Annotated in this window: 344 protein-coding genes, 8 tRNA genes, 2 pseudogenes and 1 riboswitch (1 of these 355 only partly in view); of the genes and pseudogenes, 109 read left to right on the top strand and 245 right to left on the bottom strand. The window is 61.4% G+C overall.

Annotation, left to right across the window (positions count from 1 at the left end; genetic code table 11):
• Positions 1-73 precede the first annotated feature (73 nt).
• A complete protein-coding gene (locus SKZ59_RS15875; RefSeq protein WP_072457177.1) occupies positions 74-850 on the bottom strand; it encodes an enoyl-CoA hydratase in 777 nt (258 codons plus the stop codon).
• A gap of 76 nt (positions 851-926) precedes the next feature.
• On the opposite strand from SKZ59_RS15875, the gene SKZ59_RS15870 reads away from it, so the two are divergent.
• On the top strand, positions 927-2,228 hold the full coding sequence (locus tag SKZ59_RS15870; protein ID WP_319992286.1) for an MFS transporter: 1,302 nt from the start codon (positions 927-929) through the stop codon (positions 2,226-2,228).
• A 137-nt stretch (positions 2,229-2,365) separates the two neighbouring features.
• On the top strand, positions 2,366-2,803 hold the full coding sequence (locus tag SKZ59_RS15865) for a universal stress protein (protein WP_034753546.1): 438 nt from the start codon (positions 2,366-2,368) through the stop codon (positions 2,801-2,803).
• A gap of 32 nt (positions 2,804-2,835) precedes the next feature.
• On the opposite strand, the gene SKZ59_RS15860 is transcribed toward SKZ59_RS15865, so the two are convergent.
• The gene (locus SKZ59_RS15860) at positions 2,836-4,014 is read right to left on the bottom strand and encodes a murein transglycosylase A (RefSeq protein WP_319992285.1); all 1,179 of its coding nucleotides are present in this window, start codon (positions 4,012-4,014) and stop codon (positions 2,836-2,838) included.
• 109 nt (positions 4,015-4,123) lie between these two features.
• On the opposite strand from SKZ59_RS15860, the gene SKZ59_RS15855 reads away from it, so the two are divergent.
• Positions 4,124-4,258: a hypothetical protein gene (locus SKZ59_RS15855; protein ID WP_319992284.1), complete on the top strand. Its 135-nt coding sequence runs from the start codon at positions 4,124-4,126 to the stop codon at positions 4,256-4,258.
• Between the two features lie 25 nt (positions 4,259-4,283).
• Here the strand turns inward: SKZ59_RS15855 and apaG are convergent, their stop codons facing one another.
• Positions 4,284-4,658 (bottom strand): Co2+/Mg2+ efflux protein ApaG, encoded by a 375-nt coding sequence (gene apaG / locus SKZ59_RS15850; RefSeq protein WP_034753698.1) that lies wholly within the window; start codon positions 4,656-4,658, stop codon positions 4,284-4,286.
• 164 nt (positions 4,659-4,822) lie between these two features.
• Between apaG and rpe the strand changes: the two genes are divergently transcribed.
• From rpe to SKZ59_RS15815, 7 genes are all read left to right on the top strand, one after another.
• Positions 4,823-5,497, top strand: a complete 675-nt coding sequence (gene rpe / locus SKZ59_RS15845; protein WP_034753544.1) for a ribulose-phosphate 3-epimerase — start codon at positions 4,823-4,825, stop codon at positions 5,495-5,497.
• Positions 5,497-6,201, top strand: a complete 705-nt coding sequence (locus SKZ59_RS15840; RefSeq protein WP_319992283.1) for a phosphoglycolate phosphatase — start codon at positions 5,497-5,499, stop codon at positions 6,199-6,201. Before rpe ends, SKZ59_RS15840 begins: the two co-directional genes overlap by 1 nt.
• A 269-nt stretch (positions 6,202-6,470) precedes the next feature.
• Complete coding sequence (gene trpE / locus SKZ59_RS15835) at positions 6,471-7,967, top strand: anthranilate synthase component I (RefSeq protein WP_219329773.1); 1,497 nt, start codon at positions 6,471-6,473, stop codon at positions 7,965-7,967.
• A 1-nt stretch (position 7,968) separates the two neighbouring features.
• A complete protein-coding gene (locus tag SKZ59_RS15830) occupies positions 7,969-8,532 on the top strand; it encodes an aminodeoxychorismate/anthranilate synthase component II (RefSeq protein ID WP_319992282.1) in 564 nt (187 codons plus the stop codon).
• A 65-nt stretch (positions 8,533-8,597) separates the two neighbouring features.
• Positions 8,598-9,641, top strand: coding sequence for an anthranilate phosphoribosyltransferase (gene trpD, locus SKZ59_RS15825; protein ID WP_034753540.1), 1,044 nt, complete (start codon positions 8,598-8,600; stop codon positions 9,639-9,641).
• Positions 9,642-9,675: 34 nt separating this feature from the next.
• The gene (trpC, locus tag SKZ59_RS15820) at positions 9,676-10,476 is read left to right on the top strand and encodes an indole-3-glycerol phosphate synthase TrpC (RefSeq protein WP_319992281.1); all 801 of its coding nucleotides are present in this window, start codon (positions 9,676-9,678) and stop codon (positions 10,474-10,476) included.
• 20 nt (positions 10,477-10,496) lie between these two features.
• A complete protein-coding gene (locus SKZ59_RS15815; protein ID WP_319992280.1) occupies positions 10,497-10,961 on the top strand; it encodes a hypothetical protein in 465 nt (154 codons plus the stop codon).
• Here the strand turns inward: SKZ59_RS15815 and SKZ59_RS15810 are convergent.
• From SKZ59_RS15810 to dkgB, 9 genes are all read right to left on the bottom strand, one after another.
• Complete coding sequence (locus tag SKZ59_RS15810; RefSeq protein ID WP_319992279.1) at positions 10,912-12,114, bottom strand: GGDEF domain-containing protein; 1,203 nt, start codon at positions 12,112-12,114, stop codon at positions 10,912-10,914. The genes SKZ59_RS15815 and SKZ59_RS15810 overlap by 50 nt on opposite strands.
• Positions 12,115-12,303: 189 nt before the next feature.
• The gene (locus SKZ59_RS15805; protein ID WP_319992278.1) at positions 12,304-14,184 is read right to left on the bottom strand and encodes a M61 family metallopeptidase; all 1,881 of its coding nucleotides are present in this window, start codon (positions 14,182-14,184) and stop codon (positions 12,304-12,306) included.
• A gap of 27 nt (positions 14,185-14,211) precedes the next feature.
• The gene (locus SKZ59_RS15800; protein ID WP_319992277.1) at positions 14,212-14,820 is read right to left on the bottom strand and encodes a nucleotidyltransferase family protein; all 609 of its coding nucleotides are present in this window, start codon (positions 14,818-14,820) and stop codon (positions 14,212-14,214) included.
• Between the two features lie 13 nt (positions 14,821-14,833).
• On the bottom strand, positions 14,834-17,107 hold the full coding sequence (locus tag SKZ59_RS15795) for a xanthine dehydrogenase family protein molybdopterin-binding subunit (RefSeq protein ID WP_319992276.1): 2,274 nt from the start codon (positions 17,105-17,107) through the stop codon (positions 14,834-14,836).
• 10 nt (positions 17,108-17,117) lie between these two features.
• Positions 17,118-17,576, bottom strand: a complete 459-nt coding sequence (locus SKZ59_RS15790; RefSeq protein WP_034753534.1) for a (2Fe-2S)-binding protein — start codon at positions 17,574-17,576, stop codon at positions 17,118-17,120.
• A 130-nt stretch (positions 17,577-17,706) separates the two neighbouring features.
• The gene (locus SKZ59_RS15785) at positions 17,707-18,423 is read right to left on the bottom strand and encodes a DsbC family protein (protein ID WP_235194254.1); all 717 of its coding nucleotides are present in this window, start codon (positions 18,421-18,423) and stop codon (positions 17,707-17,709) included.
• A gap of 171 nt (positions 18,424-18,594) precedes the next feature.
• A complete protein-coding gene (locus tag SKZ59_RS15780; RefSeq protein WP_319992275.1) occupies positions 18,595-19,839 on the bottom strand; it encodes a UbiH/UbiF family hydroxylase in 1,245 nt (414 codons plus the stop codon).
• Between the two features lie 66 nt (positions 19,840-19,905).
• Positions 19,906-20,040, bottom strand: coding sequence for a hypothetical protein (locus tag SKZ59_RS15775; protein ID WP_268748780.1), 135 nt, complete (start codon positions 20,038-20,040; stop codon positions 19,906-19,908).
• 1 nt (position 20,041) lies between these two features.
• Positions 20,042-20,866, bottom strand: a complete 825-nt coding sequence (dkgB, locus tag SKZ59_RS15770) for a 2,5-didehydrogluconate reductase DkgB (protein WP_319992274.1) — start codon at positions 20,864-20,866, stop codon at positions 20,042-20,044.
• A gap of 186 nt (positions 20,867-21,052) precedes the next feature.
• On the opposite strand from dkgB, the gene SKZ59_RS15765 reads away from it, so the two are divergent.
• Positions 21,053-21,128, top strand: a tRNA-Phe gene (locus SKZ59_RS15765).
• A 183-nt stretch (positions 21,129-21,311) separates the two neighbouring features.
• Complete coding sequence (locus SKZ59_RS15760) at positions 21,312-22,289, top strand: hypothetical protein (RefSeq protein WP_152546482.1); 978 nt, start codon at positions 21,312-21,314, stop codon at positions 22,287-22,289.
• 76 nt (positions 22,290-22,365) lie between these two features.
• Here SKZ59_RS15760 and SKZ59_RS15755 read toward each other — a convergent pair whose 3' ends face one another.
• Complete coding sequence (locus SKZ59_RS15755; RefSeq protein WP_034753528.1) at positions 22,366-22,905, bottom strand: DUF2058 domain-containing protein; 540 nt, start codon at positions 22,903-22,905, stop codon at positions 22,366-22,368.
• 264 nt (positions 22,906-23,169) lie between these two features.
• Between SKZ59_RS15755 and SKZ59_RS15750 the strand changes: the two genes are divergently transcribed.
• A complete protein-coding gene (locus tag SKZ59_RS15750; protein WP_034753527.1) occupies positions 23,170-23,475 on the top strand; it encodes a PsiF family protein in 306 nt (101 codons plus the stop codon).
• A 48-nt stretch (positions 23,476-23,523) separates the two neighbouring features.
• Here the strand turns inward: SKZ59_RS15750 and SKZ59_RS15745 are convergent, their stop codons facing one another.
• Together SKZ59_RS15745 and ptsJ are read right to left on the bottom strand one after the other, a co-directional pair.
• Entirely contained in the window at positions 23,524-24,243 is a 720-nt protein-coding gene (locus SKZ59_RS15745) for a glutamine amidotransferase-related protein (RefSeq protein ID WP_319992273.1), read from the bottom strand.
• A gap of 33 nt (positions 24,244-24,276) precedes the next feature.
• Positions 24,277-25,578 (bottom strand): transcriptional regulator PtsJ, encoded by a 1,302-nt coding sequence (gene ptsJ, locus SKZ59_RS15740; protein WP_319992299.1) that lies wholly within the window; start codon positions 25,576-25,578, stop codon positions 24,277-24,279.
• Between the two features lie 90 nt (positions 25,579-25,668).
• On the opposite strand from ptsJ, the gene SKZ59_RS15735 reads away from it, so the two are divergent.
• The 3 genes from SKZ59_RS15735 to SKZ59_RS15725 all read left to right on the top strand — a co-directional run bounded on the left by SKZ59_RS15735 (position 25,669) and on the right by SKZ59_RS15725 (position 31,360).
• Positions 25,669-26,475 carry a YggS family pyridoxal phosphate-dependent enzyme gene (locus tag SKZ59_RS15735; protein ID WP_319992272.1) on the top strand — a complete coding sequence of 269 codons (807 nt, stop codon included), beginning with the start codon at positions 25,669-25,671 and terminating at the stop codon, positions 26,473-26,475.
• Positions 26,476-26,609: 134 nt separating this feature from the next.
• Positions 26,610-28,874 carry a putative bifunctional diguanylate cyclase/phosphodiesterase gene (locus tag SKZ59_RS15730; RefSeq protein ID WP_319992271.1) on the top strand — a complete coding sequence of 755 codons (2,265 nt, stop codon included), beginning with the start codon at positions 26,610-26,612 and terminating at the stop codon, positions 28,872-28,874.
• A gap of 92 nt (positions 28,875-28,966) precedes the next feature.
• Entirely contained in the window at positions 28,967-31,360 is a 2,394-nt protein-coding gene (locus tag SKZ59_RS15725) for a S9 family peptidase (RefSeq protein WP_319992270.1), read from the top strand.
• A 105-nt stretch (positions 31,361-31,465) separates the two neighbouring features.
• On the opposite strand, the gene SKZ59_RS15720 is transcribed toward SKZ59_RS15725, so the two are convergent.
• The gene (locus SKZ59_RS15720; protein ID WP_319992298.1) at positions 31,466-32,449 is read right to left on the bottom strand and encodes a cytochrome-c peroxidase; all 984 of its coding nucleotides are present in this window, start codon (positions 32,447-32,449) and stop codon (positions 31,466-31,468) included.
• Positions 32,450-32,669: 220 nt separating this feature from the next.
• On the opposite strand from SKZ59_RS15720, the gene SKZ59_RS15715 reads away from it, so the two are divergent.
• Positions 32,670-33,101 carry a hypothetical protein gene (locus SKZ59_RS15715; protein ID WP_072457145.1) on the top strand — a complete coding sequence of 144 codons (432 nt, stop codon included), beginning with the start codon at positions 32,670-32,672 and terminating at the stop codon, positions 33,099-33,101.
• A 20-nt stretch (positions 33,102-33,121) separates the two neighbouring features.
• Here SKZ59_RS15715 and SKZ59_RS15710 read toward each other — a convergent pair whose 3' ends face one another.
• Positions 33,122-33,892, bottom strand: a complete 771-nt coding sequence (locus tag SKZ59_RS15710; protein ID WP_319992269.1) for a hypothetical protein — start codon at positions 33,890-33,892, stop codon at positions 33,122-33,124.
• A 119-nt stretch (positions 33,893-34,011) separates the two neighbouring features.
• On the opposite strand from SKZ59_RS15710, the gene SKZ59_RS15705 reads away from it, so the two are divergent.
• From SKZ59_RS15705 to gdhA, 8 genes are all read left to right on the top strand, one after another.
• Positions 34,012-34,087: transfer RNA gene (locus tag SKZ59_RS15705), tRNA-Phe, on the top strand.
• A gap of 289 nt (positions 34,088-34,376) precedes the next feature.
• Positions 34,377-36,713, top strand: coding sequence for a PKD domain-containing protein (locus tag SKZ59_RS15700; RefSeq protein ID WP_319992268.1), 2,337 nt, complete (start codon positions 34,377-34,379; stop codon positions 36,711-36,713).
• A gap of 320 nt (positions 36,714-37,033) precedes the next feature.
• Entirely contained in the window at positions 37,034-37,366 is a 333-nt protein-coding gene (locus SKZ59_RS15695) for a hypothetical protein (protein WP_034753517.1), read from the top strand.
• A gap of 33 nt (positions 37,367-37,399) precedes the next feature.
• Positions 37,400-39,844 carry an acyl-CoA dehydrogenase gene (locus SKZ59_RS15690; protein WP_413774561.1) on the top strand — a complete coding sequence of 815 codons (2,445 nt, stop codon included), beginning with the start codon at positions 37,400-37,402 and terminating at the stop codon, positions 39,842-39,844.
• A 66-nt stretch (positions 39,845-39,910) separates the two neighbouring features.
• Positions 39,911-40,156 (top strand): DUF1059 domain-containing protein, encoded by a 246-nt coding sequence (locus SKZ59_RS15685; RefSeq protein WP_034753516.1) that lies wholly within the window; start codon positions 39,911-39,913, stop codon positions 40,154-40,156.
• 176 nt (positions 40,157-40,332) lie between these two features.
• Complete coding sequence (yegQ, locus tag SKZ59_RS15680) at positions 40,333-41,694, top strand: tRNA 5-hydroxyuridine modification protein YegQ (RefSeq protein ID WP_319992266.1); 1,362 nt, start codon at positions 40,333-40,335, stop codon at positions 41,692-41,694.
• 183 nt (positions 41,695-41,877) lie between these two features.
• On the top strand, positions 41,878-43,125 hold the full coding sequence (locus SKZ59_RS15675) for a DUF819 domain-containing protein (RefSeq protein ID WP_072457140.1): 1,248 nt from the start codon (positions 41,878-41,880) through the stop codon (positions 43,123-43,125).
• A gap of 213 nt (positions 43,126-43,338) precedes the next feature.
• The gene (gene gdhA / locus SKZ59_RS15670; protein WP_034753510.1) at positions 43,339-44,682 is read left to right on the top strand and encodes an NADP-specific glutamate dehydrogenase; all 1,344 of its coding nucleotides are present in this window, start codon (positions 43,339-43,341) and stop codon (positions 44,680-44,682) included.
• A 60-nt stretch (positions 44,683-44,742) separates the two neighbouring features.
• Here gdhA and SKZ59_RS15665 read toward each other — a convergent pair whose 3' ends face one another.
• Positions 44,743-45,300, bottom strand: coding sequence for a flavin reductase family protein (locus tag SKZ59_RS15665; protein ID WP_034753508.1), 558 nt, complete (start codon positions 45,298-45,300; stop codon positions 44,743-44,745).
• A gap of 175 nt (positions 45,301-45,475) precedes the next feature.
• On the opposite strand from SKZ59_RS15665, the gene SKZ59_RS15660 reads away from it, so the two are divergent.
• Complete coding sequence (locus tag SKZ59_RS15660) at positions 45,476-46,105, top strand: head GIN domain-containing protein (RefSeq protein WP_319992265.1); 630 nt, start codon at positions 45,476-45,478, stop codon at positions 46,103-46,105.
• 42 nt (positions 46,106-46,147) lie between these two features.
• Positions 46,148-46,945, top strand: a complete 798-nt coding sequence (locus tag SKZ59_RS15655; RefSeq protein ID WP_319992264.1) for an enoyl-CoA hydratase — start codon at positions 46,148-46,150, stop codon at positions 46,943-46,945.
• Positions 46,946-46,951: 6 nt separating this feature from the next.
• Here SKZ59_RS15655 and SKZ59_RS15650 read toward each other — a convergent pair whose 3' ends face one another.
• From SKZ59_RS15650 to SKZ59_RS15630, 5 genes are all read right to left on the bottom strand, one after another.
• Positions 46,952-47,689, bottom strand: a complete 738-nt coding sequence (locus SKZ59_RS15650) for an AIM24 family protein (protein WP_034753505.1) — start codon at positions 47,687-47,689, stop codon at positions 46,952-46,954.
• Positions 47,690-47,692: 3 nt separating this feature from the next.
• The gene (locus SKZ59_RS15645; RefSeq protein ID WP_034753503.1) at positions 47,693-48,334 is read right to left on the bottom strand and encodes an AIM24 family protein; all 642 of its coding nucleotides are present in this window, start codon (positions 48,332-48,334) and stop codon (positions 47,693-47,695) included.
• Positions 48,335-48,352: 18 nt separating this feature from the next.
• Positions 48,353-49,006: an AIM24 family protein gene (locus SKZ59_RS15640; RefSeq protein WP_319992263.1), complete on the bottom strand. Its 654-nt coding sequence runs from the start codon at positions 49,004-49,006 to the stop codon at positions 48,353-48,355.
• Between the two features lie 121 nt (positions 49,007-49,127).
• Positions 49,128-52,289 (bottom strand): S8 family serine peptidase, encoded by a 3,162-nt coding sequence (locus tag SKZ59_RS15635; protein WP_319992261.1) that lies wholly within the window; start codon positions 52,287-52,289, stop codon positions 49,128-49,130.
• A 1-nt stretch (position 52,290) separates the two neighbouring features.
• Entirely contained in the window at positions 52,291-53,106 is an 816-nt protein-coding gene (locus tag SKZ59_RS15630; protein ID WP_319992260.1) for an NF038120 family PEP-CTERM protein, read from the bottom strand.
• Between the two features lie 425 nt (positions 53,107-53,531).
• Between SKZ59_RS15630 and SKZ59_RS15625 the strand changes: the two genes are divergently transcribed.
• On the top strand, positions 53,532-54,443 hold the full coding sequence (locus SKZ59_RS15625) for a histidine kinase (protein ID WP_319992259.1): 912 nt from the start codon (positions 53,532-53,534) through the stop codon (positions 54,441-54,443).
• 8 nt (positions 54,444-54,451) lie between these two features.
• Positions 54,452-55,099 (top strand): response regulator transcription factor, encoded by a 648-nt coding sequence (locus SKZ59_RS15620; protein ID WP_319992258.1) that lies wholly within the window; start codon positions 54,452-54,454, stop codon positions 55,097-55,099.
• Here SKZ59_RS15620 and SKZ59_RS15615 read toward each other — a convergent pair.
• Entirely contained in the window at positions 55,096-57,594 is a 2,499-nt protein-coding gene (locus SKZ59_RS15615; protein ID WP_319992257.1) for a TonB-dependent receptor, read from the bottom strand. The genes SKZ59_RS15620 and SKZ59_RS15615 overlap by 4 nt on opposite strands.
• Before the next feature lie 94 nt (positions 57,595-57,688).
• Positions 57,689-58,150: an Lrp/AsnC family transcriptional regulator gene (locus SKZ59_RS15610; protein WP_034784295.1), complete on the bottom strand. Its 462-nt coding sequence runs from the start codon at positions 58,148-58,150 to the stop codon at positions 57,689-57,691.
• A gap of 99 nt (positions 58,151-58,249) precedes the next feature.
• On the opposite strand from SKZ59_RS15610, the gene ilvB reads away from it, so the two are divergent.
• Positions 58,250-60,001 carry a biosynthetic-type acetolactate synthase large subunit gene (gene ilvB / locus SKZ59_RS15605; RefSeq protein WP_319992256.1) on the top strand — a complete coding sequence of 584 codons (1,752 nt, stop codon included), beginning with the start codon at positions 58,250-58,252 and terminating at the stop codon, positions 59,999-60,001.
• Between the two features lie 139 nt (positions 60,002-60,140).
• Here the strand turns inward: ilvB and SKZ59_RS15600 are convergent, their stop codons facing one another.
• Positions 60,141-60,998, bottom strand: coding sequence for an AraC family transcriptional regulator (locus tag SKZ59_RS15600; protein WP_319992255.1), 858 nt, complete (start codon positions 60,996-60,998; stop codon positions 60,141-60,143).
• Positions 60,999-61,112: 114 nt separating this feature from the next.
• Here SKZ59_RS15600 and SKZ59_RS15595 point away from each other — a divergent pair, with 114 nt between their 5' ends.
• From SKZ59_RS15595 to bamE, 5 genes are read left to right on the top strand one after another with little or no spacing between them, the layout of a single operon-like run.
• Positions 61,113-62,546, top strand: a complete 1,434-nt coding sequence (locus tag SKZ59_RS15595) for a cytochrome P450 (RefSeq protein WP_319992254.1) — start codon at positions 61,113-61,115, stop codon at positions 62,544-62,546.
• Between the two features lie 35 nt (positions 62,547-62,581).
• The gene (locus SKZ59_RS15590) at positions 62,582-63,043 is read left to right on the top strand and encodes a GNAT family N-acetyltransferase (RefSeq protein ID WP_319992253.1); all 462 of its coding nucleotides are present in this window, start codon (positions 62,582-62,584) and stop codon (positions 63,041-63,043) included.
• Complete coding sequence (locus tag SKZ59_RS15585) at positions 63,040-63,399, top strand: nucleotide pyrophosphohydrolase (protein WP_319992252.1); 360 nt, start codon at positions 63,040-63,042, stop codon at positions 63,397-63,399. The genes SKZ59_RS15590 and SKZ59_RS15585 overlap by 4 nt, the downstream gene beginning before the upstream one ends.
• Positions 63,400-63,447: 48 nt before the next feature.
• A complete protein-coding gene (locus tag SKZ59_RS15580; protein WP_319992251.1) occupies positions 63,448-64,236 on the top strand; it encodes a hypothetical protein in 789 nt (262 codons plus the stop codon).
• Positions 64,233-64,541, top strand: coding sequence for an outer membrane protein assembly factor BamE (gene bamE / locus SKZ59_RS15575; RefSeq protein WP_319992250.1), 309 nt, complete (start codon positions 64,233-64,235; stop codon positions 64,539-64,541). Before SKZ59_RS15580 ends, bamE begins: the two co-directional genes overlap by 4 nt.
• A gap of 67 nt (positions 64,542-64,608) precedes the next feature.
• Here bamE and SKZ59_RS15570 read toward each other — a convergent pair whose 3' ends face one another.
• The 3 genes from SKZ59_RS15570 to SKZ59_RS15560 all read right to left on the bottom strand — a co-directional run bounded on the left by SKZ59_RS15570 (position 64,609) and on the right by SKZ59_RS15560 (position 69,945).
• The gene (locus SKZ59_RS15570; protein WP_319992249.1) at positions 64,609-66,264 is read right to left on the bottom strand and encodes a methyl-accepting chemotaxis protein; all 1,656 of its coding nucleotides are present in this window, start codon (positions 66,262-66,264) and stop codon (positions 64,609-64,611) included.
• Positions 66,265-66,700: 436 nt separating this feature from the next.
• Complete coding sequence (locus tag SKZ59_RS15565; RefSeq protein ID WP_319992248.1) at positions 66,701-68,863, bottom strand: DEAD/DEAH box helicase; 2,163 nt, start codon at positions 68,861-68,863, stop codon at positions 66,701-66,703.
• A 200-nt stretch (positions 68,864-69,063) separates the two neighbouring features.
• Positions 69,064-69,945: an alpha/beta hydrolase gene (locus tag SKZ59_RS15560; protein ID WP_319992247.1), complete on the bottom strand. Its 882-nt coding sequence runs from the start codon at positions 69,943-69,945 to the stop codon at positions 69,064-69,066.
• A 135-nt stretch (positions 69,946-70,080) separates the two neighbouring features.
• On the opposite strand from SKZ59_RS15560, the gene SKZ59_RS15555 reads away from it, so the two are divergent.
• The gene (locus SKZ59_RS15555) at positions 70,081-71,697 is read left to right on the top strand and encodes a M28 family peptidase (RefSeq protein WP_319992246.1); all 1,617 of its coding nucleotides are present in this window, start codon (positions 70,081-70,083) and stop codon (positions 71,695-71,697) included.
• Between the two features lie 113 nt (positions 71,698-71,810).
• Here the strand turns inward: SKZ59_RS15555 and SKZ59_RS15550 are convergent, their stop codons facing one another.
• The 3 genes from SKZ59_RS15550 to SKZ59_RS15540 all read right to left on the bottom strand — a co-directional run bounded on the left by SKZ59_RS15550 (position 71,811) and on the right by SKZ59_RS15540 (position 76,089).
• On the bottom strand, positions 71,811-72,227 hold the full coding sequence (locus tag SKZ59_RS15550) for an SRPBCC family protein (protein WP_034753486.1): 417 nt from the start codon (positions 72,225-72,227) through the stop codon (positions 71,811-71,813).
• A gap of 140 nt (positions 72,228-72,367) precedes the next feature.
• Complete coding sequence (locus tag SKZ59_RS15545) at positions 72,368-73,066, bottom strand: dienelactone hydrolase family protein (protein ID WP_219329745.1); 699 nt, start codon at positions 73,064-73,066, stop codon at positions 72,368-72,370.
• Positions 73,067-73,155: 89 nt separating this feature from the next.
• Entirely contained in the window at positions 73,156-76,089 is a 2,934-nt protein-coding gene (locus SKZ59_RS15540; RefSeq protein ID WP_319992245.1) for a DUF6701 domain-containing protein, read from the bottom strand.
• Between the two features lie 115 nt (positions 76,090-76,204).
• On the opposite strand from SKZ59_RS15540, the gene SKZ59_RS15535 reads away from it, so the two are divergent.
• Positions 76,205-77,209 carry a GlxA family transcriptional regulator gene (locus tag SKZ59_RS15535; protein WP_072457106.1) on the top strand — a complete coding sequence of 335 codons (1,005 nt, stop codon included), beginning with the start codon at positions 76,205-76,207 and terminating at the stop codon, positions 77,207-77,209.
• A gap of 4 nt (positions 77,210-77,213) precedes the next feature.
• Here SKZ59_RS15535 and SKZ59_RS15530 read toward each other — a convergent pair whose 3' ends face one another.
• Together SKZ59_RS15530 and SKZ59_RS15525 are read right to left on the bottom strand one after the other, a co-directional pair.
• A complete protein-coding gene (locus SKZ59_RS15530; RefSeq protein ID WP_034753482.1) occupies positions 77,214-77,447 on the bottom strand; it encodes a hypothetical protein in 234 nt (77 codons plus the stop codon).
• 116 nt (positions 77,448-77,563) lie between these two features.
• Positions 77,564-78,670: an S-(hydroxymethyl)glutathione dehydrogenase/class III alcohol dehydrogenase gene (locus tag SKZ59_RS15525; protein WP_034753481.1), complete on the bottom strand. Its 1,107-nt coding sequence runs from the start codon at positions 78,668-78,670 to the stop codon at positions 77,564-77,566.
• A 213-nt stretch (positions 78,671-78,883) separates the two neighbouring features.
• Between SKZ59_RS15525 and SKZ59_RS15520 the strand changes: the two genes are divergently transcribed.
• From SKZ59_RS15520 to SKZ59_RS15510, 3 genes are all read left to right on the top strand, one after another.
• The gene (locus tag SKZ59_RS15520; RefSeq protein WP_319992244.1) at positions 78,884-80,335 is read left to right on the top strand and encodes a PQQ-dependent sugar dehydrogenase; all 1,452 of its coding nucleotides are present in this window, start codon (positions 78,884-78,886) and stop codon (positions 80,333-80,335) included.
• 169 nt (positions 80,336-80,504) lie between these two features.
• On the top strand, positions 80,505-80,948 hold the full coding sequence (locus SKZ59_RS15515) for a thioesterase family protein (RefSeq protein ID WP_034753479.1): 444 nt from the start codon (positions 80,505-80,507) through the stop codon (positions 80,946-80,948).
• Between the two features lie 60 nt (positions 80,949-81,008).
• Complete coding sequence (locus SKZ59_RS15510) at positions 81,009-81,794, top strand: substrate-binding periplasmic protein (RefSeq protein ID WP_319992243.1); 786 nt, start codon at positions 81,009-81,011, stop codon at positions 81,792-81,794.
• Positions 81,795-81,809: 15 nt separating this feature from the next.
• On the opposite strand, the gene SKZ59_RS15505 is transcribed toward SKZ59_RS15510, so the two are convergent.
• Positions 81,810-82,313, bottom strand: coding sequence for a DUF3016 domain-containing protein (locus tag SKZ59_RS15505; protein ID WP_070305452.1), 504 nt, complete (start codon positions 82,311-82,313; stop codon positions 81,810-81,812).
• A 437-nt stretch (positions 82,314-82,750) separates the two neighbouring features.
• On the opposite strand from SKZ59_RS15505, the gene SKZ59_RS15500 reads away from it, so the two are divergent.
• Positions 82,751-84,262 (top strand): DUF3369 domain-containing protein, encoded by a 1,512-nt coding sequence (locus tag SKZ59_RS15500; RefSeq protein WP_319992242.1) that lies wholly within the window; start codon positions 82,751-82,753, stop codon positions 84,260-84,262.
• A 205-nt stretch (positions 84,263-84,467) separates the two neighbouring features.
• On the opposite strand, the gene SKZ59_RS15495 is transcribed toward SKZ59_RS15500, so the two are convergent.
• Positions 84,468-86,423, bottom strand: coding sequence for a GAF domain-containing sensor histidine kinase (locus tag SKZ59_RS15495; protein ID WP_319992241.1), 1,956 nt, complete (start codon positions 86,421-86,423; stop codon positions 84,468-84,470).
• A 185-nt stretch (positions 86,424-86,608) separates the two neighbouring features.
• On the opposite strand from SKZ59_RS15495, the gene SKZ59_RS15490 reads away from it, so the two are divergent.
• The 5 genes from SKZ59_RS15490 to SKZ59_RS15470 all read left to right on the top strand — a co-directional run bounded on the left by SKZ59_RS15490 (position 86,609) and on the right by SKZ59_RS15470 (position 94,262).
• A complete protein-coding gene (locus SKZ59_RS15490) occupies positions 86,609-88,156 on the top strand; it encodes a C13 family peptidase (RefSeq protein WP_319992240.1) in 1,548 nt (515 codons plus the stop codon).
• 29 nt (positions 88,157-88,185) lie between these two features.
• Positions 88,186-88,554 carry a cation efflux protein, CzcI family gene (gene czcI, locus SKZ59_RS15485; RefSeq protein WP_319992239.1) on the top strand — a complete coding sequence of 123 codons (369 nt, stop codon included), beginning with the start codon at positions 88,186-88,188 and terminating at the stop codon, positions 88,552-88,554.
• A gap of 91 nt (positions 88,555-88,645) precedes the next feature.
• The gene (locus tag SKZ59_RS15480) at positions 88,646-89,878 is read left to right on the top strand and encodes a TolC family protein (protein ID WP_319992238.1); all 1,233 of its coding nucleotides are present in this window, start codon (positions 88,646-88,648) and stop codon (positions 89,876-89,878) included.
• Between the two features lie 12 nt (positions 89,879-89,890).
• Positions 89,891-91,096 (top strand): efflux RND transporter periplasmic adaptor subunit, encoded by a 1,206-nt coding sequence (locus SKZ59_RS15475; protein ID WP_319992237.1) that lies wholly within the window; start codon positions 89,891-89,893, stop codon positions 91,094-91,096.
• Positions 91,097-91,121: 25 nt separating this feature from the next.
• A complete protein-coding gene (locus SKZ59_RS15470) occupies positions 91,122-94,262 on the top strand; it encodes a CusA/CzcA family heavy metal efflux RND transporter (protein WP_319992236.1) in 3,141 nt (1,046 codons plus the stop codon).
• A gap of 185 nt (positions 94,263-94,447) precedes the next feature.
• On the opposite strand, the gene SKZ59_RS15465 is transcribed toward SKZ59_RS15470, so the two are convergent.
• Both SKZ59_RS15465 and SKZ59_RS15460 read right to left on the bottom strand, forming a co-directional pair.
• Positions 94,448-94,957, bottom strand: a complete 510-nt coding sequence (locus SKZ59_RS15465; RefSeq protein ID WP_319992235.1) for a hypothetical protein — start codon at positions 94,955-94,957, stop codon at positions 94,448-94,450.
• Positions 94,958-95,078: 121 nt separating this feature from the next.
• A complete protein-coding gene (locus tag SKZ59_RS15460) occupies positions 95,079-95,315 on the bottom strand; it encodes a hypothetical protein (RefSeq protein ID WP_319992234.1) in 237 nt (78 codons plus the stop codon).
• A 211-nt stretch (positions 95,316-95,526) separates the two neighbouring features.
• On the opposite strand from SKZ59_RS15460, the gene SKZ59_RS15455 reads away from it, so the two are divergent.
• A complete protein-coding gene (locus SKZ59_RS15455) occupies positions 95,527-95,901 on the top strand; it encodes a hypothetical protein (RefSeq protein ID WP_319992233.1) in 375 nt (124 codons plus the stop codon).
• Here the strand turns inward: SKZ59_RS15455 and SKZ59_RS15450 are convergent, their stop codons facing one another.
• Entirely contained in the window at positions 95,902-98,940 is a 3,039-nt protein-coding gene (locus SKZ59_RS15450; RefSeq protein ID WP_319992232.1) for a CHASE domain-containing protein, read from the bottom strand.
• A 220-nt stretch (positions 98,941-99,160) separates the two neighbouring features.
• Between SKZ59_RS15450 and SKZ59_RS15445 the strand changes: the two genes are divergently transcribed.
• Positions 99,161-99,880 carry a helix-turn-helix domain-containing protein gene (locus SKZ59_RS15445; RefSeq protein ID WP_072457084.1) on the top strand — a complete coding sequence of 240 codons (720 nt, stop codon included), beginning with the start codon at positions 99,161-99,163 and terminating at the stop codon, positions 99,878-99,880.
• Here SKZ59_RS15445 and SKZ59_RS15440 read toward each other — a convergent pair.
• Entirely contained in the window at positions 99,864-100,781 is a 918-nt protein-coding gene (locus SKZ59_RS15440; protein WP_319992231.1) for a sterol desaturase family protein, read from the bottom strand. The genes SKZ59_RS15445 and SKZ59_RS15440 overlap by 17 nt on opposite strands.
• Positions 100,782-100,858: 77 nt before the next feature.
• On the bottom strand, positions 100,859-101,572 hold the full coding sequence (gene queC / locus SKZ59_RS15435) for a 7-cyano-7-deazaguanine synthase QueC (protein ID WP_034753467.1): 714 nt from the start codon (positions 101,570-101,572) through the stop codon (positions 100,859-100,861).
• Between the two features lie 220 nt (positions 101,573-101,792).
• Here queC and SKZ59_RS15430 point away from each other — a divergent pair, with 220 nt between their 5' ends.
• A complete protein-coding gene (locus SKZ59_RS15430) occupies positions 101,793-103,691 on the top strand; it encodes an autotransporter assembly complex family protein (protein ID WP_319992230.1) in 1,899 nt (632 codons plus the stop codon).
• The gene (locus SKZ59_RS15425; protein ID WP_319992229.1) at positions 103,691-108,115 is read left to right on the top strand and encodes a translocation/assembly module TamB domain-containing protein; all 4,425 of its coding nucleotides are present in this window, start codon (positions 103,691-103,693) and stop codon (positions 108,113-108,115) included. The genes SKZ59_RS15430 and SKZ59_RS15425 overlap by 1 nt, the downstream gene beginning before the upstream one ends.
• Positions 108,116-108,228: 113 nt before the next feature.
• Here the strand turns inward: SKZ59_RS15425 and SKZ59_RS15420 are convergent, their stop codons facing one another.
• Genes SKZ59_RS15420 through SKZ59_RS15410 form a run of 3 tightly spaced genes read right to left on the bottom strand, consistent with a single transcriptional unit; the run spans position 108,229 to position 111,197 of the window.
• A complete protein-coding gene (locus tag SKZ59_RS15420; RefSeq protein ID WP_034753464.1) occupies positions 108,229-108,468 on the bottom strand; it encodes a hypothetical protein in 240 nt (79 codons plus the stop codon).
• Positions 108,469-108,492: 24 nt separating this feature from the next.
• Positions 108,493-108,645: a hypothetical protein gene (locus tag SKZ59_RS15415; RefSeq protein ID WP_175444616.1), complete on the bottom strand. Its 153-nt coding sequence runs from the start codon at positions 108,643-108,645 to the stop codon at positions 108,493-108,495.
• 56 nt (positions 108,646-108,701) lie between these two features.
• Positions 108,702-111,197: an alpha/beta hydrolase family protein gene (locus SKZ59_RS15410; RefSeq protein ID WP_319992228.1), complete on the bottom strand. Its 2,496-nt coding sequence runs from the start codon at positions 111,195-111,197 to the stop codon at positions 108,702-108,704.
• Positions 111,198-111,386: 189 nt separating this feature from the next.
• Between SKZ59_RS15410 and SKZ59_RS15405 the strand changes: the two genes are divergently transcribed.
• Positions 111,387-111,905 (top strand): hypothetical protein, encoded by a 519-nt coding sequence (locus tag SKZ59_RS15405; RefSeq protein ID WP_034753462.1) that lies wholly within the window; start codon positions 111,387-111,389, stop codon positions 111,903-111,905.
• Between the two features lie 10 nt (positions 111,906-111,915).
• On the opposite strand, the gene SKZ59_RS15400 is transcribed toward SKZ59_RS15405, so the two are convergent.
• The 8 genes from SKZ59_RS15400 to SKZ59_RS15365 all read right to left on the bottom strand — a co-directional run bounded on the left by SKZ59_RS15400 (position 111,916) and on the right by SKZ59_RS15365 (position 121,414).
• Positions 111,916-112,725: a hypothetical protein gene (locus SKZ59_RS15400; protein ID WP_319992227.1), complete on the bottom strand. Its 810-nt coding sequence runs from the start codon at positions 112,723-112,725 to the stop codon at positions 111,916-111,918.
• Positions 112,726-112,811: 86 nt separating this feature from the next.
• Positions 112,812-113,390 carry a nucleotidyltransferase family protein gene (locus SKZ59_RS15395; RefSeq protein ID WP_319992226.1) on the bottom strand — a complete coding sequence of 193 codons (579 nt, stop codon included), beginning with the start codon at positions 113,388-113,390 and terminating at the stop codon, positions 112,812-112,814.
• A gap of 2 nt (positions 113,391-113,392) precedes the next feature.
• Positions 113,393-114,397 carry a DUF4424 family protein gene (locus tag SKZ59_RS15390; RefSeq protein ID WP_319992225.1) on the bottom strand — a complete coding sequence of 335 codons (1,005 nt, stop codon included), beginning with the start codon at positions 114,395-114,397 and terminating at the stop codon, positions 113,393-113,395.
• Positions 114,397-117,228 carry an ATP-binding protein gene (locus SKZ59_RS15385; RefSeq protein WP_034753459.1) on the bottom strand — a complete coding sequence of 944 codons (2,832 nt, stop codon included), beginning with the start codon at positions 117,226-117,228 and terminating at the stop codon, positions 114,397-114,399. The genes SKZ59_RS15390 and SKZ59_RS15385 overlap by 1 nt, the downstream gene beginning before the upstream one ends.
• Positions 117,229-117,236: 8 nt before the next feature.
• On the bottom strand, positions 117,237-117,971 hold the full coding sequence (locus SKZ59_RS15380) for a hypothetical protein (protein WP_034753458.1): 735 nt from the start codon (positions 117,969-117,971) through the stop codon (positions 117,237-117,239).
• On the bottom strand, positions 117,964-119,334 hold the full coding sequence (locus SKZ59_RS15375) for a hypothetical protein (protein WP_319992224.1): 1,371 nt from the start codon (positions 119,332-119,334) through the stop codon (positions 117,964-117,966). Before SKZ59_RS15375 ends, SKZ59_RS15380 begins: the two co-directional genes overlap by 8 nt.
• Before the next feature lie 205 nt (positions 119,335-119,539).
• Positions 119,540-120,301 (bottom strand): DUF3108 domain-containing protein, encoded by a 762-nt coding sequence (locus SKZ59_RS15370; protein WP_319992223.1) that lies wholly within the window; start codon positions 120,299-120,301, stop codon positions 119,540-119,542.
• The gene (locus tag SKZ59_RS15365; protein WP_152546480.1) at positions 120,302-121,414 is read right to left on the bottom strand and encodes a DUF3108 domain-containing protein; all 1,113 of its coding nucleotides are present in this window, start codon (positions 121,412-121,414) and stop codon (positions 120,302-120,304) included.
• Between the two features lie 149 nt (positions 121,415-121,563).
• Between SKZ59_RS15365 and SKZ59_RS15360 the strand changes: the two genes are divergently transcribed.
• Positions 121,564-122,280, top strand: coding sequence for a PhaM family polyhydroxyalkanoate granule multifunctional regulatory protein (locus SKZ59_RS15360; protein WP_034753455.1), 717 nt, complete (start codon positions 121,564-121,566; stop codon positions 122,278-122,280).
• Positions 122,281-122,301: 21 nt separating this feature from the next.
• Here SKZ59_RS15360 and SKZ59_RS15355 read toward each other — a convergent pair whose 3' ends face one another.
• The 11 genes from SKZ59_RS15355 to SKZ59_RS15305 form a co-directional block, all read right to left on the bottom strand.
• On the bottom strand, positions 122,302-122,598 hold the full coding sequence (locus tag SKZ59_RS15355; RefSeq protein WP_230516689.1) for a hypothetical protein: 297 nt from the start codon (positions 122,596-122,598) through the stop codon (positions 122,302-122,304).
• Positions 122,582-124,312, bottom strand: a complete 1,731-nt coding sequence (locus SKZ59_RS15350; RefSeq protein WP_319992222.1) for a response regulator — start codon at positions 124,310-124,312, stop codon at positions 122,582-122,584. The genes SKZ59_RS15355 and SKZ59_RS15350 overlap by 17 nt, the downstream gene beginning before the upstream one ends.
• 11 nt (positions 124,313-124,323) lie before the next feature.
• Entirely contained in the window at positions 124,324-125,043 is a 720-nt protein-coding gene (locus SKZ59_RS15345; protein ID WP_070305412.1) for a sensor histidine kinase, read from the bottom strand.
• Positions 125,044-125,199: 156 nt separating this feature from the next.
• On the bottom strand, positions 125,200-126,975 hold the full coding sequence (locus SKZ59_RS15340; protein WP_319992221.1) for a family 2A encapsulin nanocompartment cargo protein cysteine desulfurase: 1,776 nt from the start codon (positions 126,973-126,975) through the stop codon (positions 125,200-125,202).
• Positions 126,950-127,879, bottom strand: coding sequence for a family 2A encapsulin nanocompartment shell protein (locus tag SKZ59_RS15335; protein ID WP_319992220.1), 930 nt, complete (start codon positions 127,877-127,879; stop codon positions 126,950-126,952). The genes SKZ59_RS15340 and SKZ59_RS15335 overlap by 26 nt, the downstream gene beginning before the upstream one ends.
• Positions 127,880-127,996: 117 nt before the next feature.
• On the bottom strand, positions 127,997-128,221 hold the full coding sequence (locus tag SKZ59_RS15330; RefSeq protein WP_319992219.1) for a helix-turn-helix transcriptional regulator: 225 nt from the start codon (positions 128,219-128,221) through the stop codon (positions 127,997-127,999).
• Positions 128,222-128,228: 7 nt separating this feature from the next.
• On the bottom strand, positions 128,229-129,215 hold the full coding sequence (gene epsC, locus SKZ59_RS15325; protein WP_319992218.1) for a serine O-acetyltransferase EpsC: 987 nt from the start codon (positions 129,213-129,215) through the stop codon (positions 128,229-128,231).
• 19 nt (positions 129,216-129,234) lie between these two features.
• Positions 129,235-129,732 carry a rhodanese-like domain-containing protein gene (locus tag SKZ59_RS15320; protein WP_083292998.1) on the bottom strand — a complete coding sequence of 166 codons (498 nt, stop codon included), beginning with the start codon at positions 129,730-129,732 and terminating at the stop codon, positions 129,235-129,237.
• A 180-nt stretch (positions 129,733-129,912) separates the two neighbouring features.
• Positions 129,913-131,544 (bottom strand): FAD-dependent 5-carboxymethylaminomethyl-2-thiouridine(34) oxidoreductase MnmC, encoded by a 1,632-nt coding sequence (mnmC, locus tag SKZ59_RS15315; protein WP_319992217.1) that lies wholly within the window; start codon positions 131,542-131,544, stop codon positions 129,913-129,915.
• Complete coding sequence (locus SKZ59_RS15310; RefSeq protein ID WP_072457054.1) at positions 131,544-132,107, bottom strand: DNA-3-methyladenine glycosylase I; 564 nt, start codon at positions 132,105-132,107, stop codon at positions 131,544-131,546. The genes mnmC and SKZ59_RS15310 overlap by 1 nt, the downstream gene beginning before the upstream one ends.
• Positions 132,108-132,145: 38 nt before the next feature.
• Complete coding sequence (locus SKZ59_RS15305; protein ID WP_319992216.1) at positions 132,146-133,630, bottom strand: PLP-dependent aminotransferase family protein; 1,485 nt, start codon at positions 133,628-133,630, stop codon at positions 132,146-132,148.
• A 107-nt stretch (positions 133,631-133,737) separates the two neighbouring features.
• On the opposite strand from SKZ59_RS15305, the gene SKZ59_RS15300 reads away from it, so the two are divergent.
• Positions 133,738-134,199, top strand: coding sequence for an OsmC family protein (locus SKZ59_RS15300; protein ID WP_319992215.1), 462 nt, complete (start codon positions 133,738-133,740; stop codon positions 134,197-134,199).
• Positions 134,200-134,853 carry an FMN-binding negative transcriptional regulator gene (locus SKZ59_RS15295; protein WP_319992214.1) on the top strand — a complete coding sequence of 218 codons (654 nt, stop codon included), beginning with the start codon at positions 134,200-134,202 and terminating at the stop codon, positions 134,851-134,853.
• On the opposite strand, the gene SKZ59_RS15290 is transcribed toward SKZ59_RS15295, so the two are convergent.
• From SKZ59_RS15290 to SKZ59_RS15275, 4 genes are all read right to left on the bottom strand, one after another.
• Positions 134,837-134,977, bottom strand: a complete 141-nt coding sequence (locus tag SKZ59_RS15290; protein WP_319992213.1) for a hypothetical protein — start codon at positions 134,975-134,977, stop codon at positions 134,837-134,839. The two genes, SKZ59_RS15295 and SKZ59_RS15290, sit on opposite strands and share 17 nt — an antisense overlap.
• A gap of 2 nt (positions 134,978-134,979) precedes the next feature.
• Positions 134,980-135,933, bottom strand: a complete 954-nt coding sequence (locus SKZ59_RS15285; protein ID WP_319992212.1) for an AEC family transporter — start codon at positions 135,931-135,933, stop codon at positions 134,980-134,982.
• Between the two features lie 94 nt (positions 135,934-136,027).
• Positions 136,028-136,465 (bottom strand): CHRD domain-containing protein, encoded by a 438-nt coding sequence (locus tag SKZ59_RS15280; protein ID WP_070305399.1) that lies wholly within the window; start codon positions 136,463-136,465, stop codon positions 136,028-136,030.
• A gap of 157 nt (positions 136,466-136,622) precedes the next feature.
• A complete protein-coding gene (locus tag SKZ59_RS15275) occupies positions 136,623-137,180 on the bottom strand; it encodes a winged helix-turn-helix transcriptional regulator (protein WP_034753667.1) in 558 nt (185 codons plus the stop codon).
• A 253-nt stretch (positions 137,181-137,433) separates the two neighbouring features.
• Between SKZ59_RS15275 and SKZ59_RS15270 the strand changes: the two genes are divergently transcribed.
• Complete coding sequence (locus SKZ59_RS15270; RefSeq protein WP_319992211.1) at positions 137,434-137,670, top strand: hypothetical protein; 237 nt, start codon at positions 137,434-137,436, stop codon at positions 137,668-137,670.
• Here the strand turns inward: SKZ59_RS15270 and SKZ59_RS15265 are convergent.
• From SKZ59_RS15265 to SKZ59_RS15250, 4 genes are read right to left on the bottom strand one after another with little or no spacing between them, the layout of a single operon-like run.
• Positions 137,667-138,674, bottom strand: a complete 1,008-nt coding sequence (locus SKZ59_RS15265; protein WP_070305397.1) for a spore coat protein U domain-containing protein — start codon at positions 138,672-138,674, stop codon at positions 137,667-137,669. The genes SKZ59_RS15270 and SKZ59_RS15265 overlap by 4 nt on opposite strands.
• Entirely contained in the window at positions 138,674-141,034 is a 2,361-nt protein-coding gene (locus SKZ59_RS15260; protein ID WP_319992210.1) for a fimbria/pilus outer membrane usher protein, read from the bottom strand. The genes SKZ59_RS15265 and SKZ59_RS15260 overlap by 1 nt, the downstream gene beginning before the upstream one ends.
• A gap of 46 nt (positions 141,035-141,080) precedes the next feature.
• On the bottom strand, positions 141,081-141,809 hold the full coding sequence (locus SKZ59_RS15255) for a molecular chaperone (RefSeq protein WP_254798671.1): 729 nt from the start codon (positions 141,807-141,809) through the stop codon (positions 141,081-141,083).
• A 12-nt stretch (positions 141,810-141,821) separates the two neighbouring features.
• Positions 141,822-142,352 (bottom strand): spore coat U domain-containing protein, encoded by a 531-nt coding sequence (locus SKZ59_RS15250; RefSeq protein ID WP_034753434.1) that lies wholly within the window; start codon positions 142,350-142,352, stop codon positions 141,822-141,824.
• Between the two features lie 208 nt (positions 142,353-142,560).
• Between SKZ59_RS15250 and SKZ59_RS15245 the strand changes: the two genes are divergently transcribed.
• Positions 142,561-142,689, top strand: coding sequence for a hypothetical protein (locus SKZ59_RS15245; protein WP_257620510.1), 129 nt, complete (start codon positions 142,561-142,563; stop codon positions 142,687-142,689).
• Between the two features lie 12 nt (positions 142,690-142,701).
• The gene (locus SKZ59_RS15240; protein ID WP_034753432.1) at positions 142,702-143,508 is read left to right on the top strand and encodes a response regulator; all 807 of its coding nucleotides are present in this window, start codon (positions 142,702-142,704) and stop codon (positions 143,506-143,508) included.
• Here SKZ59_RS15240 and SKZ59_RS15235 read toward each other — a convergent pair.
• Positions 143,505-146,072, bottom strand: coding sequence for a TonB-dependent receptor (locus tag SKZ59_RS15235; protein ID WP_319992209.1), 2,568 nt, complete (start codon positions 146,070-146,072; stop codon positions 143,505-143,507). The two genes, SKZ59_RS15240 and SKZ59_RS15235, sit on opposite strands and share 4 nt — an antisense overlap.
• Positions 146,073-146,402: 330 nt before the next feature.
• Positions 146,403-146,993, bottom strand: coding sequence for a nicotinamide riboside transporter PnuC (gene pnuC, locus SKZ59_RS15230; protein WP_080698630.1), 591 nt, complete (start codon positions 146,991-146,993; stop codon positions 146,403-146,405).
• Positions 146,994-147,130: 137 nt separating this feature from the next.
• On the opposite strand from pnuC, the gene SKZ59_RS15225 reads away from it, so the two are divergent.
• Complete coding sequence (locus SKZ59_RS15225) at positions 147,131-147,892, top strand: substrate-binding periplasmic protein (RefSeq protein ID WP_319992208.1); 762 nt, start codon at positions 147,131-147,133, stop codon at positions 147,890-147,892.
• A 6-nt stretch (positions 147,893-147,898) separates the two neighbouring features.
• Here SKZ59_RS15225 and SKZ59_RS15220 read toward each other — a convergent pair whose 3' ends face one another.
• Positions 147,899-148,600 carry an isochorismatase family protein gene (locus tag SKZ59_RS15220; protein ID WP_319992207.1) on the bottom strand — a complete coding sequence of 234 codons (702 nt, stop codon included), beginning with the start codon at positions 148,598-148,600 and terminating at the stop codon, positions 147,899-147,901.
• A 78-nt stretch (positions 148,601-148,678) separates the two neighbouring features.
• Complete coding sequence (locus tag SKZ59_RS15215) at positions 148,679-149,545, bottom strand: pirin family protein (protein ID WP_139092187.1); 867 nt, start codon at positions 149,543-149,545, stop codon at positions 148,679-148,681.
• 119 nt (positions 149,546-149,664) lie between these two features.
• Here SKZ59_RS15215 and SKZ59_RS15210 point away from each other — a divergent pair, with 119 nt between their 5' ends.
• Positions 149,665-150,570 (top strand): LysR family transcriptional regulator, encoded by a 906-nt coding sequence (locus SKZ59_RS15210; protein ID WP_319992206.1) that lies wholly within the window; start codon positions 149,665-149,667, stop codon positions 150,568-150,570.
• Positions 150,571-150,616: 46 nt separating this feature from the next.
• Entirely contained in the window at positions 150,617-151,420 is an 804-nt protein-coding gene (locus tag SKZ59_RS15205; protein WP_319992205.1) for a metallophosphoesterase family protein, read from the top strand.
• On the opposite strand, the gene SKZ59_RS15200 is transcribed toward SKZ59_RS15205, so the two are convergent.
• Both SKZ59_RS15200 and bla read right to left on the bottom strand, forming a co-directional pair.
• Positions 151,417-151,590, bottom strand: a complete 174-nt coding sequence (locus SKZ59_RS15200; RefSeq protein WP_319992204.1) for a hypothetical protein — start codon at positions 151,588-151,590, stop codon at positions 151,417-151,419. The two genes, SKZ59_RS15205 and SKZ59_RS15200, sit on opposite strands and share 4 nt — an antisense overlap.
• Positions 151,591-151,855: 265 nt before the next feature.
• Entirely contained in the window at positions 151,856-152,800 is a 945-nt protein-coding gene (gene bla, locus SKZ59_RS15195) for a subclass B3 metallo-beta-lactamase (RefSeq protein WP_319992203.1), read from the bottom strand.
• Positions 152,801-152,924: 124 nt separating this feature from the next.
• On the opposite strand from bla, the gene SKZ59_RS15190 reads away from it, so the two are divergent.
• Positions 152,925-153,728, top strand: a complete 804-nt coding sequence (locus SKZ59_RS15190; RefSeq protein WP_319992202.1) for a metallophosphoesterase family protein — start codon at positions 152,925-152,927, stop codon at positions 153,726-153,728.
• On the opposite strand, the gene SKZ59_RS15185 is transcribed toward SKZ59_RS15190, so the two are convergent.
• Positions 153,725-154,252 carry a dihydrofolate reductase family protein gene (locus tag SKZ59_RS15185; RefSeq protein ID WP_034753411.1) on the bottom strand — a complete coding sequence of 176 codons (528 nt, stop codon included), beginning with the start codon at positions 154,250-154,252 and terminating at the stop codon, positions 153,725-153,727. The genes SKZ59_RS15190 and SKZ59_RS15185 overlap by 4 nt on opposite strands.
• A gap of 41 nt (positions 154,253-154,293) precedes the next feature.
• On the opposite strand from SKZ59_RS15185, the gene SKZ59_RS15180 reads away from it, so the two are divergent.
• The gene (locus SKZ59_RS15180; protein WP_319992201.1) at positions 154,294-154,890 is read left to right on the top strand and encodes a helix-turn-helix domain-containing protein; all 597 of its coding nucleotides are present in this window, start codon (positions 154,294-154,296) and stop codon (positions 154,888-154,890) included.
• Positions 154,891-154,920: 30 nt separating this feature from the next.
• Here the strand turns inward: SKZ59_RS15180 and SKZ59_RS15175 are convergent, their stop codons facing one another.
• The 6 genes from SKZ59_RS15175 to SKZ59_RS15150 all read right to left on the bottom strand — a co-directional run bounded on the left by SKZ59_RS15175 (position 154,921) and on the right by SKZ59_RS15150 (position 161,429).
• Entirely contained in the window at positions 154,921-155,598 is a 678-nt protein-coding gene (locus SKZ59_RS15175; protein WP_070305371.1) for a type 1 glutamine amidotransferase domain-containing protein, read from the bottom strand.
• Between the two features lie 22 nt (positions 155,599-155,620).
• Positions 155,621-156,784 carry an iron-containing alcohol dehydrogenase gene (locus tag SKZ59_RS15170; RefSeq protein WP_319992200.1) on the bottom strand — a complete coding sequence of 388 codons (1,164 nt, stop codon included), beginning with the start codon at positions 156,782-156,784 and terminating at the stop codon, positions 155,621-155,623.
• Between the two features lie 91 nt (positions 156,785-156,875).
• Positions 156,876-157,484: a TetR/AcrR family transcriptional regulator gene (locus SKZ59_RS15165; RefSeq protein WP_319992199.1), complete on the bottom strand. Its 609-nt coding sequence runs from the start codon at positions 157,482-157,484 to the stop codon at positions 156,876-156,878.
• A 66-nt stretch (positions 157,485-157,550) separates the two neighbouring features.
• Positions 157,551-158,960 carry a DUF308 domain-containing protein gene (locus tag SKZ59_RS15160; RefSeq protein WP_319992198.1) on the bottom strand — a complete coding sequence of 470 codons (1,410 nt, stop codon included), beginning with the start codon at positions 158,958-158,960 and terminating at the stop codon, positions 157,551-157,553.
• Between the two features lie 247 nt (positions 158,961-159,207).
• Positions 159,208-160,458, bottom strand: coding sequence for a low temperature requirement protein A (locus SKZ59_RS15155; protein WP_319992197.1), 1,251 nt, complete (start codon positions 160,456-160,458; stop codon positions 159,208-159,210).
• 113 nt (positions 160,459-160,571) lie between these two features.
• Positions 160,572-161,429, bottom strand: a complete 858-nt coding sequence (locus SKZ59_RS15150; protein ID WP_319992297.1) for an oxidoreductase — start codon at positions 161,427-161,429, stop codon at positions 160,572-160,574.
• Positions 161,430-161,542: 113 nt separating this feature from the next.
• Here SKZ59_RS15150 and SKZ59_RS15145 point away from each other — a divergent pair, with 113 nt between their 5' ends.
• A complete protein-coding gene (locus SKZ59_RS15145) occupies positions 161,543-162,484 on the top strand; it encodes a LysR family transcriptional regulator (RefSeq protein WP_072457018.1) in 942 nt (313 codons plus the stop codon).
• A 470-nt stretch (positions 162,485-162,954) separates the two neighbouring features.
• Here the strand turns inward: SKZ59_RS15145 and SKZ59_RS15140 are convergent, their stop codons facing one another.
• From SKZ59_RS15140 to SKZ59_RS15085, 12 genes are all read right to left on the bottom strand, one after another.
• Positions 162,955-169,032 (bottom strand): ATP-binding protein, encoded by a 6,078-nt coding sequence (locus SKZ59_RS15140; protein ID WP_319992196.1) that lies wholly within the window; start codon positions 169,030-169,032, stop codon positions 162,955-162,957.
• Positions 169,033-169,415: 383 nt separating this feature from the next.
• Positions 169,416-170,690 carry a hypothetical protein gene (locus tag SKZ59_RS15135; RefSeq protein ID WP_319992195.1) on the bottom strand — a complete coding sequence of 425 codons (1,275 nt, stop codon included), beginning with the start codon at positions 170,688-170,690 and terminating at the stop codon, positions 169,416-169,418.
• Between the two features lie 31 nt (positions 170,691-170,721).
• Positions 170,722-171,735 carry a hypothetical protein gene (locus SKZ59_RS15130; RefSeq protein WP_319992194.1) on the bottom strand — a complete coding sequence of 338 codons (1,014 nt, stop codon included), beginning with the start codon at positions 171,733-171,735 and terminating at the stop codon, positions 170,722-170,724.
• On the bottom strand, positions 171,707-178,000 hold the full coding sequence (locus SKZ59_RS15125; RefSeq protein WP_319992193.1) for a hypothetical protein: 6,294 nt from the start codon (positions 177,998-178,000) through the stop codon (positions 171,707-171,709). Before SKZ59_RS15125 ends, SKZ59_RS15130 begins: the two co-directional genes overlap by 29 nt.
• Positions 178,001-178,628: 628 nt before the next feature.
• Positions 178,629-179,447 carry a hypothetical protein gene (locus SKZ59_RS15120; RefSeq protein WP_319992192.1) on the bottom strand — a complete coding sequence of 273 codons (819 nt, stop codon included), beginning with the start codon at positions 179,445-179,447 and terminating at the stop codon, positions 178,629-178,631.
• A 288-nt stretch (positions 179,448-179,735) separates the two neighbouring features.
• Positions 179,736-181,886, bottom strand: a complete 2,151-nt coding sequence (locus SKZ59_RS15115; RefSeq protein ID WP_319992191.1) for an SEC-C domain-containing protein — start codon at positions 181,884-181,886, stop codon at positions 179,736-179,738.
• A 478-nt stretch (positions 181,887-182,364) separates the two neighbouring features.
• On the bottom strand, positions 182,365-183,174 hold the full coding sequence (locus SKZ59_RS15110) for a metallophosphoesterase (RefSeq protein ID WP_319992190.1): 810 nt from the start codon (positions 183,172-183,174) through the stop codon (positions 182,365-182,367).
• A 214-nt stretch (positions 183,175-183,388) separates the two neighbouring features.
• Positions 183,389-185,464, bottom strand: a complete 2,076-nt coding sequence (locus SKZ59_RS15105; RefSeq protein ID WP_319992189.1) for a TniQ family protein — start codon at positions 185,462-185,464, stop codon at positions 183,389-183,391.
• Positions 185,461-186,441 (bottom strand): TniB family NTP-binding protein, encoded by a 981-nt coding sequence (locus SKZ59_RS15100; RefSeq protein ID WP_319992188.1) that lies wholly within the window; start codon positions 186,439-186,441, stop codon positions 185,461-185,463. Before SKZ59_RS15100 ends, SKZ59_RS15105 begins: the two co-directional genes overlap by 4 nt.
• A gap of 14 nt (positions 186,442-186,455) precedes the next feature.
• Entirely contained in the window at positions 186,456-188,366 is a 1,911-nt protein-coding gene (locus SKZ59_RS15095; protein ID WP_319992187.1) for a DDE-type integrase/transposase/recombinase, read from the bottom strand.
• Positions 188,363-189,046: a hypothetical protein gene (locus SKZ59_RS15090; protein WP_319992186.1), complete on the bottom strand. Its 684-nt coding sequence runs from the start codon at positions 189,044-189,046 to the stop codon at positions 188,363-188,365. Before SKZ59_RS15090 ends, SKZ59_RS15095 begins: the two co-directional genes overlap by 4 nt.
• 183 nt (positions 189,047-189,229) lie before the next feature.
• Positions 189,230-189,685 carry a helix-turn-helix transcriptional regulator gene (locus SKZ59_RS15085; protein ID WP_319992185.1) on the bottom strand — a complete coding sequence of 152 codons (456 nt, stop codon included), beginning with the start codon at positions 189,683-189,685 and terminating at the stop codon, positions 189,230-189,232.
• 581 nt (positions 189,686-190,266) lie between these two features.
• On the opposite strand from SKZ59_RS15085, the gene SKZ59_RS15080 reads away from it, so the two are divergent.
• The 3 genes from SKZ59_RS15080 to SKZ59_RS15070 all read left to right on the top strand — a co-directional run bounded on the left by SKZ59_RS15080 (position 190,267) and on the right by SKZ59_RS15070 (position 195,427).
• Positions 190,267-190,557: a hypothetical protein gene (locus SKZ59_RS15080; RefSeq protein ID WP_319992184.1), complete on the top strand. Its 291-nt coding sequence runs from the start codon at positions 190,267-190,269 to the stop codon at positions 190,555-190,557.
• Positions 190,558-191,017: 460 nt separating this feature from the next.
• Positions 191,018-193,642, top strand: coding sequence for a chromosome segregation protein SMC (locus SKZ59_RS15075; protein WP_319992183.1), 2,625 nt, complete (start codon positions 191,018-191,020; stop codon positions 193,640-193,642).
• A gap of 60 nt (positions 193,643-193,702) precedes the next feature.
• Positions 193,703-195,427: a phospholipase D-like domain-containing protein gene (locus SKZ59_RS15070; RefSeq protein WP_319992182.1), complete on the top strand. Its 1,725-nt coding sequence runs from the start codon at positions 193,703-193,705 to the stop codon at positions 195,425-195,427.
• 476 nt (positions 195,428-195,903) lie between these two features.
• Here SKZ59_RS15070 and SKZ59_RS15065 read toward each other — a convergent pair whose 3' ends face one another.
• The 3 genes from SKZ59_RS15065 to SKZ59_RS15055 form a co-directional block, all read right to left on the bottom strand.
• A complete protein-coding gene (locus SKZ59_RS15065) occupies positions 195,904-198,858 on the bottom strand; it encodes a P-loop NTPase fold protein (protein WP_319992181.1) in 2,955 nt (984 codons plus the stop codon).
• Between the two features lie 85 nt (positions 198,859-198,943).
• A complete protein-coding gene (locus SKZ59_RS15060; RefSeq protein ID WP_319992180.1) occupies positions 198,944-199,129 on the bottom strand; it encodes a hypothetical protein in 186 nt (61 codons plus the stop codon).
• Between the two features lie 444 nt (positions 199,130-199,573).
• Positions 199,574-200,494, bottom strand: coding sequence for a UPF0489 family protein (locus tag SKZ59_RS15055; RefSeq protein ID WP_319992179.1), 921 nt, complete (start codon positions 200,492-200,494; stop codon positions 199,574-199,576).
• 453 nt (positions 200,495-200,947) lie between these two features.
• On the opposite strand from SKZ59_RS15055, the pseudogene SKZ59_RS15050 reads away from it, so the two are divergent.
• Positions 200,948-202,147, top strand: a pseudogene (locus SKZ59_RS15050) (HNH endonuclease); the annotation flags it as partial.
• 514 nt (positions 202,148-202,661) lie between these two features.
• On the opposite strand, the gene SKZ59_RS28180 reads toward SKZ59_RS15050, so the two are convergent.
• The 3 genes from SKZ59_RS28180 to SKZ59_RS15040 form a co-directional block, all read right to left on the bottom strand.
• Positions 202,662-203,096: a phosphomethylpyrimidine synthase ThiC gene (locus SKZ59_RS28180; protein WP_413774556.1), complete on the bottom strand. Its 435-nt coding sequence runs from the start codon at positions 203,094-203,096 to the stop codon at positions 202,662-202,664.
• Between the two features lie 34 nt (positions 203,097-203,130).
• Positions 203,131-203,832 (bottom strand): hypothetical protein, encoded by a 702-nt coding sequence (locus SKZ59_RS15045; protein ID WP_319992178.1) that lies wholly within the window; start codon positions 203,830-203,832, stop codon positions 203,131-203,133.
• A gap of 43 nt (positions 203,833-203,875) precedes the next feature.
• Positions 203,876-203,949 (bottom strand) — tRNA-Ser (locus SKZ59_RS15040).
• A gap of 82 nt (positions 203,950-204,031) precedes the next feature.
• Here SKZ59_RS15040 and SKZ59_RS15035 point away from each other — a divergent pair.
• Positions 204,032-204,163 carry a hypothetical protein gene (locus SKZ59_RS15035; RefSeq protein ID WP_413774562.1) on the top strand — a complete coding sequence of 44 codons (132 nt, stop codon included), beginning with the start codon at positions 204,032-204,034 and terminating at the stop codon, positions 204,161-204,163.
• Between the two features lie 145 nt (positions 204,164-204,308).
• Here the strand turns inward: SKZ59_RS15035 and SKZ59_RS15030 are convergent, their stop codons facing one another.
• From SKZ59_RS15030 to SKZ59_RS14905, 26 genes are all read right to left on the bottom strand, one after another.
• Complete coding sequence (locus SKZ59_RS15030; RefSeq protein WP_319992177.1) at positions 204,309-206,744, bottom strand: DUF4238 domain-containing protein; 2,436 nt, start codon at positions 206,742-206,744, stop codon at positions 204,309-204,311.
• 497 nt (positions 206,745-207,241) lie between these two features.
• Positions 207,242-208,021: an enoyl-CoA hydratase gene (locus SKZ59_RS15025; RefSeq protein WP_072457016.1), complete on the bottom strand. Its 780-nt coding sequence runs from the start codon at positions 208,019-208,021 to the stop codon at positions 207,242-207,244.
• 73 nt (positions 208,022-208,094) lie between these two features.
• Complete coding sequence (locus SKZ59_RS15020) at positions 208,095-209,291, bottom strand: acetyl-CoA C-acyltransferase (RefSeq protein ID WP_034753391.1); 1,197 nt, start codon at positions 209,289-209,291, stop codon at positions 208,095-208,097.
• 60 nt (positions 209,292-209,351) lie between these two features.
• Positions 209,352-209,798 (bottom strand): PaaI family thioesterase, encoded by a 447-nt coding sequence (locus SKZ59_RS15015; RefSeq protein WP_034753657.1) that lies wholly within the window; start codon positions 209,796-209,798, stop codon positions 209,352-209,354.
• A 62-nt stretch (positions 209,799-209,860) separates the two neighbouring features.
• The gene (locus tag SKZ59_RS15010) at positions 209,861-212,260 is read right to left on the bottom strand and encodes a 3-hydroxyacyl-CoA dehydrogenase/enoyl-CoA hydratase family protein (protein WP_314607135.1); all 2,400 of its coding nucleotides are present in this window, start codon (positions 212,258-212,260) and stop codon (positions 209,861-209,863) included.
• A gap of 14 nt (positions 212,261-212,274) precedes the next feature.
• A complete protein-coding gene (locus tag SKZ59_RS15005) occupies positions 212,275-214,065 on the bottom strand; it encodes an acyl-CoA dehydrogenase C-terminal domain-containing protein (RefSeq protein ID WP_034753387.1) in 1,791 nt (596 codons plus the stop codon).
• A gap of 78 nt (positions 214,066-214,143) precedes the next feature.
• Positions 214,144-214,746 (bottom strand): TetR/AcrR family transcriptional regulator, encoded by a 603-nt coding sequence (locus SKZ59_RS15000; RefSeq protein WP_034753385.1) that lies wholly within the window; start codon positions 214,744-214,746, stop codon positions 214,144-214,146.
• A 258-nt stretch (positions 214,747-215,004) separates the two neighbouring features.
• Positions 215,005-215,394: an RNA-binding S4 domain-containing protein gene (locus tag SKZ59_RS14995; protein ID WP_070305356.1), complete on the bottom strand. Its 390-nt coding sequence runs from the start codon at positions 215,392-215,394 to the stop codon at positions 215,005-215,007.
• Positions 215,391-216,554 carry a cardiolipin synthase ClsB gene (gene clsB, locus SKZ59_RS14990; protein ID WP_034753382.1) on the bottom strand — a complete coding sequence of 388 codons (1,164 nt, stop codon included), beginning with the start codon at positions 216,552-216,554 and terminating at the stop codon, positions 215,391-215,393. The genes SKZ59_RS14995 and clsB overlap by 4 nt, the downstream gene beginning before the upstream one ends.
• A gap of 9 nt (positions 216,555-216,563) precedes the next feature.
• Positions 216,564-217,385 (bottom strand): endonuclease/exonuclease/phosphatase family protein, encoded by an 822-nt coding sequence (locus SKZ59_RS14985; RefSeq protein WP_034753381.1) that lies wholly within the window; start codon positions 217,383-217,385, stop codon positions 216,564-216,566.
• Positions 217,386-217,470: 85 nt separating this feature from the next.
• The gene (locus tag SKZ59_RS14980) at positions 217,471-217,764 is read right to left on the bottom strand and encodes a hypothetical protein (RefSeq protein ID WP_072457749.1); all 294 of its coding nucleotides are present in this window, start codon (positions 217,762-217,764) and stop codon (positions 217,471-217,473) included.
• A gap of 19 nt (positions 217,765-217,783) precedes the next feature.
• Entirely contained in the window at positions 217,784-218,248 is a 465-nt protein-coding gene (gene nudB, locus SKZ59_RS14975) for a dihydroneopterin triphosphate diphosphatase (RefSeq protein WP_046682129.1), read from the bottom strand.
• 84 nt (positions 218,249-218,332) lie between these two features.
• A complete protein-coding gene (gene aspS / locus SKZ59_RS14970) occupies positions 218,333-220,129 on the bottom strand; it encodes an aspartate--tRNA ligase (RefSeq protein ID WP_319992296.1) in 1,797 nt (598 codons plus the stop codon).
• 69 nt (positions 220,130-220,198) lie between these two features.
• Positions 220,199-220,840 (bottom strand): DUF502 domain-containing protein, encoded by a 642-nt coding sequence (locus tag SKZ59_RS14965; protein ID WP_034753372.1) that lies wholly within the window; start codon positions 220,838-220,840, stop codon positions 220,199-220,201.
• A 36-nt stretch (positions 220,841-220,876) separates the two neighbouring features.
• Positions 220,877-221,185: an FmdB family zinc ribbon protein gene (locus tag SKZ59_RS14960; protein WP_046682127.1), complete on the bottom strand. Its 309-nt coding sequence runs from the start codon at positions 221,183-221,185 to the stop codon at positions 220,877-220,879.
• Positions 221,186-221,264: 79 nt separating this feature from the next.
• Positions 221,265-221,867: a methyltransferase gene (locus SKZ59_RS14955; RefSeq protein ID WP_319992176.1), complete on the bottom strand. Its 603-nt coding sequence runs from the start codon at positions 221,865-221,867 to the stop codon at positions 221,265-221,267.
• Between the two features lie 18 nt (positions 221,868-221,885).
• On the bottom strand, positions 221,886-223,457 hold the full coding sequence (ubiB, locus tag SKZ59_RS14950; protein WP_034753364.1) for a ubiquinone biosynthesis regulatory protein kinase UbiB: 1,572 nt from the start codon (positions 223,455-223,457) through the stop codon (positions 221,886-221,888).
• A complete protein-coding gene (locus SKZ59_RS14945; protein WP_070305555.1) occupies positions 223,454-224,092 on the bottom strand; it encodes an SCP2 domain-containing protein in 639 nt (212 codons plus the stop codon). Before SKZ59_RS14945 ends, ubiB begins: the two co-directional genes overlap by 4 nt.
• Positions 224,093-224,239: 147 nt before the next feature.
• On the bottom strand, positions 224,240-225,199 hold the full coding sequence (locus tag SKZ59_RS14940; protein WP_070305346.1) for a Tim44 domain-containing protein: 960 nt from the start codon (positions 225,197-225,199) through the stop codon (positions 224,240-224,242).
• A gap of 31 nt (positions 225,200-225,230) precedes the next feature.
• Positions 225,231-225,965 (bottom strand): bifunctional demethylmenaquinone methyltransferase/2-methoxy-6-polyprenyl-1,4-benzoquinol methylase UbiE, encoded by a 735-nt coding sequence (gene ubiE, locus SKZ59_RS14935; protein ID WP_034778407.1) that lies wholly within the window; start codon positions 225,963-225,965, stop codon positions 225,231-225,233.
• Positions 225,966-225,994: 29 nt separating this feature from the next.
• A complete protein-coding gene (locus SKZ59_RS14930) occupies positions 225,995-227,236 on the bottom strand; it encodes an RNA polymerase sigma factor (protein WP_070305344.1) in 1,242 nt (413 codons plus the stop codon).
• Between the two features lie 2 nt (positions 227,237-227,238).
• A complete protein-coding gene (locus tag SKZ59_RS14925; protein WP_070305342.1) occupies positions 227,239-227,583 on the bottom strand; it encodes a YciI family protein in 345 nt (114 codons plus the stop codon).
• Positions 227,584-227,681: 98 nt separating this feature from the next.
• Complete coding sequence (locus SKZ59_RS14920) at positions 227,682-228,134, bottom strand: gamma-butyrobetaine hydroxylase-like domain-containing protein (protein WP_070305340.1); 453 nt, start codon at positions 228,132-228,134, stop codon at positions 227,682-227,684.
• A 9-nt stretch (positions 228,135-228,143) separates the two neighbouring features.
• On the bottom strand, positions 228,144-228,587 hold the full coding sequence (locus tag SKZ59_RS14915; RefSeq protein WP_070305338.1) for an HIT family protein: 444 nt from the start codon (positions 228,585-228,587) through the stop codon (positions 228,144-228,146).
• Positions 228,584-232,624: a DUF3683 domain-containing protein gene (locus SKZ59_RS14910; RefSeq protein ID WP_319992175.1), complete on the bottom strand. Its 4,041-nt coding sequence runs from the start codon at positions 232,622-232,624 to the stop codon at positions 228,584-228,586. The genes SKZ59_RS14915 and SKZ59_RS14910 overlap by 4 nt, the downstream gene beginning before the upstream one ends.
• Before the next feature lie 258 nt (positions 232,625-232,882).
• Complete coding sequence (locus SKZ59_RS14905; protein WP_034753347.1) at positions 232,883-233,374, bottom strand: YqaA family protein; 492 nt, start codon at positions 233,372-233,374, stop codon at positions 232,883-232,885.
• A 201-nt stretch (positions 233,375-233,575) separates the two neighbouring features.
• Between SKZ59_RS14905 and ilvA the strand changes: the two genes are divergently transcribed.
• From ilvA to rapZ, 5 genes are all read left to right on the top strand, one after another.
• On the top strand, positions 233,576-235,111 hold the full coding sequence (gene ilvA, locus SKZ59_RS14900; RefSeq protein WP_034753344.1) for a threonine ammonia-lyase, biosynthetic: 1,536 nt from the start codon (positions 233,576-233,578) through the stop codon (positions 235,109-235,111).
• 134 nt (positions 235,112-235,245) lie between these two features.
• Positions 235,246-236,088 (top strand): NADPH-dependent 7-cyano-7-deazaguanine reductase QueF, encoded by an 843-nt coding sequence (gene queF / locus SKZ59_RS14895; RefSeq protein WP_319992174.1) that lies wholly within the window; start codon positions 235,246-235,248, stop codon positions 236,086-236,088.
• Positions 236,089-236,421: 333 nt separating this feature from the next.
• On the top strand, positions 236,422-236,904 hold the full coding sequence (locus tag SKZ59_RS14890) for a PTS sugar transporter subunit IIA (RefSeq protein ID WP_034753339.1): 483 nt from the start codon (positions 236,422-236,424) through the stop codon (positions 236,902-236,904).
• A 36-nt stretch (positions 236,905-236,940) separates the two neighbouring features.
• A complete protein-coding gene (hprK, locus tag SKZ59_RS14885) occupies positions 236,941-237,876 on the top strand; it encodes an HPr(Ser) kinase/phosphatase (protein WP_034753337.1) in 936 nt (311 codons plus the stop codon).
• Positions 237,877-238,359: 483 nt separating this feature from the next.
• Positions 238,360-239,223 (top strand): RNase adapter RapZ, encoded by an 864-nt coding sequence (rapZ, locus tag SKZ59_RS14880; protein WP_034753336.1) that lies wholly within the window; start codon positions 238,360-238,362, stop codon positions 239,221-239,223.
• Here the strand turns inward: rapZ and SKZ59_RS14875 are convergent, their stop codons facing one another.
• The 8 genes from SKZ59_RS14875 to SKZ59_RS14840 all read right to left on the bottom strand — a co-directional run bounded on the left by SKZ59_RS14875 (position 239,224) and on the right by SKZ59_RS14840 (position 245,941).
• Positions 239,224-240,309 (bottom strand): enoyl-CoA hydratase/isomerase family protein, encoded by a 1,086-nt coding sequence (locus tag SKZ59_RS14875; RefSeq protein ID WP_319992173.1) that lies wholly within the window; start codon positions 240,307-240,309, stop codon positions 239,224-239,226.
• A 133-nt stretch (positions 240,310-240,442) separates the two neighbouring features.
• A complete protein-coding gene (gene hpf, locus SKZ59_RS14870; protein WP_034753331.1) occupies positions 240,443-240,805 on the bottom strand; it encodes a ribosome hibernation-promoting factor, HPF/YfiA family in 363 nt (120 codons plus the stop codon).
• Positions 240,806-240,874: 69 nt separating this feature from the next.
• Complete coding sequence (locus SKZ59_RS14865) at positions 240,875-242,353, bottom strand: RNA polymerase factor sigma-54 (RefSeq protein WP_034753328.1); 1,479 nt, start codon at positions 242,351-242,353, stop codon at positions 240,875-240,877.
• Positions 242,354-242,357: 4 nt separating this feature from the next.
• A complete protein-coding gene (lptB, locus tag SKZ59_RS14860; RefSeq protein WP_034753325.1) occupies positions 242,358-243,113 on the bottom strand; it encodes an LPS export ABC transporter ATP-binding protein in 756 nt (251 codons plus the stop codon).
• Positions 243,113-243,694 carry a lipopolysaccharide transport periplasmic protein LptA gene (gene lptA, locus SKZ59_RS14855; RefSeq protein WP_034753322.1) on the bottom strand — a complete coding sequence of 194 codons (582 nt, stop codon included), beginning with the start codon at positions 243,692-243,694 and terminating at the stop codon, positions 243,113-243,115. Before lptA ends, lptB begins: the two co-directional genes overlap by 1 nt.
• A 25-nt stretch (positions 243,695-243,719) precedes the next feature.
• Positions 243,720-244,331 carry an LPS export ABC transporter periplasmic protein LptC gene (gene lptC, locus SKZ59_RS14850; protein WP_034753320.1) on the bottom strand — a complete coding sequence of 204 codons (612 nt, stop codon included), beginning with the start codon at positions 244,329-244,331 and terminating at the stop codon, positions 243,720-243,722.
• Between the two features lie 42 nt (positions 244,332-244,373).
• Complete coding sequence (locus tag SKZ59_RS14845) at positions 244,374-244,907, bottom strand: KdsC family phosphatase (protein ID WP_319992172.1); 534 nt, start codon at positions 244,905-244,907, stop codon at positions 244,374-244,376.
• A complete protein-coding gene (locus SKZ59_RS14840; protein ID WP_374106893.1) occupies positions 244,907-245,941 on the bottom strand; it encodes a KpsF/GutQ family sugar-phosphate isomerase in 1,035 nt (344 codons plus the stop codon). Before SKZ59_RS14840 ends, SKZ59_RS14845 begins: the two co-directional genes overlap by 1 nt.
• Before the next feature lie 84 nt (positions 245,942-246,025).
• Between SKZ59_RS14840 and SKZ59_RS14835 the strand changes: the two genes are divergently transcribed.
• Positions 246,026-248,005: a monovalent cation:proton antiporter family protein gene (locus tag SKZ59_RS14835; protein WP_072457683.1), complete on the top strand. Its 1,980-nt coding sequence runs from the start codon at positions 246,026-246,028 to the stop codon at positions 248,003-248,005.
• Here the strand turns inward: SKZ59_RS14835 and SKZ59_RS14830 are convergent, their stop codons facing one another.
• The 3 genes from SKZ59_RS14830 to SKZ59_RS14820 form a co-directional block, all read right to left on the bottom strand.
• Positions 248,006-249,163, bottom strand: a complete 1,158-nt coding sequence (locus SKZ59_RS14830; RefSeq protein WP_319992171.1) for a sensor domain-containing diguanylate cyclase — start codon at positions 249,161-249,163, stop codon at positions 248,006-248,008.
• A gap of 34 nt (positions 249,164-249,197) precedes the next feature.
• Complete coding sequence (locus SKZ59_RS14825) at positions 249,198-250,049, bottom strand: MOSC domain-containing protein (RefSeq protein WP_319992170.1); 852 nt, start codon at positions 250,047-250,049, stop codon at positions 249,198-249,200.
• A gap of 122 nt (positions 250,050-250,171) precedes the next feature.
• The gene (locus SKZ59_RS14820; protein WP_034753307.1) at positions 250,172-251,266 is read right to left on the bottom strand and encodes a type II asparaginase; all 1,095 of its coding nucleotides are present in this window, start codon (positions 251,264-251,266) and stop codon (positions 250,172-250,174) included.
• 133 nt (positions 251,267-251,399) lie between these two features.
• On the opposite strand from SKZ59_RS14820, the gene SKZ59_RS14815 reads away from it, so the two are divergent.
• Both SKZ59_RS14815 and SKZ59_RS14810 read left to right on the top strand, forming a co-directional pair.
• Positions 251,400-251,792, top strand: coding sequence for a hypothetical protein (locus SKZ59_RS14815; RefSeq protein ID WP_139248495.1), 393 nt, complete (start codon positions 251,400-251,402; stop codon positions 251,790-251,792).
• Complete coding sequence (locus SKZ59_RS14810) at positions 251,789-252,625, top strand: MipA/OmpV family protein (protein ID WP_219330189.1); 837 nt, start codon at positions 251,789-251,791, stop codon at positions 252,623-252,625. Before SKZ59_RS14815 ends, SKZ59_RS14810 begins: the two co-directional genes overlap by 4 nt.
• Positions 252,626-252,637: 12 nt before the next feature.
• Here the strand turns inward: SKZ59_RS14810 and SKZ59_RS14805 are convergent, their stop codons facing one another.
• The 12 genes from SKZ59_RS14805 to SKZ59_RS14750 form a co-directional block, all read right to left on the bottom strand.
• Positions 252,638-255,091 carry a TonB-dependent receptor gene (locus SKZ59_RS14805; protein ID WP_319992169.1) on the bottom strand — a complete coding sequence of 818 codons (2,454 nt, stop codon included), beginning with the start codon at positions 255,089-255,091 and terminating at the stop codon, positions 252,638-252,640.
• Positions 255,092-255,190: 99 nt separating this feature from the next.
• Positions 255,191-256,174 (bottom strand): siderophore ABC transporter substrate-binding protein, encoded by a 984-nt coding sequence (locus SKZ59_RS14800; protein WP_319992168.1) that lies wholly within the window; start codon positions 256,172-256,174, stop codon positions 255,191-255,193.
• Position 256,175: 1 nt separating this feature from the next.
• Entirely contained in the window at positions 256,176-256,946 is a 771-nt protein-coding gene (locus tag SKZ59_RS14795) for an ABC transporter ATP-binding protein (protein ID WP_319992167.1), read from the bottom strand.
• On the bottom strand, positions 256,943-257,893 hold the full coding sequence (locus SKZ59_RS14790; RefSeq protein ID WP_319992166.1) for an iron chelate uptake ABC transporter family permease subunit: 951 nt from the start codon (positions 257,891-257,893) through the stop codon (positions 256,943-256,945). The genes SKZ59_RS14795 and SKZ59_RS14790 overlap by 4 nt, the downstream gene beginning before the upstream one ends.
• Positions 257,890-258,846: an ABC transporter permease gene (locus SKZ59_RS14785; RefSeq protein WP_319992165.1), complete on the bottom strand. Its 957-nt coding sequence runs from the start codon at positions 258,844-258,846 to the stop codon at positions 257,890-257,892. Before SKZ59_RS14785 ends, SKZ59_RS14790 begins: the two co-directional genes overlap by 4 nt.
• A complete protein-coding gene (locus tag SKZ59_RS14780) occupies positions 258,843-260,621 on the bottom strand; it encodes an ABC transporter ATP-binding protein (RefSeq protein WP_319992164.1) in 1,779 nt (592 codons plus the stop codon). Before SKZ59_RS14780 ends, SKZ59_RS14785 begins: the two co-directional genes overlap by 4 nt.
• Positions 260,615-262,381, bottom strand: a complete 1,767-nt coding sequence (locus SKZ59_RS14775) for an ABC transporter ATP-binding protein (protein WP_319992163.1) — start codon at positions 262,379-262,381, stop codon at positions 260,615-260,617. Before SKZ59_RS14775 ends, SKZ59_RS14780 begins: the two co-directional genes overlap by 7 nt.
• A gap of 103 nt (positions 262,382-262,484) precedes the next feature.
• Positions 262,485-263,453 carry a FecR domain-containing protein gene (locus tag SKZ59_RS14770; RefSeq protein ID WP_319992162.1) on the bottom strand — a complete coding sequence of 323 codons (969 nt, stop codon included), beginning with the start codon at positions 263,451-263,453 and terminating at the stop codon, positions 262,485-262,487.
• A gap of 3 nt (positions 263,454-263,456) precedes the next feature.
• Positions 263,457-263,975, bottom strand: a complete 519-nt coding sequence (locus SKZ59_RS14765; protein ID WP_319992161.1) for a sigma-70 family RNA polymerase sigma factor — start codon at positions 263,973-263,975, stop codon at positions 263,457-263,459.
• A gap of 196 nt (positions 263,976-264,171) precedes the next feature.
• Entirely contained in the window at positions 264,172-265,263 is a 1,092-nt protein-coding gene (gene ychF, locus SKZ59_RS14760; protein ID WP_034753282.1) for a redox-regulated ATPase YchF, read from the bottom strand.
• Positions 265,264-265,417: 154 nt separating this feature from the next.
• The gene (locus tag SKZ59_RS14755) at positions 265,418-265,651 is read right to left on the bottom strand and encodes a helix-turn-helix domain-containing protein (RefSeq protein ID WP_034753279.1); all 234 of its coding nucleotides are present in this window, start codon (positions 265,649-265,651) and stop codon (positions 265,418-265,420) included.
• Positions 265,651-266,226: a DUF2975 domain-containing protein gene (locus SKZ59_RS14750; RefSeq protein ID WP_319992160.1), complete on the bottom strand. Its 576-nt coding sequence runs from the start codon at positions 266,224-266,226 to the stop codon at positions 265,651-265,653. The genes SKZ59_RS14755 and SKZ59_RS14750 overlap by 1 nt, the downstream gene beginning before the upstream one ends.
• A 123-nt stretch (positions 266,227-266,349) precedes the next feature.
• On the opposite strand from SKZ59_RS14750, the gene SKZ59_RS14745 reads away from it, so the two are divergent.
• Positions 266,350-267,447 carry a serine hydrolase domain-containing protein gene (locus SKZ59_RS14745; protein WP_319992159.1) on the top strand — a complete coding sequence of 366 codons (1,098 nt, stop codon included), beginning with the start codon at positions 266,350-266,352 and terminating at the stop codon, positions 267,445-267,447.
• Here the strand turns inward: SKZ59_RS14745 and pth are convergent, their stop codons facing one another.
• The 7 genes from pth to SKZ59_RS14710 all read right to left on the bottom strand — a co-directional run bounded on the left by pth (position 267,448) and on the right by SKZ59_RS14710 (position 273,556).
• Entirely contained in the window at positions 267,448-268,032 is a 585-nt protein-coding gene (pth, locus tag SKZ59_RS14740) for an aminoacyl-tRNA hydrolase (RefSeq protein ID WP_034753275.1), read from the bottom strand.
• A 115-nt stretch (positions 268,033-268,147) separates the two neighbouring features.
• On the bottom strand, positions 268,148-268,756 hold the full coding sequence (locus tag SKZ59_RS14735; protein WP_035824067.1) for a 50S ribosomal protein L25/general stress protein Ctc: 609 nt from the start codon (positions 268,754-268,756) through the stop codon (positions 268,148-268,150).
• 166 nt (positions 268,757-268,922) lie between these two features.
• Positions 268,923-269,873 (bottom strand): ribose-phosphate pyrophosphokinase, encoded by a 951-nt coding sequence (locus SKZ59_RS14730; RefSeq protein WP_034753270.1) that lies wholly within the window; start codon positions 269,871-269,873, stop codon positions 268,923-268,925.
• Between the two features lie 149 nt (positions 269,874-270,022).
• Positions 270,023-270,099: transfer RNA gene (locus tag SKZ59_RS14725), tRNA-Gln, on the bottom strand.
• 78 nt (positions 270,100-270,177) lie between these two features.
• Entirely contained in the window at positions 270,178-271,062 is an 885-nt protein-coding gene (gene ispE, locus SKZ59_RS14720; RefSeq protein ID WP_319992158.1) for a 4-(cytidine 5'-diphospho)-2-C-methyl-D-erythritol kinase, read from the bottom strand.
• Positions 271,059-271,694, bottom strand: a complete 636-nt coding sequence (locus SKZ59_RS14715; protein WP_319992157.1) for an outer membrane lipoprotein LolB — start codon at positions 271,692-271,694, stop codon at positions 271,059-271,061. The genes ispE and SKZ59_RS14715 overlap by 4 nt, the downstream gene beginning before the upstream one ends.
• A gap of 59 nt (positions 271,695-271,753) precedes the next feature.
• Positions 271,754-273,556, bottom strand: a complete 1,803-nt coding sequence (locus tag SKZ59_RS14710; RefSeq protein ID WP_319992156.1) for a tetratricopeptide repeat protein — start codon at positions 273,554-273,556, stop codon at positions 271,754-271,756.
• Positions 273,557-273,724: 168 nt separating this feature from the next.
• On the opposite strand from SKZ59_RS14710, the gene mutM reads away from it, so the two are divergent.
• Genes mutM through SKZ59_RS14685 form a run of 5 tightly spaced genes read left to right on the top strand, consistent with a single transcriptional unit; the run spans position 273,725 to position 280,084 of the window.
• Positions 273,725-274,561, top strand: coding sequence for a bifunctional DNA-formamidopyrimidine glycosylase/DNA-(apurinic or apyrimidinic site) lyase (gene mutM / locus SKZ59_RS14705; protein WP_219330174.1), 837 nt, complete (start codon positions 273,725-273,727; stop codon positions 274,559-274,561).
• A gap of 21 nt (positions 274,562-274,582) precedes the next feature.
• Positions 274,583-276,484: a dynamin family protein gene (locus SKZ59_RS14700; protein ID WP_319992155.1), complete on the top strand. Its 1,902-nt coding sequence runs from the start codon at positions 274,583-274,585 to the stop codon at positions 276,482-276,484.
• Between the two features lie 23 nt (positions 276,485-276,507).
• Complete coding sequence (mutY, locus tag SKZ59_RS14695) at positions 276,508-277,671, top strand: A/G-specific adenine glycosylase (RefSeq protein ID WP_413774555.1); 1,164 nt, start codon at positions 276,508-276,510, stop codon at positions 277,669-277,671.
• Positions 277,671-279,473: a PhnD/SsuA/transferrin family substrate-binding protein gene (locus SKZ59_RS14690; protein ID WP_319992154.1), complete on the top strand. Its 1,803-nt coding sequence runs from the start codon at positions 277,671-277,673 to the stop codon at positions 279,471-279,473. The genes mutY and SKZ59_RS14690 overlap by 1 nt, the downstream gene beginning before the upstream one ends.
• Positions 279,470-280,084 carry a response regulator transcription factor gene (locus SKZ59_RS14685; RefSeq protein WP_319992153.1) on the top strand — a complete coding sequence of 205 codons (615 nt, stop codon included), beginning with the start codon at positions 279,470-279,472 and terminating at the stop codon, positions 280,082-280,084. Before SKZ59_RS14690 ends, SKZ59_RS14685 begins: the two co-directional genes overlap by 4 nt.
• Positions 280,085-280,137: 53 nt before the next feature.
• Here the strand turns inward: SKZ59_RS14685 and SKZ59_RS14680 are convergent, their stop codons facing one another.
• From SKZ59_RS14680 to pilM, 10 genes and pseudogenes are all read right to left on the bottom strand, one after another.
• Positions 280,138-283,359: a molybdopterin dinucleotide binding domain-containing protein gene (locus SKZ59_RS14680; protein WP_319992152.1), complete on the bottom strand. Its 3,222-nt coding sequence runs from the start codon at positions 283,357-283,359 to the stop codon at positions 280,138-280,140.
• Positions 283,360-283,369: 10 nt separating this feature from the next.
• The gene (gene nrfD, locus SKZ59_RS14675; RefSeq protein WP_319992151.1) at positions 283,370-284,476 is read right to left on the bottom strand and encodes an NrfD/PsrC family molybdoenzyme membrane anchor subunit; all 1,107 of its coding nucleotides are present in this window, start codon (positions 284,474-284,476) and stop codon (positions 283,370-283,372) included.
• Positions 284,477-284,479: 3 nt separating this feature from the next.
• Complete coding sequence (gene dsrO, locus SKZ59_RS14670) at positions 284,480-285,190, bottom strand: sulfate reduction electron transfer complex DsrMKJOP subunit DsrO (RefSeq protein ID WP_319992150.1); 711 nt, start codon at positions 285,188-285,190, stop codon at positions 284,480-284,482.
• Positions 285,191-285,433: 243 nt separating this feature from the next.
• Positions 285,434-286,612: a deoxyguanosinetriphosphate triphosphohydrolase gene (locus SKZ59_RS14665; RefSeq protein WP_413774554.1), complete on the bottom strand. Its 1,179-nt coding sequence runs from the start codon at positions 286,610-286,612 to the stop codon at positions 285,434-285,436.
• The gene (gene aroKB, locus SKZ59_RS14660) at positions 286,572-288,191 is read right to left on the bottom strand and encodes a bifunctional shikimate kinase/3-dehydroquinate synthase AroKB (protein WP_413774553.1); all 1,620 of its coding nucleotides are present in this window, start codon (positions 288,189-288,191) and stop codon (positions 286,572-286,574) included. The genes SKZ59_RS14665 and aroKB overlap by 41 nt, the downstream gene beginning before the upstream one ends.
• 39 nt (positions 288,192-288,230) lie before the next feature.
• Positions 288,231-290,408: an Ig-like domain-containing protein gene (locus tag SKZ59_RS14655; RefSeq protein ID WP_319992147.1), complete on the bottom strand. Its 2,178-nt coding sequence runs from the start codon at positions 290,406-290,408 to the stop codon at positions 288,231-288,233.
• Between the two features lie 112 nt (positions 290,409-290,520).
• Positions 290,521-291,846, bottom strand: a pseudogene (locus tag SKZ59_RS14650) (type IV pilus secretin PilQ); the annotation flags it as partial.
• 92 nt (positions 291,847-291,938) lie between these two features.
• On the bottom strand, positions 291,939-292,970 hold the full coding sequence (locus SKZ59_RS14645; RefSeq protein ID WP_319992146.1) for a pilus assembly protein PilP: 1,032 nt from the start codon (positions 292,968-292,970) through the stop codon (positions 291,939-291,941).
• 15 nt (positions 292,971-292,985) lie between these two features.
• Positions 292,986-293,546 carry a PilN domain-containing protein gene (locus tag SKZ59_RS14640; RefSeq protein ID WP_319992145.1) on the bottom strand — a complete coding sequence of 187 codons (561 nt, stop codon included), beginning with the start codon at positions 293,544-293,546 and terminating at the stop codon, positions 292,986-292,988.
• Entirely contained in the window at positions 293,543-294,175 is a 633-nt protein-coding gene (gene pilM, locus SKZ59_RS14635) for a pilus assembly protein PilM (protein ID WP_319992144.1), read from the bottom strand. The genes SKZ59_RS14640 and pilM overlap by 4 nt, the downstream gene beginning before the upstream one ends.
• A 303-nt stretch (positions 294,176-294,478) precedes the next feature.
• On the opposite strand from pilM, the gene SKZ59_RS14630 reads away from it, so the two are divergent.
• On the top strand, positions 294,479-296,824 hold the full coding sequence (locus SKZ59_RS14630; RefSeq protein ID WP_319992143.1) for a penicillin-binding protein 1A: 2,346 nt from the start codon (positions 294,479-294,481) through the stop codon (positions 296,822-296,824).
• Positions 296,825-296,890: 66 nt separating this feature from the next.
• On the opposite strand, the gene cyaY is transcribed toward SKZ59_RS14630, so the two are convergent.
• Positions 296,891-297,220 (bottom strand): iron donor protein CyaY, encoded by a 330-nt coding sequence (cyaY, locus tag SKZ59_RS14625; protein ID WP_035824041.1) that lies wholly within the window; start codon positions 297,218-297,220, stop codon positions 296,891-296,893.
• Between the two features lie 40 nt (positions 297,221-297,260).
• Between cyaY and lptM the strand changes: the two genes are divergently transcribed.
• Positions 297,261-297,443, top strand: coding sequence for an LPS translocon maturation chaperone LptM (gene lptM / locus SKZ59_RS14620; RefSeq protein ID WP_034753244.1), 183 nt, complete (start codon positions 297,261-297,263; stop codon positions 297,441-297,443).
• Here the strand turns inward: lptM and SKZ59_RS14615 are convergent.
• The 5 genes from SKZ59_RS14615 to SKZ59_RS14595 form a co-directional block, all read right to left on the bottom strand.
• A complete protein-coding gene (locus tag SKZ59_RS14615) occupies positions 297,440-298,093 on the bottom strand; it encodes a protein-methionine-sulfoxide reductase heme-binding subunit MsrQ (protein ID WP_319992142.1) in 654 nt (217 codons plus the stop codon). The genes lptM and SKZ59_RS14615 overlap by 4 nt on opposite strands.
• 9 nt (positions 298,094-298,102) lie before the next feature.
• The gene (msrP, locus tag SKZ59_RS14610) at positions 298,103-299,080 is read right to left on the bottom strand and encodes a protein-methionine-sulfoxide reductase catalytic subunit MsrP (protein ID WP_034753241.1); all 978 of its coding nucleotides are present in this window, start codon (positions 299,078-299,080) and stop codon (positions 298,103-298,105) included.
• A gap of 72 nt (positions 299,081-299,152) precedes the next feature.
• Entirely contained in the window at positions 299,153-300,304 is a 1,152-nt protein-coding gene (ccsB, locus tag SKZ59_RS14605) for a c-type cytochrome biogenesis protein CcsB (RefSeq protein WP_034753239.1), read from the bottom strand.
• A 64-nt stretch (positions 300,305-300,368) separates the two neighbouring features.
• Positions 300,369-302,465: a cytochrome c biogenesis protein ResB gene (locus SKZ59_RS14600; RefSeq protein ID WP_319992141.1), complete on the bottom strand. Its 2,097-nt coding sequence runs from the start codon at positions 302,463-302,465 to the stop codon at positions 300,369-300,371.
• A gap of 184 nt (positions 302,466-302,649) precedes the next feature.
• Positions 302,650-303,321, bottom strand: a complete 672-nt coding sequence (locus SKZ59_RS14595) for a c-type cytochrome (protein ID WP_035824033.1) — start codon at positions 303,319-303,321, stop codon at positions 302,650-302,652.
• Positions 303,322-303,506: 185 nt separating this feature from the next.
• Between SKZ59_RS14595 and yihA the strand changes: the two genes are divergently transcribed.
• Positions 303,507-304,244, top strand: coding sequence for a ribosome biogenesis GTP-binding protein YihA/YsxC (gene yihA / locus SKZ59_RS14590; protein WP_319992140.1), 738 nt, complete (start codon positions 303,507-303,509; stop codon positions 304,242-304,244).
• 76 nt (positions 304,245-304,320) lie between these two features.
• On the opposite strand, the gene SKZ59_RS14585 is transcribed toward yihA, so the two are convergent.
• From SKZ59_RS14585 to SKZ59_RS14565, 5 genes are all read right to left on the bottom strand, one after another.
• Entirely contained in the window at positions 304,321-305,229 is a 909-nt protein-coding gene (locus tag SKZ59_RS14585) for a hypothetical protein (protein WP_319992139.1), read from the bottom strand.
• A gap of 259 nt (positions 305,230-305,488) precedes the next feature.
• On the bottom strand, positions 305,489-308,599 hold the full coding sequence (locus SKZ59_RS14580; RefSeq protein ID WP_034753227.1) for an efflux RND transporter permease subunit: 3,111 nt from the start codon (positions 308,597-308,599) through the stop codon (positions 305,489-305,491).
• Complete coding sequence (locus SKZ59_RS14575; RefSeq protein ID WP_319992138.1) at positions 308,596-309,768, bottom strand: efflux RND transporter periplasmic adaptor subunit; 1,173 nt, start codon at positions 309,766-309,768, stop codon at positions 308,596-308,598. The genes SKZ59_RS14580 and SKZ59_RS14575 overlap by 4 nt, the downstream gene beginning before the upstream one ends.
• Positions 309,769-309,858: 90 nt before the next feature.
• Positions 309,859-311,217: an ATP-binding protein gene (locus SKZ59_RS14570; RefSeq protein ID WP_319992137.1), complete on the bottom strand. Its 1,359-nt coding sequence runs from the start codon at positions 311,215-311,217 to the stop codon at positions 309,859-309,861.
• Positions 311,214-311,942 (bottom strand): response regulator, encoded by a 729-nt coding sequence (locus tag SKZ59_RS14565; RefSeq protein WP_034753223.1) that lies wholly within the window; start codon positions 311,940-311,942, stop codon positions 311,214-311,216. The genes SKZ59_RS14570 and SKZ59_RS14565 overlap by 4 nt, the downstream gene beginning before the upstream one ends.
• 185 nt (positions 311,943-312,127) lie before the next feature.
• Here SKZ59_RS14565 and SKZ59_RS14560 point away from each other — a divergent pair, with 185 nt between their 5' ends.
• Complete coding sequence (locus SKZ59_RS14560) at positions 312,128-312,661, top strand: Spy/CpxP family protein refolding chaperone (protein WP_175444614.1); 534 nt, start codon at positions 312,128-312,130, stop codon at positions 312,659-312,661.
• A gap of 95 nt (positions 312,662-312,756) precedes the next feature.
• Here the strand turns inward: SKZ59_RS14560 and dsbD are convergent, their stop codons facing one another.
• The 34 genes from dsbD to creB all read right to left on the bottom strand — a co-directional run bounded on the left by dsbD (position 312,757) and on the right by creB (position 333,385).
• On the bottom strand, positions 312,757-314,703 hold the full coding sequence (gene dsbD, locus SKZ59_RS14555) for a protein-disulfide reductase DsbD (RefSeq protein WP_319992136.1): 1,947 nt from the start codon (positions 314,701-314,703) through the stop codon (positions 312,757-312,759).
• Positions 314,704-314,874: 171 nt separating this feature from the next.
• A complete protein-coding gene (gene rplQ, locus SKZ59_RS14550; RefSeq protein ID WP_034753219.1) occupies positions 314,875-315,267 on the bottom strand; it encodes a 50S ribosomal protein L17 in 393 nt (130 codons plus the stop codon).
• Positions 315,268-315,402: 135 nt separating this feature from the next.
• A complete protein-coding gene (locus tag SKZ59_RS14545; protein ID WP_008444343.1) occupies positions 315,403-316,380 on the bottom strand; it encodes a DNA-directed RNA polymerase subunit alpha in 978 nt (325 codons plus the stop codon).
• A gap of 111 nt (positions 316,381-316,491) precedes the next feature.
• Positions 316,492-317,115: a 30S ribosomal protein S4 gene (gene rpsD / locus SKZ59_RS14540; protein ID WP_010394478.1), complete on the bottom strand. Its 624-nt coding sequence runs from the start codon at positions 317,113-317,115 to the stop codon at positions 316,492-316,494.
• A 258-nt stretch (positions 317,116-317,373) separates the two neighbouring features.
• On the bottom strand, positions 317,374-317,778 hold the full coding sequence (rpsK, locus tag SKZ59_RS14535; RefSeq protein WP_010394475.1) for a 30S ribosomal protein S11: 405 nt from the start codon (positions 317,776-317,778) through the stop codon (positions 317,374-317,376).
• A gap of 17 nt (positions 317,779-317,795) precedes the next feature.
• The gene (gene rpsM / locus SKZ59_RS14530; RefSeq protein WP_046681666.1) at positions 317,796-318,161 is read right to left on the bottom strand and encodes a 30S ribosomal protein S13; all 366 of its coding nucleotides are present in this window, start codon (positions 318,159-318,161) and stop codon (positions 317,796-317,798) included.
• Between the two features lie 14 nt (positions 318,162-318,175).
• On the bottom strand, positions 318,176-318,289 hold the full coding sequence (gene rpmJ / locus SKZ59_RS14525; RefSeq protein ID WP_010394471.1) for a 50S ribosomal protein L36: 114 nt from the start codon (positions 318,287-318,289) through the stop codon (positions 318,176-318,178).
• Between the two features lie 42 nt (positions 318,290-318,331).
• Positions 318,332-318,550, bottom strand: a complete 219-nt coding sequence (infA, locus tag SKZ59_RS14520) for a translation initiation factor IF-1 (protein ID WP_005663428.1) — start codon at positions 318,548-318,550, stop codon at positions 318,332-318,334.
• Between the two features lie 18 nt (positions 318,551-318,568).
• Positions 318,569-319,903 (bottom strand): preprotein translocase subunit SecY, encoded by a 1,335-nt coding sequence (secY, locus tag SKZ59_RS14515; protein ID WP_010394438.1) that lies wholly within the window; start codon positions 319,901-319,903, stop codon positions 318,569-318,571.
• Between the two features lie 32 nt (positions 319,904-319,935).
• Positions 319,936-320,367: a 50S ribosomal protein L15 gene (gene rplO, locus SKZ59_RS14510; RefSeq protein ID WP_034753211.1), complete on the bottom strand. Its 432-nt coding sequence runs from the start codon at positions 320,365-320,367 to the stop codon at positions 319,936-319,938.
• A gap of 30 nt (positions 320,368-320,397) precedes the next feature.
• Entirely contained in the window at positions 320,398-320,577 is a 180-nt protein-coding gene (gene rpmD / locus SKZ59_RS14505; protein ID WP_010394435.1) for a 50S ribosomal protein L30, read from the bottom strand.
• Positions 320,578-320,587: 10 nt separating this feature from the next.
• Positions 320,588-321,106 (bottom strand): 30S ribosomal protein S5, encoded by a 519-nt coding sequence (rpsE, locus tag SKZ59_RS14500; RefSeq protein WP_010394433.1) that lies wholly within the window; start codon positions 321,104-321,106, stop codon positions 320,588-320,590.
• A gap of 9 nt (positions 321,107-321,115) precedes the next feature.
• Complete coding sequence (gene rplR / locus SKZ59_RS14495; RefSeq protein WP_010394431.1) at positions 321,116-321,478, bottom strand: 50S ribosomal protein L18; 363 nt, start codon at positions 321,476-321,478, stop codon at positions 321,116-321,118.
• A gap of 13 nt (positions 321,479-321,491) precedes the next feature.
• Positions 321,492-322,025: a 50S ribosomal protein L6 gene (gene rplF / locus SKZ59_RS14490; protein WP_034778281.1), complete on the bottom strand. Its 534-nt coding sequence runs from the start codon at positions 322,023-322,025 to the stop codon at positions 321,492-321,494.
• Between the two features lie 10 nt (positions 322,026-322,035).
• Positions 322,036-322,431, bottom strand: a complete 396-nt coding sequence (gene rpsH, locus SKZ59_RS14485; protein WP_034753208.1) for a 30S ribosomal protein S8 — start codon at positions 322,429-322,431, stop codon at positions 322,036-322,038.
• Between the two features lie 14 nt (positions 322,432-322,445).
• Positions 322,446-322,751 (bottom strand): 30S ribosomal protein S14, encoded by a 306-nt coding sequence (gene rpsN / locus SKZ59_RS14480; RefSeq protein ID WP_010394423.1) that lies wholly within the window; start codon positions 322,749-322,751, stop codon positions 322,446-322,448.
• Between the two features lie 2 nt (positions 322,752-322,753).
• A complete protein-coding gene (rplE, locus tag SKZ59_RS14475) occupies positions 322,754-323,293 on the bottom strand; it encodes a 50S ribosomal protein L5 (RefSeq protein WP_010394421.1) in 540 nt (179 codons plus the stop codon).
• A 6-nt stretch (positions 323,294-323,299) separates the two neighbouring features.
• Entirely contained in the window at positions 323,300-323,614 is a 315-nt protein-coding gene (rplX, locus tag SKZ59_RS14470) for a 50S ribosomal protein L24 (RefSeq protein ID WP_034753204.1), read from the bottom strand.
• Positions 323,615-323,623: 9 nt separating this feature from the next.
• Positions 323,624-323,992 carry a 50S ribosomal protein L14 gene (gene rplN, locus SKZ59_RS14465; RefSeq protein ID WP_008444317.1) on the bottom strand — a complete coding sequence of 123 codons (369 nt, stop codon included), beginning with the start codon at positions 323,990-323,992 and terminating at the stop codon, positions 323,624-323,626.
• Positions 323,993-324,245: 253 nt separating this feature from the next.
• Positions 324,246-324,518, bottom strand: a complete 273-nt coding sequence (rpsQ, locus tag SKZ59_RS14460) for a 30S ribosomal protein S17 (RefSeq protein WP_010394415.1) — start codon at positions 324,516-324,518, stop codon at positions 324,246-324,248.
• On the bottom strand, positions 324,515-324,706 hold the full coding sequence (rpmC, locus tag SKZ59_RS14455) for a 50S ribosomal protein L29 (protein ID WP_010394412.1): 192 nt from the start codon (positions 324,704-324,706) through the stop codon (positions 324,515-324,517). The genes rpsQ and rpmC overlap by 4 nt, the downstream gene beginning before the upstream one ends.
• Positions 324,707-324,718: 12 nt before the next feature.
• The gene (gene rplP / locus SKZ59_RS14450; protein WP_034753201.1) at positions 324,719-325,138 is read right to left on the bottom strand and encodes a 50S ribosomal protein L16; all 420 of its coding nucleotides are present in this window, start codon (positions 325,136-325,138) and stop codon (positions 324,719-324,721) included.
• A gap of 2 nt (positions 325,139-325,140) precedes the next feature.
• Positions 325,141-325,965, bottom strand: coding sequence for a 30S ribosomal protein S3 (gene rpsC, locus SKZ59_RS14445; RefSeq protein ID WP_034753199.1), 825 nt, complete (start codon positions 325,963-325,965; stop codon positions 325,141-325,143).
• A 9-nt stretch (positions 325,966-325,974) separates the two neighbouring features.
• Positions 325,975-326,307, bottom strand: a complete 333-nt coding sequence (gene rplV / locus SKZ59_RS14440) for a 50S ribosomal protein L22 (RefSeq protein WP_170840583.1) — start codon at positions 326,305-326,307, stop codon at positions 325,975-325,977.
• A complete protein-coding gene (rpsS, locus tag SKZ59_RS14435; protein ID WP_008444295.1) occupies positions 326,304-326,579 on the bottom strand; it encodes a 30S ribosomal protein S19 in 276 nt (91 codons plus the stop codon). Before rpsS ends, rplV begins: the two co-directional genes overlap by 4 nt.
• Before the next feature lie 10 nt (positions 326,580-326,589).
• Positions 326,590-327,417: a 50S ribosomal protein L2 gene (gene rplB / locus SKZ59_RS14430; RefSeq protein ID WP_034753198.1), complete on the bottom strand. Its 828-nt coding sequence runs from the start codon at positions 327,415-327,417 to the stop codon at positions 326,590-326,592.
• Entirely contained in the window at positions 327,417-327,734 is a 318-nt protein-coding gene (gene rplW, locus SKZ59_RS14425) for a 50S ribosomal protein L23 (RefSeq protein WP_010394398.1), read from the bottom strand. The genes rplB and rplW overlap by 1 nt, the downstream gene beginning before the upstream one ends.
• Positions 327,731-328,351 (bottom strand): 50S ribosomal protein L4, encoded by a 621-nt coding sequence (gene rplD, locus SKZ59_RS14420; RefSeq protein ID WP_034753197.1) that lies wholly within the window; start codon positions 328,349-328,351, stop codon positions 327,731-327,733. The genes rplW and rplD overlap by 4 nt, the downstream gene beginning before the upstream one ends.
• A gap of 3 nt (positions 328,352-328,354) precedes the next feature.
• Positions 328,355-329,011: a 50S ribosomal protein L3 gene (gene rplC, locus SKZ59_RS14415; RefSeq protein WP_010394393.1), complete on the bottom strand. Its 657-nt coding sequence runs from the start codon at positions 329,009-329,011 to the stop codon at positions 328,355-328,357.
• A gap of 325 nt (positions 329,012-329,336) precedes the next feature.
• Positions 329,337-329,525 carry a hypothetical protein gene (locus SKZ59_RS14410; protein ID WP_034753196.1) on the bottom strand — a complete coding sequence of 63 codons (189 nt, stop codon included), beginning with the start codon at positions 329,523-329,525 and terminating at the stop codon, positions 329,337-329,339.
• Positions 329,522-329,731 (bottom strand): hypothetical protein, encoded by a 210-nt coding sequence (locus tag SKZ59_RS14405; protein WP_139248493.1) that lies wholly within the window; start codon positions 329,729-329,731, stop codon positions 329,522-329,524. Before SKZ59_RS14405 ends, SKZ59_RS14410 begins: the two co-directional genes overlap by 4 nt.
• A gap of 26 nt (positions 329,732-329,757) precedes the next feature.
• Positions 329,758-331,149, bottom strand: a complete 1,392-nt coding sequence (creD, locus tag SKZ59_RS14400; protein ID WP_319992135.1) for a cell envelope integrity protein CreD — start codon at positions 331,147-331,149, stop codon at positions 329,758-329,760.
• 86 nt (positions 331,150-331,235) lie between these two features.
• Positions 331,236-332,657, bottom strand: coding sequence for a two-component system sensor histidine kinase CreC (gene creC, locus SKZ59_RS14395; protein WP_072457615.1), 1,422 nt, complete (start codon positions 332,655-332,657; stop codon positions 331,236-331,238).
• Entirely contained in the window at positions 332,654-333,385 is a 732-nt protein-coding gene (gene creB, locus SKZ59_RS14390) for a two-component system response regulator CreB (protein WP_072457689.1), read from the bottom strand. The genes creC and creB overlap by 4 nt, the downstream gene beginning before the upstream one ends.
• Before the next feature lie 166 nt (positions 333,386-333,551).
• Here creB and SKZ59_RS14385 point away from each other — a divergent pair, with 166 nt between their 5' ends.
• A complete protein-coding gene (locus tag SKZ59_RS14385) occupies positions 333,552-334,097 on the top strand; it encodes a tetratricopeptide repeat protein (RefSeq protein WP_051991374.1) in 546 nt (181 codons plus the stop codon).
• Positions 334,098-334,118: 21 nt separating this feature from the next.
• On the opposite strand, the gene SKZ59_RS14380 is transcribed toward SKZ59_RS14385, so the two are convergent.
• The 6 genes from SKZ59_RS14380 to rpsL all read right to left on the bottom strand — a co-directional run bounded on the left by SKZ59_RS14380 (position 334,119) and on the right by rpsL (position 340,099).
• Complete coding sequence (locus SKZ59_RS14380) at positions 334,119-334,964, bottom strand: DUF817 domain-containing protein (protein WP_058051042.1); 846 nt, start codon at positions 334,962-334,964, stop codon at positions 334,119-334,121.
• A gap of 154 nt (positions 334,965-335,118) precedes the next feature.
• Positions 335,119-335,436 carry a 30S ribosomal protein S10 gene (gene rpsJ, locus SKZ59_RS14375; RefSeq protein ID WP_010394389.1) on the bottom strand — a complete coding sequence of 106 codons (318 nt, stop codon included), beginning with the start codon at positions 335,434-335,436 and terminating at the stop codon, positions 335,119-335,121.
• Between the two features lie 179 nt (positions 335,437-335,615).
• Positions 335,616-336,806 (bottom strand): elongation factor Tu, encoded by a 1,191-nt coding sequence (gene tuf / locus SKZ59_RS14370; RefSeq protein ID WP_034753125.1) that lies wholly within the window; start codon positions 336,804-336,806, stop codon positions 335,616-335,618.
• 72 nt (positions 336,807-336,878) lie between these two features.
• Entirely contained in the window at positions 336,879-338,984 is a 2,106-nt protein-coding gene (gene fusA / locus SKZ59_RS14365; protein ID WP_034753184.1) for an elongation factor G, read from the bottom strand.
• A gap of 108 nt (positions 338,985-339,092) precedes the next feature.
• The gene (gene rpsG / locus SKZ59_RS14360) at positions 339,093-339,563 is read right to left on the bottom strand and encodes a 30S ribosomal protein S7 (protein WP_010394377.1); all 471 of its coding nucleotides are present in this window, start codon (positions 339,561-339,563) and stop codon (positions 339,093-339,095) included.
• A 152-nt stretch (positions 339,564-339,715) separates the two neighbouring features.
• The gene (gene rpsL, locus SKZ59_RS14355; RefSeq protein ID WP_010394376.1) at positions 339,716-340,099 is read right to left on the bottom strand and encodes a 30S ribosomal protein S12; all 384 of its coding nucleotides are present in this window, start codon (positions 340,097-340,099) and stop codon (positions 339,716-339,718) included.
• Between the two features lie 425 nt (positions 340,100-340,524).
• On the opposite strand from rpsL, the gene SKZ59_RS14350 reads away from it, so the two are divergent.
• Positions 340,525-342,450: a phosphoethanolamine transferase gene (locus SKZ59_RS14350; protein ID WP_319992134.1), complete on the top strand. Its 1,926-nt coding sequence runs from the start codon at positions 340,525-340,527 to the stop codon at positions 342,448-342,450.
• 9 nt (positions 342,451-342,459) lie between these two features.
• Here the strand turns inward: SKZ59_RS14350 and SKZ59_RS14345 are convergent, their stop codons facing one another.
• On the bottom strand, positions 342,460-344,025 hold the full coding sequence (locus SKZ59_RS14345) for a MutS-related protein (RefSeq protein WP_319992133.1): 1,566 nt from the start codon (positions 344,023-344,025) through the stop codon (positions 342,460-342,462).
• A gap of 201 nt (positions 344,026-344,226) precedes the next feature.
• Here SKZ59_RS14345 and SKZ59_RS14340 point away from each other — a divergent pair, with 201 nt between their 5' ends.
• The 8 genes from SKZ59_RS14340 to SKZ59_RS14305 all read left to right on the top strand — a co-directional run bounded on the left by SKZ59_RS14340 (position 344,227) and on the right by SKZ59_RS14305 (position 353,162).
• Positions 344,227-345,498, top strand: a complete 1,272-nt coding sequence (locus tag SKZ59_RS14340; protein ID WP_319992132.1) for an efflux RND transporter periplasmic adaptor subunit — start codon at positions 344,227-344,229, stop codon at positions 345,496-345,498.
• 34 nt (positions 345,499-345,532) lie between these two features.
• Positions 345,533-346,249: an ABC transporter ATP-binding protein gene (locus tag SKZ59_RS14335; RefSeq protein WP_070301644.1), complete on the top strand. Its 717-nt coding sequence runs from the start codon at positions 345,533-345,535 to the stop codon at positions 346,247-346,249.
• Positions 346,250-346,258: 9 nt separating this feature from the next.
• Positions 346,259-347,581, top strand: a complete 1,323-nt coding sequence (locus tag SKZ59_RS14330; protein ID WP_070301645.1) for an ABC transporter permease — start codon at positions 346,259-346,261, stop codon at positions 347,579-347,581.
• Between the two features lie 28 nt (positions 347,582-347,609).
• Positions 347,610-348,848: an ABC transporter permease gene (locus SKZ59_RS14325; protein ID WP_070301646.1), complete on the top strand. Its 1,239-nt coding sequence runs from the start codon at positions 347,610-347,612 to the stop codon at positions 348,846-348,848.
• 28 nt (positions 348,849-348,876) lie between these two features.
• Entirely contained in the window at positions 348,877-350,229 is a 1,353-nt protein-coding gene (locus SKZ59_RS14320; RefSeq protein ID WP_319992131.1) for a sigma-54 dependent transcriptional regulator, read from the top strand.
• 14 nt (positions 350,230-350,243) lie between these two features.
• Positions 350,244-351,560 carry a sensor histidine kinase gene (locus SKZ59_RS14315; RefSeq protein WP_319992130.1) on the top strand — a complete coding sequence of 439 codons (1,317 nt, stop codon included), beginning with the start codon at positions 350,244-350,246 and terminating at the stop codon, positions 351,558-351,560.
• A gap of 238 nt (positions 351,561-351,798) precedes the next feature.
• Positions 351,799-352,323 (top strand): FxDxF family PEP-CTERM protein, encoded by a 525-nt coding sequence (locus SKZ59_RS14310; RefSeq protein WP_034753172.1) that lies wholly within the window; start codon positions 351,799-351,801, stop codon positions 352,321-352,323.
• A 59-nt stretch (positions 352,324-352,382) separates the two neighbouring features.
• A complete protein-coding gene (locus SKZ59_RS14305) occupies positions 352,383-353,162 on the top strand; it encodes a spermidine synthase (RefSeq protein WP_319992129.1) in 780 nt (259 codons plus the stop codon).
• Positions 353,163-353,172: 10 nt separating this feature from the next.
• Here the strand turns inward: SKZ59_RS14305 and SKZ59_RS14300 are convergent, their stop codons facing one another.
• On the bottom strand, positions 353,173-354,660 hold the full coding sequence (locus tag SKZ59_RS14300) for a PLP-dependent aminotransferase family protein (protein ID WP_319992128.1): 1,488 nt from the start codon (positions 354,658-354,660) through the stop codon (positions 353,173-353,175).
• A gap of 109 nt (positions 354,661-354,769) precedes the next feature.
• On the opposite strand from SKZ59_RS14300, the gene SKZ59_RS14295 reads away from it, so the two are divergent.
• Entirely contained in the window at positions 354,770-355,426 is a 657-nt protein-coding gene (locus tag SKZ59_RS14295; RefSeq protein ID WP_319992127.1) for a pyridoxamine 5'-phosphate oxidase family protein, read from the top strand.
• A gap of 88 nt (positions 355,427-355,514) precedes the next feature.
• Entirely contained in the window at positions 355,515-356,342 is an 828-nt protein-coding gene (locus tag SKZ59_RS14290) for a methyltransferase (RefSeq protein ID WP_319992126.1), read from the top strand.
• Positions 356,343-356,401: 59 nt separating this feature from the next.
• Here SKZ59_RS14290 and SKZ59_RS14285 read toward each other — a convergent pair whose 3' ends face one another.
• From SKZ59_RS14285 to SKZ59_RS14270, 4 genes are all read right to left on the bottom strand, one after another.
• A complete protein-coding gene (locus tag SKZ59_RS14285) occupies positions 356,402-356,587 on the bottom strand; it encodes a hypothetical protein (protein ID WP_319992125.1) in 186 nt (61 codons plus the stop codon).
• Positions 356,588-356,888: 301 nt separating this feature from the next.
• Positions 356,889-358,526: a serine hydrolase gene (locus SKZ59_RS14280; protein ID WP_319992124.1), complete on the bottom strand. Its 1,638-nt coding sequence runs from the start codon at positions 358,524-358,526 to the stop codon at positions 356,889-356,891.
• 22 nt (positions 358,527-358,548) lie between these two features.
• Positions 358,549-360,408, bottom strand: coding sequence for a M1 family metallopeptidase (locus SKZ59_RS14275; protein ID WP_319992123.1), 1,860 nt, complete (start codon positions 360,406-360,408; stop codon positions 358,549-358,551).
• Positions 360,409-360,526: 118 nt separating this feature from the next.
• Positions 360,527-362,920 carry a M1 family aminopeptidase gene (locus tag SKZ59_RS14270; RefSeq protein WP_319992122.1) on the bottom strand — a complete coding sequence of 798 codons (2,394 nt, stop codon included), beginning with the start codon at positions 362,918-362,920 and terminating at the stop codon, positions 360,527-360,529.
• Between the two features lie 145 nt (positions 362,921-363,065).
• Positions 363,066-363,247, top strand: a riboswitch (yybP-ykoY riboswitch).
• 9 nt (positions 363,248-363,256) lie between these two features.
• On the opposite strand from SKZ59_RS14270, the gene SKZ59_RS14265 reads away from it, so the two are divergent.
• Together SKZ59_RS14265 and SKZ59_RS14260 are read left to right on the top strand one after the other, a co-directional pair.
• Positions 363,257-363,832: a TMEM165/GDT1 family protein gene (locus SKZ59_RS14265; RefSeq protein ID WP_319992121.1), complete on the top strand. Its 576-nt coding sequence runs from the start codon at positions 363,257-363,259 to the stop codon at positions 363,830-363,832.
• A 112-nt stretch (positions 363,833-363,944) separates the two neighbouring features.
• On the top strand, positions 363,945-364,166 hold the full coding sequence (locus SKZ59_RS14260; protein ID WP_034753159.1) for a hypothetical protein: 222 nt from the start codon (positions 363,945-363,947) through the stop codon (positions 364,164-364,166).
• Here SKZ59_RS14260 and SKZ59_RS14255 read toward each other — a convergent pair.
• Together SKZ59_RS14255 and SKZ59_RS14250 are read right to left on the bottom strand one after the other, a co-directional pair.
• Positions 364,163-372,790: a GH36-type glycosyl hydrolase domain-containing protein gene (locus SKZ59_RS14255; RefSeq protein ID WP_413774560.1), complete on the bottom strand. Its 8,628-nt coding sequence runs from the start codon at positions 372,788-372,790 to the stop codon at positions 364,163-364,165. The two genes, SKZ59_RS14260 and SKZ59_RS14255, sit on opposite strands and share 4 nt — an antisense overlap.
• A gap of 407 nt (positions 372,791-373,197) precedes the next feature.
• Positions 373,198-375,225, bottom strand: a complete 2,028-nt coding sequence (locus SKZ59_RS14250; RefSeq protein WP_319992120.1) for an aminotransferase class V-fold PLP-dependent enzyme — start codon at positions 375,223-375,225, stop codon at positions 373,198-373,200.
• 151 nt (positions 375,226-375,376) lie between these two features.
• On the opposite strand from SKZ59_RS14250, the gene SKZ59_RS14245 reads away from it, so the two are divergent.
• Both SKZ59_RS14245 and SKZ59_RS14240 read left to right on the top strand, forming a co-directional pair.
• Positions 375,377-375,874 (top strand): Lrp/AsnC family transcriptional regulator, encoded by a 498-nt coding sequence (locus SKZ59_RS14245; protein ID WP_034753155.1) that lies wholly within the window; start codon positions 375,377-375,379, stop codon positions 375,872-375,874.
• A 141-nt stretch (positions 375,875-376,015) separates the two neighbouring features.
• The gene (locus tag SKZ59_RS14240; protein ID WP_319992119.1) at positions 376,016-377,992 is read left to right on the top strand and encodes a methyl-accepting chemotaxis protein; all 1,977 of its coding nucleotides are present in this window, start codon (positions 376,016-376,018) and stop codon (positions 377,990-377,992) included.
• 9 nt (positions 377,993-378,001) lie between these two features.
• Here SKZ59_RS14240 and SKZ59_RS14235 read toward each other — a convergent pair whose 3' ends face one another.
• Positions 378,002-378,502 carry a thioredoxin family protein gene (locus SKZ59_RS14235; RefSeq protein WP_034753151.1) on the bottom strand — a complete coding sequence of 167 codons (501 nt, stop codon included), beginning with the start codon at positions 378,500-378,502 and terminating at the stop codon, positions 378,002-378,004.
• Between the two features lie 154 nt (positions 378,503-378,656).
• On the opposite strand from SKZ59_RS14235, the gene SKZ59_RS14230 reads away from it, so the two are divergent.
• The 6 genes from SKZ59_RS14230 (at position 378,657) to SKZ59_RS14205 (ending at position 385,673) form a co-directional block, all read left to right on the top strand.
• Complete coding sequence (locus SKZ59_RS14230; protein WP_319992293.1) at positions 378,657-378,947, top strand: DUF3349 domain-containing protein; 291 nt, start codon at positions 378,657-378,659, stop codon at positions 378,945-378,947.
• An 80-nt stretch (positions 378,948-379,027) separates the two neighbouring features.
• Complete coding sequence (locus SKZ59_RS14225; protein WP_070301656.1) at positions 379,028-380,194, top strand: HPP family protein; 1,167 nt, start codon at positions 379,028-379,030, stop codon at positions 380,192-380,194.
• Positions 380,191-381,288 (top strand): M48 family metallopeptidase, encoded by a 1,098-nt coding sequence (locus tag SKZ59_RS14220; protein WP_319992118.1) that lies wholly within the window; start codon positions 380,191-380,193, stop codon positions 381,286-381,288. Before SKZ59_RS14225 ends, SKZ59_RS14220 begins: the two co-directional genes overlap by 4 nt.
• Before the next feature lie 134 nt (positions 381,289-381,422).
• The gene (locus tag SKZ59_RS14215) at positions 381,423-383,243 is read left to right on the top strand and encodes a DUF885 domain-containing protein (RefSeq protein WP_319992117.1); all 1,821 of its coding nucleotides are present in this window, start codon (positions 381,423-381,425) and stop codon (positions 383,241-383,243) included.
• Between the two features lie 157 nt (positions 383,244-383,400).
• Complete coding sequence (locus SKZ59_RS14210) at positions 383,401-384,501, top strand: SRPBCC family protein (RefSeq protein ID WP_319992116.1); 1,101 nt, start codon at positions 383,401-383,403, stop codon at positions 384,499-384,501.
• On the top strand, positions 384,498-385,673 hold the full coding sequence (locus tag SKZ59_RS14205; RefSeq protein ID WP_072457706.1) for a zinc-dependent alcohol dehydrogenase: 1,176 nt from the start codon (positions 384,498-384,500) through the stop codon (positions 385,671-385,673). Before SKZ59_RS14210 ends, SKZ59_RS14205 begins: the two co-directional genes overlap by 4 nt.
• A 58-nt stretch (positions 385,674-385,731) precedes the next feature.
• Here SKZ59_RS14205 and SKZ59_RS14200 read toward each other — a convergent pair whose 3' ends face one another.
• Both SKZ59_RS14200 and SKZ59_RS14195 read right to left on the bottom strand, forming a co-directional pair.
• On the bottom strand, positions 385,732-386,571 hold the full coding sequence (locus tag SKZ59_RS14200) for an HDOD domain-containing protein (RefSeq protein WP_034753622.1): 840 nt from the start codon (positions 386,569-386,571) through the stop codon (positions 385,732-385,734).
• A 76-nt stretch (positions 386,572-386,647) separates the two neighbouring features.
• The gene (locus SKZ59_RS14195) at positions 386,648-387,199 is read right to left on the bottom strand and encodes an ArsR family transcriptional regulator (protein ID WP_319992115.1); all 552 of its coding nucleotides are present in this window, start codon (positions 387,197-387,199) and stop codon (positions 386,648-386,650) included.
• A gap of 273 nt (positions 387,200-387,472) precedes the next feature.
• On the opposite strand from SKZ59_RS14195, the gene SKZ59_RS14190 reads away from it, so the two are divergent.
• Complete coding sequence (locus tag SKZ59_RS14190; RefSeq protein WP_072457702.1) at positions 387,473-388,069, top strand: hypothetical protein; 597 nt, start codon at positions 387,473-387,475, stop codon at positions 388,067-388,069.
• A gap of 267 nt (positions 388,070-388,336) precedes the next feature.
• Here SKZ59_RS14190 and SKZ59_RS14185 read toward each other — a convergent pair whose 3' ends face one another.
• From SKZ59_RS14185 to SKZ59_RS14115, 15 genes are all read right to left on the bottom strand, one after another.
• Positions 388,337-388,528: a hypothetical protein gene (locus SKZ59_RS14185; protein WP_072457700.1), complete on the bottom strand. Its 192-nt coding sequence runs from the start codon at positions 388,526-388,528 to the stop codon at positions 388,337-388,339.
• 260 nt (positions 388,529-388,788) lie between these two features.
• Entirely contained in the window at positions 388,789-393,030 is a 4,242-nt protein-coding gene (rpoC, locus tag SKZ59_RS14180) for a DNA-directed RNA polymerase subunit beta' (protein WP_034753138.1), read from the bottom strand.
• 109 nt (positions 393,031-393,139) lie between these two features.
• The gene (rpoB, locus tag SKZ59_RS14175; protein ID WP_046682083.1) at positions 393,140-397,246 is read right to left on the bottom strand and encodes a DNA-directed RNA polymerase subunit beta; all 4,107 of its coding nucleotides are present in this window, start codon (positions 397,244-397,246) and stop codon (positions 393,140-393,142) included.
• Positions 397,247-397,490: 244 nt separating this feature from the next.
• Positions 397,491-397,862, bottom strand: coding sequence for a 50S ribosomal protein L7/L12 (gene rplL / locus SKZ59_RS14170; protein ID WP_034753136.1), 372 nt, complete (start codon positions 397,860-397,862; stop codon positions 397,491-397,493).
• Between the two features lie 67 nt (positions 397,863-397,929).
• Complete coding sequence (rplJ, locus tag SKZ59_RS14165; RefSeq protein ID WP_034753621.1) at positions 397,930-398,469, bottom strand: 50S ribosomal protein L10; 540 nt, start codon at positions 398,467-398,469, stop codon at positions 397,930-397,932.
• Between the two features lie 320 nt (positions 398,470-398,789).
• Positions 398,790-399,485 (bottom strand): 50S ribosomal protein L1, encoded by a 696-nt coding sequence (rplA, locus tag SKZ59_RS14160; RefSeq protein ID WP_034753134.1) that lies wholly within the window; start codon positions 399,483-399,485, stop codon positions 398,790-398,792.
• Positions 399,485-399,919 (bottom strand): 50S ribosomal protein L11, encoded by a 435-nt coding sequence (gene rplK, locus SKZ59_RS14155; RefSeq protein ID WP_034753131.1) that lies wholly within the window; start codon positions 399,917-399,919, stop codon positions 399,485-399,487. The genes rplA and rplK overlap by 1 nt, the downstream gene beginning before the upstream one ends.
• A 115-nt stretch (positions 399,920-400,034) precedes the next feature.
• Positions 400,035-400,661: a transcription termination/antitermination protein NusG gene (nusG, locus tag SKZ59_RS14150; protein ID WP_034753130.1), complete on the bottom strand. Its 627-nt coding sequence runs from the start codon at positions 400,659-400,661 to the stop codon at positions 400,035-400,037.
• Positions 400,661-401,044, bottom strand: a complete 384-nt coding sequence (gene secE, locus SKZ59_RS14145; protein WP_010394308.1) for a preprotein translocase subunit SecE — start codon at positions 401,042-401,044, stop codon at positions 400,661-400,663. Before secE ends, nusG begins: the two co-directional genes overlap by 1 nt.
• Before the next feature lie 32 nt (positions 401,045-401,076).
• A tRNA-Trp gene (locus SKZ59_RS14140) sits at positions 401,077-401,152 on the bottom strand.
• A gap of 66 nt (positions 401,153-401,218) precedes the next feature.
• Positions 401,219-402,409: an elongation factor Tu gene (gene tuf / locus SKZ59_RS14135; protein WP_034753125.1), complete on the bottom strand. Its 1,191-nt coding sequence runs from the start codon at positions 402,407-402,409 to the stop codon at positions 401,219-401,221.
• 88 nt (positions 402,410-402,497) lie between these two features.
• A tRNA-Thr gene (locus SKZ59_RS14130) sits at positions 402,498-402,572 on the bottom strand.
• Between the two features lie 43 nt (positions 402,573-402,615).
• A tRNA-Gly gene (locus tag SKZ59_RS14125) sits at positions 402,616-402,689 on the bottom strand.
• Positions 402,690-402,751: 62 nt separating this feature from the next.
• Positions 402,752-402,836: transfer RNA gene (locus SKZ59_RS14120), tRNA-Tyr, on the bottom strand.
• Between the two features lie 232 nt (positions 402,837-403,068).
• Positions 403,069-403,103, bottom strand: the end of a protein-coding gene (locus SKZ59_RS14115) for a response regulator (RefSeq protein WP_319992114.1). It continues 1,612 nt past the right edge of the window; the window shows 35 of its 1,647 coding nt (coding positions 1,613-1,647); the start codon falls outside the window, past its right edge — the gene reads right to left on this strand; its stop codon occupies positions 403,069-403,071.

The raw sequence follows: 403,103 nt of genomic DNA, 5'->3' as shown, positions 1-403,103 counted from the left end.
CTACTACCCAGCCCCGGAAGGCCGTCCCTTTTGTGCCGCAAACTAGTGCGTCTCATCGGGGAGGCGAATCATATCAAAGACCGTCGAAGTTTGGCAAGCGCTTTTCCAGGAAAGCGTGCATGCCTTCTTTTTGCGCCGGCGTACCGAAGGCGGCCTGGAACAAACGGCGCTCGTAGGCGACACCATCGGTCAAGGTCGTTTCAAAGGCGCGGTTGACGCAATCCTTGATCATCATGGCAACCGAAGTCGGCATGGCGGCGATGGTCTTGGCGGCGGCCAGGGTTTCTTCCAGCAATTTATCTGCCGGCACCACGCGCGACACGAGGCCGATGCGTTCCGCCTCGGCGGCATCGATGGTGCGCGCCGTCAGCAGCAAGTCCATGGCCTTGGCCTTGCCGATGGCACGCGGCAAACGCTGCGTACCGCCCGCGCCTGGCGTGACGCCAACCTTGATTTCCGGCTGGCCAAACTTGGCGCTGTCGGCGGCGATCAGGAAATCGCACATCATGGCCAGTTCGCAGCCGCCACCGAGCGCATAGCCGGCCACGGCGCCCACCACCGGTTTGCGCACGCGCAAGATATGCTCCCAGTTGCGGCTGATGTAGCCCTGGGTATAGGTATCGGGATAGGTATAGTCGGCCATGGCCGCGATGTCGGCGCCGGCGGCAAATGCTTTTTCGCTGCCCGTGAGCACGATGCAGCCGATACTCTCGTCGGCGTCGAACTTCAGCAAGGCGTCGCCCAGCTCATTCATCATGTTGTCGTTCAAGGCGTTCAGGGCCTTGGGTCGGTTCAGGCGGATGACCGCCACTTTGTCCTGGATATCGATGATCAGGTCTTCGTATTGCATGGTGTCTCCTCTCGATGAACGGTGCAACGATTGTAGCGGCTAAAGGCAGCGGCGCGGCAGGTGCGCTGCTATTATTGTGAGCCCGATCTTTTTTATCGAGCAGCATATTTTCTCTTCCCTCGTCCAGTATTGCGCCCACTATCTGCGTGGCGACTGCAGCGCCGCCAGCGTCAATTTCCGCCGCCTGTGGTTCAGCAATGGCCTCAATTGCTTCGGCGCCCAGATTACCTCGCTGGCCCTGCCCCTGTGCGCGGTGCTCTTGCTGCATGCGACGCCGGAACAGATGGGCGTGCTGGTTGCGTTGCAGGCGCTGCCGTTCGCCCTGTTCGGCTTGCCCGTCGGCGTGCTGCTGGACCGGCGCAGCAAGCACCCGATCATGCTGTTCAGCGAAAGCATGTCGGGCCTGGCCCTGGCCAGCGTCGCCGTGGCTTACTGGTGCGGCGTGCTGTCGATGCCATGGTTATATATAGTGGGCTTCATCATCGGCACGGGCTTCGTCGTCGGTGGCGGAGCCGAACAGGTGTTTCTGACTTTCCTCGTGGGCCGCGATGGCTTGATCGATGCGCAGTCGAAATTTGCCGCCACCGAATCGGCTTCGCGCCTGATCGGTCCCGGCCTGGCCGGCGTGCTGGTGCAAGTGCTGTCGGCGCCAGTCGCCATCCTGTGCACGGCCTGCGGCTATCTGGTTTCCGTTTTCAATCTGCGCGCCATGAGCGTGCGCGATCCGCGTCCCGCACCGTCCGACAAGCACGCCTTGCGCGACATCGCCGACGGCTTGCTGTTCGTCTGGAGCGAACCGCTGCTGCGCGCGCTGGCCTGGGGCGCCGGCATCTGGCACTTCCTGTTTTACGCCAGCATGGCCTTGACGGTGCTGTTTGCCACGCGCGACCTGGGCATGAGCCCTGGCGTGCTGGGCATGACGCAGATGCTCGGCGGCGCCGGCGTCCTGCTCAGCGCCTTCATCGTCAAGCCATTGACGCAGCGCTATGGCGCCGGCCGCACCATCCTGATCGGCCTGGCATCGACCTCGCTCTGTTTTGCCCTGACGCCCACGATACCCGCCGCGCTGTTCGGCAGCGCGGCCGCCAGCGCCGTGGCGTATGCCATCTTGATGTTCTTTTTCGATTGCGGCGTGATGCTGTTCTTTATTCCCTACCTGGGCTTGCGCCAGAAAGTCACACCCGACCCCATGCTGGGCCGCATGACGTCGACCATGCGCTTCCTGACGGTGGCGACGGCGCCGCTGGGTGCGCTGGCCGCCGGCTGGATAGCGGAACATTTTGGCGTGCGCAATGGCCTGGCCTGCATCGCGGCCGGCAGCATCGTGTTGACGGTGGCCATGGTGTGGGGCACGCCGCTGCGTAGCGTGCGCACCTGAAGTGGTGAACGGGAATACACTGGCAAAAGATTGCCTTGGCGACACTATTCACGCCAAAGCCTGTGAGGCTTGATTTATATCAAGGTTTTAATTGATGCAAATCCATAAGCTGTCTTACATCACTTGAGGAGCACGCTATGTTTAACACCATCTTATTTCCCACCGACGGCTCGCCGCTGTCCGACAAAGCCGCCGAGACCGCCCTCGCCTTCGCCCAACTGAACAAGGCCAAGCTGGTCGCCATCAGCGTGGTGCAGCCGTTTCCGTTCTCGCCGATGGCGGACGGCGGCATCGTGCTTGACGCCAGCCTGTATGAACAGCAGATGCAGGAAGCGTCGCAACGCGCCATCGACAAGATCGGCGAAGCTGCGCGCGCCGCCGGCGTACCTTTCGAAGGCGTGGTGGCCGTGTCGCCGAGCCCGCACGATGAAATCGTCAATGCGGCGCAAACCTACCATTGCGACATCATCCTGATGGCTTCGCACGGCCGCAAGGGTTTGAACAAGCTGTTCGTGGGCAGCGAAACGCAAAAAGTGCTGGCCCACACCCACCTGCCAGTGATGGTCTTGCGCTAAGCCACACCACGAACTGCCCGGCGACGCTTTCCCTAGCGCGCCGGCGCCTGCTTCGGCAACAACACCCACACGGCGCCGCTCTGCTTCATGCGGCCCGCATTCTCGGCCGCTTCCGCGCCAAAGCCAAAGAAATAATCGACACGGATCGGCCCGCGGATGGCGCCGCCCGTATCCTGCGCCATCACCAGCCGCTGCATGGGAATCTCGCTATTGGCTTGCGTGGTGGACAGGAACACGGGTGCGCCCAGCGGCAAAAAGCGCGAATCGATGGCCACCGAACGCTGCGGCGTCAGCGGCACGCCCAGCGCGCCCTTCGGCCCCACTTTCGGGTCGGGCAAGCGCTCTTCCTTGAAGAAGACATAGCTGGGATTGGCGTTGAATAATTCATCCTTGCGCGTAGGATGGCCGGCGATCCACGCCTTGATGCCCTGCGCGGACGCCTGGCTCAAGGTCAGCTCGCCCTTGTCGACCAGGTAGCGGCCAATCGATTTGTACGGATGGCCATTCTGGTCCGCGTAGGCCACGCGCACGGTTTCCTGCGTGTCGGTCAGCTGCACGCGGCCGGAACCCTGCACCTGCAGGAAGAAGGCTTCGACTTCGTCATCCACCCACAGCAATTCCTTGCCCGTGACGGACGTGGCGCGCTCGATGTCGGCGCGGGTCGCGTACGGTATCACCTTCTTGCCGACCAGCTTGCCCCGCAAGCGCATGTTTTTCAGTTCCGGATACACGCCGGACAAATCCACCGAGACGAGGTCGTCGGGCACCTTGTACAGCGGTGTCTGGTATGGGCCGCCCCGCTTGCGCGCCCCGTGCAGCAGTGGTTCGTAGTAGCCGGTCACCAAGCCGGTACTGGCGCCATCGGCGGTGATGACTTGATTCGGCACAAAGAAGGTCTCGAAGAACAGGCGGATGGCCTTGTCGCTGTCGGCATTCACCTGGCGCGCGATCGTGCACGACTCCTTCCAGTCCGGACGTTTCACGAGCACGCCGCACGACGCCATGAATGCTGGCCAGGCGGCGCGCATGTCGTCGCGGGCCCAGCCAGGCAAGGCGGCAAACTTGGCGGGCACGAAGGTGGGCGCCGCCACATCCGCGGCATCCTTGGCCTCTGCCGGCTTGGCCGGAACCGGCCTGACGACGGTCGGCGCGATGGGCGGCGCCTTGCCGCTGGCAGCGGGCGGCGCGGGCGGCGTGGTACAGGCGGACAACGCAAGCGCGACGGCGCCGATTGAAACGGGTAGACTACCGCGTGTCAACAGACGGCGGGTAAATACTAAGCTGCGGGTAAATAACATAGGGGTGCGTATGTGGATCTTGATGATAGAGGCGCTGGTGGCGTTCTTCTTGCTGGCATTTATAGTCTGGTGGACCATGTATTCGGGTAAAAAACCCGTCCCACCGGCGCGCAAGCAGCTCGGCGAAGAACAGGACAGCACCGAAAAACTTAAGTAAGGGGCGCAAGCCCCCCGGCGTTGCGTCAATGCAGGGTGCGTGGCACCGACAGCACGAACTCGGGAATCGGCGCTTCAAACTGATGGCCATCTTCGGCCACGCAGAAATACTCGCCGTGCATCGAACCTTGCGGCGTGCCCAGCATGGTGCCGCTCGTGTATTCGAACTGTTCGCCCGGCTGCAGCAGCGGCTGGTGGCCGACGGCGCCCAGGCCGCGCACCTCTTCCACCTTGTTGTTCGCATCCGTGATGACCCAGTGGCGCGAAATCAGTTGCGCGCCAGCCGTGCCCGTGTTGACGACGCGGATCGTGTAGCTGAACACGTGCCGCCCCTGGTCCGGTGCCGATTGCTCGGGCAGGTACTGCGTCTTGACCGTTACCGTAAATTCATAAGTCGCCATCGTCATTCCTATTCAGACATTGCAGTCATTATGGCGGCGCGTGTGCCGCATTGGCCACGGCGCGCCGCGTATTCTGTGTTTCATCGTGCTTCAATAAGGCATGGTAGCGGCGTCAAGCGTAAAATAGCGCATCTTCGCATTTTCTATCCTTTGGCTACTCCACCATGACTACATTCCGTATCGCTCCCAGCATCCTGTCCGCCGACTTTGCCCGCCTGGGCGAGGAAGTGCGCAACGTCGTTACCGCCGGCGCCGACATCATCCACTTCGACGTGATGGATAACCATTATGTGCCGAACCTGACCATCGGCCCGCTGGTGTGCGAAGCGATCCGCCCGCACGTGCAAGTGCCCATCGACGTGCACCTGATGGTCAAGCCTGTCGATCGCATTATCCCGGATTTCGCCAAGGCTGGCGCGAACATCATCACCTTTCACCCGGAAGCGTCGGATCACGTCGACCGCTCCTTGCAGCTGATCCGCGACAATGGCTGCAAATCGGGCCTGGTATTCAACCCGGGCACGCCGCTGCACTACCTGGAACACGTGATGGACAAGATCGACATCATCCTGATCATGTCCGTCAACCCGGGCTTCGGCGGCCAGTCCTTCATCCCGCAGGCGCTGAAGAAAATCGCCGAAGCGCGCCGCATGATCGACGAATCGGGCCGTGACATCATGCTGGAAGTCGACGGTGGCATCAAGATCGACAACATCGCCGCTGCCGCCGCTGCCGGCGCCGACACCTTTGTCGCCGGCTCGGCCATCTTCGGCAAGCCCGACTACAAAGCCGTCATCGACGCCATGCGCGCCGAGCTGGCAGCCGTCAAGGGCGCCTGATGCAAGCGGGCACGGTGAAAGACCACGTACTGGCCGGCGTGCGCGCCGCCATCATCGACCTCGATGGCACGATGCTCGACACCGTGCCCGATTTTCATGTCGCCATCAACGGCATGCGCGCCGAGCTGGACCTGGCGCCCATCAGCGCCGACGCCATCAAGCTGATGGTCGGCAAGGGCTCGGAAAACCTGATCCGCACCGTACTGGCGCTCGACTTCGATGCGGCCGGCGTGGAACAGCGTTTCGAGCAGGCGATGGACGGCTACCAGCGTCACTACCTGGCCATCAATGGCCAGTTCAGCACCCTGTACCCGGACGTGGAAGCGGGGCTGGCGGCGATGAAGGCGGCGGGCTTGCGCCTGGCCTGCGTCACCAACAAGCCGATCGCCTTCGCCCTGCCCCTGCTGAAACAGAAAAACCTGGACCAGTATTTCGAGATCGTCTACGGCGGCGATTCGCTGCCGAGGAAGAAACCGGACCCGATGCCGCTGCTGCAAGTGTGCGCGGACTTCGATCTGGCGCCGGCCAAAGTGGTGGCCATCGGCGACTCATCGAACGACGCGCAAGCGGCCAGGGCTGCGGCTTGTCCCGTACTGACGGTACCCTATGGCTACAATCACGGACACTCTATACACGATACCGATTCCGATGGTATAGTAAAGACACTGCTCGAAGCAGCCCGTTTTATTAGCATGCAAAACTAACCGGCATACTGACCAAACCCACCACCATATCGTGAACACGTTTCTCATCAAAAAACACAATGTCACCCAAACCGGCTCGATTGAGGCCTGGCTTTGGCGACGCTGGCAATCCTGGCAGGCTTAAGGGCCGAGCCGTTACGATTGCTGCCGGCTGCACCCGTATAGTTTGCGCATATTGCGCCTGTTGCGTGCACCGGCAAGTTTTTTGATAACCCACCGCAGGGTTTGTGCACTATGCACACGCATACCCTGACGGCATGGAGAGAAACATGACCGAACTCGAATTCAAATCGCTGTCCCAGCAAGGCTACAACCGCATCCCCCTGATCGCGGAAGCGTTCGCCGACCTGGAAACCCCGCTCACGCTGTACCTGAAACTGGCACAGTCCCAACAAGGCGGCAAGAACACCTTCCTGCTCGAATCCGTCGTCGGCGGCGAACGCTTCGGCCGCTATTCCTTCATCGGCTTGCCCGCCACGACCGTGTTGCGCAGCCATGGCAAGCGCACCGAGATCGTCAAGAACGGCGTCGTGATCGAAGAGCACGAAGGCAATCCGCTCGACTTCATCGAACAGTACCAGTCGCGCTTCAAGGTGGCCCTGCGCCCCGGCATGCCGCGCTTCTGCGGCGGCCTGGCCGGCTACTTCGGCTACGACACCGTGCGCCACATCGAGAAAAAACTGGCCGGCGGCGCGCCGAAAGATGACTTGAAGCTGCCCGACATCCAGCTGATGGTGACGGAAGAACTGGCCGTCATCGACAACCTGTCCGGCAAGCTCTACCTGATCGTCTACGCCGATACGACGCAGCCCGAATCGTTTTCGAAAGCGCAGCAGCGCCTGAAGGATTTGCGCATGATGCTGCGTCGCGGTGTCGATGCGCCCGTCACCAGCGCTTCCGTGCGCACGGAAACCATCCGCGACTTTTCCAAGGAAGACTACCTGAAGGCCGTCGCCAAGGCGCATGAATACGTGATGGCGGGCGACCTGATGCAGGTGCAGATCGGCCAGCGCATCCGCAAGCCGTATGTCGATTCGCCACTGACTTTGTACCGCGCCTTGCGTTCGCTCAACCCTTCGCCGTATATGTACTTCTATAATTTCGGCGACATGCAGATCATCGGCGCCTCGCCCGAGATCCTGGTGCGCAACGAGAAGACGGCGGACGGCGGCAAGAAGGTCACCTTGCGTCCCATCGCCGGCACCCGTCCGCGCGGCGCCACACCCGAGCGCGACGCCGAACTGTCGGCCGAGCTGCTGGCCGACCCGAAAGAGATCGCCGAGCACGTGATGCTGATCGACCTGGCGCGCAACGATATCGGCCGCATCGCCGAGACGGGCAGCGTACACGTCACCGACCGCATGGTCATCGAAAAATACTCGCACGTGCAGCACATCGTCTCGAACGTGGAAGGCACCCTCAAGAAGGGCCTGTCGAACCTGGACGTGCTGCGCGCGACCTTCCCCGCCGGCACCCTGACGGGCGCGCCGAAAGTGCGCGCCATGGAAGTGATCGACGAACTGGAAATCACCAAGCGCGGCATCTACGGCGGCGCCTGCGGCTACCTGTCGTTTGGCGGCGAAATGGATGTGGCCATCGCCATCCGTACGGGCGTGGTCAAGGACGGCATGCTGTACGTGCAGGCCGCGGCCGGCATCGTGGCCGACTCCATCCCCGAAATGGAATGGCAGGAAACGGAAAACAAGGCGCGCGCCGTGCTGCGCGCCGCCGAACAAGTGCAAGATGGCCTGGATGGAGGGTTTTAAGATGCTGCTCATGATCGACAACTACGACTCCTTCACCTACAACATCGTGCAGTATTTTGGCGAACTGGGCGAAGACGTGCGGGTCTACCGCAACGATGAAATCACGATCGAACAGATCGAGGCGCTGAACCCGGACCGCATCTGTATCTCGCCCGGCCCGAAAGCGCCGGCACAGGCGGGCATTTCGGTGGCAGTGCTCAAGCACTTTGCCGGCAAGAAACCGATACTGGGCGTGTGCCTGGGCCACCAGGCCATCGGCGAAGCGTTTGGCGGCAAGGTCATCCGCGCCAAGCAAGTCATGCATGGCAAGACTTCCCTCATCGCGCATACAGGCGTGGGTGTCTTCAAGGATATCCCCAGCCCCTTCACAGTGATCCGCTACCACTCTTTGGCGATCGAACGCGCCTCGCTGCCTTCCTGCCTGGAAGTGACGGCGTGGACGGACGACGGCGAAATCATGGGCGTGCGCCACCGGGAATACGATATCGAGGGCATGCAGTTCCACCCCGAATCGATCCTCTCGGAGCACGGCCACGCCCTGCTGAAGAATTTCCTCGAGCGCTGATCCCATGCGCACGCCACGGCGTGCCATCAGTGTCCTCCTGCGCCATCATTGAAGAAGGAAGCATCATGCCGATCACACCACAAGAAGCCCTGCTGCGCTGCATCGAACACCGCGAGATCTTTCACGACGAAATGCTGTACCTGTTCCGCCAGATCATGTCCGGCGAAATGTCGCCCACCATGATCGCGGCCCTCACCATGGGCTTGCGCGTGAAAAAGGAAACCATCGGCGAAATCGCCGCCGCCGCGCAAGTGATGCGCGAGTTTTCCACCAAGGTGCCCATGGCCGACACCACCAACCTGCTCGACATCGTTGGCACGGGCGGCGACGGCGCGCACACTTTCAACATTTCCACCGCCTCGATGTTCGTGGCGGCCGCCGCCGGCGCGCGCGTGGCCAAGCATGGCGGACGCAGCGTCTCATCCTCGTCCGGCAGCGCCGACGTGCTGGACTCCCTGGGCGTCAACATCAACCTGCAGCCCGAGCAGATCGCCCAGTCGATCGCGCAAACGGGCATCGGCTTCATGTACGCACCCAACCACCATGCGGCCATGAAGCATGCGGCGCCCGTGCGCAAGGAGCTGGGGGTGCGCACGATTTTCAATATCCTCGGGCCGCTGACGAATCCGGCCGGTGCGCCGAACATCTTGATGGGCGTGTTCCACGCCGACCTGGTCGGCATCCAGGTGCGCGTGCTGCAGCGCCTGGGTGCGCAGCATGCGATCGTCGTATATGGCCGCGACAATATGGATGAAGTGTCGCTCGGCGCCTCTACCCTCGTGGGCGAGCTGGTCAACGGCGAAATCCGCGAGTATGAAATTCATCCGGAAGACTTCGGCATGTCGATGATCGCCAGCCGCAACCTGAAAGTGGCCGATTCCACCGAATCGAAAGCGAAGATGATGGAAGCGCTACGCGGCGAGCCTGGAGCCGCTGCCGACATCGTCGCCCTGAACGCGGGCACGGCGCTGTATGCGGCCGGCGTGGCCAGCTCGATCGAAGACGGCCTGGCGCGTGCGCGCACCGCCGTCAGCTCGGGTGCGGCCTTGGCGAAACTCGACCAATTCGTGCAGGTGACGCAGCAGCTGGGCACCCCGGCGCAAGCGTAAGTCCTCCGCCCTCCTTTATAGAATAGCGACCATCATGTCCGACATACTCGATAAAATCCTGGCCGTGAAGGCCGATGAAGTGGCCAAGGCCAAAGTCCGCCGCAGCCTGGCCAGCCTGCGCGGCGATGTGGAAAGCGACAGCGAACTGCGCGCCGGCCTGCGCGGCTTTGAAGCAAGCCTGCGCCAGCACATCGCCGCCGGCAAGCCCGGCATCATCGCCGAAGTGAAAAAGGCATCGCCGTCGAAAGGCGTGATACGCGCCGACTTCCGCCCTGCCGACATCGCCGCCAGCTATGCCCAGCACGGCGCGGCCTGCCTGTCCGTGCTGACGGACGAGCAGTTCTTCCAGGGCTCCGTGGAGTATCTGCAGCAGGCGCGCGCCGCCTGCGCCATTCCCGTGCTGCGCAAGGATTTCATGGTCGACATGTACCAGATCTATGAAGCACGCGCCATGGGCGCCGACTGCATCCTCCTGATCGTCGCGGCGCTCGACCATGGCCTGATGGCGGAGATGGAAGCGTGCGCCCACGAACTGGGCATGGGCGTGCTGATCGAAAGCCACGACGGCGAAGAACTGACGGCGGCCCTCAAGCTCAAGAGCGCGCTGATCGGCATCAACAACCGCAACCTGCGCACGTTCGACACGTCGCTGGAAACGACACTCGGCCTGCTGCCGCGCATCCCGCAAGACAAATTGATCATCACGGAATCGGGCATCCACAGCACGGCCGACGTACAGCGCATGCGCGATGCACACATCCACAGCTTCCTCGTGGGCGAGGCGTTCATGCGCGCGCCAGACCCCGGCGTGGAACTGGAGCGCCTGTTCAGTTAAACCATGGTAGGCTGGCAGCCATGAGACACGCGATCACCGTCCTTGCCGCCGCCAGCCTGCTGGCAGCCTGCCAAAGTACGCCGCCACCAGCGGTGAACGCACCCACGTCCACGCCCCTTCGCACGCCGGCGGCGATACAGCTGGCCGCCAGCATCGACGCCTACAAATCGCTGGTGGCGCAGCAGATCATGGCGGCCAACGCTGAATACACGTTCAGCGGGCGCCTGCCGCCCATGCTGCCGGCCATCGTCGTGCTCGACCTGAGCGCGGGCCCTGACGGCGAACTGAAAAGCGTGCACGTGCACCGTTCGCGCAACAGCGAAGCATCGGCCGCCGCGCTGGCCTCCGTGCGGCGCGTGCAAACCGCGTTTCCACCGGCCGGGCACCTGATGCGCCGCCACGCCCGGACCTTCGATTTTTCCGAAACCTTCCTGTTCAACGACCAGTACCGCTTCCAGCTGCGGACATTGTCCGGCCCTCAGTAACCGCGCAAGCATCGAGTTCGATGCGGTCGCGTCCCCGCTCCTTGGCCAGGTACAGGGCCGCATCGGCGCGCGACAGCAGCTGTTCCAGCCCTTCCACCACCGATGCCTGGCAAGCGACGCCGATGCTGACCGTACACGGTGGCAGCCCCGCATGACTGGGCTCGTGCAGCAAGGCGCGGATGCGTTCGGCCACGCCGAGCGCATTATGCGCCGGCATGTCCGGCATCAGCACGACGAACTCCTCGCCGCCGAAACGCGCCACGCAATCCGATTCGCGCAAGGCGCTGCCGATGACGGCGGCCACGTGCGCCAGCACCTGGTCGCCCACCGCGTGACCGTAGCGGTCATTGATCAATTTGAAGTAATCGAGGTCGATGCTGAGCAATGTCAGCGGCAAACGGCGGCGGCGCAGATTGCCTGTCTCGCGCGCATAGGCGTCGCCAAAGCCGCGCCGGTTCAGCACCTGCGTCAGCGGATCGTGGGTCGAGCGGCGTTCCAGTATCTGCTGCAGGCGGCGCGTGGCCACCGTCATGAAGCCCACCGTCAGCAGCAGCGCCATGAAATTGGCGACCGCCAGATAGATGCCGGCCGGCGTGCCAGCCACCATCAGGTTCACGCTGGCGCCGCCATGCAGCAAGGCCGACATGCCGCGCGCCAGTACCACGACAGCTTGCATCAGCATCAGCGCGCCAAAGAAAAAACTGGAAAAGTGGCGCTCGCCATGGCGCCACACCAGCTGCACCTGGCGCGCGTAAAACAGGAAGACCAGCAGGGAAAAGACCGCCACGCGCACCGAGAAATCGGGGCGCGCCAGCAGCCACCAGCTATTGCCGGCGATGGCCAGGGCAAGTATCAGCAGATAGGCGCGGCGGCTGGGCGCCAGGCCGAAGAATTTCTCCGTGCCCAGCATCGACAGGCCGATGCCGGCCACCAGCGCCGCATTGGCCGCGATCATGGACAATGCCGGCGGCAGCACCTCGCGGGTGCCGAACAGCAGGGACGCGCACACCAGCAACAGCAGACCGGCCGCCCAATGCCCGAGACCCTGCACCTCGCGCCGGAAGCTGCGATACACCGAGAACATGACGATGCTCATCGCCCCGCACATCAGGGTCGTCATCAGCATGATGGTTCGGGGATCGAGGGTTTGCACGTTGGGCGCGATCTAAAAGAAGCAGTTCGGCAATTTTAGTTTAGTTAAAGAAAAATTAGTTCATTTGCAGTAAATATGATGGCAAGAGACCAAGGCGGCCGGCGGATACGCTGCATTGAGAAATTGCAGCCTGAAATAGAAAACCGGCCAGTGACGGCCGGTTTTCTGTCTTACCGCATGACGAACAGCTTATACAGCGCTAGGGCGCTTCGGTCCCGTGGCTTTCTTTGGCGCCGGCAGCAGGGCCAGGCTGACGCCCGGCACGCGGTCGCCCTGCAGCACGGCCGCGAACGTCATCAGTTCGTCGCGGCGGAAGGCGTGAACCGCCACCTTGGCGCCGACGGCGTAGCGGCCCAGCAGGGTGTCCAGGTTGGAGCCCGTCACGCGCAAGCCATCGACGGCCACCAGCACGTCGCCCGCCGACAGGCCGGCTGCATGGGCGGCGCCGCCCTGGTGCACCTGCGCCAGTTTGGCGTCGTTGCCGTCGCGCCCCAGGTTGACATCGAGGCTGGCTTTTTCCGCCTTGCGCGCGTCGCTGTATTTCACGCCGAATGGTGCCAGCAGGCGCGCCAGCGGCACGTCGTCCGTGCCGCGGATGTAGCGCTCGAAGAACGGTTTCATGCGCGTGCCGCAGACTTCATCGAACAGGGCTTCGACTTCGGCCGGCGTCACGCCGCGCGCTTTACCCTTGTAGAAATCGCGGCCATAGCGCTGCCACAGCGCCTGCATCACGTCGTCCAGCGATTTCTCGCCATTTGTCTTGCTGCGGATCGTCAGGTCGAAGGCCAGCGCGATCAGCGAACCCTTGGTGTAGTAGCTGACGATGGCGTTCGGCGCGTTTTCATCCTGGCGGTAGTACTTGCCCCAGGCGTCGAAGCTGGAATCGGCCACGCTTTGCTTGGTGCGGCCGCTGCCGCGCAAGACGCTGTTGACGGTTTTCCCGAGCAGCTTGAAATAGGCTGCCTCGTCGATCAGGCCGGCGCGCACCAGCATCAGGTCATCGTAATAGCTGGTGAAGCCCTCGAACAGCCACAGCAGCGGCGAGTAGCTTTCCGCCTGCAGGTTGTACGGCGCAAAGGCGGCCGGCTTGATGCGCTTGACGTTCCAGGTGTGGAAGTACTCGTGGCTGCACAGGCCCAGGAATTTCAGGTAGCCGTCGCCGATCTCGGTGCTGTTCGACGCCGTCGTCGGCAGGTCGGCGCGCGCGCAGATCAGCGCCGTCGAGGCGCGGTGTTCGAGGCCGCCGTAACCGTCGCCGACGGCCATGGTCATGAACACATAGCGGTCCATTGGCGCCTTCTTTGTCTTCGGCTCGAAGAAGGCGATCTGCGTTTCGCAGATGGCTTTCAGGTCGCGGCACAGACGGTCCAGGTCCAGGTTCGGCACCTTGCCCGTGACGACGATATCGTGCGGCACGCCATGCGCGGTGAAGGTGGCCAGCGCGAAGTCGCCCATTTCCACCGGGTGGTCGATCAGCTCATCGTAGTTGGCGGCCTGGTAGCTGCCGAAGCCATAGCGCTTCGCTTTCAGCTCCGGCAGGGTGGTGGCCACTTTCCAGGTCTTGCAGGCCGCATCCTTCGGCTGCACGATGTGCACTTCATGGGCATCGGATTCCTGGCCCAGCACGCGCAGGAACACGCTGGTGCCGTTGAAGAAGCCGTGATTCTGGTCCAGGTGGGCGGCGCGCACGGACAGATCCCATGCATACACGTCGTATTCGACCGTCAGCGGGCCCTTGCACGGCGCGCCTTGCCACGAGTGCTTGTCCAGTTTGGTCAGCGCCACGGCCTTGCCCTCGGACTCGGCGCGGATGCTGACGATATTGCGCGAAAATTCGCGGATCATGTAGCTGCCCGGGATCCAGGCCGGCAGGGACAGGACCTGGCCGATGGCGGCCGGCGACTTGACGGTCAACGTCACCTTGAACATGTGGCCTGCCAGGTCCGCTGCGGCGATGCTGTAGATGATGCCGGCGGCCGGTGCGGCTTTCGCCTTGGTTTTCGCAACGGCTTTGCTTGTGGCATTGCCGGAGGCTTTTGCGGTGATTTTTTTAATCGGTGCTTTCTTCATGTTTTCCTCGTGTCTGGCATGGATATTCTACAATCGCCCGGGCGCGCCATGCACCGGCGACAAATCGTCAGGTGTATCAATATCGCGCAAGATGCCGCCGTCGTCCACTGTCACTTCGCACACGGCATGGCTGTTGACGATGCTGCGCGCGCCCTGGTCGCCATCGAGCGCCAGCAGCAGCGGCAAGTGATAGGCGCCAAATGCGACAGGATTGCCGCGCCGTCCCTCGAACACGGGCACGGCGATGTGCGCGCCATCGCCAATGGCTTGCGACAAGGCGGCGATTGTAGCCGCTTCCACGAAAGGCATGTCGCCCAGGGCGATCAGCCAGCCCGGCGCGCCGCGCACGTAATCGATGGCGCAGGTGAGCGAGGCGGCCATGCCCGTGTCGGCGTCATGGCAGACGCGCACTTCGCAACCGAGCGCGCCGAGCACGCGCGCCACCTGCGTATCGTCTGCGCGCACCACGGCAAGCACGCGCGGCAAGGCCGCCAGCATGGCTTTTGCTGCCGCCACCACCACCGGCAAGCCCGCATGCGGGCCTTCGGCCAACGGCTGCAATAATTTGTTCTGTACGCCGGAAGGGTCGAACCTGCGCCCCCTTCCGGCTGCCAGCAAGATGCCGACCGTACTCAAAAAACCGCTGCCGTCATGCGGCCGCCAGGTCGAACGGCAGCTTGCGCAGGCGCTTGCCCGTCAGGGCGAACAGCGCATTGGCAAAGGCAGGCGCCAATGGCGGCACGCCCGGTTCGCCCATGCCCGTCGGCGCGTCGCCCGACGGTACCAGGTGCACCTCGATCACGGGCATGTCGGGCATGCGCGGCACGGGATAGTCGCCGAAGTTCTGCTGCTCCACCACACCATCCTTGAGCGTGATGGCCGCGCCAGGGATGGTCATGCCCAGCGCCATCAGCGCGGCGCCCTGCACTTGCGCCTCGATCGTCAAGGGGTTGACGGCCAGGTTGCAATGCACGCCCGCCCATACCTGGTGCAGCTTGGGCGCGCCTTCCACCACCGAAGCCGTCACCACGTAGGCGACGACGGAATTGAACGACTCGTGCATGGCCACGCCCCAGGCTTGTCCCTTCGGCAGCTTCTTCTTGCCATAGCCGGACTTGGCCACGGCCAGATCCAGCGCGGCGATGTGGCGCGTATGCTTGGCATCGATCAGCTGCTTGCGGTAGGCGACGGGGTCCATCTTCGCCACGTGCGCCGCCTCGTCGATCAGGGTTTCCATGACGAAGGCCGTATGCGTCGAGCCGACGGAGCGCCACCACAGCACGGGCACGTTCGCCTTGGCCGTGTGCACGGACAGCTTCATCGGCAAGGTGTAAGGCTCACCCATGCCTTCGACCATGGTGCCGTCGACGCCATTTTTCACCATGAAGGCTTCGAACGGCGTGCCGGCCATGATGGACTGGCCCACGATGGTGTGGTCCCAGGCGAGGATCTTGCCCTTGGCGTCGAGGCCGATCTGCGCGCGGTGCACGTGCGACGGCCGGTAGTAGCCGCCCTTGATGTCGTCCTCGCGGCTCCACATAAGCTTTAACGGACCGCTCTTGCCCGCCGCCCGGTATGCCTTGGCGACGTTGACGGCTTCGACCACATAGTCGGACGAGGGCACGGCGCGCCGGCCGAAGCCGCCGCCCGCCATCATCGTGTGCAAGGTCACCTGCTCCGGTTTCAGGCCGGAAGTCGCGGCAATCGCCGCCTGGTCGCCCGTCTGGAATTGCGAACCGACCCACATCGTGCATTTGTCCGCTTGCAGGTCGACGACGCAGTTGAGCGGCTCCATCGGCGCGTGCGCAAGGTAGGGGAATTCGTAGACGGCTTCGATCTTCTTCGGTGCCTTGGCCAGCTTGCCCATGTCGGCAGGCCTGGCGACGGTGCCCGGCGTTTTCGCCAGCGCCTTGAAGGCGGCCAGCTGCTTGTCGCTGCTGACCTTTTCCACGGCGCTCGTATCCCATTCGATCACCAGCGCATCGCGCCCCTGCTTGGCGGGCCAGTAGCCGTCGGCGATGACGGCCACGCCGCTGCCGCCACGGTCGGTCTTCACTTCCAGCACGTCCAGCACGCCCTTGATGGCTTTCGCCTTGCTGGCGTCGAATTTCGCCACCTTGGCGCCAAACACGGGCGGGCGCGCCACCATGGCCACTTTCGCGCCTGGCGGCTTGAAGTCGATGCCGAACTGCTGCTTGCCCGTCGACTTGGCGGACGCGTCGAGGCGTTTCACGGGTTTGCCGATGATGGAAAATTCGCGCGGGTCTTTCAGCTTCACGGTGGTGGGCACGGGTTGGCGCATGGCCGCGTCGGCAAACTCGCCATACGTCGCCTTTTGTCCGCCGGGGCCATACAGCACGCCTTTCGCGGCGCGTACCTGGTCGGGGTTGACTTTCCACTGCGCGGCAGCGGCGCCCACCAGCATGGCGCGCGCCTTGGCGCCGATTTCGCGGTACTGCGTAAACGAGTGGGCGATGCTGCCCGAGCCGCCCGTCATCTGCATGCCGTAGGCGGCATCCTTGTACTGCTCGCCGGCGGGCGCCAGCGCGCCGTGCACCAGGCTCCAGTCGGCGTCGAGTTCCTCGGCGATCAGCATGGGCAAGCTCGTTTGCACGCCCTGGCCAAATTCCAGCCGGTTCACCTGCACCGTCACCGTGTTATCGGGGGCGATGTGCAAAAAGGCGTTCGGCGCATACACGGGCTTGGCGGGTGCGGCATCGGCCGCCTGCGCCAGCTTGCCTGCGCCCGGCAGGAAAAAGCCCAGCATCAAGCCGCCGCCAGCCACCGCGCCGGCTTTCATGAAACCGCGCCGCGACACGCCATCGGCCGCGCCAACCACAGCCACCGGCGCCGATGCCAGCGCCGCGCCCAGGGTCACCCCGCCATGCTGCAATGCTTCCTGATTCAACCATTCGATACGCATGCCGTTCTCCTCAGGCCAGGGTCTTGGCCGCGTCCTTGATGGCCGCGCGGATCCGTTGATAGGTGCCGCAGCGGCAGATATTGCCGCTCATGGCGCCGTCGATGTCGGCATCGCTGGGCGCCTTATTGGTGCGCAGCAGCGCCGTCGCGCTCATCACCTGGCCGCTTTGACAGTAGCCGCATTGCGGCACGTCGTGGCGTACCCATGCCGCCTGCACGGCCTTGCCCACCTGGTCGTTTTCCATCGCTTCGATGGTGGTGATCTTTTGCGCACCCACCGAGGAAATCGGCGTGATGCACGAGCGGATCGGCTGGCCGTCGAGGTGCACCGTGCAGGCGCCGCACAGGGCCGCGCCGCAGCCGAACTTGGTGCCCGTCATGTTCAGGTTATCGCGCAGCGCCCACAGGATGGGCGTGGAAGGATCGGCGTCGACTTGCGTGTCGCGTCCGTTGATATTCAAGGTAATCATCTGCTGCTTCCCCTTTTTGGATTGTTATGGCGTCTACGAACAACACTTGATGATACGACAGCGGAAAAAAACGAAAAAAAAGCGCGCCTTGCGAGGGCGCGCCGTCCAGCCTTCCTGGCGACAGCCCGGATTACTTAATGGTCGAGAATTTCTGTTCCAGCGTTTTCGCATCGACCGCGCCCGGAATGCGGCTGCCGTCGGCGAAGAAGATGGCTGGCGTGCCCGAGACGCGCAACTGCTGGCCCAGGGCCAGGATTTTTTCATGCGGGTTGGCGCAATTGGCGGCGACCGTGGCTGGCGCCTTGCCGTTCAACATCCAGTCATCCCAGGCCTTGTTGCGGTCCGGCGCGCACCACACATTGCGCGACTTGACGATCGAATCGGGCGACAGGATGTTGTACATGAAGGTGTAGACGGTGACGTTGTCGATTTCCTTCAAAGCGTTCTGGCGGAAGCGCTTGCAATAGCCGCAGTTCGGATCTTCGAACACGGCGATCACGCGCTTGCCATTGCCCTTGACGGTCTTCATGGCCGAATCGAGCGGCAGGTCGGAGAACTTGATGCGGTTGACTTCGTCCAGGCGCACCTTGGTGAGATCCTGCGACGTCTTGGCGTCGAAGACGTGGCCGACGAACAGGTATTGCGCACTCTTGTCCGTGTACAGGATGTCGCCACCCGTGCGCACTTCGTACAGGCCGCCGTACGGCGTTTCCTTGACCGAATCAACCTTGGCGCCTTCGCCCAGGCGCGGCTCGATCAGCTTTTTGATGTTCGCTTCCGTCGGCGTTTCGGCGCCAGCGCACGACATCATCAGGCCCGAGGCCATCAGCAAGGCGATTTTGCTCATGCTTCTGTTCATTGTTATCACTATCACTTCTCCACTTGAAACGCCCGGCGAAACTGGCAGGGGGCCCGGCGCCGTTATCTCTTTAATAAAACGAGCGCCGCAGACCAGCTGCGGCGACCTTGAATTTTCACTGCTGCCATTATCCGGCGATATCTTAAGATACGCTGATATTTACTGATGCCCCAATGCGTGCGAAATCATTTTCCGCTTCAGCGCAGGTAATTTATCCAGCAAGTTTAATCCCAAATTGCGAACCACGCGCAACGGTTCCAGATCGGCGCCAAATAATCGCGCCAGGCCATCGGTGGCCAGCTGCATCAGCAGCACGTCTTCCTTGCGCGCGCGCGCATAGCGGGCCAGCACGCGTTCGTCGCCGATGCCGCGGTGCGCTTCGCGTTCGCCAATCGTCTTGACCAGCTGCGCCACATCGGCAAAGCCCAGATTCATGCCGTGGCCAGCCATCGGATGGACCACGTGGGCGGCGTCGCCCACCAGTGCCACGCGCGGCGCCACCATGGCGTGCGGGCGCATCAGGGTCAATGGGAAGGCACGTACCAGCTCCGGCTGCAAAGGCGTGAGCTTGCCCAGCTTGTCCTGGCAGTATGCGGACAAGCGCGCGGCCAGGGCGTCGGCCGGTTCGGCCATCAAGGTCTCGGCCAGCGCATCGGGCGCAGACCAGACGAGAGAAACGCGCTCGCCCGGCAGCGGCAGCAGCGCGACGATGCCTTCGCTGCCCGTAAACCACTGGTGGGCCGCGCCATGATGCGGCTTTTCGCAGGCGAAGTTGCTGACCACGCCGCGCTGGCCATACGAGCGGTAATCGAGGCCGATGTCGCACTGGCCCCGCACCCACGACTGGGCGCCGTCCGCGCCCACCACCAGCGCGCAGGTGATGGTGTCGCCGCCATCGAGGTGCACGATGGCCGAGTCGTTCGTCCATTCCAGACGGCTGGCGCGGCCCTGCAGCACGCTGACGTTGGGCGCGAATTTCAGGGCGGCGTCCAGCGCCTGGCCCAGGTTGCGGTCTTCGATGATCCACGCCAGGCTGCCCACATGGGCGCCGTAGGCGTCGAAACCGAGTCCGCCCGCCTGCGCGCCGTCGCCGTTGACCAGCATGGCGTCGACGGGCGCCACCCTGTCGGCCTCTAAAGCGCCCCACACCTTCAGCGAAGACAGCAAGTCGTGCGCCGTGTGATTGAGCGCATACACACGCACGTCCCAGCTGGCTTCGACCGGCTTGGCGGCCGAAGGGGATGCGGTCACCGGCGGGCTCGCCGGAGATAACAGGGTGACGCTTTGTCCTGCCTGGGCAAACGCCAGCGCCGTGGTTTTCGCGATGGCGCCGTTGCCGACGATGCAAACGTCGCTGTGGCTGTGCATGAAGCGCCGCATGGTAGGGGGAGTGGGACTGTTCATGCGGCCATTATAGCGTTTGCCCCACCTGTTTCAGATAGTCCGGAAGTACAGAACGCGTGCCCCAGGTCAAGCGGCGCCATGAAAGACGGGCAACACGTGGTCCGCGATCTCCTGCATCGTCTCGGCCAGCGGGCGGCGGTTCTGCCGCAGCTGCAAGCCGATACTGAAACCGCCCTGCCCCAGCTTCGTCATGGCGCCCATCTCAATCCCACTGCGGCGCCAGACCGTCCGGGTTGGCCAGGCGCTCGCCCCGCTCCAGGGTCGCCATCTGCGCCATCTCGTCCGGCGACAGGGTGATGCGCTGGAAATGCAGGTTCGCTTCCAGGTTGGCGCGCCTGGTCGATGACGGGATCACGGCAAAGCCCTGCTGCAGCGACCAGCTCAGGGCCACTTGCGCCGGCGTCACGCCGTGCCTGGCGGCGATGGCCGCGATCACGGGGTCGGCCATCACCTTGCCATACGCGAGCGGCATGTAGGCCGTGACGTGGATGCCCTGGCTGCGCGCGAAATCGATGACCTTGCGGTTTGGCAGGAACGGATGGATCTCGACCTGCTGCGTGGCGATTTCCGATGCGCCCACCGTATCGATGGCTTGCCGCAGCTGCGCGTTGGTGAAATTCGATACGCCGATGGCCCTGGTCAGTCCCTGCGCCTTCGCCTGCGCCAGCGCTTCCATGTACTCGGCCACGGGAATCGCGTTGTTCGGCGACGGCCAGTGGATCAGGGTCAGGTCCAGTTGTTCCAGCCGCAGCTTGTGCAGGCTGTCCTTCAGGCTCGGAATCAGCTTGTCGCGCTGCAGATTGTCGATCCATATCTTGGTCGTGACGAACAGTTCGTCGCGCGGGACGGCGCTGGCGGCGATCGCCTGGCCCACTTCCGCTTCATTGCCGTAGATTTGCGCCGTATCGATATGGCGGTAGCCGATGTCGAGACCCGCGGTGACGGAATCGATGACGACCTGGCCCTGCAGGCGGAAGGTGCCCAGGCCGATTTCAGGGATGGCGGTGTGATTGGTGGTGGTATTCATGCGGCAGTCCTCTCAAATACATGTCGATGACGACACTATGCGCCCATCTTTTGTTGAGAAAAATACCGTTTATATCAAATCATATTTGATCTACAGGCAAGTAAGCTGATGCCCATGCAGGAAATCCGGGAAAAGTCGTCGCCGGCTCTTGCATTCCCGTTTTGGTCTGCTATAATTCGCCACCTTGGCCTGGTAGCTCAGTCGGTAGAGCAGAGGATTGAAAATCCTTGTGTCGGTGGTTCGATTCCGCCCCGGGCCACCAAGAATTCAGCAGCACCTATCAAAAACGCCACCTTCGGGTGGCGTTTTTGTTTGTGGCGCCGTCACATTCCCTCCCAGCTCATCATCCGGCACCATTGCACAAGACGCCGGCATTCCTGACACAGGATTTTCCCCACGGGAACATGTTAAGATTAATCAAAGATTAACGCCCGTATCAAGGAACATGACCGTGAAACAATGTTTATTACTGGCTGTTGCCAGTGCCCTTGCCAGTACCGGGATGGCGCAGCCTGCGCAAGTCGCAGCACAGGTGACAACGTCTTCAAGCGCCACGCAGCAGGAACCTCGGCGCGCAATCCCACTCAGGCCATGGGAAAAAAGGCTGGCAGCGTCGACGTTTTCCATGCAGATGCTGGCAAGCGGCCGCATTGATCCCGACTACCCCGGCTTGCCGCTTGGCCTCGCCGTGACCGCCATACAAAAATTCTTGGCCGACAAAAAAGGGGAATTCGAATCGACGGCTGATTATCAGCGTAGAAAGACCGCTGCCCTGGATGAGAAAATCATCGGCAACTCAAGCTTGAATGACTTGTTTGCCTTGGTGACCCCGGTCAAGAATAACGCACAATCTTCAAATGCCATCAGCTATGAATTCAATGCGAATACGGGAAAAGTAAAGCTCTTTGTCTTGCCTTACTCTTTTGAGCTCAATGGTATCGGCGCTCCTGACTACGACCTCAACAAACTGCGATACAAGGGCCTGGATCAATTTCAATTGAGTTCCAAACTGAAATCAAAAGGTCCGTACAAGGGGCCTGGCAGCTATCGCGCAAAATACCCCATCGAAGAAACCGACACGGCAAGGCTGGGCATTGCAGTCAATCGCATCCCGTTCCTGGATTTTCAGCGTGACAATTTTCAATCTAACAAGAAACCAGTAGTCCAGTTGACGATGGAAAATGCCGTCGCGGAAAAAGAGCTACCCGTCTTGAAGGCGCTGCTCGTGATGAAAGTGGCGGCGCCTTACCTGGTCTATGATTTCTACCGGTCCGAGTTTACTCCGGACAGAACGGACATGAAAACAATACAAAGCATTTACCTTGCCGGCAATATGGCCGGCATCATTTTTTACTCCGGCATCACTGGCGACATTCTGGGGCGATTACCTGCGGGATTTGGCCTGCCTGTCGCACCGAATTAATGCAAAAAAAAGCCAACCCGAAGGTTGGCGTTCTCAACACGCAAGGCGGCCGCCTGCGGCCAGCCACACATCGTTCTCACCACATCAAATCATCAGGAATCTGGAACGCCGCGTACGGATCATCCTCATCCACTTCGGTGCTGGCCTGCTTGACGCGCACGACGATGGCGGGGTCGCGTTCGGCGATCTTGTCGGCGATGATGCGCGGCACCAGTTCCACGGCGCCGCCCAGGCAGACGATCACCAGACGGCCCGCCACCAGATGGGCTTGCACGGCCGCCGTCACGTAGATGCGCTCGATCTTGTTGTTGAACGTGAAGTTATACGGCACGTCGCCGTTGTTGCCCTTGCTCTGGCGGTTCTTTTGCACCATTTGCGCGATCTGCGCCACGATGGCTTTCTGGTTGGCGGCCGCGTCGCGCTGGGCATTCAGTTCGCGCGCGCGTTCCGCGTTCTTGCGCTGCGTCTCGAGCGCGGCCAGGCGCACCTCGTCGACACTTTGCGTGCCGCTCTTGCGCTCGTCCTTTTTTTGCTTGCTCTTGTCCTGGTTGGCCAGCTTAACCTTCTTCTTGTCGACCAGGCCGGCCTTTAAAAACTGCTCTTGCAACGAGACCATAACTACTCCGTATTGAGGGTGCGCCGGCCAAGGCAGCGGCATCGGCCGGTGGAAAGTCGCTAGCATAGCAAAAAACAGGGGCACTGCCGCCGCAACATGGCTGCCCGGGCCAGCCAGCGGGCGCCTTGTGCCTGTCAGTAACAAAAAGACACACTCGAGTGGAAATTTTGTTGATAAATGTCATATAGTTAGTTACGTTCTGCATACCGGCATTGCCTGCCGCTTGCATGTCCCCTTCCACCGACTGCGCCTAAAGGATTTACCATGAAACAATTCATCGCCCTCTGCATCGCCGCCGCGTTTGCCAGCACCGCCTTTGCCGCCGCACCGGAAGCGGCGCCCGTCGCCAAGACGGCCCAACAGTCGAAAATGACGACCTGCAATGCGGATGCCGCCGGCAAGAAAGGCGATGAGCGCAAGGCCTTCATGAAGGAATGCCTGAGCGCCAAGCCGGCGCCGGCCATGACGCAGCAAAACAAGATGAAAGCGTGCAATGTCGACGCCAAGGACATGAAGGGCGACGCCCGCAAGGCGTTCATGAAGGAATGCCTGAGCGCGCCGAAGAAATAAGCGCCTCGCCTGCCTGTCCCCGCAACGCCAGCATCATGCTGGCGTTTTTTATGGCGCCGCGTAAGCCTGCATCAGCCGGTCGAGGAAAACAAACAGCTGGCCGTTCATCGCTTGCCAGTCGTGGGCGCGCAGGATCGCTGGCTGCTGCACGAAGCGGTGCGACGTGAGCGTGGCCAGTTCTGCTTCCGACGCGGCGATCAGCAGGTCGACCACCTCCGGCGTGAACTCCATATGGCACTGGAAGCCGTACACCAGATTGCCGTATTCGACGATCTGGCGCGGGCAGCCTTCGCTATAGGCGATGACCTTCCCGCTGTCCGTCAGGCCCGGCATGTCGCTGTGCCAATGCCCGGTTTCCAGAACATTGCCGAAATGCGCGAACTTGTCGCTCGCCTTTCCGTCCGCCGTCAGCATGATGGGGAACTTGCCGATTTCCTTTTCAGGGCTGTGCGCATGCGGCGCTCCCAAGGCCGCGCCGATCAGTTGCGCACCCAGGCAAACGCCGACCACCGCCTTGCCCGCCGCAGCGCATGCGGCTATCAGGGCCTGTTCGGCCGCGGCGTCGAAATGCGGACACTCCTCGCGCGTCGTCGACGGCGACTGCGGCCCGCCCATGACGACCAGCAGGTCGATGTCCGCGATGGAAACGGGCAGCGGCTCATGGGCATAAACGCGGGAATACGTGGCCTCGTGGCCCCGTTCACGCACCCAGGTTTCATAGGCGCCCGGCGCCTCGAATGCTTCATGCACAACGAAATGGACTTTCATGATCTTCCCCTTCTGTAGCGAGTAATTAAAAAACTATGGCCGGCCCAGCACCTGGGCCAGCACCGCGGCGAACGCCTGTGCGCCCGCGTCATCGATGGTCGACACGGTGATCCGCAATCCCTGCGCCGGCGCCTGCACGCCGAAGGCTTCGCCGCCGCGCACCAGCCAGCCATGCCGGGCCAGCGCCAGCACGGCCGCCTGGCTGTTACTTGGCAGCGGCAGCCACAGGTTCAGGCCATCGGCGGGACTGGCGCAGACCAGGCCTTGCGCCGCCAGCGCCGCCGCCACCATGTCGCGTCGGCGCGCATAGTCGGCGCGGGCCAGGACCACCTGCGCGGACACGTCGGACGACGACAGGCAGGCGCTCACGGCATCCTGCAAAAGATGGCTGACCCAGTTCGTGCCGGGCGCCAGTCGCAAGCGCAAACGCTGGGCCGTCTGCCCGTCGCTGGCGACAACGGCCAGGCGCAGGTCGGGGCCGAAGATCTTCGACACGGAACGGATCAGCGCCCAGCGCCGGGCAGCAGGGGGAATCACGTCCTGGTAGCCGGCCGTGGACAACAGCGAGAAATGGTCGTCGACGATGACCAGCACGTGCGGGTAGGCGGCCAGCACGGCGCGCAGCTGATCCGCGCGCGCCGCGCTCAGGCTGCAGCCGGTGGGATTGTGCGCGCGCGGCGTCACGATGACGGCTTGCGCGCCTTGCGCCAGCGCCCGTTCCAGCGCCCCGGCCTGCATGCCCTCGGCATCGACGGCCACGCCAACGGCGTGCAGTCCGGCGATGCGCAAGGTGTTGATGCTGCTGACGAAGCACGGGTCTTCCACGGCTACCTTGTCGCCTGCGGCCAGGTACGCCCCCAGGAGGCGCTCGACCGCATCGACGGCCCCATTCGTCACGGTGATGTCGTGGCCTTCGGGGCAATCGCCGGCCAGCCAGCGCCGCGCCAGCACTTCCAGCTCCCGGTCCACGGTGGCTTCGCCATACAGGCGCGGGCGGTATGGCTTGCGCGCCAGGGCCGCGCCAACGTCAGGCAGCCAGGCCAGGTTCGGATTGCCGCCGCCCAGGTCGGCCAGCGGCGAGCCGGGCAGCAAGCCTTCCTGCTCGCCGGGATCGCGCTGCGCGCGAATGGCCGTACCCAAACGCCCTTGCGTGACCGCGATCCCGGCCGTCACCAGGCGCTGGTAAGCCAGCGACACGGTATTGCGGTTGACTCCCAGGGTCGCGGCCAGCTCGCGCACGGTCGGCAGCTCCTGGCCCGGCAGCAACTCGCCCGCCTGCGTCAGCGCGCGGATGCTATCGAACAGTTCCGCGGCGGTTTTCCCGGCAATCTTCACGATAGTCTCAGACATGATATATTTTGGCATAGGACAATAATACACCACTCCCGCGACTGCTGCCGCTAAAGGCGAACACAAGGCTGACACATGAACACAGACACTCCCCTGCTCACCCCCACCATGCATGAGCGGCATGGGCGCTGGCCGCAAGCCGTGTCGGTGGACGACTTCCGCCGCAACCTGGCAGAAGTCCACGCGCGCATGGCCGCCGCCTGCCAGCGGGTCGGACGCGATCCGGCCGGCGTGCGCCTGCTGCCGGTCAGCAAGACCAAGCCCGAGGCGAGCCTGCGCCTGGCCTACGCCGCCGGTTGCCGCATGCTGGGAGAAAACAAGCCGCAGGAGGCGGGCCGCAAATGGGAAGCGATGGCGGACCTGGCCGACCTGCAATGGTCGGTGATCGGCCATTTGCAGACCAACAAGGCCAAGCTGGTGGCGCGCTTTGCCAGCGAATTCCAGGCGCTCGACAGCCTGCGCGTGGCCGAGGCACTGGAACGGCGCCTGCAAGCGGAAGGGCGCGGGCTCGATGTGTTCGTGCAAGTAAACACCTCGGGAGAAGCCAGCAAGTACGGCTTGCCGCCGGACGAGGTGGCCGCCTTCCTTCGCCAGCTGTCCGCCTTCCCGTCGCTGCGCGTGCGCGGGCTCATGACCCTGGCCCTGTTGTCGGCGGAAGCCGTGCGCGTGCGCCGCTGCTTCGTGCTGCTGCGCGAATTGCGCGACCGGTTGCGCCAGGGCGCCCCCGATGGCGTCAGCCTCGACGAGCTGTCGATGGGCATGTCCGGCGATTATGAAATTGCCATCGAAGAAGGCGCCACCGTCGTGCGCGTCGGCCAGGCCATCTTCGGCGCGCGCGACATGCCCGATAGCCACTACTGGCCCACGGCGCAAACGGACTAGGCGGCCCTATGCGCCTTGTGGTCGCGCCGTCAATCATGCCGAATGATCAAGATGACATGCTGAAAGATACCGCGTAATATTTTTACCATACTGCTCAGCTCGGCAGCAGAGCTCCCTGGGGAAAGGACGGCAGCGTGGCCGCGTCAAACGATCTCGCGCACTGGCGCGGACAGATTTTTGCGCGCCTGCTGCAGGCGGTGCTGCTGCTGGGCATCGTCACTGCCATTCCCAGCGCCCTGCTGGCCGCGCGCGAAGCTATCTGGTCCATAGTCGCCCTCGACTTGCTGGCCATCGGCTGGATCGGCCTCATCTGGCATCTGCGCGCCATGCCCTACCGCTGGCGCGTGTGGCAATTCCTCATCGTCGCCTATCTGGTGGGCGTGGGCCTGCTGATGAAAATCGGCCCCGTCAGCCAGATCTACATGATGCTCATGCCCGTGCTGGCGGCCCTGCTGCTGGGCATGCGGCCAGCCTTGTCGACCCTGGCCCTGACGTCGCTGACCATCTTTCTGCTCGGCCTGCATCCCGACGTGGAGCTGCAATTGCGCGGCGTGCCCGATTCGCCCGTGCTGCGCGCGCTGATCGTGGCCCTGAACTTCCTGTTCATCGCCGCCGTACTGACCCTGTCCTGCGCCTTCCTGCTGCGCCACCTGGAACGCAGCAGCCAGGCCCTGTCGCAGCTGAACGCCGACCTGCGCTTGACGGCCACGGCGCTGGCCCGCCTGAACGACATGGTGATGATCGCCGAAGTGGCCGATACCGCGTTAGGCGCGGGTACGGTGCCCGCCACGCGCATCATCTTCGTCAACGATGCCTTCGAGCGCAGCAGCGGCTATGCGCGCGCCGAAGTGCTGGGCCGCAGCCTGCTGTTCCAGCAAGGCCCCGCCACGGATGCGGACGAACTGGCGCGCGTCGCCGCCGCCATGGCCCGCGCCCAGCCAGCCAGGGCGGAATTACTGAATTACAACAAGGCCGGCAAGGCGTACTGGGTCGAGGCGGAACTGGTGCCGTTTACGGATGCGGACGGCAGGCAGACGCACTGGGTGGCCGTCGAGCGCGAAATCGACGAGCGCAAGAAATCGGAAGCGGACATCCACCGCCTGGCTTTCTATGACGTGCTGACGGGCTTGCCCAACCGGCGCCTGCTGATGGACCGCATCGGCCACTTGCTGGCCGCCGCGCCGCGCAACCATACCATCAGTGCGCTGATGTTCATCGACCTCGACCACTTCAAGCACATCAACGACGCGCGCGGCCACGCCACCGGCGACGCGCTGCTGCGCCTGGCGGGCGAACGGCTGGCGCAGCTGATGCGCAAGGCCGACACAGTGGCGCGCATCGGCGGCGATGAATTCGTCGTGCTGCTGGCGCACCTGGCCGATGACCTGGACAGCGCCGCGCGCGCCGCGGCCCAGGTAGCCGAGAAAATCCGCGCCGCCATCGCGCGCGACTTCGAGATCGGCGCGCAGTCCTATCATTGCAGCGCCAGCATCGGCGTGACCCTGCTGCCGAAAATGGAGCAGCAGGCGCACGACCTGCTGCGCGAAGCGGACATCGCCATGTACCGCGCCAAGGCCGAAGGGCGCAACGGCATCGCCTTCTTTGAAGCGGCCATGCAGGCGGGCGTGGAGCGCCGGCTGACCCTGGAACGGGCGCTGGCGCGCGCCCTCGATGACCATGTGTTATGCATGCACGTGCAGCCGCAGGTCGACCGTCACGGCCGGGTCACGGGCGCCGAATTGCTGATGCGCTGGCCGCAGGCGGACGGCACGTACATCGCGCCGGATATCTTCATTCCCATCGCCGAGGAATCGGGGCTGATCGTCAAGCTGGGCCACTGGGCGCTGCGCGAAGCATGCCGCGCCGCCAGGGTGCTGGCGCAGGCGGGATCGCCCGTCGCCCTGTCCGTGAACGTCAGCCCGGCCCAGTTTCGCCAGCCCGATTTCGCTTCCCGCGTGCAGGCGGCGCTTGCCGAACACGGCACGCCGGCCGGCGCCCTGATCCTGGAATTGACGGAGGGTTTGCTGATCGACCAGCGCGACGCCTCGTTGGCGCGCATGCGCGAACTGGCGGACCTGGGCATCCGCTTTTCCATCGACGATTTCGGCACCGGCTATTCCAGCCTCGCCTACCTGACCTCGATGCCGCTGTATGAACTCAAAATCGACAAGCGCTTCATCGACGACACGCCGCACGATGCGCGCGACACGGCCATCGTGCAAGCGATCCTGGCCATGGCGCGCCATCTGGGCTTGCGCGTCGTGGCCGAAGGCGTGGAAACGCAGGAGCAGGCAGACTTCCTCATCGCCCACGATTGCGACGGCTTGCAGGGCTTCCTGTATGCGCGGCCGATGCCGCTCGCCGACTTTCTCGCCTGGCTGGCCCGGCACCAGGCTTAGCTTTCCGACATTTCCTGCACGCAACTCCTCCGCTAGAATACCGGCCTCATAGCCTGTACCTTCATCATCCCCTTTGATTAAAGTGATCCCCGATGCGTCTGGTTCTTCCCCTGCTGCCGCTCCTGCTGCTCTCTTTGCTGCCCGCCGCGCATGCGGCCCCTTCCTCCACCGCCACCGCGCCCACGCCGATCACCTTGGACCAGGCCATGGCCGATCCCGACTGGATTGGCACACCCGTCGAAGCGGCATGGTGGGGCTGGAATGGCCAGCTCTACTACAAGCAAAAACGCCTCGGCTCGCCCCTGCGCGACACCTATCAATTACCAGGCGCGAACGCCAAGCTCAATAGCGGCAAGAAGGTCGACGATGCGCAGCTGGCTAACCTCGATGGCCAGCAGATGGTCGTCAACCGGGCCGGCACGCGCGCCATCCTGCTGCGCAACGGCGACTTGTTCGAGCGCGACCTGAAAAACGGCGCCCTGACGCAAATCACGCGCGGTGTGACGGCCATCAGCGACCCGCAATATTCCAGCGACGGCGGCGCCGTGCAATACCGCAGCGGCACCGACTGGTTCAGCTGGAGCCGTCTTGATCGCCTGAGCGCCCCCGTCGCCCTGCTGCGCGCGGCCAAGGACCCGGACGCCAAGCCGGAAGCGGACGCCCTGCGCGAACTGCAGCTGCGCCTGATCGTCAACCTGGCGCGCCAGAAGGAAGACCGCGACGCGAACCGCGAACGCCGCCATGAAGAGCGCCGCCTCGACGCCACGCGCGCGCCGGAACCGATCTACCTGGGCGAGAAAGTGACGATTTCCGGCAGCGCCCTGTCGCCGGACGGCCGCTGGCTGCTGTTCGTCACGCAGGATAAAGCTGCCGAAAAAGGCAAGCTGGGCAAACTGGCCCGCTACGTCACGGAAACGGGCTATCCGGAAGCGGACGACGAACGCACGCGCGTGGGCCGCAACATGCCGATCGCGCAAAGCCTGAAACTGGCGGACCTGCGCACGGGCCAGGTGCGCGAGATCGCCTTTGACAGCCTGCCCGGTATCGCCACCGACCCGCTGGCAGCCTTGCGCGCGGAACAGAAGCTGCCGCCGTTGAAAGGCAACCGTGCCGTACGCATCGACGCCCAGCGCGACGGCATCGCCTGGACCGATGACGGCAGCAAGGCCGCCGTGCGCATCCGCGCCATCGACAACAAGGACGGCTGGCTCGCCAGCGTCGACCTGGCCAACGGCGCCCTCGTGCCCGTGCACCGCATCAGCGATACGGCCTGGGTCAACCGCCGCGCCGAGGAATTCGGCTGGCTGCCAGACAACGCCACCTTGTGGTATCTGTCCGAGGAAAGCGGCTACGCCCACCTGTACACGAAACAGGGCGCGGCTCCGGCGCGCGCACTGACCAGCGGCCAGTGGGAAGTGAGCGCCGTCGAGTGGAGCCGCGACGGCAAGAATGCCTATTTCATGTGCAACCGACAGGCGCCAGGCACGTATGAAGTGTGCGCCAGCACGGCCAGGGATGGCGGGGCGCGCGAAGTCACGAATCTGAAAGGCGTGGAAAACTTCGGCCTGTCGCCCGACAACGGCAAGCTGCTGCTGCGCTATTCCACCAGCTATATGCCGGCCCAGCTGGCCACCGTTTCTGTCTCTGGCGGCAAGGCGAACATCCTGACCGATACACGCAGAGACGCCTTCAAGGCGCGCAACTGGGTCATGCCGGAACTGGTACAAGTGCCATCCACGCATGGCGCGGCGCCCATCTGGGCCAAGCTGTACCGGCCAAAACAGCTGGAAGCTGGCAAGCGCTATCCGATCGTCATGTTCGCGCACGGCGCCGGCTACCTGCAGAATGTGACCGAGCGCTATCCCGTGTATTTCCGCGAACAGATGTTCCACAACCTGCTCGTCGAGCAAGGCTACATCGTGCTCGACGTCGACTACCGCGCTTCGCTCGGCTACGGCAGCGCCTGGCGCACGGCCATCTACCGCCAGATGGGCCACCCGGAACTGGAAGATTTTATCGATGGCGCAAACTGGCTGGCGCAGCAGCACCAGGGCGATATCCAGAACGTGGGCATCTATGGCGGCAGCTATGGCGGTTTCATGAGCCTGATGGCCCTGATGCGCGCGCCGGACATCTTCAAATCGGGCGCCGCCCTGCGCCCCGTGACGGACTGGACGACGTACAACCACGAGTACACGGCGAATATCCTGAACACGCCGGACATCGATCCTCAAGCGTATAAAATCTCGTCGCCGATCGAATACGCGGACAAACTGACGGGCAACCTGCTGATCGCCCACGGCATGATCGACGACAACGTGTTTTACCAGGACTCCGTGCGCCTGTCGCAGCGTCTGATCGAGCTGAAAAAGGACAACTGGGAAATGGCCAGCTACCCGATGGAGCGCCACGGTTTCGTGCAGCCGGAAGCGTGGTATGACGAGTACCGCCGCATCTATCAATTGTTCCAGCGTACGTTGAAGTAAGCGATATCAGAATGTCGGGTTACGCGGCTACGCCGCTAATCCGACCTACGCCGGAGAGAGTAGGTCGGATTAGCCCGCAAGGGCGTAATCCGACACCACACTCACTCAGTCAAACGGCACCGGCCGCGGCGTCGTATCCGACGATGGCGGCAGGATCGGCAGCACGATATGCGGCTGCTTGCCCGTCAGGGTTTTCAGGAAGGCCACCAGTTTGGCGTTTTCGTCGGGCGTAAACGTGCGGCCCAGCTGCAAGCGGCCCATCACGTCGACGGCCTGCGTCAGGGTCGCCGCTTCGCCATCGTGGAAGTACGGATACGTCAGCTCCACGTTGCGCAGGGTCGGCACCTTGAAATTGAAGCGGTCCGCATCCTTGCCCGTCACGGCCGAGCGCCCTTCAGCCGTCATCGCCGTCTTGTACGGTTCCACCACGCCCATCTTCTGGAAAGTTTTGCCGCCCACGGCTGGGCCGTTATGGCAGGCGATGCAGCCGCTCGACTTGAACAGCTGGTAGCCGGCCAGTTCGTCTTTCGTCAACGCGCTTTTCTTACCCGACAGCCATTGGTCGAAACGGGAACCGGGCGTCACCAGCACCTCTTCAAAGGCGGCGATGGCGCGCGTGACTTGCTCGATGGTCAGCTTGTCCTGGCCAAACACTTGCCTGAACTCCGCGCGGTAAGCGGGAATCGAGGCCAGCACGTCGATGGCCAGCTCGTGCGTAAAAGCCATCTCGCCCGGATTGGCGATGGGGCCGCCCGCCTGCTCCTGCAAATCCTTGGCGCGGCCATCCCAGAATTGCGCCACGTTCATGCTGGAATTAAGTACTGTGGGTGAATTGATGGGCCCGCGCTGCCAGTTGTGGCCGATCGAGGTCTTGATATTGTCCGTGCCGCCCATGCTCAGGTTATGGCAGCTGTTGCAGGAAATAAAGCCCGAGCGCGACAGGCGCGGATCGAAAAACAGTTTCTTGCCTAGCTCGACCATCTCTGGATTGGCCGCCTTGGCGGCGGTGATGGGCTGGATCGGCTCCTTGCTGGCGGCGTGCAACGCGCCACTGAGAGCGAGGCTGGCGATGAAGAAGAAGGGGGACATGGTGCGGCGCATAGTCTAACTCCTGGAAACATTCCCGAATCGGCGGCGCGCGCCGGCGCGGGAATGCAGCGCGCCGGCCCGGTCGCCACCCGTACATCGCTGATTGGATGTTGATTTATATTAACTTTGACGGGTTGACAATGGAAATGACCGGGATCAAGGTTCTGGCCAAGTGCGAATCGCGCTTGCCATTTACGCAAGCGTGGCACATGATGAAGGCATGAAAACGCCTACCTACTCCGCCCTGTTGCGCGCCACGTGCGCCAGCTTCCTGCTGCTGGCCGCCAGCGCCTGCGGCAGCGCCCCCACGCAAGATGATGCGCCGCCCGCCCCCGGCAATGCCGGCTTGCTGGCGCAAATCCAGGCGGAAGTGGGCACCGCCGCCTGCGATTCCACCCAGCAATGTCAGACCATCGCGATCGGCGCCAAGGCTTGCGGCGGCCCCGAGCGCTACCTGGCATGGTCCAGCAAGGGCAATGACGGCAAGAAGCTCAAGGCACTGGCCCAGGCGCAAGCCGAGGCCAGCCGCAAGCAGCAGCAAGCGGACGGCATGATGTCGACCTGCTCCATCGTCACGGACCCGGGCGCCACCTGCGAAGCGGGACGCTGCGTGCTGCAAAAGAGCGCCATGGGCGGCAACGCCGCCATGTAATCGAATGTGCCGGCAACACGTCAGGATTGCAATTGCAAGGTCTTGACGATCTTGCTCTCCACCCTCTCGCCCGCGCCTGAGGTGGTGTTTTTGCTCTCCTTGCGCAGCAACAATAAATGGTCGCCGCTGACGCCATACTGGCGCGTCTCGTCCGACTTTTGCGTAAAGCTGACGACGACAAAGGCGCGCCCGCTCACGTCAAAGTGGAAATGGCTGGCCAGCGGCGTGCCGTCCGCGGCGATCCACACCTCGATGCCGCCTTCGAACTTCTTCACATACTTGCGGTCTTTCTCAGGCACCTTGTCGAGCGACAAAGTAAAGCTGAGCAGGCGCGCCGGCTTGCCCTTGTAGCTATCCATCTTTTCACTGCTGAACACGGCTTCCTCGATCTCGCGCGACAAGGCATCCGCCGCCGACACCATGGAACGCAGCTCCGTCGCCTTCATTTCTCCCAGCGCAAAGCCGATCGGCGTCTTCACCTTCGGATCCTTTACCCTGGCGCGCTGCTCGGCTTCCACTTTCGCCAGCAGGTCCTTGCCGTAAAGCACTTGCAAGCCCGCTGGCCCACCCTCGACAGTGACGGTGGCCTGGCCGCTATCCTCTTCCGCCGCCTTGCCCTCGCCCTCACGGCGCCAGCTTTTCGATTCCACCTGCGCCTTGATCGGCATCTGGCCCTGCAATCGGGCCAGCGCCGCAGTCAGATCGGCCAGCCCGTCGGCCCGCGCCGCACCGCACAACAAACTGAACAAGCCCGCCACCGCCAGGCCCTGCACTCCAATACGTCGCTGCATCGCCACATCCCTTCGGGTCATACAAGGATGCCAAAACACCATGTTTTGGCCATCTGTTGCATTTGAACACAGCTAGCTCTGGTCAGGTAGAAAGTCTTTCTGCTATAATTCGCCGCCTTGGCCTGGTAGCTCAGTCGGTAGAGCAGAGGATTGAAAATCCTTGTGTCGGTGGTTCGATTCCGCCCCGGGCCACCAAGAATTCAGCAGCACATAGCAAAAAGCCAACCTTCGGGTTGGCTTTTTTGTTTGCTGAATTGCTCGCGTCCAGCCTGTCGCCAGTCACGCTGCAAGCCGCGCAGCGCTGCGCGCCACATGAAAAAATACATCCCTACGCCCCTTCAAGTGCATAGCCTTCAATTTCAAGGCATAAAATATTGCTTAAAGATATATAATTTCCCTTAACAGACTGACTTCGGCAAGAGCTTGGCCGTTTGAACGTGACGCCACATGGCATCACTTTAAAAATTGAAAATGGATATATTCGATGAAGACTTTGGCAATTATGCTTGGTTCGTGCATGCTCGTTGCATGCGGTGGCGGTGGTAGCAGCTCCTCACCGGCCCCTGCTAACCCGGCAAAATTAACCGTCAACGGCACTGCCGCAACGGGGAAAGCAATTGCTGGCGCCATGATTACTGCCAAATGCCAGACGGGCACAGGCAACGCCACGTCGCTGGCCGACGGCAGCTACAGCCTTGCCGCCGCCGGTGGCCAACTACCGTGCCTGCTCCAGATCACCGATCCGGCTGATGGTTCGAAATTACACACGCTCGTGCTGGGAAGCGGCAACGCCGCCACTGCCAACATCACGCCACTGACCGAAATGCTGACGGCGCGGGTATTGGGTAACGAACCCGCGGTCTTCTTTGCCGCGTTTGACTCCGCTATTGCCGGCAGCAAGATCAATAGCACTGCGGTGAAAGCGGCGCAGGCCGACGTGGCTGCGGTACTGAGCGGTGTCGTCGACACGACCCCGCTCGCTGATTTCCTTTCCACGCCCTTGAAAGCGGCGACGCAAGGCAACCCCGCCGGCGGCGATGCACAGGACAGGGTTCTCGATGCGCTCAGAATAAAAATCAATGCCGCCCAGCTTACCCAGGTCGTGACCGCGCTGGCCAAGATCAGCAATCCAGACACCATCAAGCAAGTCATCGCCGATATTGCCGCAGTCCCCCCTGTCGCCCAGGCCGGGCCGGCACAAAGCGTGGTAACGGGCACTGTCGTTACCCTCGATGCCAGCGCCAGCTCGGCCTATGCCGGCCGTACACTCAGCTATGCATGGACCCTGCAATCCAAACCGGCAGGCAGCACGGCAAGCTTGTTGTCGCCGACCTCCGCCAGGCCCACTTTTACGGCGGATGTGGCTGGCACCTATGTCGCCAGCGTCATCGTCAACGACGGCAAGGTCAGCAGCAACGCCGCGGCGGTCAGCATTACGGCCAGTGTAGCCAATGCGGCGCCGGTTGCGAACGCAGGCTACGCGCAAAATGTCTTGTCCGGCAGCGTGGTCGAACTCGATGGCAGCGCCAGCTCGGATGCCAATGGCGATGTCTTGACGTTTGCCTGGATGCTGACGGAAAAACCGGCGAACAGTACGGCCACCTTGTCCTCTGCCAGCGCAGCCAGGACCAGCTTTACCGCCGATGCCTCCGGCTTGTATGTCGCCAAGCTCATCGTCAACGATGGCAAAGCGAGCAGTGCGGATGCAACGGTCACTGTCAGCGCCAGTGCCGTCGACACATCGGGACCCTCCGTGTCAGCCATCACTGTCACCCCCGCCACCGTCAACGTCTCGCAGGCAAGCCAACGCGTGACGGCCACGGTGACCGTGACAGATGCCACCGGAATCAATCTCAACGCCCTGCCCCACCCCTATTGGCACAGCATCGCCGATATCGGCGGCACCCGCATCGATAGCAAATGGGTGCTGGCCTACGGCGACGCGAAGCATGCCACCTTCAGTTCGACGGTGACGATCCCCGCAGGCGCCAAAGCCGGCTCCTGGACGGTTGGCTGGACAGCGTTCCGTGACACATTAGGATATACGAGTACGAATGGCGGCTACGAAAAGAGTTTCACCGTGCAAAGTAATGAACTCAGCGACACGTCGGGCCCCGCCGTTTCAGCCATCACCGTCAATCCCACCACCGTTGACGTCTCGCAGGCAAGCCAACTGGTGACGGCCACGGTGACCGTGACAGATGCCACCGGGGTCAATCTCAACGCCCTGCCCAATCCCTATTGGTACAACGTCGCCGATATCGGCGGCACCCGCATCGACAGCAAATGGATGCTGGCCTCCGGCGACGCGAAGCATGCTACGTTCAGTTCAACGGTGACGATACCCACAGGCGCCAAAGCCGGCTCCTGGACGGTTGGCTGGACAGCGTTCCGTGACACATTAGGATATACGAGTACGAATGGCGGCTACGAAAAGAGTTTCACCGTGCAAAGTAATGGACTCGGCGACACATCGGGTCCCGCCGTTTCAGCCATCACCGTCAATCCCACCACCGTTGATGTCTCCCAGACAAGTCAACTGGTGACGACCACCGTCATCGTGACAGATGCCACCGGGATCAATCTCAACGTCCTGCCCAATCCCTATTGGTACAACATCGCCGATATCGGCGGAACACGCATCGACAGCAAATGGGTGCTGGCATCCGGCGACGCGAAGCATGCTACGTTCAGTTCAACGGTGACGATACCCGCAGGCGCCAAAGCGGGGCAATGGGTGGTTGGCTGGACAGCGTTCCGTGACACATTAGGATATACAAGTACGAATGGTGGCTACGACAAAAGTTTCACCGTTAAATAAACGCGCCAGGCAGCACCAGACGATCAATCAGGGAGCTGCCAGCCCGCTTTGAACATCCTCAGCCAACCTTCGGGTTGGCTTTTTGTTTTCCTTTGCACAAAACCTCCCCCACCCCGCCGCTGTGTACGCAAACGAACGGACTGCAGCAGCCCAAGAGCCCATGCTGCAGGCAGACCACATCCCTTCCCGCCGCCAGCGTCCTGCGCGACACGGCGCAACGGCCATCTGGTCAGCTCTCCCCGCCACACCGCCATGCGAAACTCGCGCCCGACGCCGTCGAGCCGTTCCGTACATAACGGCACACTGCCAAAGGATGCATCATGAAAACTACCCTGATATTGCTCGCGCTCGCCTCTACCCTTGCCTTGACCGCTTGCCAGCGCGAAGCGCCACCCGCGCCCACCGTCGTACAAGTCGTTCCCGGCCCTGCAGGCGCGCCTGGTCCTGCCGGCGCGACGGGTGCCACTGGCGCTGAAGCTCCTGCCGGCGCGACCGGTGCGACCGGCGCCACGGGCCAGACCGGCGACAGCGGCATGCAAGGCAACGATGGCGCCAAGGGCGACGCTGGTGCTGCCGGCGATGAAGGCGCCAAAGGCGACACGGGCGCCAAGGGCAAACAGGGCGACACGGTGATTGTCGTTCCACAACGCTAATACGCTTCACGCCTGACAGCACAACGCCAACCCCTGCGGTTGGCGTTGTGCGTATGCGCTGTACCGTACAGTAACATCGGCCATCTCGGCCTATCCTGTTGTCATATAACAGGGAGATATCGCATGCTGACGATCATACTGGTGGTGGCCCTGCTGGGCCTGGTTGTACTGTTCGCGCCCGGCCCCGTGCGCCGCGCCCTGATTACCCCACACCTGCTGGCCCTTTTCAAGCGCATTTTGCCGACGATGTCCGACACGGAGCGCGACGCGCTCGAGGCCGGTACCACGTGGTGGGATGCAGACCTGTTTTCCGGCAAGCCCGACTGGCCCAAGCTGCTGCGCTATGGACGCGCCACGCTCACGGCCGAGGAGCGCCATTTTCTCGATCACGATGTCGAGCGGCTGTGCGAACTGGTCAACGACTGGGAAACGCAGCAGGCGCAGGATTTGCCGCGCCCAGCCTGGGACTACATGAAGGCGCAAGGTTTCCTCGGCATGATTATCCCGAAGCAATATGGCGGCAAGCAATTCTCCGCCTACATGCATTCGCAAGTGGTGATGAAGCTGTCGAGCCGCTGCTCGGCGCTGGCCGTAACCGTGATGGTGCCCAATTCGCTGGGGCCGGCCGAACTGCTGCTGCACTACGGCACAGAAAAACAGAAAAACCATTATCTGCCACGCCTGGCCAACGGCACCGAGATTCCCTGCTTTGCCCTGACCAGCCCGTACGCGGGTTCCGACGCGGCCGCCATTCCCGACCTGGGCGTGATCTGCATGGGCATGCATGAAGGGCGCCCTACCCTCGGTTTCCGCCTCACGTGGAACAAGCGTTACATCACCCTGGCGCCCGTGGCAACCTTGCTGGGCCTGGCATTCCAGACCAGCGACCCCGAGCATCTGCTGTCCGACAACGATGCACCGGGCATCACTTGCGCGCTGATCCCCGCCAGCCACGACGGCGTGGTGATCGGGCGCCGCCACCATCCCTTGAACGCCGCTTTCCAGAACGGCCCCACGTCGGGCAACGATGTGTTCATCCCCATCGACTGGGTCATCGGTGGCCAGGCGCAAGTGGGCAAGGGATGGCGCATGCTGATGGAGTGCCTGGCGGCCGGGCGCGCCATTTCGCTGCCCTCGTCCAGCGTGGGCATGGGCAAGATGGCCGTGCGCGGCACAGGCGCGTATGCGGCCGTGCGGCGCCAGTTCAACATGCCTATCGGCAAGTTCGAAGGGGTGCAGGAAGCGCTGGCCCGCATGGGCGCCAACCTGTACCTGATGGATGCGGCGCGCACCCTGGCCGCGCACGCCGTCGACCTGGGCGAAAAGCCGGCCGTCATTTCCGCCATCGTCAAATACCACGTCACGGAACGGGGCCGCGCGCTCGTCAATGACGGCATGGATATTCTCGGCGGCAAGGGCATTTGTGTGGGGCCCAACAATTTCCTGGCCAGCGCCTACCAGCAAATCCCCATCGCGATCACGGTCGAAGGGGCCAACATCCTCACGCGCAGCCTGATCATCTTTGGCCAGGGCGCCATCCGCGCGCATCCGTATGTGCTCAGGGAAATGGCTGCCGTCAGCGAAAGCGACGGCCGCAAGGCCTTGCGCGATTTCGATACGGCCTTCTTTGGCCATGTCGGCTTTGTGCTGGGCAACCTGGCCAGGGGATTGTGGTACGGACTGGGCGGCGCGCGCCTGGCGGCCGTGCCCGATGCCGGCGCGCCTGTACTGATGCCCTACTACCGCGCCCTGACGCGGCTGTCGACGGCGTTTGCCGTCATGACGGATATGTCGATGTTCGTGCTCGGTGGCGAACTCAAGCGCCGCGAGCGGTTGTCCGCCCGCTTGGGCGACGTGCTGGCGCAGCTGTACCTGGCATCGTCCGTGCTGAAGCGCTACGAAGACGATGGCCGGCCCGAGGCCGACCTGCCCTATGTGCACTGGTCGCTGCAAGATGCGCTGGTCAAGGCGCAGCAGGGCTTGACGGGCGTGCTCGACAATTTCCCCGCGCGCGTGCTGGCCGTGCTGCTGCGCACCTTGCTGTTCCCGTTTGGCTTGCCCCACCGTCCGCCATCCGACGAACTGGGCAGCGAGGTGGCGCTGGCCCTGCAAACGCCGGGCGCCGACCGCGAACGCCTGCTGGCCGACGGCTATGTGGCCAACGACAGCAACGACCCCGTGGCCTGCGCCGAGCAGGCATTGACCCTGCTGCCCGACATCCTGCACATCGAAAAACGCCTGAAAGACACGCCCGAAGGCGCGGCCCTGCGGCACCTGCCGCAAAGCCTGTCCGCCATGCAGCAGTGGCTGGCCGCAGCCAAGGCGGCGGGCTCGGTCAGCTGCCAGGAGCACAATACCTTGCTGGAATATGCGCGCCTGGTCGACGGCTTGATACAGGTCGACGATTTTTCGCCCGCTGCGGCGCAGCCAACACACTTGCAGGCGCACGGGGCCGATATCAACAGCCGCGCAGCCTGAGCCGGATTGCGGCCTATACTGAATTGAGCGGGTGCTGTGCCCGCTCTTTTCGGAAAGGAGTCGATCATGACGCGCAAATTCATCGATTGCCGGGAATTCCCAAGCGACACGCATTGCTCGGTGGCCATCTCGGCCGACAGCGAGGAAGAGCTATTGGGTATTGCCGTGGAGCACGCGGTCTCGGTACACCATCACCAAGACACGCCGGAACTGCGCCAGCAATTGCGTCAACTGTTCAAGGACGGCATGCCGCCCGAACACCTGCCCATGACGGGACAGGCCGGCAACAGCGGGACCGCGCACGCGCACTAGCCTGCCAGGGCTTGCGCCGGTTTCTGAAAGCGCAAGCCCGGCACGAGCGGCACCAGGGACACACAGGCTTGAACGCCTGACGCCTGAGCACCCCGGCAGCGGATATCAATCCCTTGATCCAAGGCAATGCAATATGCGGCCAGCCAGCATACAATCGCCGGCTTTGCCCATCCTCCATGCGCCACGCTCCCGAACTCCTCCTGCCTGCCGGCTCCCTGGCCAAGATGCACGCCGCCTTCGACTTTGGCGCCGACGCCGTCTACGCGGGCCAGCCACGCTACAGCTTGCGCGTGCGCAATAACGATTTTTCGACCTTGCAAGCCTTGCAGGAAGGCATCGATGGCGCGCATGCGCGCGGCAAGCAATTCTTTGTCGCCAGCAATATCTTCGCCCACAACGCCAAGCTGAAAACGTATTTGCGCGACATGGAACCGGTGATCGCCATGCGCCCCGACGCGCTGATCATGGCCGACCCGGGCCTCATCATGATGGTGCGCGACAAGTGGCCGGACGTCCCCGTACACCTGTCGGTGCAGGCGAATGCCGTCAACTGGGCCGACGTCAAATTCTGGCACCGCATGGGCTTGACGCGCGTGATCCTGTCGCGCGAACTGTCGCTCGACGAGATCGAGGAAATCCGCCAGCGCTGCCCGGAAATGGAGCTCGAGGTCTTCGTTCACGGCGCGCTGTGCATCGCCTATTCAGGCCGTTGCCTGCTGTCCGGTTATTTCAACCACCGCGACCCGAACCAGGGCACGTGCACGAATTCCTGCCGCTGGGATTACAAGGTGAAAAATGCGTCCGAAGACGCCAGCGGCGACCTGGGCGGCATGCAGGTGGTGCCGCTGGAATTCCATCAGGCGCTGGTCGAGGCCGACAACAATGCGTTTTCCACCCTGCACCAGCAACCGCGCCACCCGCTGGCCGACCAGCCCTATCTGATTGAAGAAGCCCAGCGCCCGGGCCAGCTGATGCCGATACTCGAAGACGAGCACGGCACCTACATCATGAATTCGAAGGACTTGCGCGCCGTCGAGCATATCGAGCGCCTGGTTAAAATCGGCGTCGATTCGCTGAAGGTCGAGGGCCGCACCAAGTCGCTGTACTACGCGGCGCGCACGGCGCAAGTCTACCGCCAGGCCATCGATGACGCCGTCGCGGGCCGCCCCTTCGACATCAGCCTGCTGGGCCAGCTGCAAGGCCTGGCCAACCGCGGCTACACGGACGGTTTTTACCAGCGCCACCATACCCAGGCGCACCAGAACTACATGCGCGGCGCGTCCGAGGCGGACCGCAGCCAGTACGTGGGCGACGTGCTGGGCGTGGCGGACGGCTGGGCCAGGGTGGAAGTGAAAAACCGCTTCGCCGTGGGCGACCGCATCGAGGCCGTGCATCCGGGCGGCAACCGCGACGTCACCATTACCCGCATGCTCAGCGATGACGGCAAAGAGATCCAGGTGGCGCCCGGCAGCGGCCACTTCGTGCGCATCGAACTTGACGGCGCTCTCGACAAGGCCTTGCTGGCCCGTTATTTGTAACCGCCAGTCTGCTGCGCGGGGTAGCGAAGCAGTCTACAAGTGTTTGATTTGACAAGAAAAATTCCGGCTGGCACTACCTAAATAATTTGTTTAGGCTTCAACATTGCTATACGATACGGCCACCCGCGCCCGGGGGCCTTATCGGCATCCCGTGCGTCCCTGACACGTTCACCGGAATCCCCGATGCCACCTGCCACACCCGCCCTGATCACCAATGACGCCGTCGTCCTCGGCCTGCTCGCCATGACCCTGGGAGCCGTCTTCTGGAGCGCTTCCCGCCCAGACGGCTTCTGGAAAAAGTTCTACACGTATATCCCGTCGCTGCTGATGTGCTATTTGATCCCGGCGTTGCTCAACACGTTCGGCATCATCGACGGCAACGCGTCCGGCCTGTACGCCGTGGCGCGCGACTACCTGCTGCCCAGCGCGCTGGTGCTGCTGTGCGTGGCCATCGACTTCGGCGGCATCATCCGCCTCGGCCCCAAGGCCATCATCATGTTTTTGACGGGCACCCTGGGCGTCATGCTGGGCGCCCTCGTCTCGTTCGAAGCCTTGCGTTTGATCCACCCGGAAACGGTGGCCGGCGACACGTGGCGCGGCATGACGACTGTCGCCGGCTCGTGGATAGGCGGCGGCGCCAACCAGGCGGCCATGAAGGAAGTATTTGAAGTGGATGCCACCATGTTTGGCCAGTTTGTCGCCGTCGACGTGCTGGTAGCCAACGTCTGGACGGCCGTGCTGCTGTTCCTGGCCGGCCGCGCGGGCGCCTTCGACCGCTGGACGGGTGCAGACTTGACGGCCATCAATGCGCTCAAGGACAGCATCGAAAGCTACCGCGCCCAGCACGCGCGCGTAGCCAACCTGACCGACATCATGATCATCCTCGGCGTGGGCCTGGGCGTGACGGGCCTGTCGCACTTCCTGGCCGGCCCCATCATCAGCTGGATCAACACCCTGCCCGCCGCATGGCGCCTGCAGGATTACAGCCTGACGTCGAACTTCTTCTGGATCGTCGTGCTCGCCACCACCTTCGGCCTGCTGCTCAGCTTTACCAAAGCACGCAGCCTGGAAGGCGCGGGCGCCTCGACCATCGGCTCGGCCATGCTGTACGTGCTGGTGGCTACCATCGGCATGCACATGGACTTGAAAGCCCTGTTCGACAAGCCATTTTTGTTCCTGCTGGGCCTGATCTGGATCGCCGTGCATGGCGGCCTGATGCTGCTCGTCGCCAAGCTGATCCGCGCGCCCCTGTTCTTCATGGCCGTGGGATCGCAAGCGAACATCGGCGGCGCCGCCTCGGCCCCCGTCATCGCCAGCGCCTTCCACCCATCCCTGGCCCCCGTGGGCGTCCTGCTGGCCGTGCTCGGCTACGCGCTGGGCACCTACGGCGCCTACATCACGGGCTTGATCTTGCGCGGCATGGCGGGGTGATCCCTGTCCTGGCTTGACCAGCCAGGCACGCAAGAATGACGACAACGCCAGCCTTAGGGCTGGCGTTGTCGTTTACGGCTCGCATCGGCCGCAGCATCCCAAAAAATCCCCACAATGTAGCAGAAACCCCTCAAAACCAAATTTCCGCACCATTTTTGTGCGAAATCTGCGATGATAGTTTCCCAAATAACCGATTACCTCCATGGAATTCTGATGAAATACGCATCTGCTCACGAGTATGTCCAGCATGTCGCCGCACGCAATCCAGGTCAACCCGAGTTTCTGCAAGCCGTCACCGAAGTCATGGAGAGCTTGTGGCCGTTCCTGGAACAGCACCCGAAATACGCGGAACAAGGCTTGCTGGAACGCTTGATCGAGCCGGAGCGCGTGGTGATGTTCCGCGTGTCGTGGGTCGATGACCACGGGCAGGTGCAAGTCAACCGCGGCTACCGCATCCAGCACAGCATGGCCATCGGACCGTACAAGGGCGGCATTCGCTTCCACCCTTCCGTGACCTTGTCCGTGCTGAAATTCCTCGCTTTCGAGCAGACGTTCAAGAATGCGCTGACGACCTTGCCCATGGGCGGTGGCAAGGGCGGTTCCGACTTCGATCCAAAGGGCAAGAGCCCGGGCGAAGTGATGCGTTTCTGCCAGGCCTTCGTGAGCGAACTCTTCCGCCACGTGGGTTCGGACACGGACGTGCCGGCCGGCGACATCGGCGTGGGCGGGCGCGAAGTGGGCTATATGGCAGGCATGATGAAAAAGCTCAGCAACCGCGCCGACTGCGTGTTTACGGGCAAGGGCGCCAGCTTCGGCGGCTCGCTGATGCGCCCGGAAGCGACGGGCTACGGCACCGTATATTTTGCACAGGAAATGCTGAAAACGCGGGGCCGCTCGTTCGAAGGCATGCGCGTGTCCGTGTCCGGCTCGGGCAACGTGGCGCAGTACGCTGTGGAAAAAGCCATGGCGATGGGCGCGAAAGTCATCACCGTCTCCGATTCGAGCGGCACCGTCATCGACGAGGCAGGCTTTACGCCGGAAAAACTGGCCATCCTGATGGAGGTCAAGAACCATTTGTATGGCAGGGTCAGCGACTACGCCGCGCGCACGGGCGTGCGCTTCGAGGCCGGCGTGTCGCCATGGCATGTGCCGGTCGACATCGCCCTGCCCTGCGCCACGCAAAATGAATTGCATATCGACGACGCGCGCACCTTGATCGCCAATGGCGTGCAATGCGTGGCCGAAGGCGCCAACATGCCCACCACCATCGAGGCAGCCAAGGCATTCGAAGCGGCCGGCGTGCTGTACGCGCCGGGCAAGGCCAGCAATGCGGGCGGCGTGGCCACGTCCGGCCTGGAAATGAGCCAGAACGCGGCCCGAATTTCCTGGCCGCGCGAGGAAGTCGATGCGCGGTTGCTGCAGATCATGCAGGGCATCCACGCCGCGTGCAAGCAATACGGCACGCGCGCCGATGGCACGGTCAGCTATGTCGATGGCGCCAATATCGCCGGCTTTGTGAAAGTGGCCGATGCGATGCTGGCGCAGGGCGTGATTTAATCATCGGCCAACGGTGGTGTCGGATTACGGCGCCTTGCGCCTAATCCGACCTACGCCGACCTACGACATTTCTGGCTTCATCAAGCTCTTGCGGCTGATGGTCCGGCCCGACACCATGAACTCGCCGTTGCCGCGGTAATGTAACGTTTCCGGCAGCTTGGGCGAGGTGGCCACGTGGGCTTTCACGCACTCGAAGATGAAGAAGCCGCCTTTCGGATTGCCCGCCACCTGGGCCAGCTTGCATTCGAAGTTGGCGTAGCACTCGGCGATCAGGGGCGCGCCCACCAGTTCGGCTGGTTGCGGTGTCAGGCCGAAGGCCGTGAACTTGTCCGTGTCTTCACCGCTGCAATTGCCGATGGCGACCACCTGGTCGACCATGTCGGCCGTGGGCAGGTTGATCACGCACTCCATGCTGCGCTTGATCATTTCATAGCTATGGTTCGCGTCGGAAATAAAACAGCCCAGCAACGATGGCGTGAATTCCATCAGCATGTGCCAGGCCATGGTCATGACGTCGCTTTCGCCCTGCCACGTTGAACTGACGAGCACCACCGGCCCCGGTTCGAGGAAGCGCCGGATATCGGCGACGGGATAATCTTCTTTGTGGTAATTTTTCATCTGGTCTCCAGGACGCGGTACGCCATAGCATAGACCAACGGCGCCTTGCCGGGCGCGCGGCTGGCCGGCCGCGGCGTGTCATCGGCACCGCGATTTGTGCCGTTCATCGCAAATTTCTCCCCCTTGGAGATGTTGCAACATAGAATACACTGATCAACTACTCAAGGAAACCGCCATGCGTCCTCTGTTCCTGTTGTCAGTCCTGTCCCTCGCCTGCCTCTCGGCCCTCGCGCATGCGGACGAGCAAACCCGCACGGTAGCCGCCTTCAACGCCATCGACATCCGCGGCCCCATCAGCATCGAAGTGGAATCGGGCAAGGAGCAAAGCCTGCTGCTGCGCGGCGACCAGAAATTCCTCAGCGGCGTCATCACGGAAGTGGTCGATGGCGAGCTGAAAATTTCCATGAAGGACAAGGACATCAAGAAGACCGAGGGCGACCCGCGCATCATCATCACCATGCCCACCTTGCGCAAGCTGATCGCGGAAGGCGCGGGCGAAAAAATCCTCACCAAGCTCAATGGCCCCCGGGTCGACATCAGCTACAAGGGCGCGGGCCGCCTGGCCGCCGATGGCCAGGTCGACTGGCTGCGCCTGAAGGCGCAAGGCGTGGGCGAAGTCGATACGAAAGCCTTGCTGGCGAAAAACGTCGATGTGAATTTCGACGGCATCGGCTCCGTCAAGGTGTATTCCTCGGGCGAGCTGAACGCCGTGGTGCGCGGCATGGGCGAACTGACCTACTACGGCAAGCCGAAGATCGTGCACAAATCGATCGCCGGCATCGGCAGCGTCAATGCCGCAAAATAAGATTTCCTAGAACAACAAGGCCATCAGGCCACTGGAGACCGCATGACCGCAACACATGATACCGACACGCCGCTGGTGCTGCGCGAGGAGCACGATGGCCTCGTCACCCTGCGGCTGAACCGCCCGCTGCAATTCAATGCCCTGTCCGAAGCCATGCTGGCCGCGCTGCAGGAAGCGCTCGACACGATCGCGCAACAGCCGCACGTGCGCTGCGTGGTGCTGGCCGCCGAAGGCAAAGCCTTTTGCGCGGGCCACGATTTGCGCCAGATGCAGGCGACGCGCCAGCTTGCGTATTATCAAACCCTGTTCGCGCAATGCTCGCGCGTGATGCAAGCCATTCAAAGCTTGCCCGTGCCCGTGATTGCCCGCGTGCACGGCATCGCCACGGCGGCCGGCTGCCAATTGGTCGCCAGCTGCGACCTGGCCGTGGCGGGCGCATCGGCCCGCTTTGCCGTCTCCGGCATCAACGTGGGCCTGTTCTGCGCCACGCCATCGGTCGCCCTGTCGCGCAATGTGTCGCCCAAGCGGGCCTTCGACATGCTGGTGACGGGGCGCTTCATCGACGCTGACACGGCAGCCGACTGGGGCCTGATCAATGAAACGGTGGCCGACGCGGCGCTCGACGAGGCCGTGGCGCGCCTGGCGCAGCAGATCATGGCGAAAAGCCCGACGGCCATCCGCTACGGCAAGCAGATGTTCTACCGGCAGCGCCAGCTGCCGCTGGACGACGCGTACGCGTATGCGGGCGACGTAATGGCGCGCAACATGATGGAAGAGGATGCGGAAGAAGGCGTGACTGCCTTCCTGGAAAAGCGGCCGCCCAACTGGGCGCGGCCGTAATATAACTTAACGCTCCTGCTTCATCTGCTGCTGCACGGACAAGCTCAAGGTTCCCAGGTCTTCCTTGCCCAGCATCGGCAATTGCGCCAGCAGGTTGGCCAGGGCCGAGCTGCCCGTCACGTCCAGCTCGGACGACTGCACCAGCACCGTGCCGGCGCCCGTGAAGTCGATCTGCTTTTCCTCGCCCGACAGGGTAAAGCCCGTGAGCGCGCCGGCGGCCGAGGCCCAGCCCTGCACGTGGGCGTAATCGTAGTGATACGAAGGACTGGGGCAATCGGCCCAGCCCAGCACGGCCTGCTCGTCCACGCGGCATGGCAACTCGAGGAAATGCACGGGGCCGTTCGACGAGGCGATGACTTTACCGGTGCCTATCATGGTCAGATAGCCGGGCAAGGTCGATTCCTGGCAAATCACATCCTTCGTAAAACCCAGCAGGTTTTTCGCGCGGATGGTCATGTTGGCGTTGTCCAGGTCGTAGCAGGCCAGGTCGTTGCCGTTGTCGCCCAATATCAATTGTCCCTGCCCTTGCGCGACGACAAAGTGGTGGATGTATTTCGGGGCATTGAAGGCGTTGCGCACGATCAGATCGAGCACGCTGCTGCCCATGGCTTCGAAGCGCAGTTCGCCATAGAAGGCGATCATCTTGCCCTTGCGAATGAATATCTGTTCCTTGACGTCGATGACATACGAAAAACGGTTCAGGTTATCGTTCTTGGGCAAGGTATCGGGAGTGTAAATCGTCATGGCTTACCTTTCGCTCGCTTGGATGTAGACCGTGCCCTGGCCCGTGAACTTCACCTGGTACGATTCGCCGGACGCTTGGCCGACGAAGGTTTTCCAGTTCAAGTCCGTGACGATGGTCGAGCTCAGCTGCCCCGTGTGGCCGATATACGCTTGCGGGTCGACAAACACGGGCACGTCCGGCGTGACGGGCAAGCCGATGGCGTTGCCGTCCGACAAAATCGCCACGTCGCCCGTACCCTGCAAGGTGGTGGTAAACAAGCCCTGGCCCGAGGCCATGCCGCGCACCACGCCCTGCACGCCGCCCTGGTTGCCGAGGAACATGGTGCCGGCCGTCAGGCGCGCATCGAAGGCCAGCAGGGAATCGCTTTCCACGTAAAACGTTTCGCCGCGCACGGGAACGATGGTGACGAACAGGCCGCCCTGCGCATAAAACACGCTGCCCGTGCCACGCGCCGACATCATGGCGTAGCCTTCGTTCGTGACGGCGCGCATGGCCAGGCTTTGCACGCCCTGGCCGGCCAGGAAGGAGCGGCTGAACGCCACGTCGCCCTGGTACGACACCATGGCGCCCTTGCGCGCGAACACTTCTTCATTGCCGAGTTTGACCTCAAGCATCTTTTCATTGATCTGCTGATAGACAGGCATGGCTGCTCCTAGCGTAACTTAACGTTCGGCGGGCTGGATGAACACCACGCCCTGGCCTGTGAATTTGTGCTGGTACGATTCGCCCGAGCTCTGGCCGATCATCGTGCGCCAGTTGACGTCGAAAACGAATTCCTGGCGGATGTCGCCCTTGAAACCGACGAAAGCGTCCGGGTCCACGCGCAGCGGATGCGCGGGCGTCACTTCCAGCATGATCAGGTTGCCGCGCGAAATGACGGCCAGGTTGCCGTGGCCTTCGACGGTGGTGGAAAACAGGCCCTGGCCCGAACTGGCGCCGCGCAAGCCCGCAAAGCTGGTGCCCGTCTTCAGGCTCGTGTCGTAGGCCAGCAGGCTGCTGCTTTCGATGGTCAGCTTTTCGCCGGCCAGCGCCATGACGGTGATCTCGGCCGCATTCTGCGCGAAAAACACCGTGCCCGTGCCTGAAGCCTGCATCACCTGCATGCCTTCGTTCGTCACCTTGCGCTTGAGCGCGCCGAAGAGGCCCTCGCCGCCGAGCAGGGACTTTTCAAATTTGATGGCGCCTGTATAGGCGACCATCGCGCCGGCAATCGCCAGCACTTTTTCATCCTGCAGGCGCACTTCCAGCAGGCGGTCGGTATTGGTGCGGAAACTGGTCACGCGCGACTCCCCAAGAATGCCAGGCCACAAAGCCATGGCTATCCGACAAGATACCGGGGGCGTTACCGCCATGCAAGTGCTATTCCTCCCGAACGGGGGTCTCCGTTAAAAAAAAGGCGTGCCCGGAGGCACGCCTTGCGTTCACAAAATGAACGATTTATTCAGCCAGCACCGGCTTGGCGCCGCGCGCGTTCTGGAACAGCGGCACGGGGTCATTGGTATTGACCTCGATCACCGTCACGCCCTGCACCACGCCAGCGACCTGGTAGCCGACGGCGCCCAGGTGGCGCTTGCCTTCGGCCAGGTTGGACCAGCTCAGCGAGACAGACGCGGTGCCGCCCATGAAGGCCGTACCCGGCATCAGCGCCTTGAAGCTGCCGTTGTTCAAGCCCGGCGCCAGCACCCACGACGACAAGGTGTAATCGGCCTGGCCGTTTTGCGGCGCAAAACCGATCACGCACACTTTGTAGGTGCCGGCGGCTGGCAGGCGCAGTTCCACCTGCTCATTGGAACTTTCATTGCCGCTGCTGCCGACCAATACATTGGCAGCGTTGTAGACCTCCATGTCCATGTCGGTATTCGCGCCGCCCGTCGTTTCCGTATCGTAGGTGGCAAAGCGCGCCGCCAGGGTGCCGGCCGGGATCACCACGTTGTGCACGTTCACACCCGTGGCGCCACCGGCCTTGCAGCTGGCCGAGGCCGTGCTGTTGTTGGCCTGGCCAATCGTGCGCGTCTGGCGCACGGCTTCGACGAGGCCCGATTTGACGCCGACCAGCGCACCCGTGAAGCCCGTGCCCAGGGTCAGCACCTTGCTGCCCGTGGCCGCTTCGCTGCTGACCAACGGAATGGCGGCCAGCGACGTGCCGCGCGCCGTCAGCGGGCTGCGCACCGTGTGCGTGCCATCCGTCCAGCTCAGGGCGCCGTAGGTCCAGGTATTGGCCGGCGCCGTCGTGCGCGTCAGCTTGACCTGGTACTGGCCCTTGGCGCCCGGCGCCAGACTCAAACTCGTTGGCGTCACCGCCACCGTGTAGCCGGGCAGGCTGGCAGAGACGTTATAGACGGCGCTGCTGGCGCCCACGTTGGTCACCGTGCGCGTCAGCACTTGCGTGCCCAGCACGTTGGCCGCCGTCAGCGACGCCAGGTTCAAGTTGTAGGCAGGAATGGTGCCGACGGCCTGGCAAGTGGCGGGACTGTAGACCTTCAGGTTCAGGCCGCACAGGAAGCGCGCATAGTCGATTTCCGACACGTCGTACACGAGGCCGGGATCGGCCGCGCTGTTCGGCGCGATGTGGCCGGCGCCCTGGCCCCACGGCAGCTGGCCCGAGTTCTTCGCCGTGGCATCCCACGACACGGAACCGTTCAAGCCATCGGGATACGTGCTGAACGCCGTCGTCATCAGCGCCGACTTGATGGCCGCGGGCGACCAGCTCGGATGCTGCTGCTTGAGCAGCGCCGCCACGCCGGCCACGTGCGGGCTGGCCATCGAAGTACCGGAATAGAAATCCCATTCCGCCACGGGCGCCGCGCCGCCGGCCGCCACGGCATCGCGCTGCGCCGGGGTCAGGTCGGCCGTCACGCCGGCGAGGATGTTGGTGCCGGGCGCCGACATATCCGGTTTCAGGATGTTCGCGTTGGCCACGTTCGGTCCGCGCGAGGAACGGTCGCTGACGATCGGCGCCTGCACCGTCGTGTCGGCGATCGTATGGATTTCGCCCAATGCCGCCGTGCCGTCCGGATTGGACGCCATGAAAGCCTTCAGCGCGTCGCCCTGCGCCTGCGCCAGGTGCACGGTCGACAGCGTGTGCGCCTGGTTGATGATGGTGTTGGCGCCGCCGGCCACGTTGGCGATGACCACGCCCGCCGCGCCCGCCGTCCTGGCATTCGCGCTCTTGTTGACCAGTACGTTGCCGCCGCGGTCGCACACGAGTATCTTGCCCGCCACTTTCGCCGGGTCCAGATAAGCGGAGGTGGCATCTGCACCGCCGAAGCAGCGCAGCAGATTGAGGTCCGTCGGCGACACGCCGGCCAGGCCAGCATCGCGCGAGCGGATCAGCGGCAGCGCCGGCGTCTTCGCATTGCTCGACGCGCCTTCCAGCCTGGTGCCATTGCTGAGGATGACATTGCCCGCATACAGGCGGTTGTGCGTGGAATTGGCCACCGTCGCCAGCCACGGGCTGATGTGCGAGACGGGCGCCGGCACGTCGGGCGCTGGCGTGGATGGGCCGGAATTGCCGCCCGACGTGGCGACAAACACGCCGGCCGCCGCCGCGCCGAGGAAGGCGACTTCCGTCGGCTCGTCGAAGGCGCCGCCGCCCGCGTTCGGGCCGATGGAGAAGTTGATGACGTTGACGCCATCCTTGACGGCCTGGTCGATGGCGGCCACGCTGTCGGCCGTGGCGCAACCGTTGCGGCCCGTCGATGCGGCCGTCCAGCAGACTTTATAGGCGGCGATGCGGGCACGCGGCGCCATGCCCGAGGCCTTGCCCAGCGACACGCCGTTCGAGGTGGCCAGGGCACCATTGTTGCCGCCGGCCGTGGATGCCGTATGCGTGCCATGGCCGCCGTGCCCCGTCAGGCCGGCGACGGAATCGCGCGGCGACAGGAATTCCGTCCAGTGCAGCGCCGACGTGGAAGCGCGGTAGTAGCGTGCGCCGATCAGCTTGTTGTTGCAATTCTCGGCGGAGAATCCCTCGCCCGTCTGGCAAGTGCCCTGCCAGCTGGCCGGCGGTGCGCCGTACACGACGTTGCTGCCGCTGTGGCTGGGCACGCCGTTCTCGTCGAGGCGGTCGGCAAAGGCCGTGTTCTCGGGCCAGATGCCGCTGTCGACGATGCCGATGATGATGTCTTCGCCCGCGTGTGTCTTGCCGCCCAGTTGTTCCCACAGGCCGCCCGGCTTGTCCAGGCCCAGGAAGGTGGGCGTGTAGCTGGTGTCGAGCTGCAGGATGGAGTCGGCGCTGATGCTGGCCACGCCGCTGTTTTTCTTCAGGGCCCGCACTTCATCGTCCGTCAGCAAGGCGGAAAAGCCGTTGAAGACGACGCTGTACTGGTGCGTGATTTCCGCCGCGCTGACAGTGCCGGCCACGGCGGCCTGCTTGGTGTCGAGGTAGCTCAGATAGGCCTGCACATCGGCGGCGCCCACGTTGATGCGCGCGCCCGGGGCCGGCTTGGTGGCGGCCAGGCCGTCGACCTGGCCCGTGTAGGTGGCGGCCGGCTTGTCGACCAGCTGCACGATGTAGGAGCGGCGTTCCTGCGCCTGCGCCGCTTGCGCCAGGCTGGCGGCCAGCAGGAGGATACCGAGAGAGACGGGACGTAGTTTCATCTCACGCTCCTTGCACGGTGAACGCTGCGAACTTGCCGGCGCGGCGGCGCGACAGCATGCCGATGGCGCCCAGGCCGGCCAGCAGCAGCATGTAGGTCGACGGTTCCGGCACGGCGCTGATGTTGATATTGTCGAGCGCAAACTGGCCCTGGTTAAAGGCGGGGAAATCGATGGAATTGCTGCACGCGCCAGTGTCATTGAAAATGCAGGCGTTGAAGGTCAGGCCCGTGAAGGAATAGTTGCTGAAGCCGCCCAGCAGGGATGCGCTCTGGAAATGGTAATTGCCATCGCTGCCCTGGCCCGGAAACGCCAGCGACGTGCTGACCACCTGGCCGTTGCTGAGGGTGCCGCTCAGTTGCAGCTTGCCCCACTGCATGTTGGGCAAGCCGGAAACGGGCGCGATGAAGGAATAGTCGAAACCGGCCAGGCTGAACGCCTGGTGGTCGGCACGCGCGAAATTCACGCCGCCATCGTTGAGGATGGCCAGGTAGTTGCCGGTGGCGCCCTGCGGGCAGGCGGCGATATCGCACGACGAGCCCACGCGGCCATCGAGGATGGCGCCCACGCCGCTGACGCCGCCGCCGGCCGCCGTGGTCGGGTCGGCCAGGAACAGCAGGTTGTAACTCGACGTATTGAGCGTCTGGCCGCTTTCATACACGTCGGGGGGCAAATTATCGAAGGTCAGGACACCGGCCATGGCCGGCGCCGAGGCCAGCACGGACAAGGTGGCCAGCGCGGCCAGGATGGTGGCGCGGCCGCGGGTAGCGGACCGATCGGCGGTGGCGGGCGATACCCGCGCATGTGATGGACGATTCATTCTATTCCCTTGGTTGTTGTGGATAGATAGGTCGGCAGGTCTCGCGCCCGCTTTCAGCTTTTTCACAAAAGTGTCAACAAATATAGCAAACCACACAAAACAAATATCATATTTTTAATATCATTTATTTATTTTTTATCTAACTCTGCGATACTTTGTTTTGTTTTATCTATGAAAGCTTGAGCAATCTCAACGTTACATCGGAACAACAATGCCTCGCACCGCAGACGTGCGCGCCAGCGCGCCGGCGCGACTTCAGATAAGCTCGAAAACCGCGCCTGCCGCGCCGTCATCCCCGTCACATCGCGGTACACCTGTTCCATCCTGGAACACTTGTCTCCCCGCCACGCGCCCGGCCACAGCCCCTGCGCGATGGCATGAAGCTTGCACAACAAGGGAATCGACCGCGCTCAGGGAGCAGCATCATGGAACACCATCAATTTGCCAGCAACGGCAGCGCAGGCACGCGGCCGGCCCGGCGCCTCCTCGTGTGCTGCGTGCTGGCGCTGGCTTTTTTCCTGCTGGCCGCCAGGCTGGACCTGGCCGAACGGCTGACCTACGCGCTGTGGCGCCAAGAGCACTGGCAACTCGATGAACTGGCCCTGAGCCTGTTGTTGCTGGCGCTGGCCCTGGCCGGCTTTGCCGTGCGGCGCGGACGCCAGGTGGCGCTGCTGCTGGCACAAAACCGCACCCTCACGCAGCGCCTGCTGCGCGCGCAGGAGGAGGAACGCTGCGCGCTGGCGCGCGAGCTGCACGATGAAGTGGGACAGGACTGCACCGCCATCCGCGCGGCCGCCAGCTACATCCTGCGCGCGCGCGATGGCGACCAGGCGAACGTGCAGGCGTGCGCGGCCAGCATCGCGCGCTCGTCGGAAGCGCTGCATGCGATGGTGCGCACCATGCTGCGCCGGCTGCGCCCGCCCGTGCTCGACAGCCTGGGCCTGGCGCCGGCCCTGCAGGCGCTGTGCGACAGCTGGTCCCAGCAGCACGGCATCGCCTGCCATTTCGCGCCGCACGCCATTCCCGCCAGCCTCGACGACTGCACCGCCACCGCCATCTACCGCCTGGTGCAGGAAGGCTTGACGAACGTGGCGCGCCACGCGGGCGCCGACCGGGCCACGGTGGAATTGCGCGCAGATGCGCACGGCTTGCTGCACCTGGCCATCGAAGACAATGGCCAGGGTTTGCATCCAGACAAAACGCCGGCAGATGGCTTCGGCATGCTGGGCATGCGCGAAAGAGTGGCCGGCCTGCGCGGCCATATCCGCTGGATCAGCGCGCTGGGCAACGGCTTGCGCATCGAAGTGGCGATGCCGCTGGCGGCAGGTGCGGCATGAACGCAGCCATGACCCCAATCCGCGTGATGCTGGTCGACGACCACCCGGTGGTGCGCACCGGTTACCGGCGCCTGCTGGAACAGGGCGGCGACATCGCCGTCGTGGCCGAGGCGGGCAATGGCGAAACGGCGTATGGTTTGTACCAGGAGCACGCGCCCGACGTCTGCGTGACGGATTTGTCCATGCCCGGCATCGGCGGCCTGGAATTGCTGCGCAAGCTGCTCGCCCGCGACGCCGGCGCCCGCGTGCTCGTGTTCAGCATGCACGACACGCCGCAGCTGATCGCCCGCGCGTTTGAGGGCGGCGCCTGCGGCTTCGTCAGCAAGCAGGCCGACCCGGAACACCTGGTCGACGCCGTGCGCGCCGCCCATGCGGGCCGGCGCTACCTCGATCCGCACAGCGCACCGGGCGTGCTGCAAGGCACTGCCAGCATGGAAGCGCAGCGCTTGAGCAGCCTGAGCCAGCGCGAATTCGAAATCTTCCGCCTGCTGGCCGAAGGCCGCAGCGCCGCCGACTGCGCCCGCCTGCTGCACCTGAGCAGCAAGACGGTGGCCAACCACCAGACCTGCATCAAAGAAAAGCTCGACGTGCCCGGCCCCGCCGCCCTCGTCCACTTGGCCTTGCGCAATGGCGTCATCGAGCACATCCTCCCTTAAAACGCGTAGCGCAAGCCCACATTTACGCTGCGCGGCGCGCCGGCCGCATAGAAGGTCGCGTTGACCATCGGATACCCGCCGTTCACGGCCGGCAGCGGCCGGGCACTGAAATTGCCGTTGGCATCGAATCCCGTCGCGCCCAGCTGGGCCGCCGTCGCATAGTGTCGGTCGAACAGATTATTCACCTGGGCGAACACGCTCAGTTGCCGTGTCAGCTGGTATTTGCCGTTCAGCTCGACCACGGCGTAGCCGCCGCTCTTGCCCGCGCCCAGGTACGCTGGCCCGCCCGCCTGGTGCGCATTGTTTTCATTACCGCGCGCATAGGAACTCGACACGGCCATCATGGCCAGGCCCACCGTCCAGTCGCGTCCACCCTGAACCTCCATGTGCGCCTTCAGGATATGGCTGGGCGTGAGGGGAATGCGCTTGCCCGGCGTGATGGCGATATTGCCTTCGAGGCCGGGCGCCTCGGCGTCGCTGCTGCTGTTGGCGCTGCCGTTGACGGTTTCCCGGCTTTGGTACGTCGCCTGCAGCCACGTGTAGTTGACGCCGAAGTCCAGCGCGCCCGCCTTGCCGTCGAGCGCCAGCTCCATGCCCTGGTGACGCGTCTTGCCGAAATTCTTGAAGTAGCCGAAACCGGCCTGGTTGTCGGCCACAAACAGGATATCGTCGTGGTTTTCCGCTCGGAACAGGCCCGCGCTCCAGCGCGCCACCTCGCCCCACTGGCCGCGCACGCCCGCTTCCCACGTCTTCGTCACCACCTGTTTCAAGGGCGGGTCGCCAGCCATGGCGTTGGGCAGGCGGCAAGGGTTGTCCGGGTCGGCGCAACCAAGCTCGATGGCCGTCGGCGTGCGGCTGCCTTCGTTGTAGCCGAGGTAGGCGCTCACGCCCTTGACTGGCGCATAGGCCAGGCCGATGGCGGGATTGAAGCGGCTGAAACGGTGGTCGCCATCGAGCGAACCGCTGCCGCCGCCCGGCGTGATGGCGTCGCGGTTGCGCACCGTGCTGCGGTTGTAGCGGCCGGAGATGGTCAGGGTCAAGTCTTGATTGAACGCGATGCTGTCGCTCGCATACACGCTCCAGGTGCGCATGCGCCCGCTCAAGTCGACCCGATTGTCGACGGGCGTGCCATCGTCGTCGATTTGCGTGCCGTCGGCAAAGAAATCGACGGGCATGATGCCGCGGTCCGGGTTCAGATAGCCGAACTGGCTGGTCTGGCGAAACGTGGCGTGGCTGGCATCGAAGGCGGCGCCGGCCGTGACGGCATGGCGCGCGCCCGCCACGTCGGCCAGCGCGGTGAACTGGCCGGAAAAACCATAGTTTTCCTGCTCGGTATGGCTGCGGTTGATCATGCCATTGCATTTTTCGGCCGGCTCGTCATTCAGCAGCACGTTGGCTATGCAGCGCCACTTCGGAAACGGCGTATTGGTCACATTTGCCCCGCTGACGGGAAAGCCCGTGTAGCCGGCCGCCGCCAGGGCCGCGCGCTCGGCCGCGCCGGGCTGGTAGCCGGACTGGTCGAGCGACTCGTCGTTGAGGTCGCCATTGAAGGTGTGCGTGTCGATCTTGCGGTAGTAGACATTGCCGGACAAGAGCAAGGCAGCGCTGGCCTGGTGCTTGCCCGTCAGATTCAACAGGGTCGACCTGTTTTTCGTCAAGTCGGGCTTGGTGTAGACGCTGCGGTAGTCGCGCGCCAGCAGGCGCTGTTCCTGCAAGCCGTTGCCCGTCAACGCATTGTCCGCGTGGGCCACGGTGACGGCGATATCGGTGCGCGCATCGCCCCAGCCCAGCTTGCCAAACACCTGGCGCACGTCGGATGGCGAATCGTCACGCCAGCCATCTTCCTTGAAGCGGTTGCCCGTCACGTACCAGTGCCAGCCCTGCGCATTGCTGCCGCCATGTTCAACTTCCACGGCGCGCCGTTGATCTGAACCCAGGCGCGCCTCGATGGCGGTGCCCGGGTGGCTCTTGCCATCCTTGGTCCGCAGGGCCAGCGCGCCACCCAGGGTGTTCAGGCCGAACAGGGGATTCGAGCCGGGCATCAGGGTCAGCGAGGCGATCGCCAGGCGCGGTATCAAATCCCAGCTGACGACGTCGCCAAATGGCTGGTTCAGGCGCATGCCGTCGAGGTACACGGACAGTCCCTGTGGCGTGCCCAGCAGCGGCGAGGCCGTATAGCCGCGGTAACTGACGTCGGGCTGGAACGGGTTGTTCTGCACTTCGTTCACGTAGACGCTGCCCAGGTTGCGGCGCAGGAAGGCGGAAATATCGAGCGCGCCGCTGGCGGCGATCTGCTGCGCGCTGGCCGTCTGCACGGGCGCGGCCAGCGCATCGCGCGGCTGCTCCACGGTGGGCAACGGCATGCTGCCCGTGATGGTAACGGTGGGCAAGTCGCCCGAGGCGGCCAAGTTCGCGGCCAGGCTGGCGGCAGCAGGCTCGGCGGCCTGCGCCTGGCACAGCGCCATGGCAGCGGCAGCCAATAAAGTCAGTTTCATGCGGGTCCCCGTTTTTATCATGGTTTTTATGTCTGTCCAGTATCGGACAGCCACCATCGATGAACTAGGGAAAAACTCCCGCCGTGCGGGCAGGCTATCGCTGCAAGGGCAGATAGCTCTGCTTGAGCTGGCGCAGCACAAAACTCGATTTGCTGTGGCGGATGCCGGGAATTTTGTATAAACGCTCGCGCAGCAGCCGTTCATAGTCGCGCGTGTCGCTGACCGCGATGCGCAGGTAGTAGTCGTAGTCGCCGGAGACGAGGAACGCTTCGAGCACTTCCGGGATCATGGCCAGCGCGTGGCCGAATTCGAACAGGGCCTGGTCGGAATGGTCGTCCAGGGTCACTTGCACGATGACGGTGTCGGCCAGCCCTACCTTGGCCGCGTTGACGTTCACCGTGTAGCCTTCGATGACGCCGTCGTCCTCCATGCGCTTGATGCGCGCCCAGCACGGCGACGAAGTCAGGCCCACCTTGGCGCTCAGTTCGTGCAGGCTGATGCGGGCATCCTGCTGCAGGGCCGTCAGGATGGCGAGGTCGAATTTGTCGAGCTTCATTTTGCAATTTCCCATGTTTGCAGCAAATTTTGCTGATCAAGGCATTTTATACGAGAAAACCAGCAGCCTTTTCTGCCAGGGCAAGCAGAAAATAGACACATGAAACCCGATCCCGCCCCCCTCCTCGCTCCCGCCCACGATCTTGCGCCGCGCAACGGCGCCAGCACCCTGATCGACACCCTGCTGGCCCTGGGCGTCGACACCGTCTTCGGCTACCCGGGCGGCGCCGTGCTGCCCCTGTACGACGCGCTGCACGCGCAACCGCGCTTGCGCCACGTGCTCGTGCGCCACGAACAGGCGGCCGTGCACGCGGCCGAGGGTTATGCGCGCAGCACGGGGCGGCCCGGCGTCGTCTTCGTCACCTCCGGCCCCGGCATGAGCAATACCACCACGGGCTTGCTCGACGCCCTGTGCGATTCGATTCCCGTCATCTGCATCAGCGGCCAGGTGGCCACCACCAGCATCGGCACGAACGCCTTCCAGGAATGCGACGCGCTGGGCATCTCGCGCCCCGTCACCAAGTGGAACCGGCAAATCCGCACGGCCGACGAGACGGCCGCCGTCGTGCACGAAGCGTACGTGCAAGCCACGCAAGGGCGGCCGGGCCCCGTGCTGATCGATTTTCCCAAGGATATGCAATTGGCGCAGGTCGCGGCCAACACGCCGCCGCCATCCGTCGCCAACGTCGCCGCCCCCCTGCCCGAGGCGGCCGATATCGAGCAGGCCGCCAGCCTGATCGCCAACGCGCGCCAGCCCGTGTTCTATGGCGGCGGAGGCCTCATCAATTCCGGCCTCGATGCCTGCGCCGCTTTCCAGCAGCTGGTGAAACTGGCGGCCGCGCCCTGCACCCTGACCCTGCTGGGCCTGGGCGCCTTTCCCGCCTCGCACCCGGCCTTCCTCGGCATGCTGGGCATGCACGGCACTCTGGAAGCGAACCTGGCCATGCACCATGCGGACCTGATCGTCTGCGTGGGCGCCCGCTTCGACGACCGGGTCACGGGCAGGCTCGATGCCTTCTGCCCCGGTACGAAAATCATCCACGTCGATATCGACCCGGCGTCGATAAACAAGGTGGTGCGCGCCGACGTGGCCCTGCGCGGCGATTGCGCGCCCGTGCTGGCGGCATTGCTGGCGCAGCTGCGCGGCCGCCTGCTGGCGGACCGCCAGCCGTGGTGGCAGCGCATCGACGGCTGGCGCGCGCAGGACTCGCTGGCGTTCGACGACACGCCGGACGTGATCGCGCCGCAGGCGCTGATGCGCCGGCTGCAGGCGGCCCTGGACGGACAGGACGCCATCGTGTCCACCGACGTGGGCCAGCACCAGATGTGGGCGGCGCAGCATTTGCGCTTCGAGCAGCCGCGCCGCTGGCTGACCTCGGGCGGCGCCGGCACCATGGGCTATGGACTGCCGGCCGCCATCGGCGCGCAGATCGCCCATCCGGGAAAATGCGTCGTGTGCGTCAGCGGCGACGCGTCGATTTTGATGAATATCCAGGAACTGGCCACGGCCGTGCAGCACCGCCTGCCCGTGAAAGTGGTGCTGTCGAACAATGGCTACATGGGCATGGTGCGCCAGTGGCAGGAACTCATCCATGACGGGCGCTACAGCCACAGCTATACGGAAGCGCTGCCCGATTTCGTCGCCCTGGCCCGCGCCTTCGGCTGGCAGGCGCAGACGGTGAGCCGGCGCGAAGACCTCGACGCGGCGCTGGCGGCCTGCCTGGCATCCGACGGCCCGTACTTCCTCGACGTGCGCGTGCATGGCGCAGAAAACTGCTTCCCCATGATGGCGCCCGGCGCGGGGCACCATGAAGTGACCCTGTCCAAGGGCAAGGTGTACAGCGAGCGGTAGGTCGGCATAACCACCGGCCACGCCGACGATGTTGTCGGATTACGCGTGGCGTTGCCACGCTAATCCGACCTACTCGCCCCCACGGGTAGGTCGGATTAGCGGCGGTACGCCGCGTAATCCGACATCACCACCGGCCGGATTACGCCCATATCCTGTAGATCCAGTAACTTTCATCTTCGCGGCTGGCGCGTGCCAGTTCGGTGGGGCTCAGGCCGGTGATGGCGCGCACTTCGCGGCACAGGTGGGCCTGGTCGGCGTAGCCGCCCTCGGCGGCGATATCGGTCCAAGAAGCATTGCCTTGCAGCATGGCCTCGCGTGCGTCGAGAAACGACTGTTCCGCGCGGCGCATGCGTCGCAGGGTGCGCATGGGCTGGCCGGCCCAGGCCTTGATGCGGCGCTCGATATTGCGCGCGCCGCTGGCCAGGCCCGTCGAGGCCGCCTGTACGCCCAGGCGGCGCACCCAGTCCTGGATGGCGCCGGTGGGATGGTCGCCGCTCTTGCGCGCCAGCGCCCAGCGCGGCGCCAGGAATGCTTCCACCAGCGCGATGCGCGCTGCATCGTCGGGCGCGGCAAGCACGGCGTCGGACAAGGCCAGCCAGTCGGCGTCGAACAGCGGTTCCAGCGGGCGTACCTGGTCGAACAGGGCCGCCATGTCGATGCCCGTCAGCGCATGCAGGGCGGCCGGATACAGCATCACCATGAACGAGTGCACGGGGCCGGGGTTATAGCTGACCAGCGGATAGCCGCGCGGCCCGCTGAACAGGGCGGGCGGCATGCGCACGTGCAGCAGGTCGGGACCGGGCGCGGCCGCCTCGACGTCGCCCGCGACCGTCCACAGCAGGCAGCACATGGGCGTGGCGGGAAAGCGGTTCAGGCGCTGCGCGGGCGGCAGCGGCGCGCAATGCGTGGTGTCGCGCACGAGGAAGGCGCGCACGCAGGAAGCGAGCGCGGTGCGCGGCGCGATCAAACGGGTCAGGGGCGTGGAGGCGGCAGGCATGGCGACGATTGTACCGGCAATTTTTGGCCGCGCGCGATGTCGTATTCGTTCAAGACGCGTGCGCGCAAGCGCGCTAGAGTCTAGCCATCGTTCCCACGACAACAGGAGCTTTCCATGCCACCACTCGACCACGCCGCCGCACCCGCCACCACCCTGCGCCAGATCCGCCAGTTGCCGGGGCCATTCGCCTTGCCCATCATTGGCAACGCCATGCAAGTGCGGCTGCCGCGCATCCACCGCGACGTGGAAGGATGGGTACGCCGCTATGGACCTTTCATGCGTGCCTGGTTCGGCCGCACCCTGGTACTGGTGGTGGCCGACAGCGAGGCTGTGGCCGCCGTGCTGCGCGACCGTCCCGATGGTTTCCGCCGCCCCCTCAGCAGCTACATCGTCTCGGAGGAAATGGGCGGCAATCCCGGCGTCTTCCTGGCCGAAGGCAGCGAGTGGCGCAACCAGCGCCGCATGGTGATGGCCGGCATGGCACCGGGCGCCATCAAGGCGTATTTTCCCGCGCTAGTGACGGTGGCGCAGCGCCTGCAGCGGCGCTGGCAGCTTGCCGCCATGCAAGGGCAGGCGATCGACCTGGACGGCGACCTGAAGCGCTACACGGTCGACATCATCGCCGGCCTGGCCTTCGGCACGGAAGTCAACACGCTCGAATCGGGCGAGGACGTGATCCAGCGCCACCTGGACGCCATCCTGCCCGCCGTGGCGCGGCGCAGCCTGTCGATGCTGCCGTACTGGCGCTACGTCAAGCTGCCCGTTGACCGGCGCCTGGACCGCGACGTGGCGGCGCTGGACGTGGCCGTGGCGCAACTGGTGCGGCAGGCGCGCGAACGCATGGAACAAGACCCCGCGCGGCGCGTGCGCCCGCCCAACCTGCTCGAAGCCATGATCGCCGCCGCAGACGAACCCGGCAGCGGCGTGAACGACCGCGCCGTGGCCGGCAATGTGCTGACCATGCTGCTGGCCGGCGAAGACACGACGGCCAACACGATTTCCTGGATCATCTACCTGTTGCAGCGCCATCCGCACAGCCTGGCCAAGGCGCGCGAGGAAGTGCGGCGCCTGGCACCCGACGTGACGCAGTTCACCGTGGCGCAAATGGATAGCCTAGACTACCTGGGCGCCTGCGCCAGCGAGGCCATGCGCTTGAAACCCGTGGCGCCCTACATTCCGCTCGAAGCGCTGCGCGACACGGTGGTGGGCGACGTGGCCGTGCCCGCCGGCAGCATGCTGTGGTGCGTGATGCGCCACGACAGCGTGTCTGATGCACACTTTCCCGATGCACAGGGTTTCCAGCCCGAACGCTGGCTGGAAGGCGGCGAGGCGAACAACAAGCGCGCCGCCATGCCTTTCGGTGCCGGCTTGCGAACGTGCCCGGGCCGCTACCTGGCCTTGCTGGAAATCAAGATCGCCATGGCCATGCTGCTGGGCAGCTTCGACATCGCCGGCGTCGACACGCCCGATGGCGGCGAGGCGCAGGAACTGATGGGTTTTGTGATGTCGCCCATCGGCCTGACGATGCGCCTGGCGCGGCCGCAGTGATACCATGGGAGAAGTCCCATACATTCGACCTTCCCATGACCATCCGCCTGGAATCGCCGCAGCAAGCCGACGTGCAAACCCTGATCGCCGAGCTTGACGCCTACCAACAGACCCTGTATCCGGCCGAGTGCGTCTATTCGCTGGACCTGGCATCCGTGCCGCCTGATACCCTGCTGTTTGCCGTCGCCCGCGATGCGGCAGGCGCGGCGCGGGCCTGCGGCGCCATCGTCGTCACGCCCGATTTCGGCGAAGTCAAGCGCATGTACGTGCACCCGAACAGCCGCGGCCTGGGCCTGGCCAAGCGCCTGCTGGCCCTGCTGGAAGAGCAGGCGCTGGCGCGCGGCTGCCGCTTGCTGACCTTGGAGACGGGCATCCACCAGCCCGAAGCCATCGCCCTGTACGCGCGCCACGGCTACCAGCGGCGCGGGCCGTACGGCGACTATCCCGACGATCCGTTCAGTGTCTTCATGGAAAAACCGCTGCAGGTGGCGGCATGAGTACGCCTGCCGACAGCCTGTTTGACATCCGCGCGCGCCTGCGCGCCTTTGCCGACGAGCGCGACTGGGACCAGTTCCACACGCCGAAAAACCTGGCCATGGCCTTGTCCGTGGAAGTGGCGGAACTGGTGGAACACTACCAGTGGCTGCCCACTGGCGCGGACGCCGAGCTGGACGAGGCAAAACGCACTGGCATCCGCCACGAGCTGGCCGACGTGCTGATGTATTTGGTGCGCCTGGCCGACAAGAGCGGCGTCGACCTGCACTCTGCCGTGCTGGAAAAGATGGAACTCAATGCGCAGAAATACCCGGCGCAGCAGGTACGCGGCGACGCGCGCAAATACAGCGAATACTGAACAGCCACCCGTGCGTGGCCGCTGCGCAAAAAAGCGTAGCATTCAGCCATGCGCATTCCTATCCTCCTGCTGCTTGCCTGCCTGCTCCCTGGCCCGATCGCCCTGGCGCAAACCGCGCCCGTGCCGCAGGTGAAAGTGGGCGCCACGCGCGACCCCGTCGATAAATCCTACCGCAAGATGCTGCAGGGCGTGGACCGCTTCGAGCGCGACCGTGCGCTGGCGCCGCAAGCGAGCTTGCGCTTTCGCCTGCTGCCGCGCCAGCCTGGCGTGGACATGACGGGCGTGCGGCTGCGCATCGCCGGCGACACCGTCAGCATCCCGTTACCCTTGGCCGAAGACAACAGCTTTGCCCCCGTGCGCAATGCGCAAGCGGCGCGCGAAGACGCCGTGCTGATCGCCAACCGCAAGGCGACCACCATGAGCTGGCGCGCGCAAGTGATCACGCCCGGCTTGCCGCCCGGCACGCGGCGCCTGGGCGACCTGCGCCTGGAATGCCGCGCCGGCATGGATTCCGGTCTGATCTCGAACGACCCGCAAATCATCGCCTGGCTGTCCAGCATGCTCTACAGCACGGACAAGGTCTGCTCGCAGCCGGACGGCAATTATTTGTTCTTCACGGACCGTCCCCTGTTCGGCGTGACCCTCGTGCATGGCGAGCGCCGCCTGGCATTGCCGTTCAGGATGCTGTACGCGGGCGGCGAGCAGACGCCCGCCTCGCTGCCCTATTGCGATTGCCAGGTCTTGCTCGACCACACGTATTACGCGCCCTTGTGGGATGCCAGCTGGCCCGACGACACCCTGCTGGAATTTACTTACATGGACGAGGTGGCGCCATGAAATGGCTGCTGACCGCCATGCTGATGCTGCTGGCCGCCTGCTCCGGCACGCGCGCCTTGCAGGCAAGCAAGAACGTGCCTTACGCAACCCTGGAACAGACGGTGCAAGCAGGCAGCAGCACGCGCGAACAGGTGCGCGCGGCGCTGGGAGAAAGCACGTCCATCCGTTTCGACAGCGGCAATGAAGTATGGATGTACACCTACCCGGCCGTCTCGGGCGCGCAGGGAGAATATGTGATTTTGTTTGGCGGGGATGGGGTGGTGAAGAAGGTGCGCAGCGGGGAGGTGTATCGGGTGAAGCAGTAAAAGTACCCAGGCAAAAACCGGGGTCAGACCCGACGGGTCTGACCCCAGCCTTTCGCCGTTGGGGTAATTAGCGTGCTTTCAGCAAAGCGCGCGATGTCACGCCCGCGCCCACGCTGCGCCCCACGCCAGCTGTCTTGCGCTTGGGCGAGGCCTTCAATTTGAAGATGCCGATCGACTGGGCCACGCTGTCGGTGCGTTGCGCCAGGCTGGTGGCGGCGGCCGCCGCCTGCTCCACCAGCGCCGCATTCTGCTGCGTGATGCCATCCATGTGGATGACGGCCTGGTTGACTTGCCCGATGCCCTGGTTCTGCTCGCGCGTGGTCGAGGAAATCTCGTCCATCACTTCCGTCACGCGGGCTACCGAGGCGATCACTTCCGTCATGGTGGCGCCCGCATTGCTGGTCAGCACGCTGCCCGCGTTCACGGTGGCGATCGAATGGTCGATCAGGTTTTTCACTTCTTTCGCGGCCGTTGCCGAGCGCTGCGCCAAGCTGCGCACTTCGCCGGCCACGACGGCGAAACCGCGGCCGTGTTCGCCCGCGCGGGCCGCTTCCACGGCCGCGTTCAAGGCGAGGATATTCGTCTGGAAGGCGATGCCGTCGATGAGACCAATGATGTCGAGAATCTTGCGCGACGAGGTGCTGATCTCGTCCATCGTGGTGACCACTTCGCTGACGATGGTGCCGCCCTTGGCCGCGACGGTAGACGCCTGCGCCGCCAGCTTATTGGCCGTGTCCACGTGGTCGGCGCTGTTCTGCACCGTGGAAGTCAGCTCTTCCATGCTGGCCGCCGTCTGTTCGAGGCTGGACGCCTGCGATTCCGTGCGGCTGGACAAATCCATATTGCCCGTGGCGATCTCGGCCGTGGTGACGCGGATATCCTCGAAGTTGGCGCGCACGTCGCCGATGATGCTGTGCAGGTTGATATTCGTCTGGCGCAAGGCCGCCATCAATTGGCCCATGTCGTCGTCACGCACCTTGTCGATGACACCCGTCAAGTCGCCGCCGGCCATCTTGCGCGCCACCGTGATGGCCTCGCCCAGCGGCGCGACGAGGGAATTGTGCAAATGGGCCCAGAAATACAGCATCAGCGCCACGGCCGCGGCGGCAGCGCCGCTGAGCCAGCTGCGCGTGGCCGTGCTCGTGTCGCCATCGATATTCCACACGGCGCAGCCGAGAATGGCCAGCACCACGCCGAAGACGATGCAATGCAGGGCCAGGTCTTGCGACAGGGTCAGCTTGCGCCACTCGGCCAGCTTGGCGGCCAAGCCCTGGCGCACGACGCGGCCATTGCGGATCGCCAGCTTGGCGCTATTGCCGTCTTTAAAACTCTTATACAGGGCTGCCGCTTCGTTGATCTGCTCGCGCGTGGGCTTGGTGCGCACGGACATATAACCGATCGGGCGGCCGTTTTCGATGACGGGCGTGATATTGGCGAAGACCCAGTAGAAATCGCCATTCTTGCAGCGGTTCTTGACCATGCCGGTCCATGGCATGCCAGTCTTGATGGTATCCCACAGGTCGGCAAACGCTTCGGCCGGCATATCGGGATGACGCAGAATATTCTGTGGCGCACCCAGCAGTTCCATTTCTGAAAAACCGCTGACTTCAATGAAATACTGATTGGCGTAATTGATGTTTCCCTGTAAATCCGTCGTGGAAACAATCGTCATGCCTTCATTTAATACGTATTCATTTTGCGTGATAGGCGTATTGACCCGCATCGTCGCTCCTCTATTTTTTTCAACTAGCATAACAAAATCATAAAAACAATATACCACATCAAGCACCCATGATATATCGCCCCGGCGACAGTGACACTGGTCAAAAAATTTAATAAAAGCTAATTCATTTATGTTTTAGAATTTACTTTGATTCAACTTGATTGATTTTATTGAATGCAAAATTCAAATTGCGCGCAGACACAATAATTAATAAAAAATTATTTATCGGCGAAGCAGGCAATAAATACGCCGTATGCGCCGACAAAAAGGCGCAAGGGAACTGGCGCAATGGCCGGCATGTGGCGACGCCTGCTACCAACCATAGCGCGGCAACAATATTCATTTCTTGAGGGAAAATAAAAACTGGCGCGAATGCGCCAGTGGGGGATGTGTCTCCAATCCGCGACACAGGCGCCGAAGCACCCGTGGGGATGGATTACTTGTAGGTCTTACGGGGAGGCGACTTCGGACGCGGTGGCGCCGGTTTGCGCTCCGTCGTGCCGTCATCGAGGCTGATGCGCAGTTTCTGGCCCGAGACGACGACCGATTTCAGATGGTCGAGGATTTCCGGCGGCATGCCTTCAGGCAGGTCCAGCACGCTGTAATTGTCAAAGATATCGATACGGCCGATATGCTTGGCTTCCAGGTTCGCTTCGTTGGCGATGGCGCCGACGATGTTGCTTGGCGTCACGGCGTGCTCGCGGCCCACTTCGATGCGGTAGGCCGTCACGCCTGGGCGTGGACGTTCCTTCTTCGGCGCGCGCGGCGCAGGGGCTGCGTCGCCCGCATCCGCAGGCGCATCCTTGAACGCTGGCGCGGACTTGGCGGCGAACGGCTTGCGCGGCGCGGCTGGTGGCGCCAGGTCCGGCGCGTCGCCGTCGCGGCTGATGCGCAACTGCTGGCCCGCGACCCACACGGTTTTCAGCTGGTCCAGCAATTCTTTCGGCATGCTGTCTGGCAAGTCCAGGACGCTGTAGTCGTCATAGATTTCGATGCGGCCGATGTTTTTCGAATCGATGCCCGCTTCGTTGGCAATGGCGCCCACGATATTGCCTGGTTTCACGCCATGTTGATGACCGACTTCAATGCGGAAGGTCTGCATGCCGGCGTCGGCTGGACGCAGGATGCGTTCCTTTTTCGGGAAGGCCGGGCGTTCGCTGCGTTCGTTGCGGTCGAAGCGGTCATTGCGTTCGAAACGGTCACTGCGCTCAGGGCGGTCAAAACGGTCTTGGCGCACTGGACGGTCGTCTTGCCACGTAGCTTGCTCGCGCGCCTTGTTCTTGTCCAGCAGCAGCGGCGTATTGCCACGCGCCATCTTCGCCAGGGCAGCGGCGATTTCAATGGCGGGAATGTTTTGCTCGCGTTCGAAATCTTCGATCAGCGATTGGAACTGTTCCAGTTCGCCCAGGGCCAGGGTTTCGCTGATTTGCTCCTTGAACTTGGCGATACGCACGTCGTTGACGGCCTGGATCGTTGGCAGTTCCAGCATGCCGATCGGCTGGCGGGTCGAGCGTTCGATGGCTTTCAACAAGTTCTTTTCACGCGGGGTGATGAACAAAATCGCTTCGCCGCTGCGGCCGGCGCGGCCCGTACGGCCGATGCGGTGGGTATAGCTTTCCGGATCGTGGGGCACGTCGTAGTTGACGACGTGGCTGATGCGCTCGACGTCCAGGCCGCGGGCGGCCACGTCGGTTGCCACGAGGATGTCGATCTTGCCGTCTTTCAACTGCTGGATCGTGCGCTCGCGCTGGGCTTGCTGGATATCGCCATTGATGGCGGCAGCCGAGAAGCCACGGGCTTGCAGCTTGCCGGCCAGCTCTTCCGTGCCCAGCTTGGTGCGGGCGAAGATGATCATGCCGTCAAACGCTTCCGCTTCCAGGATGCGGGTCAACGCGTCGAGCTTGTGCATGCCCGACACGAGCCAGTAGCGCTGGCGGATGTTGTCGGCCGTGCCCGTCTTGGCGGCGACCGTCACTTCGGCCGGGTTCACCAGATAGGTCGTGGCGATGCGCTTGATGACGGAAGGCATGGTGGCCGAGAACAACGCCGTTTGATGGCCTTCCGGGGTTTCTTTCAAGATACGTTCGACGTCGTCGATAAAGCCCATGCGCAGCATTTCATCGGCTTCGTCAAGCACCAGGGTTTTCAGCTTGGACAGGTCGAGCGAACCCTTGTCCAGGTGATCGATGACGCGGCCTGGGGTGCCGACGATGACGTGCACGCCGCGGCGCAGGGCCGACAGCTGCGGGCCGTAGCTTTGGCCGCCGTAGATCGGCAGCACGTGGAAGCCGGGGATGTGGGCGGCGTACACCTGGAACGCTTCGGCGACCTGGATGGCCAGTTCGCGCGTCGGTGCCAGGACCAGGGCTTGGGGTGAGCTTTGTTTCAGATCGATGCGCGACAGGATCGGCAAGGCGAAGGCGGCGGTTTTACCCGTGCCCGTTTGCGCCTGTCCCAGCACGTCGCGGTTCGCGAGCAATAATGGAATCGTGGCCGCCTGGATAGGCGACGGTGTTTCGTAACCGACATCCTTGAGCGCGCGAATCAGCGGCTCGCTCAGGTTAAGGTCGGAAAATAAGGAAATTGGTGTATCAGACATGAAATCACTCACAAGTTCGCTCGAATCGCCCAATGCGAAAGAGTGTATCCGCTAGTTTACTCTTTACTGGACCTTACCGGGTGGAACGGGGCGGCAGAACGCCATTTTTTGCAGTCTAAAACGCAGAAAAATCGGCGATCCGCACGCAATTGGTGCAAAAACCAAGCAATATTATATGTTTTGCAATAGATTCGACTACTTTACAGATGCGCCTCGATATTGCTTGCCGCATCGACCGAGTGGCGCAAAAATTCCAGCAAGTCCTCGTTCAGCCGGTCCTTGTGCGTCGTCGCCAGGCCGTGCGGCGCGCCCGCATACACGAGCAGCTTGCTGCCGATGATGAGTTCGGCAGTGCGCCGCGCCGAGGCGGCAATCGGCACGATCTGGTCGTCGTCGCCATGGATCACCAGGGTCGGCACGTCGAATTTGGCCAGGTCAGCCGTAAAATCCGTCTCGGAAAATTGCTTGATGCACAGGTAGGATGCCGGCATGCCCGCCTGCATGCCTTGCCGCCAGAAATCGTCGCGCACGCCCTGCGACGGCTTCGCATCGGGCCGGTTGTAGCCATAGAATGCCTCGCTCAAATCCTGGAAAAACTGGCTGCGGTCGGCCTGCACGCCGGCGCGGATGGCGTCAAATGTGGACAGGGGCAAGCCCAGCGGGTTTTCCGTGGTTTGCAGCATCAGCGGCGGCACGGCGCCCACGAGCACGGCGCCGGCCAGGCGCCCGGTGCCATGGCGGCCGATGTAGCGCGCCACTTCGCCGCCGCCCGTCGAGTGGCCGACGAGGGTGGCGCCGGTCAAATCCAGCGCGTCGATCAGGGCGGCCAGATCGTCGGCATAGGTATCCATGTCGTTGCCGTCGAACGGCTGGCTCGAGCGGCCATGGCCGCGCCGGTCGTGCGCGATGACGCGGTAGCCGCGCGAGGCCAGATAAAACATCTGGTCTTCCCACGCGTCGGACGACAATGGCCAGCCGTGGCTGAAGACGACGGGCGGGCCGCTGCCCCAGTCCTTGTAGTGGATCAGGGTACCGTCGGCGGTACGCAGCGTATTGCTCGATTGCAAGTCAGTGGCAGTCATGGAACGCTCCTTGTCGGTGGACCAGCAGCCATTGTGGCCGCAATCGGCCCGCGCGCGACGCGCGCTACGCCAGGGCATTGCGGTAGAGTAAGATTGTCGCTGCTTTGCTTTCCCGTATTCACTTTTGGAGTCGTCATGCGCTTTCCCTTCGTCCTCGCCGCCAGCCTGTTCAGCACGGCCGCCCTCGCCCAACCGCTCGTGGCCGAAGCGCCCCTGCGCGCCCACCTGTCCTTCCTGGCCGACGATTTACTGGAAGGACGCGGCACGGGCCAGCGCGGCGGCGACCTGGCCGTGCGCTACCTGGAAACGCAGGCGGCCGTAGCCGGCCTGCAACCGTTGAAGGATGGCACGTACCGCCAGGCGCTGACCATCGTCGGCAGCAAGGCCTTGCCATCGAGCAAAGTCACGTTCAGCGCGGGCGGCAAGACCTTGTCGCCCGCCTTCGGCAAGGACATCGTCTTTGGCGCGGCAAATGGCCAGCAGACAGTGGCGTTCGATGCGCCCGTCGTGTTCGCCGGCTACGGCATCCGCGCGCCAGAAGAAAACTGGGACGATTTCAAGGGCGTTGATGTAAAAGGAAAACTCGTCATCATGATGGTCAACGACCCGCAGCCCACAAGCGCCGAACCGCAGCGCTTTGCCGGCAAGTCGCTGACCTATTACGGCCGCTGGGTCTACAAGTACGAGGAAGCGCTGCGCCAGGGCGCCGCCGGCGTGCTGCTGATCCACACGACCGCGTCGGCTTCGTATCCGTGGTCGGTGCCGGCCAACGGTTTCGGCCATGAACGCTTCAACCTGGCCGGTGCGGGCAATGCGATGGAAGGCTGGCTGCAGGAAGACATGGCGCGCACGCTGTTCCAGGCCGGCGGACAGGACCTGGACGCCTTGCGCGCGCAGGCGGAAACGCGCGCGTTCCGCCCCGTGGCCCTGAACGCCACGGTCAAGGTGCAACTCGACAGCCAGGTACGCAGCATCGAGCAATTCAACGTGGCCGGCATCGTGCCGGGCACGGATCCGAAATTGAAGGACGAGGCCGTCATCTACTCGGCCCACTGGGACCACCTGGGCAAGGATGACGAAGGCAGCCAACGCGCCGGGCAAAGCGACCATATCTACAACGGCGCCATCGACAATGCGTCGGGCGCGGCCGCCTTGCTGGCCATGGCGCAAGTGGCCGTGAAACAGCCGGCGCGCCGCACGCAGATCTTCCTGTGGCCGGCAGGCGAAGAAACGGGCATGCTGGGCAGCACGGCCTACACGCGCGCGCCCCTGTGGCCGCTGGCCAAGACAGCCGCCGACCTGAACCTCGACAGCATGAATTTTGTCGGCAAGACGCACGACATCGGCGTGGCCGGCGCCGAGCGCAGCAGCCTGTACGCGAGCGCCGCCAAGGTCGCCAAGCGCATGGGCCTGCGTCTGGCACCGACGATCCCGGACCTGTCCGGCGCGTTTTACCGGGCCGACCATTTTGCGTTTGCCAAGGCTGGCGTACCCGCCTTCAACGTGGGTTCGGCCGTGTTTTCCGGCGACGGCTCGTTCGACTTCGTCCAGGAGCCGAAAGCGTCGGGCGAGCGCCTGGTCGCCTTTAAAAAGGACTACCACCAGGTCACCGATGAGTACAACCCGTCGTGGGACTTGTCGGGCATGGTGCAGCAGGCGCAGTTCACCCTGAACCTCGGCTATGAAGTGGCGAACGACAAGAATTTGCCGGTATGGAACAAGGGCGAGGCGTTTGGGAAGGTGAAACGGTAACCTCAAGCGTAGGTCGATTAGCGGGGCATCGCCCCGTGTAATCCGACAACATTGTTGGCGCCGGTGGTGGTGTCGGATTACGCGGCGTTGCCGCTAATCCGACCTACGAGCGTTCAGATTGCCATGATGCGTTTCAGGTCGACGAACGCCGTTTCATACAGATGCTGAAACGCGCCGACCATGACCTCTTCCACGCCTTCGGCCGCGTCGAATTCGCTCGACCATTCGGCCACGCACTCGTTCGCGCCCGGCTCGCCCGTGACGCGCAGGGTGGAACGGTAGTTCTTGACGGGGATCGGGCCCGAAACGATGGTGTAGCTGTAGCTCTTGTCCGCTTCGCTGTAGCTTTGCAGGCGTTCGGCGATGATGGCGCCGTCCGTGGTTTTCAGGCGGCGCACGCGGCCGCCGTGCTCGGACAGGCTGGTCTTGATCGAGCTCGACCATTCAGCCAGCGACTGGAAGCCGCCGATAAAATCCCACACTCGTTCGGCGCTTGCCGCCAATGTTACAGAAACAATTACTTGGGCCATCTTTAATTCGGTTCCTCATCCAGGTTTGCCGGGCGCCGCGCCCGGCCGGCCGGAGTTGCCCGGCACAGCCGCTATTTTAGCGCCCATGCCGCTTTGCTGCTGGGCGGAAAATAACGGCTGGCCAGTCTGGCAAGGCAGTCTTACAGATTTTCCGCCAAGAAAATCAGGGAATTGCCATGCGCCTGGGCGGCGGAACGCTGCTGGTAGCTGTCGCGGTGGGTGCAGTTGAAACCGTGCTCGGCGCCTGGGTAGATATGGATTTCCACGTCTTGGCGGTCTTCGAAGCGCTCGGCGATCTTTTGCACGGCTTCCGGCGGAATATGGCTATCCTGGCCGCCGAAATGCATGAGCAGCGGCACCTTGATCCGGTCGGCCAGGTCCAGCTTGTTCTGGATGCCGCCGCCGTAATAGGCGATGGCCGCATCAACGAGACCGGCCGCGGCCGCCTGATACGACAGCCGGCCGCCGAAGCAGTAGCCGACCGAGGCCAGCTTGCCCGTCACTTCCGGGCGCGCGCGCAGGACAGCGACGGTGGCGGCGATATCGGCGTCGGCCTGCGGATTGTCGGTGGCCTGCATCAGCTCGACGGCGCGCTTCCAGCCGTCCGCGTCATAGCCCAGCTCGATGTGCGCGCCGGCGCGCCAGAACAGGTCCGGCACCAGCACCACGTAGCCATCGGCCGCATACTGGTCGGCCACGGCGCGGATGTGCTCGTTGACGCCGAAAATTTCCTGCAACAGGATGATGGCGGGACCCTTGCCCACGTGCGGCACGGCCAGGTAAGCCTGGAAGCTGCCGTCCGGGCCGGCGATATCGATCCACTGCGAAGTTGTGCTCATAGAAAACTCCAGTCTGAGGTTGGGGGGAATGCCACAGCCAGGCATGTTACTGGTTTTTCCTCTTTTCTGCCCCCGCCCTTGGTCCAGGCTCAATACATCTCGCGCAGGTAAATCACGGGTCCCGATTTGAAGACGCCGAAGACGACGGTGCCGACGGTGCTGGCCAGGTAGGGATGGCTGCCCACGGAAACATCCACGCTGCCGGCCTTGCCGGCGCCGGGCGCCAGCAAGGTCAGGAGATTGGTTTGCGGCAGTGCGCCTTGCGTGACGGTGTATATCCGGTCATCAACGGCCAGCTTGCCGCAGTCCAGCGTTTTCTTGCAATTGACAAACAACACGTCCGACTTGTTCAAGGCACTGACGTTGTCAAGCAGATTCGTGACCCACTTCGTCCCATTCCAGTACTGGACTTGCACGGCCAGCCTGACTGGCAGCAATTCGGAGCCATAGCCGTGGGGCACCATCCATTGCCCCGACAGCACGGTCATCCGTGCCTCGTTCTGTATCAATGGCGAGCTTGAGCTGACGATGGCGCCGCCGGGATAGGTGCTGCTGGCGCGCAAGCGCACGTCGGTAGGCGCCACCTTCAGCGGCACGCCGGCCTTGCCCGGAAAACGGTAGGCGACCATGGGCAGGGCAACGCCGAGGGTGAATTTCGCGGGCGCCACGCCGGTGATGGTGGTCTGCGCCTTCTTGCCATCGGTAAGCCGGCTGCTGCCATCGGGGGTACTCGGCGGAAAGGAAATCGTGCCCGTGGCTGCATCGAGGCCTTCGAGCAGCACGGGCGCCAGGACGCTCGGGACGCGGTCGTCATAGTTTTTGGTCGGCATCCCGCCCAAGGCGCGCGCCGTCACGCGCATGCCTATCGCCTGCCCCGAGTAAGCGTAGCGGCCTTTTTCCCCGTCGTTGGCGCAGGTGAGCGGTGCGGCGCACGGCGTGGCGATGCCGGCGGGAGCGCCGGTTTTCACCAGTTCCGTAATGAAGTGGTGCGGGATAAACTGCACCTCCCCGCTCACGCCCGAAGCCTTGGGCAAGGCCGGCACAGCAAGGTTGGCATCCAGGTAGCCGTTGGGGTTGGCCAGATTGAAGGCGATGGTGATCGTTCCCACTTCCGGCCAGTTCATGTCGCTGCTGACAACGCTGCCATTCGTAAAGACCACGCCACCCTGCATGGCCGGCTTGGCTGGTGTGTCCGGCGCGGCGATCTCGCTGGTCGTCGGCTTAACCAGGCTGGACAGCGAAGGCAGCACCGTCTCCGCCGGCTTTTCATTGCCGAAGTTCGGCGTCACGGCGCCCACACTATTGAGCACACTCATGCTGACCGCCACAGGCGCACCCGCGCGCTGGGGGTTGGTGATGGCAACGACGCTGAACGAGGCCGGCACGACGGTAACCTTGCCACTGCCCGTCATGCTCAAGCCGGCGTCGCCGGTTGTGGCCGACCCCGTATAGGTGGCCTTCAAATTCAGCTGTCCCACGTCCGCATACGACATGATGGCGGTGGCGACGCCCTGGTCGTTGAACGCCAGGTTGACGTTCGCGCCCGCCGTGCCGCAGGCGCTGGTGCTGTTCGATGCCAGTGGCACGAACGCCCCGGTTCCCTGCACGAAAACAGGCAGGGTGCCGCTGGCGGGATTGCCATAGCTACAAGCGAGGTTCAGGTTCTTGCTGGTACTTTTGAACAGGGGCACGCAAGCCTGCGGGGTCGAACTGGGGGGCGCCTGCACGGCGCTGATACTGAACGATTGCAGCTTGGCAGAAACATGATTGACGGGAGTGACCGTCAAGCCTGTCGCCGCAAAGCTCATGTCGCAGCTGCTGCTGTTGTCCGAAGCACGTTTGCATACGAGCGCGCCCGTGGTACCGGGCACGCTCGTCAGGCTCAGGGTGGCCGTGCCGGCCGTGTACTGGCGCACGCTGGCCGTCGCCACGCCGGTGTTGCCTATCTGCGTCGCCGTGCCGCCAGGGCTGACATTGACATTCACGCCGTTCGTGTACTTGGCGCTGCAGGCGGCATCCGCGCATGCCGTCACCGTCACCGTCTGCGGCGCGCATGTCAGGGCATTGCCCGGATGCTCGATCTGGAAATGGTGGGGCCCCGCCTGCGTACCCGGCCCGCACTTCGGACCCATCGGTTCATTGAAAGCCCAGCCGCTGTTGTTCGTCACGCAGCTGCACGGATTGGACGGTATATAGGTTTTGCAGGTGATGGTTTGCTGCACCCGGCCCTGCCAGCCCAGAGTGATGTGGTCGACCTTGGCGTTGCCCGTGATATAGGCGTTGGACGAGTCGAGCGTTACCTCGCCAGCGTCCACATTGCCCTTGATGCCATTGCCCGAGGCGATCGACAAGGAATTGCTGGCTTCCACGTCGCCCGTGACGAGCAGGCCGGACGCTTTCAAGTCGATCGCCGGCGATTTCAGGTTACCCGTCACCTGGCTGCCGGAACCGATGGTCAGCGAAGTGGTTGCCGTGATATCGCCCTGGATGCGGGTATTGGCGGCCAGGATATTGACGATGGTGCCGCTGATGGGCCCGTTGATGACCGAACCCGAGGCGATTTCCACCGGGCCCTTGGCGCTGATCCTGCCCGTCACCGTGACGTTGTTCGAGCCCATCTTGATGGCCGTGGCGGAGATATTCGCCGTAATCGTCTGTTCCTGCGCACCCAGGAAGAAAGTGCCGCCCTCGGCTGTCAGGTTTCCACCCGTCACCTTCAGGTTCGGCGGATTGATGTCCTTGATGTCGAGATTGCCCTTGACCGTCAGCGCGGCATTGCCGCTCATCGTCAAGCCCTGGTTGTAGCTCATCGACAAGGAACTGTTGACTGTCACACCATACGCGCTGCCGATGACGATGACGTCGGTAGAACCGAGCGCCAGCGAGGCGCACGTGTATTGCAAACCGTCCTGGCTCAAGCTGCAGCCGCTGACGGCGCCGCCATTGAAGTTGAGCGTGGCCGCGTGGGCAAGGGATGAGCCCAGCAGCAATGTCAGGGCGGCAAAAAAGTGGAGTAAGCGCACGATATTCAGGAATCCGATCGGTGGGGAGCCAGCGGGCGCGCCGATTATTTCATGCTAACCTACGCCATCGCTGTTGTTGCATTATGGCAGTATTTATCCCCCTCGCGCATATCGCATGATCAAGCAAAGCCCCAAAGAATTTCCCCTGCGCACAGTCGACATCATCGTCTATCCCGGCTTCAAGGCGCTCGAAGCCATCGGCGCCATGAAGGTGTTTGACTACGCCAACACCCATCTGCGCCTGCGCAAGCTGCCCGGCGGCTACGACGTGCGCATCGCCTCGACGGCCATCGGCCCGGTCGAATCGGACACGCTGATGTCGCTGCACGCGAGCAAGGCACTCGACGCCAGCCGCCTGCCCGACCTGGCCGTCATCGTCGGCTGCCATCACGTCGAGCAAGTCTTGCAGGACATCCCCGCGCTCGCCGCCTGGGTGGCCGAGGCTGCGCCGCGCATCGATACCCTGGCGGCCCTGTGTACGGGCTGCTTTTTCCTGGCCGAAGCCGGTGTGCTCGACGGCAAAAGCGCCGCCACGCACTGGAGCGCCGTGGACAGCCTGCGCCAGCGCTATCCATTGATACAGGTCAATGCCGATGCGATTTTCGTGCGGGAAGGGAAATTCTGGACGTCGGCCGGCGTGACGGCCGGCATCGATTTGGCGCTGGCCCTGGTGGAAGACGATTTCAGCCGCGATATCGCGCTGGAAGTGGCGCGCGACCTGGTCGTGTATTTGAAGCGGCCCGGCGGCCAGTCGCAGTTTTCCGTGCACCTGTCGAGCCAGATGACAACGCATCCGACCATCCGCCAGTTGCAGGGCTGGATCATGGAGCATCTTGCCGAAGAACTCACCGTGCCGCTGCTGGCGGCCAGGCTGGCCATGAGCGAACGCAATTTTACGCGCGTGTTCCAGCGCGAAACGGGGACCAGCCCCACGGAATTCATCGACACGGCCCGCTTCGAAGTGGCGCGCCGTTTGCTGGAAGACAATGTATCTTCCTTAAAACAGGTGGCCGTGCAGGCGGGCTTGCATAGCGAGGACAGGCTGCGCCGCCTATTCCAAAAGAAACTCGCCATCACGCCGCGCGACTATCGCGAGCGCTTTTCCAGCACGGCGCGCTAGGAGGTCAGCGCGGCTTGCCGTGACGCACGTGGCGCGTGGCCAGCTGGCGGCTCTGCAGGGCCAGCGGCGTAAACAGGAGTGCGCACAGCAGATACGTCGCCAGCAGCGCCAGCCAGATGGCGGGCGTGGCAAGGCTGGCGGCATTGCTCCACCACAAGGCCAGCAGGGAAGACAGGGCCGCGCCGAGGAAGACGGGCAGCATGCGGCGCAAGGTCGCGAGATAGGCAGTGGCAAACATGGACGGCTCCCAAAGCAAGGCGGATGTCTTCACACTAGCAGGGGCAGGCAGCGAAGTACAGCGTGCCGCCCTACCCCGTCCGTCATGTGTTGCGCAATGAGTACAGTCCGATAAAATTAATACAACACGACGGAACGGATCGATTCGCCGCTCTTCATCAGGTCGAAGCCCTCATTGATGCGTTCGAGCGGCAAGCGGTGCGTGATCAGGTCGTCGATATTGAGCTTGCCTTCCATATACCAGTCGACGATTTTCGGCACGTCCGTGCGTCCCCGCGCGCCACCGAAGGCCGAACCGCGCCATTCGCGCCCCGTCACCAGCTGGAATGGACGGGTGGAAATTTCCTGGCCCGCCGCCGCGACACCGATGATGAACGATTTTCCCCAGCCCTTGTGCGTGCACTCGAGCGCCTGGCGCATCAAGGTCGTGTTGCCCACGCATTCGAACGAATAATCGGCGCCGCCATCCGTCAGCTGCACGATGGCGTCGACGACGTTTTCCACTTCGTTCGGGTTGATGAAATGCGTCATGCCGAACTTGCGCGCGATGGCCTGGCGCGCCGGGTTGATGTCGATACCGATGATCTTGTCGGCGCCGACCATTTTCGCCGCCTGGATCACGTTCAGGCCGATGCCGCCCAGGCCGAACACGGCCACGTTGGCGCCCGCTTCCACCTTGGCCGAGAACAGGACGGCGCCCACGCCCGTCGTCACGCCGCAGCCGATGTAGCACACCTTGTCGAATGGCGCGTCGGAACGGATCTTTGCGAGAGCGATTTCCGGCACGACGATGTAGTTCGAGAACGTGGACGTGCCCATGTAGTGGAACAGCGGCTGGCCATTGAGCGAGAAGCGGCTGGTGGCGTCCGGCATCAGACCGCGGCCCTGCGTGGAACGGATGGCCTGGCACAGATTCGTCTTTTGCGACAGGCAGAACTTGCACTGGCGGCATTCCGGCGTGTACAGCGGGATGACGTGGTCGTCCTTTTTCAGGGTCGTCACGCCCGGGCCCACGTCGACGACGACGCCGGCGCCTTCATGGCCGAGGATGGCAGGGAAGATGCCTTCCGGATCGGCGCCGGACAAGGTGTAGTAATCGGTATGGCAAATGCCCGTGGCTTTCAGTTCGACCAGCACTTCGCCGGCGCGCGGGCCGGCCAGGTCGACTTCTTCGATGGTCAGCGGGGCGCCCGCCTTCCAGGCAATCGCGGCTTTGGTTTTCATGTGTGTCATTCCTGCTCGGTTTCAGATGCGCCATTATCGGGCGCCGGCAGGCGCGATGGCGCGGCTGGCCACGCGCTTGTCTGAAAACGCGGCGCATTTGTCCGATGGCGCCGCACGTTTGCGCCAACGCAAACCTACAGGCACAAAGACGCGCATTCTTGGCACAGGCTCCCCGATTGAGCCGCCGTTGCGCCGTTCCCGCAGGAGACCGACATGCGCCATATCCTTTCCCGCTTTCCCCGGCCCTGGCTGGCCCTGCTGCTGGCATGCTGTTTGGCCCTGCTGGCCGCCTGTGGCGGCGGCGACGATGACGACCCTGCGCCTGGCCCCACCACCGGCAGCCTGACGGTCAGCATCGGCGGCTTGCCGGCCGGCGTGGCGGGCGCCGTCACGGTGACGGGACCTGCGTCCTACAGCAAGACATTGACGGCGAGCGCCACGCTCACGGATCTGGCGCCCGGCGCCTATACGCTCAACGCCGCCAGCGTGACACAAGGCACGGGACCGCTGGCGCCCACGCCCGTCACGCAGCAGGTGCAAGTCAATGCGGGGGCGACGGCCAGCGCCAGCGTCCTGTATGCGGCGGCCACGCCGCTGACCCTGGGCCTGCAGGAGGTGGCCAGCGGCTTGAGCGTGCCCATCTTCCTTACGGCGCCGCCCGGCGACAGCCGTTTGTTCATCCTCGAACGGGCCGGCCGCATCCGCGTGGTGCAGAACGGCACTCTGCTGGCCACGCCCTTCCTCGACATCAGTACGCTCACCACCACCAGCGGCGAGCGGGGTTTGCTGTCGATGGCCTTCCATCCGCAATACGCCAGCAATGGCTATTTCTTCCTGTATTACACCAACCTGGCCGGCGATATCGTCATCGAGCGCCGGCAGGTGTCGGCCGGCAACGCCAACATGGCCGATCCCCTGTCGGCGCTGACCATCCTGACTATTCCCCACCCCACGTTCAGCAACCATTATGGCGGCCTGCTCAGCTTTGGGCCGGATGGCTATCTGTATGCGGGCACGGGCGACGGCGGCGGCGCGGGCGACCCGGCCCGCAATGCGCAAAACACGAATGTCCTGCTGGGCAAGCTGCTGCGCCTGGACGTCAACGCCAGCACGGTGGCCCAGCCGTACGCCATTCCGCCCGGCAACCCGTTTGCCACGGCAGGCGGGCGCCCTGAAATCTGGGCCTACGGCTTGCGCAACCCGTGGCGCTACGCCTTCGACGTGCCAGCCCAGCTACTGTATATCGCCGATGTGGGCCAGGCCAATCTGGAAGAAGTCGACGTGCGTCCCGTGGGCCAGGCGGGCAACAACTATGGCTGGAACATCATGGAGGGCACGCAGTGCTACAACAGCACCAGTTGCAACCAGGCGGGGCTGGTTCTACCCGCCATCACGTACAACAACGATACGGCCAACGGCTGCTCAATCACGGGCGGCTATGTGTACCGGGGAGCGGCCTTGCCGGAGCTGGCGGGGCAATACCTGTATTCGGATTACTGCAGCGCCTGGCTGAAGAGTTTCAGCTACAGCAATGGCACCGCATCGGCCGTAAAAGACTGGGGCATCACGAATGTGGGCAACATCCTGTCGTTCGGCCAGGATGCGCAAAACGAGCTGTACATGCTGAGCGGCACGGGCAAGGTGTACAAGATTGTACGCAAATAAGCGTACGCAAAAAGATGGGCCAATAAGGTGGGCCAATGAGGTGGGCCAATGAGCATGTGCAAGCAGTCATGGCGACGCACGCCTGAGGCCGCGTTTTTCGACGGGGCGCGGGGAACCGGCTAAAATTGGTTTTTCCGCCGCGCCCTGCGCACCAGCCCAAGAGAACACCATGGCCCGTTTGAAACTTGAATTTCCCGAAGACCAGTACTGCTATTCCTCGCAACTGACGGTACGCACGACGGACATCAATGCCGGCAACCATCTCGGCAACGATTCCATGATTTCCATGATTTCCGAGGCGCGCGCCCGCTTCCTGTTCGAATATGGCGTGCGCGACATCGAAGCGGACGGCACCGGCATCATCGTCACCGACCTGGCCACCACCTACCGCGCCGAAGCCCATGCGCGCGACCAGCTGCTGTTCGAAGTGGGCGTCATGGATTTCAACAAGTATGGCGGCGACATCACCTTCCGCATCACGCGCCCGCGCGACAACACCCTGATCGCGATGGCCAAGTCCGGCTTTGTCTTCTTCAACTACAAGCGCAGCCAGGTCGTGCCCATGCCGGAAGAGTTCGGCAGCAAGTTCCCGCAGGTGAACTGGATCGATTGACAGCAGCTCGATGCCGCCATGCTGTATCCTTGCCAGGAAGATAATTAATTCTGGAGCGGCATGCAATCAGCAATAACGGCAAGACTGTGCCTGGCCCTGGCGTTGCTGGGCGTCTTGCCATGCGCCCTGGCCGCGCCGCAAACCGTCACGCTGTACGGCGACGATGACTACGCGCCGTACAGCTATGTGGAAAACGGTGTCTTCAAGGGCATGTATATCGACATCCTGCGCCAGGCGGCGGGCACGATGCCCGGCTACCGGCTGGAATTGCAGCCGCGCCCCTGGAAACGGGGGCTCGACGCGCTGGAAAAAGGCCAGGTTTTCGGCCTGTTTCCGCCCGGACGCAAGACGGAACGCTCGTACGTGCAACCATATTCGGCCGTGCTGCACCGCGAATCGGTGGTGCTGTTTTGCCATGACGCCGTCATGCGCACGCCGCGCACGCACTTCCCGACCGACTTTGCGGGTCTGACCATTGGCGTCAACACGGGTTTTTTGCTGTCGGAAAAGTTGATGGCGCCAGCCCGCCAGGGGCTGCTGCGCCTGGAAGCGGCCAAGGGGAATGAAGCGAACCTGAAGAAACTGGCCCTGCGGCGCATCGATTGCTACGCCAGCGACCGCGGCGCGGCACGCCACACGGCGCGCCAGCTTCAAGACGAACTGGCCGGCTACGGCTTTCAATTGCGCGAAGTGCTGGAATTGTCATCCGAAGCCACCTACATCGCCTACAGCGCCCGCAACACGCCCGCCTACAAGGCCGATTTCATCGAGAGGATGAATGCCGCCCTGCTCGCCATGCGGCAGAACGGCGAGCTGGCGCGCATCGAAGGCGCTTACCTGCGCTGATTTACTACTTGCTCACTACTTGCGCGCGTGGCGCTTCACCTTGACGCCAAAGGTATCGGAAAACCAGTCATCGATCATCAGCTTTTCATAGCGCAACTTTTCATTGCTGAAGTAAGGATTGATGCGGCTCAGGTATGACATATCGGACAGGGCCGCATTGCCGCTGCTGATGACCTTGCCATCCTGTTCCAGCACATACTGCAGGCGCATGCGCGGCCAGTCGACCCGGCCATTCATGACGCGGATATCATGGCCGGCACGCAGGGAAGGATTTTCACGTCCCGCCAGGTCCACATCCGTGACGTCGATTTTCAAGGTCCGCCCGGGCGGCAGCGCCGTACCCAGCTTCTCGAAATGCCGGGTCAGCTCCTTCAGTACGTCTTCCCGTTCGTGCGGGTCGAACGGCACATCCGTGAATTGATCCGGTTTGCTGAAATGCACTTCGGTTCCTGCCCAGGCCGCGCTGCTGGCCAGCAAGGCCAGGCCGGCGATCAGGGCGCGCGTTGTCTTCTTTTTCATGATGTAATCCTTTCAGGAAAAATATGGGTGGCGCATGAGCCACTTTTTATCCGATTCACTATACCCCCATGCGCCGCCGTTCAAAGCGAAATTCATACCTTGTTACCTTTTCCTACGGCAACTCTGACAAGACCGGCCGCCACTTTTTTGCAGATTCATTAGCAATATTAATTAAAACAAAGTATTGTCTTGAACATATAGTTGCCTAAGCGATAAAGTATAGATAGTGTCGGCAGCACGGATTTAAAGTGCTTTTTTAGCACGTGTGTTGCATGATTTTAGTCAATTGTTCTTGCTTATTGTTAATACTTAGCTGTCAGTCTACAATCGACAAAATGCGCCCGAAAAACGCGCAACGCCGGTCATGGCGCACAGGAATTCCTGGCGCGGGCGTCTCAGCATTGCGTCAGTTATGCCTTTTAGCGGAACTTGCCCTTATGTCATTTTTGTCTTCAGCAACGCCCAAGTTACCTCCCTGGAAAGTCCTGCTCGTCGATGATGAACCCGACATCCACGACATCACCAAACTGACGCTGAGCCGTTTCCGCCTCGAAGGCCGCGCGCTGAGCTTCGTGCACGCGTACAGCGGCGCCGAAGCCAAGCAGGTGCTGGCGCGCGAAGAAGGCATCGCGCTCGTCTTCCTCGACGTGGTGATGGAACGCGAAGACAGCGGCCTGGAAGTGGCGCGCTGGATGCGCGAAGACCTGGGCAACCAGTTTACGCGCATCGTGCTGCGCACGGGACAGCCGGGACAGGCGCCGGAAGAACGGGTGATCGTCAACTACGACATCAACGACTACAAGGAAAAGACGGAACTGGACCGCACCAAGCTGTTCACCACCACCTTTGCCGCCCTGCGCGCCTACCGCGACATCATGAAGGTGGAAGAAGCGCGCCAGGCCCAGCTCCATTACCGCGAAGGACTCGAGCGCGTCATCGCCGCCTCGGCGCACATCTTCAAGCAGCGCAACCTGCGCGACTTCGCCAGCGGCCTGCTGCAGCAAGTCGTCGCCCTGCTGCGCCTGGAAACGAGCATGCTGCTGCGCCTGCGCGGCGCCAGCGCCATCACGGGCGAGCAAGACTATGAAATCCTCGCGCAGATCGGCGACCATGAAGCCGATGGCGGCATCCTCAGCCCGTCCCTGCTGTCGCAGCTGGACGATGCCAAGAGCAACAAGATTTCGCGCCTGCATGGCGACACCTATGTCGGCTATTTCCCGAACAGCAGCGGCAAGGCGTCCTTGCTGGTACTCAAAGGTGTGGAAGAAATCTCCGATCTCGACGCGCAATTGCTGGAAGTATTCTGCTCCGGCGTGGCCATCGCCTTCGACAACATCCTGCTGACGCAGGAAATCACCGATACCCAGGCCGAGCTGATCTTGCGCCTGGGCGACGTGGTCGAATCGCGCTCGCACGAAGGCGGCAACCACGTGCGCCGCATGGCCGAAGTGTGCCAGCTGCTGGCGCAGGCGTCCGGCATGTCGGAAGAGGAAACCATGGTGCTGCGCCACGCGGCGCCCATGCACGACATCGGCAAGATCTCCACCCCCGACGCCGTGCTGCTCAAACCGGGCAAGCTCGATGCGGCCGAATGGGAAATCATGAAGCAGCATCCGACGGTAGGCATGTCCATCCTCGACGGCTCGCAGCGCCCGCTCCTGAAGGCAGCGGCCGTGATCGCCCACCAGCACCATGAAAAATTCGACGGCAGCGGCTACCCGCAAGGCCTGGTCGGCGAAAACATCCACAAATACGCACGCATCGCCGCCGTCGCCGACGTCTTCGACGCCCTCATGCACAAGCGCTGCTACAAGGACGCCTGGCCCCTGGAGCGCGTGGTCAGCTACCTGCGCGAAGTGAGCGGCAGCCACCTCGATCCGCAGTATGTGGAGTTGTTGATTGCGAATCTCGATGAGGCACTGGCGCTGAATCAACGTTTCCCGGATTAGCAGGTCAGAGCCAAGTGCCCCCGGGCGATACGCACCCCGGCAAAACACGCTTCGGCCCAAGCTCCCAACACGGGCACTCCGGGCCAAGCGGGCCTGAAAAATGTCGAGGGCAAGGCGCAGCGACGCAGACAGTACGCATGTACGGCAAGGAGCTGCAACGCCGCCATCGGCATTTTCTCAGGCCCGCGTCTCCGGCCCGCCGTTTTCAGGTTTTCAAGGACACATCATTGAAACCGAGAGGGAAGCGTATCTTGTAATGCAATCCCATGCCTGGCGCACTGACCACCTTCACCGTCCCTCCCAGCGGTCCCGTCACCAGGTTGTACAGGATATGCGCACCGAGGCCGCTGCCGCCGGAACCGCGCTTCGTCGTGAAGAAGGGATCGAACAGCTGTGCCAGGGTGGCGCTGTCCATGCCCATGCCGTCGTCGCTATAATCGAGTTCCAGCATGTCACCCGCCGTTCGGGCGGACAGCTTGATCTTGCCCGGTTCGCCTTCCGCAAAGCCGTGCACCAGTGAATTGACCACCATGTTCGTGACGATCTGCGAGACGGCGCCCGGATAGCTGCGCAGCTGCACCTCGGGCGCGCAGTCGATCTCCACTTTGACCGGCTTGCCCTTGAGCTTGGGCTGCAGGGACAGCAGGACTTCATCGAGGTATTTGCGCAAGTTAAAGCTGCGCAATTCGTCCGACGACTGGTCCACGGCCACCTGCTTGAAGCTGCGCACCAGCGCCGCGGCGCGCTGCGTGTTCGTCGTCATGATGCGCAGGGTCTGGTCGATGATGTCGAAGAATTGCCGCAAGCCGTCTTCATCGAGCTGGCCGCCTTCCAGGTCTTCGCGCGTGAGTTTCAATTCCTGCACCAGGTGGCTGGTGGCCGTCACGCAAATACCCAACGGCGTATTGATTTCATGCGCCACGCCCGCCACCAGGCGCCCCAGCGATGCCAGCTTTTCCTGGCGCACCAGTTCCGACTGCGCTTCCTGCAAGGCGCTCAGGGCGCTGTTCAGGGCCGCGTTCTGTTCTTCCAGCGCTTCCTTGGCCTGGCGCATGGCGCTGTCGGCCTGGATGCGGGCCATCGCCACGGCCACGTGGCTGGCCATGAAGGCCAGCACATCCAGTTCCGCCTGGCCATACACGACGGATTCGTCGTAGCTTTGCACAATGATCACGCCATATTTGCGCTCGCCCAGCAGCATGGGCGCGCCCATCCAGCTGGCGATGCCGACATTGCCCAGCGGCTCGTCCATCTCGCCGCTGGCCACCAGCGCCGCATAGCTGCTGGCATCGAGCAGGCAAGCCTTGCGCCGCGCCAGCACGTACGAACTCATGCCGATGCCGTAATGAAAGCGTTTCACGGGCGCCTGCGCATCCTTCTCGTCGACGAAATACGGGATCGTGATGTCCTTGTTGTCCGGGTGGTACAGGGCGATCAGGAAATTCTTGGCCGTCACCAGCTCGCTGATGATGGCGTGCAGGCGCGCATACAGGGTCGTCGCGTCGGCCGCCTGCGCCGACAGGTTGGCGATTTCATACAGCGCATGCTGGAGGTTTTCCGCGCGGCGCCGCTCGGCCACCTCGTGCGCCAGCAGGGCCGTGCGCTCCTGCACCGCCTTTTCCAGCCGGTCCATACTTTGCATGCCTTGCAGGGCGCTCGACACGTGGGTGGCGATCAGCGCGAACAGGGCCTGGTCTTCCAGGCTGAAGCGGTGCTGCGCGTCATAGCTCTGGATGACGATGGCGCCCAGCACCTGGTGCTGCTGGTCCAGCAGCGGACAGCCGATCCAGTGCTCGGCAGCCGTGCCGCCGCCCCAGGCGCCGCCGCCGATGGCGCGCATGGCGTCGTCGTCGGCCGTCATCACCAGCTGCTTGCGGTTGACGATGACCCACGCCGTGGGCGACTGCGCGGCGCTGGCCAGGCGCACGCCCTCGTCCGGGTCGGGCGCGGCGTCGAATTCATCGACAAAATACGGAAAGCGCACGAGGCCGTCGTCATGGTCGCTGAGCGCCACGTAAAAGTTCGCCGCATACATGATGCGTCCCAGCGCCGCATGCACCGCCTGCAGGAATTCGCTGATATCGCTGCAGGTGCTCGAGCGCTGCCCGATCTCCAGCAACACGGTTTGAACGGCTTCCAGACGGCTGAGACGGCTTTCCATGGGTGACTATGTACCTTGTGCAAGTATATGTTCTGAAAATCAATATTATCAGTTCAGCCCGGCCTTGGCACGGCATAAAACGGAGAATCTTGCCTTGAGGCAGAGCAACGCACGCCACGCGCACATTTGCCACGCTGGCAATACAGTGGCAGACTAGGCCCCTTCCTACAGACCAGACCGTCCTCATGACCGCCACGCTACGCGCCTCGCTTCGTCCCTATACCCTCGCCGGCCTGCTGGCCTTTGCCGCGCTGGGCATGCCGCCGCTGTGCGCCGCGCCAGCCAAGGCGCCGGCGGCGGAAACGGCCGATGGCGGACGCTATTTCGGTCCCCTCGTCGCGGGCAAGATGCATGGCCAGGGCCGGCTCGAGTATGCGAGCGGCGCATTCTACGAAGGCGGTTTCGCGCGCGGGGTGTTTTCCGGCCAGGGCAAGCTGCGCCAGGCGTCCGGCGTCGAATACACGGGCGCCTTCCGCCAGGGCGCCTTCGATGGCATCGGCCGCTACACCTCGCCCAAGGGCGAGATTTATGCGGGCAACTTCGTCAAGGGCAGCTTCGAGGGACAAGGCCGCTTCCAGGGTGCCGACGGCGCCACCTTCGAAGGCCATTTCAAGCACTGGCGCCCGCACGGCGCCGGCAAACTGACCGACACGGACGGCACCGTCTTCGAAGGCGAATTCGTCCAGGGCCAGGTGCAGGGCAAGGCCAAGGTCACCACCAGCGACGGCATCCACTACGAAGGCGAGCTGAAAGACTGGAAATTCGAAGGTGAAGGCGTGCTGCGCACGGCCGACGGCGACGAATACAGGGGCGGCTTCAAGAATGGCCAGTTCGACGGCAAGGGCGTGTTGCGCTACGCCGTGGCGCAAGCGGACGGCCGGCGCGAAGACAGCGGCAACTGGACGGAAGGCCAGTTGGACGACCCTGCCCTGGACAAGCTCACGCGTGACAATATCGAGCTGGCCCTGTACAACCAGCGCAGCCTGCTCGACGGCGCCCTGGCCCGCATCGCGCCGCGCGACACGGCGAAAAAGATCAATCTGTATTTGCTGGGCGTGGCCGGCGATGGCGCGCAGGAAGTGTTCCACCGCGAAACGGCCTTTGTGCAGCGCCAGTTCGACCGCGATTACGGTACCGTGGGCCGCTCCTTGATGCTGGTCAACAGCCGCAACACGGTGGCCCAGCAGCCGATGGCCACGCGCACCAGCATCGCGGCCAGCCTCGACACGCTGGGCGCGAAGATGGACAAGGCCAACGACATCCTGTTCCTGTTCCTCACCAGCCACGGCTCGCCCGAGCACGAACTGGCGCTGGCGCAAAACGGCATGGACTTGCACAGCCTGCCCGCGCAGGAGCTGGCTTCCATGCTCAAGCACAGCGGCATCCGCTGGAAAGTCATCGTGATCTCGGCCTGCTATGCGGGCGGATTCATCGCGCCATTAAAAGATGACAACACCCTCATCATCACGGCCGCGCGCAGCGACCGCACCTCGTTCGGCTGCGACGACCAGAACGATTTTACGTACTTCAGCGAAGCGTATTTCAAGGAAGCCTTGCCGAAGAGCGCTGGCTTTGCCGAAGCCTTCGACAAGGCCAAAGTGCTGGTGCAGGCGCGCGAAGCGGCCGACTTTAACGAAGGCGGCATGGAAGCGGAAGAGCATTCCGAGCCGCAGTTGTTCCAGGGCAAGGCCATCGCCGCGCAGCTGAAGGCGTGGCGCGCCCAACCCCGCTAAGCGCTTCTTTCTGTACAATAGCCGTCACCATGCGCCGATTCTTCCTCATTTTTCTGCTGTTCGTGCTTCCGCTCCAGATGTCCTGGGCCGCGGCGAGCGCGTATTGCCTGCACGAGGAAGGCAAGGCGGCGCAGCACCTGGGTCACCACAGCCATCAGCACAAGGCAGATGCGGACAAGCAGCCTGCCGGCGACAAAAAAGTGGCGGACCAGCAGAAAAAAGGCCAGCCGCACAGCGACTGCAACGTCTGCCACGGCATCGGCCATGCATGGCTGCCAGCCGGCTCCAGCCTGCCCATCGGCGACACGGCCTCCGTCAACGCGGACACCTCCCCCTTCTTTTACGCTTCCCACATCCCGGACGCTCCCAAGCGCCCTGACTGGTCGTCGGCCATCTAGGCCGACGGGACGTTTCAATCACTTATCGCAGTAAGTCAGGCGCAGGCCTGCGCGTCCCGTCGAATTCTTTTTCCGTACCTTGGAGAATTCGATGCACCGATTCATTTTCTTGCTATCCGCTGGCCTGCTGGCCGGCAACCTTGCCCACGCGCAATCTGGCGTGGAACCCGCCGCACCGTTGACCCTGCCCGCCGCGCTGGCGCTGGCCGAGGGCGGCAACGCCACCCTGTCCGCCGCCCGCCACGAACTGGCGGCGCAGGGCGGCGCCCTGCAACAGGCACGCGCCCTGCCCAATCCGGAACTGCAAACCGTGCTGGAAGACACGCGGCGCGCCACGCGCAGCACCACGGTGCAACTGAACCAGCTCATCGAACTGGGCGGCAAACGGGGGGCGCGCGCCGCCGTTGCCCAGCGCGGCGCAGACCTGGCGCAAGCGGGCCTGTCAATGCAGCAAGCCGACACGCGCGCCGCCGTCACGAGTGCTTTTGTCGACGTGCTGGCCGCGCAGGAAGGCTTGCGCCTGGCCGACAGCGCACAGGCCCTGGCCGCGCGCGCCAGCGACATCACGGCCCGTAGGGTGACGGCCGGCAAGGCTTCGCCCGTCGAGGAAACCCGCGCCAGGGTCGCCGAAGCGAGCGTGCGGCTGGAACTGAACCTGGCCCGCAGCACTCTGGCCAGCGCGCGCAAGCGCCTGGCCGCCCTGTGGGGCAACGCCACGCCGCGCTTCAGCGTCGCGGAAGGACGGCTGGAAACCTTGCCGGCGCTGCCACCGGCAAGCGAACTGGCGGCGCGCCTGGAGCTAGCCCCGGCCGTACGCCAGGCGCAAAGCGCGCTGGCCCAGCGGCAAGCCATGCTCGACGTGGAACAGCGGCGCGCCACGCCCGACGTCACCGTCAGCATCGGCATGAAGCGCTCGGAAGAGCTGGGCCGCAACCAGGCCATCATCGGCCTGGCCCTGCCGCTGCCCCTGTTCGACCGCAATGCGGGTAACAAACTCGACGCCCTGCGCCGCAGCGACAAGGCCAGCGACGAGCTGGCCGCCGCCCGCATCGCCGTGCAAACGGACGTGGCCGCCGCCACCGAACGCCTGGCCACGGCCCGGCTCGACGTGGAAAGCTTGCGCCAGGACATCTTGCCTGGTGCCCAAAGCGCCTATGACGCGGCCAGCAAAGGTTTCGAGTTCGGCAAGTTCGCCTTCCTCGACGTGCTCGATGCCCAGCGCACCTTGCTGCAAGCCAAAAACCAATACCTGCGCGCGCTGACGGAAGCGCAACACGCCGCCGCCGACATCGAGCGCCTGCTGGGTACACCAGCTCCTTTGTAAGGAACACCATCCATGAACATCACACTCAACAAAAAGCAGGCGGTCGCCATCGCTTCCATCGCGGCCGCCGGCATCGTGCTGGCCTTTCTGATCCTCGGCACCGGCAAGTCCAGCGCCCCTTCGGTCCCTGCCGTCAAGGCGGAAGCACATGCGGAAAAGAAAGACGAACACGGCCACGAAGAAGTGGAAGGCAAGCTGGAATTGACGGCGGCGCAAAGCAAGGCAGCCGGCGTCGTCATCGCCATGGCCGCGCCCGGCCGCATCAAGACGACGGTCGCCCTGCCCGGTGAAATCCGTTTTAATGAAGACCGCACGGCCCACGTCGTGCCGCGCCTGGCCGGCGTGGTCGAAACGGTGCAAGCGGACCTGGGCCAGCTGGTCAAGAAGGGACAAGTGCTGGCCGTCATCGCCAGCACGGAATTGTCGGAACAGCGCAGCGCGCTGCTGTCGGCGCAGCGGCGCTTGTCGCTGGCCCGCTCCACGTATGAGCGCGAGGAAAAACTGTGGCGCGAGAAAATTTCAGCCGAACAGGATTATCTGCAGGCGCAGCAGGCGTGGCGCGAAGCGGAAATCGCCGTGCAGAACGCGCAGCAAAAGCTCAGCGCGCTGGGCGCCACGAGTACCAGCAAAGGTCCGCTGAACCGCTATGAGATCCGCGCGCCGTTCGACGGCATGGTGCTGGAAAAACATATCACCCTGGGCGAGGCCGTCAAGGAAGACGCGAATATCTTCGTCATTTCCGACCTGTCGACCGTGTGGGCGGAAATCGCCGTGCCGGCGAAAGACCTGGCCACCGTGCGCATGGGAGGCAAGGCGGAGGTGAAAGCGTCCGCGTTTGACGCCAGCGCGCAAGGCACGATCACCTACGTGGGCGCGCTGCTGGGCGAGCAGACGCGCACGGCCAAGGCACGCATCAGCTTGCAAAACCCCGACATGGCCTGGCGCCCGGGTCTGTTCGTCACGGTGGAAGTGGTGTCCGGCGAAGCGGACGCGCCCGTCACCGTGCACAGCACGGCCATCCAGACGGTGGAAGACAAGCCCGTCGTCTTCGTGCAGGTGAAAGACGGCTACCAGGCCACGCCCGTGGTGCTGGGCCGCAGCGATGGCACATTGACGCACATCAAGCAGGGCCTGGCAGCCGGCACGCCGTACGCGGCACAAGGCAGTTTTGTTCTGAAGTCCGAGCTGGGCAAAGACTCCGCCGGCCACGAACACTGATCACGTCAAACTAAAGGAAACCATCATGTTTGAACGCTTGATCCGCTTCGCCATCGACCAGCGCTGGCTGGTGATGCTGGCCGTCGCCGCCATGGCTGGCCTCGGCATCTACAGCTATCAAAAGCTGCCCATCGACGCCGTGCCCGACATCACCAATGTGCAGGTGCAAATCAATACCCAGTCCGCCGGCTATTCGCCGTTGGAAACCGAGCAGCGCGTGACCTTCCCCATCGAGACGGCCATGGCCGGCTTGCCGAATCTGGAACAGACGCGCTCGCTGTCACGCTATGGCCTGTCGCAAGTGACCGTGATCTTCAAGGATGGCACGGACATTTATTTCGCGCGCCAGATGATCAACGAGCGCTTGCAGGAAGCCAGGGAAAGCCTGCCGTCCGGCATCACGCCCAAGATGGGCCCCGTCTCCACGGGCCTCGGCGAAATCTACCTGTGGACGGTGGAAACGCAGGACGGCGCGAAAAAGCCGGACGGCACGCCGTACACGCCGACGGACTTGCGCGAAATCCAGGACTGGATCATCAAGCCGCAGTTGCGCAACGTCACGGGCGTGACGGAAATCAATGCCATCGGCGGCTACGCCAAGCAATACCAGGTGGCGCCCTACCCTGAAAAACTGGCCGCCTACGGCATCAGCCTGCAAGACGTGGTGACGGCGCTCGAGCGCAACAACAGCAACGTGGGCGCCGGGTATATCGAAAAACAGGGCGAGCAGCTGCTGATACGCGCGCCGGGCCAGGTGGCATCCAAAAGCGACATCGGCAACATCGTCGTCGCCAATGTGCAAGGCGTGGCGATCCGCATCCGCGACGTGGCCGACGTGGTGCTGGGGCGCGAGCTGCGCACGGGCGCGGCCACGGAAAACGGCCGCGAAGTGGTGCTCGGCACCGTCTTCATGCTGATCGGGCAGAACAGCCGCGCCGTCTCGCAAGCCGTCGACAAGAAGATGGTGGAGATCAACCGCAGCCTGCCCAAAGGCGTGCACGCCGTCACCGTGTATGACCGCACGGTCCTCGTCGACAAGGCCATCAATACGGTAAAGAAAAACCTGCTCGAAGGCGCGGTATTGGTGATCGCCATTTTGTTCCTGTTCCTCGGCAATATCCGCGCGGCCGTCATCACGGCCATGGTGATTCCGCTGGCCATGCTGTTCACGTTTACGGGCATGGTGCAATACCACGTGAGCGCCAACCTGATGAGTTTGGGCGCGCTGGACTTCGGCATCATCATCGATGGCGCCGTCGTGATCGTGGAAAACTGCGTGCGCCGCCTGGCCCACGCGCAGCAGAAACTGGGACGGCCGCTGACCTTGCAGGAGCGTTTTCAGGAAGTGTTTGCCGCATCGCAAGAGGCGCGCCGTCCCCTGCTGTACGGCCAGCTGATCATCATGGTCGTGTACCTGCCCATCTTCGCGCTCACGGGCGTGGAAGGCCGCATGTTTACGCCGATGGCGCTGACGGTCGTCATCGCCCTGCTGGGCGCCATGTTGCTGTCGATCACCTTCATTCCGGCCGCCGTGGCGCTGTTCATCGGCGACAAGGTGGCGGAAAAGGAAAACGCCATCATGCGCGCCGCCAAGCGCTGGTATGCGCCGCTGCTGGACAAGGTGATGCGCAACACGCCCGTCGTACTGACGGGCGCGGCCATGGCCGTCGTGCTGTCGGGCTTGCTGGCCACGCGCATGGGCAGCGAATTCGTACCCAGCCTGAACGAGGGCGACATCGCCATCCAGGCCCTGCGCATCCCCGGCACCAGCTTGACGCAATCGCTGGCCATGCAGCAGCAACTGGAAAGCAAGCTCATGGCAAACCACAAGGAAATCGCGCGCGTGTTCGCCCGCACGGGGACGGCCGAGATCGCGTCCGACCCCATGCCGCCGAATATTTCCGATGGCTACATCATGCTCAAGCCCCGCGACCAGTGGCCGGAACCGAAGAAACCGCGCGAGCAGTTGCTGGCGGAAATCGAAGCGACGGCCACCAGTTTACCGGGCAATAACTACGAGTTTTCGCAGCCGATCCAGCTGCGCTTCAATGAACTGATTTCCGGCGTGCGCAGCGACGTGGCCGTCAAACTGTTCGGCGACGACATGCTTGTCCTCGACGGCACAGCCGCGAAGATCGCCGGCGTACTGGGCAAGATTCCCGGCGCGACGGAAGTGAAGGTCGAGCAGACGACGGGGTTACCGATGCTGACGGTGCAGATCGACCGCGAGCAAACGGCCCGCTACGGCCTCAACATAGCGGACGTGCAAGCGGCGATTGCCACGGCCATTGGCGGGCAAGAGGCCGGCACCCTGTTCCAGGGCGACCGCCGCTTCGACATCGTCGTACGCCTGCCCGACAGCCTGCGCAGCGACCTCGAGCAGCTGAAACGCTTGCCCATCGCCCTGCCCCTGGGCGCGGCGGCGGAAGGCCGTGCCCGCTTCATTCCGCTCGGTGAAGTAGCCAGCCTGCAAGTAGCGCCGGGACCGAACCAGATCAGCCGCGAAGACGGCAAGCGCCGCATCGTCATCAGCGCGAATGTGCGCGGACGCGATATTGGATCGTTTGTCGCCGACGCCACGCAGCAGCTGCAAGCGCAAGTGGCCATTCCCGCCGGCTACTGGACCAGCTGGGGCGGCCAGTTCGAGCAGCTGCAATCGGCGACGAAACGCCTGGAGCTGGTGGTGCCCGTGGCGCTGGCCCTCGTCTTCGTCTTGCTGTTCGCCATGTTCGGCAATCTGAAGGATGGTTTGCTGGTGTTCAGCGGCATCCCGTTCGCCTTGACAGGCGGCATCGTCGCCCTGTGGCTGCGCGACATCCCCATGTCGATCTCGGCGGCCGTCGGCTTCATCGCCCTGTCCGGCGTGGCCGTGCTGAACGGCCTCGTGATGATCGCCTATATCCGCCAGTTGCGCGAACAGGGCATGCCCTTGCACGATGCCATACGCGAAGGGGCGATCACGCGGCTGCGGCCCGTCTTGATGACAGCGCTGGTGGCGTCGCTCGGTTTCGTGCCGATGGCGATCGCCACGGGCACGGGCGCCGAAGTGCAGCGTCCGCTGGCCACCGTGGTGATCGGCGGCATTTTATCGTCGACGGCCTTGACCTTGCTGGTGCTGCCGCTGTTGTACAGGCTCGCGTATGCCGCAAAAGGTAGGTCGGATTAGGTCCGAAGGAACGTAATCCGACACCACCACTGGCGCAAACAATATGTCGGATTACGGCCTTTCAGGCCTAATCCGACCTACGCCCTGCCGCTGCTGTACCGGCTCGCGTATGCCGCAAGAGGTAGGTCGGATTAGCGCGCAAGCGCGTAATCCGACACATTGTTGACGCCGGTGGTGGCATTGGATTACGGACGGCGGTAGCCGCCCTCGATCCAGTTCGCGGCGGACGTCGCATTGAACTTGAACGCGGCCGACGTACGCACCTTGGCGATCTGTTCGCCGTCGGCGTCGTAGGCGCTCAGTTCCGCGTACGGGTGGTCTTCGTCGGGGACGATGTCGAACATCACCTTGACTTGCCCCTCGTCGGTGGCGACGAACAGGCTCTTGTGCAATTGCGCATGCAGCTGCTGCTCGTGGCGGCGCAGCACTTCCGAGGCCGTCTTGACCAGGGTATTGAAGGCGTTGACGTCAAGCGGCTTCGGGTTTTTCTTGTCGCGGCCCATGGTCCACGGGCCCACCAACGCCGGCTCCGGTTCGCCATCCTTGATCATGGCCACGGCCCAGCCTTCGTCTTCCTCGTTCTTGATCACTCTCGCCGTCCAGCCATTGCCTACCCACAGGCGCGGCTCCTGGATCGGGGCGTCATTGTCCTGCTCGGCTGCTTCGTCGGAAAAGTCGGGAAAATCGGTACTCATGGCGGTGCTCGTGATGGAAGGTCGGGGCTAGCATGATAGTCGAAAACGCCCGCCCGTGCCGCGTTCCCGGCGGCACGGGTGAACGTTCAACACTTCCGTCCGGCATCTTCCCAGGCGACTGTCAGCACATGGACATGGCAGGCCGGTTGGGCCAGGTCAGCGGCGGGCCCGGCGGCTCCCAGCGCGGGTCGATGGCCGGCAGCGGCGCATGGTAATTAAAGGGATTGATGATGATCGGCGGTATCGCCGATGGCGCGCCGACGGGCTCGGCGCAGGACTGAGTGGCGCTACGCTGGCGCGTGATTCGATGGTCAGGGGGGGATAGCGATTGATCCCCGGTATCTGCAAACAAAAGCATGTTGCCCTCCTTGCGAGAGTGAGGTATTCAGTATAGGACGGCTTGCGCACATTACAAGAAAAGAAATCTTGTTCCAGATCAGCGTTTTCTGGCCTCCAGCGCCTTCCATACCGTGAAAATGACGGCCTGTCGCACGCCGCTGGCGGCAAGCCGGGCGCGCCCCTACAGTGTGACCATGCAATACCCGATCACCCACACTGCGAGGCCTACCATGAAAAAACTGCTCACCTTCGTCCTCATCGTCATGCTCGCCTGCCTGTTCCTCGACAAGGTCGGCGGCAGCGACATGCACATGCAGTTCAACGGCGACGATGTCGACGGTCCGCTCGAGTGGCTGTTCGGCCTCGTGTTTGCCGGCGGCGGCTTGCTGATCGCCGCCATTGCGGTGGTGTGCGCCGCCGTCGTGGCGGGCGTGGTGCTGGCTGGCGTGAGCGTGGTGCTGATCGCCGCCGTGGCCCTGTGCGTCGTGCTGGCGCTCGCGCTGAGCACGCCCGTGCTGCTGCCGCTGCTGATACCCGTCGCCATCGTCTGGCTGATCGTCAGCCGCAACCGCAAGCAGACGCAAGCGCGTCAGCACAGCCTGTAATCACTGCGCCATGAACTTGCTGAGCACGCCGTCGCCGCCGCCATCATTCTGTTCGATGCGGTTGCGCCCGCCCCGCTTGGCCCGGTACAGCGCCTCGTCGGCGCGCGCCAGCACGGCGTCGCAATCGGCATCGGTACCGGCCATGGCAGCCATGCCGATGCTCACCGTGATGGTGATCACCGTGCCGCCATCGATGGTCAGCGAGCTTTCCGCCACGCGCCGGCGCAGCCGTTCGGCAAACACGGCGGCGGCGCCCAGATCCGTGCCCGGCAACAAGATGGCAAATTCCTCGCCGCCCACGCGGCCCGGCACGTCGACCTTGCGCAGCGCCTGGCACATCAGCGCGCCCAGGTGGCGCAGCACGGCGTCGCCCACGGCATGGCCATACTCGTCGTTGACGCGCTTGAAGTGATCGATGTCGAGCATCAGCACGCTGGCGCAGCTGGCCAGCTCGCGCTGCAAGCGGGCATGCTCGTTTTCCAGCGACGCCATGAAGTGGCGCCGGTTCGGCAAGCCGGTCAGGAAATCCGTGGTGGCCAGCTGCAGCAGTTCCGCGTTCATGCGCTTGCGCTCGGTGATGTCGAGCGAAGACACCATGACGAAATCGAGGCTGTCCGCATGGCCAGGCATCACCAGCAAGCTCAATTCATTTTGCCGCGCCGCGCCATCGAGACGCACGAAGCTGCTCTCGCACTCGTACAGGTGGGCGCCGCCAGCCAGCGCCAGCAGCGCATCGCCGAAACGGGGCAAGGCGCTGTCGTCGAAATTCTGCGCCAGGCTCAAGGCGCCACGGCGCTGGTCGTCCTCGTTGGCGCGCACCTGCGCCAGCGCGGCGCCGTTCGCGTCGATGATGCGCACCAGCCCCGCCAGCCGCCGCAGCGCGTCCGGATTGGCCTGGAAGTGGGCGCCCAGGTCACGCACGCCCGCTTGCTCGAGTGCATCGAGCGCCGCGCGCACGGCCGACCAGTCCTGTTCCCACAAGGCCACGGGCGCATGGTCGTACAGGCTGCGGAAACGCGCTTCGCCCGCGCGCAGGGCCAGCGCCACCTGCGCCTGTTCGATGGCCATGCCGGCCAGGTGCGCCGCCTCGCTCAGCCGCGCCAGATGCGCGGCACCCGGCAAGGTCGGCTGGCGGTGATACGCCATCAGCACGCCGAGCAGCTTGCCCGAGCCGCCACGCACGGGCTCGGCCCAGCACGATTGCAGCTGGGCCCGGCACGCCAGTTCCATCGTTTCCTGCGCAGCGGCATGCAGATCGCCGACGATCACGCGCTGGCCGTCGCGCACGGCTTGCGCGGCGATGCCGTGCACGCCCTGCAGGGTGTCGAGGTCGTGGCCATGGCTGGACAGGTTGAAAAACGCGGGCAGGCTCGGCGCCGCGCCCAGCACCAGGCGGTGGCGGCTTTCGTCGAGCAGCAAGATGCTGCACAGCATGGCGGGATGGTCGGCCTGCACGCTCAGCACCACGCTTTCCAGCACCCGTTCCAGCGGCGCGCCCGTGGCCAGCATTTCCAGCACTTGCCGCCGCGTGTGCTCGCGCCGTTCCATCTGGCTGCGCTCGCTGATATCGCGGAAGGTCCACAAACGCGCCTGCTCATTGCCCAGCTGCATGCTGCGCACGTATTGCTCGACCACCCGTCCATCGCGCAGGTGCAGCACGTCGCGCCGCTCGCGGTGGCCGTGCGGCGCGTGGGCGCGTGCCCCGAGGAAAGGCGCCGCCTGCTCGAGCTGGCTTTCCACATGGCGCACGAGCGCCGTGCCATCGGCTTGCCAGTCGAGCGCGTCGGGCACTTGCCACAGGTCGCGGAAACGCCGGTTCGACGTGAAGATGCGGCCGTTGATATTGTCGACCAGAATGCCGTCGATGGTCGAATCGAGGATGCTGCGCAGCATGGCCTGGCTGCGCTGCGCCGCCTCGGCCATCGCCAGCACGCTCGCCTGCCCCTGCTCCAGCTGGCCGGTCAGCTCGCTCGAGCGCGCCAGCGCCGCCTGGGCGCGGGCACGGCCCGCCGCCAGCAGCCAGGCCGCCAGCGCCAGCACGATGCTGGCCAGCAAGCCGGTCCAGGCCACCAGACGGGGCCGCGCCAGCAGGTCGCCATCGAAGCCCGGCATGGCGCGCACGCGCAAGGTCCAGGGGCGGCCGGCGATGGTGATCACTTGCCGCGACACGAGGCTGTCCGACGCGGCAGAGGAAAAGCCGCCCGGCAAGCTGTCGTACATCAGGGTCGCCTCAGCCAGTTGCGCGCCGTCATAGATTTCCAGGTCCAGCTGGCGCGCCGCCTCGCCGCCCACGCCCGCCATCAGGTCGCCCATGCGGAACGGCGCAAACACCCAGGCGCGCAAGGCGGCGCGCCGCTGTTCCACGCTCGCATGCAGCATGCCGTTGTCATACACGGGCAGCACGACGAGGAAGCCATGCGCCTGGGCGCTGCCGCTGTCTTGCACCAAGTGAATCTTGCCCGTCATGGAGGCGCGCCCCGTATCGCGCGCCTGCTCGAGCGCGGCGCGGCGCACGGGTTCGGACCAGAGGTCATAGCCGAAGGCCAGCAGGTTGCTGTCGCTTAAAGGTTCCAGATAGGTGATGGGCGCATGCCAGGCGCGCTGGCCGTGCGGACGCACGGCATAGCCGGGATAGCCTTCCGCGCGCACGCTGGCCTCGTGCCGCGCCAGGGCGGCGCCGGGCAACAGCGGCAGGTAGCCGATGCCGTGGATGCCAGGAAAGTGACGGTCCACCTGCTGCACCGACAGATAGGCATGGAATTCGCGGCGCGTGACTTCCTGCGAACTGGCATACAGTCCCTGCACCCCGTGCAGCACCTGGATATAAGTCTGCATGCGGCCGGCGATGTTGCCCACCAGTTCGCGCACGCGGAAATCGAAATCGGCCTGCACCTGCTGTTCGCTGGCATCATGGGCATTGCGCCAGGCGCCGTACGTCAACCCCAGGCACAGCGCCAGCACCAGCGCGGCCAACGCACGCGGTCCCACCCAGTGCGACACTGGCCGAGCAAACCACGACGAAGACGCGCGTGTAGACATGACAGGCTGACAGGACGGACATCAAACCATTTCACGGCCAGCAACATGGCTGGCAGCGGGCTGTACAACTACCATCGGTAGTCGATGAGAATGATAGTACGTTACAGCGGGCGCCCTTGCAATGCTGAATATTGTATTAAAAAGAGCACATATTTCGTGAACGCAATGATGTGTACTCCAGGAAAATTCGATGCCATGAAAACCATCGCCCGACACTGGTATGATCGCCCCGCAATCCATTACCGAGGAGCCGCGTTTGCAGCAAGATAGCTGGCAGGGAACACTCTGGCTGGCGCCGGACTTTGCCATCTTGCATGGCGCAGCGGGCGCCACGGACAGCCACGCCCATTATGCGCACCAGCTGATGCTGAGCACGGGAGCGCCCTTCACGGCCGAGCTCGACGGCATCATCCACACGGCGCGGCACTTGCTGGTCGACAGCCTGCGCCCGCACGCCATCATCGCCGCGCCGGCACCCATGCTGACCATCTATGCGGAACCGCAGCGCCTGGGCGGCGCGGCCCTGCTGGCGGCGGCCGCCAGCGCCGGCGTACCCAGTCTCGACAGCCTGGCCGCCGCGCTGCAGGCGCAGCCGCGCGAGCGCTTGCCCGATCCCCGCCTGCTGCGGGCGCTGGACAAGGTCGATGCGCTCTTGTCTGGCAAGGTCAGCGCGGCGGAAGTGGCCGAGGCCGCGCATTTGTCGCTAAGCCAGCTGGAGCGCCTGTTCAGCGCCCAGCTGGGCTTGCCTGTGCGGCGCCTGGTGCTGTGGCGCCGCTTGCGCCTGGCCATCCGCTTCATCTTGCTCGGCAGTACCCTGACGCAGGCGGCCCACGGCGCCGGCTTTGCCGATGCCGCGCATTTTTCGCGCACCATGCGCAGCCTGTTCGGCGTGCGCGCCGACCGCAGCTTGCGCCAGCTCGACGTCAAGCTGCTCGATTGACGGCACGATTGAGTGCCTGCTGCAAGCCGGCCGGCAGCTCCGGCGCGCGCACGCCCTCTTCCGCGCGGAACGGCTCCAGCAGCTGCGGTCCATAAGCGACGGGATAATCGGGACGGCTGCCGATGCCCAGGTCTTCGCCCCGCATGCGGTAGCCGGGCGCGTCGAAGGCCGTGCCCAGCAGGCGGTCCCAGCACGTAAAGAACAGGCCGAAATTCACGTCGCCGGCCGTGCCGTACTTCATGTGGTGAAAACGGTGCAAGGGCGCCCAGGCGAACACGTGGCGTAGCGGCCCCATGCGCATGTCGACATTCGCGTGCTGCAGCAACAGCTGGATCGCCACGGCAAACGCCAGCACGGCCATGACCTTCTCCGGTATGCCCAGCAGCAGCAAGGGCAGCATGCCGCCCGCCGCTTCGAGCAGCAGATGCAGCGGATGTTTCATCCAGCCATTGAAACCGTACATGCGCTGCACGCTGTGGTGCACGGCATGCAGTTTCCACAGAAAATAATAGCGGTGGCTCAGGTAGTGCACGAGCGTGATGCCGCAGTCGGCAATCAGGATCGCCAGCAGCAACTGCGCCCAGAACGGCAACTGGACTGGCCAGAATGCGCCCAGCGCCAGGTGCCCGGCCAGCAGGGGAAAAGCCGCCAGGCCCAGCAGGTACAGCGCTTCATTGACGAGCGCATGCAGCGTATCGCGCCAGCTGTCGCCGTGACCGTCGTTCCACGCGCCGTCGTACGGCAGATAGCGTTCGGCAAGAAAGGAAGTGAACAGGGCCAGCAGCAGCAAGGGCGGCAAGACCCACAGGGAATAGTGGCACGCCGCGATCAGGCAAGCGGCGGCGCCGATGAAGCCGGCCCAGAACACGGGGCCGTACAGCGCGGCAAAGAGGGATTTCATGGCAAGACACTCCTGTGGCAAAAACCACAGCATGGCTGGTCTCCCCGCCGCGCCGCTTGAAGAAACGGCGCAACCTGTTACTTCAGGGCTTTTCTCGCAGCATATTGCTGGTAACCATTCGCGCGCAGGGCGCAGGCGGGGCAAGTGCCGCAGCCATAGCCCCAGTCGTGCAATTCACCCCGCTCGCCCAGGTAGCACGTATGCGTGCCGCTGCGGATCAGGTCGACCAGCGGCTGGCCGCCCAGGTCTTCCGCCAGGTCCCAGCTTTGCGCCTTGTCCAGCCACATCAGCGGCGTTTCCAGCTTCAAGCGCGTGTCCATGCCCAGGTTCAAGGCCACTTGCAGCGCCTTCATCGTGTCGTCGCGGCAATCCGGATAGCCGGAAAAATCCGTCTCGCACATGCCGCCCACTAACACCGTCAAGCCGCGGCGGTAGGCCACGGTGGCGGCCACGGTCATGAACAGCAAGTTGCGTCCAGGAACAAAAGTATTCGGCAAGCCGTTTTCCTGCATGACGATCTCGACGTTCTGCGTCATGGCCGTATCGGAAATGGCGGAAATGAGCGACAGGTCGATCATGTGATCCTGGCCCAGGCGGCTGTCCCATTCGGGCGACTGCTGGCGTATCTGTTCCAGCACGCCGGGACGCACGGTCAGTTCGATCGCGTGGCGCTGGCCATAATCAAAGCCGATGGTTTCCACGCGGCTATAGTGTTTCAAGGCCCAGGCCAGGCAGGTGGTGGAATCTTGTCCACCGCTAAAGAGCACCAGTGCGGAGTCCGTTGCTAGCATAATTTCTTTCTTTTCAGTTTTATTCTGTCCGAGTGCGCGGGAAAACATGATTCCCTGCGCAAAAAATACTTATTCGTCCGCCATCAGTTTACCTATTCCGGTAACATGCAGTCAGCATTTACTTATCTGGAGCACCATGTTTTCTGCACGACCCATACGGCATACGGCTGCCGGCAAGGCGATACGACCACGAATTTTGGCACAAGTAGTGGCAAAAGTAATGGGGCAACTGACACTGGCGGCCGCCGGCGGTGCCATCTTGCTGTTTCCTGCCGCCCATGCTGCCGCACAGGAGGCCACGCAGGATGCTGCTCCAGAGAGCGCCAGCGCCACGGAAGCGGCACCTGCCCCGCTGCAGTACGAGGTCAAGGTCAACGCGCCCGGCGACCTCGATGAGCTGCTCGAAAAAAACCTAGACCTGGAACGCTTCCGCGGCAACCCGCGCATGGACCGCGAGCAATTGCGGCGCCTCGTGCGCGCCACGCCCGAGGAAGCCAAAAACCTCATCGCCACGGCCGGGTACTATACGCCCGTCGTCACGGTGCGCGTCGATACGACGGGCGCCAAACCCGTCGTCATCGTCGACGTCGACCCGGGCCAGCCCGCGACCATCGACAAGGTCGAGCTGGAATTGCGCGGCTTCGACCCCACGCCGCCGCTGGCCGCCAGCGAGCCCTACGATACGGAAGCGCTGAAGCGCAGCTGGGCCCTGAAGACGGGCAGCGTGTTTCGCCAGTCCGACTGGGAAGCGGCCAAGCGCGCGCTGCTGCGCGAAGTGGTGCAGACGCGCTACCCGCGCGCCCAGCTGGTCGATACGCAAGCCGTGGTCGACCCGGAAACGCACAAGGTCTCGCTGCTGGTGGTGCTCGACAGCGGCCCCGAGCTGCGCTTCGGCGAACTGCGCATCGAAGGATTGAAGCGCTACGATGCCAGCATCATCCGCAACCTCGACAAGATCCGTCCCGGCGATTACTACAGCGAATCGGCGCTGCAATCGTTCCAGGCGCGCCTGCAGGACACGGGCTACTTTGCCAGCGTGGAAGTGAGCGCCGACATGAGCAGCATCCTCAGCGAGCAGATCGAGGCGGGCCAGGAAAGCCAGCAAGCCGATGCCGCCGGCGCCACGCCCGAGGCCAAGCCGGCCAACCGTGGCCCCGCGCCGCAGCTGCCGCTGGTCGTGCGCGTGACGGAAAACAAGCAGCAGAACGTCAGCGCCGGTCTCGGTTTCAGTACGAACACGGGTAACCGCGCCCAGCTCAACTATGACAACCTGAACGTGTGGGGCACGCGCTTCAAGAGCGCTCTCACGATGGAAACGAAGAAACAGGCGGCGCACGCCAATTTTTACTTTCCAACGACCGAGCGCGGCTACAACGACAGCGCGGGCGCTTCGTTCGAGCGCAGCGACATTTCCAATGAAATCACGGCCGTGACGACCATCTCGGCCAAGCGCAACTGGGGCGGCACCAACCTCGAGCGCAGCCTGACATTCGAGTTCCTCAGCGAAGACAAGACCGTCGTGGGGCTGGAACAGACGCGCAGCAAGAGCTTGCCGCTGACCTATGCCATCACCAAGCGCAGCCTCGACAGCCTGCTGTTCCCCACCAAAGGCTATGTCATCAATGCCCAGGTGGGCGGCGCCCTGCTGCCCGTGCTAACGGACGAGCGCTTCGTGCGCGTGGCAGGCAAGGCCGTGTATTACCGTCCGCTCGGTGAAAAGGGCGAGCTGATCGTGCGCGGCGAAATGGGCGCGCTGGGCTCAAAGGAAAAACGCGGCGTGCCGGCCGTCTACCTGTTCCGCGCGGGCGGCGACCAGTCGGTGCGCGGCTATGCCTACCAGGAACTGGGCGTCAAAGAGGGCGACGCTACCGTCGGCGGGCGCTACATGCTCACCGGCAGCGCCGAATACCAGTACTGGTTCAAGCCGAAGTGGGCCATTGCCGCTTTCTATGACGCCGGCAACGCGGCCGACACCATGAAAGCGGCCATGACGCCGAAATCGGGCTACGGCCTGGGCGGGCGCTACAAGAGCCCCGTCGGTCCCATCAATGTCGACGTGGCATATGGCCACGCCGTCCACGCCTACCGTTTGCACTTCTCTCTGGGATTCACTTTCTGATGTCCGATATGACTACCGAATCGCCCGGCGCCGTCCCTCCGCCGCCGGCGAAAAAACCGCGCCGCTGGGTGCGCTACGTACTGATCGCCGTCGCCAGCCTGGCGGTGCTGCTGGGCGGCGCCTTCTGGTTCCTGGGCCGCGAATCGACCTTGCAGATGCTGGTGCAAAAAGTGGCCAGCGCCAGCGGCGGCGACATCGAAGTGTCGGGCGTGTCCGGCTCGCTGTACAACCGCATGCACCTGGGCCACGTCAGCTACCGCAGCAAGACGCAGCACATCACGGCCGACAATATCGACATCAACTGGTCGCCGTTCCAGTTCTTCTCGGAAGGCATTGCCATCAGCGAACTGCACGTGGCCAGCCTGTCCGTGGAAAGCACGGCGCCGTCCGAGGAACCGTCGACCATGCCCACCAGCCTGGCCGCGCCGTTCAGGATCGGCATTGCCGACGCGCGCCTGGACAAGGTGACCCTGGTCAACCCGGGCGGCAACACGGTGTTTGAAAAAATCCATTTCACCTTGTCGGGTGACAAGTCGCAATGGCAGCTGGAAGACGCCTCAGCCCTGACGCCGTTCGGCCAGGCCACGGCCAGCGCGACGATAGCCGCCACGCAGCCGTTCAAACTGTCGGGCAAGGCCGGCTTGACGCAGCTCAACCCCGCCGCCGGCGAAAAACCGGCTGCCCTCGCCTTGCAGCTGGGCGGCGACTTGAACGTGCTGAACGTCACGGCCAAGGGCAGCGCGGGCGCGGCCACGGCCGACGCCCGGCTGGCGCTGGCGCCGTTCGATCCCGTCATCATCCTGCGCTCGGCCAGCATCAAAGGCCGCAACATCAATCCGGGCAAGTTCGACGCCACCTTGCCGCAGGCGGACCTGAGCCTGGAACTCGACGCCGCCATCGACACGCGCCCCAACGCGCAAACCGTGTCGGGCAAGCTGGCCATCCTCAACCACGCCACGCCGGGCCCCATCGACCAGCAAAAGCTGCCGCTGCGCCAGTTCGAGGCACGCCTGGGCGGCACCCTGACGGCCACGACGCTCGAGTCGGCCATCATCGACTTCGGCAACGCAGGCAAATTCACGGGCGGCGGCAAGCTTGACCGCGACGCGGCCGACGCGCCCATCGGCAATGCGCAGCTGACCTTGCACACGGACAAGATCGACTTGCAGCACATTTACAGCAGCATCAACAGCACCAAGATCGTCGGCGACATCGTGCTCGACAGCGACGGCAAGACGCAAACGCTGCGCGCCAAGCTCGGTGAAGCCAAACTGCGCCTGGACGTGGAAGCGACCTTGGCCGACTCCTTGGTGCAACTGCGCAAGGCGACCTTGCAAGCGGGCAAAAGCAGCGTCAATGCGACGGGCCAGATCAGCCTGAAGGACGAGCAGCCATTCAAGGCCGTGGCCAGTACCAGCCGTCTCAATCCCGCCGACTTCGGCGCCTTCCCCGTGGCCGACCTGAACCTCGACGTGCGCGCGAATGGTCACGTGGCGCCCAAGTGGCTGGCAAATGCGGACTTCACCGTGCGCCCCAGCAAGCTGCTCGACCAGCCCCTGTCGGGCAAGGGCAAGCTGACGGCCGACGCGGCCCATTTCAGCGGCATCGACGTGCAATTGGCGCTGGGCAAGAACAATGTGACAGCCAAGGGCAACTTTGGCGGCGCCGGCGAAAAACTCAACTGGAATGTCGATGCGCGCCAACTGTCCGCCCTGCAAGGCGACTTGCTGGGCACGGTGCTGGCCAGCGGCGTGGTGCAGGGCACCATGCAGCAGCCGCGCACGAGCTTTGTTGCCGATGCGAAGGGCCTGGGCCTGACCAGCGACAAGCGCCCTGCTCCCGACAGCGCCATCCACGCCAGCGGCGAAGTGGGCTTGACGGGGCCGAAGCAGCAAGCGGAATTGAAAATGACGGGTTCCCTGCAAAAGATCAACCCGGCCGCGTTTGGCGCATCGCTGCCCAATGGTAACGTCAATGCGGACTTCAACGGCAGCGGCCGCCTGACGAGCGACTGGCAAGTGGCCCTGAACCTTGCCTTGCGCGAATCGACCTTGCAAAACGCGCCGCTGGCCGGCTACGCCAAGCTGTCGGCCAACGCAAAACGCATCGACAGCGTCGATACGGAATTGCGCCTGGGACCGAACAGCCTGCTGGCCAAGGGTGCGCTGGGCGGCGCCACGGACCAGCTGACGTGGAAGCTCGATGCGCCGCAACTGTCGACCCTGGGCCCGCGCTTTGCCGGCGTGCTGCATGCGGCCGGTTCCGTCTCGGGCAAGATGGATGCGCCCGCAGCCCAGCTGACGCTCGACGGCAAGGACTTGACCTTCTTTGGCGACCAGCAATTGAAAGCCGTCAAAGGCAGCGCCAGCGTGGGCGCCGGCCAGGGCGCGCTCGACCCCATGGTCAGCAGCCTGGAGATCACGGGCTACAGCACGCCCACCTTCAAGCTGGCCAGCGCCCGCCTGGGCACGACGGGCACGCGCGGCAGCCATACGGTGAGCGTGGCGGCGCGCAATGACGATTTCGACGCCACCGTGCAAGTGCGCGGCAGCCAGAGCGGCGCCAGCTGGACGGGCACGATCGACAGCCTGCAAAACAAGGGCCGCTATGCACTCGTGCTGCAAGCGCCCGTGCCCGTGAAAGTGGCGGGCCCTGCCAACAGCGGCGTGGCGGGCCTGGGCCAGCCCGAGCAGATCAGCGTGGGCAACACCGTCATCAAATTGCCGGCAGGCAGCATCACCATGCAAAGCCTCGTCAAGAACGGCCCCCGCTGGACCAGTTCCGGCCAGGCGGCCGGCGTGGCGCTGACCTATCTGGCGCAAGTGATTCCCGCGCTGCAAGCCAATGCGCGCAGCGACCTGACCCTGGGCGCGCAATGGTCGCTCGACATGCAGGTGCCGACGGCGAAACAGAAGGATCCATCTTTGGCCGGTATGCTACACATCTACCGCGAAAAAGGCGACGTGACGGTGGGCGTGGAACAGCCGCTGGCGCTGGGCTTGCGCACCCTCGATGCGAGAGTGGATGTGGCCAACCAGCAATTGCGCCTGGCCGTGAAACTAGACGGCGCGCGCGCGGGCCAGAGCGACATCAATGCCACCGTGCAAATGCTGGGCGGACGCATCAGCAACGACAGCGCCCTCTCGCTGACGGGCACCACCAATATCGATTCGCTGGCGTGGCTGGCGCCGCTGACGGGCCAGCCGGGCCTGGAACTGGGCGGCGCCTTGAAGGTGGCCCTGTCCGGCAGCGGTACCATCGGCGCGCCGCAATTGAATGGCGACATCAACGGCAGCAAGCTGCTCGTCAACTGGGCCGACCAGGGCTTGAAATTGCGCAATGGCGTGCTGCAGGCGAAGCTGGCCGGCGATCAACTGCAATTGCAGCGCCTGAGCTTTGACGGCGGCGATGGCAAGGTGCAGGCAGATGGCTGGGTACGCTTTGCGAATGGTGAAGCAAGCCTGGAACTGAAACTGCTGGCCGACCGCCTGCAAGCGCTGTCGCGGCCCGACCGTACCCTGGTCCTGTCGGGCAACAGCACCCTGGTGCGCAACGACAAACGCTTCAGCTTCGAGGGCAAGTTCAGGGCCAACCGCGCGCTGATCGAACTGGCGCCGCAAGACACGCCGACGCAAAGCAGCGACGTGGTGGTGCTGGGCAAGGAAGTCAAGGGCAGCAAGGAAGCGCCGTCGCTGCCCCTGAATATCGACCTCGAGTTCGACCTGGGCAATGCCTTCCACCTGCGCGGCATGGGCATCGACGCGGACCTAGCCGGCAATGTGCGCGCCAGAGTCATCAACCGCGCCGCGCCGCGCGTGACGGGCAGCATCAAGGTCACCAGCGGCCAGTATGCGGCCTACGGGCAGAAGCTGTCGATCGAACGGGGCTTGATCGCCTTCACGGGCGCCTACGACAACCCGTCGCTCAATATCCTGGCCGTGCGCAAGCGTCCCGAAGGCGAAGCCTTGTCGGAAACGAACGTGGAAGCGGGCGTGGAAGTGCGCGGCACGGCCCAGGCGCCGACGGCCAAGCTGGTGTCCACGCCAAGCGTGTCGGACAGCGACAAGCTGGCCTGGCTGATCCTCGGCCACGGCGCGGAAACGGCGGCCGGCGATGAAATGGCCCTCCTGACGACGGCGGCCGGCGCCCTCTTCGGCGGCTCCGGCGGCGGCCTGCAAGGCAAGCTGGCCAATTCGCTGGGCCTCGATGAAGTGGGCCTGTCGCAGGCGCAAGGGCTGGAAAGCACGGTCGTCACCGTCGGCAAGCGCCTGTCCTCGCGCGCCTACCTGACGTTCGAGCAAGGCACGAGTACGGCGACGAGCCTGGTCAAGCTGCGTTATAAGCTGAACCGCCGCATCACCTTGCAATTCCAGACGGGCACGAACAATGCGCTCGACGTGTTGTATACGTGGGCGTTTGATTAGATTGGCGGCCAACCATGTTGTCGGATTACGCGGGGCGTTGCCCCGCTAATCCGACACCACCAGAAACACAAAGGGCGCCTCGGCGCCCTTTTCTTTGCTCTAACGCAAACAGCTTACTCAGCCACGTCGAGCCCCCGCTCGATCATGCCTTCGACGTAGGCGCGCAGGTACTGTTCCAGTGCGGGACCGGACAGCACGTTGGCCGTCAGCGCGCCGTGCGGCGAGCCTTTCAGCACGCCGTCGTGGTACACGCGCGCAATCCAGGCCACATCCGCGCCCTGGGTGTAATCGAGTTCATAGTCGAACGATTCTCCGCTGACTTTGCGTGTGTAGACTTCCTTGACAATTGCCATCTAAAACAGCCTTTCTTGAAGAGATTAACTGGGGTGAGGGTGCGGCACGGGATCGTCCTGCGGCACCGGATGCACGGGCCCCGGCTGGCGCCCGGGCGCTTCTTGCGGCTCCGGCGCCGGCATGGGTTCATCGACGGGCGCCGGGTCGGGCGCGCGGTGGGTATGGATGACTGACATGGCTGGCCTCCCTGCGGGCAAAGGAAGACCATACCACGAGATGCGCGCCGCTGCCCTTATTTGCTTGCCGGCTTGGCGTCGGCGGCTGGCGGCGCCGCGTTCTTCACATATTTCTCCAGCCAGTTGTTGCTTTCGTACAGCATCTGCATGATCGATTCGCGCGCGCGGTAGCCGTGGCTCTCGTTCGGCAACATCACCAGGCGCGCCGTGCCACCCAGTCCCTTGACGGCCTGGAACATGCGTTCGCTCTGGATGGGGAAGGTGCCAGAGTTGTTGTCCTGCTCGCCATGAATCATCAGCAGCGCATCCTTGATCTTGTCCGCATAATTAAACGGCGACATGGCCTGGTAGACGGCCGGCGCCTGCCAGAACGAGCGCTCTTCCGCCTGGAAGCCGAACGGCGTCAGAGTGCGGTTGTAGGCGCCGCTGCGCGCGATGCCGGCGCGGAACAGGCGCGTGTGCGCCAGCAAATTGCCCGTCATGAAAGCGCCATATGAGTGGCCGCCGATGGCGATGCGGTTGCGGTCTGACACACCGCGGCGCACCACTTCCTCGACGGCCGCCTCGGCGTCGGCCACCAGCTGCGGCAGATACGTGTCGTTCGGTTCCTGATCGCCATTGCCGACGATGGGGAACGATGGATTGTCGAGCACGGCGTAGCCCATGGACAGGAACGCGGCCGGGCCCCAGAAGCTGACGGCATTGAATTTGTACGGCGAACCCTTGGTCTGGCTGGCGGCGCTGGCCGTCTTGAATTCCTGCGGGTATGCCCACATCAGGGTCGGCAGCGGACCGTCGCGCTTGGCGTCGTAGTTCGGCGGCAGCATCAAGGTCGCCGTCAAGTCCACGCCGTCGGCGCGCTTGTAGCGGATCAGCTCTTTCTGCACGTCCTTCAATTGCGGCAGCGGATGGGGGAAATGCGTGAGGGCCGTCAATTGCGCCGCGCCCTGCTGCTTCAGGTTGCGCACATAGTAATTCGGCTGCTCGGTCGGCGATTCGCGCGTCGACAGCAAACGGCTGCCGTCCTCATCCAGCACGGCCACCACGTTTTCATAATACGGCGCTGCGCTCTGGAAGAGGCGCTGCTTCTGTTTCGTCGCCAGGTTCAGGCGGTCGATGAAGGGACGGTCGCCTTCCTTCGACGCACCCTGGCCGTCGAGCAGGATGGAGTTGTCAAAGGCGATCAGCAGGCGCGGCAAGCCGGCCGCGTCGGCCCGCATGACGGGCTGGCCCGGATCGTTGTAGCGGTCTTCGAACGATCCCGCATACACGAGGTCGGCCGGCGCGGAAGGTTGATCTGGCGAAATTTTCCACTGCTTGACGGCGCGCGTCTTGTACCACGCTTCGCTGAGCAGGGCCAGGTCGCCGCGGCCCCAGGCCACGCCCGCATAGCGCGAACCCAGCTTGGCCAGCACGGCCGGCTTGGCGGTGAACGGCGCCGCCTGCGTGTAGACGATGTCGCGGATATCAACCGCCTTGGCAGGGTCGCCGCCATCCTGCGCTTCGGCCCATACCAGGGTGGCTGGCGCATCAACGCGCCAGCTGACGGAACGCACGCCGGCGGACACGGCATCATTGCCTGGGGGCAGGCCTTCTTCCAGCGGCAGGGCCGCCACCGCATGCACCACCTTGCCATTCAGGTCGCGCACGTCGATCTTGTGGGCAAAGTCGGAGGCCGGCACGATGTAGGAATACGGACGCACGATGCTGGTCGTCAGCAAGTGCTTGCCATCGGGCGAGGCCGCCACGCGCGAGAACTGGCCGGGCTGGCCCACGAGGCGCTGCTTGCCCGCCACGTCCAGCAAGGCCAGCTGCACGGTGATGTAGTGCTCGAACAGCTGTGCATCCTGTTCGTTTTTCAGCAGGTCGGGATAGGTGCGCAATTGCTTAACGCCGCCGCCCGGCACGCTGTCCTGGATGGACGGGCCCGTCGGAATGCCGCTCGCCACGGGCGCCGCGCCCAGCTTGGCCGGTTTCAGCTGCACCAGCAAGGTCTTGCTGTCCGGCAGCCAGGAAAAGCCGCGGCCATACACGGTCGACAGCGCTTGATTGCCCAGCTTGCGCGCCGCTTTCGTCTGCACGTCGAGCAGCCACAGTTCCACGCCCGATTCCTTCACGCCCTTGGCGGGATCGGCAAAGGCGATGTGCGTAAACGCCAGGTAGCGCTGGTCGGGCGACCAGGCCAGGTCGGCGATGCGGGGCGAGGCGGGCAAGCCGCTGACCTTGATTTCCTTCTGCGTATCGATGTCGAGCAAGCCCAGTCCCGTGTGAAAACTGAAACGGCTGGCCGAATACGTGCGCGGATTGATGCGCAAGCCCGCCAGTTTCAGTTCCGGCTGCGCCACTTCGCTGATGCTGGGCAAGGATGGCGTGGGCAGCACGGCAGCCAGGTTGCGTTTCGGGCTCAGGCTCAGGGTCGGCGCGCGCGGCGCATCGACGATGGCTTGCAGGGGCGCTGGCGGGGCTTGATACGCGCCATCTTGCGCCATGGCCAGGGAAGACGAGGCCATCAGGCCGACAGTGATGGGCAGCAAAGGCAAACGAGTAGACATGGAACTCCAGTGTATGAAGGTGGCGACAACAAGCAAGCGCACCGCACCGCTCATGGCGGCGCTGTGTGACAGGGCATAGTGCGTTCATGCCATGTAAATGTCAACCAGCAACTTTTACCGTTTGACAAGCATCGCCGCCCATCCCCATCTGGCTTACAATCGCTGTTTTACCCGCACCCGAATGTCTACATGGAAACCACTACTCTCGCCCTGCTGTTCCTGGTCCCGCTGCTGGTCTGGCGCATTTATTCGCGTCTGAAGAAACTGGTGGCGCGCCAGAAGTCGCAGCTGTGGCGCCACTGGAGCGTGGCGGTCGTCTTTCCCGCGCTGCTGCTGTTCCTGGCGACGACGACGAAATTCGAGCTGTTGCCCCTGTCCAGCCTGGGCGCGGGCGCGCTGGCCGGTGGCTGGCTGGGCGTGCTGGGCCTGAAACTGACGCGCTTCGAACAGGTCGGCAAGGATTTTTTCTTTACCCAGCACCGCTACCTGGGCCTGGCCATCACGATGCTGTTCATCGCCCGCCTGCTGTACCGCGGCATGGAAATCTACCTGAACACGCGCCTGGACGTGCCCGTGCCACCGCCGCCCTTCGGCCAGAGTCCGCTGACCATGGCCGCCTACGGCCTCGTCATCGGCTACTACGCCGTGTATGCGTGGGGCCTCGTGCGCTGGCGCCAGCGCAACAAGCCGCTGCAGGCATCGGAGTAAGTCACATCAGTCAGTAGTACTGGCACAGGCCGGTACACGTCGTCACCGACAGCGCCTGGCGTATCGCCGCCAGCGCCGGCGCCAGGGCCGGATCGAGATCCTTGTCCGCATCGGCCAGGCTGGTCAGCAAACGCTCGCGCAAGGGCGGCGCCATCAAATTGGCATTCGCTGCGGCGTGCTGCGCGGCCGCTTCCAGCATCCGCTTCTTTTGCGCCACGTTCCAGAACGGCACTTGCACGAACTGCACCACGTTCACAAACATGGTGCTCGATCCCTTGCTGAAGGCGCGGGCGCGCATGCGCTCTGTACTGCTCACCTCGGGCAAGGGCTGGCTGCTGAACTCCTTTTCCATCAAGCCAATCAAGTGCGCATGGCAATGCATGCCAAAGGCGAACAAGGCGGCCATTTCATCGCCGTAATCGGCCAGGTTCTGCGTCACTTGTTCCCTGCGCGCCTGCTGCAACTCGGCGCCCGACAACGGCAGCGGCCGCGTGAGGCCAAATTGGTAATAGGACTTGCCCAGATTGGTGCTCCGTTCGCACAGGGCCACGCTCTGATTCATGTCTTGCAGCGCGGTCACGGGCGCCTGGAACAGGCGCGGGCCGTCGGCGATATGGGCAAACAGCTGCGCCACGCCAGGGTCGCCCAGGCGCGGCAAGCCGCTTTGCGGCGTCGCCTTGGCCATCAGCGCTTCCAGCTGGCCGCTCGCTTGCTGGAAATCGGTATAGCTGTCGGCGAAGGCGGCGGGCGCCACGAGGGCGGAGGAAAGGCAGAACAAACGGCCGAGGCGGCGCAGCGGCATGGAAATGGACAGGGACATGAGATCAGGAAAACACTATTGGATAACTGGCAATTATAGGCAATCTGTATCCACAGTGTATTTAATTGCTTTTACGCCAGCATTTTTCAAACGATGATGGTCACACGCGGCCAGCGCGCCGCATAGTTTTTGCTGGCCAGGCGCTGCGCATAGCCGTCTTCGCTGATGCGCGCCGGGTTGCGCCGCACCACCATGTCGAACAGGTCATCGAGGCCATGCGGTGCGATGACGCCGATCCCGCCGTCAGACTGCAGATGGATGCCGACCGCCGTGGCAAACTCGGGCCAGGAAGCGATGGCGTCGTCGAGCGACAGCAGCGGCGGCACGGCGTAGCCGAACTCGTCTTCAAACCACAGGTGCACCCGGGCCTGATTGCACACTTCCCACGGCACGCCGGGCAGCACGGTTTCCAGGCGCTGGCGCAACTGCGTTTCGCTATCCGGATGCACATCGTGCGCATCGAAATACGCCACGTCGATGTCGCTCAATGCCGACGGTTGCGCGTAGCCGTGCAAGGCGTCCCACACAAGGTTGCGCACGGCGCCGGCGCCGATACAGCAGTGGGGCAAGCCCAGCTGCGCCACGGCGTGCAGGGCTTGCATGCACCACGGCGTGGCGCGGGCGATGGCGCGCAAGCGCGCGGCCAGCGCTTCCTGCGTGCTCATTGCTATGGCCGGATCCGTGGCGCCACGCCGTCGTGGTCGCCCGCGCCTTCGACATTGCCGAAATACACGTCGAGATCCTGCTTCGGATGGAAGTTGCGCAGCTTGACTTGCAAGGTGGTGGGGTTGATCTTGGTGAACGTGCCGGGGAAGCACAGGCTGACCAGCTCGTCCGGCTTGCCCTTGATCAGGTTCAAGGTAAAGTCTTCGATGCCATTCTTCCACGTGTTACCGGTCGTCAAAATGTACGACACCCACACGGCATTGACGAAACCGCTTTCACCCTGCTTGGCCGCCAGGCGGTTCCACGTCTTGTAGAAGGCCTTGTCGCCGCAGTATTTCTTTTCAAATGTATCGCCATCGCCCAGGTAGGACGCGCCCGGACCGGCCGCGACGAATGGCACATATTGATGGCGCACGCGCACGACTTTGCCGGCGGGGAATTTCTGCTGCCACAGATAGATGACTTTGACGGTCCAGGCCGGTACCCATTCCTCGTCGTACAGCTGGGCCAGCAAACCTTCGCGTATCATGATCTTGCTCTGCGCGGCCGTCAGCGGCGCCACCTTCTTGTCGAACGGGGTGTGTGAGGGGAAATAGGCAATTTGCGCATCCGACAGGCCCAGCTGGCGCAAGCGGGACGTCACGTCCTCGGCGTCGAGCTTGGCGACGAAGGTCGTTTGATAGTCCTTGCGCTTGCCATCGACGTCGACGGTGAACTGCTGCGGCTGGCCGTAATACGTGGGCGAGCCATGGTAGCCGGCCGAGTATTCGGGCAGCGGAAAGAAGATCGTCTCTTCCACATCCTTGACCGACTCGTTGAGGAATTCATACTCGACCTTGATCAAGTCCGTGCTCACGCTGAGCACTTCCTTTTTCATGGCCACGGCATCCGTCTTGCCGAACAGGATGCCGCCCGCGCTGACGGAACCGATGCCGTCGTTGGCCACGGCTGGCGCCGAGCACGCCAGCGCCAGTACTGCAGATGCGAGCAAAGTGCGTACAAGCATCACGCCGCCTTGCCCGGCGCGGGTTCGACCCGGCGCTGCAGCACGAAAATCGGTTGCGCCCATTGGGTATCCTTTTTCTTCTTGCTGGTGATCAAAGTAAGCTCGGACGGATCATAGACGTCCGTGTTGTGCGTCAGCGGCGTCGTCATCAGGTATTGCGCTTCCGTATTCTTCAGGAACTCGCCGACCAGCTGAATGTTGCGGATATCCAAATGGGCAAACGGTTCGTCGATGAAGACGAAGCCGCCGGAACCGTCTTCCGATTTCAGCAAGCCGATCAGCAGCACCAGGGACTTCATCACCTGCTGGCCGCCCGACGCTTCGCCATCGTTCATGCCGATGACGCCCTTGCCGTCGAACTTGAAGCGCACGTGCAAGCCAGCCTGCGACAGTTGCACATCGTCGTTTTCCAGGCGCACGGGGTCGGCATGGACTTCGATGCCAGCCAGCTCGCCCAGCTCCTTGATGTTCTTGCTGTAGGTCTTGATGGTGTAGCGCAAGCGCTCCATGTAGGCGCCGCGAGCATTGCCCGTCGCTTCGATGGCGCGGTTGTTCTGGTAGCGGCGCTCGTCCGTTTCCGACTGGCGGCCATGCAGCTGGTCCGACAGGCGGTGGTGCTGGTCGATGACGGTCGCGTCCAGTTCCCAGTCGTCGCGCGCCAGGCTGTTTTGCAGGCTGGCCACGCGCAGATCGACCTGGTGCGCATTCTGGTGCTCGGCCACCAGCGCCGCGCGGCGGGCGGGACGGCGCCAGCTTTTCGGCAGGTGGCGCCACGCATGGCGCAGGGCCAGCAAGGCGCGCGCATGCTCGGCGCGCTGTTCAATCTGCTTCTTGTAGCCTAGGCGCGAACCGGCTTCCGCTTCCGACAAAGCCAGGCGCGCGTTTTGCCACACCGTATCGGCACGCGTGCGCGCCACGGTGGCGTTCTTCGTCAGGTTCTGCAGCTCGCCCAGGCGGCCGCCCACTTCCAGGCGCTCTTCCTTGAGCGGCTTGGAATTGCGCAGCGCTTCGGCGAATTCTTCCTGGCGTGCACTGAGTTCCTTGGCCGCGTCGACGCCGGCGATGCGCGCCTTCAGGGCGCCCACTTCGGCCGCCAGTTTCGAGATCGCCAGGGTGAGCGTGTCTTCCTGGCCTTCCAGGCCCGGCAAGGAGCGCAGCAGCGCTTCCAGGCGGCCGCTGCGGCCAGCCTGGCCGAAGCGGTAGCGCGACGCTTCCACGAACAGCGAGCGTCCGCCGCGGCGTTCGCGGTGGTAGGCCTCGGGCGTGATCCACTCTTCGTGGTTGCCCAATTTAAAGCCTGCTTCAACGGAGTCGACGCGCGAAATGCGCGACAGCTGCTCGATCAGCCAGCTTGGCACGGGCGCGGAAAATTTCACCACGGCCAGCAAGCTTTCGTCTTTCGCTACCGGAGCCGTGACCAAGTCGGGCACGATGAAGTGGCGGTAGCGTTCCTTCTCGGCCAGACGGTAAGCGGCGGCCGCATCCTTGGCCTTGTCGAGCAGAACGACCGAGGCGTAACCGCCCAGCACGCCTTCGACGGCGCCCTGCCAGCGGCTGTCCGTCACTTCGACGATGTCCGACAGCATGGCGTGGCTGATCCCCGCGTCACGCAGCGCGCGGCGCATGCCGCGCACATTGTCCGGCTCCGGCATGGCCGTCTTGCCTTGCAATGCTGCAATCGTTGCCTGCTCGCCCGCGATACGCGCCGACAGGGCGTCGCGCTGCTGGCGCTGACGCAGCAGTTCCGCTTCCTTCTGTTCCAGCTGGGCCGCCACTTCGGCGATGTCGCTGCCCGAGTCCGCCGCCAGCTTGTGCAGGCGATCCTTCTGTTCCAGCAGGCTGTCCAGCGGTTTCAGCTTGGCATTGATCAGGGAAAGACGGCTCTGCAGGCCGATCGATTCCTGCTCCAGCAGGGTCTCGTTCATCTGCGCGTCAGACAGGGCCTTCGCTTGCGCGGCCAGCGCATTGCGCTTGTCGGTCAGCTGCTGGTCTGCCTGCGCCATCGGCTTGCGCGCATCGCGCAATTGCCGGCTGGCGATGGCCGCCTTTTCGCGCGCCTCGTGGTATTGCAGGCTGGGCAGCACTTCTTCCAGCAGGTTGCGGCGCTCTTTATGCAAGCCTTCCCACTGGTGGTAATTGGCCACGCGCAGGCGCAAGCCTTCCAGGTTGGTCTTCGACGCTTCCAGTTCCGTCTCGAAGCGTTTCAGCTCCACTTCCGTGTCGCGCTGGTGGCGCTTGGCTTCGTCGTAGGCGTCCAGCACTTCCTTGTCGCCGAACACCTGGAACACCAGATCGAGCAGCTGGCGCGGCGCATATTCGCACAATTTGTCCGTCTCGCCCTGCTCCAGCGCCAGCACTTTCGACATGGCTGGCGACAGGCCCGCATTGGCCAGGCGCTTGCGGTAGTTTTCCACGCCGAGCCAGTCGTTGGCATCCGTGATGTCTTCGATCTGCACATTGCCCGGACGCATCAGATACTGGCGCTTCCAGTCGCCGCCATTTTTCTGGATCTGGCAAAACAGGGTTACTTCATCGTCGCTGAAGAAGCCGGAACTGCGGAATGGCCGGTTCGACAACTGCTTGCCCACGTTCTTGTTGTCGACCACGGCGCGCAGCCAGGCCGTCTGCTGGCCCGAGTGGCGCGCATAGTGTTTATACGTGCGCCCCATCGAACAGTCGAGGCCGAACAGGGTGCGCAAGGCGTCGAGCAAGGTGGTCTTGCCCGAACCGTTCTGGCCCGCGATGGTGATGATCTTCGCGTCGAGCGGAATATTCTTGATGCGCTGCCAGTAATCCCAGTGCACCAGTTCAAGTGATTTGATATGAAACATGGGCGCTTTCAGTGAGGAAGGTCGGACGCGGGCTCGTCGCCAGCGTCAGGCAGGTCGCCGATATCGGCGGACAAATCAGCGGACAAGTCAGCATCGAGGTCGACGGCCACCAGGCGCGCCGGCGCCCGCTTGAACACGTCGGCCAGGGCGCCGTTGATGATGCGCTCTTTCAAGACGTCCGTGTCCATCATCAGGTCCAGCAGCGGACCTTCCAGGATGAAATCGCCGCGCCGCTCGATGAAGCCCAGCTTGGCCAGGGTGCCCAGATTCATGTCCATGCGCGTCTTCTTGCCCAGCTTGTCGCCGAAGTCCGACAGCAGCGCCTTGTAGGAAATGCCGATCGACGCGTCTTCCGCGCGCGGCAGCGGTTTTTCCGTGCCGAACATATCGTTCTGGTCATCGTCCGCATGCTGGTGCGTTTCCTGGCGTTCGCGCTTGGGCAGGATGATCTGCGCCCACAGCACCACCAGCAAGGCCACGCCATCGCGCGCCAGGCCGAAATTATTGTTTTGCCACACGTCGCGCGCGCCGAAAATCTTCGGCTCGATGGTGCGCGTCAGGGCCAAAGTCACGTGGTCGGCATACACGTTGTCGAGCAGTTTCAAGCCGCAGGCCAGCAATCGCGCATCGATCTCGGCGCGGAACAGCTCGTCGGACAGCACGCGCTTGACGAGCTTGTCGTCGCGGCGCAGGGTTTGATGCGTGAGCAGGCGCGCAATCAGGATTTGGGAATCGTCATTCATCAAAGGTGGCGCCATCTAAATCAAGTGAAACATTCAGTGAAAGCGAGGCGATCGACATGGCCGCCACGTGGGGGTCGGTCAGTTGGACCATCTCGTCGGTCGGTGTAAAGGTAATCGGCAAGCGGGCCAGTTCGGCCGTCGAGCCTTGCAAGCTCGCTTCGGAGACGTCGCCCAGCAGCGGCAGCATCGAAGCGCGGTATGACGCCACGGCAAAGCTGGCCGGCAGTAGCGAGTCCTGCACGGGCACCGACTTCGGCCCCTCTTCGCCGATGCTGGGGAAATTGCCCAGGCTGGCGAAGTTCGACAGGCGGTCCAACAGGTCATCGAGTTCAAGCTGCATGGCGGGTCCGTCGCTGATGGTGGTGGGCGCATCCTCTCCGCTGGGCAGGCCCGTGTTGGTAATGCCTGCCGCCCGTTCGGACAGCAGTTCCGTTTCGGCCACGTCGATCATCTCGGCCGGCGTGGAGAACAGCGGCACGACGGGCTGGTCGATGGCGCCTTCAGCCAGGCTGGCCAGGTCTTCGTGCAGCAAGAGCCAGCGTTTGATGTCCGTGGTCGACAAGCCAGACTGGCCCAGGTGCACGCGCTGGCGCTCGATCTGGTTCAGGGCGCGCGAAAACATGCCTTGCATGTTGAGCAATTTGCTTTGCGCGCGGCCGATCGCCTGCGCCGCCTTGTGCGTGGCGCTGTCCGCGTTTTCATCGGACGTGATGGCCACGAGGATTTCGGAGCCCTTCTCGACCCAGTCGCAGGCCATGTTCCACTTCGCTTGCGCCGTGCGCAGCCGGAATTCGGAACCGGACGCGATGGCGTCGGAGAACTCCTCCGTCAAGTCCACCAGACGCCCCAGCAAATGCTGGAGTTGTTCAACGGATACGCCGCCGACGGCTTGCGCGCCCGCTACCTGCGACAGCAGAAAACCCATTTCCGCTTCGTCTTCCGTCTGGCCCAAGCCCAGCAAGCTGTCGATGGCCGACAGCACGTTGCGCGCCATGGGCGTCACGCGATACACGCCCTGCTGCGCATCCCAGGCCAGCAACTGGTTCGAGCGCAGGCGCAGCAAGACCGTTTCCAGGCTTTCCGGCAACAGGTAGGCGAGTTTCGTGTTGATATCGGCGCGCGTATAGGCGGACGTGGCCGCATCGGACGCGAGTTCGCGCAACACGAGCAGACGCACCAGCACGCCGTCGAAACCGCCGTGGAACAGGGCCGTAAACACTTGCAGCAGAGGCTGCGCCCGCTTCAAGTGAAAAACTTGCTCTATTTCATCGGCCGAAATATTGGGCTGAAAATGCGCCTGCAAGGAATCGTGATGCTCTTGCTCTGTTTGATTTGCATCCGTAGCCACGGCTGCACTTGCCATTATATCAATCATTCTTTTCCGGATGAGTGTTCAGCGGGCGGCGCAGCGGGCTAACGCAGCGCTGCGGGGCGGGGGCGTCAGTATATCAGTTCTGACATGCAATTTGACTGATGGCCAGCGGCGGAAATCCGGGGTCAGACCCGGCGGGTCTGACCCCAGCATTTGCTTTGGGGCAAGAAAATCGAATGCAAGCAAGCGTGGAAAACTACTTCTGTACAATCTTTTGCAAGGTTTGTTCCACGTAATCACCATCTTCATCGGCGAACGTCACCTTCACGGGATACCATTCCAGCGACGGCGCCAGCCACAGGTCCACTTGCTGGCCCTTCTTGTCCGGCGGCGGCGCCTTGATCAGGTGCACGGCCTCCACCAGACCCTGGCCGGTGGCGACAGTCTCCTGCTTGACGACCTTGAAGGTCCACGGCTCGGCGTCGCGTCGGCCGGCAACGAAGAAGCTCCATTCCGAACCGGGCGTGAATTTCTCGGGCGTGGCGCGCGCTATGCTGACCAATTGCCAGACGGTGCTGTTGCGGTCCTGCTCGCCGCCTTTCAGCGGATAGCTGTCGTCGCCTTCGCTGAAGACGATGGTCTTGCTGTCGCGCTTGAAGGTGGTCGTGGCCGCTTCCTTGCGGAAACGCTTTTCCACGAACTGCGCTGGCGCCAGGCCGTAATCGTCGACCGTGCCTTCGCTGCGCTGCTCGAGGATCTTGCCGAACAGGGCAGCCTTGGTTTCGGCCAGCAGCGAGTACTTGCCATCGCCGGCGCGCCAGTTGCTGACCGATTCGCCGGACAGCGCGATGCCGCGCTGCTTCGCCTTGATCGAATAGACGAGGTCAGCCGACGGCGCCAGCTTGTACGGGCGCTTGATGACGGGATGGTCCACGGGCGCGTCGGCCATGGCGGGAGCGAAGGTGGCGGCCAGCGCGCCGGCGGCCAGCAAGTGTTTCAAAGAATGCAGAGTCATCATTTATTTTCCTGTAGCGTCATTGACGCGAATTTGGGTCACGGTTTGCGTGGTCAGCGCCCCGTTCGCTTCGGTATTGCGTATTTGTACCGGATACCATTGCATCGATGGCGCCAGCCAGATATCGAGCTGCGACGAATACGTGCCGGGCTTCGGCGGCCGGCGCAAATGCCAGGTCACCAGGCGGCCCATCTTGGTCTCCAGTTCTTCCTCGCCCACCAGCTGGAAACGGAACACGGTCGCTTCCTTTTCCTCGCCGACGAGGATGTCGATATTGCCAGCCAGCTGATTGACGTCGGCGCGGCCGATGGCGGCCAGCTGGAATGGCACGGTGGCCTTGTCCTGCGCCCCCTCCTGCCATGGCGCCGTGGCCGTCGTGGCCGAAAACGTGATGGCCTTGGCGTCGCGGTTGAAATGCGTGGCCGTTTGCGCGCGGCCCTTGCGTTTCTCCGTGGCCGTGACGGGCACGATGCCGCTGCCATCGATCAGGCCTTCGCTGGTCAGCACCAGCAGGTTGATGCGCGTGATCAGCATGCTCAAACCCACTTCCAGTTTCAGCTGGTACGTGTCGCCCCGGTTGTCCCACGCCATGGCTGCCACGCCCTGCCACTTGGTGCCGTCCGCATCGCGCCGGTCCACGTGCAGGTCGAACTGGGCCGATGCAGGCGCATTCGTCTTGTAGCGCCGCGCCTGCTCGACGGGCGGCGGCGGCGGACTGGCCGGTGCCGGTGCTTCCGCCACGGCGGGCGGTGGCGCCGTGATGGCTGGCGCGCTGGCCGCCGGTGCCGCTGGCGTGACCGGCCCTTGCGGCGCGTCGCTGGCGGGCGCCGTGAACTGGGCCGTGTCGCTCGACGGCAGCTCCGTCGGCGGCGGCGGTGGCGGCAAGCGGGGCTCGGGCAAGGGCCGCAGCTTGGGCGGCGGAGGCGGCACCGGCACGGGTGCGGGCGGCTCGGCGATCAAGGCCATGCTGACCACCTGCGCATGATCCTGCCCCAGCGGCACCATGCTGGCACGCGAGGTGAGCCATTCCAGCGCCACGTAATGCAGTGCGCCGATGACCGCGACAAAAATGACGGTGCGGCGGCGCGGTGGCGAAAAGAAGGAGTCAGGCATCATAGGCCGTAGTGTAACGCCTTCCCCCTACTTCCCGCTTCTTGCCCGTACTCAACTCCTGCTGTTTTATGTAAGAAAATGTTGGCGGCTTTGCGTCAGTTGCAAGCTGATATCTGCTACGCTAGGCACATCCACCTACCAGGAGATTTCGCATGGCAAACCCGCAAATGCCCCAAATGCCGGGCGCAGCAGTTGTGACCGACACCCTCGACTTCGTCAAGAACCTGTGGGGCAGCATGAGCGTGCCCGGCATGGGCGTGCCTGGCATCACGGCGCCCACCATGTCGGTGGAAGAGCTGGACAAGAAAATCAACGACTTGAAAGCCGTCGAAGCCTGGCTGAACCTCAATACCAGCATGCTGCGCGGCAGTATCCAGGCATTGGAAGTGCAGCGCGGCACCATCGCCACCCTGAAATCGATGGGCGCTTCCCTGGCGGCAGCCATCACCCAGCCCGGCGCCAGCGAGAAATCCGTGTTTGAATCGGTACCCTACGCTTCCGCATTTTTCCAGCAAGCCGCACCCGCAGCTGCGGCGCCAGCGCCTGAACCGAAACCGGCGCCTGCCCCCGCACCGGAACCGGCTGCGGCGGCGCCCAGCGATGCCGGCAGTCAGGCGGCAGCCCAGCTGGCCAATCCAAGTGCCTGGTGGAATTTGTTACAAGATCAGTTCAAGCAGGCCGTGTCGACAGCCATGTCGCCCGATGCTGCCAGTTTTGGCGGTGGAGCGGCTGGAGCGACGGCCAAGCCAGCGGCCGGCAAATCCGCCAAGCCCGCTGAAGCAGGCACGGCAGCCAAGGCCAAGGCCCCGCTGCGCAAGGCGCCGGCAAAGCGCGCGGCACCCAAGTCGAAAGCACCAGGCAAGGCCTGATGTTTCAAGCTGGCGATATGATCAGGCGATACGATGAATGCGGATCGCCTCGATCTGATTGTCGGCTTGGCGTTTTACGTCACCGATCGTGATCAGGCCTTCGTCGGCCAGCGCCTTGGCGTGCTCGTACGAAGACTGGAATGTTTCCAGCGTGTCTCCCTTGGCGGCGACCGGGCGTACCCAGGCAACGGCGCCGACTTTCATTTTTTTGTATACTTCATTGACCACATCACGCATAGTTTCTTCCTTATTGTTGTAGAGCAACTCAAGCACGGGCGAACCCACGCTGGCCCCTAGTTTATCATCCGGCACGCTCACGCACGACTTTTCCCCCTTTTTCCGGCACCGGCGGCGCTTTTTCCGCTACCACGACGGCCTCTTCCGGCCCGGGCGGCGGCGTCAACTGCACCAGTTGCTCCATCAATTGCGCGAAGCGCTGCTGCCCTGGTGCAATTTTGTCCACATACAACAACACTTCCATGGCTTCGGCCGCCAATTCCGCCTGGTAGCCGCGCTGCTCCAGGAACGAGACGATGATTTGCGCGGAATTGAACAGGATGCGCAGGTTATTCGGCAGCTTTTCGCGCGCCGTGCGCATCCAGGCCACCGCTTCGTTGAGCTTGTCCGTCTTCCACAGCAGCACGCCCTTGTTCATCAAGTCCGACGCTTCCTTGCGCGAGGCGATGATCAGGCTCGTGCCCTCGTCGCCCATCTTCGCCTTGTCGAAAATTTTCTGCACCTCGTCCTGCACCACCTGGTTGTCGTGGTTGTTCTTGACCACGTAGCACAGCAGGCCGGCCGGCGCATCCTTGACGCCGACGGCGAACAGCAGGGTCGCCAGTTCCATGCAAATGCTTTTCTCGGGCCGCGCCGGGTCTTCGGCCAGCATGGCTTCGAGCTCGTCGCCGCACTTGCGCGCGCGCCGGTAATCGCCCGTTTCGTGGTGCACCATGCCTTCCGTGATCTTCGCGCGCAGCCCGATCTGCTCGGGCGAGAATTCGCGCTGCGCCAGCAGCAGCCACTGCAGCGCTTCCTTGGCATCCTTTTTGAGGCCGCACACGCGCGCCAGGCCCAGGTAAGCGTCCGGCGTCTTCATGACGGAAAACTCGCCGATGGAGATGCATTTGCGAAAGGCCTTTTCCGCCATGCTGACATTGCCGACCTTCAAGGCCGCCAGTCCCAGGTTGCGCTGGCGCGGCACGGAATTGGGCGACAGGCGCGCCGCCTTTTCCAGCACGCCGCACGCTTCCTCGTGCTGGCCCATCAGCTGGTAGGCGACGGCCATCTGGTCGTAGGCATCGATGTAGTACTTGTTTTCCACGATCACGCCTTGGAAGATTTGCCGCGCCGCCTCGTGCTCGCCGTTGTTCATGCGGATCTTGCCCAGGCCAGCCTTGGCCCAGCTGTAATCGCGGTCGGCCAGCACTTTCTCGTACACGGCACGGGCCTTTTCCGGCTCGCCGCTTTTCAGCAGCAACGACGCCTTCATGCGCAGCAGTTCCAGCTCGTGCAGCTTGTTAAGCTCGATCTGCGCGTCGCACAGCTTGGCCGCGCGCAGATAATCCTTTTCCATGCAGGCCTGGTCGATTTCGCGGAACACCTGCTTCTTGTGCCACACGCGGTTCAGCCGCGTCAGCAGCACGCCTTCCGTGATCGGCTTGATCAGATACGCGTCGGGCTGGTGCTCGGCCGCGCCCATCACGGATTCCACGCTTTTCTCGGCCGACACCATCAGCCACACGCTCGACGGCGCCGTCAGGTTGCGCACGCGCGTCTCTTCCAGCACTTGCTGGCCGTTCTTGCCTTCGCCCAGGTTGTAATCGCACAGCACCACGTCGTAGCGCGTCTTGGCCAGCAGCTTCATGGCTTCGCCGCCGCTGGCCGCCTGGTCGATATGGCGCGCGCCCAGGTTGCGCAGCGATTCGCGCAACAGGATGCGGATGCCGATGAAATCGTCGACCAGCAGATAATGCTTGTCGGCCCAGTCGGTGCTGCCCGCTTCGGCGGCGGTGGCGTGGCTGTCTGTCGTCATGGAATCCTCGTTCAGGGCAGGCGCAGGATGAAACAGCCGCCGCCCAGGGCACCGCCATTTTCCAGCGCGATGCTGCCGCTGCTGCCCCGGTGCTTGTGCATTTTTGCCACTTCGCTGGAAAAATACAGGCCCAGTCCCGTGCTGTTGGTGGAAAAATTCACGCCGGCCGCCATGCCATCCATGGCCGCGCTGCCCGCGTCGAGCAAGGCCTGCGTATAGCCGTCGCCATTGTCTTCCACGCGCAGCTCGAGCATGCCGCCGTGCTCCCGCACGGACAGGCGGATCGTGTCTTTCGTGTAACGGATGGCGTTGTTGATCGCATGCGCGAGCACGCCGATGACCAGGTCTTCATCGAGGGTCCAGATCAGCTCTGGCGGGCAGGCCGTCTCCAGGGCGATGCCTTTCGACGCCAGCAGGATCTTTTCCTGGTCCACCACCTGGTCGACCACCTGGCTCACCAGCTGCGGCTGCACATCAAACGGGTAGCCGGGCTTGCCCACTTCCTTGTACAGGGCCAGCAGCTGGATCAGATTATCGTTGAGGCGCTTGGTCTGGTACAGCATCTGCGCCATCTGCAGGTAGGCGGGGTCGGCCTGGGGGGCTGTTTTCGCCTGCTCGGCCGCCAGCAGCGACTCCAACGTGCCGCTGACCACGCTGATCGAGTTTTTCATGTCGTGCACGGTCGACGCCAGGAACAGGAATAGCTCGGGCGAGCTGTGTTGATCTTCCACCGGATATCTCCTTGGGCCGCAGCTTCAATATTGCCAAGGATAAATTATACCGCCAGCCTGCGGGCGCCAGCCAGCCGCGCGCAAAGTCCGTGATATGACGCAACAATGCCGCCCCCGCTTGCGCAGGGGCGGCATCAGCTTGACAAGCAGGCAAGATCAGCGGCGCGCGCCCGCCAGGCGCTTGACCACGACGATCATGCGGTCGATTTCCTCATACGTGTTGTAGAAGGCGAACGATGGCCGCACGGTCGCTTCCACGCCGAAGCGGCGCAAAATCGGCTGGGCGCAGTGGTGGCCCGAGCGCACGGCGATGCCCTCGTCGTTCAGCGCGCGCCCCACTTCCGCCGGCTCGTAGCCGGCCAGCACGAACGAAGCCACGCTCGCCTTGTCCAGCGCCGTGCCGATCAGGCGTACGCCGGAAATGGCCTGCAAGTGATGCGTCGCGTACTCCAGCAGCGCGTGCTCGTAGGCGGCGATGTTTTCCAGGCCGATGCGCTGCACGTATTCGATGGCCGCGCCCAGGCCCACGGCATCGGCGATATTGCCCGTGCCCGCCTCGAAACGGTTCGGCACGCCCTGGTAGACGGTGCGCTCGAACGTGACGTCGGCGATCATGTTGCCGCCGCCCTGCCATGGCGGCAATTGCTCGAGCAAGTCCGCCTTGCCATACACGGCGCCGATGCCCGTCGGGCCAAATACCTTGTGGCCCGAGAACACATAGAAATCCGCACCCAGCGCCTGCACGTCCACGCGCAAATGCGACACGGCTTGCGCGCCATCGACCAGCACGCGCACGCCGGCCGAATGCGCCAGCGCGATGATCTGCGCCACGGGCGTCACGGTGCCCAATGCATTCGACACCTGCGTCACGGACACGAGCCTGGTGCGCCCGTTGAGCAGCTTGCGGAATTCATCGAGGATGATCTGCCCGCTGTCGTCGACGGGAATCACGCGCAGGGTCGCGCCCTTTTCCGCCGCCAGCTGCTGCCACGGCACGATGTTGGCGTGGTGCTCGAGCTGCGAGACGATGATCTCGTCGCCGCTGCCGATGTATTTGCGGCCAAAGGTATTGGCGACCAGGTTGATGCCCTCGGTGGCGCCCCGCACGAAAATGATTTCATTGGGTGAAGCCGCACCGAGGAAATTGGCCACCTTGGCGCGTGCCGCTTCATACGCATCGCTGGCGCGCGCGGCCAATGCGTGCGCCGCGCGGTGGATGTTCGAATTCTCGTGCGCATAGAAATACGACACGCGGTCGATCACCGATTGCGGCTTGTGCGTGGTGGCCGCATTGTCGAACCAGGCCAGCGGCTTGCCGTTGACGCGCTCCGCCAGCACGGGAAAATCGCGCCGCACGGCATGCACGTCGAACGGCGCCGGCGTCTGGTGCTGGCCCGGCTTCGTCGCCGAGGGCAGCTCGGTCTGGAAATAGAACACGGGCTGGCTGTTCGCCGGCGATACGGGCAGCTGGCGCACGGGTGCCTGCTGCGGCGCGGCCTGTCCCAGACCCTGCTGCGCCAGGCCATCGAGCTTGCCGTCCGACGCCGGATAGCCATGCGCGCCACCGACAAAATAATACGGCGACGGCGCGCCGAGGCTTGATGCACGCGGCGTCGGCACGGAAGCCGGCGCCGGCGCAACCGGTGCTTCCAAAGGTGGCGTCACGGGCGGCACTTGCGCCGTCGCCACGCCAGGAGCGATGGCGGCGAAGGAAGGGCCGGGCTGCGGCGGCGGACGGTTCGCATAGCGGGGCGCCGCATCGAGCACGCTGCCGGAACCGCCGAGGCTGGGCGACTTGTCCGACGCGGGGGCCAACCCCGGAAAACGGGCAAAGAATTCACCGGCCAGGCGGTTCAAGGTCGCTTCATCGGGTAAAAACGGGACGGCAGGCAAGCCCGCCGCGCCATCACTTGTAGGTGTCTGGGTAGTCATGGTATTTACCGATCTCCACGTCTTCCAGTACGGCCAGCGCATCGTCGGTCAGCACGGCCAGCGAGCAATACAGCGAAATCAGGTAGGACGAAATCGCATGGCGGTTGATGCCCATGAAGCGCACGGACAAGCCCGGGCTTTGCTCGCCCGCCAGACCAGGCTGGAACAGGCCGATCACGCCCTGCCGCTGTTCGCCCGCGCGCAGCAAAATGATCTTCGTCTTGCCGTCTTCGATCGGCAGTTTGTCCGATGGCACCAGCGGCACGCCGCGCCACGTGAGGAACTGGGAACCGAACAGGCTGACCGTCGGCGGCGGCACGCCGCGGTGCGTGCATTCGCGGCCAAAGGCGGCAATGGCCAGCGGATGGGCGAGGAAAAAGCCCGGCTCTTTCCACACTTTCGTCAGCAGTTCGTCGAGATCGTCCGGCGTGGGCGCGCCCGTCAGGGTAAAGATGCGCTGGTCGTCATGCACGCTGGCCAGCAGGCCGTAGTCGGGATTGTTGATCAATTCGCTTTCTTGGCGTTCCTTGATCGTCTCGATGGTCAGGCGCAGCTGCTCCTTGATCTGGTCGTGCGGGCTGCTGTACAGGTCCGACACGCGCGTGTGCACGTCGAGCACCGTGCTGACGGCATTGAGGAAATATTCGCGCGGCTGGTCGTCGTAGTCGACGAAGGTTTGCGGCAGTTCCGACTCGTCGCGCTGCGAGCAGGCGACGCGCACGTCCTTCGGATTTTTCACGCGGTTCAGGCGGTAGATACCCGCTTCCACGGGCAGCCATTGCAGCAGGTGCACGAGCCAGCGCGGCGTGATCGTGGATAACTGGGGGACGCTCTTGCTTGCATTGGCCAACTGGCGCGCGGCGTTATCGCCCAGCGCGAACTGGTTCTCTGTTGCTTCTGCCATGACTACTCCTGATGAAAAAAGTGAATATGCTTATCTGAAAAACGAATAAAGTATCGGACGCCCCTCTCTTTTTCTCAACATGCTATCGCCATCATCACGGCACTTAATCCAACCGCTTTACTCCACCAATTCCGGCTCGCAGCGCGCCATCAATCCGGCCAGGCCGACGCCCAGCGCGACGGCCAGCTTTTCCACCGTCAGCAGCGACGGCGTGGCGGCGCCCCGTTCGATTTCGCCGATGAACGAGCGGTTCAAGTCGGCCGCTTCGGCCAGCCGCTCCTGCGACCAACCATGCCCTTCACGCAACTGGCGCACGGCCAGTCCAAACTGTTTGATCAACATGCTGTCCTCATGGGTGGTGGGCAAAAGCGGGGTGGGATGGTGCCGGCAATTCCGGTGCCTCCTGCTGGTTGTGCGCTTGCGTGACATGGCTGCCGGGCGCCACGCTGCGGGTCAGCCAGACATTGCCGCCAATGACGGAGCCCTGGCCGATGGTCACCCGTCCCAGGATCGTCGCGCCCGCATAAATGACCACGTCGTCCTGCACGATGGGGTGGCGCGCCAGTCCCTTTTTCAGCACGCCGTCGGCGCCGGCCGGAAAGCGCTTGGCGCCCAGGGTGACGGCTTGATAGATGCGTACCCGTTCGCCGATGATGGCCGTCTCGCCGATCACCACGCCCGTGCCATGGTCGATGAAAAAACTGCTGCCGATGATGGCGCCCGGGTGGATGTCGATGCCCGTCTGCGAATGGGCCACTTCGGCGATGATGCGCGCCACCAGCGGCGCGCCCAGTGCATACAGGGTGTGCGCCAGGCGGTAATGGATGATGGCCAGGATGCCCGGGTAGCACAGCAGCACTTCATCGACGCTGTGCGCGGCCGGGTCGCCATGGAAGGCGGCCGCCACGTCCGTGTCGAGCTGGGCGCGGATGCGCGGCAGCGCGCGGGCGAAGCGCTGCACGATGGCCAGCGCCTGCTGTTCGATGGAGACCGTCTGCTGCAAGCCGTGCTGGCGCGCGTGGTAACTGAGTTCGCGCCGCACCTGTTCGTGCAAGCCCGTGAGGTTCGTGTCGAGCGTGTGGCCGACAAAGAAATCTTCGCTCTCCTGCTGCAGGTCGAGGGGGCCCAGGCGCATGGGGAACAGGGCCGCGCACAGGGCTTTGATGATGTCGTGCAAGTGCTGGCGCGACGGGAATTCGCGCGCGCCGCACTCCTGGTTGCTGGCCAATCCTTCGCGCCACTGCTCGCGCACGGCGCGCAATTCATCGACGATCTGGCGCAGTTCCCATTGCGGCTGCGCGGCAAGGGAGGCGGGGGGAATGGCTCGCTGGTTCATGGTGGTCCCGGGAAGAGGTTCAGTCTTGCAGCCAGGGCAGCGCATGCCAGCGCCAGCCACCGCTGTGGCCGCGCTGCTGCTGCTCGTCAAGGTCGCCCTCGAAGCCTTGCGCGATATTGAAGACGTGCGTGAAACCGGCCTTGGCCGCCGCTTCGGCGGCCGCGGCCGAGCGCTTGCCGCTGCGGCACAGCAGTACGACGACGGCCTCCTTGCCGCCCACCTTTGCTTCCAGTTCGCGCGTAAAGCGGGGATTGCGGTTCATGGCCGTGCCGGTGGCCCACGCCACGTGCAGCGAGGCGGGCACGTAGCCGACGAAAGTGCGTTCTTCATGCGTGCGCACGTCGACCAGCACGGCTTTGCCGGCCTGCACCAGTTGCCACGCATCCTGCGCGCTGACGATGCCCGCATACGGCAAGCCCTGCGCCTGCGCCTGGGTACGCGCGAGATTGAGCACTTCGTCAAAAGCCGCCTCGCCATGCGCGGCGCGGGGATCGAAAATCAGTTCTGCAGCAGCCATCTTTCCACCTCTTTATTCCGTCGTCAAAAACCAGCACGAGTCCACTGTAGCGAACTTATGTTGTTCGGAAAACAAATTAAAAAGAGTTTGGAAAGCTGAAAAACGTATATGGAGATATTGCAGCGTAAAGCCGGGGTCAGACCCGCCGGGTCCGACCCCGGAATTTGCCTTTGGGTGTCCTCAGGAAGCGCGGCGGCGTTCGCGAAGTAGAAAACGCGCCGGGTCAAGCGCCTCTGCCAACTGACGTTCCAGCGGCAGCGGCTCGCCTTCCAGCTGGCACGCCAGCAGCTCGGCCGCCAGCGGCGCCCAGATCAGGCCGCGCGAGGCGTAACCGAGCAAGCCAAACAGGCCGGGCCAGCGCGGCACGTCGCGCAGCCGCTCGCAGCGGCCTGGCGTGCCGGGATCGGGCAAGGCACCCGCCAGCGGCAAGCGGTCCGGCGCCATGCAGCGAAAGCCCGTGCGCCCGGCCAGCGGCGCGGCGAACGGAGCCACACCCAGGATGCCGGCGATCTTTGCGATATTGTCTTCCTGGCTCGATGGGCGCAACTTGGCGTCCGTATCCGCATCGTAGCTGGCGCCCACGCAGACGACGCCCTCGTGCGCCGGCGTCATGTAGGCCTCGCGGCAGACGACGAACGGCAACGACGGCAAGCTGCCTTCGGCCAGGTGCGTGACCTGACCGCGCACGGCGTCCAGCGGCAGGCCGGCCGCCTGTTCAAAATCGATGGCCCCCGTGCCCGCCGCCAGGATGACGTTGGGCGCGGCCGCGATCAGGGCGCCGTCCGCATCGCGCACCAGCCATTCCTGGTCGCCACGTTCCAGACGCAAGGCGCTGCTGGAAAAGCGCCGCGTGAGCAAGGCGCCGCAGGCGTCCAGCATGGCCGCGCAGACGGAAGACGGGCGCGCCCAGCCGCCCTGCTCGAACCACCAGGCGCCATCGGGCGCCGGCGCGCCCAGCATGGCGGTCGCCTCGGGCGCTTCCAGCCAGCGGGCGAATTCACGCGGATACAGGCCACTGGCGGCGATCTGCCGCTGCACCTGCGCATGCGCGCCGTCGCGCGCCAGGTGCAGCACGCCGCTTTGCGCACCCTCGATGGCGGCGCCGATGCCGCCCAGGTCTTTCCAGCGGTTCAGCGAATACAGGTAGGCGGCGCGCACGAGGCGCGTGGCGATATTGTCGTCCTTCGACATCAGCGGCATGAAGATGCCGGCCAGGTTGCCCGAGGCCTCACTGGCCGGTTGCATGTGGCGCTCGACCAGGGTCACCTTCCAGCCGCGCGCGGCCAGCCGTTCGCAGGCGGCCGCGCCGGCCACGCCCGCGCCGATGACGATGGCGCGCCGCTCGGGCGTGGTGACGGCCGCGTACTCTGCGCGCCGCGCATAAAACACGGCGCGCAAACGGCTCTCGTCAAAAACAAAGCCATTCTTTTGCAGGGCCGCGCGCTGCGCCTCGTCCAGATGCACGGCTTGCAGACGGGCGCCATCGGCCATCAGGCGCGCCAGCACCGGCGTGGCTGGCGGCACCCAGGCCAGGTGTACTTCATCGACGCGCGCCGACAGTTGCGCCAGGCAGGCATCGGCTTCGCCGATCAGCACATCGAGCGTGACGAGGCCATCGTGCGAGACCATGCGATGCAGGCCCGGCACGCAGGGCGGCCATTGCGCACGCCACTCTTCGGGCAAGTGGCGCGCATCGACGGGACGCGGCGCCAGCGCGATGTAATGCAGGCGGCGACCGCCATGCGCCGCACAGGCGGCACGCAAGCGGGCGCCGTCAAAATCCGTATCGAGCAGGACGAGCACGCGGTGCATCAGCGCCCCGCGCGGCAAAAGCAGGCGGGCGCATGGTCATTGATCATGCCGATGCCCTGCATGTAGGCGTAGATGATGGTCGAGCCGACGAACTTGAAGCCCAGCTTGAGCAAGTCTTTCGACAGTTGGTCGGACAATGCCGTCTTGGCGGGGAATTCACCCGGCTGCCAGCTGTTGACGATGGGCTGGCCATCGACATACGCCCACAGGAAGCCGTCCAGGGTCTGGCCTTGCGCGCGCAGGCGCAAATAGGCTTGCGCATTCGTGATGGCGGCCGCCACCTTCAGGCGGTTGCGCACGATGCCGGGGTCCGCCAGCAGCTGCGCCACCTTGTCCGGGCCATACGCGGCGATCTTTTCCGCGTCCCAGTCGTCAAACGCGGCGCGGTAGGTGTCGCGCTTGTTGAGGATGGTTTCCCAGCTCAGGCCAGCCTGCGCGCCTTCCAGGTTCAGCATCTCGAACAGCCGGCGCTCGTCGTGGCAGGGCACGCCCCACTCCGTATCGTGGTAATCGAGATAGCGGGGATTGGCCGGGTTGGCCCAGGAGCAGCGGATGGTGGTCATGGTCGTGTTCTTAATGTGCAGGCAAGTGCCAGTATAGTTTATCGGCCGCGCAGGATGCGGCCCAATTCCTGCAAGCCGTGCTCCATCTCGGCCGGGGGAATGGCCGCAAAGCCCAGCAGCAGCCCGGGCGGCGTGGCGCACTCGGGCCCCGCCGCCGGATCGGCATAGTGGTTCAACGGACGCAATTCGATGCCCCGTGCCAGGCCCGCGCGCGAGACCGTTTCTTCATCGTGGCCGGCGCGAAAATACGCGCACAATTCCAGGCCGCTGTCGGCCGGGCCGCACGCGAGCTGGTCGCCCAATTCGCGCGCGATGCCGCGCACCAGCAGGTCGCGCCGTTCGGCATTGCTGTCGCGCGTGCGGCGGATATGCCGGCCAAAGTGGCCCTCGGCGATGAAGTCGGCCAGCGCCATCTGCGGCACGATGGCCGTGTGCCGATCCATCACGGCCTTGGCTTGCACCAGCGCGTCGGCCAGCGCGGGCGGCGCCACCATGTAACCCAGGCGCAGGCCAGGGAACAGCACTTTCGACAGGGTGCCGACATACACCACGCAGCTGGCCCGGTCCAGGCTTTGCAGCGAAGCCAATGGCGCGCCCGCGTAGCGGTATTCGCTGTCGTAATCGTCTTCCACCAGCCACGCCTTGTGCTGTGCGGCCCAGGCCAGCAAGGCCAGGCGGCGGGGTAAACTCATGCTCACGCCCAGCGGCATCTGGTGCGACGGCGTCACGTACGCCAGCTTCGCCTGCGGACAGTGCGCCACGCCATACGCCACGTCCAGCCCCTGCGCATCGACGGGGACGGGAAACACGCGCGCACCGGCCGCGCGCAGCGGGCCGCTGGCGCCCCGGTAGCCGGGCGACTCCATCCAGACCGGGTCGCCGGGCGCCAGCAAAATGGTCGACAGCAGGAACAGCGCCTGCTGCGAACCGGACGTAATGACGATCTGCTGCGGCGTGCACTGGACACCGCGCGACGCCTTCAAATACACGCACAGCAGTTCGCGCAGCGGCAGGTAGCCGGCCGGATCGCTGTAGCCGAAATGGTGGTCGGGCCTGCGCCAGCGCCGCGCTTCCAGGCGATTCCACACGTCGAACGGGAAATGGTCGATGCGCGGCATGCCGACACGGAAGGCCCGCAGCGGGCCACGGTGGAACGCCACCTGGCGCATGGCCGTCACCACGCCCTGGCCGCGCGCTGACAGGGGGCGCAGCAGGCCAGGCGCTTCCATCTTGGCGGCCGGCGCGGCCATGGGTACCTCGACGCTGACGAAGGTGCCGCGCCCCACGGCGCCATCGAGATAGCCTTCGGCCGTCAGAAGCGCATACGCATTGAGCACCGTCTGGCGCGACACGGCCAGCAGGCGGCAAAAATCGCGCGTGGGCGGCAGCTGCATGCCGGGATTCATGCGGCCATCGAGGATGGCGGCCTTGATGGCCGCATACAGCTGGCGAAACAAGGGTTCGCTGGCGCCGCGCCGCAGCGGCAAGGTGGCGATGATCTGGTGCAAATGGGAAGCTGGCATGGCGGCACTCTCGAATTGGTAGCTTCAAGATAGCACTTATTGGCTGTTTTAAATAGCCAAGACTGGCGCTAAGATGGCGCATCCCCCTCTACTCTTGCGGAGCACCCATGCATCAGTTTTTCGCCACCGTGGCCTGGCAGCGCGACGGCCAGGATTTCGCCGGCCAGCGCTACAGCCGTGGCCATCAATGGCAGTTCGACGGCGGCCTGACGGTAGCTGCCTCGTCGTCGCCCCTGTCCGTGCCGCTGCCCATGTCGGTGGCGGCAAATATCGATCCGGAAGAAGCGCTGGTGGCGGCCACGTCGAGCTGCCACATGCTGTTCTTCCTGTCGCTGGCGGCGCAGCGCGGCTACGTCATCGACGATTACCGCGACGAAGCCATCGGCGACCTGGGCAAGAATGCACAAGGCCGCCTGGCCATGACGCGCATCGTGCTGCGTCCGCGCATCGCGTTTGCGGGAACGCCGCCCTCACCCGAGGCGCTGGCCGCCCTGCACCACGACGCGCACGAACGCTGCTACATCGCCAATTCGCTGACGGCCGACGTGGTCGTGGAAGGAGCTGATTAAATGTACTCGCCCGCCAGCTTTCGCGAAGAGCGCCTCGACGTGCTGCATGGCTTGATCGACACGCATCCGCTGGGCGCGCTGGTGCGCCACGATACCGATGGCTTGTGCGCCGACCATCTGCCGTTCGAGATCGCCGCGCCCACGCTTGACGCCCCATTCGGCACCCTGCGCGCTCACGTGGCGCGCGCCAATCCGCTGTGGCGCGCCGCCAGCGGGAACGACGAAGCACTGGTGATCTTCCAGGGCCCGCACGCCTACATCACGCCCGCCTGGTATGCGGAAAAGCAGCGCAGCGGCAAGGAAGTGCCGACCTTTAATTACGCGGTCGTGCACGCCCACGGCCCCCTGCGCGCCATCGACGACGCGGCGTGGCTGCTGGGATTGGTGGAGCGGCTGACGGCGCGCCATGAGGCAGATCAAGCCGCGCCATGGCGGGTGAGCGACGCGCCGGCCAGCTATATCGAGAAACTCTTGAAAGCCATCGTCGGCATCGAAATCCCCCTCACGCGCATCACGGGCAAATGGAAGTTGGGCCAGAACCGCAGCATGCAGGACCAGGCCACCATGGCGCGCGAACTGGCCTCCGGCACCCAGCCCGGCGCAGCGCAGGCCCTGGGTGCGCTGATCGCCGCCAACGTCACGCCAGCCAGCTGACGGTCGCCGAAAACGTCAGGAACGACAGCGCCGTCGAGACCAGAATAATGCGGGCGATGCGCGCCGTCGCTGTGCTCTCGACGATGCGCAAGGCGCGCAGCGAGGCCCGGGGCCACGCGGCCACCCTCACGCCAGCCAGCTGACGGCCGCCGAAAACGTCAAAAACGACAGCGCGGTCGAGACCAGGATGATGCGGGCGATGCGCGCCGTGTTAGCGCCGAAGCGCTCCGACAGCAGCGAGACATTGCTGGCGCTGGGCAGGCAAGCCACCAGCACCATGCAGGTCAGCGCGAACGGATCGAGCGGCGCGCCCAGCGCGATGGCCGCATGGCCAACACCCCACACCAGCAGCGGATGCAGCAGCAGTTTTTTCAGCGCCACGGGCACATACTCGCCCAGCGGCGCCGGATCGGCCGTGCTCATTTGCGAACGGGCCAGCACGGCGCCGATGGTAAACAGGGCAACTGGCGAGGCGGCGTCGGCCAGCAGGTCCACCGTCTGCATCAATGGCTTGGGCAAGGCCAGTTCCAGCCACGACGACATGGCGCCCAGCACGATCGCCCACGGCATCGGGTTGCCCAGCATGCCCTTCATGGCGTTGACGATGGCGGCGCGGCTGCCGTGCGCGCCGCCGCTGCCGATACGCGACAGGGCGATGCACAAGGAACTGGTAATCAACATGTCGACGACGATGGTGACGATGACGGGGCCCGAGGAACGGGGTCCCAGCAAGGTCAACAGCAGGGGCACGCCCATGAAACCCGTATTCGGGAAGGCCGCCACCAGCGCGCCGAAGGCGGCATTGTTCCAGTCGATGCGGTGGCTCAAGGTCATGGCCGTGGTGACGCCCACCATTATCAGTGCGCACAGCAAGTAGACGCCGAACACGCTGCCATCGAGCAGCTGCGCGATGGGCGTGGCGGCGCCGAAGCGGTACAACATGCACGGCAGCGCGAAGAACAGGACAAAACTGTTCAAGCCGCCGATGGCGGCCAGCGGCAGCAGCGTACGCCGCACGGCCAGGTAGCCGCACAGTACCAGGGCGAAGAAGGGAAAGGTGATGGCGAGGATGGTCAGCATGAAGCGCCATTGTAGCGCGCTGCTGCGGCTGGCCGCCGGGCGCAAAAAAAGGCCGCTCGCGCGGCCCAAGGAGGTTTCGGGAAAGCGCCAGCGGCTATGGCTTGAGCTGGGCGCGGATCTCGCCGGCCGGGTAGGCGGCGCTGTGCACGTTCACGTACAGGTTGCCTGCCTGGTAGCTCGCATACTGGGGCGGCGTGAGCATGGCGCCGGCCGGCACGGCAAACATGCCTTCGGCCGTTTTCACCAGAGGCATGATGACGGGGCCGTTGGCGCCGGCCGGCGCTTCATGGATATGCGCGACGGTGGCCACCATGCCCGTGTAGCGCACGCCGCCGCTGACGCTGCGGTCGTGGGCGACACGGATATTACTGCTGCCGCTGGCCGTGCTCGTATTGGCCGGCACTTCCTGCGCGCCCGTCAAGGTGACGTCATGGCCGCCCGGCTGATGCGGGCCATGGGAACAGGCGCCCAGCAGGGCGGCCAGCGCCAGCACGGTGGCGGCGCGGCGAGCGTGTTGTGGCAATGTAGTCATCGCAGTACTCCTTCAACGGACATCGGGTCACGGATGGCGCCTCGCCCTGCACAGCCAGGCCTGCGCCGCACTTGCATTGCATAGTGCGACGGTAACGCCATGCCGTGCAGTCCGTCTTGCTTTGCGCCAAACTCGGCGCACCTCCGCCAGCGCGTCTTCAGGCCAGATGCCCTTCCGCCACCCAGCCGCGGTTGGCGGCCGGCGCCTTCGGCTTGGGCGCGATGCCGCTGCTTTTTTCCGCGTCGAGGATGATGCTGCGCATGCTGTCGCTGGCGGCAGGCCCTGGCGCGAACGCGTAATACTCGTCATTGATGGGCAAGCCCGTCGTGGCATCGACCAGCACCGGATCGGCGGCCAGGCCCGTGTCGCGGCTGGCGATGACGAGGCTGGCGCCTTCGGGCGCAAAGTTTTCATTGCCCCAGGCGATAAACGCCAGCAAGACGGGCTTGAAGGCGCGCCCGGACTTGGTCAGCACGTAGTCATAGCGGGGCGGCTTGGCGCAATACAGGCGGCGCGTCATCAAGCCGCCTTCCACCAGGTCGGCCAGGCGGCGCGTCAGGATGGTGGGGGCGATCTTGAGGCTTTTTTCAAATTCGTCGAAGCGCGTCTTGCCGTAAAACGCTTCGCGCAGGATGAGGATGCTCCACCATTCGCCCACCTTGCCCAGGCTGCGCGCAATCGGGCAAGGCAAATTATTAAAGTTGGTATGTTTCATGGCCATCTCCTCACATTGATTCAACACAACAATCGAAAAAAATTTCAGTTGCAACACGGAAACTTAGTTACTATCATTTTGAAAGTGAGCTGCTTGCCCCTGCGGCGGGCTGAAAATACACGAAAACTCACACTTTCCTTGTTCAAGTACAATCATGGCTGGTTCTGCTCTCCCAATCCCGGTGCGAAAAACGGTGCCAGCCACGCCTTCCGGCGCTGCTGCCCACGCCCGTTTTTCACTCGATGCGTTCACGATGACCCCTTTGAAGCTTGCCGTACTGCCTGCCCTGCTCGCCCTGTCCCTTTGCCAGACCACCACCGCCGGTACCGCCGCTTCCGCAACGCTGCAGGCCACCTTCGTCGTGCAGGAAGCGTGCACCATCATCTCGCAGCGCAACATCACCCAGGTACGCTGCCAGCACAACACGCCTTATCTGCTGCACCAGCAGGCGACGCCATCGGGCGCCGGCCTCGTTACCGTCACGTTCTAAAAATAAATCGTTGCCGTCACCGTGTCCTTGTAGTCGCCGGGGCGGGGCGACACCTGCGCCGGCACGCGGCCGTAAATCGTCAGCGGCACGCTGGCGCCCGTGCCCGTGCCCGTCACCATGCTCGTGCCTGCCGTGCCATCGCCCCAGGGCGCGCCATCGAGCGTGGATGACAGCAGGTAGCTGACCTTGTCCGTCGTTAAGAGGTTTTTCATTTGCCGGTTGGCCACATTGGCCGCCACGCTGCCGCCGTTCAGGGCAATCTGATAGGCGTTATTGTTCACGCAGCGCACGGACAAGGTGCTGGTGCTGCGCAAGTTGCCCGTCAGGATGGAGGCGTTGGCGAACGCCATCGGGCTGGCCGCGATGGTGCAGTCGTTGACGGCCGTGGCACTTACCGTGAAACCGAAGCTGCCGCTGGTGGCCGAGCACCCCTGCAGGTTGACGAGGCCATACGTCGTGTACGTGTAGGTGCCCACGCCGGCAAAGCTCGACGCATAGACGGTATTGGCGTTGGCGACCGTGGGTACGGCGGCCAGGGCCGTGCCGGCAGGAATCTTCGCGTACACGGTAAAGGTAGTGGAATACGTGCCGGGCGGGGCCAGCAAGCCGGCAGACAGGGTCATGCCGAAGGTCGATGGCGCGCCCGCCACGCCGGCGCCGCCCCAGATCTTCGCCGTCGCATATGAACTGTCCACGTACACGTTGTACTCCATGCGGTTGCTGCCATTGCCCAGCTTGCGCGGCAGGGCCGAGGTGGAATTCGTGCCCAGCCCCAGCGAGATGCACACTTGCGCATTGGGCGTAAGCAACTGTCCCAGGTTCAGCGACGAAAACAGGCAGCTGAAGGTGCCCGTGGCCTGCGCCACGTAATCGGTGCCGGAAATCGGGCTGACGGAGCCGAAATTGATATTCGTCATGCTGACCGTGCAGGTATCGGCCGCCTGCGCCACACTACCCCAGGCGCAGCCCAGCAGCAAGGTCAGCCATGGCAGCAGGCGGCGCATCAGCGGCCTCCTCCGGTGGCAGCGCAGCGCAACGGCCCGATCACGGGCAAGCCGCCCGCGGCAGGACGCACATACGCAAAGCCGACCGTGCACGCGCTGTCGCCCTCGCCCACTTGCAACTGATTCTGTTCGCGCAGATCGTCGACGAAAATGATGCCGTCAAAGCCCACGACCGTCTGCTTGCCGCTTTGCACATGCAGCACGGGCAAGCCCGTGGCCAGCGGCTTGCCATCGGCGCTCTGCACGATGACGGTGGCGGCGCTGTAGCGTTCGACGGGAAAGGCCGCCAGCACGCCGGCCAGGTGTTGCGGTACAACCGTCATATTGGTCACGGGTACGCGCGCGTCGACTTCGAGTTCATCCGTGGCGATGCTGATCTGGTTATTGCCATAGGGATTCAAATTCGGCACCAGCAGATAGCCGCTCCCGCCCGTCACGCCGATCTGGCGGTTTTCATGCAGCACAGGAATATTGCCCACGCCGCCAGTGGAGACCAGCGCAAAACCGTTGCCCACCTGGCGCGTCGTCTCGACATGGCCATCCATCAATACCAGCGCGCCAGCCGCGCCCAGCGAGGAGGCATTGCCCATGCTGCTGCTTTGCGTGCGCGCACTCACTCGGCCGTCATTGCCCAGGTATTCCACTTGCGCCTGCCGGTAGGTATTGCCACCCACCGTGCCAGCTTGCAAGTTCCAGCCGAAGCCGCCGCCAAAGTCGGCCGCGCGCTGCGCGCTGACGCTGCGGCCGCTCTCGCCGTTTTGCCGGCTGGCGCTCGTGCTGATGGACAGATTATTGTCGAAGGCCGTGCTCAGGCCGACATAAAATCCCCGTTTCTCGCGTTGCCGCAAATCCTGGAACAGGCTGGCGTTCAGGAACAGGCCGTGCAACAGGGTGGCCGAATAGCCCAGGGTGGCCAGCTTCGATGACGGTGCGCCCGGTGCGCGGTAGCGGATATAGCTGCTGCTGATGCTGCTTCCCGCCGGCAAGGGCAAACTTACGGTAAAGCGGTCCGCCGCGCGCACCACGGGACTGCCGTCGCGCGAGGCCAGGTCGCCGAATCCGGCGCTGGCGCGCACGCTTTGCACGTCGACGCTGAAGCGCGGCCCCATGTACTGGTAGCCTGCGCCCAGCTGCGCGCCACGGCTGTGGCCGGCGCTGGCCGACAGCGATCCGCTGAGCACGCCCGCCTGGCCCAGCCGTACCAGCGCGCCCGCCCCCGCCTGATACAGGCCGGCAGCCAGTTCCGCATGGCCTTCGATGGTGAAGCTGTCGCTGACGCCATGGCGGACGGAAGCGCTGGCAACGAGCTGCCGCTCATAGCCGAACAGGCGGCGGCCATAGTCGCGCCGCACGGCGCCCGCCTCGACCGAATAATCGCTCAAGCCGGCAGCCAGCATGCGCGTATCGACATACAGGGGCAGCACGGTCGTCACGCTGCGCCCCAGGGCATCGCGCGTGATGAGGGTGGCTTGCCCGGCGCCATTGATGCCGGCCACCTGGTTCAGCACGAACGGACCGCTGGGCACGCTGGCAGCATATTGCTGCACGCCATTGACGTACAGGCTCAGCGATGAGGGCACGAGCGCCGTGCCATCGACGGAGGCGACGGGAAAGGTCAGCAGGTCGGGGCGCAGCTGGAAATTCTTGCGCCACTGCACGCCGCCCACGCGCACGGCGCGGCTCCAGCTGAGCGAAGACGAAATCAGGTCGCCCACTTGCCACGTCTGCAGGGTCTCGGGGTCGGCGTGGCTCCAGAAGGTGTCAAAGCGCATGTACTTGCGCTGGTCCGACCCCAGGTTCACGGTGCCGGTATTGCTGAACACGCCACTGTCATTGAAATAGCGCAAGTCGTTGAAGATGGCGGCGCGCCGCGTCCGGCCCAGTTCCGCATAGGCTTCGTAATTGAGGACGGCGCCGGGCGTGACGCGCGACGGCGGCGTCTGCGGGGCCAGGCGCGCGTTGATGCGGTACGGCGAGCGCAAGTCGTCCGCCACCTGCAGCGACACGCTCTGGCGCGCCGCATCATAGTCATAGCTGAGTCCGGGAATCGCATCGAGCGCCACCTCGGTCTGACCGGGTGCGGACAGGCGCGCCGGGTCCAGCCCCAGCTGCTGCAAGTTCGCCACACTGCTGCGCAAGCCTTTGCCCACCTGGGTAAAGCGCAAGATCAGCCCGGTTGATTCAGCATTCACAGTCACCTCCAGATACAGTTCATTCGGCGCCATCGGATCGCTCGGCAAGCTGGCCGGTCCCGGATCGGCACCCGTTTCGGCGGCCGATCCATCGGCCCTGGCCACCGGTGCCATGGCCAGCAACAGCAACAGCAACAGCAACAGCAAGGATGCCAGTGCGCGTCTCATGGTTTAACCCGGTTCGCGGCAAGCCCGCCCGCCATGGCGGCCCGGTTCAAGGTGTCGAATTCGTGGCAACGAGCGCCTTTGCATTCACGTTTGCCGCAATACTCAACGGTCCATCCAGTTCGGCCTCCCTAGCGACGGGCAGGCGCCAGACGCGCATGCGTGCCGCCAGGACATAGCCAAACAGGCCCTTGCTGATAACAAACTCCTTGCCCGCCTGGTTCGTCAACGTCATCGCACCGATCTGTGCATGGAAATTGCCGCTGTTCTTGACACGCAACATCCACTCGCCCCGCTCGCGAAACACTTGCCAGTCGAGTATTTCCTTGCCCGGCGCACCGGCCGGCAGCACGAACACGGGCACCGAATAGCGCAGGCGGATATCGATGCCGCTGCGGCCCGCTCCATCTTCGCGGCTGACTTCATCGATGAGCACGCGATACGTCTTTTCCTGCACCACGGGACCGGCCTGGGCACGCACGAGGCGGATGGTCTGCCGGCTGTTGGCGGCAATTTCCACGATCGGGGGACTGGCCACCAGTTCCTGCGTCGGCGCCAGGGTTTCCTCGCCATCGCGCTGCTCCCAGGCAAACACCCGCACCTGTCCGTAGATGGGCTGGTCGCCGAGGTTTTGCAGGCTGATGCCGGCCGCATTCTGTGGCGCGCGCAAATTGAGCGTCACCGGCGAAATCTGCAGATTGGCGCCGTGTGCGCCCGCCGCACAGCAGGCCAGCAGCGCCAGCACGCTTTTCATCAGGGAAACAGCACCGGCCTTCACGCAGCGCCTGGCTTAAAAGTACACCGTGGCCGTGATGGTCGACTTGTAGGTATCGGGCGCCGGTGTCGCTTGCGGCGGAATATTGCCGTACACCGTGATCGGCTGCGATGAACCGTTGCCGGTGCCGCCGACGGTATTCGTGCCCTGGGTATCGCCCCACAAGGTGCTGCCGGCCGTCTGGTACAGATTGAACTGCACCGTCCCCAGGTTGCCGCCCGTGCCGCTCATATAGCGCGTGGTGCCGCTCGATCCCGTGCCCGAGCCGGCCGTCAGGCCCACGTTATACAGCGTGGTATTGGTGCAGGTGACATTCACGGTCGTATTGACGTTAACGGCAGTAGCCAGTACACCCTGACTTTGGCCAAAGTCGAGATTGGCCGCCGCGATGGTGCAATTGGCGATGATTTTCAGGGTGACGTCAAAGGTGGTGGTGGCGCTGCCATTCAGATACACGGCGGCGTCGGCGCTACGCGGCAGGAACGCCGTGGCGGCAACCGCCACGCTGGCGGCAACGATAAGGCGGGGAAAAATAACTCGCAACATGATACCTCCTGATGATGGAACATCATTAATGAGCCCACCAATATGAAGGGCATCGAGGATAGTCACGGTATTGCCGGCGTTTTCTCGGGCACGCAAACCAGGACGACAAAAAACTTGTGCCGAGAGTCAGGAACCCGGGGACTCCGGCATTGTTTGCAGCATTTGCAAAACAGATTTTTTGGCAATCGACATTGCTTAAAATCAATGCATGAGCGAATTATTGGCGATCTGGGAAATCCGCGCTTCTTCTGGCGGAGAAACATCTTTTGAAACACGAGAAAAGCAGAAAAAAAAGAAAAAGCAGGGCATAATAAGCAACAACTTGCTATTTGGTTAAGTCATCCATGCCATGCCATTGACCAGCGAAACCATCAAAAAGAATATCCTGCTCGTGGACGATTCCGCGTTCGAGCAGCGCATGCTGATGGAGCTGCTCAGCGAGCAGCCCTATCGCTTCAGCATTGCCTTCAATGGCTACCAGGGCTACCAGCTGGCATTGGCCACGCATCCCGACCTGATCCTGCTCGACGTGCGCATGCCCGAGATGGATGGCTACACGGCGTGCCGTTTGCTCAAGGCCAATCCCGAAACGGAACAGATACCCGTGATCTTTCTCAGCGGCGCCGATGCCGCCAAGGAACGCATCATGGGCTTGCAGGTGGGCGGCGTCGATTACATTTCCAAGCCCTTCCTGCCGGAAGAACTGGCCGCGCGCATCCATATCCATCTGGGATTGATGCGTAGAAGCAACAGCACGCCACCGACAGCGCCCCCGGTCAGCGAGCGGCAGCAGCATCCGGACCTCGTGTTTGTCAATGCCGTCAAACAACTGATTCTCGACAACCTGGGCAGCCTGCCCAACCTGTCCGAAATCGCCCGCAGCGTGGGTACCTACCGCGAAAAGCTGACCCTGATGTTCCGCGAGCAGACGGGCATGACGGTCTTCGCTTTCATCCGTGAAGCGCGCATCGCCCGCGGCGTGGAACTGCTGCAGCAGACCGAGATCGACGTGCAGGATATCGCCCTGCTGATCGGCTTTCACAACGCGGGCAACTTCGCCACGGCCTTCCGCGAACGCATGGGCGTCACGCCCAGCGCCTACCGCCAGCGCCTGCATGAACAGACGGGCCAGCGGCAGGTGTCAAACGGTCATTAGAACTTGTAGTTCAGCTTGAGCGAGGCGAAGCGGCCGCGCGGGTCGGCCTGCGTATAGTCGAAGCCCGAGGCCGAGTAATCCCACGGCGCGCGCTTGTTGGCCAGGTTTTGCACGATGAAGGTGACGTTCGCCGCTGGCGTGACCTGCCAGCTGGTGGTCACGTCAAACGTGCTGAAGGCGGCCACGGATTCATCGAGATGCGTGTTTTGCGCATAGCTGCCCACGTAGTTCCAGGTGAGCGTGGACGACCACTTGCCCTGCTCCCACGTGGCCGATGTGACGCCGCGCCATTTCGGAATCGAGCCGAAATAATTGGTGCCGGCACCATCGGTGAGCGGGGCGCCGTCGGACAGCGGTTCGGCAAAGCGCAGCACGCGGCTCAACTGGCCGGCCAGGGTCAGCTTGCCCCAGTCCTTGTCGACGAAGCGCTGGCGCAGGTCGAGGTCGATACCCGACACTTCGCGCTGTCCCTGGTTGCGGTACTGGCGGTACAAGGTCGTGATGCGGCCATCGGCATCGCGCGTGATCTTCTGCGGCGCCGACGCTTCGTTGGCGAGCGTGGTGGTCGCGCTTTCCGTGCCGATCACGCCATCTTGCTTGATGCGGTAGTAATCGAGGCCGATGCTCGAACTGCTGGTCGGCGACACCACCACGCCCAGGTTCAGGTTATTCGAGCGCTCCGGACGCAGCGCCGTATTGGCGATGGTAATGGCCGTCACGCCGCGCGTCTGCGTGGGCGTGATCGGGTCGCGCGGATCGAGCACGCTGACGTAGCTGACGGCCGTGCTTTGCGTGATTTCCGGCAGCGACGGCGCACGGAAGCCGCGCGACACGGTGCCGCGCACCAGCAGCCACGGCGCCGCCTGGTAGCGCGCGCTGGCCTTCGGCGAAAACGCATTGCCGAAATCGCTGTAATGGTCGGCGCGGCCCGCCAGATTGACGGACAGGTCTTTCACGACGGGCACGTTAAATTCGGCAAACAGGGCCGACACGCTGCGCGAACCGTTGATGATGTTGATGGCCGGGCGCAGCTCCGTACCCGACAGCACGGCCGTCGAGGTTTGCGAATCCATCTTTTCGCGGCGCCACTGCGCACCGGCGGCAAAGCCCAGCGGACCGGCCGGCAATTGCCACAGGTCTTTCGCGGCCGAGAAATCGACGGTGTCGAGGGTCGACTCGGCCGGACGCAGGGTCGACAGGCGCAGGCGGTTGCGCACCGCTTCGCTGTTTTGCGACTGGTCGAGGAAGTTATAGCTGCCATCGGCCAGCACCTTCTGGAATTCGTAGCGGTTGACGAAGTTCTGCACGGTTTCTTCCAGCTTGCTGCTCGAGTGGCCCACGGCCGCATCCCAGTCCCAGCCCGCCAGCGTGCCTTTGACGCCCGCCAGCGCGCGGTAGAAGGTGACCTTGTCCTGCTTCAGGCGCGGCCCCAGGTCGAACAGGGTGGCCGTGAACGGCAGGGGCGTGGCGCCCGGATTGTTCGGGTGGCCGACCGGCAGCACGACGGGGATGGTGTCGAGCGCCTGCGTGGCGTTGTTCCACACGCGCGTGGCATTGTTGACGGTGAGCGGCGCGCTGAAGGTCTGGTCGGCGCGCGAATAACTGTGCAGCAAGTCGACGTAAGCTTCCGTGTCCGCGTTCAGCTTGAAGGTGGCGCGCGCGGCCGTGTGCACGCGCTGGATGCCGGGGATCAGGGTTTTATACGGCGACGGGTTATACGCGAGCACTTGCCCCGTCTTGCCGGGCGTGATGTCGCCGTAATTGACCAGTTGCAGCGGTCCGCGCACCCCGCCCAGGGTCCGCGTCGGGTCGCTGCCCGCATAATTGGTGGCGACCCAGCCCAGCGCGCCACGCTGCTGATTGCGGAAGTCCGCATCGCGCATCCACGCCACGTCGCTTTGCTGCAGCTTGTCGCGCTGCTGCGCGTCGATCGAGAAGACCAGGCTGTAGCCGTCTTCCTCGAGCTTGCCGAAACCCGTCTGCAGCGCCGCGCTCTTTTCATGCTGGCCCGTGCCTTCGGTCGAGCCGCCCCACTGCGCCGTGATGTCCGTGCCCGTGAATTCCTTGTACAGGATGATGTTGACGACGCCGGCCACGGCATCGGAACCGTAGATCGACGAGGCGCCATCCTTGAGCACCTCGATGCGCTGTACGGCCGCCATCGGCAGGCTGTTCAGGTCGACAAAGGTTTCCTGCAGGTTTTGCGCCGTCGCATAGCTGGCAACGCGCTTGCCGTTCACCAGGATCAGGGTATTTTTCTGGCCGATGCCGCGCAGCGACAGGCCCGAGGTGCCGGCCGAGAAACTGCCCGTATATTGTTCGTTGTAGCTGTTGCCGCTGTTGGCGGAGATGGCGCGCAGCACATCCGACACGCTGGTCTTGCCGCTGGCTTTCAATTCCTTGGCCGTGATGACCTGCACGGCGCTGGCCCCCTCTTTTTCGCTGACGCGGATATTCGATCCGGTGACGTTGACGCGCAGCATGTCGTCCTCGGCATGGGCGATGGTGGAGACGGCGGGAAAGGCGGCGGCGATGGCAAGACTGATGGCGAGTGGTTTGAACATGGTTTCCTCTTATTGGGATTGCAGCCTTTTTCACATAAAAAAGGCCGAGCAGGGGCACACGGACCGGATTGGCCTGCGGGCAAAACGACGACGGGGGGATGAAGGAATTACGGGATGCGTGGACGGGCACGCATCGGCATCCACTGCGCCATGCATTGCATGGTCAGCTGGTGCCGGGCGGCGTAAAAACAGGCAGAAAGGGTAAAACGCAACATAAAAGACACCGGTAAGCGGGGAAAGGCCACTATATCCCGGTGTCTTTATGGGGTGAACGAATTAAAAATTGAATGTATATACGATTTGGATCTAAGGACTTGGTTTTTGGCAATATCAGGCGTCGGCCAGCGCCGGCGGCACGGCCGCCGCGCGGCGTGCCTGCACGCTCCACCAGTACCAGGAAATGACGGCGTTGACCCAGTAGGCCGCATACAGCACGGCTGTCAGGTGCAGGCCGCGGCTGTAGTAGAGCGGCACGGCGACGGTGTTGACGAGCAGCCAGAAAGCCCACGTTTCGATGCGGCGGCTCATCAGCAGGAATTGCGCGATGATGCTAAATACCAACACCGCCGAATCGATGAATGGCGCGTAGGCGTTCGTGAAGCGGTGCAGCAGCATGCCGTAGATGGCCACGGAGGCGATACCGGCCGGCACGACCCAGGCCAGGCTGCGCCAACCCGTGCGCGTGATCGGCAACGGCTTGCCGCCGGCGCCGCGCCGCCATTGCAGCCAGCCGATGACGCAGGTGACGATGAAAAACAGCTGCAGCATCACGTCGGCGTACAGGTTGACCTGGAAAAACAGCACGGCAAACAGCACGCAGCCGACCATGCCGATCCACCAGGAATGAATGTTATTGCGTCCGGCCAGGATGATGGAAGCAGTCATCAAGACATTGGCGGCGATCTCGAGCGGGGGAGTCAAGCGGATTTCCTTTGGATGAAGACACGCCGCCACTATAGCCCATTTGATATCCGCAACCCGCCATGCACTGCTTGACTTCCGTGGCCATTCTGGCAAATTGCTAAGCAGTACCCCCTGAACCACTGCGGAGATGTTCCATGCGCTTGCGCCACGTGCTGCTTGCGGCAACGCTGCTTGGCAGCGTCCTGCCCGCCCTGGCCTGCCGCATGACGATGGCGCTCGAGCAATGGCCGCCGTATGTCTACCGCGACGCCCAGGGCAGTTATACGGGCCTGGACCTGGAACTGCTGCGCGCCATCTTCAAGGAGGCGCGCTGCACCTTGCTGACCGTGCCGGAACTGCCCACGGCGCGGCGCCAGTTGCTGTTCCAGAAAGGCGAACTGGACCTGTTGCCCGCCGCGTCCGAGACGCCGGAACGCCAGTCCTATGCCCGCTTTTCCCTCTCGTATCGCGATGAAGCCGTCGGTGTCTTCAGCAAATCCGGCGCGCCCGGCAACCACCGCCAAGTCGCCAGCTTCGCGCAGCTCGCGCGCGGCAAGTCCACCCTGCTCGCGCCCAAGGTGGGCTGGTACGGGGCCGACTATGCGGCGGCCCGTCCGGCAATGGAAAAAGACGGCCGCCTGAATACCTTCGGCAGCTTCCGGCAAGGCATCCTCATGCTCGACGCAGGCCGCGCCGACCTGTTGCTGGGCGACGTGCTGGCCGTGCGCCACGAAGCGCGTCTGCAGGGCGTGGCCTTGAACACCCTGCCCTTCCTGGCGCTGCGCGCGCCCGTGCACCTGATGCTCAACGCGCGCACGACCAGCGCCGCCGACCTGGCGCAGCTGAACGCCGCCATCACGCGCCTGGAACAGCGCGGCGTGCTGGCGGCGATACGCAGCAGCTACGAAGCGCCGTAGCGGCGGTCAGCCCTTCGATGCCGCCTCGAGGATTTCCAGCTTCGTTTCGCGGCCATTCTTTTGCACGCCCTGCGCCTTGTCGTAGCTTTCGATCAGCGCGCGGTACGGCGGCACGATATGGTCGGTCATGATGGCGGCGAATTCCATCGCATCGGCGCGGTTCCAGGTGCTCATCACTTCAGCCAGCACGGCATACGTGTCGATCGGCACGGCGCCCGCCTGCGTGACGCGCGCCATGGTGATGTCGGTGGCCATCTTCGACCAGTTGCCCGAGGCGTCGATGATGGCAAACACCTTGTAGCCGGCCGCCAGCGCGCTGATGGTGGGAAAAGCCATGCACACGCTGGTGAGCGTGCCGGCGATCAGCAGGGTCTTGCGGCCCGTCTTTTCAATCGCTTCGACCCAGGCCGGATTGTCCCAGGCATTGATCTGGCCCGTGCGCGGGATGTAGACGGCTTCCGGATTGAAATGGTGGATTTCCGGGATCAAGGGGCCGTTCGGGCCATCGGGCACGGACGCAGTGGTAAACGTCGGCATCTTGGCCAGGCGGGACAGCTTGGCCAGCGCCGTGACGTGGCCGCGCAGCACGTGCTGCTCGATGTCGCGCACCAGCTGGAACAAGCCGCTCTGGTGGTCGATCAGCAGCATGACGGCGTCGTCGGGATCGATCATCGGTGGCAAACCTTGGAAGTTGGCGGGGGTGTTCATGGTGGTCTCCTGAAAAACCGTGCCGCGGGATGCGGCACGGGTACTACACAAATTCGCTACACAAACTCGCTGCACAAATTACTTCGCGATGCGGGCGAAGCGGCCGCTGTTGAAATCCTCGAACGCCTGCGCGATTTCCGCTTCGGTGTTCATGACGAAGGGGCCATGGCCGACGATGGGTTCATCGATCGGCTCGCCACTGAGCAGCAGCACCACGGCGTCGTTGTTCGCCTCGACGGTGATGCTGTCGCCGTCGCGCTCGAACAGCGCCATCTGCGCTTCGCGCACCACGCTCTCGCCGTTGACCAGCACCGTGCCATGCAGGACGATCAGCGCCGTGCTCCAGCCGCGGGTCACGGGCAGCTCCGTCAACTTGCCCTGGGCCAGGCGCACATCCCACACCTGCATCGGCGAGAACGTGCGGGCCGGGCCATGCTGGCCAGCGAAATCGCCGGCGATCACGCGCACGGAACCTGCATCGTCGGGCAGCGCCAGCGTGGGTATCGTGTCGCTGGTGATGGCCTGGTAACCGGGCGCCGTCATCTTGTTTTTCGCCGGCAGATTCACCCACAGCTGCACCATTTCCAGGGTGCCGCCCGACTGCGTGAAGGCAGGCGAGTGAAACTCTTCATGCAGGATGCCGGCGCCGGCCGTCATCCACTGCACGTCACCGGGACCGATCACGCCGCCCTGGCCCGTCGAATCGCGGTGCGCCACTTCGCCCTTGTAGACGATGGTCACTGTTTCAAAGCCGCGGTGCGGGTGCGAGCCGACGCCGGGCGGACGGGTGCCGGGGGCAAATTCGGCGGGGCCGGCATAGTCGAGCAGCAGGAATGGGCTCAGCTGCTTGCCATGGCCGTTATACGAAAACATCGAGCGCACGGGGAAACCATCGCCTACCCAGTGCTGGCGCGGTGCGCTGTAGATACCTGTGACTTTGTTCATCTCGATCTCCTGTTGAGGTTTGCATTACGATGGAGACAGAATAGACCTGCAACGATAAAGCGGGTAGACGGTAAAATAGGCCATCAGCGTTCCAAAAATAGAACGATCAAGGAGGTGGCATGCAAGATCTGAATGACTTGTATTACTTTGTGCAGGTGGTCGACCATGGCGGCTTTGCGCCAGCCGGGCGCGCGCTGGGCATGCCGAAATCCAAACTGAGCCGGCGCATCGCGCTGCTGGAAGAGCGCCTCGGCGCACGCCTGCTGCAGCGCACGACGCGGCATTTTTCCGTCACCGACGTGGGACAGACGTTTTACGAGCATTGCAAGGCGATGCTGGTGGAAGCGGAAGCGGCGCAGGAAGCGATCGAACTGACGCGGGCCGCGCCGCGCGGCACGGTGCGCCTGTCCTGTCCCATCGCCCTGCTGCAATCGCTGGTCGCGCCCATGCTGGCCGGTTTCATGCGCGCGCATCCGCAAGTGACTCTGTTATTGGAAGCGAGTAACCGCCGCGTCGACCTGGTGGCCGAAGGCATCGACGTGGCCATCCGCGTGCGTCCGCCGCCGCTGCCCGACAGCGACCTGGTGCTGCGCGTGCTGGCCGAACGGGGCCAGTGCATGGTGGGCAGCCCCTTGCTGTTCGCCGGCGCGCCCTTGCCGAAGGCGCCGGCCGACCTGGCCGACTGGCCCAGCCTGGCCCTGGGCATGCCGCAACAGCACTACCAGTGGGATTTATATGGCCCCAATGGGGCGCGCGCCCAGCTGCGCCATACGCCGCGCTTCGTCACCGGCGACATGCAGACCCTGCGCGACGCGGCCGTGGCCGGCGTGGGCGTGGTGCAGCTGCCGACCATGATGATCACCGAGCAGGTGGCCAATGGCAGCCTGCTGCCGCTGATGGAGCAGTGGCGGCCGCAGCGCGAAATCATCCACGCGGTATTTCCCTCGCGGCGCGGCCTGCTGCCGGCCGTGCGCGCGCTGATCGATTACCTGGCGCACAGCTTCGCCGCGCTGCCGGAAGAGTGAAGGTTTTCAGGTACGATGGTGCTCTTTCAACAGGCGTGAAAAAAGCATGCGTTTATTGATACTGTCGGACCTGCACCACGAGCTATGGCGCGACGAAGCGCCGCAGGGCGACCTCGCGCTCAGCTGCCCCGACGCCGTCATCCTGGCCGGCGACATCGACACGGGCACCCGCGCCGTCGCCTGGGCCGCCACCGCATTCGCGGGCCTGCCCGTGCTGTACGTGCATGGCAACCACGAAGGCTATGGCCACCATCTGGACAAGGTGCGCCAGGAGCTGCGCGCGGCCTGCGCCGCCACGCCCAACGTGCATTTTCTCGATGCGGAGTCCTATGTGATCACCGACCAGGCAGGCAACAAGGTACGCTTCCTGGGCGCCACCCTGTGGACGGATTTCCGCCTGCTGGGCGACGACACGCGGCAAGCGGCCATGCGCGACGCGGAAGCCGTCATGAACGACTACAAGCGCATCCGCTTGGCCGGCATGGGCTTTCGCAAACTGCGCGCGGCCGATACGGCCATGTTCCATGCGCAGCAAAAAGCGTGGCTGGCGCGCGAACTGGCGCAGCCCTTCGACGGACGCACTGTCGTCATCAGCCACATGGCGCCGTCGCTGTTGTCGGTCGACGATGCCTACGGCAGCGAAGGGTGTTCGCCCGCCTACGCCTCGCGCCTGGACGACCTGGCCGCGCAGGCGGACCTGTGGGTGCATGGCCACCTCCACGTCTCGCGCGACTACCGCATCGGCCGCTGCCGCGTCGTCAGCAACCCGTGCGGCTACAAGACGCGCAGCGGCACGCCGCAAAATCCCGCTTTTGATCCGAACTTCATCGTCGAACTGCCGGTCCGCTAATCGTCAGCTTTGAGGCGGCCCGCCAGCATTTGCTGCAGGCGGTGCTTGCCGGCCCGGCGCGCCGCACGCGGCGACGCCTCCGACTGGTGCGCGCCGGCGCCGCCGCGCAGTTTCGCTGCCGCCACCAGCGGGTTGCGCGGCTTGGACGTGGCTTTCAATTTAATTTTCATGGTGTTTCCTTTCAACCCGGTCGTCCAAAACAAAAAACCCCGGCAAGTTTCCTCACCGGGGTTTTCAAGGACACCGGCTCGGGATCGGCAACATGCCGATGGCCCCGAGCGTCATGCGCGGGGCTAGTGGAGGTACAACTTGCTGCCAGCCTGCTCGAACATGGGTATCCTTTCTTTTGTTGGGTTAATCTGCACTGCGGACGCTGATTCTGCGCCGCATGCTGCGGTGCGTCAACCGCTTTTCGTGGCGACTGCACCAACGTTGTTATTCTGTCGCAGCCGCTTTTTCTTTCGCGATACGGGCATCGAGCTTCGCTTCATTTTTGGCAGCGTACTGGCTGCACGCCTGGGCATCGATGAAGGGATTCGGCGTGACACCTTCCAGCAAGCGCCTGAGTTTTTCGTCGGCGCCGGAATGGTCGGGGTGGGCCGAAATGAGGATATCGCAGGGCAGCCTGGCGAAATCCTGCATGGTGCGACGGAAGGCCGGCGTCATGTCGCCATGCGCCGCATCACCGCTGAAGTGAAAATGGCCGGCGCCCACCGGCGTGAGACTCGCACCGAACACCACGTTCAGGCATTCCTGCCCTGCCGCGTCCTCGCACGACACCCAGGTCCAGCTGGTGCTGCCAGGCGTGTGGCCCGGCGTATAGCGCGCCGTCACCTTCACGCCGCCCAGTTCCAGGGGCTCGCCATCGGCGATCTCGCGCACATCTTGCACGGCCGGCATGGGATCGATTGCACCCGCTTGCGGGTCCGTGTCGAGCACCCTGCCAGCGCGCAGCGCCTGTGCGCCGAGCGGGCTGGCGACCACTTGCGCGCCGCTGTCGCGGGCCAGGGCGGCGATGCCGCCCGAATGGTCGAAATGCGCTTCCGTATTCAGGATGAACTTGATGTCTTCCAGGCGAAAACCCAGCTCGAGGATATGTTCCTTGATGGCGGCCACTGATTGCGGCAGCGCGCCGTCGATCAGGATCAAGCCTTCGCGCGTGTGGATCAACACCACGCTCAAGCCGCCCACACCCACGTAATACGTGTCGCCGTGGATGCGCGCCGGCTGCTGCGGGCGGTTCCATTGCGCCGCATACGGCGAGGCGATCGGCTGCGTCAAGGGATCGATGGCAGGCGTTTCCGCATGTGCGGCAAACGGCAGCGCCGAGGAGGCCAGCGCGATGCTGAGCAAAGTCTTGGAAAGGAAGAAAGGCGGCATGCGGCTCCAGGGTAAGTTGCGGTAATCGATGCCACAGGGTAACGTCGCTACCCTCGCGCGGTCAAGCAGACGGGCGCGGCAACTTGCGCTACGATAGAGGCCCAGTCACTGCTCCCCTATTGCCATGCGTTTGCTGATCCTGTCCGACCTGCACCTGGAAGTCTGGGGTGACGACACACCCGCCATCGACCTTGCCGCCTGCCGACCCGACGTGGTGATCCTGGCCGGCGACATCGACACGGGCAGCAACGCCATCGCCTGGGCCGCGCGCACCTTCGGCGCCCTGCCCGTGCTGTACGTGCACGGCAACCATGAAGGCTATGGCCACCAGCTCGAACACATGCAGGACGCCGTGCGCGACGCCTGCGCCAGCGCGAATGCGCAAGGCGCTAACATCCGCCTGCTCGACGGCGACGCCGTGACGCTCGGCGGCGTGCGCTTCCTCGGCATCACGCTGTGGACGGATTTCCTGCTGTTCGGCGAGGAGCGCCGGGACGAAGCATTGAGCGCGGCGCAAGCCTACATGCCCGACTACAAGCGCATCAGCACGGGCGGCGACACGCCGCGCCTCTTGTGCGCCAGCGACACGGCGCAGCTGCACGTACAGCACCGCGCCTGGCTGGAACGGCAGCTGGCGCAACCCTTCGTGGGCAAGACGGTCGTCATCACGCACATGGCGCCCTCGATGCTGTCGGTGGAAGCGCAATACGCGACCAATCTCGGCTCGCCCGCGTTTGCCTCGCAGCTCGATGCACTGGTGGCGCAGGCGGACCTGTGGGTGCATGGCCACATGCACGCCTCGCTCGACTACCGCGTCCGGGATTGCCGCGTCGTGTGCAACCCTTGCGGCTACAAGCGGCCCGACGGCACGCCGGAAAATGAACGCTACGATCCCGGCTTCATCGTCGACATCGCCAGCGCGGGTTAATTTTTCCGATAGCGCAGCTGCACCACGCCGCTGGGCAGCTGGCGCGTGCCGTCCAGGCGCCAGTCGCTGCGCGGCAAGCCGTCCTCGAACAGGCGCACGCCCTTGCCCAGCACCACAGGCAGCACTGACAAGGTCAGGCTGTCGATGACACCCTCGCGCAAGCCGGCACGGATAACGGCGCCGCCATCGAGATACACGTGGCGGCAACCCTCTTCCGCCAGCGCCTCCAGCACGTCCCGCACGCTGCCTTCGCGGCGCTGTTCACCATGGCGCGGCGCGAAGCCGCGGTGGCTCAATACCTGCACGCGCTTGCCCGCATACGGCCACGGTTCGAACCCCAGCACGGCGTCATACGTGGTGCGGCCGATCAGCAAGGTATCGACTTGCTCCATCAATGCCGTGTAGCCGGTGGCATCGGGCGAGTCGGGCGCCAGTTCGGCCAGCCAGGACAGGTCGCCGTTCTCTCCCGCGATGCAGCCATCGAGGCTGATACCGAGAAAAACGCTGACGAAAGTTTTTTGCATGGGTTCTCCTTGATTTAATTCTACAGTGTAGAATTATGCCCATGAAAACCCAAAAACTTCAAGCCACGGAATCTCCCGTGCGCCGCGCCGGGCGTCCGCGCCGCACCAAGCCCGCGTTGGACAGCGCCGCCATCCTGCAAGCGGCCCTGGCCCTGCTGGAAGAAAAAGGTGACGCGTTTTCCATGCGCGCGCTGGCGCAGAGCCTGGGCGTCGATGCCATGGCCGTGTATCACTACTACGCGGGAAAAGAGGAACTGTTGCTGGCCTTGATGGCGCAGCGTTTTGCCGCGCTCGATCCGCAGCAGCCGCCATTTACGCGACGCCAGGCAGCGCCACGACGTGTGCTCGCGCTGTGCGCGCTGTACCTGGAACTGGTCAGCGCCACGCCGTATTTCGTGCGCCTGATGGCGCGCGGGCTGGTGGAGCAAGCCGACGTGGCCCAGCGGTTCACGGCGCTGTTTGAGCAAGCCCTCGACGGTCTCGATTTGGACAAGAAAACCCGGCTGCGCGGGCGCGATGCGCTCGTCGATTTCCTGCACGGCTATGCGCTGGCGGGCAGGCCGGCCAGCGAGACGCAATGGCACGCCTCGGTCGGCCTGATCCTGGCGGGCATGGCCGCCGGACGCACTGCAGTGTGACGTCCAGCGGCCGGACGCACTACCCGGGCATCAGCCCAGCAGCTTGAGCAGCGCCTGCGCGGCCGCTTCCGACGATGCGGGATTCTGACCCGTGACCAGCAAGCCATCGGTGACGGCGTACGGCTGCCAGTCGCCCAGTTTCGAGTAGACGCCGCCGTTTTGCTTGAGCATGTCCTCGACGAGGAAAGGCACGATGGCAGTCAAGCCGACGGCGTCTTCCTCGGTATTCGTAAAGCCCGTCACCTGCTTGCCGCGCACCAGCGGCGTGCCATCGGCTGCCTTCACGTGGCGCAGCACGCCGGGCGCGTGGCAGACGGCGGCGACGGGCTTGCCGGCGGCGATCATCTGCTCGATCAGCGCGATCGAGTGCGGGTCTTCGGCCAGGTCCCACAGCGGGCCATGGCCGCCCGGGTAAAACACGGCATCGAAGTCCCCCGCCTTCACGTCGGCCAGCTTGCCCGTGTTGGCCAGCACAGCTTGCGCATCGGCGTCCTGCTTGAAGCGGCGCGTGGCGTCCGTTTGCGAATCCGGCTCGTCGCTTTTCGGGTCCAGCGGCGGCTGGCCGCCGTGGGGCGACACTACCGTCAGCTTCGCGCCCGCTTCTTTCAGGGCATAGTAGGGCGCGGCGAATTCTTCCAGCCAGAAGCCGGTTTTCTTGCCGGTATTACCGAGTTGGTCGTGCGAGGTCAGTACCATCAGGATGTTCATGTTGTGTCCTTTTATGTCAGGGTTACAGTGCTGCTTCGAGGATACGGCGGCTGCGCGCGAGGTCGATATCGCGGTGTTCGCCGAGTGAGGTCATGCCATGTGCTTTCAATTGTTTCAGTACCGCTTCCACCGCTTCCTGGCCCAGCTGATAGGCCGACAAACGGGTCGGGATGCCCAGGCCTTCAAAGAAGGCGCGCGTGCGGGCGATGGCGGTATCGATGCGCTCGTCGTCGCTGCCCTCCGTGATGTTCCAGACACGTTCGCCATACTGTAGCAATTTGCCGCGTTTCTGCTCGCGCTGTACGTCCAGCAGCGCTGGCAGCACCAGCGCCAGGGTGCGCGCATGGTCGATGTCGTACAGAGCCGTCAGTTCGTGGCCGATCATGTGGGTGGCCCAGTCCTGCGGCACGCCCGCGCCGATCAAGCCATTCAGGGCCAGGGTGGCGGTCCACATCAGGTTGGCGCGAGTCGCATAATCGTCGGGCGAAGCGACCGCCTGCGGCGCGATCTCGACGAGCGTTTGCAGCAAGCCTTCGGCAAAGCGGTCCTGCACCATCGCCTGCACCGGATAGGTCAGATACTGCTCCGTCGTGTGGACAAAGGCGTCGACCAGGCCATTGGCCACCTGCGTGGCCGGCAAGGTGAAGGTCTTGCTGGGGTCGAGTACGGAAAACTGCGGGTACAGCAGCGGATTACGGAAACTCAGCTTGGCATGCGTGGCTTTTTTCGTCACCACGCCGCCGCTGTTCATTTCCGAGCCCGTGGCAGGCAAGGTCAGCACCGTGCCGAACGGCAAGGCGCGCTGCACATTGGCGCCGCCGCGCTCGGCGATTTCCCACGGCTCGCCGTCGTACAGGGCGGCTGCGGCGACGAACTTGGTGCCATCGATCACGGAGCCGCCGCCGACGGCCAGCAGGAAGTCCACTTTCTCGCTGCGCACCTGGGCGACGGCGCGCATCAGGGTTTCATAGCTGGGATTGGGTTCGATGCCGCCAAACTCCTGCACGCTGCGCTGGCCCAGCGCAAGCGCAGCTCGCACTTCGGCCAGGGTGCCGGTCTTTTCCGCGCTGGCGCCGCCGTACAAAATCAGCACGCGCGCATCATGCGGCACCAGGATGGACAATTTGGCGACGGTGTCGGCGCCGAACACGATCTTCGTCGGGTTATGGAATTCAAAATTCTTCATGCTGCTGCTCCTTTATTATTAGACTGGTCGTCTAGAATGCAGTTCAAAAAATGCGGACGTGGTGTGTCCGCTTGTTTGCTTGGTTTGCTGCCTATCGGTCGCTGTCCGGCGGCAGCTGCAACATCGCCAGGGTCGCACGCCAGGCTGTTTGCAAGGCGCTGGCGTCGCGCCGCAGCTTGGTCAGCATGGCCGCGCCCAGCCACAGCTGGTACAAGGTGGCGGCCATCTGCGCCGGATCGGCCACCGATGGCAAGGTATCGTCCACCCTGCCCCGCGCGATGGCCAGGGCGAGCCTGGCGATGATGCGGTGGGTGCCGTCGAGCAGCGCCACGCGCATCGGCTCCGACATGTCCGCCACTTCACTACTCAGCTTGACCACCAGGCAGCGGCAGTCGCAACCGCTGCCATCGAGGCTCTCGCTGGTCCAGCTGGCCCAATACGCCATCAGCGCCTGCGCCGCGTTCTGGCCCGGCTGGCCCAGCACGTCTTCCATTTCCGCCAGGTAGCCGGTGACGTAATCTTCCAGCATCGCTTCGCCAAACAATTCCTTGGACTTGAAGTAATGGTAGAACGAGCCCTTGGGCACGTCGGCGGCCGACAGGATCTCGTTCAGCCCCACCCCGGCAAAACCCTTGCGCGTGATGATGGCCTTGCCCTGGTCGATAATGTGCTGGCGCACGTCGGTGTATTCAGCTTTCATGCGAGGCATTGTAGCACAATTAGACCAGTCGTCTAGGACCTTTTATTTCAATGCAACGACTGCGACCTAAGCGCGCTTGTCACGCATGGCGTCTTCATCAGGCTGCTCGCGAAGATCAACGGCGCCATGATCCTGGGCGCGCCATTCGCGGCGCAATTGCGCCATCCGGCTGAAGGCGGTCCTTGCCAATTTCCACCAGGCGAACGGACGCGGGTCGGCCAGCATGCTGAGCGCTCGGGAGTAATCGAGCGTCAGCCCGGGCGTCCACGCCATCGTCACGGCACGCTTGCGGATCTGGGCGGCGACCCACAGTTCCGGTGTCGCCAGGATGCGGAAAAACACTCTCCAGCCTGCTCGCTCCCCGTACAGGCGTCCAACGGCGCCGTCGATAGCCGCTTCCAGAGCCCGGGCGACGGTACTGGAACAATTGCGATGCGTGAGATTGTAAGTCGCGTCCTCCCGATAATGGCGCCAGAAAGACTGCAGCTGGCGCGGATCGTAATTCCGGATACGGACCTGAACGGTGGACGGGCACCATGCCTTCGACTCTGTCGCGTAATCGGGCTGGAATACGCCCGGTACGTCATTCTCGCGGGTGGCGCGCAGCAGGCGCCCGAAATCGTCGGGCGAACGGTCGATCTCCACACTCGGATACAGGCTGATATAAATACCCTCCGGCGACTCCAATGCCGCATGCCCGGTGGAGATCACGCCGTTGACATCGACCGCGGCGATATAGCGGTCGACGATCGGATAATTCTGGGTGGGCGACTTGGCTGAACCGGAAGGCGTCCAGACGTGCACCGTCAGCGCCTGCTCATGGTCCGCGGGAGGACCTTCCCACTCCACTTGCGTGAATGCGGAAGCAAGCTGCTCATCCGGCTGAACGTCAGGCCGCACCGATTCCGACAGCGCCGGGTTATCGCTCATGCGGCGAACACGGGCGGCCAGGGCGATCAAGTTGGCGCCGCCAAACATCAAAAACAAGCCCAGGCAATACGGCAGTGTGCCGACATAATGCGTCGGGTAGGGCTGATAAAAGAAAATGGCCAGCGCAATCTCGGCCACACCCCACGAGAAGGCCACGCGCCAGCGGCGATAGCGGACCATGTAAGCGGAAATGCACTGTATCAGCCCATCGGCGAGAAACAGCGTCCCAAAAATCATCGATAACAGGAAATTGCCATGGTGGTGACCGGCGAAGATCAGCATCGCCGCCAGCACGACGGCGCAGCCTTTCACGTATCGCAGGATGCGTTGGCCGCCGACGCCGGTCCATGCCACAGCCAGCGTTGCCAGGCCTTCGGCCAGGAACAGGTAAGCAAAGAAATTGATCGGGAAGTACAGTGCGTTATCGAGTGCGTCGATAAATATGACCAGGCCTGCGAGCAGCCATATTAATCCGATCAACAGGATACCGCGCCAGCGCTTGCGTAGATATTCGACGCCCAATAACAGCAACACCAATCGAATCATGAATGCTCCTCCTGTTTTTAACTGCAGCAGCAATACTCGAACAATACGCATTTACCGGCTGTCATGGCTGTGAAAGCGTATGGCCACGGACTCTCACATCATTTGAGAATGACAATTGTCGCAATCAATGAATTAGCGTAAAAAAATGAAATTCTTCAGAAAAGTATCATAAAAGATAAAAATGTCAGGTTTGCTTGTCGGCAGCCCTATCAACAGCATGCAATCGGTTCGCGCACTGCGTCACACACTAACGCGGCGTTAGCATGTCGCCCTGGTGACGGTGTCCCAATACTTCATAACCGACGACCGTGATGACCGGTGCAAAGAGCAGAATACCGAGACATTCAACGATATTCGCGCCAAAGATCGCCGCCATGATCGCTGTCGCGATGACGGCAGCTGTTGCAAGCAAAAGCAATATATGCAGTTGATCGAAGCGGCGCACAAGAAAATAGTGGAGCGCATAAATCAAGGCGAGGAAAATGGTCACGGGAATCGCGGTGGCGAGCAGGGCCGGGAGTGTGCCGATATGGGCCTTGTTTTCAATCAGGTTCGCCGCGACGTCAAGGCCAGCCCCCGTTGCCACAATAGATGCAATGATCAGTATCTGCCCATAGCTCCAGATGAAAGCGCGTGAGCGATGCACGTGCAGCACATTTGCCGACGGCAGAATGGAATACACCCACCACATGCCAAAGGTCAGTCCGACACCTGCAAGGCAAGCGAGCGCCGTTTCCAGTGTCCAGCCCTGGTGCTCTATTTCGGCAGACAAAGTCGCGACCGTACCGACCAGCCCTTCACCCAAGGCAAGGATGGCGAACAGGCTGTAGCGTTCGGCAATGTGCTCCGCGTGCCATGGCGTACCGCCATCCTTGCGCTCCGCCAGCACGGGGCCGGCGAACTCGATGAGAAACCAGATGACAACGAGGGCAATGGTCACGCCCATCGAGAAAGGGAAAAGAATAATCACTATCCAGCCTATCTGGGCAATCGCAATGGCGGCGGCATAGGTGAGGCACGCGCGGCGCCGTGCGACGTCTTGCCTCGCTGCCCGCAACCATTGAAATATCAGCGCCACGCGCATGATCACGTAGCCAAGTACCATCACCGAGTTATCGAGTTGCTGGCCGTGTTCGAGGGAAGAGAACAGGCGCGGCAAGCCAACCGCCAGCACCAGCACACCCGTCATCTGTACCATGGTGGTGATGCGGAAAATCCAGTCGTCAGTGTCGTAGGCGGATGCAAACCACGTGAAATTGAACCAGGCCCAGCAGATGCAGAGACTCGAAAATCCAAATCCGATGAGCGCGCTGGCGTAATGGCCTGCCGCGAGTGCGTGTGCGAACTGTGCAGCGGCAAACGCAAAGCATGTGACGAAAGTCAGGTCGAATAACAATTCCAGAGACGATGCGACACGGTGCGGCTCGTGCGGATCGCGTCCTGACATCCGCCGTATGTGATGGTGCAGAACTTTGCCAACAGAATCAGATGTGCTCATGCGTTATTCCTTGCCAGCGAACGCGATATCAATAATGGTTTCAAGAATCGGGGGATGCAGCTGCAAACCGCTTATATGGGCAAATTCAGGCATGGCCCCCCGGTCAAACTCTGTCAGGCGGGAAAATCCGTCGATGCGGAGAGCTCGCGCCACGTCTCCATTTCCTGTGCCACAAAGGCGTTTTTTGCAGCAATCGCAGCCAGCGTATCGGTGCCCATGGGAAGGCGCAGTGGCGGATTGGGCGCGTCGGCAAGGCGGAGCATGGCGGCCGCCAATTTTTTGGGATCACCGGGCTGATTGTGGTTCAGCGCTAACGCTTGTTTGCGCACGGCGCCCGAAGTCGCCGCGTAATCGCCAATTTCATCGGGTGCTACGAGCAGCGACGAGGCATCGAGGAAATCGGTGCGGAAATAACCTGGTTCAACGATGGTGGCGTGAATTCCCAGTGGCTTGAGTTCGGTATACATGGCTTCCGTGATGCCTTCGACGGCAAATTTTGTCGATGAATACACCCCGAACCCTGCCGCAGCCTGATAGCCGCCGATCGATGAAATATTGATCACGTGACCGGAACGCTGCGCCCGCATTGTGGGTAGCACGGCGCGCGTCACGTTCAGCAAGCCGAAGACATTCGTGTCAAACATCCGTCTCACATCCGCATCGCCAGACTCTTCCACGGCAGCCAGCAGACCGAAGCCCGCATTATTGACGAGCACGTCAATACGCCCAAAATGTTCCAGCGCAACACGCACGCCCAGCCTGATTTGCTCCTCATTCGTCACGTCGAGCGCAAGCGGCAGCAACGCGGAGGATGTGCCAAGCCGCTCGACGACCGCTGCCGCGTTACGCCCGGTTGCGACCACCGCATTGCCGTCCGCCAGTGCCGCCTCTGCAATCAGCGCGCCGATGCCCCTGGATGCACCGGTGATCAACCAGACGCGCTTGAATTCGTGCTGTTGAACGTTCTTCATCATTCTGCTCCCGAGGTGCTTAAAGGGCGAATGATAGAAGCAAAAATTGGCATGAACTAGTGGTCAAATGCTAGAATGATAATCAACTAAAACTTGCTAATCATTCTCGCTCCATGAACGATATCCGCGCCATTACCGTCTTCGTCCGCACGGCAACGCTGGGCAGTTTGCGGCGCGCGGCCATCGACCAGGGCATCTCGCCGCAGGCGGCCAGCCAATCGGTGATCCAGCTGGAAAAATCACTTGGCGTGCGCCTGTTCCACCGGACCACGCGCAAGCTGAGTTTGACGGAAGAAGGCCAGCGCCTGTTCGACAGCGTGAAACCGGCACTGGCCATACTGTCGTCGTCCCTCGACGAAGCGCGCCGGTCAAAGGACGAAGTGAACGGGATATTGCGCATCAACGCTCCCCAGTCGCTGGGGCTGTCCGTGCTTTGGCAATTTTTCGAATTATTCCACCAGTCCCATCCCAAAGTGCAGCTCGACATCCAGCTCGATGACCAGTTCACCGATCTGGTGAGCGGACGCGCCGATGTCGGCTTCCGGGGTGGGCCGCCGCCCTCGGGAGGGTCGATTGCGCGGCGGCTCGTGCCCATTCAGCTGATCGTTTGCGCATCGCCGGACTACATCGAGCGCCACGGCGCTCCTCGGACGATAGACGAACTGAGCCAGCACAGCTGCACCGGCTATCGGTGGGCAAATACAGGCAAGGTCGCCCAATGGCAGTTCCAGATCGGCGATGAAATTGTGCATCGGGACATACCGGCCGTCATTTGCGTGAACGACACCGCGATGGAGACACGGGCGGTGTTATCGGGTCTTGGCATTGGACAGCTAGGGAGTTTCGAGGCGATGCCGCATATCCGTAGCGGCCGGCTCGTGCCTTTGCTCATGCAGCATGTCAGCGAGTGCGGCGCCATCTATATCTACTATGGGCATCGGGCGGAACAGTCTCTGCGGGTGAGGACTTTTATTGATTTCATGATCGAGAAACTCGCTGACAACCGCGCATTCTTCCTCGATAGCTCGGAATTGGCCGCTTCCATCCCTCGTTGAAGGCATATCCTCCTACGCAGGTCGGGGGCTGAGAAAAATCCATTCGATGAATTGCGGCAGCACCGGCCACCGCATTCTCATCACCGATCGCCATGTCCAAATCAGATGGTGCCGGGTCGTTGAGTCTCACATAAGGCGGGATTAGAAATTATGAAAATCAATGACTTAACTAGATAAATCTCACAGAAGTCGGGACTGAATCTCAGATAAGTCGGGATTATTCAGCGAAATCCCAGATAAGTCGGGATTATTCAGATTGCGTATTTTTTTAGCAGTCTCTACCTATCGAAACTACTCCGCACCTGCTTCTTGTAATCTGAATTGAGATGAACGGATCGAGAAAGACAGGTTCGCGAAAATAGTCCATATGCTCCAAGTAATCAGTTTTGTCAATTGGTCGAGGTGACGGTAACATGAATGAAACCTTGTCGGCAGGATCGGCGCTAGATTTCATGGCTCAGAAACCGCTGCTATCGGGCGTCGCTAACTTCAAATGTTTGAATTTCCTTGAGTCGTCCGTCGCACGCCCGCATTAGCACGTCATACATGTCTGGTCGGACCAACAGATCACTGCCGCATACCGAGTGCCATTCAATGTCAGAGGCGTCGCCACGGACACGCCAGGTGCGAAGGACTACCGCCGGCTTGCCAAATTTATCATTCCAACAAAGCGGTGCCCCTTGCGACGCAGGAATCAATTTCCCGCGATGCTGCAGTATCAGTGGCGGAATGAGAAGAATAGGAGCACCCAACCAATCAATGCAGACATATTCTTTAACCAGCTGCGCGCCTCGTGAGTCAGCAAGGACTTCGGCTGCATCCGCTACATCCCACCAATCATCCGGGTACCCGCCCCTAAAAGGACTGGCATTGGTAGGCACCGTTCCAGCGAAGTCGGCGACAACAACCCCAGACCGGAAGGTTGCGCACCGATCGGCCGGTTCGTATTTGTCGCCATCAGATTGGAAATGGCATACCTCCTCCATTGCCAATCTGACCCAGCCCCCAAAAAAAGGATCATCTGTGGGCACAGTAACGGGTGAAACGACCTGATTTACGCCGTCAACGGCGGAACGCCACGCTGGTCGCGCAATCCGGCTCAAAGCGAGCGCCGTATGCAGCTGTATATCTGAGAGCATTGCGTGAAACATGAATTCCACTACTTCCTTGTCCCACTGCCCACTCGTCCATAGATGTTCGGGAAAGGCCATCATCGTTTCGTCCAAAACCGATATGAGCAATTCGCTCGACCATGGTAGAACCAGGGCAGGTGGATTGACTTTACGATGCCGGCCATTCGCCAACTCCAACCGCTCCCTCATATGATGCTTGAAGGTCTCATTGTCAGCCGCACCGACGTGCTGCATCCTCCTTGCAACAAATTCAAAGAGGTCCGGCCACAGTTTGCTAAGCTTTGGCAACAGCCGCGGGACGTCGCCGTACACGGCCAGCATCTTTCCCCGATGAGAACTTGGCGTCGAGGCGGAAACACCGCCTTTTCTGGTGACCGCCAAGGGGTGACCGAGTCGAGCAAGCAACTGCTCTGCCAACATCGACAGGGTCCACGAAGTTGAGTTGGCATAGCCGCGTAACAGGTCTTCACTGGCTTGTAGAATTGCGTCAACGTTTGCAGGTGATTCTAGGAGTACCTGCAGGATCGTCTGAACTGTCGATACAGTGCTGTCCCTGGACAGCATCCATAGGACCGGCTTTCGGAATACGTGAGCATGCGCATTTAAGAGACGTGAGAATCCTGAAATTGCAGCGATGCGTCTTGGCAGCGCTGGGGAAGCGGTTCGCACCAGGAGTAGTGTTGCGAGCGCTTCATTAACGGACCAATTGACGACCTCCTTGGCGTCGAGCGGCTCAAAGACTGTACGCGCGCGCGGAAGGGGCAGCCTGGTTTCGATAACAGCAAAAGCCTCTTTCCAGGCAGAGGCCGCAACTTCAAAATCGCCCCAACTGGCAATTTGCTCGACGAGATGCTTGGCAATGCCATTGTGTCCGCCAGAGCGTACCTTACGCGCCGTTTCATTGGCGAGCGTTGCAAAGGCCTTTTCTTTGTCAAGTTCAATGGCCCGCCGTAAAAGTTCTGTGTGATTGCGGTCACCGAAGTTGAGCCATCCCCCTCCACCGCGGGAACTGGTGAAAGCGAGCGTATAAGCCACGGTCGCCAAATCGAAGTGCCCGGCCGCATCTAGGCACTTTGCAAGATGCGCAATTGGGTGGGTACGCTGGAACGAGAAAGAAGGTGTCTCGTGCACCAGAAAATACAGCAGGCGCACGGCCTGGTCTTCCTGGCCCCTATCAACCATTTCGCTCATCGCATAGCTCATTGGCGCCGCAATAGAAGAAAACGGCTCATCGATCGTTGCCTCGCGTTCAGAGAAGCTGCGCAGGTAGGTCAAGATGTCGACAAGGCGTGTCGAAGGTGGAAACGCAGTCGACCGTGTGAACTCAGACAGGCGCTTTTGCAGCGACGGCGCAGCGCCTGAGTGCTTTTTGCTTTGTCCACCGTGCAGTGGCTTGCTTGGACCAGTCCACACTAGCCCGTTGTTGAGAGCGAAAACGTATAGGGGGAGCAAAGCGCCCTCTCGATGCTGGCAAGGGTCGTCGAACGCTTCGGCGCAAAGTCGTGTAAAACGCTCTTGGCCATATTTTGGATCATTGATGAGTATGCGCACCAAGGGAGCGAGGCGCTCTTCACTCATGTCCTTGCCATCATTCTCGTAGGCGATATCAAACAGAATCGTCTCCCATAATGCATCGACCAGGAGCGGATTAGCCGAGTCAAGAGGATGGCAAAGGATGTCTTTCATTGCCTGTTCTGCTCGCCAGTAAGGGACATCGGGACTGGCCATGTAGTCACGGCAGAGAAGCTCGATTGAACGTATCGGATCAACCTTGATCAGCGAACGAAACCAAGCGCTTGGCGCGTTCTTTGTTTCTCTTCCATCGGTGTGAAGGAGTACAGAACTTAGCAACGGTTCCAGGGCCGTCAGTGCATCCAGAGCTTCATTGGTGCTGTACTTCGACAGCACCGGTACACTATCAATAGCATCGAAGAGTGTAATGTCCTTGTGAAATCCATAACCGAGCAGGAACGTTCCAGCTTGATGCCAGTGCTCCAAAGCACGGTCCTTTTGTCCCATACAGGCGTGCAGTCTGGCCATTTGCATCCGAAATTCTGCGTGGGTACCGTAATAGGTCCCTCTGTCCTCCGCTTCCGCCAAGTGATCTTCCATTGCAACGACCACAGCATCCGCCACTGCCAAAGTGGGAGCGTGTGCGACCAGCAGCATCAGGAACGTGTAGTGCGAAATGGGTCCCCCGTCTTCCCTGTCAAGCGTCGTTGCGGTTCCTTTCCTGGCATCCGAAATGCATGCGATTGCGTTTTTGAATTCGTCCTTGGTGCGGGTGAGGCGTAGTCCACGCTCAAGACTTTCCTGAATAACTCTCTGAATCGAATACAGGTCGCAAGCGCGCGGCGTCCCTTCAAATGGTCGAGTGTCCTTGATCAACTCGGAAAATGCCCCATCGATGTCATATGGCAGACTATTCGTCGCCAGGGTTTCAGCTTGCGCAAGTGCGATGACGTAACGCAGCCAGCACCGGTACCAACCAGCTCCACGCAAGCGGCCCGCTTGGCTCGCCAGCCATGCAGAACCAGATGAAGAAAACGAAAGTAACCTTACTTGCGCAACCCAGCGCCTAACCTCAGGTGCACTGAGCACATGGTTCGTTCCACCCAAGCCGACCTCAGGCTCTGTTATGGTGCCTGCGATGCCGTTCGCGTAATGTGGCGCGGCACCTCTCTCAATACACCAGACCGCCTCTTCCGGCGACTCGGCTTGAAGTAATGCGTGCGTGGCATACTGTTGCGCTCCGGGCAGGTTTTCGGCATTGATCGCTGCATCAGCAAGGCCAAGCAGCAGGGCACATGCGACTGGTCGCGAGATCGAATATCGTGCCGGTGTTGTTGTCTCGACCCGCGCTACGATTGCTTCAACGATCGATGTGGATATCTCCTCGGCAAGGAGCGTTGCCAGGCGCCTGACAAATAGAAAAGGCACGTCCGTCCCGATCTCACAAAGGTGAGTGTATACACGGCGGACAATTCGAAACCCTTGCCCTATGCGCAGCCGGCCAAGAATTGCGGCGAGACTTAATTCGTTTTCGTCCGTTAAACCGGCGCCGGGATCGACGTCATGCCTATGCGTGTCATCTGAATCAGGAATGGGCAAGGCAAGGTACTCTCGCCAAGGAGCAGCCGCTCCCGCGCGGTCAACCAATGCACACGCCTTCAGCCCTTCGTCCCTGGCGATCGTAGGGCGACCATCGAACAAAAGCCGCTCCGCGAGGGCTTCCGGTCCATGAATTAGCAAATACGTCTGCCAGTATTCCTGCCAGTCGTTAGTGCCGTAGTCAAAGCAAGAGTTCACGGCACGGGTAAGCTCGGCAAAGCGTAGCAAGGCGGGCCAGTCGAGCGCTCTTGCGGCAACGTCACTGGCAATTTCAAGATTGCGCTCGATCGCATCGATTGGATGCCCATGCAGGACACTTTTGTGAGCAAAGCATGTCGAGACGATCCGCAGAATTTCCGCGTCCTTGCCGGCGCGCCGCAGAGCCGCGAACAAGAAGCGATAGCACCTTGCATCGGCATAGACTCCCTTCGCTGAAAGCCAAGCGATCACTGGCTCCAATACCTTTGCCAGGTTACGCCCCTTCGATTGGAGCCCTTGCAGCATAAATCGCCGAAAACTCTCGTGAAATATGCGGTACCCGTTTTGACCAGTGGCTACACTCAGAATCGGAGACAGAGCAGCTAATGCGCCTGGTACCCAGTCCTCGAGCAGCGAGCCCACAATCTCGCGCAGATCGGCCTCGGACACCGAAAAATCCAAAACACCAAACACATCTGCTATCGCCTGAGCCTCGATGCTCGAACGGCTATATAAGTATTGGTAGTATAGGGCGATGTCGCCGTTGATCTCAGGCGCCGAAGTAAGCCAAGCACCTGGATCGACAATATCTGCGGAGAGCAAGCCATCGACCAAGCCGCGGCAAAGATACCTCGCGTACAACGGATTGCCCTCCGATCGCATTGCCAGAATAAAGAAAATATCGTTGCGGCGGACATCATCAACTATTCCAGCATCCGTGAGCGCATCGTGGACGCCGAGCTTGCAGCCAAACGACGTTACTTCCTCCGCGGACCACGTCTCAATCGAGTGCTCCACGACACGGTGCTTGAATGCATCGCGCAGCGGATCGAGGTGTGGCCCCGGTTGCGAGCCAATCACCAACGTGATCGCATCTGGAAGCCTCAACGTAGCCAGCTGCTCGATGATGTCAGCCTCGTTCTCGCAAAGACTCGGGGACGCGCCTACAACGCGCGCGATGTGATCCAAGCCGTCGACGATGAGAACCACACTGTTGCCACTCACTTCAACTTGGCGGAAGAATTCTTCCAGTTCTTGTATGCCGGCCGAGAAGAGCTGGGGAAATGAAAGTGACCGTGCCCGCAAGGCGTCGCTAAGCTCGCCAAGCAGGTTTCCAAAGAAAACGTTTGTCGTGACGCGATGCTCCACCTGATCGTCACCGGGTTCAAGGAAGCAATAGTGACGCGCGACCAGGAGGCCTTGCCGGTCGAGATCCTCGGCTAATTGAGTCAGCACCCATGACTTGCCCGCTCCGGGACCGGCGAGGACCAGATGTACGCCGCCCCCAGCGATTGCGCCTTGCAATTTCGCCCGTAGTGGTAGTCGTTCTTGTAAGACCGCACGGTCCAAGGGAAACGCCTGTGCTACCCGGCCGAAATCGGTTCTCAAGGATAGGCGCCTGGCCGTTTCCGAAGGTGTAAGGGTCGCCCCGAACACCCGAGAAGTCGCAGCAATGTTAATCGCGAGAGCGGCAACGTCTTCTAGCCTTCTCTCATCGTTCGGATATCGACCAATTCCAATCTGTTTGGTAAGGATATTGAGCAGCAGAACTTCCATCGGACCCGGACGTTCAAGGTCGAGAGTGGCAGTAGGAAGCGCGATCTCAATGACGAAACATTCGCAAAAACGGCGAACCTCTTCCCGTGTGTTGCCTGCCGCACCTGATTGCGTCGCAGTAAGAGATGGGAACACCGGAGTCGAACCAAGCGGCCAAACACGGTCGATATCCAATTGAAACTTTGACGTTGGGTATCCGGGAAACGAATCAGGCGCATTCGCCGGTACGAGCAACGGCACAATCTTGTCAGACACTTCGGGTGCGCTCCATGTAGCGCAAAGTCTATATTCGTTCGCGTGACCAGCTCCTTCAGCCAGGAATGTGGCTACCAACCGGTCAATGCGCAGTGAGACGGCGTTGCTACTGAAGTCCGAAAAGGAGAGGTGTCGGTTTGCATTGTCGCTGGACTTGATCTGTCTGCGGACTCTGCACCCCGCCACGTTGACTTCAACATCGTCGAATCGATCATCCGCGACAATTTTCTTGTCCACGACTACTGACTGCTTGCCATGCACCAGACTGACCATCAACAGGTAGGCAGTGACCAAGTCCTGATATGCGTACCCGCGGTGCGCTACGCCCAAGCTGCCAATATTCGAACTGCCATTGTTCGCGGAGGAGGAAGAAGCACGCTTGGAAGGAATGGGGAACTCCAATTCTATTGTTCGAAAATGCCCACAATCTGTAGCAAAGCATGAGGCGGCGTGGGAACTGCCATGATAACGCTGTTGCTGAAAGCTTCTTCCAGCCAATCAAAACCCTTCGTCCAATATATCTGATATTGGGTGCACGAGCGCAATACGTGGAATAAGACTGGAAGGAGGTGGACGATAAGGGTTACCTAGGAGCCACCCAAGGTGGGCTCTACCGTTCCACAAGGCATTTCACCCACAGCAGAGCGCGACATTCCCCCAAGGAAGCGCGCTTCCATTTAGCCACTCTTATTCCACCGATTATTCCTCAACTGCGGACCAAGACAATCACGTAAAACCCTTTGGGCAGCTAGAAACGATGGACCGTACCACTGCCCATAGAACTGTGCGTCAGAACTGTTTTGATCAACATCGAGCAACGCAACCCACCAGTCTCCGTGTCCAATGTGTCGCGTTAGTAAGGATCCGGGGTAGATCTCACCATTTATCAGTTGGTCAAATACATCAGGTTCGATGAGAAGTCCCCGGCAAGGCATCTTCATTTCCAGCATTCTCACAAAAAGATCATATAGGTCGACGAGCTGCGATAGTCCAGATGCGCCCACATGTGAGCTTACGTGCCAAACGCCGTTTATCGTGATGTACTTCCATTCATCAAGCCCAACTACGATTGTGCATTCACCATACTCGGATTGAGAGCCAACTATGAATATGAATTCTGGGGAGGTCGACTCTAAGAACTGCAGTGCATCCAACGGACTCAATGCGACTGGCTCAGGGCAGAAGAAGACCTCTTGTTCACCATGTATGAGCCACTCTGGATTTACGCCGAAGCGCTCAGCAAACGTTCGCATGAATGTGATCGGCGGCTCACTCAATCCACCGAAAAAATTCGAAACATCCGTTATGCGTTCTGCGCCAAGTATTTCCGCCACCCGCGAAACCGATAGAAAGTCATATCGCTGACCTGCTTTGAATAGCGCCATGACATGCTGAAGACGACGCGATAACGTTCCAACGCTCTCCTCTCGGAACTCCTTGGGTGCGAATTGCTCAGTCATGAGTGCATGCTTTGCCGATTGAGCATCTAATCTAAAAAACGGAAAAAAATGCTGAGCGACCTTTGGATGCCGATCTAGCATTAGAAGAAGGTCCTCCCACGCAACTACATGTACCGAAAATTCTCCTTGCGCCAGCCGACGTTCCGATAACAATCGAACTCTCGTCTGCAAGTGTCCGTCGCGACGAGCCGTGGTCGCAAAAATGAAATGCTTTAGCCGAGGCTCAAACTCCTCCGCCCTTTTAACTTCCCTCTCGATTTCTGATAGAGCAACGCGAGATGAAGCTCCAGCCCGTACTTTGCACTGAACACCGTACAGCTCACCGGTTCCCGAATATCTCCCGAAAAAATCGACACCAAACTGCGATTGCCCAGAGACACCATTGAGTTGCGCGTTGTGATCATCCCAGACGTCTTGATACAAGGCGAGACACAGCCTCTCAAACTCGATTGATGAGGACGGGGCAGGAAGAGAGAGTTCACGGAGGTTCATCTGTTTCTCAAAAACTGGCAATGTAACAAGATCAATCGGTCCCCGACTCTATCGTCTGAAGAATCGATATACCGCTCGAATTCGCAGAAAATTTCAAGGCTTCGAGATGGGCTCCAAGGCTGGAAATAGAATTCGTCCCCACCTTAATAGCAACGAGAAAAGAACTTAGCTTCATGGTGTTGGGCTTGCTTTTCGTAAGCTCAGCTCGGCTTTCGGCTAACAACTCGAGGAGATCATCCTTATCAAGATTTGGAAAATCGATCGTAGCTACGATCGCTGAGAATGCATCGAGCGATGCAGCTAGGGCGCCAAATTGCGACTCTAGCGGCAACGTCACATCTGTTTTAGATGCACTCAGTCCGCGCTGCTGTTCACATAAGCGCGTTCGCAAGGTGCGAGAGAGTGCATCAAATGTCGACAGATTTTCCAGTTTTGCCTTCAGGTAATCGTTATGAGAATCATCAAGGTCAACAGACGTAAGTGGCATCCCCGAGTTCGAAATATTCCTCGTCAAGACTCTCAGAAAAGCAATTGATGGCTCATCTTGGTCTTTCAAATCAGTAATCAGTTTTAACCACTCCTCGGTTTCTGGCAGCATTGTCTCTGCGGCCATTGCCAAGCAATACCCTAATAGCGGGCGGGCAGCCCTGTCCAATCCAGCGGCGAGACTCAGCCAATCCTTTGCTACTTCATTGCTCTGTTCTTTGTCCAGAAGTTCTCGCTCGTGCCGGAAGTAAAGCGGAGTAGGATTTTCTGGATCAATCCTTCTCATTAGCATCAGTAGTGGTTCAAGGTTCTCAAAAGGGCGCTTCCCCTCTGGAAAAACATGGCGATACCGCCAAAGTTCAAGGATCGCGCCCCTGCAAGATGTAAACCGGTCAACCAACTCGTGCGGCTCGGCTTCCTCTACAGCAGCGATTTCGGCTGCAATATGATGTGCCATCCAGCAGCCAAGGGTGTCGCCGGCATCCTCAAGATCAAGTTCCGAGACAAGGCGCTTACCTAAGGCCAGCACCTTAAACATATGATTCGATAGTTCCGTCATGGTGAAATATCATTACTCCGGTGTAGGGATAGCTGCGATGAAACGACTCATCGCTATCTCGTTCATAGCGATATTTCTTTATTCGTCGCTCAATACGAACTTCAACAACCAAACTCATACTTGTCGCGCGCAAAATTTCCTGCATGGCGGTGATGGACGTTCGAAGAATTTTTCCCTCGTCCGTCGGACCGATATCGCGGTCCTCATCCGCATCGTTCCAAGTGGCCCATATTTCGCATCGCAGTAGTACTTCCGAAGTATGATCAGAGCGCACACGCCACGAACGTTGCTCAGTATCCGAGGTTAGGCCCAGCAGTTCGACAATATATGGCGCTGGGGACAATGCGGGATATTCAAGATCACCGGACCAGGGGTCATAACGATCTAGGCTTTTTTCTATCTGCTGACCCACAACCCAGCCCTTCAGCTTGAATTCACCGTCATCCTCTTCCGAGTCCTCTCCGAACTGGGGAATATGATGGGAATACGGGGATTTTGAGGTTTGTAGCATTCGCATCAACGAAGTTGCACGTTCCGTACTTACCAACGCAGAGCGAACTCGAACAGACTCTTCACGCCTGCCGTCGCTAGTTGTCCAACCACCAAAGACATTTAGTTCACCATCCACCTTGGTGAAGTGTGTTCTGAAATCCTTCCGCTGAACACTCCATGCCCATCCGTCTTCGTCAATGGCACTATCCAATAATGGCGAGGCAACAGGCAAGGGGTCGCGCCGGTCCGATAGCCAAAAACCATCCCGTCGTGTTAGCGAATGATTAGTCAGCCAGCCTTCGAAATTGCGCAATTCGTTCTCTTCGTCAACGTGCAACGATCTAGTATCGAGAAGCTTACCCGCGACTGTCATCAGTGCGTGGAACGACAAATAATAGCTTAGATTGTCGCTGTGTCCGCCGTCGCCACGGTAGTATCCATTTCGTCGCTCAAAAAACTTGCGCTTACCACGTTCATCCCGGTCCCAATGACCATTTTCAGTCAGGCCCCAGTCATCCCAAATGACGTCCTCAATCATCGAAATCGTCTCGGTTTCGTTCATAGCGAAGTGCTCGCCAAGATTCGTAGGCTCATACTTCTTAAATTCGTATCCAAGCATAAATCTTTTCTCTACGTCTCCCGATTTTTTCGCTTTGGAATTCGCCCTGCGCCGATCGTGAAAATTAGATACAACCACGGCTTGCTTAGACTGGTTAATATCCCGGAGTGCACTCTGCACGGGTGCCCCGAGATCACTAGAAGCGCCAATGCTTACGCGTAGTGCTGCACGCGCGGCAAACTGGCGAATAAGAACATGCGGCTCGCCATGAAGAGCGACCTCGACAAACCTACCCAGATATGGAACAAGTACCTCGACGTGATCAAGGGATGATCGGTCCAATGCGATGTACAGCCACAACAGCGCATGAAGACGATAGAAATATAGCCTACTGTCAGTGAAAGGGACGCCAATTCCACTACTGCTCAGTGCAAGAAGTTCATCAATCACTTCACTGCATCCGAATTGGCACATCGATCGAACTACATGGGCAGCCTCCCAGCGTTGGGCGGCCTCAGGTGCAGCTAGAGCCGCCCAGACGTAACCAGCGAACGCCTTTTCAAGCGAATCTGGGGGAAGTAGTGCTATGGACCACTTGCCATCGCCATCGCTCTCCCGCATTTCGGTCTCAAGCAAGGTCAAGCCGAAAGAAAGCACATTTTCGGCAGACTCTACATCGAGCCGAAGCGCGAGGAAGCTCACCAATCGAAATAATTCACCTGCATCAAGAGCTGTAGTGGAAACACTAATCGCATCAATCAATATTTCTACAACTTCTGCCTTGGTCATGCCGCAAAGGCTGAAAATTCGGTCAAACGAGAGATAATTGAAATACTCATCAGGAAAGAAAGATGCCCAATTTTGCCGAATAGTCTGTTCCAACAATTCTTTGATCGCCGCCTTTACCGCTACCCGAGCAAGCCAAGTGGAAGGGACTTGATTCAACGCGCTACTGATCTTGTACTTCGAAAGCCCCACCCCCATGGAAAGCGCACGAACGAAATCGCTTTCCCGCCCTAGAGGTACACGAATGATCGCCTCGCGAAAGAATGCGTCCAAGTCGTGGCTGTTCTCCAGGCCACGGTAACGGAGGTAGGCTTCCGCAATGTGCTCCGCATTATCGATCCGTAGGCCGTTGAACGGTATCTCCCAGTCGATTTTCTGGTCGCGAGAAGTCGAAGTGGAGTCAGTATCGGCGCCAGAAATTTTCCGACTCCCCTCCCGATGTGCACTCTCGGTGATTAAGTCCTCAATTTGGGAAAGAATGATCCCGTGACTTTGTGCTATCTCCTTGAACTGAACCCATTCACTTTTCGACCTCCGTTCAAGCCTCATACGGTCATAGAGAAATTGAGTCGCCATTCTCTTCTGTAGACTTGGCGTGAGTATATTCAATATGGCAGCCAGCAGTTCGGCATACTTCCATTCGCTTTGGAAGTCTGTTATGGCAAGCGCCATCCACGGATTGAGCTTCCCCTGGCTAAGCAACCAATGCACGTGAATTGCTAGCAATCGCGTCCGTTCCCCAAAATGCCGGTCTCGCCATCGACTAAGTATAGTCACACCGGATGTCACGCAAAGTCCAAAGAGACTTTCAGCAGTACGCTGCCAGTTAAAATGCTTATCACGATCGACATGATCGTAGATGAGCTCAGCGCCTCGCGAAAATTGATAGGCTAGCTCTGGCCTCGGCCTGCTCAGGTCTTTCGCTGCACAAGCTAGAGTAGAAAGCGCCTCCCATCTAACTACATTTTCATCACCAATTTTGCCCGCAGCTTCGATGCTGGTCTTGAAATATTCGTTTGCTTCGTCCTCGCTAACCGACAATATTGCTCGCGCCAATAACGAAAAGGCTTCAGCGGAGGCCGCTGCATCTGCGCGCTCGCTCACTAGTTCGTGAAATATCTTCGGGGCTTGTTCGAGTGCATATGCGACGGAGCCTTCATTCCGCGCAGCGAGCCATACAATTTTCGTTTGCGTTTGTGTTCCGATCCGTTGGCGGAGGGACGACTTCCAGGATCCAAACTCATCCCAAAAGTTGGGTCCAGCCGCATTTGCCACCAAAATATCGCTCCAACAAAGCGCGATCTCGTCAACCACTGGCAAGTATTCACGATAGCTTGTCCCTTCTGCTTTACGGGAAAGGTCCAGCGCTTGTCGAATCTCAATTTCAAGGGTCTCGTTGGATATATTTCCGAGACGCACCTTGGCCCAGAGCTGGCACCATGGCCAAAGTGAGCCTACCTCTTCGTAGAACTCTCGCACACTTTGCGACGACTCCTTCTTGGCCCCGCCTTCAATTTCTTTACGAAGCCGTGATGGAGCCAGATCAAGCAGAGGAATGGGTTTCTGCTCAAACTGCTCAAGAACAGCATAGCCGCGCAACAAACTCAAGCGTTGACCGCCATAACGAGAAGTAACGCCGTACGTTGGCGCGACGGGACAAGTTTTCCTCAGGATCGCGCAAAGAACATCTGCAGATTCAGGATCATGACGATAGCCCGTAATTGCAAGCGCTACGGCGGCATCTTCAGCCGCAGAATTTTGACGAAAACCGTCCGATTCCCGATACTTCAAGTACGATCGTCGACTTATCCGGATAGCGTGTCGAATCGAACTAGGCGGTGGAAGCCGGTGCGATTCGAAAAGGACGCTGACAACAGCAAAGTTAAGCATCGAATCGCATTCTGCCCTCCCTGCCAATTCATATAGATCTGAGAATCTCCCTTGATCAGCAAGACGTTTCGCAACCAAGCCTCCAGCACGGAAAGCGACGCTGCGAGGCTGCCATCTTGATAGCTCCTGGATGCACTTTTTAGGTCCGTGAATATTGAACTGTGCGAGCGCGAGCTCGGCAACGAACCCATCTTCAATCGTGATAGCTTTGCGCTCCTTCTTGGGTTGGCTCATCCAATAGTTCAACCACTCATGCGCTACGCGCAAGCGACTTCTCGCATCAGCGTGAAGTTCGCGCCGGCCGGAAAGAAAGCAGGCTTCATAAGCGTAATGGGCACCTGTCCATTTCTCGCTAAATGCTCTTCGCGATACCAATTCCAACATTCGATCTGCGCTGACGAATCTCGCTGCCAAGTCGGTGTTTACCTGAATCAGAGTTTGCTGTCGGTTGTCGGCGGCGGACTCACCGCCCGCCTTCAAAGCGATCTTCGTTGCGTCGGTGAACCGCTTCGTGCGAAGGCAAGCTTTCAATGCAAATTGGAGGCGTTGCATTTCAAGATCGCGCCGCTCGATTGGATTCCCTATTGGCAATCCATTTGAGGAAAGCGCCAGTTGAACCAGTGCATCGACTTCCCCTGCCTCGAACATTAGTTGAGGAAGTACAGCAGCCACATAAACGCTTCGATCAGCCAGCGGCATCAATGTGTGCAAGTATTGCGTTAATGAAGTTCCAACGGGTCGATAACGCTCACGAAACCAGCTCTCAGTAGGTTCATCTCGGAATTGAAGTAAATCCCCTTTCAGCAATAGTGGGCGCCCAAGATCTGTTACAAAACTGCGCACCGTTGACTCCGAAACCTCTGCCAATTTTGCGATAACGTCGAGTGGGATCAATGGACGCAGGACAGCCATCGCCCGCGCGATTCGGTCAACTTGGTGCTGCCCCAACTCACCAGCGTCATCTTTTACCTTTGACATCGCCGCGACCAACAACGCGCCAATCATGTCGTCAACGCTAGTTGGATTCGGGCCTAAGGACCTTAATATTTCTGGAAGCTCCGTGCGACTGGCAAGCGCCGCAGCTTGTACCCGAGGATTTTGTGAACTCAGTCTGTGAAATTCCTCAACGTCGTGGTCATTTGCCTTGGGAAAAACACTCCGTAGATTCGCCGCTGTTTCCAAATTGGTGAACGTCGCGAGGTCGAGCAACTGAAAGTTAGGTGGCGGAGACAGCATCTCCACTCGATAGGGTCTGCTCAAGAGCACCAGGCGGACCCCATCCGGCATCCGCTCGCGAAGCAAGTCGCGAGCAAAGGACTTTCCATCGCCGCTTTCACGCGCCGCCATTTCCGCATTGTCTGCAGCATCAATGATGACGCAAAGTAGAGCCTCATCATGCTTCGATCGCATGACCTGTACGGCCTGCGAAAGTCTCGCCAAAAACGCCTTGCTGTACGCGGCCGGGTCCGCGTGCGCGCTCGGAATCAGCACATCGCAAAGCGATGCGCTCGCCAATTCATTGGCGACTTGAACTAGGGCGTCCTTATGCCTGTGCCGGTATCCACTTGGTGACCGATACTCGCCATTTCCAAAGCAGTCGTAAACGACAGCACGTGAGCCCTCAGGAAAATGATCCAACAAGCGCATTGCTAAGATAGATTTTCCAACACCACCGTCCGCTTGAATCACGGTGGGCCCCTCGCCATGACTGAGAATTTTCTGAACTAATTCCGACTCCTGAATTCGTACAACTACTCCTGCGGGAACCTCTATAAGACATTTCGCAGGAAAGAGCGCTTCGCCGCTAGTTCCCAGCGCCTTCAGTACGTCGTACTTCGTTATTTGCCGCTCCAACGCGTACTCTGATGTCGCCTTCCTCGTGACCATTTCCTTCAACTGCAAGGGAGCTTCAACATCAGCCCCTGGCAAATATTGCTGGACACCTTGTACGAGCAACTCACGTTGCTGCAAGTACCCAAGATGTCCGCCTTCGAGTTTGAGCAGCCTACAAAAGTCGGCCAGGGATCGACCATCAAGTCCCGTATATTGAACGAGCAATTCAAAACCCTTGAGATTACGGGGCGGCCTCAACTCAGCAGCATCGGAGATAATTTCTCGAAGAGCTATGCCAATTGGTCGATTTGAAATGAACAGCAGCTCCAGCCGCTCGAAGATATTCGAAGCAGGGGCCGTTTCCAGCAGCGCTTGGAAGCGCGTCGAGAAGCCCTCAAGCGTGCTCTTGAGTCCACTAATAGTCCAGTCCTCATTCGCATGCAAAGTGGAATGCTTCAACTGTACATATCGGATGAGCTTCGCGGCTACCAGACTTTGACTACCGTAATACTCACCCACATCGACAACCTGATCACCCGCATCAATTTCTTCACCTGCAGGCTGCTCATGCGACGAGGGACCCTCAATCGAAATTGCGACCAGTTCGGCATTCTCTGGCAACAACTTAAGGCACAACTGCGCAGCCCATAAGTAGTGGAATTGATCTCCGTCCCTGGTTGCTCTTACTCGATCGCTTGCTGTCATTGGCCTCGGATACCTACGTCAAATTACCTGCACGACCACCAACGTCGTGCCGTTTCAAAAAATGTCACCCAATATAGTCCGCAAATATCATTTATTCAACTCAACGCGCGGTATGAAGCTAAAAATGGGCATGTCGCTGCGCGCAGATCTCAACTCGTCCTCAACAGGTCGAGAGGACGCTCAAGTTAAGCTCAGGCGTGGTTACCCGTTACCCATCTCAAGGTCACGTAGGCGGCCATAAATGGCTACCTTGTGCCCAGTAAGCGGGGCTACGTTTGGGTCGATATGCCAATCCACCATAGTTACTTCAGCGGCGGATACAGAATGCGCCCACAATAGGTCTGCGGTCACGATGGGATCCTCTTCCACAAATTCGTGGCCATCCGCTAATCTTGCGACAAGCATGTTATCAGCAAGGAGTACAGTGGCTTTCATTTCCTCAAACCTTTCACGGATACTTACAGCGACTCGTTCTTTACCATCACAATACCTTGCTCGCGCTTGACAGAGACAACAAGCTGTGCTGGCCGAACGCTCGGTATGCAGCGCAGTGTCGCCAGACTCACACCCAACGAAGCACCTCCAAATCTGGAGCGTTTCAATGCCGCTCTTGTCACTTTTACTTCAGCTAAATGGCCACTTTTTCCAAACTTTTTAGGCGGTCTTGACCCAATGGCTTGGACTCGTCTTCCATGCCCATGGAAAGCGCTGTCCAACGTAAATAACGCAAGAAAATCCAGCGAGTTTCTGCCCTTGCATGCTTCAACGAGAAAACTAACCACCCCATCCCAAAGGTCCAAGCCACAGAGATTCCGATCAAAATTGAAAGCCTTTCGAAGCTCATGATGGCGAGTGTGATCATTGATCCGACTTTTGCATTCACGAGATAGACCACTATGCCTAACAACAGCAAGGCAATTGGGTGCCGAAAGTACGCGACACCTGTTGGCGGCAGGTCCTTTTCAATGAGTTCAATAAATGAAATACATGATTCTATTTGGGCTTTCGACGGCTTTTCAGTGGCAAAGATCTTGTCCTGGAACCACTTGAGCCGCAGCAAGGAAGAATGAAGGTAGCTCGGCTGAGCAGTACCCGTCCCAGTGATACCGACCGAACTATAGTCTTCTGGAAGGCCCATCTTTAAGCATTTATTGACGATGGGGCGGACACAGACGTACATCACCACTCCCTGAATGAATGGATTTAGCCATGCGAATCTCCAGTCAAGATAAAGTAGCGTAAAGAGGATAATGGGCGGCACTACGGTGGTGATCCATAGTAAATAGTTATACCAATGCAGAGCCGGTGGAACAAAAGCCGCTTTCAAAGTGCGATAACCTACGCAATTTTGGTATGCATGGTAGAGCCGACCATGCAATCTAACAACATCGAGGGCGTGGTATTTGCCCGATCCAACTGGATTTTTCTCGTGGGTGTTTTCGTTCATTGTCACGCCTTTAAAGGATTGCAACCATAGGGGAACATAACGCAATATTTTTATAACATCGCCTGAAAATGCTATATCGCTAACCCGCCAAGGAGAAGCACATGAGCCTATGCACTGGATTCTCGATCGAGAATCCAGTGCATCTGAAGATCGCCAACGCTTTCGAAGTATGCCTAGTGGACCAAGACTTGCTGCCGATTTTTGTAGACTTTTACCTATAGCGTGCGGCGCAAAATGCATGGTCAGCATAGTAAGGCAACGGCGCATAACCCAGACAAGTGCACAGGACTAGGGAAGACAGCATTTCTTGTACTTGAGCCCGCTGCCGCAGTAACATAGATCGTTCCGGCCGAGTTTCATGCAGTTGAGTTCACGTACATATTGGGGAAGAGCATCGCGCACTTTCAATACCGGCTTCATGTCTGCTGTGAGTCTCTCCATTTCATCGCAGGCTTCCCACGGGGAGTCTAACGTGACGCCAAACTGGACTTTTCCAGCCGGGCTCACAGAAACTCCAAACCACTGCGTTGCGCGTTGCTGGTACTTCCGTTTGGCACAGTGGGTCTCCAACACGGAAATCGCTTCGGGAGATGGCATTGGATTGCAATGGAAGCACACCCCTCCAGGGTGCGTGCTTGATGCGAGCGTAGCATCGTGTCGCTTACCGTCGATTTTCGTTTGCCGTGCTATGGTCTCCAGTATGTGATGGACGCTCCTGCACGAATCTTCGTTCATCGAAAGCAAGTGGAACCCAAGCTCGAGAGTGGCCGGGTCCGCCCTAACCTCGATCTCTTTGATAAGACTTTCGAAGCGGGTTCCGCGCATCTTCGTGAGGATTCCCACCGGTGTAGCGTCGCCAGGTTGGTTATCCCTGCGGACCAGCATCGCCGTGTCCAGGTCTTGAGCGATAGAGTCCTCAAGCATGACACTATCGTACTTCTCATCCAGCCAGAGGTTCTGCTTCAGATGGTAGCCGAGCACAGTCAACTCGTGCCCGCTCATCAGCTTGCCCCAGACGGCCACGCGCAACTTCACGTAGCCCAACAGTCGCAAAGGCGTCGCCAACATCTCTGTCAACGTGTCGAGAAAGAACACGTCCATCACGAACGGAGGCCGAATGACATCGGTGATCTGGAATTTCAGCGACTGGCTTGCCTGAAAGGCCAGCGCTGGATAGTGTTCAGACACGAGACTGACCAAGAAAACTTCTTTGATGCTCGGTGGCAGCTCGACTTCTTTCTCGTTGTCGTCTACCAGCCGACATGCGCCGGCAAGCATCTCGTTTGCGCACGTCCAGCCTTGGTCGTAGGAGTCTTGGATGGCGGCAGCGAAGTCAGCCTTTAGCTGGTTATCGTTCCCCTTACGCGCTGCGATGGTCAGCTTCTTCGCCTTCGCTTGCACAATAATGAGCCGGTCTCCGTAGATGACAAGAACATCCGCTTCACCCACAATGTCTTTGCCGCGATGCAGGTTCACATTCGTATGGACATGTTCACGGCCGAAAACCCCGGTCAGGCAGCGCGCAGCGAATTGTTCGGTGAAGGCGCCGCGATGCCTGGCGGCTGTCTGACGGTAGGGTTTGTCGTCCCACATCCAAAAGAACGGAGACTCGTACAGGGCCTCACATATGGCGTAGTGCGAGAAAAGGAGCACAGTCCCGCGGTCGGTAGGGAGCAGAGGCCGAGCGGCGACTTCATTGAAGTCACCCACTTCCTTGAACGCCGAGTTGTCCCCCGCAAAGAGGAACGCACGGAAGAAGGCTTCGACCACCTCCGTCACAACACCGCTATGAATCGCCACTTCATCTGGCACAAACTCAAATGCGGGCAGCCAAGTTGTGGGAGGCACGTTCGCAGTTCGGGCGTCCACGAAGAGTCGCGTCCCCTTCTCGTCCATCAAAGCGCACATAGTCTTCGCGATGGTCCGCGCCTGACCTGAGGTGAAACCTTTAGACTTGAACATCCAATCATCATCGGCCGCGTACTTCTCGGGCACAAGGTCCCTGTACTGGAAGGCATAAGCTGACTCGGTGCCATAGAAAATTGGTTCACGCATTCCCGATCCGTGCCACGGATCTGGTGGCGTAGCACCGTTCTTCACTGCTTCGAACATTGCGGCAAACGTCGGGTAAGACATCGCATCGTGAAGCTCTCGCATGAGGGAATCAGTCCGATTGACGTAGTCCTCAACCACTTCAATCCGCTGCGGAGAAAAATCCAACGGTTTCTTTACCATCAAGCCTATTAACGTCGTCAATTCCGTCCGAATAAGTCGCGCTCTACTGAACAACGGTTCCATGTCGGACGGCTTCAATTTGCCCTTGATATGAATGACGTTGTCCCGATGAGAGATGTGCGCGACCGCATGAACGTATCCAGGCGATGCAGTTAGCTCGGCTAAGTCCTCAAGAATTTGGGATTCTTCCCGCGGTTGCTTCATGGCTCCACCTTTTAAGTTCGCAAGCGTAGTTTCCGAGGATCGTTGCGCTGATTGTCCGCTTCAATTAGCCAGTTGCGAGGAGCACCGGAGTGACCAAACAATCGACTGTCTGCGCACAGACATGGTCCATTGAACTACAGGTTCCGATTCAAGGTGGCCTTAAACTGCAGAACGGCGACTGGCAGCCGACAACTGCACATTTTGATAATAGCGACCGCTGATTCCGGTCTATAGTGGCCGCAGCGCATTTGTTGATGTTACGCGTTCAAATTGTAACGGCTACGGTCAAGATAGGTCTCGCTGTGGTCGGCGCTTACCCAGGCGCCCAAGGCCAGACTCCTCACCTCGCGCCGGTCGATACCGTGCGGTATGCACACAAGCCTCGACACGAGCCGCAAAAATTGTTGCCATAAGGAATTATATGAAATTATGCCACAGCTACAATTCTCGTCCTGCTAGGGTCAAGGCTCGCGTACTTTTAAACCGCTAATTCAACATTAAAATCTGGCCGAAAGTCTCCGTTCTCCGGCTCGCCGTCCTTACGAATGTACCCGTATGGATTGCACACGACCCGGCAGCGTCCGATGCGGTAGTCAGACGAGGTGTGCATGTGGCCGTGAACCCATACGTCGGCTTTACTGACCAGGTCATCCAGGTTCGAGGCAAATGCCGCGGAAAGCAAGTCGCCGGAATATTGGGGCGCGACAGATGCCTTGGACGGCGCCATGTGCGTCATCACTACGGTCGGCCCTTCAAACGGCTGTTCTAGCTTCTCGGCGAGCCATGTTCTCTCCTCCCTATGAAAGCGTACGGTATCCATCGGTCTGAGCTTACGGTAACGCTCCTTCGCTAACCTGATCGAACGATAATCGGTCATGAGCATGGCAGCCGCGTTCATACATTCCTGACGCAAATCCTCCCCAAACAGCGCAAAATCTGTCCAGAGAGTGGCGCCAAAAAATCGAACCCCCATATGTCGGAATTCGGCTTGATGTAAATAGTGGACGTTAGGAGTCGTTGCGCACGCCGCAGAAATCTTTTTAATGACGCTGTCGATTTTCCCCCCGTATCCTTCATGGTTACCGTGCACGTAGAGAACAGGCAAATCCGCGAACACGTTGGCGGCCCATGCTACGACGCCAACCGCATCGGTATCGATGTCTCCAGCAAGAAGGACGATATCAGGCGTCGCGATACTTAAATCGAACACTGGTTTTTGCGACCGTCGAAATTCCAGGTGCAAATCCGAAAGGATGAGAAGGCGTAATGTCGAAGGGTTTTTGATCATAATCAGGTTCCGTTAGGAGCTGAGGTTTTGAACTCCACCGGCGGCGGCGGATCCGCCCCACGTCAATCGAACGATTTCTCCCGAATCGACCCCACGCCAAACACCGTCTGGGTATCGAATCGATTCGTGATGGTGACCATGAAAAACTTTCCTCACCAAGGGAGGTCGCAACAGCGCCTCTCTCAAATTCAGCGTTTCGTGACCATACCGCGTTCTACCAAAATAGTTTTCCTGCTGTCATTCGATCGAACAATCGGATCTTGCGCCGCCCGCCCTCACGTATCGAAGAAATCGCGCCCCTCACTTCCAAATTCGGAAGGGTATGTCGCCCTTTTTGCGTCAGAAATACCGCCTGTCTGGCGGTGACGTATTGACTTCTGAAAGCTTGAACCCTTATGAATTCGTCCTGTGCAATACAGCGCCTCAGACCAAGATCAATCACATTCACTAATTGAGTTTCGATCCAATTGGAGCGGAACTCTTGTAACGTCTCACCCGACATTTTAGCTGCGACAACGATATCAATAATATTTGGATCTAGGAATTTCGCTTTATATGCGGCGTAAGATTTTTGGCATACCCGCACTTCCCGTCCAGGCACGACGACGCGTTCCAAACATCCCGAGCGCACAATCTTGGCAACGTCGGTGTGCGGAATTGAAAGATCTTCGCCGATTTCCGAAATGGAGATGGATGGTTGAGCTGCATCGAGCCGCTTCGCCATGTTCACAAACCGCGTCACTCCACTGAACGGTACGGACTTGCCAGCGGCGAGCACGCGCAAATGTACATGGGCCAGATCATTGCGGTCAAAGAGGTACATCAGAAGCCCGTTGATCGTCGGCCCTGCTACGGGCTTGACGTCTGCAGCGAACAACTTTGTAGAAAACTTCATCGGTTCAATACCCATCGCCCGCGCAATCGAACTTGCAAAAACAAACATTGCATCGAAGTTAGAAATTTCGTCGCGTTCAAAGATCAGCGGACTCGTTCCTCGTCGCCCAGGCACCGCTTTGATGTGCCCAAGCCTTGATGCGCTTCGGACGACGTCCTTGTGAACACCGAGCATTTTTGCCGCCTGCGATAAAGAAATAAACCCTGAAGGGATGTTGTGTTGTCGGTCGACTAAAGGCACATGGAGGCGAAAGGTGGTCAGGCCCGCACTGAGACTGTAGCCGATCACAGAAGCTGGCAAGTTCAAACCCGTCTGAATTAGTTCGTCAAGCGGCCTGGTCAGCGCTCGCACTGGCATAATCGCGTCCCTTTCAGGACGATATAGATCGATCAGCAGCCGATTAATATGGGCACGTGAAACTACTAGTCCGCGATCTTCAGCGTTGAACGGAGCGTCGCTCAGCAATCCAAGGTAGCCGAGCCTCGCGATAACGCGGTGCGAATTCAACCCCAATGCGTGGCAAGCGTCGCGGCGGTTCAGGTATCCAGAAATCTTTTCTTCACGAAGATTGGTGAGACGCATGCCGTCAAGTATCCGTAATGCGCTGATGGCTGCGTCGTGCAATGCACCTGCGGAACGCAAAAACGGTACGAGCAACAAGCGAGGATGCTCCATGGTTGAACGGCCTTTGACATACTCGGCCAGCCAAAGGACAAAATATTCCCTGGCTGCCAGCGCAGGCGAAGTGTATTGCGCGATAGTGCTCGAATTTCGCTCCGCGTCACAACAAAATGCTTCACGACAGGCGCCGAAGACATCCGCTGCAACGGCAAGTTCGTCTTGCTTCTGCTCTGCGACCAAAAGGTGGAGTTTTTTTGCGCTGGCAATATCGCCTGAGCTAGTCTTAGCACATGACAAGTCAGCCCCACAGGAACATAGATGAGGGGCCGAGCGATGATAGGTTAGAGGTAGATCGCACGCATCGCACGACCGCATTAGCTGCACGCCATGAATGTGGCAAGTGGTATAGCAATCGAGGGTCCATATCTGCCGAATGTGGGGAGATACTTTCAGACATTCTGGGCAGACGGCTGAGCAGTCCTCCCGAAATGCCGCCGGTGGAAGATCTATTCCTTCAGCAAAGCGATAACGTTTAGGATAAACACGCCTTGCCATGCATAACTCAACGAGCCCATCCGGAACCTCAAGTCCGAATAGCGAAAGCAAGTCGAAATGTTCCAGCATACGCGCGAGACTGACGCCTGAGCCGACGCCACCGCCCAACCCGCGAATGAACGCATTCGGGCTTGACCAACCGTTTCTAAATGCCACGCGCAAGATAAAACCAGCAGCGGACTCGTCGGAGAACGCGAAAGGCAGGACTGGGAGCTTCATTTTTGCACCCGTAGCTTGGACAGCACAGAGTCCTTCAATTCATAGTTCAACATTTCAAAGGGGTTCTTGGTGGACTGCGCTACATCGATTGTAACCCCCGAATCGAACGCCGCCGCCAGATCACCGACCGTAATGGACGTGCGCTGGCCGTTTAATGCGGAAAGTACCGCCTTTTGCAAGAGAAGAGTAATGAAGGAGGGGCGACCAGAAGTTGCAGCCCACACTTGCTCTACAAGCTTATGTGAGCCAAAGTCCGGCATCGCAATCGATCCCAGTGATAGAGAATATTGGGCTGCTAGATGTTGTAAGAAGCCAGCGAGTTCCCCCGGGTGATCTGAGGTACCGCAGCTCAGGTCTCGGAGATGGTGGCGATGTGAAAAACGTCTCGACATCTGGCCATCGCCGCATTGCAGGATTGATTCACACGACGGCGTTCCGACGAGACATATCATTACCTTGGCCTTATTCATGAGTGATTTCAGCCAGTCACAGACCTCTTCGGCTTTTCCCTGCACTTTTCCTTTTGTCCTTAGAAGATGATGTAGCTCGTCCAAAATAATGACGCGTGTTCTACATTCGACCAGTAATTTGCAAAGGCGTTTCGTCATTGCAGATGCGGACCCTATACCAGGTGAGGGATCGCCGAGCTCGTCTAACATACTCGATGCAAGCGCCTTAATTCCGCATGGTGAAGGCACTGATGTATAAAATGCGGGCACGGTATTGATATGCGCGTCATCGGTAGAGACCATTACCGGAGGATACCGTTTTAGAATGAATTGGCAGATGGTTGTTTTCCCCGCACCGCCCATACCCGTCAACAGGGCGCCTTTTGGCTCTAAGCTGTGTCTCGACCACGAGATACATTCGGTAATGCCGTTAATCGCCTCCACCAAACTCTGATGGGTGACGTAGATATTGTCGAGAGCTGCTACTTTCGAGTGATAGGGATTCTCGAATTGATTCGGCAAGTTCATGTCTATATTCAGCCTTAAAGAGTAAAGGTTTGGTTTTCGTACGGCAGTGAAATAATGGCATTCACGACAGCAGGGGCGGACGGCACAGCACTTGCCACCAGGGCTTGCTCAGTGATGATGGCCTGTTGATTTTTTCGCTCCTCACGCTTCCATTTTGTTTTCTCTTTTTGGGATTTGAGCGCAAGGAGTCGTCGTGCGCTGCGTGAATTGGTGAGCTCCTGGATGTCTTTCCAAAGTTCCCAGCGAGCCAGCTCGTACGTGTGCTCGCCAAGCGCTTTCATGTCGTCCCTATGCATTTTTTTGATGCCCTCCAATACCTTCCCGTGTTCGTACTGCGTCAGATCTCTCGTGTACTCACGACGTGTAGCATCCGCTCGGTACAACACCTTCGGATCTGAATCATGTTGAACATATACAAAGCCCAAATCCATTTCGTCGACCATTACGGTGACATCGCCGATTCCCCGTGCCTCCAGCGTCGCCAGGCAATCTGATTTGTAGTAGAGATGATTGACGAGCACACGGCCTTTATTGATGGCGCGCCTGTGCACGACGCGGGCCACGACGTCAAGCTCGACGGCCGAAAAATGAAGGATGGGATAGGTGCTTTGAAGATCCCGCCATGCCATGATAGGCGCCCGGTTCGAATCCGCGTGGACGTGGTACACCGTGGTGAGCCACTTCTCAAATTTCTCCTTCACATCGTCCAACGTAAGACATGCCAGTTCACCTGATTTGTACTCACCGCGATCAGATGGCGAAGAAAAGGTTGTTCCAGGGAGCAAATGAATCAACATCATATTGACGGTCCGAAAGAATCGCTCGATGTGGGCCTTGTCATTCGGTGAGTAGGCTTTTGCAGGCTCGATATGCACGCCAAGCCAGGTGCAAAGTTTTCGGAGAGCCTGGGAGGCCAGGTCAGGGCCGTTGTCGGGGACAATTACCTCTGGTACGCCCCCGGGCCCAGATGCAGGATCTCGGGAACATGTGTCCTTAATTGCTGCCAACGCTGTCGTCGCACAAAATGGAACCAAGCTAATGTGCCATCCGACTATGGCGCGACTTGCAACATCCAGAAGGCATACTAAGTATGGCCGGCCAAGAATTTCGCCAGTCTCCGTGTCCACGACGAGAACATCCATTCGATGCCCGTCCATCATGACAATCTGCATAGGCCGCGTTGCCTCCAAGCTGGCGCCTGCGGCACGAAACCGCATATTCGCGAACTTTGACCCGTACCGCTTCAGCGCGACGATGTAAGGATCAAGGGCCGCCGCGCGGCGATAGATTGATGATCTGCTCGGCACAGGACCATCCAACCATGGCCGTTCGCTTATTTTTCCGATGATATTGCAAGCCACCTGCTCTATTGAATCTCGATTTACAGTCAAAAAATCATTTCGAATAGTTTCCTGAATGACAGCTTCAATCTCGAAACAAAATCGCGTCTCGCGACGCCCCTTGTCACAGTGCCGCGGTAGGAGCTGCTTCGGGTTTCCGCCACTCTGCGCAAATATTTGAAGCCAGCGGGCAAGCGTTGTCCGCGAAGGAGGGTTTGGATCGCCCAGTTTTTCCGCAACAACTTGAACTGTCTTACGCAAGTTTGAGGCCGCCATGATCTTGCGAGGACTAAGCATGGCCGTCGCGACGTATTTGTGCCGTCGATGCATTTCATCGCACTGCTCGCCTGTGAGCTCCCAAAGCTGCAATGAGTTGTCTCCTGACTCGGCAGTACCGCAAAATCCCACGACACCGTCATCAACAAGGGACCAAAAAGTTTCGACTGGCATGCGCTGCGAGCGGCCGCCTTCACACGGCGTGTAACGAAGAGTCATATGGTCAACATACGCAACCTCGAACGTCCGATTGCGAATCGCAATGCGGGTACCGATCGCCAATTTTTGTTGCTGCAGGCGGGCCGTCATTGCCAGCACTCCACAAGCGTCGTTGTAGAAATTGGACGCTGGAAGTTGCACTTTAAGTAGCCGTGAAACAACGCGGCGTCGAGATAATAGCGGGCAACACCTGCTTCCTCGAGCCTAATTACCGCCTCGCTCATGGTTATCGGTCCGTTGATGCGAAGTATGCGCGTGGCGAGTTCTTGCAGGAGTTCATTTTTCAATTCCTGTCGCCCTCCGCGGTTGTATAGCATCTCAAGATTGGCCAACTCGATTTTGCTGCCGCAGTACGCTTCTCCGACCGTCGTGTAACTGATACCGAAGTCTGAAAAATATGATCGAAGAAAGTTCGCTTTTCGACAATTGTCTAATGTCCGCTCGAAAGCTTCCGGTTTGACTTCTACAATCCGGATGGTGCCGTTTGGATCGCGAATGCATATGTCCGGGTACAGTAGTTCTTTGCCATATCGAATAGCGATCGGTTGCATCCTATATTGCATAACGCTGCGGTCCGACTCAAGTCGGTAGCAAACAGATCGTTCGAGGCGGGACTCAGTTGGCATCAAGGCTCGGTTTTTCACGCTGTAGAACAGCGACGATCTGGATCCATGTTTGCCCTGGACGACACGTCTCGTCCCGTGAATGGTGCCATCTAGTCCGGGGGATCGAGCAAATAGCTCAATCAGCTGTTGACGTAAAGCTGTCATGGTTTTTCCTCCCTGCAAATTTGCCAATTTTTTGCTGGAAATTCAGCAAACAGTGGCCCGCCGTCTTGTGTCGACGACACAACGGAACTCTTGGATAACTTGACTGAGGGGGGAAGGAAGACGGATACTGATGTTCTCACGCAGCAGTTCCGACCGCCGACCTCCGACAGGATTCGGCGGTTTTTACATTTCAGGTTCTCCTTTTGAGATGAGCACTGTAGGTTTAAGGTCGAGCGCCATAAGCAGCCTTAAGATATCTTTCCCCGGAAGGATGATCACTGCGCCATCGCCGCTGCGCATTGAAATCGCGTCAGTTGCAGACGTCTGCAAGTTCCGACAAACGGCAGCTTCCAATACATCGATCTCCGCATTGGAAAGCCGAAGTGCACTTTGGAGAATTGTTCGAGTGCGAGGACCTGGGACAGACCGGTCTCCGGTCTCGATTCGGCTCAGATAGCCTACATCCAGGTTCGACAGCCGCGAGAAATCCACGAGTCGCAGTTCCCGCACCTTACGAAACCTTCGAAGTATTGCGCCGTAATTTTCGGACACTTGTTTTGCCTTTAATTTGGCTCGATGAATCTCGCGATTCTCGTCCAAGGAAAATGTACTGGCAACAAGTTTAATATTGATACTCATGACGAAAAAGCTTGCATTTACTCTATGTAATAATAGAACGTAACAAGCTAAATCAGGGCGTCGAAGCAGCGCTCCAATGCGGGTATAGAGGGCGAGAGAATTGTGCGCCTTGACTAGGGTTTTACGGCGTGTTGGGAAAACGCAACAAACTTTGTGGCGCTAACTCGTGGGCTATAGCTTTTGCCAACATGAATGTCGCATCTATAGCAACTAGCCGCATCTAGTGCAAAGTGCCCCCATGTTACGGGTCAACGCCAGCGCCCCCCAATAGCGGGGAGACATCCAAATCACTGATTAGTAACCGACTTCAGGGGGGCCGATTATGAGCGTTCAAAGCGATTTCGGGACATCTTCACTAAGGTGTCACTCACATGTCTATATAGCAAACCAAAAAGCCCAAATAGCACTTTTTTGTTGGCTCCAGCCAGCCTACTTGATAGGAATGGTGCATCATTTTTAAGCAAAACGTGTGCTATGCTGAAGCCCTCAGCGAGTCGTTAGCTATAATTGCAACATCATAAAATTCCATTATGATAAGTAATTCACAAATTCAACACAGTAACGGAGCCTCCTCGGTGTTCTTGGATATCGATGAACGGCGTCTTGCTAAGCATGTGCCAGTTGCATCGGCGCTTCGCGCTGCACCGGATCCGATTGCGAACGAAATTATCTATTTGGCCAACCTCCAGGTAGATAGTTGGGAAAAGAATTCACTTTGTAGCAGCGACTATATTTTTGCTTGGCGGGAACTTCTCAAGTGCCCTAATGACGCGGCTTCCATTTTGGAAGAGCGGTCGTCGCACGCGGCTGCTTTGCGCCAGAACTCTCCTTTCGTTACCTCGGTTCGAAAATTCCAGGCGCAAGCGACGTAAGCACGTCCGGATAGCGCTTGAGGATACGGTCAGACCCGCCCTCATCAAGAATTTGTCGCAGAGGGCAGCCAATACGCATTGAGGCTGAAGAAAGTCTAAAAATAATGTTGCCCCTGCGTCGGCGGCGCTGCGCTCGCCCTTTACCGCAGCGCTCTCCCAGTTCCAGAAGTTCATCGTTGACTTTCCGGTACTACGCCAATCTCACCGCAGCCTCTCAGTGTTAAGAGCTTGATTGTTGTTGAAACAATACCACCAATTATCACTATGCCGCTATTTCTTGACCAACAGCATTATCTTGTCAAAAATATCTAGGGTGCGTTGCTTTCATTATTGGTAAAGGATTCATTTCGCATGCGTTTCAAGGGAATCTGAGTAGCTTATGCGACGACAGGCAATTTCAACTCGTTTCGCCGCAATTGGCCACCACCACATTATTTCATTAACTCATGAGAGCATGAGCATGCCTGATACGACTCTAGCGGTGGCCGTTGCCGATCCCTTTGACTCATGGATAGCAGCGCGTCCAAGATGGTTGCAGACGGCTGCTTCTGACATGCTCGAGAAGCGAGCCCTTCCAGATGCCGGTGAAATCGAGATCCTTTCCAGCCTTTGCGTGGAAGAAGCTGGTGGGGCTGGCCAAGACAAGTTCAAGACGCTCGGTGCGGGCTCACTAGGGGCCGCCCAGAAGCGCCCCCACCTGCGCCTTATGGCATTGAATAAAGTAAACGGCGTCAACGCGATTTCCAACGATGCCGAACTGGAATTCGGGGACGCATCCTTGATCGCGATCTATGGCCAGAACGGAACGGGGAAGTCCGGTTTCTCCAGGCTGCTGAAGCACGCGTGCGGGTCGCGGGCCAAAGAAGACATCCTACCGAACGTATTCATGGATAAGCCCGTCGCTCCCAGTGCTTCCCTCAGCGTGACTTACGGCGGCGCGGAAAAATGCGTTGACTGGACGCCTGGTGGCGCAACGAGCGGGATGCTGAAAGAGGTGCATATCTTTGACTCGCATGCCGCCGCGCTCTACTTTGGGCCTAAGAACGAGGCGTCGTATGAGCCGCGAAGGATTCGGTTCGTGACCTCGCTTATAAAGATTTGCGAGGAAGTAGCGTGCAATCTGGATCGGCGGAAAACCGCGCTGCCGTCAGGGCTGCCCAGCGTCCCACCGAGCCTGCTCCTTACCGCAGGTGCCAAGTGGGTTGCGGCGCTAACTGCTACGACGAAGGATGCCGACGTCGATGCGCGCTGCGCATTCAGCCTAGAACTCGAATCCGAACGGCTCGACGCGGAACAGGCAATCCACCAAAAGAACGTTCCAGAGAGACTTGCCTTCATCGCTACAAGCCTAGGCACTATCGCCACGGCTGAGAAATACATGTCGAGCCTGAAGATGGCGTTTCACGACAGCATGGCGTTGTCGATTGTGAAGGCGCGGTCGGACGCCGTCTCCAAGCGAAAGACTGCCGGCGATGAAGCAGACAAGGTATTTGCCAAAGCGTCCCTCGAAGGCGTAGGGCAGGAAACGTGGCGGTCCCTTTGGGAAGAAGCGAGGAAGTACTCGGAACGCTCTGCGTACAACGGAGCAGCATTCCCCGTCACAGGCGAGGGAAGCAAATGCGTCCTTTGCCAACAGGAACTCGATGACGCAGCCAAAGCGCGACTGGTTTCATTCGAGGCGTTCGTCAAAGGCGGGCTTGAAGCGGCAGCAACGAAGGCTGAGACAGACCTCAGGAACCTGCTTTTGAAGGGGCCCTCCATGCCGGAAGTTGGCGTCTGGAACCTACAGTGCGACGTTCTCCAAGTAGATGCCACCCTTATGGATTCAAGCCACGCGCTGCTGAAATCTCGGTGGGACGCGATTCAATCATCGGTGGACGCCGCGAGCATCCCGCAGTTCGACTGGACTCCGTTCGAGCAAAAGGTTGGTGCACTTCGGGGCAAATTGGAGGCGGAGCAAAAGACTCTGAACGAGCTCAAGAACGACGACAAGCGCAAGGCGCTCGAAGCTAGGCTGGCCGAACTCCAGTGCATGAAATGGCTGTCCGAGAACAAGCAGTCCGTCGTGGACGAGGTGCGACGTCGCAGGAAGCTGAAGGAAATCGATGCTGCGCTGGCACTGACAAAGACAAATGCTCTGACTACGAAGGCCAACGAGCTAAGCGAGCTCGAGGTGACTAAGGACTATCAGGAACGCTTCCTGTCCGAACTATTGCTGCTGGGAGGCAAGAAGATACAGATCTCGACTTCCAGCAAGAAGCAAGGGAAGGGAAAGGTCAGCATCGGCCTCTCCATTAAGAGCAGCAAGTCAGCAACCGAGGCAAAGCGAGTCCTGAGCGAAGGCGAGAGCCGGGTCGTTGCATTGGCAGCCTTCCTTGCGGACATCGCTGGATCCGGCGAGCCAACCCCATTCATATTTGATGACCCTATCTCCTCCCTCGATCAAACGTATGAGGAGGCAGTCGTTAGCCGACTCGTCGAGCTCTCTAAAACGCGGCAGGTTATCGTGTTCACGCACCGCCTGTCCGTGATCGCGCTGCTCGAGGAGACGGTCGGAAAGGTCGAGAAACAGGCCGAAGCCGCGAAGGTGCCTTCGCCAGTCAAGTTATTGGTCCACACGCTCCACAAACTCGGATCGAATGCGGGCATCGTAGAAAAATCGATAGTTAAGAATTCGAACACGCAGAAAGCCGCCAACGGTTTGCGCGACCAGGAAATGACAAGGCTCAGGAAACTCTTGGAGGCCAAGGACATTGAAGGTTATTTGGTACTGGCAAAGTCCATCTGCAGCACGTTCCGTACGCTTGTCGAGAACTCCGTTGAGAAGGTCTTGATGAACGGCGTCGTTGCCCGCTTCAGGAGGTCTGTGGAGACTAAGAACAAGATCGGCGCGCTCGCGAAAATCAATGACCAGGACTGCGCCTTGATCGAGGACCTGATGACCCGATATTCTGTTTTCGAACACTCGCAGTCGAACGAAGTCCCCGCAGAAACTCCGGATTACGACCAGTTGATGGCGGACATTGAGAAGTTCGCCATGTGGGTCGGCGAATTCTCGAACCGCAAGTACGGCCCCATGGCCTAGGTCCGATAAAAGCCATTGAGAACGAGCAACCATCAATGAATTCCCCGAAAGGAAACAGGAATGTCTGATGATTTCCAAGTTGTCGCTAAAAATGCCAACGCGCCTTTCACGTTGAAGCTTCACCGCGGTGACGGCATGACTCTCCTCGCCATGAACTGGCGGGGAGCAGAGCCACCTCGCGACTTCGTCGGCTTTGCCCTTGAATACAAAGAACCGGAGGGTGACCGTTTCTGGGAAATCAAGAACCGTATCAACTTCCCGAACACCGATGTCAGCGTGAATACGAAGCGCACCTCCAGCCGCCTGTCGCCAATTCAAAAATTTCGCTGGGCCCACTTCCCCGTAAACGCCGAAATGGAAGGCCAGTTCGTATACCGGGTCACGCCGGTATTCATGAATGCGTCGGGCGAGCTCAGCTACGGCGATTCCCAGGAAGCAGGAATTGTGCTCGCTCGAGAGACGTATCCCGGAAAGTTGAACGTGGCCTTTACTCGGGGCTTCGTCTCCTCCCAGGCGTTCGTTGATCGCTACACCACTGAGACCGACGGCATGAATACGCTCATTCCCCAAACAGCCGACGAAGGAATTCAGTTCGTACCGCTCCACCCGAAAGCCGACGAAGCCCTCAAATGGATGGGCTTCGAAGCTCGCAGCGCAATTCTTGAAGTGCTGGATGCCGCCATCGCCGATAAGACCGCGCTTGTTCGGGTTGCTTGCTATGACCTCAATGACCCCGCTATAGTTTCGCGCCTCGAGAAACTCAAGGGACGGCTGCGAATCATTATCGACGACAGTAAGGAACACAAGCCCGAAACCTCTGCCGAATCGCAGTCCGCTGAACTTCTAGCCGCGACAGCAGGAGCCGGTCAGGTCAAGCGCCAGCACATGGGCAACCTCCAGCACAATAAGATCATTGTGGTTGATGGCAAGAGCGTGAAAGCAGCTATCTGCGGGTCTACCAACTTCACTTGGCGCGGCCAATTCGTGCAGTCCAACAACGCAGTAGTCGTGCGTGGGAAAAAGGCAATTCAACCATTCAGCGATGCTTTCGAAAACTACTGGGAGAACGATTTCGTCAAAGGCTTCGGTCCGACGAAATCCACTAATTGGCACAGCCTAGGGTTCACCGACATTGACGCCAAAGTCACTTTCTCGCCGCACTCTAAGGACCAGGGAGTCCTCCAATCCGTCGCCGATGATATCCTCAGGGCGAAGTCATCGGTCTTCTACTCCTTGGCGTTCCTGAATCAGACTGGTGGTGCCGTGACCGAAGCGATCAAGGAAGTAACGAGGAAGGATGGCGTCTTCGTCTATGGCATTTCCGACAAAAAGACTAGCGGATTGGATGTTCACCTCCCCAACGGAAAAGTTGCGCCCGTTTTCGCGGCTAGCCTCAGCGCAAATCTCCCTGAGCCATTCAAGAGCGAGCCAACCGCCCTGAACGCAAAAGGTGGGGGAACACGTATGCACCATAAGTTCGTCGTGATCGATTTCGACAAACCTACAGCCAAGGTCTATACCGGCTCTTACAACTTCTCGAATCCTGCTGATAACGAAAACGGTGAGAACCTTCTTCTCATAAAAGACCGACGCGTCGCCGTATCCTTTATGATCCAAGCCCTAACCATATTCGACCATTACTATTTCAGGGTTCTCCAGGCGAAGGCCAACGCGTCCAACAAACCCATTCAATTGAAGATAGCACCAAAGACTGGCCAGAAACCGTGGTGGACTGAAGACTACTCGGATCCGCGCAAAATCCTCGACCGCGAACTATTCGCGTGATCGCCAAGAAAATTGGGAATACTCTTCGAAAAACTTCTGGCATCCTATAAATGAACACCTTTAGTCCCATTGCCACTTTACGACAGCATGGTTTCATGGCAGCAATCGGCGCTGCAATTATTCTCGGCGGTCACTGGTACCGGTATCGCCAGTTAGACCAAGCAGACCTACTGTTCGCAGTTATCGTTTTTATCAGCTACTTAGCTCTAGTATCGTGGCTGGCAAGGGGTAACTCTAGGAAGCTCTAAATTCGTTATCGTTAGACAAGGTCGGTAACCGGCTGCGGACCTTCGCAATGCTTGCACCTCGATGCCACTCGCGAGCGACATCAGCCCAGAGGCCAAGATCCTGCTCTGAGACCCTTTCCTGAGGCGCGAGGTTGTACTCGGAGCGCCGGAACTCGTTGTCCACCGCCACTAACTCCTGCTCTATCAGATCAAGACGTGATTGTTCGAAATCATCCAAGTTAGGCGTTCTTAGGGAACTACAACCAGGAACTGAGCTTGTACTTGATCTAACACAGCGTAGACGAGTGGAATATCCTCTGCATACGATGCCACGTAGTTCAAGCTAATGACTTTTTTGGTAATCGCTGGATAGTTTTGAGACCTAAACCAATGTCCGTGTACATCCCAATACCGTGCTAGCTCGTGTGGATCCATCACACTTGTCATCCCCTGCACACTCGGCTGATATCGTTCGTTACCGTGTGCCCAATTGTCGCTACTTAAACTGAGCAAACAGTAGTTCAAGAAGTGCTCTGCATTCTCTGGGGCGATATTTGGGTTGAAGCACACTTCGAAAAGATACTGATTCATGAGGTATGCGATTTCGCCTTGATCCGCATCGCCAGTTGAGTCATAAAATCCGCAACCAACGCCAGATCCTGTCGGTGCATGGCGATTTAGCAGCTGGTAAACGACGAACGATTTCGCCAAAGAGCGTGTCGCCTCTACGGAATTTTCAAGACGATCCATTTGACCTTGATGCGTGAACGAGGTGATGTAATAGGGCAACGACTCACCGAGAAGATCCGCGTGAGTCAGCGTGTCGAATTCGTCAAAGAGATTAACGCTTGGGATAATATACCTCACTCTAAATTTTGCGAAAACCCGTTGAGTTATGGTCCGCATTCCACTTACGGTAAGGGCATTGAGATTTCCTGTTGTTGGGGCAGTCAGATCATTATAGACAATCAAAGCAGCGTGCAAATTTTGGACCTGCCCTTGTCTATCCGCACTACATTGGAGTCGGAACAACAGCAGATCGTAGACACCTAGTACTCCTCGACTATGGCCTGCAAGACGGTCAATCAACCCTTGCCCCAAGTAACTTCCCTCTCCATAGATGCGGTGGGCGATTTCGACTATATTTTCCGGTGTATTATCGGCTCGCTGCGCATCTGTTCGTCTCCAACCAGCGCGGTCAAGCAAGCGGATAAGATTGTAAATCGACCGTCCACGAAGCCCGCGATCTTCCAAATTTACAAGTGAGTACCGTGGAATCATTTCCACCAACGTTTCAATTGACTGCTGAGCAGTGGCTGTGTCGAACGAGTGCGATTGGCTGACTAGAATGCGCCAGAATTCATCATGGGCGTGATTTCCGTCGGCCAAGGAAAACTCTGCGTCAGATAAGACGTCTGAGATTGGGTTGCCGTTCGCAACTCTTGTAACTGCATCTTGATATAGTCTGAAAGTCTCTCTCGGTTCTGGCGCTGCAAAGCGTACGATTAACAGGAGAAAGGCTTCGAGATTTCGGTGCGGAGTTGAGTTGAAACACGCTCTAGCAACGAGTACGCTTTCATCTATAGATCCGTACTCGCCAAGATCCAGTGTGTCGACCTCAAATAGCTGTCTAAGCAAAAATTCGCCGAGCTCGCCGTTTGTTTGCGTGTACTCTAAGAATCCAGGTGAATTTACATGCACAGTTCGTTGGTTCATTCGTTCGGTTTTCAGTGAAAAAAACCCTGACCTACCTTCTGTCTCTTCAACGTAAATTCGCCGAAATATGCCCGGGTAGTTCAAGTGCAGAAGCATCAGATTTATCAAATCTCGGAGATTGAAATCCGTGCGCGCCAGATTTGTCCTCTCCAATCGCATTTGTAAGACAGCGTTCACAAAGCGTTTTAGTTTTCTCAGGTCCCCGATGAGGCGCATGTAGGTCGCTGCATTCTCATCCTCCAACATGACCGCAAGCTCGCTCAAAACTGCTTCGAGTTTGAGCATGGTATCCGCCGGAATCGAAGGGAACTGACTGCCGTTCCTATTCCAGTCAGTTCTCAAGAACGAACGAAGCGACGCACTATCGACAAAGAGGCTCAACTTGATGTTGACAAATTTCTCCAGGAACTGTCTTGCTCGCTCTCCATCGTCATTGGACTCGACCAGATTTTCGGTGTCATAGCAAAGGACATAGGCGGCCTGCTTGAGTCTAAACGTTCGCCTCACCATGAAGAGCACATCGTTCACAGCCTTGGCATCTAGTCGATCCAAGTCATCAACCACCACCACAAGCCGGAGGCTATTTCGCTCCAAGACAATGTCAATGTCGTCCAAAAGTTCATCAACTGTTTCCGGAGAAGGTTCGAGCGAGAAACTAAATCCAAGGAAGGAAAAGTCGGCTTTCCCTTTCAGCATTCTCGAGTATCGGTTAGCGGCGGGTCGAAATTCAGGCACGTAAACTTGACTTTGAATTTCGGCAGTAAGTTCACGAATCAGTCGATCTGCAAGGTCAGGGTCCGATGCATATCGCAGTGGCTCGAAACGAACAATGATCACCTGATTGGAAGCTTCTTGCCGCCAATAATTGCAGGCGAAATTCAGGAAACTCGTCTTTCCGACGCCCCAAGGCCCATCCACTCCATATATCAATCCGTTGCTTGATCCACTTGCCAATACCCCTTTTGCGAACTCTACAGCGCTCTCACGACTGGCGAGTACATCATTGGCATCGTTAGTGACTTCGTCGTCGGTCAAGAAATACATTTGGGGTGGACGTTCTTTGCGCCACATTGTTAGTGCACGAATTAGTGGCGATGCGATGACCAAAAATACAAATGCCAGCAAGAGCAGGATCCAATGACCATCAATCTTGCCGATGTGAGCGTGCGCTTCCGTCACAATCGGGACAGGGATCATCGTTGCCGATCCACCGAGAATAAAAATGGCCAGAAGATCGATCCGTCTGCTTCTCATAACTCTTTTTGCGGTCGTACCGAAGCCGCGAATGAATAGGTACCAGATCACGAGACAAACGCACCCACCGATACCCAGTAACCAAGCAAGATTATGTCGATCACTCAAGACGCTGGAAAGAGACCCACCGGCAATGTACGAGATTTTGGCTAACTCAACTAAGAGCGCTCCAAGAACCAAGGTTTTTCCGAAGACTTGTAACTCGGGCATTTTTACGGTTGTGCTGTCGATCATAGTTTCCAAAGTTTCCAAAGACGTGTTGATTTCGCGGGTGTGTCCATAATCGAGTTTGTGGACACAACCAATTTGTGTCTCAACCTCAAATCATGCTGACAGGGACAGTCGGGGTAAAGACGGCGCTGGCTTTACGCTTACCCAGCGCCGCCAGCGCGCCACGCGCGGCCACAGCAGTGGCCAGCACCACGTTGACGACGTGCGCATGCTGCTGCCGCCTGGCCAGTGCCACCAGCGCAACGTCGAAAGTCCCCGAGGAGTATGGGCGCAAAATGTCGAGTTTGCCGAAGCGTGGTTAGTGGCGCACTGACCTTTTCAGAAGTATATTTGAACATATTGCAAAAAAAAGTTCTGTGACAGCAACTTCTGTTCAACTTATGCTAAAAAAATCCCGACTTCTATGACACTCAGCGATGCGCGTTGAATCTCGCTTAAGTCAGGACGGGAAACTGTGAAAATCAAGGACTTACCACCAAAATACTCACATAAGTCGGGACTGATTCTCAGATAAGTCGGGATTATTCAGATTTCTCATTTTTTGCGCAGGCGGATAATCTCATCAATCGTCACGTCTAACCAGGTAGACAATGGCACGCGCGACCTGGTGACATGCTCCACGAAATTAGTACTGCAGTGATGTTAGCTGCCGTCAACACACGGTCGTCATCCGGTTGAGCGCATGCTTTCCTTGCATTACGGCTTTTTACTGCATGCCCTACGACCGTCGGCCACGTGGCTCCTGTGAGTCAGGCCTGCCCGCAAGCGCATTTTCAATATGATTCAACATAGCTCCCAGGAGGTATTCTGAATCGATGCTGCTGCCCTTAATCCGTCCACCTTCCACAAAATCTGGTTCGGTCGCCAGGGTAATGCCAACTGCACCTTGAATCAGGCGATGCAGTGTTGCTGGATCACGGGGCTGGATCGACTGCTCAGAATGGAAGTAATCAAGATCTATATCGAGGATATAAGGCTCACTCAACAGCGGACGGCGTGCGAAACCGGCATACATTTCTTGAGCCCTGCTGAGGTTGCGCTCAAGATACGATGACTCCACCACCTGCGAATAATGATATGGCACGCAGTCATCTTCATGTGGCCCTTCGCAATCGACTGCGCAAGTGGCTGAGATTTTAAAAATGTTATCTGGAGGTCGCTTGTAGGTATATGGCCTCTCGGGAGAAGGAATACTATGAATACGATTGTAAATGTCGTTCTTTCTCCAATTGTCTTCCTCAATAGAAGATGTAGTGTACATCGACAAGTTGAAGGAGAACGCCCAGTCCAATATGCCGGCGTACAAAGCCGCGCTGATGTGCTCATCGTTTCGCAATAATTCAATACTGTCGGTGACCGCGTCATCATCTCTCCAATTGAGTTCTTTTATGAGCTCTGAAAGCATCGCATCATCCCGAGTCGTATCTTGGGCGTTAAACCCCTGTGACGTAGCGGCATACCGGTAGCGCATAAACGCTTCGAGCGTATCGGTATGGTGGTCAAGGGTGATCAGATTAGGCGCAAATTCTAACTTCCTGCGCTGTAAGGCCCAGGGCAGTAGCACATGATGGTGGTCTTCCACCACGTAAACATCCTTGCCGCAGATATTGTGATACTTGTACAATTTTTCTCCCATCATATTTGGTGATCCAACCGCCTGGGCGCCCGCTCAAAGAATTATGGCTTTCAACAAGCCTGATACCATTTGACAGGATCATATATGATCCCGAGACAACATCAAATAATTGTAAGTTATTACTGGTAGGACACCACAATCAGGTTCTTCGGCCATCACCTCTGGCGCCATTTGCGAGCGACATCCGACCAGAGGCCAATATGGGTCATACTCTGAGCCCCTTTCCTGAGGCGTCAGTTTAGCGGCCAAAAGCAGCAGTTAATTTGTACAAGGCGCGTCCACCTTTATCCTCAATTGATTCGTCCGTTCAATACAAAACTAACGTTCAGTCACTTACGAATGAGAATTTGTGACATCATTAGCGCTCAAAATTTACGTTGGGAATTGAAATGGATTTTGAATCGCTACGACTATCGTAGACAATCCTGAGCCATAATGTTCGCACAAGGAGAAGGTATGAGCGGAAAGCGGTACACAGAGGAATTCAAGATCGCAGCGGTCAACCAAGTGGCAGAGCGTGGGCACCCGGCGAGCGAAGTTGCTGCTCGCGCGGAGGGAAGCACGGAAAATACTTGCCCAACGGTTGATTCAGTGGACCAATGCTGGTTGTGCCCTCGGCCACTCATCGGCGACAACGTCACTGGTGAGCATGTGATCCCGAGTGCCATAGGTGGCCACAAGGAAGTTATCAAGTTCATTTGCCGAACATGCAACAGCAAGCGCGGTACCAGCTGGGAAGCCGAGGTCGCTCGGCAGTTCCTATGGTTCTCAAGCGCATCGGCTGTAAAGCGCGGGCGCGGGGGAAAACACCCTGATCTTAAGATCCAAACGGCAAGGGGAGAAGAGCTGAGACTGCAGTCCGATACGGTACTGGTTCCAGACAAGCCAGAGGTCAAAGTCAACGACTTGGGAGACAGGCTCAAGATCACCATTCGGACCAACAATCCGAAAACCGCTCAAAATCTGATCAACAGGGTCGCACGCGATCATCCGGGGTTCGACGTGCTCGGGGGCCTCCGTGAGATGTCGACGGAGGACAGCTATCTTGATAGCCCGCTCGCGCTCTCGTTCAGATACGGAGGGCCGGAAGCTGGACGCTCGATGGTGAAGTCATGCTTGGCGCTGTTGTCCGAGACAGGCGCCAAGCCGAAGGACTGTGCCCGCGCATTGACGTATCTTGAAGACCCGAGTCTCGATGCGCAGCCACCATTCTGGATCTTCTTCGATGCAGACTTGGTTACGAATAGGCCTCAGGATCATCTGTTCCACTGCGTGTCTGTGGTCGGCCAGCCCGAACATCGGCGAATACTTGGCTATGTTGAGTTCTTCAACTTTGCTCGCATCCTGGTTCTCATCGGCGAAGGCTACGAAGGTGAGGCATTCCAAGCGACATACGCAATCGATCCTGTAGACGCCCGTGTGTTGGACGTCACAGTCGACTTTGATCGCGTCCCGCCGAGGCTGGACGACATCAGGATGCCCAAGGAACCGCCGCAAATGTACCTTGATGCGTTCCAGACCATGGGGAGAATTGTCAGTGCCATCAGTCGGGATCGGGTCAGAGCGCACGCTCTGTCGAAAGTAGCCACCGACGCATTGCGCGCTGTCGGCTCGGATCCTACCGCCGAGGATATCCCCGCCGAGTTGAAAGACCAATGATTGAACGAGTTCCTCGACCCACTGAGGCCATATATCAGATCCCAGCTGAAAAGAGCACCGGAGTAACCGATCCACCAGACTCAGTGGGTAAGGTCCTGCATCACCAAGCAGGAATTGAGCATAGGACCAAAGGGATAGAGCAAGCCACGACTTCCAGGCGGGATGTGGGTCATGTAAAGTGAGACCGGCCCAGGTGGGCAGCCGCATGCCCAAGGACAATGCATCGCTTTTTCGCGCGTGTCGCCGCCACCCAGTTGTGGACCTCCTTGACCTGTGCGAGGGCACCGGCACCCGTGAAGAAGCAAAGCAGGATGTCTTTGACTACATCGAGGTGTCTACGATCCAAAGCAGCCTCAGCGCAAAGCTGCACGCCGTAGGCAGTAACGCTCGCAGTCCTGAACGCGGCTTGGACACTCTGCCAAGCGCAAACGGCCGGCTCAAGCTGTCAAGGGCATATACCAACTAAGCAGTTGGTATATGCGATCGCAGGGGACAAGCTTTCGCACAACAATCACAGCCGCCACTGCGCTTGCCCACTATGCAAGCTTCCATTTGAACGAGCATTCACTATAGACTGATCTGACTCGTCGTCATCTAGTTGATCCAAGTCGATGACCCGAGCTGCAACACGCGCCGCGGCAATCGCCTCAATGGTGGACTCTACGCTGGGTATGCCCCCAGTGTGCTCTTCTCTCGTCACCGCAGCGAGAATGTGAGCGCATCCCTCCAGCCCAAGAAGCACGGCCCCGATCGCACTGGAGATATGGTACTGGCCTATAGCAGTATCTGTCGGTATCGGACCCAAGGGCATTATCGGAGTACCGGACGCACGCAAAAGGACGGCGAGCCTCTTAATGTCTTTCGGCCGAGCATGGCCCGACCGAGAATAATTGGCGTGTGGCCGGGGTGGGCGCCAACGGCTAACCGTAAGAAGAGCGAATGTCACCCCCCCATATCTGAGAGAAATTATTTCAAAACATCTATTTTCGAACTATTGGCTTCAGCGCTAATTTTGCCCGCTTTGATACTATGTTCCAATCGCGCGTCTCTTTTTCGAATTTCTCCAGATCTTCGATGTTCTTGGTGTAGTTTTTGTCAAATCCTTCTTTAGGTGATTGAACCAAGTCACGGACGATAAAGCCAAGATATTTATGGACCTCGACCATTTTCAGTACTTCAACTGGGTCGAGCGATTGTAGTTCGGCCGTGAGCTGAGGGTTTTCTTTTGTGTTTTTACCGTTTAACGCATGCACCCACTGCCCATGCGCAATTTTATTCCTTATGATCGATGGCTCTTCAATATACTTGGCTACCAGCTCAAGAAGCTTTTCAAGTCGCTGACGTAAGCCGATCTGTTGCGTTTCATCCCCAACTTTCCCCATAGCAAAATTTAGCATCAAGTCCCACCCCTTCGCTATTCCGTTCCGCTCTTTCTTTGCCTTGATAGCATCGATTTCAGCGAAGGTAAATCCACTCGGCGTGCAAGTGATTTGAAGGAATTGTGCTTCTGACCAAGCCGAATAGATTAACGCTAAAATTTTAGTCTTTAGCGAGACCTGAAAATCATCGTTCTTTTTAATGCAGAAATTTATATCTTTGGATACGCTATTAAGCGTTGCACCCAACGCGCGTACATTCGTACTCTGCAACATATACAGATCGAACAATTCTTGGTCTGTCATTATTTAACGGCGAGGAGCGAAACTTGGCAATTTGAGGTTTGTGTGGGTGGGGGGGCGAGAATCGAACTCGCATCGTTTCAAACTTCGAAGTGCACTAGCCATATTGTGCTACCCCCGTTGACAGTTCGATCATACACACAAACCATGTTTCCGCCAAGGGCCGGCTACCGGCTGACTTTAGTTTTAGTAGCTAACTTGATTGGACGTCATTCCCAAGGCCGAGGTCGAAACGATTTCGGCCAAAAAGACGTTCAAGGACTATGAGCCAGGCTTCGTTCACATCGACATCAAGTACCTGCCGCAGATGCCCGATGAAACTTCGCGCCGCTAGCCGTTACAGCACAAGGCCCAGCTCAGATACTCGCCTTCTGATAAATATGCCGATGAGACTGCAGCGCATCGCCCTAGCTACTCGGGCTTACTACGCGCCAACTTTCACAGGGCCATTCCCTGATTAACGTTTCTTTCTATCCTCCTTATCCGCTGTCATCCTCAGGCTCGGCAAACACCAAGCGTAGCGCGTATGGAATTGAGCGAGGCTGGGTCACTCCGGCAAACATCACGAGCAACCGCTGCACCTCAGGTCGTGCAAATCCCCCCAATGGCACGTGCAGGTCAAGATGTACAGAGATCAGGGAACTGACCAGCTCGCGTTTTCCAGTACGCTCGACCTTACCGCGCGCCTGACGTATTTGCTTGGCCAGCGTACTGGATTCTGCCCCACCATCCGGGGCAGAAACCGATTCGGCCAGCCGTCGCAGTAACGTCCCGATAGGCGGGCGGTCGTCGCTATTGATGCGTTCCGCCACCCGCTGCGCGATGAGCTCCACCGGGAACGAGATCTCACCCAAGGCCTGTCGCACGGGCTCCCAGATAGTCTGCGAAGGTGAGTAACTAGGCTGAGCATCCTTTAGGAGCTGCACCCAGTGCGCTTCTGTGTCGACGTGTATGATCGAACCAGTGAGCGACGCTGCATACAGAGCCGCCTCCAAACTTAGCCCCTTAATTATCTGGTTCTGCGCACCGGCTTTTCCCACAGGGACTGGCTGCAGTAGCGTATAGGGATCGGCCTCAGCTTGACACTTGAACTCCGCGATAAGCAGATCTGTCATCCCAGCGTCCGCCTCTGGCATTTGATCGGCAATAACGCGCCGTTGGTCCGCCTCTGGCAGCATCCAGATAACGCGCCGAGTGTCCTCTTCAGCGAGTTTCAGGGAGCGGTACAGGCCGCCACTCTTTGGGGGCTTCCATCCATTGGTACGCCGCGTGAGCACATCCCGAACATGATGTCCGAGCGGAGCACTGACCTCGCCGGGATCAGGCACTAGATGCACCAGACCGGCGCGGATAAATGGTTCCAGCACCAGGAGCAGTCTGACATTCTTCAGCGTCTGCATCTTGTGGCCGGCAGGCGATTCAATGGGGTTAAATTCGGGCTTCATGCGCGTGCCAACAAAGAATGGACTCACGAGCACAATCTCATCGACAAACGGCAGCCAGCCCAGCACCGTCGCCTCGATGGTGCGCGGATCGCTAAATCCCATGTAGACCGAGCGCAACACTTTCGGATTAGGCCGCGGTAACAGGGAGGCCAGATCGGTGTCTTCGGGCCACAGACCCGCAAACGCGCGATGGATACGCTTAACCTGCTCGTCACTCAGGTTGCGGCGCACTTTCTCCCAGGATGCACCGTCAGATATCCCGAGGATGCCTTTAACCGCGTCACAGAACATCAGATTACGCTCACGCAGGCAGTAGACCTCCCACGACGGCCGCTCCGAGACTGGTAGCCGCTGGCAGCAGTCCTTGAACGCATAGACGCTGCCGCAGCCACAGAAGTCGTTGGCCCCGATGTTCTTGCGAGGGGTCTCGCGCTTAAAAAATTCATGGGCCTTTGACGTACGGCCATGTTCGTCCCAGTAACCAGACGTGCCGTCCTTGTAGCCGACGTAGATTTCCCCGCCAAATTGCCACAGGTTGTCCCTAGGTAATAGCACCTTACCGATCTGCGCCCATGACCCGTTAAACTCCTGCTCCGGGTAGAGCCAGGTCTTGTCGCCGGCTGCGATGTAGCGCTTCGCCCGCGACTTAAGCAGGTGGTTGATCGCGATAACCTCCTCTCGGCATAATCGCCGATCTCGGATAAAGTTGTCTGTACGCATAATACCCGCACCCAGATGCCTAGCGTTCGTGCGTAACCGCATAAGATCTTGTTGACCCGGCTGCTTGGCATACTCCAGGTGGGTAAGAATAAGACACGTGTTGGCGTCCAGTGCAAACACCGTCTGAGAGCCTACGGCCGATACCAGAGGATCCTGAGGGTAGGCGCACAGCTCAGCAGTGGGATCCACTGCCGCGTTGTAGACCGTTACCGGGTGGTCAGTGAGGATGAACTTCACATCCGAGTCTTGTGCCGAGACAATCTCACGGACGCCCTCGCCCCACATTGTGCAATGCATCCAGCGCAAAGCCTGCATCTCGACCATCAGGTCGACTTGGCCCAGAGCGCCGTAGCATGAGCGGATCCAGTCTAGCCCCTTGGGCGTGCGCAGCTTCTGCGCTGCCATGTGCTCAAAGAAGTCCTCGAACGATTCGTGCACATCGGCGTGATTCCCAAGCGCAAATGCCCGGAGTGCCTTCGCCCCCTGGTCGTCGATGGCACCAAACAAATACTTCTCGACGTCGTCGTTGATGAGCGGACCGAAATGCGTAGTGTATAGGTCGTACTCGACGAAACATTGCTTGGTGGCCCATTCATTGAGCGCTCGATGCGACACTTGTCGGCCGTCAGGCAGCGTATTGCAATCAGGGTCGAGGTTGAGATAAAAGAGGCGGGTTTGACCGGGAGCAAGGAAACCGCGCTGATACCACCTGGGAACGTAATGGTTGTTTCTTGTCTGCTGATCAGTCATCGGCTCACTCGGTTCATTTTCTGAATGAATTATCACGCAACCTCTGCGAGCCTGAGGCGGGTAAGACCAGCATGTAACGGCGCTCCAGGGCCAGTATCTGATCAACTACCCGGGTCTGCGTTGGTGACGCCAGTGCCACGATTCTCCTGCATCGACTCACCGACTGGATCCGTGCCGCGCCGTCGGCGCGCCGTCCGCGGCGGCCGCTATGGCCAACACCACGTCGACGGCGCGCACCAGCTGCTGCCCGGCGCCTGGCCGGCGCCACCAGCGCAATGTCGAGAGTACCCGAGGAGTATGGGCGCAAAATGCCGAGTTTGCCGGGGCGTGGTTAGTGGCGCACAGATTTTTTCAGACATATACTTGAAAAAATTGGTAATGAAGTTCCCTGACAGCAACTTCTGTTCAACTTATGCGAAAAAAATCCCGACTTATGCGAGAAAAATCCCGACTTCTGTGACACTCAACGCGGGTCCGACGAGATGTCAGGCCCTGCCTTATGCAAACTGTTTGAAATCCGGCTTCCGCTTTTCAAAGAAGGCCGTAAACGCTTCCTTCGCTTCGGCGCCGCCCAGCATGGCGCTGAACAGTTTGTTTTCCTCGGCGATGGCCGCCTTCATCGGCTCCATGCGGCTTTGCTTCATCAATCGCTTGGTGGCGCGGATGGAGGCGGCTGGCAAGGCTACCAGCTTGGCCGCTTGGCCTTGCGCGTACGTCATCAAGTCGTACAGGGGCACGACTTTCGAGACCAGGCCCATTTCCAGCGCTTCGCTGGCCGGGAACGCTTCGCCCAGCATCAATTTTTCCGCCGCGCGCGGGTAGCCGGCCAGTTGCGTGAGCAGCAGGCTGGAGCCGAATTCCGGGCACAGTCCCAGCTGCGTGAACGGCATCGAGAAGCTGGCGTTGTCGGCCGCATAGACGAGGTCGCAATGCATCAGCAAGGTGGTACCGATGCCGATGGCCGGGCCGGAAACAGCCGCCACCACGGGCTTGCTGCTGCCGTACAGGGCGCGCATGAACTGGAACACGGGACGGTCATGGTCGAGCGAGCCATCCTTCGGGCGCGCCGTCTTCATGAAGTCATCGAGGTCGTTGCCGGCCGTGAAAATCTCGCGCTTGCCGCAGATCAGGATGGCGCGTACTTCATCATCGGTCTCGGCCGCCACCAGCGCATCGGCCAGGGTCTGGTACATGGCGCCCGTGATCGCATTCTTGCGTTCCAGGCGGTTGAATTCCAGGGTCAGAATGCCCTCGCTCTTGCTGCACAAAATATCCATGTCGTCTCCAAAAAGATAAAGGGCGCCGGGGTAATCCCGCAGCGCCCTGTTTTATTGCTTTAGCCAGTCGAACTTAGACGCGTTCAAAAATTCCGGCCGCGCCCATGCCCGCACCGACGCACATCGTGACCATGCCGTACTTCTGCTTGGTGCGCTGCAGTGCGTGGATCACGGTGGCGGCGCGGATGGCGCCGGTGGCGCCCAGCGGGTGGCCCAGGGCGATCGCGCCGCCCATCGGGTTGACCTTCGATGGGTCCAGGCCCAGGTCGCCGATGACGGCCAAGGCTTGGGCGGCAAACGCTTCGTTCAGCTCGATCCAATCCAGCTGGTCTTGCGTGATGCCGGCGGCGGCGCAGGCGGCAGGAATGGCGAATTTAGGACCGATGCCCATGATTTCCGGCGGCACGCCGCGCACGGCGAACGAGGAGAATTTCGCCAGCGGGGTCAGGTTGTGCTCGCGCAGGATTTTTTCGCTGACGATCAAGAGCGCACCGGCGCCGTCGGACATCTGCGAGCTGTTGGCGGCCGTGACGGAACCCTTGGCGGCGAAGACAGGCTTCAGCTTGGCCAGCGACTCCATCGACGAATCGGCGCGCGCGCCTTCGTCGGTGTCGACGGTGCGGCGCGTTACATCGACCTGGCCGGTAGCGAGGTTCGGCGTGCGCGTGATGATTTCCACGGGCGTCGTTTCCGCCTTGAAGAAACCGGCTTGCTGCGCGGCGATGGCGCGGCGGTGCGATTCAACGGAGAACGCGTCCTGCTGTTCGCGCGACACTTTCCATTGCTGCGCCACTTTCTCGGCCGTCAGGCCCATGCCATAGGCCATGCCGATGTTCTCGTCGCTGAACATGTCCAGGTTCATCGATGGGTGGTGCCCCATCATCGGTACCATCGACATCGATTCGATGCCGCCGGCGATCATGACGTCGGCTTCGCCCACGCGGATGCGGTCGGCCGCCATGGCAATCGCCGTGATGCCCGAAGCGCAGTAACGGTTGACGGTGACGCCGCCAACGGTTTTCGGCAAGCCGGCCAGCAGCACCGAGTTACGCGCGATATTGAAGCCCTGCTCCGCTTCCGGGAACGAGCAGCCGATGATGGCGTCGGTGATCAATGCAGGGTCCAGGCCAGGCGCTTGCGCCAGGGCCGATTGCAGCACGCGCACCAGCAGGTCGTCCGGGCGGGTGTTCTTGAACATGCCGCGCGGCGCCTTGCCGATCGGGGTGCGGGTTGCAGAGACGATGTACGCGTCTTGAAGTTGTTTGCTCATTTTATGCTTTCAAAGATGTTGAACGAGGTTCGTGTTCTGTCGAATGTCCGGGATGCTGGCCTATCGCTTCTGCGACAAATACCAGTCCACCGTCACCTGTGCCGCCAGCGTGCCTTCGGCGTCGAAAATATCGACTGCCACGGGAAACGCCACCTTGCCATCCTGCGCCAGCTGCGCCTTCAAGGCAGCCAGGTCGCCCGGTACCCGGCCTTCGGCGCGCGTCGCGCCCCGGGCCACCTTCTGATACTGGATGCGCGACTCCTTGGCCACCGGGCGCAAGCCCAGTATCAGCTCGGCGAAGCCGCCAGCCATGGCCGCGCCGGAAGCCGTTTCGGCCAGGGTAAACAAGGCGCCCGCATGCTGCGTGCCCAGGTGATTATTCAGTTTTGGATCTTCCGGCATCGACACCTTCGAGGTGCCGGCGCCGATGTCGTCGATACTGATCCCCAGCAGCCGCACGAAGGGCAAGGTGTCCATCATCTGTTGTTTGATACGGTCATACACCATGCTTGGCCTCACGCGCAGCAATACTTTAAAAATAATGGACAGGATCGCCATCGACGTCAGGCTTAGTTGCGTACCGGCTTACCGGTTTGCATCATGCCCATGATCCGTTCCTGGGTTTTCGGATGGTTCAACAGCTCCAGGAATGCCTTGCGTTCCATATCCAGCAGCCACTGTTCGCTGACGAAGCTGCCCTGGTCCACGTCGCCGCCCGATACGATCTCGGCGATCATCTCGCCCAGCTTGAAATCGTGCGCCGAAATGAAGCCGCCGTCGCGCATGTTGACCAGCTGCGCCTTGATGGTGCCCCAGCCGTAACGGCCCGTCACCTGGATCAGCGACGGCAGTTGCGGACGGAAGCCGGCATCGAACATGGCGCGCGCTTCGACCTTGGCCACATGCAGCAGCTCGTAGGCGTTGAACACGATCACGTCGTCTTCCTTCAGGTAGCCCATTTTTTTGGCTTCCAGCGCCGACTTCGACACGTTGGCGGTGGCTGCGTTGGTGAAACCCGTCTTCAGGAATTGCAGGATGTCGTTACCCTTGGCTTCCTTGTAGGCGCGCTGCGCCGCTTCCTTCAAGCCGCCGCCGGCAGGAATCAGGCCCACGCCCACTTCCACCAGGCCGATGTACGACTCGATCGAGGCCACGCGCTTCGATGCGTGCAGGGCCAGTTCGCAACCGCCGCCCAGTGCCAGGCCAGCGACCGCGGCGATCACCGGCACGTTCGCGTATTTCAGCGACATGAAGGTGTTCTGCAGTTCGGCGATGATCGGATCGACGGCTTTCACGCCGCCTTGCATGAACGCCGGCAGGGCCGATTGCAGGTCGGCGCCGGCCGAGAAGGCGCCGCCTTCGGCTGCGTCGGCGTGCCAGATCACCAGGCCCTTGAAGTTCTTTTCCGCTTCGGCCAGCGCCAGTTTCAGGCCGTTGATCACGCCTTCGCCGATCACGTGCATCTTGGTCTTGAACGAGATGATCAGGACGTCGTCGCCCGTATGCCAGACGCGCACGGATTCGTCTTCGAAGACGGTGGTGCCGGCGGTCTTGCCGTCGATGGCGCCACTGCCCAGGACGGGCGCGCGGAATGGCTGGCGGTCATACACGGACAGGGTCGAGCGTGGCACGAAGCTGTTCGACACGGCGGAGTACGAACCTTCCGGCGTGTGCACGCCGCCTTTTTCAGCGACCGGACCTTCGAAGACCCAGGCTGGCAGCGGTGCGTTGCACAGCGCGTGGCCGGCGTCGATGTCTTCCTTGACCCAGTTGGCCACTTGCAGCCAGTTCGATGCCTGCCACGTTTCAAACGGACCGACGTTCCAGCCGAAGCCCCAGCGCATGGCGAAGTCGATGTCGCGCGCATTGTCGGCCACAGTGTCGAGGTGAATGGCGATGTAGTGGAAAGCGTCGCGGAAGATCGCCCACAGGAACTGGCCTTGCGGGTTCGTCGATTCGCGCAGCGCCTTCATCTTCTTGACCGGATCCTTTTCTTTCAGGATGCGGGCAATGATGTCGGCGGCCTTGGCGCCGCCAGCCACGTATTCACCGGTGGCGAAGTCCAGGCGTTGAATTTCCTTGCCGACCTTCTTGTAGAAGCCTGCGCCGCTCTTCTGGCCCAGCGCGCCTTTTTCCACCAGCTTGGCCAGCACTTCCGGCGTCTTGTAGACGGCGGCGAACGGATCGTTCGGCAGGTAGTCCTGCATGGTCTTGATCACATGGCCCATGGTGTCCAGGCCGACCACGTCCGCCGTGCGGAAGGTGCCCGACTTGGCGCGGCCCAGCTTGGCGCCAGTCAAATCATCGACGACGTCCACGGACAGGCCGAATTTTTCAGCTTCGTGCACGATGGCCAGGATGCCGAACACGCCAACGCGGTTGGCGATGAAGTTCGGCGTATCCTTGGCGCGTACCACGCCCTTGCCCAGGGTGGTGGTCAAAAAGCCTTCCAGCTGGTCGCTGATTTCAGGCTTGGTGAACTCGGTCGGGATGATTTCGACCAGGTGCATATAGCGCGGCGGGTTGAAGAAGTGCACGCCGCAGTAGCGCGATTTCAGGTCGGCGTCGAAGCCTTCGGCCAGCTTGGTGATCGACAGGCCCGAGGTGTTCGAGGCGAAGATCGCGTTCGGGCCGATGTGCGGTGCGACCTTCTGGTACAGGTCGTGTTTCCAGTCCATGCGCTCGGCGATGGCTTCGATGATCAGGTCGCAACCGGCCAGCAGGTCCAGGTTGTCTTCGTAGTTGGCGACCTGGATCAGCGCGGCGTCATCCTTGTTGCCCAGCGGGGCAGGCGACAGCTTTTTCAGGTTCTCGATGGCGCGCAGCACGATGCCATTCTTTGGACCTTCCTTCGCTGGCAGGTCGAACAGCACGACCGGCACTTTCGCGTTGATGCAATGGGCGGCGATCTGCGCGCCCATCACGCCGGCGCCGAGGACGGCTACTTTTTTAACGATGAAATTGGTCATATTTTCCTCAAGTCTTAGAACAGGTCTGCGTCGAGTGCCATCAGGTTGGCCGAACCGGAACGCGCCTGACGGATCAGGGTTGCCGTTTCAGGCTGCAAGCGGGCGAAGTAGAAACGTGCGGTAGCCAGTTTGGCGGTGTAGAACTTGTCGCCGCTGGATTCTTTTTCGAGGGCGATCTTGGCCATCTGCGCGAACAGATAGCTGTAGATCATGTGGCCGACGACGCGCAGGTAAGGCACGCATGCCGCGCCCACTTCGTCCGGATTCTGGAAGGCCTTCATGCCGATTTCCATGGTCAGCTTGGTGACTTTGTCGCCCAGGTCGCCCAGTGGCGTGACGAATTCGCTCATCGCTTCATCGGTGCCGTTGTCTTCGACGAAAGCCTTGATCTTTTCGCCGAACTTGCGCAGCTTGGCGCCGTTGTCGCCGAGGATCTTGCGGCCCAACAGGTCCAGCGACTGGATCGTGTTCGTGCCTTCATAGATCATGTTGATGCGCGCGTCGCGCACATACTGTTCCATGCCCCATTCCGAGATGTAGCCGTGGCCGCCGAACACTTGCATCGCGTCCGAGGTGGCGATCCAGGCATTGTCGGTGATGAAGGCCTTGATGACAGGCGTCAGCAGCGCCACTTCATCGGCCGCTTCCTTGCGCACGTCGGCGTCGGGGTGGTGCAGTTCGCGGTCGATCTGCAGCGCCACGTACGAGGTGAAAGCGCGCGCGCCTTCGGCGTAGGCTTTGCCCGTCAACAGCATGCGGCGCACGTCAGGGTGCACGATGATGCGGTCGGCCGGCAGTTCCGGGTTCTTGATGCCGGACAGCGAACGCATTTGCGTGCGGTCCTTGGCGTAGATCAGCGCGTTCTGGTACGCGATTTCCGTCAGGCCCAGCGACTGCATGCCCACGCCCAGGCGGGCCGCGTTCATGAAGACGAACATGGCGTTGAGACCCTTGTTCGGCTGGCCGATGATCCAGCCTTTCGCGCCGTCCAGGTTCATCTGGCAGGTCGAATTGCCGTGGATGCCCATTTTTTCTTCGATGGCGCCGCAGGTGATCGGGTTGCGTTCACCGACCGTGCCGTCCGCGTTCGGCAGGAATTTCGGCACCAGGAACAGCGAGATGCCTTTCGAGCCTTCCGGCGCGTCCGGCACGCGGGCCAGCACCAGATGCAGGATGTTTTCCGCCATGTCGTGCTCGCCGGCCGAGATGAAGATCTTGTTGCCGGTGATGGTCCAGGAACCGTCCGCCTCAGGCAGCGCTTTCGAGCGCAGCAGGCCCAGGTCGGTGCCGCAGTGCGGTTCGGTCAGGCACATGGTGCCCGTCCATTCGCCCGACACCAGTTTCGGCAGATACACTTCCTTCTGGTGGTCGGTGCCGTGTTCCTTCAGGCACTCGTAGGCGCCGTGCGACAGGCCCGGGTACATGGACCAGGCCTGGTTCGACGAGTTCAGCATTTCATAGAAGGAATTGTTCAGCACGACAGGCAAGCCCTGGCCGCCGTATTCCGGATCGCAAGCCAGAGCCGCCCAGCCGCCTTCGACGTACTGCTTGTAGGCTTCCTTGAAACCTTTAGGCGTGGTCACGCTTTTCGTGACGGGGTCGTGGTGGCAGCCTTCGCGGTCGCCCGAGTGGTTCAGCGGGAACAGTACTTCGGAGGTGAATTTGCCGCCCTCTTCCAGCACCTGGTTGATGATGTCGGCGTCGACGTCGGCGTACGACGGCATTTGCTTCAGTTCTTCTTCCACTTGCAGGAACTCATGCAGGACGAATTGCATATCCCGGATTGGCGCGACGTATTGACCCATAATTTTCTCCTGAAGGCGATTAGCTAAAGTGTTGTACTTGTAAGTGCGTGTGCGTTGTTGCGGATACTGCCTGACAGCTTATTTGCTTGTGACGGAATTCTGGTACGACGCCAGCAGGCGGATAAAGCCAGCTTGCGCCCGTTCGATGCTGCCCGGCACGCGCAGGAAGCGCGCGTCGTGATGCAGGGCCAGGATCAGGCCATACATCTCGTACACCAGCTGCTGGGCGTCCGTGTCCGCTTTCAGGTCGCCCGTGGCGATCGATTGCTCGACACAGCGCAGCAGCGCGCCCTGCCAGGCCCGCACCATGGCCACGAGGGCCTCGCGGATGGGACCGGGACGGTCGTCATACTCAACGGCGCCGCTGATATAGATGCAGCCGGAAGCGATTTCCACGCTGACCCGCTTGACCCAGCGCGCAAACATCGATTGCAGGCGCTGGATGCCGCGTGGTTCTTTCATGCTGGGGAAAAAGACTTCTTGCTCGAAACGATAGTGGTAGAGCTTCAGCACTTCCATCTGCAAGTCTTCGCGTGAGCCAAAGTGGGCAAACACGCCCGACTTGCTCATGTTCATTTTGTCCGCAAGCAGCCCGATGGTCAGGCCTTCCAGGCCGTCGCGGCTGGACAGGTCCAGCGCCACGTCGAGGATGGCTGCACGGGTCAGTTCGCCCTTGCGCATGAATTTGACTGAAGTATTCAAGAGGTCCGTTCTCAAAGTGATGTTGCCGATCTGGCGGACTGAAGCGAGGGTAAAAAAAAGCACGCTTCGAAAAAATCCGAACGCTCGTACTATTATCCACTACCACGTAAAAGTCAAACGGGAACTTTAGAGCCGGTGTTCTATTGGTGCGGCGCAGCATTTTTTAGCCGCGTGTTTGTAGCGATTTCAGGCAGGCAAAAGCGGCGCGCGCCCCTGCCGCCTGAGTGCCAGCGTGCCTCAGTCGAGGCCGCCTGCCTTGTTCAGTTGACGGCGGTCGCGCTTGGTCGGCCGCCCCTTGATGGTGGTGCCAGGCTCGCGGAACAGCTTGCGCTCCTCAGCCAGCTGCTCGCGGCGGGCGATGCTGGCCGGCGTTTCGCCATACAGCAAGCGCGCCACGGGCGCCGCGCCGCGCTTGTCGGACAGGCCCAGCACGGCCACTTCCCATGTCTCCGCGCCATTGTCGATGGCCAGCTCGTCGCCCACGCGCACGCTGCGCGCCGGTTTCACGCGCTCGCCGCCCACTTTGACCTTGCCCGTGTCGACAGCTTCGCTGGCCAGCGAGCGCGTCTTGAAGAAGCGCGCCGCCCACAGCCATTTGTCCAGCCTTACCGTTGTCATCTCGTTCATGCGTACTTGCCTACTGAAAAAATGCGCATCACCAGCCGGTACGCGAGGAACGCGGCTTCATAGCCGATGCGCCGGAAGCGGCCGATGTGCTTGAAATCGTCCTGGTGAATGACGATGCCGTCGGCCACGCCCTGCTCGATATGCTGGCGCAAGCTTTGCGCGAAGGCCACGTCCTTGATCACCACGTTCGCCTCCTGGTTCAGGAACAGGCTCAGCGCGTCAATATTGCTGGAGCCCACCGTCGCCCAGTCGTCGTCGACGACGGCCACCTTGGCGTGCAGCTGCGTCTTGCGGTATTCGACGATTTTCACACCGGCGGCCAGCAGTTTCGGATAAAACGAGTGCGCCACGGCATCTTGCATACGGAACTCGCCCACGCCGATCAGCAGCACCACGTCGACGCCCCGCTGGGCCGCCTGGGCCAGCGCGTGGCGCAGCTTGTGTCCGGGTGCGAAATACGGGTTGGCCAGCATCACGCTTTTACGCGCCTGGCCCAGTGCCTGCAGGTAGGCGCGCTGGATGGTGCGGCGGTTGCGCAGGTTGTCGCGCACGACAAAGCCGGCCACGACGGGGTTCTTCGCCAGCTCCTTGCTGACGACGCGCATTTTGCGGTACAGCTTAATACGCCGCACCAGATTCATCTTGCCCAATCGCGCCCACTGCGCCTGCACCTCTTCGTGGATGGCGTCGACCAGCGGGCCCTTCACCTGCACGGCGAAATCCCAGCGCGGCGCTTCCAGGCTGATGTTGTGATCGTAGTCGCAAAACATGTCGTCGTTGATATTGATGCCGCCCACCAGCGCGATTTCGCCATCGGCCACGCAGATCTTGCGGTGCGTGCGCGTGATGCCGCGCCGGAACCACGGGTTGAAGATGCGGTGGTGCACGCCGGCCGCTTCCAGCTGCGCATGCATGGCATTGACCCGGCGGTTGCCCGTGCCGAACCAGTCCGTGATCATGCATACGAGCACGCCGCGCGCGGCGGCACGCTTGAGCGCGTCGAGCACCAGGGTGCCCGTGGCGTCGTCGGCAAAGATATACGTTTCGAAATAGACTTCCGAGCGCGCGCCGTCGATGGCCGCGATCAGCGCAGGAAAGTAATCGGTGCCGCAATACAGCAGCTTGATGTCGTTATGGGCGATGAAATTGACTGTACGCATGCCGGCAGTCTACGCGAGTTTCAAAGCGGCAACGATCGGCGCGTGGTCCGACAGTTTTGCCCACAAGGTGCCATGCATCACTTGCGCGCCTTCCACGTGAAAACCGCGCACATAGATGCGGTCCAGGCGGAACCACGGCAAGGCGGCGGGAAAGGTGCGCGCCGGCACGGGGATCGGCGTTTTCGTCTGGCGCCGCGCCAGGGTGCGCACCAGGTCGCCCAAGGCCGAGTTCGACGCGCGCTGGTCGAACACCTCGACCACGCCCAGCGCATTGCGCAGCTTGTCGCTGAGCGTGTTGCGCCAGTCGTTGAAATCGCCGGCAATGATGACGGGCTCGCCATCCGGCGCCGATTCCATCACGGCGTCGATCAGCGCCTGCGTCTGGCGTCCCCGTCCCGACTCGAACAGGCCCAGGTGGACGACATAACAGTGCACGTCGGCCTGCGGCGTCTTCAGCACACAATGCAGGATGCCGCGCTGCTCGTAGGCATGGTCGGAGACGTCGTGGTTGGTTTGCGAGGCGATGGGAAACTTGCTGAGCAAGGCATTACCATGGTGGCCATGGTCATACACGGCATTCATGCCATACGCGGAATGGTGCTCGGCGCCGGCAAAGAACTCATGCTGCGACGCTTCCGGCCAATGCTTGTGGCCGTTTTTCTCGGCGCCATAGCGGGCCGCATTGCGGTCGTGCTTGCCTTGCACTTCCTGCAAAAAGACGACATCGGCATGAAACAGGGCGATCGCCTGTTTTAAAGCATGTACGCGGGGCAAGCCTCGCACGGAGGAGACACCCTTGTGAATATTATAAGTTGCTACGCGGATTTTCATGCATTGATTCTACTCCCAGACGGGCCCCGCGCGGCGCCAGCGTAGGTGCGCGTGCGCACCTAAACTAACACAATCACGAACGCAATCAGGCCAGCATGCGTCCCACGCCCGCCGTCACGCTGACGAGCAGCGCCGTGATGCCGGCCGCCCAGACGATCTTGACCAGCAACGGTGCGCCGCGCCAGGCCACGGTGCGCTTGCCCTTGGCAAACGCGCCCGGGTGCAGCAGCCAGCCGATCGCCATCAGCGGCATGCCGATCGGTGGCGTACGGCCGGGCACGGTGGAACTGAACAGCAGGAAAATAAAGCACAGGCAAAAAACAATGCCCAGGGTGCCCAGCAGTTTTTGCTGCGCAGTCAAATGTAACCAGTTCAACATGGAATGCTTTCTAGGGAAATCAGGTGGGACGCGCCAGGCCCGTCATGGCCGGCAATTGCAGAATCGCTTCCGCGTTGGACGACGAGAAACAGCGGTCGGCCGCCGCCAGATACGGCAGCCACGCATACTGCAAGTGTTCGCGCGGACTCAGGGTGATGGCGATGTCGCGCGGTACTTGCACGCTGAACACGTGCTCCGTGTTGCGCGTCACGCCGGGCGCATAGCGGTGGCGCCAGATCGGATAGATCTCGTACACGTTCGACAAGTTCCAGTCGCGCAGCACGATATCGTGTCCATCGGCAACGATGCCGGTTTCCTCGAACAATTCGCGCGCGGCCGTCTGCAGCAGCGGTTCATCGACGGCATCGACGGAACCCGTCACCGATTGCCAGAAACCGGGCTGGCCCGCGCGTTCGATCAGCAAGACGTCAAGGTCAGCCGTATGAATGACGACCAGCACGGAAACAGGGATTTTATGAGTCATATCAACAATGAAAAAGGCGCCACGACAGCGCCTTTTTTTGCATAGTGGATCAAACAGCGGCCACCGGGGCAGCCGCATGCTTCATTACACTACTTTTGGCTCGGCGCTGCGCAAACGGATGTGCAGTTCGCGCAGTTGCTTCTCGTCCACTTCCGACGGCGCATGCGTCAGCAAGTCTTGCGCACGCTGGGTTTTCGGGAAGGCGATCACGTCACGGATCGATTCGGACCCCGTCATCATGGTCACGATACGGTCCAGGCCGAATGCCAGGCCGCCATGCGGTGGCGCGCCGTATTGCAGGGCGTCGAGCAGGAAGCCGAACTTCAGCTGCGCTTCTTCGGCATCGATCTTCAGTGCGCGGAATACTTTCGACTGCACTTCTTCGCGGTGGATACGGATCGAACCGCCGCCCAGTTCCCAGCCGTTCAAGACCATGTCGTAGGCCTTGGCGATGCAGGCGCCCGGATCGCTTTCCAGCATGTCTTCATGGCCGTCTTTCGGCGCCGTGAATGGATGGTGGGTCGCCGTCCAGCGATCCGCTTCTTCGTCGTGCTCGAACATCGGGAAGTCGACCACCCACAATGGCTTCCACACGTCTTCGAACAGGCCGGCTTTCTTGCCGAACTCGCTGTGACCGATTTTCACGCGCAGCGCGCCGATGGCGTCGTTGACGACCTTGGCCTTGTCCGCGCCGAAGAAGATCAGGTCGCCGTCTTGCGCGCCCGTCTGCTCGAGGATCGTGGCCAGCACGTCGGCAGGCAGGAACTTGACGATCGGCGACTGCAAGCCTTCAGGACCCTTGGCTTTCTCGTTGACCTTGATGTAAGCGAGGCCCTTGGCGCCGTAGATGGCGACGAATTGGGTGTAGGCGTCGATTTCCGAACGGGGCATGCTGCCGCCTTGCGGTACGCGCAGGGCAACCACGCGGCCGCCTTTCATGTTGGCGGCGCCGTTGAAGACCTTGAACTCGACCGACTTCATGACTTCGGTCAAATCCGTGAAGGCCAGCTTGACGCGCATGTCCGGCTTGTCGGAACCGTACAAGCCCATCGCTTCGGCGAAATCCATCACCGGAAACGGGTTCTGCAGGTCGATGTCCAGGGTGTTCTTGAAGACGACGCGGATCATGTCTTCGAACAGGTCGCGGATTTCCTGTTCCGTCAAGAACGAGGTTTCGCAATCGATCTGCGTGAATTCAGGCTGGCGGTCAGCGCGCAAGTCTTCGTCGCGGAAGCACTTGGTGATCTGGTAGTAACGGTCGAAGTTAGCGACCATCAACAGTTGCTTGAACAACTGTGGCGATTGCGGCAAGGCGAAGAAGCTGCCCGCGTTGACGCGCGACGGCACCAGGTAATCGCGCGCGCCTTCTGGCGTCGACTTGGTCAGCATCGGCGTTTCGATGTCGATGAAGCCCAGCGCGTCGAGGTACTTGCGCACTTCCATCGTCACTTTGTAACGCAGGCGCAGGTTGTTCTGCATTTGCGGGCGGCGCAGGTCCAGCACGCGGTGCGTCAGACGCGTCGTTTCCGACAGGTTGTCGTCGTCCAACTGGAACGGCACGGGCACGGAAGGGTTCAGCACTTCCAGCTCCGAGCAGACCACTTCGATCTTGCCCGACTTCAGGTTGTTGTTGATCGTGCCTTCGATACGGTTGGTCACGACGCCCGTCACGCGCAGGCAGAATTCGTTGCGCACGGCTTCGGCGACCTTGAACATTTCCGCTTGTTCCGGGTTGCAGACGATTTGCACCAGGCCTTCACGGTCGCGCAAGTCGATGAAAATCAGGCTGCCGTGGTCGCGGCGGCGATGTACCCAGCCGCACAGGCTGACGGTTTGTCCCAGCATGGCTTCGGTAACGAGGCCGCAGTATTCAGTACGCATAGACATAAAATTCTCAGTTCAGGTTAGTGAGTGTTCAATCCGGCCACGTCCCACGTGGGACGCCTGCCTTTATTCTTTGGCTGCCGGGGCCGGTACAGCAACAACTTCCGCAGGCGCCACCACGCCCATCGAGACGATATATTTGAGCGCCGCATCGACGCTCATGTCGAGTTCGACGACATCGCTGCGCTTCATCATCAGGAAAAAGCCCGATGTCGGGTTCGGCGTCGTCGGCACGTACACGCTGACAAAGTCGCCCACCAGGTGGTTCGCCGCATCGCCGCCCGGCACGCCCGTCAGGAAAGCGATGGTCCAGGAGTTCTGGTGCGGATACGGCACCAGCACGGCCTTGCGGAACGCATTGCCCGACGGGGAAAACAGGGTATCCGACACTTGCTTGACGCTCGAATACAGGGAATTGACGATGGGTATGCGTTGCAGCAATTTTTCCCACAGCTTCACCACGTAATTGCCGACCAGGTTATTCGTCAGCAAGCCCGTGAAGAACACGATCAGTACCGTCAATACCGTGCCCAGGCCGGGAATGGTGCTCAGCGCGGGAACCTTGTGGCCGAACCAGACGCTGGGCTGCGTACTGCCGGGCACCAGCAACAGCGACTGGTCCATCGTGCTGATCACCAGATTCAGGACCCAGGCCGTAATGGCCAGGGGCACCAAAATCAGTAATCCGGTAATAAAGTATTTACGCATCAGTTTCTCGGTAATGGATCGTATCAGCGCGCGCGCTCAGTCCGCTTTCGGCGCGGTGGCAGCCGGGGCAGGCGCGGGCGCAGCAGCAGGTGCGCTGTCAGCGGCCGGGGCAGGCTTGGCATTATCGGCCGGGCCCGTCGGAATGGCCGTGGTGGGCGCCGTGCCGCCGCGGAAATCGGTCGCGTACCAGCCAGTGCCCTTCAATTGGAAACCGGCGGCCGTCAATTGTTTCTTGAAACTGGGCTTGCCGCACGACAGGCACACCGTCAGTACTGGATCGGAGATCTTTTGCAAGACATCCTTGGCAAAACCACACTCGTCACAACGGTAAGCGTAAATCGGCATCTCTACTCCGAGAAAATCATCAAAAACCCTGAATTATAAAGCTTTTCCTTTGCCCTCAACGGAAATTGACCGGTCCGCCTCAGTCCGCCCGGCGGCGCCAGCTCATCCAGCGCTCCTTGCCGGCAAAGACGGCGATGGAATCATCGACGACTTCATCGGCCAGGCAGTCGAAATGCGGGGCCAGCAATTCCTGCAGTTTCTCCTTTGAAATACCAAATGGCGGTCCCTTGGCATTGTCGTCAAAGAAAAAGTAGCCGGCCAGCATGGCGCCCGGCGCCAGCAGCTGCGCCCAGCGGGCCGCCACTTGCGGCCACATGGCGCGCGGCATGGCACAGAGGAAAGCCCGCTCATAGATCAGGTCCAGCGGCGCGACAGGTTCCCAGGCAAAGAAATCCGCTTCCACCACCTGCCCTGCCCGTTCGCCGACGACGGCGCGCGCGGCAGCCACGGCGGCCGGCGAAAAGTCGATGGCCGTGGCATCCCAACCGTGATCGAGCATGAAGACCAGCTCATAGGCCGAGCCGCAGCCGGGAATCAGGCAGCGCAGCGGCGCCGGGCTGCCAGCGACGAAGCTGCGCAGGCGCCTGGGCACGCCGCCGTGGTCCCAGGGCGTAAATTGCTTTTCGAAACGCTCGTCCCAGAAGGCGGGCGAGAGCGGATCGCGGGTTTGGAAGTCAGCCATCACTTACGTCCTCAGCCTTTAAAACGGCAGTTGATGCCAGCGCATGAACACTTGCAAGCCCAGCGCGCCGAGGGCGAAGGCGCCCACGAAGTACACGATAAAGCTCAGCAAGCGGTTCGTCTGGCGTTGTTCTGCAAGCAAGGTTTTCATCAGTTCCACATCGTTTTCGCGCGGCTCGCCATGCACGGTCAAGGCCTGGTGAAGCAAGCGCGGCAGTTGCGGGAAGATGTGCGCATAACGGGGCGCCTCGGCACGCAGGCGCTCCATGAAGCCTTGCGGCCCCACCTGGTTGCTCATCCATTTTTCCAGGTAGGGCTTGGCCGTTTGCCACAGATCCAGTTCCGGGTCCAGCTGGCGGCCCAGGCCTTCGATATTGAGCAGGGTCTTTTGCAGCAGCACCAGTTGCGGCTGCACTTCCACGTTGAAGCGGCGCGACGTCTGGAACAAACGCAGCAACACTTGCCCAAAAGAAATATCTTTCAGCGGACGGTCGAAGATCGGCTCGCAGCAGGCGCGCACGGCCGCTTCCAGTTCATCCACGCGCGTGTCTTTCGGCGCCCAGCCCGATTCGATATGCGCCTCGGCCACGCGCTTGTAGTCGCGGCGGAAGAAGGCGAGGAAGTTTTGCGACAGATAATCCTTGTCGTAGTCGTTCAACGTTCCCACGATGCCGAAGTCGAGCGCGATGTAGCGGCCGAACGATTCCGGCGCGATCGACACGAGAATATTGCCCGGATGCATGTCCGCATGGAAAAAGCCGTCGCGGAACACTTGCGTGAAGAAAATCTCCACGCCATCGCTGGACAGTTTGCGCAAATCCACACCGGCCGCCACCAGGCGCTCGGTCTGCGACACGGGAATGCCGACCATGCGCTCCATGACGATGACGCTGCTGGAACAGTAATCCCAGTGCATTTCCGGCACCAGCAGCAAGTCCGAGTTGGCGAAATTGCGGCGCAGTTGGCTGGCGTTGGCCGCCTCGCGCATCAGGTCCAGCTCGTCGTGCAGGTATTTGTCGAACTCGCCCACCACCTCTTTCGGTTTCAAGCGCTTGCTGTCGGCCCACAGGCGGCTGGTCCAGTCGGCGGCGATGTGCATCAGGGCCACGTCTTCGTCGATCAGCTTTTTCATGCCTGGACGCAAGACCTTCACGGCCACTTCGCGGCCATCTTTCAAGGTAGCGAAGTGCACCTGGGCAATTGAGGCGGACGCCACCGGTTCGCGCTCGAAGCGGGCAAACAGCTGGTCCGGGTGGGCGCCCAGCGACTTGGTGATTTGCGCGATGGCCAGGTCGGAATCGAAAGGCGGCACGCGGTCTTGCAGGCGCGCCAGTTCTTCGGCGATGTCAAGCGGCATCAGGTCGCGCCGGGTCGACAGCACTTGGCCGAATTTGACGAAAATCGGGCCCAGCTCTTCCAGCGCCAAGCGCAGGCGCAAGCCCCGTGGCGACGACAGGTCGCGCCAGAAAATCAGGGTGTCGATCAATTTGGCGGTGCGGGGAACTTGCAGACCAGAAATCGCTATCTCATCCAGACCGTACTTGATGGAAACACGGATGATTTTAAACAGGCGCAGGAATTTCAATATCATGTAGACAAATCCGGTGAGGAAGACTGCGGCTGGACGGCGGCGGCCGCCTTTTCCAGCCGGGCAAGGCGCTTGGCCAGGCGTTCGACGTCATCGCGCACGCGCGTCACGCCAGCGGAATACTCTTGCAGGGTAGAAGGACGGATCAGCATGGGTTGTTCGTCGAGAAAATATTCGGCCACGTTTTCCGCCAGCTTTTGCTGGCCCGTGCGCACAAACGCGGCCGCATCCTTGGCGCCGGCAACGAGGCGCGTGGCCAGCATGGGGCCGACGACCTTTTCCAGGTCGTGCTCGGCTTCCCAGCGCAAACCCTTGCTCAATTGCGAAATCGCATTGGCAAACTCGGCATCGCCTTCGATCTTGACGTAGGAAAACGCCCGCTCGCGGTTTTGCAGGATCAGCGGCACGTCGGACAATTTTACGCGGATGGTGACGTTGGCCGGCATGTCGGCCGGCGCCGCTTCCAGCATGCCGGCGCTGTCGACACGCAGGCGCAGGGCCACGGCGCCCGTGTCGATGCAGGCCAGCTTGCCGGCGTGCACGGCCAGCTGCTGGCGCGCCCACGGCTCTTGCGCCAGCAAGTGGTTAATAGTCGCGATGACGGGCGTCATCAGGGAAAGGTCGGAAAGTGGTGCCATCATGTTGCGCGCTTCGCGCCCCCAAAAAGAAAAAACCGCCCGTAAAACAACGTAGGCGGTTTCGATCTTACCAGTTCAGCAGGAAATATCTGTTAAGCATCATGCATTCCGCATGGACTTAAGCCATTATTCAGCAAGTTTTTACAATTAATTCAATTGCTGGATGCCTGCCAGGACCCAGCCGCTATTGCCGCTGACGGGTTTCGACATATTCCACACTTCCGCGAACGGTTCCGCCGCGGCGCCCGGCGCTGAACGGATCAGGCCCACAAACTTCACGCTGGCCAGGTAATCGTTGACGCTCGTCTCGATGCCCAGCAGCTCGGCATCGATGGTGACGACATCGGTAAAGTCTGCTTGCGTGCCCCGCTCCTGGATTTGCATGCGCAGTTCCGCATACACTTCCGGCGACGTGAATTCGCGGATATCGTTGACGTCGGCCTTGTCCCAGGCCGCTTGCAGGCGAATGAAATTGCTTTTCGCGTGGCGCAGGAAGGCCTCCTTGTCGAAGTCGCTTGGCACGCCCCATGGCGCGGCAGCCGGCACCGGGACCGGGTCCGGGTCCGGCTTATCCAGGCCGACGCCGGACGAGACGGGCTGCAGCGGCGGCAGCGGTGGAATGCGCGAACCGATGTCAGGCACGTTGCCCGCTGGCGCAGGCTGGTTGCCGAAGCCGGCGAACGGCGCATTGCCGCTGCTGTTGCCAGCACGCTTGCCGCGCACCATGCGGTAGATGAAGAAGACCACGCCGGCCAGCAAAGCCACCATCAGCAAGGTGCTGATCATGCTGGCCAGGGCGCCTCCCAGGCCGAAGTGCGACAGCAGCGCGCCCAGACCCAGACCGAGCAAGGCGCCGCCCAGCAAGCCCTTCCAGCGGCTCGGTGCCTTGGCGGCAGGTGCTGGCGCAGGAGCCGGCGCCGGTTGCGCCTGGCGTGGCGTGGCAGCCGGTGCCGGCGCTGGGGCCGGCGCGGGCGCCTGGCGGCTCACGCTTTGCGACTGACGGCCTATCGAACGGCCACCGCCCATGGGACGGGCCAGCGCCTCGCCCAGCATGGATACCGTGGTCGCGGCCAGCATCATGCCGACCATAAATTTCTTCAATTTCATTCCATCTCCTAAAATCACCAACGTTGATGCATTACATCTTGATACCGGTGTGCAAAGCGGCAATGCCTGCCGTCAAATTGTAGTACTGCACGCGTTCCAGACCCGCCGTTTCCATCATGGTCTTCAGGGTTTCCTGGTCCGGGTGCATGCGGATCGATTCGGCCAGGTAGCGGTAGCTTTCCGCGTCGCCGGCGATTTTCTGTCCGAACCACGGCAAGACCGAGAACGAATACAGGTCGTACGGCTTTTGCAGGGGAGCGGCCACCTTGGAAAACTCCAGCACCAGCAGCTTGCCGCCCGGTTTCAGCACGCGGCGCATTTCCGCCAGCGCCACATCCTTGTGCGTCATGTTGCGCAGGCCAAAGGCCACGCTGACACGGTCGAAATAATTATCGGGGAATGGCAGTTTTTCCGCGTCACACAACATGGTGGGGGTGAGCAAGCCGCGATTCAAGAGGCGGTCGCGACCCACGCGCAACATCGATTCATTGATATCGGTCAGCCAGACTTCGCCGGTAGGGCCCGCCTGCTTGGCAAACGCCTTCGACAGGTCGCCCGTGCCGCCGGCGATGTCGAGCACCTTGAAACCGGGGCGCACGCCCGCGTTGGCAATGGTGAACGTCTTCCACAGACGGTGCAGCCCGCCCGACATCAAGTCGTTCATCACGTCGTATTTGGCAGCGACGGAATGAAACACCTTGGCGACTTCGCGCACTTTGTCGTCTTCTGCAACTGTTTTGTATCCGAAATGGGTCGTATTGGTCATGGTAGGCAGTCTGTTTGAACTTGGGAGCATTATACAAGCGGCAGGCGCATTTCCCCGTGACGCCGGAGAAGGTATTGCCTTTCCACTGCATTCGACGCCAGCATGGCCGCCCGGGCATACGCCGCCAGCGCCCCTTGCCGGTCGCCCTGGCGGCGCAGCAAGTCGGCCCGGGCTGCATGCAGATAATGCGATAGCGCCAGGCTGGGCACGGCTTCCAGGCGATCGAGCCACGCCAGCCCGTGTGCAGTGCCATGCGCCATCGCACAGGCGATCACGGCATTAAGCAAAATCAACGGTTCCGGCTTGTGCCGCAGCAAGGCGCCGTACAGGGCGCTGATCTGGCGCCAGTCCGTCTGGCTGGCCGTGGGTGCTTTGGCGTGCAAGGCGGCGATCGCCGCCTGCAGCTGATATGGCCCTGGCGCGCGCGCCGGCAAGGCCAGTTCCAGCACGGCCAGTCCCTCGGCAATCAAGTCCCCCTGCCACAGGCGCCGGTCCTGCTCTTCCAGGGTCAGCAGATAGCCTTCAGGCGATAGCCGGGCCGGGCCGCGCGACGCCTGCAGCAGCATCAGGGCCAATAGCCCCTGCACTTCGGGCTGGCCCGGCTGCAGACTGTCGAGCAAGCGTCCCAGGCGCAGCGCCTCGGCACACAGGTCCGCGCGCAGCAGGGTCTCGCCGCCGCTGGCGCAATAGCCTTCGCTGAACACCAAGTAAATCACGTGCAGCACCTGCGCCAGCCGTGGCTGCAATTCTTGTTCCGGCGGCAACTCGAAGGGGATGCGCGCTTCGGCGATCTTGCGCTTGGCGCGCAATAGCCGCTGCGACAGGGCAGCTTCCACCACGCCGAAGGCCCGCGCGATCTCGCCCGTGGACAGGCCACACAAGGTGCGCAGGGCCAGCGCCACCTGCGCCTCGGGTGCCAGCGCCGGGTGGCAGCAGATGAACAGCAGGCGCAGGCGGTCGTCCCCGATGGCCGGCGTTTCCTCTTCCACGGATACAGTCAGGCCGGACAGCACGGCCTCGGCATCGCTGACGCTTTTGCCCGCCCGGCGCACGTGATCGAGCCCCGCATTGCGCGCCACGGAACTGAGCCAGGCGGCGGGATTATCGGGGATGCCCGTGCGGGGCCACAGTTCCAGCGCCTTGCGGCACGCTTCCTGCAACACATCTTCCGCCAGTCCCAGGTCGCCGAAACGCCGCATCAGGCCTGCCAGCACCCTGCCCCTTTCCTGGCGAAAGACGCGTTCGACGGCCGCGATGGCGTCGCCGGCCATCGTCAAGCCGTCACGGGCCGCACTTCGATGGTGCCCAAGGAGGCCGCCGGGCAACGCCCGGCCCAGGCCAGCGCCTCGTCCAGGTTGGCGCAGGCTAGCAGATAGTAGCCGCCCAGCTGTTCCTTGGTTTCCGCGAACGGCCCATCCGTGATGACGGGTTTGCCATTGCGCACCCGCACGCAGGTGGCACTGCCCACTGGCGCCAGCTCGGCGCCCCCGCGCAGCACGCCTGCCGCCTCCAGCGCCTGCGTATAGCTGGCAAAGTCGGCCATCAGGCTGGCCATCTGGCCCTCTTCCATGGATTCATAGCGCGCCTCGTCGGCGTAGATCAGGATCATGTATTCCATAGTCTCTTCTCCAAAAGAAAAATGCCCGCAAGCGCGGGCATTCATACGACGAATGGATATGCGGCAATCCGACAAGCTTACCGCATTATTTTTTCAGCTTAATGCTTATGCCCGCAGCTCGGTCCGTGCACATGGCCGCCGGACGACTGCTTGACCGTCATGTCGGCCTTGGCGTCGCGGCCGCTGTCGCCGGGATAGCCGGCTGCCGCCAGCTGGTCCAGGTAGGCTTGCCACAACTTGTCTTTTTCCGCGCCCAGCTTGTACAAGTATGCCCAGGTGTACAGGCCGGAATTGTGGCCATCGCTGAAGGTGGGCTGCACGGCGTAGTTGCCGACCGGCTCGATGCCCGTGATGCCGACCAGGCGTTTGCCTAATTGCAAAGTTTCCTGGCCCTTGCCATGGCCCTGCACTTCGGCCGACGGCGAGTACACGCGCAGGTATTCGAACGGCAGCGCAAATTCGCTGCCATCGTCGAAAGCCACGTCGAGCACACGCGACTGGTTGTGCACGGTCAAGCCGGTCGGTTGCGGTGTTGCTGCTTTTTCAGTCATGACGATACTTTATGCGGATAAACGTTGAATGATGGCGTCGCGCAAGGCCGGCAGCAGCGCGCGGCGCGCGGCCAGCACCTCGGGTGCCGTCTCGCGCTGCACGACAGCCCAGCTCGGGTTCGGGAAATGCGCGTCGTCGCGGTAGCGGGGGATCACGTGCCAGTGCACGTGCGGCGTCATGTTGCCGAAACTGGCCACGTTGACCTTTTCCGGTTGCATCACTTCGCGCACGGCCAGCTCGACTTGCCACACGACTTCCATGACGTAGTTGCGCTCGCCAGGCGTCAAGTCCGTCATTTCCTTGACGTGCTTGTTCCAGATCACGCGGCAAAAGCCGGGATAGGCGGCGTCATCGACGGCCACGACGGACAGGCGCTCGCTGCGCCACAGCAAGGCTTCACAGCCCTGCTTGTTGGCAAAGCCGTCCAGCAATGTGCACAGATCGCAGGTCACACCAACACCCGTTCGATACCACCGTCATTGGCGCGTTTCACGTAATCCGGCATCCAGTTCTCTCCCAGCAAGTGTTTGGCGATCTCGACGACGATGTAGTCGGCCGTCGTGCCCGAATCGTCATTGTAGCGCGACAGGCCTTGCAGGCACGACGGGCAGCTGGTGAGGATTTTCACGTCGCCGGTAAAACCGTCGCCGCGCAGCTTGTCGGCGCCCTTGACCATCTCTTCTTCCTTGCGGAAACGCACTTGCGTGGAAATGTCAGGGCGTGTGACGGCCAGCGAACCCGATTCACCGCAGCAACGGTCATTCTTCTCGATCTTCACGTTATCTACCGTGCTGATCAGGGAGTTGATGGTCTTGCCCGATTCCTGCAGCTTCATCGGGTTATGGCATGGCTCGTGGTACATATAGCGGGTGCCGTTGACGCCTTCCAGCTTGACGTTTTTCTCCAGCAGATACTCATGGATATCCATGATGCGGCAGCCAGGGAAAATCTTCTCGAACTGGTACGTGGCCAGCTGGTCGTAGCACGTGCCGCACGAGACGAGCACCGTCTTGATGTCCAGGTAATTGAGCGTGTTGGCCATGCGGTGGAACAGGACGCGGTTGTCCGTCATCATCTTCTCGGCCTTGTCGAACTCGCCCGCGCCCCGCTGCGGATAACCGCAGCACAGGTAGCCCGGCGGCAAGACCGTCTGCACGCCCACTTCCCACAGCATCGCTTGCGTGGCCAGGCCCACTTGCGAGAACAGGCGCTCCGAACCGCAACCGGGGAAGTAGAACACGGCTTCCGTATCGGCCGTCGTCGTCTTCGGATTACGGATGATCGGGATGACCTTGTCGTCTTCGATGTCGAGCAGCGCGCGCGCCGATTTCTTCGGCAGGTTGCCCGGCATTTTCTTGTTGATGAAGTGGATCACCTGCGCCTTGACGGGCGGCTTGCCCGTCGATGGCGGCGGCGCCTTAGTTTGCTTCTTGGCAAACTTCTTCAGCAAATCGTGGCCCAGGCGCTGCGCCTTGTAACCCCAGCCGATCATGACCTTGCGCGTGGCATTGATGGTCACGGGATCGGTGGCGTTGAGGAACATCATCGTGGCCTTAGTGCCCGGATTGAAGCTCTTCTTGTCCATCTTGCGCAGCAAGTTGCGCATGTTCATCGACACGTCGCCAAAGTCGATGTTGACGGGGCAAGGCGTCACGCATTTATGGCAGACCGTGCAGTGGTCGGCCACGTCCTCGAACTCTTCCCAATGCTTGATGGAAATACCACGGCGCGTCTGCTCTTCGTACAGGAAGGCTTCGATCAGGGACGAGGTCGCCAAGATCTTGTCGCGTGGCGAGTACAGCAAGTTGGCGCGCGGCACGTGGGTCGAGCACACGGGTTTGCACTTGCCGCAACGCAAGCAATCCTTGACGCTATCGGCGATGGCGCCGATATCGCTTTGCTGCATGATCAAGGATTCATGGCCCATCAGGCCGAACGATGGCGTGTAGGCATTGCGCAAGTCGGCGCCCATGCCTGGCAGATTCAGCAGTTTGCCCTTGTTGAAACGGCCTTCCGGATCGATGCGCTGCTTGTAGCTGCGGAAGTCGCCGATTTCTTCTTCCGTCAAAAATTCCAGCTTGGTAATGCCGATACCGTGCTCGCCGGAAATGACGCCATTGAGCGAGCGGGCCAAAATCATGATGCGGCCCACGGCTTCGTGGGCGTCTTGCAGCATTTCGTAATTGTCCGAGTTGACGGGCAAGTTCGTGTGCACGTTGCCGTCGCCCGCATGCATGTGCAGCGCGACAAACACGCGGCTACGCAAGATGCGCGCGTGAATCGCGGTGGCCTCGTCGAGGATCAGTTTGAAGGCGGCGCCGTTGAAGATCTGGCGCAATTGGGCGCGGATTTCCTGCTTCCACGTGATGCGCACGGTGCGGTCCTGCACCACGTCGAACAATGTCGCGTTCGGCTGTGTTTCCAGGCGTGCTTCGAACACGGGCAGCAAGCGCTCCATGCCCAGTTCGGCCAATTCAGCCTTCGCGTCGACCAGCGGACGGTCGAGCTGGGCCAGCAGATAGGTCCAGCGTGCCGTGACTTGCGCCAGCAACTGCTGCGCCTGCTCGGCGCGGTCGCCCAGCATTTCCGCATCATCGACGCGGTCGTCGGATGCATCGTCGCTCTTGCCGATTGGCAAGTTACCCTTGGCAAAGAACGCGCTCAGGGCGTCGGCCAGTTGCAGCTTGTTCTTGATCGACAGCTCGATATTGATGCGCTCGATGCCGTCCGTATATTCGCCCATGCGGTTCAGGGGAATCACGACGTCTTCATTGATCTTGAACGCATTGGTGTGCTTGGCGATCGCCGCCGTGCGGGCACGATCTAACCAGAATTTCTTGCGCGCTTCCGGGCTGACGGCCACAAAACCTTCGCCCACGCGGGTGTTGGCGATGCGCACCACTTCCGACGCCGCTTGTGCGACGGCGTTTTCATCGTCGCCGACGATGTCGCCAAACAGGGCCATCTTCGGCAGCACGCCCCGCTTCGACTTGGTGGCGTAGCCGACGGCGCGCAGGTAGCGCTCGTCCAGATGCTCCAGGCCCGCCAGGCGGATGCTCGTGTATTGCTCGCCCTTGGCCGGCAAGCCGTCCAGGTAATCCTTGATTTCCACGATCGACGGGATCGCGTCGCGCGCCTGGCCGAAGAATTCCAGGCAGACGGTACGGGCAAATTTCGGCATCTTGTGCAAGATCCAGCGCGCCGACGTGATCAAGCCATCGCAGCCCTCTTTCTGGATGCCCGGCAAGCCGGCGAGGAATTTATCGGTCACGTCCTTGCCCAGGCCCTCCTTGCGGAACTTGCGGCCAGGAATTTCCAAAATTTCCGTCTTGAACGGCGCGTTCGGTTTTGTCGCGTCGCGCGTGCTCGGGTGGCGCCATTCCAGCTGGAAACGTGCCAGTGCGATATCGTGGATCTTGCCCAGGTTATGGTCGAGGCGGGTGACGTCGAGCCAGTCGCCGTTCGGGTCGACCATGCGCCACGAGGCCAGGTTGTCCAGCGCCGTGCCCCACAGCACGGCTTTCTTGCCGCCCGCATTCATGGCGACGTTGCCGCCGATGCAAGAGGCGTGCGCCGAGGTCGGATCGACGGCGAACACGAAACCGGCCTTTTCCGCCGCTTCCGACACTTTGTTCGTGATCACGCCCGCGCCCGAATTGATCGTCGCGTATTCGTGGCTCAATCCCGGCAAGACCGTCATTTCCACGGCGCCCAGGGTGATGAGTTTTTCCGTGTTGATGACGGCCGACATCGGCGTCAGCGGAATCGCGCCGCCCGTGTAGCCGGTGCCGCCGCCACGCGGGATGATGGTCAGCCCCAGCTCGATACAGCCTTTGACGAGGCCGGCCATTTCCTCTTCCGTGTCGGGTGTGAGCACGACGAACGGATATTCCACGCGCCAGTCGGTGGCGTCCGTCACGTGCGACACGCGCGTCATGCCGTCGAAGCGCACATTGTGTTTTTCCGTGTAGCGGCCCAGCACCTTGACCGTGCGCTTGCGCAAGTCGTAGGTCTTGCGGAATTCGTCGCCAAAGTCGGCCACTGCCTTGCTGGCCGCCTTCAGCAGCAACTCCACATTGGCGCTGCGCGCCTTGGCCACTTCCGGCGCTTCGCCGGCCACCAGCGCGTCGCCGCCGGCCGCATCGATGGACAGGCGGCGCTTGTCGACTTCGGCCAGACGGTGATGCAAGGCATCGATCAAGCCCTGGCGGCGCTTCGGATTGTCGAGCAAGTCATCCTGCAGGTAGGGATTGCGGCGCACGACCCAGATATCGCCCAGCACCTCGTACAGCATGCGGGCGGAACGGCCCGTCTGGCGGGCGCCGCGCAGCTCGTCGAGCAGGCGCCAGGAGTCCTCCCCCAACAAGCGTATGACGATCTCGCGATCGGAAAACGACGTGTAGTTATACGGGATTTCGCGCAGGCGGCTTGCTGCGGGACCATTCGGCGTTTCTGCCAGTAAAGCTTGGATTTGTGCGGGAGCGTTCATGGAGTGTGGTGACGATATAGACTGGACCCTAAAGGGCCATTTTATCTTATTGCGCCGCACCATGCGGGAACAGCCTTATGCCGCCCAAGGTTTAAGCACCTCATCCGCCCCCATAGCAAATATGGAAAAGCCTTCTTTTACGCGAATAAAAAACCAGTTTCCATGATTTTTTGACGCAAAAATGCCAAGAATCGGACTCTATTGCAAACTATCGACCTGCCCAAAAATGGGGCAAACTGGCGTTGCAGGCAGTCCCATTCAGGCCAGCATCTGGCCGATCCGGTGCCATACGCCATCGGGCACGTACAGCAGCAAGCCCGTCATGGTCAGGTAGCGCGCGCACTTGCCGACGGCCATGTAGGCAACGCTGGGCCAGAACGGCAGCTTGAGCCAGCCAGCCAAAGTGCACAGGGGGTCGCCCACGAGGGGCAGCCAGGCCAGCAGCATGGTCTTGGCGCCATAGCGGGCCAGCCAGCGGAACCAGCGCGTGTCGCGCTCCTTGGCGAACGCCTGCTTGGCCCGGTAGCCGAGCCAGTAGTCGACGATACCGCCCAGGGTATTGCCCAGGGTGGCCACGCCGATGGCGGCCCAGAACAGCGCGGGATTGGCCTTGATGACGGCAAACACGGCCGGCTCCGAGCCGAGCGGCAGCAAGGTGGCGGAAATAAAGCTGATCAGAAAGACCGATGTCAGCCCGACTTCCGGTGCTGCGATCAGCTGCAGCAGCCAGGCGATTGCGGATTCGATCATGGAACACTTCGCGATGCAGTAAGGCTCTCCATTATAATGAAGAGCAGCCTGGGCGCCGCACACATCGCGCCGGCCGGCAAAGGCATACCCGCCCGCAGTTCCACAGAGCATTATTGTCGCCAGGCTATCCGCCGCGGCGCCGCCGCTATCGACAGACACGCTCCAGACCCTTTCTGGCCCAGAATCACTTGCTTGCAGACTATGAACATCGACTACCTCAAGAAAATCCTGACCGCCCGCGTCTATGACGTCGCCACCGAAACGCCGCTGGAACTGGCCCCTGCCCTGTCGCAGCGCCTGAACAACCAGATTTACTTCAAGCGCGAAGACATGCAAAGCGTGTTCAGCTTCAAGATTCGTGGCGCCTACAACAAGATGTCCAAGCTCAGCGAAGCGGAACGCAAGCGCGGCGTGATTTGCGCCTCGGCCGGCAACCATGCCCAGGGCGTGGCCCTGTCGGCCGCACGCATGGGTTGCCGTGCCGTCATCGTCATGCCGACCACCACGCCGCTGGTGAAGGTCGAGGCGGTCAAGGGACGGGGCGGCGTGAACGTGGAAGTGGTGCTGCACGGCGAGTCCTACACGGATGCCTATAACCATGCGCTGACCTTGGAAAAGGAACAGAAGCTGACCTTCGTGCACCCGTTCGACGACCCGGACGTGATCGCCGGCCAGGGCACGATCGGCATGGAAATCCTGCGCCAGCACGCCGGCCCCATCCACGCCATCTTCGCGCCCATCGGCGGCGGCGGCCTGATCGCCGGCATTGCCGCCTACGTGAAACAGATTCGCCCCGACATCAAGATCATCGGCGTGCAAAGCGTCGATTCGAACGCCATGGCCCGCTCGCTGAAGGCCGGCGAACGCGTCACCCTGAACGACGTGGGCCTGTTTGCCGACGGCACGGCCGTGCGCCTGGCCGGCGAGGAAACCTTCCGTCTCGTGCAGGCGTATGTCGATGAAATCATCACGGTCGACACGGACGCCATCTGCGCCGCCATCAAGGATGTGTTTACGGATACGCGCAGCATTCTGGAGCCGTCCGGCGCGCTGGCCATCGCCGGTGCCAAGGCCTATGTGGAACGGGCCAGCCTCACCAAGCACCCCGTCAACAATGAAACCCTGGTCACCATCGCCAGCGGCGCGAACATGAATTTCGACCGGCTGCGTTTTGTGGCGGAACGGGCTGAACTGGGCGAATTCCGCGAAGCCGTGTTTGCCGTCACCATGCGCGAACAGCGGGGCAGCTTCAAGCGTTTCTGCTCGCTCATCGGCGCGCGCAACGTGACGGAATTCAATTACCGCATCAGCGATGAAAAAGCCGCGCACGTATTCGTCGGCATCCAAATTGCCGACCGGCATGAGTCGAGCGTGCTGGCGAAGACCTTCGAGGAGCACGAATTCAAGACCCTGGACCTGACCCACGACGAACTGGCCAAGTCGCACATCCGCCACTTGGTGGGCGGCAAGAGCCGGCTGGCCCAGGACGAGTTGCTGTACCGCTTCGAATTCCCCGAGCGCCCCGGTGCGCTGATGCGTTTCCTCGACAGCATGGCGCCGAACTGGAATATTTCCCTGTGCCATTACCGCAGCCAGGGCGGCGACGTGGGCCGCATCCTGATCGGCCTGCAAGTGCCGCCCGATGAGATGGGCGAATTTGCCCGCTTCCTCGATACCCTCGGGTACCGTTACTGGGATGAGAGCAGCAATCCTGTGTACAAACTGTTCCTTGGGTAATAGCAGGGTCAGTCGCTTCGCGATCGGAATGCGCCCCACCGGGGCGCATTCCCCCGTTGGGTCTGACCCCTGTCCTTGCCGTTGGGCTGAAATAGGCTACCATGCATCCTTGACTGAATTCACGCCACACGACCATGACCACCACCAACGATCTCGCCGAACAATCTCCCCTGGGCAAAAGCTCCGCCTACCGCACCGATTACGCGCCGGAATTGCTGTTTCCGATTCCACGCCAGGGCAAGCGCGACGAGCTGGAACTGCGCGGCACTCTGCCCTTCTTCGGCCTCGATATCTGGAATGCGTATGAACTGTCGTGGCTGAACCAGCGCGGCAAGCCGCAGGTGGCCATCGCCAAGGTCAGCGCGCCGGCCGATTCGCCGAACATCATCGAGTCGAAATCGTTCAAGCTGTACCTGAACTCGTTCAACCAGACCAAGCTGGACAACCCCGAAGCGCTGCTGGCCCTGCTCAAGCAGGATTTGTCGAACGGCTTCGGCGCGCCCGTGCAAGTGGAACTGACCTTGCAGGAAGATTTCGGCAAACTGAAAATGGGCGAATTCAACGGCGTGCTGCTCGACCGCCTGGACCTGGAAATCACGCAATACACGCCTTCGCCGCTGCTGCTGAAAGCCGCCCTGGATGAAGCGCCGGTGGAAGAAAAACTCGTCTCGCACTTGCTCAAATCAAATTGCCTGGTAACGGGCCAGCCCGACTGGGGCAGCGTGCAGATCGACTATGCGGGGCCGCAGATCGACCAGGAAAGCCTGTTGCGCTACCTGATCGGTTTCCGCGAGCACAATGAATTCCACGAGCAATGCGTGGAGCGCATCTTTGTCGATATCTTGCGTCAGTGCAAGCCGCAAAAACTGTCCGTGTATGCGCGCTATACGCGCCGCGGCGGCCTCGATATCAATCCATGGCGCAGCAATTTCAGCACGGGTACGATGCCGGGCAATCTGCGCAATGCGCGCCAGTAACACCGCGCAACACCGCAAAACCATGCCAACAGGAATGTTGGCTGTGTTTTAAAACAACGTTGCAGTAGTGCCGCAGAGCATGTCATAGACGCTGAAAAATCGGAAAATCGGCATTCGGCGGCGGAAAAACCGGCGCGCGCCGTGTTTTTAATCAAGAAATAGCCGATACACGCCGATGTTATTTTTTTGCTAAAATGATGGCCACGTGGGCTGTAGCGCCCACTGCGCCCGCAGCGGGCGTATACTGTTGAGAATTGGCGTTACAGGCCGCCGAAACAGGCCTATAATTCGGCTCGCAAGCCCTCTGCGCATTGCACCATTTCATTGAGTGTCATGACTAATCTTAGCAAAATACTATCCCTCGAAAACGTCCTGCTGGACCTGGAAGTCTCCAGTAAAAAGCGCGCCTTCGAGCAAGCCGGCCTGATCTTCGAAAACAATTACGGCATCGCCCGCTCTACCGTTTCGGACAATCTGTTTGCCCGCGAACGCCTGGGCTCGACTGGTCTGGGCCATGGCGTGGCCGTGCCGCATGGCAGAGTCAAGGGCAGTAAAACCTTGAAATCGCCGCTGGGCGCCTTCGTGCGCCTGGCCGAGCCGATTCCGTTCGAATCGCCCGATGGCAAGCCCGTCAATCTGCTGTTTTTCCTGCTGATTCCTGATCATGTCACTCAGCAACATCTGGAAATCCTGTCGGAAATCGCCGAAATGTTTTCCGACGATGCCTTCCGTACGGCGCTGGCCACGGATCCGGAACCGAAATCCGTGCATTCGCGCATCGTCAATTGGCAACCCAGTCTGCAAGCGGCGGGTTAAACTTCAGGTATTCCTCCACTCCTGAAGAAGACTGCCATGTTGCAAACGCCGCTGACGATACAACGCCTGTACGACGATAATCGTGAAAGTCTGCAACTGGGCTGGTTCGCCGGCTTCCCCGGCGGCGAGCGCCTGATCTCGGGCGACGTCTCGTCGGCCGCCGACCAGGTGGGCCACTTGAACCTGATCCATCCGGGCCGCATCCAGGTCTTCGGCCACCAGGAAATCAATTACTACCAGCGCCTGAAGGTCAATACGCGCACCCACGTGATCGGCGAGCTGATCGCCGGCGGTCCGCCCGCGCTGATCATCGCGCAAGGGCTGGAAACGCCGCCCGACATTCTCGCCATTTGCGACGAGCAAAACATTCCCCTGTTCTCCACCCCGCTGCCGGCCGCGCAAGTGATCGACTTCCTGCGCGTCTACCTGTCCAAAAAACTGGCGCAGCGCATCATCATGCATGGCGTGTTCATGGACGTGCTGGGCGTGGGCGTGCTGATCACCGGCGATTCGGGCCTGGGCAAGAGCGAGCTGGGGCTGGAACTGATTTCGCGCAGCCACGGCCTGGTGGCAGACGACGCCGTCGAATTCTCGCGCATCGCGCCGAACATGATCGAAGGGCGCTGCCCGCCCCTGCTGCAAAACCTGCTCGAAGTGCGGGGCCTGGGCTTACTCGACATCAAGGCCATCTTTGGCGAAACGGCCGTGCGCCGCAAGATGCGCTTGAAACTGATCGTGCATCTCGTGCGCCGCAACGCGCTGGAAGAAGAAGTCGAGCGCCTGCCTTTCCTGTTCCCGACGGAAGACGTGCTGGGCCTGCCCGTGCGCAAGGTCGTCATCCCCGTCGCCGCCGGCCGCAACATCGCCGTGCTGCTGGAAGCGGCCGTACGCAATACCATTTTGCAACTGCGCGGCATCGATACCTTGCAGGAGTTCATGGAGCGGCAACGACTCGCCATGAGTGGCGATTAATGTTGCCAAGGAGTTCGCCCTTGCAAGGGCGAACCGTTACGCAGGCACGCAGCAGTGCTGCGTGAATTCCCTGCGGCACCAACGACTCGCCATGAGTGGCGATTAATGTTGCCAAGGAGTTCGCCCTTGCAAGGGCGAACCGTTACGCAGGCACGCAGCAGTGCTGCGTGAATTCCCTGCTGCACCAACGACTCGCCATGAGTGGCGATTAATGTTGCCAAGGAGTTCGCCCTTGCAAGGGCGAACCGTTACACAGCCACGCAGCAGTGCTGCGTGAATTCCCTGCTGCACCAACGACTCGCAATGAGCGGGGATTAGCAATGTAGGTCGGATTAGCGGGGCCGCCGAGGCGGGGCAAGGCCCCGCGTAATCCGACAACATGGTTGACGTGTGCAGCAAAGAAATACCACAGTCCAAATTGCAATAATTTGTAAAGATAATTGCCTTGGAGCAGAGTGCCGATCTTTATTGTATGATCGGGCTATGCATATCGTCCTTATCACCGGAATATCCGGCTCCGGTAAATCCGTCGCGCTCAATGTGCTGGAAGATACCGGCTATTATTGTGTCGACAACCTGCCACCGGCCTTGCTGCCCAGCCTGGTGCAAACCCTGCTCGACGAAGGTACACCGCAACTGGCCGTCGCCGTCGATGCGCGCAGCGCCGAGTCGCTCGTCAGCCTGCCGCACAATGTGGCGCTGCTGCGCGACCAGGGGCACGACGTCAAGGTCATGTTTTTGACGGCCACCACGCATTCGCTGGTGGCGCGCTTCTCGGAAACGCGGCGCAGCCATCCGCTGTCGCACGAATTGCGTCCGAATCAGAATCCGGCCAGCCGCCGCACCCTGATCGAGTGCATCTCGGAAGAGCGCGAACGCCTGTCGGCCATCGAACAGCTGGGCCACGTGATCGACACGTCCGAACTGAGCGCCAACAAATTGCGTGCCTGGATCAAGGATATGATCGCTTCCGAACGCGCACCGCTGACCCTGTTCTTCGAATCGTTCGCCTTCAAGCTGGGCGTGCCGCTGGACGCCGATTTCGTCTTCGACGTGCGGGCCTTGCCTAACCCGTATTACGACCTGGCGCTGCGCCCACTCGATGGCCGCGACGCGCCCGTGATCGCCTTCCTCGACGCGCAGCCGAGCGCGCTGGAACTGCTGGCCGACATCCGCGCCTTCATCGAGAAATGGCTGCCGTCATTCAAGTCCGACAACCGTAGCTACCTGACGGTGGCCCTCGGTTGCACGGGCGGCCAGCACCGCTCCGTGTACATGGCGGAACGGCTGGCGCAATACTTCGGCCCCAACGAGCGCGTCGTACTGCGCCACCGCGAACGCTCCTAGTTAATTCAGGTGGCGCAGCGGATGCGCTGACGCCGGCCAGACCGGTGCGAAAAAGCGCGCCACCATGGCAGCGTCGACCTCGTCCAGGCTGGCAGGATTCCAGCGCGGCGCATTGTCCTTGTCGACCACCAGCGCGCGCACGCCTTCGAGCACTTCGCCATGCTCGAAATTGTGGCGCACCACCGTGCGCTCCAGACGCAGACAATCGGCCACGCCCAAGTGAGCCCCGCGCTGCAGCAATTCCAGAGTTACCGACATCATCAAAGGCGAGCGCAGGCGCATGGCCGCCAGCGCCTTGCTGGCGAACGCGCTGTCGTCCTGCGCCAGCGAGGCCATGATGGCCGCCACGGAACCCGCGCCGAAGTGACGGTCCAGCGCCGCGCGCGCCGCCGCCAGCGAGGAGATACCCGCCTCGGCCTGGAACGGCGCCGCCAGCGCCTTGATGGCCACCGGCAAGGCCTCGCCCGGCGTTGACTCGAACAGGGCCAGCAGCGCCCCCATCTGCGCCTCGGGCAGGTAGACATCGGCCAGGTCCGTGTACAGGGCGTCGGCCGCGCTGATCGTCAAGCCCGTCAAGCCCAGGTACAGGCCCAGCTGGCCGGCCAGGCGGGACAGGAAATAGCTGCCGCCCACATCGGGGAACAAGCCAATATTGACTTCCGGCATGGCCATGCGCGTGCGGCCCGTGACGATGCGCAGGCGGTTGCCGGGCCCGGCTTGCGCCACGCCCATGCCGCCGCCCATCACCACGCCATCCATCACGGCGATATACGGTTTCGGATAGAAATGGATCACATGATTTAACGCGTATTCTTCCGTAAAGAAATCTTCCAGCAAGGCGCTGCCGCCTTGCGGTGTGGCCAGGCCCGCATCGTAGAAGAAACGGATGTCGCCGCCGGCGCACAGTGCTTTCTCGCTGCTCGATCGGATCACGACGGCGTCCACCTGCGGATCGTCGCGCCAGGCCAGCAGGGCCGCGCTCAGGGCGCGCACCATCTCCAGCGACAGGGAATTCAAGGCTTTCGGACGGTCGAGCACGATATGGCCCGTGCGGTTGCGGATGGAAGTCTGGACGAAGTCGCTCATGGCAGGCGTGAAAAAAGTAAAAGTACAAACATTCTAGCGCCTGCGCGGGGAACATTGTGTTCAAAAGGTAGGGGCGCAAAAAAGGGCGCAATGTGCGCCCTTAGTTGATCACAACTGCTGGAAGCGGGTGGCCTTAAACGGCGACGACGGCGTCTTCCTCGGAGTTGTCTGGCAGATGCTTGATCGCCTCTTTACCGTGCCCTTGCACTTTGGTTTTGTATTTCATCACTTGCCTATCGAGCTTGTCGATCAGGGCATCGATCGCGGCATACAGGTCTTGTGCCAGGCTTTCCACATAGACGGTTTTGCCACTTAAACGCAGGTTGACTTCGGCCTTTTGACGTTTTTCTTTCTCTTTGAGGTTATCCACGGTCAGAATCACGGCGATATCGATAACTTGATCGAAATGACGTTTCACGCGTTCCAGCTTCGTTTGTACGTATTCACGGATGGCTGGTGTCACTTCGAGATGATGTCCGCTGATGGTGAGATTCATACACACTCCTAAAGATGATCGGGTTCGTGCGGTCCATCCTATCCGGCCCGCAGAGGAACCGAAAAAAACTTACAAACACTTACGCAGGCTCACTGGCGGAATTTTCAACGCTTCCCGGTATTTGGCAACAGTACGTCGCGCAATCACCATGCCTTGTTCCCCCAGCATGTCCGCAATCTTACTGTCGGATAAAGGATTTTTAGGGTCTTCTGCTCCTGTCAGTTGCACGATCAATGCCCGTATCGCCGTCGATGACGCTTCGCCCCCCGCTTCGGTGGCGACGTGGCTACCAAAGAAATATTTCAACTCGAACATGCCGTGCGGGGTCAGCATGTACTTTTGAGTTGTTACCCGCGAGATAGTACTCTCGTGTAAACCCAGTGTATCAGCTATTTCACGGAGCACAAGGGGGCGCATGGCAACGGCCCCGTGCGAGAAAAAGTTCTTTTGTCTTTCTACTATTGCCTGTGCCACGCGCAGGATCGTGTCGAAACGCTGGCGCATATTCTTGATCAGCCACTTGGCTTCCTGCAACTGTGCGCCCATGGCGCCCTCGCCCTTGCCCTGCTTGAGCAGGTTGGCGTACATGGCGTTGACGCGCAGGCGCGGCATGACGTCATTGTTCAGGGTCACTTGCCAGCCATTGCGCGCGCGCTTGACGACGACGTCGGGCACCACGTAATCGGACACGTCCGAGGCGAACACGGCGCCCGGATGCGGATTGCACTGGCGAATCACCGTCTGTGCTTCGCGCAAGTCTTCATCGTCGCAATCGAGGGCTTTTTTCAGCTTGTTGAAATCGCGCTGGGCAAACCAGGCCAGGTGCTTTTCCACGATGACGAGCGCCATGCGCCGCGTCACCATGGCGATGTGCGGCAAGCGCTTGATCTGCAGCGCCAGGCATTCGGACGCATTGCGCGCGCCCACGCCGGGCGGATCGAAACTTTGCAGCAGCGACAAGGCCGTACGCATCTCGTCGGCGTCGATTTCCAGCTCTTCCGGCAGGCGCGCCAGGATGTCGTCGAGCGACTCTTCCAGGTAGCCATTGTCGTCGAGCGCGTCGATGATCAGCTCGACCAGCGCGCGGTCGCGCAATTCAAGCACCGTCACGCGCATCTGCTCCATCAGGTGTTCGCGCAGGGTGCAGTGATGGGCCTCGAGTTGCGGGCGGGAATCTTCGTCGTCGGGCGCCTTGCCCCGGCTCGCCTCGCTCCAGTCGCTGTCGCCGCCATCCGCCGCGGCCGGACCCTCGCCCGCCTCGCCGTCAAAGGTTTCCGCTTCGGCTGGCGCCGCGGGCGCCTCCTGGCCTGGCGGCTGGGGCGGCGCTTCGGCCGGCGCCGCCGTGGAACTCAAGGCCCCGTCCGACAGCAGGCGCAGCGAACGGTCGAGCGGATCGTCGAGGCGCTCGAGCAGGGGATTGTCCGTCAGCAGTTGCTCGAGTTCCTGGTGCAATTCCAGGGTCGACAATTGCAACAGGCGTATCGATTGCTGCAACTGCGGCGTCAGTGCCAGGTGCTGCGAAGTGCGCAGCTGCAATGATTGTTTCATTGGCTTACATGCGGAAGTGTTCGCCCAGATAGACCCGGCGTACCGACTCGTTCGCGATGATGTCGTCGGGGCGTCCCGACGCCAGTACCGAGCCCTGGTTGATGATGTAGGCACGGTCGCAAATACCCAGCGTCTCGCGCACATTATGATCGGTGATCAGCACGCCGATATTGCGCTCCTTCAAGAAGCGCACGATGCGCTGGATCTCGATCACGGCGATCGGATCGACGCCGGCGAACGGTTCATCGAGCAGCACGAAACGGGGATCCGTGGCCAGCGCGCGGGCGATTTCCACGCGGCGGCGCTCGCCGCCCGACAGGGACAGGGCCTGGTTCTCGCGCAGCTTTTCAATCTGCAAATCGGCCAGCAGCTTATCCAGGCGCTCCTCGATCTCGGCCTTCTTCAAAGGACGGCCTTCGACGGTCTGGATTTCCAGCACGGCGCGGATATTGTCTTCCACCGTCAGCTTGCGGAAGACGGACGCTTCCTGCGGCAGATAGGACAGGCCCATCTGCGCGCGGCGGTGGATCGGCAGGCTGGAAATGTCCACGCCGCTGATGTCGATGCTGCCGCCGTCCGACGGCACCAGGCCGACGATCATGTAGAACGAGGTGGTCTTGCCGGCGCCGTTCGGGCCCAGCAAACCCACCACTTCGCCGCATTCGACTTGCAGCGAGACATCATGCACGACTTGCCGCTTGCCATAGGTTTTTTGCAGACCGCGAACGATCAGGGTGCTGCCGCAACGAGTATTGTCCATTATTTCTTTCCTGGCGCAGGCGTGGCCGGCGCTTTCTCCGCTTCCGGCGCCTTGGTCTTCGGCTGGATCACCATGCGCACGCTGCCGCCATCGGAGGTGCTGGTGCCGCTGTCGGAATTTTCCATCTTGAATACTTCCTTGCGGCTGTCATACGAGATGAAGGCGCCATTGGCCACGTCCGTCACTTTCGTGCCTTCCAGGCGCGTCAGCTTGGCCTTGGAAAACAGTTTCACCACTTCCGTCTTGTTGTCGTATTCCACGCGCTCCGCTTCGCCTTCGACCCACAGGTCGCCCGCGCCATCGCGCTTCTGGCGGAACGTGGCCAGCTTGCCGGGATCGGCCCAGAAGGTGATGAACTGATAGCCTTGCGGGTCTTCCGTGATCAATGCCCGGCCCGCCTTCATGGTCAGGGTGCCCTTGACCAGCACGACGTCGCCCGTCAGGGTACGCACCTGCTTGACGTCATCGACGTGGCCGCTGCGTGCCGTGATGACGGCTTCCTTCTCGGAATCGGCTTTCTCGGCATGCGCCACGCCCATGATGGCCAGCGAAAATACGGTCAACAGCAAGATGTTCTTCATAGTATGGTTTCCTTGTTTCATTCTGTCATTTTGCCGCCGCGGCAGGGCGCGGTTTCGGCGGGAGGACCATGCGCAGCGCATTCTGCACTTCCACCACGCCCGTGGCGTTATTGGCTTTCATGCCGATGCCATTGAGGCGCGAGGTGCCCGTCAGGATATCGACAGGCACGTCCGTTTCCATTCTTTCCTCGTCCGGAAACACCGTCAGCGCTTCCGTCCTGACCGTCAGGTTCTGCGCCTTCGGACTGGCCGCGCGGTCGATCACGACCTTGCGGTGCAGTTGCAGCCTGGTATTGTCCTGGTCGATATGCGCCAGTTCCGCATTCATGTTCAACGGCGGCATGCCGGGCGTGAGCTTGCGCACGAAGGGCTGGTCGATATCGGACGAATCGTCGGCCGGATAATGCGTGAGCTTGGTGCCCGACACGATATAGCTGGGCTTACCCGTCAAATCCATGCGCACCAGGCTGAAATTGGTGATGAAATAATCGGGCTCATCCAGATGCTTGCTGGCCTTGATGTCCTGGCTGTTCTTGTTCATCACTTCGAGCAGCCAAAAGCTGGCCAGCGCGACAACAACCGCACCCAGCAGGGTAAAAATCGTGCGCCAGCGATGGGCGCCTCCTGGCTTACGCATAGGGTTTCACTCTTTCCAATATCACTGGCGGCAAGGTGCGCCTCACTCCAGGAACGGCGCCATGACGCGCGCATAGTTGTCCTGGGCGCGCAGCAGGAATTCGCAGATCTCGCGCACCGCGCCGCGGCCGCCGCCGGCCTGCGTCACATGGTGCGCCAGGTCCTGCGCTTCCGGACGCCCGCCCGGCACGCTGACGGCAAAACCGACGCGTTTCAGGATGGGCGCATCGATGACATCGTCGCCGATATAGCCGCATTGCTCTTCCGTCAAGCCCGTCAGCGCCAGCAGTTCGCGAAATGGCGTCAGCTTGTCGTGACCGCCCTGGTGCACATGGGTAATGCCCAGGTCTTGCGCGCGGCGTGCCGTAATGGACGAGCGGCGCGCGCTGATGATGGCCGTCTGCACGCCCGATTCCTGCAGCAGCTTGATGCCCAGGCCATCATACACATTAAACGTTTTCATCATCTCGCCATCGGGGCCGAAATGCAGGCTGCCGTCGGTGAGCACGCCATCGACGTCAAAGATCATCAGTTTGACCTTGGCCGCGCGCGCCAGGTTGTCCGCCACGCTGTCCATCAGATCACCTTCGCTTGCGTCAGGTCATGGATATGCAGCGCGCCCACCAGCTTGCCGTCGGCATCGACGACCAGCATCTGGTTGATGCGGAACTGCTCCATCACGGCCACGGCATCGACGGCCAGGCGTTCGGGCGCGATGCTGCGCGGCTGCGCATGCATGACGTCGCGGATCGCCACTTGCGTGAAATCCTGCACGCGCTCGAACATGCGGCGCAAGTCGCCATCCGTAAACACGCCCACGGGGCGGTTGTCCGCGTCGACGATGGCCGTCATGCCCATGCCCTTCTTCGTCATTTCTTCCAGCGCCTGCAGCAGGGATGCCTCTACCGGCACTTTCGGCACCCTTTCGCCGCTGCGCATGACGTCATGCACATGCGTGAGCAGGCGGCGACCCAGGGCGCCGCCCGGGTGCGAGCGGGCGAAATCTTCTTCCTTGAAGCCGCGCAAGTCGAGCAAGGCCACGGCGATCGCGTCGCCCAGGGCCAGGGTGACGGTGGTGCTGGCCGTCGGCGCCAGGTTCAGTGGGCAGGCTTCTTTCTCAACAGAAATATCCAGGTGCACATCGGCCAGCTGGGCCAGGCTGGAATTCGGTTTGCCCGTCATGGAAATCAGTACGCCGCCCATGCGCTTGACGACAGGCATGATGGCCATCAGTTCGGACGACTCGCCCGAGTACGATATGGCAATAAAAGCATCGTCCGAGGTGACCATGCCCAGGTCGCCATGGGCCGCTTCGGCCGGATGCACGAACAGGGCCGGCGTGCCGGTGGAAGCGAGGGTGGCGGCAATCTTGCGCGCGATATGGCCGGACTTGCCGATGCCGGAGACGACGACTCTTCCTTTGCATTGCAGCAACAGCGCCACGGCGCGGCCCACGCTGTCGTCCGTGGCAAGGCGCGCGTGCAGCGCAACGATGGCGTCGGACTCGATCTGCAAGGTGGTGCGGGCCAGCGCGACAGCGCGCTCAGTCGTCGCTTGCATGTCAATTCGATCAAAAGCTTTCAGCATTGTTTTTTCATGGGTTACACTCATGCCCAAAGTATAAACGAATTAGGAAAGCAAAAAACTTGCCAGTCACAACAAACAACGATTTCCATTGACCGTACCGGGCAACCCATGTTTTCCTCGCTTGAACTGACCCTGATGTTACTCGGCAGCGCCGTGCTGGGCGTGGTCGCTTTCAGAATGTTGCATTTGCCGCCCATGCTGGGCTACCTGGCCGTTGGCATCGTCATCGGCCCCCATGCGCTGGGCCTGGCGGCCGAAAACGAGGCCAGCCATACCTTGGCCGAGTTCGGCGTCGTCTTCCTGATGTTTTCCATCGGGCTCGAGTTTTCTCTACCCAAGTTCCTCGCCATGCGGCGCATCGTCTTCGGCCTTGGCATGGCGCAGGTGGTCACCACCATCATCGCCACCGTCGTCTTCGGCTGGTTCGTCGGGCGCTACCTGTCCGCCTACATCCACCTGAGCTGGCAAGCCGCGTTCGCCCTGGGCGGCGCGCTGGCCATGTCGTCGACAGCCATCGTCTCGAAAATGCTCACGGAGCGGCTCGAGCTCGAAAGCGAACACGGGCGCAAGATCATCGGCATTTTGCTGTTCCAGGATCTGGCCGTCGTGCCGTTGCTGATCCTGATTCCCGCCCTCACGCGCGATTCGGACAACCTGGCCGAAACCCTGGCCTGGGCCGGCGGCAAGGCCCTGGTCGTACTAATCTTGCTGCTGTTCATCGGCCAGAAGATGGTGCGCGGCTGGCTGACCATCGTTGCCAAGCGCCGCTCGCAAGAATTGTTCATGCTCAACCTGCTCTTGATTACCCTGGGCGCGGCGTGGATCACGGAACGGGCCGGGCTGTCGCTGGCCCTGGGCGCATTTGTTGCCGGCATGCTCATTTCCGAAACGGAATTCAAGCACCAGGTGGAAGAGGATATCAAGCCCTTCCGCGACGTGCTGCTGGGCCTGTTCTTCATCACGGTCGGCATGCTGCTCAACATCCGCGTGGTGCTCGACAACTGGTGGCTCGTCTTGCTGCTGCTGTGCGGCCCCGTGCTGCTGAAATTCGCGCTGATCGCGGGCCTGGCCCGGCTGTTCGGGTCCAGCAACGGCGTGGCCTTGCGCACGGGATTGGGACTGGCGCAGGCGGGAGAGTTCGGCTTCGTGCTGCTGAACCTCGCTGGCGGCATCAAGCTGATGGACCCGTTCGTCGTGCAGGTCGTGCTGGCCTCGATGGTGCTGTCGATGCTGGTGGCGCCTTTCCTCATCGCCAAGTCGGACGCCATCGTCATGAAACTGGCGGCCAACGACTGGATGATGCAGTCGCTGGCGCTGACCAGGATCGCCACCCGCACCATGGCGTCACAAAAACACGTTCTGATCGCCGGCTTCGGGCGCAGCGGGCAAAGCCTGGCCATCCTGCTGGCGGAAGAAAAAATCGAATACCACGCGCTGGACCTGGATCCGGAACGGGTGCAGGAAGCGCAGCTGGCCGGCGCCAACGTCTCGTATGGCGATGCGGGCCGGCGCGAAAGCCTGGTGGCGGCCGGCATCTACCGGGCCAGCGCCGTCGTGATCACGTATGCCAACACGCCCTCGGCACTGAAATTATTGCATCTGCTGAACGAAATGGCGCCGACCTTGCCCGTCATCGTGCGCAGCCACGACGATACCGACCTCGACCAGTTGAAGAAGGCGGGCGCGGCCGAAGTGGTGCCGGAATTGATGGAAGGCAGCCTGATGCTCGCTTCGCATGCCTTGATCATGATGGGCGTGCCCTTGCGCCGCGTGGTGCACCGGGTGCAGGCGGCGCGCGAGGAGCGCTATGCCTCGCTGCGCGGCTATTTCCACGGTTCCAGCGACGCGGGCGACGATGCCGAGCTGGAACGCCTGCATACGGTCACCGTCAGCGAGGACGCGCATTGCGTGGGACTGCCCTTGAGTGCGGTCGACGTGGCCGGCTGCGGCGCGTTTGTGACGGCTATCCGCCGCGGCCGCGGCCGCCTAGAAGTTACCCCCGAGACGCAGCTGGCCAGCGGCGACGTGGTGGTGCTGCGCGGCACGGCCGACGCCGTGGCCAAAGCCGAGACCTTGCTGTTGAAATAATCAATCGCGCTGCGCTTTCCAGCTGACGACCTTGTTACGGCCATCGGACTTGGCCTGGTACAGGGCCTGGTCCGCGTGCGCCACCAGTTGCTGCGCCACCGTTTCGATCGGCAGCAGCGCCGCGTCCCTTTCCAGGCTGGCCACGCCGATCGACACGCTGACCCACGCCTGCGCGCTGCCCGGCAAGTCGAACATGGTGCCGGCGATACTGGCGCGGATGCGTTCGGCCACGAAGGTCGCGCTGTCGAGGTCGGCATCGATCAGCAGCACGACAAACTCCTCGCCGCCGAAGCGGCCCAGCGCATCGGAGCGGCGCAATTCCGTACGGATGCGCGTAGCCACTTCGCGCAGCACTTCATCGCCGCCCTGGTGGCCATGCGTGTCATTGACCAGTTTAAAATGGTCGATATCGATATACATGCATGAGATGCAATAATTCTGGCGCCGAGCGCGGGCGATTTCTTCCAGCAGGCGGCGGTCGATATAGCGCCGGTTGTAGACGCCCGTCAGGGAATCGGTCAAGCCGATGTATTTGAGCATTTCATTGCTGATCACGTTTTCCAGGCAAATGGCGATGATGGATGCCATGTGCTTGACGAAATCCGTGCCCAGCGCGGGCGTAAAGCGCGTCACGTCGCTGCTGGCCAGGTTCAGGCTGCCAATCAGGCGCTTGTTGCGCAGCAAGGGCACCAGCGCCACGCTGCGCAGCGCGTCGATCTGCGGAAAACGCGGGCCATGCACGGCAGAGTCGAAGACACCAAGCAGCGGCGATGGCGGCAAGGCCGCTTCGCCCTCGGCCACGGGCTTTGGTGCGGCAAAGCCCAGCTCCGCCACGGCATGTACGAACAGCAACTGCGGGAAGGCGCTGAAATCGACACCGAGCTTTTCCATCACCAGCACGATATCGTCATCCTCGTCGAGCAGGCTCAGAGTGACGCCGTCGAGGTCGGAAATCACGGGCAAGGTGCGGAAGATGGTGCCAATCAATTCAGGAAACGTGGACGCGCTGACGATTTCCAGGTCGAACGCCTGGTGGCGGCACATGATGTCATGGTTGCGCTCGGCCTGTTCCAGCAGGAAAGCCATGCGCGCGCGCAAGGCCTGGTTTTCGGCTTCGAGGCTGGCAATGCGCGGGTCCGGCGGTATTGCTTGATTCATAGAAACCTTAAACCCTTGTGTGCGGGCGCCATGCTTAAAATGCCAGTTCGAAACCGATGTCCTGCCCCACCACGATACGCTCATCGCCGCCTTCGGTGACGATGGCGTTCATGCCGAAGCAGATGGCGCCGTCGAGCTCGGGCTTGGCGCGATAGCCATGCATGACGTCGAGCGGGTCCGGTCCGGGCACGCCCGTGGCCTGGTCCACCGACGGAATCGGGCAGCGCGAACACGGCTTGACGGGTTTTAGCACCGTCGCGCCGAATTGCAGGAAGTCGGCGTAGTCTTCCTCGAAGGCGCCGATATCGTCGATGACGAGGTTGGGGCGGAAGCGGTTCATCGGCAGCGCGTCACGGCCGGCCGCGCGCAGCTTGTCATTCACGTCGGCTAGCGAGGCATTGCCCGCGATCAGCACCGGATAACCATCGGCAAACATGGTCTCGGCGGCAATGCCGTCCGTCCATGTGGTGCTGGTGGCGCGCACCACGTCCGGGTGAAAGCGCGCCAGGCGGCACGGCACGCCGATGGCGTTGGAAAACCAGGTGGCCGTGACGTCGTCGCAATCGTAGGCGCGCACGCAATCGTCCCACACTTGCACGTCGAGCATGGGCGAGTGTTGCGGATGCGGCAATCCCAGCTCGATTTCCAGGCGCAGCATGCCCGGCGCGCGCAATTCCAGGGTGGTGGCCTTGATGGACGGCACGATCAGCGCCATGCGCGGATGTTCGCGCTGGGTCAGGAAGCGGCCCTGCTCATCGACCACCATCCATTCGCGGTCGAACACGTGCTCGCTCATCAGCCCTGAACGCGTCAGGACCGCCTCGCGCAAATGGATGCCGGCGCACGATTTGATGGGATACAGAATGATGTCGGACAGGATGGCCATGAACCGGAGACAGTGTTGCAGCTTCTGTCAGGAAATTATTCAGAAGCGAAGTATGGCAGCAAAGCGGGCAAGCGTAAATCAGCCACACTGAGCCAATAAGGCTGAGTGTGGCGTAGCAGTGATTAATACGTGTAGAAAATACGCTGGATTTCTTGCGTGCTGTTCGTTTTGGTCAGGGCCAGCATCAGCAGGATGCGGGCTTTTTGCGGGTTCAGGGTGTCGGAGACGACACTGTCGAGTTCATCGTCATTGGCTTCGCCATTGCGCGCCACGATGCCTTGGCCGACTCTGCTCGAACGCACGATCAGCACGCCCTTCTGGCGCGCTTCCACCAGGGCCGGCTTCATTTGTGCGGCCACGCTGCCATCGCCCACGCCAGCGTGGATGATGCCCTTGGCGCCAGCGGCGATGAAGGCGTCCATGCCGACACGGTTCATGTTGGCGTAGCCGTAAACGATGTCCACTTGTGGCAGGGCATCGAGCTTGCTGATGTCAAATTCCGACTCCAAGGTGTGCTTGCGCGTCGACTGGCGGTAGAAGAAAGGCTTGCTGCCCTGGATGTAGCCAAGCATGCCCAGTTCCGGCGACTTGAAGGTATCGGTCGTCGAGGTGTTGGTTTTGCTCACTTCGCGCGCGGCGTTGATCTGGTCGTTCAAGGCCACCAGGACGCCCTTGCCCACGGCTTCCTTGCTACCGGCCAGCAACACGGCGTTGTACAGGTTGATCGGGCCGTCAGCCGAGATGGCCGTCGACGGACGCATGGCGCCCACCACCACGACCGGCTTGTGGCTTTTCACGGTCAGGTTCAGGAAATACGCGGTTTCCTCGATGGTGTCGGTGCCGTGCGTGACGACCACGCCATCGACGTCGTTCGAGGCCAGCAGCACGTTGATGCGCTTGGCCAGGGTCAGCCAGTGGCTGTTGCCCATGCTTTCACTGGCGATCTGGAATACTTGCTCGCCTTTTACGTTTGCCACTTTCTTCAGTTCCGGCACGGCCGCGATCAGGCGTTCGACGCCCACGGTGGCCGAGGTGTAGCCGACGGTGGTGGTGCTGTCGGCGCCGCTGCCGGCGATGGTGCCGCCCGTTGCCAGGATCACCACGTTCGGCAATTTGACGGCCGCCTGCTGCGCACGCGCAGGCGAGGCCGCGACAAAGCCCATCAGCAAGGTAGCCAGCATCAGCTGTGCACAAGAATGAAATTTACGTGAAAACATGGTGCTCCTGTTCGGTGATGTGTCAAAGATAACAAAGTCGTGTGCAAATTATATGTCATCAGTGCTACAAAAAAGCCCAGATTCACGCGTTCAGCGCAAACGTGCGCCCCTTCCCATGCGCTACAGTGGCGCCATGTCCACACTCCTGTCCTTCCGCACTTGCCTCGTCCTGCCGTTCGTCCTGATGGCGCTGGGCGCCTGCGCCACGCAAATCGAACTGCGCACGGCGGCGCAGCAGGAGCAGTTCGCGCGGGAAGCGGCCAGCCAGGGCGACTGGGCGCAAGCGATGCGCAACTACGCGGACGCCGCTGGCAATGCCGAACTGGGCCATGGCGATTTCGCTTGGCAGGCGCGGCTGCACCACGAAGCCGGGCGCGCCGCCAGCGCCGCCTGCCGCGACGACGCGGCCGCCTTTCATTTCAGCCGCGCCATCGCGCTGGCAAAGAAAAGCGGTCAATCGAGCGCCCTCAGCGACAAGGCGCTGGAATCGCTACAGGCCGGCAAACCTTGCGGATTTCCTCGATGAACACCGCCCGCACCTTGCTGGCCGCCTGTGCCTTCTCCGCCGCCATGGCGCCGGCGCAAGCCGCCGAAGCACCGCTGCCCTTATGGGAAGCGGGGGTATTTGGCGGCACGGCCGTCACGCCCGCCTATCCCGGCGCCAGCGAACGCTCGACGCGCAGCCTGGCCCTGCCCTATCTGATTTATCGCGGGAAAGTGTTGCGCGCCGACCGTTCGGGCGTGGGCGCGCGCCTGCTCGATACGGACCGCCTCGACTTCGATATCGGTTTTGCCCTGTCCTTGCCGGCCCGCTCCAGCGACGTGCCGGCCCGGCGCGGCATGCCCGACCTGGGCACCCTGGTGGAATTTGGCCCGCGCCTGAAAATCAAGCTGGCCGAGCCGACGCAGCACAGCCGCCTGGGCTTGGAACTGCCCTTGCGCGCCGTCATCGAAGCGCGCGGCGGCCTGCGCCGCCAGGGCGCCACGTTCGAGCCGCGTTTCGTGTATGGACTGCAAGGCGAGCAGCAGGCATGGCATGTCGACGCCAGCCTGGGCGCCGTGCTGGGCAATGCTGCCATCAACGATTATTTTTATGGCGTCAGCCCCGCGTTTGCCACGGCGCAGCGGCCAGCGTATGCGGCAAAAAGCGGGCTGATGCTCACGCGGCTGGGTCTGGGCGGTTCGTACCGGCTGCACCAAGACTGGCGCGCCTTTGCCTTTTTACGCTACGACAACTACACAGGCGCCGCCAACCGCGCCAGCCCCCTGCTGCGCCAGAACAGCGGCACCTCGGCCGGCATCGGGCTGATGTGGACGTGGCGGCGCTCGGACAGCCTGGCGCGGGGCGCGGACGAATAGCAACAAGACAGATTAAAACTCCGTTGTGGCCGACAGCATGATGGTGCGCGGCGCGCCCAGGCCCAGGCTGGTCCATTGCGGCAGCGCCCAGTACGCCTTGTTGCCGACGTTCGTCACGCTGGCGCGTACGGTCAACGGCCGGCCCGCCGCCTTCGTCGCATAGCGGGCGCCCAGATCAAACACGGTACGGCCCGGCACGGACATCGAATTGTCGGCATTGATGTATTGCTTCGATGCCGCCGTCGCATTCGCCGTCAGGGTCACGCCGGGGATGGCGGGTGTATCCCATTCGACACCGAGCTTGGCTTGCAGTTTGGGCACGCCCGCTGCCTGCTTGCCCTGGTTGGCGCCGCCCGGCGTCTTGCTCAAGACCGGGTCGACATACGCCACGCCGCCCATCAGGCGCACGTCGCGCAGGGGCGAACCAAAGAAGCCCCAGTCGACGCCGCGGTTGCGCTGTTCGCCGCCAAAGGAAAAGATATTGCTGACGGGATCGACATAGCTGCTGGGCCGCTTGATTTCATACACGCTGACCGTATGCGCGAACTCGCCCAGGTCGACCTTGAGGCCAAGCTCCGCCTGCTTCGACTTGTATGGCGCAAAGACCTCGCCCGAGTTGGCCGCCGTCAACGGCGCCGTGGCGCCCTGGCTCAAGCCTTCGATGTAATTGCCATATAGGGAAATCGTCTGGCTCGCCTTGACCAGCAGGGCGACGGCCGGCGTGGTGGCGCCTTCGTCATAGCGCGAGGTGCGCGCGCCCGTCTTGATGTTGAAGTTATCGCTGAGCACTTCCTGGCGGCGCAAGCCCACCGTCAGTTGCACCTTGTCTTGCGCAAAAGAAAGCGTGTCGACCAGGCCGATACTGGCCAGGCGGAGTTCCGCCTTGGAAATTTGCGGCGCCTCGAAGCGCGTCGCCGGACCCCAGACGGGGTTATAGATGTTCGTGATCCAGTCTTTTTCCAGGGTATTTCTGCGTCCGTACTGCTTGTCCGTGTGGTGATAATACGTGGCGTTGACGGCCCATTGATGGCCGATATCGCCCGTGCGCAGCTTGCCCCGCAAGCCTGCTTCCGCCGACTGCTTTTCCACATCAAAACCCAGGTCGGCAAGATTGGTGCGGTAGTCGCCAGCCGTGTTGAACACCTGGATCAGGTACGCGCCCGTCGACTGGTAGTCGGCCCGGCTGGCGCCCACGGCGGCATACGCCATCACTTGCTCATTGACGTCCAGCTCGCCGCGCAGCATGGCGCCCTTGTCCTTGGTATCGTAGAACGCCCAGCTGGGATTCAACAAGGTTTCCGCTTTCGGCGGACGCGGCACGGGCAAGCCGGGGGCCAGGTTGACGCCCCTGTTCAAGCCATCGGCGCGATCCTCGCTGTGGTACAGGTCGGCGGACAGGCGCGCACCGTTGCCACGCCAGTCCAGCCCCACGGAGACGAGCTTGGTCTTCTTTTTCTGATGGTCGATGGCGCCCTCGCCATCGCGGTAGACGCCGTTGACGCGGATGCCGAACTGTTGATTCTCACCGAACCGCTGGCCCAGGTCCACATGGCCGCCCCATTGCGCGTCCGACATATACGATGCCGTCACCCTCGCCAGCGGCGTCTCGCCCGCGCGCTTGGGCACGAGGTTGATGCTGCCGCCTACCGAGCCGCCCGGTGGCATGCCATTGAGCAATGCTGACGGTCCCTTCAGCACCTCGACGCGCTCGAACATTTCAGGCGAGGTGCGGTAGTAGGGCGAGATGCCGTACAGGCCGCCAAACGCGACGTCGCCGATATTCGAGCTGAAGCCCCGTATCGAATAATTCTCGCCGATGATGCCCGTCATGCCGCTGCTGAAGACGGTGGGATCGGTGGCGGAAATCACATCGGTGATGTCGCGCGCCTGGCGGTCTTCGATGAATTTATCCGTATAGTTGATGGTGTTGAACGGCGTTTCCATGAAATCCTTGTCACCAAGAAAACCCACGCGGCCGCCGGACGCCACTTGCCCGCCTGCGTAGGCATCCGTCACGGTGCTGCCTTTGCCCCAGACCGTCACGGCCGGCATGGTGGCGGCTGCCTCGGCGGCGGCGCTGTGCGCCGCTTCGCGGCGTACCGTATAGCTGCCATTGCCCTCGCGCACGGCTTGCAAGCCGTGGCCGCGCAGCAATTCGTAAAAGCCCTCGGGCACGCTGTAGCTGCCGGACAGGCCGGCGCTGTTCTTGCCTTGCAGCAGGCTAGCCTCGACCGTCAATTCCACGCCCGCCTCGGCGGCGAAAATGTTGAGCGCCGAGCCCAACGCACCGGCCGGCACGCTGAATGCTTGCCGGGCCGGGGCCGTCCCCGCTTGCGCGTAGGCTGACGGGGCAGCCACGCCCAGCGCCCCCACGGTCAAGCCCGTGATGAGCGCCAGTTGCACGGCGGTGGCGATGCGGCTCAGATTCAAGGCGGGAAGGTGGCGCGTTGCCATGCGGTGTGCCATACAGTAAATCCTTTCAGATGGGATGATTGCTTGTTCTCACCCTATCTCCCGAACGAAAAGGCAAAACCCTCAATCCAAATACGAATCATTACGAAAATATTATTGATAACCGCTGAGCACGTCGTCGATCACCCGTTTCAGCGACGTCACGCTGGCCGCCGTGATGTACCAGGCGTCCGCATCGACAAAGACGACGCGGCCGTTCTTCCAGGCCTTGGTCTGGCGCAGCAGCGGATTGGCCATCTGTTCGGCCGTCATGACGGGGCGGTGCTCCATCACGGCCGTGCGGTCGACAACATAGATGATGTCGGGGTTGGCTTGCTGGATGAATTCGCTGGAAATGGGCTGGCCATGCAAGCCCGCTTCGATGGCCGAACTGGCGGGTTTCACGCCCAGCGCATCAAAGACAAAACCGTAGCGCGACTGCACGCCGAATGAGCTGAAGGCGCCATTGTTGTGCAGCACGATCAGTGCTTTCTCGGGACGGTCCTGGATCATTTTGCGCGCGTCCGCCACCTTGGCGTCGAGTTCGGCGGCTTTCAGGTTGGCGACGTCTTCCTTGCCAAAGATACGCCCCAGCGTCAGCAAGTGCTGCTTGACCACCTCGATATGCTTGCTCTCGCTGTTCTGGTAGTCCACGTCGAAATGCAAGGTGGGCGCGATCTGGCTCAGTTCCTTGTAATGGTTGGCCTGGATCGACGTCATCAGCACCAGATCGGGCTGGAGCGCGTGGATATGCTCGAGATTGGGCTGCACGATGGCGCCCAGGTCGCGGATGGCCTGGTCATCCTTGTAGCGCGTGAGGAAATGCGGCACATAATCCTTCACCATGCCGGCCACGGGCACGCCCAGCTGGTCGAGGAAATCGACTTCGTTCATGTCGAGCACGGCCACCCTCTGCGGGCGATGTTGGATCACCGTCGTGCCCAGCTTGTGCACGATGGTGACGGGAGTAAATGCCTGCTCCGACGCGGAAGCGGCAAGTGCCGGCGGCGCCGTGGCCACCTTGTCGGTGCAGCCTTGCAGAGCGGCCATGGCGGCGAGCAGCACGGCCAGCGCGCAGCGGGATTTGTTCCAGATCATCTCAAGCTCCTGTGGGGGTAAAGTAATTGCAGACGCAGCCGCGCTCATTGCGCATGATGTGAAAATCGATGCCGTACAACAATCGCAAGCGTGCCTCGGTGACGACCTCGTCGACAGGGCCGGAAAAGCGCACGGCGCCACCCTGCATGGCGACGATGTGGTCCGAATAATTGGCGGCGAAATTGATGTCGTGGATCACCAGGATCACCGTGCGGCCCTGCTCGTCGCACAGGCGGCGCAACGCGCGCATGATCTGCACGGCGTGTTGCATGTCGAGGTTGTTGAGCGGCTCGTCGAGCAGCAAAATATCGGTCTGCTGGGCGATCGTCATGGCCAGGAAGGCCATCTGGCGTTGGCCGCCGCTCAGCTCATCGACGTAGGCAAGGCGCAGATTGTCCAGCGACAAAAAGGCGATGGCCTCGTCGATGGCTTGCCGGTCCTGCCGCGTCAAGCTACCCCGGCTGTAGGGAAAGCGGCCGAAGGCGACCAGCTCTTCCACCGTCAGGCGCAAATGAAAATCGGGAGACTGGCGCAGGGTGGCCACCAGTCTCGCATAGTCCTGGATCTTGATCGCCGCGATGCTGCGCCCGTCTATCGCAATCTCGCCGCCATTCGCTTGCTGCAAGCGCGCGATGAGCATCAGCAAGGTGGTCTTGCCGGCGCCATTCGGGCCGATCAAGGACGTCACTTTTCCCTTGGGAAACTGCACGCTGACGTTGTCCAGCACACGCCTGGCGCCGTAGTTTTTTTCGATCTGGTTGATGTGGATCATGCGGTGCCCCGGGTACGGACCATGAGCGCGAGGAAATACGCGCCACATACAAGGTTGACGAGGATGCCAACCGTGGTCCGGTAGTTGAAAACGTGCTCGACCAGCAGCTGGGCGGCCAGGAAGATGACGATGGCAATGGCGCAGCCCAGCGGCAAGGTGGCGCGGTGACGCCCCGTGCGGGCCAGGGCATACGTTGTGTTCGCCACAAAGATGCCCATGAACGCCGTGGGGCCCAGCAGACTGGTTGACACGGCCACCAGCACGGCGATCAGCGCCAGCTGCAGCCGCACCATGCGCCGGTAATCGATGCCGAGCGAGATCGCCTGTTCGCGCCCCAGCGCCAGCACGTCGAGCGCCGGCAAAGTTTTTACGACAGCCACGCAGGCGGCGCCCGCCAGCAGGGCCGAGTACAGCAATTGTGCAGGCTGCGTCTTGTTGAACGATGCCTGGCTGAAGCCTTGCAAGATGGCAAATTCACCGGGGCTGATGCGCAGCTGGATGAACTGGGTAAACGTGCCGATCACCATCGTCAGCACAAAACCCAGCAGCAGCAGAAAATACACGTTGTTCTTGCCATCACGAAACAGCCAATAGTGGATGGCCCAGGAATACGCGAGCATCAGCGCAATCGACACGACAAAATTGCCGTTCTGTCCCAGTAGCACCACGCTGTGCATGCCCATCGCGAGGATCAGCAGCGATTGCAGCAGCAGGTACACGGCTTCATACCCCATGACGGCCGGCGTCAGTATCCGGTTGCCGGCGATGGTCTGGAACACAATCGACGACACGGCCACGCAAACGCCGCCGATGATGATGGCGGCCAGCCGCGACAATCGTTTGGGAATGACGTAATCGAAGTCGAGATTGGCGCCGAGGAAGAGGAAAACCACTGCTAAAGCAAGCACGGCCAGCCACAGCGTCCGCTGGTTCAAACTGCGCCTCATCGCCGCCCCCGGATGATCAGGATAAGGAACAGCAAGCCTCCCACGCCACCGGCCGTCAGGCCAATTGGCACCTCGAATGGGTAGATCAGCAATCGCCCGGCGATGTCGCAGGCCAGCAGCAGCGACGCGCCGTACAGGGCGACGATGGGCAGGGTGCGCTCCAGCTTGTCGCCGTAGCGCAAGGCTACCAAGTTGGGGATGGCCAGCCCGACAAACGGGATCGCCCCCACCGTGATCACCGTGGCCGCCACCGTGACGGCCACCAGCATCAGGCCCAGCGCCACCGTGCCCGCATAATTCAGGCCCAGGCTGGTCGCCATGCCCTCGCCCATGCCCAGCACGGTAAAACGCTGCGCGTACACATACGTGAGGGCAACGATGGGCAGGATCAGATAAATGATTTCATAGTTGCCCTGCACGATGCGCGAAAAATCGCCGAGCAGCCAGCCCTGCATGCTTTGCAGGATGTTGTTGCGGTAGGCATAAAACTCGGCCACGGCGCTGAGCACGCCGCCATACACGAGGCCGATCACGGGCACCAGAATGGTGTTCTTGAAGCGGATGCGGCGGATCAGGGCCACGTACAGTACGCTGGCGGCAAGGCAGAAGGCCAGCGCGAACGCCATCTTGCCGGCCGTGCCCGCCGCAGGTGCCACGGTCAGCGCAACGAGGATGCCCAGCTTGGCCGCATCGAGGCCGCCCGACGTGGCCGGCTCGACGAATTTGTTGCGCACGATGTGCTGCAGGATGACGCCGCACACGGACAGGCCCACGCCCGTCAGCACCAGCGCCGCCAGGCGCGGCAGCCGGCTGGCCGTCAGGGTCAGCCACGTATCGTCGGACAGCGCGCCGGACGATGACAACAGTTGTGCCCACTCCATCTGCCTGGCGCCGACCAGCAAGGAGGCGCAGCACAGCAGCACGAAAAGGAAAAGCAGACGCGCGCGTGTCAAATGCCGGACTCCGTTCCAGGCTGGTGCGCGGGCGCGGCGATGCGCCAGCCTTTGGCCGCCTGGCGCTGGGCCAGGAAGTGCGCATACAGGCCGCCCTGCGCGCGCAAGATGGCTGGCGCGCCCTGCTCGCCCAGGGTGCCGCCATCGAGCACGACAATCTGGTCGGCCATGGCCACCGTCGACAACTGGTGGGCGATGACGATCACCGTGCGCTTGCCGCGCAGCCGCGCCAGCGCTTCGGCGATGGCGGCCTGGTTTTCCGCGTCGAGCGCGGCCGTCGCCTCGTCGACCAGCAGAATCGGTGCATCCTTGACCAGCGCGCGCGCGATGGCGATGCGCTGGCGTTCGCCGCCGGACAGGCGCGCGCCGCCCTCGCCCACCAGCGTCGCAAGTCCCTGCGGCAGGCGGGCGATGATCTCGGCCACGCCAGCCTGGCGCGCCGCTTCCAGCACCTCGGCATCGCTGGCGGCCGGCTTGCCGATGCGGATGTTGTCGCCGATGCTGCCCTGGAACAGATAACTGTCCTGGAAGATCTGGCTGATCTGGCGGGCCAATTGCTCGCTGGACATGTTGCGCACATCGACGCCGCCCACCAGCACCGTGCCTGCACTGGCGTCAAAGAAGCGCGCGATCAGGCGCACCAGGGTCGTCTTGCCTGAACCGGAAGCGCCGATCAGTGCCGTCATGCTGCCCGGCGCAATCTGCAGGTTGATGTCCGTCAAGACGTCGGGCTGGTCCGGCGCATAGCGGAAGTGCACGCCACACAATTCGACCGAAGCATCGCGCGGCGCTTGCGGCTTGTGTGCTTCCGGCAAGGGCTGTACGGCGAAAATATCGCGCGCAGCGTCCAGCGGGCCGCGCGCACCGCGCAGCACTTCGCCATAGCTGGCCACTTCCTGCAGCGGGTCGACAAAGCGCACCACCAGCAGCAATGCCACGCTGACGGCGATGGCGTCTGCCGCCGTTGCCGTACCAAGCAGGGTCGCAGCAACGGCCAGCAAGACGGCGAAGATGGCTTGTACGGTCCAGGCGTTCAGCACCGAGGACAGCGCCGACAGGTAAATGAGCCGCGTGCCCGCGTGGCGCTGTGTGTCGATGGCTTGTTGCAGGAAACGTGTGCCGCCTTCAGCTGCGCCACCGCCGTTACCATTGAAGGCGCGCAGCACCGACTGCGCTTGCGCAAACTCCACAAGACGCTGGCTGGTCTGGGCAAAGTGATGGTGGTAGGCATCGTCGGCGCGCTGGCCCAGGTGCGCCGTGAGCCGCAAGGCACCAGCCAGCAAGGGCAGCGCCAGCAGCGCGACCACGCCCAGCTGCCAATGCAGAGCAAACAGCGCGGCCAGCAATACCACGGGCGTGACGGCACCGCAAATCACGGGAGTGAGCACGTGGGCCGGCAACTGCGCGACACTCATCATGCCTTGCGTGATGACGTGGCCCAGCTTGGCCGTATTCTCCGGCGTAAACCAGCCGACGGGTAGGCGCGCCACGTGGTCGCCCAGGCGCTGGCGCGCCCCTTGCAAGACCGTCACGCCCACGCGCACGCCCGCTTTCTCCACTTGGCGCCGCCAGGCCCAGCAAGCGACCAACCCGACCAGCAGCACGATCAGCCACAGGGCCGCGCCGCCCACGTCGCCGGCCAGCAGCCGGCCCAGAGCCAATACCAGCGCCGTGATCGTCAGCCCGCTCAGCACGCCATACGCGAGCGCCATGGCGCAGTAGCGGCGGAACACGGGCGCATCGTCACCCAGCAGTTGAGTAAATGTTTTCAGCATGGGAGCACCGCATCTTCCTGGGAATCCTGATAGCCGCCCAGCGCCCATAGTTGCGCATAGCGGCCCTGGTGGGCGAGCAAGCCGGCATGGCTGCCCTGCTCGGCGATGGCGCCGTTCTCGACGACGACGATATTGTCGGCATGCATGACCGTGTCGAGCCGGTGCGCGATCACAAGCAAGGTGCGGCCTTGGGCAAAGCGCGACAGGGCATCCTGGATCGCCACTTCGTTTTCCGCGTCGGCCGCGGCCGTCGCCTCATCGAGCACCAGCACGGACGGATCGAGCAGCACGGCGCGGGCGATGCTCACGCGCTGCAACTCGCCGCCGGACAGCTGCGCATCCTCGCCGATGACGGAATCGTAGCCGCGCGGCAAGGCCAGGATGCGTTCATGGATGTTCGCCAGGCGCGTCGCCTCTTCGATCTCGTGCGTGCTGGCCGATGGGCGGCCCAGCGCAATGTTCTCGCGCACGCTGGCGTGGATCAGCCGCACTTCCTGCAGCACGAAACCGATGCGCCGGTATAGCTCGGGCGTGGCGATGTGCCGCAAGTCGGCGCCGCCCAAGGTGATGCGCCCCTCGGTCGGGTCGAAAAAGCGCAGCAGCAGCCGCGCCAGAGTAGACTTGCCGGAACCGGAAGCGCCGACGATGGCAGTCACCGTGCCGGGCTGCAAAGTCAGCGTGATGTCCGACAGCACCTTGTTCTGCCCATCGTAGGCATAGCCCACATTTTCCATGCGAATCTCGGTACCAACTGGCAACTGCTGCTGGCCTGGCGCCGGCTGCGCCAGCACGGGCGTGTCGAGCAAGGCTTGCACGCGCTGGGCCGCACCCGTGGCATTGTTGAGGTCATGCGTGAGGTAGTGCAGCAGCAGCATCGGCGCGGAAATGCCGGGCGCCACGAGGGCGAACGGCAGGATATCGACGGGCGCCATCGCTTCCAGCGCCACGAAGACGGTGCCGGCGAGCACCACCACTCCCAGCACGGCGACGGGTGCGATCAGCGCGTTGGCATTCGCCATGGAGCCGACCAGCGGGCGCGTAAACGCGGCAAACGCATCGGCAAACGCATCGACGGCCGCGCGGTAGCTGCCGTGCGCGCGTCCCGTGGCGCCAAAGGCCTTGACCACGGGGATGCCGTTGACGAATTCCACCACGGCATTGTTGATGCGTCCCATGCCGGCGACGAATTGTTCCATATTGCCGCCGCTGGCCTTCATGGCGCGGCCGAAGAACAGGAAGAAGCCGGGAAATGGCAATATCGAAACGATGGCCAGGCGCCAGTCCATGGCGAACAGATAGATGACGGAGATGGCGATGGCGCCCACGGCGCGCCCCGTCGTCGTATAGAAGTGCGCGGTAAGGCTGTGCAGAGTATTGATATCGTCCTGCATCGCCTGCTTGACCTCGCCCGAGGCACGGCTGGTGAACCAGCCCAGCGGCACCTGCCCCAGGCGCTGCATGGCCTGCAGGCGCAATTGATGGGTGAGGCGGTTGTCGGCCAAGTGCGCGGCCAGCTCGCCCAGCGTGGTCAGGGCCATGCCGGCAAACAGGCAGGCGACGCTGGCGAGAATGGTGGGCCAGATGCCAAGCTGCATGGCCGCAGGGGCCAGGGCGATGCTGGCGATGTGCGCGATGCCGGCCAGCGGCACCAGGGTCAGCATGGAACCCGTACCGGCCAGCACGGCGGCGGCGATCAGGCGCCCGCGGATGGGCTGCAGTATCCGGCTGATCGGGCCGGCCTGGCGGCTTGGGCTACTCATGGAAAAAACGGGAAAAAGCGTGCATAAGTTCAATGGATAAGGGTGGCTCTCACCCTATATCCCGAACGAGAATGCAAAACCCTCAATCGGGTCCGCGAAATTGTCAGGCAGCGGCCTGGACGGTCACCCAGTAGCGCGTGCGCGCAACGATTTGCACGGGCAAGGCCAGCGCCAGGTTGTGCAGCGCGCGGTCCGTGTCGCGCAGGGAAAACACGCCGTTGACGGTGAGGCTGGCCACGGCCGGGTCGCAGCGCAGCAGGCCGGGGCGGTAGCGGGCCAGTTCCGCAAGCAGCTCATCGAGGCGCATATTGTCGGCCACCAGCACTCCCTTGACCCAGGCCGCGGCGCTGGCGGACGCGGGTGCGCCAGACTGCACGATGTCGGCCGAGTAGACGGCGCCCTGGCCCGTGTCGATGCGCACGGGACGGCCCGGCGCATGCGCGAGGCGCACCTCGACGGCACCCTCGAAGACGGCCACGCGCGACGTGTATTCGTCCTGGCGTAAAGTAAAACGCGTGCCCAGTGCCTGCACCGTGCCATGGCGGCCCTGCACGCGGAAAGGCCGCTGGGCCGGATCGGGATCGTGCGCCGTCGTGACGAGGATTTCGCCGCTGCGCAGGATCAGCAAGCGCTCGCTGGCATCGAAGCGCACATCGATGGCGGAAGCGGAAGCGAGCATCATGCGCGTGCCGTCCGGCAAGGTCATCTCGCGGATCTCGCCCGTGGCCGTGCCATGCCCTGCCGTGGCCACTTGCCACGCATCCGTGCCGCGCAGCATGTAGGCCATGCCGCCCACGGGCAGCAGCACGGCCAGCAGTTTCAGGGCACGGCGGCGGTTCAGGTAGGCGGCTGGCGCCGGTTCGCGCAGCGCGTGCCGGGCCGCGTCGCGCGGCACGCTGTGCAGCTTGCCCTCGAACGCCTGCAAACGCTGCCAGGCGATGGCGTGGTGCGGATGGGCGGCGCACCAGCGGGCACAGGCAGCCCGGTCTTCGTCGCTGGCGTCATCGGACCACAGGCGCGCCATCCATTGGGCCGCCTGCTGCACGATGGCCGGTGCAATCACCACATCCATGGTTCAGGCGCCTTGGGTGTGCATGGCCTGGTAGCAGGCCAGCAGGCCGGCGGCGATGTATTTTTCGACGGACGAGACAGACACCTGCAATTCGGTGGCGATGTCGCGGTAGCTCAGGCCATCGAGTTTGCACAGCAACAAGGCCTTGCGTGCCTTGGCGGGCAGCTGGTGCAGCACCGCATCGATTTCCGTCAGCGCCTCGATCACCAGCGCGCGCTCTTCCTCGGACGGCGCCAGCGCTTCGGGCACCAGGGCCAGCACTTCCAGGTAGGCCGTTTCGATCTGGCGGCGGCGGTACAGGTCGATGACCATGCCGTTGGCGATCTGCGTCAGATGGCGGCGCGACTCCCCGGCCGGCGGCACCCTGCCCGTCTTCATCAGGTGCAGGTACACGTCGTGCGCCAGGTCGGCCGCATCGAAGGCATTGCCGAGTTTACGGCGCAGCAAGCCACGCAGCCAGTGATGGTGGTCGGTGTACAGACTGCTGACTTGCTGCTGAAGCGCTAACTCGGCGGTGCTCACGATACCCTTCCTGTCGCCAACGGCCGGCAAGAACAGGCGCATCGGATTATAAATGAGAATTATTCTCATTATATAGTGAAAAACAGGACAGCCGCAACCATATCACGCGCCCGCTGGGCCATCCGGGCAATAAAAAACCCTGCAAATCAATGACTTGCAGGGTTCGTAGTGGCTCCGTACGGGAGCGGGTCGGGAATTAGACGTTGAACAGGAAGTTCAGCACGTCGCCATCCTTGACCACGTATTCCTTGCCCTCGGCGCGCATCTTGCCCGCTTCCTTGGCGCCCGCTTCGCCCTTGTAGGCGATGAAGTCGTCATAGGCGATGGTTTGCGCGCGGATGAAGCCGCGTTCGAAGTCGGTGTGGATCACGCCGGCCGCTTGCGGTGCCGTGGCGCCCACGGGGACGGTCCACGCGCGCACTTCCTTCACGCCTGCCGTGAAGTAGGTTTGCAGGCCCAGCAGCTTGTAGCCGGCGCGGATCAGACGGTCCAGGCCTGGCTCTTCCATGCCCATGTCGGCCAGGAAAGCACCCTTGTCGGCATCGTCCAGGTCGGCGATTTCCGCTTCCAGCGCGGCGCAGATGGCGACGATAGGGGCGTTTTGCGATTGCGCATAGGCCGTCAACTGGTCCAGCAGCGGGTTGTCCGTGAAGCCCGAATCGGACACGTTGGCCACGAACATGGCCGGCTTGGCCGTGATCAGGCACAGCGGCTTGATCAGTTCCATTTCGTCGGCGTCCAGGCCCATGGCGCGCACGGGCTTGGCGTCGTTCAGGTAAGGCATCATGCGTTCCATGATGGCCAGCAGCTTGGCCGCATCCTTGTCGCCCGAGCGGGCTTTCTTGTTTTCGCGGTGGATGGCTTTTTCCACGGTGCCCATGTCGGCCAGCGCCAGTTCGGTCTGGATGACTTCGATATCGTCGAGCGGGTTGATCTTGCCAGCCACGTGGATGACGTTATCATCTTCGAAGCAGCGCACGACGTTGACGATGGCGTCCGTTTCGCGGATGTGCGACAGGAACTGGTTGCCCAGGCCCTCGCCCTTCGATGCGCCTGCCACCAGGCCGGCGATGTCGACGAATTCCACGATGGCGTTGACCATGCGTTCCGGCTTGACGATGGCGGCCAGCGCATCCATGCGCGGATCCGGCACTTCGACAACGCCGACGTTCGGCTCGATGGTGCAGAACGGATAGTTTTCAGCCGGGATGCCGGCTTTCGTCAGTGCATTGAACAGGGTGGACTTGCCGACGTTCGGCAAGCCGACGATACCGCATTGGAGACTCATGGAAAACCTTTAATTAATCAATTTTGCCGGCAAGCGGCTGGTGCAAAAACGGCCTGTACCGGCGTTTTCTGGATAATCTTGCTGTATTAATGCTCGTAAGGGTCAATTGTACCTCTATGCACCCTACTCTTCAAAAAAACCGCCCTCTGTGCCGCTAACTGCCGCCATCCCCGTCGTCCGGCTGCGACGCATCGAATTCCAGGATGTCGCCGGGCTGGCATTCGAGCATTTCGCAAATCTTCGACAGGGTATCGAAACGCACGCCGCGCACCTTGCCCGATTTCAAGAGAGACAAATTCTGTTCCGTGATGCCGATGAAGGCGGCCAGTTCCTTCGATTTCACTTTTTTCCTGGCCAGTACCAGGTCGAGGCGCACGACGATACCCATCAGATGAACCCGCTGTTTTCATCGGCCAATCGCTGGCCTTCATGGAGGATTTGCGCCAGCGCAAAGAAAACGGAACACAGCAGCAAGGTCCACAGGTCGCCGCCCGTGATGTCGATGACCAGACGCAACTGGCTCGTCCCCTCTTCCAGCAAGCCGAACAGCATGCCGCGCACGGTCGGTTCCAGCAAAGTCAGCACCGTCCCCAGCAGCAAGCCGCCGGCGAAACGGCGAAAGTGCCGCGCTACCTGCGGCGTAAAAAACACGCCCTGCTCGAACTGGCGCAAGACCGCGGCCAGCTGGCGCACGGCGTCACCCAGCACGCACAAGGCCGGCAAGGCCAGCGCCAGGCCCAGTCCCCGCTGCCACAAGGGCATGGCGGCCAGGCGCTCGAATGGCTGGCTCTGCAATTGCAGCAACAGCTCATACATGCCGGCGTTGCCGACGGCTCCCTGCACGGCCGGCGCGGGCGCCAGCCAGCCCAGCACCGTCAGCAGCAGGTACAAGACAAAGAATCCCGAAACGCCGTAGCGCACGCGCCGGCTCAGCGCCGCGGACGCCGTCTGATTTTTTTTCATAGTTAAAAGAAAAGTATACGAAAGCGGCTAGTGCCGTTAGAATAAATTATCGTAAAACAATAATTAAATCATGTTTTGCGAACATTTTAGCATGTTCCATCACCCTTATCGACTGGAGACACCATGAAAACCCTGCTTGCCTCGCTCGTTTGCAGCACCGCCTTTTTGCTCAGCGGCACCGCCCGCGCCCATGACGTGAACGCCATGCTGCAGCAGGCGCTGGCCGACAAGAGCGTGCCGGCCATGACCATACTCGTGATTCGCGACGGCAAGATCGATGCGCAGGCGCAAGCTGGCGTGCGCGCCAATGACGGCCACGATGCCGTGCGCGCCGATGATGTGTGGAATATCGGCTCCGATGGCAAGGCCATGACGGTGACCCTGATCGCGCGGCTGGTGGAACGGGGCGTGCTGTCGTGGGACGCGCCGCTGTCGCGCATGCTGCCCGCGCTGGCCGGCGGCATGCGCGCCGAGTACCGCGACGTCAACCTGATGGATCTGCTGTCGCACCGCGCCGGCCTGCCGCCCAATCCCGATGAAGCATGGATCAATTCCACCTACGCGGACACGCGCCCCTTGCCGCTGCTGCGCCAGGAATACGCGCAGCGCGCGCTGGCCGACGCGCCAGTGGCCGCGCCGCGCGGCGAATCGCATTACTCGAACAGCGGCGCCATGATCGCCGCCGCCATCGCGGAACAGGCCACGGGCAAGACGTATGAGGAATTGATGCAGGCCGAAGTGTTCGGCCCGCTGGGCATGCGGGCCGCGTTCGGCCCCACCGTGCGCGGGCAAAATCTGGGGCATAAGGAGAACAAGCCGATTGCCGGCTTGATGGCCAGCAATCCGCTGATGATGGCGCCCGATGGGGAGATTCACCTGAGCATGCAAGACTGGGCCAAGTTTGCGCTTGATCAACTGCACGGCGAACAAGGCAAGGGCAAGCTGCTGAAACGGGAAACGTATGTCTTGCTGCACACGGCGCAGGGCGACACGAATGCAGCCCTGGGCTGGGGCGTGATGCATTTTCCACCGCAAGCGCCGCAGCGTGTGCTCACCCACCTGGGCTCGAACGGCTACTGGCACGCGCTGATCGCGCTGGCGCCCGGCAGCGGCGACGGCTTGCTGATCGCCGCCAACGCGGGCGAAGGCAGCAGCGCCCAGGCCAGCCAGCAGCAGATGGCGAAAACCATCATGGCCGGCTTCGGCCAGGCAGGAAAATAACTAGGCCGTATGCAGTTTCATGGTCGCGGCTTCGAACTTGCCTTCGACGATCTGCGGCATCACCTGCAAGGATTTGTCGATCGCTTGCTCGATCAGTTCCTGGTCTTCGCGGCGCGGGCGGTGCAGCACGAAGTCGGCCACCTGCTGCTGCAGGCTCAGGGTGCGCGGATGGCCGATGCCCAAGCGCAAGCGCCAGTAATCCTGCGTGCCCAGCGCGGCCGTGATGTCTTTCAAGCCATTGTGGCCACCGGCCGAGCCGCCCTTTTTCAGGCGCGCGATGCCGGGCATCAGATCGAGTTCGTCGTGCACGACCAGCACTTCATCGGCGGCGATCTTGAAGAAGCGCGCCAGCGCGCCCACGGACTGGCCCGAGCGGTTCATGAAGGTCAGCGGTTCGAGCAGCCAGACTTCGTTGCCGCCGATGGAGGTCTTGGCCAGCATGGCGTTATAGCGCGAGTCGCGCTGCAGGCGCGTGCCGGGCAAGCTGTTGGCAAGATTGTCCACCAGCCAGAAGCCGGCATTGTGGCGGGTTTGTTCGTATTCGGGTCCCGGGTTGCCGAGGCCGACGATCAGGCGTATGGGCATGGCTGTGTCTGCAATGTAAAAGAAAGCATTATCGGTGAAAACAGGCGGAAAAAAACCCGCGCGGCGAACCTGGCGGGTTTTTCCTTGCGACTACCGCATTGCTGCGGCGGCAAAATTACTTCTTGTCAGCAACAACTTCAGCTGCAGCGGCTTCAGCAGCAACGTGGCCAGCCGGTACCGAAGCGGTAGCGATGGTCAGGTTGGCGCCGTGGGTGACAGCGGTCACGCCAGCTGGCAGAACCAGGTCGCCAACGTGCAGCGAGTGACCGACGTCGATGTTCGACAGATCAACGTTGATGAATTCTGGCAGTTTGCCTGGCAGGCAAGCTACTTCGATTTCATTGGCAACGTGGCTGATGGTCGCGCCGTGCAGTTTGACTGCTGGGGAAACGTCAGCGTTGATGAAGTGCAGAGCCACTTTCACGTGGATAGGCTGCGATGCGTCAACGCGCTGGAAGTCAGCGTGCAGAACCAGTTGTTTGTATGCGTGGACTTGGAAGTCGCGCAGCAGAACTTGCTGGGAAACGCCGTCGATTTCCAGATCCAGGATCGACGAGTGGAACACTTCTTTTTTCAACGCGTGGTACAGGGCGTTGTGATCCAGCGAGATCAGCACAGGGGCTTCAGCGCCACCGTAGACGATACCAGGGGTTTGGCCGGAAATGCGCAGGCGGCGGCTCGCTCCGGAACCTTGCAATTCGCGTTTAAATGCGATAACTTTCATGTGAAACTCCAAGAAGAACAAGGCTTGCGCCTTGTGTTATGAGGATGCCCGCGACCAGGAATCCTCGGAAATGGGGTGCAAAACACCCCGAAAATTAAAACACTGCGGCGCAACAGGCAAAAAGCCGGTCGCGCCGCAGGCATTACGTCTGTTACTGCTGATCGAATCAGTCGATGAACAGCGAGATGACGGAGTCACCCTTGATGATGCGTTTGAACGTCTCGGCCAGCAGCGGCGCGCACGTCAATTGACGGATCTTGCCGCAGGCCAGGGCCGCTTCGGACAGTGGGATCGTATCGGTCACGACCAGCTCATCGAGTGGCGACGCCGAAATACGGTCGATCGCCGGGCCCGACAGCACCGCGTGCGTGCAATACGCCACGACTTTTTTCGCGCCGCGCTCTTTGAGCACTTCGGCAGCCTTGGTCAGCGTGCCTGCCGTGTCGACCATGTCATCCATGATCACGCAGTTGCGGCCTTCGACTTCACCGATGATGTTCATCACTTCGGACACGTTCGCTTTTGGACGACGCTTGTCGATGATGGCCAGGTCGCAGCCCAGGCGTTTTGCCAGGGCGCGCGCACGTACCACACCGCCGACGTCCGGCGACACCACCAGCAGATCCTGGTAGTTTTTCTTTTGCAGGTCACCCAGCAAAATTGGCGAAGCGTAAATATTGTCGACTGGGATATCGAAGAAACCTTGAATCTGGTCGGCGTGCAAGTCCATGATCAGGACGCGCTCGACACCGGCTTCTTCCAGCATGTTCGCCACCACCTTGGCCGAAATCGCCACACGCGCGGAGCGTGGACGACGGTCTTGGCGGGCGTAGCCGAAGTAAGGAATGGCGGCGGTGATGCGGCCAGCGGAAGCACGTTTCAAGGCATCAACCATCAGCATGATTTCCATCAGGCTGTCGTTGGTTGGAGCACAGGTGGATTGCAAAACAAAAACATCCTTGCCGCGTACGTTTTCGTTAATCTCGACCATTACTTCGCCGTCGGAGAATTTCGAAACGTTTGCTTTACCGAGAGGGATGCCGAGGTTTTTTGCGACCCCCTCTGCCAACGCTGGATTCGCGTTGCCGGTAAAAACCATCAGGTTTTCGTAAGCCATGGGAGTCCCAAGAGGTGATATAGAAGTCTTGAAAAGCACTAACCGGGCATAGGCCCGGTCAGTCATGTTTAGAATATGCCGCGTGGCGGCACATCTGCTTTTTCCCGTACTGGACGCCAACTTCGCATCGACAGACTACGGTGAAATGGTGGCAGGGGAAGAAGGATTCGAACCTTCGCATGCTGGAATCAAAATCCAGTGCCTTAACCAGCTTGGCGATTCCCCTACGTTACTGACTGCTTGCCGTCATGTTGGCCAGTATTATACCGACTATTTGACGCTAAGCAAAATCTTTTTTTGCTCTCTACAACATGGTGAGCATCGGGTGGCGATTCAGCGCTTTTGCCTTCCAGGCGATCCAGACTGGTGGCACATTGCTGAGCACCGCATCCGCTTCTTCCTGACTGCCAAACGCACTAAAAACACAAGCACCGGAGCCAGTCATCCTGGCCTCACCGTAAGCACCCAGCCATTCTACCGCATCTGCTACCGGCTTGAAAAGACTACATGCCACTTGCTGTAAATCATTCTTACCAAACCCGCCCGCATCGTTTCCTTCTGCGAGGTGCCTGGAAAAGTCCGCTATTGTGACGGGTTCGGTATTTCTCGTCAAGCCTTCCGCGCAAAAAATTGCGGCGGTCGGCACTTGTACGCCAGGCTCGATCACGACATACCAGCGCTCGGGCGTGGCAACGGGCTGCAAGGCTTCGCCCACGCCTTCGGCAAAGGCATTCTCGCCAAAGATGAAAAACGGGATATCGGCGCCCAGCGGCAAGCCCAGCGCCATCAATTCCTCGCGCGTCAAACCCGCCTGCCACAGGCGATTCAAGGCCATCAGGGCCGTCGCGGCATCGGACGAACCGCCACCCAAGCCGCCGCCCATGGGCAGCACCTTGTCGATGGCGATATCGACGCCGCGCGGCAAGGCGCCCGTGCGGCGCAGCACTTCGGCCTGCAGCAGTGTCGCGGCGCGGATGATCAGGTCTTGCTCCTCCGGCACGCCGGCCAGTTCCGTCACGCGGCGGATCGCCGTGTCGTCGCGCAGCGTGAAGTGCAGGGTGTCGCCATGGTCGAGCAACTGGAACACCGTCTGCAGCAGATGGTAGCCGTCGGCGCGGCGGCCGTTGACGTGCAAAAAGAGGTTCAGCTTGGCCGGGGCCGGGCAGTTATTCAGGGTAGTCAACGTCATTGTGCTTGAGCAGATGGGGCATCGAGCACGATGCGCAGCGAGACGGCGTCGGCCTGCGCTCTGGCATTGCGTTCGGCATCGATACGCCGCGGTTGGGGCAAGGCGCCCGGTGTATTGTCAGACGCATCTTGCCACGACACATAGCGCAAGCGCCAGCCGTCCTTGGTGGTGACGCTGTCGTTGGCCGGCGAAGCGACGAAGCGCTTGCCGTCGGCGCCCACGGCATGGCCTTGCAGCCAGTCGCGCAAGCCCGACACGGGCAAGGACCAGCCCAGCAGCTGCGCGCTCAGGGCATCGACATCGGGCGCGCTGCGCGGCGCCTTGCCGCTTTGCGTCAACACGGCTTGCTGCGGCGTGACGGCGATCGTCGCCAGCGTGCTGCCGACGGGCGAATACAGGGTCACGTCCGTGCGCTGCGCCGTCTGCTGCCAGTTGAAATTGACGGTGGCCGATTCCGGCTTGTCATCCTTCTGGTACACGACGTTCAGGCGGCCCGTCAGCTCGACCTGGTCGCGGTAGGGCGCGACGGTTTGACCGGATGGCGCGGCGCCGGACGAGAATGGGGAAGTCAGGGTCGAGCAGGCCGAGAGGGACAGGCAGACGAGCGTGAGAGGGAGGAGTTTTTTCAACATGGGCACAAGGAAAAACCAGCGCCATGGCGCTGGTTTTATAGTTTAGTTAATCGATTCAATCACAAACTGACATTCAAGCGCGCCAGCGTACTTTTCAGCGCATCGTTTTTCGGGTCCTTGCTTTGCGCCTCGCGCCACAGCTTTTGCGCTTCGGCCTTGTCGCCCCTCTGCCACAGCACTTCGCCCAGATGGACGGCGATTTCCGGATCGCTACGCACGGCATAGGCGCGGCGCAGCGCATTTTCCGCCGCGGCCAGGTTACCCATGCGGAACTGCACCCAGCCCATGCTGTCCATGATGAACGGGTCGCCGGGCGCCATCTGCAGCGCTTTTTCGATCAGCGCATGGGCTTCTTCCAGGCGCAGGCCCCGTTCGGCCAGCGAATAACCGAGCGCGTTGTACGCGTGCTGGTTGTCGGGCGCCAGCGCCATCACGCGGCGCAGACTCGCTTCCATCAGCTCGAATTTGTCCAGACGCTCGGCCAGCAAGGCGTAGTCGTACAGCAGTTCCGGATTGTCGGGGAAACGCAGCAAGGCGTTTTCCATCACCGTGTACGCGCTTTGCACGTAGCCGGCGTCGCGCAGGAATTGCGCATCGACCAGCAGCACCTGCGCCTGGCTGGCAGGATCGTCCGTTTCGATTTCCGTCAGCGCCTTGCGCGCCGCATCGAGATTGCCGCCGCGGGCGATCAGCTGGGCGCGGCGCAAGCGCGCCTCGACATAGCCGGCCGACGCGCTGTTGTCGACCTTGTCGAGCCAGGCGATGGCGCCGGCCGTGTCGCCGCGCGTCTCGGCGATCTGCGACAGTATCATCAGGGCCTTGAACGGATCGCGCGTATCGCCAGGATTTTTCTCCAGCACGGCCAGGAAGCGCTTGAAGTACTGCTCCGCGCCCTTGGTGTCTTCCAGCTGCAGCGCCACGATGCCGAGCGCATACAGAGCGCCCACGTTATCGGGCTGGCTTTTCAGCAGCAGCAGGAACTGCTCGCGCGCCGGCTCCAGCTGCTTTTGCTCGACCAGCAGGCGCGCATACGCGCCGCGCACTTCGACGGCGTCCGGATTCTTTTGCAGGAACGTGGCCAGCACCTTGTTTGCCGCCTCGGGTTCGCCCGTCACCTGCGCCAGGGTCAGCGCGGCCAGTTCGGAGTTCGGCTTGATGGCCAGCGCCTTGTTCGCTTCACGGATGGCGCGGTCACGCTCGCCAAGCGACAAGGCGCCCTGCGCCAGCACCAGATGCGCTTCGAACATGTCCAGGTAAGGCTGCACCAGGCGCGTCATCATCGAATAGGCATACAGCTTGTCATTCGAGCGCGACAAAATCTGCTGCATCTGGAACAGGGCCACGCCACGCGCGCCACCCGGCGCATTGGCCAGGCGTTCGGCGAAGATCGGTTCCGCTTCCTCGATCTTGTCGGTCAGGACGACAAAGCCAAGGAAGAATTGCGTTGCCTCGTCCGAGTCGGGCGCCAGCTCGCGCCACAGGCGGATGGCCGCCAGCGCTTCGCTGCCCTGCTTGGCGGCCAGCGCCATTTCGGACGCGCGGCGCGCCAGGCGCGGATCGCGCGTCTGCTGCGCCGCCACCATCATCGTCACGTACGGCCCTTGCCACTGCCCGCTCTTGAATTCCATTTCCGCGCGGGTCAGCTTGTACAGCAGGTCGCTGCTCAATTCGACCTTGGGCAAGCCATCCGCCTTGGCGTCTGCTTTGGCGTCCACCTTGGACTCGGTGCCCTCTTCCTGCGCCGCGGCGGTCGCGGACGCAGAGGGGCTGGCCGCGGCATCGGCAGGGGCGACAGGCGTCTGTGCCATGGCATGCGTGGCCATCAGGGCGGACAAGGTTACAATGGCGAAAGCGTTTTTCAAAGGCTAATCCTGGCTAAACGGCAAAGTTTGATTCTACGCCCAACGCGGCTATCGCGTACTTCACGTATGTAACGAAATATATACGTCGTGGCGGCGTAGCTTGCCAGGGCCAGCCCTCGGCCGGCAAGCCGCCTGTTTTTTTACCCGGTTTTCAACCATTCGAGCCCTATGCCAGAATTGCCAGAAGTCGAAGTCACACGGCGCGGTGTCGCGCCCCACCTCGAAGGGCGCGCCGTGCGCTCCGTCGTGCTGCGCCGCGACGGCTTGCGCTGGCCCTTCCCCCCTGCCCTGGGCGAACAATTGTCGGGGCAAACCATCGGCCTGACGGGGCGGCGCGGCAAATACCTGCTGATCCACTTCCGCCACGGCACCCTGATCATCCACCTGGGAATGTCGGGCCATTTGCGCGTGCTGCCGACGGGGACGGAAGCGCAAAAGCATGACCATTTCGACCTCGTCGTGGAAGATGCGGACGGCGGCAGCCAGGTGCTGCGCATGACGGATCCGCGCCGCTTCGGCGCCGTGCTGTGGCACGACGAGGCCGACGGCCCGCTGGACGGCCACGCGCTGCTGCGCGGCCTGGGCACGGAACCGCTGGAAGGCGGCTTCACGGGCCAGCTGCTGTTCGAAAAAACGCGCAACAAGGGCACCAACATCAAGCAGGTGCTGATGGCGGGCGACATCGTCGTCGGCGTGGGCAATATCTATTGTTCCGAAAGCCTGTTCCGCGCGGGGATCAACCCGAAGACGCCAGCGCGGCGCATCGGTCTGGCGCGCTACGAAAAACTGGCGCAGGCGATCCGCGACGTGCTGGCCGAAGCCATCGTGCAGGGCGGCAGCACCCTGCGCGACTTCATCGGCGTGAATGGCCAGTCCGGCTACTTCCAGCAGACGTATTTCACGTACAACCGCGCGGGCAAGCCCTGCCGCGTGTGCGGCGCGACTATCCGCCAGATCGTGCAGGGACAGCGTTCCACGTTCTACTGCGTGAACTGTCAAAAGTAAGTCATAGGTAAAGGGGAGCAGATGGTCAGAGACCTGGAACAATACAGCGCATGGCGGCAGGACGTACAGGCCGCCTTGCAGGCATACCGGCAAGCCGCCAGCGCGGCGGGCTTGGTCGACGGCGCCTCAGCGCTGCGCCTGGCGCGCTGTGGCTCCCGCCTGCTCGACGACCGTTTATCCGTCGCCTTCGTGGCGGAATTTTCGCGCGGCAAATCCGAGCTGATCAACGCCATCTTCTTTGCCGGCTACGGCCAGCGCATCCTGCCATCGGGCGCGGGACGTACCACCATGTGCCCCACCGAGCTGCTGTACGACACGGCCTGGCCGCCCTCGATCCGGCTGCTGCCCATCGAGACGCGCGCGCAGAACCTGTCGACCAGCGACTACCGCGACCTGCCCGCCGCCTGGACCATTCTGCCCCTGAATATCGAGGCCGGCGGCGACATGCAGGAAGCGATCCGCCAGGTCAGCCTGACGAAAAAAGTCAGCGTCGAGGAAGCGGCGCGCTACGGCCTGTACGACGCCGACGACGCGGATGCTCCCGCCATGCTCGACGAGGACGGCCAGGTGGAAATCTCCATGTGGCGCCACGCCATCATCAACTTCCCCCATCCGCTGCTGAAACAGGGCCTGGTCATCCTCGACACGCCGGGCTTGAACGCCATCGGCACGGAACCGGAACTGACCCTGAACCTGATCCCGAATGCGCACGCGGTGCTGTTCATCCTGGCGGCCGACACGGGCGTCACACGCAGCGATATCGAGGTATGGCGCAACCATATCGGCGCCGGCGCGGGGCGCCTGGTGGTGCTCAACAAGATCGACAGCATGTGGGACGAATTGCGCGGCGATGCCGAGGTGGCGCAAGCGATCGAACGCCAGCAGGCCAGCGTGGCGCATCTGTTGACGCTGGACGCGAGTCAGGTGTTTCCCGTCTCGGCGCAAAAAGCCCTGGTGGGCAAGATCAACGGCGATGCGGCGCTTTTGGAAAAGAGCCGCCTGCTGCCGCTGGAGACGGCCCTGTTCGAGGAGCTGATCCCCGCGCGCAAGGACATCATCCGGCGCCAGCTGGCGTTCGACCTGGACGCCATCGAAGCGGCGCAGCAGGTGCAGGCGGCGGCCCGCGCGCGCGGCATCGCCGAGCAGCTGCACGAGCTGCACAGCCTGCGCGGCAAGAACCAGAGCGTGATCGCGCACATGATGCGGCGCATCGATATCGAGAAGAAGGAATTCGACAGCAGCCTGTTCAAGCTGCAGGCGACGCGCGCCGTGTTTACCCGCCTGTCGACGGAGCTGTACACAAGCCTGGGCATGGACATCGTGCGCGACGATATCGATGGCGTGCGCGCCGCCATGCAGCGCAGCCGCTTTTTCACGGGCCTGCGCGAAGCCGTGCGCCAGTATTTCGAGCGCATCGCCAGCAACCTGGACCGTTCGGAAGGCAAGACGGCCGAGATCACGGAAATGATGAACGTGATGTACCGCAAATTCGCTTCCGAACATGGCTTGGCGCTGGCCTTGCCGATGCCGTTTTCGCTGGCCCGCTACCGCCAGGAGATCGCCGACATCGAAGCCGTCTACCATAAGCAGTTCGGCACGGCGACCCTGCTCACCACCAGCCGCGTCGTGCTGATGGAAAAATTCTTCGACACCATCGCCTCGCGCGTGCGTCGCAGTTTCACCAATGCCAATGACGACGCCAGCGCCTGGCTGAAAGTCATCATGGCGCCCCTGGAAGCGCAGATCGTCGAGTACAAGGAACAGCTGAAACTGCGCTTTGCCTCGATCCAGCGCATCCATGACGCCACGGGCAGCCTGGAACAGAAAATCACCGGCTTCGAGGCCAGCCTGGCGGCGCTCGAACGCGACAAGGCGCAACTGGCGCAATTGCTGGCCACTTTGCGTGCGGCCAGCACAACATAGACAACAGAACACTGGAACCCTGCATGAAACGTTTGCTGCATCCGCTCTCGCCCGCCACGGGCATGGCACCTTTTGAAGATTATGTCGACCCGACTTTTTCCGCCACCGTCATCGCCTGGCAAAAGCAGCATGGCCGCCACGCGCTGCCCTGGCAAAACACGCGCGACGCCTACCTGATCTGGCTGTCCGAAATCATGCTGCAGCAAACGCAGGTCACCGCCGTGCTCGGCTACTACGCGCGCTTCCTCGAACGCTTCCCCACCCTGCACGACCTCGCTAGCGCGCCCGTCGAAGACGTGATGGCGCAGTGGAGCGGCCTTGGCTACTACACGCGGGCGCGCAACCTGCACAAGTGCGCGCAGCGCGTGGTGGCCGAATACGACGGCGTGTTCCCCAGCGACCCGGCCCTGCTGGCCGACCTGCCAGGCATCGGCCGCTCGACGGCCGCCGCCATCTCCGCGTTTTCCAGCGGCACGCGCGCTGCCATCATGGATGGCAATGTCAAGCGCGTGTTCGCGCGCACGTTCGGCATCGATGCCTATCCCGGCGAAAAACGGGTCGAGGAAGCCATGTGGCGCCGCGCCGAAGCGCTGCTGCCTGAAACGGGCATCGAAGCCTACACGCAGGGCCTGATGGACTTTGGCGCCACCCTGTGCACGCGCAGCAGCCCCGATTGCGGCCGCTGCCCCTTGCAGCCGCGCTGCGTGGCCTACGCCACCGATCGGGTTAAAGACTTACCTGTGCGCAAACCGAAGAAAACCAGCCCGGAAAAACACGCCGTCATGCTCGTCATCATCGACGATGGCCAGGTGCTGCTGGAACAGCGTCCCGGTTCGGGCATCTGGGGCGGCTTGCTGTCCTTGCCCGAACTCGATGGCCACGTGCTGGCCGATGAAGACTCGCCACGCGACATCGACCAGCAGGCACTGGCGCGCGCCGTGGCGCCGTTCGGCGAAATCGAATCACAGGAACGGCTGCTGCCCATCGTCCACGTCTTCACCCACTACAAGCTGCACATCGTCCCCTGCCGCATCACCGTGGCGCGCCGTCTGGCGCTGGCAGGAGAAGCGACGCACGTCTGGTACGACGGCGCGAAAATCGCCGATGCGCCGCTGCCCGCCCCGATCAAGAAACTGCTGCTGGACCTGTTCGGCGATGCGCGTTCGGCGCAGCGCAGCATGTTCTAGTGCGCAGGCTTGCCGTACTGACGCTGGCGATCCTGTTCTCGCCAGTGCATGCCGACACGGCGCTGCCGGAAGTGAGAATAGGCGTACTCGCCTACAAGGGCGGCGACGCCGTGCAGCAGGACTGGTCGTACGTGACGCGCCACCTGCAGGCCAGCATTCCCGGCATCCGTTTCATCCTGGCCGACTACGACCAGGCGGGCCTGACGCGCGCCGTGCAAACGCAGGCGATCGCCTTCGCCATCACCAGCAGCGGCCACTACGTGGCGCTCGAACACAGCGACGGCGCCAGCCGCATCGCCACCCTGGAATCACCATGGACGGACTCGCCGCGCCAGGCCATCGGCTCGGCCATCGTCGTGCGCAGCGCGTCGCCGCTGCATGACCTGGCCGACCTGGCGGGAAAGAATGTGATGGCCGTGGCGCCCGACGCCTTTGGCGGCTACCAGATCGCCGCGCGCGAACTGCGCGAAGCGGGCATCGATCCCGCGCACGATTTTGCCAGCCTGCGCTACAGCGGTTTTCCCTCGCAGCAGATCGTCGACGCCGTGCGGTCGGGGCACATGGATGCGGGCATCGTGCGCACCTGCCTGCTGGAACAGATGGTGGCGCGCGGCGAAGTGCGCGCCGAGGAACTGCGCGTGATCACCACGCGCCCGATACCCGGCTTTCGCTGCGCCAGCTCGTCGCGCCTGTATCCGGACTGGCCCTTCGTGGCCCTGCGCCAGACGCCGCCCGCGCTGGCGAAAAAAGTGGCGCAAGCCCTGCTGGCCATGCCGCGCACCGATGAAGGCTACAGCTGGACGGTGCCCAGCGATTACCAGATCGTCGATGAACTGTTCCGCGACTTGCACATCGGCCCCTACGCCTATCTGGACAAGCTGACGTTCGAGACGGCGCTGCGCCGCTACTGGGGCTGGATGCTGCTGGTGCTGGCCCTACTTATTGCCTGGGCCGTGCACACGGTGCGCGTGGAATACCTGGTCAGCCGGCGCACGGAGCAATTGCGCGCGGCCCAGCACCAGCAGCGCGCGCTGGAAGAACAGGCGCGCCAGCGCCAGGCCACGCTCGACCACACGGCGCGCCTGGCGATCCTGGGCGAAATGGCCAGCGCCATCGCGCACGAATTGAACCAGCCGCTGGCGGCCATCGGCAATTTCGCGCGCGGCATGGCGCGCCGCATCACGGCGGGCCGGCTCGACGCGGCGCCCCTGCTCGACGGCGCGCAGGAAATCGCCACGCAAAGCGAACGCGCGGGCGCCATCATCCGCCACATCCGCACGATGGCGCAAAAACGTCCCGCGCACAGCACGGCCTTCGCCCTGGCCGACGCCGTCGAGCAAGCCGTATCGCTGTTCCGCGCCGCCCATCCGCACGCGCATATCAGCTGGAACCACGAAGGCAGCAATCTTGACGCGCGCGTGCTGGCCGACCCGCAGCAAGTGCAGCAGGTGCTGCTCAATCTGCTGAAAAATGCGCTCGATGCGCAGGTGGAAAACGGCAATCCGCAGCATCCGATCGGCGTGCTGCTGCACCGCGAAAACGGCGCCTGCACGGTAGCCGTGCGCGACGCGGGATGCGGCCTGCCGGCAGCGCAGATGGCGCGATTGTTCGAACCGTTCTTTACCACCAAAGCCGAAGGCCTGGGACTGGGCATGTCACTCAGCAAAAGCATCATCGAATCGTTCGGCGGCAGCCTGTCGGCGCACGCCAACGCTGATGCGCCAGGCTTGACGGTCTGGTTCCGGCTCCCTGAAGATACGCATATGGAAGCGCACAAGGAAATGCAAGAGGAAACACCATGAATGAAAGCGATGCCATCATCTTTGTCGTCGATGACGATGCCGCCATGCGCCGCTCGCTGGCCTATCTGTTCGATTCGGCCGGCTGGCAAGTGCAGACGTTCGAGTCGGCGCGCGATTTCCTGCAGCGCTATGAGGGCCATGCGCCCGGCTGCTTGCTGCTCGACGTGCGCATGCCTTTGATGAGCGGGCTGGAATTGCAGCAGGAACTATCACGCCACGCGATCGCGCTGCCCGTGATTTTCCTCAGCGGCCACGGCGACCTGGCCATGGCCGTGCAGACGATGAAGGCAGGCGCCTGCGATTTTCTGGAAAAGCCATGCAAGGACCAGGTGCTACTGGACGCCGTCTCGCGCGCCGTGGCCCGCAGCGTGGAAGAAAGCCGCAGCGCCGCCAGCACAAATACGGCACAGGCAGCATTGGCGACATTGACGGCACGCGAACGCGAAGTGGCGCTGCTGATGGCCGAAGGCAAAGCATCGAAAGTCATCGCCCGCGAACTGGGCATCAGCGACAAGACGGTGCAGGTGCACCGCCATAACACGATGGGAAAACTGGGCCTGCATTCAGCAGCCGAGGTGGCCCGGCTGCTGATGGCGGGTGGGGCGATTTAGGCTGTCTGTCGGATTACGCTACGCTAATCCGACCTACCAACTAGTGGACAAATCTAAGTCCGCACGATACGCGCCGGCAGTCCCTGCCGCACCGACGTGCCCGAGACGGGATCGACAAACACGTTCTTGTCGCCGCGGCTCGGATCCGTCAAGCCCAGGTCGTTCAAGTTGATGCCCGCGCCGATGGCCGGTTCATCGGGCTGGCGCGACTTGCCGATGCGGTGGGCGCGCGCGCCGTGCTCCTTGTGGCCGAAACCGTGCTCGATGGCGATCACGCCGCGCTGCACGCCGTGGCGCAGCATCACCGTCGCCCGGGCCTTGCCGCCCGGCGTTTCCAGGTAAATCACGTCGCCATTTTGCAGCTTCAAGCGGGCCGCGTCGTCAGGGTGCACGGCGACCGGGTTGTCGGGATGGATGCCGCGCAAGCGCCGCGCGCCGATGCTGTACGAGTTTTGCAACGCCGACTTAAAACTGATCAACTCGAACGGCCATTCGCTGGCCGGATAGGTTTTACGCACGGGCGTGCCATCGGCAAACGCCGCCACTCTCCACGCGGGCGTACCAGGGAAACGCTTGCCGCTCAAGCTGTTCTTGCTCACACCCAGGCCCTCGTTGTATAGCATCATCGGTTTCAGATAACGGTGCGTGGACCAGTCCTGCGGATACGGCGTCTCGTCGGTCACGGGCACAGGAGCAGCCGGCGCCTTGGCATTCGCCGGTGGCGGCAGGCGCAGGCCGAACATCTCGCCATAGCTCTGGTAGCGCCCTCCCCGCGCCAGCATGAAGGCCACCTTGCGCCACTCTTCCGGCTTCAGGGTACGTTCCAGCTCGGGACGGATGCGCGCTACGCCGGACAGGTCGATGTCGTCGTCGCTCGCGTCAGGCACGGACGTTTTTCCCTGCCAGGCGATGTTGGCGCCGCCGCGCAGATACCAGTCTTCCGCGCGCTGCAGGGGAAAGCGCTGGCCATCCATGTCCTGCAAGGCGTCCGGGCCGAAGCCGGGCAAGGCCATCGTTTTGGCCAGCGCGATGAAGAACGATTCCATGCAGATGGTCTGGCCGTCCGGTGTCTTTTGCACGCGCGGTTCGACCACGGGCCAGCGCGCCGTGCTCATTTTGACGGGCATGCCGCCCCAGGCGCCAGCCCAGCCCCAGCTTTCATACAGCAAGGTATCGGGCAGCAGGTAGTCGGCAAAGGCCGAGCTTTCATTGATGAAGGGGTCGATGGCGACGATCAGGGGAATCTTCTTCGGATCGGCCAGCTCCTTGCCGATCTGCGCGCGCAAGCCCGTGATGCCGTAGACGGGATTGCAGCTCCACAGTATCAGCGCCTTCAAAGTATAGGGATAGCCGTTCATGGCGCTGGTGAGCCATTCGGTGGCCAGCGCGGGCGCGTTCGGATACCACGGCGCCCTGGCCGGATAAGCCTTGCCCGCTTCTTTCTTCAGCTTGAATTCCGAGGTTTTTTCATACGGCACATTGCGTCCGATCGGCATGCCGGCCGCCTTGATCTCGCCGTCGAAACTCTCGAGGTTATAGCGCGGACCGGGTCCCGCATCCTTGAAGCTGCCGCCATTGACGAGGGTGCCGCCCTTGCGGTTCAAATTGCCGATCAGGGTATTGAGCATGACCAGCGCATAGGCGTTATAGAAACCGGCGCCCGACATCATGCCGCCGTGCGCATTGACGGCCGCGCGCTTGCCATGGCTGGTCAGTTCCTGCGCCAGGCCTTCGATGATGTCGCGCCCGATGCCGCAGGCGGCCGAATACTCGCCCATGCTGTGGCGCTGCGCTTCTTCGTTGAGCATCGTCATCGCCGTCTTCAGGTGCAGCGGCGCGCCGGCCACGTCCAGCGGGCCGTCGAAGAACAGGCGTGCCTCGCCCTTGGCGGCATTGTGCGGCACGATCGCTTGCGTGGCGGCGTCGATCACGCAGAAGGCGTCGCCATCCTTGTAGCGCTCTTCTTCCGCCAGCTCCACCGCACCGATGTCCGACGCGCGCAGGTAGCGGCCATCGCGCGGATGGCCCTTTTCGTTGATGATCAGATGCGTGGCGTTGCACCAGGCGGCCTCGCCCGCCGCTTCCGCCACCTTCAGGTTCGGCTGCACGAGGAAGTTGCGGTCATAGCGTTCGTGCTCGATGATCCAGCGGATCATGGCCATGGCCAGCGCGCCGTCCGTGCCCGGCTTGATCGGCACCCAGCGGCTGCGGTCGCCCGCGGCCAGGCTGTCCGCATTCGTCAGCACGGGATCGACGACGACGTAGCTGAATTCGCGCTTGCCCGAACGGGCTTTCGCGATCAGGGTGCCCTGGCGCTTGAACGGATTGCCCGCATTACCCGGCGCCGTGCCGACGAAAATGCAGAACTCCGTGTTTTCCAGGTCCACTTTCGCATGCGGCATTTTCTTCATGTCGCCGAACATGGCGCCCGAGCCGCTGCGGTAGGCGCCGCCGCAATACGAGCCGTGGTTGACCAGGTTTAAGCTGCCGTACGACTGCTTGAAAAAGCGCGTGCCAAACGCCAGACGGCCATCGTCCGTGCTGCACATCAGGCCCACCTGGTTTACTTGCGGGCCCAGTTCCGGCTGCGCCGGATCGATCGGCTTTTCCAGCTCGCGCAAGGCGCGCAAGCCCTGTACGTGGCCTTCGCCAAACAGGTCGCCGCCTTCCGTCACTTCCTTGACCAGTTGATCGAAAGCGATCGGCTCCCACTGGCCGCCGCCGCGCGGGCCCACGCGCTTCATGGGCGCCAGCACGCGGAACGGCGACTCCATCTGTTCCAGCACGCCGTTGCCCCGGCCGCAAGCCGTCGAGCGGCCTTTCAAGCCCTTTTCCTGGAAGCGCGACAGCGACACGAAGCTGTCGCGTATCGAGGTTTGATATGGCAGCGCAGGGTCGGCCGACAGAGGGCTGTACGGATTGCCCGCCACGCGCAAGACCTTGCCGCTTTTTTTATCGAGGCGCACGCGCACGCCGCAAAACGTGGTGCAGCCCATGCACATGGTGTAGCTGACCTGCTGGTCCGGATTGACGGTCAGCTTGCCCGTGGCCGTGTCGACGGAAAACTCGGGCGGCAGCGAATTGCCGTGCAGTTTCTGCACAGGTTTATCTTTACCCAGCGCGTGGTCAACCATGCGGCCGGCCGTCGTGGAAAAGCTGGCGGCAAACGCGGCCAGGCCACCGCCGATGGCGCCATAGCGCAGCAGCTTGCGGCGTTTTTCATTGTCGTCTTCAGGGACGTCGTTGCGGTCGTCGTTGTTTGTGCGTTCGTTCATTTCTAACTCCTCAGTGCATGGCCATGGCGGGACGGTTGCGCAGCATGCGTCCGGCCCATGGCAAAAATTCCAGCATCAGCAACAGCAGCGCGATCCACAGGCCGGCCGTGCCGATAATCCCCATCAAGCCGTCGTTCCCCATCGGCAGGTGGTAGTCGTACAGGCCCGCGCCCGTTTTCGGGATCGTCTGGCCGCCGATGAAGATCGTCCAGCGCATCATCCAGGCGCTATGCAGCGCGATCAGGCCGTTGACCAGGCCACTGCTGGCAGGGCGCCAGATGGCCAGGGCCATCGGCACGATGGACGACAGCACGGCCCAGACGGCCGTGAACTGCCATTGCGGCATGCCGGCCACCTGGGTAAAGGCCATGCTGTGACTGGCGCTCACGCCGGAGAGACTGACGAACAGCCAGCCGCCGCCCAGCGCCAGCACCAGCGCCAGCGACAGGGCCAGCGCGCGGTTCAGCGATACTTCCAGCGCCTGCTCGCGGCCCGGCAGGAAGCGGTTGAACAGCAGCGCCAGGCCCACGGCGCCAACAAAGGCCGTGGCCGCAAATTGCGCCGGCAGGAAGGGCGTGAACCACAGCGGACGGGCACGCACCACCATCACTTCCATGCCCGTGTACAGGCCCACCACGAAGGCGGCCAGAAAGGTGAAGGCGGCGGCGCTGACGATGGCCTTGCGCGATGCGGCGCCACCGCGCCCCAGCAGGCGATAGGCAAAGGCAAGTCGGTCATGTCCCTGCCCTCGCGTGGCAAAATCCACCCGCAGCGCCAGCCACGCGTACAGCATCAGGCAACCCAGATACAGGGGAATAAAGAACGAGCCCCACGACATCCACGATTGCGGCTGGAAGTAGATATAGAAATGGTAGAAGCGGCCCGGCCCGTGCAGGTCGGCCAGCAGCGCCACGGGCGCCGTCATGCCGCACACGAGGGACGCCAGCAGCGCGATGCGCCCCAGGCGTTCATACGCCTTGCGGCCGAAAACAAAATACGGCAAGGTCAGCATGAAGCTGCCGTAACTGAGGCCGATGAGGAAAAAATACTGCACCGCCCACGGCAGCCATGCCGCTTCGCGCGTGACGTTGACAATTTCGGTGATGTGGCTGTCCATGGTTTATTTCCCGTGTTTGCTCGGTTGCCAAAGAGTCGCTTCGCCTTCGACGTGGCCGGCGAAGCGCGTGTCCAGTCCCAAATAAAATACGTGGGGCTGGGTGCCCTGCTCGGGTTTGAGCACCTTCACCTTGTTCTCGGTGAGCAGCTGGTGCACCAGGCTTTCCGGGTCATTGAGGTCGCCGAAGATGCGCGCGCCGCCCACGCAGGTTTCCACGCAGGCCGGCAGCAGGCCTTCGTCGACGCGGTGCGCGCAGAACGTACATTTGTCGGCCTTGCCCGTTTCGTGGTTGATGAAGCGCGCGTCGTAAGGACACGCCTGCACGCAGTAGGCGCAGCCCACGCAGCGGTCGCCATCGACAACGACGACGCCATCCTTGCGCTGGAAGGTGGCGCCCACGGGACAGACGGGAATGCAGGGGGGATTGGCGCAGTGGTTGCACAGGCGCGGCAGCATGTAGGTGCCGCAGCGGTTCTCTTCCCTCACTTCATAGGTGGAGACGACGGTGCGGAAGCTGTTTTCCGGTACGGCGTTTTCCATGATGCAGGAGACCGTGCAAGCCTGGCAGCCGATGCACTTCTGCACATCGACCACCATCGCCCAACGCTGGCCGCCTTCGCCCTTGGTGGCCGCCGTGCTTGGCAGCGGCGCGATGGCCGCACCGATGGTTACGGCTGGCAAGGCGCGCAAGAAACTGCGGCGCGATTCAATCATGACACTCTCCTTGACTATGGGCGGCAAGCCCTTGTTGACTTGCTGCCATGATAGAAAAGAAGGTGCTGCGGGGGTATTGGGGTGATAGTGCGGGGACCTAGTTGATCATGCCAATTGACAGGATCGACAATGCGGAGTAGGTCGGATTCCCCCATGACCGCTTGCATTGGTAGGTCGGGTTAGCCGGAACGGCGTAACCCGACATGCAGCGCCGCGCGGGCAGGTCAGTGCCCGCAGGGACCGTTACAACTCGTCGAGCGAATACAGCCGGCGATGCTCGCGGATCGCGTAGCGGTCCGTCATGCCGGCGATGTAGTCGGCGATCTTGCGCGCCTGCTGCGTGACGTCGCCATCCTTGAGCTGGTAGTCGGGCGGCAGCAGGGCCGGTTCGGCCATGAAGCTGTCGTACAGTTCGCGCACGATGCGGCTGGCCTTTACGCGCATGCGGTTGACCTGGTAGTGGCGATACAGGTTCGCCCGTAAAAAGCGTTTCAGGTCCGTCGCATCCTTGCGCATGGCGTCCGAAAAACGGATCAGCGGGGCACTGGCGCGCACTTCGTTCACGTCGCGTGGCGCGGCATCGGCAATCAGGCTGGTCGAGGTGACGATCAGATCGTCGGCCAGGGCCGTGATCAGGCGGCGCAGGGTTTCATAGATGGCGCGCCGGCCCGACAGGCCGGGGAACGCCTGCTGCACGTCGCGCCACAGGCGGCCGAAGAATTCCACCTCTTCCAGCTGCGCGATGGTGATCAGGCCGGAACGCAGGCCGTCATCGATATCGTGGCTGTTGTAGGCTATTTCATCGGCCAGGTTGGTCAGCTGCGCTTCCAGGGTCGGTTGCGTGCGGTCGATGAAGCGCTGCGCCACGGGACCCAGTTCGCGCGCATGCGTCAGCGAGCAGTGTTTCAAGATGCCTTCGCGCGTCTCGAACATCAGGTTCAAGCCATCGAAGGCGCCGTAGTGCTCTTCCAGCGTGTCGACCACGCGCAGGCTTTGCAGGTTGTGCTCGAAGCCGCCATGCTCCTGCATGCATTCATTGAGCACGTCCTGGCCCACGTGGCCGAACGGCGTGTGGCCCAGGTCATGCGCGAGCGCGATGGCTTCCACCAGGTCTTCATTGAGGCGCAGGTTGCGCGCGATCGAGCGCCCGACCTGCGCCACTTCCAGGCTGTGCGTCAGGCGCGTGCGGAACAGGTCTCCCTCGTGGTTGAGGAAGACCTGCGTCTTGTATTCGAGGCGGCGGAAGGCCGAGGAATGGATGATGCGGTCGCGGTCGCGCTGGAACTGGCTGCGCGAGGCGTGCGGCGCCTCGGCAAAACGACGTCCCTGCCCCTGTGCCGAATGGGCTGCATAGGGAGCGAGGAAGTCTTCGGGCAGCATGTTATTGCACTCCGGCGGCCAGGGTGGCCAGCACCAGCTCATGCGGCGCGGACGTGATGTTCGGGCTGCCCAGCGGTTGCAACAGGATGAACTTGATGGCGCCGCCCTCGTTCTTCTTGTCGACCTCCATCAATTCCAGCCAGCGCTCGACACCGAGGTCCGGCGCCTTGACCGGCAGGCCGGCGGCGGCGACGAGTTTGCGCACGCGCTCGACGGCAGCCTGGTCGATATAGCCCATGCGGCACGACAGATCGGCCGCCATGACCATGCCGCAGCCGACGGCTTCGCCGTGCAGCCAGTGGCCGTAACCGAGGCCGGCCTCGATGGCGTGGCCGAAGGTGTGACCGAAATTCAGGATGGCGCGCAAGCCGCCTTCGCGCTCGTCCTGGCGCACCACGTCAGCCTTGATTTCGCACGAGCGGGCGATCGCATACGCGAGGGCGCCCTTGTCGCGCGCCATCAGCTTGGGCATGTTCGCCTCGATCCAGTCGAAGAAGGCCGCGTCGATGATGGCGCCATGCTTGATCACTTCGGCCAGGCCCGCCGACAGCTCGCGTGCCGGCAGGGTTTCCAGGGTCGAGGTATCGGCGATCACGGCGCGCGGCTGGTAGAAGGCGCCGATCATGTTCTTGCCCAGCGGGTGGTTGATGCCCGTCTTGCCGCCGACGGAGGAATCAACCTGCGCCAGCAGGGTGGTAGGCACCTGCACGAAGCCGATGCCGCGCATGTAGCTCGCTGCCGCATAGCCGGTCAGGTCGCCGATCACGCCGCCGCCCAGCGCCACCAGGGTGGTCTTGCGGTCGCATTTATTGGCCAGCAGCGCGTCGAAGATCTGCATCAGGCTGGCCCAGTTTTTATATTCTTCGCCATCCGGCAGGACGATGCTGATCACTTCGCGGCCGTCGCTGGCAAGCGCCGCCTGCAGGCGGCCCAGGTACAGCGGCGCGACGGTGGTATTGGTGACGATGGCCACCTTGTGGCCGCTGATATGGCGCAGCAGCGCGTCGGCGTCGGCCAGCAGGCCAGGACCGATGGCGATCGGATAACTGCGTTCGTCGAGGTCTACGCTCAACAACATTTTGGATTGCTCGTTCATCGAAGGCTCTGCATGAATGACGCAATTGGGCGAGGCCTCGCATTCGAGGCTGGCCAGCTGCATCAGGATGGTCTGAACCATCGATTGTACGTTAGGACGGCCCGTGTCGATCACAATGTCGGCCACTTCCATGTAATGGGGCTCGCGCTGCGCCGTCAATTCTTCGAGCTTCCGGCGCGGGTCGGCCGTCTGCAGCAGGGGACGGTTCTTGTCGTGGCTGGTGCGCGCGAGGATGTTGCTGACGCTGGCGCGCAGGTAGACGACCGTGCCCCGTTCCTTCAGGTAGGCGCGGCTGTCGGCGTTGAGGATGGCCCCGCCGCCCGTGGCCATGACGATACCTTGCTGGGCGCTCAGGTCGCGGATGACCTCGGCCTCGCGCCGGCGAAAGCTGGCCTCGCCCTCGATTTCAAAGATCCACGGGATGGTCGCTCCCGTGCGTGCTTCGATTTCGTGGTCGGAATCGACAAAGCGCAAGCCCAGCTTGCGGGCCAGGATGCGCCCGATCGTGGTTTTGCCTGCGCCCATGAGGCCTACTAAAAACAGATTTTGCATTTGCTGCGACAGTTAATTTGGATTACGACAATCAGTGGCTTGCCCATACGGACTAATGACGCCTGGCGGTGAAATATCCACGCGGTTAAAGTCCGTGGCCAGCCCCGGAAGCAAAGTGTAACCGACATAAGTTGCCTCCGTCCCGGAACTATTGCCGCGAATCGTCAATTCGACGTCCAGCCAGTGGGCCCTGTCACGCGGATAAGTCAGGGTGACGAGCGCCGTTCCCGAGCTGTCGGTCTTGCCGCCGGTCGACAGATTGAGCGGAATGCCCGGGTCCAGACGGCCATTCAGATTAAGGTCGTTATTCGGATTGAAGGTGCCGCTGCGGTCCCGGTCTTCATTGTCGCACTTCAACGCGGCTGCCACCACCCACGACTGGGCAGCCTGAGAGTATTGCAGATAACCCTTGTAATAATAGCGTGGCCAGGCGGCTGCCGTGATGATCACGTCCGGCACGGGGTTGCCGGCGGCGTCCGTCACAAACACGCTATACGTCTTGCGGTAGGTGCTGCTGTCGGAGGCATCCAGCGCGTTGCCGCTGCCGGCGCTGATGAACAGCGATTTTTTCGTCACCGTCAGCTTGACCGTGGCCGCATTGCTCGACACACCCTGCAGTTGCGCTTTGACAACGACGCCATCGACACCGGTGGTGCCCTGCCCCGCGATGTAGCTGACCGTGGCCACGCCATCGCTGTCGGTGGCAACCAGCGAAGGCGAACTCAGGGAACCATTGCTGGCATCGTTCTGGATCGAAAAGCTCACCTGTGCATTCTTGACCAGGTTGTTTTCCGCCGTGCCATCGCGCACGATGGCGCGCAAGGCGCTGCGTTGCGCCGTGCTGCCGGCCGTATTGGCGCCGATGACCGCCGGGTCGGCTTGCAGGCTGATCGTGGCCTGGGCCGTCAGTGGCGCAACGAACTCCACTTCCGACTGTACCGAGGCGCCGCTGTCTTCGTACTTCGCCGTGAGGGCGGTCAGGCCGGCGCCGCTGGCCTGTACGTAGGCGATGGCATTGCCGCCCACCAGCGCCAGCGGCGCCTGCAATGGCGTGCCGCAGGCGGCGTCCTGGTAGATGCCGCCGCGCGACGTACTGAAACGCACATTGCCCGTTTGTGGCACGCCAGCCACATCGCTATGCACCGTCACCGCATAGCAGGTGTTCGTGTTCAGGGTGGTCAAGGCAACATTGCCACCCGACACGGCATTGATCGTGAAGTTCGAAGCATTGATTGCAATTGGCAAGACGACGCTGTCACCCTGCGCCTTGACGCTGATGCTGTCGCTGCTGCCCGCCTGGGCGCTGTAGGTCAACACCAGCTGGCCGTTGTTGTCCGTCAGCGCGGGACTGGCGCCGCCGCCCTTGACCGTGATGGCATTGCTGCGGGCGCTGAATGTCACCGGTTTGCCAACGAGGGGATTGCCGCTCGAATCGACCAGCTTGACCACCATGTCGGTGCTCGTCTTCAGGTTCACCGTCGAAAAGGCACTGATGACCAGCCGGGTGCCGCTGACGCCGATGTCCGTGCTGGCCGTCTGCGCGCCTGCGCTGGCCGTGACCTTGATCGTGCGCAAGCTGGCGTCGCCCCCCGTATTCAGGCTGACCAGCGCCTGTCCCTGCGCATTGGTATTGACCTTTGTCGCACCCAGCGCGCCCGAATCGGCACTGAATGTCACACTGGCATTGGGCACGACGGCATTGTTGGCGTCTTTGACAAAGGCGATCATGTTGACGGCGGTACCGCCCGACGACGCCAGAGTGCCGCCGGAAGAGGTCAGCAGCAAGCTGGCAATACCCGAGGTGACAGGCACCACTTTCACCACCACGGGGGCCGACTCGACGCCGCCGCTGCTGGCCTTGATGGTAATGTCGCGCAAGCTCGCATCGCCCTTCACGCTGAGTTTTTCCGTCACCGTGCCATTCGCATCCGTCACGCGGTTGGTGTTGCTGATGGTGCCGGAACTGGCGGTGAAGGTCACCGTCTGGCCAGTCATGGCATTATTGCCGGGATTTTTCACCACTGCCGTCAGCACGACTTCCGTCCCGTCCGCGCCCGATGCCACAATCGTTGTTGCGCCAGCCACCAGTACCACGCTGCCGACACCGGCATTCGCGCCATCCTTGACACCCAGGGTCGGATCGCCGCCACCGCCGCCACATGCGGCCAGCAAGGCGCCCAGCGCCAGCAAGACCAGCCAATTCGATACCCGACTCCAATAAGTGTTGCCCCAAGATACATTCCGCATAGTCGCCATCAGTCCGCTTTCGTTTGCATTGTTACTTAAACGTAAAGATGTGACATTAACGTGTTGCTGGCCGATCTGCCACTATTTTCGGCGTAATAAACACCATTAGTTCCGTTTTTTCTTGACTGCGGCCCGTGCTGCGGAAAAAAACACCGAGCACGGGAATGTCGCCAAGAATCGGCACCTTGCTGTCCGTGCCCCGTTCGGATTGCTGATAAATACCGCCCAGCACCACCGTGCCGCCATCTTCCACCATCACTTGCGTGCGCACGTGCTTGGTGTCGATGGCGAAGCCGGAACGGGTTTCCTGGCCCACGCTATCCTTGTTGACGTCCACTTCCAGCACCACGTTGCCATCCGGCGTGATCTGCGGCGTCACTTCCAGGCGCAAATTCGCCTTGCGGAACGTGATCGACGTGGCGCCGCTGCTGGTGGCCACCTGGTACGGCAGCTCGATGCCCTGCTCGATCAGCGCCAGCACCTTGTCGGCCGTCACCACGCGGGGGCTGGAAATGATCTTGCCCCGGCCGTCCGCTTCCAGCGCGGACAATTCCAGGTTCAGGAAGCGGTTGGCGGCCGCTGAAAACAGGCTCAGGGCGAAGCTGGCCGGCTGCAAGCCATTGATGCTGGCGGCCGGCAAGTTGACGAATTGCGTGTTCGGCACGAAAGCGCCGCTGCCGGCCACCGTTTGCCCCGTCGCCTCGCCCACGCCCTGGTAGCTGCCGCCGATGGCCGCGCGGCGCCCGCTGCCGCCCAGGGAAAAGCCTGGCAGCTGGCCTGCCGCCAGGCGCTGGTCTGTAAAACCCAGGCGCGCGCCCAGGTTGCGGCTGAAACTGTCGTTCGCCTCGACGATGCGCGCCTCGATCATTACTTGGCGCGTTGGAATATCCGTCTTGGCGATCAGCTGGCGGATCTGTTCCAGGCGCGCCGGCACGTCGGTGACGAACAGCTGATTCGTGCGCGGCTCGATCAGCACGCTGCCACGGCGCGACAGCAGCCGGCTGCGCCCTTCCCCCGCGTCCAGGCCGAACACGGTGCGGAACGCTTCGGCCTTCTGGTAATTGAGCTGGAAGATGGCTGACTGCAACGGTTCAAGTTCCGCGATCTGCGCGCGCTGTTCCAGTTCCAGCTTTTCGCGCGCAAGGATTTCCTCGCGCGGCGCGATCCACAGCACGTTGCCGTTGCGCCGCATGTCCAGGCCCTTGGCCTGCAGCAGCACGTCGAGCGCCTGGTCCCACGGCAAGTCGCGCAGGCGCACGGTCACATTGCCCGCCACGCTGTCGCTGGCGATGATGTTTTGCCCCGACGCATCGGCCAGGATGTGCAGGGCCGCGCGCACGCCCACGTTCTGGAAATCGACGGAGATTTTGTCGCCCGCATACAGGCGCGGCGCCGTCACTTGCACCACGGCTTCCTGGGCAAGGCCGCCGGCATGCAGGCACAGCATCACGGCCAGGAGCATGCGGTGCGGCCTCATGGCGCCGCCTCGGGCAGGCTGGCCTTCGGAGCAGCCCCCGCCACCTGCAAGGCCAGGCTGCCGCGCCGCTCGCGCCATCCGCCTCCCCAGTCCTGCAGCAGCTCCTTGTATTGCAGCGCCTGTTCACTGATTTGCGTGACCTGGCCGTGGTCCGGTCCCAGATATTGCCCCACCGCCACCCGGTACACGCGCTGGCCCGCCAGCAGCAATGCGCACAGGCGCCCATCCTGTTGCACGCTGCCAACCATGCTGATGGCCGGCAAGGCCACGCTTTCCAGCGGTTCGCGCATTCGCCGCGGGTCCGGCCCCGCCACGCCACCCTGCTGACTGGGCGCGGGCGGCAAGGCGTTAAAAGGATCAGCCAGGGCGGCGGCCTCGTAGGGATGCGGCGCGACAGCGGCAAGCGGACGCCAAGTTGGTGTCACTGCGGGCGCGCCCGCCTTGGGTGCCAATACCGCTTGCGCCGCCAGCTCCCCCGCTTCGGGCAAGCGATACGCTTGCAGCACGGCATCGAGGGTCAGCAAGCGGTCCTTGCCGAGGGTCAGGGCCAGCGCATGCACGGTGACGATGCGCGGCAGGCGCGCCAGGTCCGCCAGCAGCGCGCCCATGGCGTGATAGCCGCCGCGCAGCTGTATGGCGATCGGCAAGGCGACATACGGCGCTTGCGGCCGCGCAGCACCCGGCTTGAACAGTGAAAATTGCAATCCACGCGCCTGGCCGGCGGCGTTAATGTCCGTCAACAGCGCCGCCATTGCTTGCTGGTCCGGCAATTGCTGTTCCAGCAGGGCCAGTTCGGCGCCGGCCTGGCGCTGCTCTGCACGCCACTGCGGCAACTGCTTCGCCCTGGCCTGCGCCGCCAGATAATCGGTGCGCAAGCGGCCCTCCTCGCCTTGCGCCGCCTGCACGGCGGCAATCAGTCCAGCCAGCCACACGGCGTGCAGCAGCGCGGCCACCAGCGTACCGGCCAGGGCGGCGCAAGCGAGGCGCGCCGGTAGCGGCCACAGCGACGCGGTCTTCAAGCTCAGCATGATCAACCTCCACGACTAAGATTGCCCAGCGGGTGCCAAAGCCAGCCGTATCGTCCATTCCACGGCGCCATCGGCCACGCCGCGCACCTCCAGCACTTCCGGGCGGGACCAGGGCGCGGCCTGCTCCAGCGCCAACAGCAATGCCGCGACCTTGTCCTGCGACACGGCCTGCCCTTGCAGGCGCACCATCGCCGTTTCCTGACGCACACTGTGCAAGGCCACGCCAGCCGGCATCGCCTGGGCCAGGGCCGCCAGCATGCGCACCCAGGCATTGCGCTGCTCTTGCAGACTGGCAATGGCCTGCTGGCGCAGCAGCAGCGCCGCCGTCTCGCCCTGCACCCGCTTGCCCGCGGCGAGGACGGCATTGACTTGCTGCATGCGATGGCGCCAACCGTCCTGCCGGCGCAGCTGCGCGTCGAGCTGCTGCTGCAGCCAGGCGCCCGCCGCCAGGGCCAGCAGCAATCCCAGCAACGCCCCGCCGGCCAGTTGCCACAGCAGCCACTGAATGCGCTTGCGGCGTGCCGCCTGGCGATATGGCAAAAGGTTGATACACGGCACTTTCGCCACAGTCTTCATCGGGCGTACCGGTGCATGGCCAGCCCCCAGGCCAACTGGTACGCCACGCCACCATCGGACAAGGCTTGCCAGCCGCCCTGCGCGAGCGCCGCCTGCAAGGCCAGCGCCTCGCTATCCATGATGACCGGCGTCAACCCGGCCGCCTTGGCCGCATCGAGACGGTGCTGCACGCTGGCGCGCCGCGCCGCCACCAGCAGCACGTCGATCTCGCTGCCGGTCTGGCCGGCAAGCGGCGGCGCGGGGCCGAGCATGACAAAATCCAGACTGGCGTCTTCCAGCGGAAACGGCATGTATTGCGCCGCTTCCAGTTCCACGAGGATTTCCAGCTGCTCCTCCGGCAATCCGGCAGGCAGGCGGATCGCATGCGTGATCAGGGCCGTGGCCGGCATGGCCAGCGCCACGCGGGTGCAGCCGCTGCCACTGTCGCGATAAGCCTGGCGCACGGCATCGGCCAGGCCCTGCAGATCTTCGATATTGCCTTCAAACATCACTCCTGCGGCCAGCGCAGAACTGCCGTAATGGCGGCACGACAGTTTCCCCCGCCGGCGCCTCAACTCGACCACGCGCACGGCATCGTCCGCCATGTCGACGCCCAGCAAGCCCGTGCCAAGAAAACTGCTGATGGACATGTTTTTCATAGAGAAAAGTCAGCGTGGAAGGAGGTCCTGCCATCCGAAAGCCTAGTCCCGGCAGCGCTGGCTTGTAAATGGATTTCACGCTGGAGTCTGCGGCGCGCGGCGCCTATCTGGCAGGGCCGTGATCTGGCGCAGGATAATTGTTACCAAATCCTGGTTGCCAGCGGGCCAATACACGCTTATATAGAGTATCGGCAAGTTTCGACTGTCTCCCCCGGCAAGCGCCACAGCGCGCTGCCACCCCGGCAAGCTCGCTTATAATTGACCGGCATAAATTTACTGAAAGACATGACACGCATGACATCTTCAAAATCCGCTGGCAACGCTGGCTCGAAACCGCCCGAGAAGGGCAGCAAACCCAAACGCTTTCTGCTGATGGCCCTGGTATCGTTCCTGGGCCTGGGCGTCGTCGGCGTGCTGCTGGTGGTATTCGGCCTGGCCATGGCGTATCCGAACCTGCCCGCGCTCGATACCCTGACCGATTACAAGCCGAAAATGCCGCTGCGGATTTTCACCTCCGACAGCGTGCTGATCGGCGAGTTCGGCGAAGAGCGGCGCAACATGGTGCACATCAAGGATATTCCCGATGTCATGAAGAAAGCCGTGCTGGCCATCGAAGATGACCGCTTCTATGAACATGGCGGCGTCGATTACCTGGGCATCACGCGCGCGGCCCTGCACAACCTGACGGGCGGCGCCAAGCAAGGCGCCTCGACCATCACGCAGCAGGTGGCACGCAATTTCTTCCTGTCCAGCGAACAGACCTTGAAACGCAAGGCGTATGAAGTCTTGCTGGCCTGGAAGATCGAGAAAAACCTCAGCAAGGACCAGATCCTGGAAGTGTATATGAACCAGATTTATCTGGGACAGCGCGCCTACGGCTTCGCCTCGGCCGCGCAAATCTATTTCGGCAAGAATATCCAGGACCTGACCGTGGCCGAAGCGGCCATGCTGGCCGGCTTGCCGAAGGCGCCGTCGGCCTACAACCCCGTCGTCAATCCGAAACGCGCGCGCATGCGCCAGCAATACATCCTGCAGCGCATGGCGCAGCTGGGCTACATCACGCCAGAGCAATACACGGAAGCCAAGAATGAAGAGCTGAAAGTGAAAACCGACAGCAGCGCCTTTGGCGTGCACGCGGAATACGTGTCGGAAATGGCGCGCCAGCTCGTCTACGAACAATTCAAGGAAGACACGTATACGCGCGGCCTGAACGTCTACACCACCATTACCAAGGCCGACCAGGACGCCGCCTACATCGCCTTGCGCAAGGGCGTGATGGATTACGAGAAACGCCACGGCTACCGCGGTCCGGAAGCCTATATCGAGATTCCGAAAACCAAGGCCGAAGCCGATGACGCGATCGAGACGGAACTGGCCGACCACCCGGACAGCGACGACATCATCGCCGCCATGGTGCTGCAGGCCTCGCCAAAATCGCTGCAGGCCGTCACCTCGGCCGGCGAGGAAATCACCATTACCGGCCCCGGCCTGACCTTCGGCGCGGCCTGGCTGTCGGAAAAAGCGGCGCCGAACCGCCGCATCAAGCGCGGCGCCGTGATCCGCGTCATGCAAGAAGGCAACGCCTGGGTCTTGACGCAGATGCCGGAAGTGCAATCGGCGTTCGTCTCGGCCAGCACCACCGACGGCGCCATCCGCGCCATGGTGGGCGGCTTCGATTACAACCGCAACAAGTTCAACCACGTCACGCAGGCGTGGCGCCAGCCCGGCTCGGCCTTCAAGCCCTTCATCTATTCCGCTTCGCTGGAGCGGGGCCTGTCGCCGGCCACCATCATCAACGATGCGCCGATCTCGTTCGACGCGGGCCAGACGGGCGGCCAGGCATGGGAACCGAAGAACTACGACAGCAAATACGATGGCCCGATGACCATGCGCAAGGGCTTGATGAAATCGAAAAACATGATTTCCATCCGCATCCTGCACAAGATCGGCGCCAAGTATGGCCAGGAATACGCGACGCGCTTCGGCTTTGACGCGGACAAGAACCCGCCATACCTGACCCTGGCCCTGGGCGCCGGCAACGTGACGCCGCTGCAGATGGCGGGCGCCTATGCCGTGTTCGCCAATGGCGGCTACAAGGTCAACCCCTACCTGATCGCCAAGGTCACCGATAGCGATGGCAATGTGTTGTCGCAAGCCAAGCCGGACCTCGCGGGCGAGGAAGCCAACCGGGTCATCGACGAGCGCAATGCCTTCATGATGAACAGCATGCTCAACGACGTCGTGCGCTTCGGCACGGCCAATAAAGCCATGGCCCTGAAGCGTCCCGACCTGGCCGGCAAGACGGGCACGACCAACGATTCCATCGACGCGTGGTTTGCCGGCTACCAGGCCAAGCTGGTCGGTATCGCCTGGATCGGCTACGACCAGCCGCGCAACCTGGGCAACCGCGAAACGGGCGGCGGCCTGGCCTTGCCGATCTGGATCAGCTACATGGCGAAAGCTCTGAAAAGCATTCCCGTCGAGGAACGCGCCGTGCCGGAAGGCCTGATCCACGTGGGCGACGAGTACTACTATGCGGAAAATCCACCGGGCACGGGCGTAGGCAGCCTGGAAGGCGCGGCGCGCGGCACGCCGGAGGAAGAAAAGGCGAAAGAAGCCGTGAAGAACGAGTTGTTTTAAACGGTAATCATGCAAAAAGGGCAGCCTGCAAAGGCTGCCCTTTTTTTATTGCCACGGCAGTCAGAATTACTTCAGGACCACCGGCGCGCCCGCCTGCTCGCTGGCCATGGCCGACAGGGCCGCGAACAGTTCGGAGCCGTCGCGCGTGTTGATCCACTCGTCGCCCACGCGCTTATAGTGGAAACCGCCGGAACGGGCGGCCACCCACATTTCGCGCATGGGGGCCTGGCTGTTGACGATGATTTTCGTGCCGTTGTCGATGAACTCGATTTCCAGCACATTGCCGCTGCGGCTGCATTCGACGTCGAGCACGTCTTCATCGTTCAGCCGGTCCAGCGCCGCCTCGATCTGGGTCAGGGTGGCTTCGGCCAGGGCCAGGAATTCCGATTCGCTCATGCTACACTCCAAAGATCTTAATCAAACCGTGATTCTAATCGTGAAGTCATCCTCAGCGTTTTATATCGGCACCGCCATTGTGGTTTCTAGCGTCCTGGCCGGCTGCGGCCAGACCGGCCCCCTGTACCTGCCCAAGCCACCCGCGGCCAAAGGCGCGCCAGCCAAAGGCCCCGTCGAACCGGCGCCCGTGCCGCCGCCACCGGTGATCGTGCCGGCAACCTAAGCCGAGCGTGCCGGGGTGGCAGCCTTGGCCGCCCTGGCGCTTTTCTCCCGCTTGCTCCAGGCGAAATAAACGCGGATTACCAGCAATAGCGCGACGATGCTGCCGAACAGGATCGGTTGCGCGAAATTATTCTTGCCCGCCTTCATCCACCAGAAGTGCAAGATGCCCAGCGGCGCGATGATGTAGATCAGCCGGTGCAGCCACTGCCAGCGCTTGCCACCCAGTCGCTTCACCATGCCGTTCGTGCTCGTCACGGCCAGCGGAATGAGCAGCACGAAAGCGATAAAGCCTACCGTGATGAACGGGCGCTTGAGCACGTCCTTCCACATTTCCTGCACATCGAAAAAGTGATCGAACCATAAAAACGTGGTGAAGTGCAGCGCCGCGTAGAAAAAGGCGAACAGGCCCAGCATGCGCCGCAGCTTGATCAGCCAATTCCACTGCGTGAAGCGGCGCAAGGGCGTCACCGCCAGGCTGATGCACAGGAAATACAGGGTCCAGTCGCCCGTGCCGCGCGTGATGAATTCCAGCGGCTCCACCAGCTGCCCCGTGTACGTCAGCCAGACCATGCGTGCAAACGGCAGCAGCGCCAGCAAAAAGATCAGGCTTTTCAGCAGCGACAACTGCCTGGCTGTGGGATTGAGGACCATGGTCTTTCCTTAAAAGAATTTCTTCAGATCCATGCCCGCGTACAGGGAAGCGACATCGTTGTAGCCGTTGAACATCAAGGTCTTGCGCTTGCGCGCGAGAAAACCGTCTTCGCCGATGCGCCGCTCGGAAGCTTGCGACCAGCGCGGATGATCGACGTTCGGATTCACGTTCGAGTAAAACCCGTATTCGGACGGCGCCGACAGGTTCCAGGACGTGCGCGGCTGTTCTTTGACGAAGCGGATCTTGACGATGGATTTGGCTGACTTGAAACCATATTTCCACGGCAAGACCATGCGCACGGGCGCGCCGTTCTGGTTCGGCAAGGTTTCGCCATACATGCCCAGGGTCAGCAGCGCCAGCGGATGGTTCGCTTCATCGATGCGCAAGCCTTCCGTATAGGGCCACTGCAGCACGCGGCTGCCCACGCCCGGCATTTGCTTCTTGTCGGCCAGGGTGATGAATTCCACGTACTTGGCATTGCCCGTCGGCTCGACCTTCTTGATGATTTCCGAGAAGGAATAGCCAACCCAAGGGATGACCATCGACCAGCCTTCCACGCAGCGCAGCCGGTAGACGCGCTCTTCCAGCGGCGCCAGCTTCAGCAGCGCGTCGAGGTCCAGGGTCATCGGCTTCTTGACTTCGCCTTCGATGCTGACCGTCCACGGCCGCGTGCGCAAGGTGCCCGCGTTTTGCGCCGGATCGCTCTTGTCCGTGCCGAATTCGTAGAAATTGTTGTAGCTGGTGGCGTCTTTATAGGCCGTCTGCTTGTCCAGCGCGGAATAGGCGGGATTGAGCTTGGCAGCCAGCTTGGGATTGGTGCCTTGCGCGAACGCTTCGCGGCTGGCCATTTCCAGCAAGGCCGCACTGGACACGGAGCCCAGCGCCACTTGCTTGATGAAGCTGCGGCGCGATTCAAACACGGCACGCGGCGTGATTTCGGAAGAATACGGCAACTCAATGCCGTTGGGACTGCGCTTGATCAACATGGCGGCTCCGGAAAAAGGTGATTGGATATACCTTACACCAGTTTTTCCGGGCCGTTCATGACGCTTCTGTCATTAAAGTTTGCCGTAAGAATGCAGGCCGGAAAGGAACATGTTGACGCCCAAGAAGGCGAATGTCGTCACCAGCAAGCCCACCAGCGCCCACCACGAGGCGACGCGGCCGCGCAAGCCCGTCATCAACCGCATGTGCAGCCAGGCTGCATAGTTGAGCCAGACGATCAGCGCCCACGTTTCTTTCGGATCCCACGACCAGTAGCCGCCCCATGCTTCGGCCGCCCACAGGGCGCCCAGGATGGTGGCTACCGTAAAGAAAGCGAAACCGACGGAAATAGCCTTGTACATGACGTCGTCGAGCACTTCCAGCGACGGCAAACGGTCGACCAGATAGCCGCTCGACTTGAGCAGATAGGCCGCCGCCACCATGGCCGACAGGGCGAACGTGCCGTAGCCGATGAAGTTGGCCGGCACGTGGATCTTCATCCACCAGCTTTGCAGGGCCGGCACCAGCGGCTGGATTTCAGCCGCGTCGCGCGTGACCGTGTACCACATCAGGAACACGACTGCCGCTGAAATGACCAGCATGACGAAGGCGCCCAGCTGGCGCGTCGCGTAATGCTGCTCGTAATACAGGTAGAACATGGCCGTGATCAGGGAAAACAGGATGAACACTTCATACAGGTTCGATACGGGGATGTGGCCCACGTCGGCGCCGATCAGGTAAGACTCGTACCAGCGCACCAGCATGCCCGTCAGGCCCAGCACGACGCCGGCCCAGCACAGCAGGGAACCGACGGACGAGCCGAATTCCGAGCGCGCCACCAGGCCGATCCAGTAGAACAGGGTCGACAGCACGAAAAGCGTGCCCATCCACAGGATGGCGGACTGGCTCGACAAGATGTATTTCAGGAAGAATTTCTGGTTCGCCATCTCCAGGTGGCCCGCATACAGCTCGATGGCGAACAGCGACAGCACGGCCGCCACGGGGATCAGCCAGCGCACGGGCTTCCAGTACCAGCCCAGCCACGCGAACGTGGGCGCGGCGGCCAGCAGGATGGCTTTTTCATAGATATCCATGAAGGCGCCAAAACGCATCAGGCCGAACAGGGAGGCGGCCAGCAAGCCGGCGCCATACAGCCAATCGATCAGGCTCAGGCGCTTGAAAAATCCTGGTTCCTGCGTATATATTTGCTTGTTTGCCAATTCCATCATTTTCTCCATTCCCGGCGGCGCTGCAGCGTCCCGAAACTCAGCCAATCCAACTCAGCGCAGCTTACGCCGATTGCGGCAGCTTTGCCTTCAAGTTCTCAAATTCTTTTTCAAAATCCAGGGTCTTGCGTTGCGTGCTCATGGCCATCAAGGCCTCGCTGCCGCCCTCGCCATCCTTGATCCACACCCACAGGCGGCGCTCGCGGATATAGAACATGGAAAATACGCCGATCACGAGGAACAGACAACCGAGGTAGACGACGCTCTTGCCCGGCGAACGCGTCACTTGCAGCACGGACGCCTTGATTTCCGTGAAGTCGTCGAGTTGCAGATACACGGGCGCGCCATAGAAGAAGCTGTCGGACAGCGCATTCGTCGCCAGTTGCAGGAAACGGCCATGCTTGTCATCGGCCTCGATGGCTTTCAAGCCATCCTGGGCACGCGCCGCCTGCCACAAGTCCCACAGGCTGCCATTCAAGATTTTCATGAAGATGTCGGCCGCTTTTTCTTGCTCAGCGGCAGGAATTTTCTCCAGGAAACGCGAAATGGCGAGGAAACCACCCTCTTGCCCATTGCCGGCAAAGATACCGAGGCTTTTCGCGGCCGATTCCTGCAACTGGCCGCGCAAGGCTTCCGCGTTCGCCTGCGGCATGGCGCGCGCCGCATAGCGCATGGCCGCCTGCTGGCGCAGCGCCGGATCTTGCAGTGCGGCACGCAAGCGCATCCATTCGTTCACGCTGTAGTTGTCATCGGCGGGAATGCGCAGATAGCTGAACGGGTCGCTGGGGTTGACGCGCATGCCGGCCAGGAACACCGTCGTGCCATCGACCGTGACGGGCTGCATGTAGTTCTGGTACTCGCGCGCCTGGCCTGTCTTGTCGCGCAATTTGTATTGCACCGAGGGGCCGACGTTCTTGAGATCCTTGTTGTTCGCGTTCTTCGCGGCCGAGCCGAGGCGCTTGTCCAGGCCGACGGAGAACTTCTCGTTGAAACTTTCCGCCTTGCTGACGGCGCGCACATCCTGGCCCGCGCTGAGGTTTTCCACGTTGAACGGACGGAAACCCGACCATTCCACTGTGTAGGAATTGCCATCGCTGCGCTCGAGCGGCGTGCTGCCGCCCACTTCGCCGCCGATATCGAAGCGTTTCGTCGTCTTGCCCGTCATGGGGAAACCCGTCAACTTGAGCTTGCTGCCGCCATCCTCAAAGCTGGACTGGTACAGGGCCAGGCCCTTGTACAGCAGCGGCTGGTTGACTTTGATAGTCGCTGGGAAACTTTTCCCTGTTTCATGATCGGTGACGACCACATCGCTGGCGAACAGCTTCGGCATGCCCGTGCTGTAGAAATCGATGTGGAATTTTTTCAGCAGGATGGTGATGGGCAGATCCTGGATCAGCACGCCGTCGGCCTGGGGAATGATGGCCGTGTTGCTCGACGAACCTTCCGGAATCATGGTATTGCCGCGGAACGTAGGATTCGACAGGCTCAAACGGTGCTGGGCGGGAATGTCGGCGATCACGCCGCTGCCGGCAAATGGCGTCTTGCCGAAGAACCACTGTTGCACACGGATCGGCATTTCCGAGTCGAGCAAGCCGCCCACGCAGATGATGACGATGGCGCCGTGGGCAAAGATATAGCCCCATTTATTGGCCGCGCCACGCTTGGCCGCCACCAGGGTGGCGTTGTCCTTCTCGACCACCTTGGCCGCATAGCCGGCGTCTTTCAGGCGCATCACCATCTGCTGGGCCAGCACGGCGCGCGGCAGCGGCACCTGCCATTCCAGCTTGTGGTGGAAATTGCGCAACGATTGCTCGCGCACGGTTTCGCGCCAGCTACGCATGTCCTTGAGCATCTTCGGCGCATTGCGCACGATGCACAGCGAGGTCGAGGCGACGAGGAAACCCATGATCACGAGGAACCACCAGGCCGAATACACGGAATACAGGCTCAGCTTGTCGAAAACGGCGAACCAGAACGGACCGAACTGGTTCACATAATTGGGCATGGGCTCGTTTTGCTTGAGCACGGTGCCGATGATCGATGCGACGGCGATCAGGGTCAGCAGGCTGATGGCAAAGCGCATCGACGAGACCAGCTCGACGAATTCAGCCAGGCTGCGGCGTTGGGTCTTTAACTCGATTCCGGTCGTGCCTGTGCTCATACGTGAATACTCATACGGGATATGCAATCTTCAAGAAAATGTGGCATGGAGCAGATAGTTTCTCCGCGCAAGGCGGCAGCATACTCCTGTTTGGCCCCTGCCATGAAAAAGGGCAGCCCGTTGAGACGGCCGCCCTTGTTCACGCGCGCTGCTGCGCCTGGCAATCTCTTGCCACTATGAAAACTTACTTCAGGCCGGCAATATAATCGGCCACGGCGGCGATCTCGTCATCCGACATGCGGGCGGCGATGGTGTGCATTTCCGCGCTGTTCTTGCGGGCATCGGCCTTGGTGCTGCGGAACATCGTCAACTGGGCCACCGTGTAATCCTGGTGCTGGCCGGCGATGCGCGGATACTGGACGGGAATGCCATTGCCCGTCGCGCCATGACAGCTGGCGCAGGCGGCAACTTGCTTGGAAGCAATGCCGCCACGGTAGATTTTCTTGCCCAGGTCAATCGTGTCCTTGTTTTTCGCGGCACCCGGCTTGGACAGCTGCGTGCCCAGGTAGGCGGCGATATTCTTCTTGTCGGCGTCGCTGAGCATCTTCGCGTACGTCGTCATGACGGGCTGGTTGCGCTGCGGCGTCGTGAAATCGACGAGTTGCTTGTAGATATAGCTTTCGTGCTGGCCGGCCAGCTTCGGATTAACCGTGATGGTCGAATTGCCGGCCGCGCCATGGCAGGAGACGCAGGCAGGCAGGCCGCGCGCCGCATCGCCATCGGCGTACAGGGTAGCGCCCTTGGCAGCGTCAGCCTTGACGGCCGGTTTCGGTGCTTCGACCGCAGAGGCAGTTGCCGATACAGCCAGCAAAGCGAGCAGCATGGATTTGAACAACGGTGAAAACGCACGATTCATTCAGGCACCCTGAGACAGTGAGAAATTAGTGGTGGACATTGCCGCGCCCTTGGATTTTTGCTTTATTTTCAGGGCCGCAAGCCGCATCGCTGCTACGCCGGCAACAATAAACAACCCCTTATTGTACAATAGCTTCTTGGCGTTATCGCTCCCTTATCGCTCCCTTTTGTTGCATTACTACTCCCATGTCAAAACTCTGGCAAGCCCGCTTCTTTACGACCGTCAACCAATTGCGTGACCTGCCCGATACCACGGTGCCGGAAATCGCCTTTGCCGGCCGCTCCAATGCCGGTAAATCGACCGCCATCAACATCTTGTGTAATCAGAAAGGCTTGGCGTTCGCCTCCAAGACACCTGGCCGTACCCAGCACATCAACTACTTCTCCATCGGCGGCGCCCACGTGGCGCAGCACCGCAAGGATGCCACCATCGTCGAAGAGATCGAATGCCTGCTGGTCGACTTGCCGGGCTACGGCTACGCGGAAGTATCGGGCTCGGCCAAATTGCACTGGCAGCGCCTGCTGGGTGACTATGTGCAGCGCCGCGAGCAATTGGCAGGTTTGATCCTGATCATGGATTCGCGCCGCCCGTTCACCGACCTGGACATCCAGATGCTGGAATGGTTCGCCCCGACGGGCAAGCCGATCCACTGCATCCTGACGAAAGTCGATAAGCTCAACCGCAACGAATCCGTGAATGCCTTGCGCCAGGCGAAAGCCAAGCTCGACAGCTACGTGGATGAAGACGGCGTTGGCTTCCCGTTCACCGTGCAATTGTTCTCGGCCCTGAAAAGAGTCGGCATCGACGAAGCCAACGACAAGATCATGGAACTGGCCGGCATCAGCGAAGATGGCGCGGCCCAGATGGTCGAACTGATCGAGATGGAAGACGACGTCGAGCCGGAAGCGGATAAGCCGACTTGATCGAGATCAACGCTGCATAAAAAAGGCTGCCCGTTCACACGGCGCAGCCTTTTTTTATTGCAGCGCGTCCTGGCGCCTAGCGCCGTCCCGCCCCGGAGCGCTTCTCGGAAAAGAATTCCTGGCGCAGGAATGCCGTCAGTTCGGCCGTGTCTTCCACCCTGGCGCTCAAGTTGACGTTGCGCCCCAGGCGCCGCGATTCCCAGACGAAATCGCCGGGTTTTTCAGCACGGATCAGCTGGATCATCTTCTTGATGATGGCCGATTCGATATCGGGTTCATTGCCCAGCTCGACTTTTTCCTGCTTCAGCCAGTTGCGCTTGAAGTTGCCATTCCAGCCCTTGAATTTGACTTCCGCACTGAACGAGGTCTGGTTGACGATGGAAAACACGCCGCCCGAATCCTCGCGGTCGCTGCCGGAATTGCGTCCCTGGGCGCCGGCGATATTCGCCTTGGCCACGCGCATGGCGCGGTCGTTTTCGCTTTCCTCGGCCGGCGGCGTGGGATTTTGCGCCTCGCGCTGCTTGCGGCGCTGCTCGATCATCGAGCTCATGTCTTCAGCCGGTGGCGGCGGCAACGGCACTTTCGATACCAGCGGCGGCGTGTAGGTTTCCAGTTTCGGCTTGTCGCGCGGCACGTCTTTTGTCACCACGCGCTTGCTCGGGGCCGGCGGCGGTTTCACCTTGGCCACTTTCGTGTCCTTCGGTTTCGGCGTGGGCTTCGGTTGCGGCTTCGGTTGCGGCTTGTCTTTCAGCGGCGCAATGTAGACCATCGCGCTTTCCTTCTTCGGCGGCGGAATCTTTTCGATCTTGTCGCTGCGCAACAGGACATACGCCGCCAGCAGCACGTGCAGCAAGACGGACACGCCGAGCGCTACCTTGCGCGTCGTGCTGGTCCTGGACCCGTAGGCCGGCAGTGGCTGGATCACTTGCCCGCAGGTGGGGCAAACATCGGAATCGGCAGCCAACAAATGGGTCGTGTCATGCAAAATGAATCGTGCTTTCTGTGTAGCGAAGAAATAACATTACAGGGCAGCCATAGTGCCAGAGTCCCTTGCTTTTGGGAACACTTCCTCGGCCTTTCCAACCCGAAGCGTACAGGATAGCGACATTCCTTGCAGCGCTGACCAGAGTACCCGAGCCCTCCCTTGACGGTTGTTACCGTATGTATCACTGCCCATACAAAACCGGCGCCCCATTCACGCAGGAAGGGGACGCCGGTCACGGGTCACGCAAGTGCTCACGTACTCAAGCCTTGTTGTCGAGCGCCACCAGTTGCTCGTCCGTCATCGGCCCCGTGCCGCTGTACTTGTCCAGGAACAAATAAATGACGGGAGTGATGAACAGGGTAATCACTTGCGAGAACAGCAATCCGCCGACCACGGCCAGGCCCAGCGGCTGGCGCAGCTCGGCGCCGGCGCCCAGGCCCAGGGCGATCGGCAAGGCGCCCATCAGGGCTGCCGCCGTCGTCATCATGATGGGACGGAAACGCAAAATGCACGCCTGGCGGATGGCCTCAGGTGGGCTCATGCCTTCATTGCGCTGCGCATGCAGGGCGAAGTCGATCATCATGATGGCGTTTTTCTTGACGATACCGATCAGCATCAGGATACCGATGATGGCGATCATGGTCAGGTCCATGCCGAACAGGCGCAGGGTCAGCAGCGCGCCCACGGCCGCCGATGGCAAGCCAGCCAGGATGGTCAGCGGGTGGATATAGCTTTCATACAGCACGCCGAGCAGCACATAGATCACGACCAGCGCGGCAATGATGAGGATGATCTGACTAGCCTGCGAGCTCTGGAACACGGCCGCGTCGCCGCCATAGCGCGTGATGATGGAGGCCGGCAAGCTCATGTCCTTGGCCATCGCGTCGATCTTGCCCGTGGCGATGCCCAGCGGCACGTCCGGCGCCAGGTTGAAGGCGATGGTGACGGCCTGCAACTGCCCCTGGTGGTTGACGGACGTGGGCCCGATCGTGCGTTCCACGTAGGCAATACTCGACAGTTTCACCAGTTCGCCCGTCTTGCTGCGCACGGACACGCGCGTGAGCGCATCGTCATACTGGCGGTCTGCCGTGGCCGCTTCCAGGATCACGTAATAGCTGGCTGCCGACGAGTAGATGGTCGACACTTGCCGCTCGCCAAAGGCGCTGTACAGGGCCGTGCGGATATCGGACATTTGCACGCCCAGCAGATTGGCCTTGTCGCGGTCGATCCTCAGCGACGCCTGCAAGCCCTTGATCTGCGAATCGCTGGTGACGTCGCGGAAGGCGGGGTCCGTGCGCATGCCGGCAATAAACTTTTCCGCCCAGTCATTCAGGGCGTCGGGACTGACGCTTTGCAGGGTGTACTGGTAGCGGCTCTTGCTCTGGCGCCCGCCCAGCTGCAAGTTTTGCACGGGCCGGAAATACACGGCCATGCCCGGCACGGTGCCCGCCGCGCGGCGCAGGTTTTCCAGCACCACGGGCATTTTCGGCCGCTCGCTGCGCGGCTTCAAGACCATGAACATGCGGCCCGTGTTACCGCCGCCGACGAACGACGTCACATCCTGTACGCTCGGGTCCGCCTTGAGCACGGCCGCCACGCGCGCCTGCAAATCCTGCAGCGCCGCAGAGGAGATGTCTTCCGACGCTTCCGTATTCACCTGGATCTGGCCCAGGTCTTCCTCGGGGAAGAATCCTTTCGGAATGGTCGCGTACAGCAGCACCGTCAGCGCAAAGGTGCACACGGCAACGAACAGCACCACGTTGCGGTGCGCCAGGGCCTTGTCGAGCAGATGCACATAGCCGTTGCGCAATGCCGTGAAACCCGCTTCGAAATGGCGGCCGATAAAGGTTTTCTCGCCATGGCTCGGGTCGCTGTCATTGTGCTCGCGCGAGTCGGCAGGCAGGAAGCGGCTGGCCAGCATCGGCACCAAGGTCAGCGACACAATGGCGGACACCAGCACGGCCAGCGAGACGACGACGGCGAACTCATGGAACAGCAAGCCGATCACGCCCGGCATGAAGAAGATGGGGATGAACACGGCCACCAGCGAGACGGAAATCGAAATGATGGTAAAGCCCATCTCCTTCGCCCCTTCGAGGGCCGCGCGTATCGGTTTCTTGCCCATCTCGATATGGCGCACGATGTTTTCCAGCACCACGATGGCATCGTCGACGACGAGGCCGACGGCCAGGGTGATGCCCAGCAGGGACACGTTGTCGAGGCTGTAGCCGAGCCAGTACAGCAGGGCCAGCGCGCCGAGCAGCGAGATCGGCATGGTGACGGCCGGAATGAAGGTGGCGGCCGCGCGGTGCAGGAACAAAAAGATCACCAGCACCACCAGCACCACCGTCAGGGCCAGGGTCAGATTCACGTCGTGGATGGCTTCGCGGATCGACAGCGAGCGGTCGTTGACCAGGCTGATCTGTATCGACTGCGGCAATTGCTCCTTGAAGCCCGGCAGCAATCGGCGCACGCCATCGACCACTTGCACGGTGTTGGCGTCCGGTTGGCGCTGCACCATCAGGCTGATCGAGCGCTCGCCATTGAAACTGCCGACGGCCTTGATCGATTGAAAGCTGTCTTCCACCTCGGCCACGTCTTTCAGGCGCACGGGCTGGCCATTGCGGCTGGCGACGATCAGTTCGGCAAAATCGGCCGCTTTCATCATTTGCGGATTGCCCTGGATGGTCAGGGTCTGGCTGGGGCCGTCAAGGATGCCCAGCGGGGAATTCGTGTTCGAGGTGCGCAAGGCAATGGCCAGCTCGTCCATCGTCAGGTTGCGCGCATTCATCAGGTCGGCACGGGCGCGCACGCGCACGGCAAAGCGTTTCTGGCCATTGACGATAACCTGGGCCACGCCAGGCAAGGTCGACAGGCTCGGCGCGATCAGGTTTTCCGCATAATCGTTAAGGTCCGACAAGTTCAGCGAAGGCGACGTCATCTGGATGAACAGCACGGGCGCGTCGGCCGGATTGACCTTGCGGTAAGACGGCAAGTCCGTCATTTCCGTCGGCAACTGGCGCTGCGCGCGCAGCAGGGCCGCCTGCACGTCGACGGCCGCCTCGTTGACGTTGATGCTGGCGTCAAACTCCAGGGTCAGCGAAGTATTGCCCAAGGTACTCGTGGACGTGATCAGGCTGAGGCCGGAAATGGTGGAAAATTGTTTTTCCAGCGGCAAGGCCACCGACGAGGCCATGGTTTCCGGGCTGGCGCCGGCCAGGTCGGCGCTCACGTTGATGACGGGCGTGTTGTAGCTCGGCAAGGCCGCCACGGGAATTTGCAGGTAGGCCAGCACGCCGGCCAAGATGATGGAGAGGGACAGCAGCACCACCATGACGGGGCGGCGAATGCTCAGTTCGGACAGGTTCATGCTGGCTTGCCCTGCGCTGCGGCGGCGCCATCGGCAGCCTTGTTTTTTTCCGCCAGGCGCACCTTGCTACCCGGACGCAAGTTCTGCTTGCCATCGACAATGACTTTTTCATCACCCGCCAGGCCGGTAACGACGGCGTTCGGCCCGAATGCATACACGCGGGCAATCTTGCGCATCTTGGCCGTGCTGTCCGCTTCCATCGAGTACACAAAAGTGCCGGCGGTACTCGTGATGATGGCATTTTGCGGGATGACTAATGCATCCTTGAGGGTGCGCACGGTCAGCTGCGTATTCACGTACTGGCCTGGCCACAAATCGGTGCCGCCATTATTGAAGCGGGCCTTGATCTTGATCACGCCCGTGGCGGGATCGACGGCATTGTCGATAAAGTTCAGTTTGCCGTCGAGCTGCTTGCCGCCCGCATCCGACAACAGGGCCTTGACCGCCACTTCGCCCGCCTTTTGCGCCGCCAGCAAGCCGGACAAGCTGCTTTCCGGCAAGGTGAAGACCACGTCAATCGGGTCGAGCTGGGTGATGCTGGTCAGCGACGTGGTCGGCTGCACCAGGCTGCCCGCATAGACATTGATGGCGCCCACCCTGCCCGCCTGCGGCGCGCGCAGGACGGTGTAGCTGGAATCGACCTGGGCGGCGCGCAAGGCGGCCTGGTCGGCGGCCAGCAAGGCACGTGCCGCGTCGAGCTGGCTTTGCAGGGTATCGACGGCGCCCTGGGCAATGAAATTCTTGCTCAGCAAATCCTGGTTGCGCTTGAGCTGGCGCTCGAAATCCTGTACCGAGGCGCGGTCGCGCAAGACCTGCGCCTGCGCCTTGTCGACATTCGCATGCTCGCTGCGCGCGTCCAGCGTAAACATCAGCTCGCCCTGCTTGACGAACTGGCCTTCGCGGATATGCACCTTGGTAATCGTGCTGGTCGTCTGCGGGTGCAAGTCGACGCTGCTGATCGGCATCACGCTGCCATTGGCTTGCAGCACCATCGGCACATCCTCCCGCACGGGCGCGACCACGCTCACCGTCGTCGGCGCCTGTCCGCCCTTGCCCCCTTTTCCATCCTGCCCACCGGCCGCCGCGCCGGACGGATGAGTGAAATACCAGATGCCGCCACCGATACACAGGGCCGCAGCCACGAGGATTGCCAGACTAGTCTTTTTCATTGTTCTGTCACGCTGTCGCAGCGCAGGGCTGCAGGTTGAATGTAGTAGTTGCCAGGGGGCATAAAGCACAATATTGTCGCACGGAAATGCTCACTTTCCTGCGTAATACTCTGGCACGATGAGGGTGACTTCCAGTCCACCGTCGACGTGATTGGACAGCAAAACCGTGGCGCCGTGCTGCTCGGCGATATTGCGCGCGATGGTCAGGCCCAGGCCCGTGCCGCCCGACTCGCGCGAACGCGAGGTCTCGATACGGTAAAACGGTTCGAACACCTTGGCCAGCTGATCTGGCGCAATACCCGGCCCGCCATCACGGATGCGGATGCGCGCAGCACCGGGGATGCGCTCGACGGTGACTTGCGCGTACTGGCCATATTTGACGGCATTGTCGATCAGGTTCACCAGGCAGCGCCGCATGGCGATCGGGCGCGCCATCAAGGCCATGCTGGCTTGCCCGGCCAAGGTGACATTCTGGCCGGCATCGGCCGCGTCGGAGCAGACGCTGTCCAACAGGGAATCGAGATCGAGCGCCTGCATCGCTTCCGTGCTGTCCATCGAGCGGGCCAGGTCCAGCCCTTCCTTGACCATGCTCTGCATGGCAGACAGGTCGCCCACGAGGCGCTCATACAATTCCGTATCGGCCACTTTTTCCAGACGCAGGCGCAAGCGCGTGAGCGGCGTCTGCAAGTCATGCGTAATGGCGGCCAGCATCTGTGTACGCTGGGAAATGTGCTGGCGGATGCGCGCCTGCATGGCGTTGAAGGCGGCGCTGGCCTGGCGGATTTCGCTGGCGCCCGACAGGGTCAGCGGCGGATGGTTGATGTCGTTGCCCAGGTCTTTCGCCGCCTGCGCCAGCTGCTTGAGCGGGCGCATGGTCATGCGCGTGACCAGGTAGGCGAGGATGGCAATGCTGATCAGGAAAGGCAGCAAGGTCATCCAGTCGTTATGTTCATTGAATGGCGGCTGCTGGCGCGGCGGCAAGACCATCAGGCGCAGCACGTGGCCATCCTGCATGCGCACGTCGAGGTTTTCGCAGGTGCCGCCCCATGGCTTGGCGGAAAACATGCCCGGTGATTTACGCGGTTCGATACAGGCGGCCGGGCGTTCGGCCAGCGCGCTGACCTTGAAACCTTCACCCAGTTTGGCTTGCAGGGCGGTGGAAAATTCCGTCGGCTTGCCCGGTACATGCTCGACATCGGGACGCAATTCCAGGCGCACGCTGCCCTTGTTGGCCACCTTCAGGTAGGCGGCGCGCGAGGCCAGCGGCACCACGTCGGCCGCCATCACCAGCTGCTCGGCCCGCTCGACGGCGTGATAATCGCGGTATTGTTCGATGGCGCGCTGGCGTTCGCCCACGGCCAGCCACTGCGTCAGCGCGGCCGAAGCGACGATGCCGATCAGCAAAAACACGAAGACTCTGCCCGTCATCGAGCCCAAGAAGGCCTTCACGCGTGCGGCTCCACATTGACCTGGCCGGCCAGCACGTAGCCGCCGTTGCGCACGGTCTTGATGATTTGCGGCAAGCGGGCGTCTTCACCGAGCTTTTGCCGCAGGCGGCTGATCTGGATATCGATCGAGCGGTCGAACGGGTCCGCGTCGCGGCCCTGCGTCAGGTTCAGCAGCTGGTCGCGGTTGAGCACGCGGTTCGGGTGCTCGAGGAAGACGCGCAGCAGGCGGAATTCCGCGCCCGACAGCATGATCACCAGGCCACTGGGATTGAGCAGGTGGCGCGCCGTCAAGTCCAGGGTCCAGCCGGAAAAGCGGATTTGCTGCGCCTTGTCCGACGGCACGTTCGACGGCATGGCATGGCTGCGGCGCAGCACGCTTCGTATGCGCGCCAGCAATTCGCGCGGCTCGAACGGTTTCGGCAAGTAATCGTCGGCGCCCATTTCCAGGCCCAGGATGCGGTCGAGCGGCTCATTGCGCGCCGTCAGCATGATCACCGGCACCGTCGATTGGGCGCGCAGCTTGCGGCACAAGGTCAGGCCGTCGTCACCGGGCAGGTTCAAGTCGAGCACGATCAGATCGGGCCGCGTTTCATCGAGGATTTTCCACATGGCCGTGCCATCTGCCGCGCCCAGGGTGCGGTAGGCGTTCGTTTCCAGGTAGTCCGCCAGCAAGCTGCGGATATCGCGGTCATCGTCGACGATGAGAATTGTAGAAGTGGGTTCCATGGTACGAATTATCCCCACTTCCCCCGGCCTTGCACAACGCATTTGTATCGTCTTGTATATAGAAGACCCGAAGAAACATATAGATACAAACTGTCTGGCAGCGGACACTTCGGGGAAACATGGCGAGTCCAACATGGATTCATGTGCAGCAACATGTACATCCCTCACTTTACAAAGGAATCCAGATGAACGCCTCAATGAAGACTTTACGCAAGAATTTGATCATCGCCATGAGCGTACTCGGCATGGGTGCGGCATCGCTGACCGTCCACGCCCAGGAAGCGGCCGCCAGCGCGCCTGCCGCCAGCACCAAGATGCAACATGAAGGCCAGCGCGGCCAGCACCGCGACGGCAATCCCGCCGAACGCATGGCCAAGTACCAGGCCCGCCTGCACGACAAGCTGAAGCTGACGGCCGCCCAGGAACCGGCCTGGGCCACGTTCACGGCCGCCAACGCACCGAAAAAACCGATGGGCGACTGGAAAGCCAAGCGCGAAGCGATGGCCAAGCTGTCGGCGCCGGAACGCATGGAACAATGGATCGCCATGTCGAAGGAACGCATCGCCGACCAGGAAAGCCGATTGGCCTCGCTGAAAACGTTCTACGCCGTGCTGACGCCGGAGCAAAAGAAAGTGTTTGACGACAGCGTGCCTGGCGGCAAAGATGGTGGAATGCGCGGCCACCATCGTGGTCATGGTGCGCACCATAAAGCAGGCTGAGCGCAGGTCGGATTAGCGGCGGAACGCCGCGTAATCCGACAACCTTGTTGATGTGTGCGGTGGTGTCGGGTTACGCCCTGACGGGCTAACCCGCCCTACTCCTTTAGCTTGCGCAAGGAGGTCAGGAAAGTGGCCGCATTCTGGAAGCCGATCACGCGCGACTGGGCGATTTCCTGTCCCCGCGGGTTGAACATGATGATGCCCGGCGGACCGAACAGCTGAAAACGTTTCAGCATGGCCTTGTCGTCCGCGTCATTGGCCGTCACGTCCACTTGCAGCAACACGGCTTGCCCCATCTTCTCGCGCACGGCGGGGTCGACGAAGGTCAGTTTTTCCATCTCGATGCACGACACGCACCAGTCCGCATAAAAGTCCAGCAAGGCCGGCTTGCCGTTTAGCTGTGCCAGCGCCGCATCGAGCTGCGCCACTGTCTTTACACGCGTAAATGGTTGCGCGTGCACTTGGCCACCACCGAGGTGCGCCAGCGGCGCCAGCGGGTCGCGGCCACCGCTGGCCACGCCCACCAATTGCATCGCGCCCAGCACGGCAAAGACGAGGCCGAAGGCCTTGGCGACCCAGGCGTTCTTCGCGCCGCTCTTGCCCACCAGCAGGTACATGCCGTAGCCGACGAACAGCACCGTCCAGCCCAGCATCTGCACGGCGCCCGGCAGCACGGGCGAGACCAGCCACCAGGCCACGCCCAGCTGCAGCACGCCAAAGAAGCGCTTGACGGCATCCATCCACGCGCCCGCGCGCGGCAACAAGGTGCCGGCCGACACGCCCACCAGCAGCAGCGGCACGCTCATGCCCACGGCCATGGCGAACAGGGCGCTACCGCCGATGACGACGTCGCGTGTCTGGCTGATGTACAGCAAGGCGCCGGCCAGCGGCGCGGCCACGCATGGCCCCACGATCAGGGCGGAAATGGCGCCCATGACGAACACGCCCGCCAGGCGGCCCGACGATTGCTGGTTCGACACGGACGTCAGCTTGCCTTGCAGGAAAGCCGGCACTTGCAGCTCATAAAAACCGAACATCGACAGGGCCAGGCCCGCCATCAGCAGGGCAAAGAAACCGAGCACCCACGGGTTTTGCAGTTGCGCGGCCAGGCCTTCGCCCGCCAGACCGGCCGCCACGCCCAGCGCCGTGTAGACGATGGCCATGCCCAGCGCGTACGTCAGCGACAGCAGCAAGCCGCGCGAGCGGCTGACCTTGGCGCCATCGCCGATGATGATCGACGACAAGATCGGTACCATCGGCAGCACGCACGGCGTAAAGGCCAGGCCCAGGCCCAGCAACATGAACAGGGGCACGATGACGAGCAGCTTGCCGCCCTTCAGTGCCGCTTCGATCTTGCCCATTTCGCTTTGCGCAGGCGCGGCGCTTGCCACCGCGGGGGCCGCCGCCACCGGCTCGGGCGTGCTGGTGATGTCCGCTTGGGGAATGCTCATCACGGACACGCCAGGCGACGCTTGCGCCTGCGGACCATTGACAGCCGCCGTGTCGCCTGCGGGAGCTGCCGGCAAGGCGAATTTCGATGGCAAGCCGCCCGGCGCCATGCTCTGGCCGCCGCCACCGCCCACCAGCTGGGCCGTGGAATCCTGCGGCGCATAACACAGGCCCTTGTCGGAGCAGCCCTGGCCCGTCGCCTTCAGGGTGAACGCGCCGGCCGCTTCCACGGGAATCGTGATGGTCATCGTCTTGCGGAACGTTTCCACGTTCTTCTGGAAAGTATCGTCAAACTTGACCTTTCCAGCCGGATACACGGGCGTGCCCAGCTTGGCGCCCACGGCCTCGAACTTGAAGCGCTCGTGGTACATATAGTAGCCATCGGCAATCACATAGGTGACGGCGATGGTGGACGGATCCTGCATGCGGGCGGAAAACTTGAAGGCCAGCTCGGGATCGAGGAATTCATCGTCGGCACGGGCATGATTGGCGCCAAAGACGGCCATGGCCAGCAGCAAGCTGGTGGCAAACCACAGCAACAGTTGACGTAGGGGAGCGGCGCGCGCGGTGGCGCTGGAGGGGAAACGGGACATGAACGACCTTTTTCTGCGGCATCAGCTGTGCCATTCAACAAGAGACGCGCGGGGCGTGCAGTGGCTGCAGGGCCGGCGCGAAAGAAGAATAGTACACCGCAGCAAGGATAGCTGCAGCAGAAAACAAAAAAGCCAGGCTAGGCCTGGCTTTTCTTGAAGCGGCTACTGGGATTACTCGCCAGCAACTTCAACTGCTTCGGTCGTATCTGGACGATCCATCAGTTCAACGAACGCCATAGGAGCGTTATCGCCGACGCGGAAACCCATTTTCAGGATACGTACATAACCACCGTTACGGTTGGCGAAACGTGGGCCCAGTTCAGCGAACAGTTTGACGACCATTTCACGGTCGCGCAGGCGGTTGAAGGCCAGACGCTTGTTTGCCAGGGAGTCGGTTTTGCCCAGGGTCAGAATTGGCTCGACAACGCGGCGCAGTTCTTTTGCTTTTGGCAGGGTGGTTTTGATCGCTTCGTGACGCAGCAGCGATACTGTCATGTTGCGCAGCATTGCCAGACGGTGGGACGAGGTACGATTCAGTTTACGGAGGCCGTGACCGTGACGCATGGTAAATCCTTTCGGTAGTGAGTTTAAATCCAGTTCTTCGATCAATGAAACCAGGGTTTCATCGCGGACCGGTTTGGTACTTCAAAAATAAAAGCCTGGGACACCTGTCCCAGGCAGTTTGCTACAAACTTCGAATTACTTTTCCAGGCCGGCAGGCGGCCAGTTTTCCAGCTTCATGCCCAAGGTCAAGCCGCGCGATGCCAGCACTTCCTTGATTTCGTTCAGGGACTTGCGGCCCAGATTTGGCGTTTTCAGCAGTTCGTTTTCCGAACGTTGGATCAGGTCGCCGATGTAGTAGATGTTTTCCGCTTTCAGGCAGTTCGCCGAACGCACGGTCAACTCCAGGTCGTCGACTGGACGCAACAGGATAGGATCGACCAGCGGAGCGCGCGATGGCGCTTCGGCGGCGGCTTCCGTGCCTTCCAGAGCGGCGAACACATTCAACTGGTCCACCAGAACGCGGGCCGACTGGCGGATCGCTTCTTCCGGCGAGATCACGCCGTTGGTTTCGATGTTGATGATCAGCTTGTCCAGGTCGGTACGCTGTTCAACGCGGGCCGATTCAACGAAGTACGATACACGGCGCACTGGCGAGAACGACGCATCCAGAATGATGCGGCCGATGGTCTTGTTCGTGTCTTCCGACAGGCGACGCACGTTACCAGGAACGTAGCCGCGGCCTTTTTCAACCTTGATCTGCATGTCCAGCTTGCCACCAGCGGTCAGGTGGGCGATCACGTGGTCAGGGTTGATCAGTTCGACGTCATGCGGCAGGTCGATGTCGGAGGCCAGGATCGCGCCTTCGCCTTCTTTTTTCAGGGTCAGGGTTACCGAATCGCGGTTGTGGACTTTGAAAACCACACCCTTCAAGTTCAGCAACAGATCGACGACGTCTTCTTGCACGCCATCGAGGGAGGAATATTCGTGGACGACGCCAGCGATCGTCACTTCGGTCGGCGCGTAGCCTACCATCGACGACAGCAGAACGCGGCGCAACGCGTTACCCAATGTGTGGCCATAGCCGCGCTCGAACGGTTCCATCACGACCTTGGCGTGACCTGCACCGAGAGCTTCAACATCGATAATACGTGGCTTCAACAAACTGTTTTGCATGAAATGTCCTTTTCAATACCCTCGGCTCATTACACCGATAAGGCTGATGGCATTAGTGAAACGCCCACTTTACAAAAGCAAAGTGGGCGGAGATCTTGCTACTGACTACTATTAACGCGAGTACAGCTCGACGATCAGCGATTCGTTGACGTCGTTAGCGATTTCGTTACGCTCTGGCAGGGACTTGAAGGTACCTTCCATTTTCTTGGCATCAACCGAAACCCAGCTAGGCATACCAACTTGTTCAGCCAGCGACAGTGCTTCAACGATACGCACTTGCTTTTTCGATTTTTCACGAACAGCAACGATGTCGCCAACCTTGACTGCGTACGAAGCGATGTTCACAACGATACCGTTCACGGTGAACGCTTTGTGGCTGACCAATTGACGCGCTTCAGCGCGGGTCGAGCCAAAGCCCATGCGGTAGCAAACGTTGTCCAGACGCGTTTCCAGCAACTTCAACAGCGTTTCGCCGGTGTTGCCTTTACGACGGTCTGCTTCAGCGAAGTAGCGGCGGAATTGACGTTCCAGCACGCCGTACATGCGCTTGACTTTTTGCTTTTCGCGCAGTTGGTTACCGTAGTCCGAGGTGCGGGCGCCGGATTTGACACCGTGCTGGCCTGGCTTGACGTCCAGTTTGCACTTGCTGTCCAGCGAGCGACGTGCGCTCTTCAGGAACAGGTCTGTACCTTCACGGCGGGAAAGTTTTGCTTTAGGTCCGATATAACGTGCCACGATACTTCCTTTTTTTAAATGATAACGCCCCAGCCACATGCATGATCAAACACACTGATGCGGTTAGGCGCTAGTCTGATTTGGTTTCAATCAGACGGTGGCTGAAAACGAAAAACCCGTCAAACAGAATTTGACAGGCAAGAACAGCCGGGCAGTATAACCGTTTCCGGCTCCCTGCTCCAGCGTTTTCACACAACTGTACTGAGTTACAACAGACAGCAAAGCAGCTGGCGCCGAAGCGCCCTCTGCAACACTATCTTAGATACGACGACGTTTCGGTGGACGGCAACCGTTGTGCGGTACCGGCGTCACGTCCTGGATCTCGGTGATCTTGATGCCCAGGTTGTTCAGCGCGCGAACGGCGGATTCACGACCAGGACCTGGGCCCTTGATACGTACTTCCAGGTTCTTGACGCCACACTCAACAGCCACTTTACCAGCGGCTTCCGCGGCGACCTGCGCTGCGAATGGGGTCGATTTACGCGAACCCTTGAAGCCTGCACCGCCGGAGGTAGCCCACGACAAGGCATTGCCTTGACGATCGGTGATGGTAATGATGGTGTTATTGAACGATGCGTGGACATGTGCGATGCCTTCAGCGACGTTCTTTTTAACTTTTTTACGCACGCGTGCTGATGCGGCGTTATTTTGCGACTTAGCCATAATTATTCCCTAGCGGATTATTTTTTCAGCGATTGAGCGGCTTTACGCGGTCCCTTGCGGGTACGTGCGTTCGTACGCGTACGCTGGCCACGGCAAGGCAGACCCTTACGATGACGCATGCCGCGGTAGCAACCCAGATCCATCAAACGCTTGATGTTCATGGACAGTTCACGACGCAGATCGCCTTCGACGATGAATTTACCTACTTCATCGCGCAGCTTTTCCAGTTCGCTGTCATCCAGATCTTTGATCTTTTTGTTGGTTGCTACACCGGTCGATGCACAGATTTTCTCTGCGCGTGGACGGCCCACACCGTAGATGGCCGTCAGGCCGATAACGGTATGCTGATGATTTGGGATATTAACCCCTGCAATACGTGCCATTTGTTATTCCTCGATTAACCTTGACGCTGCTTGTGACGTGGTTCCACGCAGATAACGCGGACTACGCCTTTGCGCTTGATGATCTTGCAGTTGCGGCAGATCCGCTTGACTGATGCGAGAACTTTCATTTTTGGGCTCTTTCTTTCGCTTCTTTGGTTTGATTCAGTGTGTTACTTGGTACGGAACACAATGCGGGCTCGGCTCAGGTCGTACGGCGTTAACTCCACCGTCACCTTGTCTCCAGGGAGAATGCGAATATAGTTCATCCGCATTTTACCTGAAATATGCCCGAGCACCACGTGTCCGTTCTCCAGCTTCACTCGAAATGTTGCATTTGGGAGATTCTCAAGAATCTCGCCCTGCATCTGTATGACGTCGTCTTTTGCCATTCGGTATGTTTACCGCGCTTAACGCGTCGGAATTCCGCCCTTGAAATTTGCTTTGCGCAGCAGTGAATCATATTGCTGCGACATCACGTAGTTCTGTACTTGCGCCATGAAATCCATGGTGACAACTACAATAATCAATAAAGAAGTACCGCCGAAATAGAATGGTACTTTCCACTGGGCTTGCATAAATTCCGGCAATAAACACACCAGGGTGATGTAGACTGCGCCGGCAAGTGTCAAGCGTGTCAGGATCTTGTCGATGTAACGGGCTGTCTGCTCGCCTGGACGAATCCCGGGAATGAACGCACCGCTTTTCTTCAAGTTATCCGCTGTTTCCTTGCTGTTAAAGACCAGCGCTGTATAGAAGAAACAGAAAAACACGATCGCCACTGCGTACAACAGCGCATGGATAGGCTCACCAGGCCCCATCGATGCTGCCAAATCTTTCAAGAACCGCACCGCAGGGTTAGCGTTGTCGGCGCCCTTTGAAAACCAGTCCACGATAGTGGCCGGGAACAAGATGATCGAAGAAGCAAAGATCGGCGGGATCACGCCGGCCATGTTCAGCTTCAACGGCAAATGGCTGGTTTGACCGCCATAAATCTTGTTGCCTACCTGGCGCTTCGCGTAATTGACCAATATTTTGCGCTGACCACGTTCGACGAATACAACGAAGTACGTTACCAGTGCTACCAAGATCACGATGAAAATCGCGCTGAAGCTGCCGATCGAACCATTCGACACCTGAGTGAACAAGCCACCCAACGCCGACGGCAGACCTGCTGCAATCCCGGCAAAAATGATGATCGAGATGCCATTCCCCAAGCCACGCTCGGTAATTTGCTCACCCAACCACATCAAAAACATTGTTCCGGTCAACAAAGTGACGACCGTCACGAAGCGGAATGCAAGACCAGGTTCCAACACCAGACCAGCTTGCGACTCCAGTGCGACTGCAATGCCTAACGCTTGGAACAGTGCCAGGGCAACCGTGAAATACCGGGTGTACTGGGTGATCTTGCGACGACCTGCTTCGCCTTCTTTTTTCAACGCTTCCATCTGCGGTGACACGATCGACAGCAATTGCATGATGATCGAGGCCGAGATATAAGGCATGATACCCAGCGCAAACACTGTAAAACGAGACAAGGCACCGCCCGAGAACATGTTGAACATGCCCAGGACGCCGCCTTCGTGCTCCTTGAACAGCGAGGCTAATTGTGTCGGGTCAATCCCGGGAACCGGGACGTGAGCACCGATACGATAAACCACCAATGCGCCAAGCAAAAACCAGAGCCGTCCCCAAGGGAAACCGGCCGCTGCACTTTTAGCAAGTTGTGGATTAGTCGCCAATTTTCGCTCCGATCAAGCTGTTAGCGGTCAACTCAGGCTACCGAGCCGCCGGCTGCTTCGATGGCTGCTTTCGCGCCAGCGGACACTTTCAAGCCCTTCAAATTCACCGCTTTGGTGATTTCGCCGGACAAGATCACGCGCACGTCACGGGCCAACACGCCCAGAACGCCAGCTTGCTTCAAGACCAGAATGTCGACATCGCCAACAGCCAGGTTGTTCAGATCGGACAGGCGCACTTCAGCTTTGAAGGTTGCGTGCATCGATTTGAAACCGCGCTTAGGCAGACGGCGTTGCAGAGGCATCTGACCGCCTTCGAAACCGACTTTATGAAAGCCGCCCGAACGCGATTTCTGACCTTTGTGACCACGACCCGAGGTTTTACCCAGGCCGGAGCCGATACCGCGACCGACGCGACGCTTGTAGTGCTTAGCGCCTTCGGCTGGTGCAATAGTATTCAATTCCATGATTTGCTCCGTTCGTGTAAGCCCGAAGGCTTACCCGACAACTTTAACGAGATACGATACTTTATTGATCATGCCGCGTACGGATGGGGTGTCTTGCAATTCGGAAACCGAATTTACACGACGCAGACCCAGACCGCGCACGGTAGCGCGATGCGATTCGCGCGTACCGATCAAGCCCTTGACCAATTGCACTTTGACTGTGTTTGTCATTTTGTCCACCTTAAGCCAGAATGTCTTCGACCGACTTGCCGCGTTTGGCAGCGATATCGGAAGCAGTGCTCATTTTCGACAGGCCGTCCAGCGTAGCGCGTACCAGGTTGTATGGGTTGTTCGAACCGGTGGATTTCGCCACCACGTCCGTCACGCCCATCACTTCGAAGATAGCGCGCATTGCGCCACCAGCGATAACGCCAGTACCAGGCTTAGCTGGGTTCATCAGGACCTTGGAGGCGCCGTGACGACCAACAACCGTGTGATGCAAGGTGCCGTTTTTGAGCGGTACTTTGATCAGGTTGCGACGGGCTTCTTCCATTGCCTTCTGCACGCCAACTGGCACTTCTTTCGATTTGCCCTTGCCCATGCCGACGCGGCCATCGCCATCACCAACTACGGTCAGCGCGGCGAAACCCATGATACGACCACCCTTGACCACTTTGGTCACGCGGTTGATCGCGATCATTTTTTCGCGCATGCCATCATCCGGCTTGTCGCTTTGCATTTTTGCTTGCATTTTTGCCATGATTGATCCTTAGAACTTCAGACCGGCTTCGCGTGCGGCTTCTGCCAACGCTTTCACACGGCCGTGGTAACGGAAACCGGAGCGGTCAAACGCAACTTCGGTAATCCCTGCTTTCAACGCTTTTTCAGCGACGCGCTTGCCGATCAAGGCTGCAGCAGCGGCATTGCCGCCTTTGCCGGATTGGCCTGCCAGTTCAGCGCGAACTTCCGCTTCAGCCGTCGAGGCCGAAACCAGGACTTTAGCGTCCGGGCTGATCAGGTTGGCGTAAATGTGCAGGTTGGTGCGATGCACCGACAAGCGATTTACTTTCAATTCCGCAATCTTGATGCGGGTTTGGCGTCCGCGGCGAAGCCGTGATTCTTTCTTATCCATCGTCAGCCCCTAATTACTTCTTCTTGGTTTCTTTAAGCTTAACCACTTCGTCCGCATAGCGAACGCCCTTGCCTTTATAAGGCTCAGGAGCGCGGTAAGCACGAACTTCAGCGGCTACCTGGCCAACCTGTTGACGGTCGATACCTTTAATCAGGATCTCGGTCGGGGTTGGTGTTGCGCAGGTAACGCCAGCTGGCATGTCATGCACTACAGGGTGCGAGAAACCCAGGGACAGATTCAACTTGTCGCCTTGAGCTTGCGCCTTGTAACCCACGCCTACCAGGTTCAGCTTTTTCTCGAAACCCTTGGTGACGCCAACAACCATGTTGTTGACCAGTGCGCGCAGCGTGCCGGACATGGCATTGGCTTCGCGGCTGTCGTTCGCCACGTCGAAACTCAGGGTTCCTGCATTGTTTTCCACTTTGACCTGGCCGGTGAGGGCCTGGGAAAGTACGCCCAGCGGGCCTTTTACGGTGATCGCTTGTGCGGAGATGGCGACTTCGGCGCCAGCTGGCACTACGATAGGCATTTTAGCTACTCGAGACATGTGTAACTCCTTAAGCCACGTAGCAAATAACTTCGCCGCCGACACCGGTAGCGCGTGCTTTGCGGTCAGTCATGACGCCTTGCGGAGTCGACACGATCGCCACACCCAAGCCATTCATCACAACAGGGATCTCGTCTTTACCCTTGTAGACGCGCAGACCCGGACGGGACACGCGCTCCAAGCGCTCAATGACGGGACGGCCAACATAATACTTCAAACCGATTTTCAGTTCCGCTTTGCCACCAGCTTCGGCAACAGCGAAATCTTCAATGTAACCCTCGTCCTTCAGGACGCTGGCAATCGCAATTTTGACTTTCGACGATGGCATGGCCACGGTCGTCTTTTGCACGCCTTGTGCATTGCGAATGCGGGTCAGCATATCGGCGATAGGATCGCTCATACTCATTGCATATTCTCCTATTACCAGCTTGCTTTTGTCATACCCGGAATTTCACCACGCATGGCGAATTCACGGAGCTTGATACGACCCAGACCGAATTTACGGAATGTGCCGCGCGGACGACCAGTGATGGCGCAACGGTTACGTTGACGCGTCGGGTTCGAGTTACGTGGCAGCGCCTGCAGTTTCAGGCGAGCTTCGTAGCGCTCTTCTTCCGATTTCGATTGGTCATCGACGATGGCCTTGAGAGCTTCGCGCTTAGGGGCGAATTTCGCCACCAGGTCAGCACGCTTGATCTCACGATTAATCAGTGACAGTTTGGCCATGATCAGTTCCTGAAAGGGAATTTAAAGGCGGCGAGCAAAGCTTTGGCTTCGTCATCGGTCTTAGCGGTTGTCGTGATGCTGATATTCATACCGCGCAACGCGTCAATCTTGTCGTATTCGATTTCAGGGAAAATGATCTGTTCCTTGACACCGATGTTGTAGTTGCCACGACCATCAAATGCACGGCCGTTCACACCACGGAAATCGCGTACGCGCGGCAGAGCCACGGTAATGAAGCGATCCAGGAACTCGTACATGCGAGCGCCGCGCAGGGTGACCATCGTACCGATCGGGTAACCTTCACGGATTTTGAAGCCTGCGATCGCTTTGCGGGACTTGGTGGTCACTGGCTTCTGGCCGGCGATCTTGGTCAAGTCAGCAACTGCGTGCTCGAGAACTTTTTTATCCGCGATAGCCTCACCAACACCCATGTTCAGGGTGATCTTGGTCAGGCGTGGAACTTCCATTACCGACTTGTAACCAAACTTGCTGGTCAGGTCGGCAACGACTTTTTCTTTATAGAATTCTTGGAGACGTGCCATGATTTCTTAAGCCTTCACTACTTCGCCGGAGGATTTAAAGATGCGAACTTTCTTGCCGTCCACTTCTTTGAAACCCACGCGATCTGCCTTGCCAGTCGCTGCATTAAACAATGCAACGTTGGACACGTGAATTGGCATGGTCTTATCGACGATACCACCAGTTACGCCAGTCATCGGGTTTGGCTTAGTCGCTTTTTTAGCGATGTTAATGCCGTCAACCACGATATGTTCAGCATCGATACGCTGCTGTACCACACCACGTTTGCCCTTGTCTTTCCCGGTCAGAACGATGACTTCGTCGTTTTTACGAATCTTATCCATTACGACTCCTTACAGGACTTCCGGTGCCAGGGACACGATTTTCATGAACTTCTCAGTACGCAGTTCGCGTGTGACAGGTCCAAAAATACGGGTACCGATCGGTTCCAGCTTGGCGTTCAACAGAACGGCGGCATTGCCGTCGAACTTCACCAGGGAACCGTCTTGGCGGCGAACACCTTTAGCGGTGCGCACAACCACGGCGTTATAAATTTCACCTTTTTTGACACGGCCACGTGGCGCAGCAACCTTAACGGTTACCTTGATCACATCGCCAATGCCAGCATAACGGCGCTTGGAGCCGCCCAATACCTTGATGCACATTACTTCTTTGGCACCGGTATTGTCAGCCACTTCGAGCCGGCTTTCAGTTTGAATCATAGTATTCTCTTTCCCAACTTAAGCCGAAGAATCCACACAATGTAGACCCACGGTCAGTCTTGGTCCCGCCAGAGCCGCCCTGCTGGGCTTCACTGTTTGGGTGCATGACCTTCATACATCAACTGACCGCGAATGCTACTGTCTGTGGCCAGACACTTTGCGGCGTTACATGAACGAAGCCCGCAAGTATTACATACAATTTGCGGGCCTGCAAGTACTAATTAAAACCCACCGCCGAAACGGTGGCTTTTATTTAAACGGTTGGTGCGGCTTGAACCACACGTGTCACCGTCCATGCCTTCGTTTTGGAGATCGGGCGACCTTCCTGGATCTCGACCGTATCACCGGCCTTGACTTGGTTGGTCTCGTCATGCGCGTGATACTTGTTCGAGCGCATGATGATCTTGCCATACAAAGGATGTTTTACGTGGCGCTCGATCAGAACGGTAACGGTCTTGTCCATCTTGTCCGAAACCACTTTACCGATCAGCGTGCGCTTGAGCGACTGTTTCACTGGTTCGTTCATTTGGCTTCCTTCAGATTCATTACCGTCTTCACACGCGCGATATCGCGGCGTACCTTCTTGAGCTGCGAAGTGTTGCTCAGCTGCTGCGTAGCGATTTGCATGCGCAGGCCGAACTGTGCCTTCAACAGGTCATTCAGCTCTTTTTGCAGAGCTGGCTGGTCCTTGCCGCGGAGTTCAGATGCTTTCATATACAACTCCAATTATTGGCCGACTTGGCGGATGACAAACGTCGTCGCCAGTGGCAGTTTAGCGGCGGCAAGACGGAATGCTTCCCGTGCCAGCGCTTCATCAACGCCATCCATTTCGTACAGTACTTTGCCTGGCTGAATTTCAGCGACGTAGTACTCAGGATTACCTTTACCGTTACCCATACGGACTTCAGCCGGTTTGTTCGAAATCGGTTTGTCCGGGAAGATACGGATCCAGATACGGCCACCGCGCTTGATGTGACGCGTCATTGCACGACGCGCCGCTTCAATTTGACGCGCAGTGATACGACCGCGCGCAACTGCCTTCAGACCGAATTCGCCAAACGACACGGCGGTGCCGCGGCTGTGCGAAATACCGGTATTACGGCCTTTCTGCTCTTTACGATACTTTCTGCGTGCTGGTTGCAGCATGATTATTCTCCTGCTTTCTCAGCTGGTGCTGCTGCGGCGGCCGGTTTAGCGGCGGTACGCACACGTGCACCTGGTGCTGTGGATGGTTTCGCACCGGCACCGGCTGGACGTGGACGGCCAGCTGGCTTGCCATCGTCACGGCGTGGGCCGCGGCTTTTCTTCTCGTCAGCTGGGGTATCGATGACTGGTGCATCGCCGTTAGGCGCGCGGTCACCTTTGTATACCCACACCTTGACACCGATGATGCCGTAGGTGGTCGACGCTTCGCTGGTACCGTAGTCGATATCGGCGCGCAGGGTATGCAGAGGCACGCGGCCTTCGCGGTACCACTCTTTACGTGCGATTTCGATACCGTTCAGACGGCCGGACGACATGATCTTGATACCGAGAGCACCCAGGCGCATTGCATTTTGCATTGCACGCTTCATGGCGCGGCGGAACATGATCCGTTTTTCCAGCTGCTGAGCGATCGAATCGGCGATCAGTTGCGAGTCGATTTCTGGCTTGCGAATTTCTTCGATGTTCACGTGAACAGGTACGCCCATGATCTTGGTCAGCGCCGACTTCAGTACTTCAATGTCTTCGCCTTTTTTACCAATGACCACGCCTGGACGCGAGCTGTAGATCGTGAAGCGCGCGTTCTTGGCTGGGCGCTCGATAACGATGCGGCCAACGGATGCGTTCTTCAGTTTCTTTTTCAGGTAAGCACGTGCTTTCAAGTCTTCGTTCAGCATGGCAGCGAAATTACCGTTGCCTGCATACCAGCGCGAAGCCCAGTTACGGGTGACCGCCAGACGGAAACCGGTTGGATGAATTTTCTGACCCATCGTGGCTCCTTAGTTACCGACAGTCACGTAAACGTGACAGGATTGTTTCGAAATACGGTCGCCACGGCCTTTTGCACGCGCGGTGAAGCGCTTCAGGACGGGGCCCTTTTCGACGTAGATCGTTTTCACGAACAATTCGTCGATGTCCGCACCATCATTGTGCTCGGCATTCGCAATAGCGGATTCCAGAACGCGTTTGATGATCGCAGCACCTTTTTTCGGGCTGAATTGCAAGATGTTGAGTGCAGCGTCAACTTTCTTGCCACGGATCAGGTCAGCAACCAGGCGGCCCTTTTGGTCCGACAGGCGCACACCTTTGAGGATAGCTTTAGTTTCCATTATTTCTTAGCCTTTTTGTCAGCTGCATGGCCCTTGAACGTACGGGTCAGTGCGAATTCGCCGAGCTTGTGACCAACCATGTTTTCGGAAACATAAACCGGCACGTGCAGCTTGCCGTTATGAACCGCGATCGTCAGGCCGATGAAGTCAGGCATGATTGTCGAACGACGCGACCAGGTTTTGATTGGCTTTTTGTCTTTGGCTGCTTGCGCGGCTTCAACTTTTTTCACCAGGTGGGCGTCACAGAACGGCCCTTTTTTCAATGAACGTGTCATGTGCTACCCCTTATTTCTTGCCGCGGCGCGAGACGATCATGGAAGTAGTACGCTTGTTGCTGCGTGTCTTCTTACCCTTAGTCTGTTGGCCCCAAGGCGAAACTGGATGACGACCAGCTGCTGTTTTACCTTCACCACCACCGTGCGGGTGATCGACCGGGTTCATGACCACACCGCGAACGGTAGGACGAACACCGCGCCAGCGCATCGCACCAGCTTTACCGATTTTACGCAGGCTGTGCTCGGCATTGCCGACTTCACCAACCGTTGCACGGCACTCGATGTGCACGCGACGTACTTCACCCGAGCGCAGACGCACTTGAGCGTAGGTACCTTCACGTGCCATCAGCACAACGCCAGCGCCGGCGGTACGTGCCATTTGGGCACCTTTACCTGGCAGCATTTCGACGCAATGCATCACGGTACCGACTGGGATGTTACGGATTGGCAAGCAGTTACCCGATTTGATCGGTGCTTCCGAACCGTTCATCACGCTGTCGCCAACGGCCATGCCTTTGGTTGCGATGATGTAGTGACGTTCGCCGTCGGCGTAGCACAGCAGAGCGATATTCGCGGTGCGGTTTGGATCGTATTCGATACGTTCCACTTTCGCTGGAATACCATCTTTGGTGCGCTTGAAGTCGATCAAGCGGTAGTGTTGCTTATGACCACCACCGATATGACGGGTGGTGATGTGACCGTTGTTGTTACGACCAGCGGTCTTGGATTTCTTTTCAACCAGGGCAGCGAATGGACGACCCTTGTACAGGTCGGCATTCACCACCTTCACCATGCCGCGACGGCCTGGCGAGGTTGGTTTCATCTTAACGAGTGCCATTATGCAGCCTCCTCGGAGAAGTTGATTTCCTGGCCAGGCTTCAGGCACACGAAAGCACGCTTGGTATGGTTACGACGGCCGTTGAACTTGCCGGTGCGCTTTTGCTTACCTTCGCGGTTTGCAGTTTGCACGGACAGAACTTCAACCTTGAACAGCAGTTCGACCGCTGCCTTGATTTCAGGCTTGGTTGCATCCGGCAGTACGCGGAATACAATTTGCTCGTTCTTTTCCGCGACCATGGTGGCCTTTTCGGAAATCACGGGCGCCAACAGCACCTTCATCAAGCGTTCTTCGCTATGTTTCAAAATCGCGCTCATGCCAGCATCTCCTCAATCTTGGCCAATGCAGCTTTGGTGACCAGGATCTTCTTGTAGAACACCAGGGACATCGGGTCTGCGTGACGTGGCTCAACGACGAGTACGTTAGGCAGGTTGCGCGATGCCAGTTCCAGGTTTTCGTTCAGAACGTCGGTGATGATCAGAACCGAATCAAAGCCCAGGCCGTTCAATTTTTGCGACAGCAGCTTGGTTTTTGGCGCGTCGATCGTCAGATCGTCGATGACGATCAGGCGCTCTTCGCGAGCCAGCTGCGACAGGATCGAGCAGATACCTGCGCGATACATCTTTTTGTTCACTTTGTGGGTGAAGTTTTCGTCAGGCGAGTTCGGGAAAATCCGACCACCGCCGCGCCACAGTGGCGACGACGACATACCAGCACGAGCGCGGCCGGTACCTTTTTGGCGCCATGGCTTTTTCGTCGTGTGGTGAACTTCTTCACGGTCTTTTTGCTTGCGGTTACCACTACGTGCATTCGCTTGATAAGCGATGACGACTTGGTGGATCAGCGCTTCATTGTAGTCACGGCCGAAAATCGTATCGGCTGCAGCAACGTTCGAGGCGGCTTGACCTTGCGCATTCAGAAGCTTGAGTTCCATCGTTTAAGCTCCCTTCTTGGCTTTGGTTTTGATGGCTGGCGAGACAACTACCTGGCCATTTTTCGCACCTGGAATCGCGCCTTTGACCAGCAACAGCTGACGGTCGGCATCGATACGGGCGATCACGAGGTTCTGGATCGTACGGTTAACGTCACCCAGATGACCGGTCATGCGCTTACCAGGGAAAACGCGACCTGGATCTTGTGCCATACCGATGGAACCTGGAACGTTATGCGAACGCGAGTTACCGTGCGTTGCACGGCCAGAAGCGAAGTGGTAACGTTTGATAACGCCTGCATAGCCTTTACCGATGGTAACGCCTTGCACGTCGATCTTTTGACCGACTTCGAACAGGGAAGCAGCGACAACATCGCCAGCTTTCAGTTCAGCGGCTTTGGCAGCGTCGACACGGAACTCTTTCAACAGAGTACCGGCTTCAACACCAGCTTTAGCGTGATGACCAGCAACAGCTTTGGTCACGCGGGAAGCGCGACGTTGACCGAATGCGACCTGAACAGCGGAGTAACCATCTGTTTCAGGGGTTTTGATTTGCGCAACACGGTTGTTCGATACGTCCAACACGGTGACAGGAATCGAATCCCCTTCATCCGTGAAAATGCGCATCATACCAACCTTGCGACCGAGAAGGCCTAGGCTCATTTTTTCTCCATTCCCACCTGCGATTGGGCGGGGCTTGTTTAACTACAAAGTAACGTAGGACTCAAAAAAGACGAATCCATACCGAAGCCGGCTAGTATATAGCACAAAAACCCTTGACGCAACAAGTTAACACGAGGTATGTCAAAGTGTTGCGCGACGCCCCTGCGGGAGTTGTCGGCGCGCCGGAAAAATGCCGCCGCAAGCCAACTTGACGGGCGCAAAGCACGGCGCCATGCGCCCTGGCGGGCAATGGCGGAAACACACAGGGCGCGCAATGGCTTGCGCGCCCTGCCCTGCACTTCCCGGGCGCGACGCCCGAAAAAGCTTATTGCTGGCAGTTGATCAGGCAATGCTGGTACAGATCTTCGCAGATGGGGCTGCCACCGAGGTGCGCCCGGCAATTGGCCACTTTTTGCCCGCACTCGCTATAGCACTGCGTGACATCGCCAGCGGCAAACGCATACGAGGCGCTCAGGCCCAGCGCAAACAGGAAAGCCATCGACTTCTTGATCATATTTCATCTCCGTTTATCAGATGGAAGAACAACCAGGACGACACGCCATCCTCGCGCCGCTCCGGGCAGGCGCCGCGGCGCCCGCCATTACTTAAAAAGCAATGCCAATAGAATACCGTAAACAATACCAACCAACTACCAATTAATGCCGCCGCCAAACAAAAAGCCAGCCCGGACAGATCACCGTCCGGGCTGGCTGTATGCATGGCGGCGCATGGCGCCTTGCCAGTCCTTACTCTTGCGGCACTCCTTTGCCAATCTGATACCAGTCCACCTTGCGCGTCGCCACCATGATGGCGGCCAGCACGGCGAACAACAGGATGCTGCCCATCACCAGCGCATTGTTTTCCGAGCTCAGCAAGCCATACAGCGCGCCATACAGCAAGGTCAGCGCCACGCCGAAGCCGATGCCGCGCCACGCGTTGTGCAGCACGTGCACCAGGTAAAAGCTGGTCAGCACGATACAGGCGGCGCTGGCGATCAGGTAAGCGGCCAGGAAGGCGATGTGCTCGGCCAGACCCACCAGCAGCAGGAAGAAGATCACCAGCGACAGGCCCACCAGCAGATATTGCACCGGGTGGATCGGCAGGCTCTTCAGGATTTCAAAAATGAAGAAGGCGGCAAAGGTCAGCGCTACGAACAGCAAGCCATATTTGGTGGCCCGGTCCGATTGCGAGTACACGTTCACCGGTTCGATGAAGCCCACGCTGAAGCGGTCGATCTGGCCCAGCGGCGCATTGTCGGGCACCTTGAATTCGCCCTCGATGGTGCTCAGCTGCGTTTGCGCATTGGTAGCCAGCGACGAGATATTCCACGCCACGTTGAAACCCTGGGCGTCGATCTGGCGGTTCTTCGGCGACGGCAGGAAGCGCCCGCCAAACTGCGGATGGGGCCAGTTCGACTTGATGCTAATCTGGCTGTTTTTCGCCACCGGCACGAAATGCTGGCGTTCGATGCCATCGAGTCCCAGGTCAAAGCTGAAGCGCACCTGCTGCGGCGCCGCCAGCGGCATGGCGCCCAGCGGTGCATGCAGGCCGCTGCGGAAGGCAAACAGGTCGGTGCCCTGCTCGAACTCGATCTTCTGGCCGCCCCAGTCGATTTTCGGGATATTGCGGATGCCGCGCACGTCCTCGATGGACAGGGCCACGAAAGGCGCGCCCAGAGTCACGCGCGAGTCTGGCGTTTTGCGCGGCAGCTGGCTGCTGGCCGGCACCGTGAAGTCGCCCTTGAACGCGTGCTGCCCGCTGTAGACCAGCACCTGGTGGATGCCGCGGTAGCGGCGGTCCGTCTCGATGTTGCCATTGATCTGCAGATCGTTCGGGTAGACGATCAGGCGGCGCTGCACCAGGCGGCGCAGCAACTCGGTGCGCACCGGCGATTTCGCTTCCTTGTCATCGCCCTTGGCCACCTCCACGCGCTCTTCGTACTGCTCCGTGTAGGGAATCACGAGAATGGGGCCGATGATGGTTTGTTCGCGCACCGAATCGGCGGCGATGCTGTTGACGGCTTCCTGGCGGAATTCCATCCGCTCCTTGATCGTTTCCTGAATCATCAGCAAAGGCAGGCCGATCAGCAGCATCAGGCCGAACACGATCAACGCTTTGACTAACAGAGTTTTTTGCATGGCGCATCCTTGAAGTAAGGCGGCCAGTGTAAAAAAGCTGTATGCGCTGACGATGCAGTCTGTGTGAAGCCGGCAAATAAAGTGCGCTAGGCGAGTGGAAGACACAGGCGCGCGCAGGCGCCCCCCTCCGCATGATTGAGCACCTCGACCGTGCCGCCATGCAGCGAGGCGACCTCGCGCACGAAGGGCAAGCCCAGGCCCGTGCTCTTGCCGGCGCTCGGGCGCGGCAGGGAATAAAAGCGCTCGAAGACGCGTTCGAGCGCATACGCGGGAATGCCCGCGCCGCGGTCGCGCACGGCAATTTCCACCTGGCTGCCGTGGCGCTGCGCCGTCAGGTCGATGCAGCTGCCCGGCGGCGCAAAGCCGGCCGCGTTGTCGAGCAGGTTGCCCAGCGCCTGGCGCAGCAGCAGGGCGTCGCCCGCCACACTCGCCTCGTCGGCCTGCAGTTGCAGGCGCACGCCTCGCGCCGCCAGGGTGGCGGCAGCGTCCTGCACCACTTGCGCCAGCAGCGGCCCCAGCGCGATGCGTTCGGGGTGATCCAGGCGCTGCTGCTTTTCCACGCGCACGAGGGCCAGCAGCTTGTCGATCAGTTGCCGCTGGCGCGCATTCTGTTCCAGGATGCTGGCGAGGAACTGGCGGCGCTCCGCCGGGGGCATGTCTTCCTGCAGCAGCTCGGCCGAGGCCTGGATGGCGGCGATCGGACTTTTCAATTCATGCGCCAGGGTGTGCATCAGCTGCTCCACATACTCCTTGCCCTCGAGGCGCGTGCGCATCGCCTCCAGCGCCCGCCCCAGGGTACCGATCTCGTTCGTGCCCAGCGCCGGCAGCGCCACCTTGCGCCCCGCTTCCACGTCGCCGATATAGTCCATCAGCTTGCCCAGCGCATGGTGCAGCCACCAGGCGAACGCCAGGCCGATCAGCAGCGACAACAACAACAGCACGGCGCCGCGCTGCAGGATCTTGCGCTGGCTGCGCTCGACAAACGCTTGCACGCTGGCGTTCGGCTTGGCCACCGTCAGCACGCCGATCACCTCATTGCCGTCGCGAATCGGCGCGGCCACGTGCATCACGGTCGACATCTCGTCGTCAGGCCGGCTGCGCGTGCTGCGCGCGCCATACTTGCCCTGCAAGGTCAGGTACACGTCATTCCAGCGCGAATAGTCGCGCCCCACGTCGCGTCCGCTGGAATCGAACAGCACGATACCGTGCCGGTCCGTGATAGTGATGCGGTAATCAAGCGTGCGCTTGCGCACGCCATTGATATTGACGTCCACGCCATGGCGCGCGTAATCCTGCATGCGCTCGGCCACGGGCGACTGCGCCAGCGTGCCCGCCTTCACGTCGGGCGCCACCAGGCTGGCCAGCAGTTGCGAGGTATCGACCAGCGTGTCTTCCAGGGTCGAGCGCACGCCCGGCTTGACCTGCTCCATGAAGACATTCAGCAGGAACCACGCGGCCAGCCCGACGATCAGGAAGTAGCCGAGCAGGATGCGCAGGCCGATCTTCATGCGCCGGCCAGGCTGTAGCCGAGGCCACGGTGAGTGTGGATGGGGTCGACCTGCGCATCGACGGCGCGCAGCTTGGCGCGCAGCGATTTGACGTGCGCGTCGACGGTGCGCTCGAGCGTGTCGGGCGCACCGCTCCACACGCGCTCCATCAGCTGCGCGCGCGACAGCACGTGGCCCGGATGCTCGAGCAGGGTTTTCAGAAGCAGGTATTCATAGCGGGTCAGGTCCAGCGGCTGGCCGTGGAACAGCACCCGCGCCTCAAGCGCGCGCAACTCGAAGCGCGCCGGCGCGGTCGCGGCGACAGGCGCGGCTATCGTCATGCCAGTCTCGCGCGGCACCTGAGCGACACCCGCGCGGCGCAGGATGACGCGGATGCGCGCCACCAGTTCGCGCGGCGAAAACGGTTTGGTGACGTAATCGTCAGCGCCGATTTCCAGACCGACAATGCGGTCGATCTCGTCGCTGCGGGCCGTCAGGAAGATCACCGGCACGTCGGAAAACTGGCGCAGTTGGCGGCACACTTCCAGCCCGCTCATGTCGGGCAAGCCCACGTCGAGCACCACGAGAACGGGCATCTGCGCCGCTTCGCCGGGCATGGGGCGCAGCGCGGCCAGGGCGTGCTCGCCCAGCATCACATGGCGCGGCGTAAAGCCGTCCGTGCGCAAGGCATAGGCGATGCTGTCGGCAATCGCCTGTTCATCTTCCACGATCAGGACAGTCTTGGACATGGCGGCGGCACGCATTAATGGACAAGCCCGGAGTATCCCTGAAGCACGCAAGCGGCGTCAATCGCGCGGGCTGGCGAAAAGCCACCCTACCCCAAAAAACTTATAGTATATTTATTACGGCATGACTCCACCGATACACCGTGTTTGACACCCGTCCGAGGAGACTATGAAGACCCATACCATCAGCCTGCTATGCGCCGTCAGCCTGCTGGCCGCCTGCGCGGCGCCAGCGACGCTCACCACCTCCAATGAACAGCAGGACGCCTGCAACGCGGCCGAACTCAAGGGCCAGTTTGGCGAAGCGGAACTGGCTTGCGTACAGGCGCTGCGCAGTGCCGAGCAGGCCGGGGCCAGCGCGGACATCCTCTCGCAGCGCCAGTACAACCTGGGCCGCATCAAGCGCTTGCAGGGCAAGAATGCGGAAGCGGAGCAACTGTACCGGCAAGCGCTGGCCACGGAGGAAGCGGCGCAGCCGCGCAGCGATGCGCGCGTTGGCCGCCGCATGGTGGAACTGGCGTCGGCCCTGGCCGCGCAAGGCAAGTGGCAGGAAGGCACGGGCTATCTGGAACGCGTGCTGCCGCTGCTGCCGAAGCTGTCGCCCGCCTCGCGCACGTATTCGGCGGAAGTGCTGCGCCAATATGCGAAGCAACTGCAAGGCGGCCCGCAAGCGGCGCTGGGCGCGCGCTTCGACGTGGTGGCGGCCAGCTTGTAACAAGCCGTCCCGAAGCCCGGCCTAAGGCTGGGCGACGTGGATGCTGGCCTTGATGTGCTTGAGGTGCGCCACGATGGTGAACGTCATCACCACCAGCAGCGACCATGAGCTCCATTTGCTGACGTGCACGACCGACCACGCGCCAAGCTGGTTCGGATAGCGCCACACGCCCCAGAAGGTGCTGATGTTTTCAGCCAGCCAGATGAAGAAGCCGACCAGCACGAAACCGAGCAGCAAGGGCATGCTGCGGTCGCGGTCGAGCGGGCGGAACACCACGGTGGTGCGCGCGTACAGGCCCAGCGCGCAGGCAGCCAGGTACCAACGGTAGTCGCCGATGTAGTGGTGAGTAAAGAAGTTGGCGTAGATCAGCAGCGCGATCAGCACCGCCATCCAGTACGGTGGATGGTGGCGGATCCGCATGTCGAGCAGGCGCCAGGTCTGGATGATGTAGCTGCCGACAGCCGCATACATGAAGCCGGAAAACAGGGGCACGCCGAACACCTTGGTGTAGGCGAAGTCGGGATAGCTCCACGACTGGATCGTCCCCGACACCTTGAACACTTCCAGCGCGAAGCCGACCGCATGAAACAGGCAGATGGCTTTCAATTCATCCCACGTCTCGAGCCCGCTCCAGAGCATCGCGCCCTGGATCGCCAGCGCCACCAGCAGCAGCACGTCATAGCGCGGCAGGCCGAACAGGCCGGCGCGCGGCACCAGGAAGACGGCGGCAAAAAACAGCCCCACGAACAGGCACGACCTCGCCTCCTTGATGCCGAAATACAAAAATTCGGTCAGGAAGCGCGGCCAGCCGCGCAGGCGCTCACGGGGAGCGGCATTTAACAGATGGGTATCGAGGGCGTTAAGCATGCAGCAACTTTATCGGCCGGCTGCGGCACTGTAAAGCGATTTTGCAGAGGTACGCTGGCACCAATAGCAATGGGGCCGGGCGCACTCACAATCGTGAGCAGGCCCGGCCCCATCATCAGGCGGCGGGATACCCCGCCGGCCTTCTTAAAACCGATTATTGCAGTTTGATTTCGACATCAACACCAGCTGGCAGGTCCAGCTTCATCAGCGCGTCAACGGTTTTGTCCGTTGGGTCAACGATGTCCATCAGGCGTTGGTGCGTACGGATCTCGAACTGATCGCGCGAAGTTTTGTTGACGTGCGGGGAACGCAGCACATCGAAACGTTGAATACGGGTAGGCAGTGGTACTGGGCCTTTGACGACAGCGCCGGTGCGCTTCGCGGTTTCAACGATTTCCAGAGCGGACTGGTCGATCAGTTTGTAATCGAAAGCCTTCAGGCGGATACGGATTTTTTGGTTTGGTGCCGACATGATATTTCCTTAAAAGAACGAACCGCGCGGTTTGCACGGCAATGAGGTCATACGGGAATTTCTGACGCAACAACCGTCAGGGTCGACATGATAGCACCAAAATGCTTGCCAACCCCGGCAGTTGAATAAAAAGAAGGGCGCCGGGCGACGACGCGTCTTCTTTTATGCAGGCTTAAGAATTAAGCCAGGATTTTTGCAACAACACCAGCGCCGACGGTACGGCCGCCTTCGCGGATAGCGAAGCGCAGACCTTCTTCCATCGCGATCGGGTTGATCAGCTTGACGGTGATCGACACGTTATCGCCTGGCATGACCATTTCTTTGTCTGCTGGCAACTCGATCGAACCAGTTACGTCCGTCGTACGGAAGTAGAACTGTGGACGATAGTTGTTGAAGAATGGCGTATGACGGCCGCCTTCGTCTTTCGACAGAACATAGATCTCGCCGGTGAAGTGTGCATGCGGCTTGATCGAGCCTGGCTTGGCCAGAACTTGACCACGTTGCACGTCTTCACGCTTGGTGCCGCGCAGCAGCAGACCAACGTTGTCGCCAGCTTGACCTTGGTCCAGCAGCTTGCGGAACATTTCCACGCCGGTGCAAGTCGTTTTGACGGTATCGGTGATACCGACGATTTCGATCTCTTCGCCGACTTTGACAATGCCGCGCTCGATACGACCGGTTACAACGGTACCGCGACCCGAGATCGAGAACACGTCTTCCACTGGCATCAGGAATGCACCGTCAACAGCGCGCTCTGGCGTTGGGATGTAAGCATCCAGCGCATCGGCCAGACGCAGCACTGCGTCAACGCCCATTTCGCCTTCTTTGCCTTCCAGCGCCATACGTGCCGAACCTTTGATGATTGGCAGGTCGTCGCCTGGGAATTCGTACTTCGACAACAGCTCGCGCACTTCCATTTCAACCAGTTCCAGCAGTTCTGCGTCGTCGACCAGGTCGCACTTGTTCAGGAACACGATGATGTATGGAACGCCAACTTGGCGGGCCAGCAGGATGTGTTCGCGGGTCTGTGGCATTGGGCCGTCAGCTGCGGAGCACACCAGGATTGCGCCGTCCATCTGGGCTGCACCGGTAATCATGTTTTTGATGTAATCGGCGTGGCCTGGGCAGTCAACGTGCGCGTAGTGACGCGTTTCCGTTTCGTACTCGACGTGGGCGGTGTTGATCGTGATACCGCGCGCTTTTTCTTCTGGTGCTGCATCGATCTGGTCGTATGCTTTAGCTTCGCCGCCGAATTTCTTCGACAGAACCGTTGCGATTGCAGCGGTCAGCGTGGTTTTACCGTGGTCGACGTGGCCGATGGTGCCGACGTTGACGTGCGGCTTGGTCCGTTCGAATTTACCTTTTGCCATTTTATTCTTCCTTAGAACAATGATTTAAATGTAGGGACCGGCATTCTCGTGAAAGCCGGCCCGGAACTTCTATTACTTAGCTTTCGAGCTTACGATTGCTTCAGTCACATGCTTAGGTGCTTCAGCATAGTGCTTGAATTCCATCGTGTAAGTCGCACGACCTTGGGTCGACGAACGCAACGATGTGGCGTAACCGAACATTTCCGACAGAGGTACTTCGGCCTTGATGATCTTGCCGCCACCGCCAGCAATTTCATCCATACCTTGCACCATGCCGCGACGCGACGACAGATCGCCCATCACGGTACCGGCGTAGTCTTCCGGCGTTTCCACTTCCACGGCCATCATCGGCTCCAGGATGACTGGCGATGCTTTGCGGCAGCCATCTTTGAATGCCATCGAAGCGGCCATGCGGAATGCATTTTCGTTCGAGTCAACATCATGGTACGAACCGAAGAACAGCGTGACTTTCACGTCAACGACTGGGTAACCAGCCATCACGCCCGAAGTCAGCGTGTCGCGCACACCTTTTTCAACTGCAGGGATGTATTCGCGAGGAACGGTACCGCCCTTGATCGCGTCAACGAATTCGAAGCCCTTGCCCGGTTCTTGCGGTTCGATCTTCAGAACCACGTGACCGTATTGACCACGACCACCCGATTGCTTGACGAATTTGCCTTCCGACTCTTCGCACACTTTACGGATCGTTTCGCGGTAAGCCACTTGTGGCTTGCCGACGGTCGCTTCAACGTTGAATTCGCGCTTCATGCGGTCAACGATGATGTCCAGATGCAACTCGCCCATACCGGCGATGATGGTCTGGCCCGATTCTTCATCGGTACGCACGCGGAACGATGGATCTTCTGCAGCCAGGCGGTTCAGCGCCAGGCCCATTTTTTCCTGGTCGGCCTTGGTTTTTGGCTCGACTGCCTGCGAAATCACTGGCTCAGGGAAGACCATGCGTTCCAGAACGACACTGGCTTTTTCGTCGCAAAGCGTATCGCCGGTGGTGGTGTCTTTCAGACCCACAACAGCGGCGATGTCGCCAGCGCGCATTTCCTTGATTTCTTCGCGTTCGTTCGCTTGCATCTGCACGATACGGCCGATACGCTCTTTCTTCTGCTTCACGGAGTTCAACACCGAGTCGCCCGAATTCAGGGTACCCGAGTAGCAACGGATGAAGCACAACTGACCGACGAACGGATCGGTTGCGATCTTGAACGCCAATGCCGAGAATTTCTCATTGTCGTCAGCTGCGCGCTCGACTGGCTGCTCGTCCTCGTCCAGACCTGGGACAGGTGGAATGTCGATTGGCGATGGCAGGTACTCGATGACCGCGTCCAACATGGCTTGTACGCCCTTGTTTTTAAAGGCGGTACCGCACAACATTGGAACGATTTCGCTGGCGATGGTACGCTGACGCAGGGCAGCCTTGATCTCTTCTTCCGAGAGGTCGCCTTCTTCCAGGTACTTGTTCATCAGGTCTTCCGACGCTTCAGCAGCGGCTTCAACCATGTTTTCGCGCCACTTGGCAGCATCAGCGGCCAGGTGTGCAGGAATGTCGCCGTATTCGAACTTCATGCCTTGCGAAGCGTCGTCCCAGATAACCGCTTTCATCTTGACCAGATCGATAACACCGGTGAAGACGTCTTCAGCGCCGATAGGCATCTGAATAGGTACTGGGTTGGCTTTCAGACGCGAACGCATCTGATCGTAGACCTTGAAGAAGTTGGCGCCGGTACGGTCCATCTTGTTCACGAAGGCCAGACGTGGCACTTTGTACTTGTTAGCCTGACGCCATACCGTTTCCGATTGTGGCTGCACGCCGCCGACTGCACAGTAAACCATGCAGGCGCCATCCAACACGCGCATCGAACGTTCCACTTCAATGGTGAAGTCAACGTGGCCTGGGGTGTCGATGATGTTGATGTGGTGAGCTGGGAAGTTGTTTGCCATGCCTTTCCAGAAGCACGTAACAGCAGCCGAGGTAATCGTGATACCGCGCTCTTGCTCTTGTGCCATCCAGTCGGTGGTGGCAGCGCCATCATGGACTTCGCCCAGCTTGTGGTTCACGCCTGTGTAGAACAGGACGCGCTCGGTCGTGGTCGTCTTACCTGCATCGATGTGAGCGGAGATACCGATATTACGATAGCGCTCAATGGGGGTCTTGCGGGCCATAATTAATCCTAAATGAATGGACAAAACCGAGCAGCATTTTTTTGCAAAAATGAGCCCGGCCTCGAACAACAGATGCTTGACAGCCGCCTTGCGGTAGCTGGCTTTATATTAGAAGCGGAAATGCGAGAACGCTTTGTTCGCTTCAGCCATACGATGGACTTCGTCGCGTTTTTTCATCGCGCCGCCGCGGCTTTCAGCCGCTTCCATCAGCTCACCGCCGAGGCGTTGTGGCATCGATTTTTCGCTGCGCTTGTTAGCAGCTTCACGCAACCAACGCATGGACAGAGCCATACGACGGACTGGGCGAACTTCGACCGGCACCTGGTAGTTTGCACCACCGACGCGACGGGATTTCACCTCAACCAGCGGCTTGGCGTTGTTGATTGCGGTAGCAAAAACTTCGAGCGGATCTTTGCCCGATTTTGCTGCGATGTGCTCGAAAGCACCGTAGATGATGTTTTCTGCAACCGATTTCTTACCGGACAGCATCAGCACGTTTACAAATTTAGCGACATCAGTGTTGCCGAATTTTGGATCTGGCAAAATTTCGCGCTTGGGTACTTCACGACGACGTGGCATATCAATTCCTTTCAATCTTCAGTTGAGCGCGCGTTCTTCGCACACTCGCGGACGACCATCATAGTCTTCCACTTACTCGACCAGATGCGGTCGACTACATTCACTTAGCTAGTTGCCACTGAGCGAAACTTGGGTTTGCTGCGTACAACTTATTACTTCTTGCCAGCTTTAGCGCGCTTGGTACCGTACTTCGAACGCGATTGCTTACGGTCTTTAACGCCTTGGGTATCCAGAGCACCGCGAACCATGTGGTAACGCACACCCGGCAAATCCTTGACGCGGCCGCCGCGCAACAGCACAACACTATGCTCTTGCAGGTTATGGCCTTCACCGCCAATGTACGAAATGACTTCGAAACCATTGGTCAGGCGAACTTTAGCGACTTTACGCAGAGCCGAGTTAGGCTTCTTTGGAGTCGTGGTGTAAACACGTGTGCAGACGCCACGTTTTTGCGGGCTGTTTTCCAGCGCCGGCGATTTGCTCTTCACGGTCAAAGCGACGCGTGGATTGCGAATCAATTGATTGATGGTTGGCATCGTTATAAATCCAACAAAAAACTACGATTAATAACCCGGGCAAGATGCCCGGCGACTAAAACCTCGTCCCGCTTTCATCTACTGCGCACCGGAGGCGCCCGCAGCCACTCGATTAGGAGCGGCCATGAAATGCCAAGTAATGCGTAAACGATGAGCAGAATAAAATCGAGAACTCGCTAGTTTAGACCTTGTGCCACAGGGGGTCAATCGGTTTACCACTTTTTGCTATAAAAAAAGGCAAAGATGGCAGGTATTTGTGGCATTTTGACTAATCTTTGGCACCGATGCGCGGATGCCGGCATGCGTAAACGATTGATGATTTGGCATTCTCCCCCTGCGGCCAAGCATCTGCCGTGCACATTCTTGTGTGACCGCAAGACAACAAAAGGATTGATAATAGCGGACATTTTTCGCTGCCTCCCTTTATGCGCTCCTTGCTTCGCCCCGCCAATCTGATCCTGCTCCTGACGTATGCCTCGCTGACGGCCGTGCCCTTCATCCCCGCGCTGCTGGGGCGTGCGCTCGAGCATCCGTGGCAGATGCTCACGTTCGAGCTGCTGGCCTGGCTGGCCGTCTGGAGCATCTTCAAGCGCCCCGCCTACTTCCACTGGCTGCTGGTGCCCGCCTTCCTGGCCCTGCCGACGGAAATCTACCTGTTCATCTTTTATGGCCAGGGCATTTCCACGCACCACCTGGGCATCATCTTCGAAACCAGCCCCAAGGAAGCGATGGAATTCCTCGGGCAAAAAGTATGGCTGATGGGCGCCGTCATGCTGGGCGTGATCACCTGGTGCGCCCTGAGCTGGTATGCGGCCACGCGCACGCGCGACCTCGATTGGCGCGGCAAGACGCGCCCGGCCGCCTTCGTGCTGCTGATCCTGCTGGGCGGCTTCTGGTGGTATGGCTACGAATTCGGTTTCGAGGCCAAGGCCGTGCACAGCGCCGCCGCGTCCGCGAAGGCCAGCAAGCCGTCGGCCAGCGCCAAGGCGGGCGCCTCCGGCTTCGGCGACGCCAGCTCGGCCGACGATGAAACGGAGGAGGAAGACGAGGAAAGCAGCAAGCCGGAGAACGCCAGCATCGCCGGCGCCGATGAAACGGGCCTGGGCTGGCCCAGCCTGCCCCACTGGGCGCGCCTGCCCTACGCCTTCGACACCGTCAGCAATTCCTGGCCCTTCGGCCTGGCCGCGCGCGGCTTCGATTTCTACAAGGAACGCAAGTACCTGGCCGAACTGGGACAGAAAAGCAGCAGCTTCCGTTTCGGCGCGCACCAGCAACAGCCCGATACCAGCCCGGAAGTGGTGGTCATGGTGATCGGCGAATCGTCGCGCTACGACCGCTGGAGCTTGAACGGCTACGAACGCGACACCAATCCCCTGCTGAAACAGGAAAGCAACCTGGTGCCGCTGGCCGACGTCATCACGGCCGTTTCCGCCACGCGTCTGTCCGTGCCCGTCATCATCTCGCGCAAGCCGGCCACGCAAAGCCTCAAGGATGGCTTCTCGGAAAAATCCTTCCTGACCGCCTACAAGGAAGCGGGCTTCAAGACCTACTGGCTGTCGAACCAGATCTCGTTCGGCCAGTTCGACACGCCCGTGTCCGTCTTCGCCAAGGAAGCGGACGTGGTGCAATTCCTGAACCTGGGCGGCTTTACCAACAGTTCGAACTTCGACCAGATCCTGTTCGACCCATTCAAGAACGCGCTGGCCGACCCGGCGCCGAAAAAACTCATCGTGCTGCACACCCTGGGCAGCCACTGGAACTACAGCCAGCGCTATCCGAAATCGTTCGACAAGTGGCAGCCGTCACTGTTCGGTGTCGACAAGCCCGTCTACACGGATACGGCGATCAAGCCGCAGCTGAACAACAGCTACGACAGCTCCATCCTGTACACGGACTGGTTCCTGTCGAACGTGATCGGCATGCTGAAGGACGACGGCCAGCGCACCGCCCTGCGCAGCTCGCTCGTCTACGTGGCCGACCACGGCCAGACGCTGTACGACGGCACCTGCCGCCTTGCCTTCCACGGCCACAACACGCAGTTCGAATTCCACGTGCCCGCCTTCGTCTGGTATTCGCCGCAATTCCAGCAGCACTATCCGGACAAGGTGACGCAGCTGCGGCGCCATCAGAAAGCGCGCCTGTCGACGGAAAACATGTTTCATACGCTGCTCGACCTGGGCGACATCCGCTTTGCCGGCGAACAGCCCGAATGGAGCATCGCCAGCGCCCGCTTCAAGCAGCACAAGCGCTACGTCGACAGCTACGGCTGGACCAACTACGACAACGCCATCATCCGCGGCGATTGCCGCGAAGTGATCGACAAGAGCACGCCGGAGAAGCAGGACAAGTAAGGGCGGCCATCACGCCCGTTCCAGCACGCCGCCGCAATCGGCCGGCTGCGCCATGTGGGTACTGAGCCAATCGAAGACGCGGCCCGCCTTGTCCGCGATACCGGCGTCAAAACCGCGCTGCGCCAGCAGGGCGATGCCATTCGTGGCCTGCAGCACGCCGGGCGCCAGCAATAACGCGCCCGCCTCATCGCGGCGCACGCACCACGGCGCCAGGCAGTCCTCCAGCAGCGGCCCCAGCACCAGATTGTGCGAGGAGACGATCACCAGGTGCTGCGCGGCCAGGCTGTGCAGCACGGCGGCGGCCGCCGCCACCGATTCGAGGTGATTCGTGCCGCGGAAAATTTCATCGATCAGGAACAGGGCAGGCACGCCCTCTTCGGCCAGCGCCAGCAATTCGCGCGCGCGCCGCAATTCGGCGATATACAGACTTTCACCGCCATCGAGCGAATCCTCGTTCTGCATGCTCGAATACACGACCAGGCGCGGCACATCGGCGCTGTCCGCATGACAGAAGCCAAAGGCCCGCGCGCAGACCAGATTCAAGCCTATGCAGCGCAGCAAGGTGCTCTTGCCGATACCGTTCTGGCCTGAGATGAAACTGCCCTTGCCCTGCACGCCGAACGACAGCGGCGCGGCGTTCTCCAGCAAGGGATGCCGCATGCCCTGCAAAGCCAGCGCGCGCGGCGCCGCGCTACCCGCCCAGCAAAACACGGGCGCCGCACGCAACTGCCGCGCCAGCGCCAGATCCGCCTCCAGCTGCGCCACCTGGCTAAAGCTGTCGCGCAGGAAGGGCAACTGCTGCGCCACCAGCTGGCGCGTGCGGAAATAGCGCTTGACGTTTTTCAGCAGCAACCAGTCGCCATATTCGACCAGTACCGTATCGACGAAGGGTACGTAATGCAGCAGCGAGCGCTCGATGGCGCGCGTCAGCCTGGCCGCCTGCGCGCTGCCGGCAGCCAATGGCAAGACTGCCGGCACATCGAGCCGCGCCAGCGCGGTACGGGTCTTCAGCAGATAGCGCAAGGTATCGAGCGTGCGCTCCCACGCTTTGGCACTTTCGTAAAAACGCACCTGCACAGCCATCAACGCGACACAGGCGGCCAGCACGCCAAACAGCGCCGGCCAGCCCACCAGCCAGGTGGCGGCGATGGCCAGCACCAAGGCCAGCGGCACCAGCCATAGCCAGATGCGCCACCATGGCGCCGGCGGCAGCGCCGGGCCGAACAGGGTTTCGCTCACTTCCGTATCGGCCTGGCGCAAGGGCAGGCAGGCATGCTCCATGGCGGTCACCTGGGTCGGGTCATCCAGCAACTGTTTGACGCGCGCGATCGAGGCAGGGTTGGCCTGGCCGCCGCTCAAGCGCCGGTGCAACTCCTGCTGGCCGAAGATGCTGGTCTCGCGCGCCAGCTGCGCCGCATACTGGTCGAGCATCAGCTCGTCCCAGGTCTGGCGATCGAGCGATGGAGCCTCGCCCGTCAGTTGCTGCAGCATCGCCACGTCGCTGCGCGCGAAAGGATAGTCGAGCGCCGGCGCGAAGACGCTGGCAGGGAAAAGTTGCTGGAGGAACGGATGCATGGCGCCTGTGGAGGAGTCAATGAAGGGAACGCCACAGCAGATGCAGGCGATTGCCTATTTATCAAGTGCGACTTGCACACGGACACCGCCTGGACAGCGCGGACACGGCGGACAGCCGGACGCCCATATTTTTTTCCATTCAAATCAATGATTTAATCATTGGCATGGATCGTGCATTGGAAAGGAAATCCTTCACGAGACATGACCATGATCCGCGATACCTCTTCTCAAGACGCCGTACTGTCCGCTCCGCCAGGCCAGCGCCACAAGCGACGCGCCCTGCTGCTCGCTGGCGCCGTCGTCATCATCGGCGGCGCCATCGCTGTCGTTGCCGGCTGGCGCAACAGCGAGCATTCCGTCAACAGCAGCCGCCTGCGCATCGCCGACGTCACGCGCGGCACCCTGATACGCGACGCGGCCGTCACGGGCCGCATCGTCGCCGCCATCAGCCCGACCCTGTATTCGACCACGGTGGCCACCGTCACGCTGAAAGCGAAGGCGGGCGACACGGTGAAAAAGGGCGACATCCTGGCCTTGCTGGAGTCGCCGGACCTGTCCGACGCACTCAAACGCGAACAATCGAGCGTGCAGCAGCTGGAGGCGGAAGTGGCGCGCCAGCAGATCCTGGCCAAGAAGCAGAAACTGCTGGCGCGGCGCGAAGCCGATACGGCTGAAATCGACCGCCTGTCCGCACAGCGCACGCTCGAACGCTACGAGAGCGTGGCGCAGGTGGGCATCATCGCCAAGATCGATTACCAGAAGGCCAAGGATGCCTTGAATTCGGCCGATATCCGCAGCAAGCACGCTTCGCAGGCGGCGGGCCTGGAAAGCGAAGACGTGACCCTGGCCCTGAAAACAAAGAGCAATGAACTCGAACGCCAGCGTCTCGTCCGCGACAACGCCCAGCGCAGGGTCGATGAACTGACCGTGCGTGCTCCCGTCAACGGCTTCATCGGCACCCTGTCGGTGGCCAACCGCAGCGTGGTGCAAGCCAATACGGCACTGATGACCCTGGTCGACCTGTCGCAGCTGGAAGTCGAGCTCGAGGTGCCGGAAACGTATGTGGCCGACATCGGCCTGGGCATGCGCGCCGAGATCGAAACAGGTGCCATCCGGGCGACCGGCAAGCTGTCGGCGCTGTCGCCCGAAGTGGTGAAAAACCAGGTGCTGGCGCGCGTGCGTTTCGACGGCGAACAGCCGGCCGGCCTGCGCCAGAACCAGCGCGTGGCGGCACGCCTGCTGATCGATGAAAAACCGAATGTGCTGATGCTGGCGCGCGGCTCCTTCGTCGAAGCGGAAGGCGGCCGTTTCGCCTACGTCGTGCGCGACGGCGTGGCGATGCGCACGCCGATCAAGCTGGGCGCGACCAGCGTGTCGGCCGTGGAAATCCTCGACGGCTTGAAGCTGGGCGACAAGGTGGTCATCGCCGGTACGGAAAACTTCGAGAACGCGGCCCGCGTCTCGCTCAACTGACACATCATTCAACTTATACCCTGAGAGGCCCTCCATGCTGCGCATGCAAAACCTGAGCAAAGTCTACCGCACCCACATGATCGAAACCCACGCGCTGCGCGGCTTCGACATCCATGTGCAACAAGGTGAATTCGTCACCGTCACGGGGCCGTCCGGCTCGGGCAAGACGAGCTTTCTGAACATCGCCGGCCTGCTCGAGGAATTCACCGACGGCGAATACATACTCGACGGCGTCAACGTCAGGGGCATGGACGACAATGCCCGCTCGCGCCTGCGCAATGAAAAACTCGGCTTCATCTTCCAGGGTTTTAATCTGATTCCCGACCTGTCGCTGTTCGACAACGTCGACGTGCCGCTGCGCTACCGGGGCTTCAACCGCGCCGAACGCAAGGAACGCATCGAGGACGCGCTGGCCAAGGTCGGCCTGGCCTCGCGCATGAAGCATTATCCGGCCGAACTGTCGGGCGGCCAGCAGCAGCGCGTGGCGATCGCGCGCGCGCTGGCCGGCTCGCCCAAGCTGCTGCTGGCCGATGAACCGACGGGCAACCTGGACACGCAGATGGCGCGCGGCGTAATGGAACTGCTGGAAGACATCAACGCGCAAGGCACCACCATCCTGATGGTCACGCACGATCCGGAACTGGCGCTGCGCAGCCAGCGCAACGTGCACATCATCGACGGCCAGGTGTCGGACCTGGTGCAGCACGGCGCCACGCTGTCGGCCAGGCCGCAGCACGCCGCGACCGCGTAAGGAGAGCCCATGTTCCGCTACTATTTCACCTTGGGCTTGCGCAGCCTGCGCCGCAACCGCGCCCTGACGGCGCTGATGATACTGACCCTGGCCGTCGGCGTGGCCGCCAGCGTGTCCACCGTCACCATCCTGCACGCCATGTCGGGCGACCCGCTGCCGCACAAGAGCGACCGCCTGTTCGTGCCGATGATCGACATCCTGCCCATGAAAGGCTATGTCGCCGGTGAAAAGCCGGGCTTTCCGCAAATGCAGATGAGCTATATCGACGCCCAGAACTTCATGCGCAGCAAAATCGGCGTACGCCGCACCGTGATGTTCGGCGTGGCCGGCCCGGTCGAACCCTTGCGCAAGGATATCGGCGTCTTCAATGCGCAGGGCATGGCGCCCACGCGCGACTTCTTTGCCATGTTCGAGCCGCCATTCCTGTACGGCCAGCCATGGAGCGACGCCGACGACGCCAGCGGCGCCGACGTGATCGTGCTCAGCCGCGCGCTGTCGGAGAAACTGGTCGGCAGCGCCAATCCGGTCGGCCAGCGCGTCACGGTGCTGGGCCGGCCCTACATGGTGACGGGCGTCTTGGCCACCTGGGACGTCGTGCCGCGCGCCCATCACATTATCGGCAGCAAGGGGGCATTCGGGCCGGAGGACGAATTCTTCATTCCATTCGCCAGCGCGATCCGCCACGAGACCGTGCACGATGGCGGCATGAGCTGCAATGGCGACAATAACGCACCCGGCTACCAGGGCACGCTCGCCTCGGGCTGCACCTGGCTGCAGTTCTGGTTCGAGATGGCCAGCAGCGGCGAGCGCGGCCAGTTGCAGCAATACCTGGACGCCTATGCGGGCGAGCAGCGCAAGCTGGGGCGCATGCAGCGCAATGCGCCGAACAGCCTGTACGACCTGAACGAATGGATGGGTTTTTTGCAGGTGGTCGACAACGACAACAAGCTGGCGGCATGGCTGGCCTTCGGCTTCTTGCTGCTGTGCCTGGTCAATACCATCGGCCTGCTGCTGGCGAAGTTTTCCGTGCGCGCGTCCGAGGTGGGCATCCGCCGCGCGCTGGGCGCCACCCGGCGCGACATCTTCCGCCAGTTCCTGATCGAGACCACCGTGATCGGCCTGGCCGGTGGCGTACTGGGCCTGCTGCTGGCGTTTGGCGCGCTGGCCGTGGTCAGCAAGCAGTCGGAGGATCTGGGCACGGTGGCGCACATGGACATACCGATGCTGCTGCTGACGTTTGCCATGTCGGTGCTGGCCGCCGTGCTGGCAGGCCTGCTGCCCACCTGGCGCGCCTGCCAGGTGACGCCGGCGATCCAGCTCAAATCCCAATGAACATCGTTTACCCAACATGAGGTCCAGCATGGAAATCCGTCCCATCCTGTCGGCGCTGATGCGCAGCAAAACCGGCGCCGTCCTGGTGGCGGTGCAAGTGGCAATCAGCCTGGCCATCCTGGCCAACGCCCTGCACATCGTCAACCTGCGCCAGGCCGTCGCCGCGCGGCCCACCGGCGTGGCCGCCGAAAGCGATATTTTTTACGTCAGTATCCAGAACATCAACCGCGGCAGCCATGAGCGCCAGTTGGCGGAACAGAAGCGCCAGGCGGCACTGCTGCGCGCGCTGCCGGGCGTGATGTCGGTGGCGCAAACGTCGCAGGCGGTGCTGTCGCGCTCCGGCCACAGTACCAGCGTGTCGGCCAAGCGCGGCCAGGCTTCGGCCAGCGCCGAAGTGTCCACCTATGTCAGTCCCGATTCGCTGATCAGGACGTATGGCTTGCAATTGGTCGAAGGCCGCGATTTCCGGCCCGACGAGGTGCCCGAAATCAACGAAGACGTCGATGAGAGCTCGCCCAAGGTGCTGATACTGACGCGGGCGGCGGCGCAAAAGATCTGGCCCGGCGAGACCAGCTTTGTCGGCAAGACCTTGTACCAGGGCACCGGCAACGACGACCCGGAACTGCGCGTGGTGGGAATCGTCGAACGGCTGCAGACCCAGGGCGCGCAGACCAAGCCGCGCGGCGAGTATTCGGCCCTGCTGCCGACACGCCTGACGGGGGGACGCGACCTGCTGATGTACGCCGTGCGGGCCGAACCCGGCCAGCGTGACCGCCTGATGCAGGAGGCGGAGCAGGCCATCCGCAGGTCCAGCACGGACCGGCTGCTGGTACACACCGACACCCTGGAACAGCACCGCAAGGCGCGCTACCGTGCCGACCAGGGCCTGTCGTGGATGCTGATCGCCGTGTCGACCCTGCTGCTGCTGGTCACCGCCAGCGGCATCGTCGGCATCGCCAGCCTGTGGGTGTCGCAGCGCCGCAAACAGATCGGCGTGCGCCGCGCCCTGGGCGCCCGCCGCATCGACATCCTGCGCTATTTCCTGACCGAGAATTTCATGATCACCAGCGTCGGCGTGGCGTGCGGCGTGCTGCTGGGATTGGGTTTGAACCAGCTGCTGGTAAGCCAGCTGGAAATGGCGCGGCTGCCGCCCGGCTATCTGCTGGCCGGCGCGCTCGTGTTCTGGTTGCTGGGCGTGGGCGCCGTGTACGGCCCGGCATGGCGCGCGGCCAGCATTTCGCCCGCCACTGCCACCCGCAGTGCCTGAGCCGGCACCTCAGTGATATGCTGCGCGCATGCCTACCGTACTGATTATTGACGACAATGCCGCCGTGGCCATCGCGCTCGACGTGCTGCTCTCCCTGCACGAGATCGACGCCGTGCGCGCCGCCTCGCCGGAGGAAGGCTTGCAGCTGCTCGAGTGCCACGCCATCGACCTGGTGGTGCAGGACATGAATTTCACGGCCGACACCACGTCGGGCGAGGAAGGCGGCGCGCTGTTCCATGCGATCCGCGCGCGCTACCCGGACCTGCCCGTGATCCTGCTGACGGCATGGACCCAGCTCGACGCCGCCGTCGACCTGATCAAGTCCGGCGCGGCCGACTACCTGGCCAAGCCATGGGATGACCGGCGCCTGATCGCCAGCGTGCAAAACCTGCTGGAACTGGGACAGGCCAACCGCGCGCTGCGCCAGCGCGTGGTGGCCGAGCAGCGCCAGCGCCACGCCCTGGAACACGACTTCGACTTGCGCGGCATGGTATGGCAAGACCCGGCCACGGAACGAGTCGTGCACCTGGCGTGCCAGGTGGCGCGCGCCGACGTGCCCGTGCTCATTTCGGGGCCGAACGGCAGCGGCAAGGAACGCATCGCCGCCATCGTGCAAGCCAATTCGCAGGTCGCCAGCGGCCCTTTCGTCGTGCTCAATTGCGGCGCCGTGCCCGTGGAACTGATCGAGGCGGAACTGTTCGGCGCGGAAGCAGGCGCCTATACGGGCATCACGCGCGCACGCGACGGCAAGTTCGACGCGGCCGACGGCGGCACCCTGTTCCTCGACGAGATCGGCAACCTGCCGCTGGCCGGACAAATGAAACTGCTGCGCGTGCTCGAAACGGGACGCTTCGAGCGCCTCGGCTCGAACCGCGAGCGGCAAGTGAAAGTGCGCGTCATCAGCGCCAGCAACGCCGACCTGCCGGCGATGATCAAGGCCGGCACGTTTCGCGAAGACCTGTTCTACCGCCTGAACGTGATCGAACTGCGATTGCCGGCGCTGGCCCAGCGCCCGCTGGACATCCTGTTCCTGGCGCGGCATTTCCTGGGCGGCGAAAAGACGCTGGACGCGCAGGCGCAGGCGACCTTGCTGGCGCACGGCTGGCCAGGCAATGTGCGCGAACTGAAAAACGTCATGCAGCGCGCCAGCCTGCTGACGGCCGGCCCGGTGATCGGCGCGCTGGAAACGGGCTTGCCGCTGGCCGGTGCGGCATCGCCGCGCGCGCCGCAAGATGCCGGCGCGACGGAACCGGACCGCGACAGCGTCACCGCGGCGCTCGCGCGTGCGCACGGCGTGGTGGCGCAAGCGGCGCAGGAACTGGGGCTGTCGCGCCAGGCACTGTACCGTCGCATGGAACGCCTGGGCATCGCGCGCGGCTGATGGGATACCGCCCCATGCGCCTCTCGCTGCTCACGCGCTGGACGGCGCTGATCGTCACCCTGCTGGTGCTGGGCATCATCATCGCGCTGCTGCTCGCGCACTTTTTGCCAGGCCAGCCGCTGCTGGTGCTGGCCGGTACCCTGCTGTGCGTGCTGCCGGTGGCCGTCATCACCATCCGCGCGCAGCTGCAATCGATGCTGTCGCTGTTTCGCGCCTTGAGCGGCACAGTGACGAGCTACCAGGACGGCGATTTCGGCTTCAGCCTGCGCTGGCCGCAGGACGATGAGCTGGCCGACCTGGTGGCGGCCCACAATGCGCTGGGCGACGTGCTGCGCAAGCAGCGCCTGGACCTGGTGCAGCGCGAACTGCTGCTCGACACCATGGTCCAGAACACGCCGGTGGCCATGCTGCTGGTGGCCGAGGGCAGCGCCATCGTCTACGCCAACCTGGCCGCGCGCCAGTTGCTGCACCAGGGACGCCGGCTCGAAGGGCATCACCTGGCCGACATCGTGCAGCAGGCGGCGCCGGCACTGGCCGAAGCGCTGGCGCGCCGCAACGACGGCTTGTTTACCAGCGGCGAAGGGGAACAGGAAGAGGTGTATCACCTGGCGCGGCGCAGCTTCAGCCTGAACGGACGCAAGCACGAACTGCTACTGTTGCGCCAGCTGACCCTGGAACTGCGCCGGCAGGAAGTGCAGACCTGGAAAAAAGTCATCCGCGTCATCAGCCACGAACTCAACAACTCGCTGGCGCCACTGGCCTCGCTGGCCCACTCCGGCGCCGAGCTGGTGCGCCGCGGCCAGACGGAGCGCCTGCCGCAAATCCTCGCCACCATCGAAGAGCGCACGCGTCACCTGGAAACCTTCATCCTCGGCTATGCGCGCTTTGCCAAGTTGCCCGCGCCGCGCCTGGCGCCATGCGAATGGCCCCTCTTCCTTGACAGCCTGGCCTCGCAAGCAGCCTTCACGCTCGACGCCCCGCCGCCCGCGCAAGCGGCCTTGTTCGATGCGGCGCAAATGCAGCAAGCGCTGCTGAACCTGCTCAAGAATGCGCTGGAATCGGGCTCGCGGGAAGAGCATATCGGCCTGCACGTCAGCCAGGCGCATGGCCAGCTGCGCATCGAAGTGCGCGACCGCGGGCCGGGCATGAGCGGCGCCGTGCTGGAAAACGCGCTGGTGCCGTTTTATTCCACCAAGCGCAGCGGCACGGGACTGGGCCTGGCCCTGGCGCGCGAAATCTCCGAAGCCCATGGCGGGCGCATCACCCTGGCCAACCGCGAGGGTGGCGGCCTGGCGGTGACCTTGATTCTTCCCTTGCTGGACAGAAATTAGTTCCCAGCGTAACGATTTCTAGACCACAAAACCCCGGACGATTTTTGAGTAAAATATTGACAATAACAATTGTCAATATTGAAATCACTCACGTCCCATGCCCGTGTGTTAGAAATAAGCTATTTGAGTTTGCATAATGATATTGAAATAACTAATTGACAACGTGATGTCTCAGCGATAATTTATCAGCGCGGTACGGTTTTTTTGAAACATCAATCGTCTTTTCGCGGGGATCAACATGAAATTAAAATCACTCATCGCAGCGGCAGTACTGAGCGCTGCTTCCATCGGCAGCGCCAGTGCCGCCGACTACATCGTCAACCTCGTCAATACCACGGGGAATCTGTGGACCAGCGGCTTCAGCGCCGTGCCCAGTCCGCTCGGCGACTTCACCGATACCTTCACGTTCACACCCGATGCGACCTTCGGTTCCACCGCGCAAGCCTTTCTGGCCAACCTGTCCGTCACGGGTTCGGACAGTTCCTCCATCAGCTTCACCAGCGCCAACCTGAATGGCATCGGCCTGACCGGCTTTGGCGGCCCCACCGTCTTTGGCTATGCCCAGGGCGAAATACTGGCGCCGACGAACCTCCTGTTCAATGGCCCGCTGGTCCTCACCGTCATCGGCAACACCAAGGGCGGCAGCTATGGCGGCGTCTTCAACCTGAACCTGGCTCCCGTTCCTGAACCGGAAACCTATGGCATGCTGCTGGCCGGCCTGGGCATACTCGGCTTCCTGGCGCGGCGCCGCAAACAATCTTGAGCGCTCCACCCAAAAGACGCCACGGCGTCTTTTTCTTTGGCGGCTGCTAAACTGGCGCCATGACGACCGACTTTACCTCCACCAGCCATACCGCTTTCAGCCACCCGGGCCACCCGCCCGCCACCACCACCGAACACCGCGGCATCCGCTACCTGCACCTGGGAACCAAGTGGGTGCAAGGCGCCATGCGCCTCGACAAACCCGATGCCATCGAGCTCGAATACGTGCAGATGATGATGATGTGGATGCTGTTCAAGACGCAGCCCAGACGCATCGTGCAGCTGGGCCTGGGCAGCGCCGCGCTGACCAAGTTCAGCTACCGCCGCTTCCCCGACGCCGCGGTCACGGCCATCGAACTCAATCCGAACGTGATCGCCATCTGCGGCGCCCAGTTCGCGCTGCCGCCGAACGATGCACGCCTCGATGTGCGCGAAATGAATGCGCTCGACTTCGTGCTCGACCCGGCCAACCATGGCACCGTCGACGCGCTGCAGGTGGACCTGTACGATGAAGACGCGCGCGGCCCCGTGCTCGACACGCCCGAGTTCTACCAGGCATGCTTCGACTGCCTGACGGACGAGGGCATCATGTGCACGAATGTCTTCGGCGACTTCCCCAACTACGACAAGAATCTGCAGGCGATGGAACTGGTCTTCGACGCCGTCGTCTGGGTGCCGGAAATGGAAGATGAAAACATCGTCGTGCTGGCCTTCAAAAAATCGCCATCGCTCGACTTCAGCGAGCTATACGAACGCGCCGCCACCATCAAGAAGCAGTTCAACCTGCCCGCCAAGAACTGGGTCAACGGTTTGAAGCAGTGGATGCAGGATCAGCAGTAAAGTCGTAATCTCACGCTGGCAGCACTGCGCCCAGGCGGCGCGCCAGGCCATCCATATTCTCGGCCGGCACCTGCGCATAGCCGAGCAGGAAACCGTTCCAGCCTGCCTCTTCTCGCGTCCCCTCGCCCGTGCCATGCGCGGACAGCGCCAGCGCCACGATGCCGTCCTGCGCGGCGCGGCGGCTCAGCGCCAGGTCATCCCATGCGCCATCATGGAAACGCAGCGCCAGGTGCATGCCGGCCGTGCCGCCATGGATGGCCGCGCCCCAACACGCATGGCGCTGCAGTGCCTCGCTCAAGGCGTCGCGGCGCTGGCGGTACAGGCGGCGCATGCGGCGTACATGGCGCGCAAACAGGCCGCTGCGCAGGAACTCGGCCAGCGCCAGCTGTTCCGCCACGCGGCCCCGCGCGGCGCCCTGCGCCTGCATCTGCGCGAAGGCCCCGGCCAGCGCGGCCGGCACGACGATAAAGGCCAGGCGCAAGGCGGGGAACATGGTCTTGCTGAAGGTACCCAGATATACGATGGGCGCGTCGGCCACCAGTCCCTGCATGGCTGCCAGCGGTGGCCCGCCATGGCGAAATTCGCTGTCGTAATCGTCTTCGATGATCAGGGCGCCGGCCGCGCGCGCGCGTTCGAGCAGCGCCATGCGGCGCGCGGGACTGAGTACGCTGCCCGTCGGATACTGGTGCGACGGCGTCGTGTAGATCAGGCGCGGCGGCGTATCGCGCCAGTCGTCGTCCGTCGGCGCGATGCCATCCATGTCGACGGCGATACCCGTCACCTGCAAGCCGGCGCCACGGCCCGCCGCCAGCGCGCCGCCATAGCCGGGATGCTCAATCCACAAGGTATCGCCCTGGTCGGCAAAGGCGCGCAGGCAGACATCGAGGCTGCTTTGCGTGCCGTCCGTGATGAACACCTGGCCCGCATCGCAGACGACGCCGCGCGCGGCGCGCAAATGGTCGGCGATGGCCATGCGCAGCTGCGGCTCGCCGGCAGGGTCGCCGTAATTGAGCTGGCGCGGCGTCAGCGCGCGCCATGCGCGGTCCAGCATGCGCCGCCACTGCGCCAGCGGAAATTCGTCGAGCGCCGGCACGCCAGGCGCGAACGCGCCCATGGCGTCGGCGGGAAACACCACCGCCGCGCCGGCATCCTGTCCCGCCACGCCGCGCAAACGCCGGGCGCGGCGCGACAAGCCGTCATTGCTGCCGCCGGCAGCAGGTGCCGCTTCCGGCACGCCCACGCTGCCGGCGACGACGGTGCCGCGCCGGTCCGGCAAGACAAACCCTTCGCTGGCCAATTGCTCGTAGGCGTACAGCACGGTATTGCGCGCCAGTCCCAGTTCCGCGGCCAGCACGCGCGTGGCGGCCAGGCGCGTGCCAGGGGCCAGCTGGCCGCCGCGGATCGCCGCGCGCAGGCATTCATGCAGCAGGCGCTGGCGCGGCCAGCCCCGCTCGCGGTGCGTGCGCTCGAATGCGCTCAGCAGCAAAGCAAAATCCATGTGGCTCCCTCAACTGTGGCTCTACATTATTTATCGGTTCTGGATCTTTTTTCAGGGCCAGATGCCGATTATAGTGCGGCCTTCCTCTTCAACCAACGGGACTTCCGCCATGACCACTACCGCCCTGCCTCCCAGCCCCCGTACCCGCGTGCGCCGCGTCGCCGAACTGGCCAGCTACGAGCAAACCGCCCTGTACGCCATCCTCGATGCCGCCTACCTGTGCCATATCGCCTTCCACGACGACAAGGGCAGCCATTGCATTCCGACCGCCTGCTGGCGCATCGATGGCCACCTGTATATCCACGGCTCGAACGGCAGCCGCATGCTCAAGCTCCTGCAAGACAGCGACGTATGCGTGACGGTCACCCATCTCGACGGCCTGGTACTGGCGCGCTCCGCCTTCAACCACACGATGAACTACCGTTCGGCGATGGTGTACGGGCGGTTTGAAAAAGTCAACGATATCGGCCAGCAGCATGCGGCCATGGATGCGCTGATGGAAAAGCTGATGCCGGGACGCCTGGCGCACGTGCGCGGCGGCAACGCCAAGGAATACGCGGCCACCACCGTGCTGCGCATCGCGCTCGACGAATACGCCGTCAAGCAGCGCAAGGGCGGCCCGCTCGACGATGCTGGCGACATGGCGCATGCCGTCTGGACGGGCGAACTGCCGTTCACGCACGGCCGTGGCGCGGCCGTCGCCGATGCGCTCAACACCTGCGACATGCCCGCGTATGCCGCCGCATGGGGGACGGAATCCGCTTGACCGGCCAGCGTGCTTGACCGATGATCGGCGTTGATGGCGATCGCCACCAATTCACCAACCGATCCAATCACGCATGGAGCAAATGATGATGAAGCGAGTATCCCTGGCTGCGGCCCTGACGGTCATGCTGGCCTGTGGCGGCAGCGGCGCGGCGCTGGCCGCCGATGCGGGCGACGCGGCCCTGAAGGCGGCCATCGCCGGCAGTGCGCGCACGCCGGCCAACGCGCTGCGCGACAGCGCCCGCCACCCGTATGAAACGCTGACGTTCTTCGGCATCAAGCCGACAATGACGGTGGTGGAGCTGGCGCCCGGCGGCGGCTGGTACACGGAGATCCTGGCGCCCTACCTGCGCGACAACGGCAAGCTGATTGCCGCCGGCAACGACCCGCAGTCAAGCAGCGAAGGCGCACGCCGTGGCGCGGCGCGCTTCCAGCAAAAACTCGACGCCAATCCAGCCGCCTTCGGCAAGGTGGACATCGGCGCCTTCGCACCACCCACCACCTACCGCATCGCGCCCAAGGGCACGGCCGACATGGTGCTCACCTTCCGCAATATCCACAACTGGATACCGATCGGCGAAGCGGGCATGCAGACCCTGTTCAAGGAAGTGTATGACAGCCTGAAACCGGGCGGCGTGTTCGGCGTCGTCGAGCACCGCCTGCCGGCGAACAAGGCGCAGGACGCCACGGCCAGCAGCGGCTACATGCACGAAGCGTATGTGATCAAACTGGCCGAAGGCGCAGGTTTCAAACTGGCGGCCAAGTCGGAGATCAACGCCAATCCGAAAGACACGGCGGACCACCAGGGCGGCGTCTGGGCGCTGCCGCCCACCTACGCTAACAAGGATGTGGACCGGGCCAAGTACACGGCCATCGGCGAGAGCGACCGCATGACCCTGAAGTTCGTCAAGCCATAAAAAGCAAACGGCGGCGTGCCACTGCGGCGCGCCGCCCGATCCCGGATTCGAATGCCGCCTTACAGGTGGATGCCGTACACGCCGCACAGGCGCTTGACCAGGGTGCAGGCGTTGGCATCGCCGTCCGTCACGCAGGCGGTATAGGCTTCCTCGCAGGTTTCACGCGTTGGCAAGGCAAACGCGGAAGAACTGATGGCGCCGGCAAAACCGACGGCGGCGCAAAAGACAAATACGGCTTTTTTCACATTGATCATTTTTATCCCATTCCCCAAAGTTGAGTCGTTATAAAAAACACTGGAAGACAAAGACGTCAGCCGCCAGAAAGCATCTGTCGACAGACGAATTTCATGGCGCACGGAAATAGTACCACCTTGAAAAGTTAGTAAATACGCAAACAAGAAAACAAGATAACGTTTCTTTTTCGCCCCATTTCATGGAATAAAAACCGGCCCGCCGACCTCCTGCCGCGCATTTGCATGGCAACGGGCGAAAAAAAACCGCAGCACAGGCTGCGGTTCTGGTATCGACCCTTTATGTATCGACCCTTTATTTCTTCGCTTCCTTCGGTTTCACCGGCACCAGGCTCAGGTCCTGGAAGTCGTAGCTGAAATCCGTCTCGGCCGACACGGGCGCCATCTTCACCCGGTCGATGCTGCCATCGGGATTGAGCGAGAACGTCACGTAGGCGTCGGCGTTGAAGTTACGCTCTTTCCAGCGCACGATGAAGGTGTCGTGCTGCCAGTGTTCCAGCTCGCCCGTCAGGTCCGGCGTGCGCGTGAAGCTGAGGATATGTTTTTTCCCCTCGGGCTTGATGATGACCTTGCCGTACCAGGCATCCTCGTACTCGCCGTCGTACGCCGCCAGCGGCAGCGATGGCTGCGATCTGGCCGTGCGCGCGCTCGACGCCTTGCCCTGCTTTTTCACTTCTTCCGCATGCTGGTCCTGCTCCACCTTGGCCACCAGCGCCAGCCAGTCCGATGGCACCGCCTGCAGGTAATGGTCGAGGATGCGCCATTGCAGCGCCGTCATGGAACCGCCATTTTCCGCATTGGTGAGAATGGCCACGCCCAGCTTCGCTTCCGGCACCATTACCACGCGCGAATAAAATCCCTGCAGCGCGCCGCCGTGCATGGCCACCTTCATGCCCTTGTAGTCGCGCAGCTGGAAGCCCAGGCCATACGCGCTGAAGTTCGGTTTCGTCGCGGCCAATGCCGGTTTCGGCTCGGGGATCTTGATCGGCGTTTGCGCCGTCCACATTTCGCGGCCCTGCTTTTCGCTGAACAGGCGCGCGTCCTTGCCATCCTTGTCCTTCACGCCGGCGATCTTGCCGCCGTCAAGCAGCACCATCATCCACTTGGCGATATCTTCCGCATTCGTGTTGATGCCGACGGCACCCACGGCATTCGGCACGGGCATCGATTTGACGGCGGCGATCTTGCCGTCGATCTTGCTGTGCGCATTGGCGACGTCGGGATTGCCCGCATTTTCAGCCAGGCTGGTGGTGGTGCCCGTCATGCCCAGCGGCGCCAGGATGCGTTCATGCATGGCCTCGCCCCAGCTTTTCCCCGCCTTGTCGGCGATGATCTTGCCGGCTACGATGTACAGCAGGTTATCGTAGGCATAGCTGTTGCGAAAACTCGTGGCCGGACGGATGTAGCGCAGCTTCTCGATGATCTCGTCGGTGCTGAAGGTCGTCGTCGGCCACCATAGCAGGTCGCCGGCGCCCAGGCCCAGGCCGCTGCGGTGCGTCAGCAAGTCGCGGATGGTCATGGCGCCAGTGACGTAAGAGTCGTGCATCTGGAAGCCGGGCAGGTGCTTGGTGACGGGATCGTCCCAGGCCAGCTTGCCCTCGTCGACCAGCATGGCCAGCGCGGCGGCCGTGAAGCCTTTCGAGTTCGACGCCACTTCGAACACGGTCTTCGCATCGACGGCGGCCGGCTCGCCCAGCTTGCGCACGCCAAAGCCCCTGGCGGTGATGACTTTACCGTCCTTGACGATGGCGATCGCCATGCCGGGCACGTCGAACACTTTCAGGGCGGTGGCGACGTCGCGCTCAAGATCGAAGGCCGGCGCGGGCACCGGTGCGGCGGCGACAACGGGGGCCGCGTCAAGGGCCAGCGCCGGCACGGCGAACGCGGAAAACGCCAGCACGATGGCGGCGGCGAGGCGGTTCATGGTATGCATGGTCAGGATGTCCAAAGGAAGTTCAATGCGCTTGCGCGGCCATCAATTTGTCGACGCTTTCCTGCGTCACCGGGTGGTAGCGTTCGCGCGCCTTCGCATACACGTCCTTGGCCCACGCATGGCCTTGCGGCGTCTTCATCAGGGCGCTGTACAGGGGCACGACGAACTTCTGGCGGCCCACGCTCATGAGGAATGCCTGCAAGGGCTGCTGCACGTCGTAGCCGGCGTTCACGGAGGCCAGGTAGAAGCGGTACGCCACTTCATTGTTGCCGCTCTTGCCCACGCCGTAGACCTGGTCCAGCTCACGCAATTGCGCCGCGCTGGCCTTGTTGTTGATGTCGTTCAGGAAGTGCATCGATTCGATGGCGATCCACTTGTCCATGCCCAGGTCTTTCGTCGGCAACGTGCCTTTCAACCAGGCGTCGCGGTGCTGGTCGAGCAGCGCCAGGCGCGACGAGACGACGCGCTGCGCGCTGGCCGGCACGCCCGTGCCATACAGCCATTCATCGAGTTCCGCTTCCGGCATCACGGCCGGATGCTGCGCCAGCAGGTTCTTGCGCAGGTAGGCGATGAACTGCTCCGTCGTCACGCTCTGGAACGCGTGCTGGTCGAACCAGCCGCGCAGGAAAGGATCGAATACGGCGCGGCCGGCACGGCGCTCCATGGTGGCCAGGAACCAGGCGCCTTTCGGGTAGATGATGCCGTCGTCTGTGTACGTTTCGGCCGGATTGGCGTCCGCATCGCGCGTGATCAGCGCCGTTTTCGCGGCCGGCAGTTCGCGGATCGAGGCGGCCAGTTCTTCCTGGTCGACCTGCACGCCCATCTGCGCCACTTCGCTGCCATACAGCTGCTCGACGATGCGCGTGGTGACGTAGGTGGTGAAGCCTTCGTTGAGCCACATGTGCTTCCACGAGGCGTTGGTGACCAGGTTGCCCGACCACGAGTGGGCCAGTTCATGCGCGATCAGGTCGACCAGGCTGCGGTCGCCCGCGATCATGGTCGGCGTGAGGAAGGTCAGGCGCGGGTTTTCCATGCCGCCGTAGGGGAACGATGGCGGCAGCACGATCATGTCGTAGCGTCCCCAGCCATACGGGCCATACAGCGCTTCGGCTGCCTGGATCATCTTTTCCGTGTCGGCCAGCTCGTATTCGGCCGCCTTGATGCGCGGCGGTTCCGCATACACGGCGGAGCGGGGACCGAGCTTGCGCACTTCCAGTTCGCCGATGGCAATGGCCAGCAGGTACGACGGAATCGGCTGCGGCATCCTGAATTTCCAGCCGCCCTTGCCCGTCGCCTTTTCATCGTTTTCGGCGCTCATCACGACGCGCATGCCCGCTGGCGCATCGATGCGCGCGCTATACGTGAAACGCACGGCCGGCGTATCTTGCGACGGCACCCACGAGCGGGCGTTGATGCTTTGCGACTGGCTGAACATGAAAGGCAGCTTGCCCGACATGGTCTGCTGCGGCGTGAGCCACTGCAGCGCGATGGCGTTCGGCGCCGTGTGGTAGTAGACGCGTACTTTGCCCGGCTGGCCCGTGGTGGTGATGCGCAGCGCCTGGCCCTTTTCCGGGTCGGCCTTGTCCAGCTGGTACGGCGCCATCTGCCAGGCGCCGCGCTTGTCCTGTACCTGCACTTTCGCGATCGACAAATCGCGCGTATCGAGCACCAGGGTGCGCGCCGCCGGATCGATCCAGTTCAAGGACAGCTCGGCATAGCCGGAGAGCGTCTTTTGCTTGAAGTCCGCTTTCAGGTCCAGCTGCAGGTCGCGCGTGCGCACCTGGTCGTAGCGCGCATAGCTGAGGGGGTCGGCGTGCGCGGCCAGGGTTACCTGGCAAAGGAGCGCACAGCCCAGCGCGCGCAGGAAGGTCAAAGTTTGCATGGTCGTCTTTTGAATGATTTGCGAAAGCCCCGGTCCGTGTGCGCCGGGGCGTCGCGCAGAATAGCACTTCCGGCGCAGGCCGGCAGAAAAAAGCGCCGGACTGGCCGGCGCTGTTTCCCTATTTTGCTTCCGTCCTGGCTTCGGCCTTGGCCTCGGGCGCCTTCAGCGGCGTATTAAAATCCTTCATCAGGTTGTTCTTGTCGCGATCGAGCTTGAACAGCTCGAGGCGCGATGGCGTGATTTTCCTCGGCCAGGCGTTGTTGCTGTTGTCGATATCGGCCGTCTCCCAGTACGGGTCCTGTACCAGGCCCACCATCGGTTCGTCCGTAACGATCACCTTGCTGACCTTGTGCGGCGCATAGCGCCACACTTCGGCCGGCACGCGCTCGATGATCTTCTTGCCGCTTTTCAGTTCGATTTCCAGGATCAGCGGCATCACCAGGCCGCCGATATTCGAAAAGTCGACCAGGTACAGATGCTTGCCCATGTTGCGCTGTTCCAGCAGCTTTCTCTCCCACGGCTCCAGCGTTTCCTGCTCTTCCGCATAGCTGTTGCGGTCCTTGTTGGTGACCGTGAAGTCATCGTGCCGGTTATAGAAATCCTTCAGCGCAGGATCGATGTCGACCTTCTTCGGCAGCGCCTTGTTGCGCTGGTCCGAAATCGAGATGGGCTGCGCGTCTTTCTGCGCCTTCTTCCACGCTTTCTCGATTTCCGGATTCTTCGTACTCACGCCATATTCGCTGATGCCGTCGATGCTGATGTCGACCGCATCGGTCGTATAGAACCAGCCGCGCCAGAACCAGTCCAGGTCCGTGCCGGACGCGTCTTCCATGGTGCGGAAAAAGTCGGCTGGCGTCGGGCGCTTGAACTTCCAGCGCAGCGCGTACTGCTTGAAGGCGAAGTCGAACAGTTCGCGCCCGAGGATGGTCTCGCGCAGGATGTTGAGCGCCGTGGCCGGCTTGTCGTAGGCGTTCGCCGTGAACTGCAGCAAGGACTCGGAATTGGTCATGATGGGCACCTGGTTCTGGCTGCGCATGTAGTCGACGATCTTGCGCGGCTCGCCATTCCACGACGGGAAATGCTCTTCCCACGCCTGCTCGGCCAGGTACTGCAGGAAGGAATTGAGGCCCTCGTCCATCCACGTCCACTGGCGCTCGTCCGAGTTGACGATCATGGGGAAATAATTGTGGCCCACTTCGTGAATGATCACGCCGATCAGATCATATTTTGCCGTCTTCGAATACGTGAGCTCCCCCGTCTTCTTGTCCTTCATGGGGCGCCCGCCATTGAACGCAATCATCGGGTACTCCATGCCGCCCACGGCGCCGTTGACGGAAATCGCGTTCGGATACGGATAGTCGAAACTGTATTTGTTGTACTGCTCGATCGCGTGCACGACGGCGCGCGTGCTGTACTGCTGCCACAGCGGATTGCCTTCGTTCGGGTAATACGACATCGCCATCACGCGCTTGCCGCCGCTGTCCAGGCCCTGCGCATCCCAGATGAACTTGCGGCTCGAGGCCCACGCCACGTCGCGCACATTGGCCGCCTTGAAGTGCCAGGTTTTCATCCCCGCAGCCTTGCCTTTTTCCGCCGCCAGCGCTTCCTGCAGCGTGATCACCAGCAGCGGCGTGTTGCTGTTTTTCGCCCGCGCCAAGCGCTCGCGCTGCGCCGCGCTCAGTACGGCCGCAGGATTTTGCAGTTCGCCCGTGGCCGCCACCACGTGGTCGCCCGGCACCGTCAGGTACAGCTCGTAGTCGCCAAACTCCAGCGTGAATTCGCCGGAGCCGAGGAACTGCTTGTGCTGCCAGCCGGCGGCGTCGTAATACGCGGCCATGCGCGGGAACCACTGCGCGATCTGGAAGATCGTGTTCTTGTCGTCTTCAAAATACTCGTAGCCGGAGCGCTCGACGAGCACCTTCTGGTCATTGATCCGATACGACCAGTCGATATTGAACGTGACGCTCTGGCCGGGCGCCAGCGCCACCGGCAGATCGATCCGCAGCATGGTCTGGTTGACCACATACGGCAGCGGCTTGCCGTTGGCCGCTTTCACGGCGGTGAGCTTGAAGCCGCCGTCAAATTCGCGCCCGGCATGGATGGCGCGCAAGTCCTCAAATTTCAGCGCCTCGTCTTCGTTGCCACTGAGCCAGGCCTGGCGCGATGGCGCACTCAGTACGCGGCGCTGGTCGGCATCCTGGCGCAAGCCATTCTGGTCCAGCTGCAGCCACAAATAGGCCAGGCTGTCGGGCGAGCGGTTGTGATAGGTGATCTGCTCGCTGGCCGTGATGGCGCGGCGTTCCTCATCGAGCGTGGCGCGGATCACGTAATCGGCGCGCTGCTGCCAGTAGGCGTGGCCCGGCGCGCCGGACGCCGTGCGGTAGGCATTCGGCGTGGGCAGCAGCTCTTCCAGCTGGCGGAACTTGTCGTCGAAGGGCGCCGCGGCGCACAATCCGGACAAGGGAGCAAACAAGGTCAAACACAAGGCAAGCAAGCGGACAAGGACCGGCATGGCGCATTCCATCTGGGAGTCGTGGACAGAACTGCATTCTAAGTCGAGTCTGTTTGCAATCGGTCATTGTTGTCGAAGTCCCACACACCGGGCCGCGCCCCACCCCGGCGCTACTGGCGCCGGCGCGGGCATTGGCGTATGATGCGCCTCGAACATTGGGGAGTAGTCGTCCCGCGGTCCTGCCGCGGGAACCTGTATCAACATGATTGGCCCGCAGGCCATGGTGCAGGTGGTTGCAGAACTTGACGAGACCATTGATCCAGGGCGGCCGCATGGGCCGGAGTCGCCCGTGGATCATTGGTTAATTCGTCCGGCCCGCGTACCTCTTGCAATCTCATGGAAGCATTCCTCATCTCCACCGGCATCGTCGGTCTCGCTGAAATCGGCGATAAAACCCAACTCCTGGCCTTTCTGCTGGCCGCCAAATTTCGTAAACCCCTGCCCATCGTGCTGGCCATTTTCGTCGCCACCATCGCCAACCACGCGTTCGCCGCCGCCGTCGGCGCCTGGATCACCAGCATGCTGGGGCCCGACGTGCTGCGCTGGGTGCTGGGCGTGTCGTTCCTGGCCATGGCCGCCTGGACGCTGATCCCCGACAAGCTCGATGAAGACGAAACGAAGCTGGCCAAATACGGCGTCTTCCTGACCACCCTGATCGCCTTCTTCATGGCGGAAATGGGCGACAAGACGCAGGTGGCGACCGTGGCGCTGGCGGCGCGCTACCACGACATTGTTTCCGTCGTGCTGGGCACCACGTTCGGCATGATGCTGGCCAACGTGCCGGCCGTCTACCTGGGAGACAGGATCGCCAACCGTGTATCGCTGCGCCTCGTGCACGGCATCGCGGCGCTGGTGTTTGCCGTGCTGGGCGTGGCCACCCTGCTGGGTGCAGGCGCCGCCCTGGGTTTATGAGACAGTCTTGGATAATTTCTCATTTACAATATTCATGTCCATAATTACAATGTCGGCGACATGAATACCGGCGCGCCGATCCCAACGGCCGGTGCGCTTTCTTGAGGAATGTATGTATTTGAATGGAAAAATGGCGGCGCTGTGCCTGGCCGCTTGCGCCAGCCAGCCTGCCGCCGCCACGGCGGCAGCCTTGAACTACCACCAGCAGACGGCAACGCAGTCCGCGCCCGAAGTGCGCACGCGCGACCTGCTGCTGTTTGGCGCCGGCCTGATCCTGCTGGCCGGCCGGCGCCGTCCCGAACACGATGCTTGGCAAGTACGTGGGCAAGACTAAACCAGCAGCAGCACCGCATACTCGCGGCCCTCGTCGCGCAGGGCGATGCTGTTGCCGCCCTGCGTGACGCCATCGAGCGACAGTCCCGCAGGCCGCCCCTGCGCCTGCTCCACCGTGATGGCGTAGCTGCTGGCGCCGAAGCGGTAATGCAGCTTGAAGCTGCGCCACTCGGCCGGCATCATCGGTGCCATGCGCAGCACGTTCGCTTCGCGCGTCAAGCCGAGCAGGGATTCGACGATCAGGCGGTACAGCCAGCCCGACGATCCCGTGTACCAGCTCCAGCCGCCCCGTCCCACGTGCGGCGCCACGGCATACACGTCGGCCGTCACCACGTACGGCTCCACCTTGTAGCGCGCCACCGCCTGCGCGTCTGCGCCATGGCGCACGGGACTGATCATGCGCAGCAGTTCCCACGCCTTTTCGCCATCGCCCATGCGGGCAAACGCCATCGCCGTCCAGATGGCCGCATGCGTGTACTGGCCGCCGTTCTCGCGCACGCCCGGCACATAGCCGCGGATGTAGCCGGGATTGAGGTCGGCTTTGTCGAACGGCGGATCGAGCAGCTGGATCACCCCGGAATCACGGCGCACGAGGCGCGCATCGACCTGGCGCATGGCGCCGGCGACCCGCTCCTTGTTGGCGGCGCCCGACAGCACGCCCCAGCTTTGCGAAATCGAATCGATCTGGCATTCCTCGTTCGTGTGCGAACCCAAGGGCGTGCCATCGTCGAAATACGCGCGCCGGTACCACTCGCCATCCCACGCATGTTCCTCGACGTTGGCCGCCAGTTTCACGGCTTCGTCGCGGCAGAACTGGGCGAACGCAGCGTCGCCGCGCAGCATGGCCACCTCGGCAAAGCGCTGCAGCACTTCGTACAGGAAGAAGGCCAGCCACACGCTCTCGCCCTTGCCATGCTCTCCCACCTTGTCCATGCCGTCGTTCCAGTCGCAGGAACCGATCAGCGGCAAGCCGTGCACGCCCAGGCGCAGGCCATGGCGGATGGCGCGCACGCAATGCTCGTACAGGTCGGCCGACTCGCCCGAGCGCACGGGCAAGTCGTAGTAGGAATCCTCTTCCGGCTTGACGGCGCGGCCCTCGATGAAGGGCGCCACTTCCGACAGCACGTTGACGTCGCCCGTGGCTATCACATAGCGGCAGGCGGCCAGTGGCAGCCACAGGTAGTCGTCGGAGCAGTGCGTGCGCACGCCGCGGTCCGATGGCGGATGCCACCAGTGCTGCACGTCGCCTTCGACAAACTGGTGCGCCGCGCACAACAGCAAGTGCTTGCGCAGCAGCTGCGGCGCCGTGTGTATCATCGCCATCGCGTCCTGCAGCTGGTCGCGGAAACCGTAGGCGCCGCCCGACTGGTAATAGCCGCTGCGCGCCCACAGGCGGCAGGCGATGGTCTGGTACATCAGCCAGCCGTTGGCGATCACGTCGAGCGACGGGTCGGGCGTCTCGATGCGCACGGCGCCCAGGGTGCTGTCCCAGTGCGCACGCACGGCGTCGAGCGTAGCGCGCGCCGCTTCCTTGCCCGCATGGCGCTGCACCATGGTGCTGGCGTCGGCATTGCGGCGCCCGCCCACGCCGAGGATAAAGACGATGTCGCGCTCCTGCCCCGGCTGCAACTCGAACGGCACCTGGATGGCGGCACACTGGTCCAGTCCCGTGCCCGCCTTGCCGGACAGGCGCACGCGGCGCAGCGCCGCCGGCTGCGCCAGGCTGCCGTTGCGGCCAATGAATTCATTGCGGTCGCAGGTGATGGAGCGGATGCTGGCGTCCGTATTGAAGAAGCCGACCCGGCCCGAGAACTCCGTGTTGTAGTTATTGCGCGCAAACAGGGCGCCGCTGATCGTGTCGACCTCGGTGGCCACATGCATGCCGGACTTGGCGCGCAAGTCGGCCATCACCCATTCCACATAACCGGTGACGGACAGGCGGCGCGGCACGCCGCTGTCGTTGCGCACCTTGATCACCGAATATTTGACGGCAGCATCGAGCGCCACATAGGTGCACAATTCCGTGGCGATGCCGCCTTCGCTGTGTTCGAAAATGCTGTAGCCGAAACCGTGGCGCGTCACGTAGTCGCCGCTGCCGCGCGCGGGCAGTGACGTGGGCGACCAGAACTGGCCGCTTTGCTCGTCGCGCACATAGAACGCTTCGCCGGACAGGTCGGAAACAGGGTCGTTCTGCCACGGCGTGAGGCGGAATTCATGCGCATTCTCGCTCCACGTATACGCCTGGCCCGCTTCGGACACCACGGTGCCGAATTGCGCGTTGGCCAGCACGTTCGACCACGGCGCCGGCGTCTGCTTGCCTTCTGCCGTGGTGATCACGTATTCGCGGCCGTCGGGTGTAAAACCGCCGAGGCCATTTTCCAGGATCAACTCGCGCTCTGGCGCCCGGTGCGGCACGCCGCCCTGTTCGCGGCCCGGGTCCTGCAGCAGCGGCGGCATGCGCAGCACGGGGCTTGGCGGGCGTTTGACCTGCTCGGCCAGGGTGCCGCGCAAGTCGCTGATGATGGCGCGCGCCACCGATTGCAGCAAGATGCGGTCTTCATTGGCGATCTGCTCGGCCAGGCGCACGAAGATGCCGCCCGGACGGTCGATCGCCTGCGCATCGATGCCCGAGGCGATCAAGCCCATGATCTGGTCGTGCAGCAGCTGGCGGTAGCCCGACTGCTCTTCGTACCAGATCACCAGGTCGACGATCAATCCTTTCAGGCGCCAATAGGCATGCGCCTGCACCATCTGGCGCGCCAGCTCGATATTGGCCGCGTCGCGTATCTGCAGCAGCACGATGGGCAGGTCGCCGGAAATGGCATACGCCCACAGGCCGGACTGGCCGCGCTGGTTCTTGATCAGGATGCTGGCCTCAGCGCGCAGGGCCGCATTCGGATAGATCACGGCGTTGGCCAGGCGCGCATACAGCTGCGCGTCCGCTTCGCTGGCGTTCAACTGGCGCAGCACCACCTGGCTGTGCGTCCAGGCCAGTTCGAACACGCGGTCGGCCAGATGGCGGTCCTGGTATTTGTCGATCAGGTGCAAGGCCGCATCGCGCTGTTCGGCCATGCCGGTGACGCTGTCGACGGTGACGGCCTGGTCGGGTTCGAGCGTGATGACATAGCGGATGGCCACGATGGGGTCGAGCACGGAACCGTGGCCGCCACTGAGCGGGCCACTTTCCTGCAGCGCCTGCGGCAGCTGCGCCGTATTGCCACGGCCGATGAAGCGCGCGCGGTCCGTCTCGAACGATACTTCGTAGCGCTCGATATCGTGCACGGTCATCACATGCAGCAGCCACGGCATCTGCTCCTCTTTCGAGCGGGGCCGGCGCGTGCATAAAATCGCCTTTTCATGCGCGAGGATTTCCGTCTGCACGAACAGTTTGCTGAACGCCGGATGGGCCGCATCGGCCGCCGCCGGCGCCATCACCACTTCGGCAAAGCTGGTGATCTCGATGCGCCGCTGGCGGTTCGAATTATTGCTGATGCGCGTACGCCGGATTTCGATGTCGTCCTCGGGCGAGACGACGATTTCCGTGTACAGGTCGAGGCCATGGTCGGCGCGGCGGAACTCGGCCCGGCCCTCGGAGAAAATCACTTCGTATTTCTTCGGTTCGGCCAACGTGGGCTGGTACATGGTGGACCAGACTTCGCCATCATCGAGGTCGCGCAGATAGCAGAAATTGCCCCAGTTATCGCGCGTGCTGTCCTCGCGCCAGCGCGTCACGGACAGGTCTTTCCAGCGGCTGTAGCTGCCGCCCGCATTGCTCACCATGACGTGGTAGCGGCCGTTCGACAGCAGCTGCGTTTCCGGCACGGCGCTGTTAGCTTGCGTGAGGATGCGCATCGGCATGGCCTGCTCGGGCGCGCCGCTGCGCAGCACCGCCAGTTCGGCCGTGTTCGAGTAAAACGCGCCCGCCTGCGGCGTGCGTTCCTGCAGCACCAGCAAGGCCGATTGCAGCAGCGGATCGGACTCGAAACGGCGCTGCATCGGGCGGTCGTGCAGCAGGTAGCTGAGGGCCAGAAAGCCCATGCCCTGGTGGTGCACCATGAAGGAGCGGATGACGGCGCTGCCCTGCCCGCGCGGCAGGCGCGCCGTGGTGAAATCGATCGCTTCAAAAAAGCCGTAGCGGCCCATGTAGCCGGCCGCCTGCATGCGCTGCAGGTTCTGGCACGACGCTTCCGGCTGCACCATCAGGCCCATCATGCTGGCGTACGGCGCCACCACCAAGTCGTCGGCCAGGCCCCGTTTCAAGCCCAGTCCCGGCACGCCGAAGGCACGGTATTGGTAGTTCAAACTGGCGTCAACCGTGTTGTAGCCGGATTCGGAAATCCCCCAAGGCACATCGCGCTGGCGCCCGTAATCGATCTGCGCCTCGATGACGGAATGGTAGGTCTGGTCGAGCAAGGTGTTCGGGTAGTTCGGCATCACCAGGAGCGGCATCAGGTACTCGAACATCGAGCCGCTCCACGACAGCAGCACGGGCTGGCCGGCCACCATGCACAGCTGGCGGCCCAGGGCGAACCAGTGCTCCTGCGGCAGCTGGCCCTGGGCGATGGCGATGAAGCTGGCCAGGCGCACTTCGGAAGCGAGCAAATCGTAGTAGCTGGGGTCCAAACGCCGTTCGCTGACGTTGTAGCCGATGGCCAGCAGTTTTGTCGACGGGTTGTACAGGAAGCCGTATTCGATCTGCGCGAAGTCGCGCGCTTGGCCCGCCGCGTGGGCGATGTCGCGCATGTGGCGGCCCGCCTGTTCGCGGCCCTGCGCCAGCAAGGCGGCCAGCTCGGAAGGCGTGCCTTCCGGCGTTTCCAGGTTGGCCAGTTCACGCAGGGTCGGCACGCGCAGCCACGCCGCATCGACACCCGCCTGCGCCGCCCACGGCGCCAGTTGCAGCAATTCGGCCAGCGCCGCACGGCACTGGCGCGCCAGCGCACCCGCCCACATCGACAGCTCGCCATCCTCGCTTTGCAAGGTCAGCGACAGCAGCGCGTCGGCCGCGCCATTCGCGGCAGAAAGGTAGGCATGCCATTCGGCCAGGCTGGCCGGTGCGGCCTGCGCCTGCAGCAGGGTCATGCTGTCGCGCATGGCCTTGCCCTCGCCTTCGGCGGCGATGAATTCCTGCAGCACCTGCGCCGTCGTGCGGATGCCCTGCACCACTTGCGCGCCGATGATCGGGGCGTCATACAGCTCCACCAGTCCCGGCTGCAAGGTCAGCAGATGGCCGGCCAGGTTGCCGCTGTCGACCGTTGAAATGTACATCGGCTGCAGCGCCTTCAGGGTCTGCGTGTCGTACCAGTTATAGAAATGGCCCTGGAAGCGTTCCAGTTCGCCCATGCTGTGCAGGGTGGCGCGGCTGCGCTCGATCAACTGGCCCAGGGTCAGATAGCCGAAATCGTAGGCCGTCAGGTTGGCCAGCAACGCCAGGCCGATATTCGTCGGCGAGGTACGGTGCGCCACCACGAGGTTCGGGTGTTCCTGCATGTTATCAGGCGGCAGCCAGTGGTCGTCCGGCCCGACGAAGGTGTCGAAATAGGCCCAGGTCTTGCGCGCCACGCCGTGCAGGAAACGTCCCTGCTCGGCCGACAGGCGCGCCACGGCCCGCTCGATGGGGCGGCTGATCCACCAGGCGATGGCGGGCGCGGCCAGCCACAAGAGCAGCACCACGGCGGCGGCGGGCAAGGCTTCCGGACGCCAGTAGAGCAAGGCGCCGAAGGTGGCCAGCGCCAGCGCGGGCGAGCACCACATGGCGCGCCAGCTGTCGGCCTGCGAACCTGACGATACATGCAGGTTCGAGGCGCGCCAGTCGAGCAAATGCTTGTGCGACACGCCCAGGCGCCACAGGGTGCGGACGATGGCATCGAGGCTGATCCACGCTTCGTACGGCAGGAAGACGAGGGTCAGCATGGCGTGCGAAAACTGCACGCCGCAGCGCCGCTCGAAGGCGGCCAGGTGCTGGCGCCACAAGGTATCGCGCGGTTTGCGCAGCAGATCGTACAGGGCCGAAAAAACAGGCGGCAGGAAAATGATGGCCAGCACGGCCGCGCTCCAGAAGGCCACGTGCGGCAAGAAGCCCCACACCAGCAGCAGCGACAAGGTGGTCGCGGGCGCGACGACGCTGCGGCGCAGGTTGTCGAACAGCTTCCAGCGCGACAGCATCGACAAGGGATTGCGTTCGCGCTTGCCGGCGCGGCCCGGCACCCGGCCCAGCAGCCAGCCGACCAGTTGCCAGTCGCCGCGGATCCAGCGCTGGCGGCGGCTCACGTCGGCGTCATAGCGGGCCGGATATTCCTCGTACAGCTGCGAGTCGCTCAAGAGGCCGGCGCGCAGATAACAGCCTTCCAGCAGATCGTGGCTGAGGATTTTATTGTCGGGCAGGCGCTGGCCCAGCACGCGCTCGAACATGTCGAGATCGTAGATGCCCTTGCCGATGAACGAGCCTTCATAAAACACGTCCTGGTACAGGTCGGAAACGGTGCGCGTGTAGGGGTCGATGCCCGGTTCGCCGCCGCACAGCAGCTCGTAGCGCGAGGCATTCGCGCTGGGCAGCGCCACGGCCACGCGCGGCTGCAGGATGCCGTAGCCGGCCACCACGCGCGTGCCGGCCGCGTCGAGCACGGGACGGTTCAGCGGGTGCATCATGGTGGCGATGAATTCGCGCGCCGCGTCGCGCGGCAGCTGCGTATCGGTGTCGAGCGTGATCACGTATTTGATCGTGCGCAGGCCGCGCAACTCGCCTTCCACCAGCGAGAATTTGTCGCGCGCACCGCCGCGCAAGAACGCGTGCAGGTCGGACAATTTACCGCGCTTGCGCTCCTGCCCCATCCACGCATTCTGCTGCGAATTCCACAGGCGCGGACGGTGCAGCAGCAGGAACGGTCCCACATGGCCCAGCTCCTCGGGATCGGCAGGGTCCCCGTTTTCCTTGAATTCGACGCCCTCCACGCGGTATTTCTCGTTCAGGATGCGGATGGTCTCCTGCGCCTGGCGCAGCAAGGCTTCGTCGCCCGGCATCGTTTGCGCCTCGGCGTCGACGAAGTCCGTCAGCAGGCAGAAACGCAGGTTCGGGTCGCGGTTGGCGAGATAACGCACTTCCAGCGCCTCGCACAGGGCCGCCACGTTTTCCTTGTTGTAGATCAGGGTCGGCACGACAACGATGCCGCGCGCGTCCGACGGAATGCCGGCCTGGTAATCCATGCGCGGCAGCGGGTGCGGCGACGTCATCAGGGTCGCCAGCCAGTTCACCACGGCCACGGCCAGCTGGCTGCTGCCCAGCAGCGCCAGCGCGCCCAGCGCCGCCAGGGGCCAGCCCTGCACGCCATGGCGCACGGCGCGTTCGAGCAGCAAGGCGCTCGTCGCCAGGGTCAGGAAGCAGATGGCGCCCAGGTAGACGGCCAGCGGCGCGGCGCGCGCCGTATGCTGCAGCGCCTCGATGAAGGGCAGCTTCGCGCCTGCCTGTTTTTCCAGCACCAGCACGCCGCGCCCCACCAGGTAGAAGCCGATGTGGCCGCGGCGCGCGTCATTGCCGTTGCCGTGCGTGTGCGCCAGCTGCACCACCATCTCGGCCACTTCCACTTCGCTGCGCGCGCTGCGCCTGGCGATGCGTTCGATGGCGTGGCGGTAGCTGTCGCGCGTGGCGAAATCCATCAAGCCATAGGTGCCGGCCGGATCGAGGCGCAAGGTCTGCTCGACCACGCTCATCGTCTCGACGAATTCCTGCCAATCCATGGTGCCGAGAAAACGCAGGCTGCCGATGCTGTTGGCGATCGATACCTGGTCGGCCGCCTGCTGCCCGATCTCGGACTGGATCTGCTGCTCGATGGTGAGGCCCGACTCGGCCAGCTTGTGCGTCAGCCACGACAGCGCCAGGGTCAGCGAGGAACTTTGTCCCTGCAGGCGGCGCGACAATTCGGCCACGAAGGCGCTGGTCATCGGCGGATTCGACCGGGCCATGTCGGCCACGAGCAGGATCAAGCCGCTGGGATTGCGCTCGGCGATCTCCGTCATCTGGTCGGCCCAGGTATTGGCCAGGTCGCGCTGCATGCGGTCGTCGGCCACGCGCACGGCGACGCGGCGCAGGTTTTCGATCAGGGCCAGGCGCAGCATGATGGGCACGGCCCACAGTTCACCGAGCGTGAGCGTGGCCACATCCTGATAAGCCTCGACGAAGTGGCACAGGTTTTCCAGGTCGACGCGGCCATCGCCGTGCGAGATGATTTCCAGCGCAATTTTATAGACGCGCGGGCAGCCTGCGTCGGGGCCCGACGTCAAGCGCGGCAGCTCCTTGCTGTAGTTCTTCGGCAAATGGCGCCGCGTGGTGCGGATCTGCTCTTCGATCAGGTAAAAATTATCGAGCAGCCACTCCGAGGCGGGCGTGACCTGGCGGCCGCTTTTGACGGTCGCCGTCAGCTCGTTGACGGTGGCCGTGATCAGGGCCGCATTGTCGGCCAGGCGCGCCAACAGGCGGTCCCGGCCGTGATGCTTGCCCACCGCATGGCCGGTGGCCACGTGCTTGCCGTGGGCAGCCATCTGCATGGCGCTGAATAATTCGGAACGCAGGGGCAAGGCATCGTCGCGCGCGGCGTCGAAGGTGTCCGGTGCAAGGGAATGGTCGCGGAAGATTTCTTTAACTTTGGAAATCTGTTCCTTGATCTGCTGCGTGACAACTGCTGTGTACTCTTTCAACTTGGGGCCTCGCTAGGTGCGCGCACACAGCCAGCGGCCGCCGTCACGCTGGCCCAGTCTGGAAGAACACGATCGGACACTGGCGAAGACGGAAAGCGAAGCGCCGGAGCGTTGCGACGAATCTCAGGGTATAGGGAGATTTTCTGAACTTCATCGTAGGTGCGCCATCTGCGCAAGACCGTGCGCTAGCGTACATACATCACGTTTTAGGGACGTTTCAGCAAAGAAATTAGCCTGTTGAGCGGCAGAAAAATGCCGTCAGGAAATGAATGCAAGAAATGCGAGAAGAGCACCGTGCCAAAGATGGCACGGTGCAATATTTCAAGGAAGAAAGTTCAGACCGTTCAGGCGGCGATGGCCAGCGGGTGGCGCGTCGCCTCGGCCATCGCCATGCCGCCATTGAGTTGCCATGCCGCGCCGTGACCGAGGCGGCGGAGGCAGGCGCTAGCACGCGCGCTGCGGTTACCGCTGCGGCAGAAAAATACCAGCGGGCGCTGCGGCTGCTGCAGCCACGCGGCCACCTGTCCCGCCAGGCGGCTCAGCGGTACGCTGCGCACCTCGCAGCCCTCGAACACCGTGCCGGCGCACGCCGCGTGTTCATACGCTTCGCGCACGTCGACGAGGATGGCGTCGGGATGCTGGCGCAGGAAGGCGGGCAAGGCGGCCGCATCGAGCTGCAGTTCGGCAGCCGGCGCGCTACCGTCCTGCACGGTGCGCACGGTAGCGCAAATGCTGCCGTCGTCGCCTGACGCGCACAGCACGGTGTCCTGCGTCAGCAGCGCCGCATCCAGCAGAGGTGCCAGCGCCCCGGGCGTCATGGCGCCGATGAAGGCGAAGCGCTGCCCCAGCAGATACACATGGGTTTCGCCACACTCGACGCGGCGCAAACGCTGCTGGCCCAGCGCCAGCTCACCGTCGATATCGACGTGGCCGACTTGTTCGATCTCGAGTTCCTGCAGCAGCGCCAGGCGCGCCACGCCATGGTCGGCTGGCGCCGCCGTGTGTACGATGGCGCGCAAGGCCAGGTGCTGGCAGCGGATGAAAGCGGCCAGGCGCGGCACGAGCGTGGCGACGGGATCGATGACGACGCAACTGGCGCTGGCAGCGTCGCTGAGCAGCCAGGTGCACTGGCCATCGACGCTCAGCTGAATCACGCCGTCCTGCGGCGATGGCGCCAGCGCGGACGGCAGCAGGCAGCTGCTGCGCAGCGCTTCGCCGCAGCGTTCGATGCGCGCGCAGGCGGCCGTAATGGTCGCCGCGTCGATCAGGGGACCGAACGACAGACGGATGGCCGAGCTGGCACGCCATTGCGGCACGTGCATCGCTTCCAGCACATAGCTGGGGAGCGCCTTGGCGGCGGAACAGGCGCTGCCCGAACTGACGCGCACGCGCGCCGCGTCGAACAGATCGAGCAATTCCTTTGACGACAAACCGGGCACGGAAAAATTGAGCGTCGTCGACAAGGACAAGTCGAACGGCATATTGAACACGATGCCGGGGAAGGCACGTTCCAGGCTGGCCACCAGCTGCGCGCGGAACGCGGCCAGGTCGGCGTGGCTGCGGAAGGTCTTGCCATCGTCGAGCGCGGCCAGCACGGCGCCCAGCGCGGCGATGCCGGCCATGTTTTCCGTGCCCGAGCGCAAGCCCGCTTCCTGGCCGCCGCCCATCATCAACGGCGTAAATGGTGCACCGGCGCGCACGTACAGCATGCCGATGCCCTTGGGCGCATACAGCTTGTGGCCGGAAAACGGTGCGTAATCGATGCGCGTGGCGGCCAGGTTCAGTTTCAGCTTGCCCAGCGCCTGCACGCAATCGACCATCCAGTAGGCATCGGCGCCGCGCTCCTGCAGCAGCTGCGCGATGGCGGACAAATCGCTGACGACGCCCGTTTCATTATTCGCCGCCATCGTGCACAGCATGGCCGCGTCGCCGATCAGCGCACCGAGCGCCTGCAGATCGTGGCGCCCCTGCGCATCGACGGGCAGCTTGCGCACTTCCAGGTTCAGGCCCAGCAGGCGATTCCAGTGCGCCAGGCTTTCCGGTACGGCCTTGTGCTCGGTCGCGCCATACAGCAGCAGGCTGCCGATGCGCTTGCCCGCATCGCGCCGTTCGCGCAACGCGCACAGGGCCGACAGCACGGCCGTCTGGATGCCTTCGGTGGCGCCGCTGTTGAACATCAGGCGGCCATCGCCCACGCCCAGCAAGCCGCTGGCGCGCCGGCGCACGCCATCCATCATGGCCTTGGCCTGCAACCCCGTCGCGTGGGTGCTGCTGGGATTGCCATAGCCCTGCTCCATCGCCTGCTTGGCGGCGGCAACGGCGGCGGGCAGCACGCAAGTGGTGGCATTGCTGTCGAGGTAGATTTCTTTCATGATGGCAGTCTGAGTATTCTATAAAAGGGGCAGCGCAGGCGGCTGGAACATATGGATAGTCTACCGGCCCGCCCCCGTGAAGATATGCCAAACAATGCTGCAAACGATGTACCATGCAGCATGTTCATGCCATAAAAACTGGAATAGTAAAATGAATTCACCAAACGCCTCGCTCGACAAATTCGACTGCGCCATCCTGGCCGCCTTGCAGCAGGATGGCACCCTGTCGATCGCCGCCCTCAGCGAAAAGATCGGCTTGTCCAGCACGCCGTGCTGGAAGCGGGTCAAGCGCCTGGAAGAAGACGGCTATATCGAGAGCCGCGTGGCCATCGTCAACCGGCAAAAAGTGGGTTTGCCCGTGACCGTCTTCGTCAGCGTGCGCACGGGACAGCACGATGAAAAATGGCTGCGCCGCTTCGCCGCCGCCGTCATCGTCTTGCCCGAGGTACAGGAATTTCACCGCATGAGCGGCGACATCGATTACCTGCTGAAAGTCGTCACGACCGACATCAAGGGCTATGACACCTTCTACAAAAAGCTCATCAAGGCCGTGCAGCTGACGGGCGTGTCTTCCGCCTTTTCCATGGAGCAGATCAAGTGCAGCACGGAATTGCCGCTGGAATTGATCGCCCACGGCTTGCCTGCCTGAGACGATCGCACGTTGCTGCAATGCAACATAAATGAATGAAAAGCAGCAATGGTGCGATGGAAGGCGCAGTGCGGCCGGTATACTGTCTGCTCGCCTGCCCGCTTTTCTGCTCATTCTGCAGGCCATCCTCCAAGGTCTTCCATGTCTCTGCTCCGCCGCCTCTCCATCCAGAAAAAACTCCTGTTCAGCATGGGCTTGTGCCTGCTGCTCTTCATGGCGATCTCGTCTTTCCTCAGCGTGCGCATGAGCAGCGATTACGTGCGCGAGCGCGTCGTCAGCCAGGAGTTGCCGGCGCAAGTGGGCGAGATCCGCAACGACGTGCTGCGCCAGATCAGCCAGCCCCTGTCCGTGGTGCAGACCATGGCCAACGATGTCTACCTGCAAGACTGGGAAGACGCGGGCTTGCCCGACAGCGGCATCGCCACCTTCCAGCGCTACGCCAAGGTCGTCAAGGAAAAGAACAAGGCCGCTTCGATCAACTGGGCCTCGGCCAGTACGGGCAAGTATTTCACCACGGAAGGCTTGCTGCGCACCCTGGACAAGAACCAGGCGGCCGACCAGTGGTTTTATGGCTTGCTGGCCGGCGACAAGGCCTACACGCTCGACATCGACAAGGCGGAAAACTCCAGCGACCTGATGCTGTACCTGAATGCGCGCGGCCAGACGGCGGGCGGCAAGCAGATCGCGGCCGGCCTGGGCCTGTCCATCAATGCGCTGGCTGACACTATCCGCAGCTACAAGATCGGCCAGACGGGCCATGTCTACCTGGCGCGCGCCAATGGCGTGCTGCTGGTGCACCGCGACACGGCCCTGGCCGACGGCAAGCATCAGCTCAAGGATCTGCCCGGCTTTAGCGATACCCTGAGCAAGAGCCTGTTGACCGGCAACAAATACGCATACGCCATCTACGACGCGCCTGCGGGACGCCAGTTCGTCGCCGCCTCCTTCGTGCCGGAATTGAATTTATACGTGATGGCGGAAGTGCCGGAAGCGGAAGTGCTGGGCAATGTCACGCGTTCGGCCCTGCTTGCCGCCCTGATCGCCGGCCTCGTCGGTGGCGGCATCGCCCTGTGCATCATTTATGTCATCAGCCGCGCCATCGCCGCCCCCGTCGCGCGGGCGGCCGACATGCTCAGCGAAATCGCCAGCGGCAATGGCGACCTGAGCCGCCGCATGCCCGTCGAGTCGGAAGACGAGGTCGGCGCGCTGGCCGCCGCCTTCAACCGCTTCGTCGCATCGCTGAACGTGACGATACGCGAAGTTCGTGACAGTACGGGCTCCATTGCCAGCGCATCGAGCCAGATCGCGTCGGGCAATCTGGACCTGTCGGCGCGCACGGAAGCCCAGGCGTCGAGCCTGGAAGAGACGGCGGCGGCCATGGAAGAACTCACGTCGACTGTGAAACAGAATGCGGACAACGCGCGCCAGGCCAATCAGCTGGTCGTGTCGGCCTCAAACCACGCCGTCAAGGGCGGGGAAGTGGTGGGACAAGTCGTGCAGACGATGGGCGCGATTACGGAAAGTTCACGCAAGATCGCGGACATTATCGGCGTGATCGACGGCATTGCCTTTCAAACCAACATCCTCGCCCTGAACGCGGCCGTCGAGGCGGCCCGTGCGGGCGAACAGGGCCGCGGTTTTGCCGTGGTGGCAACCGAGGTGCGCAACCTGGCGCAACGCTCGGCAGCGGCAGCGAAAGAAATCAAGGACTTGATCGTCGACTCGGGCAGCAAGGTCGAAGCGGGCAGCAAGCTGGTCGACTCGGCCGGCGCCACCATGCAGGACATCGTCGTCTCCGTGCAAAGGGTGGCCGACCTGATGGGAGAAATCGCCTCGGCCAGCCAGGAACAAAGCCAGGGTATCGCGCAAGTCAATGCCACCGTCACGCAGATGGATGACGCCACCCAGCAAAACGCGGCCCTCGTGGAAGAAGCGGCGGCAGCAGCCCAATCGTTGCAGGATCAGGCGGGCCGGCTGGCGCAGGTGGTCAGCGTGTTCAAGCTGGAAGAATCCGGGCATGCGGCGCAGCCACAGCCCCGGCAGCCGGCGCACAAGCCGGCGCTGCCCACGCCATCGCGCCCGGCAGCGCCGGCCAGCGATGCGTGGGAAGAGTTTTAAAGAAGACGCTTAAATCGCCGGCGCTTTCACGCTGGCCGCTTGCTTGAAGAAATCGTAGATGCCGCTCTCGCTCATGCGGCGGGCATTGGCCAGTTCGCCGCCCTTGGTGGCGTACAGCACCTGGTTATTGTCGCTCGAGACCAGCACGGCAGCCGGGATGCCTTTCTTGAGCGGATTGCCATAGGCTTGCGCCACGTCCAGGTTATGGTCGAAGTTACCCACGTCGACCTTGACGACCTTGAACTGCTGCTGCATCAATTCCGCGTTCTTGCCTTCCTTCAATGCCTTGTCGAGCGCGCGGCAATCCTCGCACCAGTTGGCGCCAAAGATCAGCAAGACAGGTACGTGCGCCGCCTTCGCTTCGGCCAGCGCGCGGGCCACGTCGGCCTTGGCGTCGGCCGCCGCGTTGTACGGCAAGTGCGGCGTGGCGACGGGGTTAGCCGGTGTCGGCGCGGCGGCAACGGCGGTGCCGGCAAGCAGCAGGCTGGCAAGGAAAAGAGAAAAGCGCATGCGGGCTCCTGAAAAAAATCGTGAGGCCAGCTGAACAGCTGCCAGCTAGCGTGATTGTCTAGAATATGCCTGCTTATGGGAAATATCCACCATTTAATTGCACTGTGCTTATGCGGAAAAGGTATAAGCAACACCAAGGAGTAGCCGCTTGAGCATGCCAGATACCCTGCCCCCAACCTTGTCCGGCGCCGCTCGCATGCTACGCAGCGCCTATCCCGCTGGCATTCCCGACTCGGCGTATTTCGCCGTATTGGCCCTGCTGTATGAACACTTTTCCGACCGCAACCTGGCCGAGCTGATGGCCGCTGTAATGGGCAAGGATGCGGCGGTGGTCCTCAATGACATCTATGCCTGCGCCAGCAGCAAGCCGGCACCTTCCGCCATCGCGGCCTCCAGGAACTTGCTGGAGCAACACGGCTTGCAAGCAGTCTGTGCCGAAGATTGATGCCTGCAGGCAGCGAAATGGAACGCATGGGATAATATCGGGCTCACACTGAGCAACGCGGCCCGAACGCGCCTTCCTCCATGACGACTTCTTTCCTGGCACGCTGGCTGCCGCAACCGAACAACGGCAGCCGCCGCGAACAATTGCGCGCGTGTGCGGGCGCCATCTGCGGCTTGCTGCTGACAGGCCTGATCTGCCATTTCCTGCTGGCCCCCGACAGCGCCAGCGTCTACCTGATCGCGCCCATGGGCGCCTCGGCCGTGCTGCTGTTCTGCCTGCCAGCCAGCCCGCTGGCGCAACCGTGGTCCGTGGTAGGCGGCAACGTCATCTCCGGCCTGGTCGGCATGGCCTGCGTGAAATGGCTGGGATCCAGCGTGGGCGTGGCGGCGCTGGCCGCCTGTCTGGCCATCGGCGCCATGTTTGCCCTGCGCTGTCTGCATCCGCCGGGCGGCGCCGTGGCGCTCACCACGGTGGTTGGCGGCGCCAGCGTGCATGCGGCCGGCTTTGAATTCGTCTTCATCACCGTGCTGTTCAATTCCGCCGTGCTGGTCGCTTGCGCCGTGCTGTACAACAACCTGACGGGACGCCGCTATCCGCACATCCAGCAACTGGTGGCGCCGCATCCGCACGATACCAAGGATAACGTGCCCAGCAACCGCCTGGGCTTTTCTCCGGATGACCTCGATGCCGTCTTGCGCCAGCACAGCGAAGTGCTCGATATCAGCCGCGACGATTTGCAAGCGATCTTCCTGCAAACGGAAATGCGCGCCTACCAGCGCCGCTTCGGCGTCGTCACCTGCGCCGACATCATGTCGAAAGACGTGCTCAGCGTGGAGTTCGGCACGCCGCTCGATGTTGCCTGGCGCACCATGCGCGAACACCAGGTGGGCGCCCTGCCCGTGCTGAACCGGGCGCGCCGCGTCATCGGCATTATCACGCAGACGGATTTCCTGCGCCATGGCGGCCTCGACGATTATCAGGGCATGCGCCAGCGCCTGCGCGGCCTGCTGCAACGCAGCGGCCTGTCCCATAGCGACAAGCCGGAAGTGGTGGGGCAGCTGATGACGCCGTCCCCGCACACGGCCCGCCTGGGCACGCCCATCATCGATCTGGTTCCCCTGATGGCCGACGCCGGCTATCACCATATTCCCATCCTCGACGATGAAGAACGCTTGGCCGGCATCATCAGCCAGTCCGACCTGATGGCGGCCCTGTACGAAAGCCGCTTTGCCGAGGCCGCCGCATGACGCCATTCCAGGCACTGCTGACGGGTCCCGAGGGCGGCCCGGCGGGCACGGCCGTCAGCGCGCATTTTTTCGGCAGCCAGTTGGCTATCGATGCGCCCGGCCATGGTGTCGACGTGGCGCAGCTGGTCGTCAGCGTGGGCGGCGTCGATGGGCCGGAACTGTTCCTGAACTGGCTCGACGAACAAGGACGGCAAGCCTCGCTCAAGCCGCTGACGGCTAGCGACATCGCCATCGTCTTGCGCGAAGCGCCGGCCGCGCTGCAGCCACAACTGCAGCGTTTGTGGGGCGAGCGCCAGCGCAACCGGCGGCAGGTGTCGGGCTGGCTGGCCGGTTTGACAGGCGCGGCCGTCGTCGCGGCAGCTCTGCTGTGGTGGCAAGGCGGCCATGCCGTCGGCGCGCTGGCGGGATTCATCCCTTTGTCGACGGAAAAACAGCTGGGCGAACTGGCCCTGTCGCAAGTGCGCGCGCAAGGCGGCATCAGCGAAAGCGGCGTGGAGCAGCAGACGGTGCAGGAGATCGGCCGCAAGCTGACGGCCGGCTCGCGCTACCAATACCGCTGGCTGATCAAGAACGACGACACGGTCAACGCGTTTGCCATGCCGGGTGGCATCATCGTTGTGCATACGGGCTTGCTGCGCCAGGCCGCCGACCCGGGCGAGCTGGCCGGCGTGCTCGCGCATGAAGTGCAGCATGTGGAGCAGCGCCATTCGCTGCGGCAAATGATCAGCAGCCTGGGCTGGGGCGCCCTCGTGGGCGTGACCATCGGCGACATCAGCGCCGTGGCCGCCATGCTGGCGCACCAGGCCGGCACCTTGTATTTCAGCCGCGACATGGAAGAAGAGGCGGACCGTCTCGGTTTGCTCGCCTTGCAGCGCGCGTGCATCCGGCCCGACGGCATGCTCAGCTTTTTCCAGAAGCTCGATGACAAGGACAAAGCCAAGGTGCCCGACTGGATTTCCTCGCACCCGCAAACGGCGGCGCGCGCGCAGCAGATCCGCAGCCTGATCGCCGCCACGCCCTGCCCTGCTTGCCTTCCCTTGAGCAGCAGCCACTGGCAAACGATGAAAGCGGCCCTGCCGCCTACGGCAAAATAGCAACATTCCTCTCGTACAATTTATCCAAACGTACTGGGCAATGGCGTATGCTTACGCCCCGGCTGCTCCATCGCGACCGGCTACCCCGACCCACAACGCCTCCGTTCATTCCCTCCTTACAAAGGACATCGCGCATGAAGCATCGTTTTGCCGCCGGCACCCTCGGCCCCCTGGCCATCTCCCTGTTGCTCGCCTACGCGCCCATGGCGCAAGCGGCCCAGCCCGCTGCCAAAACAGCCGTCGCGCCCGCCGTCAGCGCGCCAAAAGCAAAGCAGCAGCTGCAAGTGCTGGCCGACACATACTACGATGCGCTGGCCCGTTTCGAGCCGATCAATGCCACCGAGAGCGGCGACAACCGTTTTGATGACCAGCTCGGTTCAGCCATCGTGCCCGCCGCGCGCGCAAAACAGTTCGCGCTGTACCGCCAGTACCAGAAGACGCTGCGCAGCATTGCCCGCGCACAGCTGTCGCACCAGGACCAGATCAACTACGACATCCTCGACTATGAACTGGCCACGGCGCTGAGCTACGAGCGCTTCCCGGAATACCTGCTGCCGCTGAACCAGATGGACAGCATGCCCGTCACCCTCGCCAATTATGCGGGCGGCGAGGCATCGCAGCCTTTGACCACGGTCAAGGAGTATGACGCTTACCTGAGCCGTATCGGCCAGTTGCCGGGCTGGATAGACCAGGCCATCGCCAACATGAAAGTCGGCATGCAAAAGGGCATCGTGCTGCCGAAGGCGCTGACGGAATCGGCCCTGCCGCAATTCAAGAAGCTCGTCAGCGCCACGCCGCAGGACAGCGTCTATTACACGCCGATCAAGAACTTGCCGGCCAGCTTTTCCGACGCGGACAAGGCGCGCCTGACGCAAACCTATACCGTCATCATCGAAGCCAAGCTGATGCCGGCGCTGCAGCGCCTGTCCACCTTCATGGAGCGCGATTACCTGCCGGCCGGCCGCACGAGCAGCGGCTGGAGCACCCTGCCCGATGGCGCCGCCTGGTACCAGGCGCGCGTGGCCAGCAGCACCACCACGGATCTGAAACCGGAGCAGATCCACGCCATCGGCTTGAAGGAAGTGGCGCGCATCCAGGAACAATACGCGATCGTGGGCCCGAAGATGGGCTACAACGGCCCGGCCGCCGGCTTGCCCGTATGGGTATCGGAACAGGCGAAATACCGCCCGTTCAAGACGGAGCAGGAAGTGCTCGACGTCTACCGCAAGCTCAACGTGCTGCTCGACAGCAAATTGCCCGCCCTGTTCACCCTGGTGCCGAAGGCGCCGCTGGACTTGCGCCTGGAACCTGAACTGAGCCGCGACACGGCCGCCGATCACTACACTGCGCCGGCCGCCGACGGTTCGCGCCCCGGCGTGTTCTGGTCCGTCGTCACGGATCCGAAACTGTATGGCGACACGGGCATGACCACCCTGTTCCTGCACGAAGGCAAGCCGGGCCACCATTTCCACCTGGCGCTGGTGCAAGAGATGGACTTGCCGAACTTCCGCCGCTTCGGCGGCAACAATGCCTTCACGGAAGGCTGGGCCCTGTATGCGGAAACCCTGGGCAAGGAAATGGGGCTGTTCGAGGATCCGGCCCAGTATTTCGGCCATTTGAACGACGAGATGCTGCGCGCCGTGCGCCTGGTGGTCGACACGGGCTTGCACACCAAGGGCTGGACGCGCGAGCAGACCATCAAGTACATGCGCGACACCCTCGGCTATGACGCCGTGGCGAAAAGCGAGACGGAACGCTACATGGCCTGGCCGGGCCAGGCGCTGGGCTACAAGATCGGTTCGCTGAAGATCGTCGAACTGCGCCAGCGCGCGCAGCAGGCGCTGGGCGACAAATTCAGCCTGCCGAAGTTCCATGAAGTGGTGCTGAGCGACGGTACGCTGCCCCTGAAACTGCTGGAAGCCAAGGTCGACCGGTGGATCGCCCAGCAGAAGTAAGCTAGTCGCTTTCCGCTACAACGGCAGCGCCAACCGGGGCTGCCGTTTTTTTCGCGCCGATGCTTGATCTGGCGCAGATCCAGCGCATCTCACGCACGCCTGCCGGAACGCGTACCAAACAATGCTGCCTAATTCCCATACACAGAAGGGAGGCAGCATGCAAAACGAAGACATCAGCGATGGCGCTACGGCGCGTCCGCCAACGTGGCGGCAGCAGTCAGAAATGCCAGCGGAAACATCCGGCTCGTCCGGGAATGGGCACGACGCCATTCTTCACTACACGAGCGCGCGCGGCCAGGCCGATGGACGGCTGCAACGGCACATTCCCGACGATACCGCGCATGGCAACCATGGCCTGATCACGGCACTTGGCTGGCTCAGCATCGGACTGGGCCTGGTCCAGCTGGTGGCGCCGCGCGGGCTGGCGCGGGCCAGCGGCTTGCGCGGCGTCTCGCCTGTCTGGATACGCGCCATCGGCCTGCGCGAAATGGCTTGCGGTGTCGCCTTGCTGCGCGGAGAAAGCAGGCCGGCATGGCGCTGGTCGCGCATCGCCGGCGACGCCATGGATCTGTCGCTGCTGGGCGTGGCCATGACCAGCCGGCGCAATGCGCGCACGCGCCTGGCGGCGACCGCAGCCGTGGTGGCAGGCGTGACGGCCATCGACTATATCGCCAGCGCACAACTGGCGCCGCGCAAGCTGAGCGAACTGCCCGCGCCCGGCGAAGAGGGGCTGGCGCTGCAAAGGAGCGTGATCGTCAACCGTTCCGCCGACGAATGCTACCGCGCCTGGCGCGACCTGGAAAACCTGCCCCGCTTCATGCCAGGCTTGCAGTCGGTGCAGATAATCGATGCGCGCCGCTCGCGCTGGCACAGCGTCGAAGGCGAGTGGATAGGCGAACTGACGCAAGAGCGTCCGGGCCAGGGCATGCGCTGGCGCGCGGCGGAAAATCATGCGGAAACGGGCGCGCTGGAACTGTCGCCCGCACCGGGCGGGCGCGGCACCGTGGTCACCATGCAACTGCACATGCAGGCGCCCGTCGGCAAGGTGGGCGCGGCCGTGGTCGGCCTGTTCAGCCAGGCGCCCGCCTACAAGATCGAGACCACCTTGCGCCGCTTCAAGCAGTGGATGGAAACGGGCGAAGTCAGCACCATCGAGGGCCAGCCGTCAGGCAAGCGCAGCTTCAAGACGCGCTTGCTGCACAAGGCTGGTGGCACGGTATCTTCCCCCCGACCGCAAGCAAACGGAGGTGTGTCATGAAAGCCAACTGCTGGCACGGCAAGCGCGACGTACGGATCGAACAGGTGCCCGATCCCGCCATCCTCAATCCCGGCGACGCCATCATCAAAGTCAGTTCCACGGCCATCTGCGGTTCCGACCTGCACCTCTACAATGGCGTCGTGCCCACCATGGAACAAGGCGATATCCTCGGCCATGAGTTCATGGGCGAGGTGGTGGAGGTGGGCTCCGCTGTGCGCAAGCTCAAGGTGGGAGATCGGGTGGTGGTGCCGTTTCCCATTGCCTGCGGACGTTGCTTCTTTTGCGAGCAACAGCTGTACTCGGTGTGCGAGAATTCCAATCCGAACGCCTATATGGCGGAAAAGATGTGGGGCCACTCGGGCGCGGGCATCTTTGGCTATTCCCACCTGACGGGCGGCTATGCGGGCGGCCAGGCCGAATATGTGCGCGTGCCGTTTGCCGACGTCGGCCCCATCAAGGTACCGGACGAGCTCAAGGATGAACAGGTGCTGTTTCTCTCGGACATACTGCCGACCGGCTACATGGCGGCCGAAGCCTGCGCCATCACGCCAGGCCAGGTGGTGGCCGTCTGGGGTTGTGGCCCCGTGGGGCAGTTCGCCATCCAGAGCGCTTTCCTGCTCGGCGCCGAGCGCGTCATCGCCATCGACCATTACCCGGAACGCCTGCGCATGGCGCGCGAACTGTCCGGTGCGGAAACCCTGCATTTCGATGCCTTGGACGTGCCCGATGCCCTGCGGGAAATGACGGGAGGACGAGGCCCCGATGCCTGCATCGACGCCGTCGGCATGGAAGCGCACGGCTCCGGCGTCAGCTATATCTACGACCGCCTCAAGCAGACGATGAAATTGGAATCGGATCGTCCCACGGCCCTGCGCGAAGCCTTGATGGCGTGCCGCAACGGCGGCGTCGTCTCGGTGCCAGGGGTATATGGCGGCTTCAGCGACAAGATTCCGTTTGGCTCCATCATGAACCGTTCATTGACCATCAAGACGGGCCAAACACACGTGCAGCGCTACATGCAGCCACTGCTGGAACGGATACAACGGGGCGAGCTCGATCCCGGCGCCATCATTTCCCACCACTTGACCCTGGACGAAGCCCCGCACGGCTACGAAATCTTCCAGAAGAAACAGGAGCAATGCATCAAGGTCGTGCTGCATCCGGGCCCCTGACTGCGCTGGCAGACAGCGCGGCAGGGCCAGGCGAACAAGGCGCTGATCTCGGACGAGCTCAGACGAGCAGCGCGGCACTCATCGAACGCACTTCCTCGGCCGATTCGGCGAGGATGCTTTGCAAAGTCTCGTTATCGATAATGAAATCGATGACGGAATCGGAGGGCGTGAGCATTTCCACATACGTCACCTGCAACGGCGACTGCACGGGCGACAGTTGCTTGGCCAATAACAAGGTGTCGAGCAGGGAGTCGGGCGGAATCGACAGCAAGCCATCGCGCAAGCCTTCGATGGCTTCGCTCACGGCCAGCGGGATCAAAAGCTTCTTCATGACTTCGCGGGAAATGATTTCTTCTGCGGACTCCATCCAGTGATCCGCATCGTCGTCGAGCAGGCCGGGAAATTCGTCGGCACGCGACAACAGGTAAAAACCGCCCACCTCATGCACGATGCCGGCGAACAGCGCCGTGTCGGCATCGACGTGCGTCACGCGGCGGGCAAGCACGTGCGCCAGCGCCGCCACGTGGGCCGTGTGCTCCCACAGCTGGGCCGCCTTCTGGCGCAGGACGGGGTCGATGATCTTGCTGCCGAACTGGCGCACGACCATGGCCGCCACCAGCGCGTACAGATTGCGGTAGCCCATGCGCATGACGGCGGCGCGCACGCTGGTCACGGGCGCCGCATCGCCGCGGCTGTAGACGGCCGAGTTGGCCAGCGCGACCGTGCGCGCCGCCAGCAAGGGTTCGGCCAATACCAGCTTGATCGCATGGTCGATATGGCAGTCCGGTTCAGCCAAAGCCAATTGCAATTGCAGTGCGGAATTAACGCTCGTGGGAAACGTTAATTCGCCGCGTACCGCTTGGGAAACAATTAAACCGAAAGCCTGTAGTTTATTCATCATACGATCAATCCGCCTCAGATATTATTCTCGCCAACAATTTCATGCATCAGAAATTGAATGCCAGGCCCGGCCTTTAGAATACAGATGGCATGTCATTCGCTTGTAATGAAGAATCCGGTAATGCCAGCGTATGTAATAGCGATTCATCGCCGATGACAAACAACTTCGGCTGTTGTAATACCTGCTGCAGAAATGGCTGGCCTTCACGTAGCCGCCGGCGATAATCGGCCAGCGTATATAGGTTGGGATTGATTTTACGCCGTAAGGTTCGCTCGGCCGGTGCCAATCCCGTCAACAGATCGCCATAATTGGCTTCTTCACCCACCAGCAGCAAATCGATGGCGCTGCCAGGCATGTCCTGCCCCTTCGCCGTGGCGCCCGACACGAATGCCAGGTGCAGCTGGGCACGCAAGGGCGCCAGAGTCATGCTGAGTACACCGACGATGCCGAAGGTTTTCTGCACCAGTCCGCTCAATTCCGGATACACGAGGCTTTCCTTGTTGGGCCAGAAGCGCCGCACATTGCCGATCCGTTCGGAAGTAATCAGGCCGGACTCATGCAGCCGGCGTAGTTCCCGCTGCGCCGACGCGCTGCCCAGCCCCGTCAAGCGCATGATCTCGTTCAAGTGAAAGCCTTCATTCACGCGGACAAAGAGCAGTCCCAGCAGTTTCTGCTGGGCGGGAGTAAACAGGGCTTGGGCAATCATGCGCCAGATATTAGCATGAGCACACTGAAAATTGGCGTGGCAAGTGTGCTTTTGCTACGCTACAACAGAGTGTGCCGGCAAGACGGCATCGTGCATAATCGCCATGGTTGCGCACTCCCGAACGATCGGAAAACGGCGTGCCCTCTCACACTCGCAGTCACCGACGCACCGTACTTTCAGGGGAACACTTGTATGTCATCAGCCACTAGCAGCGTGGTCGGGTTTGTCGGAGGACAGCTTGATACGGCGGCCTTTGAACACCTTTTATATGAAGACGCAGAAACAGAGCACCTGTTGTCGGCGCAGCCGGCGCCCAGGTATGCGCATGCGGGGCACACGCTGTATCACTATCTGATATCGCTCGACCTGCACAATCCGGCGGACGTGCTGAACGCGCAGGGCGCCCTGGCCGAGTTTTTGCACGCCGCCGGCATTCCGCTATTCGTCTCGGAAAAGCCTGGCCAGCTGCACGCGCTTTTGCTGGCGGCGCAGCCGAAGTGGCTGGATGTGGATCTGGCCTATGTGGCGGCACTGCTGGACAAGGCACCGCCGCATGCGAAAAAAAGTGAACGGACGCAGTGGCTGCGGGCGCAATTGCTCGCGTTATTTCGCTATGCGAAGAAGCCGCCCCGTTGGCTGCAAGCGCCCAACTGGCCCATCGAGGCGCACGGTCCGCTAGTATTTTTGGGACAACTCCCGGTGGACGGCTATTTTCATGACGAGGCCGCCGTCTATGTGTTTTACGATGCCAGCAAAAACGAGTGCCGATCAATACTGCAGACTTGCTGACGCCATGGCGTTCCTGGGCGCGGCTTCCTGTTTGCGTGTGTGCTGGAAGGCCGCAGTCATGGACATAAAAAAACGGCACCAGGAATTTCTCCCTGGTGCCGTGCTTATCAGCGAACAGCGAAGATGCATATATTTAATAAGTTAAATAATTAGCGAATGACCGTTGAATGACATACGCAATAAATCTTTCTATTACCTGGAATTTCTATCAATTAAATGATTAAAATTTCCAGGAAAATAAAGCGGACGACATCCATGCGATTGCAATTAACTATAAATTGTACGCTGCTCGATAAAGATGACGCTTCGTCGTGTGTTGCCGGTTTCGATAGCCAAAAGATCGTCGGTGGTTTCACCGGCCAGGGTGGCTTTATTGGCCAGCAGCGGGGCTTGACTCTCAACCACTTCCCACGTCTCTTTCTCTTTGCATGCACGGTGGAAGGCCGCAGTAACGGACATAAAAAAAACGGCACCCGAAGGTGCCGTTTTGTCAGCTAGCAGCGCAGATTACGCTTCGTCGCCGTGGTGTTACCGGGTTTCGATGGCCAGCAGATCGTCGGTGGTTTCACCGGCCAGGGTGGCTTTATCGGCCAGCAGCGGGGCTTGACGCTCAACCACTTCCCACGTCTCTTTCTCTTTGCGTGCACGGTGGAAGGCCGCAGTAACGGCCATAAAAAAACGGCACCCGAAGGTGCCGTTTTGTCAGCTAGCAGCGCAGATTACGCTTCGTCGCCGTGGTGTTGCTGGGTCTCGATATCCTGCAATGCTTCTGCAGCTTCGCCAGCCATCGAGGCTTTCTCGGCCAGCAGCAGCGCTTGACGCTCTTCCACTTCCCACGCTTCTTTCTCTTTGCGTGCGCGGTGGAAGGCCAAGCCCGTACCGCCAGGAATCAGACGGCCGACGATGACGTTCTCTTTCAGGCCGCGCAGACCATCGCGCTTGCCCATGATCGCCGCTTCGGTCAGCACGCGGGTGGTTTCCTGGAACGATGCGGCCGAGATGAACGAATCGGTCGACAGCGATGCCTTGGTAATACCCAACAAGACGTTTTCGTAGGTCGCTGGAATCTTGTTCTCAACGGCCATGCGATCGTTCTCGTCCAGCAGTTCCGAACGCTCTACCTGCTCGCCAACGATGTAGTTGGTGTCGCCGGCATTGACGATCTGAACACGGCGCAGCATCTGACGCACGATCACTTCGATGTGCTTGTCATTGATCTTCACGCCTTGCAGACGGTACACGTCTTGCACTTCGTCAACGATGTAACGTGCCAGCGCTTCGATACCCAGCAGGCGCAGGATGTCTTGCGGATCGGCTGGGCCGTCCACGATCATCTCGCCCTTGTTCACGACTTGGCCGTCATGCACCAGCACTTGTTTGTCCTTGGTGATCAAGAACTCATGCTTGTTGCCGTCCATGTCCGTGATTTCCAGACGCTGCTTGCCCTTGGTTTCTTTACCGAACGCAACCGTACCCGTGACTTCCGCCAGCATACCGGCATCTTTCGGCGAGCGCGCTTCGAATAGTTCGGCAACGCGTGGCAGACCACCGGTAATATCGCGCGTTTTTTGCGATTCGGTAGGAATACGTGCCAGCACTTCACCAACCGATACCTGTTGACCGTCCTTGACCATGATCAGCGCGCCGACCTGGAAGCCGATCGCCACCGAGTGTTCGGTGCCGGCGATCTTGACTTCTTCGTTCGCGTCGTTGATCAGCTTGACTTGCGGACGCAACGTTTTCGTCAACGAACCGCGACGTTTCGCATCGATCGCCACCAAGGTGGACAGACCGGTCACTTCGTCGACCTGACGGGCTACGGTAACGCCTTCTTCGACGTTCTCGAAACGCACTTGACCGGCGTATTCGGTAATGATCGGACGGGTCAGCGGATCCCACGTTGCCAGAGCCGTACCGGCCTTGATGACCATGCCGTCCTTGACGATCAGGGTCGCACCGTACGGTACTTTATGACGCTCACGCTCACGGCCATGGTCGTCGGTAATCAGCACTTCGCCGGAACGGGAAATGACGATTTGCGCGCCCTTGCCGTTCGTCACGTAACGCATGGTTGCCGTGAAGCGGATGGTACCGTTCGACTTGGCTTCCACCGACGATGCCACTGCCGCACGCGATGCCGCACCACCAATGTGGAACGTACGCATGGTCAGCTGGGTACCAGGCTCACCAATCGACTGCGCTGCCACCACACCGACGGCTTCGCCGGCGTTGACCAGCATGCCGCGGCCCAGGTCGCGGCCATAGCACTTGGCGCACAGGCCGAAGCGCGTGTCGCAAGTCAGTGGCGTACGGACCTTGACTTCATCGATGGACAGACGCTCGATCTCTTCGACCATGTCTTCGTCCATCAAGGTGCCGGCTTCGTACAGCGTTTCCTGGGTTTCAGGATTGACGACGTCATGCACCACGACGCGGCCGAGGATACGGTCACGCAACGGTTCGATGACTTCACCACCTTCGACCAGTGCCTTCATGACGGCGCCGTTCATGGTGCCGCAATCATCTTCGATCACCACCAAGTCTTGCGTCACGTCAACCAGACGACGCGTCAGGTAACCGGAGTTAGCCGTTTTCAGCGCCGTATCGGCCAGACCTTTACGAGCGCCGTGGGTCGAAATGAAGTACTGCAAAACGTTCAGACCTTCGCGGAAGTTCGCGGTAATCGGCGTTTCGATAATCGAGCCATCCGGTTTGGCCATCAGACCACGCATACCGGCCAACTGGCGAATCTGGGCTGCGGAACCGCGCGCGCCGGAGTCGGCCATCATGTAAATGGCGTTGAACGATTCTTGCGTCGACTTGGTGCCGTCGCGGCGGATCACGTCTTCGACTTTGAGCTGGTCCATCATGGCCTTGCCGACTTCATCCGAGGTTTTGCCCCAGATATCGACTACCTTGTTGTAACGCTCGCCGGCGGTCACGAGACCCGAGGCGTATTGCTGTTCGATCTGCTTGACTTCCGATTCGGCCGTCGCGATCAGGGTGACTTTTTGAGGCGGTACCAGCATGTCGTCGACGCAGATCGAGATACCGGCGCGTGTCGCCAGGCGGAAACCCGATTGCATCAGTTTGTCTGCGAACACCACGGTGGCGCGCAGGCCGCACTTGCGGAACGACGTGTTGATCAGCTTGGAAATTTCTTTCTTTTTCAGCGCGCGGTTCAGGACGGAGAACGGCAGGCCTTTTGGCAGAATTTCCGACAGGATCGCACGGCCGATCGTCGTTTCGTAACGCGTTACCGTTTTCTCGAATTCGCCCGTTTCGGCGTTTTTCGGGTATTCGGTAATACGCACGGTGACGCGGGTCGTCAGTTCGACTTCCTTGTTGTCGTAGGCGCGGATCACTTCCGACACGTCAGGGAACATCATCCCTTCGTTCTTCGCATTGATCGCTTCGCGGGTCGCGTAGTACAGACCCAGCACGATATCCTGGGAAGGAACGATCGATGGTTCGCCGTTCGACGGGAACAGGATGTTGTTCGATGCCAGCATCAGGGTGCGTGCTTCCATCTGCGCTTCGATCGACAGAGGAACGTGGACCGCCATTTGGTCACCGTCAAAGTCGGCGTTGAATGCGGCGCAGACGAGCGGGTGCAGCTGGATGGCCTTGCCTTCAATCAGGACTGGCTCGAACGCCTGGATACCCAGACGGTGCAGCGTAGGTGCGCGGTTCAACATGATCGGATGTTCACGGATCACGTCTTCCAGGATGTCCCATACGACCGGCTCTTGAATCTCGACCAGCTTTTTGGCGGCCTTGATCGTGGTAGCCAGACCCATCAGTTCCAGTTTATTGAAAATGAATGGCTTGAACAGTTCCAGCGCCATCAGTTTCGGCAAGCCGCACTGATGCAGTTTCAATTGCGGGCCCACGACGATGACCGAACGACCGGAGTAATCGACGCGTTTGCCCAGCAAGTTTTGACGGAAACGGCCGCCCTTGCCCTTGATCATCTCTGCCAGCGATTTCAGCGGACGCTTGTTGGCGCCGGTCATCGCTTTGCCGCGACGGCCGTTGTCCAGCAGCGAATCGACTGCTTCTTGCAGCATGCGCTTTTCGTTGCGCGTGATGATCTCTGGAGCGCGCAGCTCCATCAGGCGTTTCAGACGGTTGTTACGGTTGATGACGCGGCGATACAGATCGTTCAGATCCGAGGTCGCGAAACGGCCGCCATCGAGCGGTACCAGCGGACGCAGTTCCGGCGGCAGCACTGGCAGCACTTCCATGATCATCCAGTCAGGCTTGATGCCCGAACGTTGGAACGCTTCCAGCACTTTCAGGCGCTTCGCGTATTTCTTGATCTTGGCTTCGGATTTCGATTCCTTCAGTTCCACGCGCAGGGTTTCGGCATCGCGGTGGATGTCGATCGAGCGCAGCAGTTCACGGATACCTTCGGCGCCCATGAAGGCGGTGAAGTCGTCGCCGTACTCTTCGTACTTGGCAGCGTAGTCGTCTTCCGACATGATCTGGCACTTTTTCAGCGGGGTCATGCCTGGATCGGTCACGACGTATGCTTCAAAGTACAGCACGCGTTCGATGTCCCGCAGGGTCATGTCCAGGACCATGCCCAGACGCGACGGCAGCGATTTCAGGAACCAGATGTGCGCGGTCGGCGAGGCCAGCTCGATGTGGCCCATGCGCTCGCGGCGCACTTTGGCCAGGGTGACTTCGACGCCGCACTTTTCGCAGATCACGCCGCGGTGTTTCAGGCGCTTGTACTTGCCGCACAGGCATTCGTAATCCTTGATCGGGCCAAAGATCTTGGCGCAGAACAGGCCGTCGCGCTCAGGCTTGAAGGTACGGTAGTTGATGGTTTCCGGCTTCTTGACTTCGCCGTAGGACCACGAACGGATTTTCTCAGGCGAAGCGAGACCGATCTTGATTGCATCGAAGGTCTCGTTGGTCTGTACTTGCTTGAATAGATCGAGCAGTGCTTTCATGTATCACTCCAGAGGTGATTAAATTTCTATATTCCTGAGACTACATTGCCCGGCGTGGTTTCCCAGCCGGGCTTTGTGTTTCCCAAACCAAATGACAGGGTGCTGTCGTTTAGTTGCGTTCGAGGTCGATATCGATACCCAGCGAACGGATTTCCTTGACCAGCACGTTGAACGATTCCGGCATGCCGGCGTCGATCACGTGGTCGCCCTTGACGAGGTTCTCGTACACTTTGGTACGGCCATTCACGTCATCGGACTTGACGGTCAACATCTCTTGCAAGACATACGACGCGCCATACGCTTCCAGTGCCCAGACTTCCATCTCACCGAAACGCTGACCACCGAACTGGGCTTTACCGCCCAGTGGCTGTTGCGTCACCAGCGAGTAAGGACCGGTCGAACGCGCATGCATCTTGTCATCAACCAAGTGATGCAGTTTCAGCATGTGCATGACGCCGACAGTGACCTTGCGCTCGAACGCTTCACCGGTGCGACCGTCATACATGGTCACCTGGTTTTTCGAAGCGGTCATGCCCAGGTTCTTGGCGATGTCGTCCGGATACGCCAGGTCCAGCATGCGGCGGATCTCTTCTTCGTTGGCGCCGTCGAACACTGGCGTGGCGAATGGAACACCTTTTTTCAGGTTTTCCGCCAGCTTCATGATCTCTTCGTCGTCGAAGTCGTTCAGATCTTCCGCGCGGCCGTTGTCGTTGTAGATCGTCGTCAGGTACTTGCGCACTTGCTCGACCTTGGTTTGCGCCTTCAGCATTTCGCCGATGCGGATACCCAGACCCTTGGCAGCCCAGCCCAAGTGAGTCTCGAGAATCTGACCAACGTTCATCCGCGAAGGAACGCCCAGCGGGTTCAGCACAACGTCGGCTGGCGTGCCGTCGGCCATGTATGGCATGTCTTCCACAGGAACAATACGGGAAACCACACCCTTGTTACCGTGGCGACCTGCCATCTTGTCGCCCGACTGCAGGCGGCGTTTCACGGCCAGGTACACCTTGACCATTTTTTGCACGCCTGGTTGCAGCTCATCGCCTTGCGTCAGTTTCTTGCGCTTCTCTTCGAAGGCCAGATCGAACTGGTGACGCTTCTCGTTGATCGATTCCTTGATCGCTTCCAGCGCTACCGCTGCATCGTCGTCCGCAGGGCGGATGTCGAACCAGTGGTATTTGTCCAGATCGGCCAGGTATTCCTTGGTGATCTTGGCGCCTTTGGCCAGCTTTTTAGGGCCGCCGTTGACAACTTTGCCGATCAGCATTTTTTCCAGACGCTGGAAGGCATCGCCTTCAACGATACGCATCTGGTCGTTCAGATCCAGACGGAAGCGTTTCAGTTCGTCATCGATAATTTGCTGGGCACGCTTGTCGCGCACGATGCCTTCACGGGTGAAGACTTGCACGTCGATCACGGTACCGATCATGCCCGAAGGCACGCGCAGCGACGTATCTTTCACGTCCGAAGCTTTTTCGCCGAAAATCGCGCGCAGCAGCTTCTCTTCCGGGGTCAGCTGGGTTTCGCCCTTCGGCGTCACTTTACCAACCAGGGTATCGCCGGCCTGGACTTCAGCGCCGATGTAGACGATACCGGACTCATCCAGACGTGCCAGCTGATTTTCAGCCAGGTTCGAGATGTCGCGCGTAATTTCTTCCGCGCCCAGTTTCGTGTCACGGGCCACCACCGACAACTCTTCGATGTGAATCGAGGTGTAGCGGTCGTCCTTGACGACGTTTTCCGAGATCAGGATCGAATCTTCGAAGTTCAGACCATTCCATGGCATGAAGGCCACGGTCATGTTCTGGCCCAGCGCCAATTCACCCAGGTCGGTCGATGCGCCGTCGGCGATCACGTCGCGCTTGGCAACACGGTCGCCCACTTGCACGATAGGACGCTGGTTGATGTTGGTGTTCTGGTTCGAACGGGTGTACTTGATCAGGTTGTAGATGTCGACGCCCACTTCACCAGCGGTCGCTTCGTCATCGTTGACGCGAATCACGACACGGCCCGCATCGATGTAATCGACGATACCGCCACGCAGCGCTTGCACGGTGGTACCCGAGTCGACCGCAACGGTGCGTTCGATACCGGTACCGACCAGCGCTTTTTCCGGACGCAAGCAAGGCACAGCCTGGCGTTGCATGTTGGCGCCCATCAATGCACGGTTCGCATCATCGTGTTCGAGGAACGGAATCAGCGAGGCAGCGACGGAAACGATCTGGCCTGGGGCAACGTCCATGTACTGGATGCGCTCCGGGGAGACCAGGATGGTTTCGCCAGCTTCACGGGCCGAGACCAGTTCATCGGACAGCATGCCGGCGTCGTTGATGGTCGCATTCGCCTGAGCGATGATGTAGCGGCCTTCTTCGATGGCGGACAGGTAGTCGATCTGATCGGTAATCTTGGAGCCTTCGACCTTGCGGTACGGGGTTTCCAGGAAGCCGTACTCATTCAGGCGGGCATACAACGCCAGCGAGTTGATCAGACCAATGTTCGGACCTTCCGGTGTCTCGATCGGGCAGACGCGGCCGTAGTGGGTCGGATGCACGTCGCGCACTTCAAAGCCGGCGCGTTCGCGTGTCAGACCGCCGGGTCCCAGAGCCGATACGCGGCGCTTGTGGGTAATTTCCGACAGAGGATTGGTTTGGTCCATGAACTGCGACAGCTGGGACGAACCGAAGAACTCGCGAATCGCGGCCGAAATCGGCTTCGAGTTGATCAGGTCGTGCGGCATCAGGTTGTCCGCTTCGGCTTGGCCGAGGCGTTCCTTGACGGCGCGCTCAACACGCACCAGGCCGGCGCGGAATTGATTCTCGGCCAGTTCGCCCACGCAACGTACGCGACGGTTACCCAGGTGATCGATATCGTCGACTTCGCCGCGGCCATTGCGCAGTTCCACGAGGATCTTGATCACGGCCAGCACATCTTCGTTCGACAGGGTCATGGCGCCGGTCAGTTCATCGCGGCCAATGCGGCGGTTGAACTTCATGCGGCCCACGGCCGACAGGTCGTAGCGGTCCGAATTGTAGAACAGGCCATTGAACAGCGCTTCAACGGAGTCTTCCGTTGGCGGCTCGCCTGGACGCATCATGCGGTAGATCGCCACCTTCGCAGCCATCTGGTCGGCGGTGTCGTCGATACGCAGGGTTTGCGAGATGTAGGCGCCCTGATCCAGGTCGTTCGTGTACAAGGTCTGGATTTCGGAAATGTTGGCATCGCGCAGGCGGCCCAACAGATCTTCGGTCAGCTCATCGTTCGCGGAAGCGACGACTTCACCGGTGTCGCCATCGACGATGTTCTTCGCCAATACGCGGCCCAGCAGGTAGTCTTCCGGTACGGAAATGTGCTTGATGCCGGCAGCTTCGATATCACGCACGTGTTTCGCGTTGATACGCTTGTCTTTCAGCACCAGGGTCTTGCCCGACTTGTCGACGATGTCGAAACGCGCCACTTCGCCGCGCAGACGTTCGGCGACGAATTCCATCTCCGCGCCTTCGGAGCGCAGATTGAAATTGTCGAAGACGAAGAAGTTCGCCAGGATTTGCTCGTGCGACATGCCGATGGCTTTGAGCAGGATCGTTACTGGCATCTTGCGACGGCGGTCGACGCGGAAGAACAGGATGTCTTTCGGGTCGAACTCGAAGTCCAGCCACGAACCGCGGTAAGGAATGATACGCGCAGAGAACAGCAGTTTACCGGACGAGTGGGTCTTGCCGCGGTCATGCTCGAAGAACACGCCAGGCGAACGGTGCAGCTGGGAAACGATAACCCGCTCCGTGCCGTTGATGACGAACGAACCGGTGGTCGTCATGAGCGGCAATTCGCCCATGTAGACTTCCTGTTCCTTCATCTCTTTGACGACGGGCTTGGTTGGCGATTCCTTGTCCAGGATCACCAGACGCACTTTCGCGCGCAGCGGCGACGCGAACGTCAGGCCACGTTGTTGACATTCTTTGACGTCAAAGGCAGGATCGCCGAGAACGTACGACAAGAATTCGAGACGCGCAAAACCATTGTGCGACACGATAGGGAAAATCGAAGTGAAAGCCGACTGCAGGCCATCATTCTTGCGGCCGGACGGTGCTATGTCCTCTTGCAAGAAGCTATGATAAGACTCGAGCTGGGTCGCCAGCAGGAACGGAACGTGGTGAACGTTGGCGCGCTTCGCGAATGATTTGCGAATGCGTTTCTTCTCAGTAAATGAGTAGTGCATGGACACTCCGTGAGTGACAGAAAGGATAGAAAATTCAGGTTTTGCAAGTGTTCGTTTGCACCGCTGCGTGTGACACAGACGAAACCTCAAGGCTCTGCTTTCCGGCTTGAATCGAATAAAAACTGCTGCTACAACTACATGACAAATACGATGCAGACGACAAAGGAGCCAAAGTCGGATTTCCCCCCTTGCGAGGGGAAACCTCAGACTTTGACTCGGGCGCTAACTGCCGCCGGTACAGATATTACTTGATCGAAGCGGTTGCGCCGGCTTCTACCAGTTTCTTCTGTGCTGCTTCAGCGTCAGCTTTCGACACTGCTTCTTTCACAGTTTTTGGTGCGCCATCGACCAGGTCTTTAGCTTCTTTCAAGCCCAGGCCGGTGATTTCGCGAACTGCTTTAATAACGCCAACTTTGTTTGCGCCGAAGGTGTCAAGGATGACGTTGAATTCGGTTTGTTCTTCAGCAGCTGCTGCTGGGCCTGCTGCAGGACCGGCCGAAGCCATAGCTGCTGCGGACACGCCGAATTTTTCTTCGAATGCTTTAACCAGGTCGTTCAGGTCCATTACGGACATGGCGCTAACTGCTTCCAGGATATCGTCTTTGCTAATTGCCATTTTGAAACTCCTAAATTTATTACGTTAGTTACATCAGATTGGTACTGAGAGAAAAAAGCGCGCGCAATTAAGCGGCTGCTGGGGCTTCTTCTGCTGCTGCTTCTGCAGGAGCTTCGGCGCCTTCGCCTTTTTTCGCTGCCAGGGCAGCCAGACCACGTGCAAAGCCCGAAACCGGAGCCAGCATAACGCCCAACAACTGCGAAATGAGGACTTCACGGCTAGGAATGCTCGCCAACGCGGTGACAGCAGCTGTATCCAGCGGCTTGCCTGCGTAGTTACCTGCTTTGATGACCAGTTTGTCGTTGGTTTTAGCGAAGTCAGCGATGACTTTAGCTGCTGCAACGGCATCGGCCGAGATCGAGTAGATCAACGGGCCGGTCATGGCATCTGCCAGGCTGGCGAATGCGGTACCTTCAACGGAGCGACGAGCCAGAGTGTTTTTCAACACACGCAGGTACACGCCTTGGGCACGCGCTTTAGCACGCAGTTGCGTCAAGTGACCAACCTGGATGCCACGATATTCGGCCACGACGATCGTTTGCGCATTTGCTACTTGTGCGGAAACTTCGGCGACGACGGCCTTTTTGTCATTCAGATTGAGACTCACGGTCAACCTCCTTAAATGATGTTCGGCAATCACAACCGAGTGGTTGAGCGCCTTGCATCGGTTCGAACACGGCGTCCGAAGTCAAGAAGTACTAAACTGAGCGGATGAATTCACGCAGCATGAGGACTACAAAACTTGTTCGGGTACACCATCTGCGTTGGGCACTTGCCGTTGCCGGCAAGCCTATTAACCTTCTGCATGTGCGATCGCAGTCGGCCCAACGGTCTTTGATTGTCTGCCTGCCTGGTGCGAACACCGAGCAGACAGCCCAAAGATGCGCCCGCAGCGCCCGAAGGCGCTACAGGACTTGATTCTGTTACTTAAGCTGCCAGGCTAGCCTGGTCAACACGGACGCCAGCGCCCATGGTCGACGACAGCGAAACTTTGCGCAGGTACACGCCTTTGCTCGATGCTGGCTTGGCTTTGTTCAGTGCGTCGATCAGTGCGACCAGATTCGACTTCAGATCTGCGTCAGCGAACGATTTACGGCCGATGGTAGCGTGGATGATACCGGATTTGTCGGTACGGTACTGAACTTGACCGGCTTTCGCGTTTTTCACGGCGGTAGCGACGTCAGGAGTAACAGTGCCAACTTTCGGGTTAGGCATCATGCCGCGTGGGCCCAGGATCTGACCCAGGGTACCAACGATACGCATGGTATCTGGCGAAGCGATAACGATGTCGAAAGGCATGTCGCCGGCTTTGATCTGCTCAGCCAGGTCTTCCATACCAACGATGTCGGCGCCAGCTGCTTTAGCAGCTTCCGCTTTTTCGCCCGACGCGAATACTGCAACGCGTACGGTTTTGCCGGTACCAGCTGGCAGAACGACGGAGCCGCGCACCACTTGGTCGGATTTCTTAGGATCAACACCCAGTTGTACCGATACGTCGATCGATTCATTGAACTTGGCCGTTGCGCACTCTTTGATCAGAGCGACAGCGTTGTCGAAAGCGTACACTTTGGTACGGTCGACTTTGGCTTTCAAAGCCTTGATACGTTTGGATAACTTAGCCATTATACAACACCTTCCACCGTGATACCAATCGAACGAGCGGAACCAGCGATGGTGCGTACAGCAGCATCCATGTCGGCAGCGGTCAGATCAGGGGTTTTCAATTTAGCGATTTCTTCAGCTTGTGCGCGGGTCAGCGTACCGACTTTGTCGGTATGTGGCTTCGGCGAACCTTTGGTGATCGCAGCAGCTTTTTTGATCAGGTAGGTTGCTGGAGGCGTCTTCATCACGAACGTGAAGGACTTGTCAGCGAACGCGGTGATCACGACTGGAATCGGCATGCCTGGCTCCAGACCTTGGGTCTGTGCATTGAAGGCCTTGCAGAATTCCATGATGTTCAGACCACGTTGACCCAGAGCTGGACCGATTGGTGGGGATGGGTTTGCTTTACCAGCTGGCACTTGCAGCTTGATAAAACCAATGATTTTCTTTGCCATGATGGCTCCTATCTTGGATTGAGTAGTAGCGCCCCGCCGATCCTACCCTGGCGGGGCTCCTCTGACCGGATTTCGCTGAGACCGCTGCGACGCTCCTGGTGGCGCTTGATAATACTTAAACTTTTTCGACCTGGCCGAATTCGAGTTCCACCGGGGTAGCGCGGCCAAAAATCGTGACCGAAACGCGCACTTTGGATTTCTCGTAGTTGACTTCTTCGACATTGCCGTTGAAGTCGGTGAACGGACCATCCTTGATGCGGACTTGCTCGCCCACTTCGTACAAGGTCTTTGGACGGGGCTTTTCAACACCTTCCTGCATCTGCTTCATGATGCCGTCGATTTCGCGCGCGGAGATCGGCGTCGGCTTGTTCGACTTGCCACCAATGAAACCGGTAACCTTGCTGGTGTTCTTGACCAAGTGCCAGCTCTCGTCCGTCATTTCCATTTCAACCAGCACATAGCCAGGATAGAAACGACGTTCGGTGACGGACTTCACACCATTCTTGACTTCGACAACTTCTTCGATCGGCACCAGGATCTGGCCGAACTGGTCTTGCATGCCCGCGCGCTCGATGCGCTCGGTCAGTGCGCGCATGACGCTTTTTTCCATGCCGGAATAAGCATGCACGACATACCAGCGCTTGCTGCTGACTGGCACGCTCAGCGCTGCACCAGTGTCCGCTACCGGAGCGTCGCCCGGAACGGACTCGTCCGCCGCTTCATCATGCACATTTTCGCTCATTATTTTTTCCAACCAAGAATTACGTCATACAACAAAAACTCGAGCAATTTATCCGTGCCCCACAGGAAAATCGCCATGACCAGCACAAAGGCAAACACGATCGCAGTAATCTGCGTGGCTTCTTTGCGGGTAGGCCAAACGACTTTCTTGGTTTCGCGCACAGCTTCTTTGGCGAAATTGAGAAATTCACGGCCGGTCGTCGAGACATACAAGAGCGCAACAGCAATAACCAAACCAGCCACAAGCGCGCTTGCACGCACCAGAGCTGGTTGGCCTGCCAGGTAATAAAACCCGACTACTCCTGCAATCGCAGCTACTATTGCCAGCGCGACTTTTATCTTGTCACTCGACGTGCTAACGGTTTGCACGGATTGATTTGACATTTTTCTACTTTCGGTGCCCTGCACCTTGACGGTGGCAGGGACGGAGGGCATCGAACCCCCAACCTTCGGTTTTGGAGACCGACGCTCTGCCAATTGAGCTACGTCCCTACGTAAAACTTTCGAGGAGTGCTATTCTACCACCCAGGACGCCCCGGGTGGAAGCATAACATTTCCTTATGCGAGGATTTTTGCAACCACGCCGGCGCCGACGGTACGGCCGCCTTCGCGGATAGCGAAGCGCAGACCTTCTTCCATCGCGATCGGGTTGATCAGCTTGACGGTGATCGACACGTTATCACCTGGCATGACCATTTCTTTGTCTGCTGGCAACTCGATCGAACCAGTCACGTCCGTCGTACGGAAGTAGAACTGTGGACGATAGTTGTTGAAGAATGGCGTATGACGGCCGCCTTCGTCTTTCGACAGAACATAGATCTCGCCGGTGAAGTGTGCATGCGGCTTGATCGAGCCTGGCTTGGCCAGAACTTGACCACGTTGCACGTCTTCACGCTTGGTGCCGCGCAGCAGCAGACCAACGTTGTCGCCAGCTTGACCTTGGTCCAGCAGCTTGCGGAACATTTCCACGCCGGTGCAAGTCGTTTTGACGGTATCGGTGATACCGACGATTTCGATCTCTTCGCCGACTTTGACAATGCCGCGCTCGATACGACCGGTCACAACGGTACCGCGACCCGAGATCGAGAACACGTCTTCCACTGGCATCAGGAAAGCACCGTCAACAGCGCGCTCTGGCGTTGGGATGTAAGCATCCAGCGCATCGGCCAGACGCAGCACTGCGTCAACACCCATTTCGCCTTCTTTGCCTTCCAGCGCCATACGTGCCGAACCTTTGATGATTGGCAGGTCGTCGCCTGGGAATTCGTACTTCGACAACAGCTCGCGCACTTCCATTTCAACCAGCTCCAGCAGCTCTGCGTCGTCGACCAGGTCGCACTTGTTCAGGAACACGATGATGTATGGAACGCCAACTTGGCGGGCCAGCAGGATGTGTTCGCGGGTCTGTGGCATTGGGCCGTCAGCTGCGGAGCACACCAGGATTGCGCCGTCCATCTGGGCTGCACCGGTAATCATGTTTTTGATGTAATCGGCGTGGCCTGGGCAGTCAACGTGCGCGTAGTGACGCGTTTCCGTTTCGTACTCGACGTGGGCGGTGTTGATCGTGATACCGCGCGCTTTTTCTTCTGGTGCTGCATCGATCTGGTCGTATGCTTTAGCTTCGCCGCCGAATTTCTTCGACAGAACCGTTGCGATTGCAGCGGTCAGCGTGGTTTTACCGTGGTCGACGTGGCCGATGGTGCCGACGTTGACGTGCGGCTTGGTCCGTTCGAATTTACCTTTTGCCATTTTGAACTCCTAATGATTTGATTAGATTGCTCAGGCACACGCCCGACGGTCTGGTTTGAATTGCTTCTGTGCTGCCTGCTGCGAATTCTGGTGCCCTTGACGTGGATCGAACACGTGGCCTCTCCCTTACCAAGGGAGTGCTCTACCACTGAGCTACAAGGGCTGTAATTTGTTGCATGCGATGCATCAAGCATCTGAACGGAAACTGGAGCGGGTGAAGGGAATCGAACCCTCGTCGTAAGCTTGGAAGGCTTCTGCTCTACCATTGAGCTACACCCGCGAGGTATCGTTCACTTTTCTTCACTTGCTTTTTGCTACTACCCAGTTTTCCTTGCAAAAACTTGGTGGAGGGGGCTGGATTCGAACCAGCGTACTCATAGAGAACAGATTTACAGTCTGTCGCCTTTAACCACTCGGCCACCCCTCCGCGGGAACCGCAGAGTATGAAGCATCTACTCACAACTGTCAACCTTATTTACTGATGCCTGACTGCTGCATTTGCGTATAAAGAAGAAGTTGGCTGCTTCGGGGCGTGATTATAAGCTCCCGATTTGAGAATGTGCAAGGGTTGGCGCGAAAAAGTCGACTTTTTTCGCATTTTTTTTATCCATCCTACCTGTAAGCCGCATTTTCCCGTCATTCGCCCCGCATTTTCCTGTTTATCTGGCGTCAGGCGGATGCATCCAGGAGTTGC

It is taken from the genome of Janthinobacterium sp. GMG2 (assembly GCF_033949445.1).
Lineage (GTDB): Bacteria > Pseudomonadota > Gammaproteobacteria > Burkholderiales > Burkholderiaceae_D > Janthinobacterium > Janthinobacterium aestuarii.
This window is presented reverse-complemented; position numbering and strand designations above follow the sequence as displayed.

Excerpts from the sequence above, each read along its gene's own strand:
- SKZ59_RS15875 (WP_072457177.1), bottom strand. The coding sequence starts at position 850 with ATGCAATACGAAGACCTGATCATCGATATCCAGGACAAAGTGGCGGTC.
- SKZ59_RS15865 (WP_034753546.1), top strand. The coding sequence starts at position 2,366 with ATGTTTAACACCATCTTATTTCCCACCGACGGCTCGCCGCTGTCCGAC.
- SKZ59_RS15855 (WP_319992284.1), top strand. The coding sequence starts at position 4,124 with ATGATAGAGGCGCTGGTGGCGTTCTTCTTGCTGGCATTTATAGTCTGG.
- apaG (WP_034753698.1), bottom strand. The coding sequence starts at position 4,658 with ATGGCGACTTATGAATTTACGGTAACGGTCAAGACGCAGTACCTGCCC.
- rpe (WP_034753544.1), top strand. The coding sequence starts at position 4,823 with ATGACTACATTCCGTATCGCTCCCAGCATCCTGTCCGCCGACTTTGCC.
- SKZ59_RS15840 (WP_319992283.1), top strand. The coding sequence starts at position 5,497 with ATGCAAGCGGGCACGGTGAAAGACCACGTACTGGCCGGCGTGCGCGCC.
- trpE (WP_219329773.1), top strand. The coding sequence starts at position 6,471 with ATGACCGAACTCGAATTCAAATCGCTGTCCCAGCAAGGCTACAACCGC.
- SKZ59_RS15830 (WP_319992282.1), top strand. The coding sequence starts at position 7,969 with ATGCTGCTCATGATCGACAACTACGACTCCTTCACCTACAACATCGTG.
- trpD (WP_034753540.1), top strand. The coding sequence starts at position 8,598 with ATGCCGATCACACCACAAGAAGCCCTGCTGCGCTGCATCGAACACCGC.
- trpC (WP_319992281.1), top strand. The coding sequence starts at position 9,676 with ATGTCCGACATACTCGATAAAATCCTGGCCGTGAAGGCCGATGAAGTG.
- SKZ59_RS15815 (WP_319992280.1), top strand. The coding sequence starts at position 10,497 with ATGAGACACGCGATCACCGTCCTTGCCGCCGCCAGCCTGCTGGCAGCC.
- SKZ59_RS15805 (WP_319992278.1), bottom strand. The coding sequence starts at position 14,184 with ATGAAGAAAGCACCGATTAAAAAAATCACCGCAAAAGCCTCCGGCAAT.
- SKZ59_RS15795 (WP_319992276.1), bottom strand. The coding sequence starts at position 17,107 with ATGCGTATCGAATGGTTGAATCAGGAAGCATTGCAGCATGGCGGGGTG.
- SKZ59_RS15790 (WP_034753534.1), bottom strand. The coding sequence starts at position 17,576 with ATGATTACCTTGAATATCAACGGACGCGACACGCAAGTCGACGCCGAT.
- SKZ59_RS15785 (WP_235194254.1), bottom strand. The coding sequence starts at position 18,423 with ATGAGCAAAATCGCCTTGCTGATGGCCTCGGGCCTGATGATGTCGTGC.
- SKZ59_RS15780 (WP_319992275.1), bottom strand. The coding sequence starts at position 19,839 with ATGAACAGTCCCACTCCCCCTACCATGCGGCGCTTCATGCACAGCCAC.
- SKZ59_RS15775 (WP_268748780.1), bottom strand. The coding sequence starts at position 20,040 with ATGGGCGCCATGACGAAGCTGGGGCAGGGCGGTTTCAGTATCGGCTTG.
- dkgB (WP_319992274.1), bottom strand. The coding sequence starts at position 20,866 with ATGAATACCACCACCAATCACACCGCCATCCCTGAAATCGGCCTGGGC.
- SKZ59_RS15760 (WP_152546482.1), top strand. The coding sequence starts at position 21,312 with ATGACCGTGAAACAATGTTTATTACTGGCTGTTGCCAGTGCCCTTGCC.
- SKZ59_RS15755 (WP_034753528.1), bottom strand. The coding sequence starts at position 22,905 with ATGGTCTCGTTGCAAGAGCAGTTTTTAAAGGCCGGCCTGGTCGACAAG.
- SKZ59_RS15750 (WP_034753527.1), top strand. The coding sequence starts at position 23,170 with ATGAAACAATTCATCGCCCTCTGCATCGCCGCCGCGTTTGCCAGCACC.
- SKZ59_RS15745 (WP_319992273.1), bottom strand. The coding sequence starts at position 24,243 with ATGAAAGTCCATTTCGTTGTGCATGAAGCATTCGAGGCGCCGGGCGCC.
- SKZ59_RS15735 (WP_319992272.1), top strand. The coding sequence starts at position 25,669 with ATGAACACAGACACTCCCCTGCTCACCCCCACCATGCATGAGCGGCAT.
- SKZ59_RS15725 (WP_319992270.1), top strand. The coding sequence starts at position 28,967 with ATGCGTCTGGTTCTTCCCCTGCTGCCGCTCCTGCTGCTCTCTTTGCTG.
- SKZ59_RS15720 (WP_319992298.1), bottom strand. The coding sequence starts at position 32,449 with ATGTCCCCCTTCTTCTTCATCGCCAGCCTCGCTCTCAGTGGCGCGTTG.
- SKZ59_RS15715 (WP_072457145.1), top strand. The coding sequence starts at position 32,670 with ATGAAAACGCCTACCTACTCCGCCCTGTTGCGCGCCACGTGCGCCAGC.
- SKZ59_RS15710 (WP_319992269.1), bottom strand. The coding sequence starts at position 33,892 with ATGCAGCGACGTATTGGAGTGCAGGGCCTGGCGGTGGCGGGCTTGTTC.
- SKZ59_RS15700 (WP_319992268.1), top strand. The coding sequence starts at position 34,377 with ATGAAGACTTTGGCAATTATGCTTGGTTCGTGCATGCTCGTTGCATGC.
- SKZ59_RS15695 (WP_034753517.1), top strand. The coding sequence starts at position 37,034 with ATGAAAACTACCCTGATATTGCTCGCGCTCGCCTCTACCCTTGCCTTG.
- SKZ59_RS15685 (WP_034753516.1), top strand. The coding sequence starts at position 39,911 with ATGACGCGCAAATTCATCGATTGCCGGGAATTCCCAAGCGACACGCAT.
- yegQ (WP_319992266.1), top strand. The coding sequence starts at position 40,333 with ATGCGCCACGCTCCCGAACTCCTCCTGCCTGCCGGCTCCCTGGCCAAG.
- SKZ59_RS15675 (WP_072457140.1), top strand. The coding sequence starts at position 41,878 with ATGCCACCTGCCACACCCGCCCTGATCACCAATGACGCCGTCGTCCTC.
- gdhA (WP_034753510.1), top strand. The coding sequence starts at position 43,339 with ATGAAATACGCATCTGCTCACGAGTATGTCCAGCATGTCGCCGCACGC.
- SKZ59_RS15665 (WP_034753508.1), bottom strand. The coding sequence starts at position 45,300 with ATGAAAAATTACCACAAAGAAGATTATCCCGTCGCCGATATCCGGCGC.
- SKZ59_RS15660 (WP_319992265.1), top strand. The coding sequence starts at position 45,476 with ATGCGTCCTCTGTTCCTGTTGTCAGTCCTGTCCCTCGCCTGCCTCTCG.
- SKZ59_RS15655 (WP_319992264.1), top strand. The coding sequence starts at position 46,148 with ATGACCGCAACACATGATACCGACACGCCGCTGGTGCTGCGCGAGGAG.
- SKZ59_RS15650 (WP_034753505.1), bottom strand. The coding sequence starts at position 47,689 with ATGACGATTTACACTCCCGATACCTTGCCCAAGAACGATAACCTGAAC.
- SKZ59_RS15645 (WP_034753503.1), bottom strand. The coding sequence starts at position 48,334 with ATGCCTGTCTATCAGCAGATCAATGAAAAGATGCTTGAGGTCAAACTC.
- SKZ59_RS15640 (WP_319992263.1), bottom strand. The coding sequence starts at position 49,006 with ATGGCTTTGTGGCCTGGCATTCTTGGGGAGTCGCGCGTGACCAGTTTC.
- SKZ59_RS15635 (WP_319992261.1), bottom strand. The coding sequence starts at position 52,289 with ATGAAACTACGTCCCGTCTCTCTCGGTATCCTCCTGCTGGCCGCCAGC.
- SKZ59_RS15630 (WP_319992260.1), bottom strand. The coding sequence starts at position 53,106 with ATGAATCGTCCATCACATGCGCGGGTATCGCCCGCCACCGCCGATCGG.
- SKZ59_RS15625 (WP_319992259.1), top strand. The coding sequence starts at position 53,532 with ATGGAACACCATCAATTTGCCAGCAACGGCAGCGCAGGCACGCGGCCG.
- SKZ59_RS15620 (WP_319992258.1), top strand. The coding sequence starts at position 54,452 with ATGACCCCAATCCGCGTGATGCTGGTCGACGACCACCCGGTGGTGCGC.
- SKZ59_RS15615 (WP_319992257.1), bottom strand. The coding sequence starts at position 57,594 with ATGAAACTGACTTTATTGGCTGCCGCTGCCATGGCGCTGTGCCAGGCG.
- SKZ59_RS15610 (WP_034784295.1), bottom strand. The coding sequence starts at position 58,150 with ATGAAGCTCGACAAATTCGACCTCGCCATCCTGACGGCCCTGCAGCAG.
- ilvB (WP_319992256.1), top strand. The coding sequence starts at position 58,250 with ATGAAACCCGATCCCGCCCCCCTCCTCGCTCCCGCCCACGATCTTGCG.
- SKZ59_RS15600 (WP_319992255.1), bottom strand. The coding sequence starts at position 60,998 with ATGCCTGCCGCCTCCACGCCCCTGACCCGTTTGATCGCGCCGCGCACC.
- SKZ59_RS15595 (WP_319992254.1), top strand. The coding sequence starts at position 61,113 with ATGCCACCACTCGACCACGCCGCCGCACCCGCCACCACCCTGCGCCAG.
- SKZ59_RS15590 (WP_319992253.1), top strand. The coding sequence starts at position 62,582 with ATGACCATCCGCCTGGAATCGCCGCAGCAAGCCGACGTGCAAACCCTG.
- SKZ59_RS15585 (WP_319992252.1), top strand. The coding sequence starts at position 63,040 with ATGAGTACGCCTGCCGACAGCCTGTTTGACATCCGCGCGCGCCTGCGC.
- SKZ59_RS15580 (WP_319992251.1), top strand. The coding sequence starts at position 63,448 with ATGCGCATTCCTATCCTCCTGCTGCTTGCCTGCCTGCTCCCTGGCCCG.
- bamE (WP_319992250.1), top strand. The coding sequence starts at position 64,233 with ATGAAATGGCTGCTGACCGCCATGCTGATGCTGCTGGCCGCCTGCTCC.
- SKZ59_RS15570 (WP_319992249.1), bottom strand. The coding sequence starts at position 66,264 with ATGCGGGTCAATACGCCTATCACGCAAAATGAATACGTATTAAATGAA.
- SKZ59_RS15565 (WP_319992248.1), bottom strand. The coding sequence starts at position 68,863 with ATGTCTGATACACCAATTTCCTTATTTTCCGACCTTAACCTGAGCGAG.
- SKZ59_RS15560 (WP_319992247.1), bottom strand. The coding sequence starts at position 69,945 with ATGACTGCCACTGACTTGCAATCGAGCAATACGCTGCGTACCGCCGAC.
- SKZ59_RS15555 (WP_319992246.1), top strand. The coding sequence starts at position 70,081 with ATGCGCTTTCCCTTCGTCCTCGCCGCCAGCCTGTTCAGCACGGCCGCC.
- SKZ59_RS15550 (WP_034753486.1), bottom strand. The coding sequence starts at position 72,227 with ATGGCCCAAGTAATTGTTTCTGTAACATTGGCGGCAAGCGCCGAACGA.
- SKZ59_RS15545 (WP_219329745.1), bottom strand. The coding sequence starts at position 73,066 with ATGAGCACAACTTCGCAGTGGATCGATATCGCCGGCCCGGACGGCAGC.
- SKZ59_RS15535 (WP_072457106.1), top strand. The coding sequence starts at position 76,205 with ATGATCAAGCAAAGCCCCAAAGAATTTCCCCTGCGCACAGTCGACATC.
- SKZ59_RS15530 (WP_034753482.1), bottom strand. The coding sequence starts at position 77,447 with ATGTTTGCCACTGCCTATCTCGCGACCTTGCGCCGCATGCTGCCCGTC.
- SKZ59_RS15525 (WP_034753481.1), bottom strand. The coding sequence starts at position 78,670 with ATGAAAACCAAAGCCGCGATTGCCTGGAAGGCGGGCGCCCCGCTGACC.
- SKZ59_RS15520 (WP_319992244.1), top strand. The coding sequence starts at position 78,884 with ATGCGCCATATCCTTTCCCGCTTTCCCCGGCCCTGGCTGGCCCTGCTG.
- SKZ59_RS15515 (WP_034753479.1), top strand. The coding sequence starts at position 80,505 with ATGGCCCGTTTGAAACTTGAATTTCCCGAAGACCAGTACTGCTATTCC.
- SKZ59_RS15510 (WP_319992243.1), top strand. The coding sequence starts at position 81,009 with ATGCAATCAGCAATAACGGCAAGACTGTGCCTGGCCCTGGCGTTGCTG.
- SKZ59_RS15505 (WP_070305452.1), bottom strand. The coding sequence starts at position 82,313 with ATGAAAAAGAAGACAACGCGCGCCCTGATCGCCGGCCTGGCCTTGCTG.
- SKZ59_RS15500 (WP_319992242.1), top strand. The coding sequence starts at position 82,751 with ATGTCATTTTTGTCTTCAGCAACGCCCAAGTTACCTCCCTGGAAAGTC.
- SKZ59_RS15495 (WP_319992241.1), bottom strand. The coding sequence starts at position 86,423 with ATGGAAAGCCGTCTCAGCCGTCTGGAAGCCGTTCAAACCGTGTTGCTG.
- SKZ59_RS15490 (WP_319992240.1), top strand. The coding sequence starts at position 86,609 with ATGACCGCCACGCTACGCGCCTCGCTTCGTCCCTATACCCTCGCCGGC.
- czcI (WP_319992239.1), top strand. The coding sequence starts at position 88,186 with ATGCGCCGATTCTTCCTCATTTTTCTGCTGTTCGTGCTTCCGCTCCAG.
- SKZ59_RS15480 (WP_319992238.1), top strand. The coding sequence starts at position 88,646 with ATGCACCGATTCATTTTCTTGCTATCCGCTGGCCTGCTGGCCGGCAAC.
- SKZ59_RS15475 (WP_319992237.1), top strand. The coding sequence starts at position 89,891 with ATGAACATCACACTCAACAAAAAGCAGGCGGTCGCCATCGCTTCCATC.
- SKZ59_RS15470 (WP_319992236.1), top strand. The coding sequence starts at position 91,122 with ATGTTTGAACGCTTGATCCGCTTCGCCATCGACCAGCGCTGGCTGGTG.
- SKZ59_RS15465 (WP_319992235.1), bottom strand. The coding sequence starts at position 94,957 with ATGAGTACCGATTTTCCCGACTTTTCCGACGAAGCAGCCGAGCAGGAC.
- SKZ59_RS15460 (WP_319992234.1), bottom strand. The coding sequence starts at position 95,315 with ATGCTTTTGTTTGCAGATACCGGGGATCAATCGCTATCCCCCCCTGAC.
- SKZ59_RS15455 (WP_319992233.1), top strand. The coding sequence starts at position 95,527 with ATGAAAAAACTGCTCACCTTCGTCCTCATCGTCATGCTCGCCTGCCTG.
- SKZ59_RS15450 (WP_319992232.1), bottom strand. The coding sequence starts at position 98,940 with ATGTCTACACGCGCGTCTTCGTCGTGGTTTGCTCGGCCAGTGTCGCAC.
- SKZ59_RS15445 (WP_072457084.1), top strand. The coding sequence starts at position 99,161 with ATGATCGCCCCGCAATCCATTACCGAGGAGCCGCGTTTGCAGCAAGAT.
- SKZ59_RS15440 (WP_319992231.1), bottom strand. The coding sequence starts at position 100,781 with ATGAAATCCCTCTTTGCCGCGCTGTACGGCCCCGTGTTCTGGGCCGGC.
- queC (WP_034753467.1), bottom strand. The coding sequence starts at position 101,572 with ATGCTAGCAACGGACTCCGCACTGGTGCTCTTTAGCGGTGGACAAGAT.
- SKZ59_RS15430 (WP_319992230.1), top strand. The coding sequence starts at position 101,793 with ATGGGGCAACTGACACTGGCGGCCGCCGGCGGTGCCATCTTGCTGTTT.
- SKZ59_RS15425 (WP_319992229.1), top strand. The coding sequence starts at position 103,691 with ATGTCCGATATGACTACCGAATCGCCCGGCGCCGTCCCTCCGCCGCCG.
- SKZ59_RS15420 (WP_034753464.1), bottom strand. The coding sequence starts at position 108,468 with ATGGCAATTGTCAAGGAAGTCTACACACGCAAAGTCAGCGGAGAATCG.
- SKZ59_RS15415 (WP_175444616.1), bottom strand. The coding sequence starts at position 108,645 with ATGTCAGTCATCCATACCCACCGCGCGCCCGACCCGGCGCCCGTCGAT.
- SKZ59_RS15410 (WP_319992228.1), bottom strand. The coding sequence starts at position 111,197 with ATGTCTACTCGTTTGCCTTTGCTGCCCATCACTGTCGGCCTGATGGCC.
- SKZ59_RS15405 (WP_034753462.1), top strand. The coding sequence starts at position 111,387 with ATGGAAACCACTACTCTCGCCCTGCTGTTCCTGGTCCCGCTGCTGGTC.
- SKZ59_RS15400 (WP_319992227.1), bottom strand. The coding sequence starts at position 112,725 with ATGTCCCTGTCCATTTCCATGCCGCTGCGCCGCCTCGGCCGTTTGTTC.
- SKZ59_RS15395 (WP_319992226.1), bottom strand. The coding sequence starts at position 113,390 with ATGAGCACGCAGGAAGCGCTGGCCGCGCGCTTGCGCGCCATCGCCCGC.
- SKZ59_RS15390 (WP_319992225.1), bottom strand. The coding sequence starts at position 114,397 with ATGCTTGTACGCACTTTGCTCGCATCTGCAGTACTGGCGCTGGCGTGC.
- SKZ59_RS15385 (WP_034753459.1), bottom strand. The coding sequence starts at position 117,228 with ATGTTTCATATCAAATCACTTGAACTGGTGCACTGGGATTACTGGCAG.
- SKZ59_RS15380 (WP_034753458.1), bottom strand. The coding sequence starts at position 117,971 with ATGAATGACGATTCCCAAATCCTGATTGCGCGCCTGCTCACGCATCAA.
- SKZ59_RS15375 (WP_319992224.1), bottom strand. The coding sequence starts at position 119,334 with ATGGCAAGTGCAGCCGTGGCTACGGATGCAAATCAAACAGAGCAAGAG.
- SKZ59_RS15370 (WP_319992223.1), bottom strand. The coding sequence starts at position 120,301 with ATGATGACTCTGCATTCTTTGAAACACTTGCTGGCCGCCGGCGCGCTG.
- SKZ59_RS15365 (WP_152546480.1), bottom strand. The coding sequence starts at position 121,414 with ATGATGCCTGACTCCTTCTTTTCGCCACCGCGCCGCCGCACCGTCATT.
- SKZ59_RS15360 (WP_034753455.1), top strand. The coding sequence starts at position 121,564 with ATGGCAAACCCGCAAATGCCCCAAATGCCGGGCGCAGCAGTTGTGACC.
- SKZ59_RS15350 (WP_319992222.1), bottom strand. The coding sequence starts at position 124,312 with ATGACGACAGACAGCCACGCCACCGCCGCCGAAGCGGGCAGCACCGAC.
- SKZ59_RS15340 (WP_319992221.1), bottom strand. The coding sequence starts at position 126,975 with ATGACTACCCAGACACCTACAAGTGATGGCGCGGCGGGCTTGCCTGCC.
- SKZ59_RS15335 (WP_319992220.1), bottom strand. The coding sequence starts at position 127,879 with ATGGCAGAAGCAACAGAGAACCAGTTCGCGCTGGGCGATAACGCCGCG.
- SKZ59_RS15330 (WP_319992219.1), bottom strand. The coding sequence starts at position 128,221 with ATGTTGATCAAACAGTTTGGACTGGCCGTGCGCCAGTTGCGTGAAGGG.
- epsC (WP_319992218.1), bottom strand. The coding sequence starts at position 129,215 with ATGAACCAGCGAGCCATTCCCCCCGCCTCCCTTGCCGCGCAGCCGCAA.
- SKZ59_RS15320 (WP_083292998.1), bottom strand. The coding sequence starts at position 129,732 with ATGGCTGCTGCAGAACTGATTTTCGATCCCCGCGCCGCGCATGGCGAG.
- mnmC (WP_319992217.1), bottom strand. The coding sequence starts at position 131,544 with ATGCACCGCGTGCTCGTCCTGCTCGATACGGATTTTGACGGCGCCCGC.
- SKZ59_RS15310 (WP_072457054.1), bottom strand. The coding sequence starts at position 132,107 with ATGACCACCATCCGCTGCTCCTGGGCCAACCCGGCCAATCCCCGCTAT.
- SKZ59_RS15305 (WP_319992216.1), bottom strand. The coding sequence starts at position 133,630 with ATGCCAGCTTCCCATTTGCACCAGATCATCGCCACCTTGCCGCTGCGG.
- SKZ59_RS15300 (WP_319992215.1), top strand. The coding sequence starts at position 133,738 with ATGCATCAGTTTTTCGCCACCGTGGCCTGGCAGCGCGACGGCCAGGAT.
- SKZ59_RS15295 (WP_319992214.1), top strand. The coding sequence starts at position 134,200 with ATGTACTCGCCCGCCAGCTTTCGCGAAGAGCGCCTCGACGTGCTGCAT.
- SKZ59_RS15285 (WP_319992212.1), bottom strand. The coding sequence starts at position 135,933 with ATGCTGACCATCCTCGCCATCACCTTTCCCTTCTTCGCCCTGGTACTG.
- SKZ59_RS15280 (WP_070305399.1), bottom strand. The coding sequence starts at position 136,465 with ATGACTACATTGCCACAACACGCTCGCCGCGCCGCCACCGTGCTGGCG.
- SKZ59_RS15275 (WP_034753667.1), bottom strand. The coding sequence starts at position 137,180 with ATGAAACATACCAACTTTAATAATTTGCCTTGCCCGATTGCGCGCAGC.
- SKZ59_RS15270 (WP_319992211.1), top strand. The coding sequence starts at position 137,434 with ATGACCCCTTTGAAGCTTGCCGTACTGCCTGCCCTGCTCGCCCTGTCC.
- SKZ59_RS15265 (WP_070305397.1), bottom strand. The coding sequence starts at position 138,674 with ATGCGCCGCCTGCTGCCATGGCTGACCTTGCTGCTGGGCTGCGCCTGG.
- SKZ59_RS15260 (WP_319992210.1), bottom strand. The coding sequence starts at position 141,034 with ATGAGACGCGCACTGGCATCCTTGCTGTTGCTGTTGCTGTTGCTGTTG.
- SKZ59_RS15250 (WP_034753434.1), bottom strand. The coding sequence starts at position 142,352 with ATGTTGCGAGTTATTTTTCCCCGCCTTATCGTTGCCGCCAGCGTGGCG.
- SKZ59_RS15245 (WP_257620510.1), top strand. The coding sequence starts at position 142,561 with ATGAGCGAATTATTGGCGATCTGGGAAATCCGCGCTTCTTCTGGCGGA.
- SKZ59_RS15240 (WP_034753432.1), top strand. The coding sequence starts at position 142,702 with ATGCCATTGACCAGCGAAACCATCAAAAAGAATATCCTGCTCGTGGAC.
- SKZ59_RS15235 (WP_319992209.1), bottom strand. The coding sequence starts at position 146,072 with ATGTTCAAACCACTCGCCATCAGTCTTGCCATCGCCGCCGCCTTTCCC.
- SKZ59_RS15225 (WP_319992208.1), top strand. The coding sequence starts at position 147,131 with ATGCGCTTGCGCCACGTGCTGCTTGCGGCAACGCTGCTTGGCAGCGTC.
- SKZ59_RS15220 (WP_319992207.1), bottom strand. The coding sequence starts at position 148,600 with ATGAACACCCCCGCCAACTTCCAAGGTTTGCCACCGATGATCGATCCC.
- SKZ59_RS15215 (WP_139092187.1), bottom strand. The coding sequence starts at position 149,545 with ATGAACAAAGTCACAGGTATCTACAGCGCACCGCGCCAGCACTGGGTA.
- SKZ59_RS15210 (WP_319992206.1), top strand. The coding sequence starts at position 149,665 with ATGCAAGATCTGAATGACTTGTATTACTTTGTGCAGGTGGTCGACCAT.
- SKZ59_RS15205 (WP_319992205.1), top strand. The coding sequence starts at position 150,617 with ATGCGTTTATTGATACTGTCGGACCTGCACCACGAGCTATGGCGCGAC.
- SKZ59_RS15200 (WP_319992204.1), bottom strand. The coding sequence starts at position 151,590 with ATGAAAATTAAATTGAAAGCCACGTCCAAGCCGCGCAACCCGCTGGTG.
- bla (WP_319992203.1), bottom strand. The coding sequence starts at position 152,800 with ATGCCGCCTTTCTTCCTTTCCAAGACTTTGCTCAGCATCGCGCTGGCC.
- SKZ59_RS15190 (WP_319992202.1), top strand. The coding sequence starts at position 152,925 with ATGCGTTTGCTGATCCTGTCCGACCTGCACCTGGAAGTCTGGGGTGAC.
- SKZ59_RS15185 (WP_034753411.1), bottom strand. The coding sequence starts at position 154,252 with ATGCAAAAAACTTTCGTCAGCGTTTTTCTCGGTATCAGCCTCGATGGC.
- SKZ59_RS15180 (WP_319992201.1), top strand. The coding sequence starts at position 154,294 with ATGAAAACCCAAAAACTTCAAGCCACGGAATCTCCCGTGCGCCGCGCC.
- SKZ59_RS15175 (WP_070305371.1), bottom strand. The coding sequence starts at position 155,598 with ATGAACATCCTGATGGTACTGACCTCGCACGACCAACTCGGTAATACC.
- SKZ59_RS15170 (WP_319992200.1), bottom strand. The coding sequence starts at position 156,784 with ATGAAGAATTTTGAATTCCATAACCCGACGAAGATCGTGTTCGGCGCC.
- SKZ59_RS15165 (WP_319992199.1), bottom strand. The coding sequence starts at position 157,484 with ATGAAAGCTGAATACACCGACGTGCGCCAGCACATTATCGACCAGGGC.
- SKZ59_RS15160 (WP_319992198.1), bottom strand. The coding sequence starts at position 158,960 with ATGATTCGATTGGTGTTGCTGTTATTGGGCGTCGAATATCTACGCAAG.
- SKZ59_RS15155 (WP_319992197.1), bottom strand. The coding sequence starts at position 160,458 with ATGAGCACATCTGATTCTGTTGGCAAAGTTCTGCACCATCACATACGG.
- SKZ59_RS15150 (WP_319992297.1), bottom strand. The coding sequence starts at position 161,429 with ATGAAGAACGTTCAACAGCACGAATTCAAGCGCGTCTGGTTGATCACC.
- SKZ59_RS15145 (WP_072457018.1), top strand. The coding sequence starts at position 161,543 with ATGAACGATATCCGCGCCATTACCGTCTTCGTCCGCACGGCAACGCTG.
- SKZ59_RS15135 (WP_319992195.1), bottom strand. The coding sequence starts at position 170,690 with ATGAACCTCCGTGAACTCTCTCTTCCTGCCCCGTCCTCATCAATCGAG.
- SKZ59_RS15130 (WP_319992194.1), bottom strand. The coding sequence starts at position 171,735 with ATGACGGAACTATCGAATCATATGTTTAAGGTGCTGGCCTTAGGTAAG.
- SKZ59_RS15125 (WP_319992193.1), bottom strand. The coding sequence starts at position 178,000 with ATGACAGCAAGCGATCGAGTAAGAGCAACCAGGGACGGAGATCAATTC.
- SKZ59_RS15120 (WP_319992192.1), bottom strand. The coding sequence starts at position 179,447 with ATGAACGAAAACACCCACGAGAAAAATCCAGTTGGATCGGGCAAATAC.
- SKZ59_RS15115 (WP_319992191.1), bottom strand. The coding sequence starts at position 181,886 with ATGAAGCAACCGCGGGAAGAATCCCAAATTCTTGAGGACTTAGCCGAG.
- SKZ59_RS15110 (WP_319992190.1), bottom strand. The coding sequence starts at position 183,174 with ATGATCAAAAACCCTTCGACATTACGCCTTCTCATCCTTTCGGATTTG.
- SKZ59_RS15105 (WP_319992189.1), bottom strand. The coding sequence starts at position 185,464 with ATGAAGCTCCCAGTCCTGCCTTTCGCGTTCTCCGACGAGTCCGCTGCT.
- SKZ59_RS15100 (WP_319992188.1), bottom strand. The coding sequence starts at position 186,441 with ATGAACTTGCCGAATCAATTCGAGAATCCCTATCACTCGAAAGTAGCA.
- SKZ59_RS15095 (WP_319992187.1), bottom strand. The coding sequence starts at position 188,366 with ATGACGGCCCGCCTGCAGCAACAAAAATTGGCGATCGGTACCCGCATT.
- SKZ59_RS15090 (WP_319992186.1), bottom strand. The coding sequence starts at position 189,046 with ATGACAGCTTTACGTCAACAGCTGATTGAGCTATTTGCTCGATCCCCC.
- SKZ59_RS15085 (WP_319992185.1), bottom strand. The coding sequence starts at position 189,685 with ATGAGTATCAATATTAAACTTGTTGCCAGTACATTTTCCTTGGACGAG.
- SKZ59_RS15075 (WP_319992183.1), top strand. The coding sequence starts at position 191,018 with ATGCCTGATACGACTCTAGCGGTGGCCGTTGCCGATCCCTTTGACTCA.
- SKZ59_RS15070 (WP_319992182.1), top strand. The coding sequence starts at position 193,703 with ATGTCTGATGATTTCCAAGTTGTCGCTAAAAATGCCAACGCGCCTTTC.
- SKZ59_RS15065 (WP_319992181.1), bottom strand. The coding sequence starts at position 198,858 with ATGATCGACAGCACAACCGTAAAAATGCCCGAGTTACAAGTCTTCGGA.
- SKZ59_RS15055 (WP_319992179.1), bottom strand. The coding sequence starts at position 200,494 with ATGATGGGAGAAAAATTGTACAAGTATCACAATATCTGCGGCAAGGAT.
- SKZ59_RS15045 (WP_319992178.1), bottom strand. The coding sequence starts at position 203,832 with ATGACAGACCAAGAATTGTTCGATCTGTATATGTTGCAGAGTACGAAT.
- SKZ59_RS15030 (WP_319992177.1), bottom strand. The coding sequence starts at position 206,744 with ATGACTGATCAGCAGACAAGAAACAACCATTACGTTCCCAGGTGGTAT.
- SKZ59_RS15025 (WP_072457016.1), bottom strand. The coding sequence starts at position 208,021 with ATGGATATTTTGTGCAGCAAGAGCGAGGGCATTCTGACCCTGGAATTC.
- SKZ59_RS15020 (WP_034753391.1), bottom strand. The coding sequence starts at position 209,291 with ATGAGCAAACAACTTCAAGACGCGTACATCGTCTCTGCAACCCGCACC.
- SKZ59_RS15015 (WP_034753657.1), bottom strand. The coding sequence starts at position 209,798 with ATGGTGTATGACCGTATCAAACAACAGATGATGGACACCTTGCCCTTC.
- SKZ59_RS15010 (WP_314607135.1), bottom strand. The coding sequence starts at position 212,260 with ATGACCAATTTCATCGTTAAAAAAGTAGCCGTCCTCGGCGCCGGCGTG.
- SKZ59_RS15005 (WP_034753387.1), bottom strand. The coding sequence starts at position 214,065 with ATGGGTCAATACGTCGCGCCAATCCGGGATATGCAATTCGTCCTGCAT.
- SKZ59_RS15000 (WP_034753385.1), bottom strand. The coding sequence starts at position 214,746 with ATGCGCAAGGGCGAACTGACCCGTGCAGCCATCCTCGACGTGGCGCTG.
- SKZ59_RS14995 (WP_070305356.1), bottom strand. The coding sequence starts at position 215,394 with ATGAACGAGATGACAACGGTAAGGCTGGACAAATGGCTGTGGGCGGCG.
- clsB (WP_034753382.1), bottom strand. The coding sequence starts at position 216,554 with ATGCGTACAGTCAATTTCATCGCCCATAACGACATCAAGCTGCTGTAT.
- SKZ59_RS14985 (WP_034753381.1), bottom strand. The coding sequence starts at position 217,385 with ATGAAAATCCGCGTAGCAACTTATAATATTCACAAGGGTGTCTCCTCC.
- SKZ59_RS14980 (WP_072457749.1), bottom strand. The coding sequence starts at position 217,764 with ATGTTGAACTGGTTACATTTGACTGCGCAGCAAAAACTGCTGGGCACC.
- nudB (WP_046682129.1), bottom strand. The coding sequence starts at position 218,248 with ATGACTCATAAAATCCCTGTTTCCGTGCTGGTCGTCATTCATACGGCT.
- aspS (WP_319992296.1), bottom strand. The coding sequence starts at position 220,129 with ATGCGTACTGAATACTGCGGCCTCGTTACCGAAGCCATGCTGGGACAA.
- SKZ59_RS14965 (WP_034753372.1), bottom strand. The coding sequence starts at position 220,840 with ATGCGTAAATACTTTATTACCGGATTACTGATTTTGGTGCCCCTGGCC.
- SKZ59_RS14960 (WP_046682127.1), bottom strand. The coding sequence starts at position 221,185 with ATGCCGATTTACGCTTACCGTTGTGACGAGTGTGGTTTTGCCAAGGAT.
- SKZ59_RS14955 (WP_319992176.1), bottom strand. The coding sequence starts at position 221,867 with ATGGCTGACTTCCAAACCCGCGATCCGCTCTCGCCCGCCTTCTGGGAC.
- ubiB (WP_034753364.1), bottom strand. The coding sequence starts at position 223,457 with ATGATATTGAAATTCCTGCGCCTGTTTAAAATCATCCGTGTTTCCATC.
- SKZ59_RS14945 (WP_070305555.1), bottom strand. The coding sequence starts at position 224,092 with ATGGCACCACTTTCCGACCTTTCCCTGATGACGCCCGTCATCGCGACT.
- SKZ59_RS14940 (WP_070305346.1), bottom strand. The coding sequence starts at position 225,199 with ATGAAATTGAAGAAATTTATGGTCGGCATGATGCTGGCCGCGACCACG.
- ubiE (WP_034778407.1), bottom strand. The coding sequence starts at position 225,965 with ATGACCAATACGACCCATTTCGGATACAAAACAGTTGCAGAAGACGAC.
- SKZ59_RS14930 (WP_070305344.1), bottom strand. The coding sequence starts at position 227,236 with ATGGCCGGCGACGCCATCGCGGCCGTCGAACGCGTCTTTCGCCAGGAA.
- SKZ59_RS14925 (WP_070305342.1), bottom strand. The coding sequence starts at position 227,583 with ATGGAATACATGATCCTGATCTACGCCGACGAGGCGCGCTATGAATCC.
- SKZ59_RS14920 (WP_070305340.1), bottom strand. The coding sequence starts at position 228,134 with ATGACTGAAAAAGCAGCAACACCGCAACCGACCGGCTTGACCGTGCAC.
- SKZ59_RS14910 (WP_319992175.1), bottom strand. The coding sequence starts at position 232,624 with ATGAACGCTCCCGCACAAATCCAAGCTTTACTGGCAGAAACGCCGAAT.
- SKZ59_RS14905 (WP_034753347.1), bottom strand. The coding sequence starts at position 233,374 with ATGATCGAATCCGCAATCGCCTGGCTGCTGCAGCTGATCGCAGCACCG.
- ilvA (WP_034753344.1), top strand. The coding sequence starts at position 233,576 with ATGAACATCGACTACCTCAAGAAAATCCTGACCGCCCGCGTCTATGAC.
- queF (WP_319992174.1), top strand. The coding sequence starts at position 235,246 with ATGACCACCACCAACGATCTCGCCGAACAATCTCCCCTGGGCAAAAGC.
- SKZ59_RS14890 (WP_034753339.1), top strand. The coding sequence starts at position 236,422 with ATGACTAATCTTAGCAAAATACTATCCCTCGAAAACGTCCTGCTGGAC.
- hprK (WP_034753337.1), top strand. The coding sequence starts at position 236,941 with ATGTTGCAAACGCCGCTGACGATACAACGCCTGTACGACGATAATCGT.
- rapZ (WP_034753336.1), top strand. The coding sequence starts at position 238,360 with ATGCATATCGTCCTTATCACCGGAATATCCGGCTCCGGTAAATCCGTC.
- SKZ59_RS14875 (WP_319992173.1), bottom strand. The coding sequence starts at position 240,309 with ATGAGCGACTTCGTCCAGACTTCCATCCGCAACCGCACGGGCCATATC.
- hpf (WP_034753331.1), bottom strand. The coding sequence starts at position 240,805 with ATGAATCTCACCATCAGCGGACATCATCTCGAAGTGACACCAGCCATC.
- SKZ59_RS14865 (WP_034753328.1), bottom strand. The coding sequence starts at position 242,353 with ATGAAACAATCATTGCAGCTGCGCACTTCGCAGCACCTGGCACTGACG.
- lptB (WP_034753325.1), bottom strand. The coding sequence starts at position 243,113 with ATGGACAATACTCGTTGCGGCAGCACCCTGATCGTTCGCGGTCTGCAA.
- lptA (WP_034753322.1), bottom strand. The coding sequence starts at position 243,694 with ATGAAGAACATCTTGCTGTTGACCGTATTTTCGCTGGCCATCATGGGC.
- lptC (WP_034753320.1), bottom strand. The coding sequence starts at position 244,331 with ATGCGTAAGCCAGGAGGCGCCCATCGCTGGCGCACGATTTTTACCCTG.
- SKZ59_RS14845 (WP_319992172.1), bottom strand. The coding sequence starts at position 244,907 with ATGGACAGCGTGGCGGACAACCTGGCGCGCGCGGCCAAGGTCAAACTG.
- SKZ59_RS14840 (WP_374106893.1), bottom strand. The coding sequence starts at position 245,941 with ATGAGTGTAACCCATGAAAAAACAATGCTGAAAGCTTTTGATCGAATT.
- SKZ59_RS14835 (WP_072457683.1), top strand. The coding sequence starts at position 246,026 with ATGTTTTCCTCGCTTGAACTGACCCTGATGTTACTCGGCAGCGCCGTG.
- SKZ59_RS14830 (WP_319992171.1), bottom strand. The coding sequence starts at position 249,163 with ATGAATCAAGCAATACCGCCGGACCCGCGCATTGCCAGCCTCGAAGCC.
- SKZ59_RS14825 (WP_319992170.1), bottom strand. The coding sequence starts at position 250,049 with ATGGCCATCCTGTCCGACATCATTCTGTATCCCATCAAATCGTGCGCC.
- SKZ59_RS14820 (WP_034753307.1), bottom strand. The coding sequence starts at position 251,266 with ATGTTTTCACGTAAATTTCATTCTTGTGCACAGCTGATGCTGGCTACC.
- SKZ59_RS14815 (WP_139248495.1), top strand. The coding sequence starts at position 251,400 with ATGTCCACACTCCTGTCCTTCCGCACTTGCCTCGTCCTGCCGTTCGTC.
- SKZ59_RS14810 (WP_219330189.1), top strand. The coding sequence starts at position 251,789 with ATGAACACCGCCCGCACCTTGCTGGCCGCCTGTGCCTTCTCCGCCGCC.
- SKZ59_RS14805 (WP_319992169.1), bottom strand. The coding sequence starts at position 255,091 with ATGGCACACCGCATGGCAACGCGCCACCTTCCCGCCTTGAATCTGAGC.
- SKZ59_RS14800 (WP_319992168.1), bottom strand. The coding sequence starts at position 256,174 with ATGATCTGGAACAAATCCCGCTGCGCGCTGGCCGTGCTGCTCGCCGCC.
- SKZ59_RS14795 (WP_319992167.1), bottom strand. The coding sequence starts at position 256,946 with ATGATCCACATCAACCAGATCGAAAAAAACTACGGCGCCAGGCGTGTG.
- SKZ59_RS14790 (WP_319992166.1), bottom strand. The coding sequence starts at position 257,893 with ATGAGGCGCAGTTTGAACCAGCGGACGCTGTGGCTGGCCGTGCTTGCT.
- SKZ59_RS14780 (WP_319992164.1), bottom strand. The coding sequence starts at position 260,621 with ATGCTGAAAACATTTACTCAACTGCTGGGTGACGATGCGCCCGTGTTC.
- SKZ59_RS14775 (WP_319992163.1), bottom strand. The coding sequence starts at position 262,381 with ATGAGTAGCCCAAGCCGCCAGGCCGGCCCGATCAGCCGGATACTGCAG.
- SKZ59_RS14770 (WP_319992162.1), bottom strand. The coding sequence starts at position 263,453 with ATGGATGTGGTGATTGCACCGGCCATCGTGCAGCAGGCGGCCCAATGG.
- ychF (WP_034753282.1), bottom strand. The coding sequence starts at position 265,263 with ATGAGTCTCCAATGCGGTATCGTCGGCTTGCCGAACGTCGGCAAGTCC.
- SKZ59_RS14755 (WP_034753279.1), bottom strand. The coding sequence starts at position 265,651 with ATGGGTATCGTCGTGCGCCTCGACCTGGTACTGGCCAGGAAAAAAGTG.
- SKZ59_RS14750 (WP_319992160.1), bottom strand. The coding sequence starts at position 266,226 with ATGAAAAAAAATCAGACGGCGTCCGCGGCGCTGAGCCGGCGCGTGCGC.
- SKZ59_RS14745 (WP_319992159.1), top strand. The coding sequence starts at position 266,350 with ATGAAAACCCTGCTTGCCTCGCTCGTTTGCAGCACCGCCTTTTTGCTC.
- pth (WP_034753275.1), bottom strand. The coding sequence starts at position 268,032 with ATGCCCATACGCCTGATCGTCGGCCTCGGCAACCCGGGACCCGAATAC.
- SKZ59_RS14735 (WP_035824067.1), bottom strand. The coding sequence starts at position 268,756 with ATGAAAGTTATCGCATTTAAACGCGAATTGCAAGGTTCCGGAGCGAGC.
- SKZ59_RS14730 (WP_034753270.1), bottom strand. The coding sequence starts at position 269,873 with ATGGCTTACGAAAACCTGATGGTTTTTACCGGCAACGCGAATCCAGCG.
- ispE (WP_319992158.1), bottom strand. The coding sequence starts at position 271,062 with ATGACGTTGACTACCCTGAATAACTGCCCGGCCCCGGCCAAGCTGAAC.
- SKZ59_RS14715 (WP_319992157.1), bottom strand. The coding sequence starts at position 271,694 with ATGTTGAAAAAACTCCTCCCTCTCACGCTCGTCTGCCTGTCCCTCTCG.
- mutM (WP_219330174.1), top strand. The coding sequence starts at position 273,725 with ATGCCAGAATTGCCAGAAGTCGAAGTCACACGGCGCGGTGTCGCGCCC.
- SKZ59_RS14700 (WP_319992155.1), top strand. The coding sequence starts at position 274,583 with ATGGTCAGAGACCTGGAACAATACAGCGCATGGCGGCAGGACGTACAG.
- mutY (WP_413774555.1), top strand. The coding sequence starts at position 276,508 with ATGAAACGTTTGCTGCATCCGCTCTCGCCCGCCACGGGCATGGCACCT.
- SKZ59_RS14685 (WP_319992153.1), top strand. The coding sequence starts at position 279,470 with ATGAATGAAAGCGATGCCATCATCTTTGTCGTCGATGACGATGCCGCC.
- SKZ59_RS14680 (WP_319992152.1), bottom strand. The coding sequence starts at position 283,359 with ATGAACGAACGCACAAACAACGACGACCGCAACGACGTCCCTGAAGAC.
- nrfD (WP_319992151.1), bottom strand. The coding sequence starts at position 284,476 with ATGGACAGCCACATCACCGAAATTGTCAACGTCACGCGCGAAGCGGCA.
- dsrO (WP_319992150.1), bottom strand. The coding sequence starts at position 285,190 with ATGATTGAATCGCGCCGCAGTTTCTTGCGCGCCTTGCCAGCCGTAACC.
- SKZ59_RS14665 (WP_413774554.1), bottom strand. The coding sequence starts at position 286,612 with ATGAGCTGGTGCTGGCCACCCTGGCCGCCGGAGTGCAATAACATGCTG.
- aroKB (WP_413774553.1), bottom strand. The coding sequence starts at position 288,191 with ATGGGCGCAGGCAAAACCACGATCGGGCGCATCCTGGCCCGCAAGCTG.
- SKZ59_RS14645 (WP_319992146.1), bottom strand. The coding sequence starts at position 292,970 with ATGCTGAGCTTGAAGACCGCGTCGCTGTGGCCGCTACCGGCGCGCCTC.
- SKZ59_RS14640 (WP_319992145.1), bottom strand. The coding sequence starts at position 293,546 with ATGAAGACTGTGGCGAAAGTGCCGTGTATCAACCTTTTGCCATATCGC.
- pilM (WP_319992144.1), bottom strand. The coding sequence starts at position 294,175 with ATGTCCATCAGCAGTTTTCTTGGCACGGGCTTGCTGGGCGTCGACATG.
- SKZ59_RS14630 (WP_319992143.1), top strand. The coding sequence starts at position 294,479 with ATGACATCTTCAAAATCCGCTGGCAACGCTGGCTCGAAACCGCCCGAG.
- cyaY (WP_035824041.1), bottom strand. The coding sequence starts at position 297,220 with ATGAGCGAATCGGAATTCCTGGCCCTGGCCGAAGCCACCCTGACCCAG.
- SKZ59_RS14615 (WP_319992142.1), bottom strand. The coding sequence starts at position 298,093 with ATGGTCCTCAATCCCACAGCCAGGCAGTTGTCGCTGCTGAAAAGCCTG.
- msrP (WP_034753241.1), bottom strand. The coding sequence starts at position 299,080 with ATGTTGATCAAGCGCAGTCCCAACGGCATTGAGTTGCCGTATTCTTCC.
- ccsB (WP_034753239.1), bottom strand. The coding sequence starts at position 300,304 with ATGGAATTGGCAAACAAGCAAATATATACGCAGGAACCAGGATTTTTC.
- SKZ59_RS14600 (WP_319992141.1), bottom strand. The coding sequence starts at position 302,465 with ATGAGCACAGGCACGACCGGAATCGAGTTAAAGACCCAACGCCGCAGC.
- SKZ59_RS14595 (WP_035824033.1), bottom strand. The coding sequence starts at position 303,321 with ATGAATCGTGCGTTTTCACCGTTGTTCAAATCCATGCTGCTCGCTTTG.
- yihA (WP_319992140.1), top strand. The coding sequence starts at position 303,507 with ATGTCAAAACTCTGGCAAGCCCGCTTCTTTACGACCGTCAACCAATTG.
- SKZ59_RS14580 (WP_034753227.1), bottom strand. The coding sequence starts at position 308,599 with ATGAACCTGTCCGAACTGAGCATTCGCCGCCCCGTCATGGTGGTGCTG.
- SKZ59_RS14575 (WP_319992138.1), bottom strand. The coding sequence starts at position 309,768 with ATGAAAAAGACTAGTCTGGCAATCCTCGTGGCTGCGGCCCTGTGTATC.
- SKZ59_RS14565 (WP_034753223.1), bottom strand. The coding sequence starts at position 311,942 with ATGGAACCCACTTCTACAATTCTCATCGTCGACGATGACCGCGATATC.
- SKZ59_RS14560 (WP_175444614.1), top strand. The coding sequence starts at position 312,128 with ATGAACGCCTCAATGAAGACTTTACGCAAGAATTTGATCATCGCCATG.
- dsbD (WP_319992136.1), bottom strand. The coding sequence starts at position 314,703 with ATGTCCCGTTTCCCCTCCAGCGCCACCGCGCGCGCCGCTCCCCTACGT.
- rplQ (WP_034753219.1), bottom strand. The coding sequence starts at position 315,267 with ATGCGTCACGGTCACGGCCTCCGTAAACTGAATCGTACCTCGTCCCAC.
- SKZ59_RS14545 (WP_008444343.1), bottom strand. The coding sequence starts at position 316,380 with ATGCAAAACAGTTTGTTGAAGCCACGTATTATCGATGTTGAAGCTCTC.
- rpsK (WP_010394475.1), bottom strand. The coding sequence starts at position 317,778 with ATGGCTAAGTCGCAAAATAACGCCGCATCAGCACGCGTGCGTAAAAAA.
- rpsM (WP_046681666.1), bottom strand. The coding sequence starts at position 318,161 with ATGGCACGTATTGCAGGGGTTAATATCCCAAATCATCAGCATACCGTT.
- rpmJ (WP_010394471.1), bottom strand. The coding sequence starts at position 318,289 with ATGAAAGTTCTCGCATCAGTCAAGCGGATCTGCCGCAACTGCAAGATC.
- infA (WP_005663428.1), bottom strand. The coding sequence starts at position 318,550 with ATGGCAAAAGACGACGTCATACAGATGCAGGGCGAGATTCTTGAGAAT.
- rplO (WP_034753211.1), bottom strand. The coding sequence starts at position 320,367 with ATGGAATTGAATACTATTGCACCAGCCGAAGGCGCTAAGCACTACAAG.
- rpmD (WP_010394435.1), bottom strand. The coding sequence starts at position 320,577 with ATGACAAACACAGTCAAAGTGCAATTGGTCAAGGGCTTGATCGGTACG.
- rpsE (WP_010394433.1), bottom strand. The coding sequence starts at position 321,106 with ATGGCAAAAATGCAAGCAAAAATGCAAAGCGACAAGCCGGATGATGGC.
- rplR (WP_010394431.1), bottom strand. The coding sequence starts at position 321,478 with ATGGATAAGAAAGAATCACGGCTTCGCCGCGGACGCCAAACCCGCATC.
- rplF (WP_034778281.1), bottom strand. The coding sequence starts at position 322,025 with ATGTCTCGAGTAGCTAAAATGCCTATCGTAGTGCCAGCTGGCGCCGAA.
- rpsH (WP_034753208.1), bottom strand. The coding sequence starts at position 322,431 with ATGAGTATGAGCGATCCTATCGCCGATATGCTGACCCGCATTCGCAAT.
- rpsN (WP_010394423.1), bottom strand. The coding sequence starts at position 322,751 with ATGGCCAAACTGTCACTGATTAATCGTGAGATCAAGCGTGCTGACCTG.
- rplE (WP_010394421.1), bottom strand. The coding sequence starts at position 323,293 with ATGGCACGTCTCCAAGAATTCTATAAAGAAAAAGTCGTTGCCGACCTG.
- rplX (WP_034753204.1), bottom strand. The coding sequence starts at position 323,614 with ATGGATAAGATTCGTAAAAACGACGAAGTCATCGTTCTGACCGGGAAA.
- rplN (WP_008444317.1), bottom strand. The coding sequence starts at position 323,992 with ATGATTCAAACTGAAAGCCGGCTCGAAGTGGCTGACAATACCGGTGCC.
- rpsQ (WP_010394415.1), bottom strand. The coding sequence starts at position 324,518 with ATGAACGAACCAGTGAAACAGTCGCTCAAGCGCACGCTGATCGGTAAA.
- rpmC (WP_010394412.1), bottom strand. The coding sequence starts at position 324,706 with ATGAAAGCATCTGAACTCCGCGGCAAGGACCAGCCAGCTCTGCAAAAA.
- rplP (WP_034753201.1), bottom strand. The coding sequence starts at position 325,138 with ATGCTGCAACCAGCACGCAGAAAGTATCGTAAAGAGCAGAAAGGCCGT.
- rpsC (WP_034753199.1), bottom strand. The coding sequence starts at position 325,965 with ATGGGTCAGAAAATTCATCCAACCGGTTTCCGTCTGGCGGTCACCCGT.
- rpsS (WP_008444295.1), bottom strand. The coding sequence starts at position 326,579 with ATGACACGTTCATTGAAAAAAGGGCCGTTCTGTGACGCCCACCTGGTG.
- rplB (WP_034753198.1), bottom strand. The coding sequence starts at position 327,417 with ATGGCACTCGTTAAGATGAAACCAACCTCGCCAGGCCGTCGCGGCATG.
- rplW (WP_010394398.1), bottom strand. The coding sequence starts at position 327,734 with ATGAGCGCGATTTTGAAACATAGCGAAGAACGCTTGATGAAGGTGCTG.
- rplD (WP_034753197.1), bottom strand. The coding sequence starts at position 328,351 with ATGGAACTCAAGCTTCTGAATGCGCAAGGTCAAGCCGCCTCGAACGTT.
- rplC (WP_010394393.1), bottom strand. The coding sequence starts at position 329,011 with ATGAGCCTAGGCCTTCTCGGTCGCAAGGTTGGTATGATGCGCATTTTC.
- SKZ59_RS14410 (WP_034753196.1), bottom strand. The coding sequence starts at position 329,525 with ATGATCAAGAAGTCGATGGCTTTCCTGTTTGCGCTGGGCCTGAGCGCC.
- SKZ59_RS14405 (WP_139248493.1), bottom strand. The coding sequence starts at position 329,731 with ATGCATACAGCCAGCCCGGACGGTGATCTGTCCGGGCTGGCTTTTTGT.
- creD (WP_319992135.1), bottom strand. The coding sequence starts at position 331,149 with ATGCAAAAAACTCTGTTAGTCAAAGCGTTGATCGTGTTCGGCCTGATG.
- creC (WP_072457615.1), bottom strand. The coding sequence starts at position 332,657 with ATGAAGATCGGCCTGCGCATCCTGCTCGGCTACTTCCTGATCGTCGGG.
- creB (WP_072457689.1), bottom strand. The coding sequence starts at position 333,385 with ATGTCCAAGACTGTCCTGATCGTGGAAGATGAACAGGCGATTGCCGAC.
- SKZ59_RS14385 (WP_051991374.1), top strand. The coding sequence starts at position 333,552 with ATGAAGACCCATACCATCAGCCTGCTATGCGCCGTCAGCCTGCTGGCC.
- SKZ59_RS14380 (WP_058051042.1), bottom strand. The coding sequence starts at position 334,964 with ATGCTTAACGCCCTCGATACCCATCTGTTAAATGCCGCTCCCCGTGAG.
- rpsJ (WP_010394389.1), bottom strand. The coding sequence starts at position 335,436 with ATGTCGGCACCAAACCAAAAAATCCGTATCCGCCTGAAGGCTTTCGAT.
- tuf (WP_034753125.1), bottom strand. The coding sequence starts at position 336,806 with ATGGCAAAAGGTAAATTCGAACGGACCAAGCCGCACGTCAACGTCGGC.
- fusA (WP_034753184.1), bottom strand. The coding sequence starts at position 338,984 with ATGGCCCGCAAGACCCCCATTGAGCGCTATCGTAATATCGGTATCTCC.
- rpsG (WP_010394377.1), bottom strand. The coding sequence starts at position 339,563 with ATGCCACGTCGTCGTGAAGTACCCAAGCGCGAAATTTTGCCAGATCCA.
- rpsL (WP_010394376.1), bottom strand. The coding sequence starts at position 340,099 with ATGCCAACCATCAATCAATTGATTCGCAATCCACGCGTCGCTTTGACC.
- SKZ59_RS14350 (WP_319992134.1), top strand. The coding sequence starts at position 340,525 with ATGCGCTCCTTGCTTCGCCCCGCCAATCTGATCCTGCTCCTGACGTAT.
- SKZ59_RS14345 (WP_319992133.1), bottom strand. The coding sequence starts at position 344,025 with ATGCATCCGTTCCTCCAGCAACTTTTCCCTGCCAGCGTCTTCGCGCCG.
- SKZ59_RS14340 (WP_319992132.1), top strand. The coding sequence starts at position 344,227 with ATGACCATGATCCGCGATACCTCTTCTCAAGACGCCGTACTGTCCGCT.
- SKZ59_RS14335 (WP_070301644.1), top strand. The coding sequence starts at position 345,533 with ATGCTGCGCATGCAAAACCTGAGCAAAGTCTACCGCACCCACATGATC.
- SKZ59_RS14330 (WP_070301645.1), top strand. The coding sequence starts at position 346,259 with ATGTTCCGCTACTATTTCACCTTGGGCTTGCGCAGCCTGCGCCGCAAC.
- SKZ59_RS14325 (WP_070301646.1), top strand. The coding sequence starts at position 347,610 with ATGGAAATCCGTCCCATCCTGTCGGCGCTGATGCGCAGCAAAACCGGC.
- SKZ59_RS14320 (WP_319992131.1), top strand. The coding sequence starts at position 348,877 with ATGCCTACCGTACTGATTATTGACGACAATGCCGCCGTGGCCATCGCG.
- SKZ59_RS14315 (WP_319992130.1), top strand. The coding sequence starts at position 350,244 with ATGCGCCTCTCGCTGCTCACGCGCTGGACGGCGCTGATCGTCACCCTG.
- SKZ59_RS14310 (WP_034753172.1), top strand. The coding sequence starts at position 351,799 with ATGAAATTAAAATCACTCATCGCAGCGGCAGTACTGAGCGCTGCTTCC.
- SKZ59_RS14305 (WP_319992129.1), top strand. The coding sequence starts at position 352,383 with ATGACGACCGACTTTACCTCCACCAGCCATACCGCTTTCAGCCACCCG.
- SKZ59_RS14300 (WP_319992128.1), bottom strand. The coding sequence starts at position 354,660 with ATGGATTTTGCTTTGCTGCTGAGCGCATTCGAGCGCACGCACCGCGAG.
- SKZ59_RS14295 (WP_319992127.1), top strand. The coding sequence starts at position 354,770 with ATGACCACTACCGCCCTGCCTCCCAGCCCCCGTACCCGCGTGCGCCGC.
- SKZ59_RS14290 (WP_319992126.1), top strand. The coding sequence starts at position 355,515 with ATGAAGCGAGTATCCCTGGCTGCGGCCCTGACGGTCATGCTGGCCTGT.
- SKZ59_RS14280 (WP_319992124.1), bottom strand. The coding sequence starts at position 358,526 with ATGCATACCATGAACCGCCTCGCCGCCGCCATCGTGCTGGCGTTTTCC.
- SKZ59_RS14275 (WP_319992123.1), bottom strand. The coding sequence starts at position 360,408 with ATGCAAACTTTGACCTTCCTGCGCGCGCTGGGCTGTGCGCTCCTTTGC.
- SKZ59_RS14270 (WP_319992122.1), bottom strand. The coding sequence starts at position 362,920 with ATGCCGGTCCTTGTCCGCTTGCTTGCCTTGTGTTTGACCTTGTTTGCT.
- SKZ59_RS14265 (WP_319992121.1), top strand. The coding sequence starts at position 363,257 with ATGGAAGCATTCCTCATCTCCACCGGCATCGTCGGTCTCGCTGAAATC.
- SKZ59_RS14260 (WP_034753159.1), top strand. The coding sequence starts at position 363,945 with ATGTATTTGAATGGAAAAATGGCGGCGCTGTGCCTGGCCGCTTGCGCC.
- SKZ59_RS14250 (WP_319992120.1), bottom strand. The coding sequence starts at position 375,225 with ATGAAAGAAATCTACCTCGACAGCAATGCCACCACTTGCGTGCTGCCC.
- SKZ59_RS14245 (WP_034753155.1), top strand. The coding sequence starts at position 375,377 with ATGAATTCACCAAACGCCTCGCTCGACAAATTCGACTGCGCCATCCTG.
- SKZ59_RS14240 (WP_319992119.1), top strand. The coding sequence starts at position 376,016 with ATGTCTCTGCTCCGCCGCCTCTCCATCCAGAAAAAACTCCTGTTCAGC.
- SKZ59_RS14235 (WP_034753151.1), bottom strand. The coding sequence starts at position 378,502 with ATGCGCTTTTCTCTTTTCCTTGCCAGCCTGCTGCTTGCCGGCACCGCC.
- SKZ59_RS14230 (WP_319992293.1), top strand. The coding sequence starts at position 378,657 with ATGCCAGATACCCTGCCCCCAACCTTGTCCGGCGCCGCTCGCATGCTA.
- SKZ59_RS14225 (WP_070301656.1), top strand. The coding sequence starts at position 379,028 with ATGACGACTTCTTTCCTGGCACGCTGGCTGCCGCAACCGAACAACGGC.
- SKZ59_RS14220 (WP_319992118.1), top strand. The coding sequence starts at position 380,191 with ATGACGCCATTCCAGGCACTGCTGACGGGTCCCGAGGGCGGCCCGGCG.
- SKZ59_RS14215 (WP_319992117.1), top strand. The coding sequence starts at position 381,423 with ATGAAGCATCGTTTTGCCGCCGGCACCCTCGGCCCCCTGGCCATCTCC.
- SKZ59_RS14210 (WP_319992116.1), top strand. The coding sequence starts at position 383,401 with ATGCAAAACGAAGACATCAGCGATGGCGCTACGGCGCGTCCGCCAACG.
- SKZ59_RS14205 (WP_072457706.1), top strand. The coding sequence starts at position 384,498 with ATGAAAGCCAACTGCTGGCACGGCAAGCGCGACGTACGGATCGAACAG.
- SKZ59_RS14200 (WP_034753622.1), bottom strand. The coding sequence starts at position 386,571 with ATGAATAAACTACAGGCTTTCGGTTTAATTGTTTCCCAAGCGGTACGC.
- SKZ59_RS14190 (WP_072457702.1), top strand. The coding sequence starts at position 387,473 with ATGTCATCAGCCACTAGCAGCGTGGTCGGGTTTGTCGGAGGACAGCTT.
- SKZ59_RS14185 (WP_072457700.1), bottom strand. The coding sequence starts at position 388,528 with ATGTCCGTTACTGCGGCCTTCCACCGTGCATGCAAAGAGAAAGAGACG.
- rpoC (WP_034753138.1), bottom strand. The coding sequence starts at position 393,030 with ATGAAAGCACTGCTCGATCTATTCAAGCAAGTACAGACCAACGAGACC.
- rpoB (WP_046682083.1), bottom strand. The coding sequence starts at position 397,246 with ATGCACTACTCATTTACTGAGAAGAAACGCATTCGCAAATCATTCGCG.
- rplL (WP_034753136.1), bottom strand. The coding sequence starts at position 397,862 with ATGGCAATTAGCAAAGACGATATCCTGGAAGCAGTTAGCGCCATGTCC.
- rplA (WP_034753134.1), bottom strand. The coding sequence starts at position 399,485 with ATGGCTAAGTTATCCAAACGTATCAAGGCTTTGAAAGCCAAAGTCGAC.
- rplK (WP_034753131.1), bottom strand. The coding sequence starts at position 399,919 with ATGGCAAAGAAAATCATTGGTTTTATCAAGCTGCAAGTGCCAGCTGGT.
- nusG (WP_034753130.1), bottom strand. The coding sequence starts at position 400,661 with ATGAGCGAAAATGTGCATGATGAAGCGGCGGACGAGTCCGTTCCGGGC.
- secE (WP_010394308.1), bottom strand. The coding sequence starts at position 401,044 with ATGTCAAATCAATCCGTGCAAACCGTTAGCACGTCGAGTGACAAGATA.
- tuf (WP_034753125.1), bottom strand. The coding sequence starts at position 402,409 with ATGGCAAAAGGTAAATTCGAACGGACCAAGCCGCACGTCAACGTCGGC.